430 protein-coding genes, 2 tRNA genes and 4 pseudogenes (2 of these 436 running past the window's edge) are annotated in these 461,373 nt (G+C 48.0%); 213 read left to right on the top strand and 223 right to left on the bottom strand.

Features of this window, described 5'->3' with window-relative positions:
* Positions 1-232, bottom strand: the 5' portion of a protein-coding gene (locus tag ACHZA2_RS14165) for a helix-turn-helix domain-containing protein (protein WP_319538213.1). It extends 113 nt beyond the left edge of the window; only the first 232 of its 345 coding nucleotides appear in the window; it begins with the start codon at positions 230-232; its stop codon lies beyond the left edge, outside the window.
* Positions 233-442: 210 nt separating this feature from the next.
* On the opposite strand from ACHZA2_RS14165, the gene ACHZA2_RS14160 reads away from it, so the two are divergent.
* Positions 443-1,078: a DUF2284 domain-containing protein gene (locus ACHZA2_RS14160; RefSeq protein WP_319580251.1), complete on the top strand. Its 636-nt coding sequence runs from the start codon at positions 443-445 to the stop codon at positions 1,076-1,078.
* A gap of 9 nt (positions 1,079-1,087) precedes the next feature.
* Positions 1,088-2,317, top strand: coding sequence for a cytochrome c biogenesis protein (locus ACHZA2_RS14155; protein ID WP_394698597.1), 1,230 nt, complete (start codon positions 1,088-1,090; stop codon positions 2,315-2,317).
* Positions 2,318-2,562: 245 nt separating this feature from the next.
* On the opposite strand, the gene ACHZA2_RS14150 is transcribed toward ACHZA2_RS14155, so the two are convergent.
* A complete protein-coding gene (locus ACHZA2_RS14150) occupies positions 2,563-3,258 on the bottom strand; it encodes a hypothetical protein (protein ID WP_319580249.1) in 696 nt (231 codons plus the stop codon).
* Positions 3,259-3,613: 355 nt separating this feature from the next.
* Here ACHZA2_RS14150 and rsgA point away from each other — a divergent pair, with 355 nt between their 5' ends.
* Positions 3,614-4,708 (top strand): ribosome small subunit-dependent GTPase A, encoded by a 1,095-nt coding sequence (rsgA, locus tag ACHZA2_RS14145; protein WP_319580248.1) that lies wholly within the window; start codon positions 3,614-3,616, stop codon positions 4,706-4,708.
* A gap of 45 nt (positions 4,709-4,753) precedes the next feature.
* Here the strand turns inward: rsgA and ACHZA2_RS14140 are convergent, their stop codons facing one another.
* Positions 4,754-5,098, bottom strand: a complete 345-nt coding sequence (locus ACHZA2_RS14140; protein WP_319538218.1) for a hypothetical protein — start codon at positions 5,096-5,098, stop codon at positions 4,754-4,756.
* Between the two features lie 216 nt (positions 5,099-5,314).
* Positions 5,315-6,040, bottom strand: a complete 726-nt coding sequence (locus ACHZA2_RS14135) for a class I SAM-dependent methyltransferase (RefSeq protein ID WP_319580247.1) — start codon at positions 6,038-6,040, stop codon at positions 5,315-5,317.
* Positions 6,041-6,334: 294 nt separating this feature from the next.
* Between ACHZA2_RS14135 and ACHZA2_RS14130 the strand changes: the two genes are divergently transcribed.
* A complete protein-coding gene (locus tag ACHZA2_RS14130; RefSeq protein WP_319580246.1) occupies positions 6,335-6,928 on the top strand; it encodes a hypothetical protein in 594 nt (197 codons plus the stop codon).
* Positions 6,929-7,581: 653 nt separating this feature from the next.
* Here the strand turns inward: ACHZA2_RS14130 and ACHZA2_RS14125 are convergent.
* A complete protein-coding gene (locus ACHZA2_RS14125) occupies positions 7,582-8,679 on the bottom strand; it encodes a transposase (protein ID WP_319578110.1) in 1,098 nt (365 codons plus the stop codon).
* Positions 8,680-8,970: 291 nt separating this feature from the next.
* Here ACHZA2_RS14125 and ACHZA2_RS14120 point away from each other — a divergent pair, with 291 nt between their 5' ends.
* From ACHZA2_RS14120 to ACHZA2_RS14100, 5 genes are all read left to right on the top strand, one after another.
* Positions 8,971-9,405 (top strand): MarR family transcriptional regulator, encoded by a 435-nt coding sequence (locus ACHZA2_RS14120; RefSeq protein ID WP_319580245.1) that lies wholly within the window; start codon positions 8,971-8,973, stop codon positions 9,403-9,405.
* An 11-nt stretch (positions 9,406-9,416) separates the two neighbouring features.
* Positions 9,417-10,598 (top strand): MFS transporter, encoded by a 1,182-nt coding sequence (locus ACHZA2_RS14115; protein WP_319580244.1) that lies wholly within the window; start codon positions 9,417-9,419, stop codon positions 10,596-10,598.
* 1,029 nt (positions 10,599-11,627) lie between these two features.
* Positions 11,628-12,218 (top strand): ABC transporter ATP-binding protein, encoded by a 591-nt coding sequence (locus ACHZA2_RS14110; protein ID WP_319580243.1) that lies wholly within the window; start codon positions 11,628-11,630, stop codon positions 12,216-12,218.
* A 5-nt stretch (positions 12,219-12,223) separates the two neighbouring features.
* Entirely contained in the window at positions 12,224-13,396 is a 1,173-nt protein-coding gene (locus ACHZA2_RS14105; RefSeq protein WP_319580242.1) for an FtsX-like permease family protein, read from the top strand.
* A 117-nt stretch (positions 13,397-13,513) separates the two neighbouring features.
* Entirely contained in the window at positions 13,514-15,067 is a 1,554-nt protein-coding gene (locus ACHZA2_RS14100) for a tetratricopeptide repeat protein (protein WP_319580241.1), read from the top strand.
* A 944-nt stretch (positions 15,068-16,011) separates the two neighbouring features.
* Here the strand turns inward: ACHZA2_RS14100 and ACHZA2_RS14095 are convergent.
* A complete protein-coding gene (locus ACHZA2_RS14095) occupies positions 16,012-16,626 on the bottom strand; it encodes a hypothetical protein (RefSeq protein WP_319580240.1) in 615 nt (204 codons plus the stop codon).
* Between the two features lie 396 nt (positions 16,627-17,022).
* Between ACHZA2_RS14095 and ACHZA2_RS14090 the strand changes: the two genes are divergently transcribed.
* Positions 17,023-17,676 (top strand): chemotaxis protein CheC, encoded by a 654-nt coding sequence (locus ACHZA2_RS14090; RefSeq protein WP_319580238.1) that lies wholly within the window; start codon positions 17,023-17,025, stop codon positions 17,674-17,676.
* A 27-nt stretch (positions 17,677-17,703) separates the two neighbouring features.
* Here the strand turns inward: ACHZA2_RS14090 and ACHZA2_RS14085 are convergent, their stop codons facing one another.
* Positions 17,704-18,009 carry a hypothetical protein gene (locus ACHZA2_RS14085; RefSeq protein WP_319580237.1) on the bottom strand — a complete coding sequence of 102 codons (306 nt, stop codon included), beginning with the start codon at positions 18,007-18,009 and terminating at the stop codon, positions 17,704-17,706.
* A 168-nt stretch (positions 18,010-18,177) separates the two neighbouring features.
* On the bottom strand, positions 18,178-18,858 hold the full coding sequence (locus tag ACHZA2_RS14080; RefSeq protein ID WP_319580236.1) for a DUF4013 domain-containing protein: 681 nt from the start codon (positions 18,856-18,858) through the stop codon (positions 18,178-18,180).
* 235 nt (positions 18,859-19,093) lie between these two features.
* Here ACHZA2_RS14080 and ACHZA2_RS14075 point away from each other — a divergent pair, with 235 nt between their 5' ends.
* From ACHZA2_RS14075 to ACHZA2_RS14040, 8 genes are all read left to right on the top strand, one after another.
* Positions 19,094-19,420: a PadR family transcriptional regulator gene (locus tag ACHZA2_RS14075; protein WP_319580235.1), complete on the top strand. Its 327-nt coding sequence runs from the start codon at positions 19,094-19,096 to the stop codon at positions 19,418-19,420.
* The gene (locus tag ACHZA2_RS14070; RefSeq protein ID WP_319580234.1) at positions 19,407-19,988 is read left to right on the top strand and encodes an HAAS signaling domain-containing protein; all 582 of its coding nucleotides are present in this window, start codon (positions 19,407-19,409) and stop codon (positions 19,986-19,988) included. Before ACHZA2_RS14075 ends, ACHZA2_RS14070 begins: the two co-directional genes overlap by 14 nt.
* Positions 19,985-20,755: a toast rack family protein gene (locus tag ACHZA2_RS14065; RefSeq protein ID WP_319580233.1), complete on the top strand. Its 771-nt coding sequence runs from the start codon at positions 19,985-19,987 to the stop codon at positions 20,753-20,755. Before ACHZA2_RS14070 ends, ACHZA2_RS14065 begins: the two co-directional genes overlap by 4 nt.
* A gap of 45 nt (positions 20,756-20,800) precedes the next feature.
* Complete coding sequence (locus ACHZA2_RS14060; RefSeq protein WP_319580232.1) at positions 20,801-21,106, top strand: hypothetical protein; 306 nt, start codon at positions 20,801-20,803, stop codon at positions 21,104-21,106.
* Between the two features lie 119 nt (positions 21,107-21,225).
* Positions 21,226-22,443, top strand: a complete 1,218-nt coding sequence (locus tag ACHZA2_RS14055) for a hypothetical protein (RefSeq protein ID WP_319580231.1) — start codon at positions 21,226-21,228, stop codon at positions 22,441-22,443.
* Positions 22,440-23,648: an FtsX-like permease family protein gene (locus ACHZA2_RS14050; protein ID WP_319580230.1), complete on the top strand. Its 1,209-nt coding sequence runs from the start codon at positions 22,440-22,442 to the stop codon at positions 23,646-23,648. Before ACHZA2_RS14055 ends, ACHZA2_RS14050 begins: the two co-directional genes overlap by 4 nt.
* A gap of 2 nt (positions 23,649-23,650) precedes the next feature.
* The gene (locus ACHZA2_RS14045) at positions 23,651-24,361 is read left to right on the top strand and encodes an ABC transporter ATP-binding protein (protein WP_319580229.1); all 711 of its coding nucleotides are present in this window, start codon (positions 23,651-23,653) and stop codon (positions 24,359-24,361) included.
* 108 nt (positions 24,362-24,469) lie between these two features.
* Complete coding sequence (locus tag ACHZA2_RS14040) at positions 24,470-24,976, top strand: IPT/TIG domain-containing protein (protein ID WP_319580228.1); 507 nt, start codon at positions 24,470-24,472, stop codon at positions 24,974-24,976.
* An 83-nt stretch (positions 24,977-25,059) separates the two neighbouring features.
* Here the strand turns inward: ACHZA2_RS14040 and ACHZA2_RS14035 are convergent, their stop codons facing one another.
* Positions 25,060-25,632, bottom strand: a complete 573-nt coding sequence (locus tag ACHZA2_RS14035) for a DJ-1/PfpI family protein (protein ID WP_319580227.1) — start codon at positions 25,630-25,632, stop codon at positions 25,060-25,062.
* A 102-nt stretch (positions 25,633-25,734) separates the two neighbouring features.
* Between ACHZA2_RS14035 and ACHZA2_RS14030 the strand changes: the two genes are divergently transcribed.
* Positions 25,735-26,220 carry a TspO/MBR family protein gene (locus ACHZA2_RS14030; RefSeq protein WP_319580226.1) on the top strand — a complete coding sequence of 162 codons (486 nt, stop codon included), beginning with the start codon at positions 25,735-25,737 and terminating at the stop codon, positions 26,218-26,220.
* 120 nt (positions 26,221-26,340) lie between these two features.
* Here the strand turns inward: ACHZA2_RS14030 and ACHZA2_RS14025 are convergent, their stop codons facing one another.
* The 3 genes from ACHZA2_RS14025 to ACHZA2_RS14015 form a co-directional block, all read right to left on the bottom strand.
* Positions 26,341-28,572: a methyl-accepting chemotaxis protein gene (locus tag ACHZA2_RS14025; RefSeq protein ID WP_319580225.1), complete on the bottom strand. Its 2,232-nt coding sequence runs from the start codon at positions 28,570-28,572 to the stop codon at positions 26,341-26,343.
* 266 nt (positions 28,573-28,838) lie between these two features.
* A complete protein-coding gene (locus ACHZA2_RS14020; RefSeq protein WP_319580224.1) occupies positions 28,839-30,188 on the bottom strand; it encodes a hypothetical protein in 1,350 nt (449 codons plus the stop codon).
* Between the two features lie 612 nt (positions 30,189-30,800).
* On the bottom strand, positions 30,801-32,261 hold the full coding sequence (locus ACHZA2_RS14015; protein ID WP_319580223.1) for an MFS transporter: 1,461 nt from the start codon (positions 32,259-32,261) through the stop codon (positions 30,801-30,803).
* Positions 32,262-32,436: 175 nt separating this feature from the next.
* Here ACHZA2_RS14015 and ACHZA2_RS14010 point away from each other — a divergent pair, with 175 nt between their 5' ends.
* Positions 32,437-34,986, top strand: coding sequence for an oligosaccharyl transferase, archaeosortase A system-associated (locus tag ACHZA2_RS14010; protein ID WP_319580222.1), 2,550 nt, complete (start codon positions 32,437-32,439; stop codon positions 34,984-34,986).
* 9 nt (positions 34,987-34,995) lie between these two features.
* Here ACHZA2_RS14010 and ACHZA2_RS14005 read toward each other — a convergent pair whose 3' ends face one another.
* The 3 genes from ACHZA2_RS14005 to ACHZA2_RS13995 all read right to left on the bottom strand — a co-directional run bounded on the left by ACHZA2_RS14005 (position 34,996) and on the right by ACHZA2_RS13995 (position 37,308).
* The gene (locus ACHZA2_RS14005; RefSeq protein ID WP_319580221.1) at positions 34,996-35,745 is read right to left on the bottom strand and encodes an ABC transporter permease; all 750 of its coding nucleotides are present in this window, start codon (positions 35,743-35,745) and stop codon (positions 34,996-34,998) included.
* Positions 35,746-36,732, bottom strand: coding sequence for an ATP-binding cassette domain-containing protein (locus ACHZA2_RS14000; protein ID WP_319580220.1), 987 nt, complete (start codon positions 36,730-36,732; stop codon positions 35,746-35,748).
* 129 nt (positions 36,733-36,861) lie between these two features.
* Positions 36,862-37,308: a PadR family transcriptional regulator gene (locus tag ACHZA2_RS13995; protein ID WP_319580219.1), complete on the bottom strand. Its 447-nt coding sequence runs from the start codon at positions 37,306-37,308 to the stop codon at positions 36,862-36,864.
* A 217-nt stretch (positions 37,309-37,525) separates the two neighbouring features.
* Here ACHZA2_RS13995 and ACHZA2_RS13990 point away from each other — a divergent pair, with 217 nt between their 5' ends.
* The 7 genes from ACHZA2_RS13990 to ACHZA2_RS13960 all read left to right on the top strand — a co-directional run bounded on the left by ACHZA2_RS13990 (position 37,526) and on the right by ACHZA2_RS13960 (position 50,189).
* A complete protein-coding gene (locus ACHZA2_RS13990; protein WP_319580218.1) occupies positions 37,526-39,691 on the top strand; it encodes a PAS domain S-box protein in 2,166 nt (721 codons plus the stop codon).
* Positions 39,692-40,148: 457 nt separating this feature from the next.
* Positions 40,149-41,141, top strand: coding sequence for a TIGR03557 family F420-dependent LLM class oxidoreductase (locus ACHZA2_RS13985; protein WP_319580217.1), 993 nt, complete (start codon positions 40,149-40,151; stop codon positions 41,139-41,141).
* A gap of 23 nt (positions 41,142-41,164) precedes the next feature.
* Positions 41,165-41,557, top strand: a complete 393-nt coding sequence (locus ACHZA2_RS13980) for a cupin domain-containing protein (protein WP_319580216.1) — start codon at positions 41,165-41,167, stop codon at positions 41,555-41,557.
* Between the two features lie 1,012 nt (positions 41,558-42,569).
* A complete protein-coding gene (locus tag ACHZA2_RS13975) occupies positions 42,570-44,468 on the top strand; it encodes a PAS domain-containing sensor histidine kinase (protein WP_319580215.1) in 1,899 nt (632 codons plus the stop codon).
* A 346-nt stretch (positions 44,469-44,814) separates the two neighbouring features.
* Entirely contained in the window at positions 44,815-46,422 is a 1,608-nt protein-coding gene (locus ACHZA2_RS13970) for a Ppx/GppA phosphatase family protein (RefSeq protein ID WP_319580214.1), read from the top strand.
* Between the two features lie 89 nt (positions 46,423-46,511).
* Positions 46,512-47,483 (top strand): hypothetical protein, encoded by a 972-nt coding sequence (locus ACHZA2_RS13965; RefSeq protein WP_394698596.1) that lies wholly within the window; start codon positions 46,512-46,514, stop codon positions 47,481-47,483.
* Between the two features lie 822 nt (positions 47,484-48,305).
* Entirely contained in the window at positions 48,306-50,189 is a 1,884-nt protein-coding gene (locus ACHZA2_RS13960) for a CHAD domain-containing protein (protein ID WP_319580212.1), read from the top strand.
* A gap of 7 nt (positions 50,190-50,196) precedes the next feature.
* On the opposite strand, the gene ACHZA2_RS13955 is transcribed toward ACHZA2_RS13960, so the two are convergent.
* From ACHZA2_RS13955 to ACHZA2_RS13945, 3 genes are read right to left on the bottom strand one after another with little or no spacing between them, the layout of a single operon-like run.
* The gene (locus ACHZA2_RS13955) at positions 50,197-50,754 is read right to left on the bottom strand and encodes a flavodoxin family protein (RefSeq protein WP_319580211.1); all 558 of its coding nucleotides are present in this window, start codon (positions 50,752-50,754) and stop codon (positions 50,197-50,199) included.
* Positions 50,755-50,790: 36 nt separating this feature from the next.
* Positions 50,791-51,270 carry a hypothetical protein gene (locus ACHZA2_RS13950; RefSeq protein ID WP_319538177.1) on the bottom strand — a complete coding sequence of 160 codons (480 nt, stop codon included), beginning with the start codon at positions 51,268-51,270 and terminating at the stop codon, positions 50,791-50,793.
* Positions 51,271-51,315: 45 nt separating this feature from the next.
* Positions 51,316-51,525, bottom strand: coding sequence for a hypothetical protein (locus ACHZA2_RS13945; protein WP_319580210.1), 210 nt, complete (start codon positions 51,523-51,525; stop codon positions 51,316-51,318).
* Positions 51,526-51,882: 357 nt separating this feature from the next.
* Here ACHZA2_RS13945 and ACHZA2_RS13940 point away from each other — a divergent pair, with 357 nt between their 5' ends.
* From ACHZA2_RS13940 to ACHZA2_RS13930, 3 genes are all read left to right on the top strand, one after another.
* A complete protein-coding gene (locus ACHZA2_RS13940; protein WP_319580209.1) occupies positions 51,883-52,674 on the top strand; it encodes a phosphate uptake regulator PhoU in 792 nt (263 codons plus the stop codon).
* 113 nt (positions 52,675-52,787) lie between these two features.
* Complete coding sequence (locus ACHZA2_RS13935; protein ID WP_319580941.1) at positions 52,788-54,380, top strand: IS1634 family transposase; 1,593 nt, start codon at positions 52,788-52,790, stop codon at positions 54,378-54,380.
* Positions 54,381-54,391: 11 nt separating this feature from the next.
* Complete coding sequence (locus tag ACHZA2_RS13930) at positions 54,392-54,664, top strand: PhoU domain-containing protein (RefSeq protein ID WP_319580208.1); 273 nt, start codon at positions 54,392-54,394, stop codon at positions 54,662-54,664.
* Positions 54,665-54,979: 315 nt separating this feature from the next.
* On the opposite strand, the gene ACHZA2_RS13925 is transcribed toward ACHZA2_RS13930, so the two are convergent.
* Positions 54,980-56,161 carry an IS256 family transposase gene (locus ACHZA2_RS13925; protein ID WP_319580207.1) on the bottom strand — a complete coding sequence of 394 codons (1,182 nt, stop codon included), beginning with the start codon at positions 56,159-56,161 and terminating at the stop codon, positions 54,980-54,982.
* Between the two features lie 412 nt (positions 56,162-56,573).
* Here ACHZA2_RS13925 and ACHZA2_RS13920 point away from each other — a divergent pair, with 412 nt between their 5' ends.
* Complete coding sequence (locus tag ACHZA2_RS13920; RefSeq protein WP_319580206.1) at positions 56,574-59,105, top strand: methyl-accepting chemotaxis protein; 2,532 nt, start codon at positions 56,574-56,576, stop codon at positions 59,103-59,105.
* Between the two features lie 284 nt (positions 59,106-59,389).
* Here ACHZA2_RS13920 and ACHZA2_RS13915 read toward each other — a convergent pair whose 3' ends face one another.
* Both ACHZA2_RS13915 and ACHZA2_RS13910 read right to left on the bottom strand, forming a co-directional pair.
* Complete coding sequence (locus ACHZA2_RS13915; protein ID WP_319580205.1) at positions 59,390-59,644, bottom strand: hypothetical protein; 255 nt, start codon at positions 59,642-59,644, stop codon at positions 59,390-59,392.
* On the bottom strand, positions 59,641-59,766 hold the full coding sequence (locus ACHZA2_RS13910) for a hypothetical protein (protein WP_394698595.1): 126 nt from the start codon (positions 59,764-59,766) through the stop codon (positions 59,641-59,643). Before ACHZA2_RS13910 ends, ACHZA2_RS13915 begins: the two co-directional genes overlap by 4 nt.
* Positions 59,767-60,302: 536 nt before the next feature.
* On the opposite strand from ACHZA2_RS13910, the gene ACHZA2_RS13905 reads away from it, so the two are divergent.
* From ACHZA2_RS13905 to ACHZA2_RS13880, 6 genes are all read left to right on the top strand, one after another.
* The gene (locus ACHZA2_RS13905; protein WP_319580203.1) at positions 60,303-61,400 is read left to right on the top strand and encodes a transposase; all 1,098 of its coding nucleotides are present in this window, start codon (positions 60,303-60,305) and stop codon (positions 61,398-61,400) included.
* A 563-nt stretch (positions 61,401-61,963) separates the two neighbouring features.
* The gene (locus ACHZA2_RS13900; protein ID WP_319580202.1) at positions 61,964-63,148 is read left to right on the top strand and encodes an FtsX-like permease family protein; all 1,185 of its coding nucleotides are present in this window, start codon (positions 61,964-61,966) and stop codon (positions 63,146-63,148) included.
* Between the two features lie 104 nt (positions 63,149-63,252).
* Positions 63,253-63,423 (top strand): hypothetical protein, encoded by a 171-nt coding sequence (locus ACHZA2_RS13895; RefSeq protein ID WP_319580201.1) that lies wholly within the window; start codon positions 63,253-63,255, stop codon positions 63,421-63,423.
* A 178-nt stretch (positions 63,424-63,601) separates the two neighbouring features.
* Positions 63,602-64,021 (top strand): pyridoxamine 5'-phosphate oxidase family protein, encoded by a 420-nt coding sequence (locus tag ACHZA2_RS13890; protein WP_319580200.1) that lies wholly within the window; start codon positions 63,602-63,604, stop codon positions 64,019-64,021.
* A gap of 157 nt (positions 64,022-64,178) precedes the next feature.
* Complete coding sequence (locus ACHZA2_RS13885) at positions 64,179-64,631, top strand: MarR family transcriptional regulator (RefSeq protein WP_319580199.1); 453 nt, start codon at positions 64,179-64,181, stop codon at positions 64,629-64,631.
* A gap of 438 nt (positions 64,632-65,069) precedes the next feature.
* Positions 65,070-65,558, top strand: a complete 489-nt coding sequence (locus ACHZA2_RS13880) for a GNAT family N-acetyltransferase (protein WP_319580198.1) — start codon at positions 65,070-65,072, stop codon at positions 65,556-65,558.
* Between the two features lie 4 nt (positions 65,559-65,562).
* Here the strand turns inward: ACHZA2_RS13880 and ACHZA2_RS13875 are convergent, their stop codons facing one another.
* Together ACHZA2_RS13875 and tnpC are read right to left on the bottom strand one after the other, a co-directional pair.
* Complete coding sequence (locus ACHZA2_RS13875; RefSeq protein ID WP_319580197.1) at positions 65,563-65,790, bottom strand: hypothetical protein; 228 nt, start codon at positions 65,788-65,790, stop codon at positions 65,563-65,565.
* A 41-nt stretch (positions 65,791-65,831) separates the two neighbouring features.
* On the bottom strand, positions 65,832-66,983 hold the full coding sequence (gene tnpC / locus ACHZA2_RS13870; protein WP_319580196.1) for an IS66 family transposase: 1,152 nt from the start codon (positions 66,981-66,983) through the stop codon (positions 65,832-65,834).
* A 498-nt stretch (positions 66,984-67,481) separates the two neighbouring features.
* On the opposite strand from tnpC, the gene ACHZA2_RS13865 reads away from it, so the two are divergent.
* From ACHZA2_RS13865 to ACHZA2_RS13850, 4 genes are all read left to right on the top strand, one after another.
* Entirely contained in the window at positions 67,482-67,985 is a 504-nt protein-coding gene (locus tag ACHZA2_RS13865; protein ID WP_319580195.1) for a hypothetical protein, read from the top strand.
* A 5-nt stretch (positions 67,986-67,990) separates the two neighbouring features.
* Positions 67,991-69,973: a type B DNA-directed DNA polymerase gene (locus tag ACHZA2_RS13860; protein ID WP_319580194.1), complete on the top strand. Its 1,983-nt coding sequence runs from the start codon at positions 67,991-67,993 to the stop codon at positions 69,971-69,973.
* Entirely contained in the window at positions 69,973-70,533 is a 561-nt protein-coding gene (locus ACHZA2_RS13855) for a hypothetical protein (RefSeq protein ID WP_319580193.1), read from the top strand. Before ACHZA2_RS13860 ends, ACHZA2_RS13855 begins: the two co-directional genes overlap by 1 nt.
* A gap of 208 nt (positions 70,534-70,741) precedes the next feature.
* A complete protein-coding gene (locus ACHZA2_RS13850; protein WP_319580192.1) occupies positions 70,742-72,238 on the top strand; it encodes a serine hydrolase domain-containing protein in 1,497 nt (498 codons plus the stop codon).
* 273 nt (positions 72,239-72,511) lie between these two features.
* Here the strand turns inward: ACHZA2_RS13850 and ACHZA2_RS13845 are convergent, their stop codons facing one another.
* The 7 genes from ACHZA2_RS13845 to ACHZA2_RS13815 all read right to left on the bottom strand — a co-directional run bounded on the left by ACHZA2_RS13845 (position 72,512) and on the right by ACHZA2_RS13815 (position 81,140).
* A complete protein-coding gene (locus ACHZA2_RS13845; RefSeq protein WP_319580191.1) occupies positions 72,512-73,372 on the bottom strand; it encodes an NAD(P)-binding domain-containing protein in 861 nt (286 codons plus the stop codon).
* A gap of 361 nt (positions 73,373-73,733) precedes the next feature.
* The gene (locus ACHZA2_RS13840; RefSeq protein WP_319580190.1) at positions 73,734-75,353 is read right to left on the bottom strand and encodes a PAS domain S-box protein; all 1,620 of its coding nucleotides are present in this window, start codon (positions 75,351-75,353) and stop codon (positions 73,734-73,736) included.
* A gap of 157 nt (positions 75,354-75,510) precedes the next feature.
* Positions 75,511-76,023, bottom strand: coding sequence for a chemotaxis protein CheW (locus tag ACHZA2_RS13835; protein ID WP_319538258.1), 513 nt, complete (start codon positions 76,021-76,023; stop codon positions 75,511-75,513).
* Between the two features lie 4 nt (positions 76,024-76,027).
* Positions 76,028-78,871 carry a methyl-accepting chemotaxis protein gene (locus tag ACHZA2_RS13830; RefSeq protein WP_319580189.1) on the bottom strand — a complete coding sequence of 948 codons (2,844 nt, stop codon included), beginning with the start codon at positions 78,869-78,871 and terminating at the stop codon, positions 76,028-76,030.
* 596 nt (positions 78,872-79,467) lie between these two features.
* Positions 79,468-80,301, bottom strand: coding sequence for a nitroreductase family protein (locus ACHZA2_RS13825; RefSeq protein ID WP_319580188.1), 834 nt, complete (start codon positions 80,299-80,301; stop codon positions 79,468-79,470).
* Positions 80,295-80,417, bottom strand: coding sequence for a hypothetical protein (locus ACHZA2_RS13820; protein WP_319580187.1), 123 nt, complete (start codon positions 80,415-80,417; stop codon positions 80,295-80,297). Before ACHZA2_RS13820 ends, ACHZA2_RS13825 begins: the two co-directional genes overlap by 7 nt.
* A gap of 288 nt (positions 80,418-80,705) precedes the next feature.
* On the bottom strand, positions 80,706-81,140 hold the full coding sequence (locus ACHZA2_RS13815; protein ID WP_319580186.1) for an FUSC family protein: 435 nt from the start codon (positions 81,138-81,140) through the stop codon (positions 80,706-80,708).
* Positions 81,141-81,493: 353 nt separating this feature from the next.
* Here ACHZA2_RS13815 and ACHZA2_RS13810 point away from each other — a divergent pair, with 353 nt between their 5' ends.
* On the top strand, positions 81,494-81,949 hold the full coding sequence (locus ACHZA2_RS13810) for a GNAT family N-acetyltransferase (protein WP_319538262.1): 456 nt from the start codon (positions 81,494-81,496) through the stop codon (positions 81,947-81,949).
* 13 nt (positions 81,950-81,962) lie between these two features.
* On the opposite strand, the gene ACHZA2_RS13805 is transcribed toward ACHZA2_RS13810, so the two are convergent.
* From ACHZA2_RS13805 to ACHZA2_RS13780, 6 genes are all read right to left on the bottom strand, one after another.
* On the bottom strand, positions 81,963-82,829 hold the full coding sequence (locus tag ACHZA2_RS13805; protein WP_319580185.1) for an FUSC family protein: 867 nt from the start codon (positions 82,827-82,829) through the stop codon (positions 81,963-81,965).
* Positions 82,790-83,065 carry a hypothetical protein gene (locus ACHZA2_RS13800; RefSeq protein ID WP_319580184.1) on the bottom strand — a complete coding sequence of 92 codons (276 nt, stop codon included), beginning with the start codon at positions 83,063-83,065 and terminating at the stop codon, positions 82,790-82,792. Before ACHZA2_RS13800 ends, ACHZA2_RS13805 begins: the two co-directional genes overlap by 40 nt.
* 740 nt (positions 83,066-83,805) lie before the next feature.
* Positions 83,806-83,955 carry a hypothetical protein gene (locus tag ACHZA2_RS13795; protein ID WP_319580183.1) on the bottom strand — a complete coding sequence of 50 codons (150 nt, stop codon included), beginning with the start codon at positions 83,953-83,955 and terminating at the stop codon, positions 83,806-83,808.
* Positions 83,956-84,076: 121 nt separating this feature from the next.
* On the bottom strand, positions 84,077-84,313 hold the full coding sequence (locus ACHZA2_RS13790; protein WP_319538265.1) for a hypothetical protein: 237 nt from the start codon (positions 84,311-84,313) through the stop codon (positions 84,077-84,079).
* 324 nt (positions 84,314-84,637) lie between these two features.
* A complete protein-coding gene (locus ACHZA2_RS13785) occupies positions 84,638-84,763 on the bottom strand; it encodes a hypothetical protein (RefSeq protein WP_319580182.1) in 126 nt (41 codons plus the stop codon).
* Between the two features lie 1,081 nt (positions 84,764-85,844).
* A complete protein-coding gene (locus ACHZA2_RS13780) occupies positions 85,845-86,255 on the bottom strand; it encodes an SHOCT domain-containing protein (protein ID WP_319580181.1) in 411 nt (136 codons plus the stop codon).
* A 133-nt stretch (positions 86,256-86,388) separates the two neighbouring features.
* Here ACHZA2_RS13780 and ACHZA2_RS13775 point away from each other — a divergent pair.
* From ACHZA2_RS13775 to ACHZA2_RS13745, 7 genes and pseudogenes are all read left to right on the top strand, one after another.
* Positions 86,389-87,309, top strand: a pseudogene (locus ACHZA2_RS13775) (IS5 family transposase).
* Positions 87,310-87,646: 337 nt separating this feature from the next.
* A complete protein-coding gene (locus ACHZA2_RS13770) occupies positions 87,647-88,498 on the top strand; it encodes a hypothetical protein (protein ID WP_319580180.1) in 852 nt (283 codons plus the stop codon).
* Positions 88,499-88,582: 84 nt separating this feature from the next.
* Complete coding sequence (locus ACHZA2_RS13765; RefSeq protein ID WP_319580179.1) at positions 88,583-89,488, top strand: ISL3 family transposase; 906 nt, start codon at positions 88,583-88,585, stop codon at positions 89,486-89,488.
* A pseudogene (locus ACHZA2_RS13760) lies at positions 89,418-89,801 on the top strand (transposase). The gene ACHZA2_RS13765 and the pseudogene ACHZA2_RS13760 overlap by 71 nt, the downstream one beginning before the upstream one ends.
* A 113-nt stretch (positions 89,802-89,914) precedes the next feature.
* On the top strand, positions 89,915-90,430 hold the full coding sequence (locus ACHZA2_RS13755) for a hypothetical protein (RefSeq protein WP_319580178.1): 516 nt from the start codon (positions 89,915-89,917) through the stop codon (positions 90,428-90,430).
* 647 nt (positions 90,431-91,077) lie between these two features.
* Entirely contained in the window at positions 91,078-91,227 is a 150-nt protein-coding gene (locus tag ACHZA2_RS13750) for a DUF86 domain-containing protein (RefSeq protein ID WP_394698594.1), read from the top strand.
* Between the two features lie 287 nt (positions 91,228-91,514).
* Complete coding sequence (locus tag ACHZA2_RS13745; protein ID WP_319580177.1) at positions 91,515-92,084, top strand: hypothetical protein; 570 nt, start codon at positions 91,515-91,517, stop codon at positions 92,082-92,084.
* A 124-nt stretch (positions 92,085-92,208) separates the two neighbouring features.
* On the opposite strand, the gene ACHZA2_RS13740 is transcribed toward ACHZA2_RS13745, so the two are convergent.
* Genes ACHZA2_RS13740 through ACHZA2_RS13715 form a run of 6 tightly spaced genes read right to left on the bottom strand, consistent with a single transcriptional unit; the run spans position 92,209 to position 98,684 of the window.
* Complete coding sequence (locus tag ACHZA2_RS13740) at positions 92,209-93,120, bottom strand: AAA family ATPase (protein WP_319580176.1); 912 nt, start codon at positions 93,118-93,120, stop codon at positions 92,209-92,211.
* The gene (locus ACHZA2_RS13735) at positions 93,113-93,931 is read right to left on the bottom strand and encodes a 2Fe-2S iron-sulfur cluster-binding protein (RefSeq protein WP_319580175.1); all 819 of its coding nucleotides are present in this window, start codon (positions 93,929-93,931) and stop codon (positions 93,113-93,115) included. The genes ACHZA2_RS13740 and ACHZA2_RS13735 overlap by 8 nt, the downstream gene beginning before the upstream one ends.
* Entirely contained in the window at positions 93,928-95,631 is a 1,704-nt protein-coding gene (locus ACHZA2_RS13730) for an NADH-ubiquinone oxidoreductase-F iron-sulfur binding region domain-containing protein (RefSeq protein ID WP_319580967.1), read from the bottom strand. Before ACHZA2_RS13730 ends, ACHZA2_RS13735 begins: the two co-directional genes overlap by 4 nt.
* Positions 95,631-96,149: an NAD(P)H-dependent oxidoreductase subunit E gene (locus tag ACHZA2_RS13725; RefSeq protein WP_319580174.1), complete on the bottom strand. Its 519-nt coding sequence runs from the start codon at positions 96,147-96,149 to the stop codon at positions 95,631-95,633. Before ACHZA2_RS13725 ends, ACHZA2_RS13730 begins: the two co-directional genes overlap by 1 nt.
* Positions 96,150-96,174: 25 nt before the next feature.
* Positions 96,175-98,064 (bottom strand): anaerobic carbon-monoxide dehydrogenase catalytic subunit, encoded by a 1,890-nt coding sequence (gene cooS / locus ACHZA2_RS13720; protein WP_319580173.1) that lies wholly within the window; start codon positions 98,062-98,064, stop codon positions 96,175-96,177.
* Between the two features lie 17 nt (positions 98,065-98,081).
* The gene (locus ACHZA2_RS13715) at positions 98,082-98,684 is read right to left on the bottom strand and encodes a 4Fe-4S dicluster domain-containing protein (RefSeq protein ID WP_319580172.1); all 603 of its coding nucleotides are present in this window, start codon (positions 98,682-98,684) and stop codon (positions 98,082-98,084) included.
* Positions 98,685-99,181: 497 nt separating this feature from the next.
* On the opposite strand from ACHZA2_RS13715, the gene ACHZA2_RS13710 reads away from it, so the two are divergent.
* On the top strand, positions 99,182-100,216 hold the full coding sequence (locus tag ACHZA2_RS13710) for an NADH:flavin oxidoreductase (protein WP_319580171.1): 1,035 nt from the start codon (positions 99,182-99,184) through the stop codon (positions 100,214-100,216).
* A 1-nt stretch (position 100,217) separates the two neighbouring features.
* Here ACHZA2_RS13710 and ACHZA2_RS13705 read toward each other — a convergent pair whose 3' ends face one another.
* A complete protein-coding gene (locus ACHZA2_RS13705; RefSeq protein WP_319580170.1) occupies positions 100,218-101,066 on the bottom strand; it encodes a cupin domain-containing protein in 849 nt (282 codons plus the stop codon).
* 146 nt (positions 101,067-101,212) lie between these two features.
* Here ACHZA2_RS13705 and ACHZA2_RS13700 point away from each other — a divergent pair, with 146 nt between their 5' ends.
* The 10 genes from ACHZA2_RS13700 to ACHZA2_RS13655 all read left to right on the top strand — a co-directional run bounded on the left by ACHZA2_RS13700 (position 101,213) and on the right by ACHZA2_RS13655 (position 115,721).
* Positions 101,213-101,998, top strand: coding sequence for a P-loop NTPase (locus ACHZA2_RS13700; protein WP_319580169.1), 786 nt, complete (start codon positions 101,213-101,215; stop codon positions 101,996-101,998).
* A 14-nt stretch (positions 101,999-102,012) separates the two neighbouring features.
* A complete protein-coding gene (locus ACHZA2_RS13695; RefSeq protein WP_319538283.1) occupies positions 102,013-102,774 on the top strand; it encodes an AAA family ATPase in 762 nt (253 codons plus the stop codon).
* 277 nt (positions 102,775-103,051) lie between these two features.
* Positions 103,052-103,909: a hypothetical protein gene (locus ACHZA2_RS13690; protein WP_319580168.1), complete on the top strand. Its 858-nt coding sequence runs from the start codon at positions 103,052-103,054 to the stop codon at positions 103,907-103,909.
* A gap of 145 nt (positions 103,910-104,054) precedes the next feature.
* On the top strand, positions 104,055-106,409 hold the full coding sequence (gene cdhA, locus ACHZA2_RS13685) for a CO dehydrogenase/acetyl-CoA synthase complex subunit alpha (RefSeq protein WP_319580167.1): 2,355 nt from the start codon (positions 104,055-104,057) through the stop codon (positions 106,407-106,409).
* A gap of 4 nt (positions 106,410-106,413) precedes the next feature.
* Positions 106,414-106,962: a carbon monoxide dehydrogenase beta subunit family protein gene (locus tag ACHZA2_RS13680; RefSeq protein WP_319580166.1), complete on the top strand. Its 549-nt coding sequence runs from the start codon at positions 106,414-106,416 to the stop codon at positions 106,960-106,962.
* On the top strand, positions 106,955-108,373 hold the full coding sequence (gene cdhC / locus ACHZA2_RS13675; protein ID WP_319580165.1) for a CO dehydrogenase/CO-methylating acetyl-CoA synthase complex subunit beta: 1,419 nt from the start codon (positions 106,955-106,957) through the stop codon (positions 108,371-108,373). Before ACHZA2_RS13680 ends, cdhC begins: the two co-directional genes overlap by 8 nt.
* A complete protein-coding gene (gene cdhD / locus ACHZA2_RS13670; protein ID WP_319580164.1) occupies positions 108,373-109,632 on the top strand; it encodes a CO dehydrogenase/acetyl-CoA synthase subunit delta in 1,260 nt (419 codons plus the stop codon). The genes cdhC and cdhD overlap by 1 nt, the downstream gene beginning before the upstream one ends.
* Before the next feature lie 9 nt (positions 109,633-109,641).
* Positions 109,642-111,069: an acetyl-CoA decarbonylase/synthase complex subunit gamma gene (gene acsC, locus ACHZA2_RS13665; RefSeq protein ID WP_319580163.1), complete on the top strand. Its 1,428-nt coding sequence runs from the start codon at positions 109,642-109,644 to the stop codon at positions 111,067-111,069.
* Positions 111,070-111,080: 11 nt separating this feature from the next.
* Positions 111,081-112,958 carry an ASKHA domain-containing protein gene (locus tag ACHZA2_RS13660; RefSeq protein WP_319580162.1) on the top strand — a complete coding sequence of 626 codons (1,878 nt, stop codon included), beginning with the start codon at positions 111,081-111,083 and terminating at the stop codon, positions 112,956-112,958.
* Positions 112,959-113,210: 252 nt separating this feature from the next.
* The gene (locus ACHZA2_RS13655; RefSeq protein ID WP_319580161.1) at positions 113,211-115,721 is read left to right on the top strand and encodes a methyl-accepting chemotaxis protein; all 2,511 of its coding nucleotides are present in this window, start codon (positions 113,211-113,213) and stop codon (positions 115,719-115,721) included.
* 199 nt (positions 115,722-115,920) lie between these two features.
* On the opposite strand, the gene ACHZA2_RS13650 is transcribed toward ACHZA2_RS13655, so the two are convergent.
* The 4 genes from ACHZA2_RS13650 to ACHZA2_RS13635 all read right to left on the bottom strand — a co-directional run bounded on the left by ACHZA2_RS13650 (position 115,921) and on the right by ACHZA2_RS13635 (position 123,560).
* A complete protein-coding gene (locus tag ACHZA2_RS13650) occupies positions 115,921-117,123 on the bottom strand; it encodes a TraB/GumN family protein (RefSeq protein WP_319580160.1) in 1,203 nt (400 codons plus the stop codon).
* A gap of 576 nt (positions 117,124-117,699) precedes the next feature.
* Complete coding sequence (locus ACHZA2_RS13645; protein WP_319580159.1) at positions 117,700-118,176, bottom strand: META domain-containing protein; 477 nt, start codon at positions 118,174-118,176, stop codon at positions 117,700-117,702.
* Between the two features lie 11 nt (positions 118,177-118,187).
* Entirely contained in the window at positions 118,188-120,482 is a 2,295-nt protein-coding gene (locus tag ACHZA2_RS13640; protein WP_319580158.1) for a DPP IV N-terminal domain-containing protein, read from the bottom strand.
* 81 nt (positions 120,483-120,563) lie between these two features.
* Positions 120,564-123,560 carry a methyl-accepting chemotaxis protein gene (locus ACHZA2_RS13635; protein ID WP_319580157.1) on the bottom strand — a complete coding sequence of 999 codons (2,997 nt, stop codon included), beginning with the start codon at positions 123,558-123,560 and terminating at the stop codon, positions 120,564-120,566.
* A gap of 180 nt (positions 123,561-123,740) precedes the next feature.
* Here ACHZA2_RS13635 and ercA point away from each other — a divergent pair, with 180 nt between their 5' ends.
* Both ercA and ACHZA2_RS13625 read left to right on the top strand, forming a co-directional pair.
* A complete protein-coding gene (gene ercA, locus ACHZA2_RS13630) occupies positions 123,741-124,904 on the top strand; it encodes an alcohol dehydrogenase-like regulatory protein ErcA (protein ID WP_319580156.1) in 1,164 nt (387 codons plus the stop codon).
* Entirely contained in the window at positions 124,888-125,742 is an 855-nt protein-coding gene (locus ACHZA2_RS13625; RefSeq protein ID WP_319580155.1) for a PAS domain S-box protein, read from the top strand. The genes ercA and ACHZA2_RS13625 overlap by 17 nt, the downstream gene beginning before the upstream one ends.
* 5 nt (positions 125,743-125,747) lie before the next feature.
* Here the strand turns inward: ACHZA2_RS13625 and ACHZA2_RS13620 are convergent, their stop codons facing one another.
* The 5 genes from ACHZA2_RS13620 to ACHZA2_RS13600 form a co-directional block, all read right to left on the bottom strand.
* Complete coding sequence (locus tag ACHZA2_RS13620) at positions 125,748-126,176, bottom strand: HEPN domain-containing protein (protein WP_319580154.1); 429 nt, start codon at positions 126,174-126,176, stop codon at positions 125,748-125,750.
* Between the two features lie 176 nt (positions 126,177-126,352).
* On the bottom strand, positions 126,353-127,018 hold the full coding sequence (locus ACHZA2_RS13615; protein ID WP_319580153.1) for a hypothetical protein: 666 nt from the start codon (positions 127,016-127,018) through the stop codon (positions 126,353-126,355).
* A 71-nt stretch (positions 127,019-127,089) separates the two neighbouring features.
* The gene (locus ACHZA2_RS13610; RefSeq protein ID WP_319580152.1) at positions 127,090-128,574 is read right to left on the bottom strand and encodes an oligosaccharide flippase family protein; all 1,485 of its coding nucleotides are present in this window, start codon (positions 128,572-128,574) and stop codon (positions 127,090-127,092) included.
* Between the two features lie 71 nt (positions 128,575-128,645).
* Positions 128,646-129,608, bottom strand: a complete 963-nt coding sequence (locus ACHZA2_RS13605; RefSeq protein ID WP_319580151.1) for a hypothetical protein — start codon at positions 129,606-129,608, stop codon at positions 128,646-128,648.
* 198 nt (positions 129,609-129,806) lie between these two features.
* Positions 129,807-130,778, bottom strand: coding sequence for a hypothetical protein (locus ACHZA2_RS13600; protein WP_319580150.1), 972 nt, complete (start codon positions 130,776-130,778; stop codon positions 129,807-129,809).
* A gap of 146 nt (positions 130,779-130,924) precedes the next feature.
* Between ACHZA2_RS13600 and ACHZA2_RS13595 the strand changes: the two genes are divergently transcribed.
* Positions 130,925-131,494 (top strand): hypothetical protein, encoded by a 570-nt coding sequence (locus tag ACHZA2_RS13595; protein ID WP_319580149.1) that lies wholly within the window; start codon positions 130,925-130,927, stop codon positions 131,492-131,494.
* 94 nt (positions 131,495-131,588) lie between these two features.
* Positions 131,589-132,026 carry an NUDIX domain-containing protein gene (locus ACHZA2_RS13590; RefSeq protein WP_319580148.1) on the top strand — a complete coding sequence of 146 codons (438 nt, stop codon included), beginning with the start codon at positions 131,589-131,591 and terminating at the stop codon, positions 132,024-132,026.
* Positions 132,027-132,076: 50 nt separating this feature from the next.
* Here the strand turns inward: ACHZA2_RS13590 and ACHZA2_RS13585 are convergent, their stop codons facing one another.
* The 4 genes from ACHZA2_RS13585 to ACHZA2_RS13570 are packed head-to-tail and all read right to left on the bottom strand — an operon-like array spanning position 132,077 to position 135,093.
* On the bottom strand, positions 132,077-132,673 hold the full coding sequence (locus ACHZA2_RS13585) for an NAD(P)H-dependent oxidoreductase (protein WP_319580147.1): 597 nt from the start codon (positions 132,671-132,673) through the stop codon (positions 132,077-132,079).
* Between the two features lie 11 nt (positions 132,674-132,684).
* Positions 132,685-133,197, bottom strand: coding sequence for a protein-tyrosine phosphatase family protein (locus ACHZA2_RS13580; RefSeq protein ID WP_319580146.1), 513 nt, complete (start codon positions 133,195-133,197; stop codon positions 132,685-132,687).
* A 10-nt stretch (positions 133,198-133,207) separates the two neighbouring features.
* Positions 133,208-133,621, bottom strand: coding sequence for a hypothetical protein (locus ACHZA2_RS13575; RefSeq protein WP_319580145.1), 414 nt, complete (start codon positions 133,619-133,621; stop codon positions 133,208-133,210).
* Positions 133,618-135,093 carry an MDR family MFS transporter gene (locus ACHZA2_RS13570; protein WP_319580144.1) on the bottom strand — a complete coding sequence of 492 codons (1,476 nt, stop codon included), beginning with the start codon at positions 135,091-135,093 and terminating at the stop codon, positions 133,618-133,620. The genes ACHZA2_RS13575 and ACHZA2_RS13570 overlap by 4 nt, the downstream gene beginning before the upstream one ends.
* A gap of 158 nt (positions 135,094-135,251) precedes the next feature.
* On the opposite strand from ACHZA2_RS13570, the gene ACHZA2_RS13565 reads away from it, so the two are divergent.
* The 3 genes from ACHZA2_RS13565 (at position 135,252) to ACHZA2_RS13555 (ending at position 137,931) form a co-directional block, all read left to right on the top strand.
* Positions 135,252-135,854 carry a TetR/AcrR family transcriptional regulator gene (locus tag ACHZA2_RS13565; RefSeq protein WP_319538309.1) on the top strand — a complete coding sequence of 201 codons (603 nt, stop codon included), beginning with the start codon at positions 135,252-135,254 and terminating at the stop codon, positions 135,852-135,854.
* Positions 135,855-136,240: 386 nt separating this feature from the next.
* Complete coding sequence (locus tag ACHZA2_RS13560) at positions 136,241-136,573, top strand: P-II family nitrogen regulator (protein WP_319580143.1); 333 nt, start codon at positions 136,241-136,243, stop codon at positions 136,571-136,573.
* An 83-nt stretch (positions 136,574-136,656) separates the two neighbouring features.
* Positions 136,657-137,931: a magnesium transporter MgtE N-terminal domain-containing protein gene (locus ACHZA2_RS13555; RefSeq protein WP_319580142.1), complete on the top strand. Its 1,275-nt coding sequence runs from the start codon at positions 136,657-136,659 to the stop codon at positions 137,929-137,931.
* A gap of 20 nt (positions 137,932-137,951) precedes the next feature.
* On the opposite strand, the gene ACHZA2_RS13550 is transcribed toward ACHZA2_RS13555, so the two are convergent.
* From ACHZA2_RS13550 to ACHZA2_RS13490, 13 genes are all read right to left on the bottom strand, one after another.
* Positions 137,952-141,626, bottom strand: coding sequence for an AAA family ATPase (locus ACHZA2_RS13550; RefSeq protein ID WP_319580141.1), 3,675 nt, complete (start codon positions 141,624-141,626; stop codon positions 137,952-137,954).
* Between the two features lie 45 nt (positions 141,627-141,671).
* Positions 141,672-142,988, bottom strand: coding sequence for an exonuclease SbcCD subunit D C-terminal domain-containing protein (locus tag ACHZA2_RS13545; protein WP_319580140.1), 1,317 nt, complete (start codon positions 142,986-142,988; stop codon positions 141,672-141,674).
* Positions 142,900-143,892, bottom strand: coding sequence for a hypothetical protein (locus ACHZA2_RS13540; protein WP_319580139.1), 993 nt, complete (start codon positions 143,890-143,892; stop codon positions 142,900-142,902). Before ACHZA2_RS13540 ends, ACHZA2_RS13545 begins: the two co-directional genes overlap by 89 nt.
* Positions 143,893-143,956: 64 nt before the next feature.
* Positions 143,957-144,808 carry a hypothetical protein gene (locus ACHZA2_RS13535; RefSeq protein ID WP_319538315.1) on the bottom strand — a complete coding sequence of 284 codons (852 nt, stop codon included), beginning with the start codon at positions 144,806-144,808 and terminating at the stop codon, positions 143,957-143,959.
* A complete protein-coding gene (locus ACHZA2_RS13530; protein ID WP_319580138.1) occupies positions 144,808-147,918 on the bottom strand; it encodes a DEAD/DEAH box helicase in 3,111 nt (1,036 codons plus the stop codon). Before ACHZA2_RS13530 ends, ACHZA2_RS13535 begins: the two co-directional genes overlap by 1 nt.
* Before the next feature lie 107 nt (positions 147,919-148,025).
* On the bottom strand, positions 148,026-148,346 hold the full coding sequence (locus tag ACHZA2_RS13525) for a DUF190 domain-containing protein (RefSeq protein WP_319538317.1): 321 nt from the start codon (positions 148,344-148,346) through the stop codon (positions 148,026-148,028).
* Positions 148,346-148,708 (bottom strand): CrcB family protein, encoded by a 363-nt coding sequence (locus tag ACHZA2_RS13520; protein WP_319580136.1) that lies wholly within the window; start codon positions 148,706-148,708, stop codon positions 148,346-148,348. Before ACHZA2_RS13520 ends, ACHZA2_RS13525 begins: the two co-directional genes overlap by 1 nt.
* Positions 148,696-149,073, bottom strand: a complete 378-nt coding sequence (crcB, locus tag ACHZA2_RS13515) for a fluoride efflux transporter CrcB (RefSeq protein ID WP_319580135.1) — start codon at positions 149,071-149,073, stop codon at positions 148,696-148,698. Before crcB ends, ACHZA2_RS13520 begins: the two co-directional genes overlap by 13 nt.
* 158 nt (positions 149,074-149,231) lie before the next feature.
* Complete coding sequence (locus ACHZA2_RS13510) at positions 149,232-151,205, bottom strand: PEGA domain-containing protein (RefSeq protein WP_319580134.1); 1,974 nt, start codon at positions 151,203-151,205, stop codon at positions 149,232-149,234.
* A 109-nt stretch (positions 151,206-151,314) separates the two neighbouring features.
* Positions 151,315-151,635 (bottom strand): hypothetical protein, encoded by a 321-nt coding sequence (locus ACHZA2_RS13505; protein WP_319580133.1) that lies wholly within the window; start codon positions 151,633-151,635, stop codon positions 151,315-151,317.
* A gap of 66 nt (positions 151,636-151,701) precedes the next feature.
* Positions 151,702-153,216 (bottom strand): response regulator, encoded by a 1,515-nt coding sequence (locus tag ACHZA2_RS13500; protein ID WP_319580132.1) that lies wholly within the window; start codon positions 153,214-153,216, stop codon positions 151,702-151,704.
* On the bottom strand, positions 153,213-155,237 hold the full coding sequence (locus ACHZA2_RS13495) for a PocR ligand-binding domain-containing protein (RefSeq protein ID WP_319580131.1): 2,025 nt from the start codon (positions 155,235-155,237) through the stop codon (positions 153,213-153,215). Before ACHZA2_RS13495 ends, ACHZA2_RS13500 begins: the two co-directional genes overlap by 4 nt.
* A gap of 183 nt (positions 155,238-155,420) precedes the next feature.
* Positions 155,421-156,137 carry a C39 family peptidase gene (locus ACHZA2_RS13490; RefSeq protein WP_319580130.1) on the bottom strand — a complete coding sequence of 239 codons (717 nt, stop codon included), beginning with the start codon at positions 156,135-156,137 and terminating at the stop codon, positions 155,421-155,423.
* A gap of 86 nt (positions 156,138-156,223) precedes the next feature.
* Here ACHZA2_RS13490 and ACHZA2_RS13485 point away from each other — a divergent pair, with 86 nt between their 5' ends.
* From ACHZA2_RS13485 to ACHZA2_RS13450, 8 genes are all read left to right on the top strand, one after another.
* A complete protein-coding gene (locus ACHZA2_RS13485) occupies positions 156,224-156,508 on the top strand; it encodes a pirin family protein (RefSeq protein ID WP_319580129.1) in 285 nt (94 codons plus the stop codon).
* Positions 156,463-157,086 (top strand): pirin family protein, encoded by a 624-nt coding sequence (locus tag ACHZA2_RS13480; RefSeq protein ID WP_319580128.1) that lies wholly within the window; start codon positions 156,463-156,465, stop codon positions 157,084-157,086. The genes ACHZA2_RS13485 and ACHZA2_RS13480 overlap by 46 nt, the downstream gene beginning before the upstream one ends.
* Before the next feature lie 22 nt (positions 157,087-157,108).
* Complete coding sequence (locus tag ACHZA2_RS13475; protein ID WP_319538326.1) at positions 157,109-157,627, top strand: DUF6790 family protein; 519 nt, start codon at positions 157,109-157,111, stop codon at positions 157,625-157,627.
* Between the two features lie 135 nt (positions 157,628-157,762).
* Positions 157,763-161,266 (top strand): LytS/YhcK type 5TM receptor domain-containing protein, encoded by a 3,504-nt coding sequence (locus tag ACHZA2_RS13470; protein ID WP_319580127.1) that lies wholly within the window; start codon positions 157,763-157,765, stop codon positions 161,264-161,266.
* A gap of 23 nt (positions 161,267-161,289) precedes the next feature.
* On the top strand, positions 161,290-162,273 hold the full coding sequence (pfkA, locus tag ACHZA2_RS13465) for a 6-phosphofructokinase (RefSeq protein WP_394698593.1): 984 nt from the start codon (positions 161,290-161,292) through the stop codon (positions 162,271-162,273).
* A gap of 54 nt (positions 162,274-162,327) precedes the next feature.
* Positions 162,328-165,414 carry a PAS domain S-box protein gene (locus ACHZA2_RS13460; RefSeq protein WP_319580125.1) on the top strand — a complete coding sequence of 1,029 codons (3,087 nt, stop codon included), beginning with the start codon at positions 162,328-162,330 and terminating at the stop codon, positions 165,412-165,414.
* 104 nt (positions 165,415-165,518) lie between these two features.
* On the top strand, positions 165,519-166,874 hold the full coding sequence (locus ACHZA2_RS13455) for a TrpB-like pyridoxal phosphate-dependent enzyme (protein WP_319538330.1): 1,356 nt from the start codon (positions 165,519-165,521) through the stop codon (positions 166,872-166,874).
* Positions 166,871-167,962, top strand: a complete 1,092-nt coding sequence (locus tag ACHZA2_RS13450; RefSeq protein WP_319580124.1) for an ATP-NAD kinase family protein — start codon at positions 166,871-166,873, stop codon at positions 167,960-167,962. Before ACHZA2_RS13455 ends, ACHZA2_RS13450 begins: the two co-directional genes overlap by 4 nt.
* Positions 167,963-167,996: 34 nt before the next feature.
* Here the strand turns inward: ACHZA2_RS13450 and ACHZA2_RS13445 are convergent, their stop codons facing one another.
* On the bottom strand, positions 167,997-168,149 hold the full coding sequence (locus ACHZA2_RS13445) for a hypothetical protein (RefSeq protein WP_319538332.1): 153 nt from the start codon (positions 168,147-168,149) through the stop codon (positions 167,997-167,999).
* A gap of 114 nt (positions 168,150-168,263) precedes the next feature.
* On the opposite strand from ACHZA2_RS13445, the gene ACHZA2_RS13440 reads away from it, so the two are divergent.
* Positions 168,264-170,102 carry a thiamine pyrophosphate-dependent enzyme gene (locus ACHZA2_RS13440; RefSeq protein ID WP_319580123.1) on the top strand — a complete coding sequence of 613 codons (1,839 nt, stop codon included), beginning with the start codon at positions 168,264-168,266 and terminating at the stop codon, positions 170,100-170,102.
* Positions 170,103-170,192: 90 nt separating this feature from the next.
* Entirely contained in the window at positions 170,193-171,773 is a 1,581-nt protein-coding gene (locus ACHZA2_RS13435; RefSeq protein ID WP_319580122.1) for a phosphoadenosine phosphosulfate reductase family protein, read from the top strand.
* A 23-nt stretch (positions 171,774-171,796) separates the two neighbouring features.
* Here the strand turns inward: ACHZA2_RS13435 and ACHZA2_RS13430 are convergent, their stop codons facing one another.
* The gene (locus ACHZA2_RS13430) at positions 171,797-172,219 is read right to left on the bottom strand and encodes an ATP-binding protein (protein ID WP_319580121.1); all 423 of its coding nucleotides are present in this window, start codon (positions 172,217-172,219) and stop codon (positions 171,797-171,799) included.
* A 41-nt stretch (positions 172,220-172,260) separates the two neighbouring features.
* Complete coding sequence (locus tag ACHZA2_RS13425; RefSeq protein WP_319538336.1) at positions 172,261-172,611, bottom strand: STAS domain-containing protein; 351 nt, start codon at positions 172,609-172,611, stop codon at positions 172,261-172,263.
* Between the two features lie 147 nt (positions 172,612-172,758).
* Between ACHZA2_RS13425 and ACHZA2_RS13420 the strand changes: the two genes are divergently transcribed.
* Positions 172,759-174,513: an MBL fold metallo-hydrolase gene (locus tag ACHZA2_RS13420; protein ID WP_319580120.1), complete on the top strand. Its 1,755-nt coding sequence runs from the start codon at positions 172,759-172,761 to the stop codon at positions 174,511-174,513.
* Here ACHZA2_RS13420 and ACHZA2_RS13415 read toward each other — a convergent pair.
* Both ACHZA2_RS13415 and ACHZA2_RS13410 read right to left on the bottom strand, forming a co-directional pair.
* The gene (locus ACHZA2_RS13415; protein WP_319580119.1) at positions 174,461-175,648 is read right to left on the bottom strand and encodes an MFS transporter; all 1,188 of its coding nucleotides are present in this window, start codon (positions 175,646-175,648) and stop codon (positions 174,461-174,463) included. The genes ACHZA2_RS13420 and ACHZA2_RS13415 overlap by 53 nt on opposite strands.
* A gap of 85 nt (positions 175,649-175,733) precedes the next feature.
* On the bottom strand, positions 175,734-176,144 hold the full coding sequence (locus ACHZA2_RS13410) for an IPT/TIG domain-containing protein (RefSeq protein WP_319580118.1): 411 nt from the start codon (positions 176,142-176,144) through the stop codon (positions 175,734-175,736).
* A gap of 235 nt (positions 176,145-176,379) precedes the next feature.
* Here ACHZA2_RS13410 and ACHZA2_RS13405 point away from each other — a divergent pair, with 235 nt between their 5' ends.
* Complete coding sequence (locus ACHZA2_RS13405) at positions 176,380-177,606, top strand: cache domain-containing protein (protein ID WP_319580117.1); 1,227 nt, start codon at positions 176,380-176,382, stop codon at positions 177,604-177,606.
* A gap of 49 nt (positions 177,607-177,655) precedes the next feature.
* Here the strand turns inward: ACHZA2_RS13405 and ACHZA2_RS13400 are convergent, their stop codons facing one another.
* Entirely contained in the window at positions 177,656-179,596 is a 1,941-nt protein-coding gene (locus ACHZA2_RS13400) for a PEGA domain-containing protein (protein ID WP_319580116.1), read from the bottom strand.
* A gap of 82 nt (positions 179,597-179,678) precedes the next feature.
* Positions 179,679-184,604, bottom strand: coding sequence for a PAS domain S-box protein (locus ACHZA2_RS13395; RefSeq protein WP_319580115.1), 4,926 nt, complete (start codon positions 184,602-184,604; stop codon positions 179,679-179,681).
* A gap of 366 nt (positions 184,605-184,970) precedes the next feature.
* Between ACHZA2_RS13395 and ACHZA2_RS13390 the strand changes: the two genes are divergently transcribed.
* From ACHZA2_RS13390 to ACHZA2_RS13375, 4 genes are all read left to right on the top strand, one after another.
* Positions 184,971-185,111, top strand: a complete 141-nt coding sequence (locus ACHZA2_RS13390; protein WP_319538343.1) for a hypothetical protein — start codon at positions 184,971-184,973, stop codon at positions 185,109-185,111.
* A complete protein-coding gene (locus ACHZA2_RS13385) occupies positions 185,104-188,196 on the top strand; it encodes a hypothetical protein (protein ID WP_319580114.1) in 3,093 nt (1,030 codons plus the stop codon). The genes ACHZA2_RS13390 and ACHZA2_RS13385 overlap by 8 nt, the downstream gene beginning before the upstream one ends.
* A 1,115-nt stretch (positions 188,197-189,311) precedes the next feature.
* The gene (locus ACHZA2_RS13380; protein WP_319580113.1) at positions 189,312-189,977 is read left to right on the top strand and encodes a hypothetical protein; all 666 of its coding nucleotides are present in this window, start codon (positions 189,312-189,314) and stop codon (positions 189,975-189,977) included.
* Positions 189,978-190,121: 144 nt separating this feature from the next.
* The gene (locus ACHZA2_RS13375; protein ID WP_319580112.1) at positions 190,122-190,376 is read left to right on the top strand and encodes a SemiSWEET transporter; all 255 of its coding nucleotides are present in this window, start codon (positions 190,122-190,124) and stop codon (positions 190,374-190,376) included.
* Positions 190,377-190,418: 42 nt separating this feature from the next.
* On the opposite strand, the gene ACHZA2_RS13370 is transcribed toward ACHZA2_RS13375, so the two are convergent.
* Together ACHZA2_RS13370 and ACHZA2_RS13365 are read right to left on the bottom strand one after the other, a co-directional pair.
* A complete protein-coding gene (locus ACHZA2_RS13370) occupies positions 190,419-192,449 on the bottom strand; it encodes a PAS domain-containing protein (protein WP_319580111.1) in 2,031 nt (676 codons plus the stop codon).
* Between the two features lie 201 nt (positions 192,450-192,650).
* A complete protein-coding gene (locus tag ACHZA2_RS13365; RefSeq protein WP_319580110.1) occupies positions 192,651-192,776 on the bottom strand; it encodes a hypothetical protein in 126 nt (41 codons plus the stop codon).
* A 311-nt stretch (positions 192,777-193,087) separates the two neighbouring features.
* Here ACHZA2_RS13365 and ACHZA2_RS13360 point away from each other — a divergent pair, with 311 nt between their 5' ends.
* From ACHZA2_RS13360 to ACHZA2_RS13345, 4 genes are all read left to right on the top strand, one after another.
* Complete coding sequence (locus tag ACHZA2_RS13360) at positions 193,088-193,462, top strand: tetratricopeptide repeat protein (protein ID WP_319580109.1); 375 nt, start codon at positions 193,088-193,090, stop codon at positions 193,460-193,462.
* A gap of 197 nt (positions 193,463-193,659) precedes the next feature.
* Positions 193,660-194,244 (top strand): hypothetical protein, encoded by a 585-nt coding sequence (locus tag ACHZA2_RS13355; RefSeq protein ID WP_319580108.1) that lies wholly within the window; start codon positions 193,660-193,662, stop codon positions 194,242-194,244.
* A 44-nt stretch (positions 194,245-194,288) separates the two neighbouring features.
* The gene (locus ACHZA2_RS13350; protein ID WP_319580107.1) at positions 194,289-196,985 is read left to right on the top strand and encodes an ATP-binding protein; all 2,697 of its coding nucleotides are present in this window, start codon (positions 194,289-194,291) and stop codon (positions 196,983-196,985) included.
* The gene (locus ACHZA2_RS13345; protein ID WP_319580106.1) at positions 196,972-197,427 is read left to right on the top strand and encodes a response regulator; all 456 of its coding nucleotides are present in this window, start codon (positions 196,972-196,974) and stop codon (positions 197,425-197,427) included. Before ACHZA2_RS13350 ends, ACHZA2_RS13345 begins: the two co-directional genes overlap by 14 nt.
* A 59-nt stretch (positions 197,428-197,486) precedes the next feature.
* Here ACHZA2_RS13345 and msrA read toward each other — a convergent pair whose 3' ends face one another.
* The gene (msrA, locus tag ACHZA2_RS13340; RefSeq protein WP_319580105.1) at positions 197,487-197,957 is read right to left on the bottom strand and encodes a peptide-methionine (S)-S-oxide reductase MsrA; all 471 of its coding nucleotides are present in this window, start codon (positions 197,955-197,957) and stop codon (positions 197,487-197,489) included.
* Between the two features lie 82 nt (positions 197,958-198,039).
* On the opposite strand from msrA, the gene ACHZA2_RS13335 reads away from it, so the two are divergent.
* Both ACHZA2_RS13335 and ACHZA2_RS13330 read left to right on the top strand, forming a co-directional pair.
* Complete coding sequence (locus ACHZA2_RS13335) at positions 198,040-199,200, top strand: DUF3821 domain-containing protein (protein WP_319580104.1); 1,161 nt, start codon at positions 198,040-198,042, stop codon at positions 199,198-199,200.
* A gap of 64 nt (positions 199,201-199,264) precedes the next feature.
* Complete coding sequence (locus tag ACHZA2_RS13330) at positions 199,265-199,777, top strand: nitroreductase family protein (RefSeq protein ID WP_319580103.1); 513 nt, start codon at positions 199,265-199,267, stop codon at positions 199,775-199,777.
* A 30-nt stretch (positions 199,778-199,807) separates the two neighbouring features.
* Here ACHZA2_RS13330 and ACHZA2_RS13325 read toward each other — a convergent pair whose 3' ends face one another.
* A complete protein-coding gene (locus ACHZA2_RS13325) occupies positions 199,808-201,460 on the bottom strand; it encodes a S8 family serine peptidase (protein ID WP_319580102.1) in 1,653 nt (550 codons plus the stop codon).
* A 173-nt stretch (positions 201,461-201,633) separates the two neighbouring features.
* Here ACHZA2_RS13325 and ACHZA2_RS13320 point away from each other — a divergent pair, with 173 nt between their 5' ends.
* The 4 genes from ACHZA2_RS13320 (at position 201,634) to ACHZA2_RS13305 (ending at position 204,805) form a co-directional block, all read left to right on the top strand.
* On the top strand, positions 201,634-202,920 hold the full coding sequence (locus tag ACHZA2_RS13320; RefSeq protein ID WP_319580101.1) for an orotidine 5'-phosphate decarboxylase / HUMPS family protein: 1,287 nt from the start codon (positions 201,634-201,636) through the stop codon (positions 202,918-202,920).
* A gap of 82 nt (positions 202,921-203,002) precedes the next feature.
* Positions 203,003-203,947 (top strand): lysylphosphatidylglycerol synthase transmembrane domain-containing protein, encoded by a 945-nt coding sequence (locus tag ACHZA2_RS13315; RefSeq protein WP_319580100.1) that lies wholly within the window; start codon positions 203,003-203,005, stop codon positions 203,945-203,947.
* A gap of 82 nt (positions 203,948-204,029) precedes the next feature.
* Positions 204,030-204,446 (top strand): DUF86 domain-containing protein, encoded by a 417-nt coding sequence (locus tag ACHZA2_RS13310; protein ID WP_319580099.1) that lies wholly within the window; start codon positions 204,030-204,032, stop codon positions 204,444-204,446.
* Positions 204,428-204,805 (top strand): nucleotidyltransferase domain-containing protein, encoded by a 378-nt coding sequence (locus tag ACHZA2_RS13305; RefSeq protein WP_319580098.1) that lies wholly within the window; start codon positions 204,428-204,430, stop codon positions 204,803-204,805. The genes ACHZA2_RS13310 and ACHZA2_RS13305 overlap by 19 nt, the downstream gene beginning before the upstream one ends.
* 38 nt (positions 204,806-204,843) lie before the next feature.
* Here the strand turns inward: ACHZA2_RS13305 and ACHZA2_RS13300 are convergent, their stop codons facing one another.
* From ACHZA2_RS13300 to ACHZA2_RS13275, 6 genes are read right to left on the bottom strand one after another with little or no spacing between them, the layout of a single operon-like run.
* Positions 204,844-205,314, bottom strand: a complete 471-nt coding sequence (locus ACHZA2_RS13300) for a GNAT family N-acetyltransferase (protein ID WP_319538362.1) — start codon at positions 205,312-205,314, stop codon at positions 204,844-204,846.
* Positions 205,315-205,364: 50 nt separating this feature from the next.
* Complete coding sequence (locus ACHZA2_RS13295; RefSeq protein WP_319580097.1) at positions 205,365-205,781, bottom strand: molybdenum cofactor biosynthesis protein MoaE; 417 nt, start codon at positions 205,779-205,781, stop codon at positions 205,365-205,367.
* Positions 205,782-206,060 carry a MoaD/ThiS family protein gene (locus tag ACHZA2_RS13290; protein WP_319580096.1) on the bottom strand — a complete coding sequence of 93 codons (279 nt, stop codon included), beginning with the start codon at positions 206,058-206,060 and terminating at the stop codon, positions 205,782-205,784.
* On the bottom strand, positions 206,057-206,788 hold the full coding sequence (locus ACHZA2_RS13285) for a HesA/MoeB/ThiF family protein (RefSeq protein ID WP_319580095.1): 732 nt from the start codon (positions 206,786-206,788) through the stop codon (positions 206,057-206,059). Before ACHZA2_RS13285 ends, ACHZA2_RS13290 begins: the two co-directional genes overlap by 4 nt.
* Complete coding sequence (locus ACHZA2_RS13280; protein ID WP_319580094.1) at positions 206,785-207,456, bottom strand: TfuA-related McrA-glycine thioamidation protein; 672 nt, start codon at positions 207,454-207,456, stop codon at positions 206,785-206,787. Before ACHZA2_RS13280 ends, ACHZA2_RS13285 begins: the two co-directional genes overlap by 4 nt.
* Positions 207,410-208,630 (bottom strand): YcaO-related McrA-glycine thioamidation protein, encoded by a 1,221-nt coding sequence (locus ACHZA2_RS13275; protein ID WP_319580093.1) that lies wholly within the window; start codon positions 208,628-208,630, stop codon positions 207,410-207,412. Before ACHZA2_RS13275 ends, ACHZA2_RS13280 begins: the two co-directional genes overlap by 47 nt.
* A 163-nt stretch (positions 208,631-208,793) precedes the next feature.
* On the opposite strand from ACHZA2_RS13275, the gene ACHZA2_RS13270 reads away from it, so the two are divergent.
* Positions 208,794-209,114, top strand: coding sequence for a DUF2769 domain-containing protein (locus tag ACHZA2_RS13270; RefSeq protein ID WP_319538368.1), 321 nt, complete (start codon positions 208,794-208,796; stop codon positions 209,112-209,114).
* Between the two features lie 48 nt (positions 209,115-209,162).
* Positions 209,163-209,372, top strand: coding sequence for a hypothetical protein (locus ACHZA2_RS13265; protein ID WP_319580092.1), 210 nt, complete (start codon positions 209,163-209,165; stop codon positions 209,370-209,372).
* A 26-nt stretch (positions 209,373-209,398) separates the two neighbouring features.
* Here the strand turns inward: ACHZA2_RS13265 and ACHZA2_RS13260 are convergent, their stop codons facing one another.
* From ACHZA2_RS13260 to rnhB, 4 genes are all read right to left on the bottom strand, one after another.
* The gene (locus tag ACHZA2_RS13260) at positions 209,399-210,655 is read right to left on the bottom strand and encodes a TIGR02710 family CRISPR-associated CARF protein (protein WP_394698590.1); all 1,257 of its coding nucleotides are present in this window, start codon (positions 210,653-210,655) and stop codon (positions 209,399-209,401) included.
* A 95-nt stretch (positions 210,656-210,750) separates the two neighbouring features.
* Positions 210,751-211,041 carry a hypothetical protein gene (locus ACHZA2_RS13255; RefSeq protein WP_319580090.1) on the bottom strand — a complete coding sequence of 97 codons (291 nt, stop codon included), beginning with the start codon at positions 211,039-211,041 and terminating at the stop codon, positions 210,751-210,753.
* An 82-nt stretch (positions 211,042-211,123) separates the two neighbouring features.
* On the bottom strand, positions 211,124-212,479 hold the full coding sequence (locus ACHZA2_RS13250) for a site-2 protease family protein (RefSeq protein ID WP_319580089.1): 1,356 nt from the start codon (positions 212,477-212,479) through the stop codon (positions 211,124-211,126).
* A gap of 47 nt (positions 212,480-212,526) precedes the next feature.
* The gene (rnhB, locus tag ACHZA2_RS13245; protein ID WP_319580088.1) at positions 212,527-213,216 is read right to left on the bottom strand and encodes a ribonuclease HII; all 690 of its coding nucleotides are present in this window, start codon (positions 213,214-213,216) and stop codon (positions 212,527-212,529) included.
* A 127-nt stretch (positions 213,217-213,343) separates the two neighbouring features.
* On the opposite strand from rnhB, the gene ACHZA2_RS13240 reads away from it, so the two are divergent.
* Positions 213,344-216,355, top strand: coding sequence for a NosD domain-containing protein (locus ACHZA2_RS13240; RefSeq protein WP_319580087.1), 3,012 nt, complete (start codon positions 213,344-213,346; stop codon positions 216,353-216,355).
* A gap of 33 nt (positions 216,356-216,388) precedes the next feature.
* Here ACHZA2_RS13240 and ACHZA2_RS13235 read toward each other — a convergent pair whose 3' ends face one another.
* The 14 genes from ACHZA2_RS13235 to ACHZA2_RS13170 form a co-directional block, all read right to left on the bottom strand.
* On the bottom strand, positions 216,389-217,600 hold the full coding sequence (locus ACHZA2_RS13235; RefSeq protein WP_319580086.1) for an NAD(P)/FAD-dependent oxidoreductase: 1,212 nt from the start codon (positions 217,598-217,600) through the stop codon (positions 216,389-216,391).
* The gene (locus tag ACHZA2_RS13230; RefSeq protein WP_109969209.1) at positions 217,597-217,770 is read right to left on the bottom strand and encodes a 4Fe-4S binding protein; all 174 of its coding nucleotides are present in this window, start codon (positions 217,768-217,770) and stop codon (positions 217,597-217,599) included. The genes ACHZA2_RS13235 and ACHZA2_RS13230 overlap by 4 nt, the downstream gene beginning before the upstream one ends.
* 121 nt (positions 217,771-217,891) lie before the next feature.
* Positions 217,892-219,013, bottom strand: coding sequence for a TIGR00375 family protein (locus ACHZA2_RS13225; protein WP_319580085.1), 1,122 nt, complete (start codon positions 219,011-219,013; stop codon positions 217,892-217,894).
* Between the two features lie 2 nt (positions 219,014-219,015).
* Entirely contained in the window at positions 219,016-219,768 is a 753-nt protein-coding gene (locus ACHZA2_RS13220; RefSeq protein ID WP_319580966.1) for a proteasome assembly chaperone family protein, read from the bottom strand.
* Positions 219,768-219,917 (bottom strand): RNA-protein complex protein Nop10, encoded by a 150-nt coding sequence (locus ACHZA2_RS13215; RefSeq protein WP_319538377.1) that lies wholly within the window; start codon positions 219,915-219,917, stop codon positions 219,768-219,770. Before ACHZA2_RS13215 ends, ACHZA2_RS13220 begins: the two co-directional genes overlap by 1 nt.
* The gene (locus tag ACHZA2_RS13210; RefSeq protein WP_319580965.1) at positions 219,914-220,708 is read right to left on the bottom strand and encodes a translation initiation factor IF-2 subunit alpha; all 795 of its coding nucleotides are present in this window, start codon (positions 220,706-220,708) and stop codon (positions 219,914-219,916) included. Before ACHZA2_RS13210 ends, ACHZA2_RS13215 begins: the two co-directional genes overlap by 4 nt.
* Before the next feature lie 7 nt (positions 220,709-220,715).
* The gene (locus ACHZA2_RS13205; protein WP_319538378.1) at positions 220,716-220,904 is read right to left on the bottom strand and encodes a 30S ribosomal protein S27e; all 189 of its coding nucleotides are present in this window, start codon (positions 220,902-220,904) and stop codon (positions 220,716-220,718) included.
* A 5-nt stretch (positions 220,905-220,909) separates the two neighbouring features.
* Positions 220,910-221,188, bottom strand: a complete 279-nt coding sequence (locus ACHZA2_RS13200; RefSeq protein WP_109969203.1) for a 50S ribosomal protein L44e — start codon at positions 221,186-221,188, stop codon at positions 220,910-220,912.
* Between the two features lie 39 nt (positions 221,189-221,227).
* Positions 221,228-222,013, bottom strand: a complete 786-nt coding sequence (locus ACHZA2_RS13195) for a hypothetical protein (protein WP_319538379.1) — start codon at positions 222,011-222,013, stop codon at positions 221,228-221,230.
* Positions 221,994-223,160 carry a DNA primase small subunit PriS gene (locus tag ACHZA2_RS13190; protein WP_319580084.1) on the bottom strand — a complete coding sequence of 389 codons (1,167 nt, stop codon included), beginning with the start codon at positions 223,158-223,160 and terminating at the stop codon, positions 221,994-221,996. The genes ACHZA2_RS13195 and ACHZA2_RS13190 overlap by 20 nt, the downstream gene beginning before the upstream one ends.
* Entirely contained in the window at positions 223,157-224,803 is a 1,647-nt protein-coding gene (locus ACHZA2_RS13185; protein WP_319580083.1) for a tRNA uridine(34) 5-carboxymethylaminomethyl modification radical SAM/GNAT enzyme Elp3, read from the bottom strand. The genes ACHZA2_RS13190 and ACHZA2_RS13185 overlap by 4 nt, the downstream gene beginning before the upstream one ends.
* Positions 224,804-224,807: 4 nt before the next feature.
* Positions 224,808-225,095, bottom strand: a complete 288-nt coding sequence (locus ACHZA2_RS13180; RefSeq protein WP_319538382.1) for a UPF0058 family protein — start codon at positions 225,093-225,095, stop codon at positions 224,808-224,810.
* 189 nt (positions 225,096-225,284) lie between these two features.
* Positions 225,285-225,758 carry a UPF0179 family protein gene (locus tag ACHZA2_RS13175; protein WP_319580082.1) on the bottom strand — a complete coding sequence of 158 codons (474 nt, stop codon included), beginning with the start codon at positions 225,756-225,758 and terminating at the stop codon, positions 225,285-225,287.
* 2 nt (positions 225,759-225,760) lie between these two features.
* The gene (locus ACHZA2_RS13170) at positions 225,761-226,843 is read right to left on the bottom strand and encodes an NAD(P)-dependent glycerol-1-phosphate dehydrogenase (protein WP_319580081.1); all 1,083 of its coding nucleotides are present in this window, start codon (positions 226,841-226,843) and stop codon (positions 225,761-225,763) included.
* A 14-nt stretch (positions 226,844-226,857) separates the two neighbouring features.
* Between ACHZA2_RS13170 and ACHZA2_RS13165 the strand changes: the two genes are divergently transcribed.
* From ACHZA2_RS13165 to proS, 3 genes are read left to right on the top strand one after another with little or no spacing between them, the layout of a single operon-like run.
* Complete coding sequence (locus ACHZA2_RS13165) at positions 226,858-227,703, top strand: DUF63 family protein (protein WP_319580080.1); 846 nt, start codon at positions 226,858-226,860, stop codon at positions 227,701-227,703.
* The gene (locus ACHZA2_RS13160) at positions 227,696-228,340 is read left to right on the top strand and encodes a stage II sporulation protein M (RefSeq protein WP_319580079.1); all 645 of its coding nucleotides are present in this window, start codon (positions 227,696-227,698) and stop codon (positions 228,338-228,340) included. Before ACHZA2_RS13165 ends, ACHZA2_RS13160 begins: the two co-directional genes overlap by 8 nt.
* Positions 228,341-228,350: 10 nt before the next feature.
* Positions 228,351-229,787, top strand: coding sequence for a proline--tRNA ligase (gene proS, locus ACHZA2_RS13155; protein WP_319580078.1), 1,437 nt, complete (start codon positions 228,351-228,353; stop codon positions 229,785-229,787).
* A 51-nt stretch (positions 229,788-229,838) separates the two neighbouring features.
* On the opposite strand, the gene ACHZA2_RS13150 is transcribed toward proS, so the two are convergent.
* A complete protein-coding gene (locus ACHZA2_RS13150; protein ID WP_319580077.1) occupies positions 229,839-230,840 on the bottom strand; it encodes a PEGA domain-containing protein in 1,002 nt (333 codons plus the stop codon).
* 107 nt (positions 230,841-230,947) lie between these two features.
* On the opposite strand from ACHZA2_RS13150, the gene thiD reads away from it, so the two are divergent.
* From thiD to ACHZA2_RS13130, 4 genes are all read left to right on the top strand, one after another.
* The gene (gene thiD, locus ACHZA2_RS13145; RefSeq protein ID WP_319580076.1) at positions 230,948-231,751 is read left to right on the top strand and encodes a bifunctional hydroxymethylpyrimidine kinase/phosphomethylpyrimidine kinase; all 804 of its coding nucleotides are present in this window, start codon (positions 230,948-230,950) and stop codon (positions 231,749-231,751) included.
* Positions 231,752-231,881: 130 nt separating this feature from the next.
* Positions 231,882-232,202, top strand: coding sequence for an HI0074 family nucleotidyltransferase substrate-binding subunit (locus ACHZA2_RS13140; protein WP_319580964.1), 321 nt, complete (start codon positions 231,882-231,884; stop codon positions 232,200-232,202).
* Positions 232,195-232,488: a nucleotidyltransferase domain-containing protein gene (locus ACHZA2_RS13135; RefSeq protein ID WP_319580075.1), complete on the top strand. Its 294-nt coding sequence runs from the start codon at positions 232,195-232,197 to the stop codon at positions 232,486-232,488. Before ACHZA2_RS13140 ends, ACHZA2_RS13135 begins: the two co-directional genes overlap by 8 nt.
* Positions 232,489-232,693: 205 nt before the next feature.
* Positions 232,694-233,083, top strand: coding sequence for a type IV pilin N-terminal domain-containing protein (locus ACHZA2_RS13130; protein ID WP_319580074.1), 390 nt, complete (start codon positions 232,694-232,696; stop codon positions 233,081-233,083).
* Positions 233,084-233,479: 396 nt separating this feature from the next.
* On the opposite strand, the gene ACHZA2_RS13125 is transcribed toward ACHZA2_RS13130, so the two are convergent.
* Positions 233,480-234,070 (bottom strand): hypothetical protein, encoded by a 591-nt coding sequence (locus ACHZA2_RS13125; RefSeq protein ID WP_319580073.1) that lies wholly within the window; start codon positions 234,068-234,070, stop codon positions 233,480-233,482.
* A 254-nt stretch (positions 234,071-234,324) separates the two neighbouring features.
* Between ACHZA2_RS13125 and ACHZA2_RS13120 the strand changes: the two genes are divergently transcribed.
* Entirely contained in the window at positions 234,325-235,521 is a 1,197-nt protein-coding gene (locus tag ACHZA2_RS13120; RefSeq protein WP_319580072.1) for an ammonium transporter, read from the top strand.
* A 62-nt stretch (positions 235,522-235,583) separates the two neighbouring features.
* Here ACHZA2_RS13120 and ACHZA2_RS13115 read toward each other — a convergent pair whose 3' ends face one another.
* From ACHZA2_RS13115 to ACHZA2_RS13080, 8 genes are all read right to left on the bottom strand, one after another.
* Positions 235,584-237,245 carry a hypothetical protein gene (locus ACHZA2_RS13115; RefSeq protein ID WP_319580071.1) on the bottom strand — a complete coding sequence of 554 codons (1,662 nt, stop codon included), beginning with the start codon at positions 237,243-237,245 and terminating at the stop codon, positions 235,584-235,586.
* Positions 237,246-237,300: 55 nt separating this feature from the next.
* Entirely contained in the window at positions 237,301-237,489 is a 189-nt protein-coding gene (locus tag ACHZA2_RS13110; RefSeq protein ID WP_319538395.1) for a hypothetical protein, read from the bottom strand.
* A 28-nt stretch (positions 237,490-237,517) separates the two neighbouring features.
* On the bottom strand, positions 237,518-237,769 hold the full coding sequence (locus ACHZA2_RS13105) for a hypothetical protein (RefSeq protein WP_109969183.1): 252 nt from the start codon (positions 237,767-237,769) through the stop codon (positions 237,518-237,520).
* Positions 237,770-237,872: 103 nt separating this feature from the next.
* Entirely contained in the window at positions 237,873-239,714 is a 1,842-nt protein-coding gene (locus ACHZA2_RS13100; protein ID WP_319580070.1) for a DHH family phosphoesterase, read from the bottom strand.
* 200 nt (positions 239,715-239,914) lie between these two features.
* Positions 239,915-240,889 carry a ribonuclease Z gene (gene rnz / locus ACHZA2_RS13095; RefSeq protein WP_319580069.1) on the bottom strand — a complete coding sequence of 325 codons (975 nt, stop codon included), beginning with the start codon at positions 240,887-240,889 and terminating at the stop codon, positions 239,915-239,917.
* Entirely contained in the window at positions 240,877-241,650 is a 774-nt protein-coding gene (locus ACHZA2_RS13090) for a sugar phosphate isomerase/epimerase family protein (RefSeq protein WP_319580068.1), read from the bottom strand. The genes rnz and ACHZA2_RS13090 overlap by 13 nt, the downstream gene beginning before the upstream one ends.
* A complete protein-coding gene (locus tag ACHZA2_RS13085; RefSeq protein WP_319580067.1) occupies positions 241,647-242,195 on the bottom strand; it encodes an AAA family ATPase in 549 nt (182 codons plus the stop codon). Before ACHZA2_RS13085 ends, ACHZA2_RS13090 begins: the two co-directional genes overlap by 4 nt.
* The gene (locus ACHZA2_RS13080) at positions 242,149-242,877 is read right to left on the bottom strand and encodes an anaerobic ribonucleoside-triphosphate reductase activating protein (protein WP_319580066.1); all 729 of its coding nucleotides are present in this window, start codon (positions 242,875-242,877) and stop codon (positions 242,149-242,151) included. Before ACHZA2_RS13080 ends, ACHZA2_RS13085 begins: the two co-directional genes overlap by 47 nt.
* A gap of 198 nt (positions 242,878-243,075) precedes the next feature.
* Between ACHZA2_RS13080 and thiC the strand changes: the two genes are divergently transcribed.
* Complete coding sequence (gene thiC, locus ACHZA2_RS13075) at positions 243,076-244,356, top strand: phosphomethylpyrimidine synthase ThiC (protein WP_319580065.1); 1,281 nt, start codon at positions 243,076-243,078, stop codon at positions 244,354-244,356.
* Between the two features lie 316 nt (positions 244,357-244,672).
* Here the strand turns inward: thiC and ACHZA2_RS13070 are convergent, their stop codons facing one another.
* Positions 244,673-244,936: a UPF0147 family protein gene (locus tag ACHZA2_RS13070; RefSeq protein ID WP_319538402.1), complete on the bottom strand. Its 264-nt coding sequence runs from the start codon at positions 244,934-244,936 to the stop codon at positions 244,673-244,675.
* Between the two features lie 66 nt (positions 244,937-245,002).
* Here ACHZA2_RS13070 and ACHZA2_RS13065 point away from each other — a divergent pair, with 66 nt between their 5' ends.
* Positions 245,003-245,404, top strand: a complete 402-nt coding sequence (locus ACHZA2_RS13065; RefSeq protein ID WP_319580064.1) for an Sjogren's syndrome/scleroderma autoantigen 1 family protein — start codon at positions 245,003-245,005, stop codon at positions 245,402-245,404.
* Here ACHZA2_RS13065 and ACHZA2_RS13060 read toward each other — a convergent pair.
* Both ACHZA2_RS13060 and glyS read right to left on the bottom strand, forming a co-directional pair.
* Complete coding sequence (locus tag ACHZA2_RS13060; protein ID WP_319580063.1) at positions 245,374-247,623, bottom strand: DEAD/DEAH box helicase; 2,250 nt, start codon at positions 247,621-247,623, stop codon at positions 245,374-245,376. The genes ACHZA2_RS13065 and ACHZA2_RS13060 overlap by 31 nt on opposite strands.
* Positions 247,624-247,628: 5 nt before the next feature.
* The gene (gene glyS / locus ACHZA2_RS13055) at positions 247,629-249,380 is read right to left on the bottom strand and encodes a glycine--tRNA ligase (RefSeq protein ID WP_319580062.1); all 1,752 of its coding nucleotides are present in this window, start codon (positions 249,378-249,380) and stop codon (positions 247,629-247,631) included.
* 275 nt (positions 249,381-249,655) lie between these two features.
* On the opposite strand from glyS, the gene ACHZA2_RS13050 reads away from it, so the two are divergent.
* From ACHZA2_RS13050 to ACHZA2_RS13030, 5 genes are all read left to right on the top strand, one after another.
* On the top strand, positions 249,656-250,267 hold the full coding sequence (locus tag ACHZA2_RS13050) for a response regulator receiver protein (RefSeq protein ID WP_319538406.1): 612 nt from the start codon (positions 249,656-249,658) through the stop codon (positions 250,265-250,267).
* 7 nt (positions 250,268-250,274) lie between these two features.
* Positions 250,275-250,931, top strand: coding sequence for a metal-dependent hydrolase (locus ACHZA2_RS13045; RefSeq protein WP_319580061.1), 657 nt, complete (start codon positions 250,275-250,277; stop codon positions 250,929-250,931).
* 769 nt (positions 250,932-251,700) lie between these two features.
* Positions 251,701-252,819: a hypothetical protein gene (locus tag ACHZA2_RS13040; protein ID WP_319580060.1), complete on the top strand. Its 1,119-nt coding sequence runs from the start codon at positions 251,701-251,703 to the stop codon at positions 252,817-252,819.
* A gap of 99 nt (positions 252,820-252,918) precedes the next feature.
* Positions 252,919-254,016, top strand: coding sequence for a transposase (locus tag ACHZA2_RS13035; protein WP_319578110.1), 1,098 nt, complete (start codon positions 252,919-252,921; stop codon positions 254,014-254,016).
* Between the two features lie 340 nt (positions 254,017-254,356).
* On the top strand, positions 254,357-255,568 hold the full coding sequence (locus ACHZA2_RS13030; protein ID WP_319580059.1) for a hypothetical protein: 1,212 nt from the start codon (positions 254,357-254,359) through the stop codon (positions 255,566-255,568).
* A gap of 7 nt (positions 255,569-255,575) precedes the next feature.
* Here the strand turns inward: ACHZA2_RS13030 and ACHZA2_RS13025 are convergent, their stop codons facing one another.
* The 6 genes from ACHZA2_RS13025 to ACHZA2_RS13000 form a co-directional block, all read right to left on the bottom strand.
* The gene (locus ACHZA2_RS13025) at positions 255,576-255,842 is read right to left on the bottom strand and encodes a hypothetical protein (RefSeq protein WP_319580058.1); all 267 of its coding nucleotides are present in this window, start codon (positions 255,840-255,842) and stop codon (positions 255,576-255,578) included.
* Entirely contained in the window at positions 255,839-256,393 is a 555-nt protein-coding gene (locus ACHZA2_RS13020) for a hypothetical protein (protein ID WP_319580057.1), read from the bottom strand. Before ACHZA2_RS13020 ends, ACHZA2_RS13025 begins: the two co-directional genes overlap by 4 nt.
* A 32-nt stretch (positions 256,394-256,425) precedes the next feature.
* On the bottom strand, positions 256,426-256,653 hold the full coding sequence (locus ACHZA2_RS13015; RefSeq protein ID WP_319580056.1) for a hypothetical protein: 228 nt from the start codon (positions 256,651-256,653) through the stop codon (positions 256,426-256,428).
* A gap of 472 nt (positions 256,654-257,125) precedes the next feature.
* A complete protein-coding gene (locus ACHZA2_RS13010; RefSeq protein WP_319580055.1) occupies positions 257,126-257,365 on the bottom strand; it encodes a type II toxin-antitoxin system HicA family toxin in 240 nt (79 codons plus the stop codon).
* Positions 257,362-257,592 (bottom strand): hypothetical protein, encoded by a 231-nt coding sequence (locus ACHZA2_RS13005; RefSeq protein ID WP_319538411.1) that lies wholly within the window; start codon positions 257,590-257,592, stop codon positions 257,362-257,364. Before ACHZA2_RS13005 ends, ACHZA2_RS13010 begins: the two co-directional genes overlap by 4 nt.
* Positions 257,593-258,006: 414 nt before the next feature.
* On the bottom strand, positions 258,007-258,897 hold the full coding sequence (locus ACHZA2_RS13000) for a Shedu anti-phage system protein SduA domain-containing protein (RefSeq protein ID WP_319580054.1): 891 nt from the start codon (positions 258,895-258,897) through the stop codon (positions 258,007-258,009).
* Positions 258,898-258,981: 84 nt separating this feature from the next.
* Here ACHZA2_RS13000 and ACHZA2_RS12995 point away from each other — a divergent pair, with 84 nt between their 5' ends.
* The gene (locus tag ACHZA2_RS12995; RefSeq protein WP_319580053.1) at positions 258,982-259,569 is read left to right on the top strand and encodes a hypothetical protein; all 588 of its coding nucleotides are present in this window, start codon (positions 258,982-258,984) and stop codon (positions 259,567-259,569) included.
* Between the two features lie 116 nt (positions 259,570-259,685).
* Here the strand turns inward: ACHZA2_RS12995 and ACHZA2_RS12990 are convergent, their stop codons facing one another.
* The 6 genes from ACHZA2_RS12990 to ACHZA2_RS12965 all read right to left on the bottom strand — a co-directional run bounded on the left by ACHZA2_RS12990 (position 259,686) and on the right by ACHZA2_RS12965 (position 263,964).
* Positions 259,686-260,603, bottom strand: a complete 918-nt coding sequence (locus ACHZA2_RS12990) for an abortive infection family protein (protein WP_319580052.1) — start codon at positions 260,601-260,603, stop codon at positions 259,686-259,688.
* A 176-nt stretch (positions 260,604-260,779) separates the two neighbouring features.
* A complete protein-coding gene (locus ACHZA2_RS12985; RefSeq protein WP_319580051.1) occupies positions 260,780-261,109 on the bottom strand; it encodes a hypothetical protein in 330 nt (109 codons plus the stop codon).
* A gap of 266 nt (positions 261,110-261,375) precedes the next feature.
* A complete protein-coding gene (locus ACHZA2_RS12980) occupies positions 261,376-261,981 on the bottom strand; it encodes a 3'-5' exonuclease (protein ID WP_319580050.1) in 606 nt (201 codons plus the stop codon).
* A 97-nt stretch (positions 261,982-262,078) separates the two neighbouring features.
* Positions 262,079-262,285 carry a hypothetical protein gene (locus tag ACHZA2_RS12975; RefSeq protein ID WP_319580049.1) on the bottom strand — a complete coding sequence of 69 codons (207 nt, stop codon included), beginning with the start codon at positions 262,283-262,285 and terminating at the stop codon, positions 262,079-262,081.
* 208 nt (positions 262,286-262,493) lie between these two features.
* Positions 262,494-263,675, bottom strand: a complete 1,182-nt coding sequence (locus ACHZA2_RS12970; protein ID WP_319580048.1) for a bifunctional 5,6,7,8-tetrahydromethanopterin hydro-lyase/3-hexulose-6-phosphate synthase — start codon at positions 263,673-263,675, stop codon at positions 262,494-262,496.
* Positions 263,676-263,798: 123 nt separating this feature from the next.
* A tRNA-Trp gene (locus tag ACHZA2_RS12965) sits at positions 263,799-263,964 on the bottom strand.
* 105 nt (positions 263,965-264,069) lie between these two features.
* Here ACHZA2_RS12965 and ACHZA2_RS12960 point away from each other — a divergent pair.
* A complete protein-coding gene (locus ACHZA2_RS12960) occupies positions 264,070-265,785 on the top strand; it encodes an AMP-binding protein (RefSeq protein WP_319538418.1) in 1,716 nt (571 codons plus the stop codon).
* On the opposite strand, the gene ACHZA2_RS12955 is transcribed toward ACHZA2_RS12960, so the two are convergent.
* Positions 265,786-266,448, bottom strand: coding sequence for a flavodoxin family protein (locus tag ACHZA2_RS12955; protein ID WP_319580047.1), 663 nt, complete (start codon positions 266,446-266,448; stop codon positions 265,786-265,788).
* Between the two features lie 156 nt (positions 266,449-266,604).
* Here ACHZA2_RS12955 and ACHZA2_RS12950 point away from each other — a divergent pair, with 156 nt between their 5' ends.
* From ACHZA2_RS12950 to ACHZA2_RS12935, 4 genes are read left to right on the top strand one after another with little or no spacing between them, the layout of a single operon-like run.
* Positions 266,605-267,894 (top strand): phenylacetate--CoA ligase, encoded by a 1,290-nt coding sequence (locus ACHZA2_RS12950; RefSeq protein WP_319580963.1) that lies wholly within the window; start codon positions 266,605-266,607, stop codon positions 267,892-267,894.
* Entirely contained in the window at positions 267,894-269,195 is a 1,302-nt protein-coding gene (locus ACHZA2_RS12945; RefSeq protein WP_319580046.1) for a phenylacetate--CoA ligase, read from the top strand. Before ACHZA2_RS12950 ends, ACHZA2_RS12945 begins: the two co-directional genes overlap by 1 nt.
* The gene (locus ACHZA2_RS12940) at positions 269,196-269,630 is read left to right on the top strand and encodes an ACT domain-containing protein (protein WP_319580045.1); all 435 of its coding nucleotides are present in this window, start codon (positions 269,196-269,198) and stop codon (positions 269,628-269,630) included. It abuts the gene before it with no gap.
* Between the two features lie 53 nt (positions 269,631-269,683).
* Positions 269,684-270,223, top strand: coding sequence for a DJ-1/PfpI family protein (locus ACHZA2_RS12935; RefSeq protein WP_319538422.1), 540 nt, complete (start codon positions 269,684-269,686; stop codon positions 270,221-270,223).
* A gap of 76 nt (positions 270,224-270,299) precedes the next feature.
* Here the strand turns inward: ACHZA2_RS12935 and speD are convergent, their stop codons facing one another.
* The 5 genes from speD to ACHZA2_RS12910 form a co-directional block, all read right to left on the bottom strand.
* Entirely contained in the window at positions 270,300-270,740 is a 441-nt protein-coding gene (speD, locus tag ACHZA2_RS12930; RefSeq protein ID WP_319580044.1) for an S-adenosylmethionine decarboxylase, read from the bottom strand.
* A gap of 503 nt (positions 270,741-271,243) precedes the next feature.
* A complete protein-coding gene (locus ACHZA2_RS12925) occupies positions 271,244-271,843 on the bottom strand; it encodes a DUF5803 family protein (RefSeq protein ID WP_319580043.1) in 600 nt (199 codons plus the stop codon).
* Positions 271,798-273,006, bottom strand: a complete 1,209-nt coding sequence (gene thrC / locus ACHZA2_RS12920; RefSeq protein ID WP_319580042.1) for a threonine synthase — start codon at positions 273,004-273,006, stop codon at positions 271,798-271,800. The genes ACHZA2_RS12925 and thrC overlap by 46 nt, the downstream gene beginning before the upstream one ends.
* A 95-nt stretch (positions 273,007-273,101) precedes the next feature.
* Positions 273,102-273,731, bottom strand: coding sequence for a response regulator (locus tag ACHZA2_RS12915; protein ID WP_319538426.1), 630 nt, complete (start codon positions 273,729-273,731; stop codon positions 273,102-273,104).
* Complete coding sequence (locus ACHZA2_RS12910; RefSeq protein ID WP_319538427.1) at positions 273,731-274,090, bottom strand: roadblock/LC7 domain-containing protein; 360 nt, start codon at positions 274,088-274,090, stop codon at positions 273,731-273,733. Before ACHZA2_RS12910 ends, ACHZA2_RS12915 begins: the two co-directional genes overlap by 1 nt.
* A gap of 270 nt (positions 274,091-274,360) precedes the next feature.
* On the opposite strand from ACHZA2_RS12910, the gene ACHZA2_RS12905 reads away from it, so the two are divergent.
* The 5 genes from ACHZA2_RS12905 (at position 274,361) to ACHZA2_RS12885 (ending at position 277,599) form a co-directional block, all read left to right on the top strand.
* Positions 274,361-274,433, top strand: a tRNA-Pro gene (locus ACHZA2_RS12905).
* A 22-nt stretch (positions 274,434-274,455) separates the two neighbouring features.
* Positions 274,456-275,313, top strand: coding sequence for an ARMT1-like domain-containing protein (locus tag ACHZA2_RS12900; RefSeq protein ID WP_319580041.1), 858 nt, complete (start codon positions 274,456-274,458; stop codon positions 275,311-275,313).
* Positions 275,314-275,352: 39 nt separating this feature from the next.
* The gene (locus ACHZA2_RS12895; RefSeq protein WP_319538429.1) at positions 275,353-275,811 is read left to right on the top strand and encodes an NfeD family protein; all 459 of its coding nucleotides are present in this window, start codon (positions 275,353-275,355) and stop codon (positions 275,809-275,811) included.
* Complete coding sequence (locus ACHZA2_RS12890) at positions 275,811-276,902, top strand: SPFH domain-containing protein (protein ID WP_319580040.1); 1,092 nt, start codon at positions 275,811-275,813, stop codon at positions 276,900-276,902. Before ACHZA2_RS12895 ends, ACHZA2_RS12890 begins: the two co-directional genes overlap by 1 nt.
* A gap of 40 nt (positions 276,903-276,942) precedes the next feature.
* A complete protein-coding gene (locus ACHZA2_RS12885; protein ID WP_394698574.1) occupies positions 276,943-277,599 on the top strand; it encodes a response regulator in 657 nt (218 codons plus the stop codon).
* Between the two features lie 12 nt (positions 277,600-277,611).
* Here the strand turns inward: ACHZA2_RS12885 and pap are convergent, their stop codons facing one another.
* Positions 277,612-279,117, bottom strand: coding sequence for a polyphosphate:AMP phosphotransferase (gene pap, locus ACHZA2_RS12880; protein WP_319538432.1), 1,506 nt, complete (start codon positions 279,115-279,117; stop codon positions 277,612-277,614).
* A 97-nt stretch (positions 279,118-279,214) separates the two neighbouring features.
* On the opposite strand from pap, the gene ACHZA2_RS12875 reads away from it, so the two are divergent.
* The 4 genes from ACHZA2_RS12875 (at position 279,215) to ACHZA2_RS12860 (ending at position 282,830) form a co-directional block, all read left to right on the top strand.
* The gene (locus tag ACHZA2_RS12875; protein WP_319580038.1) at positions 279,215-279,943 is read left to right on the top strand and encodes a YkgJ family cysteine cluster protein; all 729 of its coding nucleotides are present in this window, start codon (positions 279,215-279,217) and stop codon (positions 279,941-279,943) included.
* A 129-nt stretch (positions 279,944-280,072) separates the two neighbouring features.
* On the top strand, positions 280,073-280,618 hold the full coding sequence (locus tag ACHZA2_RS12870; protein ID WP_319538434.1) for a tryptophan transporter: 546 nt from the start codon (positions 280,073-280,075) through the stop codon (positions 280,616-280,618).
* Positions 280,615-282,048 (top strand): energy-coupling factor transporter ATPase, encoded by a 1,434-nt coding sequence (locus ACHZA2_RS12865; RefSeq protein WP_319580037.1) that lies wholly within the window; start codon positions 280,615-280,617, stop codon positions 282,046-282,048. The genes ACHZA2_RS12870 and ACHZA2_RS12865 overlap by 4 nt, the downstream gene beginning before the upstream one ends.
* Entirely contained in the window at positions 282,045-282,830 is a 786-nt protein-coding gene (locus tag ACHZA2_RS12860) for an energy-coupling factor transporter transmembrane component T (RefSeq protein WP_319580036.1), read from the top strand. The genes ACHZA2_RS12865 and ACHZA2_RS12860 overlap by 4 nt, the downstream gene beginning before the upstream one ends.
* A 75-nt stretch (positions 282,831-282,905) precedes the next feature.
* Here the strand turns inward: ACHZA2_RS12860 and ACHZA2_RS12855 are convergent, their stop codons facing one another.
* The 10 genes from ACHZA2_RS12855 to ACHZA2_RS12810 all read right to left on the bottom strand — a co-directional run bounded on the left by ACHZA2_RS12855 (position 282,906) and on the right by ACHZA2_RS12810 (position 290,972).
* Positions 282,906-283,631 (bottom strand): tetratricopeptide repeat protein, encoded by a 726-nt coding sequence (locus tag ACHZA2_RS12855; RefSeq protein WP_319538437.1) that lies wholly within the window; start codon positions 283,629-283,631, stop codon positions 282,906-282,908.
* 98 nt (positions 283,632-283,729) lie between these two features.
* A complete protein-coding gene (locus tag ACHZA2_RS12850; protein ID WP_319538438.1) occupies positions 283,730-284,491 on the bottom strand; it encodes a tetratricopeptide repeat protein in 762 nt (253 codons plus the stop codon).
* Positions 284,492-284,567: 76 nt separating this feature from the next.
* Positions 284,568-285,017 (bottom strand): nucleoside-diphosphate kinase, encoded by a 450-nt coding sequence (gene ndk, locus ACHZA2_RS12845; protein WP_319538439.1) that lies wholly within the window; start codon positions 285,015-285,017, stop codon positions 284,568-284,570.
* A 3-nt stretch (positions 285,018-285,020) separates the two neighbouring features.
* Positions 285,021-285,209: a 50S ribosomal protein L24e gene (locus ACHZA2_RS12840; RefSeq protein ID WP_394698571.1), complete on the bottom strand. Its 189-nt coding sequence runs from the start codon at positions 285,207-285,209 to the stop codon at positions 285,021-285,023.
* 8 nt (positions 285,210-285,217) lie between these two features.
* On the bottom strand, positions 285,218-285,424 hold the full coding sequence (locus ACHZA2_RS12835; protein ID WP_109969143.1) for a 30S ribosomal protein S28e: 207 nt from the start codon (positions 285,422-285,424) through the stop codon (positions 285,218-285,220).
* Positions 285,425-285,429: 5 nt separating this feature from the next.
* Positions 285,430-285,798, bottom strand: a complete 369-nt coding sequence (rpl7ae, locus tag ACHZA2_RS12830) for a 50S ribosomal protein L7Ae (protein ID WP_319538441.1) — start codon at positions 285,796-285,798, stop codon at positions 285,430-285,432.
* Positions 285,799-285,943: 145 nt separating this feature from the next.
* Positions 285,944-288,067: a DUF2298 domain-containing protein gene (locus ACHZA2_RS12825; RefSeq protein WP_319580035.1), complete on the bottom strand. Its 2,124-nt coding sequence runs from the start codon at positions 288,065-288,067 to the stop codon at positions 285,944-285,946.
* Positions 288,064-289,035 (bottom strand): lysylphosphatidylglycerol synthase transmembrane domain-containing protein, encoded by a 972-nt coding sequence (locus tag ACHZA2_RS12820; RefSeq protein ID WP_319580034.1) that lies wholly within the window; start codon positions 289,033-289,035, stop codon positions 288,064-288,066. The genes ACHZA2_RS12825 and ACHZA2_RS12820 overlap by 4 nt, the downstream gene beginning before the upstream one ends.
* Positions 289,025-289,744, bottom strand: coding sequence for a glycosyltransferase (locus ACHZA2_RS12815; protein WP_319580033.1), 720 nt, complete (start codon positions 289,742-289,744; stop codon positions 289,025-289,027). The genes ACHZA2_RS12820 and ACHZA2_RS12815 overlap by 11 nt, the downstream gene beginning before the upstream one ends.
* The gene (locus tag ACHZA2_RS12810) at positions 289,737-290,972 is read right to left on the bottom strand and encodes an NAD(P)/FAD-dependent oxidoreductase (protein WP_319580032.1); all 1,236 of its coding nucleotides are present in this window, start codon (positions 290,970-290,972) and stop codon (positions 289,737-289,739) included. Before ACHZA2_RS12810 ends, ACHZA2_RS12815 begins: the two co-directional genes overlap by 8 nt.
* Positions 290,973-291,102: 130 nt before the next feature.
* Between ACHZA2_RS12810 and ACHZA2_RS12805 the strand changes: the two genes are divergently transcribed.
* Both ACHZA2_RS12805 and ACHZA2_RS12800 read left to right on the top strand, forming a co-directional pair.
* A complete protein-coding gene (locus ACHZA2_RS12805; protein WP_319580031.1) occupies positions 291,103-292,284 on the top strand; it encodes a tubulin/FtsZ family protein in 1,182 nt (393 codons plus the stop codon).
* Positions 292,285-292,291: 7 nt separating this feature from the next.
* On the top strand, positions 292,292-293,509 hold the full coding sequence (locus tag ACHZA2_RS12800) for a hypothetical protein (protein WP_319580030.1): 1,218 nt from the start codon (positions 292,292-292,294) through the stop codon (positions 293,507-293,509).
* Between the two features lie 215 nt (positions 293,510-293,724).
* Here ACHZA2_RS12800 and ACHZA2_RS12795 read toward each other — a convergent pair whose 3' ends face one another.
* From ACHZA2_RS12795 to tuf, 4 genes are all read right to left on the bottom strand, one after another.
* Positions 293,725-295,317, bottom strand: a complete 1,593-nt coding sequence (locus tag ACHZA2_RS12795; RefSeq protein ID WP_319580029.1) for a flippase activity-associated protein Agl23 — start codon at positions 295,315-295,317, stop codon at positions 293,725-293,727.
* A gap of 62 nt (positions 295,318-295,379) precedes the next feature.
* Positions 295,380-296,969 carry a flippase activity-associated protein Agl23 gene (locus ACHZA2_RS12790; RefSeq protein ID WP_319580028.1) on the bottom strand — a complete coding sequence of 530 codons (1,590 nt, stop codon included), beginning with the start codon at positions 296,967-296,969 and terminating at the stop codon, positions 295,380-295,382.
* Between the two features lie 18 nt (positions 296,970-296,987).
* Complete coding sequence (gene rpsJ, locus ACHZA2_RS12785; protein WP_109969135.1) at positions 296,988-297,296, bottom strand: 30S ribosomal protein S10; 309 nt, start codon at positions 297,294-297,296, stop codon at positions 296,988-296,990.
* Positions 297,297-297,322: 26 nt separating this feature from the next.
* A complete protein-coding gene (gene tuf, locus ACHZA2_RS12780; RefSeq protein WP_319538449.1) occupies positions 297,323-298,600 on the bottom strand; it encodes a translation elongation factor EF-1 subunit alpha in 1,278 nt (425 codons plus the stop codon).
* Positions 298,601-298,917: 317 nt separating this feature from the next.
* Here tuf and ACHZA2_RS12775 point away from each other — a divergent pair, with 317 nt between their 5' ends.
* Positions 298,918-299,103, top strand: a complete 186-nt coding sequence (locus tag ACHZA2_RS12775) for a hypothetical protein (RefSeq protein ID WP_394698570.1) — start codon at positions 298,918-298,920, stop codon at positions 299,101-299,103.
* Between the two features lie 2 nt (positions 299,104-299,105).
* Here the strand turns inward: ACHZA2_RS12775 and cobS are convergent, their stop codons facing one another.
* Positions 299,106-299,960, bottom strand: a complete 855-nt coding sequence (gene cobS, locus ACHZA2_RS12770) for an adenosylcobinamide-GDP ribazoletransferase (protein ID WP_319580027.1) — start codon at positions 299,958-299,960, stop codon at positions 299,106-299,108.
* A gap of 21 nt (positions 299,961-299,981) precedes the next feature.
* Here cobS and cobT point away from each other — a divergent pair, with 21 nt between their 5' ends.
* From cobT to ACHZA2_RS12730, 8 genes are all read left to right on the top strand, one after another.
* Positions 299,982-301,007 carry a nicotinate mononucleotide-dependent phosphoribosyltransferase CobT gene (gene cobT / locus ACHZA2_RS12765; protein ID WP_319580026.1) on the top strand — a complete coding sequence of 342 codons (1,026 nt, stop codon included), beginning with the start codon at positions 299,982-299,984 and terminating at the stop codon, positions 301,005-301,007.
* Between the two features lie 23 nt (positions 301,008-301,030).
* The gene (locus ACHZA2_RS12760) at positions 301,031-301,585 is read left to right on the top strand and encodes a GMP synthase subunit A (protein ID WP_319580025.1); all 555 of its coding nucleotides are present in this window, start codon (positions 301,031-301,033) and stop codon (positions 301,583-301,585) included.
* Complete coding sequence (locus ACHZA2_RS12755; protein WP_319580024.1) at positions 301,582-302,133, top strand: YkgJ family cysteine cluster protein; 552 nt, start codon at positions 301,582-301,584, stop codon at positions 302,131-302,133. Before ACHZA2_RS12760 ends, ACHZA2_RS12755 begins: the two co-directional genes overlap by 4 nt.
* Positions 302,126-303,331, top strand: a complete 1,206-nt coding sequence (locus ACHZA2_RS12750) for a TraB/GumN family protein (protein ID WP_319580023.1) — start codon at positions 302,126-302,128, stop codon at positions 303,329-303,331. The genes ACHZA2_RS12755 and ACHZA2_RS12750 overlap by 8 nt, the downstream gene beginning before the upstream one ends.
* Before the next feature lie 56 nt (positions 303,332-303,387).
* Positions 303,388-303,975, top strand: a complete 588-nt coding sequence (locus tag ACHZA2_RS12745; protein ID WP_319580022.1) for a GNAT family protein — start codon at positions 303,388-303,390, stop codon at positions 303,973-303,975.
* The gene (locus ACHZA2_RS12740) at positions 303,972-304,652 is read left to right on the top strand and encodes a diphthine--ammonia ligase (protein ID WP_319580021.1); all 681 of its coding nucleotides are present in this window, start codon (positions 303,972-303,974) and stop codon (positions 304,650-304,652) included. Before ACHZA2_RS12745 ends, ACHZA2_RS12740 begins: the two co-directional genes overlap by 4 nt.
* A complete protein-coding gene (locus tag ACHZA2_RS12735; protein ID WP_319580020.1) occupies positions 304,649-305,233 on the top strand; it encodes a gamma-glutamyl-gamma-aminobutyrate hydrolase family protein in 585 nt (194 codons plus the stop codon). The genes ACHZA2_RS12740 and ACHZA2_RS12735 overlap by 4 nt, the downstream gene beginning before the upstream one ends.
* Positions 305,234-305,317: 84 nt before the next feature.
* Positions 305,318-305,773, top strand: a complete 456-nt coding sequence (locus ACHZA2_RS12730; RefSeq protein WP_319580019.1) for a metal-dependent transcriptional regulator — start codon at positions 305,318-305,320, stop codon at positions 305,771-305,773.
* A 339-nt stretch (positions 305,774-306,112) separates the two neighbouring features.
* Here ACHZA2_RS12730 and ACHZA2_RS12725 read toward each other — a convergent pair whose 3' ends face one another.
* The 5 genes from ACHZA2_RS12725 to ACHZA2_RS12705 all read right to left on the bottom strand — a co-directional run bounded on the left by ACHZA2_RS12725 (position 306,113) and on the right by ACHZA2_RS12705 (position 310,657).
* Entirely contained in the window at positions 306,113-306,280 is a 168-nt protein-coding gene (locus ACHZA2_RS12725) for a hypothetical protein (protein ID WP_319580018.1), read from the bottom strand.
* 515 nt (positions 306,281-306,795) lie between these two features.
* Positions 306,796-308,208, bottom strand: a complete 1,413-nt coding sequence (locus ACHZA2_RS12720) for an extracellular solute-binding protein (protein ID WP_319580017.1) — start codon at positions 308,206-308,208, stop codon at positions 306,796-306,798.
* A 5-nt stretch (positions 308,209-308,213) separates the two neighbouring features.
* A complete protein-coding gene (locus tag ACHZA2_RS12715; RefSeq protein WP_319580016.1) occupies positions 308,214-308,774 on the bottom strand; it encodes a manganese efflux pump MntP family protein in 561 nt (186 codons plus the stop codon).
* A 4-nt stretch (positions 308,775-308,778) separates the two neighbouring features.
* Complete coding sequence (locus ACHZA2_RS12710; RefSeq protein WP_319580015.1) at positions 308,779-309,342, bottom strand: tetratricopeptide repeat protein; 564 nt, start codon at positions 309,340-309,342, stop codon at positions 308,779-308,781.
* Between the two features lie 118 nt (positions 309,343-309,460).
* Positions 309,461-310,657 carry a PLP-dependent aminotransferase family protein gene (locus tag ACHZA2_RS12705; protein ID WP_319580014.1) on the bottom strand — a complete coding sequence of 399 codons (1,197 nt, stop codon included), beginning with the start codon at positions 310,655-310,657 and terminating at the stop codon, positions 309,461-309,463.
* Between the two features lie 145 nt (positions 310,658-310,802).
* Between ACHZA2_RS12705 and ACHZA2_RS12700 the strand changes: the two genes are divergently transcribed.
* Positions 310,803-311,561 (top strand): hypothetical protein, encoded by a 759-nt coding sequence (locus ACHZA2_RS12700; RefSeq protein WP_319580013.1) that lies wholly within the window; start codon positions 310,803-310,805, stop codon positions 311,559-311,561.
* A gap of 35 nt (positions 311,562-311,596) precedes the next feature.
* Here the strand turns inward: ACHZA2_RS12700 and ACHZA2_RS12695 are convergent, their stop codons facing one another.
* The gene (locus ACHZA2_RS12695; RefSeq protein ID WP_319580012.1) at positions 311,597-312,382 is read right to left on the bottom strand and encodes a carbon-nitrogen hydrolase family protein; all 786 of its coding nucleotides are present in this window, start codon (positions 312,380-312,382) and stop codon (positions 311,597-311,599) included.
* A gap of 140 nt (positions 312,383-312,522) precedes the next feature.
* Between ACHZA2_RS12695 and ACHZA2_RS12690 the strand changes: the two genes are divergently transcribed.
* Positions 312,523-315,117, top strand: coding sequence for a heavy metal translocating P-type ATPase (locus ACHZA2_RS12690; protein ID WP_319580011.1), 2,595 nt, complete (start codon positions 312,523-312,525; stop codon positions 315,115-315,117).
* A 66-nt stretch (positions 315,118-315,183) separates the two neighbouring features.
* Here the strand turns inward: ACHZA2_RS12690 and ACHZA2_RS12685 are convergent, their stop codons facing one another.
* From ACHZA2_RS12685 to acs, 4 genes are all read right to left on the bottom strand, one after another.
* Positions 315,184-315,945: a hypothetical protein gene (locus tag ACHZA2_RS12685; protein WP_319580010.1), complete on the bottom strand. Its 762-nt coding sequence runs from the start codon at positions 315,943-315,945 to the stop codon at positions 315,184-315,186.
* A gap of 267 nt (positions 315,946-316,212) precedes the next feature.
* Positions 316,213-316,446 (bottom strand): YwbE family protein, encoded by a 234-nt coding sequence (locus tag ACHZA2_RS12680; protein WP_319580009.1) that lies wholly within the window; start codon positions 316,444-316,446, stop codon positions 316,213-316,215.
* Positions 316,447-316,540: 94 nt separating this feature from the next.
* Complete coding sequence (locus ACHZA2_RS12675) at positions 316,541-317,785, bottom strand: OFA family MFS transporter (RefSeq protein ID WP_319580008.1); 1,245 nt, start codon at positions 317,783-317,785, stop codon at positions 316,541-316,543.
* A gap of 23 nt (positions 317,786-317,808) precedes the next feature.
* Complete coding sequence (acs, locus tag ACHZA2_RS12670) at positions 317,809-319,698, bottom strand: acetate--CoA ligase (RefSeq protein ID WP_319538471.1); 1,890 nt, start codon at positions 319,696-319,698, stop codon at positions 317,809-317,811.
* A gap of 354 nt (positions 319,699-320,052) precedes the next feature.
* Here acs and ACHZA2_RS12665 point away from each other — a divergent pair, with 354 nt between their 5' ends.
* The 3 genes from ACHZA2_RS12665 (at position 320,053) to ACHZA2_RS12655 (ending at position 324,859) form a co-directional block, all read left to right on the top strand.
* On the top strand, positions 320,053-321,444 hold the full coding sequence (locus tag ACHZA2_RS12665) for a PAS domain S-box protein (protein ID WP_319580007.1): 1,392 nt from the start codon (positions 320,053-320,055) through the stop codon (positions 321,442-321,444).
* Between the two features lie 104 nt (positions 321,445-321,548).
* Positions 321,549-323,840, top strand: coding sequence for a response regulator (locus ACHZA2_RS12660; protein ID WP_319580006.1), 2,292 nt, complete (start codon positions 321,549-321,551; stop codon positions 323,838-323,840).
* Positions 323,837-324,859 carry a response regulator gene (locus ACHZA2_RS12655; RefSeq protein WP_319580005.1) on the top strand — a complete coding sequence of 341 codons (1,023 nt, stop codon included), beginning with the start codon at positions 323,837-323,839 and terminating at the stop codon, positions 324,857-324,859. The genes ACHZA2_RS12660 and ACHZA2_RS12655 overlap by 4 nt, the downstream gene beginning before the upstream one ends.
* Before the next feature lie 7 nt (positions 324,860-324,866).
* Here the strand turns inward: ACHZA2_RS12655 and ACHZA2_RS12650 are convergent, their stop codons facing one another.
* The 5 genes from ACHZA2_RS12650 to ACHZA2_RS12630 form a co-directional block, all read right to left on the bottom strand.
* Positions 324,867-325,442, bottom strand: a complete 576-nt coding sequence (locus ACHZA2_RS12650; protein ID WP_319580004.1) for a hypothetical protein — start codon at positions 325,440-325,442, stop codon at positions 324,867-324,869.
* Positions 325,443-325,590: 148 nt separating this feature from the next.
* A complete protein-coding gene (locus ACHZA2_RS12645) occupies positions 325,591-325,950 on the bottom strand; it encodes a hypothetical protein (protein ID WP_319580003.1) in 360 nt (119 codons plus the stop codon).
* A gap of 4 nt (positions 325,951-325,954) precedes the next feature.
* Positions 325,955-326,425, bottom strand: a complete 471-nt coding sequence (locus ACHZA2_RS12640; protein WP_319538477.1) for an acylphosphatase — start codon at positions 326,423-326,425, stop codon at positions 325,955-325,957.
* An 82-nt stretch (positions 326,426-326,507) separates the two neighbouring features.
* A complete protein-coding gene (gene pheT, locus ACHZA2_RS12635) occupies positions 326,508-328,121 on the bottom strand; it encodes a phenylalanine--tRNA ligase subunit beta (RefSeq protein WP_319580002.1) in 1,614 nt (537 codons plus the stop codon).
* A complete protein-coding gene (locus tag ACHZA2_RS12630; protein ID WP_319580001.1) occupies positions 328,121-329,572 on the bottom strand; it encodes a phenylalanine--tRNA ligase subunit alpha in 1,452 nt (483 codons plus the stop codon). Before ACHZA2_RS12630 ends, pheT begins: the two co-directional genes overlap by 1 nt.
* Positions 329,573-329,858: 286 nt before the next feature.
* On the opposite strand from ACHZA2_RS12630, the gene ACHZA2_RS12625 reads away from it, so the two are divergent.
* Together ACHZA2_RS12625 and ACHZA2_RS12620 are read left to right on the top strand one after the other, a co-directional pair.
* Entirely contained in the window at positions 329,859-330,281 is a 423-nt protein-coding gene (locus ACHZA2_RS12625; RefSeq protein ID WP_319580000.1) for a nucleotidyltransferase substrate binding protein, read from the top strand.
* The gene (locus ACHZA2_RS12620) at positions 330,265-330,588 is read left to right on the top strand and encodes a nucleotidyltransferase domain-containing protein (protein ID WP_319579999.1); all 324 of its coding nucleotides are present in this window, start codon (positions 330,265-330,267) and stop codon (positions 330,586-330,588) included. Before ACHZA2_RS12625 ends, ACHZA2_RS12620 begins: the two co-directional genes overlap by 17 nt.
* Before the next feature lie 2 nt (positions 330,589-330,590).
* Here the strand turns inward: ACHZA2_RS12620 and ACHZA2_RS12615 are convergent, their stop codons facing one another.
* From ACHZA2_RS12615 to ACHZA2_RS12605, 3 genes are all read right to left on the bottom strand, one after another.
* Positions 330,591-331,853, bottom strand: a complete 1,263-nt coding sequence (locus tag ACHZA2_RS12615; RefSeq protein WP_319579998.1) for a tryptophan--tRNA ligase — start codon at positions 331,851-331,853, stop codon at positions 330,591-330,593.
* Between the two features lie 45 nt (positions 331,854-331,898).
* Positions 331,899-332,906: a tRNA-intron lyase gene (gene endA, locus ACHZA2_RS12610; protein WP_319538483.1), complete on the bottom strand. Its 1,008-nt coding sequence runs from the start codon at positions 332,904-332,906 to the stop codon at positions 331,899-331,901.
* A gap of 410 nt (positions 332,907-333,316) precedes the next feature.
* Positions 333,317-334,807 (bottom strand): MFS transporter, encoded by a 1,491-nt coding sequence (locus ACHZA2_RS12605; RefSeq protein WP_319579997.1) that lies wholly within the window; start codon positions 334,805-334,807, stop codon positions 333,317-333,319.
* Between the two features lie 86 nt (positions 334,808-334,893).
* Between ACHZA2_RS12605 and ACHZA2_RS12600 the strand changes: the two genes are divergently transcribed.
* Genes ACHZA2_RS12600 through ACHZA2_RS12575 form a run of 6 tightly spaced genes read left to right on the top strand, consistent with a single transcriptional unit; the run spans position 334,894 to position 339,988 of the window.
* Entirely contained in the window at positions 334,894-336,846 is a 1,953-nt protein-coding gene (locus ACHZA2_RS12600; RefSeq protein ID WP_319579996.1) for a proton-conducting transporter membrane subunit, read from the top strand.
* Positions 336,843-337,691, top strand: a complete 849-nt coding sequence (locus ACHZA2_RS12595) for a complex I subunit 1 family protein (RefSeq protein WP_319579995.1) — start codon at positions 336,843-336,845, stop codon at positions 337,689-337,691. The genes ACHZA2_RS12600 and ACHZA2_RS12595 overlap by 4 nt, the downstream gene beginning before the upstream one ends.
* 12 nt (positions 337,692-337,703) lie before the next feature.
* A complete protein-coding gene (locus tag ACHZA2_RS12590) occupies positions 337,704-338,147 on the top strand; it encodes an NADH-quinone oxidoreductase subunit B family protein (protein ID WP_319579994.1) in 444 nt (147 codons plus the stop codon).
* Positions 338,144-338,533 (top strand): NADH-quinone oxidoreductase subunit C, encoded by a 390-nt coding sequence (locus tag ACHZA2_RS12585; protein ID WP_319579993.1) that lies wholly within the window; start codon positions 338,144-338,146, stop codon positions 338,531-338,533. Before ACHZA2_RS12590 ends, ACHZA2_RS12585 begins: the two co-directional genes overlap by 4 nt.
* Positions 338,530-339,609, top strand: a complete 1,080-nt coding sequence (locus ACHZA2_RS12580; protein ID WP_319579992.1) for a nickel-dependent hydrogenase large subunit — start codon at positions 338,530-338,532, stop codon at positions 339,607-339,609. The genes ACHZA2_RS12585 and ACHZA2_RS12580 overlap by 4 nt, the downstream gene beginning before the upstream one ends.
* 1 nt (position 339,610) lies before the next feature.
* Positions 339,611-339,988, top strand: coding sequence for a 4Fe-4S binding protein (locus tag ACHZA2_RS12575; RefSeq protein ID WP_319579991.1), 378 nt, complete (start codon positions 339,611-339,613; stop codon positions 339,986-339,988).
* A 40-nt stretch (positions 339,989-340,028) separates the two neighbouring features.
* Here ACHZA2_RS12575 and ACHZA2_RS12570 read toward each other — a convergent pair whose 3' ends face one another.
* A complete protein-coding gene (locus tag ACHZA2_RS12570) occupies positions 340,029-340,169 on the bottom strand; it encodes a hypothetical protein (protein WP_319579990.1) in 141 nt (46 codons plus the stop codon).
* A gap of 191 nt (positions 340,170-340,360) precedes the next feature.
* Here ACHZA2_RS12570 and ACHZA2_RS12565 point away from each other — a divergent pair, with 191 nt between their 5' ends.
* The 5 genes from ACHZA2_RS12565 (at position 340,361) to ACHZA2_RS12545 (ending at position 343,425) form a co-directional block, all read left to right on the top strand.
* A complete protein-coding gene (locus ACHZA2_RS12565; RefSeq protein WP_319579989.1) occupies positions 340,361-341,332 on the top strand; it encodes a DNA methyltransferase in 972 nt (323 codons plus the stop codon).
* Positions 341,333-341,417: 85 nt separating this feature from the next.
* Entirely contained in the window at positions 341,418-341,585 is a 168-nt protein-coding gene (locus ACHZA2_RS12560; RefSeq protein ID WP_319538493.1) for a hypothetical protein, read from the top strand.
* A gap of 286 nt (positions 341,586-341,871) precedes the next feature.
* On the top strand, positions 341,872-342,702 hold the full coding sequence (locus tag ACHZA2_RS12555; RefSeq protein ID WP_319579988.1) for a hypothetical protein: 831 nt from the start codon (positions 341,872-341,874) through the stop codon (positions 342,700-342,702).
* Between the two features lie 254 nt (positions 342,703-342,956).
* Positions 342,957-343,232 (top strand): GrpB family protein, encoded by a 276-nt coding sequence (locus ACHZA2_RS12550; protein WP_394698641.1) that lies wholly within the window; start codon positions 342,957-342,959, stop codon positions 343,230-343,232.
* Entirely contained in the window at positions 343,147-343,425 is a 279-nt protein-coding gene (locus ACHZA2_RS12545; RefSeq protein WP_394698640.1) for a GrpB family protein, read from the top strand. Before ACHZA2_RS12550 ends, ACHZA2_RS12545 begins: the two co-directional genes overlap by 86 nt.
* On the opposite strand, the gene ACHZA2_RS12540 is transcribed toward ACHZA2_RS12545, so the two are convergent.
* From ACHZA2_RS12540 to ACHZA2_RS12525, 4 genes are all read right to left on the bottom strand, one after another.
* Entirely contained in the window at positions 343,422-344,531 is a 1,110-nt protein-coding gene (locus tag ACHZA2_RS12540) for a DUF362 domain-containing protein (RefSeq protein ID WP_319579986.1), read from the bottom strand. The two genes, ACHZA2_RS12545 and ACHZA2_RS12540, sit on opposite strands and share 4 nt — an antisense overlap.
* A gap of 90 nt (positions 344,532-344,621) precedes the next feature.
* On the bottom strand, positions 344,622-345,860 hold the full coding sequence (locus tag ACHZA2_RS12535; protein ID WP_319579985.1) for a methyltransferase domain-containing protein: 1,239 nt from the start codon (positions 345,858-345,860) through the stop codon (positions 344,622-344,624).
* A 164-nt stretch (positions 345,861-346,024) separates the two neighbouring features.
* Positions 346,025-346,948 carry an AEC family transporter gene (locus ACHZA2_RS12530; RefSeq protein WP_319579984.1) on the bottom strand — a complete coding sequence of 308 codons (924 nt, stop codon included), beginning with the start codon at positions 346,946-346,948 and terminating at the stop codon, positions 346,025-346,027.
* Positions 346,949-347,146: 198 nt separating this feature from the next.
* Positions 347,147-349,384 carry a methyl-accepting chemotaxis protein gene (locus tag ACHZA2_RS12525; protein ID WP_319579983.1) on the bottom strand — a complete coding sequence of 746 codons (2,238 nt, stop codon included), beginning with the start codon at positions 349,382-349,384 and terminating at the stop codon, positions 347,147-347,149.
* 514 nt (positions 349,385-349,898) lie between these two features.
* Here ACHZA2_RS12525 and ACHZA2_RS12520 point away from each other — a divergent pair.
* From ACHZA2_RS12520 to ACHZA2_RS12505, 4 genes are all read left to right on the top strand, one after another.
* Positions 349,899-350,723, top strand: a complete 825-nt coding sequence (locus tag ACHZA2_RS12520; RefSeq protein WP_319538500.1) for an RNA-binding protein — start codon at positions 349,899-349,901, stop codon at positions 350,721-350,723.
* 26 nt (positions 350,724-350,749) lie between these two features.
* Positions 350,750-351,919, top strand: coding sequence for a DUF362 domain-containing protein (locus ACHZA2_RS12515; protein ID WP_319579982.1), 1,170 nt, complete (start codon positions 350,750-350,752; stop codon positions 351,917-351,919).
* Between the two features lie 83 nt (positions 351,920-352,002).
* Complete coding sequence (locus tag ACHZA2_RS12510) at positions 352,003-352,668, top strand: VTT domain-containing protein (protein ID WP_319538502.1); 666 nt, start codon at positions 352,003-352,005, stop codon at positions 352,666-352,668.
* Positions 352,669-352,734: 66 nt separating this feature from the next.
* On the top strand, positions 352,735-353,685 hold the full coding sequence (locus ACHZA2_RS12505; protein ID WP_319579981.1) for an ornithine cyclodeaminase family protein: 951 nt from the start codon (positions 352,735-352,737) through the stop codon (positions 353,683-353,685).
* An 18-nt stretch (positions 353,686-353,703) separates the two neighbouring features.
* Here ACHZA2_RS12505 and ACHZA2_RS12500 read toward each other — a convergent pair whose 3' ends face one another.
* Positions 353,704-357,645: a PAS domain S-box protein gene (locus ACHZA2_RS12500; protein WP_319579980.1), complete on the bottom strand. Its 3,942-nt coding sequence runs from the start codon at positions 357,643-357,645 to the stop codon at positions 353,704-353,706.
* A 119-nt stretch (positions 357,646-357,764) separates the two neighbouring features.
* Here ACHZA2_RS12500 and ACHZA2_RS12495 point away from each other — a divergent pair, with 119 nt between their 5' ends.
* Positions 357,765-358,556 (top strand): ribonuclease Z, encoded by a 792-nt coding sequence (locus ACHZA2_RS12495; RefSeq protein WP_319538505.1) that lies wholly within the window; start codon positions 357,765-357,767, stop codon positions 358,554-358,556.
* A 40-nt stretch (positions 358,557-358,596) separates the two neighbouring features.
* Here ACHZA2_RS12495 and ACHZA2_RS12490 read toward each other — a convergent pair whose 3' ends face one another.
* The 5 genes from ACHZA2_RS12490 to ACHZA2_RS12470 form a co-directional block, all read right to left on the bottom strand.
* A complete protein-coding gene (locus ACHZA2_RS12490) occupies positions 358,597-360,372 on the bottom strand; it encodes a carbon starvation protein A (protein ID WP_319538506.1) in 1,776 nt (591 codons plus the stop codon).
* Positions 360,373-360,443: 71 nt separating this feature from the next.
* Positions 360,444-361,436 (bottom strand): HNH endonuclease signature motif containing protein, encoded by a 993-nt coding sequence (locus ACHZA2_RS12485; RefSeq protein WP_319579979.1) that lies wholly within the window; start codon positions 361,434-361,436, stop codon positions 360,444-360,446.
* Positions 361,437-361,438: 2 nt separating this feature from the next.
* Positions 361,439-363,256 (bottom strand): PAS domain-containing protein, encoded by a 1,818-nt coding sequence (locus ACHZA2_RS12480; RefSeq protein ID WP_319538508.1) that lies wholly within the window; start codon positions 363,254-363,256, stop codon positions 361,439-361,441.
* A 62-nt stretch (positions 363,257-363,318) separates the two neighbouring features.
* Positions 363,319-363,822: a GNAT family N-acetyltransferase gene (locus ACHZA2_RS12475; protein ID WP_319538509.1), complete on the bottom strand. Its 504-nt coding sequence runs from the start codon at positions 363,820-363,822 to the stop codon at positions 363,319-363,321.
* 133 nt (positions 363,823-363,955) lie between these two features.
* Positions 363,956-364,486, bottom strand: a complete 531-nt coding sequence (locus ACHZA2_RS12470; RefSeq protein ID WP_319538510.1) for a MarR family winged helix-turn-helix transcriptional regulator — start codon at positions 364,484-364,486, stop codon at positions 363,956-363,958.
* A 126-nt stretch (positions 364,487-364,612) separates the two neighbouring features.
* On the opposite strand from ACHZA2_RS12470, the gene ACHZA2_RS12465 reads away from it, so the two are divergent.
* The 3 genes and pseudogenes from ACHZA2_RS12465 (at position 364,613) to ACHZA2_RS12455 (ending at position 366,358) form a co-directional block, all read left to right on the top strand.
* Positions 364,613-365,356 (top strand): transporter substrate-binding domain-containing protein, encoded by a 744-nt coding sequence (locus ACHZA2_RS12465; protein WP_319538511.1) that lies wholly within the window; start codon positions 364,613-364,615, stop codon positions 365,354-365,356.
* A 125-nt stretch (positions 365,357-365,481) separates the two neighbouring features.
* A pseudogene (locus tag ACHZA2_RS12460) lies at positions 365,482-366,005 on the top strand (DUF6125 family protein).
* Between the two features lie 38 nt (positions 366,006-366,043).
* Positions 366,044-366,358 carry a carboxymuconolactone decarboxylase family protein gene (locus tag ACHZA2_RS12455; RefSeq protein WP_319538513.1) on the top strand — a complete coding sequence of 105 codons (315 nt, stop codon included), beginning with the start codon at positions 366,044-366,046 and terminating at the stop codon, positions 366,356-366,358.
* 23 nt (positions 366,359-366,381) lie between these two features.
* Here the strand turns inward: ACHZA2_RS12455 and ACHZA2_RS12450 are convergent, their stop codons facing one another.
* From ACHZA2_RS12450 to ACHZA2_RS12440, 3 genes are all read right to left on the bottom strand, one after another.
* Positions 366,382-366,945 carry an RNA-binding protein gene (locus ACHZA2_RS12450; RefSeq protein ID WP_319538514.1) on the bottom strand — a complete coding sequence of 188 codons (564 nt, stop codon included), beginning with the start codon at positions 366,943-366,945 and terminating at the stop codon, positions 366,382-366,384.
* 73 nt (positions 366,946-367,018) lie between these two features.
* Positions 367,019-367,441 (bottom strand): nuclear transport factor 2 family protein, encoded by a 423-nt coding sequence (locus ACHZA2_RS12445; protein ID WP_319579975.1) that lies wholly within the window; start codon positions 367,439-367,441, stop codon positions 367,019-367,021.
* Positions 367,442-367,496: 55 nt separating this feature from the next.
* Entirely contained in the window at positions 367,497-369,422 is a 1,926-nt protein-coding gene (locus tag ACHZA2_RS12440; RefSeq protein WP_319538516.1) for an ATP-binding protein, read from the bottom strand.
* Positions 369,423-369,493: 71 nt separating this feature from the next.
* Between ACHZA2_RS12440 and ACHZA2_RS12435 the strand changes: the two genes are divergently transcribed.
* Entirely contained in the window at positions 369,494-370,054 is a 561-nt protein-coding gene (locus ACHZA2_RS12435; RefSeq protein WP_319538517.1) for a LemA family protein, read from the top strand.
* Between the two features lie 7 nt (positions 370,055-370,061).
* Here ACHZA2_RS12435 and ACHZA2_RS12430 read toward each other — a convergent pair.
* The 7 genes and pseudogenes from ACHZA2_RS12430 to ACHZA2_RS12400 all read right to left on the bottom strand — a co-directional run bounded on the left by ACHZA2_RS12430 (position 370,062) and on the right by ACHZA2_RS12400 (position 378,392).
* Positions 370,062-370,646, bottom strand: a pseudogene (locus ACHZA2_RS12430) (DUF2115 domain-containing protein).
* 21 nt (positions 370,647-370,667) lie between these two features.
* A complete protein-coding gene (locus tag ACHZA2_RS12425; RefSeq protein ID WP_319579974.1) occupies positions 370,668-371,951 on the bottom strand; it encodes a diadenylate cyclase in 1,284 nt (427 codons plus the stop codon).
* A gap of 139 nt (positions 371,952-372,090) precedes the next feature.
* A complete protein-coding gene (locus tag ACHZA2_RS12420) occupies positions 372,091-374,367 on the bottom strand; it encodes a NosD domain-containing protein (protein WP_319579973.1) in 2,277 nt (758 codons plus the stop codon).
* A gap of 244 nt (positions 374,368-374,611) precedes the next feature.
* The gene (locus tag ACHZA2_RS12415; protein ID WP_319579972.1) at positions 374,612-375,469 is read right to left on the bottom strand and encodes a deoxyribonuclease IV; all 858 of its coding nucleotides are present in this window, start codon (positions 375,467-375,469) and stop codon (positions 374,612-374,614) included.
* Between the two features lie 4 nt (positions 375,470-375,473).
* Positions 375,474-376,898, bottom strand: coding sequence for an aldehyde dehydrogenase family protein (locus ACHZA2_RS12410; RefSeq protein WP_319579971.1), 1,425 nt, complete (start codon positions 376,896-376,898; stop codon positions 375,474-375,476).
* 60 nt (positions 376,899-376,958) lie between these two features.
* Positions 376,959-378,098 carry a glycosyltransferase family 4 protein gene (locus ACHZA2_RS12405; RefSeq protein ID WP_319579970.1) on the bottom strand — a complete coding sequence of 380 codons (1,140 nt, stop codon included), beginning with the start codon at positions 378,096-378,098 and terminating at the stop codon, positions 376,959-376,961.
* A 72-nt stretch (positions 378,099-378,170) separates the two neighbouring features.
* On the bottom strand, positions 378,171-378,392 hold the full coding sequence (locus ACHZA2_RS12400) for a hypothetical protein (RefSeq protein ID WP_319579969.1): 222 nt from the start codon (positions 378,390-378,392) through the stop codon (positions 378,171-378,173).
* 237 nt (positions 378,393-378,629) lie between these two features.
* On the opposite strand from ACHZA2_RS12400, the gene ACHZA2_RS12395 reads away from it, so the two are divergent.
* The 7 genes from ACHZA2_RS12395 to trpA are packed head-to-tail and all read left to right on the top strand — an operon-like array spanning position 378,630 to position 385,052.
* Entirely contained in the window at positions 378,630-380,144 is a 1,515-nt protein-coding gene (locus tag ACHZA2_RS12395; RefSeq protein WP_319538526.1) for an anthranilate synthase component I family protein, read from the top strand.
* On the top strand, positions 380,141-380,716 hold the full coding sequence (locus ACHZA2_RS12390; RefSeq protein ID WP_319538527.1) for an aminodeoxychorismate/anthranilate synthase component II: 576 nt from the start codon (positions 380,141-380,143) through the stop codon (positions 380,714-380,716). Before ACHZA2_RS12395 ends, ACHZA2_RS12390 begins: the two co-directional genes overlap by 4 nt.
* Positions 380,716-381,738: an anthranilate phosphoribosyltransferase gene (trpD, locus tag ACHZA2_RS12385; RefSeq protein ID WP_319579968.1), complete on the top strand. Its 1,023-nt coding sequence runs from the start codon at positions 380,716-380,718 to the stop codon at positions 381,736-381,738. The genes ACHZA2_RS12390 and trpD overlap by 1 nt, the downstream gene beginning before the upstream one ends.
* Positions 381,735-382,511 (top strand): indole-3-glycerol-phosphate synthase, encoded by a 777-nt coding sequence (locus ACHZA2_RS12380; protein ID WP_319579967.1) that lies wholly within the window; start codon positions 381,735-381,737, stop codon positions 382,509-382,511. The genes trpD and ACHZA2_RS12380 overlap by 4 nt, the downstream gene beginning before the upstream one ends.
* Positions 382,496-383,083, top strand: a complete 588-nt coding sequence (locus ACHZA2_RS12375; protein ID WP_319580962.1) for a phosphoribosylanthranilate isomerase — start codon at positions 382,496-382,498, stop codon at positions 383,081-383,083. Before ACHZA2_RS12380 ends, ACHZA2_RS12375 begins: the two co-directional genes overlap by 16 nt.
* Positions 383,080-384,261 carry a tryptophan synthase subunit beta gene (trpB, locus tag ACHZA2_RS12370; protein WP_319579966.1) on the top strand — a complete coding sequence of 394 codons (1,182 nt, stop codon included), beginning with the start codon at positions 383,080-383,082 and terminating at the stop codon, positions 384,259-384,261. Before ACHZA2_RS12375 ends, trpB begins: the two co-directional genes overlap by 4 nt.
* Complete coding sequence (gene trpA, locus ACHZA2_RS12365; protein WP_319579965.1) at positions 384,258-385,052, top strand: tryptophan synthase subunit alpha; 795 nt, start codon at positions 384,258-384,260, stop codon at positions 385,050-385,052. The genes trpB and trpA overlap by 4 nt, the downstream gene beginning before the upstream one ends.
* Positions 385,053-385,057: 5 nt before the next feature.
* On the opposite strand, the gene ACHZA2_RS12360 is transcribed toward trpA, so the two are convergent.
* Positions 385,058-387,757, bottom strand: a complete 2,700-nt coding sequence (locus ACHZA2_RS12360; protein ID WP_319579964.1) for a PAS domain S-box protein — start codon at positions 387,755-387,757, stop codon at positions 385,058-385,060.
* Positions 387,758-387,871: 114 nt separating this feature from the next.
* Positions 387,872-388,456 (bottom strand): flavodoxin family protein, encoded by a 585-nt coding sequence (locus ACHZA2_RS12355; protein ID WP_319579963.1) that lies wholly within the window; start codon positions 388,454-388,456, stop codon positions 387,872-387,874.
* Positions 388,457-388,532: 76 nt separating this feature from the next.
* Between ACHZA2_RS12355 and ACHZA2_RS12350 the strand changes: the two genes are divergently transcribed.
* From ACHZA2_RS12350 to ACHZA2_RS12330, 5 genes are all read left to right on the top strand, one after another.
* On the top strand, positions 388,533-389,009 hold the full coding sequence (locus ACHZA2_RS12350; protein ID WP_319538534.1) for a hypothetical protein: 477 nt from the start codon (positions 388,533-388,535) through the stop codon (positions 389,007-389,009).
* Between the two features lie 85 nt (positions 389,010-389,094).
* Positions 389,095-389,955 carry a thymidylate synthase gene (locus tag ACHZA2_RS12345; protein WP_319579962.1) on the top strand — a complete coding sequence of 287 codons (861 nt, stop codon included), beginning with the start codon at positions 389,095-389,097 and terminating at the stop codon, positions 389,953-389,955.
* A 69-nt stretch (positions 389,956-390,024) separates the two neighbouring features.
* Complete coding sequence (gene cofH / locus ACHZA2_RS12340) at positions 390,025-391,119, top strand: 5-amino-6-(D-ribitylamino)uracil--L-tyrosine 4-hydroxyphenyl transferase CofH (RefSeq protein ID WP_319579961.1); 1,095 nt, start codon at positions 390,025-390,027, stop codon at positions 391,117-391,119.
* A gap of 14 nt (positions 391,120-391,133) precedes the next feature.
* On the top strand, positions 391,134-392,690 hold the full coding sequence (locus ACHZA2_RS12335; protein WP_319579960.1) for a beta-ribofuranosylaminobenzene 5'-phosphate synthase: 1,557 nt from the start codon (positions 391,134-391,136) through the stop codon (positions 392,688-392,690).
* Between the two features lie 109 nt (positions 392,691-392,799).
* Positions 392,800-394,839, top strand: a complete 2,040-nt coding sequence (locus tag ACHZA2_RS12330) for an AAA family ATPase (protein ID WP_319579959.1) — start codon at positions 392,800-392,802, stop codon at positions 394,837-394,839.
* 109 nt (positions 394,840-394,948) lie between these two features.
* Here ACHZA2_RS12330 and ACHZA2_RS12325 read toward each other — a convergent pair whose 3' ends face one another.
* The 13 genes from ACHZA2_RS12325 to ACHZA2_RS12265 form a co-directional block, all read right to left on the bottom strand.
* A complete protein-coding gene (locus ACHZA2_RS12325) occupies positions 394,949-395,935 on the bottom strand; it encodes an isocitrate/isopropylmalate dehydrogenase family protein (RefSeq protein WP_319538539.1) in 987 nt (328 codons plus the stop codon).
* Positions 395,932-396,729, bottom strand: a complete 798-nt coding sequence (locus tag ACHZA2_RS12320; protein ID WP_319579958.1) for a hypothetical protein — start codon at positions 396,727-396,729, stop codon at positions 395,932-395,934. Before ACHZA2_RS12320 ends, ACHZA2_RS12325 begins: the two co-directional genes overlap by 4 nt.
* Positions 396,726-397,214 (bottom strand): 3-isopropylmalate dehydratase, encoded by a 489-nt coding sequence (locus ACHZA2_RS12315; RefSeq protein ID WP_319538541.1) that lies wholly within the window; start codon positions 397,212-397,214, stop codon positions 396,726-396,728. The genes ACHZA2_RS12320 and ACHZA2_RS12315 overlap by 4 nt, the downstream gene beginning before the upstream one ends.
* Positions 397,211-398,431 carry an aconitase/3-isopropylmalate dehydratase large subunit family protein gene (locus tag ACHZA2_RS12310; RefSeq protein ID WP_319579957.1) on the bottom strand — a complete coding sequence of 407 codons (1,221 nt, stop codon included), beginning with the start codon at positions 398,429-398,431 and terminating at the stop codon, positions 397,211-397,213. The genes ACHZA2_RS12315 and ACHZA2_RS12310 overlap by 4 nt, the downstream gene beginning before the upstream one ends.
* Positions 398,379-399,560 (bottom strand): homocitrate synthase family protein, encoded by a 1,182-nt coding sequence (locus ACHZA2_RS12305; protein ID WP_319579956.1) that lies wholly within the window; start codon positions 399,558-399,560, stop codon positions 398,379-398,381. Before ACHZA2_RS12305 ends, ACHZA2_RS12310 begins: the two co-directional genes overlap by 53 nt.
* Positions 399,541-400,695 (bottom strand): thiamine pyrophosphate-dependent enzyme, encoded by a 1,155-nt coding sequence (locus ACHZA2_RS12300; RefSeq protein WP_319579955.1) that lies wholly within the window; start codon positions 400,693-400,695, stop codon positions 399,541-399,543. The genes ACHZA2_RS12305 and ACHZA2_RS12300 overlap by 20 nt, the downstream gene beginning before the upstream one ends.
* A complete protein-coding gene (locus ACHZA2_RS12295; RefSeq protein WP_319579954.1) occupies positions 400,695-401,669 on the bottom strand; it encodes a radical SAM protein in 975 nt (324 codons plus the stop codon). The genes ACHZA2_RS12300 and ACHZA2_RS12295 overlap by 1 nt, the downstream gene beginning before the upstream one ends.
* Complete coding sequence (gene mmp11 / locus ACHZA2_RS12290) at positions 401,659-402,657, bottom strand: methanogenesis marker protein 11 (protein WP_319579953.1); 999 nt, start codon at positions 402,655-402,657, stop codon at positions 401,659-401,661. Before mmp11 ends, ACHZA2_RS12295 begins: the two co-directional genes overlap by 11 nt.
* 45 nt (positions 402,658-402,702) lie before the next feature.
* A complete protein-coding gene (locus ACHZA2_RS12285) occupies positions 402,703-404,811 on the bottom strand; it encodes a DUF262 domain-containing protein (RefSeq protein WP_319579952.1) in 2,109 nt (702 codons plus the stop codon).
* A 139-nt stretch (positions 404,812-404,950) separates the two neighbouring features.
* The gene (locus ACHZA2_RS12280; RefSeq protein WP_319579951.1) at positions 404,951-405,406 is read right to left on the bottom strand and encodes a ferritin family protein; all 456 of its coding nucleotides are present in this window, start codon (positions 405,404-405,406) and stop codon (positions 404,951-404,953) included.
* Positions 405,407-405,637: 231 nt separating this feature from the next.
* Positions 405,638-406,528 (bottom strand): formylmethanofuran--tetrahydromethanopterin N-formyltransferase, encoded by an 891-nt coding sequence (fhcD, locus tag ACHZA2_RS12275; protein WP_319540902.1) that lies wholly within the window; start codon positions 406,526-406,528, stop codon positions 405,638-405,640.
* 78 nt (positions 406,529-406,606) lie between these two features.
* Positions 406,607-407,155 carry a hypothetical protein gene (locus ACHZA2_RS12270; protein ID WP_319579950.1) on the bottom strand — a complete coding sequence of 183 codons (549 nt, stop codon included), beginning with the start codon at positions 407,153-407,155 and terminating at the stop codon, positions 406,607-406,609.
* A 404-nt stretch (positions 407,156-407,559) separates the two neighbouring features.
* Complete coding sequence (locus ACHZA2_RS12265) at positions 407,560-407,907, bottom strand: hypothetical protein (RefSeq protein ID WP_319579949.1); 348 nt, start codon at positions 407,905-407,907, stop codon at positions 407,560-407,562.
* A 454-nt stretch (positions 407,908-408,361) separates the two neighbouring features.
* On the opposite strand from ACHZA2_RS12265, the gene ACHZA2_RS12260 reads away from it, so the two are divergent.
* Entirely contained in the window at positions 408,362-410,317 is a 1,956-nt protein-coding gene (locus tag ACHZA2_RS12260; RefSeq protein ID WP_319579948.1) for a PKD domain-containing protein, read from the top strand.
* A gap of 335 nt (positions 410,318-410,652) precedes the next feature.
* Here ACHZA2_RS12260 and ACHZA2_RS12255 read toward each other — a convergent pair whose 3' ends face one another.
* The 3 genes from ACHZA2_RS12255 to ACHZA2_RS12245 all read right to left on the bottom strand — a co-directional run bounded on the left by ACHZA2_RS12255 (position 410,653) and on the right by ACHZA2_RS12245 (position 412,450).
* The gene (locus ACHZA2_RS12255; protein ID WP_319579947.1) at positions 410,653-410,946 is read right to left on the bottom strand and encodes a hypothetical protein; all 294 of its coding nucleotides are present in this window, start codon (positions 410,944-410,946) and stop codon (positions 410,653-410,655) included.
* A gap of 125 nt (positions 410,947-411,071) precedes the next feature.
* The gene (locus ACHZA2_RS12250; protein ID WP_319579946.1) at positions 411,072-411,632 is read right to left on the bottom strand and encodes a hypothetical protein; all 561 of its coding nucleotides are present in this window, start codon (positions 411,630-411,632) and stop codon (positions 411,072-411,074) included.
* A gap of 485 nt (positions 411,633-412,117) precedes the next feature.
* Positions 412,118-412,450: a hypothetical protein gene (locus ACHZA2_RS12245; RefSeq protein WP_319579945.1), complete on the bottom strand. Its 333-nt coding sequence runs from the start codon at positions 412,448-412,450 to the stop codon at positions 412,118-412,120.
* Positions 412,451-413,333: 883 nt separating this feature from the next.
* On the opposite strand from ACHZA2_RS12245, the gene ACHZA2_RS12240 reads away from it, so the two are divergent.
* The 8 genes from ACHZA2_RS12240 (at position 413,334) to ACHZA2_RS12205 (ending at position 419,357) form a co-directional block, all read left to right on the top strand.
* Positions 413,334-414,383, top strand: coding sequence for a hypothetical protein (locus tag ACHZA2_RS12240; RefSeq protein WP_319579944.1), 1,050 nt, complete (start codon positions 413,334-413,336; stop codon positions 414,381-414,383).
* Entirely contained in the window at positions 414,384-415,802 is a 1,419-nt protein-coding gene (locus ACHZA2_RS12235; protein WP_319579943.1) for a hypothetical protein, read from the top strand.
* A 306-nt stretch (positions 415,803-416,108) separates the two neighbouring features.
* Positions 416,109-416,960, top strand: a complete 852-nt coding sequence (locus ACHZA2_RS12230) for an IS5 family transposase (protein ID WP_319579942.1) — start codon at positions 416,109-416,111, stop codon at positions 416,958-416,960.
* Positions 416,961-417,003: 43 nt separating this feature from the next.
* Positions 417,004-417,498, top strand: coding sequence for a transposase (locus ACHZA2_RS12225; RefSeq protein WP_319579941.1), 495 nt, complete (start codon positions 417,004-417,006; stop codon positions 417,496-417,498).
* Positions 417,491-418,033: an IS630 family transposase gene (locus ACHZA2_RS12220; protein WP_319579940.1), complete on the top strand. Its 543-nt coding sequence runs from the start codon at positions 417,491-417,493 to the stop codon at positions 418,031-418,033. Before ACHZA2_RS12225 ends, ACHZA2_RS12220 begins: the two co-directional genes overlap by 8 nt.
* A gap of 309 nt (positions 418,034-418,342) precedes the next feature.
* On the top strand, positions 418,343-418,693 hold the full coding sequence (locus ACHZA2_RS12215; protein ID WP_319579939.1) for a helix-turn-helix domain-containing protein: 351 nt from the start codon (positions 418,343-418,345) through the stop codon (positions 418,691-418,693).
* 33 nt (positions 418,694-418,726) lie between these two features.
* Positions 418,727-418,819 (top strand): hypothetical protein, encoded by a 93-nt coding sequence (locus ACHZA2_RS12210; RefSeq protein WP_394698569.1) that lies wholly within the window; start codon positions 418,727-418,729, stop codon positions 418,817-418,819.
* The gene (locus ACHZA2_RS12205; RefSeq protein WP_394698568.1) at positions 418,803-419,357 is read left to right on the top strand and encodes an IS630 family transposase; all 555 of its coding nucleotides are present in this window, start codon (positions 418,803-418,805) and stop codon (positions 419,355-419,357) included. The genes ACHZA2_RS12210 and ACHZA2_RS12205 overlap by 17 nt, the downstream gene beginning before the upstream one ends.
* A gap of 118 nt (positions 419,358-419,475) precedes the next feature.
* On the opposite strand, the gene ACHZA2_RS12200 is transcribed toward ACHZA2_RS12205, so the two are convergent.
* Together ACHZA2_RS12200 and ACHZA2_RS12195 are read right to left on the bottom strand one after the other, a co-directional pair.
* Positions 419,476-421,590: a PQQ-binding-like beta-propeller repeat protein gene (locus tag ACHZA2_RS12200; protein WP_319579937.1), complete on the bottom strand. Its 2,115-nt coding sequence runs from the start codon at positions 421,588-421,590 to the stop codon at positions 419,476-419,478.
* A 221-nt stretch (positions 421,591-421,811) separates the two neighbouring features.
* Positions 421,812-421,934: a hypothetical protein gene (locus ACHZA2_RS12195; protein ID WP_319579936.1), complete on the bottom strand. Its 123-nt coding sequence runs from the start codon at positions 421,932-421,934 to the stop codon at positions 421,812-421,814.
* On the opposite strand from ACHZA2_RS12195, the gene ACHZA2_RS12190 reads away from it, so the two are divergent.
* From ACHZA2_RS12190 to ACHZA2_RS12180, 3 genes are read left to right on the top strand one after another with little or no spacing between them, the layout of a single operon-like run.
* Complete coding sequence (locus ACHZA2_RS12190; protein WP_319579935.1) at positions 421,922-422,179, top strand: hypothetical protein; 258 nt, start codon at positions 421,922-421,924, stop codon at positions 422,177-422,179. The two genes, ACHZA2_RS12195 and ACHZA2_RS12190, sit on opposite strands and share 13 nt — an antisense overlap.
* Positions 422,172-422,312: a hypothetical protein gene (locus ACHZA2_RS12185; protein ID WP_319579934.1), complete on the top strand. Its 141-nt coding sequence runs from the start codon at positions 422,172-422,174 to the stop codon at positions 422,310-422,312. The genes ACHZA2_RS12190 and ACHZA2_RS12185 overlap by 8 nt, the downstream gene beginning before the upstream one ends.
* 3 nt (positions 422,313-422,315) lie before the next feature.
* On the top strand, positions 422,316-422,720 hold the full coding sequence (locus ACHZA2_RS12180) for a hypothetical protein (RefSeq protein WP_319579933.1): 405 nt from the start codon (positions 422,316-422,318) through the stop codon (positions 422,718-422,720).
* Between the two features lie 604 nt (positions 422,721-423,324).
* Here the strand turns inward: ACHZA2_RS12180 and ACHZA2_RS12175 are convergent.
* The 3 genes from ACHZA2_RS12175 to ACHZA2_RS12165 form a co-directional block, all read right to left on the bottom strand.
* On the bottom strand, positions 423,325-423,660 hold the full coding sequence (locus ACHZA2_RS12175; RefSeq protein ID WP_319579932.1) for a hypothetical protein: 336 nt from the start codon (positions 423,658-423,660) through the stop codon (positions 423,325-423,327).
* On the bottom strand, positions 423,661-426,675 hold the full coding sequence (locus ACHZA2_RS12170; RefSeq protein ID WP_319579931.1) for a hypothetical protein: 3,015 nt from the start codon (positions 426,673-426,675) through the stop codon (positions 423,661-423,663).
* Between the two features lie 69 nt (positions 426,676-426,744).
* Positions 426,745-427,095 carry a hypothetical protein gene (locus ACHZA2_RS12165; RefSeq protein ID WP_319579723.1) on the bottom strand — a complete coding sequence of 117 codons (351 nt, stop codon included), beginning with the start codon at positions 427,093-427,095 and terminating at the stop codon, positions 426,745-426,747.
* A 555-nt stretch (positions 427,096-427,650) separates the two neighbouring features.
* Between ACHZA2_RS12165 and ACHZA2_RS12160 the strand changes: the two genes are divergently transcribed.
* The 5 genes from ACHZA2_RS12160 (at position 427,651) to ACHZA2_RS12140 (ending at position 430,731) form a co-directional block, all read left to right on the top strand.
* Positions 427,651-428,160, top strand: a complete 510-nt coding sequence (locus ACHZA2_RS12160; RefSeq protein ID WP_319579930.1) for a hypothetical protein — start codon at positions 427,651-427,653, stop codon at positions 428,158-428,160.
* A complete protein-coding gene (locus ACHZA2_RS12155) occupies positions 428,096-428,725 on the top strand; it encodes a hypothetical protein (RefSeq protein ID WP_394698567.1) in 630 nt (209 codons plus the stop codon). The genes ACHZA2_RS12160 and ACHZA2_RS12155 overlap by 65 nt, the downstream gene beginning before the upstream one ends.
* 65 nt (positions 428,726-428,790) lie before the next feature.
* Entirely contained in the window at positions 428,791-428,982 is a 192-nt protein-coding gene (locus ACHZA2_RS12150) for a hypothetical protein (RefSeq protein ID WP_319579928.1), read from the top strand.
* 333 nt (positions 428,983-429,315) lie between these two features.
* Positions 429,316-430,188, top strand: coding sequence for a formate/nitrite transporter family protein (locus ACHZA2_RS12145; RefSeq protein WP_319579927.1), 873 nt, complete (start codon positions 429,316-429,318; stop codon positions 430,186-430,188).
* Between the two features lie 18 nt (positions 430,189-430,206).
* Positions 430,207-430,731 carry a nucleotide-binding protein gene (locus ACHZA2_RS12140; RefSeq protein WP_319538562.1) on the top strand — a complete coding sequence of 175 codons (525 nt, stop codon included), beginning with the start codon at positions 430,207-430,209 and terminating at the stop codon, positions 430,729-430,731.
* Between the two features lie 96 nt (positions 430,732-430,827).
* Here ACHZA2_RS12140 and ACHZA2_RS12135 read toward each other — a convergent pair whose 3' ends face one another.
* The 7 genes from ACHZA2_RS12135 to ACHZA2_RS12105 form a co-directional block, all read right to left on the bottom strand.
* Positions 430,828-431,502, bottom strand: coding sequence for a hypothetical protein (locus ACHZA2_RS12135; RefSeq protein ID WP_319579926.1), 675 nt, complete (start codon positions 431,500-431,502; stop codon positions 430,828-430,830).
* Positions 431,503-431,619: 117 nt separating this feature from the next.
* Complete coding sequence (locus ACHZA2_RS12130; protein WP_319579925.1) at positions 431,620-432,051, bottom strand: hypothetical protein; 432 nt, start codon at positions 432,049-432,051, stop codon at positions 431,620-431,622.
* A gap of 61 nt (positions 432,052-432,112) precedes the next feature.
* Positions 432,113-432,556, bottom strand: a complete 444-nt coding sequence (locus ACHZA2_RS12125) for a hypothetical protein (RefSeq protein ID WP_319579924.1) — start codon at positions 432,554-432,556, stop codon at positions 432,113-432,115.
* A gap of 136 nt (positions 432,557-432,692) precedes the next feature.
* Entirely contained in the window at positions 432,693-435,359 is a 2,667-nt protein-coding gene (locus ACHZA2_RS12120; protein ID WP_319579923.1) for a PAS domain S-box protein, read from the bottom strand.
* Between the two features lie 298 nt (positions 435,360-435,657).
* Positions 435,658-436,968, bottom strand: coding sequence for a hybrid sensor histidine kinase/response regulator (locus tag ACHZA2_RS12115; RefSeq protein ID WP_319579922.1), 1,311 nt, complete (start codon positions 436,966-436,968; stop codon positions 435,658-435,660).
* Positions 436,969-437,100: 132 nt separating this feature from the next.
* On the bottom strand, positions 437,101-437,511 hold the full coding sequence (locus ACHZA2_RS12110; RefSeq protein ID WP_319579921.1) for a DUF2493 domain-containing protein: 411 nt from the start codon (positions 437,509-437,511) through the stop codon (positions 437,101-437,103).
* A 177-nt stretch (positions 437,512-437,688) separates the two neighbouring features.
* Positions 437,689-438,315 (bottom strand): carbonic anhydrase, encoded by a 627-nt coding sequence (locus ACHZA2_RS12105; RefSeq protein WP_319538569.1) that lies wholly within the window; start codon positions 438,313-438,315, stop codon positions 437,689-437,691.
* A 320-nt stretch (positions 438,316-438,635) separates the two neighbouring features.
* Between ACHZA2_RS12105 and ACHZA2_RS12100 the strand changes: the two genes are divergently transcribed.
* From ACHZA2_RS12100 to ACHZA2_RS12075, 6 genes are read left to right on the top strand one after another with little or no spacing between them, the layout of a single operon-like run.
* Positions 438,636-440,750: a proton-conducting transporter membrane subunit gene (locus ACHZA2_RS12100; protein ID WP_319579920.1), complete on the top strand. Its 2,115-nt coding sequence runs from the start codon at positions 438,636-438,638 to the stop codon at positions 440,748-440,750.
* Positions 440,747-441,688: an NADH-quinone oxidoreductase subunit H gene (locus ACHZA2_RS12095; protein ID WP_319579919.1), complete on the top strand. Its 942-nt coding sequence runs from the start codon at positions 440,747-440,749 to the stop codon at positions 441,686-441,688. The genes ACHZA2_RS12100 and ACHZA2_RS12095 overlap by 4 nt, the downstream gene beginning before the upstream one ends.
* Positions 441,685-442,377 carry a hydrogenase subunit gene (locus tag ACHZA2_RS12090; RefSeq protein ID WP_319579918.1) on the top strand — a complete coding sequence of 231 codons (693 nt, stop codon included), beginning with the start codon at positions 441,685-441,687 and terminating at the stop codon, positions 442,375-442,377. Before ACHZA2_RS12095 ends, ACHZA2_RS12090 begins: the two co-directional genes overlap by 4 nt.
* Positions 442,374-443,855: a proton-conducting transporter membrane subunit gene (locus ACHZA2_RS12085; protein WP_319579917.1), complete on the top strand. Its 1,482-nt coding sequence runs from the start codon at positions 442,374-442,376 to the stop codon at positions 443,853-443,855. Before ACHZA2_RS12090 ends, ACHZA2_RS12085 begins: the two co-directional genes overlap by 4 nt.
* On the top strand, positions 443,852-445,393 hold the full coding sequence (locus tag ACHZA2_RS12080; protein ID WP_319579916.1) for an NADH-quinone oxidoreductase subunit C: 1,542 nt from the start codon (positions 443,852-443,854) through the stop codon (positions 445,391-445,393). The genes ACHZA2_RS12085 and ACHZA2_RS12080 overlap by 4 nt, the downstream gene beginning before the upstream one ends.
* The gene (locus ACHZA2_RS12075; protein WP_319579915.1) at positions 445,374-445,931 is read left to right on the top strand and encodes an NADH-quinone oxidoreductase subunit B family protein; all 558 of its coding nucleotides are present in this window, start codon (positions 445,374-445,376) and stop codon (positions 445,929-445,931) included. Before ACHZA2_RS12080 ends, ACHZA2_RS12075 begins: the two co-directional genes overlap by 20 nt.
* 19 nt (positions 445,932-445,950) lie before the next feature.
* Here the strand turns inward: ACHZA2_RS12075 and ACHZA2_RS12070 are convergent, their stop codons facing one another.
* On the bottom strand, positions 445,951-446,502 hold the full coding sequence (locus ACHZA2_RS12070; protein ID WP_319579914.1) for a hypothetical protein: 552 nt from the start codon (positions 446,500-446,502) through the stop codon (positions 445,951-445,953).
* Between the two features lie 222 nt (positions 446,503-446,724).
* Here ACHZA2_RS12070 and ACHZA2_RS12065 point away from each other — a divergent pair, with 222 nt between their 5' ends.
* The 12 genes from ACHZA2_RS12065 (at position 446,725) to ACHZA2_RS12010 (ending at position 459,125) form a co-directional block, all read left to right on the top strand.
* Positions 446,725-448,851, top strand: coding sequence for a methyl-accepting chemotaxis protein (locus ACHZA2_RS12065; protein WP_319579913.1), 2,127 nt, complete (start codon positions 446,725-446,727; stop codon positions 448,849-448,851).
* Positions 448,852-448,963: 112 nt separating this feature from the next.
* Entirely contained in the window at positions 448,964-451,087 is a 2,124-nt protein-coding gene (locus tag ACHZA2_RS12060) for a methyl-accepting chemotaxis protein (RefSeq protein ID WP_319579912.1), read from the top strand.
* Positions 451,088-451,160: 73 nt separating this feature from the next.
* Positions 451,161-452,924 (top strand): SulP family inorganic anion transporter, encoded by a 1,764-nt coding sequence (locus ACHZA2_RS12055; RefSeq protein ID WP_319538579.1) that lies wholly within the window; start codon positions 451,161-451,163, stop codon positions 452,922-452,924.
* 126 nt (positions 452,925-453,050) lie between these two features.
* On the top strand, positions 453,051-453,869 hold the full coding sequence (locus tag ACHZA2_RS12050; protein WP_319538580.1) for a TrkA C-terminal domain-containing protein: 819 nt from the start codon (positions 453,051-453,053) through the stop codon (positions 453,867-453,869).
* Positions 453,870-453,871: 2 nt separating this feature from the next.
* Positions 453,872-454,252 carry a hypothetical protein gene (locus tag ACHZA2_RS12045; RefSeq protein WP_319538581.1) on the top strand — a complete coding sequence of 127 codons (381 nt, stop codon included), beginning with the start codon at positions 453,872-453,874 and terminating at the stop codon, positions 454,250-454,252.
* Complete coding sequence (locus ACHZA2_RS12040; RefSeq protein WP_319579911.1) at positions 454,252-454,554, top strand: hypothetical protein; 303 nt, start codon at positions 454,252-454,254, stop codon at positions 454,552-454,554. Before ACHZA2_RS12045 ends, ACHZA2_RS12040 begins: the two co-directional genes overlap by 1 nt.
* Positions 454,551-454,772, top strand: a complete 222-nt coding sequence (locus tag ACHZA2_RS12035; protein ID WP_319538583.1) for a hypothetical protein — start codon at positions 454,551-454,553, stop codon at positions 454,770-454,772. The genes ACHZA2_RS12040 and ACHZA2_RS12035 overlap by 4 nt, the downstream gene beginning before the upstream one ends.
* Complete coding sequence (locus ACHZA2_RS12030; RefSeq protein WP_319538584.1) at positions 454,769-455,125, top strand: hypothetical protein; 357 nt, start codon at positions 454,769-454,771, stop codon at positions 455,123-455,125. Before ACHZA2_RS12035 ends, ACHZA2_RS12030 begins: the two co-directional genes overlap by 4 nt.
* Positions 455,079-455,450, top strand: a complete 372-nt coding sequence (locus ACHZA2_RS12025) for a hypothetical protein (protein WP_319579910.1) — start codon at positions 455,079-455,081, stop codon at positions 455,448-455,450. The genes ACHZA2_RS12030 and ACHZA2_RS12025 overlap by 47 nt, the downstream gene beginning before the upstream one ends.
* A 289-nt stretch (positions 455,451-455,739) precedes the next feature.
* A complete protein-coding gene (locus ACHZA2_RS12020) occupies positions 455,740-455,961 on the top strand; it encodes a PspC domain-containing protein (protein WP_319579909.1) in 222 nt (73 codons plus the stop codon).
* 234 nt (positions 455,962-456,195) lie between these two features.
* Complete coding sequence (locus tag ACHZA2_RS12015; RefSeq protein WP_319538587.1) at positions 456,196-457,458, top strand: MBL fold metallo-hydrolase; 1,263 nt, start codon at positions 456,196-456,198, stop codon at positions 457,456-457,458.
* Between the two features lie 170 nt (positions 457,459-457,628).
* Positions 457,629-459,125, top strand: a complete 1,497-nt coding sequence (locus ACHZA2_RS12010) for a pyridoxal-dependent decarboxylase (protein ID WP_319538588.1) — start codon at positions 457,629-457,631, stop codon at positions 459,123-459,125.
* A gap of 42 nt (positions 459,126-459,167) precedes the next feature.
* Here the strand turns inward: ACHZA2_RS12010 and ACHZA2_RS12005 are convergent, their stop codons facing one another.
* Entirely contained in the window at positions 459,168-460,007 is an 840-nt protein-coding gene (locus tag ACHZA2_RS12005) for a transporter substrate-binding domain-containing protein (RefSeq protein ID WP_319579908.1), read from the bottom strand.
* Positions 460,008-460,133: 126 nt separating this feature from the next.
* Complete coding sequence (locus ACHZA2_RS12000) at positions 460,134-460,277, bottom strand: hypothetical protein (RefSeq protein ID WP_319538590.1); 144 nt, start codon at positions 460,275-460,277, stop codon at positions 460,134-460,136.
* Between the two features lie 661 nt (positions 460,278-460,938).
* Here ACHZA2_RS12000 and ACHZA2_RS11995 point away from each other — a divergent pair.
* A complete protein-coding gene (locus ACHZA2_RS11995; protein WP_319538591.1) occupies positions 460,939-461,205 on the top strand; it encodes a 4Fe-4S binding protein in 267 nt (88 codons plus the stop codon).
* Between the two features lie 59 nt (positions 461,206-461,264).
* On the top strand, positions 461,265-461,373 hold the start of the coding sequence (locus ACHZA2_RS11990; protein WP_319538592.1) for a 4Fe-4S binding protein. It continues 1,058 nt past the right edge of the window; 109 of the gene's 1,167 nt are visible here — the first part of the coding sequence; it begins with the start codon at positions 461,265-461,267; its stop codon lies off the right edge, out of view.

Here is a 461,373-nt window from a genome sequence, read left to right as displayed (position 1 = left end):
GCGGAGGAATCTCAGGATATACAGTTCGTAATACTATCCCGTCCTGTTCAAGTTCACGAAGCTGCTTTGTCAGCGTTTTTGAATTAATTTCAGGTATTACCCTTTGTAACTCTGAAAAACGCATCACCTTCTTCCTGATCATCCAGAGTATGACTGGCTTCCATTTTCCCCCGATAACGTCAAGTGTCGCCTCAACCGGACAGCTGTAGGTCTTCCCATTCTTTTCGTACATCCCGATTACCTTTACGTAAGTAGATGAGATCGCTATCAGTATAGAATTTAAATCCTCTTGATTTAAATCATATCATAAGTGTAATAATTTCACCCACTTGCCATTATCAAGTAATGGGAGATTAATGACACATATTCAATTACGTGAGGATTATCTTTAGAAATTCAGGTTCATGAAATGACGTTTCAATCTATGAATACCGGAATGGTAATGATGAACAGATCACTGCAGAACCCCTTTCAGTTTTTAGAGGCATATGCCAATGTAGCCGGAGCGGTTGAATCCCGACTTATTCCTGCAGATGGTATCGTTGTGGAAAACCGGGGTACGTTCAGATGTAACTCAGGATGTCCATACTACGGAACATCACTCGTCTGTCCTCCACATTCTCCTACACCTGATGAGTTCAGGAGTGTGATCAGGGATTATTCACATGCACTTCTGGTACGATTCCAGACAGCGGCTACAGCCAGTGATGAGATATCTTCCTCACTCCTCAAAGTGATGTCTGATCCGACAGCTCCTTCTGATCAGAAAGAAGAGTTACAGGTATTTTTCTCAGAATTTGGAGAGGATTGCAAGAAGTTTCATCATGCAATGCTGAACCTCGAAAAGTCAGCATTCACCGCAGGATATCCTTTTGCAGTTGCACTGATGCCAGGGCCGTGTGTGCTTTGTGATACCTGTACCGGTCTTTCCGGGTCTTGTGCTCACCCGACAAAACGACGATTTCCGGCTGATGCACTCGGTGTAAATCTCTTGAAAACAGCAAAACTCGCAGGAATGGAGATCATATTTCCATTTCATACAAGTCCGTCTTCCTTTGGAATTCTTCTCATTGACTGATGGTAAAAAATGTATAATTATGGTTCTATCACATCGCTGAAATCTGAAACAAATAGTATGAACTCTCATATCAGATACATCACAGCCTGGGCAGGTTTCCTTCTCCTTCTGTGTCTTCTTATCTTTCCGGCTGCTGCTGAAGTCTATGCTGCAAACGGATCCCAAATCCCCTCGGACACTCTGCCAGATCTGATCCGGGAAGATCCTTCTCTCGTGTCAGCGAATCTTCATCCCGGAGAGGTAGTTTTTTTCACCAACTCCCACTGTGGAGCCTGCCGCGATGCAGATGAATTTTTTCATGAATTTTCTCCCACACATCCGGAGATGAACCTGGAGGCCTATGATCTCTTTAACAGTACAGAGAACAGGACAGCCTTTACTGTATACAAGCAACGGTATCACCTGGATCACCTCTCAACACCGTCCATCATGGTCGGGAACCTGACCCTGGAAGGCAGTCCGGATATTCGAACTCACCTGGGAGATATCCTCTCTGTACAACAGGATCAAAAACCATCTACTGTGTTTGATTTTTTCAAACCATCAGATTCTCTCTCGAACCATGAAGAGATTTCATTTCTTCTCATCATCGGAGCCGGGCTGCTTGACGGTATAAATCCGTGTGCCTTTGCAGTACTCATCATTATGCTTGTCAATATGATGGCACAGAAGAGCAGACGGGCGATCCTGGTAACCGGACTCATCTACACAGGGGCGGTATTTGTCTTCTACTTCCTGTCAGGACTCGGGATTTTTTCGGTCATCCAGACAACCGGAGTAACGGCATTATTTTCAGTTGTAGCAGGATGTATTGCCCTTCTTGCAGGAATTTTGATGATCAAGGATGCCCTGATTCCAACGAATATGCCAACCCTTGCGATTCCTGCATCCCAGGCCGGCCGGATCAGTCGTATCATGAACAGGGCCACCCTGCCTGCTGCGTTTCTTCTTGGAATCATGGTGGGCATGTTCGAGCTCCCCTGCACTGGAGGGATCTATCTCTCTATCATATCGATGATTTCCATGCGGGTTGACCTTATGCATTCCCTCGTGTACCTCCTGGTCTACAATGTTGCCTTCGTACTTCCCTTACTTATCATTCTCGCCCTGGTTCTGTTCGGCCTGCCACCGGAACGGGTTAATGAATGGCGGCTTGAGCAGCGTCGGGTACTCAGGGGTGTGATCGGAGTTGTCCTGATCATCTTTGCCAGTTACATCCTGTATGAAGCTCTTGGATAATCACCCGATACCCTTTTTGCATGAAAAGGTCCTGCTCACCGGTTCTGCCTGGGGCCCCCAACGGGTACCGTTGGGGTTTATTTAGATCTGGCAATCTGCAGATTCAACAACCACTTTTATTGGCAGCGAAATCATTTTCTGTATTTTCTTCAGGACAGGGACACCGAAGTGTTGTATCATCACTCAAAAAATCAGTTTTGAGCACCGATAATTGGTGGGTTATAATAAGTTAAACAAAAAAAGGGTTACTTTGAAAAGACCACATTCTCAACAAATGCCTTCGGATCAAGGCTCTTTGTTATGGTTGCATCAAATGATGTACCATTCTCTGACATGACCAGCGTTAATCCACCTATCTCGGTCCAGTTTCCGGTATATATGGTGCCATCATCCGAGACTACCCCGGAGAGTGTTCCGTTCTCATCATTCACGTTCGTGAGAGGCATGTTTATTCCTGAAAGGAATTTACCGTTCTGGGTGAGATTATACGATTTTTTCTGTGAAGCCCAGTTACCACTCCAGGGGTTCGCTGAATCCATAATCTCCCCGATTCTTGTTGCATTGCTGTTGTAATATGCAGGTTCAGTCATGGGGCCATGAATATCTGCAGATCCATTGATGGTGAAGGACATCTTGTCATCTGAAAGTGTGTACGTATTTGACCCGGTCTCAATCCATACACCGGTAAATGTTCTTCCATCTTCAGATAGATTCCCTTCAAACCAGCCAGGATCTAATAAATCCAGATCTCTTGGTACGTATTCTCCGCCGATTCCGGACTGATTTTGTATGATATACATCGTATAATCAGGGGTTGACCATGTACCGTTCCATATACTATCTGACTTTTCCCCAAGTTCAGTACCGTTCACAGCAGAGACTGTACATACCACAAATAAACCAAAAATTACCAATAAACCTATCGCATTTGCATAACTCATAAGAACTCACTCGTACTAATGTTCGATAGGTCATCTTTAGTATGGTTAAGTCTATCGAAACAATGGGACATAATCAGAAAATCGCCCGTAACGTCCAGATATAATCCAGAACGTTTGCTATCTCATGGAACGTTTCTCTCAGAAGACAAAGTAAGATGGATGATATTCGGATGCATCAGATCTGGACCCCTTACAGAACAAGGAGCGTTTCATATCCGAGAACTATGAGTGAAAAAATTACTCATTTGGTACATCTCCTAAATGCGCCTGAAACCAGATTCAGGAAATAATTAGAATAAATACCCGGAAAAGTACGGTAAATCAGTTATACTTCGAAACTGACCTTTCTCCTCACATGAGTTCAAACAATTCCAACTCATCATCGGCTGCAATATCAGGATGGAACCAGTACTGGCACGATCTCTTTGTAAAATTCGAAGGACCGTACCTTCCCGGGAGGGTTTGTACAGTTCAAAAGACGAGATACGAAGTGATGGTTCAGGACGGCATCATTTCGATCCCGGTGTCAGGAGCGATGAAATCCAAGAAGATGTTTCCTGTTGTCGGAGACTTTGTTGTGGTTCTCAACCAGCCTGAATCAGTAACCCGGATGATCGTCGCGATTCTGCCCAGGAAAACCGCTCTTGAACGTGGTGGTGCGGGGGATTCTGCAGGGAAACAGGTACTTGCTGCAAATGTTGATACCGTCTTTATCGTAACCGAACCGGGATCTGATCTGAGCATCTCAAGGCTCGAACGGTACCTGCTGATAAGCAGGAGTTCAGGTGCTCTGCCGGTGATAATCCTCAACAAATCTGACACCTGCTCTGATATCACAGACCAGGTAGAAGCGATCAGGTCAGAGATAAAAGGGATCCCGATCATCCCGGTTAGTGCTGCCGAGAAGAGCGGGCTTGATAATCTGAACCCATACCTCGGGCCGGAAAAAACAGTTGTCATAATTGGTTCATCCGGAGTCGGGAAGTCAACCCTCACGAATGCACTCATTGGAGAAAAGCTTCAGGAAATCGGCGATATCAGGGATGATGATGGAAGAGGCAGACATACCACCACAGTCAGGCACCTTCTCTCACTCCCTGACGGAGGTTCACTCATTGATACTCCAGGCCTTCGGGAGATCAGGATATGGACTGCAGAGGAGAGCATCGCAGAAACGTTTGATGATATCCAGGAATATGCTACACAATGCAGGTTTTCAGACTGCACCCACAATGATGAACCCGGGTGTGCTGTCAGGCAGGCAATAGAAGACGGAGTTCTGAATCAAGATCGATTCATCAGGTATAGGAAGATCCTAAAAGAGGTATCTTTTGAACGGGAGAAGGCAGAGATCGGGCTGAAACGATTTGAGAAGAAAAAGTTCAGGGAGATCAGCAAATTGTCTAAAGAGATCACACTTGACAGAAACGCAAGAGGTGGCAGGCTATGATACTCCACAGTGGTAGATGCAGAGAGATCTAAAAAATTAAAAAAATTAAACGGTGATAGACCGCTTTATTGACCCACCAATGTTACACTGGCCGCTTACATCAATTACTGACCCGACAGATGCATTAACCGGGTAGATGTACGTAAATTCATCGGATGTTGGCTGAGATGTATACTTCTCATTCACAACTTCTTTCCCATCAACTGCAACCGTTACATCTTTCAGGTAATGCGTTGCGGGGTCAGCAACCTGATGGGTAAAGGTCGCTGAGAGATTCCCTGATGTCTGATTGTACGTGAGGTTCAGATCACTTGGCGGATGAGCTGATGCAGCAGAGATCAAAATAGTCGCAGTCAGCATAACGAGAAGTGCAAGGGAGTACTTGTTCATAGGTCTTAATGTGAATAGAATGATATCTACCTGCTGGTTATTCAGACATGAAATATAAAAATAATTGAATTAAACATTTTTTGTTGCGAATAAAAAAACTAAACCAGTTGTTCTGGTAACCTGAACTCACTCATCTTCCAAAATGGGGAAAAAGATAATAACAGAGCAAATGAGGTCAGGTTTCCTTGTTCTGGCAGGTATGTTGTGATCGATTTTTTAGCTGGATGGCTTCAGTATGAAATACGTATACCCATATTCGCCTGAGTACCTCCGATGAATATCGATCTCCTTTTCTAATCCCTGAATTATGAACTGAGCATCCTGATTATTCGCGAATTTCTCTTTCAGCATTCCCAGTCGGTCAGAGAGTGGAGAGTAATAATGATTCCACCAGCCGGTATCCGGGAGTCTGAAGGAGCCGATGATAGAATACCCTTCTGACCTGATTATCTCTTCAGCTCCGGATTCTGTCGGCAATCCTGGTGATATCTCATCAAAGAACTCCTGTGATTCCTTTGAGTGAGAGTCAGTAAACCATACACAATCTGAAAATACCAGGTACCCATCAGGCTTCACAAATTTCTTCCAGTATCGGAGGGCTGATTCCATCCCGATGATAAAGGCCGAACCTTCAGCCCAGATGATATCAAATGAGTGATCAGCGAATGGCAGGTTATCCATCGACGCCTTACGGGTTACAATCTTCCCGTCGAGTCCGGCTTTTTTTGCCCGGTTAGTGAGGTCATCGAGGAATGGCTGATGGAGATCAGATGCAGTAATCTGACAGGCCGGGCAGATTCTTGCAAGAGTGAGGGTCTGCATACCGGAACCACATCCGATATCCAGAATTTTCCCTCTTTTTTGATCAGGAGGGATAAAAGAAAAGGCAAAAGCCGTTGCCTCATCCAAGCCTGGGCCTTGTCTCGGTAATCCTTCAAACATTGATGAGATAAGCGTTACATCCATGATAAAAAGCGTTAGAGTGAAGTAATTATATCCTTTCCGGTCTTTTTGCTCATAAAAAGCCTGGAGAATGGAGATTATTCAAAAGGAGAGCACATGTTTTTCTTTCTTACAAATTTTCAGGCCATGTACCCGGGAGTTCAAAATCTCTGCTCCAGAAAATATCTGACACAACTCTTGAGGTATCCTAATGGCCACATTCATACTGCAGATAAAGGGTTTCGTTCACCTCATGGAAACTTGTTTCTTGATAACCGGTGAGATGTACATCACATGTATGTTCCAGTTCTGCAAGGCAGAAATTCAGTATTCACACTCTTCATTCTGATATTCCTTCTTCTCTCTTTTCCGGTATCTGCGGTAAACACCGGATGGCATCCGGTAAATATCACCCCGTGGGCACAGGTGGATATTCCCCCCGGCTGGACCTATGGAGATATCTCCACAGATCCTTTTGATCCTGACATCACGTCCCTTGTAGCAAAATCACCGGATGGATCAACCACGCTCCAGTATCTCTTTGACCACAATCCCAACCAGGCAACTCCGGGAGATCTTATGAGAGCCCAGGATCAGTACATGAACAAACAGGGCTTCTGCCTTTGCCAGGATAGACCGTCGTTTACTGAAAACGACGGCAACACCGCGATGAAACAGACCTATATCAAGGGGACAGAAGACGGTGCCGTTGTTTGTTCAGGTGCATATCCGGGATGGGGCAGGTATCAGTATGCACTCCTGATGAACGGAGCCAGTTCAGTCAGCAAATACTTCGATGACCTGCCAGATGATGTGGCAGACCATATCAGGCCCGTAAATGTTGGTTACGCTAATTCTACAAATACTACAGTTATCCATGATATTTAGAGACAGTTATACTCTGAATAAAAATACCCCAAATAAGTAAGTAAACCTTTCAGCCCGCGATTGCATATCAAAAACCATTTAAAAACATTTTTTTGTTTTAAGATTCTTTCGTTCCCCCACATGGTTTCTTCCAATTGCTTTTTGGGTATTGGGGATTCCACATTTCAGATTCGAGCAATTATTACGATTTAGGAGTTTCCATCGCCAGGATTATTATATATAAACGCTTCCAGATTCATAACCTGCAAAAACCGACCTTTTTATTTTGATTATTACTAGACAATTTAGGCCTTTATTTTATCACAATGGACATCTAGCAGTTCAATTTGCCATCAATAAAAATTTTATTCATGACAGATTGATTCTGTGAGAATCCTTTGTATGGTATCATCCCGGATTCACAAGAAGAGGCTCCCAACAACGCATATCGTTAATTAGAGGCTGTCCAATGAAAAGATGTAGATTGGACAGATTGTCAATCAAATAATTCGCTTTTTGTCGAACTACCAATTTTTACAATAGAATGATAGATACACGCACTGCAAAGGATGGGAATCAACATCCAAACTACTCAAAATTACAGTTGATAGACGAAGAAGAACTAAAAACTCGATAGCATTCGCTACTTAATGGGACATCTGCATTTTATTTTTTCAGTAATATTTTGATAGACCCTGACCCTTTCCTTGGTTTTTTACTAAATTTGCAAGTAATACAAACTGATATGAAATGAGATTCAATGTCATGTAAAATTCTTCAGATCTTTTCTGAATCCATTTTACACTGAAATTAAACATTCGTTTCATGTGTGAATGAGTTCTTTCACAATCTGCCCTTGATTTGTATTCAACTCTGAAATTTGGATTAAGTAAGTTCTGATTGCGAAGATACATCCCGACCTGTTTCTCCCTTCCATTATTCGTGAGAAATAGCATTTTTTCCTCAATAGAATCTCGAATGTCTCCCCCTTTCTTCCACATTTTATTTACCCAATGATCAATTCTCTCAATTGTCCCCTCTATGTTCAAAATTGCGTTCTTGCTTGGATCGATTAGTGGTTGAATTCTGAAAATTCTCCAGTATCTCGCATAAATCATGAAGGAATCATAGCCACCATCAAGTTGAACTTTGATCATGCTTGGATTCATCGTACCAACAATTTCAGCTAATGGGATTGCATATGGGGAATCATGAGCATTACCTTCAGAAAATATTCCATAAAGTGGAAAGTTGTTTAAATGAAATATGTGATATTTGTGCATCCTGCAAGCGTAATGGGGATTATATTCTGCATATTTATCATACCTTGAGGCTTCAATAGGGGTTGAATCAACCATTCCGTGACCATTCTGAATAGATTGACATGCAATGGCTCCGTTTAGGTACATGATCTTCTTAAAGCCGTCTAATCGCAAACGATTGTAAGCAAAATCATGTAAATTACTTGCAGAGGGAATATGATATTTTCCGGGCTCTATTTCAGGAATTCCAAGAGCAATGCAATCTTCAAGTGTTAGTGATTTGATGAATTTTCGATAGGATTGTTTTCGAAAGGAATGGACAATCAAGAGTTTGAATAATAATATTGGTGAATATAACCATTTTCGAGTTTGGCTGTAATTGAGATGGTTGTGCAATTCAATTTCAATCTGGGTAAGATCCATTTTTCCAAGTAATGTACTGATTGAAACACTATTTGTTGGATTTACAGTCCCATGTAATGTCCTTTTTTCGTTTGAGCCAACGAGCATAGAGGCCAGTTTCAATAGTATATAATGGTGCCGAAATCGGTCCCACGGCAATTAACGAAATGAAAAAAGAGTGGAGAGTCGAGAAATTTTATGACCTATTTAAATAATAGGGCCTTCGTTGGACGGCCTCAATTAATCACCCTGGCGGAATGGTGTTACATATACCTGGCATTGGTTGACTGATCAACTATAAATAATACCGTTGACATATCAACTTTGTTGCAATTGTTCTCTTGAAAAATTTCAACTACGCACAATTCGGAATAACCAAAGATAATCTAGAGGAAAACAATGAGCGATTCACCATTTATCGGAAAATTAATTTCATTTCTCTATAGGTATAGTCAGATGTACCTTGATAACGAACTGGCTTCGTACCACATCGGATCCGGCCAATTTTACATTTTAATGCCACTCTATATATATGATGGAATAAACCAGGAGTCGCTTTCCCAGTCAATAAGTATAAACAAAGCTGCAGTAACCCGAGCCATACAGAAATTAATTAATGAAGGTTATGTTTTCAGGCAAAGAAGCGGAGAAGACAAACGTTCCTATCATATATATCTGACTGAAAAGGGAAGGCTGATAGAGCCTCATATAAAACAGATTGCCCTAAAATGGGAGGATATACTCTTATCGGAATTTGAGTCAGATCATAGGAATTTGATCGTGAATTCTTTAGAAGATATGATTGAGAATGTATCCAGAATTATGGTAAAATAATCAGGATTATCATGGATTTTAAAAATTATCACCTTGTTCTGCTTTGTATAACTGCCTTTTTTGCAATGGCTGGGGGAGCACTTATAACACCTGTATTACCTGAAATGGTAGGACCACTGCATACAACTACCCAAGGGGTAGGGATGTTGATGTCAGTTTTTACTATCTCTACTGCAATATTCACACTGATTATCGGACAATTCATTGATTGTGTTAACCGGAAAAAAATACTCGTGACCGGTCTTGTAATCTATGGACTTACAGGCCTTGTGAGTTTTTTTCTCTCTGATGTGAACTCATTACTGATTATGAGGTTTATTCAGGGTATTGGAGTAGCTGCGATAACCTCTCTAGCCATGCTGATTATCGGTGATGTTTACACAGGTATTGACTGTGTAGGAGCAATGAGTAAAATCAGTATATCATTTGCTTTGGGTTCTGTATTTGCGCCAATTATCGGAGGAGGACTGGCAACCTTGGGATGGAATTATGCATTTCTCTTTTATGCCATTTCCCTGCCATTTGCTTTAGTTGTTATGATTATTCTTCCTGAAACCAGAAAGCAGAAGGAGATGAGCAGTCACAAAGGTACCGTTGAAGCGCTTAAATATCTCAAAGATTTGCCAATACTTTACACAATTTTTATGGGCTTTTCGATATATTTTCTTTTATTTGCCATGATGATCTATGTGCCCTTTATGCTCAAGAATGAGTTCAACTTTGCTTCAGGAGTATCTGGAATCATGCTAGCCGTCCCGGGTATAGCTTGTGTAGTGATGGCACCAAAGGTAAGATATTTTGCAGCCAGATATTCATTAATTCGGGTGATTATTGCAGGATTTATTCTTGTTGGGTTATCGCTGTTAGTAATGCCCCTTGTACCCTCTATAATCGGAGTATTTCTCTTATTACTCCTGTTTGGATTAGGGCTTGTACTTTCACAGACATGCATTGACGCACAGATTATTCAGATATCTCCACTTGAGGCAAGAGGCGGCGTGATATCAATTTATAGTTGCATGAGATACGTTGGTCAAAGTTTTTCGCCAATAATTTTAGGTGTAATTCTGGCATATTTTGGAATAAACGCTGTTTTTATTACTGCAGGAATTTTTGGGTTGCTTGTTGCTTTGATGACGTATAGAATGAAAATTTGGTTTGATAATCCTAATAATACGTACATTAGTGAGTGAAAAACCAATCAGGATAGTTAATACCCTCTTTTTATATTTATCTAAATATTCTTGTAACTATTTGGGATCCTGATAATGTAAGAAAGTGCTGTAAATTCAGATAGCCCTGTATCTACTGACCAAAGGAGAACAGGATCATGGATTTATTAGCCTTTTCTTATTCTATCTAACCCGTGGGAGGTTGACTACAGGCTATTGTAATTAATTGAACTTCTTTATGTCCATCTAATTTTTCTTATCATTAACTTTGGTAATACGTACTTTTATAAAGTAATTTCGGCCCTTTTTTGTAGAATAAAGTGACGAGGGACACTAGGCAAAAACAATAACAAATTATCACTTGTATAATAAGTATAAGAGATAAAACTCTTCAAATACTCAAAATCCTTTTCTGGATCAATATCAATATACAATTTTGTTGGTTCAAAGAGATCTGTCGTTCCTGAAAACTCAATTTCATCCCCAACTTTGTGAGTATCTATAGGATTATGGTAATTTTCAGATTGTTATCTGCAATAACCGGAACAGGACATATACATTGTATCATTATTATATTCACAATTAGGAGAAGGATCTTGCAGGAATAATCCTTAATTACGACAGGATGGTTTAAATTCCAGATTCTCTATAAATCAACTAATATTTTTATCAAACACCGGGAAATAGGATATTAAGTTGAAAACCGGATGTCCAGTATTTATACCCAGCCTTAAACCTGTTTCTTCTCGATAATAAAGAACAAAGAAGAAACTACTTATTAGTTCTTTCAGAATTTGTAAGATTGTAAAGAACATATTTGAATGAATTTGATGTTATTAGTAAATAGTATAAATGAGGTAATTACCTCTTCAAATAGTCCATATTCTGAATTCATAAGTTGGATCTGATATCATTAATCCTATTATCAAATCAGTTAATCTTCCTTGGAAAAAAGGAAATACATATGACGATGCAATAATTAAATTTCATAATGTTACCAAAGTCTATACTCTCGATTCCGGAGATGTTACTGGAATAGATGAGGTTTCTTTGGAGATCCATCCCGGAGAGTTCATTGCGATCATGGGACCTTCTGGTTCAGGGAAATCCACACTGCTAAACCTGATGGGATGTCTGGATGTACCTAATGAGGGTGAGATCTGGATTGACGGTAACTCGACTGGAACCATGACCGATAACCAGTTAACAGACCTCAGACTGAACACCCTCGGTTTTGTATTCCAATATTTTAACCTGTTTCCTCTGTTCAATGCCTTAAATAATGTTCATTATCCATATGTTACCCGGACAGGGAGGGTGCATGACACTACCCGGGCAGAAGAAGCACTCACTGATGTCGGGCTTCCCGATAATTTTTGGCATCATCGCCCTAATCAACTCTCTGGAGGTCAGCAACAGAGAGTTGCGATTGCCAGGGCTCTGGTTAACGATCCGGCAATAATTCTCTGTGATGAACCCACAGGTAACCTTGACACAAAAACAGGTACTGCTATCCTGGAATTATTATCTGCCTTGAGTACACGTGAAGGAAGAACAATAGTTATGGTCACTCATGATCTGAAAACCGCAGGATATGCAGATCGAATCATCAGGATTGTGGACGGGAAAGTTGAAGGATAATCATAATGACCAGTCAGAGGATAATATTCAGTTTTGCTACTAATAATCTTCGTCTTCACTGGCTTCGATCCCTTCTTGCAGTGATAGGAATAATCATTGGAGTATTGTCCATCATCTCAATGGGGATGATCCAGAACGTCACCGTTATGACGAATATGGAGCAGTGGAAGTCTTTGGATTCGTTCCAGGTGAATTTGAATACCGATTATGCCGAAAAGGAAGGAATCGATCCATATATCTCCGAACGACAGGCCGATCAGATCCAAAAAATTAGTACAGAAGCCATTTTTGCACCATATTACTACGATTCTGATGACACTATAAAACATAAAAAAGAAAAACTCAGTACGACGATATATGGGATTAAACCCCAGAATCTTAATCTTTTATTTGAGTTTCAAGTAGGGAATATCCCCCGTTCTGGAAATGAAATTGTTATCGGGGCAGACCTTGCCAAAAAAAAGAATCTGTGGATAGGATCCCAGATTATCATAATTTCAAAGGATGGTCAGGAAATACCAACCCGGGTTGTAGGTGTTCTAAAACCCTATCCTCAAATGTGGATGATGTCTCCTGATCAGGCAATATTTCCATATGAACCATGGCTCAGAGAACGGATCATGTTCAAAGGATATAACAATGTCCTCGTAAAAGTTAAGGATACAAAGAATATCGAGACGATTAAGCAGAATATTCTTACAGAAATGAATAAAAGAAAGACAATTATGGATATTTTTGATCTGAATGAATACCGAAATCAGTGGATTGAAGATATGCAGAAACAGGCTGCCAGTGCCACCGCTACAGCAGGAATATCCCTGATCGTCGCGGGTGTATCTATCTTTAATGTAATGGTCATGTCTGTTATCGAACGATACCGGGAGATAGGAGTACTCCGTTCAATAGGAACTAGGCGATCAGCGATCATGTGCATGTTCATCTATGAATCATTTCTTCTCGGTCTACTCGGAGCAATTCTTGGGGGAATATCTGGAGTAATAATTGGATATACCAGTATATCGCTTATGTCCGGGTTGAAATATTTCTATGACCCGTCCACCCTGATATCAATCCCGTATGGAATGAGTTATGGTATTGCTATAAGTCTTATTTCCGGGATATACCCAGCTTGGAAAGCATCCCGCCTGAATCCCATTGAGGCACTTAGGCAGGAGTGATCAGAATGAGAGAAACAAAGCATGATTTGAATATTAAATGTATGTTGAAGGTATAATATGAGAGACAACTCAATTCCAGATAAAATGGAATATCCAGTATTCATCAGAAATAAATTCATGAACATCCTGTTTTTCTTTGTTATTTGCGGGATTCTTTTTTCTTCCCCTGTAACATCTAACAGTACATCACCAGATCCATTCTTTGAGAATACGATCGCTGCACAGCATATCCAAGTCAGCAACTGCACCATAAACCCTGCTGTCCTCATGCCTGGTGACCAGGCAACTGTCACTATACTCCTTACCAATACAGGAACAGACACCGGTGTCGGAATTAACAGCGCGTCTATTAGTTCTGAAGATATACATATTCTCTCCAGTAAGTACGGAAAAGTAGGTTCTATCGGACCATCGAATTCCATGTCGTTTACTTATACACTAAAGGCTGGAGATAAGAACGGTATCTATTATCCGGTTTTCTCTACGGAATTTAGAGGAACCTACTTCCTTAGATATCCGTTCAAAGTAGAAGTTCAGGATATCCCGCTTGATGCATCAATCTTCGAAAAACCAAATACGTGGGCAGATGATAAAAAGGAGAAGATTATTCTTCACGTTGGAAACCGAAGAGATAATGAGTTAACTGGTATCATTATCGTTCCCCATTCAGGTCCTCACGAGGTATTTCCTGCATCATATATCATCGGGACCCTCACTCCCGGAGAGGTCAGGGAGGTTCCATTTAATGTAACTCCTCATGGTGAAGGACCAATCGATTTCGCTGTGGAGTATAAAAATGGGATAAATATCCATAATACATCATGCACGCTCCCCTTAACAATCGGAAAAAATAAAAAAGAGGCAAATCTCTTTATATCCAATGTCGATATTACATCAACCGGGGAGCATATCAGAGTTAAGGGAGATGTATCGAACTCCGGGCTTGAAACCGCTAATGGTGTCACAGTTACCTCTAAAAACCCTGCTGAGCCAGTTTTTCCAAATAAAGAATACGGGGTCGGGATACTGAAAGCTTCAGAGTTTTCAAACTTTGAAGTAACCTTTACGGCTCCTTTAAACTGTAGTGAGGTCCCTCTAGTTACCAGTTTTAAGGATGCTGATGGACGGATAATCTCCACAGAGACACAGGTCAATATTTCCTCTGCTTCTGTAATGAATATGACCGATCTTCTACTGCCAGGTGAAGAACCAGATCTACTTCCGGGAGTTTCGAATAATAGTCTTCAGATCGGTGTATTATTACTTGTCATTCTCATCGGATTCATGCTGTATTGGCGTCGTAAGCAACGTTACCCGACGGAACGTGTGACGAGAATGGGTATCCAAGTCAATGGGGGAAACACCACTCCACTTCAAAAAACCGGTACAAAAAAACCACAACTCCCCGATGGAAATCATAATCGATTTCAAGAAGGGATAAAACTGTATCAACAGGAAGACTTCGTAAAGGCAGCGGAGATCTTTCATCAGATTGTTGTGGAGGATCGGATGAATCATCGTGCATGGAATGCATATGGCATCTGTCTTACTCGACTCAAAGAATATCAGGCTGCACATGATTGTTACGAGAATGCTCTGATGCTTGAACCTGGAAATATGTCATACGAGAGAAATAAAGACAGAAATGAGGTGAAGAGTCAGGAATCATGAGGAATTATTTCCATGAACCATCCAAAACCCCGAAGGTTTTATAATGAGGGAGCAATGGCTTTTTCATAAAATCGGAGTTATGTATCCACATTGCAGAAAAATCATCTTTCTATTATTGAAGGTTTAGTACAGGTAGTAGAAGGGGATCTATGGATGCCAAATTATCCTCATAATTATCAGTTTGAAAATTTGGAGATCCAGTCAGATTTAGCATATAACTGAATAGTAACAAAAAATTTACAACAAATACCTCATAAGGCATAACCAGATTTTTTATCTCTGGTAGAAGGAGAAAAAGGATCACAGATGCGATCCGGTCTGACAAACGTCAGGGCAATGGAGGATCAATCCATTGCGTAATTATTTTTCAAAGGGAGGCACCAGTCAGGCCCGGACAGGAGGTGGTGTATATGAAGTTATACGGCACGGATGTAGGAGGACATTGTGGTATGACTCTGTGATGTATCCTGTCTGGGATGGACAGACAGGTGATAGGTTTATCCGAGCTGGCTGATCTCCCTGTGACATACATGAGTTGTGTGAAACACCGTATAAAGGATCATGAGGAAACAAATATGTCACAGTTTCACATGAAACCAGACCTTTTTCAAAGAGGAATTTTTTTCAAAAAAGGACCTGAACCCTGATTGCAATATCTGCCCCGGACTACTCGTTGCACCTGGTTTCAGAGGTTGGGATCATGAAACCAGTTTCTCCGGTTTCCCACCAGATATAAGAAAGAATGATGGAGAGAATGTTGCAACCGGTTGCAACGATATTTTTTCTCACATCAGCTAAACCCTCCGGAAGATGAAAAAATACATGGAAGGCTGATAACGCGGCACCATCAAACATGAAGCCGGGATCTGCACAGCAGCGGTATCTCATGAGGGCATACCAGACCGGTGATCTCGGCAGTAAAAGGAGATCCAGGGAAATAACAATCAGGAAGTCTGGGTCGTCACACCATCTGTGCTTTCCGCGTTAGTCACCGGTCTGATATGTTCTGCGACCTGTGGAGGAATCGACTCGTAATACTTTGCCACTGCATCCGGACCTTGCATAACCAGGATATAATGTGCCACACCCCATCCCGGATATGTTACCGTTCCGATCACGGCGGCATCATCGATTCCCCGAACATAGGTCTGGCGATAGGCTGAGTGATCTGCACTCTCATCCTTGATCGGATCCTTGGTTTTGCAGATCCTGAACCCGAGTTTACTCATATAACTACTCTGAAACTGCTGGATCTCATTGATAGTCAGAGGTTCGGGAGTACGGGCAAGAATGTAGATAAGCCGGGAGTTCGTATCAGGAGATACAGCCTTGAGCGTTACATCGTCTGGTTTGGCGGTCTCATTGGCATCCACGGAGACACTCCATCCCACGGGAGTATCGACCTTGACCCAGGATCTGGCCTCTGATGGTTGCCAGGAATCAGCAATGACACCATATGAACAGAGCGCAAGGAGAAGGAACAGGAGCAGAAGGGGTGAACTATGGTGAAGAAAACTGAAAGAGTCGGGTCGCCGGATCAGGAAGGAGTGAAATATCATGGATCTTACTTGTCATCTGGTGAGTAAACTCCTTCTGTTCGTACCGGGTTGAAATCTTATAGGAGGATCAGCGGTGGTAAACCGTGCCATCTCGCGTGATGTTTTGTCAAGTGGCATAGTCGCATCCTGGATCGCCTGTGTGATACAGTCGGGTGCTCCTGATGACACCCGGCAACAACCAGAAGGGAGATTGAATCTGTCAAAAGGATTTTTGATTGGGAGATGAGAAAAAAATACGACGTATGCCTGCACCGGTTACATGCATATATATACTAATGTTATGCGTGAGGGAATCATTTACATAACCGGGTGAACGCATAAAGAGCCGACCTGATCAGATACGAACTTCACAGAATACAACATAGGTAGTCTGGAGACACAGAGGCAGGAATATACATGACCTCAGAAGTATCAACTGACGGAAGTATCCTTCTTTCAAAAGAGCAATCAGAAGAGATATGGGAACTTGGGAATGCAGGAGCACAGAATGCGGCTGCAGCACTCTCAACCCTGCTGAACCAGAAGGTGACCATCAGACTCCCATCAATCCTGGTGGTGAACCTGAGCAACCTCCAGGAACATATTGATGACACCATCGCAGCGATGGTCATCTTTCAGATAAAAGGTCAGGTCTCTGCAGGAGGGTCACTGGTTCTGCATGTACCTAAACCGTCGATTCTCAGACTCTCCCATATCATGCTTGGCCAGCCAGAAGACGACCGGGAGATCGACGAGATGGACCAGAGCATGCTTCATGAGATCGGCAACATCATGATGTCATCATACCTTGATGCCTGTGCAACCCTGCTCTCTATCATACTGCTTCCATCACCGCCATCCATGGCCATCGATATGGCTCATGCTGTCCTTGAATCGATCATTGCTACCCATGAGGTCGAAGACAACGCAGATCAGGTTCTCTTCTTCAAAACCGAGATGAGGTGTGCGGAACAGGAGATCGATGCAGAACTGTTCCTGCTTCCGAGCAGGGCTCTCCTGAAAGAACTCCTGGATCGGTTCAGAAAAGTCAGGGCAGAAAATACGGGATAAGGGCAGAAATCTCCGAAACCCGTAGCATCAGAACTGGGTAGATCGCCCGCATGAGGGGGATCCTGACCGGGAACATGCCTTTTGGCAGCCCTGGTTCTGTCCCTGGCACCCAGCTGTTCCGCCAGACTGACATCCGGCAGAGATCTGATTATTATTTTTACAGCATGGAGAGTCTAAAGTAGCCTTTCCCGTTGAAGTAAACTTTTTCTGACCTTTTGAGGAATCAGACATTTTTGTTGGAATGATGGCACCGGCTACGATCCAGCCGATGACAGCAATTATGAGAAGCATACCGACGATCAAAAGAACCCGGTCGGTTTGTTGTTGTTCCATACACAGTTTTTGAACGGAGAGACAAAAGCATTTGTCGTAGATTGAGCTACACGTCAATCGTGGGAAAATTCTCATGCCGTCTTTCCCGATCATCAGTACACGTTGTAAGAACCTTAACCCGGGGAAGACTGCACATCTTCTCCTTTATCCCGGCCAATAAAAAAAGGGTTACTGGTTGCCACTCTCGTACACGAGAGTCAGGTACCGTGCTTCAAAGATGGTGAAGACAACCGAGACAAAGAACATGATGATAAACCCGAGATATGGAATTTCTGTGATGAGATTGAAGGCAATGCCCATAACAAAACTTATGACCCAGAGAACAACTGAAGCAAGAAGGTATGAACCCCATCCAATCCCACGAATGGTCTGCAGAATTGCTGAGAAATTGAATGCTTCCATGAACGATTCTGTTCGTGCCATCCGTATGATCCCAATGGATGAGATGAGAACGGTAATAATTCCCAGGATGAATACCAAAAGCCCACTCCCGATTATCGGGAGGATGTAAGGTGCAAGATCGTGAATATTGAAATGGAATTCACCACCTTCAGCAATTTTGGAGAAGATACTCACACCAATAGCCATGAATGAAACGACCCCAACAATGAGGACCGGAATAAAATACACACATATTGCCACGAGGTACTTCAGACCATTCACAAAGAGTTTTCCAAAGTTCTCTACCTCTGGTGGAGGAGTCCTTCCCCGATAGATCTCCAACGTGTATCCCATAATGAGTGGGAAGATGATCGACATAATGGTTAGAAGAATCCACCGTTTCCACTGTTGCCATACCGACTCTTTCGTATAATCGACTGAGTCCCGAATTGCTGATCCGATATCCATAATACTCTACCATCCGAAGTTTGTATGACTGGCATTTAATGATATTCTATCATGAACTGGAAAATTTGGAAGAAGATTGCGAAATTAAGCCCACAAATCATTTAATATCAGTAAGTACAAGGATTATTCACTATCTTGCAATGCAAGATACTACCAAAACGATGGAACCTGTCACTAATCAGAATTATGAAACCAAAAAGCCGTTCTTCGGGGAAGCGCCTGAAGGGAGGAACCGATGAACGCGCAATTTAAGAAAGGCGTTCTGGAGATGTGTGTGCTGGTGTTACTTGGTGAAAAAGATCGGTATGGATATGAACTGGTCCAGGATATCTCGCATCGGTTCGAGATATCAGAAGGGAGTATTTATCCGCTGCTCAGGCGCCTTCGAGACGAGGGGAATGTGGTTACATACCTTCAGGAGTCTGCAGAAGGTCCGGCACGGAAGTATTACTCTCTCACAGCAAAGGGCGGGATAATCAGAGATGAACTTGTTGCCGAATGGCAGGAGTTCATCGTGGCAGTAAACGGCCTGGTGGAAGGGGTGAGTCATGCAGAAGGATGAGTACTTATCACAACTCAGGCAGGCGATACGAGCCCTCCCCGAGGATGAACAGGAAGAGATCCTTGCAGATTATGATGAGCACTTCAGGATTGGGATCACGGAAGGGAGAACCGAAGCTGAGATAGCATCGGCTCTTGGGGATCCCAGATCAATTGGAAAAGAGTACGCAGCAGTCTCTCTCGTAAACCGTGCCGAAGAGAGCCCGTCAGCCAGAGGTATTGGCAGGGCTGTTCTTGCAACAGTTGGTCTCGGGCTGTTCAACCTGTTTGTGGTATTTCTCCCGTTCCTGATCCTTGTATTCATGATTGTACTCATCCTGATCATTGGATTCTCAATCACATGTGCCGGGCCATTTCTGGCAGGATATGCTGTCCTGATCCTTATCGGGGTTCTGCCAATGCAACTGGATACACCACCTCTGGCAGCATTATTCTTTGGGATTGGGCTTACTTCAGCAGGCCTTCTCATGATCGCACTTGATTATTGGTTGACAAGGATCTGCTACCGCCAGACGATCAGATACCTTCGGTGGAATATTGAAGTAATTTCAGGGAAGGAGACGTTATGAACACTGGAATCAGAGTTCCACCACTCAGGCAGATTATCATCTGGCTGCTCATCATATCAGTAGTATCCTTCGCTATCGGAGCGATTATCGCAGGTCTTGAAGGAAATTCTTACAGATCAAAATACCAATCCGCTGTTACTCCGGTTGAAATTGAATCGGGAACGATCAATCATGCAATCGTAGCCTTGGAGATGGACTCCGGGAGCATCAACATCTCTGAAGATCACCTTACCAGTCTCATGTCAGGGAACATATCAGGAGTGCATGCCCAGAAAGGACCAGATATCTCGTACACATCTATGGATGAGGTCGGTCATCTGAACATGAAACAGGAGTCATCCATGTGGCTTGATCCCATATCAAAAGAGGATCAGTGGAATCTTGCCCTTGGGCAGAAGGTGCCGACTTCACTCTCGATCACGATGAATGCAGGGGATCTTCGAATACAGCCAGGAGATGCGAATCTGACCGACCTCTCAATCAAGCAGAGTACCGGCGATCTCATCCTCGATCTCACCCAGTGGAAAGGGACACACCTTATGGGATCTATCGATGAGGGGATAGGAAGCATGACAATTCTTCTTCCGGCATATGCCTCAATTGCAACTCATGTTGAGAACGGCATCGGGAGCAGAAGCATATTAGGGCTTGAAGGAGAGAAAGGCACGTATTACCATACCGTTCAGGATCGTCAGTCACCGGGCATCTCACTTTCTGTAAACCAGGGAATTGGAGATCTCACCATGAAGGTAGTACATGAATCCTGAATATCTGGAGGATATGCTCTCCCATAGTCTCATAAAGGAGGATACATGACCGATCCGGCAGTCAAAGCAGGAGTACTGATAATCCTGCTCATACTCCTGACCTTTGCCTGGACTTATCCCCTGTACAGGCCCGAAATTAAGAGGGACATACGGTTCCTCTCATTCAAGGCATTCGTACATATCACCGCTGCCCTGGTGCTGTTCGGGCTTGCAGCTGCTAACTGGATTCTTGACGCCTCTCATGTGCTGAATCTAATCTGCGGCGTTTTCCTCCTGCACGAAGGGGTAGTAACGATATTGAACATGTACGAAGATATGAAAAGATTACCAATCCGGGAGAAGGGCATGTAGTCATGCTGTATCATCCAACCCCATCAGAAACGAGAATCGACCATCACAAGTCAAGTACCTGTCAGAGATCTATGATCAGAAAAAATTCAAATCACTGTACCATATCATGGAAATTCGCTTTGTTTATCCTGTTTGGGCTGATACTTATCAATCTGCCCGCTTCAGCCGCAGGTGACACAACCCAGGCACCATCGGTGATCATCCAGGATTACAAAGTTATGCCTACAGTTCTTACACCGGGAGAGAAAGGAACACTTACTGTTACACTAAAATCGGTAACATCAGGAACAAAAACAAGTTCAGTCACATCAGGGAGTGATACGACTTCACTCAGCTCACCGGTGATTCCATTCATCGACTCTGTCACATTCAAGAGCAAAGATATTGATCTCCTCAGTACAGACTCTAAATTTGAAGGAAATATCGGACCTGATCAGGCAATACCAGTAACATTCTACATTCAGGCACCCCAGAAAACCGGCCTGTATTTCCCGGAGGTATGGATCAGAGTAAGAGATGGTCAGAGCCTGAAATACCCGATTCCGGTCAATGTCGGCACCCAGCTCTCGGTGCTTCGGACACCGACACTCTCACTTGAGAACTCATTCCCATCTATGGTCAAGCCGGGAACGAAGATAGATGGTAATGTCACAATCAAAAATGAAGGTTCAAGCCAGGCTGACAACATCCAGGTAATGGTAAACGGAACGCCTCCGTCTGTTATTGCATCAGGAATCAGTTCCTTCCAGATAGAACACCTTGCACCAGGCGAGGCTGTGACCCGTGATCTCTCCCTGCTTGTCGATAAGAATATCCAGGCAGGACTTGTGGAAGTCCCGGTCAGAATGAAATATGCCCAGATTGATGGCACATCTGTAGAACAACTCGGAAGTATTGGAATCGATGTCAGGGGAGATGCCGAACTAGGAATCACCGCTGTTGAGACCACTCCGAGCAGAGTCTCACAGAAAGAGGCATTCGATCTGATGATACGGGTGCAGAACACCGGAACAGGTGATGCAAAGGCTGTATCGGCAAAGATTGATCTGCCAATAGGCGGGACAAAAGAGGCCTTTGTCGGGAAGATAAAACCTGGAAACGATGCCCCGGCAACCTTCATTCTTGAGGGAGCACCAGCAGGGGATTACAACTACAAGGCTACGATCAAATGGACCGATGACTGGGGAGAGCACTCATTCACCCGTGATCTCTCACAGGGCATTCCGGGATCCGAGGATTCCGGTACAACAATACTAGGTGTTATCATCCTGGTCATTATCGGTGCCGGAGTCTTCTGGTACTGGCGCAGGAAGAATAACCCGGACGAGATGGCATGAGCCTGCAGCACCTGAAGGTATCATTCTTCCTCGCTATCCGGGGATTATCACGGGGAAGCAGAGGAAGTCTCTACCTCTCCATCCTTATCATCGCGATGGTCTTTACAAACATGATCTTCATGTCCTCTATCATCATGGGGGTTATCAAGAATTCGGAGCGATCAATCATCGAGTACCAGACCGGTAACATTCTTGTCGGAACAAAAGATAATGAGCAGTACATTGAGGATGTGAGCAGTCTTCTCGATAAATTGAATCGGATTCCCGGAGTCATCAGAGCTTCTGCTCATTACTCGATGGGAGCGACACTGAAAAATGAAGGAAACCGGATCGGAGGAACTGTCACTGCTGTTCGCCCTGATGATGAACGTATGGTCACCGGTACCTGGAAGAAGATGAAGGAGGGAGACTATCTCTCTGACGGAGAGACAGGAGAGGTGATCATCGGTATCCAGACTGCGGGTCACAAAGACAAGAACGAGGACATGGGTGCATCACTCGGATATGTAAGGACCGGAGATCCGGTCACCATCGAATATACAAACGGGGTAACCCGTGAATACCGGGTAAAAGGGATCTTTGAGACCCGTTCATATCAGGCAGACATGGATGTCTTTGTCACCTGGAACGAGATGGAGAGTGTACTTGGTCACCCGATTGACGATTCCACCGGGCTTATCATAAAAACATCGCCTGATCTTCCTGAAGCACAGGTGAAGCAGACGATCCTCAGGTTCGGTGTCCAGGAAAAGGTGAAGACATGGCAGGATCTCCTTGAAGAAGCATTCGGAAGGGCAATTCAGAGTTTTTCGATCATCAACAGTGTTACCGTTATCGTCAGTCTCGTCATCGCTATCGTGGTTCTCTTTATCGTCATCATGATCAAGACTTTGAACAGTCGTCGCCAGATCGGTGTCCTCAAGGCAATTGGTGTTGAGAAGAGTATCATCATCAACAACTACCTCTTCCAGGTTCTCCTGCTCACGACTGCCGGTACCATCCTTGGAGTCTGTATTGTTGAGGGAATGGTCGGACTCCTTACACTGTATCCGATCCAATTCCCTGACGGCGATGTCACCCCCTATGCCAGCGCTTCAGATCTCATTACAAACACAATCCTGCTCTTCATTGCAGCAGCTATTGCCGGGTACATACCAGCATGGCGTGTGGCAAGCGAGGACATAATGACTGCAATGCGGGCCTGATCATGATCGAGATAACGGACCTCTCCAAGATATACGAGATGGGAAAGGTGAGCGTTGACGCACTCAAGAGTGTAACCCTCTCGATCAGCAAAGGTGAATTTGTCGGGATCATGGGAGCATCTGGATCTGGGAAGTCAACGCTTCTCCACATGATAGGACTTCTCGACACCCCGACAAGCGGGAAGATTGTAATCGGTGGCGTTGACGTGTCCACTCTCACCGAACAGCAGAAGTCCAGGTTCAGGCTGAAACGGCTCGGGTATGTGTTCCAGGATTATGCCCTGATGCCTGAACTTACCGTGGAGGAGAATGTCTATCTCACCTCCATGGTCAGAGGTACCAGCGAGAAGGAGTATATCGCCCAGACAAAAGAGATCCTGACCAGAGTCGGATTGATTCACCGCTCCAATGCCTTGCAGAGTGAACTTTCCGGTGGTCAGCAGCAGAGAGTCTCTATTGCACGGGCAGTAGTGAACAGACCTGAAATCCTGTTTGCAGACGAACCGTGTGCAAACCTGGATACGGAAAGCTCGAGAAACGTGCTTGATCTCTTCAGACAGATCAATCATGAACTGCATCAGACGATCGTGATGGTCTCTCATGAAGAGTGGCACATGGAATACTTTGACCGGGTTATCATTCTGCGTGACGGGAGAGTTATCTCTGATGGACCACCGACACAAAAACAGCGGAGCAGCATTCCGGCTTCATAGGAGCCGGTTGTTGCGATTCATCTTTTTTTGCGATCAGAAGCATTGTGGATTTCTTTTCGTTCGATAATAATGATATTAAAGAGACAGATGCAACATGAAGTGGTTCATATGGATCGAAAAATGTTCATTATCGCAGCAGTATTATCCTGCTGTCTCATCTTCTCAGTAGTATCAGCAGCAACAACCACTCCGGCAGGTAACGCAACTAATACTACTAAAGTTGTAAAGAGCACCACTACCGCTGTAACCACAGGCAATGCAACGAGCTCTGATAAGGTCACAAAAACCCAGACCGTCAACGCTACACCTAAAGCAAAAGTTCTGGTAGAACCAAAGGTCGTCTCAATTACTCCAAGCTCAGGCAGCCTTGGAGAAAAAGTCGGATTCAACCTGACCGGCTCTGACTTTGACAAGACAGCCAAAGTATACCTTGAGACCGAAGTCAAGAACAAGACCAAGACCATCGAAGCAGCAAAGAACGTAGTCACATCAAGTTCTCTTATCACTGGAACATTCAAGATTCCAACCGGTGTTCCAGCAGGTGACTGGAATGTGGTCGTCAAGCAGAACGGAAAGGAAAGCACTTCAACTGTAAAGTTTACTCTTAAAGAATAATCTGATCCCTTACGGGATCCACATACTTTTTTCGGATTCAGACTGGCATTGAGATACGAATTATCAAACGTACCGTTCGGGAGTTATCCCATATCCGGATAATACGGATAATCCATCTGCTTCTGGATACTCTTTCTGACCTCGCAACCGGCAATCTGTTCTGTAATATAGAGGCCAAGATCTACTGCAGCGGTCACCCCTCCTGCCGTAATGATCCTGCCATCGTGAACAATTCTATCTGCCAGAACTTCACGGGCAAAATGTTTCAGTACTTCCTGCATGGCCGGGTGGGTTGTCGCCTTTTTGTCACGAAGAAGCCCGGCGGCCCCGAGGAGAAGAACCCCACCACACAGAGCTGCAATGGTTGTATCCGGACCAGCAGAGGAGATCCAACCGAGGTACTCAGGACTCTTCATCAGGTCCTTAACCCCGTCTCCACCGGGTATGAGAACATAGTCGTATGATTTGAAATCGGTGCAGGTTTCATTGGGAATCAGAACAAGACCTTCTGATGATCTAACCTGTTTTGTGCGGGACGAAACTACATATTCTAAATCTGGGCAAAAACCCATGGTTTTCAAACGAGTGATCGGATCATAAAGCCCGGCAAAATCCAGGAGTGTAACCTGATCATAGAGAATAAATGCTACCTTCATACATCAGATCCAGCGTGTATTAATGTGATAGGCCGTAAAAAGCAAAATCATTACCTGAAAATATTGAACCAAAGATAATATAGCACAGCCCCAATGTAAATTATGAAAAAATTTTCATTTCGTTCACTTTTACTTTTGATTGGATGTATTGTCCTTCCACTCCTTGTCGGTGCTGTTGGATCAGTTATTACAACCGCTTCAATACCAGTCTGGTATTCCACACTCACAAAGCCGTGGTTTACTCCTCCAAACTGGGTGTTCGCACCGGTATGGACAATACTCTATTGCATGATGGGTGTGTCTCTCTGGCTCATCATCAAAGACGGATTTGATGATGATGAGGTAAAAGACGGGGCGATATGTTTTGCCGCTCAGTTAGCACTTAATTTCCTATGGTCGATCGCTTTCTTCGGTCTCAAATCTCCATTAATGGGATTTGTGGTAATTATCATCCTTCTTGGCCTCATTGCTCTTACAATTCAAAGATTCAAACGTGTTTCAAAACCTGCAGCCTACCTTCTCATTCCATATTTCTGCTGGACTTGTTGCGCTACGGTTCTGAATACTGCAATCATCCTCCTGAACTAGGAGGATGATTGGCTATGATGAAAGGACAATGTCTCTTGCCCTTTTTGTAAACAAATATAATCGCTCCCTTTTTCAGGAAAATGAGGAGAATTACATTCCAACAGAATACAAGCAAAAAAATTAGTGATTAAGTCTTGACATAGACTCATCAATACGAGTTGCAATCACAGAGAGATCGTTAATTATTGTTGATATCTGATTGAGTGCAGAGGCTGACTCCTCTGAAGCCGAGGCTGAACTGATTGCTTCTTTTGCAGTCTCCACTGACATGCTTTTTACTTCTGAGACACTTGAGGTGATCTCCTGCACTGTTGCAGTCTCTTCCTCAGATAACGCTGCCACTTCGGTCATGTTCTTGGAGATCTCTTCTATCTGAACTGCAATCTCGTTAAAGAACTGAATTGTATCACTAATAGCTACTGAACCTCTTGATACCTCGGTATTTGCCTGGTTCATTGCCGTTGCAGCACGGTTTGACTGTTTCTGCAGGGAACCGATGATCCGTGCAATGTTCTCTGCCGAGCCCTGGGATTCCTGTGCAAGAGTCTTTACTTCATTTGCCACAACGGCAAATCCCATTCCAGCTTCCCCTGCCCGTGCAGCCTCAATTGCTGCATTCAATGCAAGTAAATTAGTCTGGTCTGCAATATTGCTGATGATATCAACGATCTTTCCAATCTCAATCATCTGATCTCTGATCTCGGTAATAATAGTTCCAACATCAGATACTGCAGCATTAATAGCCTTTATTCCACCTTCTGCAACTGCAGCCTTCTCAACTCCTTTCACAGATGTTGCATTGGCATCCAGGGTGAGATTACTGACCGACTCAACCTTTGCTGCAACAGATGCAACTGACCGGTTCAGTTCCTCCATTGCCTCAAGAACCTGCTCAACGGCATGAACACTGTTTTCGGCATTGGAACTTACCACCGATGAACTCTGGGCAATAGATGATGCACCTGCTGTTACCTCCTCAATACTTGCTGCAGCCTCTTCAGATGAGGCAGTAAGAGAACTCACCTGTTCAGAGACTTCTTTGATGGCTAATGAGAGTTCAACTCCGATCGTGTTCAGTCCATCCTTAAGAGCGATCAGATCGCCTCTTGTCTCTACTGATTCATCAAACCGGGCTGAAAACGTAGCCTGAGAAAACTGTTCTGAAACGCGAAGAGCTTCATTGAGAGGAGTAGTGATCGCATCAAGCATATTATTGATGCCAATAATGATCTCCCTGTATGCTCCAATGAACTTGGAAGCATTGCCACGTTTTTCCAGTTGGCCGTTCTCGGCGTCCTGAATCAACATTCTGATCTCACCGGTGATACCGGATAGAGAGGTGATCAACTGGATAAGAGCATGTGAGATCTCATCATTCTCATCCTTGGGTTCAACTGTAACAGAAAGATCACCTGATGCAATCTTTTTGAGGGCAGAGACAACAGTATTCTGAAGGTTGTCGGAAAATGCATCCATTTCCCTCCCCAAAATCCCGATCTCATCATCCCTGTCAAGATTGAGCCGTTCTGTAAGGTGACCTCTCCCCATCTCGCTGATCATCCTCGCAGTCTTTTCCAGTGGTGCTGTGGTCTGTCGTGAAAAGGCAAGACCGATGAAGATGACCGCAATGATAGTGAGTATTGCGATAAGGGAGATGAGAATTATCGCCTGTCTCGTTGAATTGGCAAGATCATCGACAAGACTCTTATTTTCAGTCCGTAATTTCTCCTCAAGAGTCTTGGCCGGCAACAGGAACTCATCAATGTAAACCGCTATACCGGTAACCAGCCGGACCCCGTCTTTTGTCGTCAGGTTTACCGGATAATAACTGATAAACTTGTCGCGATATGAGCCATCTGCCTCCTTTGACTTGTAATATCCGGTAACCGGAGATCCACTTTTCATTTTGGAAACAATTTCATAGAGTTCTGGCTGATCTACCTTATATGTCTCGTACGAAACTCCTTCCTTTGTTTTGGAGGAGTGCATCAGGTTTTTGAATCCTACCGGGTCCCCAAGAAGACTATACCCCTGTGAGCCCACCGGCTGCACTGCTATTGCCCTGAAAGCCGGATCTTTAAAGAGATCCTGCCATGTTTTATCAGGATGGTCGGCGAGATAAACTTCCAACTCCTTTGCAATAGACTGCGTATTTTGTATAGCATTTTCTTCTGCAAGTTTCTGCAATGCTCCTGTTGAAGAAGTGATAGACCCGTTTCCAATCTCGTTGACCTTGGTGTCAATAGTTCCACTCACCGACAAGAGACTGAATATCCCGATAGAGCCGATGATGAGTAAAGGAATTACTGATATTCCAAGCATCATAAGGATAAGACGTCGTTTAAACTGCATTATTTCCACCAGATAATGAGAGAAGTAAAAAATCAGGAGATCCTGTTCAGTGGTGTGTATTCTTTGATAAGATAAATAGGCACCAGTTTTGAGCCTGACTTTTTTTAACCCGCATATCCGGAAATAAAATAAAATATTTGAGATCAGAAAATTATTAATTTTCAGGAATAAAGAGCACTTAAATCTTCTTTTATTGGCGCCAATGGATATTTTAGAGCGCAGACTGGAAGATATGAGCCGTTAATCAGGAGAAACAATTTCAGATATCAACCGGTTATCCCGGTAAGGTCTCCATCATGTGAAGAAGAAATTCCTGCTACTACAAATCCCCCGTCACTTGTCTGAACAACACTCTGTCCGGCATCATACCTGTTCCCACCGAAACACTTCTCCCACTTCAGGGCTCCATCAGTTGCCAGTTTGATGACCCAGTAATCATAATTCCCATGATTCCCGGTCACATCACCATCACGTGACTCCGACTGCCCAACCACAATGTATCCACCATCCCGGGTCTGTCTGATACAGGGAACTTCATCATCAGCCTTTCCTCCGTAGCTCTTCTGCCACGAGAGTTCACCACCCGGAGTAAGTTTGACGAGCCAGTAATCGAGATCTCCATGGTTTCCGGTTACATCACCATCGTTCGATGCTGATGCTCCGGCAATAATATACCCGCCATCAGATAATTGCTGAACAAAGGATGGAGTATCATTCTTCGATCCACCGAGACTTTTTTGCCACGAGATCTCCAGGTTTGGGGTTAGCTTAACAACCCAGTAATCAAAATCACCATGATTTCCAGTTACATCTCCATCATCAGATGCTGAAGCCCCAACTACGATATATCCGCCATCGATAGTCTGTCTGATGCAATAACCAAGGTCATCCTTTGTGCCACCAAACGTCTTCTTCCAGGTGATTTCTCCGGAGGGTGACATTTTTCCGATCCAGTAATCACGATCCGCACGACCACCGGAACCATCTCCTCCAGGCAATCCGGTGTTCCCTGCAATGATGTATCCTGCGTCACCGGTCTGCTGAATACTGTGTATCTCCGCATGAAATGCAGAACCAAGGTCCTTCTTCCAGGAGATATCACCATCATGTGTGAATTTCGCAACCCAGGATCTGTCCGTGCTCATGTTTCCGATTGCATTCTCAGCATCCGTTCCGGATATCCCCCCGGAGTCATACCCGCAGGAATACGACTGATAAACTGCCATCGAATCCGTGCGGTCTCTTCCCCGGTATATCTTCTGCCATACAATATCACCACCAGGGTTCAGTTTTACTATCCAGTACCCCGGATCCTGCCTGTTCTCATCCTGGGTAGCATTTTTGGATTCTGATCTCCCAAACATCAGATATCCCCCGTCGCTTGTCTGCTGGACAATATACGACGACCCGATGAGGGGTGTATTCAGACATTTATGCCACGACATCTCCGGCGTAATGATATTAGGGTACTCGATACCGATGGAGTGAGATGAAGTTTCAGGAGTTTCGATTCCTACAGCAGGAACAGGAACGGTCAGAAACAAAAGTATGAGGAGTATTACAGGAACCCGCAGACAAGCCTGATCGATGCAGCAGATACAAACCATCGGTTTCATAAATTTTCAGCAGGAGATGAGCAAGCAGTAGTGTTCTGTAACTCTTTCGCATGAGGAGATATATGTTATTGACCACTTTGTTGCCTGGGTTTACAGATTCAACGCAAAAAGATATTCATGAAATACTATATCTTCGGGTGGAAGGGCGGGAGAAAGGAGCAAGAACCGTGATTTGAACGGTGGTCGCCCTCCCTGAATTTATAAGAAATTGAGGCTTTAAATTAAAAATTAAATAATTTAATTAATTTTTAATGTACTTGGGCGGCAATTTTCAGGTGCATAGTCATCTTCTCTGCCAACTATCAGGTGTTCTTATATCTCTGTGATCCCAGATTCGCCGCCCGGAGTGGTAATAGCAAACATATCTGTGCCAAATTTACGGATAGCGTTAAATTATTTGGTGGATTGCTTCCACCCGGCTCATAACCACTGCTACCTTGCCGACCAGAGTATACAGATCTGATTTTTTTATGAAATGAGAAGACGGAGACACTAACATTACATCTAAAACCAGGTTTCATTATGAACAAAAGAGGAAATTATGGAAGATATTACGCGTATTCATAGCCGCACTCCTGTAAAGAACATCCATCCAGTTCAAAAAATCGGATATTATTGTGTTTCATCCCGGGTGTAAAGAACCAGAATCAGTGTAAGGGCCGCTAATACCATAGCCACAAGGTACACGGTCTGATACCCCGTCAATGACATAGCATGAGTAATCCTCCCAACCAGGGGAGTTCCGTCACGGGGAACACCTTCTATGTACATCCTGACCGCAAAGATCGTCTGAAACAGGGCTATACCAGCATTCATACCAGCATATCTGGCAGTCATCAAAATACCTGAGGCATTTCCTTCTGCACCTTGCGGACAGGATGACATAATCAGCCTTCCATTCGGGCTGGAAAATGCAGTGGTTGAAAACCGCATGATGATCAAATAAACGACAATTACCAGGATACCTGTAGTATCATTAAGCGTGCTGAAGAGGAAGAATGCAATGATAGTGATGATGATACATCCGATAGAGACCATTCGACTTCCGTTTATATCTGCCAGCCAGCCGGAGATCGGGGCAACAATTATTGACATTACTGCAGGAGCAGTCATAATCAGCCCTGAAAGGATCGGATCAAGTTTCCTGAACCCTATCAGGTAATATGGGAGAAGATATGTCACACCTGAAAACAGGGCCATGACAACAATACAGGAGATGACCCCAAGGGTGAAATTCTTGTTTCTAAAAATTCCAGGATAGATCAAGGGATGCTTTGATCGCTTTTCTGATATGATAAAAGCACACAACGCGATACATCCAACCACGAAACAGAGAAGAAGAGTCGAATCAGAAGTCCCAGGAACCTGATACAATGAGAAACCCAGGAGGAGTGAGGCGATACATACAAAACTTGCCATCATCCCGAACAGGTCAAAGTGCCTCAGGCCCACGTTCTTCGTAATATCAGGCAGATATTTTCTTCCAAAGTAGATACCAAGAATGACTATGGGAATATTAAGAAAAAAGATCCATCTCCATCCCAGAAACTCTGAACATAATCCACCAATCCCTGGGCCGGTCGCAAAACCAAGGGCACTCAGAGAGACCTGAAACCCAAGAGACTTCCCTCTCTTTTGTTTTGGGATAGCAGTTGTGATGATCGCAGGGCCAACTGCAGTAAACATGGCTCCTCCGATTGCCTGAATGATTCTGGAGATAATAAGAAACTGAATACTGAAAGAAAAACCACATAACAGGGAACCTATCGCAAATATCACAAATCCAATCAGAAATATCTTTTTAAACCCAATAAAATCCCCGATACGCCCCAGTGACAGGATCAGGCCTGAGAGGACAAGGAGGTACACGGTCACTGATAATGAGACATCCCCGACCGAAGCATTCATTGATTTTGAAATAACGGGGAGAACAATGTTCACCACACTCATATCAAAAGCACTGATGAAGGAGGCGATTGCGGTGACGAATACTATGGCCCATTCAGAATAATCTGGCCGTAAGACTTTCCCGGAAAACCGTATCTGAATATTGCGATAATTTCGGAAAAACATCCCTTATTCGTTAAAGATGTATGCAGTATATTTTATTTTAGTCCGGACAGGGTTCTGCCCACCATATATTGATCCATGAGGCTGCGAACGTGGAGGTGAAACCACCTACCAACCTGACCATATCATAATATCGGCTATGGCGAGTCATATACTGTAGCAGAAGCGGAGATACAGCATGCAGTATAATTTCACCCGCAAGGGAATAATCATCGGATTATCACTCCTTGCCTTAACGATCATTGCATTTTACATCCGAATGTGGCCGGGATTTGTATCAAATCTCAACGTAATCTCGAATGTAGCCATGGATGATCCCATGTACAACCTGCGAATGGTTGAGCAGACCGTTGCAAATTTCCCACACTATGCATGGTTTGACCCGATGACCTATTATCCACAAGGTCAGCCGCAGCATTGGGGACCCCTGTTTACGCTCATATCTGCAGCTGCGTGTATCCTTGTCGGTGCAACAACCCGGGTAGACATTGCTTCGGTCTGCCTGTTCATACCTGGTATCATGGCTGCACTCATGATCCCGGTCACGTATGCTACGGTTAAACTGGTATCTGACTGGAAGAGTGGAGTTGCTGCTGCGTTCTTCATGACCATTGTTCCGGGTCAGTACTTCTTCAGGTCATACTATGGATACTTTGACCACCATATCGGAGAAGTCCTGTTCAGTTCAGTATTCTGCCTGTGTTACCTGTTTGCACTGGTTTATTGCAGAAAAAGCCCGGTTCAGATAGATGACAAAAGCACATGGAAGATCCCGATACTGATCGGAATACTCTGCGGGATTACCTATGTTCTCGGCCTCGCGATAATGCCGACGATGCTGGTTTTCGCACTCATTGTTGCCATCATTACACCGATCTGGTTCATGATCCAGCGGCATAATAACCATCTCGGGGCATCAGCTCTGGTCATCAATACAACCACCTTCATCATAGCAATCCTCGGATTTTATTCGATTGGCGTAAACACATCCCAGCTCGGAATGGACTTTTATTCAACCGGACATCCGATTGCATATGGCCTCATTATTCTTGGAACATGGCTCCTCTTCGGGTTCTCATATTACCTGCGCAATAAATCATTCATCTCCTATGTTCTTGCAATAGTTGGAGTTACCGTCCTTGGAATTGTATTGTTTGCCCTGCTCTTTCCCTCAATGTTCACATACTTCCTTCAGAATGCAAACGCATTTTTCGGAGAAGACATTCACTGGAAAACAATTCTGGAGGCCAGGCAATGGACGTTTTTTGATGCATGGCATACCTTCAACTTCAGCCTGTTCCTGCTTGCCGCGGGGATCCTTATTTTACTCAGGAAATTCTGGAAGGATACAAATCCAGCATATATTTTCCTGATGATCTGGACCGGGCTGATTCTATTTGCAACATGTGAACACATTAGGTACGAGTATTACCTGGCTGTTCCAGTGGCTATACTATCCGGCATTACAGTAGGAACCACAATCAATCTGGCAATTGGTCCCGGAAAACTAACAAAAGGACCGGCAGAACAGGAGCAGAAGAAACACTCACCAAAATCAGAATCAAAAAAGGTCCAGGGCAGTCCTCATCACAACACAGGAGTCAAAAGAGGAACCGGGGTTGTTTTGCTTGCCATCGTAGCAATTCTGAGTATTCTCTTCTCGATGAATGCCATTGCCGATGACCAGTCACTCGGAATTTTTCAACTGAACACTGACTGGTGGGAAGCATGTTCATGGCTTGAGAATAACACCCCAGATACAGGTCTTGACTTCTACAAGATATACGATGAGAACTCGTTCCACCAGCCTTCAGAATCCTATGGAGTTATGTCATGGTGGGATTACGGACACATCATCCTCGAACTCGGAGACAGATTACCAAATGCAAACCCATTCCAGTTCGGAGTTTCCGGAGATGATGGTGCAGCACGGTTCTTTATCACTACCAATGAGTCAGTGGCATCAGGAATTCTTGACAGACTTCACACCAGATACGTGATGACCGATTACGAAATAGACACCGGAAAGTTCCCGGCCATGACCACCTGGGATAACCCTGATGTTGGAGCAGATCCATATATGCATTCGTTTATTCTTCCTGATCCGGATAACCCGAACATCGGCCAGAACATTCCATTCTTCATGGAGCCATATTACCGGACCATGGTCTCACGTCTCCATAACTTTGATGGATCAATGCAGGAACCGGGAAAAGTACATTACATACAGTACGCGGACCCAAGTCACTCGCATACCAGCAATCCATTGATCATGAACGGCTCAGAGGTTCCATATCAGCTTGGAGTGGAGTTTCTGAAGAATGATCAGAACAATCCAGGCCGGCAGTACAATTCAACTCTCGTGAATTATGTGTACACATCACCGCTCTCAACAGTTCCTGCCCTGAATCATTTCAGGCTGATCCATGAGTCACCAACCCGGGCGTCTCCTGATGAACTGCCTGATGTCAGGTATGTGAAGATCTTTGAGTACGTTTCAGGTGCACATCTTGCAGGGGATGGTATACTTGAGATCCCGGTCAAGACAAACACCGGAAGAACATTCACTTACCGGCAGGAGAGCATCAACGGATCGTTCACTCTTCCGTACCCGACCGATGCAAAGGTAGGAGATGTTCAGACACTTGGACCCTATAAAAACGTCCAGACAGGAAAGGAGTACGTTGTGTCCGAGGAGCAGGTTCAAAATGGAGAGAATATCTCCTAATTTTTTAAATCAGATTGAGATCTTTTTGAACAGGAATGTTCCGATAACTGTCATGGCACAGGCAAATCCGCCGATAACAGCAAGGCTTACTACCGGACTTATCTGACTTACCCCGGTCAGGCCATACCTGATCCCTTCAACCCCGTATGTGAGTGGATCAAACATGGTTATTGGCGATAGCCAGGATGGAAGCGAACTTATCGGGAACAATGCTCCTGAAAGGCCGAATATCGGGAATATTACAAAGTTCATGATGAGTTGAAACCCGGTCATATCCTCCATCCGGGATGCGATTGCAATACCAAACGCGGTAAAGGATATACCGATTAACACCATAAACCCGAGTGCAATCAGAAATCCCAGGACACTCTGAACCTTCAGTCCCACAAAGAGCGAGATGACCATGATCATAATACCCTGAATGACCGCAGTTGTTGCACCACCAAAGGTCTGACCAAGCATGATCTCAAGTCTCGTTACCGGGGCAACGAGTGTCTCTTTTAAAAATCCAAACTGCTTGTCCCAGATTATCTGGATCCCGGAGAATACTGAGGTGAACAGGACACTCATTGCAACCATTCCGGGTATCAGGAACTGGATATAATTCTCACCAAATCCGGGGATATTCACAACAGAATTCAGACCAAATCCTAAAAAGAGCAGGAAGAACAGAGGCATACTGATGCTTCCGATTATCCGGCTCTTGGATCGCATGTACCGAATCATGTTCCGAAGCCAGATCGTATAGATAATATCCATTTAGTGCCTCCTCATCCGGAGATGTCTTCGCATCATCTCTTTCTTGTCGCCCTCTTCTTCACGGATCTTTTTCCCGGTGTACGAGAGGAAGACATCCTCAAGAGTTGGTTTGTGAATTGATACTGATGCTATCGGAATCTGGTGCTGATTCAGGATGGTGATGATCTCGCTGATATGTTGCTCTGCATTCTGCAGGCTTATTCTAACCTCGTCATTATAGACATCAAGGCGGTTTATCCAGGGTTCATCAAGGAGTTTTGAGGCTTTTTCGAACTCTGGTGTTGTTATCGTTATGATATCCCCGCCGATTCCATTCTTCAGGTTCTCAGGGGTATCGAGTGCAATGATTGTTCCGTTGTCGATGATTGCAATCCGGTCACAGAGCCGGTCTGCTTCTTCCATGTAATGAGTTGTAAGAATGATGGAGATGTTCTTCTCTTTGCTCAACGTTGCGATATACTCCCAGAGATGATTTCGTGTCTGCGGATCAAGACCCAGGGTCGGTTCGTCAAGGAACAGGACGGACGGATGATGAAGCAGACCCCTTGCAATCTCAAGCCTTCGTCTCATGCCACCGGAGAATGTCTTCACGATGTCATTTTTTCGCTCATCTAATTCGACCAGGTGAAGCAGTTCATCTATCCGTTCTCTTCTGATTTGAGGAGGAATCCGGTAGAGTCGTCCATGAAAGTCCATGTTTTCGGCAGCGGTAAGTTCCTCATCCAGGCTCTGATCCTGAAATACGATGCCGATAGATTTTCTGACTCCATCTTCGTCCTTTTCGATATCTTTTCCCTGGACTTTTGCATAACCTGATGTAGGTTTCTGCATGGTTGCAAGCATGGATAGTGTTGTTGTTTTTCCGGCGCCGTTTGGGCCAAGAAGGCCGAATATCTCTCCCTGCTGTATCTCAAATGAGATCTGATTTACCGCAACGAGATCGTTGAATTTTTTAGTCAGGTCTTTTACCACAATAGCGGTTGTCATTATTGTTTCCTGTGGATAGGAGGTGATTATATTTCGGAATATCTGGTGCTGCTTAATCAGTTTGACATGAACAAGTATCGGACACATGATCAGTCAACACCTGATTTTTGAGAGAACCAGATTGTGATATCAGGCCTCTTTTCCTGTAGATTTTACAGTCTCATTGATCCTGCTAATTTTTTGACTGATGTTTTGTAACAGTCTTGAATGAGGTGCCAGTTTATCATCTGAAAGATCTTCAAGGTATGACAGATTATTGTCTATCTCACTCAGGATTCCTTCAATGGAATCAGGGTTACTTGTGCATCCGGTTTTAAACATACTAATTTCCTCTAGTCCTGCATCGGTAAGTTCGTACTTGCGATCTTCTCTTTTTGTCAACAGATTTTCTTCGACTGCTTTACTGAGTAACGGATAGATAGATCCGGGTGAGGGTTTCCAGTGTCCATGACTCATTACGTCGATAGCATCCATGAGTTCAGCCCCGTTTTTGGGACCTTCACTCAGGAGGTGGAGCACCAGAATTTTAAGACCACCATATCCCCGTAAGTGACCAATCCGGTGAAACCTTCTCATGAATGAACTCATTATTTCTCGATTGTCTCTCATGTTGATCACGTGGTGAAACGATATCGAATATTCGATATCGACAATACGATATTTGATGCAGTGATATAAAAAATTATTCCTTCGATTAAACTGAAAATGATCTGATATCAAAAGATATGTTCTCTTCCTGGGCTCCGACAGAATAATAATACGGTTATATCACGGACAACAACCATGTTATCCTATGAGTGTGCCGGCAGACCGGTATTCACTAATTCTTGAATATCTCCAAAAACGCTACCCTATAGCAGTCTCAACCTCACAAATCGCCAGAGACCTGAATATGAACCGTGGTTCTGTGGCAAAATACCTGGAAGTACTTCTCACCCAGGGTCATGTGATAATGAAACCTTTTGGAAAAGCCAAACAATATTGCTCATCGCAAAAAATTCCTTTTGACGACCTTTTTGATTATCTTTCAGAAGCAATGGTTATTCTTGACACGGATCCCAAGATCCTGATGGTCAATAAAAGTTTCATCACAACATTCGATATTCGTACTGGAAAAAATGTAATCGGAACCGCGCTAAACAGGCTTAATCTTGCCTTACTGAATGATACTACGGTTCAGGGAAATATTTCCCGCATCCTTGAGTCAAAGACGTACATTAACGAGATGCTGCTTATTGACCAGATCAAGGACAGGTTTTTTCTCACAGAGTTTGTTCCTACTTTTCTCCCTTCACTCTCATTCACTGCTAAACCAGGGATCATGATAACATTCAGGGACATTACAACCTGGAAAAAGACAGAAGATGAATTAAAAACAAGCGAGAGAAAAATCAGAACACTATTTGAAGAAGTCCCTAGTGGGATATTTCTCTTTCAGGCTGATGGGACAATTCTCAATGCCAACCGTGCTTCACTTGAGATCCTGGGGCTTACACGGTTTACTGATATTGTCAATTTCAATCTCTTTGAGATCATGTCTTCCAGGGAAGCAATAGAGAAACTTATCAGCGAAGGAAAAAATGCAGAAATTACACTTACCTGTAATTTTGACCGATTAAAAATCTCTACACTGACATCAACGAGGAAAACCGGAATCGCATATTTCCAGGTAGTTTTTGCTCCGGTGACCGACAGAAGATGGAATGCCAAACAGGAATACTTTATTCTGTTTATAGACATTACTGCCCAGAAGCGTGCAGAAAAAGAACTGAAGGAGCGATTCTGGGGGATTACAAGTAATCTGCCAGGGATTGCATACCAGTTTTATGCCCGTGACTCAGGGGAATGGGGCGTCTATTTTGCTGATAATCGATCTGAAAGTGTGTATGGAATAAGAACAGATCCCCTTGAAACCTGGTTTGACAGGTTCGCATCATGCATTGATCCTGAAGACAAACAACGCTGGGACGATTCCATCAGGGAGGTAATACAGAAGATTGCTCCATGGGATTTTGAAGGGACTTTTATCAAACCGTCGGGAGAACGTGTCTACATTCGGGGTATCTCTCAACCGATACGACTGAAAAATGAGACAATATGGAATGGAATCTTTCTTGATATTACTGATAGAAGAAGATCAGAAGAGGAACTCAAGAAGAGCGAGCAGCGGTTCAGAGGGTTTGCAAGTAACCTGCCTGGAATAGTGTACCAGTTTTACGCTCGTGATGCCGGCGAATGGGGGATGAATTTTGTTGATGAACGGTCACAGGATGTCTATGGGATCAGTCCGGAGCCATTGAACACATGGCTCGACCGGTATGGAATGTGTATTGCACCATCGGATCAGGTACGATGGAAAAATTCGATCGATGATGTGATCAGAAGGACAGCCCCCTGGGAGTTTGAGGGAAAATTTATCAAATCCACTCATGAAGAGATGTATATCAGGGTCGTCTCCCAGCCGATCAGATTATCAGGAGAAACGCTATGGAATGGCCTTATTCTGGATATAACCGACTACAAACGGGCTGAGGAAGCTCTTCATGCAAGTGCTATCAAGGAGATCAGGTACCATTCCTTTTTTGAGAATACCTGCAACGGAGTCTTGATCTATGAACCCATCGATAACGGGGATGAATACATCCTTAAAGATGTGAACAAGGCTACGGCAAGTCTGCTCAGAATGCCAAAAGAGGAGTTGATCGGGAAGAAATTATTTGAAGAGTTTCCCGATCTTCCAGATCCGGAAATTCGTGACCTTCTCAGAAGGGTATTGATTACAGAGAAACCCGAGTTTTCATCTCCTCTTAAATATCGAAACCGGGATGATTTTCCCTGGATCTCTCACTATGTCTTCAAACTCCCGTCAGGAGAGATCGCGTCCTTTATGGTAGATGTATCTGATGAAGTGAAGAAGGAGATTGAAGATTCATCCAGTGTATGCGACTTCAGGATCTGATCGGATAGTTCAGAATACCTGACTCTGAAATGGTGAGCCAACCCTATTGACCATCAATGATTATTGTGATTAAGAACCTGAACATAAAAAATCATATACCAAACGACCAGGTTTTTTTAAAATTTGAGTCAATTTTCATAAATAAGGGATTTAATCCAAATATTTCTAATCTGTGGCATATGTATTCAACTACTCACCCAGAAGTTCATTGGCGAGCAATAAAAAACAGAGATAAATACCGAACTGTTGATGAACGTGTGTGAACGATTGCGTTCACCGTTGAGAGAAACGCCGTACCACATGGGCGAGTCAACCCGATTCAGGTGACCACAAATTTCCCCATGAATCCGGGTTGAAAAATCGCTGATGCAGATATTGTTCACCACCGGGTATCAATATTGTGATCATCAGCCAATCGTCCATGCATGGTTTGTTCGTTGTATACGAGGTCATGCAAATGGAAACAAAAATTGGATACTTTGCATCCATAGAACAGTATAAACCAATGGATGCCCTTGAACAATCGGTCAGGGCAGAAAAAGTAGGATTTGAATCGATTTGGGTTGATGATCATTTTCATCCCTGGTATCATACCAATGCTCAGTGCGGACAGGCATGGGCATGGATGGGAGCAGTTCTTCAGGCAACCAAGAAGGCATTTGTCTCGACCTGTATCACCTGCCCTATCCTTAGGTACAATCCAGGAGTAGTGGCACAGACCTTTGCGACACTCAGACAGATGTATCCAAAACGGGTTGGAATAGCCGTTGGAGCCGGTGAAGCTCTGAACGAGGTTCCGGTAACAGCCCAGTGGCCCAGTGTTCCCGAGCGTCAGGCAATGACCATTGAAGCGATAGAGGTCATGAAAAAACTCTGGGATGGAAAAGCTCCGGTTTCGTTCACTGGCAAGTACTACAACCTTGAAAAGGCATTCCTGTACACTAAACCTGAAGATAACGTTCCACTTTATTTCAGTGGAATGGGTCCAAAAGGTGCCAAACTTGCAGGAATACATGGTGACCACCTGATGACAGTGTCAGCCGATACAGATACACTGAAAAACGTCACCATTCCAAAGTTTGAAGAGGGTGCAAGGGAGGCTGGCAAGGATCCAAAGAAGATGGAGAAGGCCATGCTGATCTGGTACTCGGTAGATCCTGACTTTGACAAGGCTGTTGAAGGAAACAGGTTCTGGGCAGGATGTCTCGTCCCTTCAATGTTCAAGTACCGTGTCAGCGATCCGCCAGAGGTTGAGATGCATGCAAACCTGGTGCATTCAGATGTTCTTCAGAAGAATTTCCTGTGTGCAACCGACGCAGAAGGTCTGATTGCAGAGATCGAGCGGTTTAAACAGGCAGGGATCACACACTTCTGTCTTGGTAATTCCAGTCCGAACGTGAATTACGGTATTGATATCTTCAAGGATGTTATCCCAGCAGTAAAGGGATAATTTTTCACTTTTTTGAGGTATCTATGATTCATACCGATGTATCAAGGATTTTTGATCAGGGGACAGTTGTCTTTCCTGATCACAAGGAGGATATCAACAAAAAATCCTGGTATACCCCTCCAGGATGGGTGGGTGTTTCACTAAAGGATATCATAACCGGGAAAGACACCGGTGGGGCATTCAGTTATCACCTTGTCAGGATCACCAGGCATTGTGAAGTACCTTCACATGTCCATGACACAGAGTGGGAATGGAATGTTATTCTGAACGGGAATGGTTCGTTTGTCATCAAGGAAAAGGAGACACAGGTGGCCATCGGAGAGACGTATGTTACTCCTCCGGGTATTTCTCATACCGTCAAGGCAGGAAATAGTGACCTGGTTATAACCGCTACCTTTGTTCCTGCCCTTGGATGAGCATTCATTTGTCATGAAAAACCCGGTACTGCATAAACCGGGTTTTTCATGACAAAGGCAATCAAAGTATCCATTAATAAGGTGAATCCACTTCTTTCCCGTGCCCAGGGAACCTTTACTTTTTTTACTCCACAATTCGTGGACTGAACTCTTAGAATTCGAGGATGAATTAACATTTGATGCTCAAAAAATCTAAATGCCTCCAGGTTCTGGTTGTTGTATCATGTATGTCACAATCCAAAGAATTGCATTCGGGCACGAAAAATTAGACACTTTTTAAAATCAATCCATTTCTCTAATTTCGTTCTCCTTCACCAAATCGGAGAGAGGATATTTCCCATGGAGTAGATATATGGAGAGCACATTGAAAAACTTCTTCGGCAACAAATATGAATTGGGTTTAGGGCCAATCCTATATCTTACCCACTGAAATTGATGAAGAGCCACATCATTATTACTCCGTTACAATTCGTTTAACTCCGACATAAGGGAAACTCAACAATATACTTCATATTTCAGTTTTTCATCGGAGTAGGTCATCTTTTTCATGTGCCTTTCGTATCCTTTCTTCTCAGTATCACATTCTCTATGGATGTCAGCAAAAATGTGGACCTTCTACAACCCCATCGGTGCCCCGTTGGGGGCCACAGGCGAGACCGATGAAAAAGACTTTTCATGCAAAAACATAGGGTATACATATATACTCATAATTCCCCTAATGAATCATTCAATGAGGGCAGACATACATCCAATACATATTCTCTGCTTTGGATATAGCTCTCAGTATGTAGAAAAAATAGAGGCCGGTCTGAAACCGTATGGCTCATTTGTTTGTACTGCAACAGACAACTGGATGGATAGACCTTTCGATACTGTGGATCTGTTTCTTTTCGACCAATCAGATTCTTATGATCATCTATCCTCGCAACTAGTGTCAGTACGAGATTCACATCCGCAGATTCCCCTCATTTATTGTAGCATAGATGGTAATATCCTGCCATTTGATGATCCTTTGACAGCATTTCTTGATGGATATTTTATTCTTGAGGAGAAGTCAGAGCACTGGGGCTTGAATTTATCCTCACTTATCAATAATGCCGTCAAATGCCAGAAGATAGTATCTGGTGTAACATCCCGGGATAGTTTTTACAAAGAAATATTTGAGAAAAATCCCATCTCAATGTCATTAACAATTCCAGAATCCGGGATGTTTGTCGAGGTAAACAAGGCATTTCTCCAGGCGTATGGGTATACTCAGGAAGAAGCAATCGGACACCGTTCATTTGATCTCAATATCTTTGGTTCCAAAGAAGAACGTGATTTAATAATCACTGCATGTACACGAGAACACCCTGCGAGGGATTTTGAGCTCAAAGTTCGCACAAAAGATAATAAAACTATCACTGCTCTATTCTCTGCTGATGTGTTATATCGTGATGGCCAAGAGTTATTTCTAATCACAATGAAGGATATCTCAAAGCAGAAACAGATTGAAGAGGAGATTAAGGAAACCAATCTTTTTATTTCAAATATTTTATCGAATATTACCGAAGGGATAATCGTCTATGATGTTGCGCAGGGATACCGGGTATGGAACAGATATATGGAAGAACTTACCGGAATTCCTGCATCAGATATTCTTGGAAAACCTTCAGATGTGTTCAATCCTGAGCTGGAAGGAGATGATACTCCATTTCTGATTCGTGAGGCCCTTCAAGGAATTACATCTATATCAAAGGATCTCCACTATCACATTCCCTCAACTGGTAAGTCTGGCTGGGTCTCGGTGATATACACACCATATGTGGATGCATCAAATACCATCACCGGAGTTATTGTATCAGTTCGGGATATCAATGAGAGAAAAAGGTATGAGAATGAACTAATCGCTCATGAATTACATCTCCGCTCTATCATTGACACAGTTCCTGTCTGGATATCATGCTTAAACCGGGATAAACGATTTACTCTGGCAAACATCAGCATGTGCTCAGCTTTTAATATTACTCCTTCCCTTGTTGAAGGAAAATCATTCGAACAGATTAATACTGATTTTAAAGAATTCGCTCATTATGATGCCATGCTCGATAGGGCACTCCAGGGAAGAGAGGTACCATTCGATAAAGAGATGATAGATCCAACTTCAAAGAGAACAAAGTATTTGAGAGGACGATTCTCCCCGCTTAAGGACGTATCCGGAAAAATTGAAGGAGTTGTAAGTGTTGTTATCGATATTACCGATCTGATACTTGCACAACGGACAATTGAAAGTATAAACTCAAAGCTTCATCTTCTCTCATCTATCACCAGGCATGATATCTTAAACAGTTTAACAGCAGTACTGGGATACCTTGCCATAGCCATCGAGGAAAAAGATCCTGATGAAAGAAATTCATATTTGTTTAAAGCATACCAGACAGCAGTACTCATTCAGGAACAGGCCATATTTTCCAGGGATTATCAGGATATCGGTGTGAATAAACCGGTATGGCACAATGCACAAGCCGTCTTTAGTAATGCGATAAAAAGTCTGAAGCTTGGAGATATCTCTGTCGAGGTCTCTCTTGATGATCTGATGGTGTATGCTGATCCACTTCTTGAAAGAGTGATTTACAATCTTGTCGATAACGCTCTGAGATATGGAAAGAAGGTAACCCGGATATCCAGTTATTGGCGGAGAGAACCTGATCAGATCGTCTGGATTATTGAGGATGACGGTGTCGGGGTTGTCAGTGGTATGAAAGACCAGATATTTGAGAAGGGTGTCGGGCACAATACCGGGCTTGGACTCTTTCTCACTCGTGAGATCCTGGACATTACCGGCTTATCAATTCGCGAGACCGGGATAGAGGGTGAAGGTGCACGGTTTGAGATCAGTATCCCGAATGAGTTATGGAAACTTCAGAATTAGCCTATCTGGGTGTAGGGTATTGTAACTTCGATATCAGGACTCCTTTTTACGAATCCAAAAATCACTGTTCATATTACTGACATATCCAATCAGATATTGGATTTGTTACCGGTTGTAAACGTAAATTGTGAAAATCCGTATCTATTTGAGTTATTTAAAACACCCATGAGACAACGCCTCATGGGTGTTTTTAAAAAAAGCGTCACTTCAGTTCATCGGGATCTATGATTTTCCCATACTTCCAATAGAGTATTATTATTGGTAAGGACTTCCATGATATCCTCTCATTAAGTCATATTCAGGCGTAAACCTGAATTGCTCTTCATGAGAATGGGGGAAAATATCAATGAATCTTACCAGGAAAAAAACGGTTGCATTCCTTGATATCGGGACAAACTCAATTCGTCTCTTAGTTGTACGATTCTCCCAATCCATATCCTGGAAGGTTCTTACTGATCAAAAGATGGTAGTCAGGCTTGGTGAAGGAGAATTTGGTAGAAATCGGATTACTCCTGAGGCGATCAGCCGTGCAAAAACCGTACTAATCAGGTTCATTCAGTTAGCCAGGGAAGTTCAGGCAGAAGATATTATCGCAGTTGCCACATCTGCATTACGTGAAGCAGAAAACAGGAGAGATCTGATAGATCAGATCTCTTCTCAAACCGGGGTAGATATTAAGATAATTTCAGGAAATGAAGAAGCGAGACTGATATGGCTTGGAATACAAAATGATATCCGTTGCAAGAGATCACATACTCTCTTTATTGATATTGGTGGAGGAAGCACAGAAGTCAGTATTGGTGATGCATACAAACAACTTTTCTCGTGTAGTATAAAACTTGGTGCAATTCGGACGACCCAGGAGGTTGCTCCGGCAGGATACCGAAAAGCATATACTTCCATTCTTTTTGACAAGATCAGGAACTCTATTCGTGAACAGATAACTCCGGTCATCCCAGAGCTGCAGAAGTACTCATGTCTCCAGGCATACGGGAGTTCAGGGACTATAGTATCTCTGGAAACAATTGCCCGAAATTATCGAGAGACGGCTCCCACCCATATTGCCGGAGTCCTTACTCTCCATGAGATAAACCAGATAATTGAGTACCTTGGGGAAAAGTCTCTTGAAGATAGGCGAAAGATTGAAGGATTAAACCCTGCCCGAGCCGACATCATAATCGCCGGGGCCTGTATACTTCAGATGATCCTTCAGACGACGGATGTTCAGGAGATACAAGTCACGGACCGTGGTCTTCGGGATGGCCTGCTTCAGGAGTATCTGCGTACCGATATGAATACAAGTATCAGAACAGTGGAATCACTCAGGCAGCAGATCATTCAGGAGATAGGAGAGACATTCCGAATCGACGTTCCTCATGCAGAGAGGGTACAAAATATTGCTACCATGCTCTATGAAAGTGGTGAAAAGATCCATCTGTTCAGCCTCCCTGGTGATTCGTTAGAACTGCTTACATATGCTGCGTATCTCCATGATATTGGCCATATTATTTCATATTCTAAGCATCAGTATCACTCATATTACCTGATTCGGTCGCTTCATATGCCTGGATTTTCTTATGATGAAAAAGAGATCATTGCCCTCATTGCCAGATATCACCGGAAAAAGGTTGCACGAGAAAAAGACGAACCATTCTTTGAACTTTCGAAATTTGACCAACGAAGGGTAAAAGTTCTCTCATACCTCTTGAGAATTGCAGAAAACCTTGATCGGAGTCATGACGGACGAATTTCAAGAGTAACATTTAATAATCTTACAAATAAAGCAGTAGCGCTTGATATCGAGTGTCCGGATGACATATCACTGGAACTTGCAGGAATGTATGACGACAAGGGGTTATTCAGGAAGATATTCGGAGTGGAACTACGAGCAATGCTCTCTCATCTGTCACAGAAAGATCTTACAAACTCTGTATGTGGCGAAGTAACGTCCTGACACGAAAATCCGCCCATTATAACAATCCGAAATACCGAATCTCATAAAAATCAAAGCATATGATAAACTATCAAACCTATCCTCCTATATTGCAATCCAGTGGGCCCATCTATGATCAGATAAAGTCCTGGATACAGCCGCATGAGTACCTAATCTCAAAAGCTGGTGATAGGACATATCCCCTTCTTGAACGCGTGAACTTTCTTGTAACGTTTCATACATCTCTGGATACATTTTTCAAGACCAGGGTTCTTGATTTAACCTCTCATCTAAAAAACGATGGGACCCTCGAACCAGATAATCGGGCTCTTGCCGTGGTTCTTGAACAATTGTATGCCCAGTTGTATCCATTACTTGAAATACAAGATGAGATCTGGAACTACTCAATATTTCCAGATCTCCTTGCAAATGGTATCACTATTCACCAGATTCATTCACTTGATGAGCATCACCAAAGAAGACTTCGGGAGTATTTTTACAAAGAGGTCTTTCCCATTGTAACTCCTCTGGCTTTTGATAAAACCCATCCATTTCCATATATATCGAACCTGTCCCTGAATCTGGCAGTTATTCTAAAAGAGACACCACAGTCTCCTGAGCTATTTGTCAGGATAAAAATTCCAGAAGACCTGTTTCCCCGTCTGATCCCAATTGAGAGTGAGCAGCCATCTGTGAATTCCACCCGGTATGATCTGGTTTTTCTCGAGGATCTTATATCTTCCAACCTTGATCTTCTCTTTCCCGGGATGCAGATTGTAGCCTCATATCCGTTTCGAGTGACAAGGAACTCACGTTCTCTGTCATTGAATCTGAACAAAGAAGAGGAAAGGTCTGAAGAGACTGATAACCCGGACGAGCGAAGGCAAAATACCACCGTGCGAATCGAAGTATCGTATCAGATGGACAAGATAACCTGTGGAGTGATCTGTGACAAACTCCTTCAATTCTCCAGGATATTTTACCGAACCAGGGGACCGATTGGGATGGCTGATATGAGTATTCTTTACACCCTTAACAGGCCGGATCTTAAATACAAGTGTAATTCTGACACGTTTATATGACTATTGTGTACACATGTTTTTCATGAAAAAGTCTTTTTCGTCGGTCTCGTCTGGGGCCCCCAACGGGGCACCGTTGGGGTTTTTGATAACCCAAGGTAAACAGGTTTCGTAGACGCGTGTACACGAATTGCGAAGTATGATGCCTGGTCAGTTAAGGGATGTCATTCCTGATTATTGAGGCACCAAAACCCACACACTCTTCGAAAAGTAGGAGACCTGTTGTATCGTTCAGGATCATCCCGGGCGATCAACTCTAATAATTTCGATTTATTGATTTCAGCGTGAAATGTCGTGGTGAGTTGGGGCCTGTAGCATATATTCCCCATGGCCTTGGCAGATCTCACAATAAATATCTATATAGGGAAAACATCGTGGACAAAGATGTAATGAATGTAACGAATTTTTCGCTAAACCGTTGAAATCGGCTGATATTGATCCGCTTTCCATATTACTTTCTTTCATGTACAGCAGAATAATGGTTTAGTATAGAATTACTAGAGAAAGTATATGCACTCAATTGATCTGTTTATACTTGTTTCCTCAATAGGAACTATATGAAAAACCAGAAAACAAATTGAAATTTTCTCTTGACTCTGACAGTACTGGTTGGGAAATATGGGTAATAACACAATTTCATTGAGAGTGTGCCGTACACGATGAAGTGCAATTCTATTAGACGCTCTAAAAAGACCAATATTTACTTCGGTCATTCAAAAACGATGCCATGCACTATAGATATAAATATTGCCGATGACATTGAAGAAAGAGACTTGTCACATCAGTATACCTCATTGTAGATATATGCCCTAATCAGAGGATTCTATGAAATATCCATGCAAGCGAAAAAAAGCATTCTTCTGTCGATATGCGGCAGATACTCTTATTCCGCTTACACATACGTTATCAGAGTTCCTCAAAGACGTGAGTACTGCTGAAGATAGTGAGGTTCTTCACCAGTGCAGGGTGACTACCCGCAAGATTCGAACGGCATTGTCTCTGTTCGAGGCATGTCTCTCTCACAAACGAATAAAATACTGGGAACCTGCGTTAAGAAAACTCACAAAATCCCTGAGTGAAGCACGGGACCTTGACGTTCAGATCTCGTATGTTGAATCACTTCTTACGCACACCGCTCACAAGCAGTCTTCTCCACTCTTCTTTCGTTCATCTACCATTCTGGTAAACCACCCGAATCACCATGAGACTGAAGTGATATCAGGTACCTCTCACGAAGAGAATGTTTCTGCAGTATTATCAGTTGATTCGGATCAGATTCATCATATCGGTATTGAATGCCTCCTGCTCCGTCTCAAGCAGAAAAGAAATGAGATCCAGGAGCATGTACTCTTTTCAACAGGTGAAACTGCAGAATGTAATACGCTTCAGCGAATTAACGAAGATTTACAGGTATACATTCAGGATATGCCCTCCGAGCCTCATCCAGATGAAAAAGTATACGCAAACGAACAGTTCTGTTACTTTTTACTCAGAAAATTCGATGTTCTTACTGAGTATAGCCATTATCTGGGTGATCCGACAGCTCACGTAAAGCATCACAAGATGCGGATCATAACAAAACAGATCATATTTATTCTGGAAACCTTTTCTAAAATCTGTCTCGAATCTCTGCAACAAGAGATCGAGCATATCAAAGCAGTTCAGAGCCTTCTCGAATCGCTTCATGAATGTGATGTATGGATTGAGTTCCTTCCGGGATTTCTTAAAGAAGAAAAGAGTCTGGCAATGGATTATGCCGGGAACACCAAGATATACGATCTCATCGCCCTTGGAATTCTTAAACTCCTGGATGATCAGAAGACAAAACGCGACGAGATCTTTCATGATCTCGTACAGGCCTGGGAGAGAGTTAAAAGCGAAGAGCTCTTTGAGATCATCACTGCCAAAATCTCAATTCTGAATAATGAGACTCTGCAAAAAGAAAAGATCGATGAACTCATACCAAACCTGAAAATTGCCTGTATCAGTGATATACATGCAAATCTTCCTGCACTGGAAGCAGTAATCAATGACGCAAAAACACGTGGTGTCTCTGGTTTTATCAACGCAGGGGACTGTATCGGGTATGGAGCCTCTCCTGATATGGTTATTCATGTTGTGCGATATAACCAGATCTTTTCAGTTATCGGAAATTATGACCTTGATATCATCACAAAAAAGTGGAAGTCCAGGAAGGTGAAGTCGAATGAAAAGAAGATCACCATGGAGTGGACACACGATAACCTGTCACATAGAAATAGTACATTTTTACAAAAACTCCCCAATACATTGAGATTAAAAATTCAGGGAAAGACACTGCTGATAACTCACGGCAGCCCTGAATCTATTACAGAATACCTGACCGCAGATACACCCTACAGCAGATTATGTGAGCTTGCAACCTCTTCGGCGGCTGATGTGATAATTACCGGGCATTCACATTCTCCGTTCATCAAAGAGGTGGAAGGAACATCGTTTTTAAACTGTGGGAGTGTTGGGAGACAGGAGGACCGGGATCCCCGGGCCTCGTACGCGGTTATTACCTTCAACCCGTTCTCCATTGTTCAAATCCGTGTTCCTTACAATATCAAAAAAGCGGTAACCAAGATTCGCAAGAACAATCTTCCGAAAGAGTTTGAACAGATGGCAATAATGGGATGCTCGTTACGTTCAGCAAAAAATCGTACAAAACAAAAAAATAAAAGCTAGAAGTTCGTCAGGTTTCACTCGGGAGAGTTGCCTTGAATGCATCTACTGAGTCTTTTATTCCCTGTGTTGTCTTCTCACTTTTGAGAGCATCCTTAACCTCCTCACCAATCCCCTCAATTGTGGAGACCACGTTCATCTCATGATCGTGTGCCCAGAGTTTGAGAGTCTCAAGTGTGTGTTCAGCTCCACTCTCCATGGTGGCTGCTGCAAAGATCACCTTCTTGCCTTTCAACTGTTTTGTGTGCCAGAGTGAAACAGTCCGATCAATCAGGGCCTTTACCGGTGAACTGACATCAGAGAAATAGACCGGCGATCCCAGAACGATGAGATCGCTGTGTATCATCCGGAATGCAATCTTTCCAAAGTCATCCGGTATTACGCAGTGCCCTTTTTTCTTGCACTTCAAACAGCCTTTGCAGGGCTCCAGGTGGACATCTGACAAGGAGTACTTCTTCATTTTTACTCCAGGAATTCCTGCATCCTTTAATCCGCTCTCAAACGCTTCCAAAATGCCTCTTGTTGCACCTTTTTTTCTGTTGCTTCCACAGATTGTCGTAATCTTCATAATTATCCCTCAAATGTTCGAAATCGAGAATTCATGTTACATTACCTTACTGATGATGAGGTATATCAGGAGGAGTCCTGCAAGAACGCTCACAATGATCAGCGGCAGGTTCTTTTCAACAACGGTCTGGTTTTCACCAGAAGCAGCCTCTTTTAAGTGAGTGATCTCATCGGAGAGCTCCTGAATCTGGGATGAAAACGAATCAGTATCAGATTTCTGGGCGTCGTTTGCTTTTCCCTCACCAAGGGTAACGGCAAGTGATGTCAATCCTGATGAAAATTTGCTGATCTCATCACGGAGAAACTGTATCTCAGACACGCTCTCCTTTTGTTGCTTGTGTAAATACTCAATATCCCGTTTTAACTCCTTGTTCTCCTCTGCAAGATTTGCCTCTTTAACGGCAGTAATAAGCAACGAGATGATCTCCTGCCTGCTCATATCTTTTGAAGATGCTTCCTGATCGATGAGAGCAATAATGTCATCAGGTAGTCTTTTCTCTACTTTATCAGAGCCCATCGTGGCCTCCTTTCATGTTTGTTTTCGGTATCATTCTATGCCTGGTTATTTCTGTTCAGAAATGACCGGGATTTTTTTACCGCACTGGCAACAGAATTTTGCTTCAGATGGATTCTGATAGTTGCAGGCCCGGCATAATCCCGGAATTGGAGGATTCAGTTTCTCGATCAAAATTGCGATTATCGCTTCAGATAACGAATCATACTTGTTTAATGTGACATATTCATCCAGAGTTTCTTTTAACTCAGTTGGCATACGTAATGATACACTAATCTGAGACTTTCCTTTTGCTTTTGACATGTAATCATATTGTAATACAAACCGTAATAATATTTTCTATCAGTTTATATTTTAATAATTTGAGATATATTGGGAAAATGAACTATTTTTTGCAATAATGGGTGCTATATTTCTTTTTTTTAATATACTGGCCATATTTTTTGAATTGATCGAAATCAAATAAATTACAGATTGTAATATTGGTGGGGAAAAAGGTATGGCAGTAATATCGGGATTTTTATTACTTCCACAGCAAATTTCTTACCAACATCCTTTTAAATTAAACCACCGATTACTCACAATATAATCTGATTTTTTATGACCTCTCATCAGATGCAGATAAGAAAGGTCCAGACAAGTGGCAATTCATCATTCTCGCTCTCACTTCCCAAAGAATGGATTGAAACGTATGAAGTTCATAAAAATCGCCCAGTTGGAGTGATTTTTAAAGATAATGGCGATCTTCTTATCACAACGAATCTCAATGGAAATAGCATCTGCAGGACGAAATTATTGGAAATACGACCCGATGAGAATCCAACATTGTTCTTTCGAAAACTGATAGGTGTTTATATTAGTGGGTATAACCGAATCGAGATCAGGTCAGATAAACCAATTCCAATATCTCTCATTCATGAGGTCAGAAATTTCATTGATCTGGTGATAGGATTTGAGATAGTTGAAGAAACGACTGACAAAATTTTTCTTTGTGATCTTATTAGCCCATACGATATACCAGTAGAGAAACTAATTCGTCGTATGTATAATATAGCAAAGGATATGCAGACAAACTCTTCAAGAGCATTGTTTGATAACAACAAGTCACAGGCTTACAATATAATTGAATGTGATCAAGAGGTAGATCGCATATATTGGTTATTAGCACGACTAACAAATATGATAATAGAAAACCTAGACCTGTGTAATAAGACCAGGTTATCAATTGACGAGATTATTCATTATTACCAGGTAGGAACAATTATTGAGAGGTTTGCAGATAATACAGTACTCATAGCGAAGTGTGTTGGTAAGTTAGATATGGATCATGTCTCCAATGACACTCAATTAATTATCCAGAAATCATTAGATCCTCACCTCCCGACACATAAGCGCATAAGGTTGTGAAAAACTCTATCCTCCTATTCCTGATACAAGATATTCCTCTATAAAGCGATTCTTTCACTTTTCCTTAACAATTAAATATAAATTTATTATGCGCTTATATCATAGTGGCAGAAATGAAGTCCACCATACGTATCAAGAAGATTAATGGGAAGGAGTACTGGTACGAAGACACCCCGTATTATGACAAAGAGAAAAAACAGATCCGCCACAAGTCAAAGTACCTGGGGAAAAATATCGACGGGCAGCCAGTGAAGGTCCGTAGTGATGAAATGATTCCTGCTCGGTTGTCCGTATCTTCTGCTCCAAAAGCTGCGTATTTTCATGGGAATCTGCTCCCTCTTCAAAACATCACCCAGGAACTCTCAATTCAGGCTACTCTTGAAGAATTTCTGACTGAAATTGAGACAGATACGCTCTTATCTCTTGTGTACAACCGTATCCTACGCCCTACTGCAATGTCTAATATTCAGTCTTGGTACGAAGGGTCCTCTCTCTGGATCAATAACAATAAGTTACCGCTGAGTGGACAGCGAATCAGCGAGCTCCTATCAAATATTGGTCAAAGTAACATTCCTGAAGAGTTTATGGAACGGTTTGCCGCTCAAATCGAACCAAACGCAACTCTTCTCTACGACATCACCAGTCTGTCGAGTTCTTCAAAACTATTAGAGTGCCTCGAATATGGATATAATCGGGATAATGACGGTCTTCCCCAGATAAATCTCTCCCTCGTTGTAGACAAGGACAAGGGAATACCTGTTCGTTATGATGTATATCCTGGAAGCATTGCAGATATTTCAACACTAAAAAATACTATCATTCGGCTAAAAGATGCCGGTTCGCAGCAATTTCGCTTGGTTATGGATAGGGGATTTTTTTCGCAAACCACCCTTGCAGAACTGATTGACGAAAAAATTCCATTTATCATCCCAGCTACGATCCAACTCACTTCCGTTAAGGAGTTGATGAGTAAAGCTCAAACGCGAGTTAAACAGGCTGAATATCTTCAGAAACACGAGAAAGGACCAATATTTGCAATGCCTGTAACTCTTGAGCATCAATTTGATCTAGATGATAGACCCAGAATCCTTAAAGTCAATGGATATTGTTTTTATGACCCTAAAAGAGAACAGGATGAACGGGATTCATTTTACCAACAGTTATTTGACGCACTTGAAAAACTCAAAGGGTGTCGGCCACAGAACTGGAGAAAACCGGAAACGGTTGTTCAGGGAGTGGCAAAAAAATACGTCAGATATCTGAATTGGAAGTTTGTTGATGGTCAGTTTGAGGTCTCAATAAAACAAAAAGCGGTGACACAACGTCTTAACCGAATGGGACGATTCATACTTTTTTACAGCGGGGAGATGGATTGGCTTTCCTGCCTCACCATGTATCGTCAGCGAGATGCAGTCGAAAAATGCTTCCTGCGGATGAAAAATGATTTGGAAACACTGCCACTCAATGCACGGAGAGAGGATTCAGTGAAAGGATATTTGTTCATGGTGTTCATAGCCCTAATTATTCGAATGAGGCTTCAAATGATCTTGAAAGTGACCGGGCTTGCGAAACAATATTCGGTCGAAAAACTACTATTAGAACTCGAAAAGATCAAATTATTCGAACTATCTCAGGGGGAAATCATGAAATCTGAAGTCAGTAAGAAAAACAGGGAGATTTTAGAGGCACTTAATTTATGTGCCTAAGGATCCGGGAGGTGAGGTTAGATGACTCTATAGAAATGCTTGATTTATGTATGACTTCCTTTTTCTCTAATGATTTAATGCGGGCAAATCGAATTGTCGATTCTGTATACAAATGCGATGATACATTCCAGAAGATTCAGAATGAAATCCTTTCTATTCCAACTGAAACTGCGATAGTTCTCCACACAATTTCTGATAGTATACACAGGATAGGGGAATACTCTGCAGATATCGCTGAAGAAATTATTAATTTCTGCTTAAAAAAGAGATCCATCTTCCCCTAACGATAGAATATTAACATTATTGCGATTGGATATTTTTCTAAATATTTCATAACTACTGCTTGTCGTCTCTTAATTTTCAATATCATTTACAAGGGGAATTACTCTCAAATTTAAATGACGAGGGGCACTACCCGGTAGTGTCAGGAATATGCTGTAAAATAAATCGACCCTAATCTCTACACATTCCCATTAAACTGATCCATATAAATAATTATCTCGCTATCGCTACTAAGCACGGTGTGAAGGGGAGGGGCTTTGTGCCCCGACCTCCCTATCCTTTGATTTTCCTTATTGTGTATCTAATTGAGTGAACGACTAAGCAGGTTGGAGACTTACATTTGTTTTCTCCACCTGTACACTTTCGACGACATATGGATCAATGGATAGATATCGTTTCCCGGTTATCCATTCCTCATTCATATCCATCAATATTGAACCAATTAGGCGAATCAGGGAATCTTCTGATGGAAATGCCCCAACAACTCGCGCACGCCTCTTAATCTCCTTATTAACTCTTTCCATTAAATTAGTAGTTCTGATCTTCTTCCAGTGTTCTTTTGGAAAGGCCTGATAATTGTTGATATCTGGGTAAAAGCGTTCAATTGTCCTAACAGCTTTGTTGTATCCATGATAATGGAGATCTTCTGATATCTCATTTAAATCTCCATTATTTTCAAATAGGGCTGCTTTAAGGAAAGGTCGAAAGATATCTTGACTCCTTACAGGAATGTTTCTCATGATTGCTCTGAGAAAATGAACCAGACACATTTGCCAACAAGTACCGGGAAATGATTCAAGAACCGCTGCCTGAATGCCTTTATGCCCATCCGATGTGACCATTTGTACTCCTCGAAGCCCTCGTTCTTTTAATTCGTCGAATAGAGATCGCCAAAAAGCTTCATCTTCTCTATCGGCGACTTTCAGACCGATTAATTCTCGATAACCATCTTCTCGAACTCCAGCAATGAGGAGAACGGCTTTGGAAACAAACCTTCCATGAGAACGAACTTTAAGGTAAACTGCGTCAACGTTGAGATAAATAATCGGCATCTCAATTGGACGTTCGAGAAATTCCTTCACAGCCTGATCCAGTTCTTGAGCCATTCTTGATATAGTGTCTGCAGATATTCCTTCAATTCCTAAGGTTTCAATGATCGTTTTTACTTTTCGGGTTGAAACTCCCTGAATATAGGATTCAACAATAGTGTTCTCTAAAGCACGTTCTACTCTACTATACCGGTCAAAAACGACAGTCTGAAATGGTTTTTCTCGAAGATCCGGTTTATCTAGAATTATGTCACCATGTCTTGTTTTAAGAGTTCGACTGCGTTTCCCATTACGATGGGCAGTACGGTTTTCTGAACGCTCGTATCTTGATGTCCCGGTTTGCTGTTCAAGTTCAAATTCCATGACCAGATTTAAAAAGAAGGTGATGAGTTTCTTCATCGCCTCATCCTGGTCAGCAAGATATTCTTCTATAAAGTCCAATAAATCCATGGTCCTGTTCTCCTTTGGTCAGTAGATACAGGGCCGTCTAAATTTACAGCACTTTTCTTACGCTATCCACTACCCTCTCATCAGGTATCTGATAATTATCTTTTTGGATTACATTAACTATGGAGATACCTATAGTGCAAAACATAATGTTTTGAAATAGTCGACGTAAAATGGAGATTATTTTTAAATAAACTTTCCCATAACGCTTCATGAACATTAAGCGTATGTTGGGGATTATTCCAGAACATTTTGCATCATACTATTATCATCATTATGTTTCTGAAATGCAGATTGTTAATTTGCATTCATGAATCAAAATATTGTGCAGACCTGCGTTATATGAAAATATCATAGGAACTATATAATCTATTCAGATTTCCTATCATCAACTTAGCATAAACCACTAAACCATATGTATGCAAATCCGGTCCAAATTGGTGAGCAGATTATTCAAAATAAGGCAACTATTGCTGGTTCTTATTCATCAATTTCCACCAAAGATATAACAACCCTTCAAGGAATACTGGATTGTGCTCCTGTTGCTATTCAGATTGTAAGTCCTGAGGGAATGTTTGTAGATTGTAATAAAAGAACCATCGAGATGTTCGAAGCCCAGATTAAGGAGGATATTATCGGACGTCCCCCTGGGATTTTATCACCACCAGTTCAGCGTGACGGGAGAAGTTCCGCGACTGTCTCACAGGAGATGATTATGCGGGCATTTTCTGGTGAGACTGTTAACTTCAGGTGGGATCACCGGAAGATTACTGGCGAAATTTTTCCTGCAAATGTCACCCTGAACCTCATTCAGTATGAGGGACGAACCTGCCTCATGGCATCTGTTATCGACCAGAGTGAGGTTGTAAACCGGATCAATGCCATGACAGCTCTAATTCAATATGTCCCCTTTTCGATCCTCACGGTTTCTCCTGAATCTGAAATTCTCCACGCAAATCCGGCATATTGTGAGGTTACAGGTCATTCCAAAGAAGAAGCAAAAACAATCGGGTTTAAAAATCATACCGTACTTTCTCGTGAAGGAGGGAGTATTCAGGATGCTATCAGACTTAAAAGCCCGGTTTCTGGTAAATTTGCATGCCATTTTAAGACCGGAGTCAAGCATCTTGATTACACGTACATCCCTGTTCTCAATCATAATCGTGACGTTGTTCAACTGTATCATATCATGGTTGATCAGACAGATCTTGTCAACAGGCTCAACGAATCCCAGTTATTAATTGATGAATGTCCGGCCGGGATAATCACCATGGATATAGAAGGTAACATAACTTCAACAAACCGGGCGTTTTCCTCAATATCACAGTTGCCAATTCAGGCCGTTACCTCCATGAATGTTCGCGATTTTAAAATAATTTCAAGAAAAGGCCCTACATTCTCTGATGTTGTGAGATCAGGTAAACCAGAACGGGGAGAACTTGTGGTTGATTTTGGCAGCGGACAAAAGAGCCTGGAGTACAGTTACATTCCCGTCATAGATACCAATAACACAGTTACCAAGGTTATTACCACATACATCGATATGACTGGTGTAAACAGACTCGTCGAATATCTTGAAAAATCGGTTCAGATAGTGTCAGAAAATATCGGCAGCCTGGCTGATGGGAAAACAATGTTTACCACATCAGTAATTCCTGCGGATGAGTACACCAGATCAGCATATGAAAATTTTGTTATTATACAAAGATCCATTGACAAGGCTCGCCTTGCTATTAGTAGTCTCGTCGATGATTCGATAAAATTTTCACAAGAGGCAGCGTCGGGCCATCTCTCATATCGTGCCGATCCAGACCGGCATCAGGGTGATTACAGGACAATCATCAAGGGTATGAACACTACCCTTGATTCGATTAATATTCCTTTGAATGAAGCAATGCGGATATCTGATGAATATTCGGGATATAATTTTACAGCCCGTTTTTCTAACAAACAGGTAATACAGGGAGAATGGGTCTCATTTCAACAATCCCTTGATCATATTGGCAACGAGGTATCATCAGTACTGTCCCGGACAATAGAAAATATCCAGGATCTAAAGAAGAATACTGAAGAGGCAAATGCCAGTATTGAAGAGATTACCGCCGGATCAGGTGAAGTCACATCTTTGATGTCTGCAATTCGGAAGAAGACCGAACAGAGCGACTCCAGTACGAAACAGATACTCAATGCCATGAACGATATGGTAGATGTTGTGAGTTCTGTATCTATGAAGGCAGACGAGGTTGCAACCATCTCGCTAGAGGCTACCACCTCCGCAAAACAGGGAATTGAACTGGCACATACCTCAGTATCCTCGATGCAGGCAATTACTTCTTCATCAGAACACATCGGTACAATCATATCTGACATCAATGAACAGATGAACGAGATCGGAAAAATTGTCAAGTTAATATCTGATATTGCCAGTCAGACAAATCTTCTTGCCCTGAACGCAGCAATAGAGGCTGCCCGGGCAGGAGACGCCGGGCGTGGGTTTGCCGTAGTAGCATCAGAAGTAAAATCACTTGCACAGGATTCCAGAAAGTCAGCTGAGACTATCGCTGATCTGATCTCATTACTCCAGCAGAAATCACAGTCTGCAACTGAAGCAATGGCTGACTCAAACAGGGTTGTTCTTGAAGGAAGACAGTCTCTTGAGCAGACGGTCCGGGCATTCGACGAGATCGCTCAAAAAATAGAGGATATCAGCAGTCACATTACAGAGGTTGCATCAGCTTCAGAAGAACAGGCTGCATCGGTTGAGGAGGTCACGTCCAGCATACAAGAGATAGCAGATCTCACTCATACGATTACCGATGAAAGCGTTTCTGTTTCGAGTGCATCACAAGAAATTTCGTCTGCTTTATCCCAGATTAACAAGGTGGTCTCAAATATTGTGATGATTGTTGATGGTGTTTCTGAAAAAATGGCTCAATTTAAGGTATAATCTGAACATAATTTACAACCATAGGTATCTGAAATTCTATTATATATTGAGAGAATAGAGAAAGGAAATAAGGCATCCTGGGGATAAGAAAGTATGAGGTGTGCTCCACCTCAATAATAAACTGTATACTAGCAGTACTACTACAATTTAGATTCCTGTCATATCTGTCTGACAGGAATCTTTTATTATGTTCTTATTAATCTATTTTGTAATCAACTAGAATTGTTCATGTATTCATTCCTGTAACCAGGGATGAACCCAGGATAGAAGGTGTTCAGGGAAGGTCACCCCTGATCCCCTCCCTTCATCCACTTCATGATCCCGGATATCCGGCTCATATGATCCATCACCTCCCCGGCAAGGACTACCGGATCAACAGCGATCTCCCCATCTTCATCCCTGATCAGCGTAATGACCGTACCTGCAAACTCTGCAGACTCTTCTGCAAGCAGACGGTACTGCCGGTAGAGATGGTACGCTGCGACCCCGTTCATCACCGCAATCCCGAAAGATACCCCGGCAGCCAGATACGCTATCATACCCTCCCTCCGTACCTGAAGATATCCTGCACTGAGAGGTTGCCAGATACAAATCCACGGGTCTTCAAAGATCTGTTCCCGGAGCCTGCAGATCCGAAAGCAACCAGTCCTGACCCGTTCACCCGGGTCTCTCCAAAGAGATCTGTGCCAATCGAACGGGAAGCATCATACTCTCCCTTTTGCAGAATTCCAGAAGTGTATACCGACGCCTCACCCAGGGTTCTTCCGCCCGGGGAAAATGTTTGTTAAAAAGCTATAAACATTAAGACAAATGTCAAGATAAGATAGCATTACAGAATTGTTAAGTGAATATTAGGATAAGTTTCAAAAAAAATTAAATTATTATTCTTGAATTTGTTTTGGATTAAGAGAATGTTAATAATAAAAGTCCAGCATGATGCTATATTTGACTAGACAAATTTAAACGAGGTCATAATACTCATCAAAAATATTGGCGTAAATATGTTGTTTTCTCTTTAGTATTTGAACTTGGCATAAATTAACCTAATTTTTTCTTCGGTATATTACGAGGCCGTCCAACGAAGGTCCAATTATTTAAATTGTTCATAAAATTTCTCGACTCTCAACTCTTTTTTCGTTTCGTTAATTGCCGGGGACCTGGTATCGGCACCATTATATACTATTGAAACTGGCCTCTATGCTCGTTGGCTCAAACGAAAAAAACACCTCACATGGGACTGTAAATCCAACAAATAGTGTTTCCATCAGTACATTACTTGGAAAGATGGATCATACCCAGATTGAAATTGAATTGCACAACCATCTCAATTACAGCCAAACTCGAAAATGGTTATATTCACCAATATTATTATTCAAACTCTTGATTGTCCATTCCTTTCGAAAACAATCCTATCGAAAATTCATCAAATCACTAACACCTGAAGATTGCATTGCTCTTGGAATTCCTGAAATAGAGCCCGGAAGATATCATATTCCCTCTGCAAGTAATTTACATGATTTTGCTTACAATCGTTTGAGATTAGACGGATTTAAGAAGATCATGTACCTAAACGGAACCATAGCATGTCAATCTATTCAGAATGGTCACGGAATGGTTGATTCAACCCCTATTGAAGCCTCAAGATATGACAAATATGCAGAATATAATCCCCATTACGCTTGCAGGATGAACAAATATCACATATTTCATTTAAACAACTTTCCACTGTATGGAATATTTTCTGAAGGTAATGCTCATGATGCCCCATATGCAATCCCATTAGCTGAAATTGTTAGTACAATGAATCCAAGCATGATCAAAGTTCAACTTGATGGTGGCTATGATTCCTTCATGATTTATGCGAGATTCTGGAGAATTTTCAGAATTCAGCCATTAATCGATCCAAGCAAGAACGCAGTTCTGAACATAGGGGGGGCAATTGAGAGAATAGATCATTGGGTCAATAAAATGTGGAAGAAAGGGGGAGACATTCGAGATTCTATTGAGAAAAAATTGCTATTTCTCACAAATAACGGAAGGGAGAAACAGGTTGGGATGTATCTTCGCAATCAGAACTTGCTTAATCCAAATTTCAGAACTGAATACAAATCAAGGGCAGATTGCGAAAGAACTCATTCACATATGAAACGAATGTTTAATTTCAGTGTAAAATGGATTCAGAAAAGATCTAAAGAATTTTACATGACATTGAATCTTATTTCATATCAGTTTGTATTACTTGCAAATTTAGTAAAAAACCAAGTTAAGGGTCAGGACCTATCAAAATATTACTGAAAAAATAAAATGAAGATGTCCCATTAAGTAGCGAATGCTATCGATTTTTTAACTCTTTTTCGTCTAGAAACAGTAATTATGAGTAGTTTGAATGTTGATTCCCATCCTTTGCAGGGGGTGTATCTATCATTCTATTCTAAACTTTGGTAGTTCGACAAAAGGCGAATCATTTGATTGACAATCTGTCCAATCTACATCTTCTCATTGGACAGCCTCTATTACCCTGCTTCACAGTTTGGAGTAATTTAATATATTAGCATGCTAAACATATTGTTGTTAAAAATTTAACTACAATGCTTATGTATTTCATATGAATTGGTCGTTGAACTAATAAACAGACATCAGGGGAGATGTTAATCAAAGAATAATATGATTAATTCAAACCTGTTTAGTCAAGATGTTGCCAATTCTCGAAAGATTAAGTCAGGATTACTTGTTGAAACATGTCTTAATAATAAAGGATGATTTAAGTCATTTCCAATGAGTTGTTCTCTCGAACCCATATTATCCCACTATTTCGGAACTTTGATTTTCAATGCATTAATACAAGGGGTGATTCAAACATGAGCGATATAATCCTCTCAATGGCAATTCGGAATGTCAGAGTTAATTTTTTGCGATCTATTTTAGCAGCGATTGGTATAACCATCGGGGTTATAGCAATCTCTTCAATCGGGATTCTCGGTATCTGTATGACCGGTTCAATGAAGGATCAGTTATCAGAGATGGGTAACAAACTTCAGGTTACTGCATACTCTGGAAAAGGAGGGGGTGGCATGGGTTCGATGATGGGAGGTTCAAGCATAGATAATCTGACAAAAAAGCAATATAAAACGATAAATCAGATTGCACAGAAATATGGCTATGTATATGGTGTAAACTCAATATCTACGAAGGTTAAGAAAGGGAATGATGATTGGACGAGTACAATCTATGGACTCAGTCCTGATGTGATACAGCACGTGATCACCAATTTATCCTCTGGAAATTATCCTAAAAGTGATAGTTCGGTATTGATAGGTTCGACATTTGCATCAGACAATAACATGCGGGTTGGAAGTCAGTTTAATATCGGAGATAAGTCTCTCAAAGTTTCAGGTATAATGGGGGCTCGGGGAATGTCCATGGATCTGAGCACTGATAACGCTGTTGTTATGACTGATACCAAGTTCCATTCATTATTTGGTGGAACTGATCAGTATACTCAAGTTAATATAGCATTATACAACATCAGTGAAAGTAATCTTGCCGTTTCTGCTCTCAAGTCACAAATGAACGCCAGAAAAGATAAAATCAGTGTTATGGATAGTAGTTCCATGACCAGTAGTATCTCTTCAATTCTGGATCTGCTAACTCTATTTGCCACAGCTATTGGAGGAATATCATTGCTTGTGGCTGCAATCTCGATATTTAATATCATGATGATGTCTGTCACTGAGAGGACTCGAGAGATAGGGGTGTTGCGTAGCATTGGCACACAAAAAATTGAAATTCTTCGTATGTTTATCTACGAAACATCAATAATCGGACTTATTGGCGCTGGTGTGGGGATGATAATTTCGTTTCTGATTACATATGTGGTTGCAACAGGTTTATTGAGTGCTTCGAAATATTTCTTTACATATAGTAGTCTGATACAACTCCCTTATGGTTTGCTGATCGGAATGGTCATATGTATTGGTTCAGGATTATATCCAGCATGGAAAGGGGCAAATATGGATCCTATCAAAGCATTACAGATGGATTAAAAATAAGTGCTATTTATAGTTACCTTGATGAAGATGGGGGCCATTTTGAGGCAGTCGGGAAATTTTCAATCTCCTGAGTAGAGTTTATATCTGTATTTTAGGGTATGGGTGAGGGATCGATCTCCAGTACTATAGAAGGAGTTGTCAGAATCTCTGAGAGTGGAAAAGGGTTATACCTGGATATCGGTGGTGTATCCTATGCTAGTCCTGTTTCCCGGGTCAGGGCTGTGATGAGAGGAGATCAACGAAAAGGTCCGGTGAGCAGAGTGAGATAATTCATAGGTTTTACATGAAGAGGAGCTAAATGGTCGAACGAAGGCCAACCACTTCAATTTTTCATCCTTATGATATTCAGACAGTTATTATGAGAGAACTTTAATAGTTAGATATCTAACTTATCTGGGGCAATACATCTCTAGAGAATTTGTTGTCCTGAATCATGGAGAAACTGGTATGACTACTCAAGAAAGCATTGATACTGTCGTTGATTTCATAAAACCCGGATCAACAGTTTATGTTGCAACTGTTGACGGGACCACTCCTCATGTACGGCCATTTCAGTTCCAGTTTGAACAGGATGGAAAATTGTGGTTCTGTACGGCTAATACCAAGGAGGTATTCGCACAGATAACCAAAAACCCGGAGATGGAGTTCACCTTTCTCTCTCCCGAGTATGTTACGATGCGGGTTAATGGATCAGTAGTGATCAATGAGAATGCCCTGATAAAGGAGAAGATCATTGCAGAGAATGAGCTGGTTCGTTCGATCTACAAAGAAGTATCTAATCCGGTGTTTTCGGTGTTTTACATGGAACACGGGGATGTGAGAATCTCGTATCTTACCGGTGATCCTGATAAGAGATTCACGTTTTAGGCCGGATAGCCGGCGTTCATTCTTCACTTTTTATATGAAAAAGTTCGTTTCATCGATTCTGACTGGGGCCTCCAACGAGGCACCGTTGGGGTTTTGATATACATTGGTTCTATGCTGGAGAAGATCCAAGATTAAAGGAAGAGGAGAAGGGCAGAAGATGAAGGGAAATGCAGTTGCCCGGATGTCCAGGGCTCTTGAAGGTGCAAACCGGTTCATTATTGGCGAACTTGAGATTCGGGGTATTTCAGGTATAGCTCCTTCTCATGGAGATATTTTTTACCTTCTTTTTCATCATGACAGGCTGCCAATGCAGGAGATTGCCAGCAAAATTCACCGGACTAAACCAACAGTCACCATCCTGGTGAAAAAACTGGTTGAACTTGGATATGTCGAGAGGGAGAAGAGCCAGGAAGACAGCCGTGTTGCCTATATTTCACTAACTGAAGAAGGGAGAAAATTACGCCCGATATTTGAAGAGATATCTGGATTATTGAACGATAAAGTGTATGGGGGATTCTCACCCGGTCAGGCAACATTGTTTGAAGAGATGCTTGAGATCGTGTATGACAGGTTTGCATTGGGCAGAGATGGCGATGAGAATCTGGAATGAGATGATCACGGTCTACCTGGGTAGACACTGTAAATGCCCATGATGATCCGGGTTTTTAGTTAGATGTTTAATTATTGTATAAGCAACTGAAGAGAACAGCAACCCCATCCTACTTCCTGATCTTTTTTTGTCTGTATAGTTCTGCCTGCTTTGGGCTACAGTGTTTTGACTTATATCATCAGGGCGACAGGGCGGCGGTCCCCGCCTAATGGCAGGAGATGTGAGATCTCCGCCGCCCTACCGCCCGGATGGTATCCTGGTTTTTTTAACATGGTCCAAAGAAAAAATTTGTATCATGGTTTGAAGAGCGGGTACTCTGATATGTCATGCAGAATCAATTGAACCTGATATAATTCATTGGACATAGAATGTCCACTTGTTTCAAGACTATACCAGAAACCCCTTATTTCCTGAAAATTTACCCTTATTGGGATAAATGTGCAGACCCTAACTCTATTGCCGATGAATACGGGTAATTTCGAAGAAGCAAAAAGAATGATGGAAAGATCATTTGCTGACTCAATAGATGATTTACCTGAACATTTTGGCGAAATTCATGGCAACGATGTCTTACCCTCAATTGATGGAGTACTTGAAGACGTACAAGCAACTCCATTGGTTTTCTATCAGGAAGAAAAGATGGTGGGAGGTGCTGTGGTAAAACTTAAAGAAGATAACAATAACGAATTAGACCTTTTATTTGTTGACCTGGATCACCTTGACAAGGGCATCGGATATAGAGCATGGCTGGAAATTGAAAAGAGATATCCACAAACAAAGACCTGGACAACAGTAACACCACCTTGTCTGATAAGAAATGTGTACTTTTATGTAAATAAATGCGGATTTCACATCATTCGCATAGATGATCCAAAAAGCGATGATTCCATGTTTGTATTTCAGAAAGTGATGAAAAATAAAAGGTAACTATTCAGGCATGCTGAGAACAGGTTGACACTACCATCCTATCTTGTGCATATGTTCTCATATTATTCTCCCCTTGAATCCAGGGATTGTTCTCAAAAGCGGAGGTAATAGCCTCAATAACCCTGATTCCATTTTTTCTTATTGTTGAGATGTAACTTCTGATCAGAGTGACCGCTTCTGCAGTATATTTGTCCCTGAATCCTCCAGAAATTTTCATCTTAACCTTCATCATGCGGATATCCCTTTCTGCCAGATTGTTGTCGAATGGAATAATCAGATTTTGAATAAACCGTAAACTCCGTCTTTATACAACTCCAACCTTTCCAGTAAGTTACGAGTAAAAGTCTTTTTCGCCCTTCCCTTTTTTCCTAGAATTTGTATCGGCGGTAGATTCTCATCTAATCCTATTTGAATCAGTTCATCATATGAAGTATTGAGACTGTTCATCATGACTGGAGGTATAGGAACCCCATTCGAATGATATTCCTCCTTAATTTCCTTTGCCTGTATCAGTATTTCAATCAGTTTTCCTGGCCACTGTTGCTTCGTTTCTTCTTCTACTCGTTTGAGTTCCCGAAGAATATGGGCACCACAGAAACTATGTGTACAGGGATAGGAGAGATAGGGTTTCCAAAAATCATGGACGCTAATACCCTTGAAATCCGGAAGAATTCCAATTTCGTTTATTCCTTCCGTCCCCCTCTTTTTCTGGATAGAGTAATGGGTCCACTGTGATGTGCAGGTTACATGAAGCCAATGTAGTTTTCCTTCAACTCTGACTCCGGTTTCATCATTATGAATAATCGGTTCGAATTTTAGAGCATTCGTGACAGTATCCTCAAATGGGGTAAGTTTTTCTGAAAGGTTATGAGTCAGATTTACAATCGTTCCAGGACTGATGGAAACGCCAAATAGGCCATAACATGTTTCAACTGCCCGTTCATACGGAATGAATTGATAATGAACAAGATAACTCACATACGCCTTGATTCTTGATCCATATTGAACCGGTTGAGTTACATCCGGAGGGAAAATTCCAGATGTTTTGCATCCACAATGGTTACAAACCAAGGTTTGAGATCGATGTTCTGTAATTACAATTGCCGGAGGAGGAGGAAGGTCAAATACCTGGCGTTTTTCAAGGGAAATTATTGTCCCACCCTGAAGACTCCTTCCACAACAAGAACAGAGGTCCGGAGAATGAGTTTCAATATGATCCGGATTAGGACTCTGCTCCAGAGTTTTTCCTTTGTGACCAGGCTGACCGCCAGGTTGCTTTTGGGTTTTCTTACGAAGGGAGGTTGCACGGTTTTTTCGGGTGTAACCATCCGACGAAGAAGGTTTGCCGCTATTGGTGCTGTTGAGATTTAACCGGGATTCGAGTTCTGTCACTATGGCTTCTAATTTATCAATTTTTTCATGCAAATAGTAAATATATGCAACGATTTCCGGAGGACATTCTGGAAATTTGATTTAATCTCTTCAGGTATTTCCATTGCGGTAAAAGAACATTTACTCTCATTATACTAAGATATTTTGGTGTTTCTCGGATTATTTAGAATATTAAGCGATTTTTGCGGCCAATAATAAGTGAATGAGTTGGGGGCGCTGAGGATGGCTGAATAGTTACAATAAAAGAATTTAGCATGTAACCATACCTCACGCATTACAAATTTGGGGCTAATATATTCCTGAATTTTCTTCCGTGTACACTCTCATGAATGTAGGAGTCATCTATCCATTCCAGTCATCGAGATTACCGGTTGATTTATAAGCCCTGCTGGAGTTGCGAAAGTGAAATGCTTACGCATCAAAGGTAAATGCCCATATAAACCAAGAAGTGAAGAGATCCACGAACCCCCCGATCACTTTCGCCCTGCTTACTAAAGCTTTAGATACCCGAGGTTAAGATCAGGGTATGCCATGCCTCCAGTCATACACCCTGCCATATCAGGATCCTCGGGGTCCTTCTCGGTAATTGCAGCACCTGTCGGGATCTTACTGGAGGCGCTCAGTAATCTGTTGAGATCGAATCAGAACAATACCCTGTACCTGTGTGGCAATTATCCACAGATTCTCACGAAATTATGTATACACCATGAGCAGGTGAAAATCCGGCGGGCACTTACCGCATATCAGATCCTCACGATTCTGGAAGATGCCGATGAACCACTCATCCTTTTCGAACACGACAGAAGTTGGTACCAGGACACCCCTGAACTCATACCAATCATCGGTGAGATCTGCAAACGCAAATCATCGAAATCGCAGATAGTGCTCCTCTTCTCCGACAGGGTTGATCGGTGGTTCTCAGAGATTGATCCATATGCTAACCGGGTAGTGTATTACCTGGACACACTTGCAAAGCCGAGAAAAAACCACCCGACCCCGGTGAATATTCAGAACACGCTGGAAGGGCTCTGGTGATCTGAATGAGCAGTTCAGCCTTTATTCTTGACTCCTGCCGGACTAAACAGGGCATCACTCTCTGGAATATTACTGATGGCAATCTTAAGATAGTACATCATAACCAGTCTCCATCATTTCTGGTACATTTCAAAGAGCCATATCTTCATCAGGATCTCATAGAGGATCTCCATTCCACCTACGGGATTTCGGAATGCTCATTCAGATCTATCTACGAGGATTACCGGGGCTACAAGGTTGAAGCAGGTAGGGAAGTTGCAGAAGAGATAGAGAAACAGACCAATTACAATGTTTCTTTATTCAATGTAGATATCAGGCCGGAGCAGCGGTTTGCTGCAGAACATACCATTGTTCCCGGTGGTTTCACCGGGATGGATCGATTCAATCCGGTACACGAGTTTCCTGGCACAACACTGGAGATAACCTTCTCTGAAAATCCACACAGGTCAGAGCATACCGGAACCGTATCTGTGACTGATACGGATCGGAAACGACCATATCTCCTGGATGGATCTGACCGGCAGAATATTGACGACCTCTGCGATATTGTCCAGTCCTCTGATCCTGATCTGATCCTCTTTCCCGATTATGATCGCTGGTCGTCGTACATCTGTGATCTGACTGACAAGTGGGGCATTGTAAATACGCTGAGTCGCACGGGGCGATTCAGAAGACTCTCATCGCGATCATACTTCTCGTACGGCCGAATGGAACACCGACTCGGGGCAATGATACCCGAAGGACGGGTCATTGTTGATACTCGGCAGAGTTTCATGTACCGGGAAGGAGATGCCAGGGGAATTTTTCTTGCTTCCCGTCTCTCCGGGCTTTCCCCGAACCTGACCTGCCGGCTCACACCCGGGACTCTTGTCTCAAGTTACGAGGTGTACGAGGCCCTTACGAGGGGGATTGCAGTACCGTTCAGGAAAAACGATGCCGAGGCACACCGGAAGATCGAAGACATGAGGCTTGACTTCAGGGGAGGTCTCACTCTTCAACCACAGCCGGGTATCTACGAGGATGTAACCCAGATTGACTTTACCTCATTCTATCCCTCGATCATCGTGAAGTACAATCTCTCACCGGAGACACTGAAATATCCGGACAGAACCGGATTTCTTGCCTCTGTGTTGAGACCGATTCTTGATCTCAGGCAGATCACCAAACAGAGAAAACGGGTCGATCCCACCTATGCCGGAATGGATGGTATTCTGAAATGGATGCTTGTAACGTGTTTCGGATATACCGGATACAAAAATGCCAGGTTCGGGAGGATAGAGGTTCACGAGCAGATCACGCTCAGAGCGACAGAACTGCTCCAGGAGTGTGTCTCAAAGATCGGCGATCTTCGGGGCAGGGTTCTTCATGCAATTATTGACTGTCTCTTCATCCAGGAGTGCGATCCGTTCCAAGCCCAGTTCGAGATAGAGCAACTCACAGGGATTAAAACCGAGATTGAGCAGTATGACTGGATCGTTTTTCTTCCCCAGATCGACGGAACCGGATCATACGGGAATTATTATGGGCGGCTTGCAGATGGGAAGATAAAAGCAAGGGGAGTTGCTGCCCGCCGGAGAAACACACCCCCGTATATCAGGCAGATGCAGGAGGAGATGCTACACCTGATGGCCCACGAGTGTGAGGTGGATGGAATTGCATCACACTGGCCGGAGGTCCGGGGTCTTTACCGGCAGTACTCAAATGGCCTGAGAGATGTAGATCCACAGGATCTGGTGATAAAGAGGAGAATCGGGAAAGAGAGATATCAGAACAAATGCATTCCACAGGCTGTAATTGAAGTATACCGGCAGCATGGTGTCGAACTGGTTCCCGGGATGGATGCCTCATTTATTGTAAGGGATGAGAAAGGGCTGCTGGTAGATCCCTCATTTGCTCCAAAGGATATTGATACCAGGTATTACCAGCGTCTTTTGGACCGGGCATGGAAAGAGATTGAATTTGTGCATACCGTCTGTGAGAGTTACTGATGAGCGAAAAGACAAATCCACTCAAGAATATTCCCAAGGACGCATTTTCAGTCTTTCAGGCATCTCACAAAGACTTTCATACCTGCCTTGCTGACATTCCAGATCGGTACCCTGGCACCATCACGTACATCAATAATCATGATTATGTTCCGCTTCTCCGGTTCAGGGAAGAGGACCAGGAGAGGCTGATCCATAAGAAGATCGGCAACCTAGATGATCTCCTCGATTATATTTCAGGTGATACATCAGCGATCCTCTTTATTGAGTACCATCTGGCCTGGTTCAGACCGGATAACAAACAAGAACTTGAGCAGTTCTGTGAGACATGCAAATCCAGGGCAAAGGCAGACGGTCCGGTTGCTGTGATCACTGCGGTGATGGACAGAAATCTGTTGTCACTTGAGGGGAAAGCAGATTATTTTTTCCAGGTAAAACCATGGGAACTCAGGGGGAGAGCCCGTGCTCTCAAGAATCAGACAGAGCTCAGTACGTTTTTGAAGTGCTGCACCGGTGGTGTGCAGAGAGGCAGGTTGTTTGGACAGATGAAACTGGAGGTATGATCGAGAATATGGTGGAGATGAAGATCTGGTAAGACAACTGGATCTGTGTGGATCGGGTTACACCATTTTTGAGGATTTCTCTGAAATCTCGTCCATGATGCTGGAATATGAAGAATTTCCATTTCAGTCGCCATCGATACCCAGGTTCATGACATCAGCACTATGCTGTCAACGATTATTTTTTCATCACGTACACTAATTTCACTTCATGAGGAGACCTTCTCTACAATATCTTCTTCTGGCTATCTGCGTCATTGCAGGCATATTCGCTTGTGTTGGCTATGCAGAGATGACTCAGGAAAATTCAAGGCTCGATGGATTTGACGATTTTATCAGTCAGACGATGGAGGAGTATGAAGTCCCGGGTGCTGTCGTTGGGATCGTAGAGAACGATTCTGTCGTGTATCTGAAGGGTTTTGGTGTTCGTGAACTCGGGAAACCTGTCCCCGTTGATCCTGACACCAGGTTTCAGATCGCATCAGTGACCAAGTATATTACCGGGGCTGCCATCGGAACGCTTGTTGATGAAGGAAAACTGAACTGGGATACACCGGTAATCACCTACCTGCCTGATTTTACATTGAAAGACTCTTACGTAGGCAATCATTCAAATCTTCGAGACATGCTGGCTCATCGGACTGGTCTTCGGCGAGACGGGGAACTGCTTGGCAGAATCGGGTACTCGAACGATGAAATATTGTATCGTATGAGATCCCTTGAGTCTGACGCAGGGTTCAGGGAGCGGTACCTCTACTCAAATGCCGGATACTTCATAGCAGGGGAGGTAGCAGCAAAGGCTGACAACCGGAGCTGGGAGGATTTAACCGATGCACGGATTATCAAACCGCTCGGAATGAACAGATCAGGATCTCACCCGGAGACTCTCTATCTTGACGATAACCATTATGCCGGTCACGGAGGAGCACCGGGAGATCTTCAGATCATTCCGCTTGAGAATGCATCACTCCCTGCTGCCGGACAGGTCGTCTCAACCGGAAGGGACATGACCCGGTTTCTGCGGATGATGCTGAACAATGGAACAATTGATGGTACACAGATACTCACACCAAAAACGGTTACCGATATCCATGCAGCAAGCCTTGTTGCCGGACGGAGCGGTCCGCTGAAAGATCCAAACGGTGCAGTCGGCCTTGGTTGTGACTCGTACTCCTTCCTTGGCGATCTCATCATTGAGAAGAACGGAGCACTTGACGGTGTTCGCTCCATCGCTATCCTCATTCCGGGAAAGAAGAGTGGACTTGTGGTTATTGCCAACAAGCAGCTCACTGCATTCCCGGAGGCTGTCAGGGATGAATTCCTTGAACGATACATCGGGAAAAGCGGAGTAGACCTTCAGGCACAGGAAAAAGCATCACAGGCAGGATGGAACTCTCTCATTAAAAACCCTGACCGGCCATCAAACCCAGAGCCTGCGAGAATCAGCCCGTCTGCTATTGCAGGAACATACACGAGTGATATGTATGGCAGCATGGACATTGAAGAAGGACCGGATGCAGAAGATATGACCATCGGACTCGGCCCTAACGGGTATGAAGGGAATCTGACACACTGGACCAACAACACATGGTACCTCTCGTTCCCGAACCCTGACGATCTGGTTGGATACCTCACCTTCATGGCGACTCCATCAGGTTCAGTGGAGGGAATAGTGTCAGATGAGTTTGGGTCCTTTACCCGGAGCTGATCATATCTAGCGGAAAGTGAATGACAGAGACAATTGAGCCAGAAAAAATAGATATCGAGCATATGTAGGGATCATCAGATTCATACACCTTCTTTTCTGCATATCAATTTACAAAAAATGCACATGAGGAGATATGGTATGTCTACGAAAACCCGGGTTATAGTGCGGAGTAATATAATGCTCCACATTCTTTCCAAACCGATGAATAAGGGTATGAGGCTCTCGATTGCTATGTCTCCTGCGAAAAAGATCTGAAGCCTGAACAGAGGACCCTTACTTAGAGAGGAACCGCGTATCATCCAGGATACGGTTGGCTATCTCTTCTCCAATCTCCCGGCTTCTGGAAATGCCATTCAGATATGCCTGATGGAGTGAACTTCCTTCCCTGATACTTCGGCAAACGGTTTCGGTAATTCCTCCAGGAGTACTCATCCTGGTAACATAGGAAGTCCGTTCAGGTTCAATAAGATCCTGGGGTGAAACATTCCATGCCCAGGATAGCAGCTGTGAATACAGGGATCCAAAAGCCTCACTGGTACGGATCTCATTTTCAATATCCAGTGATTGATCTTTCGCCACGAGGAGAGCTGCCGGAAAACAGACACCAGCGGTCAGATCATGCATCTGCTCTTCATTCTGGACTGTGATTGCCTCAAGCCCAATCATTTTGAGATGATTCCTGACAACTAAGGAGCCTGGATTAAGTCCGGCAATACTCTTTCGTGCAAGGATGGTTTCAGGACCGCTGGGCATTATCCGGTGAACAGGCATATTCCAAAGATTCTGGAGAGTACTTGTTGAAATTCCAGCCATACAGGATATTACAATCGTAGATGGAGTAACCTGAATCTTGGATAATGTGGGAAGTGACTGGGGGCGGATTGTGATAAAAACAAGTGATGCTTTAAGAAAAATTTCCTCGTTAGAGGTAACATTTGCTCCCAGACCTGCGGCCTTGATCTCATCTAAAGTCTCTTTTTTACTGCTATATGAGACAAGTATTTGACGATCTGGAAATCCTGCCTGCCGGTGAGCAATCGCAAGTGCCCGTCCCAGATGACCAGCTCCGATGATTCCTATCGTCATCTGATCAGTGGAAGGTAATCCTGAAAGAGGTACAGAGGCTTGATTCATGACACGTGATATTGATTGTAGGGGCCGTAAAAGATTAACTCGTATTCCACGAATTTCAAATTATGTTGGGTCTCTCATTTTTTCTAATTCAACCGATGAAATCAAAAAATAAAATTGTTCCGATGTATGAGTAATTATCGTACATCCCCGTATGATTCTGATTAGATAGTTCTGTTATTCAGATAGTTTGGGATATAATGGATTTAGTTCGGAGATCTGTTCGTTGTATATTCGTCACCAGTTTTAATAAATCCTCACTTCTCGGTAAAATCAGTTTAAATGCATCAAAACGTTGATCTGTAACCTATACTAAAGGAGTTATAATAGTAAAGGGAAATCTGGTGATTGGAGATAATTGAAACTAATCATGACTTTCATACGCTGTAATCATAATTACCTTTTTATCAGCAGCCCAGGGAATTGCTTGTATCTCGCAATGATATAATTTTTTATTAAATATATGTTCAAAAGAAGGTGTATGGGCAATAGGGTTACCCATTATAAGGTCAATACAAAGATTACAGATATGGGCATTCCTCTTTGATTTACCGTTATACCAGCATTTGGTAGATCTTTTGTCACCAAAAAACTGTTTCCAAGATGGATTAACCATTAGTATAGCATGAGTTAAGGGATCCACAATTGCAATTCCAAGATGTAAATTCCCAAATATTGATTGAAATTGTGAATTAAGATTAATAATCTGTTGTTCCATCTTTTTCTTTTCAGTTACATCAAAGGATAAAACCACCCATTGTTGATCTTTATCGCTTTGATATAGAGGATACAAATAATTACTTAAAATTCTATGCCCATCCGAATCTTCAAAATTTAGGGGCTTATTAGTGGACCACGCAGTTTGAAGATATTCAATTCGGTTCAAAAATAATTCCTGAGACATAATATCTTTGAGATTCAACCCAATCAACATATCAAGAGGAATATTATGTCGCTTGGAAGCTGCATTGTTCGCCAGCAATATTCTCATTTTGGAATTTATCAGGTGGAGAGGTACATCGATAACATTAATTATATGTTGAAGAAGGTTGTTTTGTTGTTTGACTTTATTTTCAAGACAAATTCGTTCATATATATCTCGGAGAATTACTGAAGTCCCTAAAAAATATCCTTCCTGATTGTAAATATGTGATAATGAAATTGAGACATCTATTGATACTCCATCTTTACGAAGGCGTTTACATTCATATTGAATAATCATCTCCTTCTCTCTCATTCGTCCCTCTAAAGAAGGATATTTGTCATGGCAATCTGCGGGAAATAAGACAGAATATGGTCTGCCGATCATCTCTTCTGAACGATATCCAAACAACCGCTCTGCCCCACTATTCCAGGAAAGAATGAACATATCCCTATCAACGCTTATAATTGCATCATTCGAACAAGAAATAATCGCAGATAATAGATTTTTTTCTTTATCCAACAATACTTTAAATGTAATATCTTTGATAACTAATGCAATTGCAGATTTTAACGATCCAAATCTGACTTTAGCAATTGAAATTTCAAAAAACAGATCCTGATTTTCGTTATTTACTTCAATTATCCGGGATTCAAGATTTCCACTGTGATAATTATTTAAAAATCCAAGTAGATCGAATGATTTAAGAATTTCTAAATTTAAAACCGAAATTCGCTTTCCGATAATATTTACTCGGGGAAGATTTGAAAACCGGATATACGTTTCATTTACATAAAGGATTTTAAATTCCGTATCTAATATAAGAATTAAATCAGAACTCAAATCACACGGAGTATACAAAGAAGTATTCGAAGAGATTGAATATTTTTTAGCAGTTCCCACATCATATCTGATAATCTGCCCGGACAAATGCATTAGTTCTAAATATTTTGATGCCGTCATTCTGGAGATATCAGCCTTTTTTGCAACATCAGATATAGATATCGGCTTTTTTTCCATTTTTATTACATTATATAACAACTTTAGAATTTTTTTATTCATAAATTATATTATAAAAAATTAGATTTCCCATTTCACACCTCCATAAAAAGGTATCCAGTTTGTTTAAATTTCCTGATAGTCTAAAATACCTACGAACAATTTTTTTATTAAAAAGCATTATAATGATTTTTTGTTGAACCAATAATAAATAAAAAAATTACTGGCCCATATCACGGAGCATACGGGGAATGTCCAACCAAATAATTAAATCGGTATTGTCAGAATCCTTATCACCATGATTATGACGAATTATCCCGAGGATATACGAATCGCTTTTTTCAGTACTATATGAGTTCTCATCAATCTGTGATTTTTTTACAGATAATACAGTAGTAACATCATCAACTAAAATCCCGGTTTTACTCTTGGTAACAGAATTGTCTATGACAATTATACGGGATTGATCTAGAATGGTATCTGATGATACAAGCCCCATTTTTTCTTTTAAATCAATTATAGTTGTTATTTCTCCCCTTAAATCAATAATTCCTTTAATATATCTCTGGCTATTTGGTAATGGAGTAATTTTTGTATATTCTACGATCTCTTTGACATCAAAAAGATTGACAGCAAAAAGCTCTTTTTCAAGACAGAATTCTACGATCTGAATCTCATCATCATTTGTAATTATCTTGTCTGATACATGAGTGGGGCTATTATTCTCACCCATTATATCATGCAACCTTAAATTTTGACATTTCTTTAGATATGTCTTCAACGACTCCGACAACCCCACCCATAATTTTTGCGATTTCATCAATCGAAGCAGCAGCTTCCTCCGTAGCAGCCGCTGCATCACCAGCTTCATGAGAGGTATTCTGAACAAGGTTCGATACTTCCTGAATACTTGCCGTAACCTCTTCTACTGATGCTGCCTGTTCTTCTGATGCTGCTGCTACCTCAACAATATTTTGGTTAATTTGTTCAATGGTATCAGCAATCTTATTGAAGGCTACCATAGTTTCTTTTAACGATGCACCCCCATCCTGAACAGCATTTGTGGATTTGCCCATAGCATCTGCAGCCTGATTAGCCTTACTTTGGAGTGTTGCTATCATATCAGCGATATTTTCAGCTGATTTTCTTGAGTCTTGAGCGAGAGATTTTACTTCTGCTGCGACAACTGCAAATCCTCGACCTGCTTCTCCAGCACGTGCAGCTTCAATAGCAGCATTGAGTGCAAGAAGATTTGTCTGGTTTGCGATATCTGATATTAATCTTACAATTTTGCCGATTTCATCCATTTGAGAATTTATGTCATTTACAATGGAGCCGACAACATTGGTGGACTTAGTTATTTCCCCCATAGCATTCTCAGATTTTTTTGCAATCTGAATGCCCTCTTTAGCGAATGAATTGGCATCATTTGAAGACCCCGATACCGACTCTGCTTTTCTTGATACTGATCCTACCGTTTCATTTAAATCTTCCATTGCCTTGAGAACCTGAAGAATTCCTTCCTCTCCCCTATTTGAATTCTGGCTGACCCGACTTGTATTAAGCGTGATCTGTTGTGTTCCAGCTAATACCTCTTCGATGCTTGCATTTGCCTCTTCAGAGCTTGCTGAAAGGTCTGAAACATTCTTGTTAATCAGTGAGATTGCACCAGAAATTTGAATTCCAATATCATTCAATGCTTCTTTGAAAGGAATCCAGTCACCTTTGATATCTAATTTCGGATTAAACCTGATTAAAAAGTTATATTTCGAATATTCATTGGCGATATTCATTGCTTCCCGAACGGGGATTTTTATCGAATCTAATGTGCTATTCATCCCTTCAATAATTGTCCGATAATCACCTTCATGTATTGACGGGTCTGATCTATACTTCATATTCCCTGCAATTGCTGCATTCGCTATTGAGTTGGAGTCAGTTACCAATTTGGCTATAGCCTGGCGGGCAGTGTTCATCGCTTCCCCTATCTTTTCAAACTGAATCCGTGCTGAAGCCGAATGTTCATCTGCATCTAGAATAGTGTTTGTAAAGGTCATATCCCCTTTAGCTAATAAACTAATATTATTCTGAACAATATCCACGGATTGTTCAAGGTACTTCACCATAGACCTGATGGCAGTCATGTCTGAAAAAATTTCTAGGAATTTAATAACATTCCCTCTCTTATCCAGGATTGGAATGTATATATAATCGAGATGCTTTATCCCGGAAGGACACTCTGCAACAACTCTCCCTTTGGCAGGTTTTTTGTTTAGAATAGCATCACGTGCAGATTGACCTTCCCTTTCAATAATCTTAATATCGGAAAGTTTCATCCGCATACTTTCTTCATAACTATATCCCATGATCTGTGAAAACGCTGGATTAACATCGGTAAAACTCAGATCAGGATCCATTGTTAAAATTGCATGCGGATTTTCACGAATAAAGGTTTTAATCTCATCAACATATGCCACAAGATCAGAAACATCCACATACATTGCAACCAAACGATCAAGGGCACCATTAACGTTTATTATAGGAATATATGTAAAATCAAGAATTTTTACTGCCCACCCAAAGTCAACAACCAATCTTCCCTTTGCAGTTTTCTTTGAAGTTACAATATCACTAAATGACAATCCTTCTCGTTCAAGAATATTAAACTCCTGCATTCGCATGGATAAGAGTTTTTCCTCATTTAAACGAGAAATCGACAGAAATGATGGGTTTACTGAGAGAATTTTTCCGGTAGGATCCATTGTAATGATAGATGCAGGGTTTTCTGTTACAAGTGAATCAGATTCATGGACTTTATCAACGAGATCTGTAAGATCTGCAAATATATCATAGATCCGGATTACATTTCCTTCATCATCGAAGACAGGGATATAGGAGTAATCCATAATCTTTATCCCATTAGGAAAGTCAACAGTTATTTTTCCGCTAACCGGTTTTTTCATCCTAATGGCATCATCCACAGTCGGACCTTCTCTCTTGATAGTTGAAAAATCCCTGACTGTTTTACCAATCCATTCTTTACCATTATATCCAGATATGTGAGAGAAAGCTGGATTTACTTCAGAAATAGTAAGATCAGGATTCATGGAAAGAAGAGCATATGGATTGCTGTTTATAAGTGCATTATACTCTTCCAGTCTGACCTGGCCAGACATATCAACAATATTGGCCATGAGGCATTGTTTTCCTTCATAAGCAATCTCCGAGAGGGTGACTTTCCCAGGAAAACTCTGCCCTGATAATGTCTGAAAATCAAAATGAAAGGTTACCTTTTTTTGTGCATATGCCTGCTGAATTCTTTTACGAGTTTCAATGTCGGAGTCAGTGCCATTAATTTGTGTTTTTGGAGAGAGTTGGCCTAGACTTTTTCCAATAATATCTCCTTTATTTACCGCATTAAATAGTGCCAATGTAGCCATATTGCAATCGATTACTTCCCCCAGGGATCCAAAAATTACCGTTGCAATGGGCATTGTATCGATAATCACTTTTAAGGAGGCCAAATCATTGGATTGGAAGATTGGGTTGGATGGTTCTGGCATAAATTCCCCATTTCTCATTGACAGTTGTAATCCTGAAAATCGAGAAATATGTAATTTTTAAGTTTTCGTTATATACTGATACTGAAAGTGATAATCAGAGTAGAAAAATATATCAATATGATTTGATGAGCAATTAAAATTTGAGAAGTCATCAGAATCAAAATTGTATTCTCTATAGGTACATTATCTGACACCAGGGTATGACCAAACGGTCGCACTGAAAATTCGGTTACAATAATCTATCATCTATAACAGGTTTACGTGACCAAAATAAATTCACAGAATGCAAAAAAACAATAAATAGAACCAAATTCATTATTCACGAACTCATCATCAGCATAATCACGGTAAAAGAGTATTGATATGAACCAGTACACACAAGAGAGAAAAGAAGAAGAAATAACCACTATTACCAGGAGTTTCAAATTAAAAAGGGTTATCTCAAAAAAGTCTCAATATTTGTGATGAAGAATATGGGTTTCAATCATCCTTGAGAAGGAGAATAGGAACTGTACACACAGAATTATTTCAGTATGATGGTAGAGGAGCATATTAGATACCCGGATTGATCCCTGACAAGTCCCAGACCTCTGACACCAGATTGGTTGGCCCATTCATCGCCACTCAACACTCAGGACTTTTCGCTCTGGAATACGCCGGGGATGGTACTTCGGGTACCCGGCCATAAGTGCATAGGCGAGTTCACGACCCGGGGGAAATCCCAAAAATTCTTTGAGAGGGGGATACTCAGCTGCAGCCATGGCAAGAAGTCCGGCCCAGCATGTTCCAACCCCAAAGGCCTGGGCTGCAATATCAACGTGGGTGAGGGCGATGATCGCATCGACGAAGGCCATAGGTTTCCCTCTCGGAAAATGATAATCAGCCGGAATATGAGCAAGAATGAGATGGGGGGCTCCCCGGCAGATACCGTCTATCCCCTTTTCCCATTGGTCCAGGAACTTTTGTATCACTCCGCCGAGCGGATGATCAGGACTTTGAACATTCTTCATCCATTCAAGAGTTAATTCTGATACCCTCCTGATCTTTTCCGGGTCGCTGATAACCAGCCACTCTACCGGTTGACCGTTTCCTCCGGTTGGAGCATACCTGGCTATCTCAAGGATCTGTGCCAGGGTTTTCCGGTCAACCGGTTCTGACCTGAATTTTCTGGTTGACCGACGGTTCAGGAGATAGGAAGTTAATAAATCAGGGGTTATCCGGGGAGACTTTGGGGAAGTAACCAAAGGGGTCTGATGATCCCTGGTAAGTGCGTTCACCGGACAGAACACTTCACAGTGACCACAGTCAATGCACCGGGCTACCCTGTTCTGACAAACTTCGGGCAGACTCACGGGTCCCGGAGGTGTGATGAGTTCTCCCGGGCAGAGAGATGAGCAGATGCCACACCGGGTGCAGAGCGTTTTATCGACATGAATACCGGTTACCATACTTCCCCCTTGAAGTCAGGATCATCATGGGAGTTTTGTTTGAAGAGATCATACAGGAGGTAAAATCTGGCAATATCCGGAGAGTATAGTGGATGCACGACAGATACATCACTCATACTTCTGTTGATTTTGTATTCATTGAAAGGTTGCTGCACGGTTTGCTCATGCAGATTTGATGTAATGTTCATCAGGATTCATTTGTACTATAATATAGTAGAGGAATCAGAGTAGTGGAAGTAATATTATTTCCATATTGTAAGTATTGAAGGTATAGAATAATTTGAATGATCTGAATGAATACATGATGAGAATATTCAAGGGCATCTTCTCAAATTACAGGAGCAGGAAAGGATCACAGATGAGTGATATGTCTTACGCCCTGATGGATTGATAAAAAAAGTCATTTATATCTGGGCTATGCTTTTACGGATACCGGGGAGTTGCCACACTGCATATCCCAGGATTGTCGCAATGAAGAGCTCTATCAGGGTATTCACCAGTCTGTCCATGATTATCCCCTGGATATAAGGCTCATTGAACTCAGGCAGGGATATGATCAGAATGGTCATAACCGATGTGTAAACCAGATAATTCCGGGATTTTGCATATGGCCGCACAGATGTCAGTATGGTAATGATGAGGATGAATAATCCAGATGGAACAGACCAGAGCATCAGAGCACTGGCAATTACCACTCCGATACAGGTGCCAAGAGCTCTCATTGATATCCGGGACATAGTTGTCTCAAGATTTCTATATACGACCAAAACCACCACCAGTGCAATCCAGTACGAACGTGGCAGGTTCAGAAGAATGGAAGTCATTTCTGCAACTATCATACAGATGGTATTTGAAGCCACCAAAGGGATGAGAGGAATACATTAATGCCCTGACAAAATATAACATATCAGTCTACAAGATATTCGAAATATTACTTAAAAAAGGAGAATCGAAAATGGCAGAACCTTTCAATACATCAATAACTCTCACCAAGGATGATGCCCGGCGTTTTCATGAATACGATAGTGATCCATTGAAATATGAAAATGACCGGAGTAAAGCCGCAGCTAGCCGGGCCCGGCAAATCGCTCAAAATCTCAAACTTTAATTCATGGTTTTTGATTCTGCAGGGATAGGTTTAGTGCGTTTATCTGATTCTATTCATATCAATGAATTTTGCTGTGCTTCTAAAGTGGGTAGCCTTCCCCTACAGAATTTCCTGAAACATCATGCCCATGATAACCAGAAAAGGAAGTTATCAATAACCTGGATTCTTGTTCAAGAATCGGAACCCTGTATTCCTCTGGGATATATTTCTCTGGCCTGTGCAAGCATTGATGTAGAGGATCTGAATGCTGGTGACAAAAAAGGTTGTCCTAAATACGACCGGTTTCCTGCGCTATTAATCGGTAAATTTGCCATTGATGACAGTTATCATGGGAAGGGACTTGGTACTCAACTCATGGATTATGTCTATGCTCTTACCATCAAAATATCAGAAAATACCGGGTGCCGATACCTTATCGTTGAATCCAAACCCTCCTCTGCCTGGTTCTACGAAGAAAAGTGTAACTTTATCAGAGTTCGGGAACTTGAAGATGGAAATATCCTCTTTTATAAGAATGTAATTACTCTACTTTTTGAGTAAAAAGAATGAGTCATCAGCATTTCATTGAAGTGTTTATGCTTTTCTGAATAAACGGGAGTTGCCACACTGCATATCCCAAAATTGACGCGATGAAGAGCCCAATCTGGGTATTCACCAGTCTGTCCATGATTATCCCCTGGATGTAAGGCTCATTGAACTCAAGCAGTGATATGATCAGAATGGTCATGACCGATGTATAAACCAGGTAATTCCGGGCTTTTGCATATGGCCGCACAGATGCCAGTACGGTAATGATGAGAATGAATAATCCGGATGGAACAGACCAGAGCATCAGAGCACTGGCAATTACCACTCCGATACAGGTGCCGAGAGCCCTCATTGATATCCGGGACATGGTTGTCTCAAGATTTCTGTGCACGACCAAAACCACGACCAGTGCAATCCAGTATGAACGTGGCAGGTTCAGAAGAATGGAAGTCATTTCTGCAACTATCATGCAGATGGTGATACGAAGTGTGTACACCCACCCTTTCAGTGTATGCAGGTTTTTCTTCCAGTACCGGTATTGCCGGGTGAGTGAGGAACTGCCGGGCTTCACTGTCGTTTCTGTTGTTTGAGGAACACAACGCTCAAGTTCAAACCTTGCGAAGAGGAGGGAGAGGCACATCATCAATACAACGATCCAGATCTCCCTGATGACAAAAAACCCGGTGATACCAGCAGCAGAGAGAAGATCACCTGATTGAAACGATGACCCAATGATAAGAAATATGAGAATCAGGCTGCTACACCGGGCAAAGGTTCTGTTCATCCCCCCAACAAGTGCAATGAAGAAGGTCAGAACAATTAGACAAAATCCTGCCATTACTGTGTTTTTTCCTACCAGTGAACCAAACAGGAATGCGATCGCATCAGCCACCAGAGCATATAGTAGTGTTGAGTATTGTTCCCGGATGGTGATTCATCGGACAGGTTTGCTATTGCCAGTGATCCGATTGAGACGACACCTCCTACTCCGATCATGCCAAGCCACCCGGATATGATCATGGGGATACCGATACCAAGACCGCTCCCGATGATCATTACCGGATGAACGGTTCTTTCAGTTGACCAGGAGAAAAGAGACCTGATGGCTGAAGGTGCATGGTCATGCATTTTAGTTTTCTTCCGGGAGTTCAGATAGAGAGTATTTGGTCTTGACCGTGAACTTCGTATCTATGGAGAAAATCGGGATTAGTTTTGGTGTAGTTTGAGTAGTGAGATTCCGGAGTCCCGGGGTAATGGAAGGTCAGTTTTTATCAGGTCCCTAATGGGTTGAGATCTGAACAACGATGGTTCCTACCAGGAGAGAGTGATGACCGGGCGGGAAAAATCGGGTTAAAGCGGGAGCAATCCGAGCACAGATATAAATCTGATCAGCTCTTTAAATGCCATAGGGGCAGGGTTTATGATCAGAGCGGGAAAGCGGGGTACAGGTATATGTACAGTGATAGGGTGAGGTGATCATGAGGGACACTGTATATAGAAATCTCCCGCTCTCTATCATATAAAATATATATATTATTATTATTTCTTAATATTACCCGCGAATTGGGCGTATTTTTAGAGCGGGGCCATCCGCTCTCTGTTTTTGTAAAGATTTAGAGATTCGAGATTTATATAATGTGACAAAGATGTGATGAGATCATGAGGGCGGGAGTTTTCCGCTATCCTCACTCATTATTTTTGGGATTATCAGATTTATCAGAACTTGGATGGTCCAATCTGATATCAGTTGATCCGGGTAACGGCGTCCACCGATGTATCTGCAAGTGTTACCGTTCTATCGTGATAATCTGTCGGCGAATTATAGAACCGCAGATTCAGATCACTGGAAAAAAGAAGGGATCAAACGGTTAACTTTGGTATTTCCGGTATATCGTCTTCCGGGGACCTGCTTCAATGACAAGAAGCACCAGCTCATCGTCAATGATCTCTAATATCGCCCGGTATTCACCGGTTCGGATTGAGAACAACCCTTTTCCCTTCCCTTTCAGGGGTCCCAATTTATTTCTGGGATTGTCAATCTGTTCTAGATCAGCAAGGGCTGATTCAAGGGAGTGTCGTGCAGGAACAGGAAGTTTTGCCAGGTCATGCTAGGCTCCGGGAGAGATAATAACCGTGAATTTACTCAAAAGAGTCTCCAAGTTCCGCCATTACTTCCGTAAGTGTCTGGCATCTTCCTTCCTTGTAATCCTTTCGCGCCTGCTCCACCCGGTTAAGGGTCTCGTCGCTGATGGGTTCCGGATCTATCTGACCGTCAAGGATGGCATTGATGATCTCTTCGTCAGATTCATCTGGTCGATTTTTCAGAAGGGCAATCTTCTGATAAGTTTCATCGCTCAGAGAAACCGTGACTGTCATGAGTATGTATTATCCTCGAAAGGCCATATGCATTCCGATGAGGAAAAGGTTAAAAATTCAATCAAGTATTCACCTCTACCTAGAATAATGAGGTCTGTTTGTCTGATACAAGGGATTGAATCAGTCTGGGAATTATTTTTTCCGGGAAAATCCTGCTATCACCGAATTGTTTCCTACCAGTGATCCAAACAGGAATTCGATTGTATCAGCCACGAAAGCACATAGCATTGTTGAGTATTGTTCCCGGAGTGGTGATTCATCTGACAGGTTTGCTATCGCCAGTAATCCGATTTAGACGATATCTCCCACTCCGATCATGTCAAGTCATCCGGATATGATCATGGGGATACCGATACCAAGCCCGCTCCCGATGATCATTACCGGATGAACGGTTCTTTCAGTTGACCAGGAGAAAAGAGACCTGATGGCTGAAGATGCATGGTCAGGCATTTTAGTTTTTTCCCGGGAATTCAGATAGAGAGTATTTGGCCTTGACCGTGAACTTCGTTTCAATGGAGAAATTCCGGGATTAGTTTTGGTGTAGTTTGAGTCGTGAGGTTCCGGAGTCCCGGGTTTATGGAGGATCAGTTTTTCTCAGGTCCTTAATGGGTTCAGATCTGAACAACGATGGTTCCTACCGGGAGAAGTGATGACCGGGCGGGAGAGATTGGGTTTGAGCGGGAGTTATCCGAGCACAGATATAATTCAGATACGCGTATTGAATGCCATATGGGCAGGGTTTATGATCAGAGCGGGAAAGCGGGGTACAGGTATATGTACAGTGATAGGGTGAGGTGATCATGAGGGACACTGTATATAGAAATCTCCCGCTCTCTATCATATAAAATATATATATTATTATTATTTCTTAGTATTACCCGCGAATTGGGCGTATTTTTAGAGCGGGGCCATCCGCTCTCTGTTTTTGTAAAGATTTAGAGATTCGAGATTTCAGAGATGTGACGAAGATAAAAGGAGATCAGGAGAGTGGGAGTTCCCGCTGGTTTGTTTGAGAGAGTATATTGGCTCAGCCCATCTGATAGAAAGACTGTCAGGGAGGTATCATGGATGATTCGGTTGTATGGTTTTTCTATTCCTGACGAGGCTGCATGGATTCATAGGACTACTACTGATATTCATTCTCAATGAAGGAAGCGATCTCTCTTAGGTCATCCATGAATTTATGAAAAATTTTCTAATGCCAGGTTGATTACGGGTTACGGTGTCTCATTTGATAATTCCCTTACTGAGGAGGAATGCAGAAAATCACAGCTCGAGTGAAATTTCAAATTTAATTGAAGTACCCGATTGATTCAGCGATTTTACAAGAGGGCATCAGTAGCCTTTCAGTTAGTCATGTCGTGCTAAAAATATGCATTTGATTGATATTCACATGTATTGTGCCATTCTTCGCCAGGTTCTAAACATAACTGAGAACGAGGAGAAAAAATCCGGACTATGATCTCAGGTGGATTGAGCTTATCGGTAAAAAAAATTGAAAAACCAAAATTCCGATTTGAAAGGAAGAGATCTATTTTTCAAGTTCTCCTTTCATAACCTGGAATTCTTCGGTAGTGATCTCACCTTTTGCATATCGCTCTTTCAGGATATCTATTGCAGAATTTAGTTCTGAAATAACTTTATGCCCTCCGATCTCACGGAGAATGAGATACAGAAACAGGGCAAATATACCTACCATCGGGATGACAATGAGGATCCACCAGAGAAGACCATGCATTCCGCGTTTGTTTGCATCCTGGAAGACGATATATCCAATGATAATGAAGATAAGAAACCAGAAGAACATCATTCCCATACCAAAGAATGGGAATCCATAGCCGCCTCCCCAGGGACCCATCATTCCGAACATGAGTGAGAATGTATCTCCGAGTTCATAATCCTTTGCAAGATTCCAATAACCTTTCTTATAATGTTTTGACAATCCCAATTCACGGTGTTCTCACAAATCAGTCCCGGAACAGGTGGTCTGTGTGTTTCTTACAGATTCATATGTGGATGCATTGGATTCTGATGAGAATAGTATATAACCCCCTTTTATCCAAGTAGGTTGAATAATAAGTACGAGTTTTTCTTCATTCTTTCTCTCACAAAACCATCAAAAAGTTGTAGCATTAGGAAATCGTTTGGGTGAAATGGAAAAGAAAATTGATTGGGAAAAATTCCGTCCAATCATCGCTGATATTTTTTACGGATGACCCTATTGATGGTGGTAGACCTCACACCGATGAGGTAATTTGGATCAAACTTTTAGTTCTCCAACAGTGACATGGTCTCTCTGATTACGAATTAGAAATCCAAGCCCTTGATAGATCATCCTTCCAACATTTTCTGGGTTATCCTGTTTCAATTCCATTTAGGTCTACAATTTGGAGATGTCGGGAGAGATTGAACAAAAACAACAAGGATGAGGCAATATGGAAGGAACTTCAGAGACAGATAGATGAACGAGGTTTAACCATTAAACGAGGTATGATTCAAGATGCTACATTTATCCTTACAGATCCTGGTCACGCTAAATCGGATAAACCACGAGGTGATGAAGCTAAAGCGAGAAGATCGAAAGATGGAACTTGAGCAAAAAAAGGAAGAAAATCACACTTTGGGTATAAACTCCATAAAATAGTTGATAAAGAAACTCAACTTATACGGCGGTTTGCTACAACTACAGCAAGTCTACATGATAGCCAAATGGATCTATCTGAACCTGGTGAAACTGTTTATCGAGATTTAGGATACTTTGGTACAACTGTGAGAGGCTCAGGGATAAAACGATAAAGAAATCAACCCGTAATCATCCAATCTCTACCAAAAACAAACGAAGAAATAAAGCAATATCAAGGGTTCGTTCTCTTGTTGAAATGCCATATACAGTGATTAAAAGAGTCTTCAATGATGGTCATATGATGGTAACAACAGTTGAGAGAGTCAACCTAAAAAACCTGTTCTCCTGTTTTCATATGATCAATATCGGATGAGTGAAATTCAACAAAGTAGATTGGATAGCGATAGTTATCCTCATCCAAAAGGATAAATTTTCAAATCGAAGGATATTTAATCATATTTTCTTGAAAAAACAGACTTCTCAAGAAGATATCAAAAACAGTGATTGTAATCTGGGGTTAATCGATATCCTCTTCTCTTAATTATTGATGATTTGGGAGGAAGTGATGGCTTCCGAAGAAATCAGGGAAAGTTGTAATTCAAGAATTTTAAAAGAACCCAGATTGATTAGTACCGGTTATCATTTTCCTTTGGATATCAACGTATTGAAAAAAAGATATCTTTTTCTTTTTTCATTTAATAATTAAAAATATGACACGAGAATTTGCTCCATATATTGGGATATATGCTGATTTTTTAGGAATGAAGAATAGATTTGATGAAGAAAAAAACAATATTTCTGATCTAAACTATGAATTGAATAAATTTATCGAATTAATAAAGCTAAATTTAGAAATTATGAAGGGATTACCTGAAATTATGGGAGGAATAAGTAAAATTTTTTCCGATAATTTTCTATTTCTTTCTCCAATTAAAGATATAGTACCGTGGCGTCCAGAGATTAGTGGAATTAACGAAATAATTACTTTTTCACAACATTTTTCGGTTTTTCAATTGGCGTTTGCGTGTGAAGGATATTATCTTAGAGGGGGAATGGATATGGGTTGGTTTTATCATGAGAATGAAGACATTGCCATAGGGCCTTTATTAACATCTCTTGATTCAATCGAAAAATGGAGCCACAATCCAATTATCTATACTGGTGATATCATAAACAAATGGATTGATGAAATAACAGAATACTTGGGACCAGATAATATTACTACTCACCATGTGTGGTTTATAAAAGATTATCAGCAAAAGTTTTTTTTAAATTATTTAAATGCAATATTTTTATTAGCTGATTTTAATATGCATGATTCATATCAACCAAATACTTTACTCAAGAAATGGCCTGTTGGAAAGGAATACTTAGAAAAGCACAAAAATCACATAATTCATCATATAAAAAATCCAAAAATATACACCAAATTTTTATGGTTAGCTCAATATCATAATTGGTTTTGTAAAAAGCATTTTTATGAACATCCTGATTTAGTTATTAAATGTAAGGATTTGGTGTCAATAGCAGGCAAATTTGAACAGATTGAACGCACAAATTGAACTTCATGATTCATATAGCTGAACATTTCCGGCTCTTCGTCAGTTTCAGTGGGTAAGATGTATGTTGACTTGCAATAATGTATTATGATTATTGCTGAGGAACTCTTTCGGGCTGCCCATCATTTAACTGCTCCCTGGAAAAGTTCTTCAATCAAATTTGAGGAAGGGGAACGTATATTAGATATTTGGGTTGACTTTCCAAAAGGTTCTCGCTTTTCCTGTCTTGGATTTAATCATTTAGATTGTGAATTCCATGACGCTACAACCCGATCATGGCGACATTTGGACTTTTTTGAACATCAGACATTTCTCCATGGTCGGGTTCCACGTATAAAATGTCCCAACTGCGGAATTCGACAGGTTAAGATACCGTGGGCAAGAGAAAGAAGTGGTTTCACTCCATTGATGGATGCTTTAATTGTCTTTTTTGCTCAAACAATGCAGATCTCACAAATATCAGAGAAATTGGATATTAAAGACAAACGTATCTGGCGAGTTATCTCATATTATGTTGCACAAGCGTTAAGTGAGGCTGATTTTTCAAAAATAACATCGGTAGGATTAGATGAAGCATCCCGGCGTAAAGGCCATCAATACATTACCGTTTTTGCAAACATCGATACAGGTCGTATAATCCAGATCTGTAAAGGAAAAGATGCATCTGCTCTTTCTTCTTTTTCTGATACCTTGGAAAAACACAATAGTAATGCTGAGAAAATCGAGGATTTCTGTTGTGACATGTCACCTGCTTTTATTAAAGGAATTAAAGAGCAATTCCCATTAACTTCGATAATATTCGATAAATTTCATGTATTAAAGATGGTCAATGAAGCAGTAGATGAAGTAAGAAGAATTGAACAAATGTTCAATCGAGTATTAAAAAAATACTCGGTACATTTGGCTAAAAAAACCATCTTCATTGACAAAAACACAATTGAAGGATTTGGGGGGATTGAAGGAAATGAATTTGCAGATTGTTCGAGCATATGACTTAAAACTGAGTCTGCAGATGTTTTGGAATATGGAGGATAGTGAGTCAGCGGAAGCATATTTCAAAAAATGGTACTTCTGGGCTACACATTGCAAGTTACCTACAATGATTAAAATCGCAAAAACTCTCAAAAGTCATTGAACTGGTATAATCTCATATTTTAAGGATAGATATTCGAATAGTTTACTTGAAGGATTAAATAGCATGATTCAAGCGCTTAAAGTCAATGCCAGAGGGTATCGTAATGACGAGAATTTTATGACAATGATATACCTTCGCCATGGTCAGTTGAAACTTAACTTACCCACTTGAAACGACGAAGAGCCAAAAAAAATTTATATTCTTAATGCTATGAAATGATGGGCTACAATTAATGATAAGTATATTTCAATCATTTATTAACTAAAAATACCCAATAGATGAATATGGATCCGAAAACTCTTAATGAAATTGAAGATTACCTTAAACAGATTGAGATTAAGCAAAAAAAGAATAAAGAAGAAAGGTTAGAAAAAGAACAAAAAAGAGAGAACCAGCGAAAGGAATCGTGGGATTTTTTATACAAAATTACATTTCTTCAATTAAACCAATTAAAAGAATTGGTTTCTCGCTATGGCCATATTGCTGAAATTTCTCCAATGACTTATGAAGAATCACAAAAACAATCCCAACAATCGATAAAATTAACGATTACACCAAATTTGAGTGAATTAATCTTGAATAAACCGATTGGGGATGTTCCTTCCATTGAATTCTTTTATTGTTATAATGATGAAATATGCGTTAGAATAAATGGAGATACTAAATTTTTTTATGGAGATAAAAATGATTCAAAAAAGAATTCGATATCTCTTTCCAATCAAATAAAAAAAGCTAAATTTGATGAAAAGTTTGTTATTGAGCACTTAAGGTATTTTTCTCAAAAAATCTTTGATGTTTGAATTTCAGGTAGAATATACCAATACTTGAACCTTCTTTTAATCATTCCATTGTAATTATTATTGAGTTTAGAATCATAGAATCAGGATACGATATTTGCACATATTGGATTAATTTCATTTCTACTAATAATTCTTTCATTATTGTAATAAAAGAGCAGGTCAGATATTGGTATTTTCAGCTGAATACACTGACCTTTCTGGGGAGAATGTAAAAAAATTGCATGTTCACTCCCGTGTTTCTTCATTTAGTTTTGAGTTGAGTCTCGGCAACTCTTGCATAGGAAGAATAGATCTTACCACAAGATATTCTTGTAGAATTTAACAGGGCTGTAGGATTTTTCACTCTGGTACACCTTCAAAACGAATTACACTCACTACTCAGGAGAAATGTAGACCTTACAACATCCGGAGCTCTTCACCCATTTCTTCGAAGTTCTATCATGCAGGATCTCGTATATGTCTAAAACCCGTTCTGATGAGATGTATATTTATGACATTCTTGAAGCCATAGAGAAGATCGAATCCTATCTCGCCAATATATAAGATGAAAATTTTTTAAACGATAGTAAAAACAAGGATGCGGTAATTTGAAATTTTGAGATCATCGGAGAAGCATCCAGGCGGATTGATCCAGAAAAGCAGCGAAAATGCCAGATATTGACTGGAGCGGAATGATTGGAATGAGAAATTTCCTCTGTCATCAGTACTTTAGAACTGATTGGAAGATTGTCTGGGAGACCTGCCATTGCGACATCCAAAACCTAAAAGAACAATTACACAGGTATGGATTTCAGTAAACCTACAATGAAATGATATTCAGGTTATATCTACCGGGAAAAACTGGAGATTTGATCTATTCATTCATCCCCTCCTGAAAGACACAATCGATATCTAGACCTGACTATTCTATTTTACCACAGTTACCGAAAAAAGATCAATCTAAAAGAAATGATTCTATTCATATTATCAAATAATATTGTTGCTTTTTCTTCTAGCATTATATAATTGTTTTGCGTTATGCTTTGCAATAAACTAAATACAAGAACCACTTTCTGATTTTATGAACACGGGAGTCATGACAAATATGGATAGTAATGCCATTAACAAAATGGGAGGACCAAGCCCCTTTCCAGATAAACATCTTCTAACCCTTGAAGAGCAGCGTAAATACCATTTAGAGATCCTAAATGCCCAATTATCGACAAGTAAAGAGTTACAAAGTCTTTCAATAAAAGAACTAAAAGCCGCTATTAAAAAGGCAAAAGGAACACAATCCTGGATACTGGCATTGAATATTATTATGTTTTTTTTCGGGATAGTTTTGATATCAGTTGCAGTTTATGCAGGATATTCAAACATGTCACCAATGTATAGTGTTCTATTTGGTGGAATCGGATTCGCAGAATTAGTTGCAAGTTTTTTTATTGGGGCTATGCAACGATCACAAAAATCAATATCAGATTTAGTGCAGATAGAAATAACATTTCTAAACTATTTTGAGCAGGTTACACTTTGGGAGCACTACGCAGGAATAAGGACTGATACTGGGGATATTCAGAAAGAAAATATCGCAGAGGCAGCAAAGAAGATTCAAGAGTCTACAGCGCAGACTTTAGAATTAGTTCAAAAATATGTTGAAAATACAACAACATAATTTTTCACCATAATTTGAATATCCATTATATTAAAAAAATGAACTTTCGTTTACTCTCTAAAATCGATCACATTAAAAGTGATATTTTGATTTATGATGGCTTTATACACGACGCCATTATCGATTACTCATCCCATAATGAATTATCAGAAGAATTCCCGTCATATCCCTTACAACACTCCTGAATTTCTCTCCTGATCTCATCCACTCCGCCTACAAACCCGGAATCAGTCCCGATGATTCCCCTGACATCAGGCTCACATTCAAGCATCTCTGACTCGTACGGTAAATAAAACATACCGGAGAAGAGATCCTTCGTATCACCGAGGATCGAGTACACCTTTTTGATATCACTATCAGATCTCACCCGGTTGATCACGAGATACCGCCTCTTAATATCAAGATCCTCTGCAAGTTGAACCGCCTTCTTCACAACCTGTACTGCATTGAATGTCGGATCGGTCACAAGCAGAGCCTGGCTGAATCCCCGGGCAAGGGCTCTACCGAAATGCTCCACACCGGCCTGGGTATCGAGTAATATCACCTCTCCTTTCCGGAGATTGATGTACCTGATCACCGAGTCAAGCAGGGTATTCTCAGGGCAGAGACAGCCACCGGCCGCCTGAACAACAGTTCCCATCACGAGAATGTTCACACCACCGGGCCCTCTCATCCCAAACCGCTCAACAACATCGGAGACATCAGGATTGAGTGACATCATCAGCCCCCAGCCACTGCCTGGACGTGCCCCGGTCTTCTCCTCGATGTAATCCAGGTTCGACGTGATCGGGACGACCTCCTCACTTGTGGGAACACCGAGAGCATATGGGAGGTTCATCTGGGGGTCCTCGTCAACGGCAAGCGTTGAGAATCCCTGTTTCACAAAGAGGTGTGAGAGGATGGCAGTGATCGTGGTTTTACCAACACCGCCTTTCCCGGTGATCACAACTCTGAACCCGTCTTTACCGGGCCGGGACTGACGCTGCAACTCTCCAGCTGTATCATAGATCCGTGTCTTTCTGCCCGGATCATCCATGATGAACAGATCCCTGGAAGGTTGCCTTGAACATACCTTTCGCGATCACTTTCGCCCGGCAGGCCGGACAGAGAGGCTTCAGTTCTTCGACGATACCGGGATCAGGCAGACTCAGGATCTCCTCCAGCATCTCCTTCGGTGCGAAATACTGACCACAATCCGGACACATCTGAAGTGCAATCCGGGTACCTGACCAGGACTTCATGATCCTGGTATCACCCTGATCCTCGATCTCGATTGCGTGGGTGGGACAGACCTTTGCACAGGTCCCACAGCCCAGACAGGCAGGATTCTCATCAAAGAACGGCGTGTTCACAACCGTTGACGGACCACGGTTGATGAACCCAATAGCACTCCCGCCCATGATCTCGTCGCAGACCCGGACACAGAGACCACAAAGGATACATTTTCCACCAAGAGGATCATCATGCACAATCTTTTTGAGAAATCGTGTCTTTGTGACCCCGTACCGGGCAGCCATCTCCTTGATTACATCAGACTTTGGAGCCTGTGCAAGGTAGAGTTCAAAGAGTGTTGACCGGTATCTGACGATCTCCGGTGTATCAGTCATGATCTCAAGGCCCTCTTTAGCCCTCATCGTGCAGGCGGTCATCATCGTCCGTTTTCCGCAGGTGACATGGTCAACCATGCAGAGCCGGCACGCACCGTAGGGATCGAGCACCTCCTCGTAGCAGAGATGTGGAATATCGATGCCGTTTCGCATCGCAACCGAGAGCATCGTCTCTCCTTCCTCTGCCCGGTACTGGCTCTTGTTGATGGTGACCGTCACCATCCGTGCCCCTTCAGTCATGTACCCTCCTTGATCAGGGCCTCATACTCTTCCCTGAAGTATTTCAGCGTTGTAAGAACCGGATTTGGAGCTGTCTGCCCGAGGCCGCAGAGCGAGGTCATCTGTATTGTATCTGACAGCGATTCGAGCATTGCAAGATCTGCAGAAGATCCTTTTCCTGCCATGATCTTGTTCAGGATGAGCAGCGTATGCTTGAGACCTTCCCGGCAGGGAACACATTTCCCGCAGGACTCACTTGTCGCAAAATTGATGAAATACCGGGCGATATCGACCATGTCGGTATCCTCGTCCATCACCACGATACCACCCGAACCCATCATCGACCCGGCTTCGTTCAGGTGTTCAAAGTCAACCGGTGTATCAAAGAGTCGGGCCGGGATGCATCCGCCTGATGGTCCTCCGGTCTGAACGGCCTTGACTGCTTTTCCACCGGCTCCCCCATTCCCGATCTCTGACACAATGGTATGGAGCGTCGTTCCCAAGGGAACCTCGACCATCCCGACATTCTCAACCTTGCCGACAAGAGAGAAGACCTTGGTTCCGGTGTTGCCCTTCGCACCAATTCCCCGGTACCACTCGGCTCCACGTGCAAGAATCACCGGAACATTGCAGAAGGTCTCCACGTTGTTGAGATCGGTCGGCCTACCCCAGACCCCACTGTCTGTAAGTCGTGGCGGACGTGGACGCGGCCTTCCGGTCTTTCCCTCGATAGAGGCTGCAAGGGCAGTAGACTCACCGCAGACAAATGCACCTGCTCCGGTTGCAAGTTGGATATCACATGAGAACCCGGTGCCGAGGATGTTCTCACCAACAAGCCCGTACTCCCGTGCCTGAGCGATTGCCTTTTTGAGCCTCTCGATGGCAAGTGGATACTCGGCCCTGATATATATAAGTGCATCAGAAGTCCCGATTCCATACGCACCGATAAGGAGCCCCTCGATCAGCATATGGGGATCGCTCTCCATCTCGTTCCGGTTCATGTATGCACCGGGATCGCCCTCGTCAGCATTGCAGACAATGTACTTGAGATGGCCTTTCGCCTTCCTCGTGATCTCCCATTTCAGACCGGCAGGAAACCCTGCACCGCCACGGCCCCGGAGGTCTGACTGTTTCACGATATCGATAACCTCGTCTGATGTCCGGGAGGTTATAGCAGAGACAAAGGCCTGGTACCCGCCGACTGCGATGTACTCATCGATATCTTCGGGATTGATAAACCCGGCATCACGGAGGATCACCTTGGTCTGGCGACCGAAGAAGGTGATATCATGGTAATCAGGAATTGCATCAAACCCGGTTCCGTAGGTGACTGTTCCGGTGATATGATCCCAGGATGAGACCTTGCATAGTGCCTTCTCTTCCAACACAGAACCGTTCAGCACGGATTTCACAATCGCTTCGGCATCATCCGGGGAGACCCGATGAATAATCACGAGCGGTCTTCCCGGGATCGTGATGTTTACTATCGGCTCCTCCTTGCAGAACCCGATACAACCAACACGGACAAGGTCAATATCATAGCCTCCTGCCGTGATGATCTCCTTGAGCCTCTCAAAGAGTCTCTCTCCGCCGACTGCAATTCCACAGGTGGAGAGGCCGACCGCAATCCTCGGGCGGTCTGGCTTCAGTTTTGAAAGCCCGGACTCACGAACCTTCGCGAGATCTCCAGGAGTCTGAATCGGCATGGCTGATCCCGCCATCACAGATCACTCCCTTTTTTCGGCTGCCCGATACCGGTTCCTTTCCATCCGTACCGTGAGAGGATGTCAGGGATCTGTTCCGGTGTCACATATCCATAGAGATCATTGTCAACATGAAGCACCGGAGCCATGCTACAGGCCCCGAAGCACCGTGCGATCTCAACGGTGAACATGTTATCCCCGGTCGTCTCCGAGTATTTTCCGAGAGTGGTCTCTCCCGGAAGACCAAGAAGTGACTGGAGAGTTCCAAGGATCTTTTCTGCACCCTTCACATGGCAGGGAGTTCCCATGCAGACCGTGATCATGTGTTCTCCAACCGGGTGGAGGCTGAAGAACGAGTAAAACGTGATCAGGCTGTACAGCCGTGATACCGGTTCATTCAATTCTATAGACACACGATTCAACAGAACCCTGGGGATGTATCCTTCCTGGATCTGGATATCACGCAGTATCCCGAGAATTCTTCCGGAGGGAGAGGGATACCGCGAGATAATCTCGTGAAATGTTGTATCATCCATGATCTGACCAAAAAATGATAGTGGATCAGATACCCAGGGCCGAACGTTTCCGGTTGATCTCAGCCTCAAGAAGATCTGCTGACTTCACCGGATCAGGTTCGACCGCGAACGCAGAGTTTGTGATGCCCTTTAGTCCTTCAGTAAGGAGATTTATCACATTCTTGCTCCCGAAGATCTTGGGAGGAATCCCGAGCACCGTGTAAACACCGGATGCAACAAAGTATGTCCCGATTGGAAGAGCCTTCTGGGAATACCACTCCGGAGCAGCCCCTCCAAGCGGAAGATCACCAATCCCGACGCCGAGTTCCTTTGCAACCATCGAGGCCATGACCAGGATACGCGAGTTGTCAACACATGAACCCATATGAAGGACCGGGGGGATCCCGAGAAGGTTGCATACCGCCTTAAGACCGGGACCTGCAAGATCCGCTGCTTCCGGGAGGAGAAGACCGGCCTTTCCGCATGCTATCGCAGCACATCCGGTCTCAACAACAAGAATATCCCTCTTGATCAACTCTTTTGCCAGGGTTACATGGCCGTAGTCCTGCTTGATCCTCGGATGGTTACAGCCGACAATCCCGACCACACCCTTGATCTGGCCGGCAACGATGGCATCGATCAGTGGTTTGTATGTCCCGCCCAGGGCCTTCCTGATCTCCTCTTCTGAGAAACCGGCCATCACTTTCATAGGTTTCCCCGGGATTCTCACACGGTCAGGGTTCCGGTTCGGATAGTTGTCGATTGCCAGTGTAATGATCTCCTTTGCAGTCGACAGGGCGGTCTCTGCACTGAACTCCATGTACTGGGTTCCCGGGATCTTTGCCTTCATGCTGGTTGTAACAACCTTAGTATGGTAGCATCCGGCAGTAGCAGGTATTGACGGGAAGATACACTGGTAATCAACCACCATCGCTTCGACAGCACCGGTGGCAATCGCGAGTTCCTGGTCGAGAACGTTTCCTGCGATCGGAATCCCGCTTCGCATCAGGAGTTCATTACCGGTGCAGCACATCCCGACAAGGTTGATCCCTTTTGCTCCCTTCTCAGTTGCATACTTCTTGAGCTCCGGATCCTCGGCTGCCTGGACGATCATCTCGGAGAGGAGAGGGTTGTGGCCGTGAAGAACAACATTCACCTTGTCAGTGCTCAGTGTCCCAAGGTTAGCCCAGGAAGTCAGGGGCTTTGGAGTGCCAAAGAGGATATCTGAACAATCGGTGGCGATCATCGATCCTCCCCACCCATCGGCAAGAGCGGTCCGCATGGCATGAAGGAGAATATTCACGAAATCTGCATCCACACCCATGTGGATCCGGTGCAGGGCTTCCACGATCTCCCGGTCAATTCCCCGTGGAGTGATCCCGAACTCTTTCCAGATCGCCTTTGTCTTGTCAGGTGCACGTTCTGCCATCTGGATATAATTCTTGGCACTCCCGAACTCTGCTAAAAGACCAAGCGCGAGATCTTTTGCTATCTCCGCGGGTTTTCTTCCGGCAACGGAAACCCCGTACTCTTCTGCAACCCGCTTCAGTTTCTCTTCGTCTGTGATCCGGTACCCCTCGGACTTCCCTTCTGCAGTCTCAAGCAGTACCTCAACAACCTCCCTGCCGTGATCAGAATGGGCTGCTGCCCCGACCGCAAGATCATCCAGAAGGTTTCGGGCGACAATCGTATCGACATTTGCTCCACAAACCCCGTGAGAAGGTTTTCCCCCATAGGGATCGATCCGACAGGGTCCCATTGCACAATTATTACAGCAGACACCAAGCTGACCGAACCCGCACTGAGGCTGCTGGAGTGCAAACCGATCCCATGCAGTCTCAATCCCTTCGTCTATTGCCTTTGCTATGATCTCCTGGTCTGCTGAATCAAGTGCTCGCCGTTCTGCTTCTTTTCTAATATCTGACGGGTTACTCATTTTTTCTCTCCTGGAACTCAAAGATTGGCAATAGTCTCCATCACTGCTTTGAATGCACGGATATTTTCCGGCATTGAGGAAGGTTCAACGTCCTGTCCCTGTGACCTGATAAGCCGCATGGTAAGGTCAGCCCTTGTCTCCCTGATGATATCATTTACATCACCGAACTCAAGAGCACCGGTTTTGCATGCCTCTGCACATGCAGGGATCCGGCCTTCAGACAACCGTCCGATGCAATTATCGCACTTTGCATTAACTTCCCGGTCACTTTCGAGCTCACGAACCTTCTGAAACGTGATAATCCCAAACGGGCATGCCATGGCACACACACTGCACTGGATACACCGTGTATAGGATACAAGAACAGAACCGGTTGCCTCGTCTCTGCTGAGAGCCCTAGTGGGACACACCTGCATACACGGGGCAGGATCGCAATGCCTGCACCGGTTTGGAAATGAGAGATAATTATCAACCGACTCAACATGGATGCGCGGATGTGATGGTTTTTCTTCACTAAACGTCAGGAATAACTCCTTGTTCTCTGAATGCTCAACGGCACAGGCAATTTCACAATGCCTGCAACCGACACACCGATCCTGCCGGACAAAGACTGTCTTCATAAAAATACCCTCTGACCTCCTGAAATCTCATAGCAAAGCGGTAATCTGACTGGCAGTAGCATCGTAATGACCGAGTGTTTACACTCAGTACATATCAACATTGTGATCTACGAAATTTCATTTCGGATTAATCTGCTTAAAATGTAAAAATATGAGATTACATTCGAATTTACTGCTCACAAGGCACAGGGGAGAGAAGAGATCATATATCGAATTGACGTATCTTCGCTATTCCTGAAAACCGAGAGAGTCCTGAAGATCTGGAAGATCACATCCTTCCTGAAAAATAGTACAGCATACCATCCGGCTATCCTGTTACCTTCACCATACCTGGTATCAGCCGGTCATCTGTCTGATAGAAATATTCCACGAACATATCGAATTGTAAGATTCACACAGGTATCCTTACCATCCATGGCAATGGAATGAAGGATTACTAAACCGGTATATCGCATATTCGAATATCCGGGCATACCCACATCTCAAAGAGGAACCATATGAGAACCCTGTTTGATACGACCAGAATTGGATCAATAACACTCAAAAACCGCTTTATCAGATCAGCCACATGGGAGTCGATGGCTGATCAGACCGGTCGTCCGACCAGACAACTGGTGGATCTCTATGAAGGACTTGCTCTAGGAGGGGTCGGGATGATAATTACAGGGGCAACAATAATTGTTCCTGACCCGACCGGCCTTCCTGAAATGTTGAGCATAGCTGATGACAGATATATTCCTACATACCAGGAGATGATCTCAAAGATCCATCGCCACGGTGTTCCGGTGGTTATGCAGATAACGTATGTTGGAAGAGGCGGGACATGGACAACTCCTACCGATCTTTCAGAGATCGAACTGCGAGACCTCGCACGCACATATGCCAATGCTGCGGAACGTGCTCAAAAGGCAGGGTTTGACGGGATACAGATCCATGCAGGACATGGTTACTTCCTGAGCCAGTTTCAGAACTCAGGGAAAAATAAACGGATAGACAGATACGGTGGTGAGGTTTCAAACAGGGCCAGGTTCATCCTTGAGATGTACGATTTAGTCCGTTCACGGGTTGGGAATGATTTTGGAGTGTTCATAAAGATCAACTGTGGTGATTTCGAGGATGAGGATGACAGAGTCTTTGAAACCTGCCGCTATACCTGCAACCAGCTTTCAGAGAGAAAGATCGATGGAATCGAGATAACCGGGGGTGCAGGAAACGGTCTGCCCCTCCCTCCCCGGGGCAAATACGAAGAGTCTGTTCTCAGGGATTATGCAGCCATGATTGCAGAAGAGATAGAGACCCCGGTGATGATGGTAGGGATGAACAGGGATCTGATACTCATGTCAGAACTTCTGGAAAAGACGAAGATATCGTACTTTTCCATGTCACGTCCATTTATCAGGGAACCTGATCTCGTTATGAGATGGAAAAACCATCAGGAGCACAAATCTGCCTGCACCTCATGTAACGCATGCAGAAAACAGGAAATCATCAGATGCCCGTTCAGGTCCGTTCCAGAAAAAATGGATACCTGATTTAGCAGGATGATAAAACCGGAAAATCTTCTCCGGGCTTATAAAAGGGATCAGTAAGGAGGAGGAACTTCATCTCTGATGATGCTGTCATTTCCTGTACAGCCTTGGGAGGAATGTAAAAAATATCCCCTTTGCGAACCTCGTGCGGGACACATCCGATTGTAACGTTCCCAGACCCGTCAAGCATGTACCCTATCTCTCCTCCGGTAACATAGTGGGAACCGATTGTATGCTCTGCAGGTAAAGAAACAACCGCCAGATCATATGAGAGAGGAAGAGAGTCACCATTAGTATCAAGAATCCGGATTACACTGAATTTGGTGTTGTCGGTTTCATTTCCAAATGTGACCGGTGTAATCTCACCGGGGGACTTCTTGTACATACTCTGATCCTTTGTATCCTGTATCTGAACCGGTGATGAAAGGACCGTGATGAATGTAAGGGACTCAGTTCCAACGTTTTCTACATTAAACAGGGATCCTTGTGGAACGACAATGGTATCACCGAATTTTGCATTTACAGACGAGGTATCAGCCGAGACCCTGGCATCTCCGGAGATCAGGTATAGTGCTTCCGGCGCAGGATTGGCTCCATCAGGTGAGTATACAGCTCCTGGACGTACCTGAATGATCCTGACAGATGCAGGTGTTCCGTTTGAACCGGCCTGGTTCAGCAGATGAAGGATATCAGCACCTGAAGAATTCTCTGAAAGGTTACCATTAATATCACTGGAAGAAATGACGACTCCGGGTTCGTTCCCGGTATTTTCGGGTTCTGCAATAACTGTTTGAAAAGAAAGAATGACTACAAGAATTGTAATAATTCCTGCAGAAATATGCTTCAGATCCATACGAATAATACTGACTGAAATCTATTAACCTTCACTGATGAAACTGCTAACATGGGTATTTCATTTCGCTCTTTTGAGTTGCCCAGACCATAGGGAACTGCCAATGGATAGTATAGTATGAGCCAGATGAGACACAGGGAGTACCGATGAAGATAGCAGTAGCAGGAAAAGGAGGAGTGGGAAAGACGTTCATTGCCGGAACACTTGCATGCACATTCGCCTCCAGGGGCCTGAAGACCATTGCGATCGATGCTGATACATCACCCAACCTGGCCCTCACTCTGGGAATGACTCCGGAGGAGGCCAACCGGATTCTTCCGATCGCTGAAAACCAGAGTCTCATTGATGAGAAGACAAAAACAGACTACCCTGGTGTTTTCAGAATATCCTACACGGTTGACGATATCGTATCATCCCAGGCCGTCTCCACCCCATGCGGGGTACAACTCCTGGTCATGGGGATGGTCAGGGTAATGGGAGCCGGATGTGCATGCCCGGCACACAATCTCGTCCGTACACTGCTCTCCCATCTCATCATCGAACGAAAAGAGGTCCTGATCATGGATATGGAGGCAGGAGTCGAACATCTTGGCAGGGGAACCGCGAAGAACGTCGATATCCTGCTTATTGTCACCGATACACATCAGGCATCACTGGTAACAGCAGGAAGGATTGCAGACCTTGCACGGCCGGCAGGAATACCTGAAATTGCATATGTCGCAAACAGGGTGACAGGTTCAGACTCGGAGGCAATAATCCGGGAGTCTGCCCATTCCCACGGAGTTCAGGTCATGGCGTACGTGCCGTTTGATCAGGACATTCTCAGGGCGGGGATGGAGGGAAAACCCGTGGCAACCGAGAACAAATACACAGCCGTGACCGAGGTACAGTCTCTCGCTACGAGACTGGAACACAATTTTCTGTCTGCCTGACCTTCTAGTATGCTATGAAGATTATCGTCACCATGGGCCGGGGAGGCACAGGAAAAACCAGTTTTGTAACCCTGATGGCAGATTATTTCATCAGGAAAGGGGACGCCCCTCTGCTCCTTGTTGATCTGGATCCTGATCAGAACCTTGGTGAGATGATCGGAGTTGACCTTGAAGCAGAAGGAAGAAAGACTGTTGCCGAACTGTTAGAGGATACATTCATCGGCAAAGGCGGAACAACAATCGGGGTTGCTCCCTCTGAAAGAATTGAGCACAGAATATGGAGGGACGGGCTTTATGAAGGAAAAGACTTTGATTTTCTCGCACTTGGCACCAAATGGATCGAAGGATGTTATTGTATGCCTGATGCAGCCCTGCGTGATGCCCTGTCCCGGCTCACAAAGCAGTATAAATATGTCCTGATTGATGCTCCCGGGGGCCTTGAACACCTGAATCGCAGGGTTACAGCCGATGTGGACGAGATATTCGATGTGATCGGCCCTTCAAGCAAATCATTTGCCCACCTGCTCAGGGCAAAGCGGGTGGCAGAGGAGTCAGGAATTCACTGGAGAAACTTCTCAAGCATCGGGGGATTTTTGTTCCCTGAAGACCTTGCTTCCCGTGCGAAAGAGATCAGTGAGATCCGGTACCTTGGGAAGATCGCAAATGATGAAGCGGTCTCAAAACGTGTTATCGATGGTCTTCCGCTAATAGGGCTATCACCGGATCTTCCAGGGCCTGATTCAGTCAGAAAGATACTGGAAACAGCAGGATATTAAGAATTCAAGGACATCTGGGAAATTTTTTGAGTTTCTTTTAACGTATCGTGGCCTGAAAAAAAGAGAAGAAACAATTTATAATATTGCCCCTCTAATTAATAGAGAAATTTTTTTTACTAGTCATTACGTCTTCTTACCTCACCCCTCAATCGATCATCATATATAGCGTGTGCGGTGGAAGAAAATTTCCGAGTGCAGCAGTAGATATATATTTTCACAGGGCAAACAGGTATTAGTTGATGCCCAGAGTATCAGCATAAATTGTAGGAGTACTGTAATGAAATTCGGATACATCGCAACTATTGCACTGGTTGCCCTCGTGGCAATCGTCGGTTTTGCAGCAGCAGACCGTCTTCCAAACGCAACCCCTGAGAACCAGGTCTTCTCTATTGACACCGTCATCGACGCCACTGGTGCAGTCGACGACAAGTCAACCATGTCCTGGGTCATCGCCGGTCCAGGCGCAATCCCAACCGGAATCCTGAAGGCAGGACAGACAATCTCTGACGTCACCTACAAGGATGCAATCCTGACCAACGGTGGTAAGCTCGCAGAGAACAAGAACTTCGACTTCAGCTCAAAGAACCAGGAATCTGGTCTCTACAACATTGAGTCACAGAAGGTTCTGACCTACGCAAGCACCGAGGGTGCACACCTGGTCGGCGAAGAGGAGTACACCCTTTCAGTCGCAGGTAACTACGACACTGGTGAGGACAACATCCGTTGTGTCTTCTCAACCAACAACGGCGGCATCCTCCCGGCATTCTGTAACATCGTCTCTGCAAAGAGCAGCCTTGTTAACGTGAACAGCGCACAGGTCTCAACCAAGGGCCAGATCCGTGCAGTTGCAGATTCCGCTGATGTTCCAGCAGGTCTGAACTACCAGATCGCTGTTACCCCTGATGCAAACTCCGGCAGCGGATTTGCAGAGGGTACCGTTAAGACCGTCTTCGCAGGCAGCATCATGGAAGCCCGCGATGGTGGCGACTCTAACTACGATGGAACCGAAGCACCATACGGTGCAACCTGGAACAAGACCTCTGCAACCAACAGCTGGAAAGACAACACCGAAGTCACCGGCGGCATCAAGACCATGCAGAAGGCCTTTGCATACCAGTCCGGATTCAGAGTATAATCTCTGAAACCCTAATTTTTCCTTTTTTTCTGTTTACAGTTCGTTTCGATCTTTTCCCGCAATATTCCTTCAACCATACCTCACACCACAGGGTATACGCTAATTAACTCCAGTCCTCCTAATGTATATCAGAATACACCGGCAGATGACTGTGAACAGGAAAAATGTTACACTTACCCTGGATGAGTTAAAATCCAACAACGGATCACTCAAAAATCTTCAGGTATCCATAGGATCATTGCGCGGGGAAGAATGGGATGAAGAGCCAGGGCCGACCCCGATGCCTTCACACACTGATCTCAGGAACTGGGATCGGATGCTTCTCTCCAGATATAAACCATTATATCTCCCGTTCTGTGACCTTTGCTGCCTATGTACCTATGGTAAGTGCGATCTATCTGGAGGGAAGAAAGGTGCCTGTGGGATCGGAATGGAGGCACAACAGTCAAGAATTGTGCTTCTTGCAGCCTGTATCGGTGCTGCAACCCACATCAGTCATGCCCGTCATCTTGTGACACATCTCATCGAACAATTTGGCAGGCGTAAGCCCCTTGATATTGGTGGTGACTCGATCGATACCGAGGCACCGATCATACGGCTCGTCTGCGGGATCAAGCCCGGGACACTTGGTGACCTTGAGATCGTCCTTGACTACTGCGAACGCCAGGTAACCGAGCTCCTTGCTGCTGCCCATACGGGACAGGAAGGGGATGCTATTGACTTTGAGTCCAAGGTGTTCCATGCCGGTACTATGGACCACGTAGGACTTGAGGTTGCAGACATAGCCCAGATTTCTGCATTCTCATTTCCAAAAGCAGATCCTGATGCATCACTGGTTAAACTCGGACTTGGAACCGTTGACTCAACAAAGCCGGTCATCCTCGTTGTCGGCCACAATGTTCCCCCTGCAATCGGGATTATCGATTATACACGTGAGCAGAACCTGAGTGGAGCGATTGAGATCACCGGGATCTGCTGCACGGCCATTGACCTGACCCGGTACGATCCGAACGCGAAGATCATCGGTCCGATATCATGGCAGCTCCGCTACATCAGGAGTGGTGTACCTGATGTGATCGTGGTGGATGAACAATGTGTCAGGGCAGACCTTCTCGATGAAGCCCAAAAGATCAATGCACCACTTATCGCAACCAGTTCCATGAACTGTTCAGGTCTTCCTGACCGGACAGATGATGAACCAGAAGAGATCATTGCAGATCTTGTCAGTGGAAAGACACCCGGCGTTCTTATTCTTGATCCTGAAAAGGTTGGAGAGGTTGCAGTCAGAACCGCGATGGCAGTGATGAATACCCGTAAAAAATTCAGGGCTATTCCCACACCAGAAGAACTTATCGAGCTGGCAAAACAGTGCGGTGGTTGTCAGGAGTGTTCAAGGGTCTGTCCTGCCGGATTGCCTCTTGCCATCGTAATGCAGCAGGCTGGACAGGGAGATCCATCAGCACTTGCATCCCTCTATGACACCTGTATTGGGTGCGGGAAGTGCGAGGACGCCTGCTTAAAAGAGATACCGGTTCATAGCGCTATTCTCTCTGCAGCTGACAGCCAGATCCAGGGCGAGCGATTTAATGTCAGGGCAGGTCGCGGTGCCATCCAGGATATCGAGATAAGGGAGGTAGGCGGACCCATTGTCCTTGGCGAGATTCCCGGTGTCGTCGCGTTTGTAGGTTGTGCAAATTTTCCAAATGGGGCAGCAGAAGTGGCAGAGATGGCACGGGAGTTTGCCCGTAGAAGGTATATCGTCGTTACTTCAGGATGCTCTGCAATGGCTATCGGAATGCACCGGAATGAAGACGGGCAGACTCCTTACGAAGAGTTCCACGGTAGGTTTGATGCAGGAGGGATCGTGAACGTCGGGTCCTGTGTCTCAAATGCCCACATCGCAGGAGCAACAATAAAGATTGCAAGCATCTTTGCAAAGCGGAAACTTCGTGGAAATTACGAAGAGATTGCTGATTACGTGTACAACCGGGTCGGGGCAGTCGGGATTGCATGGGGAGCGATGTCGCAGAAGGCGGCAGCTATCGCCGCAGGATTCTGGCGACTTGGTATTCCGGTTATCGTAGGCCCGCATGGATCAAAGTACAGGCGTATGCTCCTTGGGAGAAGAGACAAGCCTGATGACTGGTTTGTGTATGACTCGCGAACCGGTGAGAAGGTGCAGGTGGGACCTGTGCCAGAACACCTCTTCATCGCAGCAGAGACTCCAGAAGAGGCAATGACTCTGGCTGCAAAACTCTGTATGAGGCCGAATGATACATCCCGAGGAAGATCGATGAAACTGACCAATTATATCGATCTCTATAAACGTCTCTATGACCGGATGCCTGATGACATCAACCTCTTTGTCAGGTCGCAGGCAGATGTCCCGGTCACAATGAAAGAGCAGATACTTCCTATCCTTAAGGAGAAGGGATACACTGAACAATCGATCCCAGACCCGACAATACTGAAATCACAGATCAGGACTGCAAAGGAGTAAGAAAATGGCAGGGGATGATGCGTGGATACGGGCAGAGATGGGAGGAACATCCCGTGCATCAGTTATCGGGAAACCTGAAGTTGTTGTTGCACTGCTCAGGCGGGCCAATCGACCATTGTTCATCGTCGGTCATGAGGTCGCCGAAGGTCCCGACGGTGAAGTGCTTTCCGTATTCATCGAGGTAGTCTCCCGGCTTAGAGACATTCCGGTGATAGGCACATCACCTGTTGTCAAAGATCTTATGAAACATGGGATCAGGATAACGGCAGTAATGGGAGGGATGGAGGCAGCCGACCGGCTCAGAGACCCGGAGTGGAAAGGATGTGACGGTCTGAGCCCGTATGATCTGATTCTTATTGCCGGCATTCCCTACTCGTTCTGTTGGACGATTCTTTCAGGGATCAGAAACTCGGCGCCGGGTCTCAAAACCATCATCCTGGACAGGAAGTACCAGCCTCATGCATCCTGGTCATTCGGGAACATGGCTGCAGGTCCATGGAAGGAACAACTGCAGGCAGTTATGACTCTGCTTGAGGAGGACAAGCATGTTTGAAGATATTCCGGTAGAGGTCGGCCTGGTCTTTGAAGGCGAGCGGATCAGAAAAGAGGATATGCAGGTCGAACTCGGGGGGCCGAAGGTCGATCAGAAGTTCGAGATTGTGCTGGTCAGAAGCCCTGATGCAGTTGAAGACGGGAAGATATCTGTCATCGGGCCTGATCTCAAAGATATTCCACAGGGATCTCATATACCGTTTGGCATTCTTGTTGAGGTAGCCGGCTCCAGGCTGGAAGAGGATCTCGAAGGAGTCCTTGAGCGGCGGATTCACGAGTACATGAACTACATCCAGGGGGTCATGCATCTTAACCAGAGGTATGACATCTGGATCAGAGTGGGAAAGAAATCCTTTGCAAAAGGACTGGACAGTTTCACCTATATCGGAAAGGCGATCGAACGCCTGTACCGGAGTGAACTTGCACTTATCGAGAAGATTCAGATCACCTTCCTGACCGGTGGCGACGAATTTGAATCGCTCTATAGGGCAGCACTGGAGCGGTATGAGACACGGGATGCACGGGCACGTGGCCTCTCTGACGAAGAGGTGGACACCTTTTACGGATGTGCCCTCTGCCAGTCCTTTGCTCCAAATCATATCTGTGTTATCACGCCTGAACGGTACGCAAACTGCGGGGCGATCAGCTGGTTTGACGGCCGGGCAGCTGCCAGAATGGATCCCGAAGGGCCGATATTCCCAATCTCAAAAGAGATCTGCATCGATCCTGAAAAAGGCGAATACTCAGGAATTAACGAGCATGCGAAAAAGAGGTCGATGGGTGAGGTGAACCGGGTCTACCTCTACTCTGGATTCGGATATCCGCATACATCATGCGGATGCTTTGAGGCGATCGCATTCTATATCCCAGAGGTAGAAGGGTTCGGAATCGTTCACCGCAGGTTTTCCGGACCGACCGTGAACGGTCTGCCCTTCTCGACCCTCGCTGACTCGACCGCCGGCGGCAGACAGGTTGAAGGATTTCATGGGATCTCACTTGAGTACATGCGATCCAGAAAGTTTCTCCGGGCCGATGGTGGATGGAACTCTATAGTCTGGATGCCGAAGGAGATCAAGGAGAGCCTGACTGGATTCATTCCAGACGATGTTGTAGAAAAGATCGCAACCGAAGCCGATGCAACTGATATGCAGTCACTTGAAGAATTTCTCAGGAAGACAGGACATCCGGTTGTTGAGAGATGGTCAACTCAGGCAGATCAGGATGAGGAAACCTCCGGGCCAGACCAGGGGGGGATGTCGTATTCCCACGGAGGACAGGGACCGGTGTTTGTCGCAGGAGAACTGCCAATAACGACCGGAGGGGTGACCATCATCCTGAAAAATGCAAAAATTTTCGCTGAAAAGGTGATCATCAGGCCGATTGAGAAGGAGAAAAAGGGGGGGAAGCAGTGATGGCAGACGAGCCAGATATTTCAGGACTGCTCAGGCTTCTGGGACCGGGAATAGCAGAACTTCTCTCAGGTAAGGAGATAATCCTGGAGAACGTGGAGTTGGATCTTGCAGAACTCCAACTCACGATCCCGGTCGGTGGATCACCGATCATCCTTCCCGGTTATCCGGTTGCCGGGGCACAACCTTCTCCATCTTCTGCTTCCGCTTCCGGAATCGATCGATCCCGGTGGCCATCGGATCTTCTGAAGGAGTCTTTCACACCAGTATCTGATACATACCCGGCACGGATCCGTGAGGTTACGCTCGGTGCAACAAAAGGAGAAGGAGGAAGCAGGGGACGGAGTGTTATCGTCGGCGGAGCACGGGCACCCCCCTTCACCGATCCCGGGGTGCTCCATGCTCACCCACCAGTCATTGCCATGGATGTATTTGATACCCCGTTTCCGATGCCACGAGCACTGAAGAGCCATCTCACAGAGGTCATCGATGATCCTGCAGCATGGGCACGGATGAACGTCGAGAGGTACGGGGCAGACATGGTCACGGTTCACCTGCTCAGCACTGACCCGCTGATCAAAGACGCCAGCCCGAGAGAGGCTGCAAAGACAGTCGAGGATGTCCTTCAGGCTGTTGATGTCCCGATCATCATCGGTGGCTGTGGTGATCCAAAAAAGGATGCAGAGACCTTCATTGAGATCGCTGAGATGGCAGATGGGGAGCGGCTTCTCCTCAACTCGGTCACGGCCGACATGGCTGATGCAAAAACTCTTGAACCGGTTGCAAAGGCAGCAAACAAGCATGGTCACTGTCTCCTGGCCTTCACCGGTCTCGATCTGAACAGTGCCAAGGAACTGAACAGACGCCTGTACCAGTTCTTCCCAGCCGACCGCATCCTGAACGATCTGACAACGGTGGCACTGGGATATGGACTTGAATACTCATTCACGATCCATGAACGGGCACGGATCGCAGGGCTCATGGGAGATGCAGAGCTGCAACACCCGACTATATCGGCAGCCACAAACGCCTGGTCTGCCCGTGAAGCTTGGATGGATCTCGGACCGAGATTTGGATCCCCTGATTTCAGGGGACCAATATGGGAGACCATCGGGAGCCTGACACTGCTTCTTGCAGGAGTGGATCTCTTCCTGATGATGCACCCGCTTGCAGTCTCAACAATGAGAGATGTCTCATCACGGCTGATATCTGGAGGAGCAGCGAAGGCGGCGGAGGCCTCGTGGGTGAATGCCAGGATATGAGGAGGTAGCATGGCAGAGAAGAAGAAAGGGATTCGTGAGATCAGTCCGATTGATGTGTACAAACTTCTGCCACGGACAAACTGTGGAGAGTGTGGTGTCCCGAACTGTATGGCATTCGCCACCCGGGTTGTCAACGGGGAGGCAGTGGTTGACGGGTGCCCGCCTATCCTGGATGACGGGCACAAGGATGCATATGCCCGACTCAACGATCTTCTTGCACCACCGGTGAAGGTGATCACATTCGGGACTGAGAGGACCGCTACCATCGGAGGGAAGTATGTCCTTCAACGCCACGAGTTTACGTACCAGTTCCCACCACCGATCGCGATCGATGTGTCCGACGATATGGACCCGGCTTCGATACAAGCACGAGTTCACGAGATTGCCAGTTTTTCATACGGGTACATCGGCAGAACCCTCACCCTTGATGCTGTTGCAGTCAGGTCTGTGACCGGTGATGCAGAGCGGTTTGGATCAGCAGTGAGACTGGTTATGGATAGCACTGATCTCCCCTTGATCCTCTGTTCCCATGACCCGGAGGTGATGAAGGCAGGTCTTGAGACAGCCGGTAGCAAACGTCCCCTCATCTATGCAGCAACCAGTGAGAACTGGAGGGCAATGGCTGACCTTGCGGTCAGGTATGGATGTCCGGTCGTGGCTGCTGCCCCGGGAGATCTCGCACTCCTCCGGTCCCTGGTCAGGACCCTGCAGGCCTGCGGAATCACCGATATCGTGCTTGACCCAGGAACCTTCGGAGATGAAGGGCTGGCCGGTACAGTCTACTCATTCACAGCCATCAGGAAGGCGGCGTGCAGGGACGGGGATCCACTCTTCGGCCTTCCCATCCTCGGCACACCGATCGCTGTCTGGACCGGACAGGAACTGGGTGAGGATCAGAACAGGTGGCAGGAGGCATACACCGCCTCGATCCTGATGACACGGTATGCAGATCTCCTTATCATGCACAGCCTGGAGGGCTGGACAGTGCTTCCCCAGCTCATCTGGCGGTTCGGCCTTTACACCGATCCACGAAAACCGGTCTCTGTCGATCCGGGCTTGCGGGTATTCGGTAGTCCCGGCTCTGATGCACCGGTGCTGATAACCTCAAACTACGCCCTGACCTTCTTCACGGTCGAGTCTGATATCAAATCAGCCAAACTTGACTGCTACCTGATCGTGGTCGAGACCGGAGGGCTCTCGGTCGAGGCAGCGGTCGCGGGCAGGTACCTCAATGCCGAGAAGATCGCTGAGGCATTGCGTGAATCAGGTATCGAACAAAAGATCAGCCACAGGTATGTGATCCTGCCCGGACTTGCTGCACGTCTTTCAGGAGAGACAGAAGAAGCAAGCGGATGGCGGATCATGGTCGGTCCCCGTGACTCATCAGGGATCGGGAAACTGATCCGTGAGCACTGGCCTCCGAAAGAAGACCACTAACTTTTTTGATCGTGAAAGAAACGCAGGGGGATCGGTCAGTGGAAAAAACCGTGACGATCCTCTTCAACCCGATGAGCCGGATGATAACCATGCCAGCAGGACATACAGTGCTGGATGCCATCCGCGAATCAGGGATCCAGTTCGAGGCGATATGTGGGGGAAAAGCCCAGTGCGGAAAATGCCGGGTCATCAGGATCAGGGGAGACTGCTCTGAAGACCAGGATATCTGTTCACAGTGCCTCAGCCCGGGAGAGCGAAGGCAGGGGTACAAACTTGCCTGTCTCACAAAAGTCTGGTCTGATGCAGAGTTCACGATACCCGTGGAGTCCCGGATCGATCAGCCACAGATTCTGCTCATATCAGATGTAAAGGACTGGGAATTAAAACCCGCAGCATCCTGGTACCAGGTCCAGGTGATCAGAGACGGTCCATCTGCCCTTCTCGGGCCTTCGATAAGGCTGGCAGGATATACTGGTGCAAAACCGCAGATCAGCAAAGAAATTTCTTCAGAGATTATAGCATCACCAGGACCTGTCGCTGCATTGATCACCACGGCTGGTGGTTCTCCGGAGGTGATCGAAATCCAAAATTTGGAGAGATCTCCTAAGACATACGGTGTTGCTGTTGATCTCGGGACAACGACCGTTGCAGCCCTCCTGGTGGATCTGGAGACTGGGAAGATCCTGGCACGTGCTTCTGCATTGAACAGGCAGATCACGTACGGTGAAGAACTGGTGACCAGGATCGCGATCGGCCGCAGTCCATCAGGACTGGCCTCTCTTCGGTCTGCAGCAATTGGAAGTATCAACGAGGCGATCAGCAGGCTGGTCACCGATGCAGGGATCGATCACGATGATATTGTCGACTGCTGTATTGGAGGAAACACGGTCATGTGCTGGCTCTTTGCAGGGATCGATCCGTCCCCCCTCGATTACGTGGATGCAGAGGTTGCAACAGCCCCGATCACGATCAGGGCTGATGCTGCAGAACTCAGGATTTATCCAAGGGGTTGGGTATGGTGCCTGCCTGCTGTAAGCAGGTTTGTCGGGGGAGACGCAGTAGGAGACCTGATTACGGCTGGGATCGATCAGTCAGAAGAACTCTCACTTCTCATCGATCTCGGGACGAACGGTGAGATCCTGCTAGGAAATAAGGACTGGCTGGTTTCAACCTCATGTGCATCAGGTCCGGCGTTTGAGGGAGCAGGGCTTCGGTGCGGGATGCGGGCGATGCTTGGTGCGATTGAACATGTCAGCATCGATCAGGAGACCGGTGAGGCAACTGTCCGGGTGATCGGAGATACCCTGCCCAAGGGAATCTGCGGTTCAGGAATTATCGACGCAGCCCCTGCGATGGCAAGAGCCGGGATCCTTGATTTTTCCGGAAAGATCGTAGAAGGTGCCCCGGGAGTGAGAAACACTGAGGATGGGCCCGGATACGTGCTGGTACCTGCAGAAAAGACAGGTACCGGCCGTGACATCATGATCACAAAGCAGGATATGGCCTACCTGATGGATACAAAGGCTGCAGCCTGCGGGGCGATCAGCGTACTCATGATGAAGTACAGGGTGAAGATCACCGATATCAGGCACGTATACCTTGCCGGTGCATTCGGAACCTTCGGGTCGATCGACAAACTCACCGAGTTTGGAATCATTCCAGAATTTCCACACGCAGAGTTTCACAGGATCGGAAACGGATCACTGACCGGAGCCTATCATGCCCTTATCTCAACTGATTCACGGAACCGGGCTGTCAGGATTGCTGAGAAGATGGGGTACATCGATCTGCTGGTAGATACCGATTTCATCGATGAATACTGGGCTGCACTCAGGATTCCAGGAAAAGAAGAGTTGTTTCCATCTTTTTTCAATCAAAAAAACACGTGAAAAAAAGGATTTCTGGTTTTTCTTTTCGCATCCTCGTCCTCATAATGGCTTTTTTGTCTGAATAAGCAGTAAAATGGGGATTATTCTGTCAAAGGAAGATGCTGCAGAAGTTGATGAACCTGAAGAGATACGTCTATAACCTGTAGAGTCATTCTCAAAGATATCTAACATCAGAATCTCTCAGGATTCATACCAGAAATCTCGACCTGAACAGTTACATCTACTAAAAACAAAGACCACCGAGGACAAATCATGAAGATACTGTCATTCAGATCAATCAGGCATGAAATTCTATTCTTTGGAGCAATAGCCCTGATCGTTGTATCGTGTGCTATTATCGGGTATGCAAGTCTGTCCCAGTACACGATTTCAGTACAAGGTTCATTTGCCCAGGTGAAATCACTCTCTTCAGATCAGGCCATTACTCTGAAAGATGAGATCAACCGTGCTTTTGAGATTGACCGAACGCTGGCAGGATCCCTGGACGGATCATTTACCACAGGAAATAAACCCTCACGTGAATCTGTCCAGGCCATGATCTACGGACTTATGATCCGTTACCCACAATATAACGGGATATACGTTGTTCTCGAACCAGATGTCTGGGATAAAAATGATATCGCATATAAAGGGAAGGAAGGAACCGATGATACCGGACGATTCATGGCATATTATTCCAGAGATATCGCAGGAAACCCAAAACTCGACAAAGTATACAGTTACAACGAAGGTGAAGACGGAAGCGACTTCTACCAGATTCCGAAAAAAACACTGAAAGAATTCGTAACCGAACCATATCCATGGGAAATTCAGGGCAGGAAGATACTGCTTTCATCAGTTGTAGTTCCAATTATCATAGACGGCAAATTTGTTGGAATCACCGGGATAGATCTTCCTCTAGAAAATATTCAGGGTCTTGCTGATGCTGTTCACTCCTATGAAAACACTGCTAAATTATATTTCATATCAAATGACGGAATTGTAACCGGGGCAACCGGGTATCAGGATAGTGTCGGAAAGGCATTAGGTGAAGCTGCTCTTCCTCTTTCCGGGCAGGCTCAATCGATCCTTTCTGACATCCAGAAAGGGAGGAACGAAGTTTTTGAGAGCAAGGGTACCATTACAGCCTATACTCCGGTACAGATTGGAAATTCTGAAAAACCCTGGTCAGTCATTCTTACCGTCCCAGTCGATGTAGCAACTGCCCAGGCAAGAATGAACACAATAATATTGCTGATTATTGGAGGAGTTTGTACATGTATTGGTCTTCTTCTTCTTTTTGTGGCAGCCCGGGGGATTGCACGGCCAATAGAGCAGATCACCTCTCATGCAGATATTATTGCCCAGGGAGAACTGGGAGATGAGATAGTAATCGAGAGAGATGATGAGATCGGGAGGCTTGCTGATTCATTCAGACGCATGCTCTCAAGTTTACAGGGAAAAGCACTCGCTGCTGATGGCATTGCCGCGGGAGACCTATCAGTAGATATCCCAATTTCATCAGATCATGATCTCCTGGGATTATCAATGGTCACGATGCGGGATACCATTAAAAAAATGGCTGATACCGTGACTCTTCTCGCGCATCAGGCAACAGAAGGAAACCTACAGGTAAGGGGAGACAATACACAGTTTAAAGGTGATTATCAGAAGATAGTTTCTGGAATTAATGAGACTCTTGATGCAGTGATAAGGCCGGTAAATGGAGCGATGGAACTTGCTGAAGTGTATGCATCAGGAGATTATACTGCCCGGTTTGATTCTGGAATCCCGGTTTCTGGATCATTTATCACCCTTCGGGATTCAATGGATCAGATCGGGCAGCAAAGTGCTGCAGCAGTCAGCGGGGTGAAAGAACAGATCGTATCTGTAGTGGGAAGTATTGAAGAGACCACAGCATCTTTGGAAGAAGTATCTGCAAGTTCAACCAAACTTGCATCCAGCTCAAATGAAGTCAGTTCACTCGCTGATACAAGTCTGGACGGTGTGAACCAGATACTTCATGCAATGGATGATCTTTCTGTAAATATTACCAATGTGGCTGAAATGACTGACACAGTTGCATCTGTGACTCAGACTACCGATGAATTATCCACCAAAGGATCAATCCTGGCGAAACAGGCAGAGCAAAAGATGAGGAACATCACTTCATCGATTGATGAGAGCAGCAAGACAATGAGTGAGATGTCCGGACAGATGGAACAGATTGGACAGATTGTCCGGATTATAAGTGATATTGCTGACCAGACAAACCTCCTTGCCCTTAACGCTGCAATCGAAGCTGCACGGGCAGGTGAAGCAGGAAGAGGGTTCTCAGTCGTTGCTGATGAAGTAAAATCCCTTGCTATTGAATCTCAGTTGTCAGCAGAGAAAATTACAACCATGATCACAACATTACAGCACCAGTCTGAAGATGCCTCAAATGCCATGCGTAAATCTTCCACTGAAGTGACGTCAGGAAACCAGGCTGTCAATGAAACCCTTGATCTCTTCTCTCAGATCGTAACCCAGGTAGAACAGATATCAGAACTTGTATCTACAGTCGCTGGGTCCGCAGAAGAACAGGCTGCAGCAGTGCAGGAGATTACGGCAAGTGTTCATGAGCTTGAGGAACGGGTCAAGAAAACTGCTGAAGAGGCTGTCTCTTCAGCTGCTGCCACTGAAGAGACATCTGCTGCTCTTGATCAGATCACCAGATCAGTATCAGTTGTAGCCCAGGCAACTGATCATATCAATAATGAAATGGGAAGATTCAGAGTATAATCCCCTTTATTTAAAGCCTGATTGGTTGATACCCTGAACCTTCGGGTTCATCTCTCACCATGCTCATCTGTAGGACTATGCCCTTTTGGTGAGACAGATTTGCAGTTATTGCGACCATTGATGCGGCAGATCTATGAATCATCTCATCTACTGCAAGACTCCATGAATATAATATCTCTGAAAAAAGAGTCTCAAAAAATTATAATAAACCGGTGATAGCAGCCTGAATATTATGTAACCCGGTTGAGATGACAACTACAGGATCAACACCGAGAACCGGAAACAGGAACATGAAATACAAAATCGTTCCCAGGAAACTTCCCAGATTTGCCACAGATGCAACGAGCACAACTTTGAATAATGGAATCTGAAATAGCTCAGTCAGTGAAGTTGCTTCGTAAACTCTTCTGAAATCAGAGACCGGAGGTTTTCGTGCCTTCGCTTCAACATATGCTGCAATCCATCCTGCATGGAGAAGTGGATTTAATGATGTCATCCAGGCAACACAGAAACAGGTGATCACCGAATAGGGATGGCCCCTGACCGCAAGGGTTGCACCTGCAGATAGTGCCCCATGAATCAGTACCCAGAAGAGAAAGGCACGGAGGAGAACATCGAGGCCAACTCCCGAACATGCAATCGAGGCGAGGAGGAGAAAGAACAGAGCAGTGACACAACTTCCAATGATAAGAGTCCAGGGGTATTTTTTGGGCTCCTTAACAAGGGACTCTCTGGATGGAAGTGATGAGGGATCCTGAAGGTACCGGGTAATCCCCTGCATATGGCCTGCCCCAACTACTGCAAGAATCCGATGATCAGCCTCTTTTTTGAGATCTATCAGGTTATGTGCAATATAAGCATCACGTTCATCGATAAGGGCCCGTGCTCCGTTGGGAGAGAATTTTTTAAACTCGCCCATGATGACTTCAAGCATATCCTCATTTTTGAGTTTTTCAATCTCCTCGGCATCAATATTCTCCACCTCGGCTATCGAGAAGATCAGTGATCCCACCATCTTGATCTTTCCGATAAAACCAAGAGACTGCCAGAATCTGAGAAGAGTTACTTTAATATCTCTATCTACGAATTCAACCCTGAGTCCTCTCTCCTGAGCCTCAGCCATTGCGGCTTTCATTTCAGCCCCGGGCTCTACTCCGACATCAAGACCGATTTTTCGTTGAATATATGAGAGAAGCCATTGAATGAGAAGTTGATCAAAATTCCTGAGTTCAAGGACATCATCAACAGACGGGGTAGTACCTTCTTTGTTGATGGCTTTACTTCTTCCCTGATCCAGTTCTACGGCAACAATATCTGGATGAAATTGTTCGATCGCATCTCTGACTTCATCGACGCTTTTTGCCGAGACATGAGCAGTCCCGACAATTTTTATCTCACCCATGTATACTCCATATGGGTAACTGAAGAATAAAACCAAGTTGAGAAAGTGAGAGATTTCAGATTATTTGATCTGCGATTACAAGACAATAGTTCATCACTACGTGCTGACACGCATGAGAAGATACTTTTTTAATAGGGAAATCAAAGAGATTTTGATCTAACATGAAGAACCCAATAGATACCGAATCGTATCGTTTGTTAGAGAAATAACTGTATTTTATGAAAAATTTAACACATACAGATAACAGGTAATGCCATCCAAATCAAAAATATGTGTGAAACTGGGTTTTTTCTCTACCAACCTCAATTTTTGGACTCTGTTGTAAAGAAAAACCCCTCATCGAAAGGGTTCCACCATCATTCTTTTTTAACTCAAGATTAAAAGACCCATCATTTTTCCTGATATCAGAATTTTTGATTATTGATACCGAAGACCCATTGAGGAGATAGGTGGTTGTTTCTGCAGTTTGATGAGTAACAGAATCACATTCTGAAAAGATAGAAGGCTCATTGTACGGACCTATGAATCACAATACCATATACCTCCAGGGCTGGAGGTATATGGAAGACAGCCTTTTTACTTTGTGATAAGAGAGATCAGGAGTTCCTCATCGTCATCATATAACAGGAGATGTGATAAATTCACCTGGAATAATGCTGTATTTTTTAGATTCTCTATGAAGGCAGTTGCCTGGGTACCACCTGAAGTGTCGCATGTTTCATTCATGGTAACAGGACATGGAATTATCATGGCACCACCAGCTGCAGTGTATTGTCCAGTGTAATTACTGCATCCGGCCGCTATTGAAATAATCTCATCATGGAATACTACAGATATGGGATATCCGGTGAGCGGGAAGACCAGATCACCATTACTACTCCTGTATTGCTCAACCGTCCATGAGCCATCAGGAGTAGAAGGGGTAGTTACCTCACCTGAAACCGAATTTAAAAGAAGGATACAAAGTAAGAGACATAGAGAGAGAGATCGATTAAGATTTTTTGAAAACTTTCGGACATTTTCACCCAAAGACTGATTGATATTGTTACTCATTATTTCCCATCCTAGAGGTTATCTACGAAGTACTTCATCATCTTTCTGAGGTAGTAGGGATCGTAATTCAGATCATGATTCTTGTTCGTAAACACGAACATATCAAAGGTCTTGTTGGCTTTTTCCAGGGCGCTTGCGAGTTGCATGGTCATCGCGGGATGAACATTGTCATCCATATCACCGGTCAGAAGGAGCAGATCCCCGGTAAGGTTTGCCGCCTTGCTGGCGGTAACCTGCTCCAGGTACCGCTCACTGACCGGAAATCCTTCATACTTCTCTCCCCAGAACGACCCATACAGGCGGCAGTCCTGATCGCCTGATGCAGCAACACCCACCTTAAAGAAGTCAGGATACGTCAGCATCGCCTGGGCTGTCATGAATCCCCCGGCCGACTTTCCGTACATCCCAACCCTGCTGATATCCATCCAGGAATACCGGGAAGCCAGCTGTGTTATACCGCCAACATGATCAGGAAGTCCGCAGTCACTCAGGTTTCCATAACTCATATCATGGAATGACTTTGACCGGTATGCGGTTCCAAGCCCGTCCATAGTCACCACCACGTATCCGAGTTCGGCCAGCATCTGGCTTGTCCAGAAGATCTTTGAGTTCCATCCCGAATCTGAAGGGTACTGTGTTGCGGTTACAATCGTATACGGACCCGGGTAGACGATATCCACAACAGGATATTTCTTTGTCTGATCAAAGTCAGTCGGCTTAAAGACGAGTCCGTACAGGTCAGTCATACCGTCACGGGCCTTGAAGGTTACCCGCTCTGGCGGAACCCATCCCTGGCTTTTCAGCTCTGAATCATCGGCTGCTCCAAGATGCATCAGAAGAGTTCCATCAATAGACTTGAGATCAGTGACTGTGGGGAGATCAACCCTTGAGTACGCCTCGACAAATGTGCTCATATCCGGTGAGAGCGTTACCTCGTGATCAGCATTTCCCGGAGTTAAGAGTGTGAGGCCGGATCCATCAAGACCGACACGGTAGAGGTACTTGTAATATGGATTTCCCGGTTCTTTTCCGCTGGCGGTGAAATAAACCGTGGATATGTTCTCATCGACTGCGAGCAGATCACGAACTACCCACGGACCTGATGTGATCTGGTTCCGGAGAGTGCCGTTTGCATTATACCGGTAGAGATGTCCCCATCCATCACGCTCAGAGAACCAGATGACATCCGAATTATTCAGCACGGCGACGTTCGGAGTTGTTGCATACTGGAGGTTGACTTCCCGGTATGTCTCTCCGGTCTCATTCAGAATCTCGCGGACATCACCGGATCCAGGGTTCTCCTCCAGCAGCCGGAGTGTCTTCTCACCCCGTTCAAGATACAGAGTGTAGATCCGATCACCGGTGCTACTCCACTTTGAGAGGACATTTTCATCAGTATCCATCATGGTAGTTTCAGGTTGGGAGGCCCAGTGGACCGGTGTTACCTGCCTGGTGATGATATCGATTGTTACGGGTTCATACTCCGGGACGGCAGCATCTCCAGGAGTTGCAAACCGGTACGTATACAGGATCGGTCTGATCGAACCATCTTCAGGGACATTCTGCACGAGGTAGTACGGACTGACGTTCCTCTGGTCAACTTTAAAAGTCCTGATCTTTGTTGAATCAGGTGACCAGACCAGGAACGGAGTTGGTGATGAGTTGGTTCTTGCCTCTGTAACCGGATACCGTACGGTATCAGAGCGTTTGCCATAGAAATAATCTGTAGTCCCATCGGTTGTGAGTGGAGACGAGAGCTTTGTTGTGGAGTCATAGAGCTCCAGATTACTGCCATTGATATACGCGATGTGCCGCTGATCAGGGGATGGAATTCCGGCACTGACGACTGGAGGAGGCGTGATATCAGTCATGTGATACACCGAGAGATCACAGGACCATGTTTTTCCAAATGCATCAAACCTTATCGAACCGAGATCAGGTGAGAGGGCAGGATTGGTTATAGGTAGGTGAGCAGGATCAATCTCTGTTCCGCTCACATTCACGAGAGAGGCAACCAGCCGATCAGTGTTAAGCAGTTGCGACCTCGCATTCTGTGAGACATTCACAAGGAAGAACATCGTTGTCTGCTTTCCCTGATCCATGTACCAGAATGAATCATTGCTGATCCATCGTGGGTTGATATTCGCATGATAGATATGGGAGACTGCGGTATTAGGATAAAAACTCCCTGCCATCTTGATCTCTTCAGGAGTGGGATGATTTGTATCACGTGCCTGCACCGGAGTGAAGAGAAGGAGAATCACAATGAGGATCAGGAGATGAAACCATGTTTGGCGATTGATCATAGAGAAAAGAGGCATGGTCAGAAGAAAAAGATAGTGATTTCAGATTTGATAGAGATCACAAAACGAAAAAGTGGCTTGATGTCAGACCTTGAACTTTGACATCTCACGTGACACAGAATCAGCAATTCCGCTTACATTGCTGACGATCTTACTGATCTGCTCGATTGAGGCTGATGCCTCCTCGGTTGCAGCGGCAGCATCACCGGCATCTTTCGTGGTGTTCTGGATAAGGCCTGAAACCTCGTGAATACTGGCTGTAACTTCTTCGACCGAAGCAGCCTGTTCCTCTGAAGCTGAGGCTACATCGGTTGCATTTGTGGTGATCTCATCAATCGACACAGCGATCTGGTTAAATGAACCAAGAGTCTGGGCAAGTGAGGCGCTTCCCTGCTCAACGGCAGATCCAGCCTTCCCCATCGCATCATTTGCCTTTCGTGCCTTGTCCTGGAGTGTTGCAATCATGTCTGCAATGTTCTCAGCAGACTGACGTGAATCCTGGGCTAGTGATTTGACCTCTGCTGCAACGACGGCAAATCCCCGACCAGCTTCTCCGGCCCTTGCTGCTTCGATGGCCGCATTCAGGGCAAGAAGGTTGGTCTGGTTTGCGATATCAGATATCAACCGGACAATCTTTCCGATCTCATCCATCTGGCGGTTGATATCGGTGACGATCTGGGCAACCTCTTCTGAAGAACGCCTGATCTCCTGCATCGCACCTTCTGACTGCTCGGCAAGTTCAACACCTTTTTTGGAGTAGTCGTTCGCAAGTGTAGCCGTGGTTGAGACCTGTTCGGCCCGGCGGGAGACCTCACCGACCGTGATGTTGAGATCTTCCATGGCCTTAAGGACCTGAACAATCCCATCTTCACCTTCTGCAGCGTTCGAACTGACACTACCTGCATTATGGGCGATCTGTTGGGCTCCTGCCGAGACCTCCTCAATGCTTGCCGTTGCTTCTTCTGCATTTGAGGCGAGGTCAAGGAGCTGGTTATTAATAAGGCCGACCGCACCTGCGATCTGTGAACCGATGTCATTGAGTGCATCCTTGAACTCAATCCAGTCACCTTCGACCTTCAGCCCCGGATCTACACGTGCCTTGAAATTATACTGGGAGTACTCTTTTGAGACACGGAGTGCTTCTTTCACTGGAACTATAACGCTGTCAAGGGTTGAGTTCACTCCTTCCACGATTGTCCTGAATTTTCCGAGATGTTTAGCAGTATCTGCCCTGATCTCTAGGTTACCTGCCACTGCAGCTTCTGAAAGTGTCTCTACATCAGAGACCAACATCTCAAGAGTTTTTGTCAGTTTCTGAAGATTCTCATTGATCGTGACAAATGCATCGTGTGCTTCAGTTGTATAGGAATCTGCCTTTGTGATCTCCAGGTTCAGATTGAGATCACCGGTAGAGAGGAGTTGCAGGTTTTTTGTAACCCTCTCCACCTCTGTCTTCATGAAAGAGATCAAACTAACCTGCTCACTCAGGTCCTGCACTGTCTCGACATACCCGACCGCATCACCTCTGGCATCCAGAACCGGAGCAGTAGTCTGCTTGCATGAGGCGCCATGCCAGTCAAAGTACGTCTCATTCTTTCCAGTTGTCCGGAGCTTATGGATACCACAATCACCAGTGCCACAGATATTGGCATTTGCAGTCCTGCATGGAAGGCCGTATGCAGACTCACGGTCTTTGATCTCCTTATTATCGATGAGAAGTTTCTCAAACGCCTTGTTCATGTACTTCCATTTCATGTCATTATCAGTGACATGAATCGGGTACGGAACTGCATCAAGAATAGACTGGTAGTATGCGATCTGGTTCATCTGTTCGGTAAGATCCTGCACCGTCTCAACAAAACCCACCCGGCTTCCTTTGGCATCAAGCACTGGGGCGGTTGTCTGTTTGCAGGAGGCTCCAAGCCAGTCGAAGTACGTCTCGTTCTTGCCGGTGGTCAGGAGCTGATTGATACCACATTCATTTGTGCCGCAGATGTTCGCATTCGCAGTGCGGCATGGCATCCCATACGCAGACTCTCGGTCCTTGATGACCTTGTTCTCGATCAGGAGTTTTTCAAACGCCTTATTCAGATATGTCCATTTCATGTCGTTGTCTGTGACATGAATAGGATACGGGACTGCATCCAGAATTGACTGGTAATACGCGATCTGGTTCATCTGTTCAGTGAGATCATGAACAACCTCAACATACCCGACTGTGCTCCCTTTGGCATCAAGCACAGGGGCGGTTGTCTGCTTGCATGATGCTCCAAGCCAGTCAAAATATGTCTCGTTCTCTCCGGATGTCCGGAGCTGGTGAATACCGCACTCGTCTGTGCCACAGATATTTGCATTCGCAGTGCAGCATGGCATCCCATATGCAGACTCACGGTTCTTGATGACCTTATTCTCGATCAGGAGCTTCTCAAACGCCTTGTTCAGGTACGTCCACTTCATGTCTGTATCGGTGACATGGATAGGATACGGGACTGCATCCAGAATTGACTGGTAATACGCGATCTGGTTCATCTGCTCGGTGAGATCATGGACAACCTCAACGTACCCTACCTTGTTCCCGTCTGCATCAACCACCGGGGCGGTTGTCTGCTTGCAGGAGGCTCCCAGCCAGTCAAAGTACGTCTCGTTCTTGCCGGATGTCCGGAGCTGGTGAATACCACACTCGTCTGTACCGCAGATATTTGCATTTGCGGTACTACACGGCATGCCATATGCGGACTCACGGTCCTTGATGACCTTGTTCTCGATTAGAAGTGTTTCAAACGCTTTGTTCATGTATGTCCAGTTCATGTCATTATCAGTGACATGAATCGGATATGGAACAGCATCAAGGATTGAGCGTGATTCAGCAACCTGGTGCTCAAGTGTGACTGTCCGTTCAATCAATTCTGATAGAAGGGCATGAAGAGCAGTATCCTGTTCAGGATCAAGATCTGAAAAATGAGGAATTACTGAAGCAGAGGTTATACTCCCTGCTTTGACCTGATCATGAAACCGAACGATTTCATTAGAGAACGAACTGCCCTTAAAGGGCATTGTTCCAGAGTCACGGTTATAATCCATCCTTACCACCTGCAAAGATCCGAATGAAACTGACTATGACGTGTAATGATTTAATTATTTCATCGAAACGGGAAGGGAGGGATTAAATCGGTGTATTTCCAGAAACGAATGAGTTGTACTTATATGGTACGGAGTCAACAATAACCACAACGCCATGATGAAGGAACGGGGGTACACCTGATGACAGATATCAGGCATGAACTGAGAAAGTTCGTTGCACCTGAGTTCATTATCGGTGATGACGCCAGGCTTCTTGCCGGAAGATACGCAAAAAACTACGGCGTATCCCATGTGATGATAGTCACCGATGAGCAGATGCTCAAGGCCGGCTGGATTCATTCGATCCTTGAGAGTCTTGCTGCTGAAGGGATCAGATATACCATTTTTTCAGATGTGCTTCCAAATCCCCGGGACTTTGAGGTGATGAAAGGGGCAGAGCTCTACCATAAGGCAGGGTGCGATGCCCTCGTTGCCATCGGAGGAGGAAGTCCGATCGACTGTGCAAAAGGGATCGGTATTGTCGTGTCAAATCACTCCCACATTCTGGATTTTGAGGGTGTGGATAACATACCGGTACCATCTCCCCCACTCATCTGTATTCCAACAACTGCAGGATCTGCTGCAGATGTCTCCCAGTTTGCAATCATCAATGACAGTAGGAAAAAAGTTAAGATCACCATCATCAGCAAGAAGATTGTTCCTGACATCTCGCTGATCGACCCGGTCCCTCTCACCACTCTCCCGCAGAGTCTTACCGCACATACCGGGATGGATGCCATTGTGCATAGTATCGAGGCATATGTCTCAAACGCCAGTTCTCCGGTTACAGATATCCATGCCCTTGAATCGATCAGAATCATGAGCATGTACCTTCCTCTTGCATACCAGCATCCTGAAAACCTGCATTACCGATACCAGACGTTGCTCGGCTGCCTCCTTGCAGGCCTTGCATTCTCCAATGCAAGCCTGGGCATCGTTCATGCCATGGCACACAGTCTGGGAGGTGAGTACGATCTTCCTCACGGGGAATGCAATGCCCTCCTTCTGGAGAGTGCAATAGATTTTAACTTTCAAGCATGCCCTGACCGGTACCTCAACATCGGCAGGGCACTCGGGATCGAGTACAGATCTTCAGATCACGAAGAATGTCTGATCGAATTGATCCAGGCTCTGAAAAGACTGAGGGAGTCTGTCGGGATTGTAGAGCGGTTCAGTCAGATAGGGGTATCTTCAGAAAGAATTCCTGAGCTTGCCATACATGCGATCCATGACCCCTGCCTGGCAACGAACCCCAGAGAACCTGATATCAGAGATATAGAGAAGATTTATGCCAGAGCACTCTGATAAGATTCCGGACTGGAAGAGCCAGAGACAGAAGATCATCGGGCTTGGAGAGTCATCAGTCAGGAAGAACTACTACCCTGAACTTCAGGAGAGGCTGATAGAACTTGAGAATGTGAATCAGGCTCTCAAGGAGAGGACCGAGGATCTTGAGTCATTAAATGCGGAGCTGCTCGCTGAAGTCCAGGAACGGAGATCCATGGAAGAGGCTCTTCGCGAGAGCGAGGAGAGGTTCCGAGCAGTTTTTGAGAACGCTAACGATGCCATATATCTCTACGACTTCAGCCCTGATATGTTTCCGGTCCCATTTCTCAATGTGAATCGGAAAGCATACGATATCCTTGGGTATACCTACGATGAGATGCTCTGCCTGACACCCTGGGATATCCTGTCAGAGGAGTGCTGGAACAAATACAGAGAGCAGGTTCGCGAAGCATACAAGACCGGTCATGCGATGTATGAGGTTCTCCACATAACAAGGACTGGTGTTAAGATACCGATGGAGGTCAGTTCACATCTCTTTACATTCAGGGGCAGCAGGCTGCTCCTCTCGATCGCTCGTGACATATCAGAACGCAAGAAGAACGAACAGAAACTCCGGGATGCAATTCACCAGATCGATGAGAATATGGGCACACTCGCCGCACTCAACGACAAGATCCGTAATCCCCTGACCGTGATAGATATTCTTGCTGAAGATATTGAGGCCAGCACAAGAGACCAGATCCAGACACAGGTAACAGCGATTGATAAGATTATTGATGAACTGGATAAGGGATGGGTGGAGTCAGAGAAAGTGAGAAACTATTTGAGACGGCATCACGGCCTGTATGAATCGTAAAGTACTCAGAGGGGGATCAGAAATCGTACCGCTTCACGTATCGCTTTTGCAGATTCTATCATCCATCGGGCTGATGGCTCGCTGTAAACACCATCATAGAGTGCCTGGTTATACATGCGTTTTGCTTCCCTGAATCCTGTGAGCAGAGCAGGATCAAGTGTTCCTTCCTCTACATACAGGGCATCCAGAGCTTCACGGAGGCATGCCTCGCTCTTCTCCTGAAATCCCTTCACCATAACAAGGGATCGATACGCATGATACATGGACGAGTATGCCGTGATGATGGCCCACTTGCTGTCGTGATGAGTATCTGCCCTCTGTGAAGCAGTAAGATCCCGGTCTGCTTCAGACAACTCAAGAAGGATTATCTCCCAGTCTGGCGCTACAGGAATGATCCTGCCGTTTAGAAGACAATTTTCAAACCTATCTCTCATGATATCGACGTATTGAGATTGCTGCACCAGGAGGGATGCAGTTGGTAGTATCCCATTTCTCTTATCCCACAATAAGTGAATCGATCTGTTCGCCCGGATCCAGACATACGTCATGAAGAATAGATCAAGCTGGTGAATACTTCGTCAAAAAGAGGAGGGCTAGATGTAATCCATGCTCAGGTCTGGTTTATCTGAACCTGAAAAACATGTTCACTCAAAAAGGTTCTTATCCGCTTGTCAGAAATATCAGCACGGTCTGCTGCCATGATACCTGCTTCAAAGAGTGAGGTGGCTGAAGCCTTATCTGATGCGAGATACCGGTCTGCACCATCCTTGAAACTTTTGGCAAACTGCCCCGTCTGATCGATGTAGTCGTAGTAGTTAAGCCTGACATAGTCCATCTTTGTCGGAACGTTTGAAAGCTCGCTGCTCCGCCGGACCATCAGGGAAAACTCTTCAGCTTTCTGTTGTACCCGGGCCATGTCACCGGTGCGATACGTGAGAAGAAGACCCTCTTTTGCTGACTGCAGGTTATCAAGTGAGAGAAGAACCACATCGCGAAACACAACCAGTGGCTCCTGGGTCCGGTCCGGTATGATCGTCCGCACCGGTGAGATGGAGGGTCCGGGAGATGTGGTCTGAACCGGCCTGGTATCAGATGAAGTCATCACCGATACAGGAGTTTGAGTGACATTAATCGTAGTCGGGGCAATAGAAGGAGTTGGTGATGGTTCCAGTGAAGGAACAGAAGATGGTGATGCTGGTGAAGGCCCTGATGTACATCCTGCCATGAACGTCAGAGAGATCATGATGACAATGGCATACAGTACATTCCTATTCATCTTCTATTGTCTTGCCCCTATAGAAGATATGGATACCGCTTCGGAGGAAAATCTGTAAAGGGACATACAGATCAGAGCCATTCAGGGAGGACAATGCCCATCTCCTGCATCATTCTGCGAAGTGCTGAGTCAATACCATGCTCAAGCCTGATCAGGGTGAGGAGATAGATCACCCCTCCAAACCCGACCGCTGCAGCAACGACAAATACAGTTACAGGAGGGATCACCGCGATAAAAGCTGCAACACTGACCGCCATGACACCGGTTGCAAGAGTGATCGATCGAAGTGCCCTGAAATCTGGTGTCAGCCTGATATGGGGTTTCAGGTACATACAGGCAGAGCAGGCATGAACGACGACAGTGATAAGGATTGCAGCGGCAGCACCGGTTATGCCAAGGCCAGGTATGAGGATCAGATTCAGGGGGATATTTACTGCTGTGGCGATCAGGGCAGCCATTGCACTAAACCTGGGCATTCCAAGGGCACCGAGGGTCATTGACCAGAGGTACACAAAGACATATGCAACCTGTGTTGCGAGAAGCAGAACCAGGGCAGGCCAGGCATACTGGTACGGTGATCCGTAGAGGAAGTAGAGGAGTCTGCCTCCCAGTAGCGAGCCCCCGATACAGACCGGCAGGGCAAGAAGAAGTGAGTACGAGAAGGCACTGGCAAGATATGCTGAGATCAGATCTCGTCTGCCTTCGTGCTGCCAGGCAGCAAACTTCGGGTACAGAATCGTCTGCAACGCAAGTGCCGTAAAGAGTGAGAACGATGAAAGCTGAAGAGAGATACGGTAGAGCCCGACATCGCTGGTTGAGCCAAAGTACCCGAGCAGGATTGTGTCGATATTTCCATACAGAACCATCCCGCCGGACGCAAGAAGAGACCAGAATGAGAACCGGATCAGATCCTCTGCTGACCGGGCTGTAAACCTGACCGGGCGTATCCGACAGAGGGGGACGAGGTACAAAAGCCCGGCAACAAGCCCGGCAACAACTCCTCCCGCAAGTCCTGCAACCCCGTATCCCGCAACGACCGCAAAAACCTGGACCAGGATTCTGATTAGATTGTTTACCAGGGTACTTATCTGTAAAAATCCGGCTCTACCAGTCCCGTATACCCATGTCCCCGCAATATCAGAGAGTGATGTGACTGCAACTGCAACGAGTAGCCAGGGGAAGAGCCCGGTCGCTGATAGATCATAGAAGAAGGGTGAGAGCAAAACCAGAAAAAGGAGCGATGCCACGAGCAGGAGAATCCGGAGGGAAAGGTAAGCAGAGAAGTATTCAACACACTGTTTTTTCCTGCCCATGTAGGTGATTGCTGCCCCTCCAAGCCCACCGCTGCTGATCAGACTGAATATTCCCAGGTATGAGAGGAAGAGAAATAGACCACCCAGGACAGAAGGTGAACTGGTGAGATGGGTGATGACCATGGTTGAGAGAAACCCAATGACCATGACCGCGACACTCGTCCCAAAGTGGAGAAAACTCTGACGTTGTACATCACCGACCCGCATCAGTCGTGACGTAAGGTCAGAGAGGAAGGAGAGCATAGAGTATGTACTGATAGACCTGATGAGGGAAAAAAGATCGGAGGAGGGAAAGTATCCCTCTTCAGTTAGTTTTAGACAAAGAACCCAGACTTGTAACCAAAGGCCTTCTGGAAGGTCTTGATGCCACCAGTTGCAGCGGAAGAATCTTTCCAGCTGTTAGTTGCAGAGGTCTTGAATTCAGCGCCATCCTGATAGTAGCCCCAACTTTCATAAGGCGCAGTAGCAGTATCACTGTCCCAATTATAAGGAGTTCCTTCAGGATCGTATCGCCCATTTGCATACAGACCTGTGTCGCGACCTTCCATGACACTACCTGCATAAGTAGTCTTGACAGTACCTTCTGCAAAGCCACTGCCGGAGTTTGCATCAGGAGTAACCGCAATCTGATAATTCATTTCTGCAGGAATATCATCGGTTGCTGCTACAGCCCGAATGGTACCCTTGCTTGATACCTGGGCACTGTTCATATTAACAAGAGAACTCTTTGCAGAGACGATGTTACAGAACGGAGGGAGCCACTTACCATGATTTGTTGAGAAGACACAACGGATGTTGTCATCAGCCCTTTTCGCTTCTCCGGCAACATCAAGGGTGTACTCTTCCTCACCAACCAAGTGCGAGCCTTCAGTGCTGGCATATGTCAGAACTTTAGAAGCATCGATGTTGTTTAGTCCATTTAACTGATCCTTAGAACTGAAGTCAAAGTTCTTATTCTCAGCAAGTTTTCCACCGTTGGTAAGGATTGAATCACGATACTGGGTATCAGCAATTACTTTTCCTAGAGGGTAACCATATGCATCGCGGTTATTAACAATACTAGTTTGAGCAAGAATCCCAGTCCCAATTGCTCCTGGAGTTGTAATTACCCAGTCCATCTTGGATGAAGCATCGACAGCACCGGTTGCATCGATCACCGTGTCAATTGAGAAAACCTGGTTTTCAGGGGTCTGGTTTGGCAGCCGGTCAGCAGCTGCAAACGCGGTTAGTGCCACAAGGGCAATAATGGTTAAAAGAACTACAGATCCGAACTTCATGTATTTCCTCCTACATGATATGCCGATACTCTCGACATGAAAGAGTGTATCAGCGAGTTGATGATAAATACTTTATTAAATTTTTTATCTGTGCCGCCTAAATACCAAGAGGGGAACAGAAAAATTCAGGGAATCCATCTTTGGCTAACTTTCAAAAAAAGGGGAAACACCGAAGTTTTTTATTCTACACAATCAGATTCAGACTCTGAAACCAGACTTATAGCCAAAAGCCTTCTGGAAGGTCTTGATGCCACCGGTTACTGTGGTGGAGTCTTTCCAGCTGTTGGTTGCGGAGGGTTTGAATTCCATGAGGGTATCTGGAACATCAGAAATATCATCCCAGGGGATATCTTCACCATTTATGCCATAATATCTCCTAGTAAGTGAGGTAATGCCGGTCGATCGTGCGGGAGTGTTTGTCCAATATGCACCAGAACCACGTCCTTCCATGATACTACCTGTAAGGGTGGTCTTTACTGTTCCTTCTGCAAAACCACTACCTGAATTTGCATCAGGCGTCACAGCGATCTGATAGTTCACTTCTGCAGGAATATCATCGGTTGCAGCTACTGCCCGAATACTACCTTTGCTTGAAATCTGAGCACTATTCATGTTGACAAGGGCGCTCTTGGCAGAGACGATGTTACAGAATGGAGGTAGCCACTCACCATGATTTGTAGAGAAGACACAGCGGATGTTGTCATCAGCTTTCTTTGCCTCTCCTGCTCCGTCAAAGGTGTATTCCTCTTCCCCAATAAGGTGTGAACCCTCGGTACTAGCATATGTCATAACCTTTGAAGAATCGATATTGTTCAGACCGGTTGGCTGATCCTTTGAATTGAAGTCAAAGTTCTTGTTCTCTGCCAGTTTTCCACCATTAGTTAGGATAGAATCGCGGTACTGAGTATCAGCAATTACCTTGCCCTGTGGACGTAACCAGTCCCCATCAGCATTATGGTGGGCAAGAATACTAGTCTCAATTGCCCCCGGAGTTGTGATAAGCCAGTCCATTTTGGATGATGAATCAACAGAACCAGTTGCATCGATGGCGGTATCAATAGAGAACACCTGGTTTTCAGGTGATTGGTTTGGCAGGCGGTCAGCTGCTGCAAACCCGATTACTACTACAAGGGCAAGTATTACTAAAAGAACTACAGATCCAAACTTCATGAATTGCCTCCTACATGATATGCCGATACTCCCGACATGAAATTGTTCTTCAGCTCTTTGAGAATATATATATATTTTTTAAATAGGTTCCCCCTACATTCACCAAGAAACCTTATCACCATTCCCGGTTAACGTGACCGGATATTATGATCAACAGATCCGCGTTACTGCTCGTCGTCAGTCTCTGTATAGTATGTCTGCTTCCATTGCAGGCCTCTGCTCTTCCGATGGTCGGATTCTCCCTGAAACAATCGCCGGCTTCAGGCCCGTACCAGGACAAAGACTTCCTCGACCAGGCCAATACAACAATTTACGGCCTCTCAAACAAGACCCTTCCAACCGGGACAGCACTCATTGACCTAAGGACTGCCCAGGGAAAACTCTCCAAGATGAACATCAGTCCTGCTTTTTACAGCAATGCAACCGACATTAATGCATTCATCTACTATTCATGGAAGGCAGGAGATGAGTATGAGGATGCTTCAAGCCTTGGAGGAAGTTACTACTCACCAGTAACCACTGACAGTGCATTATATGATGATGCAACCGAGTATTATCAGGCAGCAAAAACTACCTGGGACAAGATAAAATCCAGATATCCGGGAGTAACCCTCTACACCATGCCAGTACAGACAACAGAGACCGGAGATGGCGGGTCCTATGATCCATACACCCATGGATCAACCAATAAAGGGGCACACTCAGGACTCTGGTAATACCAGTAGATCAACGACTCATTACAAGCAACATTATCTATTTTTTTCCAGGCTGAAACGGAATTATTATCCCGGCCATGGGTGACCTTGTAGTATGGCACCAAAAGCATTCGCTCTTTCAGTTAGGATCGTTCTCTTTGATCAACAGGGGCATATTCTTATTCTGAAACGGTCCCAATCATCAAAGACAAACCCGGGGAAATGGGAGCTTCCGGGAGGAAAAATAGACCAGGGGGAACCTTTTGATGCTGCATTACAGCATGAAGTGCTTGAAGAGACAGGGTTTCAGGTGGTGATTCACACCGCTGCAGGAACTGCCATGCAGGAGACCGAGGAATGGAGGGTTGTCCACCTGGTTATGATAGGATCGATGGTCAGCGGAGGGCTTGCAATCAGCGGCGAACATGATGAATACCGATGGGCCTCTCCACTTGAACTTGGAGGTCTTGAAAAGGCTGACTGGTTTGATGAGTACTACCGGATGTATCTGCAGGCAATCCCTGCTGCACCTGACCAGAAACCACAGGAATAATCATCTTTTTTGATCTTCAGAACACAGAACTTTACTGCTCTACAAGTTTTTTATGCCTCCGAAAATATCCGGACTGCAAGATCGCCTGCCTCTTTGATCCAGGTTTCCCGTTGTTCAGGTGTGCTGGTAACAACAATGCGGAGTGTCTGGCGGTGAAACTCATAAACTCCACAGAGGCCAAAGACACAATCACGCCAGATACGCTCAAGCGGATCGCCAAAGACCAGATTTTCTCTCTCTTCACTGGTATTGGATGTGTTGATCACAAGAGCAGCTCGGGCCTTGAGCAGACCTTCAGGCACACCTTCACCATTGTCGTCTCCGACAAAGCGGTACGCAACTCCGGGCCTGATCACCCGGTCAATCCATCCGGTCAGGATCGCAGGTGGCTGACCCCACCAGTTTGGGTGAACAATGACAATCCCGTCTGCATAAACCAGTTCATGACAATGGTTGGTTATCACCGGATCAAGCGGGATATCACGGGGTATTTCCCGGGCAGGAAGAATCGGATCAAATGCTTCACGGTAGAGATCGTGAAAGATTACATCATGCCCTTCGCGTTCAAGCACCCGTTTTACTTCCAGGGCTATGGCATGGTTGAGACTTGACTGATCCGGATGAGCAAGGATGAGAAGGATCTGCATTACTCAGAATTTCAGACCGTTCCTATTTCGCTCTTCTTCTGAAGTTCGCATTCACACCAGTCGATCAGGGCCTGCTGAAGCATCCCTTCAGGTTCTGCATCTGCCATCCGCACAGATGCTGCACCCTCTAGGCGGTTCAACCCGAGGGCCATAGTCAGTACCATGGCAAAGGTCCCGGTTCTTCCGATTCCTGCCCCACAGTGGACAAGAATTGCATCTCCTGAACTGATAACCCCGGCCATTGCCAGGGTAAGTTCCAGGAACGCAGAACGATCATCCGGAACACCGAAATCAGGAATAGGAAGATGGTCAAACTGCCATTTGTGTTCTCCTGTAGTTATGATCTCGTAATATCCTGGCGACCTGGTAATAACCTCATCAAGGGGTGTGAGACAGACAACATGACTGATAGATAACCGGGACATTCTTGCCTCAAACTCGGTGATAGGCTCATATCTTCCGGGCATAGCAGTCAGGTAGAGCCGGCCGGGAATGGTATCTGGAAGGGGAACTCTGCGAAACATAGTTCTCACATTATGAAACGGTTGTTCTCATCGAGAACCATGAGCCTGTCATGATAATAAGGCTTGCCAATCCAAAGATCAAGAAACCTGTCCATACATGCGGATAAATCGACCCCCATAATATCAGTTCAATCAGATACAGCAGAAAGAACGGTACAGCACCTACAACTCCGGCAAGAACCAGTGAAGAACGGCGATAGCACCCATACGCTGCAACAAGATAGGCTACGCCTGCGCCAAAACAGATCGCAGACTTCAGAGTGATCATAAGGATTCCACATTCAGGATAGAGATCACTGTGAATCTGCAGGGCAAGAGCAGGATCGATGACCGCAGGAAGACTTGCAACAAATATCAGGCCATTCGCAATGAGAAGGATCAGAAAAAGGGTCCTCACCCACAACAGGATGGAATTCCCGATCATGAACAACCATCCTGGGAAGAGGCTTTTGCAGGACCAATAGGGGTACGTGATGCCAGTTGTACATCCTCAAGCAGCCAGGTAGCAAACAGGGCAATTACCACGAGAACCAGGCATGCATCAAAGACGAGTGCTATCGCATCTGTGAAGAGATCAGGGGATATAGCAGTGACATCGATCGAACCCTTTGAGGTGTGGAGAGCACCGTACATGAGAACCCCGAGCAGTGGTGTGATTATGGTAGCTCCCATGTTCCGTGAGAACTGCAATGAAGAGGTGATCACTCCAATCTCCCTCTGAGTAAATGCATTCTGTGCTGCGATCGAGAGGAGCGGATGCATGATTCCAGAACCATATCCAAGCAGGATGGAACCCAGGATGATCACCAGAAACGAGGTATCAGGTCTGAGCAGGGCAAAGATCACGGTTGACACCCCGATGAGAGTAAAACCGCATAGTGCCAGATTCCGATACCGTCTTGTCCGTGAGATCATCTGTCCGGTGATGAGTGCAGCAAGGATCATTGAGAGTACCATCGGAGTTATCACGAGCCCGGCGGTACTTGCACCGGTCTTCAGAACATCCTGCATATAGAGGGGCAGGTAGATAATTGCTGCATAGAAGATGGCATTTGAGAGAAATGCCACGCTCATCGTGATCGAGTATACCGGGTTTTGAAACATCCGGATTGCAATGATCGGCTCTGCTGCCCCCAGTTGTGTTCTGATAAAGAGGAATGAGAAGACAACAGCAGCAGAGAGCATCACGAGTATCTCAGGCGAAGTCCAGGCATACACAGAGCCTGCAAGAGAGAGTCCGAGAAAGAGCGGGACCATTGCAGCCGTGAACGAGATGATTCCCGCATAATCAATGGGCCGGGATGGGGCAACCGGGGGGAGATCTGGAAACCATACCTTGATCATGAGAAGTGACACAACTCCGAGCGGTATATTCAGGTAGAAGACCCATGGCCAGCCCATTGTTTCAGTGATGATCCCTCCAAGGGCAGGGCCCATAATACTGGCTATCCCATACACCGATGCAAGAATGCCCATATACTTTCCACGCAGCCAGATGGGAAAGAGTTCGGCAACCATGATGAATGAGACTGTCATGAGGATGCCTCCACCGATCCCCTGAATTGTCCTGAAGAGGATCAGGCTTATCATATCGGGTGAGAGGCCTGAGCCTATCGAGCCTACAAGAAATATCAGAATCCCTGCAAGAAACACCGGTTTTCTCCCGAATATATCTGATAACTTTCCGAAGATGACGATAGCAAGTGTAGATGCCAGCAGGTACACGGTAAACGGCCAGACATAGAGTTCCATTCCATGGAGTTGATGCCCGATCGTTGGCATCACGGTACTGACGATCGTGCCATCCAGGGCAGCGAGAAGTAGTCCGAGCATCACTCCTGCCATGATACCAGGGATCCGATCAGGTGCTGCCAGGGTTTTTCTCTCGTCAGGCATGACCAGGCCCCCAGGATGTGACAATCAGAAGAAGATCATCCTGAAAAAATTCAGTACTCATGAGTATGCATAAGGTACGTGCATTAATAACAATTACTAGTAGGTAAGTTTTAGGACGAACAATTAATTGTTTCCAGACCTAACTATCTACTCTTACTATGCCGAAGGTAATCCCTGAGTACCGGGAAGAAGCAAAAAAGAAGATTATCGCTGCCGGATTTGAGATGATGTCACAAAAAGGATACTGCGCAACCACCCTTGATGACATCGCGGGCCACATCGGCGTAAGCAAGACAACCCTGTACCTCTACTTCACAAACAAAGAAGACCTGGTTATCGAGATCGTCAGGAGTGTTCACGCAGAAATAGAGAGACAGGCGATCGAATTTTTCAAAACCGAACCCATACTAGATGCTTACGTTCATGTGCTGGATCTCATACTCGGCAGAGATTTAAAACGCGTTGGGTTTACACATGATATCCTGGCTCTTTCGGCACGAAACCCGGCAATCAGAAAAATCCACGAGGATCACATGAACAAGGTCATCGAAAGGGCAACGGCAGGTCTCATCATTCTGCAAAAAAGAGGTGAGGTCCGAAGAGATGCAGATCCACGGACAATGACACTTGCCCTTGTTGCACTCATGAGCGGACTCAGCAGCCTGACTCTGAAAGGGATTGAAGCAGATGAGATCAGAAGGCGGTTCTATGAGACAGGTGCTATCATTCTCGGCATGCCTGATTTCAATAGAGAAGTGTGATTATTCAATATTCTCAATCCACAAGGTATATTCTCGGGGATGACAGAGAGAGGCGTATGCCAGCCGACTCGCTTGTCCGTGGCATCGTTTCCGACTATCATGACCTCTTCTTCTCAACCACACCTCCCCCTGATTGGGAGTAGTAGACCCGATACCATTCTGTCTGGCCGGTGGGTGGCCCATTATGGGGGATGAAGCACCGGTGAAAAAGACGCTCTTTTTTTGGAACTATAATGGATGAAATTATGAAATTGTGAGTGAATACCAGAGTTTTCACCGGATGATGCCCCTGCTGGTATAAACAGAGATCAGGTATCATACATCCCATTCGACAATAGAGATTACGTTCAAAACCTATATTGACACAGAGAAGAGATCTCGCTCTCATGAAAAAGGTGGAGGCCTTCGTCAGAGCCGAAAAGATTACCGATGTCAGGAATGCCATGAAAGCCATGGGCCACAGTTCAATGATCAATTACGACATCTGGTACCGCGGTACATCAAAAGAGATCAACCAGTACAATGTCGAAGCATTGTATGACTTCATGCCGAAAGTGAAGATTGAGATGGTGGTTGATGACAGTGCAGTAGAGGAGATCGTGAATATACTCTGTGAGAGCGCCTTTACCGGAAATATCGGAGACGGGAAGATCTTCATCATTCCGGTAGAAGAGGCCATCCGGATTCAGACCCGGGAAAATGGAGATATGATCCTCTGAACCCCTCAAACTCTTTCAAAATACCTGATACCAGCCCTTATGTGATCAGGTCACCAATCAGATCTACCAGGACCAGACCGTTTATGATCGAAGGGGAACCATTCGCACGACCGATCAATGTCTCGATCTACTACACCGAATTACTTGCCAAGAAGGTGACTGTCAACGGAAAGAAGATCGGAAGACTGCGAGATCTGCTTATTATCGAGACACTTAGGTGCCCTGAAGTAACCCACTTTGTCGTGCACCGATCTGGAAAGCCCACCCTTACTGTGCCCTGGGAGAAAGTTATCTCTATTCATAATACAACAATCGAGATCTCCCCAGAATCACTGATTACCTATGAACGGGAGCCGGGAGAGGAGGATATGCTCCTGCAGCAGTTCATTCTGAACAAGAAGGTGATAGACCTTGAGGATCATGAGATCAGACTCGTATATGATCTCCACCTGATCATCAACATGTTTGACAAACTTCTGGTCTTCGAGGTTGATTTCAGCAAGATGGCATACCTCCGCAGATACCGGTTCAAGTGGCTGGCCGAGTTCATTCAGAGCGGAAGGGATGAAGAGCGAACACTTGTTCCCTGGATAGACATCCAGCTGCTTCCACCGGCAACCGGAGAAGAGAAGCGACGATTCAATATCAAGACCCTGAAAGATAAGCTCTCAAGGATGCATCCGGTTGACATAGCAGAGATCATCGAGGATATGGACCAAAACCAGCGTGCGGTTGTATTTTCTGAACTTGACACAAGCACTGCATCAGATGCACTTGAAGAGATCGATCCATCCATTCAGCGTGAGATCGTATCAGTACTCACACGAGAGAAGGCTGTTGCAGTCATCGATGAGATGACACCCGGCCAGGCCGCTGACGTGCTTGAAGAGATTCCTTTCGAAGAGGCACGGGATATCCTGGAGACGATGACTCCGGATAAGGCGAAGAAGGTCAGATCCATCCTTGAAAAGTCTGAAGAGAACATCCTCGATTATACCACAACCAGATTCATCATGCTGCCTCCCGATGCCGAGGTAGGAACCGTGAGGGATGAGTACGCCCGTCTGGCACGGGACAAGGATGTTATCATGTATCTCTATATCGTGGATGATTCTGATATCCTGCGTGGAATTGTTGATATCAAGGAGCTGCTCCAGGCAGATGACGATGCCACCCTCATTGACATCATGGTATACGAGATGATAACGCTGACCAACGAGAGCACGTTAAAAGATGCGGCAGAGGAGTTTACCAGGTATGATTTCCGTGCTCTGCCGGTGGTTGACCCGGACGGGAAGATCATCGGGGTGGTACCGTACCGCGATATCATGAAACTCAGGCATCATCCACCTGAATAACAGGTTATAAAAGAACGTAATCAGGTTATTCGCCGGCACCCGGGAGCGACGATCACACTCCTCCCAGGACCCCGTTTTTCGACCGATATTCGAGCAGAGATCCGCTCTTTAATTGCGGGAACATGTGAGATGATCCCGATAAGTTTCCCTTCCTGATGGAGTCCTGAAAGGACACCGAGTGCAATATCGAGGGCCTCATCATCAAGCGTTCCAAACCCCTCATCAAGAAAGAGGGAGTCGACCCTGACATTTTTACTCACCATTCCGGAGAGCCCGAGTGCAAGTGAGAGGCTCACGATAAAACTTTCACCTCCGGAGAGGTTCTTCGTGCTCCTGAGATCTCCAGCCTGCCAGGTATCGACAACTGCAAGATCAAGGGGAACATCAGGGTCAGGTCTGAGCAGGTACCGGTCGGTCATCACCTGCAGATGCCGGTTTGCCTGTGCGATCAGGATCTGGAAGGTGAGTCCCTGGGCAAAGACCCTGAACTTTTTACCATCTGCTGAACCGATGAGGGCATGGAGCCTCTCCCACTTCTGCAGTTCCTTTCTTTGTGCATCAATCTGCGAGAGGCTACCTGCCATCTGATCCCGCCTTTTCTGATCTTCTTCAAGGTCTATGGTGATCTTTACAATCTCCTTCTGGAGCGTATCACGCTTCCCGGATGCTTCCCGGAGACCCGCTTCAGGATCCTGATCACCGTCGTCATCAGGCACGATTTGTGCTTCAGCCAGTTTCAGGGCCAGATGCTTATCACCGTACAGAGCCTTAAGTCTGATCTCTTCATTCTCAAATCCTGATGCCATCGCTTCCAGCGATGACAGGTCTTGGGCAGAAAGGAGAGCAACCTGAAAAGCAGCCTCATCAGGGAACCCGGAGCCAACTATTGCCTCTTGGAATGAGGCACTTCCGGACTCGAGATCTCTTCTTACCTCCTCAAGAGAGGTGGCGAGTGATTGTATCTGGCCGGCATTTGTATCACACTCTCCCCGCTTTTCATCGAATGTTTTTCTGGCAGTTTCAACCGCTTCTCCATAGGAGCGAACCGCATGGAGCAGGTGTTCTTCTTCAGCCAGGGGATTCTTTTCACCATACAGATCGGTACGTTCTTTCTGAAGGGTAGAGAGTGCTTCCCTTTTTCTGGTGATATCTGATTCAGCCAGGGTTATCTCGTTTTCAAGGGAAGAGAGTGTATCATCTTTTCCTTTTATCCTGCCCTCAAAATCAGCAACCTTTGGTCCGAGATTACTGATCTGCTCTTCATACTTCAGGAATGTATCACGCCTGTTGGTTAGAACAGCCTCTATCTCTCCGATAGACCCAGGTGTGATCTCTGTTATCTGAAAGGCTGCAAGAGAGGCTAGGAGATCTGCAGAAAGTGTAGCAAGAGAGAGTTCACTCTTCTCTTTTAATGACTGCAGACGACTGACATCTGTTTCAGCAGCAATGCAGGCAAACGCCGCATCCTGTTCTGCCTTTACAACCGCAATATGGGTATCTTTTTCAACGCTCAACTGCTGCTCGAGGATGCGGATCTTCTGATCACGCTCATCATGTCCTGATATCTGCCGGAGGACTTCTTTCAGCAGTTTTTCAGAATCAGAAAGGAACTGGCGTACAAGTTCGCTGCGATCCTTGGCATCTACAGCGAGCCCGAGGTCTTCAGCTCCGGCAGTCCAGGACTCTGTTTCGTCTCTGATCAGGTTTCCAATCCGGTTCTGATCCTGCTGGTTCGCCGTTATTGCACCGATAACTGATGCGATGGCAACATCCCGATCTCGGACCAAATTGATGATCTCTTTGAGTTGATCTCTCGCTTTATCCAGCCCAGACTCATCTTCGTCGAGATCCGGGATCTCAGCACGGTATGGATGAACAGGTGAGCCGCAAAGCGGACAGGGCTCTCCATCTTTCAGGTGAGAACGGTGATCGGTGAGATCCCTGATGAGGAGCGCTCTTCGAAAAGCCTTCTCTTCTGATTCGACAAGATGCTCCTGTCGTTTCTGATGCAGGACCAGATCGGTCTTGAGCCGCTCCTGCTCCTTCCTTGATGTTTCAAGTTCTGCGACAGATGCAACAAGGTTCTGCAGATCAGACCGGTGTGTCTCTTCTGAAGTGAGCACCTCCTGCATTCTCTTCAGGAGTTCGATACGCCCCCTGATATCGACCTCTTTTTTTCGGATTTCACCGACGGGGACCCCCTGAAGAAGAACAGAAACCTGCTGCCGCAGGGTATCAATCTCACTATTCTTTTCAGCAAGTGCCTTCTCCCCTGCTACCACCAACTTTTGTGTGCCTTCATGGTGGATCCTTGCAGTTGTAAGAGATCGCCTAGCTTCTTCGAGGGCGATGATCAACTCGCTGATTTCTGTATTACCCTTCTGCCATGCTGAAAGCCCGGCACTTATCCCGGACCATACACTGTTCAACAGAGCATCGTCACTATGTTCATTCAGGTATGATGTGGCCTTCTCTCTCTCTGCCTCAAGAAGCCCTCGCTCAGCCTTGAGACCATCGAGTTCTGCCTGACCTGTTCTTCGGCGAAGTTTCAGTTCTTCGGAAGTAATACATGCAGATTTGAGAGATTCGGTTGCCACCTCAATCCTGCCGTCAAGGTCAAGAACCTGTTGTATAATTGGACGCTGTTCATCAACGGAGATCTGTGCCTGTTGAAGTGCCAGTTCGGCGGCTCTGAAAACCTCATCAGCAACTCCACGGGCTTCAAGCAGGGAAGCGGATCGAGCCTGCAGAACTTCTAGGTTTTTTGAATCCTGATTCTCACGTGATCGGAGGAGAGAAAGGGAACGCCATACCGCCTCATGGACGGCTGCCTTCCGGCCCATTGCAAGGCGGTGGAGATCTGCGGCGGCCTCCTCCCGTCTGGCAGCAAGTTCCTTCTGTTGCCCTTCTATCCTGCCAACATCAAGCCGTAATGCTTCGATTCGCTGAATGAGATCCAGGCGATCCTGCAGGGATTTTATTGTTATATTTAGTTCAGATAGTGCCCTATCCTTCTTTGATTTCTCTTCGGATAGAGATCCGATCTCATCGGGTGTGAGGAGTGTGATAGCACCGGCCTTGTCTTCAAGAACCCGGAGAGTATCACGTTCTGCAATGGTCCGTTCATGCACCCCTTTTGATATTTCACTGTAGATTCCGGTCCCGGTGATCTGCTCTAAGATCGGGGCACGATCATCAGGCTTTGCATCAAGGAATGCTGCAAATCCGCCCTGGGCCAGGAGCATCGATCTGGTGAACTGGTGAAAATCCATCCCGGTCACATCCCTGACCTTTGCTGCCACCTCTTTCATCTTCGTGGTGATGACGGTCCCGGTACCTGCATCTGCAATCTCATGAGCAGGATGCTGAAGTTTTCCACCCGGCTTTTTTCCTGCACGGTTCTGGTACCATGAGCATCTGAAAACTCCATGCGAGGATTCAAACGTGACCTCTGCAGAGCACTCACCGGTATGCCGGGTCATGATCTCGTTTGTTGTCGCAGAGATGTTTGCAAGTCTTGGGGTCTGCCCATAGAGGGCAAGGCAGATAGCATCAAGGATCGTCGTCTTCCCCGAGCCGGTCGGACCGGTTATGGCAAAGATCCCTGATGAGGTAAAGGCAGGGTTCTGCAGATCGATCTCCCAGTCACCGGCAAGCGAGTTCAGGTTTTTAAAACGCACTTTCAGAATTCGCATGCAAGACCTCCGGTTCTGCCAGCATTGCAGGTATGCCAGATGGATTCACGAGGCATTTGTATCCCCTTCCAGAATGCCGGCAAGGACTTCACGGAACGCAGCGATCAACTCCTCCCGGTTTTCTTCAGGCTCTTCAGCTGCATCCATGCATCGCCTGAATACCTCATCAGGATTCAGTTCTTCGAGTGACTCCTGGGTGATACTACTGATTGATCCGGCATTCGGGGAGACCTTCACCTTCTGGACCTCGACTGTAGAACCGTCAGTTATCCGGTAGAATTCATCTCTCACAGAAGGACCAGCTCCGCTGTCTTCAAGCAGGATCTCAACCCATGAAGGTCTGCCTGAAAAGATCAGTTCGGTGAGTTTATCCCTGACCTGATCAGCATCACCGTGGATCTGCACCAGGTCCCTGATGCGGGGAACAATCATAGGCTCTACATGTACCGGCCGGTCAGTTCCGATATCAACAATCAGAACCTCTTTGTCACGGTCAGACTCACCAAACCCCATCATAAACGGCGAGCCTGAATACCTGCGGGTTGTCTCTCCTCCCACCATCTGCGGCTGATGCAGGTGTCCGAGTGCAAGGTAATCGATGCAGGAGGGAAAGGCTGCGGCACTGACCTGGAGGAGATTTCCTATCGAGAGATCCCGGACCCCATCATCGGCAATCGTGTTACCACCGGCAGCGAAGAGATGACCGGTGGCAAGGATCGGCACGATACTGCCAGTACGCTGACGATGCTGTTCTGCAACTTCACAGACTTCCCGGTAGTGATTGCTTATTCCGGCAAGGAGCCTGCTTCTCTTCTCCTCGATGCTCTCTCCAGCCTCTGCCATCCTGACATCGCGATCACGAAGGAAGGGAACACCACACACTATTAGAGCAGGATCGCCATCCTCCTTTGTGAAGATGAAGACCTCTTCATCCACGGTCGGGGGTATCGAACCGACAACATGGATATCAAGTGCAGAGAGAAGTTCACGAGGGGCAGTCAGAAGCGATGGGGAGTCATGATTTCCCGCGGTCACCAGGACGTGTCTGCAACATGTTCTGCCAACCCTGCCCAGGAACCGGTAATAGAGTTCAAGCGCACGGTTTGAGGGAGTTCCAGAATCAAAGATATCCCCGGCAATTATTAAGGAATCAATGCTATCGCGACTAATAACTCCCATCAACCAGTCGAGGAATGCTTCTTCCTCATCATAACGCTTCTTCCCGGCGAGAGAGGATCCGAGGTGCCAGTCTGAGGTATGGAGGACCCGCATACTACTGGTTCTTCTTCCGTTTGCCGGCACTACTGACTGTCGAAGGATCGCTGGGTCTGAGCCGGGTATCCTTGCCCTTAACCAGTCCAAGCTTTCTCATATCAGCAACCATGCTGTCTACGTACTCGGGAGAGAGGCCGAAGCGATCCTGTACATGCCCCTGGCCGTCCCGTGCTGCGATCTCATCCACAAAGAGGAGCCTGAGATCCTCAAGTGATGATTCCCCGGCATCAAAGAGCTGGCTGATGAGTTCCTGGGTGATACGAAGACGGGACATGCACCCTTCGGTGATCTTCAGAAGTGATTGCGGGTCAACACCGTTATCAGATAGGAACATGATGAACGCCTCGATATCCTCAAGGAAAAGGATCTCAGGCCCCGTCTGAACAACATGCCTTATCTCTCCCCTGAAGTGTCTGATGCAGGTGACATGATATCGCTCGCTCACCTCTTCCTCTGGAGGGAACGGGTACTCATACGGGACATACAGGGTTACCTCACAAGGCTCTGCTACATTAGTTAGGACAAAACCCTGCTGGGTGATCTCGCAGAGGTGGTTTGAGATAAGCGTGCGGACAGTTGCCAGTTCTCGCGCAAACTCATCTGGAGAACACTCATTTTCGGGCTTTATCTTCTGGAACACACTCTGAAAGACAACTGTGCCGATGATATCCCCAGGATGATGTTCCTTCAGACTCTGAGATACAGCGAGTTGTTCAGCATCAAGAACCTCAAGTGTCTTCTTCCAGACAGAAGGATCAAAGTCAACAGGGAATTCATCAGAATCTCCACTGCCAACTCCTCTCTGCTGGTGCTTATCCTGGCAGGCAGTAAGAAACGACTTGAGATCCTCATACCGTCCTGCAAGGATCAGTGCAACAGTCAGTTGTGGTTTTGTGAGGATACGGGCAGGAATACCCTCTTTCTTCAAGTACCGGACGATCTCTCTTGCCTCTGCCTCAGACTCGACAGGTATCCGCTCCTCGAGTACCATTTATCACCCATCTGTCGGCTACAGGCATAACTCCTCCGAAAGTGGCGGAGACAGATACCAGAAATCAGGGAGAGTCAGTCTCTGGTGACCGGTTCATCTCTTTGGTCCACCGGGCGGCGACCCACGCCGCCCTGGGATAGAGTTCTGCAATCACTGCGCCGAGATTAGCATCACCGAGCGGGACCGGACATTTCCCCAGTTGATCATACAGGGCTTTCTTCATCTCATGATCGCCAGGAATCTGGCCGGGAATAGTACCTACTTCAGGCAGAGCAGCGCCCATGCGGTAATATGAGTCAGAAGGGACTGGGGGGAGGACCGAAACTTCCTTACTGTCAGATGAACCGGGCGACGTCACCCGTGCTTCCCTCAGCCCTGACAGAACCTCCTCTTTCGTCTTGCCATGCAGAAGAAAGAGCAGGAAGGGATCCTTGTCGATGTTCTCAGCAAGAAGGAAGTATATCGCGGCTTCATGCTTGCACGGACTTCCCTTGTCAGGACAGTTACATCCCTTGCTTTTAGGTTCTACCCGGGGAAAGAGCGATAAACCCTGCTTTGCAAGGCGCCGTTCCATCGCTTCAGGAACAGAACCTGCCATCAGACGTGCTGCAAAAGATGCCTCGTCGGAGATTATGGAGAGCATCTTCTTCCAGGCATCGTCAGAAAGAGGAGTGAACCTGATTCTGACGGCATAGACATATGAACCAGATACCTTTGCCTCGACCGAGCAGGGTGACGCCTCTATCCATTGTACCTGCCCGTTGCGTGCATAGGATTTGCCTGCATTCAGCCTGATGTAGTCGTTTGACTTCATCACCACTTCCAGAAATCTTCTGCCCCACCAGGTTTCACCTACTCCTCCACGCTGGGAGGAGAGGAGAGAGGTCAGGGGAACAGGTGCTGCATGCAGCGTCATCAGTACTCCTCAAAGACTGCATCACGCAGGGTTATCACATCAATCAGTTCCTTTGTTGAGAGAGAGGTCAGCCAGTCCTCTCCGCTTGAGAGGATCTCTGTTGCAAGCCCTCGTTTTCCGGCAAGTACATCGTCGATCCTCTCCTCAAGTGTTCCGGCTGCTACCATGAGATGTACCTGAACATCACGTATCTGCCCGATACGAAATGCCCGGTCGGTTGCCTGATCCTCGACAGCCGGATTCCACCACCTGTCAACATGGAAGACATGGTTAGCCCTGGTAAGGTTCAGACCCGTTCCCCCTGCCTTGAGTGAGATGACAAAGAATTTTGGCCCATCCGGCTTCATAAAGCGTGTTATCATCTCATCACGGGTATGCCTGCGTGTCCTTCCCGTGAGAAGAAGGACCGGGGCATGGAAGTGCTCCTCTATTGCCTGCTGAAGAAGGGATGCGAAAGATGCGAACTGGGTGAATATGATGGCTGCATCCCCCTCATCAGAGACCTCCTCCAGCATCTCGAGCAGCCGTCTGACCTTGCCTGATCTGAAGGAGCCGGTTACTCCGTCATGAGTATAGAGGTGTGGGTGATCGGCAATCTGTTTGAGTTTGGTCAGGGCTGCCAGGATCATACCACGCCTGGCAATCCCGGTGAGTTTTTCTGCGGCCTGTTTCACCTCATTCACAACTGCCTGGTACAGGGTAACCTGCTCCCTGGTGAGTGTGACAAAGATTCGGGACTCCATCTTTTCAGGCAGATCCCTGATGATGTTCTTGTCTGTCTTCAGCCTGCGAAGCAGGAACGGGCGGATCAGACGCCGGAGCTCTTCTGCCTTCTCCTGGTTTGCATCCTTCTCTATGGGGACTGAGTACCCGATCCTGAACTGCTGTGCTGAACCAAGGTATCCTGGATTTAAAAACTGCATGATAGACCAGAGTTCGCTCAGCCGGTTCTCAACCGGTGTACCGGTCAGGGCAACCCGGTGATCTGCCTGGATCAAAAAGATCGATCTGCTCTGCTTGGTCCGCGGGTTTTTGATGTTCTGTGCCTCATCAAGGATAAGACTGTTCCACCGGATAGCGGTGATCAGATCCGAGTCACGTGACGCCAGGGGATACGTCGTGATAACGAGATCATGGGCAGAGACCATCTCTGAAAACCCTGACTTTTCACGCCCGGTTCCGTGATGAACATATACCGTGAGAGACGGTGAGAACCGGCTTAGTTCCCGTTCCCAGTTCCCTGCAACAGATGTCGGACAGATGAGAAGCGACGGGCCTGAAAGCCCGGCTTCCTTCCTGGAAAGAAGATAGGCGATGGTCTGGGGAGTCTTTCCAAGTCCCATATCATCAGCGAGGCATACACCAAACCCGCGTTCTGCACCAGCGAGAAGGAACGAGAAACCACTCACCTGGTATGGCCTGAGTATCCCGGAAAATGAGGCAGGGATCTTCTGGTCCTGCAGAAGTCCTCCACCCTTTGCTGTCAGAACAAGATCCTGGCTCCAGGAGTCATCCCCGATCACCTCGATGAACGATTCTTCATCGTCTGCATGTGCGATGAGCCTGAACAGGTCAACAGCCGGGAGTGTCTCTCCCGCATACGCATCCTGAAGCCTTCGCAGGTTCTTCTCAAGGTCTCCGGACTGACAGACCATCCATCCGTCCCCAGTCCTGATGATCGAGTTCTTGAGATCAGTCCTCTGAAGAAACTCTTCAGGAGTCAGGATCTCATCACCCAGTGCAACCTGGTAATCGAAACTTACCACGGTGTCAAGCCCAAAGCAGGTGACAGCACTCGGATCACGGCTCACCCGTATCCTGATAACCGGTTTTGACTTCCGCTCTGTCCACCAGGACGGGATGATCGTCTCGATGCCGATCTCTTTGAGCAACGGAACATCATGTGTCAGAAACGTCCAGAGGTCAGGAGTACTCAATGCAAATCCTCCAGGAGCGGGACTGCTCAGGGAGAGGAGAATAGAATTTGAGACTGCCGAACCCCGGCCCAGTTCCTGCAGGAGTGTCTCTTCAAGGATACGAAGGGAAGGAAGAGTTTCAGAGAGGATGTCTCCTCCGGACCAGATCTCTGCTGCAGGGATGAGACAGGTCAAATCATCGGCAGGCCGCAGTTCATATGTTATCAGCCATGATCCGCCTTCTTTTTCAGGCTCATGAACCCGGAGCACGAGGCCCATCTGTGTTGTGACCTTAGTATCTGTAGGCTTCTGCATCCAGGAGATCAACCGCTTGCCATCCCCGTGTTCGGCAGGGAGGAGGGAGTCAAGGCCGAGGAGCGAACTCTGGCCGGTAAGATTGAGGTAGAAGATGAGCGGAATGGTCTGCTGTATCATGACTGCCGGAGTAAGATGGAGATCTACGGGCCGTCGTACCAGTGCTTCATAAATGACTCTCCTGACAAGGGAGGTGAGGAAGGTATAGACAGTGGACTGTGTCTGGTACTCATGGAGTTCAGGAACATGGAGACCAAACCCAGTTGCAGGGATACAGAACGGGGGGATTGCGGCATGGAATGCCCGAATCATCTCATGCTCAGACTCGTCGGGATGGAGATCCCAGAGTACATGAAATCCGGATCTGCCGATCATCCGGTACGCAGGGAGATAATGACCTGCAGATATGAGAGACAGACCTCCTGCAGTCACTTTTGACCAGTACAGAAGCGTCTCTGCCATTATGTATGCGCCATCGTCCAGGTTCCTGATTCCGGTTATCACCGGAGGGATGTATTCAAGCGGAAACCTGACAACAGGTACTGACCACGTGCAAAAACTCGTGGTTTTAGGAGTTTCAAGACTTTTTTGCTGATAATATTCAGGCGAACAGACTGGGTTTTTTCCCTGCTCGTATGTAGGGAGGGAGAGAGTTATGACCATCTCCTCAAACCGGGATGGCAGCACCCCCCAGTTGTCAAGGGTACGAACAAGTTCAGAAGATGAAAGAGCGGCAGGATGTGAGAGGAGAGACGACTTTTGCATCTTCCTTCCCTGCCTGGGAGATTTGCTCTGCTCCAGGGATATTGTTGTATCCTCTGCAAAGAGAATAAACTGATCGGGAGCAGCCGGGGAGTAAAGCCCATGCAGGATGATCATGCGGGCTTATACATCGGAGTGGAAAAAGATGAGTGTTTGGATACCCGATCATCTCCGGTACCATCAGTAAGGGTGTTCAAGTGCGTGCCTCAATAAAAGGGAAGACCTTACTGCTTTCTCCCCATCATCACCTCTTGGGTGACGACAAGGCCATGCTCTACTAGCCCCTCTATCTCTTCAGCAATACCAACAATCCGCTCCTTTGTATCAACCACGTCGATGACAACCGGTAGATCAAACGAGAAGTTCAGCACATCGATGGAATGGATTGTATGCTCATGCCCATACCCGACCATGCCCCGGAAGACTGTGCATCCGGGAAATCCCCGCTCATGAAAAAGTTCAACCAGGTATTTGTATGCCGGTTTCTTCCCAATCCGTGCAGACTCTGCAATATAAACACGTAATAACATCCCTTCAGATAACATCAGACACCAGCCCCGAGAGTTGTGATAACCAGATATCCGGCGCAGACTCCAGCCAGGCTTCCCACGAGATTTATGGAGATATTGGCGATCATTACCAGATAATTCTGTTCTTCAAACATCCTGAATGTCTCAAACGAGAAGGTGGAAAAGGTGGTGAACCCTCCGAGCACACCCACATCGAGGAGGTAATAGAGGTCCCCAGGAGAGCGGGAGAATGCCACCAGAGCGAAGAGAAGACTTCCCAGGATGTTTACGACTGCAGTTCCAAGAGGAATACCAAGGACCGGTTCAAATCTTGAGATCTCAAATCTACACACCGAGCCTGCTGCACCACCAAGCCCGACAAGAATCAGGTGATCCATGCAGACCCCCGTGGGTTTGTAACCATGACCCTGCCGAGGAATACCCCTACCAGGCCTAACAGAATATTTGCAAGGATATTCAAAAGACCGATGATCGGCCCTGCTGAAAAACTCTGTGCTGCAAAGGCTGAAAACGTGGTGAAGGATCCAATCACGCCGACTCCAAAGAAGAGGCGTGAACTCCTGCTGAATGCACCAAAAAAGATTGAACCATACATCAGGATACTGATAGCCATACAACCGAGGACATTTATAACCAGCGTCCCGGGAAGTGACGGGACCTGTTCATTAACCAGGTACCGGGCCACGGCTCCGCAGAACCCGCCGATGCAGACCAGCCCCTCTTCAGATAATGAGTATTTCATGCCATACCCCGGCTTTTAGAGCCCTGTGGCAGATCAGCCATTCAGTACAAATCCCAGCGAATATATAAAAAGGTCATCAGCAATCTGCAGACAAAAAGGAATACTAAATTGGCTGGAGATATTGCCCAAAGACCTCTGAAGACCTGCCTTTTGTAAAATTATGAAATTGGGGATAACCTGCCAAAGACTGTTGTTGTCACACCTGCCTTTACACGGGCAGACTGGGACCAGTCAGCATACCCGGTCTTCGAAAGGGTGACCGTATGATCACCGGCAGGAACTCCTGTTATCGTTTTAGAGGTAACTGCCCCGGTGTCGACCCCATCAATCGCGATGGATGCTCCTGACGGGTTAGAGTATACAAAGATTGAACCGTTTGTTCCACCCGGGATCAGGCTGGCAGAGACCGGTGTTGTCATCCGGGAGTTGACCATCACGGTCTTTGACCAGTCTTTGTACCCGTCCTTTTTCAGAAGAACGGTGTGCCATCCTGAAGAGAGACCGGATACTGTATTAGGGGTCTGATACCCGGTATCTGCACTGTCAATAGAGATACCTGCTCCGGACGGGTTTGAAGTGAGAGAGATACTGCCACCGGTCTGGGTCAGCACCGCATACACGGTGGTTGTCTGGCCGCTTCTGATCGTAACGGGTACGTTGTAATTGGCATACCCGCTCATCACAAGTTTGAGGTCATGGCTTCCCGGGCTCAGCGAAGTAAATGTCGCTTTTGTACTCCGCTCCATATCAGTTCCATCAATCCAGATGGCTGCCCCGGTCGGCTTTGAGGAGACCGTGAGAGCACCGGCCTGGGTCAGCACTGCTGCTACTGTTGTTGTCTCATTGGAGGTGATGGTTACATTCTGTGAATAATCCGAGTACCCGGCTTTCACAAGTTTCAGTTCATGAACCCCTGCAGAGATCCCGGACATGGTTGCCGGGGTCGTATACCCGGTATTTGCAGTATCTATCCAGACCGCAGCCTTTGAAGGGCTGGAAGAGACCGTGAGGTTCCCGGTGCTGGGAACCGGAGTGGGTGTTACGGTCACAGTGGGAGTCGGAGTGACGGTAGTTGTCGGGGTTGGTGTCACAGTGACTGTAGGAGTTGGAGTTGGAGTTGGCGTAGGGGTTGGTGCTACGGGCTTTAGGTGGAATACACTTACAGCATAGTGTTGCATATCAGCATATGATCCCCCCCAGGTCATTGTATGACTGGAATAGTCCCAGGTATCGTGAACAATGATCTGGTCTGTTCCGGTATACCCTACACCAATCATGGTGTGACCCAGGACATGGATCAGAACCGGATATCCTGCATTTATTTCTGACTTATACTGACTGTAGGTAAAACCCTTGGTATTTCCATTATATCCAGATATATACTGGTTGTAATTAGTCAGTACAGAGTAGCCCCTTGACTCTGCAAAAAGTCTCATTCCATGAGTTCCATCACGGTTTTTACTACTCTCTGATCCTGAGTAGTCATAGAGGGGTGAACCATTAGTATAGTAGAAAAATGTCGTGCTACCATCAGTATTCAGCCAGTTCTGGTACTGGTTGGTGCCCATATAATCCCCGACACAGTTCTTTACACTATGTTCAGTCCACGAACCGTAGTATGGATCTACCGCAGAGCCATATGCTGAATAATAATCATCAACATGACCCTTTATTGTCAGGTTGTCGATCCCCTTATGTGAAGCACTTAAGGGGCACTCGCCCTGTCCTTCAGAAGAATTCCCCCATACTTTATTCGTAAGTGGAAATACTCCTCCCTCTGTAGGGCCTACATAGAAATTAGGATACCCGTTCCGATCATAGTATCCAAAATACATGGATGCTGAAGTTGCTGAACATCCATATGACCACACTAATGTAGGGACCTGACCAGTACTGAGAATGCTGGTTGAAAGATCAGATGCTGATGCTACATTCATATTCTTTATCCATCCTGAAGGTGGCAACCCAGGACCGGTTATGTATTCATCAATAAGATTCCCATTTTCAGAAACCTGACCCATGAAATAACTCTGGTTTGTAGAAGAATCTGCACCAACACCGGTACATATCAAAACCAGACTCATGAGAGTCAGGGCAAGCAATCTGAAAGAGAGAAGAGACTGAATATTCATTGAAATTGTATTGTATACAACCATATAAATATTTTGGCGACACAGGGCACTAATTTCCTGGCATTCAACCAATCCTGCACTGGTTAACAGGTAAAATCCTCCCCTGACCTCATATGATCTTTGTCGAGTTATCACTCATATTTGGAAGATTTGCATCAGATACCCATCCCGGTGGTGGAAGACCAGGCCCGGTCACCCACTTATCGATACCCTTTCCATCCGGCAGGACTTCAGAGGATGTATTATTGGTATTCCACCCGGGAGAATCAACTACAGAACAATTTGAAATCGATGAATTGTTCAACGGAAACAGGTATAAGTGGTTTGAGAGATTATCAGGAGAACAGACAACAAATGACCCGTTTGTAATATTCAGACATACAAGAAGGAGAAACATAGCGATGAACAGCGAATGTCCGACTACACTCATAACCATCCTCCATACATCTCATACGATTTGAATCTGCTGTTTATCAGAAAAATCAGGTACCCACTCTCATCTACCCGGAGTGGCCACCCTGAACATCTGATCAGGTATGTGGATCTCAAATCGTGCACCAGAACCTGGTTCTCCGTTCTCCCTGATCGACAGCCCGGTAATAGCCAGGATCTCACGTGAGAGGAAAAGACCGAGCCCCTTCTGTTCCCCATACCACTGCTCAAAGATCTGCTCTTTCAGATCAGCCTCAACTCCGTTTCCATCATCCTCAAACACCAGACGGCACCCACCAGGAATAATCTCATACCAGAGTTTTACAGCAGTTGCCGAATGGGCATACTTCAGCACGTTCTCAGCGAGGATGTAAAAGACCATCTCAAGGAGAGCATCAGCATAGATCTCGAGCCCCTCAACATGGATCTCGCGGGTGTACCTGGAGAAATCAAGATGCGAGATGGCATAAAGAAATGTCTGTGAGACCTGATGCCAGACCGGGGGCTTAATCCCCATGTCCTGGTACATCTTTGCAAAATTGAGTGAGAGAAGAACCTTGTCAACCGCCATACGTTCGTTCTCAAGGAAATAGGTCTCTCTGGAATCTGTAACGATCTCCCGGTGCAGATCAAGAAACCCGGTCAATGAGAAGACATAGTTCTGGATGTCGCTAAAGACTACACGGTTCAACAGGTTTAGTTTTTTTCGTGCCTCATTCAGTGAGTTCTCAACATTCTTCCGCTCGGTGATGTCCCGTGCAGAGCCAAAGATGAGATCACCGGACGGGATAGATGACCATTCAATCCACCGGTATGATCCATCCTTATGCCTGTACCGGTTAACAAAGTTAGATATACGGTCAGTACGTGCAATTTTCCCAACATCACGGGTACTCTGTAGATCATCCGGATGAATGAACTCCAGATAATTATGAGAGAAGATGTCAGCGAGTGAATATCCGAGAGAAGATTCCCATGCAGGATTCATCCTGATGAACATGCCGTCCCTTGAGAGAATACAGAGCAGATCAAGACTCAATGAGAAGAACCGGTCGAGTTCGTCTGTCCGTTCCCTGACCATCTCTTCAAGGTTCTTCTGATAGACTTTCAGTTCCTCTTCCTTCTTCTTCCGCTCCCTGATCTGCTCCTCAAGCAGGATATTCTGGGCTTCCAACTGCTTCTGAAGCCTGTGAAGAGAGAGATGAGTCTGCACCCTGGCAAGAATCTCCTCTGGCTGGAATGGTTTTGAGATAAAATCCACACCCCCGGCCTCAAACCCCCTGACCTTATCGGCAGGCTCTTCAAGAGAACTGATGAAGATGACCGGCACAGATGAGGTCTTCGGATCACCCTTCAGCTGTCTGCAGACCTCATATCCGTCCAGCTCAGGCATAATTACATCAAGTAGGATGAGATCAGGAGTTTCAACACCGGCAGACCGGAGTGCTAGCCTCCCGCTTGGAGCAGGACGGACCAGAAATCCCGGCTTTGAAAGGATATCGGTAAGAAGTTTCAGGCTGCCGGGAGAGTCATCAACCACAAGGATCTGGGCTGGGTCTTCCGACTCATTACCAGTCATTCTGATCTCTCCATCTTCTCAACCTCTTCAAGTCTGCTTACAAGCCGGTCAAAATCAAGATTATCAGCAAGACCTGCAATGATCCTGCCGACATCCGGGAAATCATTCAGGATCTGGCCGATCACCTTCGCGATCTCCACCCGATCCAGTCGTATGACAGCAGTGGAGAGTGAATTACGCAAGGCGTTCGGGATGGTGAGGAGCATATCTGGAGTAAGTTCGGCCTGAAATCCCATGGCCGTATCATCACTATCCTGGATGACCTCATACCCAACCTTGAGATATGTTGCAATCATCTCGAATATCTCCTCTTCAAGGAATGGTTTCCTGACAAAATCATTAAATCCTGCATCAAGAATTTTCTTCCGCTCTTCTTCAAAGACCGAGGCAGTGAGGGCAACGATGACCATGTCTTTCCCTCCAGGAAGCAGTCGTATCTGCCTGGTCGCTTCAATCCCATCCATTTCAGGCATTCTGACATCCATCCAGATGAGATCAGGATGCCATGCCTCTGCTTCACGAACAGCCAGTTTTCCGTTTGATGCAGTTCTGATTGTGAAGCCGGTCTGTGTCAGTAGGGTCTCAAGGAATAAACGATTTTCTTCGTTATCTTCAACGATCAGCACCCGGGGAGAAGGCCCATCACTCTTGAGTCTGAGCACAACTCCATGTTTCTCAATTGTGCCAGATGCAGGGGCAGAAACTGCCCTGATAGGAAGATAGAAGGAGAATGTACTTCCTGCACCAGGTCGGCTGACAACCGTGATATCGCCACCCATCAGCCTGATATAATCCCTGCTGATTGCAAGACCAAGGCCGGTCCCGCTCTTTGACATCTTTCCGCTGCTTGTCTGTTCAAAGTACCTGAACAGGAGGTCCTGCTCCTCTTCAGCAATCCCGACACCGGTATCCTCGATAGAGATACTGAGCACAACTGAGTCACCTTCCCTTTCTCTGACCTCAAACCTTGTAACAACCCCACCATGCTCGGTAAACTTTACGGCATTTCCCAGGAGGTTTATCAGGACCTGCCTGAATTTGCCCTCATCAGCAAGTACGTACCTGGGTATGACATTAAGACCACTGATCTGAAAGTGCAGCCCTTTTGCATTCGTCCTGACCCTGAACATATTCTCCAGGTCCCTGATCAGTTCATGGAGATCAAACGAGGTCTCCTCCAGGGTAACACGTCGTGCTTCTATCTTTGATATTTCAAGAACTTCGTTGATCAAGGCAAGCAGGTGGGTGCCACTCCGGTTGATGATCTGCAGATATTCACGCTGTTCCGGGTTGAGTGACTGATCCCGTTGCATGAGTTGGGAGAAACCAAGGATAGCATTCATCGGCGTCCTGAGTTCATGGCTCATGTTGGCAAGGAACTCGCTCTTCGCCTTGTTTGCAGCCTCTGCCCTCTCCTTTGCAACAGCCAGTTCTGCGGTCCTGTCGATCACCTTCTGTTCAAGTGAGTCATGGGCTTCCAGCAGAAGACGTTCAGCCTCCTGGATCCTCTTCTGAGTCAGCCCCATTTCACCGAGCATCTCAGTCACTTTTCTCAGGAATGCCAGATTCTGATTCACCTGATCAGGCGTGAGGATAGGGACATCCTGAACTGCCTTCAGGTACTCATCTTCAGGGAACCCGTACTTTCGGCCCTGTTCGCGGAAGAACTCAAGATCAGGGGGTTCAAGAAAGAACTGGCCGATGAAGATGTTGGCAAGATGTCTTCCATCGATGATGATCGGGGTTGCAACGTCCACGAGCCCGTTTGCGCACTTGTACATGTAGAATGGCTTTGCCTCCTCCATGTGTCCGAGGATCTTCACATCACTCTCTAAACACCCCTTCAGGGTCGTGGGGTGAACCCGGTGAAACTTGGTACAGACATCCATCCAGCCATTCCCGGTGAGAACAACTGAGTTGTTATCGATGATGCCGGTTGCAAACCTGCTGACCGAGTAGAGAAGATCCATGAGGCCCTGGAGTTCCTCAACGTCGATGAGATCACTGAGTTGATAGTCCATGGTATATGCCGGATACCTGCATCCAGCCAGTCATCTGATCAGGGGTGTCCTGACCCACAACTGGCAGAAGTGGATTTGATGAAGAGATTGAGGAGCATACTGATATTTAAGATGTTGTAAATGTCTCGGAGGAGATAGAAAGGGAGCCAGGAGATGCCATTTCTTCCACAAATGGCACTTGGATCAACCTGAGTTCCCGGAAGAAAATGAAGGTGGTGTTGCAGTCAGCCAGGGCCTCACAGCATCCTTGTCAGGATACCAGTGCGGTACAAACCAGAGTGAATAGAACCGTGCCGCAGGGAAACGGTAGTATCCGTCCTGGTTGTGATCGGTCACATCGTACGGGTCTGCAAAGATGATCACGTCATCCACAACGGTCTCAGTGCCCATGGAGTCATACCCGGTAACTACCATCCAGTGCCCTCCCCAGTCAGCCCAGGCAACAAGAGTAGGGACACCCTCCTTCAGGTTCTTCTGAATCATCGAGAGATCTCCATCGCCATCTGTTGTACTTGAATGGACGGTCCATCCCCTGTCAGTAAACCATTTCGCCATCTGAACGACGTTGATTCCATACACAGGAACGACTCCCATCTCTGAAGCCATACTCATCTCATCCCCGGTTTTACCATAATAGAGGAGGTTGTCAAGAGCAGCAACGGCCCCACAGCTGATCTCGGTCGTCTGCTGCACTGACGGAACCCTGATCAGGGTGAGATTCTCATCAGGAGATGCATTAATCGAGAAATGAGTGTACCATTCCGAATCAGGATGATCACCAAGTCCATCGTATGCCGCTGCACCACCAGTGAGATCGGAGATATTCAGGCAGTATGCCTGCACAGATCCGACTCCGGTACAGAGTATGATCAGGAAGAGGAGAGTCCGGGGTTTCAGCATATATCAACCATTGATCACATGACAGATTATCTTTCATGATCCTTGATGAGAAACCATTATCAGATCATACGGAGGTGACTGATTTGATGATGATCCGTACTGTTGAAGAGGTGTTTCATGCAAGGGAGACGATGGAAGGTGCTGGAGTCAGGCTTCACCGGGCGTTTGGATACCACCAGATTCCCAGGTTTGATCCATTCCTGATGCTTGACGACTTCAGGGGCGACAAACCTGGAGACTATCTAAAAGGATTCCCCTGGCATCCCCATCGCGGATTGAGACTGTCACCTACATGCTTGAAGGAATGGTCGAGCATGGAGACAGTATGGGTAACGCCGGAACCATCGGGGCCGGTGCAGTCCAGTGGATGACAGCAGGGTCAGGGATCATTCACCAGGAGATGCCAAAACCTGTTGACGGGAAGATGGGGGGATTTCAGCTCTGGGTAAACCTGCCTCGATCAGAGAAGATGAGAGACCCCAGGTACCAGGAGATCCCCGCAGAAGAGATACCAGTTATCTCCCCGGAACAGGGGGTTACAATCAGAATTATCGCAGGATCGTATACAGGAATAAAAGGGCCGGTCAGGGAGATTGTTGCCGACCCGGACTACCTTGACATTTCACTTGAGGAGGGGAGGACATTCCTGCACCAGGTTCCGCGTGGGTACACCGTATTCTGCTACGTGTTTGCAGGAAAGGTGACCTGCGGGCTAGGAGAAACACTGCTTGAAAACCGAAACCTAACCCTGCTCAATGACGGTGATCATGTCCAGATCAAGGCAACAGCCGGACCATGCCGACTGCTCCTCTTATCAGGGAGGCCAATCAGGGAACCGATCGCATGGGGAGGCCCGATCGTGATGAACACACAGGAGGAACTTGAGCAGGCCTTCAGAGAGTACGAGGAAGGGACGTTTATCAAAGCCACCAGCCATCACCCTTATTAATCGTCCCGCTGACCTCCTCCTCATGTCACTGTCAGAGCTCATTCCCATCATTTTTATCGCGATCACAATAATCGGAGCAGGAGTTCAGATATCACGGGAACGCCCAAGGGCTGATCATGCACGTGCAGCAGAAATTTTACTGAACTGGGCATTTCTGGTCATCATCGGCATCGGGGGAATCTGGGCGTTCATCGGCCACACATTCTTTGCAGATCAGGTGGCAGAGAGTATAGGCTGGCCGGCAGGAAACCCGTTCCAGCAGGAGGTAGCCCTTGCGAACCTTCTCATCGGAGTGCTCGGGATTCTTGCTCTGCGTATCCCGGGAACATTCAGGATAGCACCCCTGATTGCGTACGCGATATTCATGGTGGGTGCAGGCATCGTGCATATCTGGCAGATCATCTCTGTCCACAACCTCTCGGTAAACAACGCTGGCATGATCCTCTGGATCGATATCTGCATGCCGGTCGTACTTATCATCCTCTTTCTGCTCACCGGATGGCTGCAGAAGCATAAAGCGCAGCCATCACTGCGCAGATAGCCTGGTTGGAACGGCTCTGCGGTTTTTTCAGAAAGCCTGGATAATGACAACAGGCTCATATGTGCATAATTTTTACCCGGAGACGCAGACACTACTCACAGCTCACAATACCACAGAAGGGAACGAAACTCCCCCATGATCACGAAAATACGCTCATTTATCACCCAATTTTCAGTCCCTGTCCTCACCGATCTCGTCTTCTTCCTCGGCCCCTGTATCATGCTTGCCGTCTCGATTAGCGGCAGGGGATTTCCAGAGGCTGTGAGTGCCGGGACACTCACCGGGTTCTCATTCCTCTGGCTCGCCATCCTTGTGTTGATCTACAAGTACTTCCTGGTCGAAGGCCTTGCCAGGTACACACTCGCCAGGGGCGAGCACATCTTTGACGGCATGCACGGATTTCCAGGACCTGAAAACTGGGAAGTCTTCTTCATGGTCCTGATCTACGTGCTCGAGATGATCGGATACGGAGGTCTTGCTCTCTTTTCAGCACAGTTTCTCCAGGAACTCATACCGGTCACCTTTTCCCGTGAGATACTCGCCACCGTCACCCTGCTTGTCATCCTGCCGCTCCTGATCAGAAAGAACTTCTCACTCTTTGAGAAACTGGTCCTCTTCTTTGCCGCTGTAATGATAGGCGGAGTCATCTACACCTTTCTCGGCATCAGCCTCCCGCTGGAGGCGATGGGCGCCGGACTCATCCCATCTGCCTCACGCGGACAGGTGACCGAGATCATCCCCATCATGGGGGCAGTCGGGTCAGGCCTGAACCTGCTCATCTTCTCTATCTGGCTCAGGGAGAAGATCGGGCTTCGCCACGGAGCCTCGTTCTACGCAGAGCAGATCAGAAATGTCAGGATCACACAGGGAATCGCATTTCTCATCACCGGGCTGATGACACTAGCCTTCTTTACGCTGGGATACTTCACAAAAGGTGGAGGAGATCTCTTCACCGGAGCAATTGCGGGATTGAACACACTCCCGTACGGGGCAGTGATATTCTTCTTCACCGGGTATGTCATCCTCTTCGGGGTACTCATAACCGGGGCAGACGGACGGGCACGTGCAGTAGCCTCGATCCTCTGCTCAACAGCGGTTTCAGGTTGGAGTGAGAAGCGAACCTACCAGATCATCATCATCGGGTTTATCGGGCTCATGCTCTTCATCGTCTGGTCAGGTAACCCGAAGACCCTCCTCAGTTACACATCTGCCTTCGGGGCATTCATGTTTGCATTCACCGGGATCATGATGCTCTACCTGGATGCTCATCTCCCCAGGTATGCACGAGGGTCCAGACTCTGGTTTGTGATCATGACTGCAGGGACCTTTGCCTACCTGCTCATGGCCCTCTTCAGAGAGGAGGTTTTTTACGACATCGGCCTTCCTCTCGTGCAGAACCTGCTCGGACTGCTCATTCTCCTGTACCTTGTCATCAGATCGGGTGTGATCACACCGGTGCTCGACCATAAACCGGGACGGGGAGATATCTTTCTATTCATACTCATCTTCTCGATCCTTGGAATTTATGGCACCAGATCCAGTATCCTGATCGACACACTCCCGGTAAGCTTCGGCACCCTCATCCCAATCATGGCAGCTTTCCTTGGCGGACCGGTTGCCGGAGTCGTTGTAGGGGCGGTGTCAGGAGTTGGTGGATACGGATCCCCGGGTTTTACATCACTGCCCTGGTATGCTGCAGTTCTTCCTCCGCTTTTTGCCGGATCTCTGGCGGCGATTGTTTCGTGGTATCAGGATTCGATCTCTTTCCGGAGAACGCTCATTGTCGGAATCATTACAGGGATCATTCAGGTTGTCCTACTCTGGGTTTTCAGAGCAGGAACAGGTGGAACAACAGGAGGTATACTGGATGAACTGCACCAGATCACCATCCCTACCCTTGGGACGCTGGTGATAGGCCTTGTAATCATACTGTACCTGATTGAAGAGGAGAAGAAGACCAGGAGAATAAAAACTCATTCACATCAGGATGCGTCACCCCTAACAGGAATCACCTCGCCAGGTATACGAGAGGTATTGTACCACCACCGGCCAACCGGACGAACTCTGCAGCAGGGAATCATAATCCTGATCATCGGACTGGCCCTCATGGGGGTACTCTTCACAGAGCAGTCGAACGAGACAGGGATTCCTCTCCTGAACAGAATTGCGGTCCTTGGTGCCATCATATTCCTGCTCACCAGGTCCAGGACATTCCAGGACATCCTCATCAGTGCAACAACCATGACCGAGAGGATCTGGCTTACCGTCATCTTCGGCCTCTTCTCGGCATACGGGTATCTTGAGGTGATATCTCGATGGGGAATCACGATCCAGTTCCCTGATCTCGGCCCTGCCATAGCCGGTATCCTTGGTGGTCCGTTCATCGGGGCAGCTGCCGGAGTGCTGGGCGGAGGATATGCTCTCTTCACCGGAGGGCCTGATCAGGCTGCTAGTGCTATTGTCACTATATTGGCAGGGGTTCTCGCCGGTGTGTGTACACTCCTCTGGCGCCGGAATTTTACGTACCCGAGGGTGATCTCGATCGGCCTACTCATCGGATCGCTCAGGTTTCTCCTTCTCCTCATCACCGGTGAGATCATCGACGGGAAAGTCCTGGGTACGTTTATTCTCAATTTACTACTCCCAGTATTCGGTCTGATACTCTTCCAGTTCATCATCAGGGAGGAGACAGTATCATTCCTCTCAATCAGCAGAAGCGGAAACGCTGCCCAGGATCGTGTCCATGAGAAGAAAATGGCCATCCTCTCACGTGAAACCATGGAACGCCTGAGCAGCCTGTTCACCATCATCTCTGGCAGACTCCTCTCACTCGAGTTCATCATGAGCCAGATCGGTGAGGAGGAGATCGCAAGGAAGGTGCGGACACTCATAAGCACGGATCTCATCGATGATCTCCTTGAAGACTTTGGCTATTTCTCGAAACTTCACAAGGAAGGAGACAGGGATGATCTCGAACTGGCGCTCAAGGCCGGGCAGATAACACGTAAATTGAACAGGATGATCAGGAGAGAGGGGCTTGACCGGATCATCAACCCATCCCTGATCAGGCGTGCAGAGCGGCTCTACCAGGATTATCTCTCCCTGCTCGAGGGTATGGAGCCGGCACCTGCAGAGGACAGGGTTGAACTCTCCAGCTTTGTCAATTCAATCCTGACCGAACTGACCCGTGAACCTGCTACCGACGAAGAGTTTCTTGAAGCCAGTGATGATCCTGATACCTATCTCAGGCTGCTGATAACCCGTCTCGCCCATATTCCAATCTTTGAGAATGTTGCTCTCTCGTTTAAGCAGTATGGAGAACTCCCTGAGGTCTGTGTAGCCAGGGGCCGGTTTGAGGACCTTGTGATCTCACTTCTTGAGAGCCTCGGAGTAGCGGGAGCAGAGAGTATCAGGATCACCGGACACCAGAAGGAGGATGCTGTCCTGCTTACTCTTGACTGTCGGGGAACTGGTTTCGGATGGCCCCCGTCTCAGGAGAGTATGGCCGCCCTTTTTGAAGAGTGCAGAATCAGCGGAGGCACAATCAGCCATTCTAAATCAGGTAACAGCCTGTTGATCACCATCAGTCTGACCCCGGCCCCGGAGACTCACGAAGAGGGGAAGAGTATCACTATATAGGTGATTGACAGATCTGGATATCCATGGGAGTGAAGATGCAGCGGATCGCCGTGGTTACCTCAGGGGGCGACGCTCCCGGGATGAACGCCTGTATCAGGGCAGTTTACCGGGCAGGTGCTCATGCAGGTGTTGAGGTGTACGGGATCCGACGTGGCTATACCGGCATGATCGAGGGAGACATCTACAAGATTGAACGCCGGGATGTAGGCAACATCATTCACCTGGGAGGGACGATGCTTGGAACCTCCCGCAGCGATGAGTTCAGGACTCCTGAGGGCAGGCAGAAGGCAGCAGACCGGTTGCTTGAGAACAGAATCGACGGATTGATCCTGATAGGAGGGGATGGCTCATTTAAAGGTGGAAATTACCTCTCTGAAGAGACAGGAATTCCGGTCATCGCAATTCCCGGTACCATCGACAACGACATCCCTGGCACAGACTTCTCGATAGGATTTGACACAGCCGTCAATATCGCACTCGAATCAATAGACCGGATCCGTGACACGGCAATCTCACACGGACGTCTCTTCTTCGTCGAGGTGATGGGCCATACCAGCAGTTTCATCGCTCTTGAGGCAGGAATTGCAGGTGGAGCCGCTCATCTGGTCCTTCACGACGGTCATGAAGAGATAGAAGAACTCTGTTCACACCTGGAGACACTCTTCACCAGAGGAAAACATCATGCCATCGTTGTGATTGCAGAAGGAGATCAGCCGGGATGTAGCTTCGGAATTGCAAAGAAGGTGTCAAACAGGATACAGATGGAGTCAAGGGTCTGTGTACTCGGTCACACCCAGCGTGGAGGTAGTCCCACGTCCCGTGACCGGGTGCTTGCGGCAAAACTCGGAGTCTGTGCGGTGAATGCCCTGCTAAACGGTCAGGGAGGAGTGATGGCAGGAGAGGTGATGCGGGAGGTCGTCTTCCGTCCGATCAGCGAGGTTGTGGGGAAGCAACGCGAGACTGATCCGCGTATGGCTGTTCTCTCCCAGATTCTCACCGGATACTAACTCCCTCACTCTCACAGAGCATCGGCTACGAACCATACACGAGGTGAAACCACGATGTCCGACCCTGAACTCTTTATTTTATATGTTGATGATGAAGCACTGCTTCTTGACATCACAAGCCTATACCTCAAATCCCTCGGGCTCAGAGTGGACACTGCAGAATCAGGCAGACAGGCTCTCAAAAAGATCAACGAGACCAGGTATGATGCAATAGTATCAGACTACCAGATGCCTGAGATGGACGGGATAACCCTGCTTAAAGAGATACGAATCATCTACCCCGAGATACCGTTTATTCTCTTCACCGGCAGGGGGCGTGAAGAGGTGGTTATCCAGGCGATAGAGTGCGGTGCAGACTTTTACCTCCAGAAGGGAGGTTCACCCCGCCCTCAGTATACAGAGCTCTCGCACAAGATCAGAACCGCTGTCCAGCAGCGAAGAGCGAGTGCTGCACTCAGAGAGAGTGAGGCACGGTTCAACCAGGTTGCACTGAGTGCAGGAGAATGGATCTGGGAGATCGACGAGACCGGGCTCTTCAGGTACTGCAACTCTGCAGTAGAGCAGATCCTCGGGTACAAACCGGAAGAACTGGTAGGGCAGAAGTGCTTCTTTGACCTCTACGAACCTGTGGTGAAAGAGGAGCAGACGAAGACTGCATTTGAGGCCATCCAGGGTATGCAGTCTATCAGAAACAGAATATTCTTCTATCAGCACAAAAACGGGCAGAAGGTTATCCTACAATCAAGTGGAACGCCCACCACCGGTGAGGACGGAAAAGTCACCGGGTACCGGGGCGTCCATATGGATGTGACTGCCCGGAAGAAGAGTGAAGAGCTGGTCAGACTTCACGAGAAACGGCTAGTAAAAGCGCAGGAGATAGGAAAAACTGGAAACTGGGAGTATGACCTGAAGACCGGGCTTATCTGGGGATCTGAAGGAGGTTTGAGGATCTTCGGGTACCATCGTCCTGCCGGAGATATCTCCATCGAAGAGATCGAGAACTGCATCGTCGAACGGGAGCGGGTTCACCAGGTACTCGTGGATTTGATCACCTCCGGGACACCGTACAACCTTGAATATACCATCAATCCTGCTGATGCCTCACCACCAAAGACGATAGCATCGATCGCAGGCATAGAGCCTGATGACGAGGGAGGCAGGAAGGTTGTAGGAGTCATCCAGGATATTACAGAACGGAAAAAGGCTGAAGAAGAGATCAGGCGGATGAACGAGGATATCTCTGCCGCGTATGAAGAGCTCACCTCAAGCGAGGAGGAACTCAGGGCAAATTACCGGGAACTGGCAGAGAGTCAGGACGCTCTTACAGAAAAAGAGGCCTTGTTCAGGGGCCTGTACGAGATCATGCCAAGCGGTGCTGCTATATACCGGGTAATCAATGACGGCAGCCGGGGCAGCGATTACATCATCGTGGAGATGAACCGAGAAGCCCTTGAGATGGAGAAGAAAGACAGGAGTCAGGTTGAAGGCCGCACACTCACTGATCTCCGCCCGGCTATTGATGAGTACGGGCTTATTCCTGTCTTCAGAAAGGTATGGCTTACCGGAGAACCTGCGATATACCCTGCAAAGATCTACAGAGATGAGAATTACGAGAGATGGTACGAGAATTATGTCTTCAAACTCTCATCAGGAGAGATTGTTGCGATATATAACGACGTAACCGAGCAGGTTGAGACGTCTGGGAAACTGGCCCAGAGTGAGAAACACTACCGGCTGCTTGCAGAGAACATGAAGGATGTCATCTGGATCCTGGATCCTGACACCCTTATCTTCAGGTATGTCAGTCCTTCATCATACCTGCTCAGGGGGTACACACCGGAAGAGGTGATGGCCCTGCCTCTTGATAAGGCGCTTTCAGAAGAGGATGCTGAAAACATTAAAAACCTTATCAAAGAACGAAAACAGCAGTTCTATGCGGAAAATGAACGGAGGCAATTTTACGTCGATGAAGCCCAGCAGCATCGCAAGGACGGATCGCTGATCTGGACCGAGATCACAACCAGTTACTATCTGAACGAAGACACGGGAAAACTCGAGATCCTAGGACTTTCCCGTGATATTTCAGCAAGAAAGGCAGTAGAACATTCACTAGCCGAGAGTCATGAGAAGTATCAGGTTCTGTTTGAACTCGGGAGTGAGGCGATATTTCTCATCGACAATGCGACAGGAGAACTTCTCGAGGCAAATTCAGAGGCTTCAGAACTCTACGGTTACACCCGTGAAGAACTGCTCAGCATGTGTAACACCGATCTCTCTGCTGAACCTGAAGATACCAGAAGAGTTACTGTAGAGACGCCCATTGGCAGTATTGTAATTCCCCTGCGGTTTCATAAACGAAAGAACGGTGAGGTATTCCCTGTTGAGGTAACCGGAAGGTTCTTCACCTGGAAAGGAAGGCCGGTCCATGTGGCAGCAATACGTGACATTTCAGGGCGGAAGCGATCAGAGGATGCACTCATCAGGGCAAACAGGCAGCTCTCGCTCCTCACCGACATCACACGCCATGACATCCTGAATGTGATCACCACAATATTCGGGTACCTTGAGTTGATCAGAGATGAGAACACCAGCCCCGAGGTGGAAGACCAGATTGAGCATCTGAACCAGGCAGTGAGAAGGATCCAGGAGCAGATCGAGTTCACCCGGGTGTATCAGGATCTTGGTGCAACCCACCCCAGATGGTTCTCGCTCTCCCTCCTGGTCAGGGATGAAGATCTCCCGGCTGGTCTTGAGTTGCAGACAGAGGTTGATGGGATAGAGATCTATGCAGACCCGATGCTGGAGAAGGTCTTCACCAACCTGATCGATAACACGGTGCGGTACGCAAAGAACGCAACAACAATCAGGATCTCATCCAGGATATCAGGGTCTGAAATGGTTCTTTCCTACGAGGATAACGGCAGCGGCATCCCGGAAGACGAGAAAGATAAGATCTTTGAACGCGGGTATGGGAAGAACACCGGGCTTGGGCTCTTCCTGGTCAGGGAGATCCTGGGAATAACCGACATCACCATCGCAGAGACCGGACAGGAGGGATCTGGGGCACGGTTTGAACTCACGGTGCCGAAGGGAACATACCGGACAGACCCTGTCCTGATAGAGCGTAAACAATCTCTCTGAATCAGGAGATCCAGACCCACACGGGTTTGATCAGGAGATCAACCGGAAAACAGGATGCCGCACCACATATGCATAAATATGTCCATCAACATACAATGATGTACATGAGAACCAAGATCATCCTTGATGAGAACGAGATCCCGAAGAAATGGTACAACATCCAGGCAGACTTCAAGACTCCTCTCGCTCCCCCGATGCATCCCCAGACAGGAAAGCCCATCGGACCCACGGATCTTGAGGTTATATTTCCAAAGGAACTGATCAGACAGGAGATGTGCCAGGACCGGTATGTCGACATCCCGGGTGAGGTCCGCGACATCCTGACGCTCTGGAGGCCGAGCCCGCTCTTTCGTGCTCACAACCTCGAACGGCTCCTGAAGACACCGGCAAAGATCTACTACAAGTATGAGGGGGTCAGCCCTCCAGGTTCTCACAAGCCCAACACTGCAATAGCCCAGACCTACTACAACATGAAGGAAGGGATCGAGCGGATTGCAACCGAGACCGGAGCAGGCCAGTGGGGTTCGTCCCTTGCATTTGCAACCCAGCTCTTCGGAATAGAGTGTAAGGTGTATATGGTCAGGGGCAGTTATGACCAGAAACCGTACCGGAAGATGATGATGCAGGTCTGGGGTGCAGAGTGTGTCCCGTCACCTTCACCAGACACCAACTCAGGCCGGGCAATTCTAGCAAAAGATCCGGATACACCGGGTAGTCTCGGGATCGCGATATCTGAAGCGGTCGAGGATGCGGCAACCCACGACAACACCAACTATGCACTCGGCAGCGTGCTCAACCATGTCTGTCTGCATCAGACCATCATCGGACAGGAGGCACAGAAACAGCTCGCTATGGACGAGGCCACTGCCGATATCGTGATCGGTTCAGCAGGTGGAGGGTCAAACTTTGCGGGAATTGCCTTCCCATTCGTGAAAGATAACATCGACAAGAAGACAGAGACCGAGATCATCGCGGTTGAACCTTCTGCCTGTCCCTCCCTTACAAAAGGGCTTTACGCCTACGACTTCGGTGATGTCGCAGGTCTCACCCCGATGATGAAGATGTTCACCCTGGGCCATGACTTCATCCCGCCATCCATCCATGCAGGCGGACTCAGATACCATGGAATGGCACCCCTGGTCTCCAAACTCCATGCTGACAACCTGATAACGGCAACATCGGTGCACCAGAACCGGGTCTTTGAGGCTGCTGTGACCTTTGCCAGAGCCGAAGGAATCATCCCGGCACCGGAGGCTGCACATGCCATCAGGGTTGTCATCGATAAGGCACTCGAGTGCAAACAGACCGGCGAAGAGAAGACAATCCTTTTCAATAACACCGGGCACGGGCATTTCGACCTCTCCAGTTACGAGGCCTACTTTGCCGGAACACTCCCGGACTACGAATATCCGGCAGATCTCATCGCCGAATCGCTGAAGAACCTCCCGACTGTTGCATGAACAGGATCGGGTTTGTAGTAAACCCGTATGCAGGGATGGGAGGGGCAGTCGGGCTGAAAGGTACCGATGGGTGTGTACAAGAGGCACGTTCTCTCGGTGCAGAACCACGCTCCCCATCCCGTGCAGTCAGGTTTCTTGCCGGCTTGAACAGGCAGGGATTCTTTTTTCTCACCGCTGCCGGGAGCATGGGAGCAGACGAACTCAGAGAGGCAGGGATAGCCTCGTATGAGATCGTCTACTCCCCGACTTTGCCAGATACTGTGGCAGAAGACACAAAAGCAGCGTGTGAACTCATGATACGAGAGGGGGTCAGGCTTATCGTATTCTGCGGCGGTGACGGGACGGCACGTGATGTTTTTGCAATGACCGGGAAGGATATCCCGATTCTTGGCATCCCTGCAGGAGTGAAGATCTACTCAGGTGTCTTTGCCACCACACCGGATACAGGAGCCGGGGTGCTCAACAGACTTGACGCGGCAAGCCTGACTGAAGCCGAGGTGGTGGACGTGGACGAGGAGCAGTACCGGGCCGGCGTTCTCACAACACGTCTCTTTGGTATTGCCACCATGCCGTACATTTCAGGACTCTGTCAGTCATGCAAAGAGGTCTCGTTCGGTGACGAAACACGGATGCGGGATGATATCGCCAGGTTCATCACGGGAATCATGCGGGATGATACCCTGTACCTGCTCGGTGCCGGATCAACCACAGGAGCCATAGCAACCAGGATCGGCCTTGCCTCAACCCTGCTCGGTGTTGATGCCATCTATCAGGGGAAGATTGTCGGCACTGACCTGAACGAAGAGGCAATCCTCGGGCTTCTTGAACAGTATGACAGTGCCAGGATCATCTTGAGCCCAATCGGAGCACAGGGCTTTGTTCTCGGCAGGGGAAACCAGCAGATCAGTAGCAGAGTTCTGAAAAAAACAGGTACAAACGCATTGATCGTGGTCGCCACCCCGGCTAAACTGCAGCATACACCGGTTCTCTACATCGACACCGGTGATCCTGATGTAAACAGAGAATTCGGGGAGAGCCTCCTCGTCATCTGCGGATACGAGATGGCACAGCGGGTCAGGCTCTCATAACTTCAGAGTATATACATGCCAGATTACGGGCGTGTTACCTACTTCCACCACCTGCCTGCTTTTCAAAACAATCAAGGCACAGAGTCCTGCCACCGGTTGCAATCAGGACCTTCCCCATCAGCGGCCTGTTGCACTCAGAGCAGACAACCTTATCCCTGAATCTGATATTTGAAGGATCGACTGCCATGATTCTCGTTATGCCCTGATAACACTTCACAGTATCCTGCACGGGAGACAAGCATCACGACCACAGGCCTGTCGAACTCTTTTTGATGTGAAAGATCGCATCAATTGTATAACAATGCCTCAAAATCTCCCTGACCCTTTGAAACCTGCCGCACGGGCACGGAAGAAACAGGTATTCCACACCTGGCGTTGCAACATCTGCTCGTACATCTACCGGGAAGAGGCAGGAGAAGAGCAGACCAATACACCACCGGGAACACGGTTTGAGGATCTTCCTGATGACTGGCTATGCCCGGTCTGTAACGCGGGAAAAAAATCCTTTATCCTTGTTGTTGAAGAAGGGAACGGGAAAAAGAGAGAGCAGGGCACTACAGTATCAGAAGTCCTGGTACACCAGCTGACCTCATTTGGGATCACCGAGTTCTTTGGTGTCCCGGGAACCAGTTCGCTCGGTATCATCGACGCAATCAGGAAGAACAAGGACGCCAGGTTCACTCTCTTCCGCCATGAAGAGAATGCAGCACTTGCAGCCTCTGCCTATCACAAGTTCACCGGGAAGATGGCGGTCTGTGTCACCATCGCAGGCCCGGGTGCAACTAACCTTGCAACAGGACTCTATGATGCCAAAGAGGACAAGACCCCGGTCCTCTCTCTGAACGGACAAGTTGCCATGCAGTACGCAGGCCCGGGAGGATTCCAGGAGATCGACCAGGACGCCTTCTTCAGGCCGGTCACCGTGTATAACAACACCATCTATGACCGGAAGATGGCACAGAAGATCCTGACCCTTGCACTTCAGCATGCAGTGGTCCGGTCAGGTGTCGCACAGATATCAGTCCCGAATGATGTCCAGAAGCAGCAGTTTGAGGGAAAAATCTGCTCACTTCAGGGATGCATTCCATCGCTCAGGGTTGTTCCGGACTCAGACACCCTCTCCCGTGCTGCGGCTATGCTCGATCTTGCAGAAAATCCGGTGATCCTTGCAGGATGGGGGGCATACCCCTACGCTGATATCCTTTCCTCTTTCTCAAAAGCTATTGACGCCCCGGTTCTCTCAACCTTCAGGGCCAAGGGTATCCTGCCTGACGGGCATCCGCAGTATGCAGGTATACTCGGGACTGTGGGTTCACCGCAGGCCAGAGAGATGGTTGAGCAGACAGACCTGCTCATCACCCTCGGGGTAGGATTCTCCAAGATGACCAGGGTTCCGGACCAGGTGCAGATGCTGCAGATCGACCGGGACCCGCTCATGCTCGGGAAAGGAGAGAGATCGCTGTCGGTATACGGTGATGTCGGTGAGGTGCTGACACGGCTTATCTCGATCGTCAGGCAGCGTGGCAGGCCGGCATCCCCGGGAAAGGTGAAAGAGATCGTGCAAGCCTGGGACGCCCAGCGTGACAGGGAGGCAGACCCGAAGGCAAAGCCGATCAGGCCACCGTACATCATGAAGGTACTCTCGGAGGTCATTCCTGACGAGGCGCTGATCTCGATAGATGTCGGTGAGAACGGCTGGTGGTTTGGCAGGAACTTCAGGATGAAGAAGCAGCGGTTTGCCATGTCAGGGTACCTTGCAACGATGGGATTCGGTCTGCCCGGTGCCATCGCAGCCAAACTTGCATATCCTGAAAGCCCGGTCTTCTGCATCACCGGCGACGGAGGATTTGCGATGGCGATGGCAGATTTTGTCACAGCCGTCAAGTACAACCTTCCGATGGTCGTCATCATCCTCAACAATCATGAACTCGGGATGATCAGGGTCGAACAGAAGATTGAGAACTACGAAAACTTCGCAACCGACCTGAAGAACCCTGACTTTGCAATGTATGCCAAAGCGTGCGGAGGGGAAGGAAAGCGGGTGAACGAGCCTGACGACCTTGGACGGGCAGTCAGATGGGCGATGCAGTTGAACAGGCCGGTCATCGTTGATGTTGATACCGATCCAAACCGGTTCTAACCGCTGAATACCAGAGAGTACTCGACTGACTTTGTGAGAAGCCTCCCGAAATCGGCGACTATTATCTCCTCGCGGGCAGCATATATATCCGTGCAACAGGAGCCGGCTGTAAAAAAGACATTATACTGGTGTAACACCTGCAATGTCCCGCTTATCGGGAGAACCTGCGGGTGCGGTGCCACCGGTGAATCAATACCACTCAATAAGCCATATGACCTGCGACCTGCCCTCACCGCAGACCAGGAACTGATCACCAGGCTCCTTCATGAACGCTTCGGACCTGTACCGGTACCGGGGGTTATCCTTCTCAATAAAACCGGCGGACTTGACCGGTACGAGATGGCCATCGCGAACGGAGGGAGGTTCGGCTGGCTCTCCTTCAACCCTGTCACCCGGAGGCACGAACTCATGCTCCTTCCTGAAGCCCTGCCCTTCATCGTCCCGTACGCAATGAAGGGGATCATCGAGATCCCGCCGGGAACCGGCGATGATGAAGATGGAAAGTCCAGGCGGATCGGCGGCAAGAAGGTTGATGTCAACACATCCGAACCGGACGGGCCGGTCATCGTCAGGTACGGGAACCGGTACGGTACCGGTGTTCTTTCAGAAGGATCGGTCAGGGTCAGGGAACTCGTCAGGGTCGAACCAAAGGTAGTCGCAGACTCTGACTGGGGAGAGGTGATCAGGCGTAACTACGACCGGCTCAAGGACCTTGAACGCTCGGCAGTCCGCTCCATCAAGCAGGAGATGAAGAACTTTGACCATGTCAACGTCTCGTTCTCAGGCGGAAAGGACAGCACAGTTGCCCTCGCCCTCGCACGCAAGGCAGGAGTGGAGGAGGCCTACTTTGTTGATACCCACCTTGAGTTCCCTGAAACCTACGACTTCATAAACAGTCAGCAGGTCCAGGTTACGCTGGACGGTGGAGACTTCTGGCCTGGTGTTGAGAAGATCGGACCGCCGGGAAAAGACAACCGGTGGTGCTGCAAGATCGTGAAGATGGCACCGGTCAGGCGCTGGATGGACACAATCGGCCCGGTCCTGACCGTGCAGGGAAACCGGTGGTACGAGTCGTTCAACAGGGCAGAACTTGACCTTCTCAGCAACAATCCTGCTAACCCGAACCAGACCAACTGCTCCCCGATACGATCCTGGCGGGCATTCGAGGTCTTCCTGTACCTGAAATGGAGAAACATTCCGTATAACCCGCTCTATGACATGGGCATCGAACGGATCGGATGCTGGCTCTGTCCTGCGATGCTTGAGGCAGAATACGAGATCCTCCGCGAGAAGCATCCGGAACTCTCTGACCGGTGGGACGCATTTCTTGAAAAGTGGGCCGATGATCAGGGACTGCCAAAAGAGTACGTCAGGTGTGGGATGTGGCGGTGGAAGTCACCACCTCCGAAGATGCGTGAACTTGCAAAAGAGATGGGCATCCCGCTCCCGCGTTCGCCTGACGTGGAACATCTGCCGCAGCGCAGGGAACAGAGGGATGAAAGCAGGACAGAACGAAGAGAGAGACGGACGCTCACCGGCCAGATCGGGAGGATAAAACCATCCTCAGAGGAGCGGACACCACTCAGGACATGGAGTTCAAAGGTCAGGTCCACCAGCAATAGCGATAATAAAAAATCGCCAGAACACAGGGAAAAGAGAGAGAGACGATAATTTCAGAGAGGGACCCGGGGTTCTTATGAGGATGAGAGCCGTTTGACCAGCGTCAGCTGGTTTGCATCCATCTCGCGGTTGTATAAAACCTCGTCCATCACCGATTTGATCAGGTGAACACCGAGTCCGCCGATATTGCGATGGTCGAGATCAGCGGTCACATCTGCCGGGGGAATCTTCGTGGGATCAAAGGCCGGTCCGGTATCTGTTATCGTGATCGTCACGAGTTCAGGGGATGAGACGCACCTGATAGAGACCTGTCCTCCCTCTGCCTCGTATCCGTGGGTGACAACATTGGTGACCGCTTCTTCAACCGCGAGCTGAATCCTGGTGGCCTCCATAAGGGGAACTTCTGCCTGCTCCAGACAATCTTCCAAATACAGGGCTACCTCTTCAATAGCATCAATCGTTGCCGGAACTACAATCCCACCTGATTCGCAGATCATGATATCGCTGTCTCCAGACGATCCACAGGACACGCCCGGTATCAGCCGGATATCCGGCTGACCGCCTGTTCAGGAGTCTCACAGATGGTAAAGATCCGGTCAAATCCGGTCATCTTAATCACCTCAAGAGGAGCAGCCTGGAGCGAGGCCAATGCCAGTTCCCCGCCGTCCTGGCGGAGCCGCTTCAGCGAGGCAAGAATAACCCGCAGACCGGAACTGCTGATATAGGAGAGTTGCTGCCCGTTAAAGACGATCTTCCGGGATCCCCCATCGATCAGTGAGTTCAGTGTAGTCTCAACATCCCGTGATGTGGCTGCATCCATTCTCCCGGATACATCAACAATGGTAACACCCTCAATGCTTCGGGTGGTGACATCGAGCAGTTCACTCATACGTATAAGAATGAAGGCGTGACATCTATTTCACTATTTGGCAGAAGGTTGAAGGGAAGCCCCCCATACAATATGAGCAACTCCCTGACAACCGAGTTTTATTGTGGAATACGGCAAGTACTATCAGAATACTAGTGGAGTCTCGTGATGCAACTCGAGAATGAGGTCTGGCAGCCGATACCAAAGACCCGGAGTGCGTGGGTCTACCCGTTCATCAGAAAACCATCGATAACCGGTTCAAACACCTACATCATCAGAAGTGGCAGGCACCTGCTGGTCATCGATCCGGGAGCGGACCCGGCCCAGATGGAGAAGGTCAGGGAGGTCCTTGCAGGCGAGGTATCAGGTCCTGACCACCGGATCATCCTGATTGCAGGACATATTCACGTGGATCACATGTACTTCGGGCTTGTTGATCGCCAGCTGCGCAGGATTGGCAGCACTATCATCGCAGCCGAAGACTGGGGTGCAATACAGCTCGAGGCAGGGGATACACACTGGACCGGTGCAGATATCGTTGGTCTGCCCCAGTCACCGGCCACCGTTGCGCTTCACCTGCTCACACCGGAAGACAAGGCCGGGGAGATAGAGAGGAGCGTTGTGATTGAGGGATTTGGAGAGATCCTTTTCAGATCCCACCAGATCACCACCGGTGACAGAGTTTTGTATGGACAGTCGATGCATCTTACAGATGGCGATCAGATCGAGTTCTGGTACACCCCTGGTCACAGTCATGAGAGCTTATCGATCAAGATCGGCAGTCTGCTCCATGTCGGCGACATCCCGTTTGCTACAAATCCGGGAATTGCAGGCAGAGCCGGCTGGAATAAAGATGATCTGCTCGACTCACTCTACAACATCAGGGACCATCTCCTGACAGAAGAGGTGATCTGCTGCCCAGGTCACGGAAGAACATTCGATTATGCCGGTGCAATGGCGATGGTCACCCGCATGGAGAAGGATATCAGGGAGATGCCTGATATCTCCGAGTATGATGTGAAGAGGCTGAACCTCTCACTCTGGCACGGGCTTGACCTTATCGATGAGGCTCACCGTCTCTTCCCGGTCATTGCCGGCAGGATGATGGCACTCTGCTTTCACCTTGACCATATCGGGATGGAAGAGGAGGCTGCAGAACTCTGCATCATCTTCGAGGATGAGTCCATTGATCAGCTCCTTCTTGATTTCAACAATTTTTACACGGAGTACAAGGCAGGTACAAAGATAAAACCCGAGGTTGTCCTCAAGGTCCTGCAGATCTTTGAGAAGATCCAGAAGGTCTTTCCTGCTGAGGCACTCGAGACCGTCATCGACAACTCATTACTCAGGCGGGTGACACGGAGCCTGTCCGACTTTCTCTCAACCATCCAGGGTGTTATTCCTGAAGGAACGCACGAACCCGTCGATCTGATACCCCTGATCCAGGAGGTCTTTTGTGGAGAGGGGTCAGGAGTAACCGATGAGGAACTTATCCAGGCAGCAGATGATGAACAGACATACCGCCAGGCGATGGTGAAAAGACTCGCCCATCACCCGTATGCACACCATCTGGCCATCCATATATCTGTCAGTAGTGATGAGGGTGAACCGGTCCGTGTCATGGCAGACAGACTCCGGCTCTATGACTCGTTCATCGCCCTCCTGGAGCACGGTGAGCGTATCAATGCCGAATCACTTGAGATATCGGTGAGCAGCGATGAGAACGGGGTAGAGATGATCCTCACACCGGCAGGAACAACCCTTGCATCAGAACTCCCGCTCCCGGGATCAACAATCAGGGAGATCGCATATGCAGGAGGCGAAGTCAGGAGCATGATGGAGCCGGGAAAAGAGGATATCAGGATAGTCTTTAGCAAGCCGGACGCGTTGCGACCCAGAAGTACCCTGCAATCAGCATGCTGAGCAGGAGACAGGAGAGAAACCCGGCACCGAACCCGGAGAACGTGATCAGTACTCCGGCCACAAGTGGGCCGGTTGAATGACCAATATCCATAACTGACGAGAGGGCTCCCATCGATGCCCCGATCTCCTCTTTTTTTGCCAGGTCTGCAACATACTTCGTTGTTGCCACGGTTGAGAGCGATATACCAATACCTGATACAAGACTGATGCAAAGCAGCAGAATCAGCGATGACGACGCCGGAATGAGGGAAACAGATATCCCGAGCAGAGCCACACCAACGCCGATCTGGTACCGGGGATCCTGACGGTCTGCAACCCTGCCGAAGAACGGCTTGGTGAGGGCAATCGAGAGCACCTGTACTGCAAAGATGATCCCGATGAGATAGACCTCAACACCATTTTTTGCAAGGTAGACCGGGAAGAACGTCTCAAACACTCCGAACACAAAATAGGTTCCCATATCAACCGTGGCGGTTGCAAGGAGCCTGCGGTCTGATCTGAAAACCATGAGACTCTCTTTGAAGATCGCAGGTGTGATCATGTCAAGAGTCCCGTTATCTCCGCCGGGAATCCGGAGTACCAGGAGAAAAACGAGAAGCCCGGTCGCAAACGCCGCAAGATACACACTTTGGTACCTGAAGGTTCCCGGCACCATCACAAAGAATGAGATGAGTGCTCCACCCACAAGGGGAGCCAGGGTTCGGCCGTAGAGCGTAGCAGATGAGTACTGGCCGATCCGCTGCCCTTTCGTGGCAGAGAACCGTTCGGCAATAAAAGCAGAGACGACCGGCCCGAGGATGGCTGTAGCCATACCATGAAAGAACCTCACCGGGATCAGGAGAAGAGGATCGGAGACAAGGAGATAGAGAAGTGGGGCAATGAAGAAGACACCTCCGGCAAGCAGGAGGAGCCGCTTCTTTCCAAGATGATCAGAGAGAACACCAACCGGGAAGCTCAGGAGAATACCGGCAAACGGGGAGACTGCAGATATCAGGCCGATCAGTGCCTCGTTCGCACCAAGTGATGAGGCATAGAGAGGAAGAACAGGATTTTTTGAGATCGTTGTTGAGAAGATTGCAAAAAAGCCGAGTATTGAAAGGGTGAGGATACATCTCTGATCGGTGGAGATCTGCATACCAGTTATAGCGATTTATTCATCTATTGAGGTATCGAATCTCCAATCTTCCTGGTATTATGAAAAAGAAGTAAATTACTTCTTTTTACTTTGAGATAGTAAACTTCACCTTTGATGCACTGGTCTGGCCGTTGTCCTTGACGTTTACGATCCAGGTACCTGCGTCGGTGCCGGTTGGAATGTCAAAGGAGCCGGTAAGAGTTGAGGTCGAGTTGGAGGTTACATCCTTGGCATTGATGTTCTTGGCATCTCTGTCTGACTCGTTCTCAAGGTAGACCTTTGAGGTCTTCGAGAAGTTGGCTCCGGTGATGGTGAAGGCAACAGTCTCCCCGATCTTGCCTGATGTCGGGTTGATTGCCGTGACATTCGGCTTTGCAAGGGCAGATACAACCTTTGCGTCATCCTTCGACTGGGTGGTGTTACTTGCCGCAGCAAATCCGGCAAGCAGGAGGCATGAAATTAAAATTACCGAGATTTTTAAAACATTCTGATTCATAAGAACCAATTACATACATACGAACTTCCTCTATTTGAGGCTTGACCACAAGAGATGATTTTAGCCGAAAATAACCCTGAATATCAGCCAATAGTCCCTGAGAGCAGGTGGGATCGCCGATGCCCCTGACCGGCTGCGCCCGGGTGTTCCATCATCAACAAGGATCCAAGTCGCCTGAACAGAACCGGGATAATCCTGCTCATAAATTATATAGATCGAGTGATGATGTTACGGCATGGTCAAGATACCGGCATTCATACTTCTGGTTTTCATACTTATCACCGGGATCGCTTCTGCTGCTTCTTCTGGTCTGCAGCCAGGGGAACTACAAATTGTGACAGAAGAGTATGCCCCTCTCAATTACATTGACAACGGGACACTGAAGGGGATCTCTGTTGATCTGACAGAAGCTGCCCTGCATCATCTCGGATACAACATCTCACGGGAATCGTTCAGGGTTCTGCCCTGGAGTGAGGCATACAACCAAGCCAGAACCACTCCTGATACCATCCTCTTCTCAACCGACCGGCTCCCTGAACGTGAAGATCTCTTTCTCTGGGCAGGACCGGTTGTTGAGAGTTCAGAGGCACTCTTTACCCGGACCGACCGCTCTGAGAGCGGGATTGGATCACAGAAGATCGTGGTGCTGACCGATGACTGCGGAAAATCATACGCACTGAAGGCCGGTGCAGAAGAGAAGAATATCATCAACGTGCCAACGGCACAAGACGCGATTCTGATGCTTGAGAACGGATCTGCAGACGGGTGGGCATATAATGATCTCGCAGGCCAGCATGCAATCTCTCTATATGCCTCTGACCCGGAAACCATAGGAGAGAGTCAGATGCTTGGCACAAGCAGATACTACCTTGCATTCAATCCTGACACCCCGGTTGAGTTCGTGAATGCAATGAACACCACCCTGCAGGAGTTCAAACGGAACCGGACAGAATCCGGCGTGACGAAGTATGAACGCATCATTGCAGACTACCTCCCGGTCAGATGCACAGACAAGTCCGCAACCAGAGAACAGGTGATGAACCTCGTGAACACAACAACAGCTGCCATCGCAGGCGACGCACCGGGAACAATAGCATCAATACAGGCAGGAAAAAGCCCGTACCGAGACCAGGCAGACCCTGATCTCTACGTATTCGTGTTTGATACATCAGTGAATCTCATAGCAAACGCAGTCAATTCAGCAAACACCGGGAAAAATCTTGCAGGAACAACCGATGTTTTTGGGCACCCATTCCGTGATGAGTTGGTGAAAGGAGCAGAACAGAACGGTACCGGGTGGGTGTCTTACGTCTACTCAAATCCTGATTCGCTCGGGCTGTACCAGAAGATGAGTTACTATCAGATGGTTACCGGAAGCGACGGGAATCAGTACGTGATTGGGGCAGGACGATACCAGACCTGCGATGAGAGAGAATCAGAGATCACAGGAATCCAAAAATAGTCGCATGATCCCCTTCATTTTTCCAGAAATCCGCATCACAATAAAAGGGTTACGGGATTAACCGCCCTGAAATTGTGGTCGTAACTCCTGCCCTGACCGTCGCTGTACCGGACCAGTCCTGGTATCCGCTCTTATTGATGGTGATGGTGTGCTCTCCGGCAGGGATTCCAATGATCTTCTTTGCAGTCGAGTAGCCGGTACAGAGCCCGTCCAAAGTGATCCTTCCACCCGAAGGAGTCGAACTCACAAAGACAGAGCCATTACTCCCCCCTGGAATCAGGGTTGTATCAATCGGTGTGGTATTCAGTGCAGCAACCATAACGGCACCGGCCCAGTCTTTATACAGATCTTTCTTCAGGAGTACTGTATGAGTTCCCGGAGAGAGGCCGGTGATGGTGTTAGGTGTCTGGTATCCGGTATCAGCCTGATCCACAAAGACAGAGGCACCTGATGGGTTTGAAGTGACCGCAATACTTCCCCCGGTCTGATCCATCAGAGCAACAAAGGGTGTTGTCATGCGGGCATTAATCCAAAACGTGGCGGTATAATTTGCATAGCCTGATTTGACAAGGGTCAGGTTATGTGTTCCCGGAGAGAGTGACCGTATATCAGATCTGGTCACCATTCCGGTATCAGAGCCGTCGATCCAGATCTCAGCGCCGATTGGCTTTGAGGAGACAGAAAGGGCCCCCTCCGGTGGGAGTGTTGGTGAGATCGTGGTTGTCTGATTGGCACAGATCGTGAACTCATCAGTATGATCGAAATACCATTCTTTTACAAGTTTCAGACTGTGTACCCCGGACGTGATATTTGTGATAACTTTTGGCGTCTGATACCCGGTGTTCTTTCCATCGATCCAGATAGAAGCGCCTGATGGATTTGAAGAGACTGAAAGGCTCCCAAGTCCGGATACAGAAGAGAAGGCAGTAGTAATTATGTCAAAGTATTGGGCATAATATTCGGTTCCCTGCTCAAATAATGTCGCGTTGTAATTGAGATCCATCTTCAGTCTGAAAAGACCGCTGGGCCTGTTTTCCCTGACTCCCCAACTGTTCAGCACAGTCCAGTAGGATTCATTGACGGTGTCATCATAGCCCACAATGAGAACAACATGACCCCCATCTATCTCTGTGCCATTGTAAGGATCAGGGTTCCAGAGAGCAGCTTCAGACTCGTTTCTCCAGAATGATCTGAACTTCTTCCATCCCTCAACTGGGAGGTAGAATGTGTATATAACCGGAACACCTGCATTTATCTGACTTTTTATTGTATTGATCGCTTGAGCCTGGCCCTGGTAAACATCCAGTGAGGTGTCAGATGCTGAAGATACCGGATAATTTGGTGCAGTTGCAATGGATGAAGCAGATATACCGGAAGGATGGCCTGAGTTCCAGTAATAGTCAGCGTAACTGGCATTGGTGTTTGACCAGGGAACCGCCTGATGCAACGTGCCATTGTAAAAATCAGCCACCCAGTAGGACCAGCCACCATTACAGGCGTTGCCGGTCGAAGAGCCATTATTCCAGTTTGAGTTGAAGTACTGGATTGAAAGCTGATCGCTGACGTTGCTAGTGATGCTGTGGGTTACCTCAATTGCCCCTGTTGAGGCCCACACCCAGCAATTACCACAATATCCTTGATCCCGTTTTTTACCGAGATATGGGACCGCAGACAGGAGTGACTTTGAGGCTGTAGGGAGCGACTCTCCAGCAGAAGCAGCCACCATGGGCATCTGATTTCGGTATGCCTTAAACTCCATGAGTTGTTCGGAAGTAAAATGCATCAGTCCCCGATCAAAATCTACATTGTCTGCAAAATCTGATTGTTCCCCCACACCCGAACTTTCAGGCTGGTTTTGCAGGGTAGTTGATGAAGAATTCACCGTTGCCTGAACAAGGTCTGCTGAACAGAACGATGAAAATAGGAAAATTAGAGAAAGGAAAAGCCCGAAACACCAGAGAATACCGGCATTATCAGATGAATATGTCATTGGGTAAAAATAGGTTTTACCGGATATAAATGATATGATACCGTATCGGCATCCAGGAACAGGATTTGAGCAATAACCGGGTTCAGACTATCCTGAACTTTCCAGCAGGCACCAGGATCTCAAACCTCGCCCCTTCTCCCGGGACCCCGGTCTCCCTGATCGAAAGCCCGGTGATAGAGAGGATCTCCTGCACAAGAAAGAGGCCGATACCGGTATGCTTCCCATACCCATGCCCAAAAATCAACTCTTTTTCACTTGTTGGCACTCCGACTCCATCATCTTCGCAGATGATGATTATGGGGTCGGCAGATTCCATGACTGAAAACCGGATATAGGTGATCTCTCCCCCGTGCCTGATTGCATTCTCAATAAGGGTGGTGAATACCTTTCTGAGGATGGGATCTGCATAGACCTCCAGAGTGGCTGGAACAGTGTTCTCTACAATATCACCATCAGGAGCAATCTCTGCCATCGCAGAACTGATAATCCCCCTGATCCTCTGCCACCCGCTTGATACAAACCCAAACCGCTCGTACTCGCGGGTGAACCCGATAGTCCGCTCTATCTGCTCTGCAGCTTCAGTACAACTCCGGATATACTCCCTGGTCTTCTCAACATCAGGCGACTGTGATGCCAGATCAAGAAGAAGTTCCAGTGCAGACACCTGGTTCAGAATATCATGGCGGGTGAGGCTGGTGAGCAGGTGAAGTTTATGGTTCGCTTCATAGAGGGCTGTTTCTGCCTGCTTGCGCTCGTGTATGTCCTGCAGCGTCCCGTGCATCCCGATGATCATTCTGTTCTCATCCCGCTTTACCCCACCGAACTCCTGGATCCAGCAGGTACTCCCGTCAGGCCTCACCATCTCGAGTTCGAGATTGTACGACTCACCTGTGGTTAGAGAATGGGCAATCGCCTGAACGAGTCGTTCCCAGCTTGAAGGGGTGAACATCCGTCGCTGCTCTGCAGAATTGGGAGCGGGCCGGCCAGGATCAATTCCGGCAATCACATAGATCTCCTCAGACCATGTTGTGCTTTCAGGATCGACGATCCAGTCCCAGGTACCAAAGTGTGCCAGACGGTGGGCCTCGTTAAGCCGTTCCTGGGCAGAGATCAACCCCTCCTCTGCTTCTCTGCGCGAAGTGATGTCACGCCCGATACCGAGCACTCCGATCAGGGTTCCTGTCGAATCATACATCGGTGTCTTGATAGTATCCAGCAACGCACGATGTCCGTCATCGGCGAAGGTGATCCACTCCTCGTTCCTGCCAGGATTGCCAGATTCGATCACCTTCCGGTCGTAGGAGAGGAAGAACTCTGCGAGTTCGGAACTCATAAAGTCATAATCGGTCTTTCCGACAATGTCACACTCTTTAGCACCTAAAAACCGTTCAAACATGGGGTTACAGGCGATGTAAACCCCTTTCGTATCCTTGAGCCAGATAAGATCGGGAAGCGTCTGCACCAGTGTGGAGAGCCTGCCTTCGCTCACACGAAGGGCATCTTCTGCAAGTTTTCGTTCCGTGATATCAGTGATGAAGTTCAGTGTCGCAGGACTGCCTTCCCACTCGACAAGCACCGCACTCACCTCGACCCAGACCGTTCTCCCGTCAGCCCTCACAAGTCTGAACAGGTACCGGGATGGAATGTCCAGGCCTTCCAGCCGCTGTCTGTACCGTTCTGATACCATCGCCCGGTCATCAGGGTGAATAAACATTACAAACGGCAGAGAGAGGAGATCCTGTTTCGTGTACCCACTGATCTCCTCCATCCTGGTATTGGCAAGTTGCAGCCGGTCTTTCTGTGTGACCACAATACCGTCGTTGGCATGTTCGATCAGCTGTCTGTACTTCTCCTCATTCTCCCTGACCGATGCAAGAAGGAGATCGCGTTCGTGGACGATCCGTGCAAGTTTGATGTTGCTCCAGCTGACCTGGGTAACGAGCAGGATGAATCTCGTGTAAAACTGCATCGCAGCATCGATCTTCTCCCTGCTCAGCCTGGGGACCTTCTCAAGGGCTTCAAGGTATGCACCGGTGTCAAACCCGTACCGGTGAGCCTGCTCTCTGAAGAGATCCTCGTCAACAACCTCATCATCATAGAAGAACTGGCCGAGGAAGAGATTTCCCAGGTGGACACCACCGACCATGATCGGGGTTGAGATATCCCACATGTGATTCTTACACCGGTATGTCTTGTATGTCCCGGGAAGAACTCCCTGCGAGAGGACGGTATCACTCTCTACACAGTTTCTGCAGGTCTCAGGGTTGGCACGGTGAAATTTCGTGCAGATATCCTGCCACCCTGCCGCAACCAGGATTGTGCCCTGGAGATCAAGAATGGCAACCAGGATTCCGGTCAGCGAGTGAAAATCATTCATGATCCGCTGAATCTGTGGCACATCAATGATGTCTGAAAGGTCCAGGACACCGATACCGCCTTCAGGCGAGAGGAGAGCATCGAGTTTTTTGCGGATAAGAGTCTCACTCTCGCGCAATCTCTCTTCAGCCTGCTTTAAGTCGGTGATATCGGTTGCTATCTCCAGCCTGACCAGCCTGCCATTATTCCAGCGTATCGCCCGGTCCCGGCAGTCATACCATCTGCCGTTCTTCGTGTTCAGAAACTCCCAGTGGTGCACACCGGTAGGCCCTGACTCATCGACAAGCAGGTGATTTGTACAGAACGGACACGGCCCGGACTGGTTCTGCTGGATGTACTCGTAGCATCTCTTTCCTGCAAAATCCCCGAAGATACCCCTTCCCTGCCGGTTCAGAAAGAGGATCTCGTAGGTTTCCATGTCTGCGACGTACACGACAGCGTCAATACTGTCAAGGATGGTGTAGAGCTCTGCCTGAACCTCCTCAACAAGCGGGACATGACTTCCCGGGATGACGATATCATTCTGATCAGCAGGCCCGGTAACTGCTGCTGGTGAATGTTTCCGCAGGTACTCGAGGATCTTTTCAGACTCAAACGACCGCTGATCAACCTGCGTGATCATCTTGTCTATCCGCTCCACCTGATCCATGATGATACCGGTTCCATCATCATCGCTCATATCAGCGGATATGGCAATCAAAGTCAGGGGATTTCTGATCTCATCGTTTAGAAACGAGAGTTGGACCAGATTCTTCTGAATCTGCTTAATGGCACGATCCTTCTCGTATTCGAGCCGTTTCTGATCGGTGATATCACGGCCCTGCGCAATGGTTGCAACCGGTGTCGTCCCGTCAGGCGAGTACAGAGTGGCAGAGTTCCAGACCACGGTCCTGATTGAGCCATCATTTCTACTGACCTCAAGCTCGACAGTCTCCCACCTGACACCGTCCCTGGTGGTCTGAACAAGCCTCTCTGATCGATCGAGGGCACCGGCAGGGAAGAGCGTCATTATCTTCTCTCCCACGAGTTCACCAGCAGATCTTCCTACCAGATCCTCAAACGCCCGGTTGATCCGCGTAATACGAAACGACGAATCCCAGACGATGATTGGAACATTCGCGATTGAGAGGAGGTTTTCGAGGTACTCAGTCGTCTCTCTGAGCCTCTCTTCTGACATGGAGAGGGCGTTGAACTGCGATCTCAGTTCCTCTTCAGCGCCTGTGAGTTCTTCGTACGCTGCACCGAGTTCTTCATTATTGGAGCCCAGTTCTCTGATAAGGCGTTCATTTTCCCTGGATATCACATGCTGCTCAGTGACATCCTGGATGATACCGACAGTCCTGACAAGTCTCCCGTCAGGGTCCAGTTCCCGCCTGCTCATGGCATGGATCGTACGGGGAGGAGATCCATCAGCGGGATTGATTGTGAGCAGAATATTGCAGTCTGCTTTTCCATCGAGAAGATCTCCAAATGCAGGACCATTCTGGGAGGCTACAATACAACGCTCAAGATCGGAGAGCGAGTACTCCCTGGCAACCGGAGGAAAACCGTAAATCCGCGACGCTTCTGGTGACTGCCAGACCATGCGTGATTCAGGGTTGTAGACCCAGGATCCGCTTTTTCCGATCTCCTGCGCCATAAGGAGCAATTCCTGGCTTTCCTTGAGTTCCTGCTCTGATTTTCTCCGCTCTGCCTCTGCCTGTTCCAGTTCATCACCGAGGGTAATGGAGAGCCGGGATACCACCACGTATACAATCACCACCGAGATGATGACCCAGAATGCAGATGAGAGAACGATGGTACTGTCTGCTCTTCCACCGATGAGAATTGTAACCCAACTCAGAAGCAGGGTAAGCAATATGATCACCGGTAACAGACCGCGAAGGAGTCTGGCACTGACAGACGGCCCTGAAACCCGGGAGAGCGGCCAGGTACCAGGACCGCTGATAGCAACAAGCCCGATTCCGAGTGTGCAGAGAGCCACCGTGGTTGGAAATGCAACAGGGATGACTGAGCCACCGTAGAGCAGCGGGGCATCATACCAGTACCCTAGGATCATCACTCCGCTGATGCAGGAGACGGCTGTTCCGATGAGGGCAGCATATCCTGTTCTTTTGCATGAAAAAATCCTTTTCACCGGTCCTACCTGGGGCCCCCAACGGGGCACCGTTGGGGTTTTTATGGTGAGCAGGAGCCCAGAACTTACAAGCAGGAAACAGAGAGCAGTTACTGGCGACATCCTTCCTATGGGGACAGAACCCAGTGTATCAGTCGGGTGGAAGAGCAGGAAGTCCAACTGCAGGTCATACCTGCTGATTGACCCGATGATGGTTATTCCTGCCAGGAGAACTCCGAAGCAGGAGATAATCATGATCACCTGGCGGGAGTATGCGTGCGCAGGAAAGAGCGCCGCACAACAGATGGCACAACCAAGAAGGATGACGAGGAGTGAGGTGTTCGGGGCCATCGGGATGTAATCAACTCTGATACCGGACAGTGTCCTGATATTCAGAACCCATCCGGTAAAGGCGATACTGCCGATGATGACAGCCAGGAATCCGCAGGACAGGGCAATCCGGTCATACAGCGAAGCGGGGCAGAGAGCTGGGGGTATAACACCGAGTCCTCGCATCTGGTATCCTCTCCCCTTATCCTTCGCTGATATTGAACCTTCGCACCAGGTGTTGATCAAATACATTCGAGGTGCCAATACCCGATCCTACGATCCGGAGTAAAGAGAGGAACAATACATGATCCAGAAAGGTGGAGATCCGAGCGGGAGCTGTTCAATTCACCTGAAAGTGTAAACAGGGCACGTATAATGCCCCGTTAGAGAGACCGATTTAAGTATATATCTGAATAAAGCTTTGTGAAAATGGGAAACAACTCACCAGAGATCATGAAACCCAATCAGAACGCTAACTCCTTGACATGGACGGTGATATCAGCAGGAGAAATTGGGTAATGAGTCGATGGAGGGTTCCACAACTGGAGTACCATGAAGAAGAAAAGAACTGAAGAACCCCGCACAACCCTTCTCTATCTTGGCGGACCGGGAAGATCGGCGGGGGTAGAGTATGAGTATAATTTTTTGAACTCTTTTTACTTTCTGTCACCCGGAGATGAACTCCATGTCTGAAAGGCAGGGATCTCAGGGTGTACAGGATCATCATGTGACTGATACCCGCGAAGCATACAGCATATCACACCCGATCCGCTCTGCATGCAACCTGCTCTTCTCACCCGGACAGACCGTTGAGGTCAGGTTTATCGGAAAGCGTGGTGCAGCATCAGGGTTCTTTGACGACTATGACCGCCTGGAGAGTGCGGTAACCCTGCTTGAGAACAGGGGAGAGTATGCCGGAGCGTATGTTACGCTCAACCCGATAAATCCTGATCTGCTTGCACGACGGGCAAACCGGATCGAGACACGGCTTGGAAGGGATGAGAAGTCGGCAGGTGATACAGACATCCTCTCCCGTCGCTGGCTTCCGATTGACATCGATCCGGTCAGACCCTCGGGTGTCTCCTCCACCAGTGAGGAGCACGAGGCAGCAGGAGCAATGGCAGAGAGGATTCGCACATACCTCACCGGTATAGGTTGGCCAGAACCAGTGGTTGCAGACTCGGGAAACGGGGCACATCTTCTGTACCGTATCGACCTGCCTAACGACGAACAGTCCAAAGATCTCATCAAAAGAGTTCTGGAGAACATGCACATCCTCTTCTCTGATGAGAAGGCCTCGGTTGATACCTCGGTCTTCAACGCGGCACGAATCTGGAAACTCTACGGGACAACGAGCAGGAAAGGCGATAACATTGCAACAAGACCGCATCGCAAGGCTGCAGTTCTGTCAGTACCGCCTGTAATCGGGATCGTATCTGCAGATCTGCTCAACAGTATGGCAGGTATCTTTCCTGACAAGCCACCGGTTCAGAAAGAGCGGAAGGATGGAAGTGTCGGTGACCTGGGAGCATGGCTCTCCGGCAACGGGCTCTCGTATACCCGGAAACCCTATGCAGGTGGATCGATCTTGGTGCTCAGTGAATGCCCGTTCTCGTCTGAACATACAGACGGGGCATACGCGATACAGTTCCCAAACGGTGCCATATTCGCAGGCTGTCATCATTCCTCTTGTGGGGGAGGAAGACAGCGTTGGCAGGAGCTCAGGGAGCGGCTCGAGGGGAGGAGACCTGTCACAAGGAGAAGCTGTCTTGAACCGGGTAAAGGCCGGAGTGCTGCAGAAGATCAGATGCAGGAGAAGAATGCAGCTGTTGCTCCGGTACGCGAGGAGATACAACGTCAAGCAGAGAGTATTCTCTGTGATGGCAATCCACTCGGGTATCTGCTGGAGACCTTTGCCCTTGAACATGAGGGAGACCAGACCGTGGCAGAGTCGCTGGTCATGTCTCTCGCCTCGCGGCTTGTGCTGAACAGCAAGGGCCTGCATGTCTCGATCACCGGTGAGTCAGGGAAAGGAAAGAGTCACGCCATCAAGAGCATGCTCAGGCAGGTTCCCCCTTCAAGCCGGCTTGACGGAAGGCTCAGCGAGAAGGCACTGTTCTACATAAACGGGCTCAAACCCGGGACCGTGATCGCCCTTGATGATCAGGCCCTCTCGGATCAGATGCAGGAGATCCTCAAGGGAGTCACGAGTTCGTTTGACTCCCGGTTTGTGTATAGAACGGTATCAAAAGACCGGACAGCCCAGGAATGTATCATTCCTGAACGGTGTGTCTGGTGGATTGCCAAGGTTGACGGAACCGGGGATGACCAGGTCTATAACCGGATGCTTACCTGCTGGATAGATGACAGCGAAGAGCAGGATGTCAGGGTGCTTGACAGGAGTCTCTCCCATGCCTCGTGCGGCCCGGTCTGTAGTGAGAGCGAACGCGATGAGAACCAGATATGCCAGGAGATCTGGAACGCCCTTATCCCTGCATTCGTGATAGTGCCATTTGCAGACCGGATCAGGTTTGCTTCAGCCGCAAACCGGAGAAACCCTGACATGCTGCTGGACCTGATCAGGGCATCAGCGGTTCTCATGCAGCAGCAGCGTGCTGAAGACGAGATGTACGGAATCAGGTGTATCTATGCGACAGAAGAGGACTTCACCGTGGCAACCAGGCTCTATACAGCATTGAGCGGGGAGAGTGGAAGCCAGGCATCAAAACTCACGAGGAGAGAAGCAGAACTGGTTGCTATAATGAACTCGGCAGGAAGGCCTGAACTGACAATCAGCGATCTGCAGACGCTTTCAGAATGGAGTAACAGCACGATTCACAAACTGCTGAACGGATATTTGAGTAAGGGGCAGATCTACTCAGGTCTTCTGGCAAAATGTTCGGCAGTCTCGTTCTATGACCGGACCGTGACATCAGGTTCTGATGGAAGACACACACAAAAGCGACAGAGGGTGTACACCTGGGATCCATCCCTGTATCTTACCTGGTCAGAGGGAGGAGTTGTCTGGCTGGCACCTGTGGAGAGGGGGTCTGATCTCACAGATGAGGGTCCGGGCGGCAGTGCGGCAGAAGATGGCCCAAAGCGGAACGATGCGGGAGGCTGCCGCTCTGAAAAAGGGAATGAATCCTCTTCTGATTCTAATAATATACAAGATAATAGAGATTCAGATCAGAGAGCGGCAGAAGGTGGAGGTATGAAGCAGTGTGGGTGTGAGGATAAAAAGGGGCGGTGCAGTACCTCTGATCCCGGGATCTGCCGCATTGCCGCCCACGTGGATCAGATCTCACCAGATGACGGCATAACGCCCGAAAGGGGTGTAGAATGCAGAGCGGGTGATCAGCATACCCTGCCGCATGGTGCCGCTTCTGCCGCCCGGAATGATGAACCACAGATCAGGTCTGCAGATTTTGCCGAGGTGGATGGATGGCCGGAGAAGAGACCATGTTCAGTCTGTGGGAGTCCATACACCAGGTATCAGGAGAGAAATACTCATGGAAAAGCGGAGAGACGGGTGCTCTGCCCGATCTGCTTTGAGGCTGCCCAGGTCAGGGAAGCCCTCTCTGTCAGGACGATTCCGGGAATCATCAGAGCCGATACCATGGTACACCGGAGCAGTCCGACCGGGAAATGTTCGGTCTGCAGGACAAGACCTGCTGTCTGGGTAGACCCACAGCAACAGGTCAGTTTATGCGAGACATGCTACCAGCGTGAGCAGAAGACGCAAGCGGAGGGGAGGGAAGGGAATACGAGTTATTGACGCCGGTATTTCGTCAGTATGAGATTTGCTGACCAGGTGATACCCTGTTCTGCCGGAGAGAGCCAGGATATAATGCCTCTCTTCGGCAGGTACAGAATACCCGGGGTACCGTGTCTGAACAGCGTACACAGTCAGTCTTTCTGATTGTTTGACATCAACGGAATCTAAACTCCTGATTCTTCCAGAAAGGTGAGCAGAAGGTGAATTTCGTGAGTGTAGAGTATCACACACACACCTTGGGATGAACCTCCTCAATGGCTTCCTTACAGGACTCCATGATAACTCCTTCAACACGCAAACAAAAACTGATCAAACCTTCGTATGACCTGATATCCTGTAATAACCATCAGAATAAACGCGGCTGAAAAATTTTGCACAACCGCCTAAATAACATGAACCTGCTAGTTTCCTCACCAATAATTCAGAATTGTAAATCCCAAAACCCTGTAATTATCCGAGATATCTGCGAATCCCGGGAAGGAACGCATGTATGGCCGGTGATTTAAAAGGATTAAAATTATATATTTCCTTGACATCAGAAGTAATTGTCACATAAGACTCCGATGGGGGGTGTATGTGATACACATAATCTCGTGCGTCTCGGATCGAACATCGACTATGCTGATACTCTGATTAAATCCTTTTTTTTCGACCTCTTCTGCACAATCAGGTTTCCTGGACCGTCACTCGCCATCGAAGACCCACATGTGAAGAGAAGAATTAAGGTAATCCCTTCAGGCTTACAGGAAAAAACCTCATCCATTTAGCTTTAAAAGTTAGAACATAATTTATGTTCGCTAGTTATCATTACCATACGCGACGTTGCTAAAAACAGGTCAGAAGAACCAGGATGGTTCTAAATAATGTTACATTAGGCATCCAGACGAATGACAGGGATTCAGAAACACAGAAATTAGATCCCTGACATGAGCGGGGCCAATCATTCCCGCCCCGGTATGATCAGCTAAAATCGCCTATAAATTTTTAAATATCATGTTCATAATATGAAGGGATACCTGATGATTGTAGGTTGAGACAGAATACGTCAATCAATACCATCCGATATACTCATATTTCAAAGCGGTATACGACAATCATCAGATAGGGGGGAAATAATGGCAACAAAACCAGCACCAAAAACAACAGCAAGAAAGCCGGTAAAGCCAGTGGCAAAACCCAAACCGGTTCAGGCAAATGCAAATACCTCTGAAATTTCCGATCTCAAAAAGATCATTGATATGCAGGCAAAGCAACTGCTCCAGTTAAACAAGACAGTAGGCGCCCTGCAGACTGAAATGAAAGAGGTCAAGGGAAAGATTTCACCGGTAGCGGCAGCAGCCGAAAAAGCACCTGTGAAAGCAGCCCCGGCAAAGGCAGTATCAAAGCCGAAGACTCCGGTAAAGAAGGCACCTGTTGCAGCAAAGGCATCAGTACCGAAAGCAGCTGCAAAAGCAGCTGCAAAAGCGGCCCCGGCAAAGGCAGCAGCAAAGGCAGCAGCAAAGCCAAAGACTCCAGCTGCGGCACAGAAGGCTGGACCGGTAAAGCGTGGACGCAAACTCGTTCAGCCTGCGCCGGAAACCATGGTCCCGGTACCGGTAAGTGTCTCTGAACGCCTCAACGCACTCACTGCAAAGAAGAAGATCACACAGACCAAGTTTGCCGAAGAGGTGGACGTCCCGCCAAACCTTATCTTCGACATTGCAGCACAGAAAGTGAAGACGATCACCTTTGAACGGATACAGAAGATAACAACCGCTCTCAAGAAGTACGAGACAAAATAATCGCCTGACTCCTTCAATCTCACGATACAACCTCTTTTTTAGTGGAATACAGGTTAAACGCAGGAATGATGATCTACAGGAGAACTCCGCTGCCTGCGCAGGATATTTCCAAAACTCCTATGACCATCCCGGTTGAACAGTATCATGGATATTCTCCACGCAACCGGATATATAGCAGCAATATGTTCGACGGTTGCATTCCTTCCCCAGGTCTGGCAGACGTATAAGACCCGTCACGCCCATGATATCAGCTACGGAATGCTCCTGCTCCTCATGACGGGAATGACACTCTGGTTCATATACGGCCTTGTAATCGGAGAATTACCCGTCATACTCGCGAACGGGATCACGCTTATCCTCCTGGCTGCAATCACGACCATGAAGATACGATTCCCCTGATAGAAGAGACAAAAAACAGGACAGAGACAACCCTGACGAAGATCAGGAGGTCTCCCGGGTTATCCCGTGCTCGGTTATCCGCTTCCAGTTGGTCATATCCTTCATCGTCTGGATCACACCGATAGTCCGCCCCGTTGTATTGAGGATCGGTGAAGCCTTTGCCCAGATCACTGCACCTTTCCCGTTCTGCAGGGATGGAAGAAACGCCTCGGTGAACAGACCGGTACCAAACCTTGAGACAGATGGATAATTTCGGATCAAATCCCGGACCGGGAGATCGACCAGATCAGCAAGGAGGGGAATGCCAGGCTCAAACCGCTTGCAGGCATCACGATACCCGGCGGTCCCTATCATCTCATCCCTGCTGTACCCGGAAAGGGCAGCCATCGCATTGTTCCAGGCAACCACACGCCGGTGATTATCAAGGATAAACGTGGGATCGCTGACATGCTCGATGGCCTCCTCCAGATGATGATACATCATAGAGAGCGACTCCTCGATCATCCGCTGCTCGGTAATATCAAGGGCTGAAAAGATGGTGCATAGGTGATTTCCCCCCGTATCCTTGGAACGGGAGAGATGAATCTGGATGATACTCGTCTTGCCGTCCTCGGTGATATCAGATATGATACTGGTCCAGCTCCCTTTTTTGACCAGTGAGTCAGAGATCTCCTCTCTCTTCCCCTCAAGCTGGGGGTAACTTGAGTAGACAAGATCGATCTGTTTTCCGTAGAGATCACGTTCAGGAAGCCGTTGGAATATCCGGATGAATGATTGATTGTTGTAACTGATCCGCCCGTCCGGACAGATGATCGCGACACCTTCAGACGAATGGGAGATCGCAGTCTCCTTCATCTGCACCTCGCGGTTCATCCGGATCTGGGATGAGATATCGTTGAAGTATGCGATCAGGCAGAGCGGGGTCCCTGCCGTATCTTTTACAACCGAGACCGTGATCAGGAGGTTGAATTTTACACCAGACCTGCGGAGCCCTGCCATTTCACCCGAGTAACACGCTTCACGGGCGACAGTCTGCCTGATCTCAAAGATGCTGCGCAGTGAGTCAACATTTCCATGGGCAAAGTGCTCAATAGGGAGTCCTATCACATCAGAGATGTGATTATACCCCCACATCTGCAGAAATGCCGGGTTTACATAGGTGACGATTCCTTCAAGTGTTGAGAGCCCAATCGGGATGACAGATGACTCGATAGCCCAGCTCTTTATCAGCAGCTCGATCTCGCTACGCTTTCGGTCGGTGATGTCACGCCCTACACCCTGGTACTCGATGATTACTTCATTCTCGTCAAATATCCCCCGGTAGATCCAGTGCTGCCAGCGTGGATCATCTCCAGGGAGGCTCACCTTAATCTCAAGGTCCCATACCGGAGAACCCGGTGTGCAGGCCTGCATCCCGGCCTGAAGCCGTGAGACAGACTCGGGAGGAAGATATGCGATCACCGACCTGCCTATAACCTCATCAGTGTTGATTCGCAGACTCTTGCAGAAGGCATCGTTGGCAAAGGTGATCTTTCCCTGAGGTGTATACCTGCAGATCATCTCGAGCTGATCCTCGACGATCCCGCGGTACCGTGCTTCGTTGATGCGAAGCCGCTCCTCCATCTCCTTCTCTAGGGTGATATCCTCGATGATCACCGTCTGACCGTGTTCGCCGGTATCGAAGATGGTGTTCAGTATCCTGACCTTGTAATACTGCGTCCAGTCATACTGGTCCATCCTGAGTATCCGGGTCTGTTCGGCCTTCTCATCAGGACTGTCCAAAAAGCGGGGACTGGTAAGGACACGAAGCAGGTTCTGGGGGAGAACCGATATCGGGGCACTCAGAATTTCCTGCTGGTTGAGTTCAAACATCTGGCAGAACCGGTCATTCACCTGGTTGATCCTGCCTTCCTCATTGATGACCACGATCCCTTCTTTGGTGAATCCGAGGATCGCAGCAAGCGGAATTCGTTGGGAGAGATAAAAGACCTTTGCAGCCCCCATCTGCCGCAATTCCACACATCCGGAGATTTCCAGGATCTCTAAGTACTTCGCAACCGAATTCCGGTTCATTTTCAGACGCTGCGAAATATCTGATATGGTTAGGCCGCGGGGGTGAAATTTGAGCAGAGACCGGATTTTATTGAGGTTATCCCTCTCTGCAGCCATACGTGAAATTTCAGATCTTAACTAATAAAAGTATGCCACGCAATAAAATCAAAAATAAAGACTTAAATACTAATTCAACGGTAGATTATCATTCTTATTCAGATATCACGGCTCATCAGGTATCTGCGGGATATCAGGCAGCGGGGACTGTTTTATATAGCGGTTGGACGAACAGGCATTCTGCCAGTCAGAGATGCCATGCGGTATTGCGTAGAAAATCCTTATTGTCATACATTACCCATAGCAATCAGCCCTCATTGGGAGGGTTGAACACTCATGCACAGCCATACCCCAAAGATCCGGCCTGCCCTGTGCCATCGCGAATCTGATGCTATTGACGCGGAGAATGTGTGATCTCTGTATAACCGACAGAATTTCCATGGCGTTTTGCGGGTATGGATGATGATACTACCCGGTTACTGCCCGGTACCCGGGCACTCATCAGCAGATCAACGGTCTGCTACCTGTGTTGAGACATCTTCAGCGATGCATACTGTATACAGGGCTCTGCTTTTGCATCAGACAATTCAGGTAGGAGTACGATGGTATCTCAGTCAGAACACATACGATCCAATGGAAGGATCATAACAGTCACAAACCCGCATGCAGAGATCATTCTGCATCAGGCCAATGAGAGGAAACATAGCGGGGATCTCACAAAGGCACTTGAGATCTATGATCAGGTTCTCATGATCGATCCCGGGAATGCAAGGGCGTACCATTCAAAAGGTAATGTGATGGACATGCTTGGCAGGTACAAAGAGGCTGTTGCCTGCTATGACATGGCACTCGAACATGACCCTCTCCATGCAGAAGCATGGTACAACAAAGGAATCACCTTAAGCAAGATGGGGTGCGAGAACGACGGAACCGAATGTATCCAACGGGGGATATCACTCGCGATCGGCTCGCACTGACAGGAAGACCAGCAACACTGATCGCAGATCAGTAAACCACTCATTAAAAGGAGCCCGAAACTCCACCATTCACTTTTGATGTACGGCTGGGACCACCCGGCCGTCATCGTTTAAAATCGGAGGCCTCATCTGATGGGGCATCGATCTCTGGTACGTGCAACGTTCAGGGCTGTCCTCTACACTATTATACACCCGTGGTGAGCACCATCACTGAGCAACAGACCGGGCCGGGCTTACCAATCCTTACCCTCCGAAAGACCAGAGATGGTTTGACAGAGGGTCAGGCTGGTGACAAGGAGGACCGGTTTGTACCGGTTGAGAGCCTGAAAAAAGCAGTTGAATATCTCAAGAGCAACGATGCTGCCGGGCTCATCATCAGCAGGGACAGACAGGATATCAGCCCTGATGATCTTGTAACCCTTGTGCAGGCCCTTGGTTCCTCCCGTTTCCTTCTCCTCTGGCCGCCTGACGAGATGATGAGGGTAATCAGACCTGTGCCATCAGTGGAGAAGGAAGAGAAGGAGGGATCAGATGACCCTGAAAGTCTTCACACCAGAATTGCCATACTTGAGGCAAGAAACGCCTCTCTTGAAGCGTCAATGAAAACCCTGGTTGCAGCCCTGAGCCAGTGTGATCCATGGCCGGAAGCGTATGCAGGTGACGAAAATGCCTGGGAACTGATCATGCAGGGAATTCCCGTCGCTGACCTGGATGCAGAAGACTTCGGAGATACAGGCGATGATGAAGGATCAGATGAAGAGGAGGAGTATGACGAAGAATGAAGTGTCTAGCCGGAAGATTCAAGTAGTAAGGTTTATCGTTCTCTGTGGGTAACAAACCAGATCAGGTCAGAGAGAAGGTTGGGAGAAGAATGCTTGAGAGATGGAAACTGTCCCGGGTGTTCTCACTCACTATCTTCTGCATCGTTGTTTTCATCGTCTCCGGGATGATCCTTATAAATTATCTCTTCACAACCGAGGCAGTGAAAGAAGAGACCCGGATACTCAGGGACCATTCCGAGCAGATGATCAACACCTCGTTTTATCTGATCAATACCGGGCTTGAGATCTACGATAACTCCTTCAACAGCGAGATGCAGGACGGGTTCTCACTGGTGATGGACAGGTATAGTAAAACAGGTGGAAACCTCTCGCAGATGGATCTCCAGGACCTCAGCCAAAGACTGGAGATGGAGGTCCATATCATCAACCGTTCGGCAGTCATCGTGAAAAGTTCCAATACCCTGGCCCCGTTACTCGATTTTAACACGGTTTACCCTGATTTTGCAGAATTTTTAAAGAATATCAGTACAACAAACAAATTCTACCCGGATCGGATTGTGACCGACTATTACACCCGGAACCTGACCAAATACGCATACATGCCCACTCCTGATCACCAGTATATCATCGAGCTTGCTTTGAGCAGGCAGGAGTTCGGCCAGGAGAAGCTGCGTCAGGACTATCGAAACGTGATGGATCAGGTCGGAGCGATAAATCCTGACATCGATCACTCCCGCCTGTTCAGAAAAAATTTCAGACTCGTCGGGGATGCTGGATATAATGCCACCAGCGAGGAACGGTCCATCATCAGCAGCATCCTTAATGATCGCAATAGCCGTGAGTTTGTACATCCGGAGAACGGATCCACCGTTAAGTACCTCCTCATTGATATGCGCAACGATCTGTATGGCGCTGACATGAGCCTCATTGCAGAGATCACATATAAAAATCAGCGGATGCAGGACAAACTGGGGTACCTGCTCGGATACCACCTCATCCTTGCAGCAATAGCCATTATATCCGGACTTCTGCTCTCTCTTCAGATCTCCCGCAGGATCACCAGACCGATAGAAGAACTGGTCGAGGATGTTGACAGGCTGGCTGATGGAGATCTGGATCACAGCATCAGAACCGGCGTCACAATCGAACTTCTCAGGCTCCAGGAGAGTACGATACGGCTCGTCTCTAGCATCAGGGCCCTGGTACATGAGCTCCGCGAAGAGGAGGAGAAACTCCTCCAGAGCGAGGAGCGGTACCGCACCGTGGTAGAGACCCAGACCGAACTGATATGCAGGTTCAGACCAGACGGAGATCATCTCTTCGTGAACGAAGCATACTGCCGGTTTTTTGAAAAGAGTAGTGATGAGATGCTCGGGTCGCGGTTCACACCAAAGATGACCCGGGATGAGCGCAGGGTAATGGAGAAGCATCTCGCATCACTGACCAAAGATAGTCCGTCAGGCATAATCGATCAGCAGGTTCGGGCCCTGGACGGAGGAATCAGGTGGGTACAGTGGAATGACACTGCACTCTTCGGAGAAGACGGGACTGTCACCGAGTACCTGTCAGTTGGCAGGGAGATCACCAGACTAAAACTGCTGGACGAGAGTGTCCGGGCATCTGACATGCTCTACCGTTCAACCATCAACGCCATGGTGGACGGTGTTCATGTGATCGACCGGTCATACACTGTACTCCTGATCAACCACGCATTCAAGGCCTGGATAGATCTTCCTCCTGCCGAATCCCTGGTAAACCGGAATCTATTTGATGTATTTCCGTTTCTGGACGACAAGATCAGATCAGAATATGTGGAGGTCTTTGAGACCGGCAGGATGCTGATCAGCGAAGAACTACAGAATCTGGAAAAAGGACAGAAAGGGGAGATACACACAGAGACCCGTAAGATTCCGATCTGGTTTGATGGCAGAGTAGAGAAGATCGTGACGATCATCAGGGATACTACAGACAAGCATCAGGTAGAGCTTGCGCGCCAGAATATGAATCAGATGCTGGAACATGAGGTCAAGACACGAACCCAGGAACTTGAGGCCATCGTGCATGAGCTCGACTCATTCACCTATACCGTCTCCCATGATCTCAGAGCCCCACTCAGAGCTATCGACGGATTTGCCCACATATTTAGATTAAAAACTGAACCTGACCATAAACAAGAGGTTTCCTACTACCTTGGGAAGATTCACGAGAACATCAGGCTCATGGACCAGCTGATCGATGATCTGCTCAACTTCTCCAGAATGTCACGAAGACAGATCGAGCGATCAGTCATCGATATGGAGGCGATGGCAAAGGAAGTCGTCATGGAACTCAGAAATGTGTACCCGCTGGTCCGGTTCGAGGTAACAATTGATGAACTCCCGCCTGTCCGGGGTGACGCACTCATGATCAGACAGGTGCTTGCGAGCCTCCTCTCGAATGCGATAAAGTTCTCACAGCGGCAGCACAGGCCGAAGATCAGGGTTGGTTACACGATCACTGATGGTGAACCCGAGTACTTCGTGCAGGACAATGGGATAGGTTTTGATATGCAGTATGCAGATAAGATATTTGACGTGTTCCACCGGCTGCATCCTGCAGGAGAGTACGAAGGAACAGGCGTCGGCCTTGCAATCGCAAAACGGATTGTTATCAGGCATGGCGGGCACATCAGGGTCATATCAGAAGAAGGATCAGGGACGACCTTCTTCTTTACAGTAGGGATGGTACATGGCACGAAGTGACGCAGGTTTGGAGTTGATACTCATTGAGGACAGCCAGAATGATATCGAGCTCTTCCTCAATGTTGTAGAGTGGATCGATATGGGGGATCAGGTGCGGGTCTTTCCAGACGGAAGGGAAGCACTTGAGTACCTCCTCGGCACCGGAAAGTTCGAGGGCAATGAGCTGGATTATCCTGCTGTAATATTTCTTGATCTGAAAATGCCACTCATGGACGGGATAGAAGTTCTCAAGGCCCTCAAGGAAAATCCGCGCACAGTCACCCACCCGGTCGTGGTCTTCACATCATCTAACCAGGATATCGATGTGGTAAAGAGTTATCAGCTCGGGGCAAACAGCTACGTCGTAAAGCCTGTTCAGTTCGAGAAGTTTGCAGAGACGATCCGTGAACTGATCAACTACTGGCGTAATATGAACCGGCCCATGGTCCAGGCAGGGAACTGAACCTCTTCTTCTCAACCGGTCCGCATCAGTAAACAATTTTCACGATATCGATTGGATCACTACAGTCCGCCGTACCGTCTCCCCATCTTCAGGAAGTAGGACTGATGCTCCGCCTCTGCCTGCCAGAAAGTTTCTGCAGGAACAACCTCAGTTACAACCGGTGAACTGTGTAACCCCGACCTATTGATCTCATCGATAAGCCGGATCGCTTCATCCCGCTCTTCGTCAGTGTTATAGAATATCATCGACCTGTACTGGGTTCCCTCGTCCGGGCCCTGCCTGTTCAGCTGGGTCGGATCGTGAAGACGAAAGAAGATCTCAAGCAGTTGCCGGTAGGAGACCTGCTCCGGATCATACTCTATCTGCACAGCCTCTGCATGCCCGGTCCGATCAGAACAGACATCCCGGTAGGTCGGATTCGCCGTTGTTCCACCGGTATAACCGACCCGGGTTACAAGAACACCTGCCACCTGCTGAAACGCCGCCTCAACGCCCCAGAAACACCCAGCTGCAACGGTTGCAATAGCCATGCGATCAGGTTTGCTACCCGGGTTTATCAGGGTGCCCCAGGTCAGGTAAACCTATATACACCAGAAGAAACCTGATTGCTTCATGCGATCGTGGATAGCAGCTCTTTGTATCATTCTCATTCTGACTCTGGTCCCCCTGACACTGGCAGACATCAGGACTGTTCCCCCGGGAGGAACGGTCTTCATCGGGGAGGAAAACCTTGACATCAGCGGATCAGGTGTCAGTCCTGGCAGTCAGCTTGCCTGGTGGGCTCCCGGGACCTCGCTTGATGAGACCCCGGCAGACACAATCACGGTCTCAAGCCCGACCAGCTTCTCTGCACTCAGTGCCTCGTTCTCAGGAAGAGAAGGGATCTGGTACTCACTTACAGGAAAGACCCCGGTGATGAAGATCAAAAAGCCGAAGATGCGGGTGAAGATTACTGATACCACCTCGGACTTTGATGCCACCGGCAAATGGCTGCCCAGGGGGCATCTGGCTTCGTTTCAGATCGAGAGCAACCTGTATGAACTCAGATCTCGGGGCGGTCTCACCGGTGCCCCGGTGGACATCATCATCATCAGCCCTGAGAAGATCGAGTACTCAGCAGTCTCCGGGCCGTCAGGCTCATTCAGCCTCACCGGCATTCCAGTAAGTTCAGCCTTATTCGATACAGGACCGATCTGGAATACGGGAGGGACAGAGGCGGGGACGTATACTATCCAGGCGAAGTGCACGGCAAACGAACTGGACTCAAACAGTGCTGACCCGGGAACCGGGGTATCAGAGGAGGTGACGGTGCTGATACAGGATATTAACCCTCTTTCAGGTTCAGGAAAACAGGTGGAGATAGAGGCAGGATCAGATCAAAGGGCTGACACCGGTTCTGATCCCACAGGCACCGGAGAGCAGAAAGTCACGCAAACCCCGACGGGAAAAAAGGCGCCGATTCAGACACTGGCATCGGGAGCACCAGTTCCGGTGCATACGTCAACAAGTACGGCTGCAGCCTCTCCTGCAGGAACGATACCCGCAACCCTTCCGCCGGCCCCGGTAGTCGTTTCCCTGCAGACGCCTTCAGCAGCAGAATCGGTACAGCCGACTGTGAATGCAACACGTACGACAATTCCCCCTTCGCCGTCAGTGACCCCGGTTCCTGCCACAGCGGCGCCAACACCCACCCAGGCCTCGCCCCTGCCGGTTGGGGTTGCCCTTGCAACTCTCATAGTCGTAGCCCTGCTTCATACAGCTGGGCGGAGATAGGAGTGTTGTACCGAAAGGATACCAGAACCTCAATCTTTTTTTGGATCCAGATAGAATACATCCCATGAATCTTGGGGCAACACTCATCAAATCGCGGCGAAGTGTCCGCAGCTTCACTGATGTACCGGTTAATGATGAGATCATCCACGAAGCCCTCGAATGCGCCCGGCTTGCTCCTACGGCGATGAACCTCCAGCCCTGGCTCTTCGGGGCGATCAGGGACAAGACCCTGCTGAAGCAGCTCGCTGACCTGACCGATCACGGAAGGTTCATTGAGAACGCCGCGGTCTGTTTTGCCGTTTTCGGAGAGAAGGAGGCAAAGTATTACCTTGAGGATGGATGCGCTGCAACCGAGAATGTAATCATCTGCCTGCAGGGATATGGCCTCGGTACCTGCTGGGTTGCAGGTGATAAGAAGGAGTACGCAGAACCGGTGAGAAAACTCCTGAATGTCCCTGAAAAGTATACGCTTGTCTCCCTGATCGCAGGCGGGTTTCCAAAAGAGATCTCAATGCCAAAGAAGAAGCATCTGGACGTGGTCTCTTTCACCGATACCTGGAAAGAAGAAGAACAGTAGATTTTAATTTTTTTTCTTTTGCTTCTTACATCAGATACTCTGGAAGAGTTTTACCAGATCGCTGTAGTCTATCTTTGCGTTTCCTGATACATCGAAGGCTTTAACCGGCTCATTGGCCTTGATCCAGTCCATGTACTTGAAGAACAGGCTTACGTCTGCGAATTCAAGTCTTCCGTTCCCGTTGAGATCCTCGTACACCCCGTCACCGTTGAGATCCTTCGGGCCATTGGACTGACCCGGGAGGGTCGTCACTGACCCTCCTGCAAGGGCAGAAAGAGTCTTTCCTGCATCGATCCTCCCACTGGTCACGGTCTTTCCTGACCATGCAGAGACTGTATCAACATTGCCCATGATCAGCGACTTCAGTTCTACAGGTGTTAGGCCTGGTTTCTTTGAGAGGAGCAGGGCAGCAAGACCGGCAACATGGGGTGTTGCCATCGAGGTGCCCTTCATGCTCATGTATTGGGATCCGAGCGATGTCGGATACGCGGAGAGGATACCATCACCAGGGGCTGCAACGTCCACCGATGTTGGCCCATAATTTGAGTAGGACGGGATACCATCCTTGGCAGTGCTTGCAGCAACAGATATGATCTGTGCCTCTGTAAAACAGGAAGGGTACTGGGGGATTGTGTCGGTGTTGATACCTGAGTTGCCTGCAGCACAGGCAAACAGTGTGTTTGTTGCAGATATCGCGTCTTCGAGTGCCTGACTCTTTGCAGTACCGCCCCAGGAGCAGCTGATCACGTTCGCTCCCATCTTGCGTGCATATGCGATTGAATTGAGGGATGCCGCAACATCACCGGTTCCATCTGCCCGAAGGAACTTGAGCGGCATGATCTTCACCTTCTGGTTCACTCCGCTGATTCCGACCCCGTTATTCCCTACCGCACCGATGACCCCGGCACAGTGGGTTCCATGACCGTTGTCATCCATGGGATTGTTGTCGTTGTTGATGAAGTCCCAGCCGTGAACATCGTCAATATAACCGTTCCCATCATCGTCGATGCCGTTCCCGGCGATCTCTCCCGGGTTGGTCCAGATGTTTGCAGCAAGGTCCGGGTGGGAGTAGTCGACACCGGTGTCAATGACCGCGACCACGACAGAGTCAGACCCCTTACTCACGGACCAGGCAGAGAGGGCACCGATGTCTGCCCCTGACGTTCCGCTGTTCTGGCCGGTGTTGGAGAGGGCCCATTGTTCAGAGAAACGGGGATCATTCGGTGCACCGGAGACCGATTGTGCACCGAAGGATTCGTTTCCGGGAAGTTCGGGTGTTGAGGGGAGGGAGAGCTGGATGACATAGTTCGGCTCTGCATATGCCACATACGACGATTTGTTCAGTTCCTCGATGGCCTTCTCCACCGATACCGAGGCGTCCACGTCGATCATCTGCATCCCTTTGAGGCCTTCTGCTGAAAAGTCATCGGTCACTTCTGCACCCAGACTTGCCAGTTTCGTTGAGGCAACACTCATCGCAGAGATCCCATCCGTATTCTTATATTTGATAATAATCTCTCCCGGCACATACGGCGCATCGGTAAGATTGGAGGAGGTATTTTCCGTTCCTGATGAACTGTTTGCAGAGCTGTTAGAACCGTCTGCCATACAAGGGACTGTTAAGACGGCTGTTATGAGAAGAAAAACCAGAAGTGATCTCCAGAGCTCTCGCTGACTGACCATGTGATGACCCCGCCCACCAGAACCTGCAATAGAGCAGATCTGCGGTAACAGGATAGTTGGGTGGCAGTGATTTTAACTGTTCTCTGCTGCATTCAGCAGGAGAAGAGAGAAACCGGGTGATCCAGGGCTGGTAAAAGGAATGATTATCCCTGAGTCAGGCAGATCTGTACCACATGAGTCCACCCATCCTGCAGGTTGCACTTGACCTGGTCGAGACGGATCGGGCACTCCGGATTGCAGGAGACGCTGTTGCCGGAGGAGCCGACTGGCTGGAAGCAGGAACTCCCCTGATCAAGAGCGAGGGGATGGCTGCGGTAACCGCCCTTGCTAAAGCGTTTCCCGGTAGAGCGATCGTTGCAGATATGAAGACCGCAGACACCGGGGCCATCGAGGTGGAGATGGCTGCAAAGGCAGGAGCTTCTGTGGTCTGTGTACTGGGTTCTGCTGATGATAATGTTATTGCTGAAGCTGTCCGGGCAGGTGCCAAATACGGGGTGAAGATCATGACCGATCTGCTGAATGTGGCAGATCCGTCAGCCCGGGCCAGGGAACTTGAGACCCTTGGGGTTGATATCATCGCTGTTCATACCGGGATTGATCAGCAGATGACCGGGAAAAATCCCCTTGAAGTGCTGACACAGATAAAGGGGATTGTCTCTCTTCCGGTAGCGGTGGCAGGCGGGATAGATGCTGCCATTGCAGGTGAGGCGGTCAGGCTCGGGGCAGAGATCGTGATCGTCGGCGGGTGGATCGTGCGATCTGCTGATGTTACCGGCTCCGCCAGGGAGATCCGCACATCCCTGGACAACCCGGTGGCAGGCGGCTGGCAGCCTCCGGATCAGGAGAGCGAGATACGCAGGATATTCAGCCAGGTGTCTGCACCCCATGTTACCGATGCGATGCACAGGAAAGGAGCCATGCACGGGATATTTTCCATCTGCCCTGGCACAAAGGCAGTGGGAAAGGCAGTGACCGTGCAGACGATCGGTGGTGACTGGGCAAAGCCGGTAGAGGCGATAAACGTGGCTGGTGGAGGGGATTTCCTTGTTATCAGCAATGACCAGGTCACCGATGTGGCCCCGTGGGGAGAACTCGCAACGCTCTCGGCACGAAACCGGGGTGTTACTGGTGTTGTTATCGATGGGGCGGTAAGGGATGTTGACGACATCAGAAAGATGAACTTCCCTCTCTGGGCAAAGGCAACGGTGCCCAATGCAGGTGAGCCGAAGGGGTTCGGGGAGATCAACGCAGAGATCAGGTGTGCAGGCCAGACAGTACGACCTGGTGACTGGATCATTGCTGATGAGAGCGGGGTTGTCGTGGTGCCGAAGGAGCGGGGGTACGAGGTTGCCAGAAGGGCCCTTGAGGTGAAGAAGACCGAAGACCGCATCAGGGCTGAGATTCGCGAGGGGAGTACCCTTGCCCAGGTCATGAACCTGCTCAGGTGGGAGAAACGGTAATCTCGTTTATCTGGTAATCCGGCGATTACTGAGAAGAATACTGCCTGCAGCCGGCTGATGGCTGTTCTCACCCAGTTTTTCCATGATGATGATCACTACTATTCCAGCCTGGTTGAAGACTGTCCTCAAGTTTGCTATCGGTATCGTTATCATCGTATGGCTCCTCTTCAGGTTCAACCCCCAAGAGATCCTGGATGCCCTTGCAGGGGTGCAGGTCTCTTTGCTCGTGGTTGCTATCATGGTGTACGCGATCACCCTGCTTCTTCTCTCTCTCAGGTGGCGGTTTATCCTCAGGCAGATGGGATACCAGGTTCCTGTGCTGGTTGCGTACCAGGGATTTGTTGCCGGAATACTGATGTCTGATATGACACCTGCCCGGGTCGGGGAGATCTCGCGGCCGCTTACGATCCGGGACCGGGTGCCTGCCCATGCCGGGCTCGGGTCTGTGTTTCTCGATCGCTACTGCGACTTTGTAGCAATATTTCTCCTCGGGTGCGGGGGACTCCTCCTCCTCTCAGCTGCCCATTCACCAGGGCTGCTCCTGATGATGACCGGAGTCCTCTCGATCCCGATCGTGCTGCTCACTGCATTCTGGGTGAAGCGATCAGCAGTGCTGAACCTCGTGCATATCTTCAGGATGCCCAGGCTCTCCTCGTTTGCTAGCGATCTCGGGGAAGCCATGGATGCACTCTCCCATCCTGTACCGACAATGGGAGCATCCATTCTCTTCACACTCCTGATCTGGATCCTCCAGAGTCTGCGGGTTGTTCTTATCGCACTGGCAGCAGGATTCGTGCTCCCGATACAGGAGTTGATCTTTATTCAACCGCTGATAAGCGCCCTCGCCCTGATCCCGATATCCATTTCCGGGCTCGGCTTTGTCGAGGGCGGGTATGTGACAGTCTTTGCACAGTATGGTATCCCGGCCGCAGCCGGATTTGCAATTGCTCTTCTTGACCGGGTGCTGACGGTCGGGTTTCACCTGGTCGTCGGGTTCAGGTATGCCCTGAGGACCGTGGGGAGGTAGGAACAATATACGGCTTCCCAGCCGTCTTCAGGGTCCTGAAGCGAAAGCCATAATTTTTACGATGAAGAGCGGATCACTATGTATGGATGAGGATCGCCGCCTTCGTTACCGGGATAAAATTCTCTGGATTCACGGGCGTGCAGACCTCATTGAGACATGGATTACAGAATCAGGCAATGATCTGAAGACAGATACGAAGACCACGCTGGCAATATTCAAAGCATTTCAGGAGATCACCGAGGCGACTATGGACTGTATCTCCATGTTTCTGCGTGACAACCAGCAACCTGCACGGGATGACTACTCCAACATCGATAGGATCGATCTCTTCTCACCTGATCAGAAGCAACTGCTCCGTGAGATGAACGGGCTGCGGAATAGGATCATTCACCGGTACAACGGAACCGATGAATCCCTTGCATTGGCAGGGATAGAGCAGTCACTTCCAGAGATCCGCTCACTTGTACTGGTGATCGAGGAATGGATCAACAGAGCCTGATAGCGCAGATACTGAAGGATCTTGCGACTCTTCCGGTGACACCATTCGGGGTTTTCCTGTATGGCTCACAGGCTGTAGGAAAGGCTGATGAGCGTAGTGACATCGATCTCTGCCTGGTTGCAGGAAGTGACATAAACCCTGTTCATCTACAGCGGCAGGCATGGCGTCATATCAGGGCAGATCTCTACGATATCAGGATATTCGAACTGCTCCCGTTGTACATGCAGATCCGGATTCTCTCTCAGGGAATCCGGATCGCATCCCCGGATCAATACGCACTCACCGAGTACCTGTATCCCTGGTGGAAGAGATGGGATGATCAGCGGTGGTACCAGACACCGATTCCGGGAGCACCATAGCGGGTGCAGTGCCGTCCTGTGTCCGCGACACTCGCCCTTTACTTCATCGGGTCTTTCGTAAAGTCCCTCTCCAGCATCGCGTAATGGGCATGATCCATCCCGAGGCTGAGATAGGTCTGCTGTGCAATAGTGTTCTGTTTCTCCACGTACAGTCTGATGCCTGCAACCAGATCGGCTGATGCTGCACGCTCCAGGATATTGCAATACATGGCAGAGAAAATTCCGTTTCTTCTAAACTCCGGAAGGACGTACACCGACTGGATCCACCAGAAGTCCCCACATCGCCAGTCACTCCACTCATATGTGACCATGCACTGACCAGCAGGAACTCCGGATGATTCTGCAATCAGGTAAAAGCCCTTCTCCGGACTTGAGAGAAGCATGGAGACACCCTTTTCAACAGTTGCAGGGTGAAGGAACCTCTTCTCGGTCTCCATCGCCATACGCTGATTGTACTGGGCAATGGTGGCAGCATCAGCGGGTGTTGCCTCCCGGATCGTGATATCCATCTGCTCAGATCATTGGATACTCACAAAGAAAAGGAAGAGCAAGGGACGCCTTACAATCCTGGCTGCTGATCACCGAAAGACTGGAAATGCCAGGTCCCTGCCTCACCGATATCCTTCTTCCATATCGGCACATAGGCCTTGATCTCTTCAAGGATCCATGAGCAGCCTGCAAACGCCTCCTGACGGTGACCAGCACCGCAGACGATAGCCACGATAGTCTCGGTGAGAGCGAGTCTTCCACACCGGTGGATGATCTCTACCGAAGTTAGAGAGAACCGTTCGGTGGCCTCTGTAGCGATCCGGTTCAGATCTCTGACTGCAACCTCTTCACATACCTCAAGATCCAGAGCTTCAAATCCGTCGTCGCGTACCGTACCGATGAAGGTCACGATCCCACCGGTCTCCGGTCTTCTCGCATTCTCGATCAGAGCAGGTATGTCAATATCATCGCGTGTTATGCCGATCATCTATCCTCCAGATACCGGTGGAAACAGCGTGAGGGTTTCACCTTCGGCGAGCGTGACGGTTCCGGCATCTGTCGGACGAACCCGGCTGCCCTGATGGACGATCATCACGTACTCCCTGATCGTTCCATCGGAGCTCAGCAGCAGCTCGGCATCCGGACCGGCACGGCCTGCAAGAACCCTGACTGCATCCAGGATCGTCGCGGAATTGGGAACCTCGACGGTTGATTCTTCTCCAAATACATCCCTGAACCGGGCATAGCAGATTATTGTAACTCTCATGATGTACTCGCGGTATGCTTCTGGCAGACATTGCAGTCCTGTCTGGGTGACAGTGAAAGATACTCGGTTCTTCCACTCAAACCGTCCCAGATGAGGAGGCGTCCTGCAAGGAGGCGTCCTGAACCGGTGATGTACTTGATGACCTCCATCGCCTGAAGAGATCCAATCACTCCTGCTGTGGCACCGATAACCGGAGTCTCCCGTTCTGGTGGAGAGTGAGGAAAGAGACACGCAAGACATGGCGTCTCACCGGGGATGACTGTTGTCATCTGGCCTGAGAACCCCTCCACCGCCCCATGAACAAGGGGAATTTCTGAATCAAGGGCAGCCTCATTCAGCAGGTACCTGGTCGCAAAGTTATCGGTTGCATCGACCAGAATATCTGCATCCTTTGTCATGCCTCTGATAGTTTCGGGGGTGATGCGTTCAGGAATGGCTGTGAGTGTTATATCGGGATTGAGAGCCGAGAGAGTTTCTGCTGCCGAGTAGACCTTTTTCATTCCGATGTTCCGGTTCGCATGAAGAAACTGTCTGTTCAGGTTTGACTCCTGCACCAGGTCGTCATCGGCAATAATCAGTTCACCAACGCCGGCAACTGTCAGGTATGTGGCAACCGGGGAGCCGAGACCTCCGGCTCCCGCGATAAAGACCGTTGCATCAGCCAGTTTTATCTGACCTTCCCTCCCGAAGAGCGGGAGTTGTCTTGTGTAGCGGGTAGTATTAGTCATGGGTGTACACCGGAATTGTGAGCGATGAGTGAGGCGATGTACTTCAGGGCTGCCCTGGCATCATCCTGCTTCTGATCAACCCGGGATGTCCGGACCCAGGAAAGGATCGCCTCAATCCGGTCAGAAGGAAGACCTGCCCCCCTGATAACCTCTGTCCAGATCCGGTCAGGATAATACCGCCTCTGTGCCTCTGCAAACAGGGCAGAACCCTCATCAGGAGATATGATACCTGTCAACTCCGCTCTCTCAAGCGTGATCCTGATGTTCACCAGCGCCTCGGACAGGGCAGTGTTTGAGACGGGATTGCAGATCAGGGCAACCTCGTCATCAGACTCGATCTCACCGGCCTGGTAGCGCCGGTAAACCTCTCCGACCCCTGCCATCCCGAACGATGACAACTCAGCAGCACGAAGGGCGCCCATGCTCGAGGCCCCGATCACTCTGATACCGGCACGGAGAGCGCCCAGGATCTCACGGTGTCCGACAGAGGCATTCTCGAAGAAGAGCCCGTCGATGATACCAATGATATGAGGCTTTGCTGCAATAGCACAGGCGAGATCTCCCCGTTTGACCGGTGGACAGTATTTCACTGCCGACCCGGAAGGGAGGATCAGTTCTGCCTCATGCAGCGGCAGGCTTGGACCCAGGTAGATAATTACGTCTGGCACTTCTGCACCGCTCTCCAATCCGTTCAGGATCCATCGCGTAGTGTTCAAGCCCGGGCACTATGACCCTGACGACGGGAATCCCGATCTCAGGCCGTGTCAGATCAGTGACCAGGACATGGCTGATCCCTGCCCTCTTCAGCTGCCCGAGGGTGTAGGTGATGTCATCGAGGAAGTCTTCTGAACAGAACGCGTACATATCTGAAAACGCGATAGACTCCCCGTTCTCAAACCATTTCCTGTTCAGCCTCTTTGTCCGGTCATACCCGATCTGCCGCTTCATATGGCTATCCTGGGTATCCTCGCGAGCCCCGTGGATCTGCGTTGCCCTGCTCTGTGCAGCCTCGGTGAGGGCCCGGAGAATCGCAATCTCGGGGACTGCATGCGTTCCCATCCCGATACAAAGCAGGGTAGGGTCCCTGAGGGTCACATCGTCGGCGACTGCGGCCACGGATGGAAGACCGATATCGCTTGAGATGTCTCGGAGTGTGACCTCAACCCCGGCCTCTTTGAACCGGTTCAGAAGTGATAGGATCGTCTGGTTCTCAATACCGGTGATGACAGGGCCGCCCTTGTTCACTGCCTCGACAAGTGACCAGGCATCCCGTTCTATGATCTCGCAGAGACCGTGAAACACAGCCTCTTCCAGGGTATTGCCAGAGGCGATCCCGTTGGTGCTGGTTCTGAAGAGCTGGCCCATGTTTCGCTGAACCGGATGAAAGATCGCATGGGCGGGAACGATGACCTCCCTTTCCTGCATGATATCATACGCAGGAAACCAGGGGATCGGGAATGTGAGATCCACACCCCGTGGAAGAATCAGGTCAACAGGATCGATCAGATCATCCCGGGCCGACATCTGATCAAGGCCTGCAATCACCGGCTGTCGGTCATGCATCTCGGCAGAATACCGCTCAAGCCCTTCCATGATGGCAGAGACCCGTGCTGCCATCTCGGTCGCTCCTTTTCCGTTATAAACTGATATTGAACCTTCTGCAGCGTCCGGCCTGATACAGGAGAATACCGGGATTCCAAGCCGGTCAAGCCCGGTGATGTCAGCAACCCGGGTGATACCGGCAGGGACTACCAGATCCCTGATGATCGCGTAGGTCTCTTCAGGTGACTTTGTCCGGTGTGTCTCCTGCTGGTACCGTTTCCTGCACGAGGCGAGCTTCATTGATACCTAAGTGTTGGCTCTGAACCCTGAAAAGAGATCTGATCCTGACAAAATCAGAAGATTACGTCGTTTCTGCAGGAGAAATGAAGCAGAACAGGTAAAACAGAACTAACAGACAGGTTTATTATCGTGAAAACGCAAGTTCTCAAGTGAGGGATCGAAAATGGACAAATTTGTATCGCTGGTAAAGGAGATGAAAAGTCTCCCCCTGGCAGAACAGGAGAAACTTATTGAGGAGAAGAAGAAGGTATGTATCTGCCCGACATGCCCGAGTTTCAACAAATGTGCCATTGTTGAACGGGAAAAACTCTTCTGTCTTCTTGGGAAAAGTTTCCTGTGTATCTCGTTTGAAGAAGGGTGCAACTGCCCGACATGTCCGATTGCAAAAGAGGCCGGACTTGAATATAAGTACTTCTGCACCCGTGGGGATGAGAAAGGCCAGCGATACGAGCAGTCTGTCTGGGGATCTACACTCTCCGAGTAAGACAGACACCGCCTTATAGGAAATACGATGTTTGACTTAGGTGGTAATATGGCGAAGAAATTCCTTTCTTCGCCCGAAGGACAGCAGATGATCAAGGACTATATCTCGTCCCCTGAAGGAATGAACACGATCAAGGAGATGCTGGGAAGTGCAGAAGGGAAGAAGATGGGCGCTACCATCCTCCTCTCCATGCTTGATCAGTTCCCAATCCCTGACGAAGCCAAAGGGATGGTCAGGCAGGCATTAGAAGGACTCTGACCGATCTTTTTTCTTTTTACCCTGGTTTACCTCATCGGGGTCTCAAGATGCGGATATGCAGACTGCACCAGGAGACGTTCGAGATCAAATGGCATACCAGTGCAGGCCTTCCTCGTTATCGTGAACACCTCACGCCACATCTCACGTGCCTCATCGCCATGAACAGGCGAGAGCCCGTGGGCGAGAATGGAGTCATTCCGGACCCGAAGGAAGGGTTCAAGATGCATATAGTACTCACCGGCCCCCTGCATCCCGAGATCTTCAAGCAGCATGAACTTTGACCGCAGGCCGATCCTGATAACTCCCTTCCGGTCTGCTCTGCGTGCATACAGTGAGACATCCCTTTTATCGTGAAGAATCTTGCGTAGTTCGGTGAAATGGATCTTCCCTTCAATATCATCGATGTTCCAGCTGAGCAGCAGGACCTGAGAGAGGAGTTCAACCACCCGGTACAGCCTTGCAAAGGCATCGTCATACCGCTCTCCTTCGATCCGGCGCCTGGCGTTATTGAGAAGATCCACAAGGATGTACAGGTACTTCTCCTGTCTGAATCTGCACTGCTCCTTTCTGGAAAAGCCATTCTCTCCTTTAGCCTCCAGTTCAAGCAGGTTCTGAAGAAAATCCCTGTTCCGTGACACACCTTCGGTCAGGTCATCAGCATGCTGAAGATACCTGAATGCCTCGGCATAGTTCAGTTTGTCCCAGGAGTAATACCCATGAAAGAGGGCATAGTAGATGTCACGTTCAGGAATGGTTGAGATGCCGGATAGCAGTTCGAGAGAACTGCCGAAGTGGTTGTTGTTGAACTGGTCAATGGCCTGGTGGAATCTGAGACGATCATAGGCAGCAAAAAGGGTCATCTCCTTCATCCGCTCGGTTCCCGGGATCACCAGTCCTCCCTTTTTCTCGCCTGTGACATGTGTCACCTGGCTGCGAGTCAGAAATGAGGCAATGGATGCTGCCATGGTCATCGATCGGGTTCCAGAACTTGCATCGATGACGATCTCAAACTCCTGAAAGAGCACGCACACCCCGTAAATGACCTCAAAGCACCGGGCAAAGTCATTCGGATCCTCTATGATGCAGGTCTCTGACTGGGGAGGTGTCAGGCCCCATAACTCCCTACAACCCTCCTCGATATGGCTGACCAGATCTTTGCTTTCAGGTGAACAGAAGTAGATGATATGATCCGGTTTGTAGGACTGGATCACAAAACTACATGAACGGACGAGACGGTCGATGGCATCAGCGGGATCAGACCCGATACCTGTCCCGACCGTCATGAGGAGGTACATCGGGAGAAGATGGGTCAGGATGGATAATCTGTCTTCCGATACCCGGTCGTGATCAGGTATTTCCTGACCATGTCTTCACCAGTTCACATCCCGGGACTAGCCAGGATCTCGTATATTCCGATGAACAACATAAAAAGGGTCGAAGACATTCCAAGGAGGCTGAGTATCTCCCAGAGCATACTCATACTATGTCCGTCTCCCAAAAGGGTCATGAGAAAACTACAGAACCATAAGAGATAGCAGATCAGCGAGAGGAGGATCACCCGCAGCCGGGGTATCCCGGAGACAAAACACTTGAGAGATATCTGGACCAGAATGATAAAACTGACAACGAGAAGTGCCCCCTGAACATCAGTTCCAATATCCAACATCATCCGGGTCTCTCCAGGTATATGATACCCATGCAGGGGGATAAAACATTCTCAATACCTGGTGATCCGTCAGGGATCACCTGTATCACATGTGGAAGAGGTATGGGAGCGAGAGGAGAGCTACCATCAGGATAAGGATCAGGCTGCTCATCGCCCCTACAATATGGGCTCCATACCCGGAGAGGCCCCGGCGTGCAAGCAGACGTTCAGTTCCTTCCTTGAAAATCAGCCCACCATCGAGTGGGATCATCGGAAGGGCGTTGAAGAGGCCTGCTGCAAGGTTGATGAAACCTGACCAGAAGAGCAGGTGAATCACCTGCCAGTAGAGAGGGAACGGTTCGGTGTAGTACTTCGTGTCTTCAACATCAAATCCCAGTATCCGGAGCTGCTGGCCCTCGTACCCTGGGATGAAAGGCAAGGAGAGGAGCAGCAGGAATCCTGCCGGTGAGAGAAACCGTTTCGTTGTATCTATGACTCCCTGGCCATTATAGTAGAAGACTCCCATGAACCCGGATTCATGAGGGCCAAGATCGTCAGGCCAGGTCGAGAGATTCAGTTCACGTTCAGAGGTAGTACCGTTCTTCTCAAACCCGACCACGATATGATCACCTGGCTGTGTCAGGTTGAGAACAGAAGCCACCTCTGCTGTACTGTTCACCGGAGATCCGTTGACTGTCCTGATGATGGAGGGAACAGGGATATCGGCTGAGGCCGCAGGATAATCCTTGTAAAACCCGACCACGATCGGTTCGGCGCTGGGTACTGCCCATCCGATCATGCCGATCATCAGAATAAAACAGAGGACTCCGACAACGAGGTTGTTCATGATCCCGGCACCGTACATCCTCATCTTCGGCCAGGAGGCTGCCTTGTTCACCTCCTCCTCGTCAGGTTCCACGAACGCCCCGATGGGGATCACGAAGAAGAGAACTCCCATGGCCTTCACCCTGATCTGCTCAACACGGCAGAGGATAGCATGACCAAACTCGTGGATCATAAGGGTGAGGATAAAAGCAAACCAGACTGCAAATGTAGACGGAACAAACTCATTCAGGCCTGGTATGAGGAAGAGGTTCTGGGGTTTATTGATTGCAGTCGGTTCGGGTTTCAGGGCGACGGTGAGGTTGACCGAGAGCAGGATCATGAGAACCATCAGCACCGAGACGATGATAACCATGAAGACCCCGATGGTCCCGTAAATGCGCAGACCGCGGCTGTACTTCCTGAACCAGTCAAAGAAAGCGACACTTTCTGTCTTCAGGGCAAGTATCGGCCCGTAGAACATGATATGGGAGGCAAGGATGGATCGCTGACCGGGAATAGGCTCAGGCTCCTCGCCGATGGTGGTATCTTTGCGGGGCGTTGGGAGATAGGTTTTGATGATCGCAACCAGTGCCAGGTAGATGACAATGACCGCGAGGGCGACAAGATACCAGTCCATAGATGTATACCTGTTGAACGTTTGCAGTAAAAGAACACCCGGAAGTTTCAGAAGAGTCGCTTCTGTCCGGCATTATTCATCAGGTTCTTCACCGTGGCCCAGCTCCTTCGTGCAATCGGCGGGGGTGAGCCATGTGATCTGATGTACCTGGTGAGAAACCCGATCGTCACAGGGTCTGCCGGGTATCCGCTCCCTATCTCACCGTACTCTTCTTCGTAGGATCTGACCAGCCCGTCCCTGATCACCTTTGCAACAATGGATGCAGCAGAGACTGCAGGACAGGTACGATCAGCCTTGTGTTTTGCGATCACCTGGCATGGCTTTCCGATATAACCGGCAACAGTCCTGCCATACCGCTCCTCGTTCACGTCACAGGCATCAAGCCAGGCAACTGGGCATCCAAGGGTTGCAACAACCTCGGCATGGGCCCGTGCAGTGATCACATTCATGGTCATCTCTTCCCTGAGCCGGTCAATGTCAGCCGCTGTCCTGATGACCACCGCGTAGGGGAACTGTGTTTTGATCTTCTCAAACAAGGCTTCACGACGCTTCGCTGTCAGTACCTTTGAGTCCATTACTCCGAGTGCGGCAAGTTCATCAAGGTCGGAACAGGCAACCCCGGCCACCACCATAGGGCCCAACACCGGTCCTTTTCCCGCCTCATCTACCCCGCATATCTTCCTGGCTGGTGTTGATGCCCCTTCAGAACTATTGTTCGCTGCCATACTCAGGTGCATGCATGGGAGCACCGGGGATTTATAGCGGTGGTTCGATAGTGCCGCAGAGATGATCAAAGAGATGATTAAATAAGACGTTTTATTATTACTATCATCGAATATTTCCCACAGCAGACAAAATAATCAGATGAGAGAGAAATTAATGGATTCCGGAGTACAGAAATGCGATATCCCATCATGGAATCCGGATTTTGTTCCACGTATCCGTACTTGTGGATCTGTTACGCAGATCCTGCTAATCCTGTTTATATTCACTCTTCTAACAGGATATACCGGAGCTGAAGCATCCACAGGAGGACCTGCATCATGTATGGTACTGGTGACAAGCACAGAGGGGGGAACTGTAAGCCCCTTTGGTGCAAACACCGTCCCGTCAGGATCTCCCATAACTTTTAGCATCACCCCCATGCCCGGATATGAGATCGACCACGTTATGGTGGATATGGTTGACAAAGGACCGGTCCCAATACTCACCATCTCCCCGGTGACCCATGACCTGACCGTGCATGTAATTTTTGGTCCGAAAGGAGAGACAGGGCCAACACCACTTCAACCTGAACAGACAGGGACACCATGTCCTGTTCAGCCGGCCCAGCAGCCTGCACCATATCGCGGGACAGAACGACCGGTGACGGCAGCACCAACTCAGGTCCAGGAGTTGGACCATAGTCCATCGGTTATTACAGTTGGAAAATCCGGTGCTGATTTTACCAGGATTCAGGATGCCATCACCAGTGCGTCACCAGGAAAGACCATCCAGATTGAACCAGGCAGGTACGATGAGCAACTTATCATCACCAGACCGCTCGCCATCACCGGGAAACAAGGGGCAGATAAACCGCTCATCTCTGCAGGATGGAATGGATCTACAGTTCTGATAGCAGCAAACCAGGTGAGTTTATCCAGGCTGAATATAACAGGCGCCGGGATGGATGGAAACGACCAGATAGCAGCGGTTTCAGGAGCAGGAATAAAGGATCTCTCCCTGGAAGACTGTGAGATTTCAGATTCGCAGAACGGCCTGATGGGTACCGGAAGTGAAAATCTTACCATCACCGGATGCAACATCTCAAACATCAACAGGAACGGGATCACACTCAAAGCCGACACCGGGATGGTAATCAGACAGACCACGATATCGGGATGCCGTACCGATCTGTGGGGAGAGAACCTGACAGATTTCTTCATGAACAAAACTCAGATCAACGACGCTGCAGAGAATGGAGTGTTCATCAGTGGGATTGTTGATTCTGAAATATCAGGAGATATCATATCAGGAAACTCAAAGAACCTGACTGGTGACGCTGCAAGCCCGGGTTACGGGATCCGCATCGACAATGCCAGGAACGTAACCATCACTGATAACCAGATCGTAAGCAACCAAGGTGTTGCTTTCAGGCTTGATGCCCCCTCTAATATCACAGTAGCCCATAACACCCTCCGTAACAATGCTGCCGGGTTTTCCTGTACCGGAGATGTCAGGGAGACGAACAGGATTGATCAGTCAAACACCATTGACAGTCTCCCCATCCTCTACTACGAAGGGGTAACAGGAAAAACAATCGAGGGCATCTCTCCAGGAGTCCTGTACCTTGTGAACTGTTCGGATATGACGGTCAGAAATATTGTAATGAAATCACAAAATGAATATGGAATAGTTGCAAAAGGGGGCAGAAACCTTACCATTCAGAACACATCGGTCAGCGAAAACCTGAACCAGAACATCCTCCTTTCAGGAGTGGCCGGAGGAACAGTCACCGGAACTACAGTCCATAACTCAAGCAGGTATGGGCTCGGGATATCTGACTCGAAAGACTTCAGGATTGCTGGTAATAAGATCAGGGACAACGGGATCGGGGTTGCAGTTCGGGGATTCTCTTCAGGGGTGAACCTAACAGGCAACACATTTTCAGGAGATCTGGTAGGATTTCAGATCCAAGATGGGTGCAACAGACCAGGGTTCGGAGAACTGACAGGAAACCAGATCAACAGATGTAAGACGGGGATAGATTCTGAAGGTGGAGGAGGAGGTATGATCAGGCAGAACCGGATTTGGGAGGCTATCGAAGGGATGAACCTTTCAGGGTCGCAAGGGCTGCAGATCGAGGAGAACATGATAGAGGCAGGAGATACAGGAGTCTCTCTCTCACAAGGCAACCCAAGGCCTGACAATACGATCTCATCGAGCAGGGCGACCTTCGGGAACCGGATACTGCGCAACAGTATTACAGCAGCAAAACCTCTGCTGATCAGGGACTCTTCAGAATGGATATATGGCAATACATTTGTCCTGAATGACTTCAACACAAGAGCAGCGCCATACGAGGTGACCCCGGATGGACTGCCTGGGGATTCTGAAGACTCCTGGGGAGGATTTACTCAGGTTATTCCCGATCTGACCGAACCAGGAAAGAGTCAGCAGACAGAGCAGGTGGAGACATCAAACACCTGGGATACCGGTGAGCGGGTCAGGTACACCTATGGGAACGCCACATTTTCGGGGTACCTCGGCAACCACTGGAGCAAATACACAGGAAAAGAGATCGGTGCCAGTGGCGTGGGTGATACACCATACACGATCAGCGGTGACAATATCGACCGCTATCCCTTAACCGGACTGCAGAACCAGTACGAGACGGGAGGAGGCGGGTACCTCCTTGAACTTGAGGCTGGATGGAACACTATATCCACCCCTTCAGTCCTTACATCAGGACACAATACAGCAGAGATATTCAGAGATATCGACTCATCAGGACACAGCCTCTATTCGTTCACCAATGGGTCTTGGATCCCGATGAAGGCCGGTGACCCTGTCCAGCCCCTGCACGGATACTGGCTCTATGCCACAAGTAAAGCAACAGTCCCCCTGATCTTTGATCCAGGCACAGTGCCGGAACCGGTTCACCTGGTAAAGGGCTGGAATGTGATCGGGTTTCCAGGAATACAGGCTGCAGAGGCTGGTGATGCGTTGAGCTCACTGGATGAATCCTGGTCGTACGTAATGGGGTATAATGCAACAACCCAGAGGTATGATTCCCCGATATTCAGGGACGGAGGCAACAGTGCGATGATGTACCCGTCCCGAGGATACTGGATTCATCTCGACAAAGAGTGGAGCCTTCAGCCGATAACCGGGTAACATACCCGCGTATCTAGATCTGCAGAAAAAAGATCAGAATGAGTCTATCAGACTCTTGAGTCCTGCTTTCCCGAGTTTCAGGGCAACCTTCGGGTTGGCAGTGATGATGTTCTTGACAAGGTTGAGCGTGTTAAACTCTGACATGTTCATCTTTGCAACCGAATGGATGATCGCATTCAGGTCATCATCATTCAGCTTTACAAAGACCTCCTTGATCTGATAGTTTCTATCAAGGGCCTTACCGAGGTAGGATGCCCGCCAGGTCTCATCATACTTCATGAGATTCTTCTTACTGACATCGCCTTTTGCAACTGCATCGGCACCGACATCTGCTGCGGTCTTGCCGGTATACAGGGCTGCATAGATACCTCCGCCGGTTATCGGGTCAGATACACGGGCTGCGTCACCGACGATCATCAGACCATCTGCAACAGTGGACTCAAGAGGCCGGCAGATAGAGACACCACCTGCGATCAGTTCTATCGTCTTCCCATTCGGGAAATGTTTCCTCACAAACCGGTCAAGATAGTCTTTCGGCCTGATTCCCGGCTTTCCTCCCCGGTCTCCGCCTATGCCTATCCCTACGTTTGCAGTCTTCTCACCCTTCGGGAAGATCCAGACATAGCCGCCCGGAGCAACATCGTTGCCGGTGAAGAACTCGGTTGCATGGGGATCGATGTCAATGCTGGTCATCAGGTACTGGGCACAGGTCTCCATCTCCCTGAGCGGGACTGTGGTGTTGACTCCGCACCAGCGGGAGAACTTTGATTCTACACCGTCTGCTGCTATTGTGAGGTCAGCCTTCACCTCGGTAACGGTGCCGTTGTATTCGAGAAGGGCGCCTTTAACGACCCCGTTCTCCATAACCGGGGAACATGCACGGGTCTTGACCATGATGTCTGCACCTGCGGCAGCAGCCTGCCAGACAAGCTCCCGGTCAAACACCTTGCGGTGAAGCACGTACCCGACTTCAGCACCAGCCTTCTCAGGGTTCAGTTCCATCCTGAACCCATCCGGGGCGATGAGATGAGCACGCTCGATCTCTGCTGCCACCCAGCGTTCATCAGGTTTCATGAACTCGCGGAGCAGTTCCTTCCCGACACCTTCTGCGCACCTGACCGGGACACCCGGGGCCGGTCGTTTCTCGACCATCAGGACAGACAGACCCTTTTCCGCCGCAGTCTTTGCTGCATATGCACCGCCAGGTCCGCCTCCAATCACGAGCATATCGTAGGTGCTCTTCATTTCTTAACCTCCAGTGCCCCGAGCGGGCATGCACGGACACAGATGCCACAGGTGATGCAGGTATTTGCATCAACGTCCAGATAGGCATCTATCAGCTCAAGTGCACCTTCAGGGCAGACTGAAATGCAGCAGCCACAATAGGCACAAATGTCCCGACGAACGATGATCATTCCTTATGAGGTGGGCGGGGGAGTCCTTTAACTATTCTGTGTGTTATGCGGTAGTCCTTAGGAAAAACAGATGTACCAGGGCCGCAGTCTGATAAGCAAGGAAGCAGCGCATCTTCGGTATTTACCCGAGATCGAAGGTTCCATACTGTCCACCCCCACCCGGATGTAGGGTAACCCTTCCCTCGCGGAATGCAGCAACCGCATCCCCAAGATCCTGGTGGAACTCACGAAGGTCATCAACAGGTGTTTCGGTAAGGACCGAGATCTCATCACCAAACGCAACCAGACATCTCTGATAGAGATCAGAGCACTTTTTCGTCGTTGGAGAGCACGTTTTGAGAGTACGCTGAATGATCTCTGCAAGCGGAATAATATGCAGGTAGGCAGGCCTCCGGGTCTCAGGACCTGAGGAGAGTTCTTCTGCCCTGTCACGCACACCTTTCTTGATCCTCCCTTTATCAAGTGGACATTTCCACCCGTGCTCTTCAGCCTCTGAGAGAGAATATGGGGTGAAACATCGGGTGCACGCAGTCCTGTTGTACTTGCCTTCTTCAGGGAAGAATCCGGCATTCATGACGATTGTTCCAGCTTTGATCGCATCAAGCACATCTGCGGTATCAGGGCGAACAGAGTTTATTTCTATCCTGGTGAACTCACGCCCGAGTTTCGCAGGCTCAGCACTATGGGCGTCTGAGTTGGTTAGAAACGGAACACCCGCAAGATCAGCGATCCTGCTGCCATACCCACTGTCAGCAGAGAGGCCGAGCTCAAGGAGATCGATCGGTTCGTCACCGTAACAGGAGGCAACCGAGTTGTGCGAGGCATACAGGGAGGTCCAAGGGGTGAAGGCATGTGCCGGCCCGATCATCCCGTCAAGATCATGAACCCGGGATGCAATATCCTCGCCGGAAAGTTTCACCTGTGGTCTCCCGTTCTTCCCGATATTCTTACTGAACGGTGAAAGGGCATCTGCAAGATCGCGGCCAGTCTCATAATCAGGGAGCAGGATCAGGTGATGAACCCGGTCATTACCCTCAACCTCGGTTGTTGGGACAACAATCAAGTCATCAGGAACTGTGGTCTTCTCCCACATCTCACGCCAGACCGGATGCAGAATGTCTCCGGTTCCGATACCGGTGATTCCTTTCAGCCGGCATCCGGTAAGAATAGGTTCAGGCAGCATCCGTGGAGATGATGCCATTGAAAAACAGGAATGGATATGGAGATCGATATTGAGGAGCATGCCTAGCCGATATAGGAGAGTTCTTCCTCTGACTTCTTCTCCTGCTCAAGAAGACGCTGCACAGCAACTTCCATCTCACCGGCACGCTCCTTCAGGTTGGCAGGATCGATGTTGATACCGATCAGTTTTGTCAGCACGTCCAGGACCAGGGCAGCACTCTTCGGATCAACCAGGTAACCTGACGTCTCTCCCATCAGGCATATTCCTTCGATACCAAGCGGCGCCGAGAGGCCGAGCATCAGTCCCGCAGCACCGATGATACCGCCACCCGGTTCTCCGTCACCGAATACGCCTCCTGCATCGGTTACGAGCTGGGAGAGCTCGTCTTTATTCACCGCTGCAATGACCCGGGGCGTATCGATGAAGTGGCCGACCCCGTATCCCCCTATCGTGTAAATCCGCTCTACACCGAGGTCACGGGCTATGTCCACGTATACCTGGGAGAGAAGGTAATGCCCTTCGTTTGAAGTACTCTGGAAATCCCCGATCAGGAAGAGAAATGTACCTTTCTCACCCGAGTACCGGTACAGTTCATTATTACAGAGCCTGACGACTCCGTTCTCACCGAGGATAACCTGAGGCGGGAAGTAGATCGAGTGTATTTCAGCGATCTTGACTGCTCCGAGTTCGCTGATCATATGCTCGGTCACGAGTTTGCCGACATGACCGATACCAGGCAGCCCTTCGATCAGTACTGGTGCCGGACGGTCTTCAAGCGCTACCGCTTCGTCAAAGACAACCGTAATATCTTCCATCACCGGGCCATCCTCCGGTATGAACCAAGATGATCCTGCGGAGAGTAACGGGCAGGATGCGGAGTAACCGTGGGATGCCCACACTGGGGACAGGTTTCAGAAAGAGTATAGAGGTGGTCAACAGGACATTGCCTGATTCGACCTTTCATACGTGTTTCCCAGCTTTTGCCTTCCGGGTGAACCGGCCATCTCCGCCGGCACGTTTCATGACCCCGATTGCGGCACTGGAGGCCTTCTCAAGAGCTTTCTCAGCTTCCTTATAGTTAGGGGCAGAGACCTTGATCCGGTAGTTCGGAGCACCAAGATATATAATCTCGACATGCTCATCGTCAGATTTTGGCTCTGCACTCCTGAGAGCACGTCTGATGATATTGACACCGTCCGACTTGGTTGATTGCAGGAAGAGATCTCCTGCTATCGTCACTGTCGGCAGTTTGACATTCTCTGTTGCTATCTTGTACAGGGCATCAGCGATGGGTGCATCAAGACCGAGTTTGTCAAGGACTTCGCGCCCTTCAACAACAAATTCCTCAAAGGCAGGGTGAAGATCGGGGTATTCACGATATAGTACATCGGTTATGGCAGGAACTAAATCCTCCCGGCCTGCTTCCGCAGCTGCAAAACCGATCCACTTACGTGCCTTCGATTCGTTCTTCCAGATCCTGATCTTCTCACGACGCTGATGCTCGTTGACATCTTTGAGGGAGAGATCGATATGGCCTTTCTGCGAATCGACGTTCAGTACCTTGCAGACGACCTTCTGTCCTTCCCTGATATGGTCTCTGATGTACTTAATCCAGCCGCGGGCGATCTCAGAGATCGGGATCAGCCCTTCTTGATCGTTGTACTCGTCAAGGGTGACAAAGGCTACAAAATCCTTTACATTCTTGACCGAGCAGACGACAAGTTCGCCTGTATCTGGCCACACTCTCTCCTGCATTACCTGCTCACTCAAATGCAGATATGATTTCTGCCTTGATATCTGCTTTTCCACCGGTTGGGGTGGCAAGGACGTGACTGCAGACAACACAGGCAACAGTACTGCTGGCCTTCTCAAAGACGAGCTGCTCGTTCTCACAGTCCGGACACTTTACTTTGACAAACCTGCTCCGGGTTTCACGTTTTGCTTCTACCATTTGTCTCACTCCGTAAGTTCAAACTTGCCCAGCCGGTATCCTGCTCTCAGGTGTGCCTTGTGGCATGAAGTGCAGCGGTACCGGACGTTGATCTTCTTGGTCGGTTTGTCTCCTCCAGGAACCTTGGAGAATTTACCCATGTTACCGACACGGCCACGGCGGGCTTTCTGGCGGTCGATCCAGTGAAGACCGGTGGTCTTGCCCTTCTTAACCTTCTCAATCTCGTGCTGCTGATGACTGCGACAAAACGGGCAGTATGTCCTGAATTTTGATGGCATCTTCATAAAATGAGCCTCATCTGGGTATAGAGAATACCTACATTATTAGCCCGGATTTATATTTAAGACTATGTCGCGTTCTGCAAGCACCTGGGCATTTCTTCCGGGAAGAGTAAGGATATCACCGGTTGCAATTTCATAAGTCCGGCCGTCCACTCCCATAAACGGTTCCATATCTGCCAGAACACGGACAAGAGTATACGCGAACGGCTCATCATCCTCGTCATCAGAAGGCGTCCAGCCTTCCTCCGGCTCATGTGCGCGTTCAGGGAGATCAGGCCCTGAATTACTGGCCACAACAGAATCCGGATACCCATGGTCACTACCCTGAACACCGGACGAGATCCCGCCACCATCAGCAGAGGTGACATCGTACCCTGCAGGACGCTGAAGATCTGATATCCGCTCTGGGATCTCAACCCTGATCGGAGCCTGACTTCTTCCTCCTGCTTTCCATTCGATGAGAGCGATCCTGCATTCGCGAATACCATCCACGATCCTGTTGAACATCTCAAGCTCTGCAGGGATGAGCATGCGAAGTTCTTCGCGTTCGATGTAGGATCCATCAGCCTGGCTCTGGGCAAGGGAGACGATCTTCTCAGATCTGAGATGAAAGAGTTCCTCAGCAGTCACTCTGATGCTTGCAACCCTCTCGATAAGGATACGCGCTTCATCAGAGAAGGGATCATCCATGATGATCACCTCCTGTTGTAAGGTCTTCACCAGGATCGCGGTTGTCTGGTAGAGATCATGCGGAATCTGAACTATTGTGCCGCTGTCCCGTTCGGCGAGGAGAATGCCCCTGAGATCCTCAAGATGCAGGAGAGCCACCCCCTGCTATCTCTGCCATACCCCGGCAGCAGAGGAAGAGTGCCACCGCTTCAGGGACCTGCTGGACACCAGGACGTATCTCCCAGGAACTGCCCAGCAGGTCTACCGTGTAATCACGGGGAGAGTCGATTCCGACACCCCGGTCTCCAAATGGGACAGCATCAATGAGCGGATCAAACTCTTCGAGTTCTTTGACTGCCAGGGGAGTGACTTTGAAGCCTGATTTGGCATGGAGGGAACCGGGAAGCCTGATCAGCCTCCTGATATCGGTGGTCACCGGCTCATCAGCCTGAATACCGGCTTCGCGGACCTTGGCATACAGCGGACTCTCTTTCTCGGTTGTCAGGATGGAGAGGATCTCGATCGTTGTCGGATCCCTGACATTCACCTGCCTGGGATCAGCATTGAGCTGCTGCACCAGTAAGGGAGCATTCTGCAGAAATCTGGTCGCACGGGTATCGCCGACTCCTTTGAGTGAACAGAGTGAGGCCTTCGCTTCTGATGCAGGGAGGGAGAGAAGACCCTCCAGGTATGCAGTGAGACATGATCGGTACCGCTGGTGCCACCCGGAGTGCCCGGGCAGAAAGTCACTCATCATCCGGGCCGGGCTCACTCCGATACCACAGATATAGTCGATCAACTCACGCCGTTCCTGTGAATCAAAACTCCGGAGTGCTATCTCCTGCACATGAATATGGTATCCTCTCCCACCTGAGAAGACGAGCCGCACGGTGCGCATATCGATCCCGAGTTCCTCATCAAGGACGGTAACCAGTTTGACGGCCTCTTCTTTGATCCGCTCAAGCATCAGACTGTAAGAGCCCCGGAGAATGTGATCGGCATCCAGGTCAAAAATCAGGTCAGCCCCGAGCCAGTCTTTGTCGCCCATGGTGGCGGCCTGGGGTGTCCGGTAGTATGCAGTCGAGTAGTAGGCATGAGCAGGAACGAGGTTCTTAATGTACTCCTGCATCTCTTCAGGTGAGCCGAACCCGATATGCCTTCGCATCCTGATATCTTCGGGGTAGTTTCCGTCAAAGAATATGAACCCGAACTCACGCTGGCCTGAAGAAGACGGGGGAGTGATCTGCACCCTGCCGTAGTACTCAGTAAACCGTTGCCTGATGAACGTCAGGGTCGCTGCTCTCATGCCGAAAGATCCCTGATCATGTAGGGGCCGGAGCGTTCATAACCGAGTCGGCGATAGTAGGGCCTCACCCCGATACCGGCCATGATAGCCATCCTTGAAAAACCTGCATCAGCAGCCTGCCGCTCTGCCTCGGTAAGGAGTTCAGTCCCAAACCGGCGGTGCTGCCGGTCCTCACCTGAACCGGCCCTGCCGATCGGAACGACCTTTCCGTAGACATGCAGCTCGCGGGTGAACGCAGCATTCCCGGTCTCCGGTTGCCAGGAGTTGCCCGGGAGCCGCAACCTGGCAAACCCCACGAGTGAGTCTCCTGAAACAAAACTGATAAACCGTTCCTCTCCTCCACAGGAGTCATATTTCAAGGTCTGAAGAACGGCCTCATCATCAGATGAGCGACGACCTATCTCCCGGCACCTGATGCACCGGCAGATTCCCCCCTTTTCGGTGAGTCGCTGTTTGGCAAGCTCGCGGAAGTTGGAGTGTTTTGACCCGGCAAGGATCCGGTCTGCCGGGATATCTCGCTGGATACGCTGCAGCCGGCAGTATTCAGGAATTGCAGCCTTGGCATCAGCTACGATATCGATCAGTTCATCCTCGTCATACACATCATACTCACCCCTGTTGTGCATCTCTTCTATCCCGGTGCCGGGGGTGATGAGGGTTGGATATATTTTGAGAAAGTCGGGTCTGAACCGGGGATCGCTGAAGAGTTCCCTAAACATCCTGCGGTCCTGCTCGGCGTCGCTGCCCGGGAGGTTTGGCATCATGTGAAACCCAACCTTGATTCCGGCGTCCCGGAGCAGGGTGTTCGCTTCCACTGTATCAGCAACTGTGCAGCCCCGCTGGTTCAGCTCAAGGACCCGGTCGTCCAGGTGTTGAACTCCGATCTCTACCTTGGTCACACCAAGTTCAAGCATCCGGTCAATATGTTCACGGCGGCACCAGTCAGGCCTGGTCTCAAACGTGATCGCCACGCACCTTACCTTTGCTTCCTCATTTCGTTCATATATGGCATCACGCACACCGGGCACAAGGGGGACAACTTCACTCACCGGTCTCCCTTCGGCCTCTCCAGACGGAGGGGAGGCGGGAGAGTAGTCCGGAGTGAAGCCTGATTCATACTCGTTCATCGCCCTGATGCAACTCGCGGTGAACCACTCCTGGTACTCCTCATCCCTGGCAGTGATGGTTCCTCCCATAATGATCAGTTCAGCCTTGTCCACATGATGGCCGAGCTGCTCGAACTGGGCCAATCGTGCAGCAGTCTGATCATAGGGATCAAAACCGTGGTGGAAGGCCCGTCTGGCTGCAGGTTCACTACCGGTATAACTCTGGGGAGAATGGTACTCATGGTCCGGCCCTCCCGGACAGGGGAGGCACTTCCCATGAGGACAGGGAGCAGGTGAAGTCATCACGGCAACCGGGGCAACTCCGGAGAGAGTCCGCGATGGCTTGACCTGCAGAATGGGGCGGAGCAACTCACGCTCACCTTCGGTCGCACAGGCAAAGATATCAGAATTCCGAGGGACTCGGGGGAGACGATATTTCTTACAGACCGTTGCAACGATCCGTCGGAGATTGAGATCCTGAGGATCTGCTGCAAAAAGAAGGGAGACGATCTCCCGATATGCGATCTCGTCGTCCATTATGTCAGTTTTCAACTGCTATTTCAGGTGTGACCATATCGGTAAAGCCTATCAACTGGGGTTTATGCTGTTGTTTAATATGGTCAACGATCTCCTGTCCAAGAACGAGGATAGCTTCCTTATGTGACCTCTTGTTCTTGTGGATATGGACAGGAGAGATGTGCAGAGTATCATACTGATCAGTGGGGACTTCCTCACTGGTGGTAAGTTCATAATACTTCTTAACGTGGACAAAAAGCATGTGTAAATGTAGCAACTCTTCCTTCTGCACTCTATCACCTGGAACACTCATCTGCTATCTCCACCGGTGTCAGGATATAGATTATGCAAATGGTTTATTAAAGGGATAATCCTAAAGAGCGCATAACAAAAATGAACCCCAAAACAGGGGATTCATCCGCGCTGTAAGAGGAGCAGCCCCCGTTAATCTATAAGGATGTAATATACAGCATAAACTTAAAAATACGCGAGAGGAACTGATTTACTGAGTTGTTCTGGGAAGTACATCAGGGAGAGGAATAACCCTGACCATCATTGGTGTATAGTCTGAACGGCACTCGATCTGATCCTCCGGCAGAATCTCGGTGATGATATATTTCTGACCGCTGACCACACCGGCAGGATGGCAGTCGGCATACCATTCACATGCCTCATCACATTCAGGTAATCTGATAAGAACGGTTGTATTCTTTTTAGCAAGGTCTTCAGGAACCCGGATCTCAACCGGTGCTTCGGTTACATCCACAGTCACTGTCCCCTTCAGATGTACCGGACAGGAGTGATTGGCTGCCCTGATTGCCACGACCTCATACCTTCTCCCAGTCTCGAGGTTATGACAGACCCGGGAGATAGTACATGATTCACATGCCTCGGTCCTACCGGTATAGACAAACTGGACGCCAGGCTTTGCATATGCTGCTCCGACAATGGTGACCCGGGTCTTCTTCTGATCCATAGTTATTCCTCGTATAGCATCCGCACCAGATGCTCTGCCGACTCGCGGGTGAGACCGGTATCAAGGATAGTAAACCGTTCAGGTCTGATATCCTTTGCGCTGAGCAGGGCCTGGGCGATGACCTCGTCAGGGATCTTCAGTTGCTCAGGAGTCGTAGGTGCACCGATCTGGATCAATGACTGCCTGATGGATCGCCAGTCACCGCCGTGCAGATACATTGTCATGATCGCACCAATACCGCAGACCTCTCCGTGGAGTGCACCCCCGGGCATGATCCGCTCAAGTGCATGCGCAAACTTGTGCTCTCCCCCTGAAGCCGGGCGGGACGAGCCTGCGATGCTCATCGCAACCCCTGACGAGACGAGGGCCTTTACAACGATCCAGGCTGCTTCCTCCTGTCCCGGTTTGATAAGCCGGGAGTTCTTCACCAGTATCTCGGCAGTCATCCTGGAAAGTGCAACGGCATACTCGCTGATCTCCTCGCCCCTCAAACGATGGGCAAGCTCCCAGTCGAGGACTGCCGTATAGTTGGAGATAACATCGGCACACCCGGAAGCGAGCAGACGGTGGGGAGCCCTGGAGATGATTCCGGTGTCTGCCACGACAGCGACCGGTGGATGAGCCTGCACCGAGACATTTCCATCTTCGGTGGGGAGGGTTGCACGGCCTGACACGATCCCGTCATGTGACGCCGCAGTCGGCACGCTGATAAATGGGATGTCAAGGTTGTACGAAACGATCTTGGCAGTATCAATAACCCTGCCTCCTCCGACCCCGATGATGAAATCTGCTTTTGCCTCTCTGCCGGCCTGCTCTGCGTCTTTGAGGAGATCTGCATCGAGCCGGGTGGCAGAGAAGTGGGTGATCGTATAGTCATGGCTCAGCACATCGGAGACCTGGTTTCCGGCAACCTCGCGGGTGGCAGAGCCGGTGATCAGTAGTGCAGACTTCCCTGGCTTGATATCAGCAAGGATTGCAGGGAGCTGTTCAATTGCATTATGGCCGACGAGGACATCACGGGGGAGTTGCGTCCATCGTGACTTGGAAAAGTCCCTCCTCAGCACATTTATGTCATCTGCACTCATGTAGCTCTCAGCACATGATTAGGGAATTCATCTACAAATACTACATAGATCCCATCACGTACGGTCAGCCCTATACCCTTGTTGATACGCTGACCTACGCAGGAATTCTTATCATCTGTGTCTGGCTGATCTACCGCTGGCTCTGCAGAAGCAGGATACAGGTAGACCGCGAGTTTGTGTATGCCCTGATCCCGTGGGTTATCTGGGGAGGTCTGCTCAGGGTTGTTGAAGATACAGGGACTGCAGGATCAGGATGGGGAATCCTCCTCACGACACCGTTTATATTCTTCCTGATATTTGCTGTTGCAGCACCCATACTCTGGGGGCTTTGGTTTCTTGAGACCCGGCAGGTCATCACCGGATTCAAACGTGCCTTTGGGGGAGTCGGTGGCGCAATAAGTCTGGGTACTCTCATCTTCCTGCTCTGGTTCGGAGTTACCACGACCCGGGTTGATCTGATGGTAGCAGTCATCATCCTCTCCATAGCGGCTGTCTCAACCGGGATAGTATACGGATTGCTCAGATACATATTCAGATGGGAGTACGTCTCTGACCGGCTCTACCAGTTACTGATCCTCGGTCATATGCTTGATGCCAGTGCGACCAGTTACGGTATCGATCTTCATTCGGTCCCGTATGTCGAGCAGCACGTGGTAGGTTCGTCTCTCATTGCCATGACCGGAACAGCGTTCGTGATGTTCCCGCTCAAACTCCTCGTGGTCATTCCGGGCATCTGGATCTTGGAGCAGTATCGTCGCTCGGATGACTCAGGTATCTGGTATCTGATCCTCCTTGCAATGATCATGGTAGGGATGGCACCGGGCATCAGGGATATGCTCAGGATGGTGCTCTATGTCTGACCGGCCATGGCAGGATGAAGAGGAGGACAATCAGGAAGTCCCTCAGCCGGACTCCACCTCCCGTTTCACCCCGTTCCAGCTGGAGTTTATCAGGTACCTCGGGATATCAGTCCTGGTGTTTGTCGTCGGATGCGCAGGAGGATTCCTGTCCTCGCAGGCTGACCCGGGATTCGGAGAGTCGCTCGTGAAGCTCTTCAAGGAGATGATCACAAACGACATTATGACTGATGCACCCCCGCTCCTAGCACTCCAGTTATTTCTGAATAACCTGGAGTCATGTGTCATGCTCTTTCTCGGGGGTGCAATTTTCGGAGTTGTCACACTGCTGGTCCTCTCGTTCAACGGGCTCATCATCGGAGGTATTCTGGAGGTTGTCAGGGGAAAGACCGACATCGTGGTCATGTTCGCCTCCATAATTCCCCATGGTATCTTTGAACTCCCGGCGGTGCTGGTCTCTTCTACTCTCGGGCTTATGCTTGGAAGGGCAGTGATGCTTGAACTGGCAGGACAGGGGGATGCTGCCGGGAAGGCATTTGTTCTCGGAGGACTGTTTGTACGATATGTGGTGCCGTTCATCGCAATCGCGGCATGTATAGAGGCATTTATCACTCCCGCAGTCTTAGGGATGGTAACATAGGAGCTGTGTAATGGAAGAGCAAGAGGCGACTCTCCCGCCAAAAGCGGAATTCTCAGAATGGTACAACGATATTCTCTGGCGTGCAGAGATCATGGACGTACGATACCCGGTGAAAGGGCTGTATGTCTGGTTCCCGTTCGGGTTTGGGATCAGAAAGAAAGTATACGGAGTCCTGCGTGAACTGCTTGATCGTGACCATGAAGAGGCACTCTTCCCACTGCTCATTCCGGAAAATGAGTTTATGAAAGAGGCTGAACACATCAAGGGATTTGAAGAAGAGGTGTACTGGGTTACCCACGGAGGTACCAGTCCCCTTGATGTGAAACTCGCCCTGCGTCCGACGAGTGAGACGGCAATCTACCCGATGTATGCTCTTTGGGTCAGGTCACATGCTGATCTCCCGATCAAGGTGTACCAGATCGTCAACACGTTCAGGTATGAGACCAAGCACACCCGCCCCCTGATACGACTCAGAGAGATCACCTCGTTCAAGGAGGCACATACGGTCCATGCTACCTGGGATGATGCAGAGAAGACCGTAGAGGAGGCGATCGCCCTGTACCGGGAGTTCTACGACCGGATGTGTATCCCGGTCCTGATCTCAAAGCGGCCCGACTGGGACAAATTCCCGGGTGCAGATTATACCATCGCTGTCGATACGATCATGCCAGACGGTCGGACGCTACAGATCGGGACAGTCCACCACCTCGGCGATCACTTCTCACGGACCTTCTCAATCTGCTATGAAGATCTTTCAGGCCAGCAGCAGTACTGCTATCAGACCTGCTACGGCATATCAGAACGATCCATTGCAGCACTCATCAGCCTGCATGGTGATGATCGGGGCCTGGCTCTGCCTGCAGAAGTGGCTCCGACACAGGTTGTCATCGTTCCGGTTATTATGAAGAAGCGGGAGGAAGAGGTTGTTGCGGCCGCTGATTCTCTCAGGAAAGAGCTTGAAGCAGCCGGGTACCGGGTGAAGGTGGACAGCCGTGACCTTCGGCCCGGAGCAAAATATTACTACTGGGAACTTCGCGGTGTACCACTCAGGATAGAGATAGGTCCGCGTGACATTGACAATGGTGTTGTAACCGCCGTGACCAGATTCGGAGAGAAGTCAACCATTGCCAGGTCAGAGTTCATCAGTGGTGTTCAGGCCAGGATGGCTGCCATGAATGAGGCGATGACAGAGAGGGCAGTTCAGCACATCAGGGATCACCTCTTCCCGGTTGAGGATGTCACCAGTCTCAAGGAGGTTATCACAAAGGGTGTTGCTGCTGTCCACTGGTGCGGGTGCAAAGAATGCGCTGACAGGATCGAAGAGGCGGCTGATGCCAGTATCCTCGGAACTGAAGTCAGGTCTGAGCTTATCAGCAACGGTTCTGGAACCTGTGTGATCTGCGGAAAACCCGGCTCAGTGATGACGCTGGTTGGCCGGAGTTATTAACCTTTTTTTCTGTAGTTAGCAGAGCACAGGGATTAAAAAAGTTCAGGCAGGTTATCGCCTGGAGACACAGAACAAACCTGCTATAAGTCCAAACAGTACCACAGTGACAGGAAGACCTGCCCTTGTCGGAGCAGGCACAGGAGTCTGGGTTGGGATCGACGTCGCCGTCGGTACAGGGGTTGCAGGAGTTGCCGGCAATCCGGCCAGTACTGCGGTTATCGGCAGGGTCTGTCCTTCAATGACCTGAACCACGCTGATGTACGAGGCATATCCCTCCTTTTGCAGAGTAAGGGTATACTCACCGGGCGTGAGACTGGTGAGGTACACAGGCGTGATCCCCATGAACTGATGGTTCAGGAATACCTGCGCATCACCGGGATCTGATTGTATCTGCATCGAACCGGTGAATGATCCTCTTCCGGTTTCAGGGGTCAGCACGACATTGACTGTTCTAACCTGACCGCGTTCGACATAGATCGTGCTCGTATACGGAAGGTAGTCATCGTACTGGATGAGCAGATCATAGGTGCCTGGCTGCAGTGATGAGATATCAAGATATCCGGTGTGAGGAGTTCTTCCCCGGTATTTATTGTTCAGGTACACAGAGGCACCTGCAGGTGTACTCAGGATCTGAATTGTACCAGACCGGTAGTAATAATTTGATGAGTAATAGGAGTTGTAAGGATAATATTGGCGATAATCATCATCATTCCAGTAGTAATGTGATGCATACCGGTACCTGGGTTCAGGGTCATTATAGACAGGGTATGGATTGCTCACCGATCGATAGTAATCAGAGCCACGGTAATGCTGGGCAGCAACTACCGGAGAGAGAGGGGCAGGGGGAGGGTTGGATATCGGAGCCCGTAATCCGGGAACATGATTCGCGGGTATACTGTTTCTCCAGGCATCCGGATCAGACACCGGGTTCTGCCAGGGAGTATTCAGGGAGATGGGACTCGTATAATATCCACCGGAAGAGTCTGCAGCGCAGACGGCACAGAGAATTGTGATCAACAGAAGTGCCAGGAAGAGATCTAATCTAAATGACATAACCACTATTCCCCAGTGATCGGAGATGAACCTATCTCATTTATCGTCGAAAAGAAAAAGTACAGGATCTTCTGCTGATATCCGGCTTATGCCTGTTTGTGATCCATATGACGAGTAAGTACCATGCAGCCCTCACGATCGCCGGTTCAGACCCTTCAGGAGGCGCTGGTGTCCAGGTAGATCTAAAGACATTTGCAGAGACCGGGGTCTGGGGTATGGCAGTAATCACGGCTCTGACAGCGCAGAACGCCTGCCGTGTCTCGGGAGTCTGGCCGATGGAAGCGAGGGTTGTTGCAGAGCAGATTTCAACTCTTGTTGAGGATATTACTCCGGGAGCGGTTAAGACCGGGATGCTGGCCACTGCCGGGGTCATCAGGGCGGTTGTAGACACCTTACCGGAGAGTATTCCACTTATTGTGGATCCGGTGATGATCTCAACGTCAGGGCACCGGTTGCTTGATGAAGCAGCGATCAGGACTATGAAAGAGATGCTCATACCCCGTGCAACCCTGGTTACCCCGAATATTCCTGAAGCTGAAGTGCTTACCGGGATGAAGATCACAGATGAGACCGCAATGATCGAGGCGGGCGAGCAGATTCGTGCCCTCGGAACTCGTTCTGTAGTTGTCAAAGGGGGACACGGTACCGGAGAAGAATCGGTGGATCTGTTAATCGGCAGGGAAGGAGTGATCAGGCTTACATCTCCCCGGATGCCATACCAGGTTCATGGATCAGGGTGCTGTTTTTCTGCAGCGGTTACCGGGTTTCTTGCACTGGGGTATGGGGTAGAAGAGTCATGCTGGCAGGGTAAGGTGGTTGTGACTAGGGCTATCAGAGACGCAGTAGCAAGTATAGGCGAAATGCGGATGGCAAATCCGGGAGGGGTTGGGACAGATTATGATCTTCGATAACTCTTTCCACACCATGAATAATTGATACTATATGCTGGATCTCACATCCCTTAAAAATGCGATCCAATCCCTGGACAACGCTGTTTCTGTTGTGCAGAATTCAGAGGTGATGAGATAGACACCAGGAAATATCAGGGAAGTTATCGAGGAGGGAGTGATCCAAAATTTTGAGTTCACCTATGAACTCTGCTGGAAATTCATGGTACGATGGATTTCACAAGAGATTCCACCAGAAGAGCCATTTCCACGAACCAAGCGTGATATATTCAGAACTGCTGCACGGTATGGGCTTATCAGAGATCAAAAACCGTGGTTCAGATATGTAGAAGCCCACTATATGACATCACATGCCTATGATCGGAAAAAGGCAGAGACTGTACTCGCCATCGTCGGAGAGTTTCTCAGCGATGCAAAAGGTTTTTACCGGGAGATTGAAGTGGTGAATGTTTGATCTGAGTGATGAGGAATATCAGTTACTTCTTGGTATTCTGAATGAGCATCTTTCAGGGTGCAGGGTGTATGCGTTCGGCTCCCGAGTAAAGGGAGATCACCATCCATGGTCTGATCTGGATCTCTACATTGAAAGTGACAAGGCGATATCATCTGAACTGAAAGAGGCATTATCCGAGTCTGACATTCCGATATTTGTGGACCTCATTGATTCACAAGAGGTATCACCAGAATTTAGAGAGACCCTGACGAAGGTTGGGATGGTGCTGGTCGCAACGATTGAGTGATCATCAGGAAGGGAGGATTGAACAGGCTAAAAGATATTTACCTTTCTTCAAAAAGCAAAAATTTTTGGACTAATCAGGGTCTTCTAAATCCATAATATTGGCCTGAATTATTAATTAAGAGATTTTTGACCGATATTTTTTCTCCAATAAGTAACCTTCAAATATATTAGGAACATAGAGATGTTACGCACACAGGAGGTGCAAGATGTATAAAAGAGAAGAGGCAGTTTCTCCGGTTATTGGTGTAATTCTGATGGTGGCAATCACCGTGATCCTTGCAGCAGTTATTGCAGCATTTGTGTTTGGGCTCGCTGGAAATGCAGGGTCATCTAAAAATGTAGCAGTTATCTTCCAGGCAAATGCGTCTGGTGGAGAGTTTTCCTGGCAGGGAGGAGCTGACCTCAACAGAATAACAAAATGGTATGCGAAGCAGACAGGAGCTAGTGTAACCGCTCCCGGCAATATTGGAATGGGAACTACTGTCAAGGTCGGAGACATTAGTTGGGTCAATAATTCAGTAACAAGTACAAGACTTCAACTGGTAGCAACCTTTACTGATGGTAAAGAGACCATTATCTTTGATCAATCATATTGATCCTCTTTTTTTGAATTCATCTTCACGGGTTTGTAGCATTCCCTTTTCGGTTTCTCTCCCTGACATTTCAACAGTAAATTAATTTTCAGGCTGGTTTTCGGGATATGTACTACGTTGGCATTAATTACTAAACATGGAAATACTGCACAAAAAAGTTAAACCTTACTATAAAACGGAGCAGATTTGCTATCTAAATAAACCCCGCGTATAATTAAAATCTGCACCCTATAGGAGCGATAAAACCCAATACCATTGTCACCTAGAGAGCAATATCACATAGTTTCACGAATCTAGTGGCCACCTATGACAAATATACTTCCGAAAACCCTTTACCTCATGTCGCAATTCATGGAAAAAAGATAGAGGCTACTCGGATCACATAAAAAATTGAGATAATTAAACCGCTTCAGAAAAACTCATTTGTGCAACAGTCGGCGACGCCTTCACTGATCCGCCAGTCGTTGTTGCTGATGCCGATGTCGTTCCCTTATTCTTCCCTTCTGTCAACCACGGTTTCTTTGCCATTATTGCATCAGATTTTGCCTGAAGTTCCATTGCTGTCTGATCGTCACAGATGGAGCAACAACTTGGACAATACCCGTCTTCAGGCTGTATCTGTGTCAGTGTCGGGGATGCCTTAACCTCTGATGAACCCACAGTTCCCGGAGTATAACTCTTTGTTTGTACTCCGTTCAGTGAGTTATCAGAGGATCCGAGGTTCATAGTGTTAGCATCTTTCCACTGGCTGAACTTATTCCACTTGTACCACCGCTCCCACCAGCAGCAGTAGAGACCCGCAGTGACAAATGGAGCGGCATCATCATAAGCAAAGTTCCAGTATCCTTTGGATTTTGCATCATCAGCGCAACCAGGATTGGCACTCTCATCACAGATGCTCCAGACAGTTTTAGCTGCCGCCGGACCAACTATCAGAAGAAGAATTATTGTACTGATAACTGCGATGAGAAACAGGTATCGGCGGTTCATAGTATCTATATATCTACAACAATCCGGTATCAATTTTTCCGAATTGGTGGATCATGTACGATTCACAATCCCGATAGTATATGGTGAGCTACCTGAACCATTGTCATTGATCATCAAATGCAAAAAAATATAAAAGGGGGAAATAAACTTCTTTCTCTCAGGAATGTCCTATACCCCGGATAACACAAAACCAGAGTCGAGATTTCTTCGGAATCGAAGAACCTCTGAACATTTGATACTAACGCAGGTGATTAATGCCAATAAATTACGTTGACACCGGATTTGTGCTGATATGCACAGCACTCGTCATCTTCATGACCTTTGGAGTAGGGCTCTTTTATGCCGGGCTTGTGCATCGGAAGAATATCATCTCCATGCTGACCCTCTCGTTCATCTCGTTTGCACTTGTTTCACTCCAGTGGATCTTCTTTGGCTATTCATTGGCATTCGGACCTGATTTCGGTGGACTCATCGGAGGTCTGGACCATATAGGGCTTGCAGGGGTTACCATGGAAGGTGACAACATCCCAAAACTGGTCTTCATGATCTTCCAGATGGCATTTGCAGCGATCACCCTTGCCATCGTTACTTCAGCCGTGGCTGAACGGATCAAACTCTCATCCTTTCTTTTGCTCGGCCTCATCTGGACAACATTGATCTATGACCCGGTGGCTCACTGGATCTGGGGCGGGGGATGGGCACAACAGATAGGAGTGCTGGATTTTGCCGGAGGTATAGGCGTTCACATCTGTGCAGGATTCTCAGCACTAGCCCTGGCCTTTGTGATAGGAAAGAGAAAGGGATTTGGTGAGTACTCCCTGCAGCCATGCAACATCCCGATGACCCTTATCGGTGGTGCCATCCTCTGGTTTGGCTGGTTTGGTTTTAACGCAGGAAGTGCTCTTGGCGTAAACAGTATCGCAGTAAACGCATTCATCGTCACCAACATTGCAGCAGCTGCAGGTACATTCGCCTACATGTTCGTGTCCTGGTACAAAGGCAAACCCAGTTCGCTATCCATGATTTCAGGTACCATTGCGGGGCTTGGGGCCATAACTCCGGCTGCAGGATTTGTCGGCCCTATGGAAGCGGTTGTCATTGGAGCAATCTCGGGAGTACTCTGTTACTTTGCCCTGGTATTCAGACTTGAACAGCAGTGGGACGAAAGCCTCGATGCATGGGCAATCCATGGAACCGGAGGCCTTTGGGGGACCATTGCACTGGGTATCTTTGCCACTGCAACAGTGGGTGGAGTGAACGGGCTGATCGCAGGAAACGGCCACCAACTTATCCTTCAGTTGGGTGGTGCATTCATAATACTGGCATACTCGTTTATCGGAACGTGGATACTCGCCCTCATCGTTGATAAGCTGATCGGCCTGCGGGTGACCGAAGAAGAAGAGTATGTAGGTCTTGATATCTCCCAGCATGGTGAGACACACAGGAATTAACCTCCAATTTTATTCTGCTGAGCCATCCAGGCGATCGTGGGGACTGGGGTGAGATTACCCTTTTAGAAAAGAGTAAGTGGCTGTTTCTGGCCGGTCCTAAAAACCTTGGAGTACGTGATCTCGAACACCTGCGATCTGGGAACGGTTATCTCAGGACCAGTTGGATGATAATCGTCGTATCTCTGATACCTGATCTCATCTTTTCCAATGGAGGTAGGGAAGTTTCCAAACCAGTTCCCCCCATATATCAGAGTGGTAGTAGACAGACCACATTTATTCAACATTCCACTAAATGCCCATTGGTCAAGACATTTGGCATTATAATAATGAACATACCCGGAATCAATCCGGTTCATCACATCTTCCTGCCCGAGTTTCCCGATCAGTTCACTCAAATGGTTGCCTAATACATCTCTTTTCAACCTGAACAGATCCTCACGGGTCGGATGATAGGCAGAGAGAATCCCGTTGGGAGCATTCACCACGAAATCAGTTGAGTTGAAATAGACATAGGGATATTCACTAATCTCCTCAGAGTGTGAGCAGAAATACCCGGCAACACTATCAGATAGTTCGCCAGATGTAACCCAGTTACCATACAGACCCTGGGAGATCAGAAGGGAGCATAAGATGCCAGCCAGCAGTAATATTCTGGAATACCTGGCAGTACACAACCTGATACAGAGGAATGCGATCAGGCATGCTACAAAAATATCTATAAGGACATACCCCCGGGTTGGTGTACCGCCCGTAGTCAGGATAATCGGAACCGATGTAACCACAAGACCGGTTAGGAGAACAGACATGTACCTCCAGGAGCCTTGTTCCACAAACCGGTACAAACGAAGGTACCATGATATGAGGATAACTAGTATTATATCAATAGCCAGAATGCAGGCGCTCTGAACCAGAGTCATCTGCATCCACCCCATAACAGAAAACTGAATCTGATTAGAGAATATCAGGAGCGATGTAAAGATGAAGAGACCAGCATGAAGAAGAAGAACACCAGGTTCGAAACTGGAAACATCATGCCCGTATCGTACGTATCCAAATCCGAACCAGTGAGTAGTCCGGATCACCATCACCAGGCCCAGCGGTATAAGATAACAGAACGAATCTCTGATCTTTTTCCCGTTGAGAAGATCATGCACCACAAGGACAGCAGGTAGTGCAAACCCGGTCTCGTACGTAAGAAGTCCAAGGAGATAGAAGACCAGAGATACAGGGAGGAGATAGCGACGATCCCGGTACAGGTAGCAAAGGATCGAGGCTGCGTAAAAGAGAAACCCAACCTCGTTGCATATAGAGACAATTACCCAGGGATATGCCTCATCCTTGTTCCAGAGCACCACGTAGAGGAGACAACTAACAAACGGAAGGTACGACAGGTATCCGTAATCTGCAGCAATCTTTTTGAGAATAAAATAAAGCAGAACAATAAAGAGCGATGAGAGTACTAACCCCGCCAGTTGTAAGCCAAATGCATCCACTCCATGAAATGAAAATGCCAGTTTTTTCAAAGCGAACTGGATTGGACGCTGACAATCTGATAGAACTGCCAGGTAAGATCTTGCAGAGTCCGGAGAAGTTACAACATCGGACCAGTCATCGCTGTAATACGTATAATGCCTGATAAAGAGATAATTGGCAATACCATTTGTTAGAAGGAGGAGAAAGATCTCAATAAGAGTCTTTATCCAGGATTGTAAGGATTTCTTCATGCAAAAACCGGGTACCTGTAACTACCAGAAAAGTGATAGCACTGCAAAATGAGGGTTATAATTTTTCAACCGTCACACGGACCCGGTCGCCAGGAACCAGTCCATGACCCTTTGGTATATCAATATTGAACCAGAGCGTGCCAGGATCATCCTGTGTGTTATCCTGGGACATCAGACAGTCTTTCTGCTCGTTGATATCAGCGACAAACTCTAAGGGTGATTCAAAGCTGACAATGGTCTTCATCAGACCCAGTTATTAGCGGAAAAAGAGTTTAATTCTTTGCAGGACTGACCATCCAGGTGGTGCTGTTTGAATAGCTCCACCTTACAATGGAGATCTCGTGACAGATTTCTGCCAGGATCGCCATGTTGGTGCCTACCTCCTTGGAAGACAGGCCCAAATCCTTTGCAATGTATTTGGACTTAAAGTAATGCCTGCCTGAACCAAGACCATTTCGGAGATAAGTTATGAGTCGCGTCTGCGTCTCATTATACTTCTCTCTCAAGCATGTGTGTGATGGCATTATACTACCTCCATCAGCGTAGTTAGAAATCAGAGTTCAGGCATATAAAGATGCTTGAATGTTGATGATCTATCATGTTATATGCGAATCCGAAAAAAAGAGATTATTCAACTGTTGAAAACTGAGCAATCTTTTCTGAAAGCCTTTCGGTAACTTCCGGGCGCATTCCTTCGACAAATTTTATACTGCCCACTACAAGATGTCCGCCACCGTTGACTCCGGCCCCGGGGAGATCATCACGAAGTTCTCTGACCATCCTCGGGATATTCATGAGTACACCACGAGATCTCAGCACAACAAAATCAGGCCCGAACCCGAGGGTAACAACCGGTTCACCGGCATATTGCTGACAGAGACGGTCATGGACCTCCCCGCAGGTCTTGCCCGGTGGTGGGAATGTAAACTTGTGGGCGTGGATCTCGACGTCGATCGTGAAGAGGTGAGCACCATTCCCTAGCACTGTATGACCCACGTGCGGCATGCAGGTTTTCACCTGTTCGGTTATCGCTGCGTTGGCTTCATCTTCCAGCAGCTTAACCATCTGTAGGTGACGCTCATGGTTGCCATTCAGATCCAGAATATCTTTTATCAGTTCCTTTCCATCGTTAAACCTGAGATAAAACTGAATGTAGTCAAGTGCCAGGGCTATCCGTCTGCACTCATCCTCTGAAAACCGATCCGCAGAGAGTTCAAGGTACCTGCTCCGCTCCGGAGCCTCGCTCCGGTCTGCAACACCGGCCACAGCGGCGATATGTCTGATCTGCCGATCAACAGACGGGCTGATCAGGCGGGCAATCTCGGTACCGAGCATACCGGCGGTGATACCGTAGTCTCCACCGACATGGTACGGGTTGACATGCGCTTCTAGGAACTGATCAACGATCTCATCAGGATGGTGATGGTCGAAGACGATCATAGGAATCCCATAGACCTTTGCCATCTTCATGGCAGGGAGATCCTCTTCGGTGGATCCGTTATCAGTCAGCAGCACCAGTGGCATCTTCTGCCCGAACCGGACGTTGTCTCTGGTCGCATAATCAAGATCCCTGACGATGTCCTCTATCTCATAGAACGGAGCTTTCGAGGGGGCACGCTTGAAGAGATAATAATCGGCGTCGTAGTCTCCTCCGGACTCGTTTATCAGGGAGATGACAGCCTGTTCAATTGAGACTGCAGAACATATCCCGTCGGCATCGGCATGGTGGCGAAGAAGGATCGGCTGAGCAGTGAAGACAGCACGCCTGATGATCTTTGCGATCTTTCGCATTGCAGGCCTGAGTTTCTCAAGCACTTCGCTATCCACAAGAAGCGGGACTTCAGGTGGCTCGGCCCGGGTATCGATGGCCTGCTCAATACCAGCAAGAACATCATCAGCCTCGCTTCCCCGGAGCACAGTCAGGTTCTCAAGTTCGATCTGAATCTGACCTCCCCGCTGCATCACTTCTCCGGTCGCACGGACGACATCGCCCTGGTTTGCATCCGGAAATGCCCGTTTCCCGGCCTCTACAAATCCGGCTCCATTCTCTGATCCGGTTGCATCAATAAATGTGAAGATCGTAGGCCCTGAAGTCTGTTTCACCTGGGCAACCACGCACTCAACCATCACTCTCCGCCCAACTTTTCCTCTCAGTTCGTTGAGTTGGATAGCACGCTTCTTACAGATCACCGGCTGAACCTGGTACGAGGTGATGACGACCTCCTCAAGGTCGATATTTCCGTTATCCCTGATATTTCCAACCCGCACCAGGATCGAATCCCCTTCCTGGTGACTGGTAAGCATATTGCTTTTATGAACTAGCCCTTTGGTTGAACTGTTCAGGTACACAAATGTCCCGAACGCAGCAAACCCCTGGACAGTACCGGAGTACGTCTTGCCGACAACCACGTCAGCGAGACTGCATCCATCACCCAGGCTGTATACAACAGTCTCTGTTCCTTTTGGCATACGAATTATCCACCGTTATTCAGCCGGCCGCTGCGATCAGACAAGAAGCTGAATAAAACCCCGGTTACGGGAAGAGTGCAGGGCAAAGCAAACAACCGATGGTAGTATAGTGGTAACTGGAGGGAAATAAATTCAACCATGCAGCAGGAGACCAGACGACTGAAAAAGGGAGCATTACCGGTTTTTGCTACAAGACTGTATCATGTGCCTTCCGGAGATGCCGAAGAACGTTCAGAGAACGGAATATCAAGCATGACCAGATCATCAGGCGCGAGAATTTCACCGGAATAATATTTTCGTGCATCCAGGAGGTGCTGGTCTGCAGATGTATACCTGGTACTGATATGGAAGAGGGCCAGGCGACCAGCCCGAAGTGCTTTTGCAACTCTGCCTGCCTCTCCAGCTGTTGAATGCATAAACTCACGTGCCCGATCCAGTTCAGTATCATCAAAGGTGGCATCGTGAATCAGAAGATCGGCATCCTCACCAAGAGATGCAAGCTCAGAGAGGTTGGGCCTTGTATCACCAGAATAGATGATCTTCCTTCCCAAACGCGGCTCACCCATGATCATCCCCGGGGTGATCAGTCGCTCCTCCCCATCCACCACCACCTGCACATCTTCTCCACGCTGAAGCCTGCCAAAGAGCGGCCCGGGCCTAACACCCAGACTTATGGCAAGTTCACGATTGAACCTTCCCGGGCGTTTGTCCTCTTCAAAGATGTATGAAAGTCCGGGGATTCCATGATCGGTTGCAACAGCATGTATCACGTACCCTTCAAATGAAAGTGTGTCGCCCGATCTGACTCGTCGTGACTCAACCGGGAACTTGATCCTGCTCCGGCATATCTGTTTGATATCAGTGACCATCTCATGGACCGTGTCAGGGCCGTAGATCACAAGAGGCTCCTCCCTCCCTGAAAACGACATCGTCTGCAGGAGGCCAATGAGCCCGAGAAAGTGATCTGCATGCCAGTGGGTGATGAACACAGACTCAAATGAAAAGCCAGTCCGTGCCTTCATCATCTGGCGCTGTGCCCCTTCGCCGCAGTCAAAAAGGAGATCATGCGATCCCCATTTCATCAGAATACAGGGGAGGTTTCTCGAGATCGTCGGGAGGGCTCCGGAGGTTCCCAGGAAGAAGATCTGCAGTGTCTCGCCGGCTATGGTCCCCACCCCCTTATCAGATCAAATGACCGCTTTGCTTCTTCGATCGAACGCCCTTCTACAACCACCACGCCAGAATAGTGGTCAAGAAGATCCTTTGAGAGACGCTTCCAGTTGATGGTCCCTGCACCTAATGGAAGGTGTTCATCAGATTTGCCATGGTTGTCATGGATGTGAATATGCGATGCATGGTCCAGGTATTTTCTAAACGCATCAACCTTCCCGAGAGTGTTGGCATGACCGAAATCTATGGTCAGCCCGATCCCCTCAATATCCTCGATAAGACCGAGGATCTCTTCTGGGTACTGACAGAGGAAGTCAGGAATGTTGGGCATATTCTCGATACACGCAGTCACCCCGTACTCCTGTGCAACCTTCCCGAACTCACGGAGGGCATCCTTCTGGAGTTGCCAGATCTTGTCAGGTACCAGTTTACCTGTACAGGAGAGATAACCCGGATGAATAGTAACCCGGTCTGTGATGGGAGCAGCTTTCCTGATGCATTCAGAGATCTGATGAACAGTCTCCTTCCAGATCGGCTCATTGATGGCAGCCGGATTGAGATCACCATAGGGAGCATGCACGGTTACCTTGAGCGAGGTGCTTGCCAGTGTCTCAATGACAGAGTTGTAGGAGTCAGGTCTGCTGAAATGGTAATTTCCGTCTGCACATACCTCCCAGCCTGAAAACCCCACCTCTTCAATACCAAATATCCAGTCGATCTCATCCCAGACTTTTGCTGACGATCCAAAATATGGACAAATACTCATGTTACTCCTGCAATCTGCTCCAGGGTCGATCTGACAGTTTTCCGATATTCAGTAAGGGTGCCGGTATTCTCAACCCTCATGGTTGCAAGGTTCATGGCTTCACGCAGACCGAACGATGACTCGCGTTCATCCCTGGAAGAGAGTTCAGAAACATCATTCAGATCATCAGACCTCCCACGGACTTTGAGCCTTTCAAACCGTGTTTCAAGAGAAGAGTCGATGGCGATGAGAATGAAATCCGAGAAGTGTTCAGCAAACTCCCTGACCTCGGCATCTCCCCTGATTCCATCGATCAGAACCATGGGTGAGTTCTGTGACTCGATGACCGGGATGCAAACATGAGCGATGGCTGCCATGCCATACTGTTCACGGAGGCGCCTTGCCACAACACCCATACTTGCATCAACCGGAGGAAGACCTTCTTTCTTAACCTCCTCCCTGATGACATCACCCATGACCACCACCGGGATACCAAGCTCTGCTGACACGGCAGAAAACTCACCCTTCCCTGATCCCGGCATTCCTACAATTCCTATTACCTTCATACCATATCTCCCCTTGCTCTCTGGTTCGTATTCGTACCGGTCGATGGAGTTCATCAGCAATCCTGGTCAGATCCTCAAACAGGAGAGATCGTATCCCGGTATATTCGCCCTGTTGGAGAACCAGATCAACATCCTGAGCAACATCAGGCACCACCGATGCTACCTGTTCGCTACTCCCCGGGAAGAGAGTCAGCACCACCTCAAAAAGTGGTAAACTTCCATCATGAAGCCGGGTTGTGCAAAGTGCCAGTGATCGTTTCACTTCAGGTCCGAGTGCACGTTCTTTCCCCTTCACCGTATTTAGATTCCAGTCCGGTTTGATATCAAGGGCGATGAGATCGATCAACCTTCGGGAGATCAGATCATCCAGAACTTCAGGAAATACCCCGTTTGTGTGCAGGCCAACTGCAAGCCCCATCTGCTTCACCTGATCAGCAAGATATCTGAGAGCATCAGGTTGCATCGTTGCCTCACCGCCTGAGAAGACCACCCCGCTGATGAGCAGACTCGCAGACCTGATCATGCCCAGAACATCATCAGAGGCCATCATATCGGTCCCGCTCTGTATCCCGGGATTCTGACAGTACCAGCACCTGACCGGACATCCCCTGAAGAAGATGACACAGACTGATCTTCCCCGCCAGTCAACGGTACTGAGAGGGACAAAACCTGCAAAGTTCATGCGGACTGGATCTGTCACTGCGGCATAAGGTTGGTCTCCGCTTTTCATCACTGTTTTCATTGGTACCCAGTGACAGGTATCCGGAGTCACGAAGCATTGAATGGACTGAACAAATTTACTTGCGTTGCAGGAAACCAAATTGGAGTCCCCTTTTCAAAAACCGAGCCTTTATGTATCATATTACAGTACATATGAGGTATGTCAATAGTTGAGGATGCCAGGCGAGGCATCATCACCGAAGAGATGAAGACCGTAGCAGCTCAGGAAGGCGTTACTGAAGATTATATCCGCCGTGGAATCGCTGCAGGTCACATTGTCATCCCGGTGTCGCCATACCGCAAGGTTAAGGTATGTGGTATCGGAGAAGGACTGCGCACCAAAGTGAACTGTTCCATCGGGACTTCCTCAGATATAGTTGATGTGGATATGGAAGTCGAGAAGGCAAAGGTCGGTGAGAAGGCAGGGGCTGATACCCTGATGGAACTCTCGACCGGAGGCGACTTCTTTGATATACGCAGACGGGTGATTGAAGCAACCAGCCTTTCTGTCGGATCAGTCCCCTTGTACCAGGCATTCATCGAGGCAGCACGCAAGGAAGGAGCAGTCATTCACATGCGTGAGGATGATCTTTTCAGGATCACAGCCGAGCAGGCAAAACTCGGTACCAACTTCATGGCAATCCACACCGGCATCAACCGGATCACCCTTGAGCGTCTCCAGCGGCAGGGTCGCCACGGAGGTCTCTGCTCACGGGGAGGTGCATTCCTCACTGCGTGGATGCTCCACAACGACAAGGAGAACCCGCTCTTTGCAGAGTTCGACTACCTCTGTGAGATCCTCAAGGAGCACGAGGTCACCTTATCGACCGGGAACGGGATGCGTGCAGGAGCCGTCCATGATGCAACCGACCGTGCCCAGATACAGGAACTGATCATAAACGCTGAGCTCGGTGACAAGGCTCATGAGCAGGGTATCCAGGTGATCGTGGAAGGTCCGGGACATGTGCCGCTTGATGAGATCGAGACCAACGTGAAACTGATGAAGCGGATGTCAGGGAACAAACCCTTCTACATGCTCGGGCCGATCGTCACCGATATTGCGCCCGGATACGACGACCGGGTTGCCGCCATCGGAGCTGCCATGTCATCCTCGTACGGTGCAGACTTCATCTGTTACGTCACTCCTGCAGAACACCTCGCACTGCCCAATTTAGAGGATGTGTACGAAGGTGTGATGAGCAGCAGGATTGCAGCTCATGTGGGCGACATGATCAAACTGAAGAAGCGGGATCAGGACCTTGCCATGGGTCATGCACGACGTGACCTGGACTGGGATGCCCAGTACAACCTTGCCATCAACCCGGAGAGGGCACGCAAGATCAGGGCCGAACGGATGCCTGCAGACAGGGAAGCCTGCACGATGTGTGGTGATTACTGCGCCCTGAAGATCGCCAACAAAGTGATCAAGAAGTTGAACTAAAGACAACGTCACTGACCTGATATCAGAATCCACCTGGATTCTAAAGTTCATCAACTACTTTTTTTCAACGGTAAGCAGAGGTACCGAATGCTCCAAAAGACACTCTCCTGCAGAAAAACTGCTGAAGGGAGTATCCAGGAACCTGGTAGAAGATCATGCTCCTCGAATGTGATACCCGGAGCAGGAGTGATCGGACAGTCGTGATCACGTGATAGGACAGAAGTAAGAACTCAGAAAAAAGAGCGATGCCGGATACCGGCATGCGTGTTGTAAAGATACTGATTATTCAGAAGGCAGAAAGCCACAAGCGTATCGATTAATCTAGAGGGACTGTCTCAAGGTTGGAGACCAGTTCCCATACACGGGTTCTTGCGTGCATCGGCATATTGGAATCATTGCTGATCTCGTCGATCTTGGATATCGCTTCGGCTGCCCTGAGGCCAACCTGTTTATCTTTATTTTGTAAAAGTGTGCGTGTCTCGTCAGCGACCCGCCTGATATTGCGCGGAATCGTTCCGTCATCGATAATGGCGGAAAGCATCTGTATACAGTAATCTACCGTCTGTTCCGGATTTGGCATGCTATCACCCGTGAGAGAGCTTCTCTTATTATTACTTACTGACCCTCATAAAACTATAGTGAAGTTATGAGAAAGCCAGACGAGATCATGGCAGAGTATCTCCTGAAGGGAGGAAAGATGCTTGCAAAAACTTGTCAGAACTGCGGCTCTCCACTTTTTGAATACAAGGGGGAGACACTCTGCGTGGTATGCAGGGAGACCGAATCTGCCAGTAAGGATGAAGAGAAGAGAGAACTGAACACCAGAGATCAGGTATCAGGATCCGGAACAGCAAAACCGGGTATATCCAAGATTAAGTCAAACCTCAACCTGGATGAGCAGTTTGAACGAACCATCAAAACCCTGCTTCTCAGGATCGAGGAGGAACCGGATTCACGAAGACTAACAGAACTGACAGGGGCAGTGAATGAGGTCGTAAAAGCATACGCAATAGTGCATCAGGGATACGACAACCGGGATAACTCATAAATCCGCTCTGCTTTCTTCGCACCAATTCCCGGAACCTGTAATAGTGCGTCGCGGTCAGCCTGTATGACAGCCTGGACCGAGCCGAAGGCTGTGAGGAGTGCTCTTGCATGTTTCAATCCAATATCAGGAAACGCCGAGATGATCGCTTCCTGTGCTTCGCGATCTCCCTGATATGCGTGTTTCAACGGTGAGCCACGCTCGATGGTGCCCTCCTCGGATTCTCTGCGCGCAAGAACCAGAAGAATCTCTGCGGTCTCCAGTGGATCAGAGGTGGTGAAGATCGTCACACCGAAGTTAATCCCGATCGCTGCCAGTGCCCCGCGTATGGCATTCGGATGGATGTCACGCTGGCTGTAGAGATCGCCACCTTCAATAATCAGCACTGGCTTGGTACAGTTCACTGACATCTGTCTGACCTGGCCGAGCAGATCACGCTCTATAAGCGTGTCAACAAAGTCCCGGGCAGTCTTGCGCTCGACAAGAATACGCTCACCGATGCGGTAGTCACCCATTGGGAGACGCTCCACACGGATCCTGGCATCAGCAGAAGAGAGACGTTCGGTCACTTTTGAAACGAGTTCCCGGTCATCAACTACAATTTCCGGGCCGAAATGATCCTCCTGCTCGGTGCGATCTCGGCCAGCCCCTTCAGGACTTACCGTGAGTGCGGACTGAAATTCATTCTTCATCCGCTTCCCAAGACCAGACATCTGTTTCGCCATAGCCCGTTCTTTGCGCACCGAGGTGAACCTGGAGATCTCATCACTTGTACCCCGGGTAACCATCACAATGATCCTGCCGGTGCCATGACGCCCGGTTCTCCCTTTCCGCTGGATACTCCTGATCTCAGACGGAACCGGTTCGTAAAAGATCACGACATCAGTGGAAGGAATATCAAGACCCTCCTCACCGACCGAGGTTGCCACGAGAACCCTGAACTCACCTTCCCTGAACCTCTTCAGAGCTGCGATCTGTTTCTTCTGAGAGAGACCCTTCTCACTGTCCTTTGTTGCCTGACCCACGAACCTCTCTGCTGAAATCCCACGGGCGGCGAGCATCTCAACGATCGTTCTGACTGTGTCACGATAGGTTGCAAAGACGATCACCCTGCTTTCAGGCTGTTCTTCAAGCACCTGCTCAACCAGGGACGGAAGTACCAGAAGTTTTGGGTGGCACTCTTCCTGCCATCCTTCTACCTTGTTCAGTAGTTCTCCAAACTTAAGATCTTCAGCGATTCGTCTGCTCGCTTTAGATCCGCCTGGTGCCTTCCCTTCTGCATCAAGCTTCTGCAGGTACCCCTTGAGAACCAGACATCCCTGTGACTCGGCAAGACCGACAGCGTGGCGTAGTTTCATACACTCGGCATGAATGCTGGCAGCAACAAAGCCACTTGCATCCCGCTCTGCTATCCTCTGCTGGATATGGGCATTGAGTTCCTGCAACGTCTTCATCGAGAGGTTTTTCCGATCAGGAGCTGGGAGTCCTATTTCCCTAAGTTGAGACAGGCGATCATCGATCAGTTCGTAGAGGAAGGTGAGACACTGCTTTAGTTCATCAGGAAGGCTGACATTGATGATCTCAACCTCCTTCTCGTGAACATAGGGCCTGACATCAGGATCGAGTTCTGATCGTGTCTCAACGTGGACGATATGCAGGTTCTCAACAATCCCTGCCACCTTCTCCTGGTTTCCCCCCGGTGAAGCTGTCATGGCAAGGACAAGCGGCTGCATGGCTGTCTCCATATACCGCTCAACAAGGAAGACATACGCATAATTGCCAACCGCACGATGGGCTTCATCAACCACCAACAGGGAGACGTCGTGTAGTGAGTAACGTCCTGCTATCAGATCGTTCTTCACTACCTGCGGAGTTGCCAGGATCACCGTTGCAGCACCCCACTCGGCTGTCCTTACCGCCGGTGCAGCTTCGCCGGTGAAGATCACGCAACTGCCCTCCGGGGCATCTGGCAGATTGAGATGCGACTGGAAATATCGGAGATGCTGCTCGACAAGTGGTTTTGTCGGGGCAAGCATCAGGACCTTGCCACCTGTGCTGTAGAGGCGTGAAGCAGCAACGATAAGTGCAACAGCAGTCTTTCCCAGACCCGTGGGGATGACTACCAGTGTGTTGCCATCAAGACAACGCATTGCAATTGAAAACTGGTATGTACGTTTCTCGAGTTTGTCAGGGAGAATAAAAGGGTGGTTGATGTATTCCATCAGGATTAGAGAGCAGAGAAGGCCTGATGACCCTTAATAAGCTCTGAAACAAGGTGGGGGAGATCAGAAATCTTTACCCGCACCTGTTTCATACTGTCACGCTCACGAAGGGTCACAGTCTGATCCTCTTTGGTATCATAGTCAACAGTGATGGCAAGAGGAGTTCCGACCTCATCCTGTCTGCGGTACCGCCGCCCGATCGCACCTGAGTCATCGTACTCTGCCAGAATCTCATGGGTATGCAGGGCATGGGTGATCTCCCGGGCAATAGTGTCAAGTCCGTCACGTGCCATGAGAGGCAGGACCGCAACCTGGACCGGAGCAATCCTGAACGGAAACCGCATCACCTTTCTGACCTCACCATCAACGTCCTCTTCATCAAATGAGTGCTCGAGTACAGCATAGATCATACGGTCGATCCCATAACTCGGCTCAATCACATGCGGTCTGACATCGGTACCACGGACATCCACATCCTGCTCTGATATCTCAAAGAGATTTGACGGGACAAAGTACTCCTCTCCGTCGACCGTAACGGTTGCACCGTCAGGGCCGGGGGTGACAGTCGCGAGGGCATCCGCAATCGCTTTTGCCTTGCCACGGTATTGGGGGCCGAGAACCCCCATATTGGCAGAGATAATCTTCCGGCGTTCACGCTTCGGCTCTGCAAACTGGATATAGACCGTGAACGAATCGCCGCTCTCCTCAGCATGGGCCTTAAGATCATAATCAGTCCGGTCAGCGATACCAACCGTCTCAACCCACCCGAACCGCTCAGAACGGATCTCTGCATCCCAGCAGTCCTCAGCGTAATGAGCACGTTCATCAGGAAGGTGCTGTCTGAACCTGAGTTTCTCAGGCTTTACTCCGATGGTGATGAGCAGCTCATGGGTAAGGGCAAGGTAGTATGCGACATATTCGTTGGCTATGATACCCTGGGCAACCGCGTCTTTCATAGAGTAGACCTTTGCTTCACCGCCAGACTGTTGCTCTTTATAGGAGAAGAGCGGGAATGAGTAGTCTGCATACCGGGAGAAGTTTGGGTGGTTCTTCTCTTCAGGATGGACGAAGATCTCGGCCTCGGCCTGGGTAAATTCACGGAGCCTGATCATCCCCTGACGTGGTGAGATCTCGTTTCGGTACGACTTGCCGATCTGGACTGTCCCAAAGGGAAGTCGATCGCGGTAAAACCTGAGGAGACGACCAAAGTCAACAAAGATCCCCTGGGCAGTCTCGGGCCTGAGATATCCTTTCCGTTGGGAACCAGGACCTATCGACGTCTGGAACATGAGATTAAAGGCAAACACCTCTATCTTATCCAGTTTTTCTCCGCAGGCAGGACATGGAAGACCACAGATAGCTTTCTGGAGTTCTGCGGCGTTCAGCACCGAAGCATCAGGCACATTGTGGGCTTCAGCAATATGGTCTGCACGCAGATACTCTTCACAGGCAGGGCACTGGCACATCTTGTCAGCAAATCCACCTACGTGACCTGACGCAACATAGATAGCTTCCTGGCCGATGGTTGGGCACTCGATCTCGTAGTAGCCTTCTGATACCACGTAGAACTGACGCCACATATTCTCTATCCGTCGCTTAAGAAGGGTACCGAGCGGACCATAATCGATGAAACCAGCAACCGATCCATAGCATTCAGAGGACGGCCAGACAAAACCTCGTCGCCTGGCAAGATCAATGACCTGATCATAGATATCGTTCTCTGGAACCTGCGACTTTTTATCTGCCTTTGAAACCACCGCGAATGACACCTCAATATCAGAAATATCTAAACATATTGGTAAATTCAGAGCATATAGATTCCGGAGTTGTCGTCATACAACTCTCGTTGCCATGCCGGGAGTATATATGAGCGGGGGCTGGAGGGAGGCATACTAAGAGCCGCCGGATGGAAATTTTTCAGCGTCATAGCGGGTTAGTTATAAGGATTATCGGTCTAATCTCCGGAAAAATCCAACAAACTTAAATAATTTAAACGGCATCTATATCGGTATCCCTACCAGCGTGATATCCTATGCCTGAAGAGATCCAGAAGAAAGAACAGCTTTTACAGTTGTTCACCAATATGACCGGCAACACACAGATTGTGGAGCCGATGAAGAAGATTCACGGCACTCTTCGTGATAGTGACGCAGTCGAGCGGGAGATTGCACTCATTATGCGTGAACTGCTCGACCAGGGGATCTTCAAGACAAAACTGCGTCCCATCCAGCTTGCAAAACTCATCTGTGCCTATCATTCAGGGAAGAATGACACAGAGATTGCCAGGGATCTGGGAGATGAAAAACTGTCTAAAACAGTGGCCCGGGCACGTGTAAGGATGAAACTCTTCCGTGAACTTGATTTCAAGATGCCATTTGACCGGTTCAAGATGGAAGAACTCATGACTTCTGGGAAGACCATGAAGGAGATCAGCGAGCAGCTCGGGATCAGCCCTTCAACCCTGCGTGAGTACCGCCATGTTCTTGAGGCAATGATAGACCGGGACATGGACAGGTACATTGAGCGGATCAAGGATGTGATGGAAGATCGTGATCTGACAGAACAGATGACCGCCAGTGCGACCAAGGATGCCTTTGGTGAATCGATCGATATCACAGAGGCAGAACTGATCGACATCACCTAATTTTTTTATGAAACTTACCTGGCTTGGACACTCCTGTGTACTTCTGGAGGGGTCCCGCAGAGTGCTCATCGATCCTTTTGTGCCTGACGGGAATATCCCCTGCACTCCGGATATCGTGGCAGTGACACATGCCCACGCTGACCATCTCGGATGCACCCTTGACCTCGGGGTAAAAACCGTTGCCATGAACGACCTCGCCTACTATCTGAAAGATAAGGGACTGGAGGTTGAGCCGATGAATCTCGGGGGGACGATCACGATTGACGGGATCGAATTCACGATGACCGCAGCCCTTCACTCATCATGGATAGAGGATGCCGGTATCGGTGTGTATGGAGGGGCCGCTGCCGGGTATCTTATCACCATGGACGGGGTGACTGTGTATCATGCCGGAGATACTGCCCTGTTCGGAGATATGAAACTGATTGGCAGAATATATAATCCGGACATTGCTCTCCTCCCTATCGGCGGGAGGTATACTATGGGGCCTCGTGAAGCGATGATAGCAGCAGAATTCGTGGGTGCACCTGTTGTTATTCCGATTCACTATAATACTTCACCAAAGATAGCACAGGATGCGGATGAGTTTAAGCGGATTATCGAGCGGACAACAGACCTGAAGGTTGTCGTTTTGAAGCCCGGAGAGTCATACGAGACTGCCTGAAAATAATTCAGGCTTTTGTGAACCGTTTTTCAAGTCCCTAATGCAGCGATTACTAATCCGGGTTTTTTGCTAGGAACGAAGTGGAGTGAATAAGTAGCGACCCAGTTTCCCCTCTGATTGGGGAGTTTAGGGGAGAGACGATCTTCTGAATCTCTCAAAAAATGATCCACACCGGAATTGCTATCTCGCTCTCAAATAGAGGGATGCACGGGTTTTCTTGAAAAAATTGGTGGAACAAAGGCCGGCCCGGAGTTATATTTTCCCGGCCGGTTTGCGGAGGAGCGAAGCGACCGGGTGCGAGCCGAACTGTCAGGCGTCCCCAGGGAAAACGGGTTCCCCCTCTCCCCTCGGGCTTGGCGTGGGGAGAGAGGGGTGAGATCTTCTATTGTATTGTGATTGAATCAGGAAGAGTTGCTTTTCTTCTCTTCTCTTCTTTTTTCTATGGATTTGAAGTACTCTTCCGGATCATCTGGCAGCCAGGTCTTTCTCTCACTGGTATAGTCGCCATATCCGGGGTCGTAGATCTGTATCAACCGGGCCTAACGTATTGATTAATGCCTTGATTCCTTCCTGCTGGATTTTGGATAACGATTTAGTCTCCATTTTCACCTCCTCCTAACCAGATTACAGGATGAGTAATGGGTATATTGAGTAACTGACTATTTCGTTTTGCTATCTGAAGAATGATCTCTATAGATGTATATCAGGATAAATAATTATTCAAAAAATACTTGAGATATTTTTAATATTATCAAGATAGGTTATTTTCATGAAATTTCTACTAAAATTAGATTCACTTTCATGGGCACTAATATTTGGCTTACTTGCATTCACATTTACAAGTATAATTTTCTTTAATGAGGGAATATCTTCTAACCTCATCATTTTAATTACATCTGCTTTTATTTCGGCTTTAATTGCTATTTTAATTGTAGATTACACATACAAACGAAATAATGAATTAGACCAAAAAAAATATTTTAAATTACTATATTCTGAATTAAAATTAATTTTTAACAAAGGAGACCTAATACTTTCACAAATTGATCAATTAAATGAAAAATGGAAAAAATGTGAACCAGACCAATGGATTCATGACAAACACCCAAAACCAATTGTGGGTAACAATTCCCAAGATAATTTTTTTTATCAATTCTTTCCTAATCACATATTTATTTCATTATGTTCAAAAGGACATGACACAATAATCAAAGGGTTTAACCCGGAATCTAATAATCCACAATATCATGAACTAGCCTTGTTCTATTTATTTTGCAGTAATACAAATAGGATCTCACAGTATATTGAAGATGAAATTAATCGAATAATAAATATAATTCAGAAAAAATATCCAAATCCAAATGATTTACATAGAATTATTCCAACCATTTATCTGGAAAATATTCCTGGAAACAACACCAATAAGATTAGGATATTTGAATCAACATCGGGGTCAGAAATAGATAGAACTATCAATAGAGTATCACTTAATATCCTAAATAATGGTCCAATTACTTGGGAGCAATATCTAAATAAACAGAAAGAACAGTTACAAGGGATATTCGGAGAATGGTCTAATAATGTTTCAGTAAGAACTCCAATAATTTTTAAATACAAATCCCTCCAGTTTAATGAAATTTACAATGATTTAATATTAGATCCCAAAAATAAGCCTGAATTAAAAGTTAATTTAAAATATTGGATCATTTTTTCTTTAGCCATAATTGCCTGCCTTTTTTGGACGATAATATTAGTATCAAAGAATTATATTGAAATTTATCGTGAAGAAGGATTTCAAATAATTTCTTTAAACCCGTTAAACGGATTAATTTATTCTGGGATTATTTTGTTTATAGTGAGGCCGTCCAACGAAGGCCCTATTATTTAAATAGGTCATAAAATTTCTCGACTCTCCACTCTTTTTTCATTTCGTTAATTGCCGTGGGACCGATTTCGGCACCATTATATACTATTGAAACTGGCCTCTATGCTCGTTGGCTCAAACGAAAAAAGGACATTACATGGGACTGTAAATCCAACAAATAGTGTTTCAATCAGTACATTACTTGGAAAAATGGATCTTACCCAGATTGAAATTGAATTGCACAACCATCTCAATTACAGCCAAACTCGAAAATGGTTATATTCACCAATATTATTATTCAAACTCTTGATTGTCCATTCCTTTCGAAAACAATCCTATCGAAAATTCATCAAATCACTAACACTTGAAGATTGCATTGCTCTTGGAATTCCTGAAATAGAGCCCGGAAAATATCATATTCCCTCTGCAAGTAATTTACATGATTTTGCTTACAATCGTTTGCGATTAGACGGCTTTAAGAAGATCATGTACCTAAACGGAGCCATTGCATGTCAATCTATTCAGAATGGTCACGGAATGGTTGATTCAACCCCTATTGAAGCCTCAAGGTATGATAAATATGCAGAATATAATCCCCATTACGCTTGCAGGATGCACAAATATCACATATTTCATTTAAACAACTTTCCACTTTATGGAATATTTTCTGAAGGTAATGCTCATGATTCCCCATATGCAATCCCATTAGCTGAAATTGTTGGTACGATGAATCCAAGCATGATCAAAGTTCAACTTGATGGTGGCTATGATTCCTTCATGATTTATGCGAGATACTGGAGAATTTTCAGAATTCAACCACTAATCGATCCAAGCAAGAACGCAATTTTGAACATAGAGGGGACAATTGAGAGAATTGATCATTGGGTAAATAAAATGTGGAAGAAAGGGGGAGACATTCGAGATTCTATTGAGGAAAAAATGCTATTTCTCACGAATAATGGAAGGGAGAAACAGGTCGGGATGTATCTTCGCAATCAGAACTTACTTAATCCAAATTTCAGAGTTGAATACAAATCAAGGGCAGATTGTGAAAGAACTCATTCACACATGAAACGAATGTTTAATTTCAGTGTAAAATGGATTCAGAAAAGATCTGAAGAATTTTACATGACATTGAATCTCATTTCATATCAGTTTGTATTACTTGCAAATTTAGTAAAAAACCAAGGAAAGGGTCAGGGTCTATCAAAATATTACTGAAAAAATAAAATGCAGATGTCCCATTAAGTAGCGAATGCTATCGAGTTTTTAGTTCTTCTTCGTCTATCAACTGTAATTTTGAGTAGTTTGGATGTTGATTCCCATCCTTTGCAGTGCGTGTATCTATCATTCTATTGTAAAAATTGGTAGTTCGACAAAAAGCGAATTATTTGATTGACAATCTGTCCAATCTACATCTTTTCATTGGACAGCCTCATAGTATTAGGCATAATTTTTCCGATCATTTATTATTGGACTCAGAATACAGAGTAAATAACGAAATATAGATATTAAATATACACAACAATCTCTTTATTCGAATAATAATTGATATTTATGAATGGCATTTATCAATAAAATTTTTATGGGAGGATCTAATCCCCAACCAACTAAGGGTCATTTTTTTTGTAGTTCTATCTGCTTTGAATTGGTTCAAAAAAATTCCTTAAGTATTACTCGAGAAATTAATGATGGCCAATATATTTGGGAAATTGAAATTCTCGAAAGATGCCAATATATTGTTGCAAGATGTAAGAATCCTCTTCCGATTGATAAAATTCGTATTCGAGGAAATGATGTTTGTCAGGAGTTTTTAGATTATCTCTCGGTTGAATATAGTATAAATTACGAAGTAAAACCATCCTCAAATTTTAATATAATTCTCTATAAAAATAATTCAAAATTTCAATTAAATTTAATTTCAGAAGTTAATTTTGAGTTCCAAACCTCTTTAACAATACGATGTTTTGATGAAAACGGAAATGAAATCCAAAATAATACGCCTAAACTCGAAAAAATAGAAGAATTTATTAGATATTATCGAAAATCCAATTTATCTAAAGATGTTTATACTGCATATAAAGAACTCTACCTCTCTTTTGAATTAATGTTACAAAAGATCAATCCCAAAAAAGACGAACAATCAGAAATAAATTGGTTAAAAGAATCTTTAAGAATAATAAAATCCAGAATTTCACTGTCAGATTCGATTAATAACATCATAACAGAGCAATATTATAATATTCGATTGAAATTATTCCATTCAAAAGACGATAAAATTCTGCCTGGATCAATTTCTGAACGGGCTATTAAAGAAGCATATCCCAAATTGATGGATTTATGGATAAATATTGCGACAAATTATTTAAAGATCCACATCGGAGGTGGAGGTTTGATGAATGCGGCATTTTTAGATTATATGGATTCAACATTTGGTCAATCATTTTTAATAAAAACGTCCAATGATAATACTCCTCCTTCTTCTTCAGATACCACAATAACCCCCAAAAATATGAAATTAATTAATTTTAAGAAAAATCATTACCAGCATGATCCTAAATCAACTAATAAAATTCTAATTTCAGGATCCTTAACAAAACTAGATTATTGTGATATTGACAATATTTTTCGAATCGGCTATTTTAATCAAGAGGATATTCTTTTTTTCCAAATATATATTGATGGGGGATTATATTTAGATGGAATCGATATTTTCCAGGTAGAAATATATTTAGGATACATCAATGCCAATGCTCCTAGATTAAATTTTTAATCTTTTTTTAAAAGGGGGCGCGAGAGAATTTTTCCATTCTCCCATTAAGTACGGTGTCAACCACAACTGTGAACACGAAGGACGTAGCCACGAGAGCCAGAGGATCAACGGTAACCGTCCCATCCTCCTTCTCCTCAATAGATTCCACTACCAGGGCAGCGAAATCCATCGAAGAAGCAGCCAGTTTCATGTACTGCCGGTACATCAGAATGAGACCGATCACATTCACAATCGTCGTCCCACCCAGAAACCCGCTTACAATCTCCCAAGTCATAACCTCCCCCCATACCTCACGAAATCCTGCAGACTCAAATTCCCGGCGACAAAACCCCTGGAGTTCTGAGAATTATTCCCGAGAGTCTGAGACCCGAACCCGACCATACCGGAACCGTTCACAACAGTTCCTCCGGTCAGACCGGATCCAACAACTCTGGAGATCTCATAACTCCCGTTCCGGAGCATTCCCATCGTATACAGATCAGACACCTGGGCCGCCTGCACTCGGGTATCTGTCAGAAACGTACAGGCGAGTTCATCCAGAACTTCTGGAGAAGCCCGGGCTGATGCATAATCTGATGCCAGGATCGGACCCGACCCCCGGATGATCAGATCAGTCTGAAACTCATCACCACCGGTAATCAACCTGGACAGATGAGAAGTATCCACGGCCATAACCCGGGACGCAAACGAACCATTCTCAGTATTCCCGGAACTCGCCAGCATCATCGTCCCATCAGTAGAGATAGAGGTACTGACAAAATCAGCACCAACAAGGCCAGCGAGAACCAGGAATACGCCACCGGATAAAATAAATTTCCAGTTCATATTCCTGCCTCGGTTGGAAAAGAAAAGGAAATTTAAGCGAGAATTGCGACTGTGTCAGCCCAGGATTCAATGCCGGTCAGAGTCGCATCATTCTCGTAGTTTGAGATCACAACGCTGTCACGTTTGAAGGTCACATTAAACGTCTCACCGCTTGCGGCGTGGCACTTCAGCACACAACTGAAGGAGTCTTCAGAACTGTCATGAGATGCAGTTCCACCCATTGCAGTCGCAAGAGCGGTTGTTGCGAGAATGGTGCTCACATCAGTGTTGAAAGCCGCTGAACTCGGAGCCCGGACGGGGATATAATCCGTCAGTCTTCACCTCTGCATTCTCATAGACGACCTTTCCTGAGTAGTACTCAGTACCCCGGACCACTGCAGCAATCGTTTCATTTCCTGAAGAGTACGAAGTACAGCCCCAGGGGTTATTGTCAAGGATATCCTAGACAAGAGCCAGGAAGTTCGCAACGGTATCAATCGGAGTCGTGAGTTTTCGCTCAGCCGACTTGACGATTGACTTTGATATATAATCTGCCATTTTTCCTCCACCCGGAACAAACCGGTATAAAAGAATTTGGAGAATATTTTTAAAAAAATTCAAAGAGGATGGGATTTAGTCACGTGTAGAGTTTCTTTTCTGGATTCAGAGCCACCTATGTGTGGACAATATAAAAGAATTAAATGTACACCCAGAAAAGATGATACCCGGTAACCTTGTTCAAAAGAACATCTGTTACAGATCTTCCATCATGGATATCCAGTCTCTTCCGGTCTTTTGTGCGATTTCTTTCACAATATGAGTGAGAGTTCCGGTTTTGAGAGGATCATGCAATGGAACAGTTATTCCATACGGTTCCCCATCGATCACACATTCGAGCCGAACATGACTTCCCGTCTGCCTGATTTTTTGAAATCCTATCGAAATAAGATAGGATATTAAATCAGAGCCAGAAATATCCCGGGGAACTTTCATACGGCAAGAACTTCATCCTTAACGATATGAAGCCTGATAAGGGCCGGGGCTGGTTCATCTCCAAAGTGACAGAGAACGGCATCACGAACCATATCCCGGAGTTCATCGAGGGTATCAGCCTGGGTGTATATGGGAAATGCAAGAGATCGGGCAATATAACCGCCCTCATCGGCTTCTTCCACAAGAAAGAGGATTTCAGTTTCCCGGTGTTTTTCAGAGATTATCATTCTGATTTCCTGTTGGGGATTCTCGGTATGTATAAGTACACCTTTCTGCTTAAGATGTTTTTTTCCGGGACTGATGAACATAGAGGAACTATATCGAGATGTCAGATCTTCTTCCATGGAATTATTGAAGAATTTGAGAGAGAATTAAGAGATCGGACATTTTTTTGATTTTTACTTTTAATCAAAAACCATGCCATTCTATATTTAAGTAAGAATTACTCACCTGCTCCCCAATCAAAAATCAGGATAACAATTATTAAAATTCGCAAAATATCAGGATAGATCCGAAATATGAGAGCATAGATTCAGGCAAGAATCGGAAGTAATATCTGGTTACCCATGAGGATAATCCTCCTATTGCGACAGAATAAAACAAAGCAGATCCCTTTCGTGATATAAAATGCATACACATAATTACGATTTATTATTTTTAGCCATTTTTATCCAATTATTCCAATATTCAAGTCTACGAATTAAGAAATCTCTTCTCTGAGGAGGTATATTTTCATTATTCACAATTGCTTTATCTAGATCAAAGTAATTAGAACGGACTTCAGCCAAATTTGAAGATAATGTAAACGTTTCTGGAACAGAAACAACTGAAATAACTGATGCACCATTTTTTTCTTTCACTTTCAAGCAAACAAATTGATCCCAATTTACTCGAGGATGGAGACGATCAAAACTCATTATAAACAAATCATTCTTCTCCTTTTCATGTCTTCTTTTATTCCCAATTGGTTTTTCATAAAGTTCTTTTTCACGCCCATAAATTAGAACAAATGCTGGAAAGAAAGATAATCTTTTATATGGCTCATCATTTAAACCATAAAATTCACGAAATTTAATTTGGTTGGCAGGATCAGAAATCCATACCTTCCAATCTTCCAATTGACCCAATGCTTGATTAAAATTGGCACTAAAATCAATTCCAGCTCCAAAATATTTTTTTCTTGGTGATTCAATTTCAATAAAAACTGGTTGAACATACGAACTATTTTTCGAGATCCACATAAAATCAGGGATATAACCATAATATGATGGAAGGATTGGTTGAGATATTAAGCCCCAAAATTTCGGAGCATGTCCACTTTCGCCTCCAGTAATATTGAAGGCTCCAGGAACTAATGAAGGATATTTTTCCAAAAATTTTTGTACTTCTTTTTCACTCGGAGAGGGATCACGATTTATTAAGATATCCCATTCTTTTTTTATTTTCGATTCATACTCTTCCCTTTTTATTGCTTTGATTGGAGGGGATTCAAGAGTATATGTATCACTTGTAGCATTAGGTAATTCTGGCATTTAGTTTTCAATCTCTTTTTTGTCTTGTCTTTTATTCAATGAAAATAATAAGAACTAAATCTTTTTTTACTTTATATAAATTATATGAATGATACACCTATACTTTCCATCATTTCAGATAACAGTTTACAAATTACATTGATTGGTGCCTTTTTTGGCGCTCTTTTAGGAGTGAGTTTACCAATTTATTATTTGGAAATTCTAAATGATATTAAATTACGAAAATCTCTCAAATCTGAAATTGAATATAACCTAAATAAATTAAAAGAATTAAATCATCTCATAATTGCTAGTTCAATACGATCTCCCTACTTGGAAAAAGCTATTAAGCACGGAATTAAGATTGACATGTATCTCGCATATCATCCATTTCCCTTAAAAATTTGTAGCAACTTAGTATTTCAGGAGAAGTGGATCGATATTTCTAGTTTACAAGAAGATCTTGTAATGAAGTTAAAAAAATATTATGAAGATATTCAAGAATTACAACAAATTATTGACTATATTATCGCCCATCAACAAGCTGGTGTGTTTAATAATGATATACTGATTAACTATGCTCTCAAACAAAAAGAAGAATTAATTAAAAATTCAAGAGAACTCCTTCAATATCATGAATTTAATTGTTTTGGAAAATTTAACGCTATTTGGCAAAGATTTTTTTTAAAGTGAAGAATTTCTGAAAAATACCATTTACACCTAATTCATAATATATTTTATTTAAATAATTATGATACAAAATTATACATATTGATTCCATTTTAACTTTCTATACAATTATTGAAAAATTACGATTCCTCATACCGCTCAATTAAAAAAACAATTATTGAACCTACCATATTTATTACAAATTTAGCATAACTTTGCTCTACTTTTTTTATTTTTTCTCCTTGACCATGACCAATTCCGGCAAGATTTCGTATAACATTAGGCCCATTTTTCAGACATTTATCTAGATCAATAAAAATTTCTTGGGTTGAAACTTTTAATAAATCAGTTCTTTCAATTATTAACGTGACTAATTTAGGAATTGTATCATTCTTTGTATAACCAATTCCCTTTTTATCTAAAATTGTTTTTAATGTACTTTCATAGGCTTTATTCGCTATATGAATACATTCACTATATTTTTCTAAACGATAATTATCCAAAGCTCTGTCAAATTCATCTAAAGCTCCATTAAAATTATTATTAAATAATAAAGTTCTAGGTTTAAGCACGGTTTCATTTAATTGAAATTTCGACTCAAAGGGAATTATCATAAAAGGTAATTCATCATCACCAACTAGTACAATTTCAAATCCAATTTTATGAATATTAAATATCCTATTAATTTTTTCAATTAAATCCTTAAGATCGCTAATTTCATCAGGATTAACAGAAGCATGATTTAGTTTTACCAAAATCAGTAATTCTATAGCAGATAAAAATTCAGATAAGTCACATTTTTTTAAATATTCGAGAAAATCCGATTTTCGATATCCAATACTTTTTCCTAATTCTCTTTCAAAAGTGTATCTCCATTCATCCAACTCATCATATGGACTTCCATAACCTGAATAAGATATTGAATATTCTTGGATAAGTCTAACAACTGAAAATCGCTGTCCTTCATTTATTTCATGGATATAATAATCAGGGACCTCACCATTTAATCGAGCTACTCGATTGAAAAATAAGTTTTTAAGTGGCCCAATTATTGACATAATTATTTTTTATTTAGGCTAGTATTTATGCAAATCCAATATAATATCAGTTAAACAAACAAATTGTATGATCCGGGAAACCGAGACCCTAAATATTCAATTTAAAAATAATTTTCAAATTATCAATTTTTGATCTATAAATCTAAAATGAGAGAATCTATAGAAATAGTAATTATTTAATAAATATTGCATATACTAAAAACCCACACCGCTGCTTTCTTCTCCGGATTTTCCATCATATTCCGAACCTGCTTAACCAGGGCTGAGTACTCCTGACCACCGACCGGAATCGTAACCATCATTCTTCGGCCATCATTTGAAAGACTCATCGTCCCTACCGATTCGTCACCATCGTTCACCGGAATCTCAATCCCGAGATCTACCACAGCGAATACATCAAATCCTAAAACCCGGAGAGTCCTATCACCGTCGATCTCAATGACAACATTTCTCCCTGAATGTTTCATCCGACCAACCTTTTTCCATTCGTCGCCTACCCAGATCATATTTAACCCTGTGAACTCTGCAAATATTGTTACAATCAAAAAATATTCTCAATTTATGCGCAAATTAACAAACCTAATTAACAGAATCATTTCGACATACTTAAATTACAAAACACTAATCATCTGTTGTCCTACAATCACCTAGGACATGTTCTAGTATGGGAAAATCCCCTGCACATCTAACCTAACACAAAACACAGAACAATCCCCAGCGTTCCTTTTTCACCAGATCGGGGCCCCCATCACTACCCCGATCTTTAACTATTCTACCTAATCCGGACCTCAACACCCGGACGTGGTGACTCGTTAAACCGGAAAATCTCCATCTCAATCGCCTTGAAAAAAATCATCTTACACGCATCCGTATCAATCAATGCATCATGAGCATCAAGCAGAGACTCGCCTATCAGTTTCTCATACGCCTCACCGAGTTTAGGATACTTAAATCCTGTACCGGATGGAAACGGAATCTTACAGTAACTCGTAAGACTCTTCATCGTACAGAAACTCGGTTTCTCCTGAAATCTTAACGGGTTAATCATCTCACGCTGGCACTCATGAGCGATAACATCCAGGTCATACGACACATTGTGACCCACAAGAAGACCGGTGCGAGATACATCAGCGAGAAGTTCCTTCAGAACCACAGACAGATCAAGACCCTCAGCTTCTGCTATCTCGGTCGTGATACCATGGATTGCAGCCGCCTGATCCGGGATCGTGAACCCCTTTGGTTTGACAAGATGGGTCTCCTCCTTCACAATCTGCCCGTCACTGGTGCAGACAATCCAGGCGATCTCAACAGCCCTGGCGAGACGTGGATCAGTACCGGTCGTCTCTGTATCGAAAAATAACAGTAAATCAGGTTTCATAATTCCTTATTCAAATCAATCAGAGAAATATTATTACACACAACACGGGAGGGGGAGGGGCCAGAACGAAGATCCGGCCCCGACAGGATATCATGGCTCATACTGACGCCACCCCAATACACTCAGGGGACTCAAACACCCACACACCCCGGCGTCTCCCCCAGATATGAGTGTCAGGTCTGCGACCAGCAATCTCATAGATGATCATACGCAAACGGGTGACACATAACTGTCCCGAATAGGGATACTCTCCAGGATGCTGGATAATCTCCTCCTCGATAATCCGGCAACTGATGATCCTCATATGGGACTTCTGCGAAACGATTTTTCGGTCGAAAAATCGTTTCGCGGAAGTCCTATTTCAGTTATTATCCCGGAGGATACAGCGAGAGGTAATGGATCCGGTTTTTACTAGGATTTCCATGAAATCTCTTGCTATCAGCCATCTGGGGAGACATGAAAGACCGTCTCCCCTACTGAAAAAAAGGTGTTAGATTTCTAAACTAATTTTCTTAGAAATCGGTCATGATTCTGAACTGATCGATCTCTTCCTTGTTGAGCTGCTCAAGGAACTCTTCTGCTGCATGGTGGACATCCTTGCTTGCAGTGATCGCACGCCCGACGACCAGGATATCAGCACCTGACTTCAGGGCCTCCTTGACGACAGGTACCCGGATACCGCCTGCAGTTGCCACAAGGAGCTTTCCACCTGCTGCCTTCTTCATGTCGTTGATGTTACCCCATGCATGTGCAGATGATTCTGCATCGATTGCCCGGTGTAGTTCGACGATGTCAGGCTTGACTGAGAGGCTCTTGATGAGACCCACCGGATCTGCTACATTGAGCATATCGATGACCGAGTAGATACCAGTCTTGCGTGCTTCAGCGATTGCCTTCTCGATAGTGCTTGCCGGAGCAAGACCAGACATCACAACTGCATCGGCAGATGCATCGGCTGCCATCCTTGCCTCAAGGTTTCCGGTGTCAAGGATCTTCATGTCAGCGACGATGAAGGAGTTCGGCTTGATGGCCCTGATCTCGCTGAGGACATTAAGGCCGAACTTCTTGATCAGCGGTGTCCCGGCCTCAATGATCAGGTGATCATTTTCAGGCAGCGATGCAAGAACAGATCTGAGCTTGCCAAGATCCACAATATCAAGGGCAACCTGAAGATACGGTGGATCCCAGAGCCGTGGAACCTTGAATCCCATGACTGCGTGGGCGGCACGGTCCTTCTCATGGATGAGCGTCTTCTCATCAGGGAACTGCTCAAACGCACGATTCAGAGCAAGTTTGACCGCACCGTAGTTGTACCGGTAGATCCTGTTGTAGTCCTTTGCTTCAGGACTCAGAAATGCACTCGCCAGAATAACCAGGTCATTAAGATCCTGCCCAGCGAAGACACCTTCCTCAACACAGTCTGCAACCGCCTTGGCAACTGCAGCCTGGACCGGACCGAACATCTGGGTCACCTGGGCGCCCGACTTCAGGGTCACCTTCGGGATGACCAGTGTTGCAGGTTTGGTAAGCAGGTTTGGCCTGACAACCGCGAGGAGCGGGGTATGTCCTGCTGACAACTGAGAGAGTGAGTTGGCAAATGCAGTACCGACCGGACCGTTCTTATCACCGATAATGAGGTCAATGTGGGCCAGTTCAGCACCGTCACCAATGAGTGCTTCGCCTATGAGATACATCTGTATTCCTTCCGCGTATATATCGGCGAATGATCTATAAGACACCTGTCGCCAGAAAAAACACAGAATTAATCGCTGAAGAATAGAACGTTCACACTAATTTCAGAATATTTTCTAAAAACGTGGGGTCGGTGAGATTTGAACTCACGATCGACAGGTCTCTCCGTTATGCTCCCAAGCATCAGTGCTCCAACGGATCATCACTGAATCAGAAGACCCATTTATCATCATCTGCCGGAATACAAAGACCGCTGGAGCCTATCGCCATGCCGGACTAGGCCACGACCCCGTGTGCTCGTATAGGTAATTCATCAACTCACTTAAGACTTATGATCAAACGGTACTGCCGGCTCCTGCGCGAGGGATAAATCCCTACACAGTTTAGTACTATGCAATGGCTGAGCAAAAAGCGCCTGAGCTGAGTTACTCATGCGGAACTTCCGACTTCCCGCTGATGGGAGCAACCATAGGAGAGATGCTGGATCAGATCTGTGCAAGGCAACCGGACGTTGAGGCACTGGTAGCGCCATTCCAGGATGTTCGTCTCACCTATCGTCAGTTCAGGGAGGAGGTTGATCGGATTGCCCGTGGCCTGATGGCAATGGATATCAACAAAGGTGACCGGGTCGGCATCTGGGCCATGAACTATGCCGAGTGGACTATGGTCCAGTTTGCCACCGCAAAGATCGGGGCCATCATGGTGAATATCAACCCGTCATACCGGACATTTGAGCTTGAGTACTGCCTGAAGCAGTCAGAGGTAAAACTGCTCATCCTCCAGGGCCGGTTCAAGACATCAGACTATGTCGGGATGTTCTATGAGGCCTGCCCGGAGGCGTATGAATCACGGGCAGGACGGCTCCTTTCAGAGAAGTTCCCATTCCTCAAGACAATAGTCTTCATGGGAGAGATCCCCTACAACGGCATGTACAGTTGGAGTGACCTGCTCAGTCGCGGAGAATCGATCAGCCCGGAGGAACTGCAGGAGCGTGCAGACTCCCTTACATTCGATGACCCTATCAATATCCAGTATACATCAGGAACAACAGGGTACCCCAAGGGAGTGGTTCTCACCCATCACGGCGTGATGAACAACGGGTACATGATCGGGAAGGGTATGGGATTTACAGATAAAGACCGACTCTGCATCCCTGTTCCATTCTACCACTGCTTCGGAATGGTCCTCTCCAACATGGCCTGCACCACGAACGGAGCAACCATGGTCATTCCTGCCCCGACATTTGATCCTGAAGCAGTTCTCAAGACGATCGAGGCCGAGCGATGTACCGCTGTTCATGGGGTACCCACAATGTTCATCGCAGAACTAAGGCATCCTGATTTCGCCAAGTACGATCTACGATCCCTCAGGACCGGGATCATGGCAGGATCTCCCTGCCCAATCGAGGTGATGAAGGAGGTGGCCACCAAGATGCACATGTCAGAGGTGGTGATTGTGTACGGCCAGACAGAGACCTCACCTGGTGTGACCATGACCACGACAAAGGATCCCCTTGAAAAACGGGTGACGACAGTGGGACGTGTCTTCCCTCACACCGAACTCAAGATCATCGATTCTGAAACCAAAAAGATCGTACAGATGGGAGAGATCGGTGAGATCTGTGCCAGAGGATACATGGCCATGCGGTGCTACTACAACAACCCTACAGCCACCAGGCAGACCAAGGATGAAAACGGGTGGATACACACCGGTGACCTCGGATCTTTTGACAGGGAAGGATATGTTCACATCGAGGGACGGCTCAAGGACATGGTGATCCGTGGTGGTGAGAACATCTACCCGCGTGAGATTGAGGAGTTCCTTCATCAGCACAAAAAGATCGCTGACGTCTATGTGATCGGAGTGCCAGACGAGAAGTACGGCGAAGAGTTAATGGCCTGGATCGTACTTGAAAAGGATACCTCCATGACCGAACAGGAGGTTCGCGATTACTGCACAGGAAAGATCGCAAGATACAAGATCCCGAGATACATCTCTTTTGTTGAGTCTGTCCCGATGAGCGTAACAGGAAAGATCCAGAAGTTCAAGATGAAGGAGATGGCAATCGAGATGCTCGGCCTGGAATCAGTTGCTCATATCAAGACAGCCTGATCATAACCACTTTTTTGCTCGGAAGTATGCGTACTCATATGCCCAGTCATCAGACCGGAGACTGACAAGTTCACGCATCCGGTTCATCATCTCCTCATGACCTGCCTTTTGATCCGGGAATACACGTCCGGTTTCAATCGCTTCGGCAAGGGCCATACCAAGATTATGACTCTCTTTGATCGCAAGGTTACACGCGTCCTGGCCTTTTGACAGATTTACTGATGCTTCCCCGACCATATCGGCGCCCATCAATGAGAGCGTATGATTCAGGTACCCTGCCACATCACCAGCTCCGGACCCCCCGGCAGTACTCACCGCTGCACCGTACTTCCCAGACATTCGCTGACAGTGAACACAGTCACCCATCCGATCAAACAGGGCCTTCATCCGTGCAGTCACGTTATTGATATAATTTGGACTGGCCAGCACAATGCCATCAGAGGAGAGGATCATCTCAAGGATATCTGCATAGTCATCAGACTGGACACATGACCCGGTCCGGTAACAGGCCTCACACCCAAAACAGAATCTGATCTCATAATCAGAGAGTGTGATGTCAGTGACTTCGCACCCCCCGTCTTCAGCACCCTTGAGAACAGCAGCCAGGAGACGGGCGGTGTTCCCTCTTTTACGGGGACTGCTGTTGATACCAAGAACCTCCATGTGGATTGATCCACGATGCAGGATATATAAATACCTCAGCAGACGGGATGAGCATCCATGTTACAGAATAACAAGGGTTATGAGTTTTTGAACATAATAATAGGCCAGATACTCCGGACACCGGGTTGGTGGCGGGTATAATATATGGTGCCTGATATGTTCTGGGACAAAGCAATGGAGACGATCAGTCAGGCCGACCTACAGGACCTTCAGTTAAAACGACTGCGGGAGACAGTAGAACGGTGCGGGCAGATCGGTTTTTTTAAAGATAAATTCAGGGATGCAGGAATAGGACCAGGAAGTATCAGGAGTCTTGAAGATCTGAAGAAACTTCCGTTCACCAGGAAGACAGATCTCAGAGCCGGGTACCCGTTCGGCTTTTTTGCGGTTCCCAGACGTGAGGTTGTCAGGATCCATACAACATCAGGAACTACCGGAAAGCCGACGGTGGTCGGGTATACGAGAGGAGATCTGGATAAGTGGTCAAGCCTGATAGCCCGCAACCTGACGATGGTGGGGCTGACCTCTGACGATGTCTTTCAGAACATGGTCAATTACGGGATGTTCACCGGCGGGCTCGGGTTTCATTACGGCTCAGAGAAGATCGGAATGACCACCATTCCCAGTGCCACAGGGAACACCAGACGGCAGATCGAGATGATCCAGGACTTCGGGGTTACTGCCATCCACTGCACCCCAAGTTATGCCCTTCACCTTGCCGAGGCGGCAGAGGAGATGAGTGCAGATATTTCAGGGCTGAAAGTAGGGATGTTCGGTGCAGAACCCTGGTCAGATGCGATGAGGCAGGACCTTGAGAAAAAACTCGGGGTTGAAGCGTTTGACAGCTACGGAATGAGTGAACTGTATGGTCCGGGTGTTGCTTTTGAGTGCAGGGAGCATAACGGCCTGCACATCTGGCACGACAGTTACCTGGTCGAGATCATCGATCCAAAGACCGGTGAAAATCTGGGTCCCGGAGAGAGGGGAGAACTTGTTGTAACTCCTCTTGTCAAAGAGGCTATGCCTCTTGTCAGGTACCGGACCGGAGACATCACCATGCTTCTTGATGATGAATGTCCATGTGGTCGTGGTCCGAAACTTGCCAGGTTTACCGGCCGGAGTGATGATATGCTGGTCATCAGGGGGATCAACGTCTTCCCAAGCCAGATTGAGCATGTGCTCCTGGAGATACCTGAGATAGGTAATCATTACATGGTATATGTGAACCGGGTAAACCATATGGATGAGATGACGATCGATGTGGAAGTAGCACCAGGATATTTCAGGGGTGAACTTGCTGATCTCAAGAATCTGCAGAACCGGGTGGTAAAGACTCTGAGAGATGTTCTCGAGATCAGGACAACAGTCAGACTTGTTGAGCCCGGAACACTTCCCAGGTTTGAAGGAAAGGCGAAACGTGTGATTGATCAACGGGAGGCACTCTGATGCACTGCTGGGATCCGAGAATCGAGGAGATGCCACTTGAAGACCTCAAAAGACTCCAGTTCAAACTTCTCAAGACACTCGTCTACCGGGTGTACAGTTTCTCTCCTTTCTACCAGAACCGGATGAAGGAAGCAGGTGTCCACCCTGATGACATCTCATCACTTGAAGACATCAGAAAACTTCCGTTCATGGAGAAGAAGGACCTCAGGGACAACTATCCTGATGGTCTGATCGTCAGTGACAAGGAAGAACTGGTCAGGTACCACGTCTCTTCAGGCACAACCGGCAAACCGACTGTTGTCGGATATACTCAGAAGGACATCAACAACTGGGCCGAGTCAGTTGCACGTGGTCTTGCCTCAGCCGGAATAGGCAGGGGAGATGTGATGCAGATCAGTTACGGATACGGACTCTTCACCGGAGGACTCGGGGCTCATTACGGGGCAGAACGTGTCGGTGCAACCGTTCTCCCGACATCGGTTGGTAACACCGAACGTCAGGTGGAACTGATGCGGGATCTGCGGGTGACCGCCATTGCCTGTACTCCATCCTACCTGATCCATATCGGTGAGGTCGCTGAGAAGATGGGCATCTCAATAAAGAATGATACTCTGCTCAGAAAGGCTGTCGTTGGTGCAGAGCCCTGGACCGAACAGATGCGGATCAGGATCAGGGACTGTATCGGTGTCGAAGCATACGATATTTACGGAACCAGCGAACTATCTGGCCCCTTGTTCAGCGAATGCATACAACAGCAGGGTGCACATCTCTGGGGGGACCTGATCTATCCTGAAATTCTTGACCCTGATACCCACGAGCCACTTTCTCCAGGTCAGAGGGGTGAACTCGTAGTGACCATGCTTCAGAAGGAGGGATTACCAATCATCAGATACAGGACCGGGGATATCGCAGCACTCAATTATGAACCCTGTGCATGCGGGAGAACTTCTCCACGGCTTGAGCGGCTCACCGGCCGGGTAGATGACATGCTGATCATCAGAGGAATTAATGTCTTCCCCTCCCAGATAGAACATACTCTGCTTGGAATCCCAGAGATCGGCGAGCAGTTCATGATCGAGGTAGACCGATCCGGAGCCCTTGATGATATGCTTGTCAAAGTGGAGATTGCGGGGGATTCATTCTCTGACAAGATAACTGATCTGATGAAGGTCAGATCAAAAGTTGAGCGGGCCCTTCATAATGCACTTAATGTTGCAGTGAAGGTGGAACTGGTGGAGGCAGGTTCACTGCCGAGATTTGAAGGTAAGGCTAAGAGAGTTATTGACAGGAGGAAGTTGTGAATGAACTGTGAAAAATACATCATCAGGCAGATCTCGCTCTTCTCTGAGAACAAACCAGGCAGGCTTGCTGCAATGGCAAAGGTGTGCCAGGAAGAGGAAATAAATATTCTTGCATTCTCGATAGCCGAGGCAGATGGGTTTGGTGTCATCAGGGCACTCGTGGACAAGCCTGACCTCGCTCACAAGAAACTAACCGAGTTAGGATTCAACGTGGCCTTCACCCATGTAATCGGGGTCGAGATGAAGGATGTACCCGGAGGTCTCTATCAGATAGCCTCCAGACTCGCAGATGCGAAGATCAACATCGAGTATTCATACGCATATTCAGGTAAAGATCGGGCTGTCCTGATTCTGCGTGTCGATCAGGTGGAAGAAGCGATCCGCCTGCTTCTGGAGAATCAGTTCACCATCATTGCTTCTTCAACGATCCACTAATTTTTTCCCAGATACCTTATTACCGTTCATCTCCCATTGCAGATCTGATAGAGATGACAGGTCAAAAGAAGGTCCTCATTGTAATTGCACCCCGGAATTTCAGGGATGAAGAACTAACCGAACCGATCAACTACCTGGAGCGAGCAGGTATCTCCTATGATGTGATCTCAACCAGTCGTGGACTGGCTGTCGGAATGATGGGAGGAAAGATGCTCATTGAACACACGATAAGCGATATCAATGAGGGCGATATCGGCCAGTATTCTGGGATCATCATCATAGGTGGTGGAGGCACTCCCGAATATCTCTGGAACAACCGCTCACTTCTCAATCTCGTCCAAAAATTTGACAAACAGGAGAGCATTGTAAGTGCGATCTGTCTTGCCCCGGCTGTCCTGGGACAAGCAGGAGTTCTGAAAGATAAGAAGGCAACTGTCTGGAATGATGATCAGGCTATTGATGAGATCAGGAAGGGTGGAGGAATCTTCACAAGCAGCCCGGTAGTCGTTGACGGACGGATAATCACCGGGAGCGGGCCGACAGCAGCTGCAGCATTTGGCGAAAAGGTTGCTGGTGCAGTAAACAACCTGTAACTGATGGCAACTTCCGGTACCAATCTGCCATCAAGGTGGCATCTTTTTTGAATCTAAAAAAGAAGGGGAGGTGATATTAGTTGCGGAACGAGATGTGAACATCCATGGAGTCTGCACCGAAGAATTCACGGCAGAAGTCTGCTGTGAGTTGGGGTGCATACTCCTTGCAGGAGAATATATCAATATATGCGGTGTTCGTCTCGTTTGCAAAGTGAGCGGTGATACATGAGGTCTCTATGAGTTGTGTCATAGAGAATCCAGCCACGCGCTCACAGGGTCCAAAGTTGATGATCTGAGGTTCACCAAACCGATTCATCTTGATCAGGTCACAGAGTTCAACTACGAACTCACGGATCTTACCTGCATCGCGGATGCTTTCAGGGTTGCAGTTTCTCAGATCCACACTCATGTAAAGACCCCATGCATTGCGGGTCTTAAACTCTTCCATAGTCTCCTGATCGGACTTTGGAGGGACGGTTGCCACTCCTTCTCTGGTCGGAACAAGTACGTCTATCATGGTTGTGTCTCCTGTATACTGTATCACGTGTATCCCTCAGCATTTAAGATTTATGCAGTACAAAACATGCCGAATCGAGAATCAGCAATTTATGGCCGTCAAATTTAAATTTAAGCCAGTTTTGAGCGAAGCAATCTAAAAATCTCGATTTTGCCTTAAAATAAAAAAAAAAGGCAGATCTGCAATTTTGAATTCGATGCAAAATCGAGAGAATCAAAATCATGCGGTTTTTGACAGAGGCGCGGCACCAGAGAGAGTTTTGCAGAGCCCAAGTAAAGAATTGGCAAATTAATCCCATAATTATTGAAAATAAAGCAAAATTTGCCAGATTAAATCAAGGAAAAAATACGAAAAATCTGCCGTATTTTCAGATGAGTTATCCGGACCACAAAACAAGGGGAGATGAAGAGATAGTATGATGGTGAGATGGAGGAGGTGCCGCACATTACCCAAAGGTCAACGGGTATTTTTGCGGCACCCCATAAGCAGAGAAACCTAGGGGATCAGCCCTGACCCCGTGAGAAGAGAAACGGAAGAAGAAGCATCACAGCAATGATGAGCCAGAACTGAGTAAATATCCCAAGCAGATTCTCCTGGTTGGCATCATAAAACCTGATATCAAAATATCTTGCCTTATCCCAGGTGACAATGGTCTGGTTCATACTACGGTTCACATGCGATCCGCTCGGCTGAATGGAGGTCAGGAGTGGGTTGTCCACTTTGTATCGATCAGGAAGGAGGATTGAGAGCGAGCCAGGTTCAGGGAGCTGACTCTGGAATGTGTTTCCAGAGATCTGACCGTCATAGGTGATCGAATAATTCCCGGAAGGGAACCTGATCCCACCACGTTCCTCTGTGAAAGTAGTGTTTACGCCATTCTGAAAGAGAGTGATATTAGTCACTTTGAGCGGGACCTGTTCACCAAGTGCTCCGCTCTGCATGAACTCATACTTATCCGTGGCATTTACTGTAGCCACCGCATGGTACCTGGTCCCGTCATCATCAACCTGATATGTGACATTCAGAGCTGACACCGGGAGAGCCAGGAGTACCAGGATCAGAGCTGCAGTGCAGCTAGTAATGATTCGAGTGTTGCTTCGCATTCGATTGGAGGGGCACACTGTTTAATCACCGTTTCAGGGTCCTTGAGGAGATGACCGGTGACCACACAGACCACCTGCTCATCCCGGTCGATAACCCCTGACTCGACCAGTTTCTTTACACCTGCTACTGATGCAGCTGATGCAGGCTCCACACCGATACCCTCCTTGCGTGCGAGGTCACACTGCATGGCGAGAATCTCATCATCGGTGACCGAATCTGCAGTTCCACCGCTTCCCCGGATCGCGGTGAGAACCTTTTCAGCATTTACCGGAGCACCGATCCTGATAGCAGTTGCAACAGTTTCAGGGTTTTCATCAGGGATCACTTCAGGAAGACCTTCGCGGATAGCTCTGACCACTGGCTGGGATCCTGCTGCCTGGATACCAGTCATCATCGGCATCTTGTCAACAAAACCCAATGCCTTCAGTTCCAGAATCCCTTTATAGACTGCAGATATGTTTCCAGCATTCCCAACAGGGAGAACCATCCGGTCAGGTACCTTCCCGTCAAGCTGATCGATCACTTCAAACCCGATCGTCTTCTGGCCTTCAAGACGATACGGATTTATCGAGTTGAGCAGATAGATTCCCTTGCTTTCACAGAGGTCGCGAACCATCTCAAGAGCACGATCAAAGTTCCCTTTGATCGAGATGACCCGCGCCCCATGCATAAGAGCCTGGGCAACCTTTCCGAGGGCCACCTTTCCGACTGGCAGCAGTACAATGGTTGGAATTCCTGCTTTTGCCCCATAAACTGCGAGTGATGCTGAGGTATTGCCAGTGCTGGCGCAGGCAACCGAGCTCATGCCAAGCTGAAGAGCCATGGAGACACCGACTGTCATACCCCTGTCCTTAAAAGAGCCTGAAGGATTCATCCCCTCATGTTTGGCATAAAGTTCCTTCATTCCAAGCTCTTCACCAATACGTTTCAGATGGTACAGCGGGGTCCCCCCTTCATACAGGGTGACAGGCTCGCGTTTCACCGGGAGAAGTTCACGATACCGCCATACAGAAAGGGGACGGGAGAGCCAGTCCCTGCGGGTGATATTGATGGATGCGAGATCATACCTGACCTCAAGAAGATGACCGCATTTCCTACAGGAATATAGAACTGTGTCAGCGGGATATGATTCTCCACATCTGACACATACGAGATCAAACATGGTTCATGAGGTTAGTGCTTGATCTACTTCATATTGTAGGGAGAACCTGACACTGTCACCAGAAATATCCCGGACAGATGACTGGAAAAAGAGGGTCAGGCAGGTTTACCTGAGAACTGCTCTCTGATCTGCGAGACACGCATCTCCTGAAACTTCAGGTTTGTCTCCATACTCCTGATTGCAATATTTATATCATCTGATAATTTCATTGAAGGATCCGAGAGATCATACGTTGCAGAAAGAAGCTTGAGAAGACGCTTGGTAATCTCGACACTTTTGACCAGACGGCCATATTCGTTGATGAGTGCATCTTCGAATCCACCATCCTTTGCCTTGCTCATATCGTCCAGAATCTGCTGCCTTCTGCTGATGACTCCCTCAATCGCAGAATACAGTTCGGAATGGGTGACAGGTTTGAGAATGTAATCCTCAATATACATCCCGTACTCCTGTGCCTCCTGGGGGGTGAGTTGTTTGGCCGTGAGCATCATGACGGGGATATCCTTGGTTGAAAAATTCTGCTTGATCGCAACGAGGGTTTCCCATCCGTCCATAGGCTCCATCATGATATCCAGAAGGATGAGATCAGGCGTTACACTCTTAAGCAGTTCAATCCCTTCAGGACCACTGTTGGCAGAATAAACAGTATATCCACCCCGCTCAAGCATTGTCACAAAGATATCCACGATGAACGGACTGTCATCAATAACCATTATAGTGGCCATCAGAAACTCCCCCCAACATCCTCTGCGATCTCCCGCAGAGTTGCAGTAACTGTTGCCATATCTGCCGACGGGTCGATCAGAGTAGTGAGCAGGATCTTGTCGCCCGCTCCCATGATGATCAGAGTACCGTCCGACGACTGAATCGTGACCATCTCCGGAGACTGGACTTTAATGATAACTGCCGCAGACTCTGCCGAGGCGAGGAGAGTTGCGCACATTGCCGCAAACCATGCCTCATTGAAGTCACCTGCGGCATGCTTACCCAGCATTATCCCATCCCGCGAGACGAGTGCACAAAGCCGTACCCCCCCTACCTTCGTGATATCCTCGATGATACCGGCTATCTTCTCCTTGAGCATGTCTGGGCCCCGTATTATGCAGTAACTACGGTATAATCTCCGACGTAGATATATAATATTTTGTCTTTTTTTCCTCTTCAGGAAGTCGTGCTGGGTTAGAGGCAGGGATCGTGATGAAATTTCATCATAGATGAATGAAGAGTTTGTCGTATATGGTGTGAATAGGATTATCAGACCAGATTAAACTCCCTGCTTTGAAATACCATATCGATCAGCACAGAATAAAACGGGTAAGTACATATGCCAGATGTGAGAAAGTAGTATGGACTCGGGGCCATAGGGTAGCCTGGCATCCTAGGAGACTGGGGGTCTTCTGACTCGAGTTCGAATCTCGATGGCCCCATACTCTCTTTTAAGGTGTTCACATGCATCATGATGATCGCTGTTTTGACTGTTTGTTATCCCGGGTACGGCTTGAAGCAGAACTCGTAGATCTTCCATCTGAAAAGTTTGAGCCACTCATGGAGCACGCAACCAAACTCCTTGGCTTCCTCCAGGAGACTCCATATACCCATCCGGTGGTCGCAAGCCTGCTTCATCGGTCCGTGTACTATCAGTTAGGAACAACCGATCCCTTTCTCAGGCTCAAAGAGCAGTCAAACATAGAAGCGACAAAGGCACTTGATCTTGTTAGAAAGCACCTGGCCGATTTCAGAAGTCTGGTCACAGCCGCAGTCATTGGTAACATCTTTGATTATGGTGTAAGGGGACACACCATCAGCGAAGATTTTGTTGCATTCTTCAGGGATGAGTTTGCATCAGGGCTGGCTATCGATGACACTGACAGGATCCTCCCATTGGCCGGGCGCGTTGTGTACCTTACAGACAACTGCGGTGAACTTGTATTTGACAGGCTGCTCATTGAATACCTGAAGAAGCAGGGATCGTATGTCACCGTGGTAGTGCGGGACGCTCCTATTCTCAATGACGCAACAATGACCGAAGCAAAGGATATCGGACTTGGTGTGATCGCTGATCATGTTTACACCAACGGGGCAGGAGCAGAGATCGGAATAAGGTTTGACCTGCTTCCGGCTCACGTGCAGAAGGAACTTGATACCTGCACTCTTATCATTTCAAAGGGAATGGCAAACTATGAGAGCCTGCGGGAAGAAACGGGCCTCCCCCCGACAGCATACCTGTTGGCAGCCAAGTGCGAACCCATTGCTGAAGAACTCGGTGTTCACAGGGGTGCCAAACTCGCGATGCTCAGATCCCGTTAGGTCATCATCTTTTTGATTCCAGGAGTCAGAATACTCCATATGGCCGTTGAGGGATTGTCATATGGATGGCTTGTAATTCTTGCAGGCACATTTCTTATCGCTCTTGAAGTATTCTCTCCAGGATTCTTCCTGTTAGTACCCGGGACGGTCCTTATCATCATCGGGATACTGCTTCTGCTCGGCATAGATATCTTCAGCACAAACATCGGCATTCTCGTCGGAGTTGGCATCGCAATTGCAGCAGCTCTTGCCACAGTTTTTGCATATAGCAGAATGACCCCCGCTGGTCAGAAACCCTATACCATCAGCATGGACTCACTCATCGGAAAAGAAGGGGTGCTTACAAAGGCAGCTGATGAGCAGTCACTTGATGGAAAGGCAACCATCGAGGGGCAGGTATGGAGTGCAAAAACTGAGACGGGCACTATTTCGGAAGGAGCAAGGATAAGAGTTATCTCCTCGAAGGGTGTGCATATTGTTGTTGAGGAGATTGTGTAATGGCATTTATTGAGACGTTTATCACCATTGTTCTGATCATCATCATCCTGATCATCTTCGCACGGGGAGTGGTTATTATCCAGCCGTACGAACAGGGACTCCAGATCAGGCTGGGACAATATATCGGAAGGATGAACCAGGGGTTCCGCTGGGTGGTCCCATTCATAACACAGGTTGTCAAGTTGGATCTCAGGACACTGGTTATCGACATCCCGTCACAGGAGGTCATCACCAAAGATAACTCTCCAACCAATGTGGACGCGATCGTCTACATACGGGTTATCGATCCCGAAAAGGCATTCTTTGAGGTTGCAAATTACCGGATGGCAACTGTGGCACTTGCCCAGACATCCCTGCGTGGTATCATCGGTGACATGGAGCTCGATGAGGTCCTCTACAACCGTGAATCAATAAACACCCGGCTCAGGGATATCCTGGATCGAGAGACTGATCAGTGGGGTGTGAAGGTTGAGCGGGTTGAGATCAAAGAAGTTGACCCGGTCGGTGCAGTCAAGCAGGCAATGACAGAGCAGACTGCCGCCGAGAGGGAACGCCGTGCAGCAATTCTCAGAGCTGACGGAGAGAAGAGGTCTGCTATCCTGAAGGCTGAAGGACTGAAGAAGAGTATGATCCTTGAGGCAGAAGGAGAGCGGCAGAGTAAGATCCTGAAGGCTGATGGTGAGAGGATGTCCCAGATCCTGAGGTCTCAGGGTGAAGCACAAGGTTTGAGAGTTCTCTCAATCGGTGCACGTTCTCTGGATAAGCGGGCCATCACCGTCCTTTCCCTGGACGCATTAAAGACGATGTCAGTTGGTCAGGCAACCAAGATCATCTTCCCGTTCGAGATCTCAAGCCTGATCCGACAGGGTGCCAAGTTCCTGGGTGCTACTGAAGAGATGGATGAGAGCGAATCCGCGTCTGTGAATCTGGATGAAAGCCTTCTTGGAGACATCCCCTCTGCTGAATATATTGCCGAAGTAGTAAAGTCAATCGAAGACGAGACAAAGGCTATCATGAAGGAAGGTCAGGCACCAGAAATTGAGATCAGTGATAAAGATGTGACTGTCGAGAAAAAACTGATATCAGAATGACTCACACTACATCATACCATCTACACCGGACTGCAGGGGGATGACTTCCGGTGCTGAAGAGAGGAGGGTTATGTCTACCGGTCTGAAAGTCCTGTATATTGATGACGAAGCACTGCTGAAGATGGCGTTTGTTGAGACGCTGAAGCAACAGGGATATGATGCACGTGGAGCAATATCAGGGAAGGAAGCATTAGAACTGATAGATGCTGACATCCCGGATATCATCATCCTCGATGTGATGATGAAACCGATGGACGGATGGGAGACACTCTCCCATATCAAGAACAAGGAGGCAACCAGGAATGTTCCCATCATCATGCAGACCGGAAAAAGCCTCACCATCAAGGATGTCATCAGGTACGGGGACCAGATCGAAGATTATCTTATAAAACCAGTACGCCTCCCCGATCTCGTGAAGTCGGTGGAAGGAGTAAGGGATCGCAAAGAGATGATAAGTAAGGAAGTGGATCAGGCAACTGCACGAGGTGGAGATGCTGATCTCATCGCCGAGTACGCACAGGTACGACACAGGACACTCATCGGTAAGCGCCTGATCACAATATTGGGACGAATTTATCCGATAAAAACCGATGGCACCATTGAAACCGATTTTGATATGCCCGAACTGCATGAAATAATCAACCGGTTTGAAGCGGAGAGCAAAAGGTGTCAGGACCTGCATAAGATCCTGTTCTGAACGGTTCAGAGATCAGAGTGCCCCATTCTCATCTATCTTCTTTTCTATCGCTTCGATAACTGTTCTGATGGTCATGATCCGTGCGAAATACTTGTTGTTCGCGGGAATGATGGTCCACGGAGCCTCGGGCGTGCTCGTCTTGCGGATCATGGTATTAACCGCAAGTTCATACTCATCCCACTTCTTTCGGTTCCGCCAGTCTTCATCGGTTATCTTATACCGTTTGTACTCACTGTTTTCACGTTCAGTAAACCGTTTTAACTGCTCGTCCTGATCGATATGGAGCCAAAACTTAACGATCACAACCCCGTTTCTCGCCAGTTGCTCTTCCATGGCGTTGATCTCATGATATGCCCGCTGCCATTCATCCTCGTGGCAGAACTTCTCCACCCGCTCCACGAGAACCCTGCCATACCATGAACGATCAAATATGGTGATGTGACCTTTGCGGGGGAATTTCGGGTAAAATCTCCAGAGATAATGATGCAGTTTCTCATAGTCATTCGGTGCCCCGATAGGCTCCACAACATACCCTCGTGGGTTGAGGGGGTTGGTGAGCCGGATGATGCATCCCCCTTTCCCTGCCGCATCCCACCCCTCAAAGACGATGACAACGGGAACACCCTGCCGGTAGGTCGCAAATTGTATCTTTTTGAGATCCTCCTGAAGTTGCTCCATGAGCGGTTTATACTCGTCCTTGGTGTAGGACTTCGTGAGGTCAACAGTATCAAGGATGCAGGTTTCACCGATGTTCTTCATCACTCCCTGAACTGCAAAAAACTGGGAACTTTCAGTTGACACTTCATCAAGACTTGCCAGCCAACCCTCTATCATGGAGTTTATCGTTCTGAGAACTTTCACATGAGCATACTTGATCTGTTCAGCCTCGACGATCACCCAGGGACTTGCTGGAAGATCAGTCTTCATCAGCATCTTCTCGATAACCGGAAGATACTGCCCATACTGATAAAAACCCTCTATTCTCCGGAGATACCGGGCCTGATATGTAAAGGGATCATCCTCCAGATCTGACAGACGTTTCTTCTGTTCCTGCTTACTGATGTGAAGAAAGAACTTGATGATGAGGTTACCATCACCGGCAATCTGCTCTTCAAACCCAATGATGTCAGAGATGCTATCAGAAGGTATTTCATCCGTCCGTGACCGCTCAAACTGCTCAATGAGCATTGAGGTATACCAGCTCCTGTCAAAAATTGCGATCTGCCCGTATGGAGGAACCTTTGTCCAGAATCGCCACATCAGGGAGTGGTCCCGCTCTACATCATTAGGTTCGTCAGTTGCGTATACACGGACACCACGGGGATCAAATGCGTGCAATATTTTATTGATCACCTGTGAGATCCCTGATCCCCTCCACCCTTCAAAGACAATAATTACCGACTTCCCACGTTTACGAACCTCACGCTGCAGTTCACCGGTTCCGATGCTGAGGGGATCTGCGATTGATGAGTATTCGTCTTTGGGAATTTTTATTGAGAGATCAAAAGTCTCGAGCATGTATCTCTCTTCTGCAGCCATTACAGTTATACATTGGGGACCAAGAGGCGGTACTATCGCCAGAGATAAGCCTGTGTATCACACATCTGAATGAGAAATGACAGATCCTTTCCTGAACAGGGAACTGGCACGGTTTACAGAAGAACTCAAACTCCTGTCTGATTTCCCTGAAGAGGAACTTGTCAGGATAATCAAAGAAGTTGGTTTTTCCTGTACAGGATGCGGGGGGTGCTGTACTGCCGGACAGAACGGGCATGTCTTCCTGCTGGACCATGATACCAGGCGGGCAAAGGAGATATGTCCTGATACGATCATCCCCGCACCTTTTTTTGAGGTCTGCGACAAGAATGGAAATTTTTATGTGTCAGGGTATGCCCTCCGTACCAACCCAGACGGATCCTGTGTTCACCTTATTGAGAGACGGTGCCAAATCTACAACGATCGATTCTCGATATGCAGGGTTTATCCCTATATGCTCCACCGCGAACCTGATGAAAAGGGCAGACTGTCATTCAGGCAGATCAGCGGTCTGAATGAACATGGCGAGTATAATACCCTGATCAGTGAGAAAGAAAGCGTCAGCCTGGCTCAGGAGACCAGATCATACGAAGAGGGATGGCTCATACAGATGATCGGGTTCTACAGATCATTGATCGATCTTTTTGATAGAACTGGGGAGAAGAATGTCAGAAAGATATATGATCAGCAGATGAGGGCATTTCTCAAAGGGGAGCCTGTGAGAGTTTTTGTCTTCTACGAGGACGAGTTTACTCCTCATACCATCAGAATCCAGGACTACAGAGGAATTATTCAGGTACAGATGTGAGAACCTATAAATGCAGAAATGGACAACTAAATACATAGATGTATCTTGTTGTCGAGAGAAGTGCCACCTAACACCAGCCTTGTTCACACATCAGAATCCATCCGATCAAATTATTATTGAGTGAAAAATATGAAGTCACAGGATATTGCTATTGTTGGAATTCTCCTCGCTGTGGGAGCGATCGCACGTCTGATTGCAACCGCACTCGTGCCCTCCCCAATTGTACCGAACTTTGTGATCATCTTTTACTGTCTTGCGATCATGCTCATTGCCCCCAGATTTAAAGAGGCTCTCGGGATAGGAATCGTCGGAGGTATCATCAGTGCATTGATCAGCCACTCGCTCTTTCCCCCTGCAAACCTGATCAGCGAACCGCTCGGAGCAATCGTCTGTCTCGGAGTATTCCTCGCAACCAGAGAGAGGATCAAGTTTGCACCTGCATTAGCAACCCTGATTGCAACGGTGGTAAGTGGTCTGACATTTGTTGCGATCGTTATGGTGCTTGTGATGGTTGCTCCAGGAATGTTGTATAAGGCTTTCACTGCAACAAGCCTGTATGCATTCTTCAGCCTGATGATGTTCACCATCGTCCTCCCGACATCCATCCTCAATACGGTGGTCGCCCAAATCCTCTACCTTCCAGCAGCACGTGTCCTTTCCCGGGGAAGGGCATGATACTGGGAACAAACTTGAGTTACACATATCCCTTGAGCACGAAGCCGGCGCTGGAGGAGGTTACCCTCTCCATCAGTGCCGGAGAACTGATCCTCATCACCGGCCCCACGGCAGCTGGAAAGACGACCCTCTGTCTTGCTCTTGCCGGAATTCTGCAACATGAGTTTGGTGGGATACTCACTGGACATCTCTCTTTTCAAGGCCACCCCATTGCAGAGTATGAGGGGATGAGTCAACTCAACCAGTACATCAGCATGGTATTTGATGACGCTGATGCCCAGCTCATCTTTACCAGTGTAGAGGAGGAAATAGCATCAGGCCTCGAGACACGGCTTGCAACGGTGGCAGAAAGGCGGGCACGGATTGATCAGGTGATGGAGCTCTGTGAGATATCGCATCTTCGTGAACGCCCACCATATGCACTCTCTGGTGGGCAGAAACAGCGTGTCGCTATCGCAGCGGCTCTGGCCATGGACACAAGTGTGCTGATCCTTGACGAACCCACATCAGAACTTGACGTCCGTGCCACCGGAAAAATTATCGAGGTCCTCAAGGGTCTGAAGGCAGAAGGAAAAACAGTCATTGTCGTCGACCACTCTCTCGAAGGGTACCGGGGGGTGGCAGACAGGGTCATTGAGCTGAGCCATGGACGAATATCCAGGCAGGGAACCTTTGATGAACTCTTTCCTCATACTCAAGGATCACTAAAGGCACTGTACGAAGACCCGGATCTCTCCCCGTATTCACCACAGGGAACTGATCCCATCATCAGGCTTGAGGATGTGCACCACAGATACGGGGAGATTGCTGCCCTCAACGGAGTCAGCATCTCCATCTACCCGGGTGAGTTTGTCGCCCTGCTTGGCGAGAACGGATCAGGAAAGACCACACTTGTCAAACATCTGAATGGTCTCCTCAGGCCAGATTCAGGTACAATCAGAGTGCTTGATCTTGATGCCACTACTGAACCGGTGATGACCCTTGTGCGTCATACAGGTCTTGTGTTTCAGAACCCTGACACCATGCTCTTTGCCGATACTGTGGAAGAAGAGATCCGCTTCGGGCTGAATAATATCAAGACACCGGATCCAGACAATCGCATCAGGGATGTTCTCACGATGGTGAGACTGGATGGGCAGGAGCAGACATATCCCCGTCATCTCTCACGGGGAGAGAGGCAGCGTCTGGCAGTCTCATGTATCCTTGCCATGGAACCTGAGATCATAATCCTTGATGAACCGACAACCGGTCTTGACGAGGTTGAATCAGACAGGATGATGGCACTCATGAAGTCACTCCAGCAGCAGGGGCACACCATCATCATGGTCACTCACAACATGCGAATTGCAGAAGAGAATGCTGAACGGATTATTGTGATGGAGAGCGGAAGAGTCAGCGGTGACTATGCAATCCAGAGGGTGAAGGCATGACCGAGATTCTCCAGTACATTCCTGGTAGCGGGGTACTTCACCGGCTCAATCCAGTGACAAAACTGATCATCGTCCTCCTTATCGTTGGGATGAGTGTACTCACCCCGAGTGCTCTCTTTCTTGCCGGCCTGATCCTGGTCATTGCCATAGGTGCATCAATATCAGGAATGCACCGCGAGATCACCAAGCAGATCCCGTTCCTCATCCTGCTCGGAATATTTCTCCTCATCGTCACAACACTGACCGTGCAGGAAGGGGAGACATACTTTACCCTTATTCCGGCATCAATTCCGGTGATCGGGGGGATGCTGCCGGTCACGGAGGGCGGACTGGGTCTTGGACTCCTCTTCACATGCCGCTTCATCGTGATGATCCTTTCATTCCATCTCTTCATCGTCACAACAAAGCCCAGCGAACTGGTTACCGCACTTCTCGCATTTCACATGCCTGTGGATTACATTCTGATGTTCCTGATAGCACTCAGGTTCATCCCAAGCCTTCAGCTTGAAGCGACACGAATACATGAGGCACAACTCTCCCGGGGATACAACCCAGGAACAGGAGCAATAGGGAAGGTAAAGAGCCTGCGACCCATCATAATTCCACTGGTTGCAAACTCCCTCGCCAAAACCCAGGTTCTTGGACTAACTCTTGATCTACGTGGATACCGGAGCAAGAAGACCCTGCCCTTTCACGATCTCGAATTCCATAGAATCGACGGGATGGCACTGATATTCATAGGTGTCGTGGTCATCGCGTACTTTGTTTATCACTTTGGATAAACTTTGAACAAGATAATCAGGGCACTTCTTTTTTGCCTAAAAAAGTAATCGGGTGAGTTGGAAAGTCCTAAATGTTTAATTTGATTTAATGAGGCTCTTGGCTATCGAGAATGCCTCATTCGCCTCGTTGATCTGACCGAGAGCCAGGTGAATCTCTCCTTTTTTGCTCCAGATCTCAGCATTATTCGGTTCGATGCTGGTCATCATCTCATAACATTTGAGCACTTCAACGAACCTTCCCATTTTTGTCAGTGAGTAAGCCTTGTTCTGCCAGAGATCCAGCCGCTTTGGATCGATCTCGATGGCTTTATCAAATGCCTGAAGTGCATTCTCATAATCTTCAAGCCGGTTCAGCGCAAATCCCCGGAGCAGGTACGCGTTCTCTGCCTTGTCGGAGGGGGTCTTTGCCAGTTCAATCGCACGGTCAGCAGCCTTGACAGCCTGGCGGTACTCATTGGTATCGATATATGTTGCTGCCTTGCCTTGCCAGGCACCGCTCTCGTTCGGATTGATACTGAGTGCCTGCTCAAAATCCTGCATCGCAGTATCATAACTTCCCATGTGTTCAAGGGCTACTCCACGGTAGGTAAAAACCTTTGAATTTCTGGCATCAAGTTGTAATGACTGATTATACGCATCAACAGCGCTTTTATACAGCCCTTCATTTGCATACTGGTTCCCTTTTTCTAGCCAGTCATCCGCAGACCACTGTGTTCCAACACAGCCGGAGAGCAGAACAGAGATGATGAGGAGCAGTATAACCAGAGGGATAAGAACTTGTACTATTTCCCGCGAAGACACCTGATATCACCTGTGACATGCCAAAGGGCACGAGTGATGAACAGGTTTGATAAGATCCGGGAAATGCCTTCCTCTATACTGATCAAAAAAATGAAACTTCAGGATGTAAACTGCATGGGAGTTTTGGGGATCTTCTTGCTGATGTCCTTCTCCTGTTCCTTATAGAGAAGATTTGCCTTATCAATCGCCACTTCAGCCTCTGCCTCTTTGCCCATAGCCTTTAGAACGGATGCTTTGTTGATCCAGTTCTCTGCATTTTGCGGATTGACAACGATAGCCTGTTCATATGAGTACAGCGCCGGTTCATACTGTTTTTTCATATTATATGCAAACCCGCGGGCACTCCAGACCTTCTCATTATTCTTATCGATGAGCAGAGCCTTGTCAAAATGTTGAACTGCCATGTCATACTGACCACGGCTTGAGAGTGCCATCCCACGATAATACCAGTATTCGGTGTTTCCGGGTTCTATCTCAATAGCTTTAAAGAACGATCTAACAGCCTCATCATAATCGCCCATCATATAACTGGTACGCCCTTTCCAGAACCAGGCCAGGGAATAGTTCCCATTCTGGCGAATAGCATCGGTAAACGCATCAATAGCATCCTTGTACCGTACCATCTCATACAATGACATACCTTTCAGGTAGTAGAGTTCACTATCATTTGGAGTGATGGCAATAGCCCGATCGTAGGCTGATATTGCCTCAGAGTATTTGCCATTCTGAAAATCCTTCTGCCCTTTCTCCTTCCACTCCCCTGTGCTCATGCATCCAGTAAGCAGGACAGACAGGAGCAGAATCAGCCAAGACAGAGCAACCGCACGGCAGATTCGTGGAGATGAACAGAAATAATTCATGGATACCAGGTACTCTCACTCATTTTGAACCGCAGCGCATATGAGCCTGACTCAGAGAGCCTGGCAAAAAAAGTGGTTATTCGTAAAGATACTGCTCGTCAATGCGGGTGTAGGATGCAAGTTCTTCAGGTTTGAAATGAATCGCGATCTCCCTGGCTGCAGTCTCTACTGAGTCTGAACCATGGATGACATTCATTCCGATCTCAAGAGCCAGATCACCACGAATGGTTCCGGGGGCTGCCCCGGCAGGATTCGTGGCACCGATCATATCTCTGCTGATCTTCACGATGTTCTTCCCTGAAAACACCATCAGGAAACAGGGTCCGCTGGTGATGTACGCCTTCAGACCTGGGAAGAACGGTTTCTGCACATGCTCTGCATAGTGCTCCATAACTCGGGCATCAGGAAGCCGTTCGAACTTTGCTGCCACGAGTTTGAATCCGCGGCGTTCAAAACGGGAGATGATCTCCCCGACAAGGCCACGCTGTACCCCGTCAGGTTTGACCATCAGGAACGTCTGTTCCATTGATTATCCCTTGCCCATCGCCTTGCGGCCGGCTGCAGTCCAGGAGACCCGGCGCGGAATACGCCCGAGTTTGTAGTTCTTCTGGCACTTGGTGCTGCAGAAGTAGAAGATTGACCCATCCTTTCGGACAAACATCTTCCCGGTTCCTGGCTCCATACCCTCACCACAAAACGAACAAACGTGTGATTGCATCACCGTTTTCACCTCCGTGAGAGTTTCTTTGCCTCACGCTCGGTCTCGAGGAGCATAAGGACATCCCCTTCTCGGATGGGGCCAACCGTGTTCCTGGTAATAATTCGACCCTTATTCGGGCCATCGAGAATCCGGCACTTGACCTGCATGGCTTCACCATGCATGCCCGTAGAGCCGATCACCTCGATCACTTCGGCGGGCGTTGCGTCAGACATGAGACTCACTCGGCCTTAAGCGCAGCAATCTGTCCTGCAATCTCGTCAACGATCTCCTTCGCCTTGCCGGGTTTTATGACGGCAGCAGCAGCAGAGCCGACCTCAAGCCCACATGCGGCTCCTATGTCGTTCTGTTTGGTGACGAAGATGTACGGAACCTTCTTCTCTTCACAGAGAGGACCAAGGTGCATCACGATCTCAGCCGGCTCAACGTCGCCACCGATAAGAACGAGCTGGGCGATCCCGCGCTCGACAGCCTTGGTGGCTTCGTTGGAGCCCTTCTTGATCTTGCCGGTTTCTCTGGCCGTTTCGACTGCCTCAAGTGCCTTGTTCTGAATTTCATCAGAAACTTCAAAGGTAACGTAGTTTGCCATATTAGACCTCATTCAGGAGAGCTTCGGTCTCTCCATCATCACTCATCAGTACATGACGAATGTGCCATACAAGTATGGGATCAGAGTCAATAAATGTTTTGAAAAGAGGAGAGTGAAATCAGCAGATCCTGTCGGGAATACCGGATCAGGCCAGACGGTATATCGTGACCGCACCCTGATGATACGCTGGTGAGAGACCGGCATCAGGGAGGGTGACATTGTAGCGTTCCTCTTCTGTCGGCCCCACGTACAGAAGATCGATGTGAAACATCTTCATGAGTTTCACACACCATGACGGATCTTCGTAGATTGTACGCACAACAGTTGTCCTTTGAGCATACCATCCAAGCGGGGTATTGTTACGCCACATTGATTCATGGAACGACCACCCGAGAAGTGCAGGTATTCCGGTGAATGCTGAAACCCGGGAGTAGTATCCATAGTCTCCCCCTTCAGCCTCAACAAGGGTAAGGTTTCCTTCCTGGGACCGAAGCCAGGTAACCGCTGCAAGGTCGTCCGGATGGGAGACTGAAAGCCAGGCAAGTCCATCAAGAGTCGGGGTATGCGGCCCTGCATGAGTGGCAGTGACCACTGCCGGAAGCAGAAGAAGGAGCAGAAGAATCAGCGGAACTGCACCCTCAACCATTCGTGCTGACCATGACTCACTGTTTATCAGAGGGAGGATGAGCCTTCCAAGCATTCCGGCAGTGGCAGCACTGAAGAGCAGCCAGGCGGTGATATAGAGTTTGAAGACGGTATTCATCCTGAAATACTGGTCGCCCATGTTATCCTTGAGATAGAGGATCTCACAGAAGACAAGGATCGCAAGACCTGCACCAGCCAGGAGATCGCAAGCCCCTTCACGCCTGACCAATACCGCACCAAGAAGGACTGCAGGTATCGCTGCTGCAACATATCCGGTTACCAGAAACGGCACAGCAATGACAAGAAGCCAGGGCGAACGCCTGAAGATGGGGAGGAGGGAAACCGCAAGTATAAGGATGAACCATCCGTTCACAAGCATAAATTCAGATATCGAAGTCGGCAGAGGAACTACTGCGATCCCCCCAATTCCCTGTGCTTTCATCATCAGATAATAGGGAAGATAACAGAGGACACCAATTACCGGCACCAACAGAAGGTAGAGAAGTGCCCCCCTTCCCTGGGAAAAATGTCTGATGATCGCTCTTCCGGACACAGGCTCTCTGACTTTCTTAACAAGTCTTCCTGCCAGAGAAGGAGAATGATCAGGCTCTGAACGAGAACCAGTTGAATTAATCAGCAGGATGGTTCCGGTGATGAGAACCAGAGGGGCCTGGATAAGGACATCCCAGGTGTTCGTGGGCGGGATTGAACCAAGTGTCAGACCAGACGAGAGGATCAGGACCAGCCGGGAAGCCGGCTGCATCTCCTTCCAGCAGGTTACAGCGAGAATGATGAGAAGAATCAGGGTTGTCTGTGGGAAGAAACCAAGCACATGCGCATGCACGTCACCAAAAATGAATGAAAACAGAGGATATTCATTTATGGTCCCGTCGATTACCCGGGTACTGTCCCAGAGGAGTTTACTCCATTCAGTCCCTGCCATGGCAAGATGAACAAAAGCAGGGTTCATTATGAAAAGCAGCACCACAGGGAGGAGGCGAAGACGGGGAAGGAGAAGATGACCGACCCCGTACATGTTGACGCCAGCAAGTGCAGCAATCGTTGGTAGTGCCATGGTGAAGAGGACCGGTGAAGGAACTCCTGATGTTAGACCCAGGGCGGCAAGCATCCAGTGCCCAAGATAGTAATAAACCGAGAGATCACCACCCGTAAACCAGGGATCAAGGGGCGGGATGACAGGCATGCGCATCATTGAAGAGATGAACCCATGATCCATGAACTTTTCAGCAGCACTGATATCAGGACTGTAGACGCGGAGCAACAGCATCGCCAGAAAGACGATGATGAAAAGGGCGTAATATCTCCATTCTGATGCAACAAACGAATGGTATCTGAAAATTTCACGAATTCCATTCTCCCGGCATGCCTGCAGACAGGTGTACCCCATACCAAGAAAGAAAGGGATCAATGCAAGTTGGACAGGAAGATGCACCAGGGCACTCCAGTAACTGAGGAGTGTATAGAGTAACAGTGAAAGACTGAATGCGAGAGGAACTGCCACCTTTTTAAAATAGGTCTGGAAAAACGGGACCAGCGAGAAGTGAAGGAAAAATATGAGGATTATCCATGCAAGGATCAGAGTGAAATCCCCGGGAGTAATCATACATCCTCATCCCCATTATCTGACAAACGGCGCTTGATGCTTGCCATCATCTCAGGGACAACCCAGTTTCCAAAGTAGAAGATCGATGCAACTCCACCGATTACTGTGATCAGGTTTTTGATGAGATGATCGATCACCGCAATTAGTGTCGCAGTCGCTGGGGCAACTCCTGACAACTCAAAAATAATAGCAAGAGAGGCCTCATAGGTCCCAAGGCCCCCGGGAGTTATCGGAACAGCTTTTACCAGATTCCCTGCCACAATCGCGAGCAGAACAACTGCTAGTGGAATCTCCTGATTAAACATCGCTGCAACCGAGACACAGATAATCGTATCCATGATCCAGATGGCAATCGATGAGAAGAAGAGCAGAAGAGCAGAGGAAGGGGTGAGGGAGGCTTCCTTTACCTCGGCAAGCATAGTCAGAATGTATCCGACGTACTTATTCTCTGAAGAAAAACGACCCATGAAGAGGAGAATGCCAAAGAACAATGCCCCAAGGATCAGGGGGATCGCAATCAGCGAGAGTGCCCATTCTGGAACATTGATAACAAAAAGGATCGAGATCAGACCCAGAAATGCAACTGTGATGATGTCAAACACCCGTTCGACAACAATCGAGGAGAGCCCTTGTGAAACAGTTGAATCATACTCGTGCCTCACAAGAATGATCCTAATTAGATCACCTAACCTTGCCGGAACGAGAAGATTGACAGTCTGTGAGAGATATATACAGGCAGTCGCAAAGAGCGTCGGCACAATCACGGTGAGTCTGGCAAGAATGATCTTATATCGCCATCCTCTTGAGAACCATGCAGCGACACAGATCAGTATAGCAGGAACGAGATACAAAGGATGCAGGTACTGAAGCGTTGCATTAAGATCACCCCAGACCCGCCAGAGCATTGCACCGATGATCCCGACAGCCAGAAGAAGTGAGAGCACGAGGGCGACAATTTTACGATACATGAAGTCTCCACCAGAGGTTCAATATTGAGCGACCCATCTTCCAGATATCCTGTGACTTGACCGTAGTTCCAGGCCCTTCCCGCCAGATAACCGGTATCTCTGCAATCTGATAGCCCTTTCTTTGTGCACAAACCAGCACTTCAGTATCCCAAAACCAGTGTGTATCCCGAATATCCGGCAGAAGTGATAGAAGACTCTCTTTTTTGAATGCCTTGAATCCGCACTGATGGTCCTTCAGTCTGCTTCTGAGAATAAATCGGACAAGCCAGTTGTATCCGCGGCTCTTGACCTCCCGGCCCAGGCTACGGGTGATATTGCTATCAGACAGAAGTCGCGATCCGGTCGCAACGTCTGCACCCTCGGCAACTGCCCTGATGAGCATGGGAAGGTATGACATATCTGTTGCAAGATCAACATCGAAGTAGCAGAAAATTTCTCCTTTTGCCTGTATGGCAGCAGTAGTCAGGGCAGACCCGCGTCCAAGCCGCTGGTCACGGTGCAGGTTAATAACCCGTGAGTCTTTTTCCTGCCATGAGGCAGCGCACTCAGCAGACCCATCTGTGCTAGCATCTTCAGCAATAATGATCTCAAACCCTGAACAAAACTCTTCCATCACCTTAAGGGTAAGAGGAATGGCATCCTGAAGGGCTGAAAGGTCATTATAGACAGGAATGACTACGGATACGAATGATTCAGTAATACTATTCACGGTTTTGGATACCCTCCACGACTCGCAGGGCTGCCTTCACAGAGCCTTCAATACTCCGCTCAGGGTAGTTCTCTGGTGAGAACATCCCTGCTAGGTACAGTCCTGGCACAGCCGGATTGGTAAGATTATTCATATATCCGGTAAGATACAGCGGACCGGCATCACGATCAATGGCAATCCGGCTCCAATGTACCTCTTTAGGATCTACAGAAAATTTTGTGCAGAAATCAGATAGCATCTTCTCCTGAAGAGAAGGATCAGGATCACCTGAGAAATAGGAGGCAAGATATACCAGATGTTCCCCGTACCACTCAAACGGGGCAAAATTTGTATGTGAAACCACAGCTCCATAAGGGGCAGGGTCAGTGATGTTCAGCCAGTAAATACCACCTGTCACATCACGGGAGAGCGCGAGGGTCAGACATGCTGCCCCCTGGTACGGAATTGATGGGATACCAGGCACGCCAAGATTCTGAAGAATACGGGGGCTGACTGTCCCGATCACCATATCAAAAAACTCACCGTTGATCTCCCAGCCAGGATCTGGTGATACACTCACCTGAACTACGGAGGTTACCGGAACCTCGGTCCGGATAACACACCCTTTATCTTGGGCAGCATCTGAAAGACGATCAATCAGGACAGAAAATCCGCCATTAATATACCCCAGCCGTTCACCTGCCACTCCACGATCAGATCTGATAGCCACACGACTGATGAGCCAGGCAGCAGATACAAGATCAGCATTCTGACCAAACTTAGATTTGAGAAGAGGCTCGAAAAATGAATGATATATTCGCTCACCCAGTTTAGAAATGATAAAATCGTGTGCTGTGATAGCATCAAGTGGAACCATATCCATATGCGATGCCTGTTTGGTAAAGAGCCCAAGCCTTGCCTTGTCTATGATGCTCAGATACGGATAGCGAAGGATTTCAAACGGGGTGGTCAGTGGGTGAATATCCCCATCCGTAAACGAGCCTGTGGACCCTGAAAGCCAGATAATTTCGTCTGAAAGTCCAAGTTCATCAAGCAGAGTCATCAGAGTTGTATCGCCGGAGAAGAAGTGATGATAGAACCGTTCGATAGTATACCGCTCATTCCTGTACGAAGAGAGCAGGCCGCCAAGTTCAGGTTCCTGCTCAAATATGACCACATCATATGCATCTGCGAGCGAGTACCCGGCGACAAGACCTGCAAGGCCTCCGCCTATGATGCCTATCCTCATCTGAAATCTCCGCTCATACTTCCTTAGTTAATCCCTTCGCGCTTATTGAAGAAGCTTTTTGAGTATATACACGTAAAATGTACGCAATATCAAGGTTCCAAATAATGTCAGGGCAACTGGTGTAACCACAATGAAAGTATTCTTTATCGGATTCGGTCAGGCAGGAGGCAAAATCGTTGACAAGTTCATCGAGTTTGACCAGAGAGCCTCGGGAGGAAGCTTCCGGGCAATTGCAGTCAATACTGCTCGTACTGATCTCATGGGACTTCAGAACCTCGAGTTTGAAGATCGGGTTCTTATCGGTCAGACAACTGTAAAAGGGCATGGAGTAGGAACAGACAACGATACCGGTGCCCAGATAACCTTCGATGAGATCGACATCGTGATGAATGCTATTGATCGGAAAGGGATCGGAGAGACAGAAGCGTTCATCATTGTTGCAGGCCTCGGAGGAGGTACCGGTTCCGGTGGTGCTCCTGTCCTCGCCAGGCACCTGAAGAAGATCTATACAGAACCAGTTTACGTATTAGCAATACTTCCTGCACCTGAAGAAGGCAGACTGTATTCATACAATGCAGCACGAAGCCTCGCCACCCTTGTAAAAGAAGCTGATAACGTAATCCTTTTTGATAATAGCGCATGGAAAAACGAGGGAGAAAGCATCAAAGGAGCCTTCGACCGGCTGAATGAGGAGATCGTTCGCAGGTTCGGACTTCTTTTCCGTGCCGGGGAGGTCGGATCCCTAGGCCATGTTGGTGAGATGGTGGTTGACTCCAGTGAGATCATCAACACACTCAAAGGCGGGGGTATAAGTTCAGTTGGATATGCCATCAGTGAGGTAGGAACTCAGACATCTGAACCAGAAAAGGGACTGCTCGGGCGGGTTTTACGCAGGAATCAGGTCGAGGAGCGACGTCCCGAGGACAAACTGATGGGCGAAGACCGAACTTCGCGCGTTCTTTCGCTGGTTCGGAGGGCAATGCTTGGACGGCTAACACTTCCTTGTGAATACTCCACAGCAAGCCGTGCCCTGGTACTGGTAGCCGGACCACCTGATGAACTGGATCGAAAGGGTATCGAGAAAGCAAAGAGTTGGGTCGAAGAGAACATCGCCGGTGTTGAGGTGAGGGGAGGAGACTTCCCTGCACAGAGCAGATTTGTTGCAGCAGTGGTTCTCCTTGCATCCATCGCTGATGCACCGCGTGTCACAAAACTCCTCGAAATTGCCAAGGAGACCAAAGCCACATCAGAACGGATTGATGAAGAGAACAAGATCAAACTCGATGAGAGTATCGAACCGTTGTTTGAATGAGATGCGCATGAAGACTGGAACACTCATAATTTCAGTGCTGGTCCTGCTTGGACTAGCAATCTCCCCGGTATTGGCGGGGGTTGATGTAGGATATGTCAATGTGAAACCTGCCGGAGATCTCGAATCTGGAAAGACAAATGTTACGGCTGATTTCCAGATTGATTTCATCTCAACCGCAGGAGAGACGTTTCCCAGTGATGAGAACATTCTGCTCTCCACCCAACTCGATAACCCTATCTGGAACTATGTTATTGTGCTTGATGGTGTAGAAAATCCCAGACCGGCGTCAAGCAAGAGCCAGTTGAGCCTCACCGGATGGGAACTTTCATACAAAGACAAGGAAGAGCAGGTAAAGGTCACACTCAAAGGAAATGCTCCCAAGGTCAACTCATCCAAGCAGATTGAAGTTGTGAGTATCAGTACTACAGGCGCTAACAGCAAGGTAAAAGAGCAGGTAAAAAATGTCTCCGCATTTGTTACAAATCCAAATGAGTTAACCGGAGACATCGGTTCGGTACAGACAAAGGTAAAAGCGTTACAGAACGAAATTGCCAAGTACAAGGCTGACGGCATTGATACCTCCAAGGCTGAGCAAAAGGTAAAAGATGCTAATACAGCCCTACAGACTGCAACAAAAGAGACCTTTGCCAATGCAAAGATCTACATGGATAATGCAGGGACGTATGTTCAGGATGGATATACATACCTGGACATGGGTATCTCACAGAAGATAATAGCCGACGCCAAAGAGGCAATTGACCGGACCGATGAGTGGATTACCTATTTCAAGGGAGATAAAAAGATGGAGACAGATCCACGGCTGGCTCCAATTATTACCAAGCGCGAATTTGCTGCAGAGTACGCATCAAATGCTCAGGAACTCTTTGAACAGGGCAAGTATACCGATGCAAAACAGAAAGCAGAAGATGCGTTTACCAAAGCCACAGAGGTCTTCAATGATACCCAGAACCTCAATAATGAGATTAACCAGACACCGGCAAGTTCAGGCCCTGACATAGGTGCTACAGTAGCATCAATACTCCCTAATGTTGCCATCGTTATCGTTATTATTGCAGTCATTGCAGGAGCTGTCTTATTTGTAAAAAGACGCGGCGGTGGAGGAGGTAAAGGTGGAAGTGGAAAAGGTGGTGGAGGATCATTCGGATGGAAGAAACGCTCCTCACCAAAAACAAAGAAGTCTCATCAGTATGATGAACTCTTCTAATATCTTTTAATACTGATATCTCTCTGTGTCATTATTCGCATATTTTTAAGATCAGATGATGAGCCTGGCATCGACAAACTATGTATCATAATAACAGAATATCCCGCTCCGAAAGTGATAATATCACATAAATAAGCAGAACTCATGAACGGACATAGACCTTTCCTGCTGCATTTCCATAGATAAAAAAAGTGGAAAGTAAGGTGCCGGTCAGGTTATTGAACAATGCTTGAGCCTGATTTTTCTTTTACAAAGACATCAAGATTGATGCTTCCAGTCTTGCCATCCCTGAAGAGATAGTACATAGGAACCCGATCCTTGTTATCATACCACGAGAACCAGTAACTGAGTTTATACTGCTTCTTCTCATATCCTGGCAAGTCAGGGTAACTTTCAGTATCATGGGTGATCACAAGATCAGGATGCTTTGATTCAAACACAGAAGGCTCGACCTTGTGTCCGTAGAAGGAGATCTTATCCCATTTGTCTCCACGATAATACCAAGGAAGAGGCCAATATGATTCAGTGGCAACCACAACAGAGTTTGAATTATCTATTAGTTTCATTACCTCCCGCATATCCTCGCTGTTCTGCACCTGAACCATAGGTTCATTGATATCAGCCGGTGTATAGCAGACATGCACCATCATAACACACAGGAAGACACAGGCAATACCAACTGCAATGAACTTGACACGCGACTGCACATCATAGGCTGCAAGCAGGATCATCGGAAAGAGCTGATGAATAATAAGCCAAGGAACTTTCTCACCAACATACCCGTAAAAGATCATGGAAAGGACTGTCCAGTACAGGGCAAGAAGAAAGAAAAACCGGGACCGATCTCCAATCCCAACATACGGTTTGAAGAATCCGCCACCACCAATCAACTGCTTCAGATATGAGGCAATCCCAATTCTCACTTCAGCGAATCCCTTCTCGCGGATTCCATATTGCCACACTGCTACTCCGGCAAGCAGGGCAATCGGTACCTCGTACAATCCCAGAATTAGGAGGTACCAGTATGGACCTCCACAAAGCCTGCATTGTCCATGTATGCCCATCCAGTGCTCAATAGCCTTGAAAGGTGCCTGAATGAACATTTCTGGATGAGTAAAGAAGGTGGTATAGCATGTTGCCCCGATAGCCACCATGATCAGGAGTCCTGCACCAAGATCCCTTCTCCATGTTAGGGGAAGGGCAATCCGTCCGTTAAGGATCATGAACAGGAAGAATGAACCAAATATCAGGAGAGTAAAGGGCATATCCTCCTTTAAGCTGAGTCCGCATGCCGCACACACTGCTGCACCGGCTGCATCCTGCCATCTTCCCTTATCAAAGTACATGAGAAGAAAAACGAGCAATGCCACCGTGAAGAAGAGTTGAAAGATGTCATGCCTCAGAAAGCGGGAGAAGTATACCATGCAGGGGGATATGGCAAAGAACAATGCCCCGACAAGGGCATGATTGCATTTTACCCATCCTTCCCGATATAATATCCAGAACAGAGGAATGATTGCTGCCCCGAACAACCCGGGAAGAAACCTGACAATCATGTCAGAATCCTTAAACAGCAGAAAAGCCGCTCCAGTCAGATAGTAAAGAAGAGGCCCGTGGTACATCGGATCATACAGGTACGTTCCCTTTGTGATCAGATCGTATGTAAACCAGGCATGGATCGCTTCGTCATGATGAAGAAGTTTTACTTCTGGGAGTATGATCCGAACCATAAGCCCGAGAAGGAAGATGAGGATAAATATCCTGAACGGAGAGAGTGAAAGACGATCTTTCAGACTGCAGGCACACATGTATATCTGATCATTCTAGACTGAAATAAAAAAACTCACCTGATGGTTTTCCGGGATTGAAACTAAAAAGAAGAGGAAAAGGATCGGTTTTTAGAGAATACATCAAGATAGGTGCTTAATTTAGTTCCATCGCGCATGAAGTACCAAGCAGGGAAATCCTTCTCCACCAAAGGCAGAGAGAAAGAGTAGTTATAGGCAACCACCTGTTTCTGGTACCCGGGAAGAGAACCTGAATCATATGAATTCGTACTGAGCATGATGACCAGATCGGGATCTTTCTGAAGGATCATGGCAGGAGCGGGTTTTTGCGCAAGGAGGGTGATTTTATTCCAGCCTTCTCCCCTGAAATACCAGGGAAGCGGCCAGTATGCATCTGTTGTCACCACTGACATGTTGGATACCGAGATGAGATCCATCACATGTTTAAGATCCTCACTGTTCTGCGTCTGAACAATGGGTTCATTGATATCAGCCGGGGTGTAGCAGACATGGAGGGTCATGACCAGGAGGAATGCACAGCCCAGCAGTCCCAAAATGATCTTTTTCCCGGATAGATCATACGATGCCAAAAGAATCAGGGGAAACAACTGATGAATCAGGAGCCAGGGAACCTTTTCCCCGACATACGCATAGAAGAGTAGTGAAAGCAAAGCCCAGTAGATCGCAAAGGTGAGCAGAAATGCTGATTTATTATCATTTGTCTGATGGTCGGCACCATGACTCTTCTTTATTTTTTGCAGATGTCGAGATGTTTCAGATTTCAGCTCGGAAAAACCGGCCTGTCTGATTCCCCAGTGCCAGAACCCAAGAACGGCAAGGATCAGGATCGGAAGTTCGTAGACAACCAGAAGCAGGAGATAATACCATGGAGCACCACAGATTCTGCACTCCCCCTGAACTCCCATCCAATGAGAGATAGCTTTCCCAGGAGCGAGCAGGATCATCTCCGGGTGAGAAAGAAATGTTGTGTAACAGAGCGTGCCAATACCAGCCATAACCAGTAATCCGACCACCAGATCACGCAACCATCTCTTTGGCAGCCGAATCCGGCCGGTCATGAGCATCAGCACAAAAAACGATGCAAAGATGAGGAGAGTTGCTGGCATATCTTCTTTCAGACAGAGACCACAGGCTGCTGATGCAGCAGCACAGGCAGCATACTGCCACTTGCCTTTGTCCAGATAGAGAAGTAAGCAGACTAGAAGACAGACAGTGAAGAAGAGTTGGAATATGTCATGGCGCAGAAACCGGGAGAAATATACCATGGAGGGGGAGAGTGCAAAAAAGAGGGACGCAAAGATGGCCTGATCTTTTTTGATCCACCCGTTCTGATGTAGCACCCAGAATAAAGGAATAATTGCTGCTCCGAAGATTGCCGGGAGCAGACGAGCGACAACATCTGATGCTCCGAACAGGAAAAATGCTGCACCTGTCAGGTAATAGAGCAGTGGGCCATGGTAGACGGGATCATACAGGTACGAACCGGTAGTGATCAGATTATACGTATACCATGCATGGATGGCTTCGTCATGATGAAAGAGTTTCAGATCTGGTGAGATACATCTGATGAGAAGGCCTACTAAAAAAACGAGAAGAATGATCCGCCCTGCGGAGGTGCGGTTATAGATATTGGAAATTACGTGCTTCAGCACGTTATGCACCAAAAAAAATCAGCTCTCGAGAACAATCTCGATACCGATATCTTTTGGTACCTGGGTGCGCATCAGCTGTCGCAGTGCACGCTCATCTGCATCGATATCAATGAGACGCTTGTGTACACGCATCTGCCAGCGGTCCCATGTTGCGGTACCTTCGCCGTCCGGGCTCTTCCGGATTGGAACAACGAGTTTTCTGGTAGGGAGCGGGATTGGTCCTGCGAGGTTTACGCCAGTGCGTTCTGCGATCTCACGAATCTTGTCGCATACCTCTTCGACTTTCTGGTAATCTGTTCCGGTGAGCCGGATACGGGCTTTCTGCATGATTAAACACACCCAAAAAATTAGGGTTAGCGGAATTGTTTCTTGACTACTTCAATACACATTCCGGCTGCAATGGTCTGACCCATATCACGTATGGCAAAGCGACCGAGCTGGGGGAATTCCTTTGCGCTTTCTACGCAGAAGGGTTTTGTTGGTTTGCACTTGATGACAGCTGCATCTCCTGCCTTCAGGAAGGTCGGATTCTCCTCAGAGGTCTGACCAGTCCGTGGGTCGAGCTTCTTGACGAGCTCAATGAAGGTGCATGCAACCTGTGCAGTGTGGCAGTGGAAAACCGGAGTGTATCCTGCGGTGATTGCGCTTGGGTGCTGAAGAACGACGATCTGTGCAGAGAATTCTTCTGCAACTGATGGTGGAACATCAGCGGCACCGCATACATCACCACGGCGGACATCGTCCTTACCGATACCACGAACGTTGAAACCGATGTTGTCACCGGGCAGTGCCTGTGGCTGCTCTTCATGGTGCATCTCAATGGATTTGCATTCTCCACCCTTGTTTGCTGGCATGAAGACGACGTTCATACCCTTCTTAAGGATACCGGTCTCAACACGGCCGACTGGAACAGTCCCAATACCGGAGATTGAGTATGCATCCTGAATTGGAATACGAAGTGGCTTGTCGGTTGGTTTCTCCGGGACTTCAAGTTCATCAAGAAGTGAGAAGAGTGTCTTCCCCTTGTACCAGGGCATCTTGTCGCTGATCTTGGTGATGTTGTCGCCTTCGAATGCACTGATTGGGATGAACTTGACGCTGTCAGGGTTGGTTCCGACCATCTTGAGGAGGTTACCAACATCAATCTTGACCTGGTTGAACCGTGCCTCATCGTAGTTGGATGCATCCATCTTGTTGACACCGATGATGAGTTGTTTGATACCAAGGGTCTTTGCAAGGAAAACGTGCTCCTTGGTCTGCTCCATAACACCATCAGGTGCTGCAACGATGATGATTGCTGCATCAGCCTGTGATGCACCGGTGATCATGTTCTTGACGAAGTCACGGTGTCCCGGACAGTCCACGACGGTGAAGTAGTACTTGTCGGTGTCGAACCTCTTGTGAGCGATATCGATGGTGATACCACGCTCACGCTCTTCCTTGAGGTTGTCCATAACCCATGCAAATGCAAAGGATCCTTTTCCCTTTGACTCTGCTTCTTTCTTGTACTGCTCGATGATATGCGCAGGAACTGCTCCTGCTTCGTACATAAGACGTCCAACGGTAGTAGACTTGCCGTGGTCAATGTGGCCGATGACCGCGAGGTTAATGTGTGGCTTCTCAGCTGCCATAGTATAGTATCCTCCAATACCTCCGCAAATATCAGATCTGCCTAACACAGTCCATTTATGCGAGTATTACATATTTGATAGAAGTTCTTTTTAATAGTTTTCATGCCCATCCATTCCTTTTCTAGGACACCGATTAGGATTCGGAGCCCGGTGGACGAACTGATAAATACTGATCCTGAGGATAGATATCCAATATCATGAAATCTCTCCCAATACTCCGAGAATTATCCTGCGATAAGGTTCAGGTTGAATGCGCTTCAGGAAAACTCGCTGTGCATACCAGATGTGGATTGTGCATACATTGTAAAGGGGTCAAAGTGGGAGCGCGGATTATGCCCTCTCCATATGATATAATTGCAGGACAGATCCGAACCGGCGTTATGCCACCTGAGGCGCTGATGGAAGCAGCGATGCAGTTCAACACCCTCGTCAGGGATGGAACTGAGATCACCTGTGATGATGATGCCAATACAGGTTACACCCCCCGTTTCAGATCCAAATAAAATCAAAGCAAAATATCCATCAGGGACGGTGCGGATACAGCCGAGGTACAGGCGAGAACAGCCAGCACCCCTGCACGGGTGATCTCTCCGCCTGCACCAGTGACATCACCATTTACTCCTCCAAAAAGCCGGGTTGAAAGGGTGATGAGTATAGCAGGCACTACAATTATTACCGCAACCATAAGCCCGATTGATATAATAGAAACCGGCAGAAGGAGAAGCGGGAGAAGAAGAAGAGTGGATGGTATGGCATACCACGGAGAAGTGTACTTGTGCAGCATGGCATGAAGTCCTTCATGAAACGGTCTGCCAAAGATCGTCATGATCACCATAGTATATTTTCCCGCAACTTCTGCAAGGATAATTGCAATAAATGCCAGATGTAGTGAAGCAAGGGAACCCCAGGAGAGCAGGGTTACCATAAGCCCAAGGGCTATCCCACCAGTGCCTATCGTCCGGTCGGTAAGGGCACGAACCCTGATCTCACGGTTTCCATGTGCCATCAACCCGTCTCCGAGATCCAGAAGACCGTCCAGATGGTTGCAACCCGTGACAAAGAGCAGAACGGCAAGTCCTATTCCTGCTGCTACAAGCGGAGGAGCAGGAATAAGAAAAAGAACCACACCTGCAATCCCCCCGGTGACATACCCGGCAAGCGGATAGATCCAGACATTCCGGGAGAATGCCTCAAACGGTGCCATTCTTCCAAGAGGAAGGATTGTTGTAAACTGGAGAAGGGCTATGACCGGGTTCAGGGGATTCATAATTAGGTACATATCACTTCTGACAGGAATAGAAGTACCTGACTGCATCTGGGTGATCCAGACAGACCTCTTCAAGGAGGCAGATTCATGCATCAATGATGCCAACCGGTGAGTATGACTCTCCTCTCCAGATCTCACACTCACATTCCGAAATCGCCCCTTTTCTGTGGTGTTCTTGCAAATACTCTTCTTTCAACAGTCCCCGGCCTTTCAGGTACCGGTCCGAATCCACAGGGATCCCTCATGGTTCCAAACCTGGATGCTGAACTCATCATACAGGGCAAGATCACCAGTTGCGATGCAACGCCCAACACAGGGACGGGATGCCCGACCCCTGCTTCCATCACCAGATCCATGGCAGAATTGGCAGGATTTCCTGTCCTTTTCATTAATGCCGGCCTTGCCCATCAGCCAGATGTTCCCTGCCTTGATTTCTACTCATCACCCGGACAGGACCCCAGAAAGGAACCTGCAGTGCCTGATGCACAACGATTGTATACCAATGGACAATGGGCAGGAAGATTCTTCTCAGAAACGTATGACACACTGGTGATCGGAGAATGTGTCCCTGGAGGGACCACAACAGCACTCTGTATCCTTCGTGCATGCGGGTATCAGGCACATGTCAGCAGTGCTGCAACTAAGAGCCCAAAAGAACTCAAAGAGGAGATCGTAACTGTTGCCCTCCAGCGCATCAAGGCTTTAGGGACAAAAAATCCTCTTGACCTCATTAGAGAAGTGGGTGATCCAATGATGGCGGTTGTTGCGGGAATTGCAAGCACCTATACAGGTACACTCTTTCTCGCCGGTGGAACCCAGATGCTGGCAGTTGCTGCTATCCTAATGGCACTGGGCATGCCGGCTCCAGAAGTGGTAACCACAGTATATGTCTGTGACGATAAGGATGCAAACTGCATTGATCTTGCTGCGCAGATTGGAGCCCCTCTCACCATCGTCGATCCTGATTTCGGGGCAATTGGGCACTCAGGACTGGTACGATACTGTATTGGAGAGGTGAAAGAAGGGATGGGAGCAGGAGGAGCAATATTTCTAGCCCACCTGATGGGCCATCAGTTTCCTGAGATCAAGGAGTCGATCCTCAGATTTGTCACAACCTACTGTCCCTCAAAACCTTTGTAGTCAGCACGCCAACATTTGGGGAGATGCTCCCCATCGCTGTGGTTAATAATCATGGTCAGTTTAACCATCTGATCTCACGGGCTCTCAGGGATCTTGATATTGAATCGATCCTGATTCCAAATACCACTCCCCCTGATGATGTTGCAACCGGATACCGGGGTATCATCCTCGGCGGAGGGCCGGATATCGGTCGTGCAGGCAGATCCGCAGAATATCTGGACCTGCAACTTCCTGTGCTCGGGATCTGCCTCGGGCTCCATATCATCGCAATTAAGTTCGGAGGAGAAGTAAAACCCGGACGTATGGGCGGATATGGTGCCGTTACTGTCTCAGTGGTTGACCAGGATGCTATTCTCCAGGGGTATCCTGATACCATTCAGGTCTGGGCATCCCATGCCGATGAGGTGATCACCGCTCCACCTGGATTTGCTAAGCTGGCTACATCTGACATCTGTGGAAATGAAGCAATAAGGCACCAGGATCTTCCCATCTTCGGGGTGCAGTGGCACCCGGAGGTCAGCCATACCTTTGAAGGGTATCGTGTGTTTGAAAATTTTGAAAAGCTCTGTCAGGGTTGAGCAGAATTTCTGACCAGCAGTTATACTCAGAGATCGGGAGAACTGACTTCACCTGTATCAGGTGTGGTGCATGCTGCAGGGAGACTGAACCGGGATCAAATCTTGTTCTGGTAAGCCCGGGAGAGGTGAGAACGATCATGGCTGCCACTTCGCTCACATTCGATGAGGTTGCAGAACCATACCCGGACCAGATTCATGAGGGTGATCGAAAGTATACCCTCGGATGGGCACTCAAGCGTGAAGGTGACAGATGCAGGTTTCTTGGTGAAGGAGGCTGCTTGATCTACCAATCCCGCCCCTGGATATGCCGGACATATCCATTTATGATCAATAATGGGAGCCTGATAACATCCCCCTGTAATGGAATAGGAACCAGTGCAGGTGAAGAGCCGATGGTCATAAACCAGATGATACAGGACCTGATAGACCGGCAGCGAGCAGAAACAGCAGAAGAAGAGCGTATTTCAGAAGTCCTTACCCGGGTGAAGATCCCAGATGGAAAACTGGTGGTTATCGATGGAGAAGGAATGAGGATAATGAATGGGTGAGATCAGGATTATTGGGACAGCACATGTCTCACAGAAGAGCGTTGATGAAGTAGTCGAGGCAATTGGGGAATGGAACCCGGACGTTGTCGCCATAGAACTTGATCAGGGAAGATACAACGGACTAAAACAGCAGCAGCAGAATCCGGACATCGAAGAGATACTTCATGCCCAAAATTTTAACCAACTACTGATCCAGTGGGTTCTCGCATATATTCAGAGAAAAATCGGAATGGATGTGGGAGTGGAGCCCGGCGCTGAGATGAAAGCAGCCATCACTGAAACTGAAGGGAGAGGAATTGAACTCGCCCTGATCGATCGTGACATCAGAGTGACACTTCACCGGTTCTGGGCTTCCATGTCGATACTTGAAAAACTCAAGATGTTTTATTCCCTTGCAGGCTCCCTCGTGGTCGCAGATAATGCAAGTGAGATGATCGACATTGAAGAACTTAAGAAAGAGGACTTTGTCACAGTGGCGATGGAAGAGTTCCACAAATTCTCCCCACGTGGGGCGTATGCCTTAATATCTGAACGGGATGCCTACATGTCCTATCATCTGATACAACTTGGGCAGACCCATGAAAGGGTACTTGCAGTGGTAGGAGCGGGCCACCGCAAGGGCATCGATGGATTCCTCAAAGACCCGAAGTCACTCCCGCCGATGCCAGGTCTCGTGGAGAAGATCAAAACACGGCCATGGGGGAAGATTTTTGCTGCAGCAGTGATGGTTGTCTTTGCCCTGATCATCCTGGCCATTATCTTCTCAGGAGTCGGGACCGATGTGCTCATCCTGGCTCTTATATACTGGGTGATCATTCATGGAATTCCGACAATGGTTTGTACCCTTCTTGCAGGCGGGCATCCCCTCTCGGCACTGACCGGATTTCTCATCTCACCAATCTCTGCACTACACCCACTCATCGCAGCTGGATGGTTCTCTGCAATTGTTGAGGCAAAGATCAGAAAACCCCGTCCATCTGATGTGAAGAAGATATTTTCAGCAGAATCATTTGCAGAGATGCGGAAGATTCCCCTCTTCAAAGTTGTGCTGGTCGCAGCTCTTGCAAACGTCGGAAGTAGCATCGGAACCTTTGCCTACTTTATCTTCATCTTCCCTATCCTCGGGATAGACCCAAGTGTGCTCCTCTCCACCGGATTTGAAAACATGATTCATACGATCACAAACCTTTTCACCTGATGCAAGTTTGTAAGCGAACAAATGATGATCCATCCCCCACCTCTTTTTCAGAAAAAATGAAGGATTACCCTGTTCTGCAGACTGGTAGACTTATTTTAAGGCAGTTCTTTTTTGAAGAGGCTTGCATAGTAAGGGAACTTGCCGGTTCTGCAGAGGTTGCCCATGGCTGCATCCATATACCCCACCCTTATGGAATCAGTCTGGCAGAGATCTGGATTGCATGTCATGAAACATGGTATGCCGAAGGCTCGCAACTCGTCTTTGCAGTTACAAGGAAAGAAGACGGATGGATCATCGGGGCGATAGGCCTCACATTTGAACAGGAACATGCCCGGGCCGAGATCGGATACTGGATTGGACTCCCATTCTGGAACTGTGGGTATGTAACCGAAGCAGCAGCAGCAGTCATGACATATGCATTTGATGAGCTCCTCATACACCGTATCACTGCTTTACATTTTGTGAGAAACGCGGCATCAGGGAGAGTACTGGAGAAACTAGGGATGCACCAGGAAGGGCTACTCAGAGAACATCTTCTAAAAGACGGTGTCTGGGAGGATGTAATTATCAGAGCCATACTTCGTAGCGAGTGGGGTAACTCTTTGAAACAAGGGATAACCTTGCATTCGGGTGGTGCGGTATGAGACTCGCTGTACTCCTGTCAGGTGGAAAGGATTCCATTTACTCATGCTGGAGAGCGATGCAGTCAGGTGATGTCGTCTGTTTTGTCACGATACGATCCTGCAACACTGACAGTTACATGTTTCACACCCCGAACATTGATCTGACCCGTCTCCAGGCAGAAGCAGCAGGTATTCCGTTGATCGAATGGCAGACAGCAGGAGAGGAAGAGGCAGAGCTCGATGATCTGAGGGCGGCTTTACATGAAGCTATCAACAGGTATGCAATTGAAGGGGTTGTCTCCGGTGCCATTCAGTCAGTGTACCAGGCTTCACGTGTCCAGCGGATCTGTCTGGAACTAGGGCTCTGGTCATTTAACCCACTCTGGCTCTGTGAACAGGAGGAATACCTGAACGAACTGATTGAAAACCGATTTGAGATAATTATCGCAGGAATCTTCTCTGCACCGTTTAATGAGACCTGGCTTGGACGAAGGATCGATCCTGAATTCGTGAACAGGCTACTTTCAATCAGGAGCAAGTACGACATCTCTCTCACCGGAGAAGGGGGAGAGTATGAGAGTTTTGTCTGTGATGCCCCCTTCTTCACCCGTCGTATCGTGATCACCAGATCAGAGATGACATACAAAAATCATAACGGAAGATTCCTGATCACCGGTGCTGAACTGGAGGACAAATGATCGCGATACTTGACTGTACAAATCAGGATCTTCCTCTGCTCAAACGCGAATTTGTTAACCCGATAGAATCGGTCGTACAGAAAACTGCTCACCATTCAGTAGTTCTCCCGCTTAATTCACACGAAATGCCGGGCGACCTGAAGGGAGTAATTCTGACCGGCACTGCACTCATGGATAATCGGTATCTTACCATCGGACTCCCTGAATGGCTGCAAGAATGGGCCGGGCCGGTACTGGGGATTTGTGCGGGCATGCAGCTGATGGCACTCACATGCGGAGGAAGACTTGTTCCATCAGAAGCGATTGGGATGACAGAAATACGGTGCATTGGTGCTGATCGAATACTAGAGGGGAGGGAGCAGTTCACCGGATGGGAACTGCACAGGTCAGGGGTTGAAGTCAACGGGACCGTAACGGTTCTTGCCAGGTCTTCATCTGGTATTCAGATGATTCGGGCAAACGATCGGCCGTGGTATGGCCTCCTCTTTCACCCAGAGGTGAGAAATGAATGGCTGATCACGAACTTTCTGGACATATGTGACGAACAGGAATCACCAGAAGATCGTTGTTCTGAATTCTGACTCATTCCAACAGCCAGATTATATCATCCAGAAGAGCCAGATATTAACCAGTTTCAACAGCCCGTATCAGAGAGGAGACCAGAGATGGCAGCAGATAAAGTTTCACAGCGAAAAGAGGATCTCCTTGAGGTAATTTTTGAGATCGTGCAGGACAAGGGGTATGCTAAGTCACGTGACATTGCAGCAGCCCTGCAGATAACCCCTGCAACTGTAACCGATGGATTTAAACGGCTCTCTGATGCAGGTCTGGTAAATTATGAGCCATACGGCGGGGTTACACTCACAGAGGCGGGGTCACGAATCGCCAGAAGGACAAAGGACTCACATCAGACTCTTCAACGGCTGCTTGAACTTGCGGGTGTAGAGAAAGAGACTGCAGACAGTGAAGCCTGCATCATGGAGCATGGGCTCTCCCCTGATTCATGTGACAAAATTAACAGGATTGTTGCTTTCGTTGAAGAATGCATAACAGATAGTGAAATGAATCAGCGTTTCAGGGAGATCCTGAATGATTCAGATGCTGCTCACTACCATAAGTAAGGACTTGATGAGCAGACAGATCAGTTCATGATCTCATTCTTTTGTATTGATCAAACTCTGAAAGGCCAAGGTTCACACTGTTGCAGTACATCCTGCAGGAAAACGCCAGCCTCTATTAACAGATATTTCAATAACTGAAAACAGAAAATCCCGACTGAAGTCCGGCATTCGCAATCAGGAGACAACCTGATAGCACTCCGGGCTCTGAAATCGGGCGTGGAAACCGGACATATCAGTACAGTAAAGAGAAAGGATGCAACCAGGAATCCCTGACGGGATGCAATCAGGGGGATGGGAATGATGAAACCCATCTCCACGGTCATATGGAACGCCGGGGGGTCATCCGGATCTGACACGTGCTGTCTGGTGGGGTTGATGTGTCTGGTAGGTGATCCATGAATGCAGACCGGGGGGCCCGTGGGTCGAACCACCCGATGCAACAGTTGTAATGGAGACCGGTTTTGCCGGCCGGATCGCATACCCGGAAACCGGCGTCACATATGCCACTCAGGAGATGAAGCTTTGCGGATATTCCTGGTTACTGACCTTGGAGGCAACACTCCGATATCCGGGGGCATTTACCTCTGATTCAATGGTCAGTGGGTGGGGGGTTAAAGCTTACCCTATACGAGTTAATTATTGAAATTGTGCGATATTTTTGCGACGATTCGCTATGATAAATTAAGAAACAGACATTTCAGGTTCAGAAAAAACATCCAATGTCCGGAGAGTTCTGGACGAACATACAATATATGCCATATTCTTCAAAACCAGGCTTAAATTACCAATATATTTAGAAATAGAGGAGGAGATTCAGTAAAGTCTGAAAATCATTACCTGGTTGTTCCTGTCCCTTTAGGGGGACTATTCATCGACATATTTGGAATGCGTGGAGATTACAGAGCCTTTTTTTCAGAAAGAAAGAATAACAGAGATATTTATTGGAACTTATATTCAAAAAACGAGAATACAGATCATGGCCCGCCCCCATGCCCAGTGAGTGATGGAATAGATCAAAAGTATCAGGGGGAAGAGATCCCGCTTTTTTTGATAGAATCGATCGAGGATGCAGACCTGTTCAGGATTTGAAACATCTCCTCAGGAGATACATTGCCAACTGGTGAGACTATTGCTTGTACTGCCTCTTCGCATACATGTCTGACTGCTTCAGTGTGCTCACCCTTTTCAGTACTCACTCCAATTCGCATACTTTCCGGTAAAGCCTGGTTGAAGGGATTCATACTCATATACGGATAGGAGTCGAGCACAGTCAGGAGAGCAGGCTGATACCCTGACTCTGCAAAGGATAACTGGACTTCAGGTGAGTAGAACCAGGTCAGAAAATCCTCTGCACGATCCCGGGATCCATCTTTGAGGATACCGACCCCGTCTATCCGTACAGTGATGGCCCTGAAAGATCCTTCATCTGTGATCTCACCAGGGAGGGGTAGGTACCCGAGTGAGAGATTATGCTCTTGTGCTGTAACCTGGATGCCTGGGAACTGTGAGAACCATGTGATCCCCGTTGCAATAGCACCTGAACCAAGTGCATCTGCAACATCTTTGTCCCCCCATTTATCTGCACCGGCAGGTTCATACCGGGAGATGTTTCGCATTGCTCTCAGTGCCGATGCTGTCCTGCTGCTATTCCAGGTCCCTGTTGCCACTCCTGACGAGGAACCATACACGGCAGAACCATACGAGGAGACAAAGCTAAACCACGGCGAAGAGATGGGATCAGTCCCATTAAGACCGGCAAACCCGATACCAGCCAGATGGGACTCATTGCGAGAGAAGAACTCTGCTATGTCAGCGAGTTCTTTGTAACTACCCGGAGCTCCGAGGGGATACCCGTATGTTAAACAGAACGCAGCAGACTCATTGGGATCATCAAGGAGATCTGACCGGTATACAATACCGAGTGCATCCTGATTGAAGGGGAGGGCATAGATTGAACCTGATCGATCAGGGTATTCTCCCACCATAGTAAGAGACGGGCGTTCAAACACACTCCAGTTGACATCAGGGCTGGAGTTCAGGTATGTGTTGAGCGGTTCAAGTTGACCTTTTGTGGCATAGACAGGAATGCGGCTTATCCCTGCGATGAGAAGATCGCCTTGTGGATGAGATGCTCCATCTTCACCCGGACCATTGACCTGTTTTACTGATACAGACACCCCGGTCTTGTTCTCATATTCGCGGCTAAGTTCCTGAACAGCAGGTAATGCAGAAGGATCATCAACAAGAATTATGACTCCCGCCCCTCCTGAAACTCCTGGTATCACAGGAGTTGTTGTACAGCCACATGCCAACAGGAAGAAAAACAAAACTGTGACAGGCAGTAAAATACCGAAGAGAGAGGGACAGGGGAAGGTGGAACTGGAACGAATTGATGTGCCGTTAGATGAGAGACGGTCTGATTTCAATTGAGTCATGATAATTATCCTCCAATGATATGTTCAGTCAGGATCTTCAGACCTATCAGGATCAGAACAATCCCACCTAGTATCTCGGCCTTTGAACCGATATGATCACCAAATCGTTTACCGATCCAGAACCCGGCGCCAGACATAACGACTGCCCCGGCTCCGATGATCAGGGCAGGGAAGAGGATCTGCACCTGCAAAACAGCCATAGAGAGCCCGACAGCAAGTGCATCAATACTTGTGGCAACCGCAAGGACAAGCAGAACTGATACTGAATAAAAGTCGATTCTCTCCTCATCAGAATCAGATAACCCTTCCTGAATCATCTTCCCACCGATGAATCCAAGAAGAACAGCAGCTACCCAGTGATCAAATGGTTCTATCCAGGCAAAGATGAGTGAGCCTCCAGTCCACCCCAGGAGCGTCATACCGAATTGAAACAATCCAAAGAGAATGGCGATCCTGGAGATGACGGAGAGTCGTCCTTCTCGAACTGCTATACCCGCAGCGATGGAGACGGCAAAACAGTCCATCCCCAGGCTTATAGTTATTGCAATGACACTTATAAGGTCCACACTGTCACTCCAGGATCATACGGGGTATACTTGTGAGCCTGTTGTCAAGTTTAGCAGCGGTTGCGAATGCGAGATCAGCACGATCGGTCTGATCCATGGCTGCCAGAATTACTCCGGCATTGAACCAGATCTTCGGCATAGTGGGAAACTTTGCCAGGGCCTTCTCGATAGCAGAAAGTGCCGCTTCATATTCACCACCTTTATAAAAGAGAACTGCCAGGTAATGCCACCTGATTGAACAATCATCAAAATCTTCAGGAACCAGGGCGAGATCCCGGATAGCCTCTGCATTCATACCAAGTTTATAGTGAATGAATCCACGCCTGAAAAGGTATTCAGAATTCTCAGGCTGTCGTCTGACCAGTACCTCAAAGTCGATTAAGGCTGACTGATAATCAGATCCTTCGAGATGGCACATCCCACGATAATAGAGGATATCAAAATCATCAATACCCCCCTCGATAGCCTGGGAGAAATATGGGCAAGCCGCTTTCAGATCTCCATCACGGTACTTTTTTAGACCCAGAATATAGGCCTGCTTTGCCGGATCAGATCCTTCAGTGTTCATTCCTGATTGCATGCACCTGAAGTACTGTACGGTTGCATTCTATTTGGTTATGGCCCTCGTGAAACAGTAGAAAATTGCCATGGCAGTGACATGCCCTGATTTATTCAGGGCACTAGAATCATTTAAGGGATTTAATAACCTGCGATAGCCGTTCCATCCCTTCAGTGATCAGGTTGAGATCCACGGTCGAGAAGTTCAGCCTGATTGTATTCCCTCCTCCTCTGTCAATGTAAAAAGGGGATCCAGGCATAACAGCAACTCCATTACTTACTCCTTGTCTGAACACATCCATTGAATCGATGCCTGAAGGAAGGGTTACCATCAGGAACATACCACCTTCAGGACTGGTTCGATGGGTCCCAGCCGGAAACCGGTCATCAATGATCTCTTCCATAAGATGACACCGCTCTTCGTATACCCTGGCTGTCTCCCAGATACGTCGATCAATATCAGTAGTTTCCAGATACCGGGTCAGTATCATCTGGGAAAGCAGATTGGAGTGGAGATCTGCAGCCTGCTTTGCCCTGTTGAACTCTTCAATCACCGGATGAGGGGCCCAGATCCATCCACACCGAAGCCCTGGTGAAATGGTCTTTGAGAATGAACCGGTCATAATGGTCTGATGAGGGAGCGATTTCTTAACCGGTTCCCTCGGTCTTCCATCAAAGAAGAGTTCACCAAACGCATCATCCTCGTACAGAAGAGTGTCCGTTCCGTCCAGAATATCAGCGATCTCCCTGCGAATACCGGGAGACCAGGTCATTCCCGATGGATTTTGTGAGTTTGGTATCCCATACCAAAGGACAGGGCTATTGTCGGTAACCAGCCCCCTCACCGAATCAGGGTCAGGGCCGATAAGACCATCAAGAGCCTGAACCGGATCAAATACCGGCTCATAATATGAGAAAGCCTCTATCGCTCCCAGGTACCCGGGGCGTTCAATAAGGACATGATCACCGGGATCAACAAGGATCTTGGCGACAAGATCAAGACACTGCTGTGAACCATTTACGATCTGAATATCCTCAGGATCAGCATTAAGGCCGAGTCGGGATCGGTACCGAGATGCAATGTAGGTGCGGAGCGGAAGATATCCGTCGGTTGTACTATACTGAAGAGCAGTCTTTCCTTCCTGCGCGAAGACCTCTTCTGATGCCGATCTGATACCCTCAACATCAAACCTGTTTGCATCTGGCAGGCCACCAGCAAATGAAATCACATCAGGCTGTGAAGAGACACGAAAAAGTTCGCCCAGAAATGAAGCAGGCACATGCGAAAGGCGTTGAGAGAAGCGGTATGATACAGAGCCGCTCATACAATGATAATTAGTAATAAAGGGATGAATCTCTTGCGATGAAATCATGTATGTATGATGAAGATAGAAACCTGGTCCAGTATATCAGGAGTTACCCCACAGAGCAAAAGCCTGAATATTAGTTCGGACAATACCCTCATACGATATGAAATTAAATGCCCTTGTGGTTACCCTGATCGCCGGCCTCTTCCTTGCGGTGATCGTTCTGGCACAGACTGCACCTTCCGAAGCAGTCAATAATACAACTGCAATACCCGTAGATAATAAGACAACACCTCCGGCTCCGCCAAATACTACCACAGCAACGTATGTACAGGGAGAACTTCTGGTCCAGTTCAATCCATCGGCATTTCCAAACAACCAGTCCATGCAGGCATCCTCAATGCAGGCAAATGCTGAAATCGGTGCAGTCATAAAGACTGATTATACCCAGCAGGGCATGTCAGGACTTGAACTGGTCAGTCTGCCACCGGGAATGACCGTTGAGAAGGGGATCTCATATTATCAGAGCCTTCCAACCGTGAAATATGCTGAGAAGAATGCTATATATTCGATCGCTAATGCAACTGTCATAAATAGCAGTATCGCATCGCCACCACCTGCAGGAAATACCACAGCATCTGGAGGGTTATTTGTCAGATATAACCAGACAGCTTTTAAGACAAACCAGGATATGCTGGTGTATGCAAACTCAACGAATGCAGTGATTCATGCTTCGGTCATGACAGATTATACAGCATACGGAATGCCGGGTCTTCAGCTTGTCTCACTTCAGTCAAATATGACAACACAGCAGGGATTTTCATACTACAACAATGTGACCAATGTTCTCTATGTAGAACAAAATGTTCAGTATACGGCAACTAATACCACCAATGCCCAAAACACAACCCATAAGGGCTAACCCTTTTCTGATATTTTACCTTTTTTCCGAAAAGGCTAGGAGAGGTTCTGATACAACTTGTTCCTCCGGTCATGATGCACCGAGAATCCGTCACGAACCTCCACAACATGATCAGGACTTATCTCAGTGAAAAGCAGTTCTTCAACCTCCGAGCCCCTTGATAAAACCGTCCCATCCGGACCGGCAACGAGTGAGCCACCAGCATACCGATCAACCGGTGTTTCACCGACAGTATTGATTCCTGCAATGTACATCTGAAACTCGGCTGCCCTGGCTGTAATAAAAAGCTCGAAATGACGCATCCGGGAGGCAGGCCAGGCACTTGGCACCAGCATCAGATCTGCTCCGCCATCACGATACAGTCTGAAGAGATCCGCAAATCTGAGATCGTAACAGATCGCTATTCCACACCGGCAGCCATCATAAGAGAAGAGAGCGATCTCTTCACCAGGAGTATAGGCCTGATTCTCATGTTCGGGAGAGAAGAGATGCATTTTGGAGTACCGGGCAATCAGATGCCCATCGGGTCCAATGGCGATTGCCGTGTTGCGTGGACAAGGGTGATGCATCTCGCGGTATGACCCGAGTAGGCCGATGCCAAAATCTCGGGCATATTCCTTGAGGACTGATATGATCTCATCCTCTTCGGTCTGAACAAAGTTCTTGCCATCAAGCGGATCCCACCCGGTTATAACCTGTTCAGGAAATGAGATGAATGAGGCATCACACTCCATCGCCTCGGCGATTCTGTTTTTTATAGATGAGAGAGTGCAGTTCGGATTCTGCCAGCAGGGAGAGATCTGGGCGGTGCAGAGGATCATATCGAATAGTGATCATCACTTCCACTTTAAGAAACTGGTAGGAAGAATCTACACCACAAAATGACAATGATGATACAGGCGACCTTCCTGCATAACACAAGGATTTCGGAGTGTAACAAAAAACAGAGAGTTTGAATAGAATGGCAGATGAAAGGCAGAAAAAGATAGAACTGGCAATCTCCGGGATGCACTGCGCCAGTTGTGCTATTAACCTGGAGAAGGGACTGTCTGCTGCGGATGGAGTGAGCAATGCACAGGTTAACTTCGGAACAGGAAAAGCGGTTGTGCAATATGATCCCTCGTTGACAAACCCTGTGATGCTTACCAGAGCGGTTGAAAAAACCGGTTACGGGGTTATCAATGAACAGGTCACGATCAGAGTAGGAGGAATGACCTGCGCTATCTGTGCACAGACCATCGAGACTGCCCTGAAAAACCTGGATGGAGTTGAGGCTGCCACAGTGAACCTCGGCACTGAACGTGCATATGTCACATACAATCCCTCACTTGTTACTCTGTTTCAGATGCGGGATGCCATCATAGATGCGGGCTACCAGTACCTTGGTACAGATAAGGAAGGCACACTCAGGGCTGGCGATGACGATATCAAGGCAGATCTCCGTGATAAACTGACAAGAGTTATCGTGGGATTTGCCATATCGGCAGTTCTCATGGGGATGATGGCAGCACCGCACGGGCTGATGCACACCCTTGCGTACCTCCAGTTTCTAATAGCCACTCCTGCATTCTTCTGGCTTGGCATGCCGATATTCAGGGCTGCGTTTGTGTCCCTGCGAAACCGGACCCTGAACATGGATGTCATGTATGCCATGGGTACAACGGTTGCGTACCTGGCAAGCGTGCTTGGAACGTTCGGTATCGTTCTGGACATGAGTTACATCCTGTACGAAACTGCCATTATGCTTGCGTCGTTCCTCATGCTTGGAAGATACCTTGAGACGAGAGCAAAAGGAAGAACCTCATCAGCAATCCAGGCCCTTGTAAGGCTCCAGTCTGACACGGCGGCGGTCATTAGGGGAGATGAAGAGATCCGTGTGCCAGTTGAAGATGTTGCTGTCGGTGACAGGATTGTCATCAGGCCTGGGGACAGGATCCCGGTAGATGGGATCGTCACATCTGGTTCAAGTTTTGTTGATGAATCCATGGTCACAGGTGAACCGCTCCCTGCTGAAAAACTCACAGGAGACGAGATCATTGCCGGAACTCTCGCCACAACAGGAAGTCTGAAATTCGAGGCACGGCGTGTTGGTGCTGACACAATGCTCTCGCGAATCATCAGGATGGTTGAAGATGCCCAGGGATCCAAACCACCAGTCCAGAAGATAGCAGATACTGTTGTTACCTGGTTTATTCCTGTTGTTCTGGTGATTGCAGTTGGATCATTTCTCTTCTGGTTCCTGGTAGCTGGTGCAGGCCTTCAGTTTGCAGTCCAGACAATGATCGCGGTCATGGTGGTTGCCTGCCCCTGTGCACTCGGGCTTGCTACGCCCACAGCCATCACAGTCGGGGTAGGCAGAGGAGCAGAACTAGGAATTCTAATACGAAACGGAGAGAGCCTTGAAGTTTCAGACCGGCTGACTACGATGCTTTTTGACAAGACCGGAACCCTTACCCAGGGAAAACCGGTAGTGACTGATATTGATGTATTCACAAGTTCACGCTCACTTCTTATCTCCTATGCAGCAGGTCTTGAGTATCTCTCGACCCATCCTCTCGGAGAAGCGATTCTCACGCAAGCAGGAGAGGAGGGAATTGATCCTGCCGAAGTCACCGGATTCACGTATCTCCCGGGTAAAGGACTTACAGGAGAGATTGCTGGGGGGTTGATCCGTGTAGGAAATCATCAGTTTATAGCAGAAGCCGGAGTGTTAGTCGATACGGATGCGGAATTGCAGATTAAACAGAGACAGGAAGAGGGCAAGACAACAGTCCTGGTAGCCAGGGATAATCAACTTCTCGGCCTCATCACGATTGCTGATTCGGTGAAGCCATCGGCTGCAGCAGCGATTACAGAGTTACGAAAGATGAGAATATCAGCAGGAATGGTAACCGGCGATAACCAGAGGACAGCACGGGCTGTTGGACAGATGGTGGGGATTGACCGTGTGATTGCCGGTGTTCTTCCTGATGAGAAAGAGAATGAAGTCTCCCGGCTGCAACAGCAGAAAGAAGTGGTGGCTTTTGTTGGGGACGGGATTAATGATGCCCCCGCACTTGCCAGGGCTGACACCGGAATTGCGATCGGTTCAGGAACAGATGTCGCAATCGAAAGTGCCGATATCATACTTGTGAGGGATGAGATAACCGATGCAGTCGCCGCAATCCAGTTGTCCCGTAAAGTAATGGGGAGAATCAGACTCAATCTCTTCTGGGCGTTTGCATACAATATCATTCTCATCCCTCTCGCAGCCGGCCTCTTCTACCCGGGAGTCATATTCAGACCTGAATACGGTGCCCTTGCTATGGCACTCTCTTCAGTAACGGTGATATCACTCTCACTGCTTTTGAGGAGATATACCCCACCAATCAGAATGATGACCTTTCAGACCATGCCAGATCCTACTGCCATAGATCCGGTCTGTGGAATGAAAGTAAACACAGATACTGCAGATTTCACAACAACATACAAGAATAATACGTATTACTTCTGCAACAAGGGATGCCTCGATGCATTTGAAAAAGAGCCAGAGAAGTTCCTGAACAAGAAACAATAACCCCTTTTTTGACCTGAGGAAAAAATCCGGACCTAAAAAATCTGTCGTTTCAAGAGGGCCTGCATTTCAGGCACTCTTGACTATGAGACTGATTACCTTACTTTCAGACGGAGTGTACAGCCCGTCACCAGGGAAAAGTACCCGCACATGTACCTCACCTTCCTGAACAACCGGAATTCTAAAGTTGTACTCTCCGATCTGATTAGTCTGACCGAATCCCAAAGGATCCCAGTCAATACCAGCAGTACTGCCATTCGGTCCGGACTTATTACCGGATGAATCTGACTGATATCCGATCTCACGGTTTGGAACACCTTTTCCTGCTGAATCGGTGAGTCTTCCCTTGAAAACGACCTCATCACCAACCCGGGGATAGACAGGCCATCCGGACAGGGTGAGAGTTGTCTTTCCCGCTTTAGTCGAGGGAACCACGTCGACCATGATCTTGGGACTATTTACTCCATTATACAATGCTTCAAATCCCCATGTCCCACCCACATCTGCAGGAAGTTTGTAAGAGAACTTTCCATGCTGATCAGGAGACGACAGAATAAAAGTGTCAGCAAGGCTGCCCTCAGGGGCAGAAATAAGAATAACCACATCTGACGGGGCACCACCAATCAGCGACTTATCGATGATCCCCTTAAGAACGATCTCATCCCCGATCTCAACATTGCGAGAGTCTGAGTCGATGATCACCTGATTCGGACCATCGTGTGTTGTATTGTTATGTTTATCTCTGATCTCTTCTCCGATGGTGACAGTACACACAAGTACCATACACATCAGTGACATCAGAACTATTCGCAGGCAGATCGTATCAGCCATTCCTCCTGTACCAGATATCCTGTATGTATCTGAAAGGTGCGATCATATCAGGCTTCGCGCATCGTGACAGGACAGAGAGTAAATAGATTATAATTCTCCCATATACTGCTAGGATCTGATATGTTAAAAAAAGAAACGATCCTCCGCGCATAACACCATCAATCCGTATTGGCGAGATTTGTATTGAAAATGAGAAATTGCCAGGGGTTTCGTGTTTCAACAGATCATACAGCATTAATGCACTCGCCTTGAGGCCCAGAAATAATCTTATGTCTGATTTTCTGAAAAGGTTTCTTCCCTGACTATCGTGCAGACCCTGCCAACCTTTCCATCCTTGAGGCGGACCTTAATCCCGTGGGGATGAAAGGACGAATTGGTCAGGATCTCGCTCACAACTCCACGGGTCTTCTTTCCTGAACGCTGATCCTGTTTCTGAATAATATCAACAGAGAGACCAGAGTGAATCGATCCACGACTCTTCGCATCATTTCTTTCAGGCATACTATCTGACAAACCACTCAATCCGGTTTCAATCGGGACACCAGAGATCAGTACATATTGCAGATCTCACCGATAATACTGTGTCAAAAAGGGATTATTCAGGGGGTCTGACCGTGAGATATGCAATGATCAGCCCGAACAGTGCCAGAACTATCACAACAGGAAAGACACCAAGGTACGATCCTGATATACTCTTAATGTATCCTGCCAGTTGCGGACCGGCAATTGCACCAGCACCGTATGCCAGAAAGACAAACCCATAGCATCGAGGATAGTCACGGGTTCCAAAGTATACGGCTGTTGCGGCTGGTGCGATCGCAAGCCACCCTCCCAGACATCCCCAGAGTACCGCGAACGAGATGATGTATACCGGAGCCGACGGTGAGAGCGTGATCAGCAGCGATGCACCCATAATCAGTGCAAATGAGACCATGGCCACAGTCCTGACCGTTATGCGATCAGCAAGGAACCCGAAGACCGGCCTGCCACCACCGTTGAATATTGCGAAGACACCGACCAGTGTCGTTGCCAGCACAGGGGAGATCTGTGCAACCTCAGTGCCGACCGGTTTAGCAATAGAGATTGCCATGAGGCCGGAGAGACATCCGATAAAGTAACAGATCCAGAGTCCGTAAAATGCCCTGGTCTTCACCATTTCAGGGAGCATGAACTCGCAGGTCTGATTCTGTGATGAACACTGTGGAGGTTCCCATCCGGACGGCTTCCACCCGGGAGGAGGAAATCTCTGCGGGAGAGCGAGGAGCACGGTCAGGATAATGAATGCAATTCCAAAGATCCTGAAGGTCTCCATGACACCGGTTTCAGCGATGAGCAGCCCGGAGAGGTTGGCTGTGAGAAAGGCTGAAAACCCGAATCCCAACAGAACCAGCCCTACTGCAAGCCCCCGTCTTTCAGGAAACCACCGGGCAGCGACAGCTACCGGAGCACCATATGCAATTCCGACCCCAAGGCCGCCGATTACCCCATACACAACCGAGAGAATCTGCACCGAACTTGCCACGGATGCCATGAGCCACCCAACCCCGGTGAGGAGCCCACCGGCAATGATGATCAGACGGGGACCATATGTATCGAGGTACTTGCCGGTCAGGGGCATTGCCAGGGCAAAACATGCGAGGAATACCGAGAACGGCATGAGCAGTTCCCCTGCAGTCACCTGCTGATGAAGGGTTTTTGTGAAGTAGTCTGCCAGTGGCCCGACAAATACACTCCATGAGTAGATACTCCCAAGGCAGAGGTTGAGGATCATACCGAGAAGGACTAATCCCCATCTGCCTTTTTCTGCAACCATCCCGAGGATCCGCAGTTCATGATCCATACCTTGTTGTCTCATGGTGCTTTTTACTCTTCAAGTGTAGAGATATCCCCTGGATCCATACCCATCTCTTTTGCCTTGAGCAGACGTCGCATGATCTTCCCGCTCCTGGTTTTGGGCAGTTTATCCATGAACTCTATTGCATTTGGCATGGCTATTGGTCCGATACTCATCCTCACATGGTATGTTAGTTCAGAGATCAGCTTCTGGCTCGGTTCATATCCCTGTATCAGTGTCACGAACGCCTTAACAGCCTGACCTTTGATCTCATCGGGAACACCGATAACGGCTGCTTCTGCAACAGCTTCATGCTCGACCAGGGCAGACTCTACCTCTGCGGTTCCGAGATTATGGCCTGCAACGATGATGATGTCATCAGACCGGCCCAGGATCATGATATACCCGTCCTCATCCTTTACCGCGAGATCACCGACAGTATAATACTCCTTGATCTGGGTCCAGTACTTCCGATAGCGTTCATCATTGTTGTATACAGTCCTCATCATCGATGGCCATGGCTCCTTGATGACGAGCAGTCCGCCCTGACCAGGAGGCACCGGGTTCCCGTCCTTGTCAACCACATCAACAACCACACCAGGGATCGGGACACCGGCAAACCCTGGCTTCATGGGCATTCCAAGTGGCGTAGTTATCATGTGCATACCTGTCTCGGTCTGCCACCAGGTATCCAGGATCGGACATTTATTCTTGCCGATCACCCGGTAATACCACTCGAAGGCTTCAGGGTTGAGAGGTTCACCGACAGAACCGATGATCCTTAGTGAACTCAGGTCATACTTGTCAGGCCATTCTTCACCTACCCGCATAAACATCCTGATAGCAGTCGGGGCGGTATAGAAGATCGAGACGCCGAACTCCTCGATGATACTCCACCAGATCCCAAAGTCAGGGTAATCAGGCGTCGTCTCGGTGATGACCACCGTTGCTCCGACTGAGAGCGGACCGTATACGATGTAACTGTGGCCCGTGATCCAGCCCGGATCTGCGGAGCACCAGTAGACATCGTTCTCCTTGATGTCGAAGATGTATTTGCAGGTGTAATGGGTTCCAACCATGTACCCCCCACAGGCATGAACGATCCCCTTGGCAGTTCCCGTGGTACCACTGGTATAGAGGATGAAGAGTGGGTCTTCAGCATCCATTTCTTCGGCTGGGCACTCATCAGACATCCCTTCCTGTATCCCGTAGAAATCAACCTCCAATTCAGAGTACAGCTCGAGCGGGCACTTCTCCCTGCAGAGCACGATGACCTTCTCAACACTCGGTGAGTTACGGACAGCATCATCCACGATACTCTTGAGTGGGATCGTCTTTCCCCGGCGTTTCCCTACATCTGCGGTGATCACGATCTTTGCATTGGCATCACGTATCCGTGAGTGGAGTGCCTCGGCTCCGAACCCGGCGTACACGATCGAGTGGACGGCCCCGATCCTTGCACATGCCAGAATAGCAACCACATGTTCAGGGACGAAGGGCATGTAGAAGCAGACCCGGTCACCCTTCTGAACCCCAAGACTCTTCAGGGCATTTGCAAACCGCATGACAGATCGGGAGAGTTGCCTGTATGTCAGTACCTCTTCCCGTCCATCTTCACCCCTCCAGATGATGGCGAGTTTATTGCGGCGTCCGTTGTTGACATGTCGGTCCAGGCAGTTCTCGGTGATATTCAGGCTTGCACCGGTAAACCACCGTGCATACGGATGCTCCCATTCCCTGACCTTATCCCATGGGCGCATCCATTTCAGCTCGCGTGCCTTCTCATCCCAGAACCCATCCGGATCAGAGATGAATTTTGCATATGCTGCCTTGTAATCTCCCAGTGCAGAATTCGCCAGGTACTGCGGGTCCGGAATGTATGCCTTCTTCTCAAGTTTGACTTCAAAGTCTTCAGCCATGATTGACCTCCTTCATGATTAATCGTTAACAATGCCCCCGCCTTCCAGACGCATGTCTGGCACAATCAAAGGACAGGACGACGCTCTATACGTTCTGAAGTATACGCAGCATCTGATCAGGAGTTATACACATCAGCATTTAATAAATCGTATATGTCGTACATAATAGTCACAACAGTTAAGTGGCTTTTAACGATTATTTTTTTGAAAATATCTCAAAATAGTCAGGAATAATTCACCCGCATCAAAAAACGAAACTCAAATTAGAGATGATCCTCTTTATCAGATCGAGTGACAGTAGGATATGTACGACATAATGACAAAGACAGGACCAACCAGACGAGGTGAAAAATATTGATCGGAGATCTAGAGGAGCTCATACGAATCAGGGAACAACTTGTTGAGCATCCACGTGGTATGTCCATCACCGATCTCTCACAGGTGCTGGGCATGCATCGGACCACGGTGGCCAAGTACCTCGATGGGATGCAGATGAAAGGAGAGGTTGACCTCCGGATTGTCAGCACGGCCAAAGTTTACCACCTCTCAAACCGGATACCCTCTTCTGCTCTTGCCGTATATACCCCGGATCCATATATTCTCATCACCTGCAGAATGGTTGTCGGAGCTGCAAAGAACGGAATATGTGAGCTCTTTGGACTTTCTGATGATCCTACAGGGAAGCAGATCACAGATCCCGACCTGAACCTCCTTATGCAGGATGAGATCACCTCAAAGATCAAAAAAGCAATTCAGGGGCAGAAAGAAAACCTCGAACTCTCGCTCACTATCAGGGGTTCCCCCCGATGGTTTGAGATAGCCATCATGCCAGTTGTCTGTGAGGACGGTCGACCAGGATCCGCAATCATCTTCAGGGATGAGACCGGGACAAGAGATGCCATCCACCAGGCTGAAATCTGCAGAGCCGAGGCTGAAACACTGTCATCTGATCAGAATGAGTTTATATTCAGGTCACGTCCTGACGGAACCCTCACCTATGTCAATGATGCATTCTGTAGGAGAATGGATAGGAAGAGGGATGAACTGGTGGGATTTTCATACGAGCCGGTTATCTCTCACGAAGACCTTGAACGGCTTGACAGGCTACGTTCTGACCTAACGCCAAAGACCCCTGTTGCAAAGATTGCATTCAAAACAATTCAGCCAGACGGGATGGTAGCGTGGGAGGAGTGGCAGTATAGGGGGATCTTTACCAACAGTGGTGCACTTGGAAGCATCCAGGCTATAGGAACCGATATATCAGAACGTAAACACCTCGAAGAGCAGCTCCAGATTTATCATGCCAACTTCGAAGCGGTCATTAAACAGAGAACCAGAGAGATGAGGGCGGCAAACCAGGATCTCATGGCAGAGATAACACGACGGGAGAAACTCGAGCGTGAACTGCTTATCATCAGGTTTGTCTTTGACCAGGCTTCAGACTCAATCCTTCTCTTTGATATCACCGGGGCAGTATACCGGGCAAACGAGACCGCATGCAAACTGCTCGGATATTCTCGTGAAGAGATACAGCAGATCACAGTCTATGATATTAACCCCGAGATCACCCTCCAAACCTGGCAGGAGATGTGGGAGATGCCAAGAGAAGATGAAGAGACCTTCAGGGTCAGATCAGTTCACCGAAGACAGGACGGGGAGATTATCCCGGTTGAGATTTCACGAAAGTTCATCACAGCCGGACCACTCTCCCTCTTCTGTTCCATTGCACGTGAGATTGTAGGATAATACCAATACCCAGGTGCAGATGAAGATCGGATCTTAACAAAGATCCCAACGATTATGCACTCTCATGTTGAGATCAACAGAGGGACCATGCCGGGTGAATGGATATGACAAAGGTTCTTTTGGTCGATGACGAGTCTGTTCTCCTAGACCTCGGGCGCCAGATCCTTGAGAAGAAGTTCGGATTCTCTGTTGATGTTGTTGATTCAGGTGAAGAAGGACTGAAACAACTGAAATCACGGAGATATGATGCAATTATTTCAGATTATGCTATGCCTGGCATGGATGGTCTTGAGTTTCTTAGTAGGATCAGAGAGAAAGACCCACAGATCCCATTTGTGCTCTTTACGGTCAGAGAACGTGAATCAGTTGCAGTCGAAGCACTGAACAGTGGGGCAAATTTTTATGTCCAAAAAGATAACAGCCCGCATGTCTCCTTTACCGAACTTGCCCATAAGGTCAACACGTCAGTTGAACTTGTCAGGGCAGAGAAAAACCTGCGTTCCCAGCGGGATCTCGCCATAGCCAGTGCAAACTCAAAGAATATCGACGATATCCTCAGTCATTGCCTTCAGGCAGCCATAACTACCTCTTACCTTGATGCAGCAGCCATCTACCTTATGGATGAGCAGGATCACCTTTCGCTTGCAATGGCAGAGGGTTTTTCTGCTGAGTATAGGGATCATGTGATACAGGCGCACCTGATCCCTCTCTTTTTATCATTACTTAGAGGGACCGACTCAGTCTTCAGGAATAGCAAGACCATTCATGAGTTTTCACATATCCTTGAAACGATCGAGAAAATACATTCAGATGCTATCATCTCACTCACCCATCATGGCAAACCGATCGGTCTCATACACATCGCTTCGTTTGAAGATGACCAGGAATTGTCTACTCCTCTCCAGCGATTTCTTCAGGGAATAGTGGTGCAGATAGCAGGTCATATTTCAGACAAGATCGCTGAAGACGCGCTTGTCGAAAGTGAACGGATGGTCAACACCTTAATCGAAAACCTGCCAGGTATGGTGTACAAGTGCAGCTTTGACGATGACCGGATAATGGAGTATGTGAGTGAGGGAAGCCTCTTCCTTACAGGTTATCACTCGACTGATCTGGTCCAGAACCAGAACCCCACGTACACCTCGCTTATTCACCCAGATGATCGTCCCCGGATTATGGATGTTATCAGACGGGCAGTTGGCAGGCATGCACAGTTCAAATTAATGTATCGAATCTTCACCAAAACGATGAAATTTAAATGGGTCTGGGAGCAGGGAGTAGGGGTTTTAAATGAGAACGGGGATGTGATCGGACTTGAAGGATTTATCATAGATGTTACCCGCCAGAAGGTCCTTGACGACCAGGTAAAAGTGAGTCAGAACCGCCTGAACATGCTTTTTTCAAATATGAATGCAGGTTGTGCAATCTTTCTCGACCACGATGGTGATAGCAGGTTTATCCTTATCGAGATGAACAGAGCAGCTGAAAACCTGGAGGAGAAGAAGAGGGAAACACTACTTGGTAAAACATTTCAGGATTACTTCGGCCCTGCAATCCCTGATGAACTCAGCACAGCCCTCATTAACCTGGTCACGACCGGAACACCTCAAAGCCTGGAAAGGATTCAGATAGAAACACCATCAGGAAAAAAATGGAGGGAGATTTATCTCTCGAACACTCATGTGGGCAATGCACGAGAGATCTTCCTGATATATAACGATGTAACCAGCAGAATACGAGATGAGGAACAGATCATTTCATCGCTCCATGAGAAAGAACTCCTGTTAAAAGAGATTCACCACCGGGTGAAGAACAATCTGCAGATCATATCAGGAATTCTCAAACTTCAGGGTATGCGGACTACTGACCCGGTTACAAGTGAGATTCTACAGGATTGCAGAAATCAGGTTTTTTCGATGGCCTCGATCCATGAACTTCTCTACAGTTCCCATGATATCGGGAAGATCAACGTCAACGAGTACGTAGGAAATCTGATCAATCACCTGAAACAGGAGTATGTGGGTGCTAACTCATCTATCAAGTACATCACTGAGATCGATCCTAACATTGTTCTCGATATTGAACGATGCATTCCCTGCGGACTTATACTGAATGAATTGATAACCAATGCCGTCAAATATGCCTTTGAACCGGGGGGTTATGGGGAGATCAGGGTGACATTCACCCATCAGAACCATATATATCGCATGGAAGTATCAGATAACGGGCGTGGGATGCCTGCGGAGGGGAAGAGTCCGACCGGGACATCACTCGGGACCGAACTCGTCTCCAGGCTCACTCATCAGCTCAAAGGAGAGATCAACCGACCAAAAGGACCGGGAACGACCATCACAATACAATTTAGTGAAAATCCCGGAGAGCGGGTGCATGTATGAAACGACGTATTCTCATTGTTGAAGATGAGGCAGTCACTTCAGTACTCCTTGAAAAGACACTCAAGGAGCTCGGATACGAGGTAGTCGGGAGTGCGTTTGATGGAGCTGAAGCGATAAACCTTGCAAGGGAGAAGCAGCCTGACATCATTCTGATGGATATCAGGATTCAGGGCGACATGGACGGTATAGAGACCGCAAAGAGGATCTACCAGCAGTACAAGATCCCGATCATTTACCTGACAGCCCATTCAGATGACGATACCATCAAGCGTGCAGTGGATTCTGGGCCGTTCGGGTACCTGATCAAGCCATTCAAAGAACGGGAACTCTACAGCAACATCGAGATGGTGGCCCATAAAAACAAATTATACCAGACCACCACCGCCCAGCGCTCAAATCAGCCTCCTGAACCTGAAGTAGAGCCAGAACCAGTATCGGAGTCCGAGCAGACACGACAGGTACCACCGCCGCTCAAAGCAGGAGATTACCGCCTCGCTATTCTTGCGATACAGTCGATCCCACATCCGGTGATGCTCTTTACCACATCTGGTGCCGTCATTTTCATGAACAATGCATGCAGGTCTTTCTTCAAGCATGATCACCAGAACTCAAACCCCAAATCTATTCAAGACCTACCTGATCTTTTTAAACGGATCTGGGCTTCAGGAAGAGATAGGTTCAGGGAAGGAAAGGGATTTGCAACGAACGGACCATTGCAGATCCATGAAGCTGTCAGAAGGGTAAGGATTGATATGATCCCGCTCATGGACAAGGGCAGTCTGCAGTTTATCACTTCAGTGATTGTGCCCGAACCGGCAGGAGGAGGGGCTGGCGGAGGTATAGTGAACACACTCCTTGACGAGGCAGATTCCCGGCTCCGTGAGATCAGATTCCTCTCATCAACTGAAGAGACCCACCGCCTCAGGCGGATCTCACTCTACACAACCGAGGTTATGAAAAAGATCACGGAACTGCGGGGCATATCATACCCAGATGAAGAGAAAAAGGCAGTCAGATAATCCCGGATCAGAGCGAGATCGGGTAATCATTGAGGATTGTTGCTGGAAGCCTGACTGTGATATGAAAGGCTGACTGGGGATAATGCTCCTCAAGAACAAGGAGCGAACACCGTTCAAGGTTTCCATCCAGCTCCCGGTCAAACCTTGCTTCAGCTTTTTTATAAAAGTCTGTGATGGTATCGACCACGTTGCCCATCTGTTCACCAAGAACAACTTTCCCAAATTTTTCCCCGATCTCAAACGGCATCAGAAGTTCGAGGTCGTCGTACCAGAGCAGGCAACGATCAACCTCCATCAGGTCCTGACCTATCACGACATACTTAAACTCGACATCCTGGATCCGGTCAGTCTCGCCTGACATAGCGATCATGTTGTAGAAAAAATCCAGAAACAGGCGCTTGTTTGATTTTAATTCCCCAGTGATTGCCTCACGGGAGAGGCGTTTTGCCATATCAGGGATTGCATCCTCGCGATCAAGAACCTGAAGAAACATCTCCTGCGATCTGATATGATTGACGATGGCCTGAAGAGATCTGAACTGCTGATGCGTATCCCCGATACCCCGTGATTTCGACACTGCCATATTACTCTTTTTGTAGTCCCTGTACAGATATATTGGTTCCTTAATTTCCGATGCGGATGAAGTACCCTGATAGTTGGTAAAAGGACAGATTTTCAGATCGATGTAATCCTGCTGATATATCGCAACATTTAGTTTATTATATAAAATTTTATGAGGGGTCCATCTCATCCAGAAATGGAAGAATGCCCTTTACTACAGGGTTGCTATTATACTCTTCAGAATTTGAGCAAATGGTGATCGTAAGTGGAACCGTTGTGAGGGCATCCTCAAAGCATGGGCTCATCTTCCGCTGGAATGACATAAAGGAGACGAGCTCAATGAATGGTCGTTCATCATCTGGATACTTTTCATACTCTTTCAGATCTGCTGCATACGTGGAGTTCTTTGCAAGGTCCTCTTCGAAGTAAAGGATGATGGAAAGATCTCCCTTCCTGGCAACAGCCTCCAAAACCCTGATATCAACTTTCTTTCCGATGTCAAGTCCAGCCGGAGAATCCTGTGTTGTCATAGTATTATCCCTGCGAATGAATCGCTTCAATCATTCGCTCAAGTACTTCACGCCGCTTCTTTGACTCCTTCTTCATATCACGGAGTGCTTCTATCATCTCTATCTGGGTCTTCAGTGAGCGTTTTTGCAACTTGATCATCTCACGCATATACTCAAGTGCAAGCTCTGATCTGACAAACATTTCTTTCTGAAAGTCACCAAAATGCGGCTCAAATCTGGTGAACTCACCCGTATATGTCTGTTCAGATACATCAACAGAGTGAACCTCGATCAGGGGTTCATCTTTGGCATAGAGATCTGCTACATACTGATCAAGCGCCGGTTCGTCTCCTTCGGCTATAATGGAGACGCGACCGTCAGGTTCATTTGATGCAAACCCGGTCACACTGTACCGGTTGGCAACAAGGCGTGCAAATCCACGGTACCCGACGCCCTGAACCCTGCCTGATACCAGGATGTTCAATCGTTTCTGCATAAGACTTCGGTGGTACCACCGGTACGTCGGGAGAGCGGTTGAACATTTCGAACCTGGGCAGACCGGCCCAAAAAAGATGTGATCAGGGAAGCAGGGTCAGATCGATCTCGACAGCAGAGACCGGCTGATCGATGTCAAAAGCACTGAGCACTGCAGGATGAATCTCACCGAACAGGCCGATGACCTTTCCACCAACCACAATGTCAGCACGTCTTCCGTCAATGAATGCCGGGTCAGAGCTCTCGGACACCTCGTATGTCAGCCCCATCTCACGACAGACTGCATCTGCAGTGGCATATGCTTCAGAGAAGTCAGCACCCGGATGGGTAGAAGAGAGTGCCATCTTCTGACCGGTCTTGAGATCCCTGACCACGTCTCCGATATGGAAGATCTTCTGTGGGAGTTCCCTGCGTTTGTTGATCCTGAGCAGATCGAGGAGCAGCGGGAGGATATCAGTTCTGAGCAGGGTTTGATCCTCGCTGATCGGGTGGAGAACACGAAGGACACCAGGATGTGCAGTACGCTGCATCTTCGTGTACATCACCTCATCGCTGGACAGGGTGAATGGCATGACCTCCTGGAACCCGAGTCCACAGCAGATCTCACGGAGCAGACCTGCACGGAGCATGATAGGGTGTTCACATCCAAGGGTGGGTGCACGCGGAAGTGCAGTCTCAAGGTTGTCAAACCCGAACCCGATCGCGACATCCTCAAAGACATCCCAATCGTGCATGATGTCAGCCCGGTAGCACGGGATGTTTACATGGACCTTATCTGGTCCTGCTGCCTCGGCACCATACCTCATCTTCCTGAGCACCTCTGCCATCTCTTCTGCAGAGAGTGAGCAACCAATAAGCTTGTTGCAGGCCACAACACTAACCTCACGAACCGCAGGTGAGAGATCAGGACAAGATTTACCATTCACCGTCACGGCTTCACAAGTCCCGCCTGCAGAGATGAGTGCAGAGGTGATCACTTTCACCGCAGTCATAACGGCCCGTTCGTCGGTACCGGTAACGTCAAGGAGCAGGTTTCTGCTCTTCTCTGTCACGCGGGTCAGTTCACCGTTGATGATCGGCGGGAATGAGAGGACATTGCCGTTTGCGTCCTCTATCAGGGGCATGACAGGTTTGCCGGTAACAATGTGAGCGTAGTCACGGCCTTTCGGATGCTTCTCCATAATCTCTGCAAGGGTCATCTCCTCTGTGAAGTCAAGAGGAACAAATGCCTTACTCAAAGGAGCACCATAATACCTGAACGGCGGGGTGATCTTGTCAAGGTCGTGAATGCCGATGGCAACCTTTGAGCGGCCCCTTCCGACCACCCAGTGAAGGGCTTCCTGGACTCCCATCAGGCTGACAATTGCCTCGTTATCAAGAGTAATATTCCTAATTACCGCTGACCCAAGGTATGGCCTGATATCTTTCAGGTTCTCATCGACAGTGAACTGGATTGTCGGGGATACTACCTGGTACTTTTCTTCTCCTGATTCAAGTCCCAGAAATCCCCGCATGGCCCTGGCTACACCCTCGGTAGAGTAGAGATCCACCCGGTCAGGGAAGAACTCAACATCGACCTGTTCTTCAAGAACACGCTCGATATCACAGCCGATCATCGGGAGGCGCTCGATGATCGTCTTCCGGTCGGTCCCGGTGAGCCGCTCAAGGTACTTGTACGGGAGCGATACAACTGGCATCAGTAGTCACCTCCGTTCATGACCGGTGTCCGTCTGACCCACTCGATGTCACTCTGGTAAAGTTCACGGAGATCAGAGAGGCCCATCCTGAGCATGGCAACCCGTGAGACGCCCAGACCCCATGCAAGAACCGGGCTTGTGACTCCCCACGGATCAGTGACCTCTTCCCTGAATATTCCCGCCCCTCCCAGTTCAACCCAGCCGAGCCCGTCGATCCAGACCTCGGGCTCTACACTCGGTTCGGTGTACGGGAAGTAAGCAGGTCTGAACCTGACATTTGTAAAGCCCATCCTGCCGTAGAACTCTTTGAGGTATCCAAGCAGGTGGCGGAAACTGACATCCTCATCCATCACGATCCCTTCAAGTTGTTCAAACTCCGGGAGATGGGTTGGATCGATCGTCTCTCTCCGGTATACCCTGCCGATACAGAACGCTTTCTCAGGAGGATTCGGATGGGTTGCAAGGTGCTGTATCGAGAGTGATGTCGTATGGGTCCTGAGGACTGTTGCCTTTGCTTTTTCAGGGTCCCATCTGCCACCCCAGCCACATGAGGAGGTTTCACCCCCGTGCTCGTGAATGTCCCTGACCTTCTCCCAACCAACAGGAAGATCTGAACGTTCCTTGAGATGGAACGTGTCCTGCATCTCTCTGGCCGGATGATCCTGGGGCTGGAAAAGGGCATCAAAGTTCCAGAATGCTCCCTGGACAACTGACCCGTAGAGTTCGGTGAATCCCATGTCAAGAAGGATCCTCCGCATCTCATTGATGAGCCGCTGGTATGGGTGGATCTTACCAGGCCAGACCGGACGAGGCTTCTTGGTGATATCATACCTGCGAAGGGTAAGATCACGCCATGCTCCGGAACTGATCTGATCGCTCGTCAGCGTTCCGGTCTCTTCAATTAGGTTCAGACCTGATGCTGCAAGTTTTCTGCCCTGATCCGTGATACTGATAGAGTACTGGACTGATTCTTCTTCAGCTGCCAAGCCTCGGCGGAGTAATTCTTTCTTCACTTCTGGTGGAGCTTCGTCCGGTTTTTTAAGGAAAGGTCGAACAGGGGATGATGCATTTACACCTGTTCTAACAGCAATACCATTCTCAATTGTAATCCACCCGAGCTTTTTCATTTGCCCAAGGCCGATTTTAGCATACGGATTACAATTTAATTCTGAAACCGGGATATGACCAGTATTTGGAAACTGATCATATAGTTGTTCTTCGGGAAGCCCCTCATTTGAATATTGTTCTCCTTCAGCAGTTGGGATCATTGAGGTTTTTACTCTACGATCAACCACTACCAATCCTTTCTGGGAAAGCAAATTTCCATACTGGATGATAGATTCTACGGGCTTATCTAAAATTTTTACAAACTCAGCTAATTCTTCCGTGTTAGCAATCCCAATTTTATCTAACTCTTGAAGCAGTCGTTTCTCATTCAGTGCTAATTGCATACTCCCCTCCGGGATATTGGAGAGGATCTTATCTCTACCCTTGATTGGTGAGTTATTATATCATACATGGGTTAATCTCCTGAAAACCTGAGTACTGGTAATCGATTATTACAGGGGCCCGGAAAGAACCAGACCCCTATCTAAACGAAAAAAATGAGCCGAAGAAGAATAAGGGAGCGTATCCCAGGCTGCTCATAAATAATCCAAGTATCTTTTGAAGGTGATCACTTATTATTGAATGGGTCAGACTCTCATAACAACGAATATTGAAAGAATAGTGGTATGCATGAACACTCCCGATGATATCAGGTATAAACAAAGGTTTGTAAAATTCTGCAAGACAGAGAAGATGCTGACCGAGGCGGTAGATCTATATTATAACCGACCTCTGACACCGATTGAAAAACAGGGATTTATCAAAGCATTTGAATTCACGTTTGAACTTGCCTGGAAAGTGATGAAGGATTACATCATGTACCAGGGAGATCCTGATGTAATGGGTTCACGCGATGCGATACGGAAAGCATTCTCTCTTGGGCTTATAAAGGATGGTGATACCTGGATCAGTATGATTGCAAGCAGAAATCTTACCAGCCATACCTATGATGAAAAGACAATGGAAGAAACTCTTGCTCTGATTGCAGGGGAGTACCATCCGTTGTTTGAAGCTTTTTTAGAGAGGATGGAACAGATTGCAGATTCAAACTAGCATTCAAGGACTTTCTGAAGAACAAACTGAATGTATCAGAAAGATCCTCTCCTCCTGCTCTCATCTTGAAAAGGCAGTTATATTTGGATCACGGGCAATGGGCACAAACCGGCCAGGTTCAGATATTGACATAGCCCTATTCGGAGACAATCTTACAATACACGATAAAATATCACTCATGACCAGAATTGATGATCTTGACCTGACATATGAGACAGACATCATTCATGTTCAGAGCGTCACAAACCAGGAACTGTTAGCCCACATCTCTCGTGTTGGAAAAGTGATCTATGAGAGATCACAATGAGATCAGGATCTACTGGCAAGAACATCTGATGCTGCTGCCATCTTCTCCCTGAACTCGCCGAGAAACGCTAGGACCCGTGCAGCAGTGTCCTTCTTACATTGTCCGCACATCAACTCTCCTGCCTTGCACCGCCGGTGAACCTCTGCAAGTTCAGCATCGTCGGTCACCATGTGGAAGAGGTTCAGCAAGTAGACCGGACACTTATCTGCCTCTCCACCGAGCTCTTTCTGTTCCTGCAGGGTCATCCGTCCACCGGTAAGGGCAGACATGATCTTCTTGTTGACAACCTTGTCATCCTCATAGAACCCGATTATACTTTCAGGTACACTTGATGACATCTTACCACCGGTTAGCCCGGGCATAAACCTGTGATATGTTGCAGACGGGGTCACAAACCCGTACCCGCCGTTTGCCTGCTCAATCGCCCGGACCGTCTTTGAGACGATCTCGTGCGGAACACCGGTAATATCAATGTGCCCTTCATACCGCTTTGAGCCTTTGAACGCCTTCTGTACGGCATCCATGGCTTCGACAGGAGCCTCCTTGGATCTGATGCTGATATGAGTGTCCCGGTCCTCAACCGTGAACATCCTAAGTTTGTGTGCTACGCCCCTCGTGAGTCTGACATGTGGATCCTGATCCAGTCCGGCAGGTACAACTGTTGGGGCAGGTTCATCATCAACCTGCGGATAGAGGATATCCGATACCTGGGTGAGCACACTCAGGGCATGACCTATGTCAGTCTCTGGAGTAAACCCGTAGATCGCACTCATTTCAGAGAAGTTAACCTTGGTTGATGCCTCAAAGGCCAGATCCTGGACGACGCGGTTCTGGCTCTGTAGGTAGGTTTCACCATCGTACCCGAGGGCAAACAGGCAGGAGAGATATTCATCCCCGTATTTTTGGCACTGCTCCCAGGTGAGATTCCTGACCGCATGGGCCTCACGGTCTGCAACACAGATGTACCCGTTTCCACCCTGCTGTACATGCCAGACCACCTCTTTCATCACCATCAGGTGACCGAGGTGGGGATGACCGGAGGGCATGAACCCGGTCAGTACATGAAACGGATCATGATTTACGATAGCTTTTGTAATCCGGCCATAATCGCGGTGACCGAAGACGATACCCCTCTTCATGAAGTATGGCAATTCAGGGAGCTCGTCAACGACTGCATCCATCCGCTCAATTCCGAACTCTGTATAAAGCCGTTCAATATCTACAGATTGATCTGAAGAAGCCCATGGGTTTATGCTTGATTCCATTGTATCCAGTTTTATAGTTTGATGAATTCTGGCATCGGATATTAATCAGAGTTTAATTCGTGCAAACTCTACGTACGCGATGCCTTCAGCATGTATGCACCCGAACAGCATCTTCTTTTTCACGCTGTGTGCCATCCTGACCGAACGTGAGATGATATTCATCGGAAGTGTGGTGTCGGGCTCAATGGCCTGGACCAGCATCTCGGAGTGGACTTTTCTTCCCAGGTATACCCTGAAGTGATGCCCGAACTTATACCCGGTTTTAGGGATGTAGTTCAGGGATCGCAGATGCTGATACACAGTGAGTTTCGGTTCCATCTCGGTATCGAACTCGCGAATCATATCGCGGTACTCTTTGGCGGTAATATTCCGACCCTCATGCTTCACGGCGACCAGTCCCTGTTCCATCAGGGATATCGACTCTATAGTTGAGAGGACGATCCGTTCATCATCGAAGCGTTTGCCGTAAAATGCATGATCATATGCTGATTCAGGTGCTGCCGGAATTATCACCGATCTACTTGAGAGGAGACCGTTAACAGGTTCAGGCCGCTCTGTCTCTTCGATGGGAGCGGGCTTCTGGATCTTTACTTCGTAGTAAGTGAGTTCGAACTCGTCGTCCACCGCTGCAAGGACATGACGTTTTCGCATGTTCACAGTCGCCTGGACCTCTTTCCTGACAACGGCAAAGTCGATAAGATCACGCTCAGAGAGGACACGAAGCATGTATAGTGACTCGCCTTTACCAGGTTTTTCTCCACGCTTAAATATCCTGAAATCCTGCGGTCCTGTCTGGACGACATATCCCCGTTCCCGTATATCCCGGTATACCAGGAAGGACCTGAGAACATGGACATCGCCGGAGAAATGGACAAGGAGCGAGTCAAAGTCAAACCCGGGTACCTCGATCCGGCCACGATATACCAGGTACAGGGCCTCGACAGGAGAGAGACGGACTCCCTCTTTCAGCGGCCTTCCAAAACCGCTCTGTTCATACAGGGTTAATCCGTCCTGCCCAAGCATGACGTGCCCGCTTTCTAGCCTCGCCTTCACGGCTTAGTATTTTGGCGTTCCAGCGGCATAAAACCGCCCTATACATCATAAACCCCAGCCCATCAATTACCAATATTGCTAAAAATAAACTCCATGATGATATACGTTAGAACTGGATCCAAAGTCAGGGCGGAGATCAGAGATGTTGGAGACAAACCAAACATCGGGAGAAAGCAGTAGTCAGTAATGAGTGATGTCAGGAGGCAGACATCACGAGGATGAAAGAGTCAGCACACCCAGCCGAATTCAATCAAAACGAAGTAGGATGATACAGAATGTGACGATGACAGAAGGAGTAGAGGAATCTGGGCCTGACACAATCACCAGGAGATTGACATTCACGGAATATACAGGAGAAGAGTATACAGAAGAGAGAGAGAGAGAGAGAGAGAAAGGAGAAGGATTCTGATCTATCTTGGATCTACAGATTCTACCAGATAATCAGGATGAACCTTTTCCCGAACAAGGAAGGTCAGGATGAGGACCAGAACTCCAAAGATAAATGTGACACAGAATGTCAGATCGAACCCTGCAGTCAGGACTTTCTGCTGGACATATATAGGGGCACTTCGCGTCACCCCGTATTCGGTCGCAATAGCGATCATACCTTTGATAAATATCGCATTGAACACCGCAATACCGATGGTCAACGGTGCAAACCTTTCAAGACTTGTGAGTGAGGAGGCCATGCCCTGGTACTGTTTTGCTACCGAACTCATGATCATGCTCGATATCGGAGTCATCATAAATCCAAGACCAAAGCCGATCATTGCCAGACAGAGAACAACATACCAGAGGGTTGTGTTCACCTTAAGTTGCAGGATAAGGAAATACCCGATAAGCAGAAGAACCGCACCAGCAATTGCAATCCGCCTGCCACCAATCTTCGTATAGAGGGACCCTGCAAGCAGACCGGTTATCATCATCGCAAACGAGAGCGAGGTGAGGATCAGACCTGAAGTTGAAGTGTTGTATTCGCCCACATACTTCAGGTAAAACGGGAGAAGATAACTGATCCCGGAGAACCCGAAGAAGAGCAGTGCCATGATGAGATTGAGACAGAAGAAGTTTTTGTCCTTAAAAAGCCGGAGCTCAAGGAGCGGGGATCTGACCTGTAACTCTGTTCTGACAAACAGGGCAAGGAGAACGATGGCCAGAACGAGGGAGCCTGCGATGATTGGAGAGGTCCAACCTATTGAATCACCTTCAGACATCCCGAAGAGCAGGAAAGCAAGACCTGAAAAGATGAGAACCGCACCTGTCCGATCAAAGGATCCATCGGGGGCAGACGGGGCGAGAGCCGGGATAAAACGTTTCCCAACGATCACAGCAATGATCCCGACCGGGACATTGATGAAGAATATCCAGTGCCATGAAAGATACTGCGTCAGGATACCACCGACAGTCGGACCTATTGCAGTTCCAAGTGCTGCAACCGTCATGATAAATCCCATCGCCTTTCCTTTCTTCTCCATCGGGATGTACGCATTCACCATCGCAGGAGCAATCGCGGTGAGCATGGCACCACCGAGGCCCTGAAACGCACGGGAGCCAACCAATGTCAGGAATGAACCGGTAAGGTCCGGCAGCACTCCACAGGTGAATGACCCAAGGGTAAAGATAACAAAACCAGTGAGGAAGATCCGTTTGAACCCGATGATGTCTGATATTTTGCCAAATATGAGTACACAACCGGCCATGACCAGCAGGTAGATAGTAGAGACCCAACTCACTGCAGCGGTTGAGAGAGAGAAGGATTCTGATATAGAGGGGATGGCTATGTTCACAATTGTGCCATCAAGAGAACCCATAAAGATGGCAAGAGAAATTGAGAGCAGAATCAGGAAATAATTCTGCTGATCATGAGATACCATGACTACAATCTTGAATCTCAGATGCAATTACTCCTGTGATCTGATTCGGCAAACCATGGCAGATCACTGTGATAACGTGCAGTTCTGCCAGGACAAGTTAATAATGATTAATAATGATAGATGCGAATCTCATCACAGTGATGTATGTGGAACTGTATGTGGAACTGCTTCTCTTTCTGATCCTGTTTCCGCTCATTCCCGCATTGATTCTCACGGTACTTCGCAATGAGAATCTCCGGGGAGTAGTGGTGACAGCAGGAGCAGGGATCTGTGCCCTTGGATCCATCCTGCTTCTTGCGTTCTCGGTCGGACAGAACCAATTATTCTTCACTGTACCTATGCCAGGCATTGCACTTGTAATGCTGATCCTTGAGATTCTGATTGCAGGATACCTGGTGATGGTAAGTGTGAAGGCAAAGCAGTATCTGGTGACCGGTTTTGTGCTCCTCCAGCTGCTGCTTATCGGCGGGGCAGAATACCTCGGTCTTGAAGGGCATGCAAAGGTACCTGACCTCCTTACCGATGAGTTCTCTGCCATCATGGCGGTAATCATCGGAGTCATCGGAGGGCTCATCTGCATTTACGCACTCGGATACATGCGTGAATACCAGGAACACCACAAGGATCTCCCAGATAAGAGACCCAGGTTCTTTGCAATACTCTTCCTCTTCCTCTCTGCGATGTTCGGAGTTGTCTTCTCCAACAACCTCATCTGGATGTACTTTTTCTGGGAGATTACGACACTCTGTTCATACCTGCTCATCAGGTACCCAGAGACCGGTGAGGCTGTCAACAACGCATTCCGGGCACTCCTCTACAACCTGATCGGAGGGGCTTGTTTTCCGGTAGCAATCCTCTTCATCCTTATGCACGGGGGATCTGAGCACCTCGGGATAGGCAGCCTTATCGCAGCAGGACCAGCAATAGCCTTGGTGCCTGCCTCATTAATTGCAATTGCCGGCTGCGCTAAATCTGCACAGCTTCCATTCTCATCGTGGCTTGTCGGTGCAATGGTTGCACCAACTCCGGTCTCTGCCCTGCTTCACTCGAGCACGATGGTAAAAGCCGGAGTATATGCAATAGCAAGGTTTGCACCGGTTTTTGACGGCCAGGTTCTCGGAATGGTCATCGCCCTCATCGGAGGGGTCACGTTCCTGGTCACATCCTGTATCGCGATATCACAGAGCAACGCCAAGAAGGTGCTTGCCTACTCGACAATAGCAAATCTCGGACTGATTGTGGCCTGTGCTGGAGTTGGGACTCCGGAAGCCCTCTGGGCAGCAATATTCCTGATCATATTCCATGCCATCTCCAAATCGCTCCTCTTCCTCTCGGTAGGAACAGTCGAGCATCGGATAGGAAGCCGGGATATCGAGGATATGACCGGTCTTGCAGCACCGATGCCGAAGGTCGGGCTCATGATGCTGATCGGTATAGCAGGTATGTTCCTTGCCCCGTTCGGAATGCTCATATCCAAGTGGGCATCGATACATGCCTTTTCGCAGGCACTCCCACCATTCGGGATGATCCTTATCGTGATTCTTGCCTACGGTAGTGCGGTAACGGTCTTCTTCTGGGCAAAGTGGATGGGCAAACTGCTTGAGGTCAGAAAGTGGGAAGAGTCTATCGAATTCCAGATCTCAAAGGCCGAATGGGCAGCCCTCATCCCACTGACAGCCCTGACAATCATTGCCTGTTTTGGGATTGCACCAATCTCAACATACTTTATAGAACCATTCCTTGTAACGACATACGGACCGATATCAGAGTTGATCCCAGCATCAAATCTGATGATAATGGTCCTGATGCTTGCACTCATCGTCGTGCTCCCGGTGTTGATGATGAAGATCCTCATTCCAAGGAGAAACCTCAGGCGGTACATGGGAGGTGTTACGGTCAAGGACGGGCTCATGGAGGGCAGCATCGGTATGAAGCGTGAGATATCACTCTCAAACCTGTATCTTGAGGATCTCTTCCCTGAAGCCGGGCTCTCAAAGTACGGGTCACTGATCACCATCGTCCTCTTCTGCGTCCTTGTACTGGGACTCATCGGAGGTGTATTATGAATACCATCCTGACAGCAGTTGCATTTCTCATACTCGCCCCGGTGATAGGAGTTCTGGTCACAGGAGTTGACCGGATCATCACGGCACGAATGCAGGGTAGAGTAGGACCGCCTGTTCTCCAGCCGTTCCTTGACATCGCCAAGTTGTTTGAAAAAGAGAAGGTGGGAGTATGGCAGGCTCCGGCAGTGCTGATATTTTTGCATCTGGCCTTCATGGTAGTCACCGGACTGATATTCTTCGGTGGCGGGGACCTGCTGCTTGCGATATTTGCCCTGACACTTTCAGAGGTCTTCCTCGTCCTTGCCGCGTACAGCACACGCTCTCCGTATGCCCATATTGGTGCAGGAAGAGAACTCATCCAGCTGATTGCAGTCGAACCTGTGATCATCCTCACTGCGGTCGGATTCTACAAGGTGACAGGAAGTTTTGCAGCAAGCGACATCATGAGTTACTCAGGCCTGCCAGTCATTCTTCTGCCAGGAATCTTCATCTCAATGGTCTGTATCCTGACCTTCAAACTCAGAAAGTCACCATTTGACCTCTCCACTTCCCATCATGCACACCAGGAACTGGTCAAAGGTGTGATGACCGAGTTTTCAGGTTCGACACTCGGAATGGTAGAACTTGCCCATCTGTACGAGACAATCATTCTTCTCGGGATCATCTACCTGTTCTTTGTAGGAAACCCGGTGCTGGGTATTCTGGCAGTCATTGTTGTATACCTGCTTGAGATGCTTGCAGACAACAGTACGTCACGTGTCAAGTGGCTCCCTGCACTCAAGGGTGCCTGGCTTATCACCCTGATACTAGGAGGAGGAAACATCATCGCCCTTTCACTGATCTGATGGAGAAATAATATGGCATATTTATCAAAATCACCCTGGATACTCCATTACGATGCCTCCAGCTGTAATGGGTGCGATATCGAGATCCTTGCCTGCCTGACCCCTCGGTATGATGTTGAGCGGTTTGGGATCATCAACACGGGAAATCCGAAGCATGCAGACATCCTTGTTATCACCGGCGGAGTAAACGAGCAGAACAGATCAGTGATCCAAAACCTGTATGACCAGATGCCAAACCCAAAGGTTGTTGTCGGTGTTGGAATCTGTGCCTGCACAGGCGGGGTCTTCAGGGAGTGCTATAACGTCGCAGGCGGAGTCGGAGAGATTCTTCCTGTCGATGTCTGGGTCCCGGGATGTGCTGCCAGACCAGAACAGATCATCGATGGAATTGTCAAGGCTCTTGGAATTCTTGAACAGAAACGGGCTGATATGAGCCGGGCGGAGGCTGGAGCATGAGAAAGGAAGAGCAGGAGACGATTGAGGTAACGCTTCAGACACTGTCATCAGAAGTTCAGAAGCAGAAGGATCTGGGTTCCCGTCTGGTTCAGATATGCTGCGCCCGGATCGGAGAAGATTTCGAACTTCATTACTCGTTTGAGCATGAGGCAAGCGGGAGACCATTTACCTTCACAGACCTCAAATTTGTGACTGATGGAAACTCACCAATCGGCAGTATCACCAGGATATACTTTGCGGCATTCGGGTATGAGAACGAGATTGCAGATCTCTACGGGCTGAAGATCGAAGGAAATCTCCTCGACTTCAAAGGAACATTCATCACGACTTCGGTTCCGTATCCGTTCGGAAAACCAACTGTCACTAAAAAGGAGGGTACTTCATGAGCAGACAGGTTGTTGTCCCATTCGGACCCCAGCATCCGGTTCTTCCTGAACCGGTCCATCTCGATCTGGTGCTTGAGGATGAGAAGGTTGTTGAGGCCATCCCCCGGATCGGGTATGTGCACCGGGGTCTTGAGAAACTCGTAGAAAAACGTGACTACAAGGACTACATCTTCATTGCAGAGCGGATCTGTGGTATCTGCAGTTTCATTCACAGTGTAGGGTACAGTCAGGGCATTGAGGCACTCATGGAGATTGAGGTGCCTGCCCGTGCAGAGTACCTGCGGACCATCTGGTCAGAGTACTCACGTCTGCATAGCCACCTTCTCTGGCTCGGATGCTTTGCTGACAGCATGGGATTTGAGAACCTCTTCATGCAGTCATGGAGGATCAGGGAGAGCGTGCTTGATGTACTCGAGGAGACGACCGGTGGAAGGGTTATCCAGGGAAGCTGTAAGGTCGGTGGTGTGAGAAAGGATATCGCTACACCACAACTCGCACAGATGAAAGAAGGGCTAAAGACTCTCCAGACAGAGGTCGATGACCTTGTCGCTGTCTTTGCAGATGAGCCGACGATCAAGAGCAGAACGATCGGAGTCGGTAATCTCTCTAAAGATGATGCATGGGATCTTGGAGCAGTAGGGCCGATGCTTCGTGGATCTGGTGTCAGAAAAGATATGCGGATGCTCGGGTACGGGGCATACGAACATCTGGACTTCAAGCCGGTTGTTCACGACGCAGGAGACTGTTACGCCAGATGCCTTGTCAGGGCTGAGGAGATGTCTGTCTCCATCGATCTGATCAGGCAGGCGATCGACTCCATTCCTGAAGGGGAGATCGAGGTTAAGGTGAAAGGTAACCCTGACGGTGAATACTTCTCACGTGTCGAGCAGCCGAGAGGAGAGGTTCTCCACTTTGTGAAAGGTGGCGGGAAGAAGAACCTGCTCAGGCATCGGGTGCGGACCCCAACCATGGCCAACATACCAGCACTTGTTAAGACTCTTGCCGGTTGCCAGATGGCAGACGTCCCAGTGATTGTTCTCTCGATTGATCCCTGTATCGGATGCATGGAGCGGTAATATGGGTGTCTTCACAATTACCAAGATGATTGTACAGTCCCTTTTAAAGGGGCCTGACACACGGCGGTACCCGGCAGTGCCTGCTAAGAAGACTCCACTAACCCGGGGACACCTGGTCATCGAGATCGAGAAGTGTATCTACTGCGGGCTGTGCAGTATGCACTGTCCAGCTGATGCTATTGTGGTGACAAAGGCAGAACGGACCTGGCATATCGACCGGTTCAAGTGTATCGTCTGTGGAGGATGTGCAGAATACTGCCCAAAGGACTGTCTGCATCTTGTGCCTGAGTATCTTGCTCCGCAGGAGAAGCAGCAGGGTGATACCTATACCGGACCAGAACCTGCTGTTGTGCAGGAGCCGGCACCGGCATCAGAATAGAACTTTTTTTCTTTTCGTCTGTGAAAAAGGAGGAGGGCGTTTAGACGATCCAGCCGGCATGGTACGCAACCGCTCCTGCAAGTAAGATCAAGGCCGGAACAACCACATGGATTGTAAACGCAGTAATCTGAAGGCTCTGCAGGAATGCAGCGCCCATTGGTGCAGTGGTTTTTATCTGCATGTCTAGTATGTTTTACATCTCCTGTTAAGGGGCTTCTTCTGATCCTCTGATCAGCCGCAATCACGTGATAAGAAACCTTTTCTTAACCCTTGCCAGGCTGATATGAGACAGGTGAGGTGCGGGATGGATCATCCTGTTGAAATAGTTCAGACTAAAAATGGTGTGGATAGCGATCACATACCCATACCGATATGACAGACTGCACACTATACAACGAATCCTGTATTACCGGAGCCAGAAGTTATCTTACAGAGAACTCTGTGGATCTGATCATCACCGATCCCCCGTATGGCATCAGAGGTGATACTCTTCACAAGCACTACAACCGGGATGAGAGTTGTGTTGTCGACGGGTATATTGAAATTCCCGAAGAGGAGTATGGCCGGTTCTCAATCGACTGGATATGCGAGGCTGAACGGATCTTAAAGCCCGGCGGCTCGATGTACATCGTTTCCGGGTATTCGAACCTCTATCATATCATCCACGCTCTCAGGCAGACCTCGCTTGTTGAGATCAACCATATCATCTGGAAGTACAACTTCGGGGTCTGGACAAGCCGCAAGTTCATCTCATCCCATTATCACATCCTCTTTTACGAAAAACCGGGAGGAAGGCGGACATTCAATCTTGAGTCAAGATTCGGGGCAGAGGAGAAGTCCGAGGATAATGGTTCGCTGAACTATCAGGATAGGGAGGATGTATGGGTGATCAACAGGGAGTACAAACCGGGTCAGGTGAAGAACAAGAACGAACTCCCTATGCAGCTCCTGACAAAGATGATCCTGTACTCGAGCAATGAAGGGGATCTGGTATGTGACCTCTTCCTTGGAGGGGGATCCACAGCACGTGCAGCGATCGGGCTGAACAGGAAGGCTATCGGATTTGAGATTTCACCAGCGATCTACTCAGTGAGAACTCCTGATATCATGAGCCTGAACCCGGGGTTTCTCCAGATTGAGCAACGTGTTCCGGAGTGTTCAGCACCTAAGCGGCAGAGAGAGCGGTGGACGGCAGAATCACGATCTGATCTCCTGTTCAGGTATGAGGAACTCAAACGTCAGGGTCTGAAGAAAGGTGAGATTGTCGAGAGGCTGATGGAGGATCTCGGCAGGGGCAGATGGGCGATCATCAAGGCACTGAAGGCATTCGCAGATGGGACCTGATAATCAGTACCTTTTAGCATGGTTGCCTTTCTTGATACTAACCATTATCGTGTCATAAAACAGAGCAACAATGAAGGTGATGGATATGTCAACTACTGCGTTCATTGCTGATCCGGTTATCAATCAGTACCTCCATGTTCCACTGGAGAACTCACTGATTCTCATCCTCGGCGGTTTGATTATCAATGGAATTATTCTCCTGTATATCATCAGATCAGGAAGCCGGATACAAACCTACAATCATACGTCCTAGGCAGACAACACCACAGTTTAACGACGAACTTGGTGCACGTACCGCTCGAAGAGATCGGGATATTGGCATGTGGATGCCTGAAGAACAGGAACGCCACCAAAAGGTTAGCGGTCGGAAATCTCAATAGATATATCATTTTTATTAGGCATCTTAAATTTTGAATAATTCAAGTATTTTCTGATAGTTGGAAGATTCTGCGCCTGATCACCGACGTCGGGATTCTAAAATCGATACATATTAATGCAACCATTCCACAGGATTACTATCCAGTTTCTGGGTGATGAATGTGGGAAAAAAATTCTATTTTATTATCGGACTGCTCATTGTAGCATGCATCATTTCGGCTTCATTTGCTGAAACAACTGCAAACAAGACGAGCAGTGTCAAGTCGGTTGCCGTAAGTGCTAAGAACCTGAGTGCTACCACGGAGATGGAGAAGAACAACCAGATGCAGATGGGATATGTCTGTAATCAGCCGTATGCAATCTGCGATACCGCGATCTGTGTTCCAGATAAGAATGACCCAACACTAATGAGGTGCTCATGCTCTGTTGAGAACGGGAGTTCTATCGGAGGGGCTTGTGATACGTGGGAGCCGGTTGGCATCTACATGAACGATGACGGCGAATGGATGATCCAGGCGGGGTATTCAGTAGGACAGGTCACTTCTACGTTCTCCTTTGCCCATTCAGCACCGGTTGAGGGTAATGAGATCGACCCGAACAACACGCCATCAGATTATGAGGGCGATGTGTACATGAAATCCTGCTCGAATGCAAGTGGAGACGGTATCTTTGCAGACTGCTGGAATGCACCATGCACTGTTCTCCCGAAGGATATCAATGCAGACATCAACACCGACAGGCCGGCATCCCCGTATGCAGTCTGTGACTGTGGCCTCGAACTGAATAACTCTGAGTGGTATGTCGGGGTTCATGGCGCTGACAAGTGCAATAACGAATCTTACTGCAAGGATTTTATCATCTCTGCAGGTCAGAAGCACTCTACCGACCTTGGGATTCAGAAACTCGGGAACTATCTTGCAGATAATCCGGGTGTTGATCCTTCCCAGCCGTACAAGATAGAGTACTGTAAAAACTGTACAGACTGTACATAGAATGATACCAGTTCCTCATCCTGATTCCAGGATAGGGGAATACTCTTTTTTTCATCAGAATTTTTTGACCTAAAGGGAATTGTTTTCGAATCTTCGTTCATCTGATTATGGACATGTGTGGAGATATGTAATTGGTAAAAATAGATGGATGATTTAGGTCCTGAAGAGTTAGGACGGCTGTTTTCGATCATTCTCTCTGAATATGATCCGCAGTGGCCAGCACGATATGAGGCTGAGAAACCGGTGATCATCAGATCAGTAAGCAGGGACAATATTGTAAGTTATCACATTACGGCAGCACATCGGTTCCCGGCATTATTGGAAAGCCTACCATTGACATCCTGCTTAAGGTGATTGATGAGGTCGATACAGAGAGACTCATCTCTTCATTCATTGACATCGGGTATCTGTCCGATTCCCAGCCCCGCAACCCGGGTCCCCCATATGATGTTTATGAAAGGGTACACACCGGAGGGATTTGCAGGTCAGGCGTATCATATTCATGTCAGGAACAGCGGAGACTGGGATGAACTCTACTTCAGGGATTACCTGATCGAGCATCCGGAGGTTGCAGCCAGGTATAGTGACCTTAAACTATGGGTAAAGGAGAGGTACGAATTTGATCGGGAAGGATACACCCGGGCAAAGACTGAGTTTGTTACTCAAATAACCAGGATGGGAAGGAGGGAACTGCGTAACAATTTTAAGAGAATTGAGGTTTAAACCTCAACCAGCCGGTACTCCCGGCTCCCGAGTCCCATCTTCTCACCGTACTTGGTCTGATGATCACCGTCAACCTTTGACCACAGCCCGGAGAACTTATGCTCACCCGGAGCATGGTGCTCATGCAGGCAGCTCTCCTTTATCCCGGGTTGTTGGTTGATTAAATCAACGGCTGCTGCATCGATCGCAACCGGATCAGTCGAGGCAAGGAACCCGATATCAGGAACAATAGGCGCATCGCTCCAGGGAACGCAGTCACAATCAGGTGTCACCGACATCACGAAACTCACATAGATAACTTTTCCCTCCTTTCCTGCCACAGCCCCGGCTGCATACTCGACCATCCTCTCGATGAACTTCGGGACATCATCCTTCCAGTTGAAATCGATAGCCTCCTGCGGGCAGACCTGCAGACAGGCAGAACAGCCGTAGCAGATTGACTTCTCAACACGGGCCAGTTTTCCGTTGCATCTTATGGCATCGAACGGACACTGGGTCACACAGAACCCGCACCCGACACAGGTCTGCGGATCGATATTTGCCTGCATACCCTGGTGCTGATCCCTCTTGCCGAGCGGGGTTGCACAACCCATCGCAAGGTTCTTGATCGCTCCTCCAAACCCGGAGAGAGCATGGCCCTTGACATGGGAGAGGACGATCATCGCATCAGCCTCGGCGATATCACCTGCGATCTTCACTGAGTTGAAATGTGTTCCACTGACCTCAACCACTCTGACATTATTTCCGGTCAGCCCGTCAGCAATTGTAACCGGTGCGTCAACAACAGCATAGCAGAACCCGTGCCTGATCGCGACCTGCAGATGGTCAACCGCATTATGGCGGGCACCGATGTACATCGTATTTGTATCGGTCAGAAACGGCTTACCTTTCAGACCTTTGATCTCATCAACCACCTGCCTGACAAAGACCGGTTTGATATAAGTATCATTTCCGAGCTCACCAAAGTGAAGTTTTACCGCTGTGAGATCACCCTCTTCAATCCGGTCTGAAAGCCCGGCAGCATGTAGAAGTTTGGTGATCTTTGTGAGATTATTCTCATCCGGACTCTTAATCCGCATTCGTGCAAGAAAGACATCGCTAACCATGAACTCGCCTGTACCGAGATCAACGCAAGAATATAAGAACCATCCTGCCTAGAGACAGGTGGCTGAGCAACGAGATCTCTCGCGGTTGGATCATTTCCTGGCAAGAACAACAAGGCCATAGGGATGGGCAATCACCTGCGATGAACTGAATGGAATTTTAGAGAGGATCTCTTCAAGTTCATCCTTTTTGTATGCTGCACGAACAGACGTTTCAAATCCCTTTCTGATCTCCTCTGAACTGCAACTTCCCTGCATAAACCTGAAGATTTCAGGCGAGAGATCGCGTCTCAGATCGGTTACCATCACCCTTCCTCCCGGCTGAAGCACCCGGTGTATCTCTGAGAAGACTACTCCTGCATCCTCCCATTCATGGAGCGATCCGTTAGAGAATGCCAGAGAGAACTGGTTATCCTTAAATGGCATCATAAGAGCGTTGCCTTCCTGATACCTCACCCGGTCTTTCAGATCATACGAGATCACATTCTCTGTGACAAGCCGTATCATCGCAGGGCTTATCTCAAGTCCGGTAAGGGTTGTCCCGTCAGTCTTCTTAACCCACTCAAGCCCATAGTACCCCGGCCCCGGGCCGATCTCAAGGCCTTTGTCACCTGGCTGTGTCTGCTTTGCAAGATCCTCAACCGGAAGATGCCCTGCATCCCGAAGCCCACGTTGCATGATATCATATGCTGCAACGGTGATCTCATCCTGAATTCCATCTACTGTTTCCGGCACTCGTGTCTCAAACATAACTGGTATTTCCTTTGGAGAGAACGGGAAGGGATCTGTCTGGTACCTCCGGTCAACAACCTCTTCAAGCCGAAGAAGTCTTCCATCTTCGTACGTGACAAGAGGGATCTTCTCGGCTCCACGACTTCTTTTAAATCCGCTTATCTCTGTGATGAAGGTCATATCATCCTCAACACCGGTAAAGCGTGAGCAGAGATCTGCGAACTGGTATCGCTCATTCTCGGGCAACCTGGAGAGACGGGATTCTAGAAATCCAAATATCTTCTCTTCAGTCTCAAGAAGCCAGAGTTCTCCCTTCTCTGCAGGAACAACCCTGATGACCCTCCTGTTGTCAGGATCCTGGACCCTGCAGACAAACCCTTCCCGTTCGAGATAATTTACAAGATCTGTAGCTGAACTGGGAGTGATTCCCAGCATTCCGGCAATATCCCCCATGCACACCGGAGAGAAGTACGATGTGTACAAAATCTCAATTGCTCCAGGACTCAGGAGATTTTTACGCCCCCGGTCAGTACCAAAAAGCATGTTGATAGCGGTGGCGACAAACCCTAGTGAGAGCCTGAGGTGTGATGTTGGATCCATTGCTACAATATTTAGGATATCCGTAATTATAAATATATTACGGATAACCGTAACATCAGGTTTGGCATATCTATCCAGAAGGCATGAATCAGAAGAACAAACGAAACAACTGAAGAGTGGTCGAAATTGGGAAGATTTGAATAAAAGGCCCCTGATTTCAGGTCTTATCCAGCGCCAAGCAGAAATGCAACCCCCGGAATCGTTATCAAAGAAAGGATCGTTGAGATAAACACCCCTTTTGAAGCTATTTCAGCATTCACACCATACTCCTCTGCAAGGAGAACTGTGTTCGCGGCAATCGGCATAGCTGCCAGCAGGACCGGGACACTGAGAAGAAGCGGGTCAGAAACAAAGGGGCGGAGCAGTACAAGAACAACCAGCGGGATGATACCAAGCCGGAAGGTTGAGATCACCCAGATCCTGACGTCACCGAACATAGAACAGAACGGCAGTGGAGCAAGAAGTGCTCCGATCACGATCATCGCAAGTGGTGTTGTGACTGAGCCGAGCAGTGAGATAGAGTCTGAAAATGGTGACGGGATCGTAACTCCTGCAAAGAAGAGGAGCAGTCCGAGAAGAGATGAAACCAGACCGGGTGAGAGGATCCGCTTCAGGTCAGGATTTTGTGCAAGATCAGGCCTGAGCAGAAAGACACCGACCGTGAAGACCAGCAGGCCGAACGGGATATTAATGAGTGTCACATAGAAGAGTGACTCCTGCCCGAAGAGAGCCTGACAGACCGGGTAGCCCATGAACCCGAGGTTGGAGAAGATCAGCATGAACCTGAAGACACCTGCCTCAAACCGTGAACCTGAAAGAAGGTATGGGACCAGGAATGCTGCAGCAAATGAGACGCCATACACCACAAGTTCTATCGTAAAGATCACCAGGATCTCGTGAACACGGTCAGGAGTCACCGGAACCTGCATACTCTCTATGATCAGGCATGGTAATGTGATATTGACAAGCAGCGATGAAAGGCCTGTCACACCCGAGCGGGTGATAACCCCGGTACGATATGCCAGATACCCGACAGCGATCAGGATGAATAAGGTGAGAATACTCTCAATAATCGGAATAAGATCCATTATTTCAGCCAGAACTGATCAGAAACTCAGCAGGAGAAGAGATAAGGTTGGGGGTTGGCAGAACGAAATGACCCAACAGTGGCTTTGAATTACCTGATCCCAGTGCCCGAAATACGTGGTACAGCGGGGGTAACCGATCAATCCATTTAGTACTGAAAAAAGGGTACGTGATCCTGATGAGATCGAATGAATCAGAGATCAGATCTTAAACCGCTGCATCTCACCGTTCAGATCATCAGCGACCCGGTTCACCGAGAGCATGACGTGGCTGACATCCTGGATGGATGAGGAGGTTTCATGAGTGATCTTCTCGGTATCAGCCGCTTGTTTTGCGGTCTCCTGGAGCGTCTCGAGTACCAGGTTTACGATAGCGGTGACCTCCTCAACAGCAGCAGCCTGTTCTTCTGATCCGGCGGCAACATCGGTTATCTTATGGGATATCTCCCCGACAGACTGGACTATCTCCTTGAAGACCGTTAGGGTCCGGGTGACTGAATCAATTCCAGACTGAACCTGCTTGTTTGCATCGTTCATAACACTGGCAGCGTTGTCAGACTGGCTCGTCAGGTGGGTTATCATCTCTCCGATCTTCTCAGCCGAACTCCGCGACTGGGTCGCGAGATCCTTCACCTCGTTGGCAACAACCGCAAATCCCATCCCTGCCTCACCTGCCCGGGCAGCCTCGATGGCAGCGTTCAGGGCAAGCAGGTTGGTCTGATCAGAGATATCGGTGATGATGGTGATCACGTTGCTGATCTCTGCCATCTCTTGGCGGATCGACTGGATCATTAGATCAAGGTTCTTGGTTGAAGAGTCGATACCCGTCATCCCTGCTTCGGCAGTCCGTGCCAGTTCCTCTCCCTTCATCGAGAGATCGTTGGTATTGATCGCAAGACCGGAGACCCGCTCGGCCTGCACAGAGATATCAGAGACCGCCATCGAGAGATCTTCAATCGTCTTCAGGATCTCTGCGACACTCTCCTGCCCTTTGCGTGAGTTCTCACTCATATTTGTCATATAACCGGCGGCCTGTGATGCTCCGGAGGTGATCGACTGAATACTGGCCTCAACCTCCTCTGTTCGTGCAGTAAGGGTGATAACACGTTCAGAGATCACCGATACAGTCTGGGAGATCTGATCTCCTAGATGGTCGAGAGAGTCACGAAACTCGGCAAAACTGCCAGATACCGGGATAGAGGGATCAAACCGATCTGAGAAACAATTCTCTGCATAACTTTTGGAGAGGCGTATCGCCTCGTTCAATGGCAGAACAACCGCATCAAGGAGGGTATTGATACCGGTGACAATCTTGTGGTATTCCCCTTTATACTTCCCTGTATCAGCCCGCTCTGAGAGTGAACCGCTGCTCGCATGGGTAACAAGAGTATCAAGATCCAATGCAAGCCCGGAGATGGCGGATTTCATCGTGACCATCGCTTTCCCGAGGGTATCCTCATCAGATACGACCGGTATGGAAACCCCGAGATTCCCTTTTGCGATCTCCTGGGCAGCAAGAGCCTTCTCCTCAAGATTACTCTGCATCACCACGAATACATCGTTTAACCGGTCAATCTCCGTCATACCACTCTTTTCAACCTCACTCCTGTGGAGATCCCCCTGTCCTAGCTGCTCTGCCTGCACGGTCAACTGCCTAATCGGGTTGCTGATGGTTCTCGCGAAGATGTACCCGACGATGATAACCACAATCATGGTGATGAACGTGACCAGGACTATCAGCCAGGTTACCCCCGCGGTCTTGTCATTGATGGTTGTGGTGGTCTGATTGACCCGGGTGTTGATCTGTTCTTCGATCTTCCTGACCGGCTCCGAAAACTCATCAATGTAGGTGGTCGCCCCGATACGGAGCGTAACCCCGTCAGCAGTCATTAAGGTCGTACAGATGAAATACCCGAACTTATCCCTCATAACGCCGTCAGCATCTTTCCAGGGATAGTATCCATACGTGTCCTGACAGTTGGCCCCCTTGGTAAGGATTGCATAAAACTCAGGGTTCGATGTCTCCATCGTGTGATAATCGGTACCAACATTTTTGTTGTTGCTGTGGAACCGGTTAATCAGGGTCTGGGCATCCATGCCGGTAGTATATCCGGTCTTTCCCACCGACTGCACGATGATCTTCTGAAATTCAGGATCAGCCTGCAGATCAGCGATTGTCTTCCCAGGATTCGCACGGAGATAGATGTCAACCTGTTTTGCCACATCCTCTGCAATACGGCGGATCATCTCCTCGCCAAGCGTGTCCATCGCTGCCCGTGCATTATCCACCGACTCCATCCCGATGACCCTGGCATCCTCAGCAGTAGAAACTCCGAGTTTCTGTGTCTCGTTGATCGACATGAAACCGATAACCAGAAGCGGAATCAGCGATATCGCAACCATGATTACCAGCAGTTTGTATAAAATAGGCCAGTTCATATTCCACCTTACACGACAATAAATCCCTGAAAATCCCGAATTGCACGAACCTAAACCGGGACAGGATAAGAAGGAATACGAACCAGACACAAGACAGGTCGCTGATACCGGCCTTCATATCCCTGACACCTCCTACTCCAAGGTACCATATATTAATTTCGAGGGTGTCTATGGATCTCTTATATAAAAAATTTCACAAAGCCAGGTAATGCGCAGAATAATTATCCATTGTTATCTGCACACATTTCATAATAATTACTCAATGCTCCTGATTTACGGGCAGTTGTAAGATCAACAGATTCAGAAAAGATATCGCTACATCCCATCTCAGGATGAGGATTAAATTTCTAACCCGAAAAGGTACCAGGAAGGTAATCTCATATCATCAGCAGTAGATGCATACGTAGTAACCCGGCTTTGCGTATCATGCAAAAACTGAATGCAAAGTCATTGAATCGAAGCATTTCAGATCTGAACGTATCCACAGCAGAACAAAAATGAGTTCTCTGATCACATGAACAAGAATAAATTATTCATCGGAAACCTGCATTATTCGGTCACTGAAGATCAGTTACGGGCATTGTTCGCCCCGTATGGCAATCTCGTCAGTGTAAAAGTGATGCAAGGGAAAGGGTATGGATTCATCGAGATGGGAACGCCTGAACAGGCTCAAAAGATAAAAGAGACCTTGAATGAATCCGTATTCCAGGGAAGAAGACTGCTCATCGACGGTGTTCCCTCAAAACAGTCAGAGACCAGAAAATGGGCATCAATCTCACCTGAATCCCATAGGTCTGGACGAAAACCAGACAGAAGGGATAATTCAGAACGGCCATTCCGGGCTAAAGTTCCAGCTCAGCCTGAAGAGAGGGCTCATCATCTCACCGATGTGACCGATGAGTTTAAAAAATCTAAGAAACCAGAGCCGAAACCTGAAAAACCTACAGTACGGATCGGCCAGTATCCAGCTCCTGTCTCTGAACAGACGAGTAAGAAGGCAGTACCATCAGGAAGGGACCGCCTGCCGACTGATTTAGGACAACAGACAAAAGAGGCCAAGGATCAGCAAAAAGGGAAGCATTCATCATCATCAGGTCAGGGAAAAAAGACCAGTCATCCTGGAAACAAGGATAATTCTGACCGTAGACCCAACGAAACGAAGCCGAAGAAGATAAAGGAAAAACCTCCAAAGAACCCGCATCCTTACCAGGGTTCAAAGAAATCTAAATCTGCACCGAAACCTGACCGCAAACCGGAGCAGGTTTCACCTGAAACTCAGGAAGACGAGAGGATAAGTTACCTCAAGTACATGGCATCACGTGCAGGAAAGAAAGAATAGAACCGCTAATGATGAATCAGGAGGACGTGAAGAAGGTACCGGTCGGGCTGGTCAGCTGTGACGGGTATGATGGAGACCAGGTATATCAGGCAGTGGAGAAGGCAATTGACCTGACAGGGGGCATTAGCAGATACCTGAAACCAGGGATGCATGTCCTTGTAAAACCCAACCTCCTGATGGGAGCAGAGCCCGCAAAGGCAGTCTGCACTCACCCGGCTGTGCTGAAAGCAGTTTGTACAATCATCACCGGACTCGGGTGCACGGTGACCGTTGCAGACAGTCCGGGAGCAGGGATCCCATACAAACCAAAGAACCTTCTCAAGGCGTACGATCTCGCAGAATACACAGGTATCGGCACATTACCCGGAGTTACGCTCAACGAAGACACCTCTTCACGAACAGTATCATTCCCTGACGGCTTTTTTGTCAAACAGTTCGAGATCATCTCACCGATCCTTGACGCTGATGCAGTTGTTGTCGTCTCAAAACTCAAGACCCATATTTACACAGGTCTGACCGGGGCGACAAAGAACATGTTCGGTGCTATACCCGGCCTTGACAAGCCTCCGTACCATGCCAGAATGCAGGACCCCTCACTCTTTGGAAAGATGCTCCTTGACCTGAACCGCTGTGTGAAACCGGTTCTCCAGGTGATGGATGCTGTTGAGATCATGGAGGGAGACGGACCGATGGCAGGAACTCCTGCAAAACTCGGCACCATTCTTGCAAGCCCGAATTACATCGCCCTTGACATCGTGGCTGCAAGGCTGATCGGGTTTGATCCGCTCTCAATAGGGAGCATAAAGGCTGCAGGAGAACAGGGTCTCATAGATGAGAACTGGATAGAGGTGAAAGGCGCAACAGTCGAAGAACTCGCACGGTCTGATACCAGAAAGCCGCAGACCCAGACACCAGGTGGCAGCAGTTCATGGATTCGGAGTCTCCTTCGCCCAGCCCTTCACAGGCTGGCCGGTTCATACACCCTGCATCCCCATCTCATCAGGCGGAACTGCATCAGGTGCCTGAAGTGTGAACGGATCTGCCCGGTTAGTGCAATACACCTGAAGAACGGGTATCCAATATTCGAAACTGCCACCTGCATCAGGTGCTACTGCTGTCACGAGATGTGTGACTCCCATGCAATAAACCTCCAGCCAGGATTTCTCTACCGGATTCTGAGACCCTTCATTAGATAACATCCGGATCAGGCAGATAAGCCCTGCTAATGAGGAAAACAGGCAATAAGATATTTTACTGGTTATAGGTAACAGATCACCACATGTTGGAAGCACTCCCCGGGTTCATCGACCTGTTCATCCATCTTGACAAATATCTCCCTGCGATGGTTGCATCGTACGGGAACCTCATCTACGGGATTCTGTTCGTAATCATCTTCTGCGAGACCGGGCTTGTGATCACTCCGTTCCTCCCCGGTGATTCACTCCTCTTCATAACCGGAACAGTCGCTGCTGTTGGAGGGCTCAACATCAGCCTTCTGCTGCTCATTATCACATCTGCAGCCATCATAGGAGACAATGTGAACTACTTTATCGGGAGGTTTGTAGGCCAGAAGATCCTTGAAATGAACCTGCCGATGATCAAAAAAGAGCATCTTGACAGGACTCACGAATACTTTGAAAAATACGGACCATTCACCATCATCGTCGCACGGTTTGCACCATTTGTCAGGACTTTCACCCCGTTCATCGCAGGAATGGGAGCGATGGAGTACAAGAAGTTCCTCCCCTTTGATATCTGCGGCGGTATCCTCTGGGTCTGTACATTCACTCTTGCCGGCTACTTCCTTGGAACGATCCCGGTCATCAAGGAGAATATGTCACTCGTTGCCCTCATCATCATCGTGATCTCGCTGGGGGCAGTCGGATCCATCGTCCTTGAGATCTTCAGATTCTTCAAGAACTGTATAACCTGCCGGAGAAAGTAACACTCCAACACATTCAGGAAATCTCCCTTTCGGAACTTTTTTGATCTCCCGGCCCGATCTCTTACCATGCGATACTATCCGGCCCCGGAATCCGCCATAGATATGCCTGATCTGATAGAAGCGGTGAGAATGGCATTTCTGGATCAAGGGAACGGGAGATGTGAGATGCCACCGAAGAGTTATGTCACGCTTCCAGGCGGGGATTTCAGGACCATGCCGTCGTACCTGCCCAGCCTGAAGACTGCAGGAGTCAAGGTGGTAAATGTCCACCCCGGTAACAGGAGTCAGGGGCTCCCGACCGTGATGGGGCTCACCATCCTTCTTGACCCTCCGACAGGAAAACCAGTTGCAGTCCTGAATGCAACCGGGCTGACAGACCTTCGGACCGGGGCTGTTGCAGCAGTGGCAACACATGCTCTTGCTCCGGTGAAAAAGGGAACGCTCGGTCTTATCGGTGCAGGAAGGCAGGCGCGATCCGGACTTCTGGCTATTGGAGAAATTTTTGGAATCGAGTCGGTCAACGTCTGGTCTCGAAGCCAGAAGAGTGCAGAACGGCTGGCTGCAGAGTTCTCCTCGTTTGATATCAGGGTCACCAGCATTAAGCAGGCTGCTGGTTCTGATCTGCTGCTGACCACCACCCCGTCTACAAGCCCGGTTATCATGAACGACTGGATCTCTGACGGAACTCACATCAATGCAATAGGGGCCGATGCACCGGGAAAACAGGAACTTGATCCCATACTTCTCAGAAGAGCAGAGATATTTGTTGATGACCGCGAGCAGGCTGTTCATTCAGGAGAGGTGAATGTTTCCATCAGGGACGGCTTGCTCTTGCCTGACAGCATCGCAGGAACACTCGGGGAGGTTCTGACCGGAAGAGCAGGGAGGAGCAGCCGGGAAGCCATCACCATCTTTGACTCAACAGGGATAGCCATCACTGACTTGGCTGCTGCATCAGAAGCGATGAAACACGGAGAGTATATCGAACTGCCTTTCCTGACCGAATGCGAACATTAGATCAAGAGTTCAACCAGCTCATCTGCATGAACGGATACCACCATTGGGTATCCCAATCTCAAACCGTGCTCCAACCCCGAACTCCCCGGTTTCTGTAATGGTAAGTCCTGTTATCGAGAGGATATCGCGGGAGAGAAAGAGCCCGAACCCGGTATTGCTGAAATACCTGCGATTAAAGATGTTTTCCTTCTCTGCCGGCGGAATACCACCACCGTCATCGCTACAGACCAGAATAGTCCGGCCTTCATGCTTCTCGATGGTGAATGAGATCATTGTAAGGTTTTTTCCATACCGCAGGGAGTTGTCAATCAGATTGAAGAAGACCTTCTCAAGCAGCGGGTCTGCAAATATCTCACAGTAATAAAGATCGATAGAGATTGCAATATCACCGGTGTCGAGCAGATGGGCTGCCTGTTGAATAACTGACGAGAGATCCTGCCAGATCGGTGACTGAATCCCGACGGTCTGATAATCCCGGGTAAAGAGGATCTGCCTCATAATCGTGTCAGCAGTCTTCTTCTCTTTCGCAATCAGCCCGCGACTCTCATCGCCATCTGCAACCTCATCAGAGAGTTCAAGGTACCCGCTCAGGGCAGTCAGCTGGTTGAGGATATCATGACGGGTGATGCTTGAGAGCAGATTCAGTTTATTGTTCGCGGTCCTGATTGCAGACTCATACCGTTTCCGCTCAGAGATATCACGGGCAATTGAAAGAACCACCTGCACACCCTTGAACTCATACGAATGGGAACTGATCTCAACCGGAACAGGATCCCCTGCCTTAGTAAGGAGAACAGACTCATAGGTTGCATGCCCCATCTTTTCCAGAAGATCGAGGTGTTCACGTTCACGAATAATCGATTCCGTGTCAAGAATATCAGGAGGAGAGAGCATGAGGAGTTCTTCCCGTGTGTATCCAAGCCGACTGCAGGCGGTATGATTCACCTCAACGAACTGGTCAGGCTCTCCGTCAGCAATCCTGTACAGAAAGATTGCATCGTTCGCAAGGGTGAAGACGGTTCGAAACCGCTCTTCACTCTCAAGCAGGGAATTTTCTGCTTTTTTTCGCTCGGTGATGTCCTCAAGGGTCTCAAGTGCACCGATCACGTTTCCGGCACCATCTCTGATCGGAGCAGCGGTAAATGAGAGCCATGAACCATCACCCATCGTAGGGAAGTAATCGATTGCCTGGTACCCGCCGTCTACAAGGGTTGAATGTTCATAGTGTTCAGGGAACGCGAAGTTTGTTGTAGCATCAGCGCCATCAACAACCAGATCAGCGATACAAGGTCGTTTTTCTGCATAAAAGGCACGCCAATGCTGATCTGTCCCTACCACTTCGCTCTCTGGAATTCGCGAGTAGGTCTCAAGTGCCTTGTTCCATTGGATAACACGATGGTCACGATCTATCACAAACTGGGGAATAGGTGAACCTTTCACGATCGCCTGAAGGGTGTTCTCACTCTCACGCAGTGCCTTTTCAGCCTGAATCCTTCCCGAGATATCAATCCCAATGGCGACATACCGTCCGGTCGCTGAAACCGTATCACTGATAGCCCGGGTATTCCAGAGGATCTCTTTTTTTTCGCCAGACTTCGTCAGGATGGTTGTCTGAAAGTCCTGAAGATAGAGGTTGTTCTCTATGACCCTGAAGATGGAAGAGGTCACAGACCTCCGGTATGCAGGATCAGGATACAGTGCCTTCCAGATCCAGGATCGCCCCGAGACCTCACTTCCTGCATAGCCCGTTATCTCTTCAGCAGCATGGTTCCAGATTACGACTGTACCCCCTTTATCAAGCACCATGAGCCAGACATTGGCACTCATGATGATGCTCTCCTGGAACCGGGTCAGTGTCTGAATCTCCTCCTCTGCAGCCTTCTGCTCGGTGATATCCTGCAGCACCTCGACTGCACCGATGATGACTCCCTCGGCATCCCTGATCGGGGCAGCAGTAAAGTAGAGCCAGCAGCCCTGCTCACCGATGTCAGGGAAGAAGTCTACTGCCTCGTAGGCACCGTCGATAAGCCGGGATGGTGCATACTTACCCTGATACCAGCGGGGAATCTCTGTAATCTTTTCCTGAACGAGGAGATCTGCAAGACAGGGACGTTCGGCCTGGTAGAATGCACGCCACTGCTGGTCTGTCCCGATAGTATCAACTGCCGCTATTCCGCTGTACTTTTCAAGAGCCTTGTTCCAGTGAATTACACGATGGTTGCTGTCGATGACAAAGAGGGGAACGGGAGACTCATTTATAACAGCAGAGAGGATTGCCTCATTCCTCCTGATCCGTTCATGAGTTGCAATCTGTTCTGATATATCCCTGAATGTTCCTTCTATACCGGCAGGATTTCCATCAGCCCCGTAATAGACATGGCTGTTTGTGGAGACAGGAACCAACGTCCCGTCATGCCTCCTCAGGGTTACGAAATAGTTGGTGACAGATCCGTTCTTAAAAACTTCAGAGACAAACCTGTCACGATCGGCAGGATCTGCATAGAAATCATGTGAAATTTTCCTGCCAAGGCATTCTTCCAGGGTTTCATACCCTAATAGAGGTAGTACACTCGGGCTTGCCATGACAAGCCTGCCTTCAAGATCGCTCCGGTAAAAGATATCCTGCAGATTCTCCACGACACCACGATACCGGGATTCGCTCTCTGCGAGAGCCAGGGTCGCCTGTTTCTGGCTCGTGATATCCTCCAGGGTCTCAAGTGCTCCAATCACTCTTCCTGAATCATCCCGGATGAGTGCTGCCGTAAATGAGTACCAGATCCCATCTTTTCCCAGATGGGGGAAGAACCCAACACCAGCATATGCATCAGGAACAATCGCTGATCTGCCAACCTTATCCCCGTACCACTCCTGTAGATGTTCAAAATCTCCGTCGATCAACAGATCTGAAAGACAGGGGCGTTTTTCCGGATAAAAGACCCGCCAGTGCTGATCTGTCCCGATAACACCTGAAGCCTCAATGCCGGTTGAGAGAGCAAGGGCATTGTTCCAGTGAATCACGGCGTGATCAATACCTATCACAAACAGGGGGATCGGTGATCCCTGCAGAATAGCGTTAAGTTTCGCCTCATTCCCTCGTAGTGCCTGCTCACTCTGGGCAATTATCTGGTATTGTGCCTGGAGTTCCTCTTCGGTACTGAGCAGTTCCTCGTATGAGGCTGCAAGTTCCTCGCTCTTTCTACGCAACTCCTCCGCATTCCTTTTGCGGGTGGTGATATCACGCATGATTCCCAGGAGGAGATATTTATCATTGACAAGTATTCTGGTCAGATTGATTTCGCAGTCAAAGGTTGTCCCGTCAGCACGCTGGTGTTTCCACTCAAATAACTGAGGAGTTCCTGAAAGGGCAGCATTGATCAGGGATGAACCTGCATCCTGCGAACGGGACCCGTCATCCTGAAACTCAGGAGAGAAATCCATCGGAGTATGGTCGAAGATCTCTTCAAGTGGTCTTTCAAACAACGTTGCAGTCTGCGGATTACACTCAATGATCCTGTTATTATCAAGAAGAAGAATTGCATCGTGGGCTGATTCAAAGAGGGCATGATACTTCTGCTCGTTCTCCTTCACTGAGAGTTCAGCCCTCCTCCGGCGGACAAGCTGGTGGATCTGGTTGTTCATCTCTGCAAACTGTGAGGTCGGGTCCCCTCCTTTTTGCAGGTAGAAGTCAGCTCCCTCCCGCAGTGCAGCAATTGCAACCTCTTCCCTGCCCCTGCCCGTGAAGATGATGAACGGAATTGTGCTCCCACTAGCACGGATCTGTTTCAGAAACTCGATGCCATTCATTCCGGGCATCTGGTAATCAGATATGATGACATCAAAGGGCTCTTGCTGAATGCGTTCAAGGGCACGGCGGGCCGATATCTCGGTCTGGACCTGCAGGTCTCCGGTTTTTTCCAGAAATATCTTGCAGATCTCAAGGAGCATCTGCTCGTCATCCACATACAACACAGAGATCAACGATCTGCCACCCTCTTCAGTGTGGGTATTCTCGTCGAGAACCTGATATTCTTTTCTATAAGAGTTCGTAGATTAAATTTGGCAGAACAGATGAAGAATATATGATTAGCCTTGATACCAGACAGAACCAATGGATTATGGAGTGCATGATACCAATAACCATCACCCTTCTCGGGACCAACGGCTGGTACTCGACAGAAACTGGCAATACCCTCTCATTATTAATCCAGACATCTGAAGTAGCAATCATCCTCGATGCGGGAGACGGGATACACAAGGTTGCAGAAATCTGCCCTGAAGTTCAGACACCGGCCTGTCTTTTTATCTCCCATTTCCATCTGGATCATATCAGCGGGCTACATTCACTTGCACGGCTCAGGTTTGCAAAAGGTCTCTCGATCTACGGACCACCAGGCACCAGGGATCTGCTCAGTTCATTCATCGGGTACCCGTTCACTGTCCCGGTTACAGAACTGCCGTACAAGGTGACCATCACCGATATCCCTGAAGGAAGAACAGTCTGCGAAGTCCCGGTGACGACCGCACCTCTTGTTCATACCCAGCTCGTGTATGGGTACAGATTTGAGCTCGGAAAGATCATCACCTTCTGTACTGATACAGGTCCGTGCGATAATTACCGGAACCTTGCAAAAGAAGCTGACCTTCTGATATCAGAGTGCTCTTATCTTCCAGGCCAGGAGATACCTGCATGGCCACATATGAACCCGGAGATGGCTATTGATGCTGCCAGGAAAGCAGGTGCAAAAAGGCTGGCACTCGTGCATTTTGCCGCTGACCTGTATACAAGCATCACGATGAGACGAGATATAAGAAAAACTGTTGATATGGATGATCTCATCATCGGTGAGGATGGTATGGTCATCAGCCTGTAATTCATGCTCCTAGTCTGCATATGACCGGGTGAGTCCGGCCTTATGCAGGAGCTTTTTTCGCGAGCAGCACATGCCATTTCCAGATGGCCTCGGCCAGGACCATGACCATAAGAACCATCAGAACAATCGAGATCCCGGTAAGAAGATATCCGGTTGCGGACTGCATCTTCAGGTAGTTAAGGATATTGAGGTACCCCGCATCAAGGGTTATTGGAATCATCACTAATCCGGGAATGGCAGTTACCCACATGTACCGCTGCCGTCCCATTTTGATCAGAAGGGTTGTGCCTACGATGAGGGCAGTTGCTGCAAGTAACTGGTTTGACATCCCGAAAAGCGGCCAGATGGTCGATATCTCACCGGTGTAGAGCAGGTAACCCCAGGAGAAGGTGAAGAGGATACTGGTGATGATGATGCCCGGGAACCATCTCTTTTCAGAAAACCGGGGAATAAACCTGCCTAGCAGTTCCTGAAGCAGGTACCGGCCTACCCGTGTTCCGGTATCGACTGCAGTAAGCACGAAGGCGGCTTCGAACAGGATTGCAAAGTGATACCAGTAACTCATGAGCCCCTGCAAAAAGGGGAGCTTTGAAAAGATAGCAGCCATTCCTACTGCAAGCGATACTGCACCGCCGGTCCGGCCAGATAGAGTCTCGCCGATCATCTGCTCAAGTTCAGGGAGCTGAACCGGCACCATCCCGAGTGTGCTGTATACAGCAGGCGGTACATTGATGGCATAATAATCGGCAGGAATCATCGAACAGGCTGCAATAAGAGCGATGATCGCGACGAATCCTTCCATGAGCATGGCCCCGTACCCTACGGGAAGGATATCACGTTCATTGGTGATCATCTTCGGTGTGGTACCGGTACCGATGATCGCATGAAATCCAGAAAGGGCACCGCAGGCAATGGTGATGAACAGAAACGGTATGGCAGGGCCTGGAATGACAGGGCCTCCTCCGTTCACGTAATCGGTCACTGCAGGCATCTGGATATCAGGCTGGACGATAAAAATACCCACTGCCAGAATCAGGATAGTGCCGATCTTAAGATATGTCGAGAGGTAATCACGTGGACAGAGCAGGAGCCAGACAGGAAGAATCGCTGCCAAAACTCCATATACCGGGATCATAACCCTGAGAGGGATCTCACCGAGAGTAAAAAGGGAGGATACCAGGGGGATATGACCAAGGAACGGCCCTGCGAGGATGACGAGGGTGAGCATAACAAGACCGATGACCGTCCCCCCAAGGTAATCGAAAGGCCGTATCCTGTTCATGTAGTATCCCATGAAGAGGGCAATAGGGATTGTTGAGAGGACCGTAAGGGTGTTGACCGGACTCATATAGAGTGCCTTGACCACTGCCAGGGAGAGACCTGCAAGAGTGAGCATCAGGATAAAGATGATGGCAAGTGAAGCGATGATCCCGGCACGTTTGCCGAGGAGATCCTCAGCAATTAGAGAGAGGCTCTGCCCATGATACCTGACTGAAGCAAAGAGGACAACAACGTCATGCACGGCTCCTCCTACTACCGCACCGATAAGAATCCAGAGCATACCGGGAAGGTACCCGAACTGGGCTGCTAGAACCGGGCCTACCAGCGGGCCGGCGCCCGCAATCGCTGCAAAGTGATGACCAAAGAGGAGATATTTATTGGTAGGATAGTAGTCCTGCCCGTCGTTCTCTGATTCGGCAGGAGTCTTCCTCTTCTCGTCGAGTTTAAGCACCCGGGTTGCAATGAACAGACCGTAGTACCGGTATCCAAGAGCAAGTACACAGATGGAGATGATGACAATGATAACTGCGTTCACGGCACACCAGGATAGAAACTTGGCGAGAGATACCGATAAAGGATGAGTATTTCATGTACGTGAACGGCATGTCAGAGGTTGGGTTCTATCTGATAGATACTCGTATCGCACCTGACCTCGATCATGTCATACAGGCAGATATCGATCCTCCCGTCATGAATCGCCTTGTGATGACTCATGCATACTACCAGCATGTTTCTGCCAGTGTCAGACCCTCCTTCAGACAAGGGAATTATGTGATGAACCGTAATCGGGGATTTACCTGCTTGATTGCTCTGGCCTGTCAGCGCACAGATCTGACATTCTCCCCCATGCAGTTGCTTCACGAGAAATGAAAGGAACGTGTTTCTGCGCATCTGTATCGGGAGAACACGCTGCTCTTCATCCCTGATCATCTGCCTGACATCATATCCCTGCTCAAGCAGGCGGGTATACAAGCGATGGTATCTCCGCTGGGACGGGAGGGGTGATTGGTCCTGCCTTGCAACGATCAGACCCTCACGGGTTTTTCCTGCAGGTATGAACTCTGATTGGTACTGTGGAAAGACCTCAAGCAGCCGTACGAGAAGGTCGGGATCTTCTGAAGAGAGCCGGTGACTGATATCAGATTTCTTAAGGATTGCGTCAAAGACCTGTCGCTCCGTTACCGGGTGAAGACCGAACATTGGCCATCGTTCAAGCAGAAGGGAGAGTTCAAGATCATCGGCTATAACAAACTTCAGCCTGCCTCGCCTGTTCAGGATCATGTTTCCTATGGCATCTGCTGCGTTGAGGTCAAGCAGGGTTTTGAGCGGGAAGGAGAGACGAAATACCAGTGTGATAAGCCGGGAGTATGATACAAACAATGGAGAGTACGGGCCTTCAGCACGGGCAAAAAGAAACTCAAGATATGCAAGCAGCGGGGCTTCAGCACCGAGGATCAAGAGGTCTGCTGCGGAATCATCATGACAGATCTCAATTAACCTTGGGAGAAGAGATGTTTCAGCGGGAATCTGTTCAGATAGAATTTCCTCGGAGAGGTGTTCAAACCGGTCCTGATACTTCCGCCAGTTCAGACGGGGCATGGTTACCGGGATGAGCCGGGTTTCTCTTCAACAGAAATATCCGGTTCTGACCTGGTGCGTTCGGTAATCCCCCTGACGTACTCAATAACCCCGGTCATCTTCCCTGCTACCGAATCATAGAGTGGATAGGTATACACATCGAGTTGACCGGATTTTTCACCTTCTCCACGCCCTTTTATGATCTTATGCGAAGGATGACCGGTTCGCAGAGTATGCAGAGCAGGACAGTCAGCACATGGTGTGGCCGCCTTGTGATAGACCTCATAGCACCTCTTTCCAAGTATGGATACATTATCATGGGACAAACCATCCATAGCCTGATTTGTCTTCAGAATGCAGAGGTCAGTATCAAGAACTGTTATACCGTCCTGAATGCTTGAGAAGACGTCGTTGATAAACCGCTCATCCTCCCTTATCCGTGCCTCTCCCCAGGCCAGATCCTTGTATTGCTGCCGCAATTCTTCTTCGGTGGCAGCAATCTGTTCATATGCAGCCCTGAGTTCATCCTGCTCACGCTTATGTTCAGTTACATCACGGATGGACTCGATTGCCCCGATGACCTCACCTTCAGAGTTGTACAGTGGGGTTGCAGTAAACCAGAAGTACCCTCCTTTCCCCCCGTAAAAGTGGGGAAGTTCAACTTCTGAAAAGAACTTGTTGCCCTTCTTTGTCAGGGATTTGTATTGGGCCTCAACCGAGGGATCTCCCCGGAGCACTGCATCGATGAGCATCGGTCTTCTGATGCCCCAGATAGGGACTGCATATGAGAAATCACCGGTTCCAAGCATCTCTGCCCGTGAGACACCGGTCATCTCTTCCATAGCATGATTCCAGGCAATGACGATTCCATCCTGATCAATGGCGAACGTGGCATCAGGAAGGAAGCTGATGATATCATTCAGACGCCGCTCACTGTCCCTGATCTGCTTCTCACTCTGTGCAAGGTCCTGGTACTGCTGCCGCAGTTCCTCTTCAGTTGCAGCAAGTTGTTCAAATGCTGCCCGAAGCTCTTCTTCGGCCCTTTTTCTCGATGTGATATCCCGAATAGACTCAATTGCGCCGATGACATCTCCTTCGGAGTTGTAAATCGGTGAGGCAACAAGCCAGAGGTATGCTCCAGCACCTCCATTAAGATTCGGAACGAACCGTTCTGCTATGAACTTGTCACCCTCATGGGCAATGTATGGATAGAGTTTCGCTGCATCGGGAAACTCACGCAGAACATGATCAATAAGGAGTGGACCCTTCTCCCCGAATAGATGAACAGAATATATCAGGTCCCCGCATCCCAGCACCTCTTTTTTGTTGATGCCGGTCATCTCTTCTACGGCCCTGTTCCAGGCGATCACCTTGCCGTCAAGATCAATAGCAAATGTGGGATCAGGAAGGAAGTCGATCAGATCGGTAAGCATCCGTTCAGAGTTGCGCAGTTCTGCGGAGACCTGCCTCCTTTCTGCTGCAAGACGAACCTTATGTTCAAGCTCGGCAAACTGTGACCTCGGCTCACCACCCTTCTGCAGATAAAAATCAGCACCATTATTCAGGGCTTCAATCACAACCTCTTCCCTGCCTTTTCCGGTAAAGAGAATAAAAGGGAGGGGACGCCAGGTTTCTCTGACTTTTTTCAGAAGTTCCAGCCCGTCCATTCCCGGCATCTGGTAATCTGATATCACACAATCATATGTAAACTCCGCAATCAGGGAGAGTGCCTGAAGGGGAGATGAGACAATATCAACCTTGAGGTTGCCTCCCCGTTCCAGGAAAATCTTCCCGATCTCAAGGAGTCCAGGCTCATCATCCACATACAGGACCGACAACATAGAGTTGTAAACAGATTAACGTCAATAATATTAATCTGGGAGGTAGGGACGACATATTTCATTTATATTTGTTTCTGCATCCAGACGGTATCAAAGAACATTCCGTTCTTCTTTCCACTATTCTGAAATCTTCCACAGTGGGTAAAGCCCTGTTTCTCATGGAATCTGATACTCCCCTCATTCAGGGATGATATCTGTGCAAGTATGCAGGTAATTCCGAATTCACGGCCTTTCTTCTCCAGGTATGAGAGCATTGCCCCTCCAATCCCGGACCCGGTATGGGTAGGGCTGATAAAGTAGGTCACCTCTGCAGTATGGGCAAAAGCGGGCATGGGGTTATGGGGGCGAAGCATCCCGAATCCAACCAGAACGCCATCTTGTCTGATGGTTGCAGATGGAAATGATCCCAGAAGCCCGAGCATATGGTCATAAAAAGTATCAGGTACCGGCTGTTCCAGAAAGGCAGCATAACTGTTCTTGATATAATGATTGAAGATACCGATCACATCAGGTCCGTCAGTCCTGCTGAGCGGAGAAAAGTCAGATTCAGATACGTGGTTAGTCATTTCTGCTCCATATCGGGGTCTCGTGAAGCAAACAGGCTTCAGATCAGATCCCGGCAGAATAGTTTATAGAGAAAATGGTTTAGATACTTTACTACAATGTATCAGAGGTGATTCCCACAAGAAGGGGATGATGTCACGAAGACTCAACTGAGTATGTGGAGAGAAAATTTCTGATATGATCATCCCGAATCTTGAGAGAGTGATCGATGGTTGTACTCATTCTGATCAGAAGCTCAAGCAGAATCTGACGATCATTATAGGAAAGGGATGAGAGATACGAGCAGATCTGATCATCAACACAGGAGTGAAGGGATGTATGCCACGCAAAGGCCTTTTTCCCGGATGGAGTGAGATGCAGACAGATATTTTTTCGGTTGCCTTCTTCACGGCAGCGATCAATATATCCCTTGACCACCAGTTTCTGCACCATCTGGGACACCGCACTCTTTGTCACACCCAGGCGGCTTGCAAGTCCGGATATGGTATCATGCGGATACTGCCCGGCCATGTCGATAAGATGAATCTCTCCAGCCGATAATAACGAACCATCCCCAAGATCCACCGGCTGGCTATCGATGAAGGCTGCTTTTTGTACGACCCTGATGAGAATTTCGAGTATCTGCGTAGAAATCAGGTCAGACTCACCTGCAGGTTCATCCCCCATACAAAGAATATCAGGGTCTGTAGATATCTGGTTGTCGAATTATCCCTGTGTTCAACCATTTTGAAGTATTTGCACGAGTCGGCTTCAGGCGACATCGTTATCTTTGAGCAAGGATGCTTCTCTTATATGCTACGGCTCCACATTCTGCTAATCCTCTTTTTACTAAGTACTGCTGCCGGGATGACAACTGCTGAAAATCCAACAGATGATTCAGGTCTGACAGTTGTTGGTGAAGAGTATGCTCCATTTTCGTATCTTGTAGATGGCAAGGCTTCAGGTCAGGCAGTGGATCTGATCGAGAAGATCTCTGCTGATACAGGTACCAAGATAAATCAGGGATCAATTACCCTGCTACCCTGGGATAAGGCGTATAATACCACAAAAGCCGGCCCTAGAACTCTCCTTCTGGCATTATACAGAACACCGGAACGTGAGAACGATCTTAAGTGGTTAGGACCATACGCAAACGATTCAAGTGCATTCTTCGTAAATTCTGCATCTAATATCAAACTCACCAGTCCGGATGACCTGAAAGATCTGAAGGTAGGGGTTGTTTCAGGAGATGCACATTACGGGATGCTTACGAAATATGGTATACCAGAACCGAGTATCGTGACCGCAGACGATATCTCTTCACTCATTCAGATGGTTGAGAATGGCTCTATAGATGCCTTCTTCCATGGAGAGCGTGCAGGACAATGGGCTATTGCAGACATGAAAATTGACCAAAAGACTATATCCATTGCACTCAGGGTAGATGAACAGCAGGTCTGGTTCGGAATGAGTCAGGACACTTCTGAAGAGACTGTTGCTGTTCTGCAAAAAGCCCTTGATATGAGGGTGACAAACACCTCTGGTGGCAGTGCGTAAACCAGAAAAATACCCCCGCTTTTTCATGCGAACCTGAATAATTCACCGTCTCCATACAATTAGGGCGTGCAGGCAGTTTTATCGTTACGTGAATAATACCTGTCCGATCAGGACATGATCTGAGCATGATGAAGAACGAATCAGATATGGCAGATGAGATCAGAAGGCTCCAAAATGAACTTGCTGATGCAGCAAAGAACTGGCTTGCCATGGACGGGCTCTGGTTTCTTGCCGTTGAAGAGGCATACGGGCTTGATGCAGCCATGGCTTGTGATATAAAGGTATGGGAGGAGTTTCAGTTATCGAAGCACGAAGAATCACTGCACGCCTGAACCTTCCAGAGCACGGGGGGCTCGATGCATTGGACCGTGCACTCGGAGCCCGGCTCTTTGCACAGATCAACACCTGTATAATTTCAAGGCCTGATCATTATACCCTTGAATTGTTCATGGTGACCTGTCGTACCCAGGATGCACGTCACCGAAAAGGACTGCCGTTCTTCCCATGCAAGCAGATCGGACTGGTGGACTATCCAAGCTTTGCCAGTACAATCGATCCTGACATCAGAACCGAGTGTATCTCCTGTCCTCCTGATGAACCTGTGGGAGACTTCAGATGCGGATGGCGGTTTACGATAAACAAGGATTGAGGATATGTCCTGATAATTCCGCGGATCCAATACTCATTATGAATAAGAATCCAATGGAGTTGTTCCAACAGGAAGCACCCGATGTCGCAGAGGCCTTCAACAATCTGATTAAAGCGGTTGCCGGGTCGGGGGGTCTTGATGGCAAGACAAAACAACTCATCTACATCGCGATGAAGGCAGCAGCAGGTGATGAAGGGGCAGTCCGGGCTCATATCCCCATGGCAAGGCAGATGGGAGCAACAAGAGAAGAAGTTGTGGATGCCATCCTCATGACACTTACCGTTTCAGGAATTAAGGGAGTGGTGACCTGTCTCCCGGAAGTAATCAGGCAGTTTGATAGTGCACAGAACTGAATCGCATACAGGTCGTATTCAGATCAGGATCTCCGCGATCCTGATCCCGTATTCCTCCGTGAAGGCATTGATGGCCTCCTGTTTGAAGGAGAACGCTGCCCAGGTCTTCCACCATGCCCTGATGGATTTGGTTTTTTGCCACGGTACCCGTATCCGGAGCCGGGCTTTGCAGGTCTTGAGCCTGGACTGGAATGGGAACTGCCACTCGGTCTCGGTTTGTGTGGACTCTTCTTTGATTTAAGGGGAGGCCTCACACCATCTATTAACAGATTCCGGCCTTCAAACTCGGTCTCGCTCAGAGCCTCACGGGCAGCACCGGCCTGCTCCGGGGTCGCCATCTCAACAAAACCATACCCTTTCTTCTCAAGTACCCGTACACTGACAACCTCTCCAAAACGGGAGAATAATGCCTTGAGCTGCTCTTCCCTGACTGAATACGTGAGGTTGCCGACAAATAATTTCCTGCTGTTCATGACCGGCTCCAGAACCTGAATCCCGGGCTGGCATTGTATCAGATCAGACCAGCGTCGGTTCCCTACCTGGGAATGAGGTTCTCGCTTTGGTGGATATCTGTGCGAGCAGAGCATAAAGGCCTATGGTTTTCGGTTAAAAAAAGAGATGATTGCCCAGGTCGGAGGTTCTGGAGACAGAGTCTTTCAGTTATGTTGGAAATGACTGTCCTTCTTCCTGTGCCCCATATGGTAGAGAGAAATGCGTCTGGGCAATTTGCCATCCGCCAGGTGACGAGATAAAGGCCGCACTCATCCTTCCTGTTAAGGAGAGAACCTCACTCCCGGTCCGGGCAGTTATTGTGCATTTCGCAATCATCCAGGCAAAACCCTGCACTTCTTTAATCTGAGTGTCAGAAAATTTCATGGTGACCTCATCACACTGGGAAAAATCACGGGAAATTCCGGCACGTAACTCTTCAAATGAGTGAACAACCTCATCCAAACCTGACCCGAATCCATTGAAGAGCGGCGAGGTGATAGCAAGCAGACCCTCAACATCTTTGCGTGAGTAACACCCGGCCAGTTGATCAGCAGCTTCTGCAGCAGAACCGGGAAGAGACACCTGAGTCATGTGTAATGATTAGAATGACGCGGGAAAAACCTTCGGATATATCATCAGTAACATCTCATCCAGAAGCACCATCTTCAGCCATTCGCCATGCACCTTCAGGAACATGTATCTCGAATCTGGCACCCTGACCGGCAACTCCGTTCTCCTCTATGTTAATTTCGGTGATCAGGAAGATCTCCCTGACCAGAAAGAGACCGAGCCCGGTGTTGGTGCCGAATCCTCTCTCGAATATCTTCTCCTTTTCACCGACCGGAACTCCATACCCGTCATCAGAAATTACTATAATCCCCTCACTATCAATGACTTTGAAATCAAGGGTTATGAGTGATACCTCGCCACCATGCCGGACTGCATTCTCAAACAGATTGAAGACAGCCCGGCTGGCCATCGGATCGGCATAGAGTTCAAGCCTGCCGACGGTATTCTCTATCCTGATTCCGTGAAGGCTGATCCCCTCCTGTGCATGCATGACCATCTCATCCATTCGTTGCCACTCGGGCTGGTGCGAGCCCATCTGCTCGTACAACCGGGTAAATGAGATCTGTTTATGAATGTTGGCAACAGACCGCTGAATGATCTCGATAAGATACAGGCTGCTGCACCCTTCTTCAGGAAGCAGTTCAATTGCCCCGGTTATCACCGAGAGCTGGTTGAGGATATCATGACGGGTGATGCTTGAGAGCAGATTCAGTTTCCGGTTTGCAGTCCGAAGTGATTCTTCTGCAGCAATACGCTGACCAAGCTCATGATCCAGGTCATCTGACTTCTGCCTTATGCTGATGATATCATCCTTGAGATGGTGAACCATCTTCCCGATACTGGTTTCAAGGCGCCCGAACTCAAAGCCATGAGTATGTGTAATAGGATGATCATACGCACCATCTGATATGATCTCGATGTCAGCCACAATCTGATCTATCGGGTGGGTGATGTACCGGGTGATCACAAATGCCACCAGCATAACCATGATGATACAACAGACACCCCCGAACAGATAGGTCAGAAGGGCACTATGCTGGCGATCCCTGATTTCCTGCAGATCATATGTTATCTCAATGACGTGTCCCAGTTCAGACAGGGAAGGGCCTGTTGTCTCTGGTGAAGGTACATACATGTATCTGCGGTATTCGTTTGCACCAGGATCTCCCGCGACAATATTGTTCTTCGATGCAAAGGCTTCCTTAATATGGTCTAACCGGTCAGTCAACGTGGTGTATGATACCTTGTAATGATCAGGATGCTGGAGACCTTCTTTGGGATCGTTCCTGAAGACTGCAAGTTTCCCAAAGATAAAGACAGATTTGACTCCGGGAACACTCCCGGTATACATATTGGATATAGTTGAGAACGAGGAGAGGTTGACTCTGCTTATCAGATCGTCAACATCCAGGGAGATCTCAAGGATATTCCGATGATCAGGAGTGGGCTGATAGCCGTACTTTCTGAACTCCCCGGTTCCCAGAGATTGGATAATAGAATCAGATGCATATACATCTCCCAGCCGTATGGATGTAAGATTCTGGTAAAATTCAGGGAACTGTTTAAAGTCCAGACCCATTTCTGAATCATCCGTACTCCGGGTGATGACTCCTTCATCACTTATCACAAAAAGGTCGGCCCGATAGCCTGTCTCCTGATATATCCTCTCCTGAAGATCCTGAAGATCCATGTTGCCTGGATCCCAACCAGAAGCATTGAGACTCAGGAGGTACTCGGACATGGCTGCCTGCAATGCGGGTTCGTATGCAGCGTCATAAATAAACAGGGTCTCCTGAAGAAGTCTGACCGAAGTAGACAGACTCTGCTCGGTATAGTTCTGGCTGAGAATAAACTCGTTCTCAATTGAGCGTGAGTTATTCAGATAGAGAGCAGAGAAGAGTATCGCTATCAGGAAGATACCCATTAAAAGCAGGATTGAAATGAGCCGGTACGACAGGGAATACCTTGGTACTATCAGACGTTCATCTCCAGCCCTGCTCATTGTATAACCCCGGACACTTTGTGAAGGGGTAGAGTATTACCCATTAAAGGAGATGATAATAACTGATCTGTATGATTCTTTTAATTGTCGCTGGCATTGTTGTACTGGCAATAATAGGCCTGTTGGTCTGGGCCGTATCACTGTACAACAGGTTCTTCAGCCTGAAGAACACCCATGAGGCCACACTGGGACAGATCAAGGTTGCCCTGAAGAAACGCCTTGACATGATCGAGCAACTCCTTGGTGCAGTAAAATCCTATGCTGCCTTTGAGAAGGATACCCTGGAGAGGGTAACAGCCATGCGTGCATCGGTGGGCTCGGCAGGTGCAGGAGATCTTGCAGGAATTGAGGCTGAATCACGCTCAATGCTGGGAAGACTCTTTGCAGTGATGGAGAACTATCCAGACCTCAAGACATCCCAGACGGTAACAAGCCTGATGGACTCGGTGAAACAGGTCGAGGATGAGATAGCCAGGCAGCGGTATACTGCAAACAACGTAGCCGAACAGTTCAACACCATGATGGATACAATTCCCTCTAACTTTATCGGCAAATTTGCAGGCCTCATAAAACTCCAGTACCTTGAGTTTGCCGGGGAAGATATCGAGAAGAGACCCGACATCTCATTTTAATCTTTTTTCAGTCAGGAGTCTGTATTGCAGGGCAGTAGTTGCATATCGAGTAGAAGATCTCCTCTTCCTTATCCCTGATCGGGCAGTAGTAGTGATCCCCTGACCGGTAGACAGTCTGACCACCGGGAAATGGCATCTGAACCGGATGGCCCGGCTCATCAAGCACATACATCGCGAAGGCTGTCATCAGGTACATAAAGCAGTGGTACCAGGGAGCCTTCTCTTCAGGATAGGGATCATTCTCATCACCGGTGATAAGGCATCAGGATGGAAGCATCCGACAGAACGACTGATACGTCGCGGGATCTGATAAGGGATGATCCAGGGATGAAAACCGATCCTTGTGATTCATCATAAGGACACGGTGGTATCGTCCGAATATCCATTCCCGCATGTAAGGCAGAACACGGTTTCTGTACGAGGTTGGTACTTTGCGGAGATCACGCTCCAGTTTTTCGCTGATCAGCTGGAGATCGTACATCCCATATTCAGGAATGAAATCTGCAATATACCTGCCAAGTGCTCCCTTGGTGTGTATAAGAAGCAGATCGTCTGCAAGCTCTTCAATAGTACAGGAAGGCGGGATGGTCATCAGTATATCGGGATAGCAGGATCACATCGTCTCGAAGATGACCTTTCCATTGGAAAAGACCCTGACCACTCCTCCACTCTCTGACACCACAATCCCTATTGCACTGGTCTCCTGGGTAATTGCTGCCACTGATACGTGACGAGTACCGAATCCTTTCGGCAGGGTAACCCCACTGGTATCAATAGAGATGTACCTGCCTGCCGCCTCGACGATACCATTCTCCCTGATTACAAATGCACCGTCGACAAGCGACAGTTCTTTGATATTCTCCCTCATGTCAGGGCTGGTTATCATCCGGTCGTTTTCTGAGTGACCTGATACCGGGTTCAATATCAGCTGCCGTGATCGTTCAAGAACCGCATCGCTGTCTCCCAGGATAAACGCGGTGCCTACAGGTTTACCTTCCCTTCCTTCCCTTGCTATCTCAACCGCGAGTCGCATGACAGTCTTGAAGATTTCAGGATCACCGCAATAGTACGGGGCAATATCAGATGCGATGAGATCAAGATCAGGGAATGGTCCCTGGTTCGGTTGTATTGTACGGGTTGAGATAGAGATATCCCCGGTTTTTACAGCCTCCAGGAACTTTCGACGGTGATAGAGGGCAAAACCAGCTGCAAACATCCCGGTGATTATCACTCCTGATGCAATCCAGAGCAGGGGTGTGCCGGTCGCAGGGGGGTTGTTTACCGGTCGGCGGTCGGTTGTGTTATTCACCCTGATGCTGCCGCTGATGTTTACTGATGCCGGATACCCTGGATCAATGGTGAGCAGGAACCGGTATGCCTGATATGCCTCATCCCACATCCCGAGGTTCTCATAGCAGAGTGCCTTGTGATACCAGGCATCGGCATTATAGGGTTCACGTGCAATGGCACGATCATACTCCTCAACCGCAGCGGAGTAATCGCCAGCGTCTTCATACGCCCGTCCCCACTGGAAGTATGTCGAGGCAGACTCGTTATCGTTAGGGTTCCCGGTCAGTTTACCTTCAGGAGTTGTTGTCGTTTTGGCTACCGTCGGTGTTGCCCTGACCTGGGGGAGCTCAGGAGTGGGAGTCCCTGATGGAGTTGCAGATGGCTGGTCAACAGGCGGTTTTATAACCGGTTCCTTGGTATGAATCGGAGCGATAGTCGCCTTGGCTGTAGGACTTCCCGTTGTCTTCGGCGGGGTTTCAAGAGCCGTAAGTGACGTTAACTGTGTTGGAATTGTCTGACTTGAGGAATCTGCAAAAGCCCCCTGCGAGACTGCAGACACTGCAAGAAGCAGCACCAGCAGTAGGCAATACCAGGGGGAGGGGTTCATGGTACAAATAACGTTTTTTTGCAAGATAAAGATAACACCCGGTATTGAGGCCTGATTTTTCTATTCTGCTGGATAATCAAATATATTCGGTGACAGCGCCAGAGCCGGAAGGGTGGGACTCCCTGAACCTGATCTCGATTCAGGCAAACCCGGCGATTATCGTGTGATCTGAGGTGACATTGATGAACCGGTACTCAGACATCGGGCTGGTCTGAATACCATCGATAACCAGGTACGAGATCTTGTGGGATCCATCTGGTGCGATCATGAAGGAGCCGGTGCCTTTATCCTCAATACTTACGGAACCGTTCGGATAGATAGAACCTCCCGGGCCTGCCGATGCACGGATGACATGAGATTGGTCGGATGAAGGCTGGCTCACTCCGTTTGTTACAGCAACCACTGCAGGGGTTCGCTCAGTGTGGGTTGTAGATGTACCGGTCTGGTTGGCTGTCGAACTGTTTGCTACATTTAGAGTCTGGTTTCTGACTACCGGTGATGGGGTTGTATGTTCTGTCTTGTTTGTACCTGCCGAAGACAAAGAGGCGTTTACCTGGCTTACGGCTCCGGTGGTATTTACAGGTGTCGGGCTATACGTGCTACCTGATAGTTTAACCCCATTCTGTGTAGGTTGAAGGATCGACTGACTGGTTGTATTGGCAGGGCTTTTTATCATGGTGACAGCGATCGATGTTGTCTGTCCGGCACCAGGATATGGGTATATCGGCCCGGAAACAGGAATGTATCCATCCTTTTCAACCCGGTATGTCACGTATTCGAGCCCACCGACAGGAACCGGAACTGCAAGGTCCTTCTGCTGCATGGTATCGAGTTTGATCTCGGAACCGGTAGTGGTTGTCAGAATGACCCGGCCTCCTGACTCTGACACCTGGAACACAAGGTACCCGTTCTGTGCAGGAAGTGCCAGTTTATCTGCTGCCCCTGTTGTAAGGGAGGTATTGTTTCCTGTTTCAGAGGAACTGTTTACACTATCAGAACCCTGAACTGAACCGGAAGTGTTGACAGATGGAGAGGAGACCTGAAGGAACTGACTACTCACAGTCGGATAGGCATTGGCTACAGACCGATTCATGATCGGATCATTGAGGGTGAGAACCGGGACAGGAGAACTCATATTGGTTGTATTGCCGGGCTTTGTGATATTTGTCTGATCTATAGCTTTTTCCGTTACAGACGGGGTCACTACCTCTTTCACAGGAACTGCCGAACTGTTTTCTGATACTGATGATAGTTCCTGACTTTGCTCAGGCTGTGTTTCCTGCACTGGTGTCTGATCGGATGAGATATCAGGGGTTGAGTTGGTACCATTTACATCAGGAGTTATCTCCTGCTCTTCAGGAGCCTTGGTTGCGGTTGTATGAGTAAGCGGGAGGTAGTCGATGTTGTACTCATTGATCCGGTACGGCTGATCAGCAATACCAAAGCCGTCTTTATCAGCTGCCGTGTCTGAATATCCCTTTGTGCCGGCTGCAGATCCCCAGTAGTTTCCACCCAGATACGGCCCTCCCAGGATGTTTATCCCCGGCTTCTGGGTTTTATTCCAGGCGATATCTGTGCTTACATCATCGACCACAACATTCTCGAATGAGCTGAAGTAGTTATCAGTGATCTCGGCGTTGTGGACATCATTGCCGATGATGAGCACTGCACCGACTTCGGTCTGGGAGAGGGTGTTACCGGTAATCTCCGATTTCTTAGAGTTCTCAATCTTCAATGCGGCATATTTGTTGTCGCTGATTCCATTCTTCTTCGCGACTGTACCCTCCGAGTCGGTCACCTCGACGCCGTAAACCTTACAGGTGTTTATGGTATTCTCTTCCAGTGTAGTCTGCTGCGAGTTGGCGACGCCGATTCCTACGCCGCAACTCTTGATGGTATTCTTCTTCAGATCTGTATTGGTCGAGAGTTCTTCAACAACCACACCAGATGAACAGTCACGGATCTGGTTCTCTTCAACCATGACATAATCGGAGTACTCGATGTGGATACCCTTGTCACACTTCACAATGTCGCAATCAGTGATGAGATTTGAATCTCCCTTCTGGCCTTTCACATAATTATAGACAATGCCACCCTCCCAGTTCTCAAGGTTGAGATTCTTCACGGTGACATTGGTGATCGAACCGCCATACTTGTTGACAAATACACCGGCCGACTTCTCACGTTCTTCTCCCCCAAGGAAGTGACCGGCACCATCTATCACAACATTAGAACACTGGATCTGGACACCATAGACATCTGTAATCTGTCTGGCATCCTCGCTCAGTTCATACACACCGGGAGAGGTGATCACAGCCGGTGCTTTAATCGGCTGGGCAGCAGCCATCGTCCCAAAAAGTGCCCCCATGACAACCAGAAGGAATATCCCCCGGCTGATCTGTCCCATCCTGTTCATATTGTTACACCTGATTTACGCGTACCGGAACAGGTGACCTCAAACAAACCCCGTCACCGGCCAGCGCCATAATAGTAAGATTTCATCAGATCGGCTATAAGGTTCTCGGCTTCTGCCCCCTTTTTTGAACCGTGACACAGAAAAAGCCGGGAAAAATGAACAGATGGTGCGCACGAAATAGTGTATTGAAAATATAATAAAAACCGAATATTTGATAAAAATAAAGGAAATCAGGGCTGATGACTCAAACGTTCTGGAAGACTTCTGCCTCCAGGCGACGTACCACGGCAATGTTTTCGGCGTCACCGCGCCGATCATCCACCGGTGTTTCGCAGATGACAGGGATTTTGTTAAATCCCGGATGTTGGAGGACTGCCGCAATACCATGCTCCCCGATAGACCCGCATCCGATATGCTCATGCCTGTCAAGACCCGAGCCGCATGCTCCTTTCGCGTCATTCAGGTGGATGAGGGCGATTCGGGACAGACCAAAGAGCGTATCTATCTGTTCAGCCACTGACGATACAGCATCCGGTGTCCGCAGGTCATACCCTGCTGCAAAAGCATGGCAGGTGTCAAAACAGATACCGGTCCGGCTTTTGTCCCCGATCCCGTTCAGTACCGTGGCGATCTCTTCAAGCCTGCTACCTACCGAGTTGCGTTCACCGGCTGTATTCTCCAGGAGCAGGGTAACATCAGAAGAGTCCTGATCGAAAGCCTGCAGTACTGCAGAAACCACCCGGTCACGCCCAAGACCGGTGTCATCGCCTGCATGCCCGAGATGGGTTACCAGGTACGGGATGCCCAGAAGAGAGCACCGCTGTAGTTCAAGCACCAGGGCATCGACTGACTTGCGGTACATTTCAGGTTTCTCTGATGCAAGATTGGGGAGGTATGGCATATGGGCAAAGATCGGTTGTAGTGATGAGGCAGATACTGCATTCCTGAATGCTGCAGCATCCTGATCAGTGATCACCTTTGCTGCCCATCCACGAGGATTTTTGGTAAATATCTGGAAACAGTCACACCCACGTTCGACAGCCCGGCCTGCTGCCTGATCCAGGGAACCTGCTATTGATACATGAACTCCTGCAACAACCATGATATCACGGCTTTATCAGGATCGTCTTCTCTTCCAGATAATGTTCCAGTGCATAACGGCCGTTCTCCCTGCCAATCCCGGAGTCCTTTGTGCCACCAAAAGGTACTTCGGGAGGGATCTTGAGATGCTGGTTTACCCACACAATCCCTGCCTGCAGTTCTTCACATGCTCTGCTGACAATGCGGGTATCGTGGGTCCATACCGAGGCACCAAGCCCGAACTGTGTGCTGTTCGCAACCGATATGGCATCATCAAGGGTCTCAAACGGCATGACTGGGAGGACCGGCCCGAAGACCTCCTCCTTAAGAACAGGGGCTTCAGGATCAAGGCCTGAAAGAAGAGTCGGTTCAAAGAATGAACTGCCTGAATTGCCGATTGTAATATCTTTTCCCCCGGTTTTGATAGTACCAAACCCGCCTTCGATTGTCCGCTCGACCTGGTCTGCAATAAGTGAACGCTGGGCAAGCGAATGCACCGGTCCCATATCAACACCTGATTCGAGACCGTTGCCTACCTTCAGGGAGGAGATCATTGTCTGCAGTTTATGGACAAACTCCTCTTCAACAGATGAATCAACAAACAATCGTTTCACTGCTGTGCAGGTCTGGCCACAGTTGAAGAATCTCCCGGCAACAGCTCCCTTTGCTGCTTCGGCCAGGTTAGCATCGTTGCACACGATCATGGGGTCACTCCCCCCGAGCTCAAGGGTGACACGTTTAAAGTACGGTGCAGCCAGGGATGCAACTCTTCTTCCGGTTCCAACCTCACCAGTGAACGAGACTGCTCGAATGCCAGGATGGGATGCGATAGCCTCGCCGACAACAGGTCCGGGACCGGTGACAACCTGAAGGATATCAGCAGGGAGACCTGCCTCAACCAGACACCCTGCGAGTTGTATACAGGTCAGCGGGGCTGTTGTGGCAGGTTTCAGAATAATGGAGTTACCGGCTGCGAGGGCAGGACCGACCTTCCATCCCATGATGATGGCAGGAACGTTCCAGGGGATGATGGCACCACAGACGCCGACCGGTTTTCTGGACACGATCGCATGACCATATGCTGATGAGTTCCCGTAATCCCCTTTCAAAAGCCCTGATATTGAGGCATAGTACTCAAGGATCCGTGCAAACCCGGCAATCTCATTTTTTGATTCTTTGAGGGGCTTTCCTTGTTCACTTGTGAGAAGTCCTGCAAATGCAGCCTGCCTATTCCTGACAAGAGCAGCAGCCTTGAACAGTACCTTTGCACGTTCGGTGGCATCTATAACAGCCCACTTTGGAAACGCTTCAGATGCACGGAGAACAGCAGTATCAACTTCTATCGTCGAACCCTGGTGTATTCTCCCGACTAGAGCCCCGGTAGCAGGATTAATAACAGGGATGGGATCCTCAATATCATCAAAAGCCGGGATGAAATACGGCAAATCCATAATCAGGGATTGATGCCAGAAGTAAAAAAGATGAGTTAATCTAAGTTGATGAATCCGGTTTCAGGAGTTGACTCCGGCATACATAGCATCGAGCCGGTCTGCGATCCCGCTCCACTGGAAGTCGCGATACACTTTGGCCCTTCCACTCCGTCCCCACCTGCGTGACCGTTCCATATTGTCGAGTGCTTCACAGATCCCTGACGCGATGCTGTCAGCCGATACCGACGTCCGAATGCCGTCGTGGTATTGTTCGATATTTTCATGAAGACCACCCACATCACAGGCCACCACAGGCTTTCCTGCACTCCATGCTTCAGGCAGCACAATGCCGAACGGTTCATTCCTGCTCGGGATCACAACGAGGTCTGCTGCAGCTAACAGACGGACATACTGGGTATCGGTGATATATCCGGGAAACCGGATCGGCAGACCCATGGCTGCTGAACGCTCCTGGAGCCATGACCGCATTCCCCCGTCTCCGGCCATGATCGCCTGGAAACCCCAGAACCGGTCCTTCACCTGTGGAAGTGCATCAAGCAGGAGATCAGGACCCTTCTGGACAGCCATTCTACCGATGAACAGAACGGTTGGGGCATAGGGATGGATTCCTATCTCCTGCTTTACTGTCCCCTGGTCAAGACTCACATCAAACTGTTCTGGAACCACGCCGTTCGGGAAGACCTTCACCTTCCAGTCAGGAACATTATAGAGATGCATCACCTCATCTTTCAGAACGCCTGACACGGTGGTCACCTGCTTGGCAATGAGGCCGGCATACCACTCCTTCCCACTGATCTCATGGAACTCCCACCAACTGCCATGCTGATTTCCGTTACGGCCATACTCGGTCGAGTGATAGGTGAACACGGTGCTGCGATCCTGCAGAAGATGCAGAGCCTCGGTTACATGCCAGTCATGGAAATGAAGAAGATCAAACTGTGGAGAATCAAGGGAGTGAAACCTTTCTGCCATCATATGGCTCATATTACGGCAGTACTCCACCACATTGTTGCCATACGGACGGACTGTATGGTAATGAACTCCTCCGAAGGTGAAGTCCCCGTCTCCCCGGGTGAAGAAGTGAACCTCGTTCTTCTTTGCCAGTTCCTGTGCGAGGTATGTGGCAGCGTTCGCAAGACCGCCAACCCGATCAGTGTAGAGTGATTCCCAGCAGAAGTATGCTATCTTTTTTCGTTCCATGTGTCATCTCCAGTTCTGTTAATTGTCTGTGATCGAGATCAGGCCGGTTTTTTTGTTTTCAAATATCAGGCTTCAGGACATCATAATTTTTATATAATTTAATTGAGATAGCAGAGTGATTTTCTCTGCCCACACTTCTCCAATAGCGCCAATACTATATATATTAACCTGCAGCCTTGAAAATCCCAATATCTCTAATGATTTTGTACAGGAATGCGCATATTTATCCTCTGAAGAACCGCCAGGACCTCTCCCCACTTCGTTAGGAGAGGGAGAGGCAACACCCCACCCCATAGTGACCTTCTTGTGCGCATAAAAATCCTTGCCATGCAGTTGTAAGGCGTCCCAAATTGATTTATTTCAGAGATTATCATTTAAAATTCAATTCGCCGGGGTCAGCTATACTAACCTGACGTGATTGTTCACACAGTCAGGCATCATCAGCACAATAATGTATAAATATATACAATCGAACACATGAATATACATGATTCAAACAAAAGATACATTTAGCCAGGTGATGCCGGTGGAATGGAGTCCGCAGTGACAGGAGACTGCCTGTCACCGGATCTGTCATATGAGACATTTACACATCTGGCAGAGAACCTGCAGAAACCGGGACTCATCCCGGTAACCATGACCATTCCACTCCAGGATGTATCTCCTGCGGTGCTGTATCAGCAACTTCGTACAGAAAGGGGATTTCTCCTGGAGTCAATGGAAGGGGTACCCCGCCGTGCGGTGCGATCAATCATCGGGACAGGGATACAGGAACTCTTCATCCTCCATGATGAAGACGGAAGATCAGATCCTATCGGGAAGATCCGAGAATTCATGGAAGGGTATACCCTTTCAGGAAAAGCACCTTCAGGATTTGCAGGTGGCCTTGTCGGGTACTGTTCCTACGACATGGTCTCTGACCTGAATAAAGGATACCTGGATGCAGGACATGAGAAGAACTGTCCGGTTGGAAAATTCATGCTCGCAAGATCAGGAGTCGTTCTTGATCACCAGAATAACACCTGTATGGTATTCTCAACCCCGCTCGTACATCCCGGTGTCGAGCCCGGCCGGTTCTATGAACAGGCCGTGGTAGAGATCCAGACACTTGCAGACCAGATCCTAACCATCAGGGATGAAAACCGCTCAGAGAGCGAACGTCCAGCTGCTCGTGAGATCCCGCTCACCTCACCGATGGGAAAGGAAGAGTTTGAGTCTGCTGTCAGGAAGACCCTTGACCATATCAGGGCAGGGGATATCTTCCAGGCCGTAGTCTCACGCCGGTTCCAGACACCCTACACAGGAGATCCGTTCAGGATCTACGAGGAGGTTCGCCAGCTCAACCCGTCTCCCTACCTCTACTTCCTTGAGTTCGGGGATGAGACCGTCATCGGTTCAAGCCCTGAGATGCTGGTCAAGGCAGATGGTGAGGATATCTTTACCGTGCCGATTGCAGGAACACGCCCACGTGGAAAGGATGCAGCAGAGGACGCACGGCTTGCCGAAGAGATGCTTTCCGATGAGAAGGAGAAGGCAGAACACCTGATGCTGGTTGATCTTGCCAGGAATGATATCGGAAAGGTGGCAGCCTTTGGATCAGTGAGGGTCAGCTCGTTCATGGAGGTGGAAAAGTTCTCCCATGTTCAGCACCTGACCTCCCAGGTGACAGGAAAACTTGCCGGGGGAGCAGACAGGTTTGATGCACTTGGTTCCTGTTTTCCTGCCGGCACCGTATCAGGTGCACCGAAACTACGGGCTATGCAGATCATTGCCAGGCTCGAACCACACCCACGGGGCCTGTATGCAGGAGCAGTTGGATACATCGGGTTTGATGACCGACTTGAGTTTGCGATCGCGATACGGACAACCGTTGTAAAGGACGGTATAGCCAGTTTTCAGACAGGGGCAGGAATCGTTGCAGATTCGGACCCAACCCGGGAGTACGAAGAGACGAGACAGAAAGCAGGAGCTATGCTTGCGGCACTCTCACGGGCAGGCGCTGTAGCAGGAGCAGGAGAGCGGAAGACAGCAGGAGGTCTGGCATGAACGTTACAATCGTGGACTGCTTTGATAGTTTCACGTACAACCTTCACCAGCTCGTGGGAACGCTCGGGGCTGACCCGATAGCGATCACCTGCGACCGGGATATCAGTTCGATAGAGAAGACAGCCCCGGATCGGATCATCCTTTCTCCGGGACCAGGAACCCCTGAAGAGTCAGGGGTATGCCGTACGGTTATCGAACGGTATGCAGGTGTTGTTCCAATCCTTGGCGTCTGCCTCGGGCACCAGACGATCATCCACACCTTCGGAGGAGAGATCGTCAGGCTTACAGAACCGGTACACGGCAAGACCAGCAGAATCTCACACACCGGGACCGGGCTCTTTCAGGGAGTATCACAGGCATTCACCGCAACCAGGTATCACTCCCTGACCGCTGACCGGGCGAGCCTTCCACAAGAGTTCAGGATCACCGCAACATCTGAAGGAGACGACTGTATCATGGCTGTCTCACACGAACGGTTCCCGCTTCATGGTGTTCAGTTCCATCCGGAGAGCATCATGACCCCGGCAGGACGCCAGATCATGGAGAACTTTCTGAAGACCGGAGGTATCTGATGATTCACCAGGCGATCGAACGGGTGATTGCACGTGAGAATCTCCTTCCCGAAGAGGCTACCGCTGTGATGGATCAGATCGCAACGGGAAATGCAACCGGGGCTCAGATCGGATCATTTCTCACAGCACTCAGAATGAAAGGAGTTACTGCATCAGAGATCGCCTCGTTCGCACGGGTGATGCAGGACTGCGCTATTCCAGTCACACCTCATGTGTCAGGGACGATGGTCGATACCTGCGGAACCGGCGGAGACTCAGGTACCGGAGGGACGTTTAATATCAGCACCGCTGCCGGGATCGTGGCTGCTGCAGCAGGTGTCCTTATCGTAAAGCATGGGAACCGGAGTGTCTCAAGCAGGTGTGGATCAGCAGACGTGCTCGAGGCGCTCGGAGTCACTATCGAACAGACACCCGAATCGGCTGCGAGGACTGTAGAAGAGGCAGGGATCGGATTCTTCTTTGCCCCGCAGTATCACCCTGCGATGCGTCACGTAGCACCGGTGCGAAGAGAACTTGGGATCTATACGGTCTTCAATATCCTCGGCCCGCTCCTCAACCCGGCAAAGGCTCAGGCCCGTCTCATAGGGGTGTATGATCCTTCACTGGTCATGATCATCGCTGATGCACTCCGCGAACTCGGTGTTCAGCGGGCGATGGTTGTGCATGGCGAAGGGCTTGACGAGATCACGATCACCGGCTCAACACTCGTGGGTGAACTGCTTGACGGGAGACTGAGCGTCAGGACCATCACCCCTGAAGAGTTCGGCATAAAAAGGGCTGATATCAGGATGATCAGGGGAGGAGAACCTGCAGAGAATGCCGCAATCATCAGATCTGTCTTTGCCGGAACACCAGGGCCGGCACTTGATATCGTAGCCCTGAATGCCGGTGCTGCAATCTTTGTCGGTGGAAGAGCAGCAGACCTTAACGAAGGGGTGAAACTGGCATACACTGCCATCAGATCAGGAGCAGCCGCACAGAAACTTGATGACCTCATCAGACTGTCAGGGAGAGCATCATGATCCTGGATCAGATCGTTCAGGCTTCAGTCAACAGGGCCGAGGCACTCTCATCAGGATGTGACAGTGTTGATTTCAAAGGTATACAGCCGAAAAGTCAGCAGACCATCAGCCTCCTGAAGGCGATCACCGGAGCAACAGGCCGCAATGCGGTTATTGCCGAGATGAAACCGGCAAGTCCGTCAAGAGGACATCTCAGGGCAATAACAGACCCGGTTTCTGTCTCCCGGGATCTCATCGGGGGTGGATGTTGCGCACTCTCGGTGATCACTGAGCCTGCGTTCTTTCATGGAACGATCAACACAATCCCTGCGATCCGAGAGCAGACCAGCGTTCCGATCCTCCGTAAAGACTTCATCGTTGACTTAAGGCAGATAGAAGAGACACGGATTGCAGGTGCAGACGCAGTTCTCCTGATCACGGCGGTACTTGGAGACAGACTCAGTGAGTTTGTGGATTCTGCCAGAAAGGCAGGTCTTGAACCTCTCGTGGAGGTACATGACAGACAGGAGGTCAGGACTGCACTTGACACAGGTGCAGATCTCATCGGAATAAACAACAGGAACCTGAAGACCCTGAAGACTGATCTCTCCACCACGATGCGGCTTGCACCCATGATACGAAGGGCAGACAGGACAGTTATCGCAGAGAGCGGAGTCACATGGCCATGTGATGTCCGGACCCTCCGGCCATATGCAAACGGATACCTGATCGGGTCTAGTATTATGGCAGCAGATAATCCACGGAGAAGACTGGAGGGATTCGTATACGCGTAAAAATATGTGGGATCACAAGGCCCGAGGATGCACGCACCGCTGATTACGCGGGTGCAGATGCAATAGGTGTTGTCCTCTTCTCAGACTCACCCCGCTCAGTAGAACCGAGGAGGGCTGTAGAAATATTCAGGGCAGCCGGACCGTATATGGGCAGGGTCTGTGTCTCACACACTAGTTCACGTTCAGAACTGGAAGAGATCCTGCAGCTCTGCCCGACTGCAGTCCAGATATCCAGCCATCACACCATCCCTCCAGACTGGAATGTCCAGGTCATCAGGGTGGTTGAACCCGGGATGGAACTTCCAGGACCGGAAGATACCGATGCCCTCATCGTTGACGCAAGCCAGGGAAAAGGAAGAGCGTTCAATCCTGACTTTTTCAGGAGCGTTATAAATAATACGGGGCTGCCGGTCATCCTTGCAGGCGGTCTCAGGCCGGATACCGTCGCAGAGGCAGTGCGGTCACTCTGTCCCTATGCCGTCGATGTGGCTTCAGGGGTTGAGACGTCCCCCGGAGTCAAGGATCCCGAAAAAATCAGATCATTTGTGCGGAATGCACGGTTACAATCATGAAACTACAAACACGATTCGGTGAATACGGGGGATGTTATGTCCCTGAAACTCTCATCGCAGCACTTGAAGAACTTGAAGATGCATATCTGCACATCCTTCCCACCAGCGGGTTCCAGAACGAACTCAGGGAATTTTTGATAGAGTTTGCAGGACGGGAGACCCCGCTTACCTTCTGCAAAAATATGTCTGCAGATCTTGGATGCAGGGTGTATCTCAAACGTGAAGACCTGCTTCATTCAGGGGCCCACAAACTGAACAATGCGATGGGTCAGGCACTTCTGGCAAAGTTCATGGGCAAAAAGCGTCTCATTGCCGAGACCGGAGCAGGCCAGCACGGTGTAGCAACCGCAATAGCCGGTGCTGCACTCGGTATGAGTGTTGATGTATACATGGGCGATGTGGACATGAAACGGCAGGCCCTGAACGTCGCACGGATGAACATGATGGGTGCACGGGTTATTCCGGTGTTATCAGGAACACAGACACTCAAGGATGCTATCAACGAAGCGATGCGTGACTGGGCAGCAACAGTCGGAGATACCCATTACCTGATCGGGACCGTTGTGGGACCGCACCCATTCCCCCTACTGGTCAGGGATCTCCAGTCAGTCATCGGCACGGAAACCAGAAAGCAGATCCTTGAGAAGGAGGGGCGGTTGCCGACGATCGTCATCGCGTGCATCGGCGGCGGTTCAAACGCAATCGGAATGTTCCATCCGTTTGTATCTGACAAGGTCACCCTGATCGGTGTCGAGGCAGGAGGCGAGGGGCTTGACGGAAAGCATGGAGCAACCCTCTGCGGAGGTTCTCCGGGAGTATTGCACGGCAATTTCTCCTATATCCTGCAGGATACGTACGGGCAGATCCAGGAGTCTCACTCGGTATCGGCCGGGCTGGACTACCCCGGAGTCGGGCCCGAACACTCGATGCACAAGGACTCAGGGCGGGTCACATACACGGCAGTCACCGATGATGAGGCACTTGATGCATTTCTCTACCTCTCACGTACAGAGGGGATCATCCCTGCACTCGAGTCATCGCATGCAGTAGCCTATGCCAGAAAGATTGGCCCGACACTCAAGAAGGATGACATTCTGGTGATCAACCTCTCGGGTCGCGGTGACAAGGATGTTGCCCAGGTGATAGATCTGTTACAACAGAAGGGGGTCGCATTATGAGAAACGGAAAAGAGCAGATAGAAGCGGTGTTTGCAGCAAAGAAGAGACCACTCCTGGTTGCATTCACGGTCGCCGGCGATCCTGACTATGAAACCAGCCTTCGGATCATCAGGGAGATGTCAGCAGTTGGTGCAGACATCATCGAACTAGGGCTTCCGTTCTCAGACCCGGTCGCTGACGGGCCGGTGATCCAGCGGGCAGACCTCAGGGCCATGGATGCAGGAATGAACACCGACCGGCTGTTTGATCTAGTCAAAGACTTCAGAACAGAAAGTAATGTCCCGGTTGTGATCCTGACCTATGCTAACCTGATCATGCGGAGAGGAATCTCCACATTCTACGCAGATGCTGCAGCAGCAGGTATCGATGGTGTCGTGATAGCAGATGTTCCGTTTGAAGAGTCAGAACCATTCACGAGAGCTGCAGATGAGACAGGAATCGCACAGATCATGATGGTCAGCCCGACAACATCTGATGAGCGTCTTGAAGAGATACTCAACAAGGCTGCTGGATTCATCTATCTCGTCGCTGTGATGGGAGTAACCGGTGCAAGAACAGGGGTTGAAAAACCTGCGGTGGACCTGCTTGCCCGGGTACAGAAGAGGACCTCGGTTCCTGTTGCACCGGGATTTGGGATATCTACTCCAAGCCAGGTGAAAGAATGGGCCGACCACGGGGCAGATGCTGTCATCGTGGGTTCAGCGATCGTGAAGAGGATCGAGGAGCATATCGGAGACCCTGAAGCTGCCATTGCTGCCGTCGGGGAGTACATCAGAACACTGAAGAATTAGGATGATTACTCACCTGCAGGTACAGGTGCAGGAAGACAGACAAAAAACCTCGCACCTTTCCCTTTTCCTTCACTCTCCACCCGGACTGTTCCTCTGTATAACCTGACCAGTCTGCGGACAATGGCAAGACCAAGCCCTGATGAACTCCGGTCATGACGGGAGGAGTCAGCCATATAAAACTCCTCAAAGACATGATCCTTCTCTTCTGCAGTCAGCCCGATCCCATCATCTCCCACCTGGATGCAGGCCATCTCTCCTTCAGTATAGGATCTAATCCAGACAGACCCACCTTTTGATGTATACTTTGTAGCATTGCCGATGAGATTATCAAATACAGTACCTGCATCTGAATGGGAGAAAAGGAGTGAGAGATCATCAGAGACCTCAACTGATATATCGAGCTCCTTTTTCTGGATGTAAATCCTGTGTTTCTGCAGGGATTCCTGGAGGACAGGCTTGATCAGAACTGGCTCTGGTTTCACCTCAATATCCTCCCTGCTCAACCGTGCAATGGTCAGGATCTTCTCGGTCTGCTCCTGAATGGAGTAGACTGACCTGAGCAGAACTGCCAGTGACTCCCTCGTACCCGGATCCGGTTCTTCCTCGATGAGGGCAGGCAGGAGGGCACGAAGCGGGGTGAGCGGAGTTTTCAGGTCATGGCCCAGCTGGGTGATGAAATCATCCTTCTGTTTCATCAGTTTGAAGACCTGTTCAGTCCGTTCCTTCACCCTCTTGTCAAGATCCTGGTTTATCTCGATCATCTGGTTCGCGAGAAAGTCCAGCTCCTTGTTCTTGTCAGCCATCTCGGCTGCATACCGCCGGAGTTGCTCTTCTGTCTTCTTCCTTCCGGTGATGTCACGTGCGACGATAAGCATTGCAGGGCTTCCCTGGAACACGATGGGTGCAGAAGACATCTCAACCGGAACAGGAGAGTGATCAAGCCTGACAAACTCTTCTTCAGAGGTCAGCGTGGTGTCACCCTGACTTTCAGGCAGTTCAAACCTTGAATGGAACGTATGGAGAAGGGCAGGATGAATGATCTCTGACATCCGTATCCCTTCTACGTTCAGGGAGTCAGGCATGCCAAGTAGTCTGGCACCTGCAGGATTGACAAAGAGCATGTCAGTTCCGTCATGGACAAAGATCGCATCTGGGGAGAGATCAACAAGGCGCCTGTACCGGTCCTGGCTCTCCCGCAGAGCCCTCTCGGCAAACCTGCGTTCTTCTATCTCAGAGCGGAGAACTGAGTTCACCCGGGTCAGTTCTGCAGTCCGTTCTTCGACCCGGTGCTCAAGCTCCTCCCGTGACCTGACAAGTTCCTCTTCGGTCAGTTTCCTATCGGTAATATCCCTGATACTCTCGATTGCACCAACGATCTCTCCCTGTGAATCCCGTAAGGGGGAGGCAGCACCCCAGAGGTACCTCATTCCACCGGAAAGACCTGACATATAGGCCTCGCCAACAACGGTATCGCCGTTCCGTGAGATCGTGGTATACAATTTTTCAGAGTCCTCATCCACTTTCAGGGCAAGATCTATCAGAATTGGCCTCGTGGTTCCGTAGAAGGGTATGGCATAGGCGTAATCGCCCTTTCCCAGGTAATCACGTGCAGGTGCTCCGGTGAGCTGTTCCATCGCACGGTTCCATGCTATCACTACCCCCTGGCGATCGATGACAAAGGTTGCGTCAGGAAGAAAGTCAATGACATCAGCAAGCCTTCGTTCAGACTCACGGATTGCTTTTTCTGACCTCTTTTGTTCTGAAATATCGAGAACAATCCCCCTGAATCCGGTGACCACTCCGTCTCTGTGTATCGGTGACGAGTAGATGACCACCGGGATGATGCTTCCATCGGAGCGGAAGGCACGATACTCATGTGGACCAATATCCCCGGAGAGAGGAATATCAGCCATATTTTTGACCGCTTTTGCCCGATCTTCAGGGACGATCAGGTCAAGGACGCAGAGATCAGGTGGCAGGGGGCCCTCATGGTATCCAAAGGTCAGGAATGCCTGGTGGTTTGCATAGGTGATGACTCCCTTCAGATCGCATTCATACACGATCTGGGGGAGCAGGTCGGCGAGTTCACGGTATCGTTGTTCACTCTCCCTGAGTTTCTTCTGGTTGGACTCCAGTTCTTTCAGGTAACTGATACGCTCCTCTTCGGTGGCAAGCAGTTCTTCGTATGCAGCGCTCAGTTCTGAATTCTTTCGTGAAAGTTCCTCTTCCCTCTCTCGCAGAGCCAGTTCAGCCCTGCGGTTTCCGACAGCAGCCCTGATCTTGTGAACCAGCTCTGCAAAAAGGGTCTGCGGGTCTCCCCCTTTCTGAAGGTAGAAAGTGGCACCACTGTTGATAGCCTCCATGACAATCTCTTCACGACCCTTTCCGGTGAAGAGAATAAACGGAAGAGACGAGGACTCCCTGACCTTCTGCAGAAGCTCAATGCCATTCATCCCTGGCATCTGGTAGTCTGATACAATGACATCACACAGATCCTGGGAGACCATATCGAGCACTTCAGAACCGCTCCCGGCAGTGATGACCTTCAGGGGGCTCGTGGCCTCAAGAAATGTCTTGAAGAAGAGACCCATTTCGGGGTCATCATCCACGTACAGCACAATGATGTCTGATGGAGAAGCCTCAGGGCTCTTCCCTGGCTCCTGTAACTGAGGATTTTTCAGACTGCTTCCTCCCTCACCAAACATATTCACCTTTCTGATGGTGAGTGATTGAACAACAGATGATAAGAAACATACTGTTTATCCGGTCATATCTGGTATTCAGGTCAAAAAAGAGAGAATCGGTTATGCTGCTTAAAATTATGAGGATGCAAGCTTTTTGCCGAGCTGGTATGCGTTGTCCATCGCTGAAACATTCTTCTCGACATCCTTGGGAGCATCAAGACCACCTGCGATGATCGGATCTGATTCAGAAACCTGGAGATATGACATTGCAAAGTTGAACGTATCTGCGATGCCGGTAAAGGCAGCCACGTTGTCATCGCCCTGCGTGAGTATGACTGCAGACTTTTTCCCTGATGCAATCCGGGGCTTGTATTCTGCATCAATGAGGGCATAGAGCCGGTCTATAAACTGTTTCATCTGGCCGGTCATCTGTGCAAAGTAGACAGGAGTTCCGAATATGAGGACATCTGCCTCACGAATCTTGGCATATAGCGTCTGCATGTCATCGTCGATCCTGCAGGTCTCGTGTGACTTGCAGTACTTGCATCCTTTGCAGCCGGTGATCTCAAGTGATGGAATATGCACCTGCTCAACATCTGCGCCGGCATCTTTTGCACCTGCAAGAGCCTGGGAGACGAGTGTTGCAGTATTGCCCACTGGTCGGGGACTTCCGACAAATCCGAGTACCTTCATGCTCAGGATCTCATCTGTGTGGAGCATATAATCTTTCGATACCTGACCATCCAATCTCTCAATCGACAAAAAGGCTGAAATGAACTGCCACCCTGAATAACATATGGACGCTCGGTTCCCAGTTTACTCACTTCTCCTGCTCCTGCTCTTCATCCCAGGATCCATTCTAGCCGAAAATAATACATCAGTCGTAACAGACACACCACAGTCAGTTGCCACGGGTGACCAGGAGGCACTGATGAACCTGGCCCTTGATGCGAAAGCATATGCTCTTGAAAACGGAAAAGCAACAGCAGTCTCGGCATTTTCAGATAAGGCAACCTTTGTCAGAAACGGGATGCACATATCAGCATATAACCAGAGCGGTGTTCTCCTCGCTGACCCATACCAGACCGAGAAGATCGGTACCTCCTTCATCGCTCCAGACCATGACACCGGCATTGTGAGGCAGCTCCGTGACCTGGCGCAGTCAGGCGGTGGATTGCTCACACCTGAAATAACCGATACAAAGGGCATCTCATACTACGCCACTGACATCGACGGGGGATGGTGGATTGTGGCAGTATCAGGGACTGCATAACCAGAACTTTTTTTTCTTTTGATCACACTGGTCCGATTCAGACCAGTAGATTCTCTAATAGTTCAGGGCGAATATACCCTCATATATGATTCTGATCCGGAGACTGACAATCGGGGAGGCACATGAGGAAGTTGTCAGAATAATCGCAGAACGGTGCCAGGGAGAGACCCGGATAACCGAGGACGGAGAGGTTACCTACGATCCCGAGGAGCCGGTCTGCATCCATATCGAGTCTCCGTTCAGCGCTCCGATGAAGTCAAGTGCATCGCTCTTTGGTGACCGGTTCTCAGAGCAGTACCAGACCTCACTGTATACGGTCACCCGCAGGAAGAACGACGGTACAGATGCGACGTACACCTATGGAAATCGGCTCCGAGACTACCCGGTCGCATCGCTGACACTGGAAAAGGGCGGACGATCGATGGTGAAGGGGGTTCTTGACAGCCTGATGAAGAGGTGCGGGTATCTTCCTACCGGATCTGCAGGAACGATCGAGTATACAGGTGACGGAAACCTCGGAGGAATCGATCAGATCAGGACAAGTATCATAGACCGGTTGATCGAAACCCCGAGCAGCCGCCGGGCTGTCGCGATAACATGGTCTCCGGTTCTCGATATCACCCGCGAAGAACCGCCATGTCTGCAGATCGTCCAGTGCCTGATCGATAAGGCAGATCATCTCAACCTTGTCTGCCTCTTCAGGAGCAACGACATGCTCTCTGCGTGGGGACAGAACGCATTCGGCCTCGCCCATATGCAGAAGTTCATCCTTGAAGAGATCAACAAGGCCAGAACAAAGAGAGATCTCTCACCCCTCACCCAGGGATGGCTGGAGACGATAAGTGTCTCGGCTCATATGTATTTCACCCGCGATCAGCTCGAACTCATGAAATTCTTCCAGAAAGAACAGGCAAAAGAGTCTTTCAAATCATTTCATAAGACCTGATACCCCCCCTGCACCAGCTTAAAAGCATCCTTCTCACGATCACCAGCCTCATATGGCGAACAGGAGATTATGAGATGGATGAAACCGCTCGATACCCTCCTCTCTGACTGCCTGGCAGGTCACCGCCTTACGCCTGAAGAGGCGGTCCGGCTCTTCAATGTCAAGGGAAGAGAAGTCTTTCAGGTTGCACGGGCAGCAGATGAGAAGCGTGAACAGATTGCAGGGGATGTCATCACCTTTGTCAGGAACCAGAACATCAACTGCACAAACATCTGTACCAACCAGTGCGGATTCTGTGGATTTGGCAGACGAGAGAATGACGCTGGTGCCTACCTGCTTTCAGCAGAAGAACTTGCATCCCAGGCACGCCTTGCAGCAGAACGGAAAGTATCCGAGATCTGCACCGTAAGCGGGCTTCACCCGGGTTTCACGCTCGATTCATACCTGGACGTGTATCGAACCATCAGAGAAGCAGCTCCCGGGGTTCATCTTCATGCCAGCAACCCGATGGAGGTTGCATATGCTGCCAGGATGAGTATGTGCTCCACCCGGGAGGTTCTGACTGCATTCAGGGATGCAGGTGTTGAAACGATCTGTGGTACAGCCGCCGAGATCCTTTCAGACCCGGTCAGGGCGATCATCTGCCCTGACAAGATATCAACCAGTGAATGGACCAGGATAATCAGGGAGGCTCACAGCCTTGGGATCAGATCTACTGCAACCATCATGTACGGCCATTGCGAGAACGAAGAGGACCGGGCAGAGCACCTCTCGATCGTCAGGGAGATACAGGATGACACGCACGGGTTCACAGAGTTTGTTCCCCTCTCATTTGTACATCAGAAGACCAGGATATACAAAGACGGATTTGCGCGACCTGGTGCTACCGGGAGGGAGGACATCCTGATGCTCGCGGTCTCACGGCTGTTTCTTGATAATTTTCGAAACATTCAGGTGTCGTGGGTAAAATACGGGATGAAGATGGCACAGATCGGGCTCATAACAGGGGCAAATGATCTTGGAGGAACACTCTATGAAGAGAGCATATCCCGGGAGGCCGGAGCGGTCTCGGGCTCATACCTGGACCCTCAAGAGATGGAATATATCACCACAGATCTTGGCAGAATACTGAAAGAACGACGCACCGACTACACCCTCATATAATACCCGAATAACTCATGCTCACCCCCAAAGACAGGATAACTCCTGATTATACTGCCATGCTCCGATCGATCGAGGAGAAGACCGGGCCGATATCAGATGCCATCAAGGCACTGCTTATCACAGACGGATCGGTAACCCGGCTTCTTGAGTGCTACAACGAAGCACCGATCTCAATACGTACCGTTACCCAGCAGGTGATTCCTGCAGACGATGATATCGCAGAGGAGATGCAGATCGGAGCAGGCGATCCGGTCAATTACCGGGTTGTTGAGATCTGCGATCAGAGCATGGACATTCCACTCGTCCATGCAGTCTCATACTGCCCGGTAAACAGACTGCCTGAACACGCCAGAAAGAGCCTGATGCAGGCAGACATCCCGATCGGGCATATCCTTCGTGACGAGAAGATCGAATCTCGCAGGGAGATCACGAGCATCAGAACGTTCTCAGGATCAGATGCTCCTCCTTCACTCCCGGTATCGGTCGCATCAGGACGGGTGTTTGCCCGCCGGTACCGGATCATTCATCAGAACCTGCCACTATTCAGAATCGATGAGTTTGTGCCTGACCATCTCTTTTCAGGCACCAAGAGGGTCACGATACGGACACCGTCACGGCTTCACCTTGGCCTTATCGATATGAACGGATCACTCGGCAGGGTGGATGGCGGGGTCGGCATCACCCTTGACAGACCCGGATACGTCATCACTGCAGAACCTGCTCTTGAGACGCGGGTCATCACCGATGACGAGGAACTCAAAGTCCGTGCCCTGAGCATTGTAAATACCCTCGCAGAGGAGCAGGGGTATGATCCCGACATCGCCATCAGGATCAGTGAGGCCATCCCCCCGCACAGCGGGCTTGGAAGCGGAACCCAGCTCGCCCTTTCAGTCGCAACGGCAATGGCCCTGATATCAGGAAAACCGATCGATGATCCCGCACGGATCACCGGAAGAGGAGGTACTTCAGGGATCGGAGTGAGAGCCTTTACAGACGGCGGGGTGATCGTAGACGGGGGACACCGGTTCGGCCCTGGAAAAGAGAAAGACTCGTTCCTCCCGTCATCGGCAGCAAAAGGTGTCCGGAAAGCACCGCTCATCGGAAGGTACGATTTTCCTGCAGACTGGAGGATCATCCTCTGCCTCCCTGACGCAAGACCGGGTGCAAGCGGCAAGGAGGAGAAGGATATCTTCAAAAAATCCTGCCCGGTACCACTTCCCGAGGTAGAGAAGATCTCACACCTCGTACTCATGCAGATGATCCCGGCCCTTCTTGAAGAGGACCTTGACCAGTTTGGACGGTCAGTAACCGCGCTCAGAAAGTACGGATTCAAGCGTGACGAACTTGCACTTCAGACACCTGCCCTTCACAACATGCTCGAGTACATGACCTCATGCGGAGCAGCAGGAGCAGGGATGAGTTCATTCGGCCCGGCCCTGTATGCCATCACCGACACAAACAGCACGGATCTTGCCGGTGACATCCAGTCATACCTGGACGACCAGTGCGGTGGAGAGGTCAGGGTCGTCAGGGGAAAGAACACCGGGGCGTCGATCAGATGTACCAGTTGATCATGTCTGCCTGATCAGGCGACCTCTACAGCTCAGAAAGCCCTGATAGTTCCTTCTTCCCAAACTCAATACCAGAATCCCTTTTATTGTTCAAGACAACAGATATCGTATGCAGCTCACCGAGTTCAGGGTCCAGAACTATAAGATCATCAACGATACCGGCTGGATCCCGGTCGAGAACCTCACCATCTTTGTGGGGAAGAATGAGTCAGGAAAGTCTGCTATTTTTCGTGCTCTCTCCAAACTAAACCCGTCTGATGGAGAAGGCTATGACGGCCTGAAAGAGTTTCCACGCCAGCGGTATGCTGATGAGATAACAAAGACCGACTGGCCGGTTGCTTCGGGCAGGTTCAGCCTCACTCCCCGTGAGCAGGAGGAGATCAGGGCTCTTTCAGATCTCTGCACCGATGTTGAAGGGGTAGAGGTAACCAGGCATTATACCGGAAAATACAGCATCACCTACCACCCGGACATCGGAGTCGAACTCGTCACGGTAAAAGACCTGAGTTATGTCATTGATGTGGCAATTGAGCAGATCAGGAACATGATCGCACCCGAAGGACGGGGGGATGTCCTCGGGAGGATCAAGGGTGAACTCCTCTCTATTCTTGAAGAGCAGAAGGAAGCTGCATCCCACGCGATTCAGGTGCAGAAACGGCAGATCGCAGACCTCATCAATATGATAAAGACCAGGGGCAACGAGCAGTGGCAGCTCGAACTGATAAACCCGGTCTGTGAACCGATATACAGTCTTGTCAGGCAGATCGAGGTGTATGAGAGCCTGATGGCTGCCAACCGGTATATCATCGATCACCTCCCGAAGTTCGTGTACTTTGACCAGTACAATGTGATCGAGAGTGCAATCCATATCCCGACCTTTATTGCGACCCTGAAGAGCCATCCTGAAAGTCAGGGACTTCGGGCAACCAACTGTCTCTTCAGGCATGTCAATCTGGACCTTGACATCCTCGACAAACTCGGAACACATAAGAACGCAACGGATGAGAACCCTCTGATCCGCAGACAGGTGGATGAACGTTCTATCCTTCTCTCCACAGCATCAAACCAGATGAGCAAGCGGTTTGAGAACTGGTGGGGTCAGCGACGCCTCAGGTTCAGGTATGACATCGACGGGGATTACTTCAGGGTCTGGGTCTCTGATGACATGGATCCCTCAGAGATAGAACTTGAGCAGCGGAGTGCAGGTCTGCAGTACTTCTTCTCATTCTACCTGATCTTCCTGGTCGAATCTGGTGATGTGTATCAGGACAGCATCCTGCTCCTGGACGAACCGGGGCTCCAGCTCCACGCAACTGCACAGCAGCAGTCGGTCAGGTTCTTTGAACGGCTTGCAGAAGAGAACCAGATCCTGTACTCAACCCACTCACCGTTCATGATAGACCTCGAACACCTTGATCGGATCAGAACGGTATACGAGAGCGGAGACGGAACGACAAAGGTCTCTGCAACCGAGTGGCCAACAGATCACGACTCCCTCTTCCCGCTTGAGGCAGCACTGGCTTACCGGATCGCAGCCCGGACCTTTACCGGAGGCAGGCAGCTTTTGGTAGATGATATTGTAGACCTCTGGCTGCTCCAGGCGATGAACTATGCGGTTGAGAAGATAGGAAAGCCGGGTCTTGAACCTGGGATCACTATCACGCCTGCCGGGGGAGCTGCCAACCTGTTCCCGCTTGCAACTCTCATCCGGTCCCATGAAGGTCCGGTCTCAACACTCCTTTCAGGGAAGGATATCCCTGCAGATATCCTCACACGATTCTCTGGAATGAACACGACACGTGAGAAGTTCCTGCTGCTCTACAGCCAGATCACAGGACAGGCAGGATCCACAATAGAGGATCTCTTCAGCGCAGAGAACTACACACGGTGCGTGAAGGATGTGTACCCGAACATGGTGGTAACGCCGGTACAGGCGCAGAACCCTGCTGAAAGGGGGGAGAACCCGGGAATACTCCATGCAATCAGTGAGGCTATTGATCGGCGACAGGGCGAGAGGTTCGAACGCTGGAAGGTTGCCGAGATCTTATCAGACCGGATCTGTGAGGCACCGGGCATGGTTGATGATGAGACGGTGCAGCGGTTTGTCAGGCTGTTTGAAGAGATAAACAAGGCAACAAGGGAAGAATGAGCCCGGGGTCAGGAAGGAACTCAGAACATACAAAAACAAATTGGTAATTTAAAATTAGCACAAAAAAGTGAATTACTAATTTACTTTCAGGAACCCCGGAGCGACCAGGTCAGAGATCAGGTCCCGGGATCGTTCTCATCCTGACAATCTCTCTGATCACGGCCTCACCAACCTCTTTTGTTCCCGCTTTTCCGCCGAGATCAGGAGTCTTCACCCCGTCTGCAAGCACCTTCTGGATGGCAGCTTCCACCATCTTTGCATTCTCACGTTCCTGAGCGTACTTCAGGAGCAGCGAGATACACCTGATGGCTGCAATAGGGTTCGCAATTCCTTTGCCCGCAATATCAGGAGCACTCCCATGAACAGGCTCAAAGAGGGCATGGTCTTTCCCGATGTTTGCGCTTGGAAGCATTCCAAGGCCACCCTCAAGGTAGGCAGCAGCGTCAGAGAGGATGTCTCCAAAGATGTTCGTCGTCACAATCACATCATACCGGTCTGGATGCTGGAGCACGTCGAGCACCAGGGCATCGATGTACTTCTTGTCCACTGAAACACCTGTTTTTTCTGCCTCCTCCTGGCAGATCTGAAGGAAGTAGGCATCAGACTTCAGGATATTGGCCTTGTTGCCGATGGTCAGGTGCCGTCTCCGTCTGCGGGCGCACGAACTTGCGAACCGTGCAATTCTCCGTGAGCCCTCCTCGGTCACCAGCCTGATTGTGCAGGCACGATCCTTCTCCTGCCACTCGATGCCGGAGTACAGACCTTCGGTATTCTCACGTACGATCAGGATATCAAAGCCAGAACCGAAGACCGGCCTGAGGTTTGCATAGAGATCAAGTTCCTTTCTGATGGTGAGGATCACACTGTGATATTCAGGGTCAGGCGGTGTGGTGATAGCACCGAAGAGGATCAGATCAGCATCCCTGAGGGCAGCCCGGGTGGTCTGTGAGAGCGGATCACCGGTTCGTTTCCAGCATTCATACCCGAGATAAACCTGGCTGTACTCCCATTCAGGATGGAAGATCTTCAGCACATCCACAGCAGGAGCGATCACCTCCGGACCGATCCCGTCACCTGGTGCAACCACCACTTTCATGATCTCTTCCTCTCGTTCATCAGTTCATACACAGCATCTGCGATCTGTTTCGGAGAAGCACCCCAGTGAACAACCACGCCGTGCTTCTCGTTGATCACCTGGAGCCCGGCCCTCTCTGCCCTGCAGCACCGGGCGATAAAGGGCTCCTGCTCGGCGGCATTTGCCGGACAGATGTCAATCACCGGAAAATCCCTGCCATAGCATTCAGAGAGAACCTGCCTGGCAGTCATACATCCTGCAACCTGCTCACCACCGGTGAGGTGATCCGAATCTATGGTCCTAGAGAAACCGGCCGCCTTGCAGGGGAAGACCTCTGCACCGGTCTCCCTGATATCCCTGATATGGAACTCGAATGCTACCTCAAGTTCGCCAAAGATACCGGTTGCTTCAAGGCTTTTGATCGTCTCTGCAAGATGTGCACGGGGTGGTGTCACATCATACACATGAACCGTGCACAGGGCAGAGAGATCAGGATCGCAGATGAAGGTCTTGTGCTCATCAATGCCGGTAAAAATTACACACCGCCGGTTGGTCTCTGCAGCACGACGAATCAGATCACCCCGGTTATGCAGGATCACCCGCTCCGGGTACTGATAGACCTCGTGTGCAGATGCAATCAGACTCACCTGCTGTACCGGTCTCATCATACCGGTCCCTTCCCCTGCCTCAACGGTAAGGATCTCAAATCCATCAGGGACCTCGTGAATCAGGTACTGTGAGAGAAAGTAGACCTGGTCACCAACCGGCTTGTTGCCTGCATACCCGACACACTTGCAGTGTGGTGGAAAGATCATCGTGAGAGTCTCCCTTTCCAGTACTCTACAAGGCCACCGGCCACAAGGATCTCCTGCATTCGTGGTGAAACGGGGCAGCAGTCATAGGATCTCCCGCCTGAACTCACCTTCCCGGTTGTACAGTCATACGAAACCATCTCCCCGTCGCTGCAGAGGAGGCCTTCGCACTCAAGCACGGGAAGACCCACGTTGATGCAGTTTCTGTAAAATATCCGTGCAAAGGAGGGCGCAATGACGGCAAGCACCCCGGCTTCCCGCAGTGCCATAACGGCCTGTTCCCGCGAAGATCCGCACCCCATATTCTTGCCGGTGACCAGCACACATCCTTTGAGCCGTGGTGCAAGAGTCGGGTCAAGGTCTTCAAAGGCATGTTCAGCCCAGACACTCCGATCCTTGGTCCTGAGATACCGGCCTGCGATGACGAGGTCTGTGTCGATGTCTGCACCGATACAGACCGCAGGGCCTGATCCTGCAAGAAGGGTCATACGAACTCCCTGGGATCTGCGATCTCCCCGGCTATTGCACTCGCCGCTGCCGTCGACGGTGAAGAGAGGAAATAGGAGGCACCGACACCCATCCGGTTTCTGAAGTTCCGGTTCGCGGTCGAGAGTCCGACCTCCCCTTCACCAAGCACACCCATGTGTGCACCAAGGCACGGACCACACCCGGGAGGGCCAACAATACAGCCTGCAGAGACAAGTGTTGCCATCACACCGGATGTGACAGCCTGCAGGTAGTCTGCCTGTGATGCAGGAACAACAACCGTTCGGACTGCAACCTTTTTGCCGTTGAGGATTGCAGCAGCACGGGCAAGGTCTTCGTACCTGCCGTTCGTGCAGGTCCCGATAAACACCTGATCGAGCGGAGTTCCAACCAGATCTGACACAGGTTTCACCGTATCAACCCGGTGAGGAACAGCCAGCAGGGGTTCGAGATCATGTAGATCATACCAGATCTCTTCTGAATAGAACGCGTCATCATCGGGCTTTTGAGCCTGGCAGGGTTGCCCATACTTTGATAGAAATTCCCTGGTACCATCATCAGCATACCAGAGCCCGGCCTTTGCCCCTGCCTCGACTGCCATGTTACTCAGCGTCAGCCTGCCTTCCATCGGAACCGATAGGGCAGACTCACCAAGAAACTCAAGAGCCTGGTATGTAGCCCCATCCATTCCCAGTTCTGCAACATAGGAGAGTGCAAGATCCTTGAACTCAACACCTTTTCCCAGAGCACCGGAGAGATAGATTGCGATGGTATCAGGAACACGGAGCCAGGTCTCTCCAGAGACCCAGATTCCTGCCATGTCACTTGCCCCTACACCGGTTGCAAACGCACCGAAGGCACCGAGGGTGCATGAGTGTGAGTCAGCACCGATGACAACGTCACCGGGCAGCACACGCCCTTCTGCCATATACTGGTGGCAGATACCGCCACCGACATCAGAGAAGTGCATCCCGGACCTGATCGCAAACTCACGAAGTTCACGATGAAGATCAGCAGTCTGGCTGGTATTTGCAGGAGCGATGTGATCGTAGATCACGTAGCATGCACCAGGGTTTGCAATCCCTGGAGCTCCCATCTCGTCGTATATTACCTTGGCCTGGATACCGGTTCCGTCATGACAGAACGCCTTATCGATCCGTTTGTCGCTAAAACTTCCGGCCTGAGCACCCAGAATCTTCTCTGACAGAGTTTCTTCCATTGTTGATCTCCTTTCCGGTCACGTTTCTGATGATATCCTGCAGAATCTGCGGGGATATGACACACTTTCCTTCGCTCTCCCTCTTGATCTCCTCAAGAACCTTCGTGATCTGCTCGTCAGGGAGCTGATACCCGAATGTCGTGAGGATGTGAGTGAGGGCCCTCTTCCCGGTGTGCTTTCCGAGGATGAACTGCCGGTCAAGCCCGAGCAGCTGTGGCGGAACAAACTCGTAGGTTTCGGGGTTCTCAAGGATGGCAGCGATGTGAATCCCGCTCTCATGAGCGAATGCATTTGCACCGACCACCGGCTTTGTTGCCGACATCATGATCCCGGTATACTGCTGAATCTTCTCAGAGAGTGCAGGTATCCGGGTCATGTCATACCGATCTATTCCCCCTTTCAACGCAAGGGTGACAAGCACCTCTTCGAGGCGTGCATTTCCGGCCCGTTCACCGAGCCCATTCACCGTGGTATGCAACTGGTACGCACCGAGCTCGGCAGCGATGATCGTGTTCGCGGTTGCACACCCGAGATCGTTGTGGGCATGCATTGCTATCGGGATCGGGACGTTCTTCACGAGTTCAGGGATGATCGTGGCAACCTCAAGAGGAGTCAGACGCCCGGTTGTGTCTGCAAAGGTGACATAACTCGCCTTGTGCTCGGCAGCCTGCTTGTATATGTCAATCAGGACCGGGAGCGGCGTTCGTGAGGCATCCTCTGCACCGAACCTGACGATCAGACCGTGGTCGATCGCATAGTCACACTGGGCAAGGGCATTGGCAACGACCTCTTCACGGGGCTTTTTGTACTTGTGCTGGATGTGAAGGTCTGACGTTGCCACAAAAAGCCCGATCATGTCAACTTCGGCATCGAGGGCTGCATCAACGTCTTCACGGCAGGCCCGCGAAAGACCGCAGATCTTTGCATCAAGGCCCATACGTGAGACCGACCGGACGATCTCCTTCTCATGAACCGAGACTATTGGAAATCCAGCCTCAATCACCTCGACACCGGTTGCATCAAGACGCTGGGCGATATCCTGCTTTTCTTCGAGTGTAAACGAGACCCCGGGGGTCTGTTCGCCGTCACGGAGTGTTACATCACAGATCTCAACATGCCACGGTTTCATGATCAATCACCTCAGGACACCGGCCATAGATCAGGATCGTCTTCGGCCGGTCAGGAATGCTCAACAATCGTTCAAACTGCTCCAGGTCTCCTGCATCACAGACCTGTGGGTCTGCAAAACCTAGGTACGGAAGGGGATCGGGGACAGGCTGACCACCGGTCATGCCCATGCACCGGTTCACCATCACGATGCAGAGGAGGGGCAGACCCTCCTGGTACACCTCGATCAGTGCCTGAAGACCGGAATGCAGCAGTGCATAATCACCAATCAGGGCCATGTCTCCTGATGAAGCAGCAACTGCAACAGCAGAGCCCATACCATAACTTGCAACACCGAACGAGTAGGGCGGATTCATTGCAATCAGGCTGCATCCGGTATCGCAGATCGCAGAGAGGCCCTTTCCGGCCATCAGTTCAAAATGAGGCCTGAAGGGACAGGCAGCACAGAGACCGAGGGTGCTGCCACGTTCTTTCCGGTTTTGCGGGGCAGGGGACGACGGAGCAGGAGGGAGAGGATGGGGTGCAAGGCCGGCTGCACTGATCCGGGCAGAGCCGGATGCTGCACGGACGGCCCTGCCATACATCGTCAGGTCTGAACCGGCAAGACCCGATATCCGGCTTTGTGCAGAACACCGGGAGCAGGTAGTATGAAACGAGCCAGACTCTGGAGCAGGGGATCTCATCTCTTCTGCTGTGATCCGCAGGAGAGCAACCCGGGAGAACTCTTCAGAGGCAGAAAACGCATCACTGACCCCGGACTCCGATACACCGGATATGACCGGTATGGATGCAACCGGGCCGAAGTACCGCGAGTCCTGCACGGTCATGGTGTTCTTTGCGGTTGGATCGTCACCACAGACGATGACAACACCGGCATTAAGACCCTGGAAGGTTGCATGAACCAGGGGATCCACGAGTGCATTCATGCCCACATGTTTTACTATAACACAGGCCCTCCGGCCGGCAAGTGAGTCACCGATGGCACGTTCAAGTGCTACTTTCTCATTGATGACAAACCTCGCTCCGGACCGCTCTGCAAGAGAAGAGACGGGATATCCGGGAACAGCATAGATCCGGTCTGCACAGGATCTGATGGTCCGGACAAGCAGGTCTTCCCCGTTCTCATTGACTGCCATCACTCCCTCCCTGGGATCATATCACAGCCCATGCAGGCAGGGCACATCGTCAGGGCCATGGTTGGATCAAGTCCTGATGTCCTGAGTGCAGCGTCCAGGTACCTGAATATTCGTTTGATTCGTGCTGCATCAGGCCGTGAAAACTCGTTCAGTTCTGCAGTCGGGTTGAGCGGCCTGATAACCGGAATCACGCCATCCTGACAGAGCGAAGCGATACAGGCCTCCATATTGGCATCGCTCTCCCCAAGCCCGAGGATGATGTTCGAGAAAACATGCCCTCTCCCGAACAGTCTGACCGAGTCACGAAGGATCTCCCTGATGGACCCGAATGAAAGACCGGGGCACATTTCTGCAAAGAGTTCAGGCGTTGCAGCCTCAAGGTTGAACTTCACCTCAATCGCTCCTGCCTCTTTGAACCGTGCAGGAGTCTGCAGGGTGGGATAGATCGAGACGCCAATAGGGATGTTGAACCGGGTAAGCCGGGAGACAACCTCAATTGCGTATGCCTCCTCCTCCTCAATGCTCTCAAGCACGCCCGAAGTCAGGGAGATCGCATCGATTGTTCCCTTCACCGATTCGACGAGGTTCTCGATCTCCTCTATGGTCTTTCGGCTTCCTTTCAGCACCGGGACATTGCAGTACCGGCATGAGAAGATACAGCTCGGAGTGATCGTGATGTACGCCTGTCTTGGGCAGTGAAGTGCAGGTCGTTCAAGAGTTCCGATAAACCTCTCTCCGTCAACCGTAAGTTCAGTCCTTCCTTCCCCAAGGTGATGGATAATCACAGGGGAAACATCAGCCAGTGAGAGTCTGACCCGATAGGTGCCAACCGAGAAGAAGAGCGAACCACGACCGCCTGCTCCAGGGCCTGCGGTCGAACGGGTGAGATACTCATCCACCGGTTCACCGGTGACCTGTGCAGTTCCAATTGCGAGCAATCGCGCTTTCAGATCTTCCCAGTTGTTACGGTCCATAGAGTTCGAGTGCCTCGTCATACCTGGTATAGAAGGGGATGGCTGCAATCGCCCCGGTGATACCACGGCCATTCATGATGATCTTGAGGTTTCCACCCTCCAGCCTTCCAGCCTCGTCCGGTTCCACCTGGCCGCGTTTCACCCTCTCGGCAAATGGAAGGAGTTCATCAGGAGAGAAACCGGAATACACCGCCATGCCGGTTTTTTCAGAGAGGGTAAACTTCCTGACCAGCCCTGCAAACCGGTCAATGAGATCCTGCGGGTCTGTGGTCGCAAACTCGGCAACCACACCGACACAGTTCTTGGTTCTGAACGGCACCGGGAAGAGCTGGACAATAGTGTGTGAGAGGTACCGGTGCGGACCTGCAGCCTTCGGATCACCGGAGACTGTCCTGGCGATGTTATGAACCAGGGTCCATGTGGCTCCCTGATCAGGGGTGTCGGTGTCGTCCACCCCGATGAGGATACGCCTGTTTCTGGCAAATGTCAATGTTGACCCAGCGACCTTTCCGCCTCCGGACTCATCGTACTCTGACGAGATGACACCGGCAGCCGTGGCACGGCAGATGGTTGCTCCAACACCGCCTCCACCCATACCGCGGTACGAGATCTGTATCCCTGTGTCAGAGAGACTGACAGAAGAGATGCCTGCCGGAAACCGGGAGCCTTCAAGGTTCAGGTCCACTGACCCGGTCTTCAGGATGTACCGGTTCATCGAGCCGACAGTCCTGACAGATGAAACCAGCGGGCTCTTGGCGTAATGCTTCTTTACCCACATTGCACCCCCGATGCAGTCAAAACACTCAATGAGTTCCACCTGGCTGCCATCATCGGACGCGAGAGCAGCAATCCAAGGATAATGAATGACGTATGGATCAGCCAGATTCACTTCAGCAGCCCATGCATCTGGTGAAAGGTCTTTGTTCGTTGCCGGAATGGAAGGGTTCATATTTGTCGCCGGGAATTTCGTTACCAGGATTTTCGGCATCAAAGTAGATAAACTATCTGCTTGAAAAAAAACACGAAAAAAGAATCAGTGATCTGCTATTTCGAGCGCCCAGGAATCATCGCTCCAGCCGATCAGCCGGATCATTCCCATGCACATATCGCGGATCTGGTATCTTCCGAACCGTGACTTGAAGGTGTACGTCCCTACCGACGACTTATAGCGAACCGGGTCATCAGAGAAATATCCCGGCCATTCACGAACAATGCGTTCAAACTTCTGAGGCTCTGCCTCGTATATCGCCCTGACGGTCACCTCAAGAACCTGGTACCAGTACTTCACATCATGACCGGTTCCCTGGACGGTCACCTTCACCGGCTTTGCTGACTTGGAGATATCTCCAAAGCGAAGCCCGGGAGCCGGCTCTTCTGACGCCACTACAGCATGCGTGATCTCAACCTGATAGGGCCATATCTTTTTGCAGAATGCAGCAAGAACACCGGAACGCTGATCGATCTGGAACTTACGCCAGAGTTTGATCCCTTTCATCGAAGTGTTGAGCAGGTGTGTATCAAGGGCATACCATGCCTTCTTTGTATCAAAATCAGCGTTCAGGATGGAGGGGTTCTCCATCGTGAGGGTGAGATTGCCGAGCCGGTGCAGGTAGTCCTGATGAACAGTCTGCCATTCTGTTCCCAGGTGATCCTGCCACCAGGGGGTCAGAGTTACCGGCATGATGTGATCGATCATCTGTTCAGATGGCGTATCATCAAAGAGATCAAGGCCTGAAAACACATCTGCTGCCGGTGCCTGGGCAGAAAAGTAGGTTTCAAGGGCCGTCATCACCACCCAGGCAACCGTGTTCCCACCTTCAGCATGGTAGAGATCGCTGTACCTGAGGTGATCGTCAAACTCATCATCGTCAGGCATCCGGTACGGTTCTTCAAGCCTGGTGAAGAACGAGGATACCTGATCTGCGACAGGACCGGCGTCCTTGTCGATAGTGCTGCACAGAAGTGAGAAGACCTCTTCATACCCTGCTTCCGATCTTCCGCAGACTGCGCGCCTCATAAGATAGGTCTCAACCTGCTTCAGAACTGCACAGAACTGTTCGTCGGTGAGTTCTATTCCATTCTGATAACCCGGATCATTCCACCCAAAACAGTTCATCAGGAATGGAGCGGTTACATCAGAACCAAGTAGTTTGATCCTGCCAAGGTGCCGCCTGATCTCTTCAGAGATCATCTTCTCTACCGGAAGGAGTTCAGGCTGTAGAAGCCGGAGATAATAGTCCGAGAACCGGTTGATATCCTGCAGAAGGCCCTTGATCTCATCAGGAGGAGCGCCAAGGAACGTACGCCTGATAGACTCAAAGATCTCTCCGGCGCGGATGGCACCTCCGGTTCTCATGCAGAAGTACCGGAGAAACCGCGAGATCAGGTCCTGGTGATTTCCAAACCGCTCCTCCATCGGTTTCCAGAACTGATCATACTGGTTCTCCGCTACCTCGGGAGACTCAAGACTTGCGAAGAAGAAGTTTCTGATGAGATCTGACTCTTCGAGCGGGACACCACGGTAGTTAAGTGCCTCAAACACCTGGTTCGGGTTCTCACCCTGGTCAAGTTCGATGTACACAACACAGAGATCCTCGGTGATCACCTGTTGCAGGGACATGAGATCAAGATCACGGGACTCGTCGATCTTGCGCCAGAAGAAGTCAAAACACTCGACGATCCGCGAGTCGTGCTCGAAATTATAATCCTCATCAAAGATGTGATACAAGGACGCCTTGTCAACCCGGGTAGGAATGACGACATACTGCCCCTCCCCGCTCCGCGGGCTGTTCCTGAGGAAATCAGAGATCTGTTCATACAACTCGGTGACACCACGCTCTTTTGCAAACGCACGAATCACCGCGAGGATGATACTGATGGTCGTTATCCGCTGCTGACCGTCGATGATGGTATATTTGTCAAGGTTCTTCTCGTATTCCCTGACTACAACAATAGAACCAAGAAACCGGTCAGGTATCTTTTCACGCGGGTCGCCTGATTTGAGCGAGTATTGTTCGGTGATGTCTGACCAGAGCTGCTCCCATTGAGGCCGTGACCATACATACGGCCGCTGAAAGAGCGGCACCACGTACTGTTTCGCACCGTTATATAGATCCCAGACAGAAGACTTTGCCGCCTTCATCGTACACATCCCCCAAGATGATATCGTACTCTGATCGCATAGTCTCACCGGAACAGATCTGATCCATTTGCGATGGCAGGACTCACTGGCATCATCAGGCAAGGTAGGACAGGACTGCAGTAGTTTTTTTAAAAAAGAATTACCAGGCCTCGGCAAAGGCCGCATTGGTATAGATATCTTCAAGGCGTGCCTTGTGTCCGAGTTCCATCTTTGAGAGTTCTGCAAAGAGTTTCTTCTGCTCTGCATCAGCGCTTGCATCAGAGAGTTTCTGATACATGGTCATTGCATCCTCTTCCTTCTTGATGGCGATCTTGAGGCCGTCCAGGGGCTTTAACTCGGTTGTCAGGGCAGGTGCCTCAATGATGTCTGACAGGTGATAGTCCTTGACCTCATCAAACATGAGCTCCTTCTTGCTTCCGCTAAGGTACTCCTGAAGGGTCTTACGGTGGTAGGTCTCCTGTTCTGCAAGTTCAAGGAACGTGCTCTTGAGGGCTGCATCCTTTACACGCTCAGAAATGGTCTTGTAAAAAGTGTATGACTCAACTTCCTTGTCGATTGCATCCAGCAGAATTTTCTTGAATTCGTCTTGTTTCATGAGTTATCATCCTCGAGATAACGTATCAGACAGCCTGAGATGGATCAACCACACAGATCTCCCAGGAGCTTTCCACACGATCTTTGTTCGAAGTATCTTTTAAGCGTTTTGGGATGAATCGACTGAGATTTTGGCGGTTAAAAAAAGAAATATCCCGATTTTAACGGGAATGAGCCACATGACCGGGATCTCCTCAGTCATGCCGGACGTATTTTTCCAGGAGATTCTGGCTTATGCAAGAATCTCGTGGAGCTTGAGCTGGAAGGGTCCGAGTTTTCCTTCGTAGTTGCCTGCGCTGATGAAGGTCACACCCGGAACCTTGACTGCTGCCTTGATACCGGCTGCCATTGCCTTCTTGACTGCAGCCTCGTCAACACCGTTGATAACGAGCTCGTAGATAGACTTGACGCCTTCAGGAACCTTGGTGTCCGGAACCTTCTCCCTGATGCTTGGGCAGTACTGCTCGTTGGTGGTTGCCGGAATTGGGAACTTGTAGTTCTTGGACCCGACCTTGGAACCTGATGCAACGATACCGCCTGGGAAGCTGGTGATGGTACCCTCGACCTCGAGGATTGCGTCTGATGCAGCCTGTGCACCGAGAAGAGCAGCCATCTGGCTCTCTGCCATCACGAAGAAGTTACCGCCAGCGACACCCTTGACCATGCCGAAGACCTCTTCACCAACATAGTCTCCCTCCATGATCGGGATCTTCCAGCAGGCACGCCCGCCGATCTCAACCTTGGACTCGAACTTGTCACCAAAGAAGTGAATCTTGATGTCAAACTTCTCTTCTGCATCTGGAAGTCCGTTGAAGACCGAGGTGGTTGCTGCAGTAAGAACGCACTCTGCGATACGCTCCATGACCTGTTCAGGGAGTTTCTTCTTTGATGCACAGATCAGGATCGAGACGCCCGGGCGTCCGTCAGGAGTCTCATCACCGGAGAGGTACCTCTCAATGCCTGCCTCACATGGACAGCCGATGGCTGAGGTTGCAAAGCCGGTTGCCTCAACAGCAGCCTTCATGGCGTATTCGCGGGTCACAGCAGTGATCATCACGCGGGAGATCCAGATAGGAAATCCTTCTGCAAATGTGTTGTCTATCGTTACACCGTTCAGTTCCATTACGGATCCTCTCATCTGAGGTCACCGGGTATCCCAATAATGGTTTCTTATTGGATCCCGGTCATATGAAACGAACTATTATATAGGTTCTGGAAAGCCACATGCCAGTAGGACATCAGAGCCTGATAACGGCCCTGACTGAGCTGATTTCATACCAAGAGTAGATAATGCCAGAATCGAGCTCGGGAGCTGAATCCCGTACAGGTCGACAACTTTGACCGGGTGATCATACCTCTGTGCTATCTTCCTGACAGTGCCCCTGTCGATAACGATGCCAAGTTGATCCAGGATATGTGAGGTATATGAGTACGAGTAGGAACGCGACAGCACCAGACACAAGTCTATGATAGGAGAGCCGAACCTGCTGTTCTCATAAAACGGAGCATCAGCATAACAGAGTTGTCCACAATCCCTGCAGTGGAACCTCTTTATGTATACATACACATGGGTTACTCCAGTGTCTGTTTTTATTGTAGAGAACCGCCGTTTTTTGAGATCGTGAGATATAAGGGGGCCACTGCATGCGGGACATCCGGTAGTCTGGATAAACTGGACATCAGACACCCCTGACACAGCATAATAGATGCAATCAGCAATTATCGGAGAGATGAGTAGATCTTTGTTCATAAATCATGCACATTACATAGGTCATTATGGCAAATATAGAAGCCCGGGGAATAGTGATCTTCAACTCCGAATAAAACCCGGTCTTCTTTGAAATTTCCTGAATCTGCCGATTCCCCATCAGCAATCAGCAAATCAGGGGAACAAATATCACAGAAACATATTATTCCTGATTCAACCGGATTCTGGAACCGGGTGTTGTAATGAACCAAGCATACGCCCAGACAACCGGTTCGTTGTGTGGAACTGATTTTTATGAATCCTGCAGTTGTGATGGGATATTGTGATGGATAGTATCAGGTATTCAGGTATTCAGCCATATCACCCATCTCCGTGATGAAGAAAGACTGAATTTCGCACATACCGGTGGTAGATCAGAAAAAGTATTGAGCAGTTGGTCCAGAGCATCAGGAAAAACGCTGGTGCATCCTTAGAAGCAGAACCGTGATTGAGGCAGCATACAGACCCTGGAGCAGAAGGTTTGGCGATATATCAAGACAGGTGAAGATGATGATTGCGTACACCGGGGTGAGCAGGGAGACGATATCGAGTTTCTTCTTCTTGATCGCGAGGTAGGCAAGGACGATAGAACCCGCAATACAGCCCCAGAAGAAGGTTCCGGGATCTTCGATGATCCTGAGCCAGGAAAGAAGAGCTGCTACAACAATTCCTCCCCATACCAGGGCAAGGACAAGTGCCGAGAGGATCTTCTCTTTTAACGGGAGAGATTTCAGGACCTCAAGATCGATATCCATACCTGATCTATTCGCGTAGAGAAATTATAACCTCATATGTACCAGAGATACAGATCCTGATTCCTGAAACCTACATGAACCGCTTCGCTGTTCACACCCGAAACCATGAAAATATAATCGGTTGATCTAGTACCGTGGGTAGCAAAACTGTCTACTTTCTGAAACGGAGATCTCGTCACGGAGATCGCATCGTGCGATGACGCTTGAAGACCCACGTTTCCCTCTGTTCAAATCAATCACCATCTTTCATGATAGTTTTTGACTCGCCGAACACAGGGGATATGCAAGACATTATCTGAATTCAAGCAGGGATTTGTAGGTATTCGTCCCACACGGCTCAGATTTTGAAAATCACTGACTCACATATATCGATAATTATATTACTCTTCAAATAGTACGAAGAACTACGGTATGGTGGATCGTTCTGCCGCGTTAGGGAGATAAATGGGGAAATATGACGGTTAATTCTTATTTTGAATATTCGACACGACGCTTGTGTATGCTTCTCATCGGGCTGGTCTGCATTGGTCTTCTGATTGTGAATGTATCAGCGATACCAGGGCCGGCACCAGATGTACCGGCTGGGATATTTCATGCATCATCTGATGCCCAATCAGGAAATAATACAACCACGATGCTTCAGCCACCGATGAAATCCCAGAGTCCTGCAGTTTCTGCACAGGATGTCACAACGAAAGGCACGTCAGGAACCGCTGCCTTACTGGCAGTTCAGGATACTCCGGAAACCAACATAACCTGGCAGAAATGTTTTGGAGGGAGTGGTGGGGAGGCTGCAATCTCACTTGCCAGGACAACAGACGGGGGGTACATCTTTTGCGGATATTCAAACTCCACAGACGGGAATGTTACCGGAAATCTTGGAAAGTATGACTACTGGGTTGTAAAGTTCAACGAAACAGGAGCCATCGAATGGCAGAAGAATCTTGGCGGTTCAGCTATCGATATCGGTATGACTGTGAACCAGACCACCGATAACGGATTTCTGATCACCGGGTATTCATACTCAACTGACGGGAATGTGACCGGAAACCATGGTGCTGATGACGTATGGGCATTGAAGCTCTCACAAAACGGCACGACTGAATGGTCTACCAGCCTTGGAGGAAGTCAACACGACTGGGGCTATTCAGGAATCCAGACTACAGATGGAGGGTATTTCATCGGTGGAGGAGCCGGATCCAATGACGGGAACGTGTCAGGAAACCATGGGGACTATGATCTCTGGGTTCAGAAGCTGAACGCTAACGGAACACTTGTGTGGCAAAAGTGTCTGGGTGGATCAGGTGAGGATCGGGCAACAGCTGTGGTAACGGCTCCGGAAGGAGGATATCTGGCTGCAGGGATGTCAGAGTCCACCGATGGGGATGTGACTGGAAACCATGGAGACTATGATGCCTGGATTGTAGGTCTGAACACAACCGGCGGGCTTGAGTTGCAGACGTGCCTCGGTGGCAGTGGGGATGATGGTGCAAACTCGATCATCAGTACCAAAGACGGGGGATACCTGATTGGAGGATATACAAACTCCACAGACGGGAACGTGTCAGGAAACCATGGAAACTACGATGCGTGGATAGCCAAACTGGATACACAAGGCAATCTGACATGGCAGAAGTGCCTCGGTGGTACCGGGGATGACGGAGCAGAATCAGTAATCCAGGATTCTGACGGCGGGTACCTTATTGCCGGATACACAAACTCCAATGATGGCGATGTTTCAGGGAATCACGGGGAGTATGATGCATGGATCGTTAAACTGGATGCACAGGGCAGTCTGATATGGCAGAAGTGCATGGGTGGCAGCGGAGATGACGATGCATGGACACTTATCCAGACCAACAGGGAGAGGTACATGGTTGCCGGATACACAAACTCCAATGACGGTGATGTATCAGGGAATCATGGAACGTATGACGCCTGGGTTGTAGATCTCACCCAAGCTGACTCTGAAAACCCGACACCGATGGTTGATATGGAAACCCTCCTCTCGCAGCCGGGACCCAACGGAGGAACCAGTATGCTAGGCTCTGTTGAAAACTGGTCATTGAACGCTGTTTCTCCCGGGAACAATGCAACCGAAAATGAGGGTTCTTCAGATTCATTGAAGGTCTATTTTACTGCCACTGAGACGAAGGGCTCAGCTCCCCTGACTGTCGCCTTCACCAGTGCATGTCAGGGAAATCCCACATCATATTACTGGAATTTCGGAGATGGAGCAACATCCGGCAAGAAAGATCCGGTCCATACCTATACCGTTCCAGGGACATACTCGGTTACACTCAAGATCATGAATGCAAAGTCAGGAGCAATCGGGGTGCTTCCGGGTTCAATCACTGTTACTGATGGCAGGATATTTGCCAAGAAGTATCAGGCACCCGGGACAGTGTAAATAGTCTGAAAATGTTATGCATTTTCATTCGCATGGCGTGATGCGAGAAATATTAACCTCTTTTTTTTATGAACAATTAGTATCAAACGAAAGGACTATTCAGAAACCCTACTGTATGAAGAGAGTATATCAACTGAAACTGGTGGCACAGTCAGACTATGGTTTTCATGCATCCTATTCCCGGGATATTGTTCAAATTGAGTGCTATTTCTTTTTCTTTAATAGGTTTCCTACGGATGATTTGAGCCAGATATACTGGGATCATTGATCAAACAATAGAGGTTCATTGACATTATCATGGAGAGGATGAACCAGCTTATCATATTCACACATGTCTATCTCTTCCCACAGACCGAACATCTCCGCCGGTTAGGGCCTTCTATCATCCTGACAAAATCATGCGGATTGATACTGGAGAGATACACGCCGGAATGCTGCTGGTTCTTGCACTGATCACTATCTTCAGGCGTATCTGATTGCACACCCTCTGATTGAATGAATGACAGTGCTTCATCACCGGCATCAGGCAGAACTGATGTGCCTTCATCATCACCAGTAATTTTTCTAATTGATATAATCTCATAAATATTTACAGTCTTTATTAAGATGCTAATTTTTTTTAAATTCATGTAAAATTTGTTCACTAATTTTGAATGAATGACGAATAAACTGGAGATATCGTATCCAAATGACTACCATTCCCATTGTATTGAAAATGGTAATACAAGAAAAAACGATGGAAGATGAATCCAAATTATTCATCCCCAAATTTCACGGAATCAAATATGCTCATTCGTCCATGGGCAGAAGCAAGTTCATTTAGTTCAGCACTTGCGTTAGTTGATTTTTTCCCTATGAGAATCAATCCGGACCCATTTATGTAGGTATTTGCTAATGTCTTGGCATTAACCTCATCAGAACGGGAGGAAACGTAGGTTGAGTTGTGTAACAAACCAGAAACTGATACCTCATCTCGATTTAATGAACCTAGATCTTGGATATCGAATACACATAATGGTGTATCTAACTGTCCATTATTCCGTAGATGGTTTAAGTACTCATCAACACCAAGTACTCCAGAACTACTGGCTGATATTGAAGACTCCACCCCATTAGTAATTCGTGTCTCTCGATCTACTGTTGCATGATCAGTTGTAAAAAGATTCACTCCATGAGTTTCGTTTTGATCCAGCACTGAAGAATGTACCCAATAAGATCCATCACAAATAACTGAAGATGATAAAACATCTCCTATTGTAATCCCCAAAGAGATTATACCAATTATAACAAGGATGCCAAAGATTATTGTCCTCATCTTGCTATCCTCCGATTACTAGATTGAAGGAACTTGATGTCTCTACAACGAATATCAATGAATTGGTGAGAAAATCTTTTTTCGGATCGCAGATTATATTCCAATTTCTACTCCTGCCCGTGGGCATATTGAACTCATCAGACAAGTATTAAAAGAAAAAATATCTGGTTAAAATAAGAACAATTCAAAGAAATTTTTAAAAAATAACGGTATTGAAGTAATTAATTATTGTCTGAACGATAGAAAACCATTTAAAATTAAAACTTACCCTCCGGACAATTTTTTAAACTACCTGGATAACGTTCTACAATCTTACACTTGCGAAGCCGACGGCTTCCTCGAAATGCCCAATAAAGGTTTGGACATTGATATCTTGCGCAGATTTCTGCATTAGGTCTCATTTTTAGACCATACACAGATATTTTTCTGAAATTGTAAATCCAGTGAAATGATAACGTATTGAAGTTCAGTCTCATAAGAATGAGTTATTTAATCTCCCCAATTTCCAATGGGACTGCACCTCCTTCAAGAATTAAGTAACGATACCATTGATGAGTGGATAATAACCAAAATTCCACAACACCTGGTATAGATCTAATTTTTACTAGATCTGCAAGATTTACAATCTCTTTATTAAATTGATCTACTCCTGGTTTCCGGGATCTTCGTATCCTAATGAAACGTATTTCATTAGTTCCTTTCCATGCAATAAGATTAAAGAGACTTATATGTCCAGTTGTTTTCTCCACAATATATCCATCTGTTCGCAGCAACCGTTGAGCTAATGAATACGCAATACGATCATACTTCTGTTGCATATTCATCACATTCTCGCATGAAACAGTTTGGATCACCTGTGCACATCTCTCCTGCTTTTCTGATACAGAGGTAATCCGAGTATTTTCCTAAGGAAAGTACTTTGAAATAAGGACAATTCTGCAGTTCCATTATAATTTTAATCTAATGACGAAAATTTATCATCACATAGTAATACATGGATATTGATCTCCGTTCTCTGATGCACATGTGGTAGTGAGTACTCTTGAGGCGGGGATCAATTATGGGTTTTAACCCTCTGTTTTCTGGTTAATTCTGATTTTAATGCTTCTAGGATCAATTTTTTCATATCCTTCAATTAATCTCCACAGAACAAAGAGATCTTCTGTCTCAATGTCTGCATATTCGACTCATTAGATCTTATTAAAAATCTGTCGATTTGCATTAAAAAAATAAGAATGTTAATTGTGACTTAAATGCTTAGGTATATTTACACATTTTAGAAAATTAATATAAAAATATCATACGAAAATCTAGATTAATTTGGGCCTTATTTTCATTTGTACCAAAAAATGTTTAATCAATTTTGTTAGATTTATTAAAACTAAAGGAATATCCCATTAATGTAATTCTCGTTTAAGACTTTTTTACTATTACGTGTTATTCTTTTAGTGATGAGAAAGGAAATGTATTATTCAAAAGAAGGATACTACCCTGAATCCGTTCTTATTACTAATACTATCAGACTCAAGGCTGTTTTTTACCTTTCACCATGTAGCCTTTTGTTCACTAAGATCCTCCAAGTACGTTCTCTCAAGACACAAAATGCAGCATTATTGAAGATGGATTCAGGGATTTCTCATCAAATTACCATTAACTCAAAAAGACAGTCGAATGTTTTAATTTTATAAAAGAGACGAAACGATGGACGAAAAAGATTTGTATGTAATCACCTCAAACCCACGAAATGGGAAAGGTAAAGTGGTATCTCTTCTCGAAGAAAAACTTCGAGAGGAAGGATACACTGTTGCAATTCTACAGATGAGTGATCCCTATAAGGATATTTATAATCCCCTGAAAAAAGGGTCATACCTCTATTCCATTCCACTTGAAGCTACAAAGACAAAAAATAGTTTTAATGAATGGGTACCGATCGGGTATGATAAATATATTCTTGAAATCACGCTACCCTATTCTCCGATGGGAGCAGCGTATTTGGATTTATTTCAACAGATAAATGAAGTAGTCCCCTACGACTTAAAAGATTTCTGGAAAGAACATATTCTTGATCCAGCAAATTCATATGAAAGTCTCGAAATGGAGTTTTATGGTGACTTGTCTGGAATGTGGGATATTGTCCATAATAGGACTGTTCAGACAATTATTTCAAAGGCTCCAGAACCTATGAATGGCCCCTATCTTGATAAGACTCCTTCGTTATATAACATTGATTCTATACTTAAAGATAGTGTCCTTCCTAAAATGCAATTGCCAAAGTCAGAAAAAAAGGTGATCGCAGTCGGGACATTCCCTGCAGAATATTATGACATATTTCCAAATCTTACTTGGTTTAAATCATTTTATGCAGAATTTACAGAAGAATTTGTTAAAAGTGATTATGATTTGGCAATAATTGGATTTAGTAAAAATGATTCACTAAAATTTTCTGAAAAACCAGAGAATAAACCGATAATCTGCTATCATCCTTCAGTATTTCTAGATTTAAAAATCCAAGGTTTTCCTGTGAAAAATTCTCCCAACCTCGGGAATGTTTTTGATATGATAAAAACGGGTAAAGTTGGAAGACCTTTCACAGGATGCAGATGTGCATATGAGGAATTTACCAATAAATATTGGGTTAAAAAGGAGTATGCAGGTGCCGAGCTTGTTTGGAAGGAGAATAATATTGTATATTGTAATGGATGGATCATTCCACAATATCTTATGCAGGAAGAATTATTGGAGGTGAATTAAATGTGTGAAGAATGTTGTGGAGATACTCCTTCTTATCCAACAGTCACTTTAAATTGTGGCAGTAGTTCTACGACTCCTGCTGGTGTCCCCCGAACAATTTCAGCTATAATTAGCCAAGCTGCAACAGTTACTTTTTCTCTGAATGGCGTTCAAGATAGTTCACAGACGATAACTGCTACTGCAAATCAAACGGTTCAATTTGTTGTACGTTCGAGCATTCTTAAGACTAATACCGTAACTATAACAGCGAACAACTCTAATGGTTCCGGATCTGCTTCTTGTTCATGGACTGTTATTGCGGGGACATCTATTAATGTGACTATGGCTTGTCCTGATCCAAGTTACTCTAGTCAACCTCCGAGAGTAACAGTTACCACAGATCAGACAGCAACGATTGAAATATACGTAGATAACAGCCTGACTCCAATCTCTATTACTACGAATGGAACATCATCAACTTGCACTCTACCATCAGGACTCAGTGCAGGTACACACACCATTACTGCTAAAGCTTGGAATTCTACAGGAAGTGGACAAGCTACTTGCTCATGGACTGTTTGGGCAGGCTCTCAACCTGCGCTATCTATTACCTGCCCAGATAGTTCTTCAACCACTATAGCTGGTCAATCTCAAAGTTTTCCGGTGACTCTCACTCAAGCTGATGCAACAATTACCGTGTTTATTAATGGAGTCCAAGATAATTCACAAACCACCTCGGTAACAGCAGGACAAACAATAACAGTCACGGGGACATCTAGTGTTGTAGGAACAAATACAATTCAAGTTGTTGCTTCGGACGGTCACAAACCCGTTTCAGTCACATGCAATTGGACTGTTGTCCAATGTGATCCTGCACTCAATTCATCATATATAGATTTTAATATTCATCAATACCGTTGTTGTTCAGGAGATTGGAAAGAAGCGATCTGTTATCACAACGCAATAATACTAATGGCATGGGCTGGATGTTTATCTCAATGGCAAGATCAATTAGCAAACTGTTATTGGAGAAAAATTGAAAATTGTACTGAACACCCATTTAATAATTCAACCGCTCCAAGTAAGAATTTGTATTTTGTGTCAATTACTAATACAAATTGCAATTTCCCTGGCCATGCAGTTGTTGGAGAACTAGTCGGTAGTGATATAACTAATTTTAATGATTGGAAATTTATTCAATGGGGAAATATGAATATAATTCCAGGGAATATAGAAACAACTGATGATGGTGAGCAAATTGTACAAATGCCATTCGGATGTATTACTACTGATCAGAATGGAAATCAGTATGAATATTTAACTAAAATTGAAATTCAGAGGATTACTGGAATTTCCGTAACTAATTGTTCCATAACCAAAACTTATGATGTTTTAATTACCTTTTATATTGATTCAAAAGGAGTAATTACTAGAGGATAACTAAAAACCCTACATTTTTTTCTCACTGTTAGCTGCAGGCTCCAATGAAGAGATATTCTAAACGATGATATGTGGATTGACTCAAAATATTGCTAAATTATTGAGTTTTCCTTCCAAAGAACTATAGATACCGTTATTATTGCATAATTTTTTCGATACTTCTCAATCGATAAAGGTTGTATGCAAGCAAGTAAAGACATTTTTTACATGTACTCGTTCAACTGTTGTAACTATACTCCACGACATAATATTTTAGAGAATAGCTAAAAACCTCCTCATTTTATCTGAGAAGAACGAATAATAATTGTGGACGATTTCACTTCATACATTTTTCGTGGAGAATATTCTAAAGTTCAGGCCCTCGGTGATACACTATCAAATATAAGCGATTCACTTGATTGGGAGTCTTTTAGAGGAATAATCTCGTCCTTATACAAAGATAACAAAGAGAATGGAGGGAGACCTCACTTTGATGAGATTTTAATGGTAAAAATACTCGTTCTCCAGCAGCTCTATGGATTATCGGATTATGATATTGAACGACACATCTATGATCGAGTAAGTTTTCGTCACTTTCTGGGGTATCCTGAAGAAGTACCAGATCGTTCAATAATTTGGTATTTTAGAGAGCGGTTGAAAAATAACGATTCTCTTGAACGAATCTGGGTCGAATTACAAAATCAACTAGATAATTTGGGATATAAAATAATTCGAGGAGTTTTGCAAGATGCAACCTTTATTAAAGCAGATCCTGGTCATGCTAAAGTAGACAAACAGAGGGGTGAGGAGGCACAAACCCGGCGCTCAAAAGAAGGTAGTTGGAGCAAAAAAGGTAATTGTTCTTACTTCGGTTTTAAAATGCATACTTTGGTAGATAAGGAAAATCAATTTATTCGGAGCGTTGCTACGTCAACAGCCTCACTTCATGATAGTCAGGTTGATCTATCAGAAGAAGGACAAACGGTCTACAGAGATCGTGGGTACTTTGGAGTTGAACCAAGGGCTTCTATGGACAAAACGATGGATCGGGCGACGAGAAACCACCCATTATGTTGTAAACAAATAAGAAGAAATAGAGCAATTTCGAGAGTTCGTTCACTCGTAGAACGCCCAGATGCAGTTATGAAAAGGGTTTTTAAGGGTGGTTATGTATTATAGTGCCGTGCAATACTCATTATAATATTAAACAGAATTAATAATTGTGGTAAATACAGAGCAAATAGAGATCATAAGGCATATTTCTACTCAAAAATTAAAAGGAAAAATTAAGGATTATTCACTACAATCAAAAATGTTTAAACGATTACTTTTCATCAATCTTCGATATTCAGGATTATTGGTCCCTGAGGCATCCGAAAAAGTTGGAATAACTGCTGCAACAGGGTATCATTGGCAAGAACGGTGGAATCAAGAAGGTTATGCAGGTCTGATTCCTCAATATGCCGGAGGTCGGCCTTCAAAATTATCAGCTCATGAAAAAGAAGAATTAAAGGAGGAACTAAAATTAAAGGATCATTGGACTACAATTGAAGCAAAACAACTCATCCAATTGAAATATGGGGTTACGTACAGTATGGATCAGGTAAGAAGAATATTACATTCTTTTGATATGTTGTTTTATAAGCCATATCCACAGGATTATCGAAGGCCTCCAGATGCTGAGGAAGGTTTAAAAAAACCTTCCAAACATGAGTAAGAATACTATTGTTGGATTTTTGGATGAATGTTCACCCCAAACGACTGCAAATACACAAAGACTTTGGTCATTTGAAAAAAAGCCAATAATTAAGAATACTTCAAAGATTAGAGCAAATACATTTGGTATCTATTCACCAAACGGCAATTCAATAATTACATTCAAATCTCGATCAAAAAAAGAAGATGTATGTGAGGTTTTATCTGAATTTGTTGATGCAAATCCCAATAAAAGAATAATTTTGATATTGGATAATTTCTCATCACATCGATCAAAGTTTGTTAGAGAATTTGCTGAAGAACATAATATCATCCTCGTTTTTCTTCCTCCATATTCTCCAGATTTAAATCCAATTGAGCAGATTTGGAGAGCAATTAAAAGAGAGATTTCCAAGATATTTGTCCAAGATCTTCGACACATGATGGCAATAATTGAAGAGGAATTTTATGATCGAGTTATGCGAAAATCCTACATTTTCGGATGGGCTAAAAAATTCTTAAGCAGGGATTATTATTTTAAAATGTTATGCAACTAACTATAATTACAACAGTTGAACGAGTACATGTAAAAAATGTCTTTTCTTGTTTTGCATACAACCTTTATAGATTGAGAAGTGTCGAAAAAAATACGCAATCATAGCGGTAGCTATAGTTCTTTGGAAGGAAAACCGAATAATTTAGCAATATTTTGAGTCAATCCGCATATCATCGCTTAGAATATCTTTTCATTGGAGTTTGCGGTTAACAGTGAGAGAAAAATGTAGGGTTTTTTGCTATCCTCTTTAATAAATTGAAGAACCCTATAATTCACTATGCGCAGGTTGACAGTAGTAAATGCTCCCCCTATGGTCACCTTACTCCAAAATGAAATTCATAGAAATGACGACTCAAAATATGATCATCGATTACATGGAGTATTGCTTGTTGCATTAGGCTATTCTTGTTCCGAATCTGCCAAAATTTTGGGACATACTGTCACAACGATTGAAAATTGGGTAAATCGGTTTAATGAAGGTGGATTCAAATCATTAAGGGATGAACCCCATACTGGGCGCTCTCCATCCCTCTCTTTCGACCAAATGAAAGAAATCCGTGAGACAATCGTAGAAGATCCCAAACTATTGGGATATAACCAGAACCTTTGGGATGGAAAATTCATGAGTCATCATATTTTAAAAAAGTATGGAATTATTTAAAGCGTTAGACAGTGTCAAAGAATATTTCACAAATTGGAACTTAGACAAAGAAAACCGAGACCCATTAGTTCCAAAGTTGATCTACAAAAACAATCCCGCTTTAAAAAAATTGATTCAAAAGATTAAGAGCGGGAAGTATGATGTTTGGAGTACAGATGAATGCCACTTCCAACAAAATGGTACAAGATGTAGGATGTGGATCCCAACGGAGATCAAAAATCCAGTAATTAAGCAAGAACCGACTTGCCGAAAGATTAGCGTTTTTGGGACCGTCAATAATCAAGATGGACGATTTATGTATGATATCAGCCCTGTCTTCAGTGCAGAAACTTTCCTTGAACATTTAAAGCATATTATTCAATATAAAACCCCGAAAAAGAAAATTTTGCTTATTATTGATAATGCCAGATATCACCATGCAACATGGTTGATACCGTGGCTTGAAGAAAATAAACGAAAAATTCAACTCTTCTTTTTACAGCCATATAGTCCTGAATTGAATCCAGTGGAATTGGTTTGGAAGGAAACTCGACATTCTGAAGCGCATAATCGTTATTTTCCCACTGTGCAATCTTTATGGGAGAGTATCACTGAGGCATTTGATCAGTGGGGCAAACCCAATGATAAATTCAGATCGCTTTGCAAAATAAATTATGGCGTTTAATATAAATAAGAGAAATATGCGAAAATATTACCATACTATTGAGTTATTTCTTTGTAGCACCTTGTTTAAATTTTCAGTGAAAATGCTTCACATTTTCAGGGTTTTGGTCAAATAAAAATCAGTTCCACGTTTTATTTGATATATTGAGATTATATAAGTAACTATCAGAACAAGTAAAGAACATGCTATCATTTAAAATAGCAGGTGTTGAGAATACACCCTTGCCATGAGTATTGTATTGCCACAATGGGGTTCCATCGGTTTCTGCTACTGCATATATGTATCCAGAACCACTTCCAACATAAATAATCCCATTCGACACAAAAGGAGTAGATCCCACCATCCAATCCACATAGAATTTCCATTTTTCTTTTCCCGTTGATGTTTCTATTGAATACAAATTTCCATTATTATCACCAACAATGAGAGATCCATCTGCAATTGTTGGTGAAGAGATTACATCACCACTAGTATTGAAACACCACTTAATAGATTTAGTTTTTATATCAAATGCGTAAACGTGACGATTAGTAGTCCCAAAATATACAGTATTGTTCCACACAAATGTGGGAGTTAGACCTCGTTCATTATTTAGGTGTGTTCTCCATATTTCTTTCTCTGATGGTTCGTATACAGCACAAATATCCCTAGAGTCATTGCATCGAAAAATGAATGTCTTATTAGTATATGATGGAAAATCATCATGGATACCAATAGGAAACCAATTATTTCTTGTTATTAGGGTATTATTTGAATATGAATATATCGTATTATTACCCCAAAAATAGATAGTTCCATTTAACATTAAAGGTGCAGAAAAAGAGAGATTTTTAGACTTTATATTCCATTCTTCTTTCCCAGTTTGTATATTAACTGCAGATATTCCATTATTTGTATTATAAATGACACTTTGATTATATATGAGAGGTATAGAATTTGATACACCTTTAATTTTCCAGTTAACTATCCCTGATAAGGGATTAAGTGCATATATATATGAATCATAACCTCTAAAAACAACAATATCGTTTGAAACTGAAGGAGAAGAAACCAATAAATTCATCATTGGAGAAATTTCATGTGAGATTATATTTCCTGAATCAAAATCAACTTTGTATTGGGTATTATCATTGCATTTAAAATAAAGGACATCGTTAAAAAGAACTGGAATTGAAGCGATTCCATCTCCCGTTTGGATGCTCCAAATTACATTTCCAGTTATTGCATTTAATAGATAAGATTGATCATTGTAATTACTAACAAAAACTGTGTTATTAAAAATTGATGGAGTATAGGGTATTTTCCCGCTTGTTTTGTATGTCCAAATCACCTTTCCAGTAGTTGGATCCAATGTGTAGATAATTCCATTATTACTACTAACATGAACATATTCTTTAGATACAGACGGTGAATGAAGGATGCTATCATTAAGTCCAAATCTCCACTTTTCAGCTCCAGTGTCTATATTTATAGCATATATGTTAGATTCGTCATTACCATAGTAAATTGTATTATTGAATATAACTGGTGATGAAGATACTGTCCCATTTGTTTTGAATTTCCAAATTATAGTCTTATTTTTAGTATTCATTGCATATAAATTACCATCTTCACTGCCAAAGAAAATATTATCCCCATGTGTAATAGGGAATGCAGAGATTATCCCGTTTGTTTTAATGTTTCCGACCTCTTTCCCCGTTTGAACATTTAAAAAATGTAGGAATCCATCATCACCCCCAACAAAAATAATTTCATTTGAAATTGTAGGAGAAAATAGAGTAATATTGCCTAATGTAGTCGTCCAAATAATATTTCCCGTTTGAGTGTCAAAGGCATAAAAACAATGATTGTAACTTCCAATATATAGTATACTGTTTGAAATGACGGGAGATATGGATGAGACATCATGGAAACAAACATTTAAATTACTCTTTGTATTGATTATTTTATCAGATTTGAGATATGTACTTTGAAGATAACCAATAGGATTGACATCATATAGTATTCCATCATATATTGCGGGGTAAAAGTGAATCGGCTCGTTTGAAATAAACTTCCAATCACTGTTGCCGAATTTTATCTCGCTAATATGATTGTATGTTTGTTTTGTGTCCTCCTTTTTTGTTAAATTATTGAAATTTTTAATGTTATGTGAGTAACCGGCATTGAACCCTAAAAAAATAAGAAATAAGCATAATAAAGCAATTAAAATTAATAATAATTTTTTCTTCATATAGATTGATTAATTATTTTTGTTGCATATAAGCATGTCGTTTTAATTAGTTGACATCGATGTTGTCCAATTAGAATTCGAGTGGCCATCATCATCTAAAACTGCGTGTGAAGGTAATAAGATTTCATCCATTTAAATTCCCGTTTATCCCTGACTGGCTCCCTTTTTTCCTAAATGGGTAACTCTTCTTCCTCATACCGGAGGTGTGCAACCTGCAGACATTATGTCTCGGCGTTGCCTGGCCGGGGGAATGCAATCAGGATGATGAGATGATCCTGGTTCGGATGAAAGTTGGTCAGGAAGAAGAGTGCGATTCCTGGGAGATTCGTACATGAAGCTTGCATTCTGGAGAAAAAACGAACCGGGCCTGATGGATAGAATCGCCGTAAACCGTGCTATTGGATTCCTGAAAAAAGCAGGGTTGAACTCACCGGTTGATTCAGGGTGGAAGAAATATTTTGGTAATTATGGGGCGATCACTAAAAGGATCAAGGTTGAAAAAGAGCGGACTGCAGCCATATTCCGGCATGCAATCTCATCGGCAAACGCCGATTATAACGTCTGGGGAATCTACAGAGAAGGTGTTTGAAAAGATCGAAAGTGACAATCTTGCCGATAACGCAATCTATTCTCTCTGTGAAAAGACGATTCAGGACTATTTTGCGACATTAGACTGGGAGATCATCGACGGGAAGAAAAACCAGGTTAATTCTGTGATATAGTTCATGCGTCGCCCTAACCCTCAGGACACATTTGGCACGATTCTCCGTCAGACAGTCAGGGATATCCTCCGGGACGATGCAGAAGCGATTGTTCTCACAAAGAGCAATGAAGGCAAGATTCTTGAGATGAAAGCCTATCATGGGCCTGAATTCTGGATAGAGGGGGATAATGAGGTCTCCAAGGTTCAGGGAGAAATGGGACAGTCGTTCGAGGGGAACTGGTCTCATGGATATATAAAATACTATTGGCAGCATTCTCGGCCGGGTATTTTCATTCCGTTTGAGCCGGATGAGGTCTGTTACATGATGCTGTATCCACGGTCAGACAGTCCATACGGGACTGACTACCTGTACCGTCCCATATATCAATGGAGTATATCAACGACAGCACCAAGGCCGCAGGGATGACGTTCGCCAATGGTGTCACACCTGGCCTGGTATGGAACCATCCGGATCACACTTGCCAGGTACCATCTCCTGTGATGAGTCTGCCCACCATGTACGGGCGGGAAAAAACCTCAATAGGCGGGAGGAGTAAACCACATTATTTCACCCTGATATCTATACAGATGAACCATCATTCCCCGATATCAGGTGTGGGCGGGAGAGAGGGATCTTCTGACAGACACAGGACACCACTGCAAGGAAAGTAAACACTCTCTACACAGATCCTCCCGCCCTAAGAATAGGAATCCTTTAATTAATCCTCAGAATATCTTCATCTGCCTAATTCCGCCGAAACATACGGGCGGGACCTCCCGCCTGCTCACCAGAACATCCTCCTTTCTCCCGCTCTCCCGCCCGTCATGATTGTGATCTGATCGAGATCATATCAAATCCTAGCGGTAGTGACGGCCATCTGGATGAAGAAAGTTCAGATACAATTCACCAGCACTTGGGAAAAGGGATGCAGAACTCTTGGAGAGAATTGAAAAAAGGCAGAAAATGGTGATCCACATGGACCTATTAACAGGCATCTGGGGAGGCACCTGTCCAGACGCCAGGTCAGGGATCAGGGTGATGATCTCTGCTGAACCCGGCTGACCGGTCCTTTCCGATGCTCACCACTCATGACCGCCCTGACCCTGGTAGCGGGAATCACGTATGTTTCACCCCCGATATCAAGGTAAAATCCCCTGCCACTCTCAGATAACCTCGCTACTCCCGGTACAGGGCCTGATAGATCGCTCTCTCCAAGACCGGCTAATGTGCCGGTCACCAACCCGGACGGGAGGGCAAACCTACCAATCCCATCGATAAAGATCACCAGATCACCCTGATCCCTGATAATTCGTCCGCAGAGTTCATACTCACGACCCTCACGGATGGTCTCAACAAACGCACCCATCTAGTTCACCTTGCCTTTGTCAGATCCCTCTTCTGATGAATCACCAGATGACAGGTCGTCTACTGCCTGAATCCCGGAAGAGTGAGCACCAGTTGACCGGGCTTTTTCACGTTGATAGCAGGATTCACAGAGATGTGTACGGGATTTCGGATCAGACCATACAGCCTCTTTCTTCAGACAGAGATCACATCTACCGACAGAGGCATGCAGAGGAACCATATCTTCAGGATGTATCATCCCGGGAAGAGGAACGATGGCTGTTATCTCGTGGGAAACAAGCCTCTCGTAGCATGATGAACAGAGCATACGAACCGGCTCAGCATCACTCCCGTGAGCCCGGTCATGACGTTCACGGTACTGGGTCGTTCTCCTCCCACAGACAGAACACGGTACCTTTTCAGGGAACCCCTCAACTGCAGTAAAATCACCCGACTTGAGAGAACTGATCGAGCAACCTTGTGCGGGAGCAGTACTACCGGGGATCGATCTCTCAAGCAAAGACCGCTGCTCACTGAGATCCCCGGATGCCTTGGCGGCGATCGTCGCTTCACTTCTGCCATGATCACCAGAGGGTTGATCTGAAGAGTCATCCGGATCAGATTTGTCGGCATCATCCCCTGCAAGCCAGACAGACCCTCCTTTCAGCCATGCATCGTACAGGTACGGATCCCACAGGTACACCCGTGTATGCCGCATGGTGGTCTGCCCCTGATCGCCTTTGGTGACCGTCCGATCAAGAAACGAGACTGCAGGACATTTCTCAAGCAGTCCGGAGTACACCTTTCCGTACGAGTGGTAACCATGGAGAAGTTTGCAGATCGTGCTGCATGTCCATCCGGTGATTGTCTGGAGCTGCGAGACCGATATCTCGGCAATACCACTTGTGGCTAACGCATGAGTTAGAAGAGATTCACGCTTTGTCAGCTTGTTGCCTTGAGCTCCGGTCTCACCATTCAATTCAACAAAGAGCCGGGATGCCTGATCAAAATCCTCCTCTGTTGCCAGTACACTGGTAACTCCATTCACAACATGACGCTCCCGCTGCTGTTGGTATAGGGCCGCGTTCGTCCGGATCAGATCGAGCAGCATGTCAGGATTTCTTCGGTTTTCAGCGGACTGGAACCGAATTCTCCTGGCAAACGGGATGACAACCCAGACAGAAGAGAGATCTTCCCATAACGCCCTGCACACCGAGACAGTCTCGCTGATCCCGGCTGGATTGTCGGGCATCTCTTCTGCACCTGCCAGTGCACGGTCCAGAACCTTCTGATCCTGCTCCTCGGTATCATCTATCCAGCAGGTCAGCATCCGGTTGATGACCTGGTCATCACCTGACCCTTCCACTTTTGCAATCCACCAGACACACCGCTGTGGAATCGTGCAGATCTGAGGCTTTCTATCTTTGTTTACCGTGCGGTACGGAAACGGCTTTTGAAATGAAGTCGTAACCCCCTTGAGGATCTCCTGCATCTGGTCAGAGAGGCTCACATCATCAAGGGTGATCACAGTCCCGGGAAGGAGATCCTCCATGTAAAAGAGGGCTTTGTCACTAACCCGGCCTTCAATTCTCGAACCAGGAGGGATGAGCGTTCGCATCGTATCAATCGCATGCGACTTCCCTTTTCCAGACTCACCTGATATTGATACGTGCAGACCTTTGCTGTTGATGACAGATCGGGAAACCAGCGAATGAATCAGGCACTCGGCAACAGCCCTGTCCCCCTCATGATACTCAGAGAAGGCATCGAGGAGGAACGACAGGGGATCACCGGATTTCAGAATCTCATCAGCCTTCTGGTGAACCGGGTCAGATTCGGCGGGTGTGGTGCCCGTATCAGGAGATGATTCAGACATCTCCTCGTCTGGATCGATCCTGCCTTCTGCGATCAGTTTTGCCCTGGTTCGTGCTCTTCTTGCCTCCGCAAACCACTCTTCAGGATCCCGGCGTGGCGGATCAAATCGTGCACGGAGCTCTGGCCATCGCTGACGGCCTCCGCCACAGGAGTCATGATGACATCCGGCGAAGATGGCACCGTTAGGAAACTGAATAGCGAATGCTCCGTCTGTGTGATCATCAGAGAAGGGACATGAGTCAAGCACAAACAGAGTACCCCCCTGGTACGGTTTGGAGAGATACGTGAGATTAAACCGATTCAGCCATTGGGCGAGATCAAGCGCCGGCTCCCTGACTGAAGCCATCTCCTCCAGTGTCTGGCCCTTCGCTTCCGGGTTCATTCCAGGTTTCGTGGTGGGTCTCAACCCTGGCTCCAGAGCCTGGGCCGGGTACTGGTTGATCAACTGCACAAGGTCGTCTGCGGAGAGAACCCTCTCTTTAGGAGGCATTGAGAGGACTTTTGATCTCCGGTGGGGACGGTCTGGAAGATTATCCCCTTTGCGTGAGATCGTGCCATACACCTTCCATATCCGTGCAGCATTGAAGTTGGCTGTGTCAACCTTGCACCCTGCGGTGGAGAACCGGACATCAAGGATCTCGAGTACCTGTCTGACGAGCCCTTTTGACTCCTCGTTGTTTGGAAGATCGATCGGATAGAGCAGATGGGCACCATTGCCTGAGTCAGCCAGGAGGGGATCAGGCCACCCGCATGTGGCAAGAAATCCCCTGATGGTATCAGCACGTGTAAGGGCTGCTGCATGCTCATCGTCAGATGAGGATACACCTGATGGCCGTACCGGGTCGATGTCTATCGGCAGCCAGCGTCGCCTGATGATATCAGAGTCTGCTGTAGATGCATCTGCCTTTCCCATCCGGGATTGTATCCGGTTGGCCCGTCTGGCAAGCAGTGCAGGATTTACTTCGTTCAGGGTGACATAGAAGCCCGAAATAAGCGTGTCAGCCTCTCTGATGAGTATCTCTGCCACTGCCTTCTGGTAATCACTGAAGTACCCTGATGATATGGCACCACTTGAGAGAGCCCTGATCTCAATAATCTGGCCAGGATCAAAGAGGTACTCAAGGGTACTGAGTACCTCACCGGCACGATCACGTTCGATCATCGCTTCTTCTCCACAGCCGCCTGTTCAGATTCGGGGACGGATAACATCTATCTGTGACATCCACGCTGTTCATGCCCTCACCTCAGGGAGTGGAATGGCTCCTCCCGGGAGGATCTGGTACCGTTTCCAGTAGTTTCCTTCACCAACCCAGAACTGAACCTCTCCCGGATACCATACGGTCTGAAGGTTTGTTGAGAGCAGGAGTATCTCACTCCTGATCACTGGTTTACTCATCCGTGGAGAGCCTACTCTGATGAACAGAGTCCCTCTCATCCGTTCCCATGCAATGAGATGGAACAGACCCGGAACTGCACCATCGCGTCCTCCAACCCGGGCTACTTCATAGCCCAGATCCTGAAGCAGGATTCTGGCTTCATACTCGACAGTCCTACGGGTCTGGTGCTCATGAGACGGAGACATACGATCCTCCGCGGGCGCAGATGACATTGGAATCATGAAAATTTTTCTCAGGATACCAATACCAAACAACTGCCACCATGGATATTATTAAACAACTGGCGGTACCAATATGAGTAATCCCCGCGTTAATGAGCCTGCAAGCAACAATAACTGCTGGGGATTCATGTCGTTTCATACTTCTTCACCTCATTCATTCGATCACCTGCCTACCCGTTTCAGAGAATGAATCTTAAAATCGGGCAGTAAAAAACTGTAATATGGTGACCTTTCTAAATGTTTTGGTGTTATCACCGTTTTTTCCAAGTACTGTTCAAAAAGTTATATTACCACATATCGATAAGGGCGGTACGGTTTACCAAGAAGTATTACCTAAAAGCGCAAGGTAAAAAGTTTACAAAACCTTTTCTGCCCTGCATCATTACACGAGTTATGATCCTCTATCTGCTCGAAATGTAAAAATGACCCAGATAACCGCGTTATTCAGACCATGCCTGAATAAATTCATATATATACGACATACCTCATAGTGTCGCTTGTCAGGCGACAGGGGGAAAAATGGGAGATTTCACACAAAAGAGTGTTGTAAAGTCTGCGGTTCGAAAACTTTCGTCACCAATTGCTGACTATACTTCATTCAGCGCATTAGTCCAGGATGTTCTTGACAACAATCCCTGGGGATGTACTGCATACGAGTCAGCCGGGGTCGCAAAGCCCGCAGTGGAGAAGAGCAGGGAGGCGTATGCAGCCACCATCACCTACGAGAATGCTGAGGCGAAGACTGTCGGGAGTATTCCGGTCCGGGGGCCGACGATGGCAGCAGTCAACACGGCAGTCACCCAGATCACCAGTACTGCAGCGATCACTACCGGTATGGGGACCGGTGTGACCGCTTCACGTGATTCGTCTGAAGACTCATTCAGTTGCACGGTGAAGTGCCATGCAAGTAATGGAGAACTCTATACGGTGTCCTTCAAACGTGACAGTGTGACAGTATCCAGTTATGAGGCCGACGCTATCAGAACCGGTCTTGAGGCATGGGCTGATACGGTTGCCATTCTGGCATGATCATCTCCTTTTTGAAGGGAGAGAAAGGGGATTACTTGCTGCTCTGCTGTGCCTGTTGTTAGCCGGACCTCTCTGTGCTGACCTGGTTGCAACATCGATCAGCACCGACGGATCAGTGATGCTGAAGACCTGCGGGTCTGATGAAAACGGTTCGTTTGTATCGCGGGTACTCTCTCGTGATGAGAGCATGGTCAGCAGGACTGCAGGAGATGAGAGCGGCCTTGATGAGGAACTCACGGTCAGGAGTTCGGGACCAACCCTCTTCAGCGGGTATGCTGATGCATTGCTCAGCACGAGCGGGATCAAAACCATCTGTGCACTCCTTGACACTCCGCATGAAACCAAGGGGAGTGCAGAGGCATATGCATCCGGAATCATCCTGGGCGGGGAATACACCTCTTCACAGACCATCGGCCCAGGTCTTTCAGGTATGACTGCAGTGAACGGAACCGGGCTCCTGGTACTTGGATCAGGAGCAGAAGGAAACCGAACACTCAGAGCAGCCGGGTTTGTATCAGGAAATATGTCAGTTCAGGATATGGTGAAGTACGGGGTGAAGATCTGATTGCAGAACTCCTTGCAGTAGTATCATCCGGAATAGCACTTCTGAATGGGGGGGCTGCATACCTGATGTACAGACAGTATATCCATCTTGCAGATCTCTCACTGGAATATGCAGGTGTTATTACTGCATCTATCAGAGAGGATGAGACAGGGGCACTCGGGGTAAACCCTGATGTGCTTGCCGGAATATCTATGGATCAGATGAACAGGCTGAACGCTGCTCTCAAATGGATATATCGCCTGCCCACGCATACCTGAACCACCGAAAAAGAGAAAACCCGGAGGGGTGATCATACGATCATCCCCCACCATACAACGCCCGATATCAGGAGATTCAACGCTAAATGCCGATCTTCTCTTCGTCAGACCCTCCAGAAAACATTTCTATAAAGAACAGGCGATGACGATTGACAGGTACATGTAATTGATTTGTCTTATCGAGTTTACTCAAAAAATTCGATTACAATCGGGATTTCAGACTGAAATATCAAATAAAAAGTATTTAATACCTTCACAGGTGATTTTTCTATTACGCCTAACCAGATTATTGTGTGGTATTGGTTAGGTTATCTGTGAAGGTGTGACTAAACTATGGTATTTCATCCACCAGTGCAAATAATTGCAAAAGGAGCAGGAGCAGGCAAGTACAAATCTGGCCTGGAGTGGTGGAACATGATCATCAGAGGATTCATGTCCGGAGCATACATCGCCATGGGAGGAGCCTTGGCGACCGTCTGTTCAACCGCCGTCGCCGACAACCTCGGTGCCGGTTTCGGCCAGCTCATTCTGGGAGCAGTGTTCCCTGTCGGACTTATTATCACCGTCCTTACCGGAGCAGAACTCTTCACCGGTGATGCAATGCTTGCACCTCTTGCAGCATTCATCCACAAGATCAGCTGGATGTCAGTCATCAACCTCTGGATCTGGGTGTATATCGGAAACCTGATCGGTTCGCTCTTCTATGCATATATCATGGCAAACGGACCGTTTGTCACATGGAATGCAGCAGGAGTTGCAACGGTTAACGCCTTCGGATTGAAAGCAGTGAGTATAGGTATAGCCAAGGTGAGTTACTTTGGTGTAGCAGGCATGTGGTCTGCGTTCCTGAAAGGAGTGGGCTGCAACTGGCTTGTGAACCTCGCTATTCTGCTCGGTATCTGCGCAGATGATGCAGTGGGCAAGTTCTTTGGAATCTGGTTCCCGATCATGGCCTTCGTTTCAACAGGGTTTGAACACTGTGTTGCTAACATGTACTTCATCCCTGCGGGTATCATGACTTCAGGTTACCTGAATGCAGACCAGATAGCAAATATCACCCCTGCAAAACTGGCAACGCTGAATTATGTGACTATGTGGACCAACAACGTCATCATCGTCACAATCGGAAACATCGTTGGTGGACTTCTCTTTGTTGGTGTGATCTACTGGATCGCATTCAAGAAAGAGATCGAAGCACTCGAGTAACCCCCCCTTTTTTTTAGAATGCAAATTCGTTCATTTCCTGTAAAACCGTCACTGCTTCATCTTGGTGTCTTCGGCTTCTTCGCTATCTTTCTCCTCTGGTACATTCTTGTTACCCATGAGTTCGTAACGTTGATCTGGGCGGTTCCAACGCTTATCTTCCTGCTTATCATCCCGATGCTGCTCAATTACATGAGCCAGAAGGAGTATGAGGGGCTTGTGCCGGTGTATGAAACTGAGGCAAAGACCGTTAAGATACGGGAGATCAGTGAAAAGATGACTTCCAAGCCGGTAAGGTTTCAGGCTGTTGTCGATGAAGTACGCTTCAGATCTCTGAACAGACCACACTTCGTTGTGAGCGATCGGACTGGAACCACAACCGTGAAGATGTTTACAACTCCCCGTGAAGATGTCAGGGCAGGCGATCTCGTCGAGGTGCTCGGACAGGTGATACACCGTTATATCGTAACTGGTGATCCGGTGGTCAACGGAGTTTCGATACGGGTGCTGGCACCAAAAGGCAGTACAAAAGAGAAAAAAGTGTGAATACCGGCAGACGGTGAGCGCGTTTACCCGGTGAGATACTTACCAATTTTCGATTCTGTTATTTCTATTGATATCTTTTCCAGACCGATTACCGGGCTATTGAGGCATTCGGGATGTATCCAAAATTGCGGCACCGTCTGTAAAATTCCCGCCTTCAGTTGTTTTAGTGTAGAAGGGTATCTCTCCGATGATGTCATCATGGGAGTACTCCAGGATCAAGTCTTTATTCTTGTTATTCCCGGCATTTCTCCAGAACCATTCATATGGTACCGTCCCATCATCCCCGGTCTGGATAGTCTTGTGGAGCCGGACATTAAACGGATCCTTCTGGTATATTCGGAGGGTAATATCAGTGTTCGGGACTGATTCAGTTGTATTCCCTGCTTTTTTCCAGGCTCCGAAGAGTACACTGATCCCCGGCTGCCCATCTTTCAGGATATAGGATGCATCGGATGTGAGAAAAACACCCGGCAGAAAGACACCATACCTGCTGCATTCATTCAGATCATATCTGAAACAGTCTCCCGCTGCAGCCCATTCACAATACTTGGTGTTCATCTCATCAAGCATGAACGACGCGTTTACTTCATCCATTGAGGTGTATTCGAGTTCATCAGAATGTTGCTCCTCTTTTAGATTATCAGGACAGGAGTTGCCAGGTTGCAATGTGGCAGTTGATATTGCGTAGCATATTCCAGCGATCAGAACCAATCCGAGGAATACCCGAATTCCGTGAATCCGGGATATGTACAGTGCCCTTCTCTTCATCATGTCACGCTCCTGGGGTATGCCTTCACCCAATTGGTAATAATAATTCGCCAATAACGTACCCTATCCTGACCTCTCCTAATCTGGATGGATCCAGGTTACATGCTAATATCTGACAAATCAGGATGGAGAGGATACCTGATGTAATTCGTTATAATAATACCCGCCTACTGCGACCGAGAGTGACCCAATAAGTTCAAAGAAAAATCCGTACATGAGATTCATCCCGGTCCCTATTCCGGAATAGAGTTGAGTGCCATAGAGGGTCATCAGGACGAGAAGCCCGCCGATTGCAAGAAAGAGTTGTGGATATTTCTCCCCAAGACCCTGGAAATATCCATAATACAGAGCCCCGATTGCCATAAGAAAGATCCAGAACAGCCAGGTAGTGGAGAGTGATATATCAAATCCCTGTAATGAGAGATGATTCATATAAATCTCATCAAATTTGTAAAATGGAAGAAAGACAGAGACAAAACTGATCAGACCTCCACCTACTATCAGGGCCCGATGATTATCAGAGAGAGATTGGAGTATCTCGTCGGTCTGCATACTGAACTCTCATCTCCCGAATAAATATGTTACGCCTTTGAGGACCCCGGTTCGTCAGGTATCATCCAGTTTTTATTACTTTGGCTGCAGGGTCAGATCCAAGGTAATAGTAGTACCCACCGACTGCCACTGCCAGAGACCCGAGGAATTCACAGAAGAATCCGTACAAGATCGTGACCAGGTTGCCTCCTCCGGCATAGATCTGAGTTCCATAGAGGGTCATCAGAATGAACAGTCCCCCAATTGCAAGAAAGAGATGCGGGTATCTCTCGCCATATCCCTGATAAAAGCCATAAAATAAAGCACCGATTCCGATAAGAAAAGGCCAGAACAGCCAGGTTGAAGAGAGGGATGAATCTGACCCAAATATCGTAGACCCATACGAGAACATAAGATCTATCTTGTAAAACGGGAGAAAGAGAGAGATAAGACAGATAATTCCACCTCCCAGTATCAACTGACGATGATTATCAGAGAGTAATGTGAGAAATTCTTCCGGGGTCATAATCAGATATCTGTCATTGAGTAAATATCTGTTGCATCCTGTCGGGCTCATGCCAGGATACCGAAAAGTTCCGATTTTTTTCCGGAATCACGCAAAAAGGTTTTTCAGACGTACTAATCCGGGTGGATCAATCAGGTTACCATTGATCCTGCTGGTCGGTGATATCCTGAATAATCCCATCTATACTGACCACTCTGCCTGACTCATCAGAGACAGGTCTGCCCCTCTCGCTCATCATCCTGACCCGTCCCTGCTTATCGATGATCCGGTACTGAAGGTCGTAGGGGTCTCCAGATAAGATCGCGTTCATCTTGGTCTGGATCACCTGCTCCTTATCCTCGGCAAGAATTAGAGGGATAAGAGAACTTATCTGCCCGCTGGCAAGTTCTTTGGCAGAATAACCGGTAAGGGTCTCGAAGTGATCATTATAGAACTCCACATCAGAGTCAGAGAGCGATATCCTGAAGACGATTCCCGGAATATTCTGTGCCAGGGTTCTGAACTGCCGTTCACTCCTGGCTAGTGCCTCACGTGACTGGAACCGCACGATTGTGCTGCCAATGAGCGAGGAGGCGATCTCCATCGCGTAGATCTCCTTCTTGCTCCAGACCCGCTCAAACTTGCTCTCAAGAAACCCGACGCAGCCACGGATCTCACCATCGATGATGACCGGCACAAGCAGAACCGATGCTATCCCTGCCGACTCAAACACGACCTGATCTTCTTCTGGCAGGTTTTTCACGAGGCGAAACGCGGTCTTTCCTTCAGCAACCAGGTCTCGTATCACCGGGTACGATGAAGCATCGCTGCTCTCGTACCCCCGGTAAAACCTGGAGAACTCATACGAGTAGGGATCAGAGAACCATGACCCACTGAACGGAATTGATGTCATCGGGTTTACGTGAGCCTTGTTCTCAAACAGACATATCCCGCTCACATCTGCCGCCTCCCCGATAAGTCTGATGGTCTTTGAGACACAGTCCTGGAAGGTGGTTGACTGCAGGATGTTGGATCCGGCCTGACTTATCGCTTCGAATATCTCATTCTGGCGCTGAATCTCCAGTTCCATCAGTTTTCTGGCGGTGATATCACGCAGAGTCTCGATGACACCGATGACGTTCCCGTGGATATCATAGAGAGGAGCAGCCTTGATCCAGAACCACATCAGCACCCTTGTTACCGGATTGCGGGTCTGGATATCGACCATGATGGTGTCACCACTGATCACCGGATTCCTGTACCGCTCAAGAATTGCAGGGTTGCGGGTTAAAATGTAATCTGGGAGAATTGGAACATTCTCATCATACAAGGCTTCCGTATGGGCATACCCTGCTTTTCCGATGATCTCATGCTTTGGAACGCCGGTCAGATCCTCTATCTCCCGGTTCCACCCGGTAACGACCCCGTTTGTATCAAGCACAAAGACCGGATCAGGAAGGAACTCAAGGATGTACTCGAGTCTGAGCAGGGCTTCCTGGATCTCTGCCTCGATCCTCCTCCTCTCTGTGATGTCCCTCGCAATTGCAAGGGCAACCGGTTTGTCCTGGAGCGAGAAGAGATGGGCATTCACCTCTACCGGCAGAACTGAACCATCACGGCGAAGCAGATCTATCTCAAAGAATGCCTGGTTGCTTCCAATAAAAGTCCTGATGATCTCCTCTACCTGGAGAAAGTCCTCTTCCCTGACGAGATCGGTGATCTGAAGAGACGAGAACTCGCTCTGCGTGTATTGGACCATCGAGCAGGCGTTGTTGTTCATCTCAAGCGATACAACCCCTGAAAGGTCGGGCTTCAGTTCCATGAGGATGATAGCATCCATGGCACTCTGAAAGAGCCGTCGATATTTCTCTTCGCTTAAGGCAAGCCGTGTCTCGGCCTCAAGACGTTCGGTGATATCACGCCATACCGAGATATAATCCACTATATCCCCGCTTTCAGAGAGGAGCGGGGTGGTGGTTGTCTCAAACCAGATCCACTCACCGCTTAAGTTTTTGAACCTGAACGAGGCAGGGGGTTTGTGTACAAATCCGGAGACATCCCGGAGTTCTTTCTTTAATGCTGCGTAGTCATTCGGATGGATGAACTCAGAGATGTTCCTGCCCACGATCTCCTGCGAGACAAAACCGGTGAGGATACCACATGCCGGTGAGACGTACGAGATGATGCCTGCCACATCCCACCTGATGATGATATCACGGACGCTCTCGGTGATGAGCCGTAGATTTGACTCGTTTATCCTGATAGCCTCAAGAAGTGTGTGCTTTTCGGTGATATCCTCACCGTTGATGACCAGGGCAGGCCGTTCCTGGAAGAATGAGACCGAGGAGATGGTGAAGAGATATGTTCTGATCTTCTCTTCCTGTTCGATACTGCTCTCAAAGGACCTGGTCTCTCCTGCACTCACGACCCTCACCTCGTGCGGGAAGACAGTGCCAAAGATCCGTTCCAGCTGGAGTGACTCGATGCTGAGTCCTATTACTGACTCTGATGTTGAGTTAAAGAGGCGAAGAAAGGTATCATTCACCCATCTGATCGTCAGATCGGTATTGAGAATGATCAGGATATGAGAAGAGAAGTTGAGCAGCGAAGACTCTGGTTTCACATCAGCGATGTAGTACTTCTTCTTCTGCCCGTGCTCCCTCATCTCCAGGCGGCCTGAAAGGACCAGACTGTCCAGGTACCTGGCAACCGTGTGACGGTGATGACCGCATAACTGTGCCACTTCAGAGATGCTGAGGTACTTCTTCCCGTGTGTAAACGCCGATAGAATATCTTCAAAGATTGTGTTATTCCGCGACGTCATCTAAATCATCTTTGGTTTTATAATGCTTATGTATTTGGACACCTTAAAACGGTGATATATCCAGTCAGTTACAGAACATCTGGTACTCATTTGTCATGCAACGGGCATTGCAGATCAAGTGAGGAACGAATCATACCTCGGAAGACAGGCAAGTCCTACCTGAATACCAACGATAACCAGGGATCACACAAGCAGGGTGGGGTGTAAACCATCCCTCATACTCAACCCTGCGTCCCTTTATCATACATATCCCGGGGCGCTGTTTTGAATTCTGCTCGTCTCGTCTTGTACTCACTGCTCAAACCGATTCTGTCCCGATCCTGATCGAACCACGCGGGAACTGGATCTCAAAGCGTGCTCCTTCACCAGGCATCCCGGTTTCAGATATGGTTATTCCAGTAACTGAGAGGATCTCTTCCGAGAGGAACAGACCGTGGCTGGCAGAGAGCCCGTACTCATGGGAGAAGATCTGTTTCTTGTCCTGGGCAGGAATGCCTACCCCGTCATCCTCATAGATAAGCACCGGGATATCGCCGCTATTCTGAAGGCTGAACCTGATTGTTGTTGTCTTCTTCCCGTGCCTGACCGAGTTGTCGATAAGTTCGGCAAAGACCTTCTCGATGAGCGGGTATGCGTTGATCTTCACAGTATCAGGTATCCGGCAGTCAACACGCACCGAACCCTGTGGTATCTCCCTGAGCGCATTGTGTACAAGTTCCCGAAGATCGATCCATGAAGGAGTCTGGACCACAGGGTCAAATGTCTCGCAGGTGATCCTGACAATATTGAGCGCCTTCTCTACCATTGCATAGGCTTTTTTGAAGTACCCGGGATCGACCTGTCCGTCTTTCTGCCCGAAACTGGCCTTTTCCATGTTGTGATAGATCGAACTCAACTGGGTGAGCAGAATGTGGTGGATGATGCTCCCCATGTACTGGAACTTCTTATTCGACCTGAGCAGGGCGGTTTCGAGTCTGCCGCGCTCGATATTCTTGTTGTGCAGCTCTTCATTTGCCTGTTTCAGATCAGAGACAGCCTTCTGGAGTTGTGCGTTGAGATAGTGCAGACGCTCATCTGCAACCTGCAGTTCGCAGTTGTTCTTGATGGCGGTCTCGTAGGTTGAGAGGAGGATATTAAGAATCTGTGTCCGCCCTGATCTGATCTCATACCGATGGTTTGAGAAAGAGACCGTGAGCGGGTCAGTGACCGGTTTGTCAGGCGCATGCTTTACCGATTCAAGCGTCCCGATGATACGTGAATAGATCCAGTCTGCATCGTAGGGCTTGATAATAAAGTTGTCTGCCCCATATTCGAGGGCCTTTATCACATCGGTCGGATTATACAGATACGTAACCAGAATCACCGGAATTGACCGGGTCGCAGGATTTTCCTTAATATTCCTGCAGAGTTCGTACCCGTCCATAGGTGACATTATAACATCGGTGAGGACGATGTCGGGCCTCTGCTTCTCAAGGATAGCAAGTCCTTCCTGACCATCGGCAGCGATGATGACCTCATGTCCGCCTTTTTCAAGGATGTAACGGAGTGACTCTGCCTGGGTGCGGTTATCCTCCACAACCAGTATCTTTTGGGTAGACGTTCTCGGCATCAGAAACAACCAGTTCGGAAATCGTTCACTGAGTAGTGAATTCAATCCTATATAATTCACCGCTTGAGTTGGCGGAAAAAAATGAGAGAGAGAAGGAGCTCAAACCTGAAAGAGGGGATCTATTCAGGGTGATTAGTTAAAGGACGGAGATCCGACCGGGTGGAGTAGTTCAGTTTCGTTCAGACCTTCAAAGACACCGACGGTCTTGATGACCAGATTGTTCCGCTTTGCTTCGCTGATCAGGTTACGGGACTCCTTGCTGACACCGTTGGAGAGCACGAGGAGGTGGGTTCCATATTCTGCCATGCGGGAGTCACGTACCATACCTGCTGCATTGAGGTCATCCTGCCAGTTCGGGGCGAATTCTTTGTATTTGATCCCCTTTGACTCTGCATACATCTTTGCGATCATATCAACACCGGTTGAACCACCGGCAATGATCTCTTCAATACCGCCAATCTCGGCGACATACTTATTGATCTCTGCGAATACTGCATCTTTCTTATTACAGGTCCGGATACCGGAGACGATTAATTTTGCCATGATAATTTTCCATTTATCTGCGTGTGACAGACCGTTTGAGGCTTCGCAGATGAACAAACTACGTTGCAGATCATCGCATATGAACCCGGTTTCAGAGGAGGCCGGATGAGATACATTCATATGGGGAAATGGATGACCCCGGTTGAATCCAGATGAACAGAAGTCAGAAAAAGAGTATCAGGAGGAATTAGCCTCGTGTTTCAGTGGCTTTCCGGGATCTACCACCTCGAGCTTGGCATCAGAGATGCGGTAGTATAATCCTATCACCCTGAGTGTACCTTCACGCTCATAGTCACGGACGATCTTGTACGTTCGCAGATGTTTGAGCTGGAGCCGGACATTCTCTATCTCCAGACTCGTCTGCCACTCTTTAGCCTTCTCTGGATCATCAGGATGCGGGTTTTTCTCAGTTACTGTTGCCAGGGCTGGTTGGGCATGACGGAGCCAGCCGGGGATGAATGCGTCATCTCCGCAATGACGGTGGGCAAGAGCGTGCATTGCTCCGCATCCCTCGTGTCCGCAGACAACAAGGGTATCTACATGGAGATGTCCGATCCCATACTCAAGGAACGTTCCGACATTCCAGTCACCAGGGGGAACAATGTTCCCGATGTTGCGGTGCACAAATATCTCACCAGGCTTTGCATGACAGGTGATCTCAGGAGCGACCCGTGAGTCACAACAGCTGATCATCATCACGTGGGGACTCTGACCTTTCAGAAGTTCCCGATAATACTCAATGTTCTCAGAAAACTCACACTCAACAAAGTAGTTGTTTCCTTCCAGTAATTTTTCAATACCCATACTCTACTCCGAAGACAGGAATACTATGGGGGTTGCCTGCAGGGTAGAAAAACGATTCTAAATAGATCTACGTATTTTTAAAGGTCTAAACCTGAAAAAAGGACTGATATTTTCGCAGATTCATTTTTGTTTCATCGGAGTCCGCGAACATAGAGATTATATAGAGTAATCAGGACAGGTTTACCGGTTTTTCTTCAGATGAGCCGGCGCTCTGCTGAACCGCCTGGATCGCGAGATCGTCGATGGATCGAACGACAAATATCAGGACCACATATAAACATCTCGATAGTGGATGGCGATTTCGTGGACCGGTGCGCCAAATGGGTTACATATACATGGACTTTCCACGAACGGTAACCAGACACTTCAGGCAGGTTTTTTGGCGATACGTATGCAATTCAGGAATCAGAGTCAGGCTCTTCTCCAGGGGATGCAATACATCACCGATCTACTGCCATACCGATCTGACCGCCCTGTCCTTCACCCACACTCACAGTGATATCATGATTGATCTCTTTATTCCGGCTGTCTTTTTCTTTCTCGTAGCTGCTGCCGTCCCGGTATGCTTCACAGGTATCAGGGCCTGGCAGTGTTGCTCTCTGCTCCAGGGACTGGCAGGAGTTTTCACGGCCCTGGCATCAGCCTTCGTCCTCCTCCGCCTTACCGGGGGAGAACTGCTCTCAACATCCCTGACACCGCTCTTTCCGGTGATCCTTGGCGTTGACCGGCTGACTGCTGCATTTACTATGCTCCTTGGCATCCTCACCGTTGCAGTCTGCTGCTACTCACCAGGATATATTAACAGGATGCACGGCAAAAGAAGCCGCGATCTGCTCTGCAGCCTCATCCCGATCTTTCTTTCAGCTATGCTGCTTGTCCTCCTCTCGCGGACGACCTTTGCATTCCTTCTCTTCTGGGAGGTTATGGCGATCTCTTCGTTCTTCCTGGTCCTGATAGAGTACGAGGATGAGAAGACCAGGCGGGCTGCATTCTTCTACCTGGCGATGACCCAGCTCTCAACGGTCTGCATCTTCCTGGCCATCATCCAGGTATACCTGGCAACCGGTTCATTCACATTCCCTGAAGGAATGGTTGTCTCAACAATCCCCGGCCGGATTGCGTTTCTGCTGCTGTTTCTGGGGATTGCTATCAAGGCCGGAGCCATACCATTTCATAAGTGGCTCCCCTATGCCCACCCGGCTGCCTCATCCCCGGTCTCTGCCCTGATGTCAGGGATGATGCTCAACACCGCTCTCTATATGTTGATCCGTGCAGTTACCGGGTTTTTCACCCCGGACCTTTCAGTCGGTCTGCTGATCCTTGCGTTCGGCTGCATAACCGCTGTTCTTGGCGTGATGTATGCCCTGAAAGAAGATGATCTGAAAGGACTGCTCGCCTACTCCTCGATAGACAACACCGGTGTCATCCTGATCGGGACAGGGCTCTTCGTGGTGCTGACCGCTACCGGTCATGCGTCCATCGGGACGATGGCACTGCTCGGTGCAGTATTTCATGCAGTGAGCCACGGACTTTTTAAGGGCCTGCTCTTTCTTACTGCAGGATCGGTGAACCAGGCAACCGGGACACGGAACATCGATGAACTCGGTGGTCTTCTGGTCAGAATGCCCTGGACCGGCGGGCTCTTCTTCATCGGTGTACTTGCAATCTCGGCTCTTCCACCGCTGAACGGGTTTGCAGGTGAACTGCTCATCTACCAGGCACTCATCACCGGGCTCATGGAGTCCGAACCCCTTATGCAGGTGGTGCTCGTCATCGCCCTGTCACTCTTCGGTCTCACCGGGGCCCTTACCGCGGTCTGCTTTGTAAAGGCCTTCGGACTCACCTTCCTTGCACTCCCAAGAACCCGGGCAGCAAAACAGGCTCGGGAGGTTCCGACCCTGATGCTTGCCGGACCTGCCATCCTTGCCGGAGGATGCATCGTAGCAGGGATCTTCTCATCACAGATCCTAACCGTTCTCGGATACCCGGGATACCTGCCAGATCTGTTCCTCATCTCGGTTCTGCTCACCGGTGCCCTGGGACTCACCTACGCTGCAATCTACACCTTCGCCTCACGGGAGACGAGGGTCTCGATCACATGGGGATGCGGAATGCAGGATCCGACAAGCAGAATGGAGTACACAGGATCGGGGTTCACAGAGCCGGTTGTCAGAATCTTTGCACCGGTATACCGGACGCGGATCTCGTTCTCTAAAGAGTATCATGACCCTGAACGCTGCTTTGTCAGAACCGGCACGGCAAAGATTGAACTCATGAAGTTCTTTGAAGAGTATCTGTACCTTCCTGTTGCACGACTTATCGACTCATACGGAGAAGCCGTTTCAAAACTCCAGAACGGCAAAGTGGACACGTATGTCCTGTATGTGTTCGTGACGATCGTCGTCTTGATCGTGATCATGGGGTGGATCGCATGAGCCTGACACCGGTTGTTGCAGGACTTCTCAACCTCGGGTTCGTCCTCCTGATCTCGCCCCTCTTTATGACAGTCGTCAAAAAGGTCAAAGCCCGGGCGCAGCGACGGGCTGGACCGCCACTTCTACAGGGATACTACAACCTTGCAAAACTCTTCAGAAAAGAGGTCGTGTACTCAGATTACGCCAGTTTCATCTCACGAATAGCCCCGTATGCCTCGCTTGCCATCCTGATGGTGGCTGCCCTGCTTGTGCCGGTCATCTGTATTCCCGATGTAGCACCGGCAGAAGGAAACATCATCGTCTTCCTGTATCTCCTTGCATTCACCAGGTTCCTGCTCGCACTCCTCGGGCTTGATGCAGGCAGCACCTTTGGGGGAATGGGAAGCTCACGAGAGATGAGTCTTTCAGCGGTGATAGAACCGACAACAGTCGTCGTCTTTGCAGCAATGGCATATGTAGCAGGAACCCTCTCCATTCCGGAGATGTTCAGGCATGCAACAAACATCATCCCGGGGATGAGTCCGACTGTCCTTCTCCTCGCAGTCTCGCTCTTTATCCTGATCATCGTCGAGACCGGAAGGGTTCCGGTCGATAACCCGGAGACACATCTTGAACTCACCATGATCCATGAAGGAATGCTTCTTGATACGTCAGGACGAAACCTGGCACTCTTCGAACTCTCTCATGCCATGAAACAGACACTATTGATGGCACTGCTCATCAACATGCTCATCCCCTATGGATTAATCCAGGAGCTATCGGCAATCGGGCTGGTCCTTGCTGCTCTCCTCTTCCTGCTCAAGGGAACGGCACTTTCAGTCCTGCTCGGTATCGTGGAGTCATCGTTTGCCAAGATGCGGTTCTTCAGAGTCCCCAATCTCTTTATGCTGGCCTTCTTCTTCTCGGCCTTGACCATTCTGAGCGAGGTGATGCTATGATTGAGATCGGAGTGATCCCGACCCTGCTCAGGATATGCCTGATCCTTGTACTGATTTCTGCAGCATGCCTTCTTACGACGAGGAATCTCTCATCACTGGTCAGGACATACGCACTCCAGTCTCTGATCCTTGTGGCAATCGCAATCCTTCTCGGCGTGATAGAGGAGAAGAGTATCCTCATTTTTATCGCAGGAATCACCCTGGCTTCCAAGGTGATCGGGATTCCCTGGTTCATCACCATCATCCAGAAGAGGATCAGGATCCAACAGGACCTCAGGTTCAACTACCTTCAGCCTGGAGGAGCCCTTGTAGTCAGCATCCTGCTGATTCTGCTCGTATACATCTGCTTCTCCCGGGTTCTCCACAATCTCTTCACTGAGAACAGCCTCTTCTTCCTCGGCTCTATCATCGGGGTATCGCTGATGCTGATGGGCCTTATCACCATCTTCTCGCGTCAGCTTGCGATAACCAAGGTGATCGGGTACCTCTCGATGGAGAATGGTGTGCTTCTCTTCGGCCTCTTCGTGACAGAACTGCCGTTCATCACCGAGTTTGTGATCATGGTTGACCTTATCATCCTTGTACTTCTGACAACGATCCTCACCGTTGGAATGGACTCAAGCATCGATGCATACATGAACAGACTGAAAGAGTTTCATCTCTGGTCTGAAGAGGAGGTGCAGGCATGACAATCCTGTTGACGATGCTCTACCCGGTTGTGACAGTCCTGATTCTACTACTTCAGGCAGTTCAGCATTCGCACCGGCCGATGAGCCTGCTTGGCGTGCTGCACTCTGCAGCAACCCTGCTCATCACCATCCTGCTGATTGGAACGCCTGATGCATGGAAGGGTGGAGAGCCTCTCTTCATGATCGACCATCTCAACCTGCTGCTGATGCTGATCACCGGTGTGATCTTCACCTGTGCCAGTATCTATGCAGTCGGGTATATCGACGGGCTGGTCAGGGCCGGAGAACTCAACCGACGGAGCCTCCGTATCTTCTACCTCGGATTCTCACTCCTCCTGTTTGCAACAACGATGGCGTATTACGCACCGAACGTTGCACAGTTCTGGATATTTGCAGAACTCACAACAGTTTTTTCTGCACTCCTCGTTGCCATCCTCGCGGTGAAGGAGAACATCGATGCATCACTTAAGTACATCTTTGTCTGCTCGACATCGATGCTCTTCTCCTTCATCGGGGTTATATTCCTCTTTGAACTGGTGAGGCAGAAGACCGGTACCGGAAGCCTTGACTGGCAGACGATTCTTGCAAATGCCTCAACATGTGACAGCGGAATGCTCGGCATCGCATGCATCTTCTGCTTTATCGGGTTTGCTGCAAAGTCAGGGATCGTTCCCCTCCATACCTGGCTGCCTGAAGCCCATGCAAAAGCACCATCAGCAGTTAGTGCCGTGTTATCAGGTGCAATCCTGAACGTCGGAATGTATGGTATCATCAGGATAGCCGGGATTGTGCATCAGACCACAATCGCCACGCAGATATCCCTGCTTTTTATCATCTTCGGGATGATCACCATGTCGGTGGCATGCTTCTCGATGCTCAGGCAAAACGGAACAAAACGGCTTATTGCCTTCTCCTCGATAGAGAACATGGGATTCCTTCTGCTCGTATCAGGAATCGGAACCCCGGTTGCACTCTTCTGGATGCTCTACCACATGATGGGGCACTCGGTTGTAAAGGCAGGACTCTTCTTCTCTGCCGGAATCATCCATCGCCAGTACAAGTCGCATACACCCGGTGCAGAGGATGAGATCGGCGATCTCTTCAGGATGCAACCATTTGCAGCGGCAGCGTTCATCATCGGCTCGGTTGCGATCATCGGGACACCACTCTTCCCGCTCTTCCTCTCAAAGTTTGGAATTCTTCTGGAAGCAGGGAAACTCTCACTCTATATCCCGCTCCTTGCACTCCTCCTCTTTGCACTTGCGGGTGCTGCCATGTTCAGATTCATCCTCGGCATCATGGGAAGACGATTCGCAGACGGCGAGGCTCCCGTGCAGTACATCGTCCCGATCTGGATGAAGGCTCCGGTCGTATTCCTGCTTGCTCTCTCGGTTCTGATGGGTATCATGATGATTCCCGGGGAAGAGGCCTTCCTCACCGCAGCAGTCCATGACATCGGTATCGGAGGTGGAGTATGAGTCAGGCCCTCTCCACAGCAGTCCTGATGAAAGAGGATCAGACTGCCTGGTATTACCGTATCGAGGCTCGGGATCTCGTTCAGACTGTCCAGACCCTGAAGGAAGAGGGAAAGAACCTGATATCCATCTTCGGAGTTGAGGAGTTCGAGGGAGAGGCAGGCTGCTGCTTGCTCTACGTCTTTGAAGAACCGGGATCTGAGAAGATCCTGGTTTTGATTCTGATGCAGGATAGCGGATCACACCGTTCAATATCAGAGATATTCCCGGTTGCATCCCTCTTTGAACGCGAAATCGCTGACGGGTTCGGGCTCTCATTCAGTGGAGCATTTGACACCCGCAGGCTCTTCCTTCATGAAGCATACCCACCTGGGTTCAACCCGCTCAGGAAGGCTGTTCAGAACAGGCCGCCTACAGCAGAGTGGGGCATGCCCGGTGAGCCATACAAGTTCAAGACAATCGAAGGGAGCAGTGTCTACCAGATCCCTGTCGGTCCGGTTCACGCTGGTATCATCGAACCCGGTCATTTCAGGTTCAGTGTCATCGGTGAGACGATCGTAAACCTTGAGGTCCGGCTTGGGTACCTTCACCGGGGGCTTGAGAAACTCGCAGAAGGCAGGACTCCGGATGAGGTTGTCAGGATTTCTGAATCCATATCAGGCGATGAATCGGCGGTGAATGCCTGCGGGTTCTGTATGGCAGTCGAGCAGATCAGCGGGGTCACGATTCCACCCCGTGCCGAGTACATCAGGGGTGTGATCCTGGAACTTGAGCGGGCTTACTCACTCCTCTCTGATCTTGCAGGAATGGTAACCGATATCGCCCATCCGGTATCTGCAAGCAGGTTAACCGTTCTTCGTGAACGGCTGCAGCGTGAGGCAGACCTGCTCTGCGGATCACGATTCCTGAAAGGGGCGATCTGCATCGGCGGGGTATCTGATACGATATCAGGGCAGGCACTTGAGCATCTCTTCAAAACAGCAGGGGAGGTCGAGCATGAGTTCGATGAGGTTGCTCAATGGGTGCTCTCTATCCCGTCGGTCATCGACCGGTTTTCTACCACCGGGGTTGTGCAGCCTGAACTCATCCGCTCTCTTGCCCTTTCAGGTCCGGTAGCACGGGCATCTGGTTCGTTTGCCGACACCAGGACAGACCATCCGTACGGAGTCTACCGGGAGCGGGTACCGGGACAGGCCGGCGAGCAGGGGGGAGATGTGCTTGCACGATTCTCCCTCAAGTACCAGGAGATCCGTGCATCACTCAGATACATCCAGGAACTGCTGGTCTTCATTCCCGACGGCCCTGATGATGCAGAGGTTCAGATTCGTGACGGGTTTGCCCTTGCTGCGGTTGAATCCCCCCGGGGGATGACACTACACTGGGTGTACATCAGAAACGGGGATATTCACCGGTATAAAATCAGAACAGCCTCATTCTGCAACTGGTACGCCATCGAACACGCGGTCATCGGCAACATCGTCGCTGATTTCCCGGTCATCAACAAGAGCATGAACCTCTCGTATGCAGGAACTGATCTCTGATACCATGATCGAAACTGTTGTAAATCTCTTTAAAAAGCCACTCTGTACAGATACCAACCTCCAACAGGATACCGGTAGGAGTGGGGATGATATCACTGATACCGGGATTGCACTGCAGCAGGAGATCTCCCGGCTGTTTGGCAGAAGTCTTGCTATCAGGGAGGTCGACTGCGGGAGTGACAACGCAGCAGAGATCGAACTCGGAAACCTCTCTTCTCCATTCTATGATCTCGAACGGTTCGGGATCACCTTTGTGGCTTCACCCAGGCATGCCGATGCCCTGATGGTCACCGGTGCAGTGACACTCGCAATGGCAGATGCCCTCAGAAAGACCTACGATGCAACACCAGACCCGAAGATCGTTATTGCAGTCGGTGATGATGCATGCACCGGAGGAATCTGGAAGGGATCATACGCTGTTCTTGGTGGCGTTGATGCTGTTATCCCGGTAAATCTGAAGATCCCGGGAAACCCTCCAAGTCCGGCCGTGATCACCAGAAGTCTGCTCACCCTGCTCAGGTCCCGAAGATACCAGTAGGAAAAAAGACGGACCCTGGTCACCAGGGAACCATCACAACAAGCAGATCGACAACCAATGGCAGGAGCAGGTTGTCATCGATAGGACTGCCGAGTTCGACGATACCTGCCACCACCGAAAGTACTGCAGCCTTGACCGGATCCACGAAGAAGAGCAGGACGATAAATGTCACGAGAATTGCTCCGCATGAGCCCTCGATCGACTTGTGATTGATGATCCTGATCCTCCCGTACCGAAGACCTAATATGGTTGCCATTCCGTCCAGGACTGAGAGGATAAGAATACCCTGGGCTGCCACTGTCGATGGAAAGATGATCAGGGTGACAAGGGCTGTGAATACAAAATAAAATGCCCCTTTTCCCGGGAACACCCCCGGGCGTTCGAGATGATAGAGGAGTTGATGTATCAATGGAACATTGATATTTCGCATCTCCAGGTCGATGAACCAGAGCCCGACAAGCAGCCCGACACCAAGGATGAGGAGGGTGATCTCTTTTGGGACACAGTAGATGAGAAGCGTGATAAGCAGGCCGAAGACCATATGCACGGTCTTACGCCAGAACTCATTCATTACTTGGTATCTGTTTTTTTACGTGGTTAACCATGCCGATATTGAACTCCAGGTTTATTGCCCAATCATAAAAGCAGAGATCAATATATTTATATAAAATATGATTTTTCATGAGATCCCGGATCTCACAATATCAGAAGTCTCATAAGTCAGTCAGAGAGATACAGGATCTAAGCAACGTGTTTTTGAAGGTTTAGGGATTCTGTGACATTCGGTGAAAATATGCATCTTTTAGATAAAATCCATGATATCTCAATTGGAACCAGGCTCATATGTGGGTTTATTCTGGTCACGATCCTCATGTCTTCAATCGGGCTTATTGGGTTTATTGGAATGAACACAATAGGCAATGAACTGGACAAGGTCTATTCTGAAGGGACCGTCCCACTCTATGAAGTCTCAAGCATCGAAACCTCGCTCAACTCAATCAGGGCCCTGGTGTTCAGAACATTTTCAGTTCCTTCTGAACGACAGCAGGATCGGGACAGGATGAATGCAGAGATTCAGACAATAGACAGCCTGATAGATAAACTCAAACAGGAGTCTCTATCTCCTGGAGAGCAGTCAAATCTCACATTATTTGAAACCCAGTGGGCAGATTATAAAGCAGCTGCAACTGATGTCTTCTCCCTGCTTGATTCTGGAAAAAATGATGATGCAATCTCATCTATCGCAAATGGAGGACGACATGCAAATGCCCGGCGTGTTACCGCTGATACATTCAGTTCTCTGAAGCAGGGGATCTTAGCTAATTCAAAGAACGTAGCACTTGCAGGAAATGCCGAGAAAGATCGCATAATTCCAGTAATGATCGGTATTGGAGTTGCGGTTGCAGCCATCGCACTTGCACTGGCTGTCTTTCTGACAAAAGGCATTACCACCCCTCTGCACCAGGTCATTGAGCAGTTCAGGCTCATGAAGACCGGAGACATTCGTGGAAGAATGCGACTCGCCAGAAAGGATGAGATCGGTGAGATGGCCGGGATGTTTGACCAGTTCAGTGATTACCTGGAGCATGATGTTGTTGAGACGATGAATCGGATTTCATCCGGAGATCTTACATCATCACTGGCATCTCAGGGTGATACCGACCAGATCACTCCTGCTCTCACCAGCACACTCCACTCGCTTACGACGGTGATTACCGAACTCCAGAAGATCTCATCCCGGGCAGTTCTTGGTGATCTTACTGCACGGGGTAACCCGGGTAACCTGCAGGGATCATATCACGAGATCATCCTCGGCTTTAATTCCACTCTTGATGCACTTATCTGCCCGGTAACCGAGGCAATAACTCTCTCAAGGAAGTATGCAGCCTGTGATTTTACCGCACGGTTCAACAGAGATCTAAAGATTGAAGGGGATTTCAAAGAGTTCAGAGATGCTCTGAATATGATTGGGACAGAGGTCTCATCAGCACTCAAAGTTGTAGAACACCAGATGAATGACCTCCTCGAACACTCTGACAAAGCTACATCAGGTATTGAAGACGTCAGGAAAGGTGCCGGGATAATTGCAGGGAACGCTGAACAGACTAAAAATAATGCTGAACAGAGTAAGGAAGGCATCGCCCAGGTTCTGAGGGCAATGGAGGATCTGACAAGTACAATTGCATCGGTTTCAACGAACGTTGAGGCTGTGGCTCATGCGGCAGCCGAAGCAGACAACCTGGCCAAAACCGGCATTTTTTCGACCGCAACCGCAGAAGAGGGGATGAACAGCATTAAAAACTCTTCATCTGAAGTCGAAGCACTGGTCAAAGAGATTGGCGATCAGATGACAGAGATAACCAAGATCGTGGATATTATCACAGATATATCTGAAATGACCAATCTGCTTGCCCTTAATGCAGCTATTGAGGCAGCACGTGCAGGAGATGCTGGTCTTGGATTTGCCGTTGTTGCCAGTGAGGTCAAGGCGCTGGCGAACCAGACCGGGGCCTCATCCCAGAAGATCGCAGCAATGATCAGTACGCTCGAGAACAAGAGTACAATGGCAGTTACGGCCATGAAAGGTGCAGGAGAGGCGATAGAATATGGCGAAACATCTCTGAAGGAGACAGTCCAGGCTTTTACCCAACTCACCATTTCAGTAGAAGAGATCAGCAGAAATATGTCCAGTGTTGCAGGTGCAACTGAGGAACAGGCAGCCTCCTTTGAAGAGATCACCGCAAGTATCACAGAGATGAACAGTCTTGTAGCAGATACCGCTGGTGATGCCATGAACTCATCTGCAACTGCAGAAGAAGCTCTGGCTGTTGTAGAACAGATAACATCAGTTATCTCCGAGATTAACGGTGCAGTTGCAACCACAACAGATGAGATGAAAAAATTCAGAATTTCATCATAACTCTTTTTTATAGTCGTGCTTCCGGGTTTTTCTTACCGTCCTCAATCTTGATGTAGTGGAATGAACATTCAGTAGTATACTCATTGGTGGGATGAGGGGTCAGGAATGTATTATGACACGACTGCAGTTCATTGATAATATCAGGATAGGACAAAAACTGATTGGAGGATTCGTGCTGGTAACCCTCCTCATGTGTCTGATTGGAGTCATTGGATTTTCAGGAATGAACACAATCTCCGGTCAGATGGATCATATGTATACAGAAAACACTGTCCCCCTGACACAGATAGCAAGTATGGAGGTCTCATTGAACTCAATGAGAGCACTTGTATTCAGATCCATGGCCATTGTCGATGAACGGGAGCAGGACGAAGGCAGGCTTAAATCTGAAATATCAAATATTGACGGCCAGATCCAGAATTTAAGTTCTTCATCAATGAAACCGGATGAGGCAGAGGCGTTCACTATATTTAAAACGCAGTGGGCAGATTACAAAAAATCGGCAGTCCGGGTTTTCGAACTTGAAAAAGTAAAAAAAGAGCAGGATGCTCTCATCTCAATAAAAAACGGGGGTGAACATGCAAATGCCAGAAGAGCAACCGTCGCTACCTTTGATCAGTTAAAACAGATTGTCCTCAGTCAGGCCGAGACTACTGCCAAAGCGGGTTCAGAGGAGGTCAAAAATACAATCACCATAATGGCGGTAGTCGCGTTAAGTATCATTATTATCTCATTGTTCATCGCTATCTCTCTCACCCGGTCAATCACAGAACCCCTGTATCAGGTTATGAATCAATTTGACAGGATGAGCAGGGGAGAGATCAATACCCGGCTCACTCTTACCAGAAAAGATGAGATTGGAGAGATGGCAGGAGTGGCTGATCGCTTCTCCGACTTTCTTGAAAACGAGGTGATTGTCACTCTTCACCGGATTGCACGGGGAGATCTATCCTCCTGTCTGACTCCCAGGAGTGAGACCGACCAGATCACACCTGCACTGATTGGAATGAGCAGAGCAGTAACCGGAGTGATTCATGAACTAGAACTGGTATCCACCAGGGCAGCAGAAGGAGACCTCAGTGCACGAGGAGATGAGACGAGATTAGAGGGATCATACCAGCAGATTGTGAGAAGATTTAATGAAACGCTCCAATCACTGGTTATTCCTATCAATGAAGCCATCAAACTCGCATCAGACTATTCAAAATGTAACTTCACTGCAAGATTTTCTACCAAACAGAGAGTAAAAGGTGATTTTGTTGCATTTGAAGAAGCAATGAATGACATCGGGCGTGAAGTATCCCATGCTCTCAGTCTGATCGGCCTTCAGATGAAAGAACTTGATTCTCATGCAAAAACTGCAGAGTCCGGAATTGAAGATGTCCAGCGGGGAGCAGGAATCATTGCAGCCAATGCCGACAGCACCAGGGCCAATGCAGAGATGAGCCAGGAAGAGATCACACAGGTACTCCGTGGCATGGAAGATCTGACAACCCATGTGATGAAGGTTTCAGCGAGTGTTGAAGCAGTGGCACAATCAGGAACTGAAGCGGATCACCTTGCAAGGAAAGGAACAACTGCTGCAGCAAGTGCTGAAGAAGGCATGGACAGTATAAGGAAAGTATCAGGCGAAGCAACAGGGATAATACATGAGATTCGTGATCAGATGGATGAGATCAGCAGAATCACGGATATCATATCAGATATTGCAGAACAGACCAACCTGCTTGCTCTCAATGCTGCGATAGAAGCAGCCCGGGCAGGAGATGCCGGGAGAGGATTTGCTGTCGTTGCCGGTGAGGTTAAAGTCTTAGCCGAACAGGTAGGTCAGGCTGCCCAGAAGATTGCACGTATGATCACCGAACTCGATAATCGGAGTGCACGCGCTACGATTGCGATGAAGGAATCAGAATCCGCTATTGAGAATGGGAGTATCTCTCTTCGTGAGACACTTGAGATCTTCTCGTCATTGACAAAAGGAGTTCAGGAGATCAAAACCAACATGGATGCTGTCGCATCATCAACTGAACAGCAGGCCGCATCCTTTGAGGAGATTACCGCGAGTGTTACTGAGATGAGTACCCATGTGCATCAAACCTCAAAAGATGCTATGAACTCCTCTGAAATAGCTGAAGAAGCATTATCCATAGCGCAACAGATAACTGGTATCATCAGTGAAATAAACAGAACAGTATCTACAACAACAGCAGAGATGCAGCGGTTTTCGATCTCATAAAGATCAGGCCTGAACATTCTCTGCTCCAACAAATACGATACGGGCATTTCGCGGGAACAATATCCAACCGAATATGCAGATCAACAGACCTTCTGAGGATACATTACATAGAGAACTGGCGGCTACCCTCCCAGTCACCGGTTGGCTCCCTGCGTATACCCGGAAACTTTTTCGTGCTGATATCATTGCAGGGATCACGCTGACTGCATTTGCTATTCCAGAACTCATGGCATATGCCCAGCTGGCTGGTCTTCCACCAGAGTACGGGCTCTATGCCGGTATCGTGGCACCTCTGGTCTACTGTATCTTCGGGACCATCAGGGAGATGAACATCGGTCCCAGTTCATCGGAGGCTATCCTGACCGCAGCAATGCTCGGGACGCTGGTTGGAGTTGATGCAGCACGGTATGCATCCCTTGCAGCGCTCACCGCTTTGATGGCAGGAAGTTTTGCTATTCTTGCACGGATCGCAAAACTCGGATTTATTGTCAACCTGATATCAGAGACCGTGCTCAAGGGATTTCTTGCCGGGATGGGTATGGTTATCATCTGCGGCCAGTTGTTCAAGATCTTCGGGATTGAATCCGTCCAGGGGGCCTTCTTTGATCAGCTTACATACCTCATAACCAACCTGCCACATGCAAACCTCCCGACTGTTGTCATCGGAGTTGGCGCAATAGCGTTCTTGATCTGTGCTGAACACCGATGCAGGAGATTGCCGGCAGCACTGATCGTTGTCATCATATCAATACTCCTCATGACGTACACGGATCTTGCAGAACGAGGGGTCCAGGAGGTCGGAGTTATACCGGCCGGACTTCCGGGGCTGGTCATCCCTGGGCTCTCATTTGCAGATCTGCAGTTCATCTTTCCTCTTGCATTCGCGATATTTCTGCTCGCCTATGTCGAAGGCATGAGCATCGGAACCTCACTGGCAAGGAGGTATCACTACAAGGTCGATGCAAACCAGGAACTCCTCGCCCTTGGTGCAACAAGTATTGCGACGAGTCTGTTCCAGGGGTTCCCGGTTGCGGGGAGTTTCTCCCGGACAGCCCTCAACGAGATCAACGGGGCAGCAACTCAGATAACCGGGGTCATTGCAGCGGTTCTCACTGCTATCGTTGCCATGTTCCTCACCGGACTTTTTACAAAAATGCCGGAGGCGATCATCGGGAGCCTCATCCTCGTTGCCGTGCTCAGGCTGATAGATGTGAGAGGGCTGTTGAGGATCGCCAGGATCAGCAGGGACGAATTTGCGATAGCTATCGCAACATGTGCAGGAGTGCTACTCTTTGGTATCCTCTCGGGCGTGTTCCTCGGTGTCATCCTCTCGCTTACTGATATCCTCTACCGGGTGACATCTCCAAGGATTGCGGTACTGGGCAAGGTTCCTGATACACGACAGTATGCAGACCGGATAAAACACCCAGAAAATGAAGCGATCCCTGGCGTCTTGATCGTCAGGGTTGATGCACCACTGATCTTTGCCAACGCCGAGATCGTCAAGGAACGTATCGGAGAACTGATAGCAGAGGATCCAACAGTCAGACTTGTACTCCTTGACATGAGTACGTCTCCGATTGTCGACGTCTCTGCGTCAGACATGATCGTTGATCTCTGCCAGGAACTCACAACAGCAGGAATTAAGATAAGAATTGCAGATGCGACCTGGCAGGTCAGAAGGATGCTCAGGATATCAGGGGTTGAAGAGACCATCGGAGAGGAGGTTACCCAGACCACCTCCCTGGAGACTGTGCTTTCGGACTGGAACTGTACTGCATCAGTCACCCCGGTCTGTCCGCTTCCCGGAGCAGACACCTTGCCTGATCAGAAATAACCAGAACAACAGGAAAATCCGCGGGCAGTCCGTGATCAGATAAAAAGAGGGCTGAAATAAACACCGTGCCTAAAATGGCCGGGTGAGTTCATAAAAGATATATGCCGTGGCTTCCTTCTATCCAGTATGGAGGAAGTTACCCTGCGGGCCATAAAACGTGCCATGCCCGGCCACGGCAGAGCACGAGTTCACAGCAGCCTGCTTACTGCAATCGGTATCGAAGACAAAACCGAGGTTGAGGTTGTAACTCCCGGAGGTGCTTCACTCACCCTTACCGTGTTCGCAGATGCACTCGTAGAACAAGGTCAGATCCGGATCAGCGAAGAGGACCTGAAAAGACTTGATATTACTGACGGCACCGATGTTACAGTCAAACGAAAGGTGCCTGTGGGTGAACAGGTCAGGGAGGCTGCAGGAGACCTTGCCGGAAAGATCAGCGCCGGCGCAAAGGATCTCGGGGAGACCCTCTCTGAGAAGACTGCAGGTATCAGGGAAGGAACCTCACAGGCAGCCCACGATATCCAGGAGAAGGCACGTGATATCTCTTCAAAGATCGCAGAGGAGGTTGCCCCCCTGGGAGAGAAGATAGGTGAGGCAGGACGTGAGACTGCAGCCAGAATAAAGGATCTTGTCCCTACTGCCAGATTCAGTCAGACGGTTGAGAGCGGTCTGAAAGGTCTCGGGCAGGATGATGCTGAAAAACTCAAGAGCCTGCTCCTTGAGAGTGAGGGTGAGAAGCATGCAGCCCTTGTGAAGGCAGAGACCGCAGCAGGGAGAACCATAAAGAACCTCACCTTCCCTCCTGATGTGATGGTTGTTGCCATTCAGCGTGGTGCAACACTCGTATCCCCGGGTGATGATGTGATGCTTGAGTCAGGAGATCTCGTATACCTGGCCGGGACAGACAAGGGCCTTGAGTACATGACAAAACTGCTGGAGGGATAGTCGTGGAGGTCACCTTTACCAACGACGGTCTTGTTGGCATTGCCGTACTATTCGGAGTCATCGTCTTCATCTTCCTCATTGTGAGAGAGATCAGGCTGATGAAGACCAACAACAGGAAACTTGAGCTTGAACTTGAGCGTGAGAAACTGAGTATTCTCAAGCAGGATACCAGCACCAAGGGGCCTTCGATGCTCAGACTCGGAGAGGATAAGATCTCATCAATGCGGGATCTTGAGGACATGAATGTCAACCTTGAGTCCGATATCTTTGTGAAACAGAAACTGGTCGAAGGCAGGATCAAGAAACTCGAGAATATGATAAAAACAGAGAAACTTGACCGGATGCTGACGAAAATTCAGGAAGAAGAGAAGAAGATTCTGTGATGGATATGTACCCAACACTTTCCGGAACAAGAAACTACTGGCAGGAACTGGGTTCACTGCCGGGATCAATTACTGATTCCATACCCACCTTTGACAAGCAGCTTGACTCCTTCTTTGACCGGAATGGAGAGGCAATCATTGATGAGTGGGGACTTTTGACCGATGACGACCTCCGCCATCTGAAACAGAAGCTTGAGTTCCTCTCTTACGAGGTGAACAGGCTGGTAGTGGAGAAGTCAGGTCTTGAAAAAAGGACAGCGGACCTGAAGTCTGCGATCGAGGAACTGGAGAAGAGATCATGAATCTTGACAATTACCTCTCCGGGTACCTGGACCGCAGGATGAGCATGATCATCGAGGAGTGGCAGATCTCAACCAGGAACGATCTGACCGATATCACCCAGCGGTTTCACCGGGTTCAGGATGAACTTGTAGGTCTGAAGACATTTGAGCGGGAGACATCAACCCGGCTGAACGATCTTGAAACACGGGTGCGCCAGCTGAAGGAGAAAGCGAAATGACACCAATTGAGATCCTTCTGATTGTGATCCTTGCAATCCTAATCATCTTCCTGGTGTACTACTTCTTCAGGGGGTCAGGTGGCAGGGTTGCACTCAGCAGGCCTGTCGAGAGCAGGATCGATGAGTATCTCGACCGGAAGTTTGAGAGGTTTGTCGAGGAGTGGTCACTGGTTAGAAGGCCGGTTCTGAACGCATTCAAGGATGACCGGAATGCTGCTCTTGACCGCGATGAAGAACGGATCGTGACGCTGAAAAAGTTCGAGAGTGAGATGAAGACCACTCTTGATGATCTCGAAGGTCGGCTCAATGCCCTGGAAGATTCCCTGGCAACAGAAAAAACCGGCAGGAAGTGATCAGGCTGGGAGTTTTTACTCCCTTCTTCGCTCTGTGATCGGTGAAGTCCGCAGACAGGGCGAACCACCGGCCAGGGATGCCGAGTCATTCTCCCGGTATATCTGCGATCTCTGTCATAGTGCTTCCCCGATCTCTTCACTCAGGCAGTGCGTAATCTGCGGACGATGGGCATGTCCTGACTGCTGGAAGGATGAGTTATATGTCTGCAGTTCATGTAGCGGGATCATCAGGCTTCACCAGATGCAATGTCCTGGCACTGGTCAGCAGGGTGTAAAACCAAAGGCTCCGTCTGAAGAAGAGACGAAGGCAGAACAGTCAGAATAACTCACCAGATAGAGATAAAACGTGAAGAGAATTCACGGACTCTGTTTTTTCTTCGGCATCGTGTGATTTTTGTCAGGTGCATAAATAATTGACAGGACAATGAGATTGATTCATTTTTGACCACACCACATCTCATCCCAGATCAGACCGCCTCATACGGAGACGGATTCACACAGTGGGATGTAGGAGTTTCTTGCAACTCATACCTGTTGGAATGACTATTTCATGTGATCGAAAACGATCTAACGTGAGTATCCTTTTTTGGCTATCGATATGAACATGATAAGCCATGGTAGATAAGCGGATATATCGATCACGGACCGAAAAAAATCTGGGTGGTGTTTGCGGTGGAATCGGTCAGTATCTCGATGTTGATCCGGTGTTCATCAGGCTAATCGCGATAGTATTGTTTTTTACCTGTGGCTTCGGGATTCTGATATATCTCTGTGCCTGGATACTTATCCCACTGGAACCCGAAGAAGAACAGGCAACGGCCAGGGTAATTTCATAGATTTTGTTTGAAAATGTCCTTTTCATCGGTCCTACCTGGGGTCCCCAACGGGGCACCGTTGGGGTTTTACATTATACCGTGTTTGTAAGCAGTGTTCACGCCGTACGGAGATCGATAGGTATCGATACCATCTCTCATTTGGATTATACTTGAGCAACCTTTTTTAGGAACTCCCGGTTCCTTGCAGCCCATGCCAGGCAAATTATAATCACCCTCTGAAACGGTATGAACAGTATGAGTGAGAGATGGATCCTGCTGCTTGCTATTCTTATAATACTGGGAATAGCCGGTGCAAGTACAGCTGCGAACCAGACCGATGATGCGTCTACAGCCGCGGTTCTCACCGGATCTGATAGTAATTATCATACCAAGGTGGTGCTTCTCGGGACAACCGGAGGGGTATCATGGTATCCGGAGACAGGGAGGGCAAGTTCTTCCTCGGCAGTTGTTGTGGGAGATACCATCTATCTCGTTGATATCGGGCAGGGATCTGCATCCCGGCTTTCAGAGGCGTTCAATACCGGTGATTTTGTCGAGACTCCGACCGGGAGGGTCGAGAACGGATCATCCACCTTTCTCTCCCATGCAAGGGCTCTGTTCTTCACTCATCTCCATCAGGACCACACGGCTGACTATCCAAGTCTACTCCTTATCGGACCAGGAGCGGGACTTGGTACCTCGATTGATCCAAAGACAGGGGAAACAACAATATCTCCACTCCAGGTGATTGGGCCTGGCAACCGGGGAGAACTCGACGCAGACAAGACAAATTACACCGCGAGAGGGGGCACAATCATATATACAGATACATCTGATCCAGAAGCGATCACCCCGACACCCGGACTCAGACAGATGACACAGACGATCATGCAGTCATTTGCCCAGACCATCAACGATATGACTCTTGATGACGGGTACCGAGATTTTACCAAACTTATCACAGTGAAAGAGATCGGAGGCTCAGAGGCTGGCGACATTGCCTTTCCGGTACCTGTGATCGATCCAAACAATGAGACATGCCCGTCCATGGCTCCGTTCGAGATATACTCAGATAAAAACGTCAGAGTTACCGCAACCCTTGTTGATCATCACCAGGTATTCCCTGCTCTTGCATACCGGTTCGATACAGCAGACGGGTCTATCGTCTTTTCAGGTGATACCGGACCTGATACCAACGGAAACCTGCAGAAACTAGCAGATGGGGCTGATCTTCTGATTCACGAGGTCATTGACCCGGCATGGATTGACCTGAAGTTCGGTGATCCAAAACCAGGAAGTCAGATGGCAGCACTCAAAGAGCATATGCTCTCCTCCCATACCTCCATTGACAAGGTCGGTTCTGTGGCCGATTCATGCAGGGCCAAAACTCTGGTGCTCAACCATATTGTTCCGGGGAACACCCCGGTCACGAATCTTGAGAGGGTAGCTGAGAATACATCTGCACACCTCATCATCGGTGAGGATCTCATGCAGATAGGAATCGGCAGATCTGACTGATTCCGGAACTGGTCTGATCTTCTGAACTCTCTTTTTGAGGCCAGACCGTAAGTCTCTTACAGCCGATGATTCCAAGAGGGTATGGAATATTAGGCAGATTCCTTTAAATGAGGAATAACCCCGGCGAAGAACCCATTGTTACAAGACCCTGAGAAACCCGGAGCATGGTAATGGATAAAAGACCCGATGTATTACACGAAGAGACTCTTGACCCCGAAGACTGGGACTCCATGCGGGCACTCGGTCACCGGATGCTTGACGAGGCTATTGATTATATCAAGAATTCCAGGGACAGGCCGGTATGGCAGCATACTTCTGCAGATGTGAAGGCACATTTCAGTTCAAAGCCTCCTGCCAGCCCGCAGAATGCTGAAGAGATATACCAGGAGTATCTCACAACTATCCTCCCCCACCAGCTTGGCAATGTTCATCCGAGATACTGGGGCTGGGTGACCGGATGCGGAACGGTGATGAGTATGTTTGCCGATATGCTGGCATCCGGCACCGATGCGGTGAGCGGGTCATTCTCCTATCTCAGCAATAATTATGTCGAGATGCAGGTTATTGACTGGTGCAAAGACCTTCTTGGGTTCCCAAAGACAGCAAGCGGCCTTCTGACAAGCGGATGCTCGGCATCAACCCTGATTGGGCTTGCTGTTGCCAGAAATTCAAAGGCAGGGTTTGATATCAGAGCCAAGGGAATGCAGAGTGCAGCCGGAAAAATGACTCTCTACTGTTCACAGGAGGCTCATTCATCAATACAGAAGGCTGTTGAACTCCTCGGATTCGGGAACGAGTCTCTCAGGCGGATACCGGTAAACGATGCTATGCAGATCGACACTGGGCTTCTGAAAGAGACTATTCAAAGAGACAGGGCTGCCGGGTTTCAGCCCATCTGTATCATTGGTGCTGCCGGGACGACGAACACAGCTGCCATAGATGATCTCAATACTCTTGCAGATATCTGTCAAGAGGAAGACTGCTGGTTTCATGTTGATGGTGCATTCGGGGCATGGGCAGCAATCTCCCCCCAGAGCAGGCATCTTGTCTCCGGGATGGAGAGGGCTGATTCACTTGCATTCGATCTCCATAAGTGGATGTATCTTTCTTACCCGATTGCATGTATTCTGATCAGAGATCCAGATGAGCACCGCCGGGCTTTCTCACTCACTCCGACATACCTTGCTCACGGGGAAGGTGACAGGGGGCTTACCGGTATCGATGTACCTTGGCTCTCTGACTGCGGGTTTGAACTCTCCCGGGGATTTCATGCTCTCAAAGTATGGATGACACTCAAGGAGCATGGCACTGACAGATATGGGAGGCTCATTCAGCAGAACATAGACCAGGCTCATTACCTTGCAGATCTGGTTGGGACAAACCCAAAACTAGAACTGGCAATGCCGGTATCCCTGAATATTGTCAATTTCAGGTATGTGATACCGGGAACAGGGACTCGCGATCTGAATACCCTGAATAAGGAGATCGAAATAGAACTCCAGGAGCAGGGGATTGCTGTCCCATCGACCGTGAGGATTAAAGGAACGAATTACCTTCATGTTGCGATAACCAATCATCGCAGCAGAAGGGAGGACTTTGATCTCCTCATTAAGGAAGTGATCAGGATTGGGGATGATCTTCTGACTTCGAACGGATCCGAATCCTGATTTACATAAAGACGAAAAAAGACGATGGTGAAGGGATCTCGATCAAGTCTGGCCTGAACTGACAGGTTCAGGATGGACATATCTGCTCATGATCGTATCGTACCTGCTTACCCCTGTCTCGTTCTTCTGCTGCTTCAGGTCATCAAGGGCTCTCTGGTATGAACTGACCGTGGCATCGGAGATATCCTTACTGAAGGCAAAGTAGATTCCAACCTCTTCAAGCGGGTACACTACCGTAAATGAGTCATCATTTCCGGTAATCTCCCCGATATAATACAGTCCGGTTATTTCAGGGTAGGCCCAGAGGTCTATCTTCTTCTCTTCTGTCATCGAGATCAGGTCTGAAACATTTTTTGCATTTACGAACTGACTATCCTTCACTCCATCAGCGAGAAGCTGAGAGAGAGAAGCATCTCCTGTGATTACTCCAATTTTTTGATCCTTCAGATCATCGGGTGTATTAATTGTGATTTTTGATCCATGCGGAGCAAAGAGAACATAGCGTTCAGTTGATATCGGTCCGACCCACTTGAACAGATCTTCCCGTTCAGAAATACGTGCTGTTGAGAAGATCACCGTATGAGTTCCATTACGTGCAGCCTTGTATCCCTCTTCCCAAGGGACTATGTGTACCTGATCCCGTGAAATATTGGTGCCTGTCTTTGCACTGATCTCATCAAGAATATCAATAGTAAACCCTTTCACGGTCCCATTTTCGAGGTAATTATAGGGAGGTAGTGGCTCGGAATATAACGTCAGGTTCTCCTGGTGTTCTGCTGGCAGTACGGAGGATGTATTCTCTGCCAGGACTCCGGGGAAAAGCAGAATTCCTGCAAGAACAACCACAAGGACAAGACATTCACATGGTAGGTCAGGAGACATGAGAGGAGATTATGTATGAAAGTATAAAAGAGGATTCAACTTTAATCCTCTTTTATTCACAAGAGAATGTTCTGACAGGTTGGTGAACAGGGATTGTACTAATCTATGCGAACGATTCACATCAAGTCACCTGAATGCTTGGTCCCCGGTATGAATAATCTCTTCAGAGAGGTCTGCCATCGACCTGATGGCAATACTATGTACAGTGACCAGGACTGGAATCATCAATGAGTGAGCATTCGCTACTCCATACAGACAGATTCCTGGCATGAGGGTCAACGGCGATATTATCCGGATTTGGCAGAACTCGAAATTGTTATATATATCACCCGGGTGGTTTTCGTGGTGATTACAGGTGGGTGATTCTTCCGTGAACATTCTATTTAAGCAGAATATCTGCAGACACTGAAGATCCTGATGCGGCACGCAAGGTCATTATAGATCCGGGCGCATGAAATCCAACACAAATGAGGGGAAATTTACCTCCTGAATTTTAATTCAAAGACAATTATTCCACGCATAAGAAAAAAAAGCCAGGATTACCACTTATTTGAGATCCGCGATTTTATAAATTCCATAATTCAGGCAGCAAACAGCCAGATCCGCCAAATTTCGACAAATATTTAATTTTTAGAGAAAATTATACCGTGCGCACCAATTAACAGTGAGAACTGATGGTAAAATTAAGATTAAACAACATTCAATGGATTTTTTCATTTGTGTGAAAAGATAAATGATAATGAACGATCATGATAGATACATTCAAGTGTGTAAATAATATTGATCATTTCAACATGGAGATCAAAAGATATCGATTTACATTCGCTCCAAATAATCGGCGGAAAACGCGATTTAATTCAATACATTTATCTATATTTTCCTACAACCTTTGTGCAGTCGATTTTCAATCGATCAGGCTGGTGCGTAAGATATGGCATTTGCAGTACATGTGAACATGGAGCGATGTACCGGCTGCAACAATTGTGTGGTAGCATGCCCGGTCAATGCGCTGGAGCTCAACACGATCTCCCCATCTGAAGCCTCTACGACCGATAAGATTTACAAGGTCGTAAACGGTGATGCAGTGATTCTTGATATTAATCACGAACTCTGCGCCGGATGTGGGATTTGCGTTGATGCATGCCCGTACGATGTGATTCAGCTGTCGGGACTTCCGCCTGAGAAGGCATTCGCCTGAGGCAGTCCAGGGTATATTAATTTCCGAACCGAAATCGTGAACACTTACGAGGTATCTTAATGTCAACACTGTTTCCGAAGTACTCGAAGTCCTATGATGGCTCCCGGGTTATCATGGAGCAGCGGCTTCTTCAACAGGTCAACAACCTCATCCTCGACAATGATATCT

Source organism: uncultured Methanospirillum sp., from assembly GCF_963668415.2.
Classification (GTDB): domain Archaea; phylum Halobacteriota; class Methanomicrobia; order Methanomicrobiales; family Methanospirillaceae; genus Methanospirillum.
The sequence above is the reverse complement of the archived record's forward strand: the minus strand, read 5'-3'. Positions and strand labels throughout refer to the sequence as shown.

Excerpts from the sequence above, each read along its gene's own strand:
- ACHZA2_RS14115 (WP_319580244.1), top strand. The coding sequence starts at position 9,417 with ATGGATTTTAAAAATTATCACCTTGTTCTGCTTTGTATAACTGCCTTT.
- trpD (WP_319579968.1), top strand. The coding sequence starts at position 380,716 with ATGATTCACCAGGCGATCGAACGGGTGATTGCACGTGAGAATCTCCTT.
- ACHZA2_RS12680 (WP_319580009.1), bottom strand. The coding sequence starts at position 316,446 with ATGCCTGAAAGAAATGATGCGAAGAGTCGTGGATCGATTCACTCTGGT.
- ACHZA2_RS12690 (WP_319580011.1), top strand. The coding sequence starts at position 312,523 with ATGGCAGATGAAAGGCAGAAAAAGATAGAACTGGCAATCTCCGGGATG.
- ACHZA2_RS13650 (WP_319580160.1), bottom strand. The coding sequence starts at position 117,123 with ATGGGTGAGATAAAAATTGTCGGGACTGCTCATGTCTCGGCAAAAAGC.
- ACHZA2_RS12345 (WP_319579962.1), top strand. The coding sequence starts at position 389,095 with ATGATTCTGATCCGGAGACTGACAATCGGGGAGGCACATGAGGAAGTT.
- ACHZA2_RS12095 (WP_319579919.1), top strand. The coding sequence starts at position 440,747 with ATGAGCCTGACACCGGTTGTTGCAGGACTTCTCAACCTCGGGTTCGTC.
- ACHZA2_RS13705 (WP_319580170.1), bottom strand. The coding sequence starts at position 101,066 with ATGGATCTGAAGCATATTTCTGCAGGAATTATTACAATTCTTGTAGTC.
- trpB (WP_319579966.1), top strand. The coding sequence starts at position 383,080 with ATGAAACTACAAACACGATTCGGTGAATACGGGGGATGTTATGTCCCT.
- ACHZA2_RS12600 (WP_319579996.1), top strand. The coding sequence starts at position 334,894 with ATGATAGATGCGAATCTCATCACAGTGATGTATGTGGAACTGTATGTG.
- ACHZA2_RS13270 (WP_319538368.1), top strand. The coding sequence starts at position 208,794 with ATGGACAAATTTGTATCGCTGGTAAAGGAGATGAAAAGTCTCCCCCTG.
- ACHZA2_RS12150 (WP_319579928.1), top strand. The coding sequence starts at position 428,791 with ATGTACAGACAGTATATCCATCTTGCAGATCTCTCACTGGAATATGCA.
- ACHZA2_RS12235 (WP_319579943.1), top strand. The coding sequence starts at position 414,384 with ATGTGTGAAGAATGTTGTGGAGATACTCCTTCTTATCCAACAGTCACT.
- tuf (WP_319538449.1), bottom strand. The coding sequence starts at position 298,600 with ATGGCAGCTGAGAAGCCACACATTAACCTCGCGGTCATCGGCCACATT.
- ACHZA2_RS13215 (WP_319538377.1), bottom strand. The coding sequence starts at position 219,917 with ATGAAAGGTCGAATCAGGCAATGTCCTGTTGACCACCTCTATACTCTT.
- ACHZA2_RS13505 (WP_319580133.1), bottom strand. The coding sequence starts at position 151,635 with ATGAGTGTAGTCGGACATTCGCTGTTCATCGCTATGTTTCTCCTTCTT.
- ACHZA2_RS12190 (WP_319579935.1), top strand. The coding sequence starts at position 421,922 with ATGAAGCTTGCATTCTGGAGAAAAAACGAACCGGGCCTGATGGATAGA.
- ACHZA2_RS13620 (WP_319580154.1), bottom strand. The coding sequence starts at position 126,176 with ATGAGAGATAGGTTTGAAAATTGTCTTCTAAACGGCAGGATCATTCCT.
- ACHZA2_RS13540 (WP_319580139.1), bottom strand. The coding sequence starts at position 143,892 with ATGGTACTCGAGGAGCGGATACCTGTCGAGTCTGAGGCAGAGGCAAGA.
- ACHZA2_RS12860 (WP_319580036.1), top strand. The coding sequence starts at position 282,045 with ATGACCGAGATTCTCCAGTACATTCCTGGTAGCGGGGTACTTCACCGG.
- ACHZA2_RS12730 (WP_319580019.1), top strand. The coding sequence starts at position 305,318 with ATGGCAGCAGATAAAGTTTCACAGCGAAAAGAGGATCTCCTTGAGGTA.
- ACHZA2_RS12130 (WP_319579925.1), bottom strand. The coding sequence starts at position 432,051 with ATGCAGACCGACGAGATACTCCAATCTCTCTCTGATAATCATCGGGCC.
- ACHZA2_RS13835 (WP_319538258.1), bottom strand. The coding sequence starts at position 76,023 with ATGGGTGAGAATAATAGCCCCACTCATGTATCAGACAAGATAATTACA.
- ACHZA2_RS13070 (WP_319538402.1), bottom strand. The coding sequence starts at position 244,936 with ATGCCAAATCCGGAACAGACGGTAGATTACTGTATACAGATGCTTTCC.
- ACHZA2_RS13495 (WP_319580131.1), bottom strand. The coding sequence starts at position 155,237 with ATGGACTATCAACTCAGTGATCTCATCGACGTTGAGGAACTCCAGGGC.
- ACHZA2_RS12330 (WP_319579959.1), top strand. The coding sequence starts at position 392,800 with ATGCAGCTCACCGAGTTCAGGGTCCAGAACTATAAGATCATCAACGAT.
- ACHZA2_RS12140 (WP_319538562.1), top strand. The coding sequence starts at position 430,207 with ATGCAAATTCGTTCATTTCCTGTAAAACCGTCACTGCTTCATCTTGGT.
- ACHZA2_RS13770 (WP_319580180.1), top strand. The coding sequence starts at position 87,647 with ATGACACGAGAATTTGCTCCATATATTGGGATATATGCTGATTTTTTA.
- ACHZA2_RS12840 (WP_394698571.1), bottom strand. The coding sequence starts at position 285,209 with ATGCAATCACACGTTTGTTCGTTTTGTGGTGAGGGTATGGAGCCAGGA.
- ACHZA2_RS14130 (WP_319580246.1), top strand. The coding sequence starts at position 6,335 with ATGTATGTTCCAGTTCTGCAAGGCAGAAATTCAGTATTCACACTCTTC.
- ACHZA2_RS12395 (WP_319538526.1), top strand. The coding sequence starts at position 378,630 with ATGGAGTCCGCAGTGACAGGAGACTGCCTGTCACCGGATCTGTCATAT.
- ACHZA2_RS13175 (WP_319580082.1), bottom strand. The coding sequence starts at position 225,758 with ATGGATCAGAAGAAGACCCGGGTCACCATTGTCGGAGCAGCATATGCA.
- ACHZA2_RS14095 (WP_319580240.1), bottom strand. The coding sequence starts at position 16,626 with ATGATATTTCACTCCTTCCTGATCCGGCGACCCGACTCTTTCAGTTTT.
- ACHZA2_RS12115 (WP_319579922.1), bottom strand. The coding sequence starts at position 436,968 with ATGCCGAGAACGTCTACCCAAAAGATACTGGTTGTGGAGGATAACCGC.
- ACHZA2_RS13255 (WP_319580090.1), bottom strand. The coding sequence starts at position 211,041 with ATGATGTTGGATATTGGAACTGATGTTCAGGGGGCACTTCTCGTTGTC.
- ACHZA2_RS14010 (WP_319580222.1), top strand. The coding sequence starts at position 32,437 with ATGCAGTATAATTTCACCCGCAAGGGAATAATCATCGGATTATCACTC.
- cdhA (WP_319580167.1), top strand. The coding sequence starts at position 104,055 with ATGACTGTGAACAGGAAAAATGTTACACTTACCCTGGATGAGTTAAAA.
- ACHZA2_RS14160 (WP_319580251.1), top strand. The coding sequence starts at position 443 with ATGATGAACAGATCACTGCAGAACCCCTTTCAGTTTTTAGAGGCATAT.
- ACHZA2_RS13940 (WP_319580209.1), top strand. The coding sequence starts at position 51,883 with ATGCAGATAAGAAAGGTCCAGACAAGTGGCAATTCATCATTCTCGCTC.
- ACHZA2_RS12805 (WP_319580031.1), top strand. The coding sequence starts at position 291,103 with ATGAAAGTATTCTTTATCGGATTCGGTCAGGCAGGAGGCAAAATCGTT.
- ACHZA2_RS13425 (WP_319538336.1), bottom strand. The coding sequence starts at position 172,611 with ATGAGTGAACTGCTCGATGTCACCACCCGAAGCATTGAGGGTGTTACC.
- ACHZA2_RS12020 (WP_319579909.1), top strand. The coding sequence starts at position 455,740 with ATGGTAGATAAGCGGATATATCGATCACGGACCGAAAAAAATCTGGGT.
- acsC (WP_319580163.1), top strand. The coding sequence starts at position 109,642 with ATGGCAGAGAAGAAGAAAGGGATTCGTGAGATCAGTCCGATTGATGTG.
- ACHZA2_RS12570 (WP_319579990.1), bottom strand. The coding sequence starts at position 340,169 with ATGCAGATAAAAACCACTGCACCAATGGGCGCTGCATTCCTGCAGAGC.
- ndk (WP_319538439.1), bottom strand. The coding sequence starts at position 285,017 with ATGGAACAGACGTTCCTGATGGTCAAACCTGACGGGGTACAGCGTGGC.
- ACHZA2_RS12220 (WP_319579940.1), top strand. The coding sequence starts at position 417,491 with ATGAGTAAGAATACTATTGTTGGATTTTTGGATGAATGTTCACCCCAA.
- ACHZA2_RS13410 (WP_319580118.1), bottom strand. The coding sequence starts at position 176,144 with ATGAATCAGAATGTTTTAAAAATCTCGGTAATTTTAATTTCATGCCTC.
- ACHZA2_RS12960 (WP_319538418.1), top strand. The coding sequence starts at position 264,070 with ATGGCTGAGCAAAAAGCGCCTGAGCTGAGTTACTCATGCGGAACTTCC.
- pap (WP_319538432.1), bottom strand. The coding sequence starts at position 279,117 with ATGCTCGAGACTTTTGATCTCTCAATAAAAATTCCCAAAGACGAATAC.
- ACHZA2_RS12100 (WP_319579920.1), top strand. The coding sequence starts at position 438,636 with ATGGGTTACATATACATGGACTTTCCACGAACGGTAACCAGACACTTC.
- ACHZA2_RS13525 (WP_319538317.1), bottom strand. The coding sequence starts at position 148,346 with ATGTTATCTGAAGGGATGTTATTACGTGTTTATATTGCAGAGTCTGCA.
- ACHZA2_RS13220 (WP_319580966.1), bottom strand. The coding sequence starts at position 219,768 with ATGGAAGATATTACGGTTGTCTTTGACGAAGCGGTAGCGCTTGAAGAC.
- ACHZA2_RS12480 (WP_319538508.1), bottom strand. The coding sequence starts at position 363,256 with ATGTTGTCGGTCCTGTATGTGGATGATGAGCCTGGACTCCTTGAGATC.
- ACHZA2_RS14140 (WP_319538218.1), bottom strand. The coding sequence starts at position 5,098 with ATGAACAAGTACTCCCTTGCACTTCTCGTTATGCTGACTGCGACTATT.
- ACHZA2_RS13530 (WP_319580138.1), bottom strand. The coding sequence starts at position 147,918 with ATGATCATCCTGCATGGGCTTTACTCCCCGGCTGCTCCCGATCAGTTT.
- ACHZA2_RS12625 (WP_319580000.1), top strand. The coding sequence starts at position 329,859 with ATGAACACTCCCGATGATATCAGGTATAAACAAAGGTTTGTAAAATTC.
- ACHZA2_RS13100 (WP_319580070.1), bottom strand. The coding sequence starts at position 239,714 with ATGCCAAAAGGAACAGAGACTGTTGTATACAGCCTGGGTGATGGATGC.
- ACHZA2_RS12875 (WP_319580038.1), top strand. The coding sequence starts at position 279,215 with ATGACAGATCCTTTCCTGAACAGGGAACTGGCACGGTTTACAGAAGAA.
- ACHZA2_RS13050 (WP_319538406.1), top strand. The coding sequence starts at position 249,656 with ATGCCTGAAGAGATCCAGAAGAAAGAACAGCTTTTACAGTTGTTCACC.
- ACHZA2_RS12315 (WP_319538541.1), bottom strand. The coding sequence starts at position 397,214 with ATGACCCTTCTTGCAGGATCAGGCCCTGCGGTCTGTATCGGTGCAGAC.
- ACHZA2_RS13840 (WP_319580190.1), bottom strand. The coding sequence starts at position 75,353 with ATGAATAAAAAAATTCTAAAGTTGTTATATAATGTAATAAAAATGGAA.
- ACHZA2_RS14075 (WP_319580235.1), top strand. The coding sequence starts at position 19,094 with ATGAACGCGCAATTTAAGAAAGGCGTTCTGGAGATGTGTGTGCTGGTG.
- ACHZA2_RS12195 (WP_319579936.1), bottom strand. The coding sequence starts at position 421,934 with ATGCAAGCTTCATGTACGAATCTCCCAGGAATCGCACTCTTCTTCCTG.
- ACHZA2_RS13225 (WP_319580085.1), bottom strand. The coding sequence starts at position 219,013 with ATGCTCCTCAATATCGATCTCCATATCCATTCCTGTTTTTCAATGGCA.
- ACHZA2_RS12010 (WP_319538588.1), top strand. The coding sequence starts at position 457,629 with ATGGATAAAAGACCCGATGTATTACACGAAGAGACTCTTGACCCCGAA.
- ACHZA2_RS13695 (WP_319538283.1), top strand. The coding sequence starts at position 102,013 with ATGAAGATTATCGTCACCATGGGCCGGGGAGGCACAGGAAAAACCAGT.
- ACHZA2_RS12540 (WP_319579986.1), bottom strand. The coding sequence starts at position 344,531 with ATGGTTAGCGATGTCTTTCTTGCACGAATGCGGATTAAGAGTCCGGAT.
- ACHZA2_RS13315 (WP_319580100.1), top strand. The coding sequence starts at position 203,003 with ATGATGATGATCACTACTATTCCAGCCTGGTTGAAGACTGTCCTCAAG.
- ACHZA2_RS12895 (WP_319538429.1), top strand. The coding sequence starts at position 275,353 with ATGGCCGTTGAGGGATTGTCATATGGATGGCTTGTAATTCTTGCAGGC.
- ACHZA2_RS12700 (WP_319580013.1), top strand. The coding sequence starts at position 310,803 with ATGAAATTAAATGCCCTTGTGGTTACCCTGATCGCCGGCCTCTTCCTT.
- ACHZA2_RS12995 (WP_319580053.1), top strand. The coding sequence starts at position 258,982 with ATGAATGATACACCTATACTTTCCATCATTTCAGATAACAGTTTACAA.
- ACHZA2_RS12800 (WP_319580030.1), top strand. The coding sequence starts at position 292,292 with ATGAAGACTGGAACACTCATAATTTCAGTGCTGGTCCTGCTTGGACTA.
- ACHZA2_RS13180 (WP_319538382.1), bottom strand. The coding sequence starts at position 225,095 with ATGAGTGTTCCAGGTGATAGAGTGCAGAAGGAAGAGTTGCTACATTTA.
- ACHZA2_RS13170 (WP_319580081.1), bottom strand. The coding sequence starts at position 226,843 with ATGAGTGCAGATGACATAAATGTGCTGAGGAGGGACTTTTCCAAGTCA.
- ACHZA2_RS12105 (WP_319538569.1), bottom strand. The coding sequence starts at position 438,315 with ATGGGTATTGAAAAATTACTGGAAGGAAACAACTACTTTGTTGAGTGT.
- ACHZA2_RS14030 (WP_319580226.1), top strand. The coding sequence starts at position 25,735 with ATGAAAAAATTTTCATTTCGTTCACTTTTACTTTTGATTGGATGTATT.
- ACHZA2_RS13230 (WP_109969209.1), bottom strand. The coding sequence starts at position 217,770 with ATGATCATCGTTCGTCGGGACATTTGTGCCTATTGTGGCTGCTGCATT.
- ACHZA2_RS12280 (WP_319579951.1), bottom strand. The coding sequence starts at position 405,406 with ATGAAACAAGACGAATTCAAGAAAATTCTGCTGGATGCAATCGACAAG.
- ACHZA2_RS14060 (WP_319580232.1), top strand. The coding sequence starts at position 20,801 with ATGACCGATCCGGCAGTCAAAGCAGGAGTACTGATAATCCTGCTCATA.
- ACHZA2_RS12355 (WP_319579963.1), bottom strand. The coding sequence starts at position 388,456 with ATGCTCCACACAGATGAGATCCTGAGCATGAAGGTACTCGGATTTGTC.
- ACHZA2_RS13290 (WP_319580096.1), bottom strand. The coding sequence starts at position 206,060 with ATGAGAGTTACAATAATCTGCTATGCCCGGTTCAGGGATGTATTTGGA.
- ACHZA2_RS12675 (WP_319580008.1), bottom strand. The coding sequence starts at position 317,785 with ATGGATCATGAACTGCGGATCCTCGGGATGGTTGCAGAAAAAGGCAGA.
- trpA (WP_319579965.1), top strand. The coding sequence starts at position 384,258 with ATGAGAAACGGAAAAGAGCAGATAGAAGCGGTGTTTGCAGCAAAGAAG.
- ACHZA2_RS13755 (WP_319580178.1), top strand. The coding sequence starts at position 89,915 with ATGGATCCGAAAACTCTTAATGAAATTGAAGATTACCTTAAACAGATT.
- ACHZA2_RS14015 (WP_319580223.1), bottom strand. The coding sequence starts at position 32,261 with ATGTTTTTCCGAAATTATCGCAATATTCAGATACGGTTTTCCGGGAAA.
- ACHZA2_RS12135 (WP_319579926.1), bottom strand. The coding sequence starts at position 431,502 with ATGATGAAGAGAAGGGCACTGTACATATCCCGGATTCACGGAATTCGG.
- ACHZA2_RS12035 (WP_319538583.1), top strand. The coding sequence starts at position 454,551 with ATGAATCTTGACAATTACCTCTCCGGGTACCTGGACCGCAGGATGAGC.
- msrA (WP_319580105.1), bottom strand. The coding sequence starts at position 197,957 with ATGGCTATTGCAACCGTTGCAGCTGGGTGTTTCTGGGGCGTTGAGGCG.
- ACHZA2_RS13995 (WP_319580219.1), bottom strand. The coding sequence starts at position 37,308 with ATGAGAAGGTTTCACCGGATTGGTCACTTACGGGGATATGGTGGTCTT.
- ACHZA2_RS13485 (WP_319580129.1), top strand. The coding sequence starts at position 156,224 with ATGATGATCCGTACTGTTGAAGAGGTGTTTCATGCAAGGGAGACGATG.
- crcB (WP_319580135.1), bottom strand. The coding sequence starts at position 149,073 with ATGAAATACTCATTATCTGAAGAGGGGCTGGTCTGCATCGGCGGGTTC.
- ACHZA2_RS13200 (WP_109969203.1), bottom strand. The coding sequence starts at position 221,188 with ATGAAGATGCCATCAAAATTCAGGACATACTGCCCGTTTTGTCGCAGT.
- ACHZA2_RS12505 (WP_319579981.1), top strand. The coding sequence starts at position 352,735 with ATGCGATACTATCCGGCCCCGGAATCCGCCATAGATATGCCTGATCTG.
- thrC (WP_319580042.1), bottom strand. The coding sequence starts at position 273,006 with ATGTTTGATCTCGTATGTGTCAGATGTGGAGAATCATATCCCGCTGAC.
- ACHZA2_RS13890 (WP_319580200.1), top strand. The coding sequence starts at position 63,602 with ATGACTACTCAAGAAAGCATTGATACTGTCGTTGATTTCATAAAACCC.
- ACHZA2_RS13325 (WP_319580102.1), bottom strand. The coding sequence starts at position 201,460 with ATGGTCAGTCAGCGAGAGCTCTGGAGATCACTTCTGGTTTTTCTTCTC.
- rpsJ (WP_109969135.1), bottom strand. The coding sequence starts at position 297,296 with ATGCAGAAAGCCCGTATCCGGCTCACCGGAACAGATTACCAGAAAGTC.
- ACHZA2_RS13945 (WP_319580210.1), bottom strand. The coding sequence starts at position 51,525 with ATGCCAACTGAGTTAAAAGAAACTCTGGATGAATATGTCACATTAAAC.
- ACHZA2_RS14045 (WP_319580229.1), top strand. The coding sequence starts at position 23,651 with ATGATCGAGATAACGGACCTCTCCAAGATATACGAGATGGGAAAGGTG.
- ACHZA2_RS12495 (WP_319538505.1), top strand. The coding sequence starts at position 357,765 with ATGATTAGCCTTGATACCAGACAGAACCAATGGATTATGGAGTGCATG.
- ACHZA2_RS12655 (WP_319580005.1), top strand. The coding sequence starts at position 323,837 with ATGAAACGACGTATTCTCATTGTTGAAGATGAGGCAGTCACTTCAGTA.
- ACHZA2_RS12180 (WP_319579933.1), top strand. The coding sequence starts at position 422,316 with ATGCGTCGCCCTAACCCTCAGGACACATTTGGCACGATTCTCCGTCAG.
- ACHZA2_RS12850 (WP_319538438.1), bottom strand. The coding sequence starts at position 284,491 with ATGAATTATTTCTGTTCATCTCCACGAATCTGCCGTGCGGTTGCTCTG.
- ACHZA2_RS12265 (WP_319579949.1), bottom strand. The coding sequence starts at position 407,907 with ATGGATATCGATCTTGAGGTCCTGAAATCTCTCCCGTTAAAAGAGAAG.
- ACHZA2_RS13725 (WP_319580174.1), bottom strand. The coding sequence starts at position 96,149 with ATGGATGATACAACATTTCACGAGATTATCTCGCGGTATCCCTCTCCC.
- ACHZA2_RS12685 (WP_319580010.1), bottom strand. The coding sequence starts at position 315,945 with ATGGCTGATACGATCTGCCTGCGAATAGTTCTGATGTCACTGATGTGT.
- ACHZA2_RS12565 (WP_319579989.1), top strand. The coding sequence starts at position 340,361 with ATGACAGACTGCACACTATACAACGAATCCTGTATTACCGGAGCCAGA.
- ACHZA2_RS13745 (WP_319580177.1), top strand. The coding sequence starts at position 91,515 with ATGGATAGTAATGCCATTAACAAAATGGGAGGACCAAGCCCCTTTCCA.
- ACHZA2_RS13895 (WP_319580201.1), top strand. The coding sequence starts at position 63,253 with ATGGGTGAGGGATCGATCTCCAGTACTATAGAAGGAGTTGTCAGAATC.
- ACHZA2_RS13560 (WP_319580143.1), top strand. The coding sequence starts at position 136,241 with ATGAAAAAGGTGGAGGCCTTCGTCAGAGCCGAAAAGATTACCGATGTC.
- ACHZA2_RS13380 (WP_319580113.1), top strand. The coding sequence starts at position 189,312 with ATGGCAACAAAACCAGCACCAAAAACAACAGCAAGAAAGCCGGTAAAG.
- ACHZA2_RS13740 (WP_319580176.1), bottom strand. The coding sequence starts at position 93,120 with ATGGATGATCCGGGCAGAAAGACACGGATCTATGATACAGCTGGAGAG.
- ACHZA2_RS13360 (WP_319580109.1), top strand. The coding sequence starts at position 193,088 with ATGGTATCTCAGTCAGAACACATACGATCCAATGGAAGGATCATAACA.
- ACHZA2_RS13520 (WP_319580136.1), bottom strand. The coding sequence starts at position 148,708 with ATGGATCACCTGATTCTTGTCGGGCTTGGTGGTGCAGCAGGCTCGGTG.
- ACHZA2_RS12980 (WP_319580050.1), bottom strand. The coding sequence starts at position 261,981 with ATGAAACCTGATTTACTGTTATTTTTCGATACAGAGACGACCGGTACT.
- ACHZA2_RS12915 (WP_319538426.1), bottom strand. The coding sequence starts at position 273,731 with ATGGCCACTATAATGGTTATTGATGACAGTCCGTTCATCGTGGATATC.
- ACHZA2_RS12485 (WP_319579979.1), bottom strand. The coding sequence starts at position 361,436 with ATGCCCCGTCTGAACTGGCGGAAGTATCAGGACCGGTTTGAACACCTC.
- ACHZA2_RS13850 (WP_319580192.1), top strand. The coding sequence starts at position 70,742 with ATGAGGAGACCTTCTCTACAATATCTTCTTCTGGCTATCTGCGTCATT.
- ACHZA2_RS12940 (WP_319580045.1), top strand. The coding sequence starts at position 269,196 with ATGAACTGTGAAAAATACATCATCAGGCAGATCTCGCTCTTCTCTGAG.
- ACHZA2_RS12475 (WP_319538509.1), bottom strand. The coding sequence starts at position 363,822 with ATGACTAACCACGTATCTGAATCTGACTTTTCTCCGCTCAGCAGGACT.
- ACHZA2_RS13765 (WP_319580179.1), top strand. The coding sequence starts at position 88,583 with ATGATTATTGCTGAGGAACTCTTTCGGGCTGCCCATCATTTAACTGCT.
- ACHZA2_RS13300 (WP_319538362.1), bottom strand. The coding sequence starts at position 205,314 with ATGGATATCACGATCCGGGAGGCAACACCCGCTGATGCTGCCACCATT.
- ACHZA2_RS12820 (WP_319580034.1), bottom strand. The coding sequence starts at position 289,035 with ATGTATCGTAAAATTGTCGCCCTCGTGCTCTCACTTCTTCTGGCTGTC.
- ACHZA2_RS13150 (WP_319580077.1), bottom strand. The coding sequence starts at position 230,840 with ATGTCATTTAGATTAGATCTCTTCCTGGCACTTCTGTTGATCACAATT.
- ACHZA2_RS12950 (WP_319580963.1), top strand. The coding sequence starts at position 266,605 with ATGTTCTGGGACAAAGCAATGGAGACGATCAGTCAGGCCGACCTACAG.
- ACHZA2_RS13090 (WP_319580068.1), bottom strand. The coding sequence starts at position 241,650 with ATGAGTATTTGTCCATATTTTGGATCGTCAGCAAAAGTCTGGGATGAG.
- ACHZA2_RS14005 (WP_319580221.1), bottom strand. The coding sequence starts at position 35,745 with ATGGATATTATCTATACGATCTGGCTTCGGAACATGATTCGGTACATG.
- ACHZA2_RS13815 (WP_319580186.1), bottom strand. The coding sequence starts at position 81,140 with ATGATAGTTGCAGAAATGACTTCCATTCTTCTGAACCTGCCACGTTCG.
- ACHZA2_RS13305 (WP_319580098.1), top strand. The coding sequence starts at position 204,428 with ATGGATCAACAGAGCCTGATAGCGCAGATACTGAAGGATCTTGCGACT.
- ACHZA2_RS12955 (WP_319580047.1), bottom strand. The coding sequence starts at position 266,448 with ATGGAGGTTCTTGGTATCAACAGCAGTCCCCGTAAAAGAGGGAACACC.
- ACHZA2_RS12090 (WP_319579918.1), top strand. The coding sequence starts at position 441,685 with ATGATTGAGATCGGAGTGATCCCGACCCTGCTCAGGATATGCCTGATC.
- pheT (WP_319580002.1), bottom strand. The coding sequence starts at position 328,121 with ATGCCAGTTGTATCGCTCCCGTACAAGTACCTTGAGCGGCTCACCGGG.
- ACHZA2_RS13820 (WP_319580187.1), bottom strand. The coding sequence starts at position 80,417 with ATGAGTGATGTATCTGTCGTGCATCCACTATACTCTCCGGATATTGCC.
- ACHZA2_RS13615 (WP_319580153.1), bottom strand. The coding sequence starts at position 127,018 with ATGAATAGGAATGTACTGTATGCCATTGTCATCATGATCTCTCTGACG.
- ACHZA2_RS12975 (WP_319580049.1), bottom strand. The coding sequence starts at position 262,285 with ATGAGGATCATCAGTTGCCGGATTATCGAGGAGGAGATTATCCAGCAT.
- ACHZA2_RS12325 (WP_319538539.1), bottom strand. The coding sequence starts at position 395,935 with ATGAAAGTGGTGGTTGCACCAGGTGACGGGATCGGTCCGGAGGTGATC.
- ACHZA2_RS13715 (WP_319580172.1), bottom strand. The coding sequence starts at position 98,684 with ATGAAGACAGTCTTTGTCCGGCAGGATCGGTGTGTCGGTTGCAGGCAT.
- ACHZA2_RS13000 (WP_319580054.1), bottom strand. The coding sequence starts at position 258,897 with ATGCCAGAATTACCTAATGCTACAAGTGATACATATACTCTTGAATCC.
- ACHZA2_RS12125 (WP_319579924.1), bottom strand. The coding sequence starts at position 432,556 with ATGACCCCGGAAGAATTTCTCACATTACTCTCTGATAATCATCGTCAG.
- ACHZA2_RS12155 (WP_394698567.1), top strand. The coding sequence starts at position 428,096 with ATGAGGCCGACGCTATCAGAACCGGTCTTGAGGCATGGGCTGATACGG.
- ACHZA2_RS12575 (WP_319579991.1), top strand. The coding sequence starts at position 339,611 with ATGGGTGTCTTCACAATTACCAAGATGATTGTACAGTCCCTTTTAAAG.
- ACHZA2_RS13595 (WP_319580149.1), top strand. The coding sequence starts at position 130,925 with ATGATCAACAGATCCGCGTTACTGCTCGTCGTCAGTCTCTGTATAGTA.
- ACHZA2_RS13925 (WP_319580207.1), bottom strand. The coding sequence starts at position 56,161 with ATGGATTTATTGGACTTTATAGAAGAATATCTTGCTGACCAGGATGAG.
- ACHZA2_RS12450 (WP_319538514.1), bottom strand. The coding sequence starts at position 366,945 with ATGCTCTGCTCGCACAGATATCCACCAAAGCGAGAACCTCATTCCCAG.
- speD (WP_319580044.1), bottom strand. The coding sequence starts at position 270,740 with ATGATAGACGTACTTGTTCCGACCAGAGAAGGAGTGGCAACCGTCCCT.
- ACHZA2_RS12390 (WP_319538527.1), top strand. The coding sequence starts at position 380,141 with ATGAACGTTACAATCGTGGACTGCTTTGATAGTTTCACGTACAACCTT.
- ACHZA2_RS13690 (WP_319580168.1), top strand. The coding sequence starts at position 103,052 with ATGAAATTCGGATACATCGCAACTATTGCACTGGTTGCCCTCGTGGCA.
- ACHZA2_RS12145 (WP_319579927.1), top strand. The coding sequence starts at position 429,316 with ATGGTATTTCATCCACCAGTGCAAATAATTGCAAAAGGAGCAGGAGCA.
- ACHZA2_RS12595 (WP_319579995.1), top strand. The coding sequence starts at position 336,843 with ATGAATACCATCCTGACAGCAGTTGCATTTCTCATACTCGCCCCGGTG.
- ACHZA2_RS12250 (WP_319579946.1), bottom strand. The coding sequence starts at position 411,632 with ATGAGGACAATAATCTTTGGCATCCTTGTTATAATTGGTATAATCTCT.
- ACHZA2_RS12160 (WP_319579930.1), top strand. The coding sequence starts at position 427,651 with ATGGGAGATTTCACACAAAAGAGTGTTGTAAAGTCTGCGGTTCGAAAA.
- ACHZA2_RS12245 (WP_319579945.1), bottom strand. The coding sequence starts at position 412,450 with ATGCAACAGAAGTATGATCGTATTGCGTATTCATTAGCTCAACGGTTG.
- ACHZA2_RS12405 (WP_319579970.1), bottom strand. The coding sequence starts at position 378,098 with ATGGAACGAAAAAAGATAGCATACTTCTGCTGGGAATCACTCTACACT.
- ACHZA2_RS13235 (WP_319580086.1), bottom strand. The coding sequence starts at position 217,600 with ATGAAGAGCACCTACGATATGCTCGTGATTGGAGGCGGACCTGGCGGT.
- ACHZA2_RS12415 (WP_319579972.1), bottom strand. The coding sequence starts at position 375,469 with ATGGTTGTTGCAGGAGTTCATGTATCAATAGCAGGTTCCCTGGATCAG.
- ACHZA2_RS13085 (WP_319580067.1), bottom strand. The coding sequence starts at position 242,195 with ATGAAGGTAATAGGAATTGTAGGAATGCCGGGATCAGGGAAGGGTGAG.
- ACHZA2_RS13160 (WP_319580079.1), top strand. The coding sequence starts at position 227,696 with ATGTCTGACCGGCCATGGCAGGATGAAGAGGAGGACAATCAGGAAGTC.
- ACHZA2_RS12835 (WP_109969143.1), bottom strand. The coding sequence starts at position 285,424 with ATGTCTGACGCAACGCCCGCCGAAGTGATCGAGGTGATCGGCTCTACG.
- ACHZA2_RS12470 (WP_319538510.1), bottom strand. The coding sequence starts at position 364,486 with ATGGGGGATGAACCTGCAGGTGAGTCTGACCTGATTTCTACGCAGATA.
- ACHZA2_RS12710 (WP_319580015.1), bottom strand. The coding sequence starts at position 309,342 with ATGAACACTGAAGGATCTGATCCGGCAAAGCAGGCCTATATTCTGGGT.
- ACHZA2_RS13555 (WP_319580142.1), top strand. The coding sequence starts at position 136,657 with ATGATCGAAGGGGAACCATTCGCACGACCGATCAATGTCTCGATCTAC.
- ACHZA2_RS13010 (WP_319580055.1), bottom strand. The coding sequence starts at position 257,365 with ATGAAAGTTCCCCGGGATATTTCTGGCTCTGATTTAATATCCTATCTT.
- ACHZA2_RS13885 (WP_319580199.1), top strand. The coding sequence starts at position 64,179 with ATGAAGGGAAATGCAGTTGCCCGGATGTCCAGGGCTCTTGAAGGTGCA.
- ACHZA2_RS12320 (WP_319579958.1), bottom strand. The coding sequence starts at position 396,729 with ATGATCTTTCCACCACACTGCAAGTGTGTCGGGTATGCAGGCAACAAG.
- ACHZA2_RS12650 (WP_319580004.1), bottom strand. The coding sequence starts at position 325,442 with ATGGCAGTGTCGAAATCACGGGGTATCGGGGATACGCATCAGCAGTTC.
- ACHZA2_RS12080 (WP_319579916.1), top strand. The coding sequence starts at position 443,852 with ATGAGTCAGGCCCTCTCCACAGCAGTCCTGATGAAAGAGGATCAGACT.
- ACHZA2_RS13135 (WP_319580075.1), top strand. The coding sequence starts at position 232,195 with ATGTTTGATCTGAGTGATGAGGAATATCAGTTACTTCTTGGTATTCTG.
- ACHZA2_RS12420 (WP_319579973.1), bottom strand. The coding sequence starts at position 374,367 with ATGAACAGGATGGGACAGATCAGCCGGGGGATATTCCTTCTGGTTGTC.
- ACHZA2_RS12360 (WP_319579964.1), bottom strand. The coding sequence starts at position 387,757 with ATGTTTGGTGAGGGAGGAAGCAGTCTGAAAAATCCTCAGTTACAGGAG.
- ACHZA2_RS12085 (WP_319579917.1), top strand. The coding sequence starts at position 442,374 with ATGACAATCCTGTTGACGATGCTCTACCCGGTTGTGACAGTCCTGATT.
- ACHZA2_RS13980 (WP_319580216.1), top strand. The coding sequence starts at position 41,165 with ATGATTCATACCGATGTATCAAGGATTTTTGATCAGGGGACAGTTGTC.
- ACHZA2_RS13580 (WP_319580146.1), bottom strand. The coding sequence starts at position 133,197 with ATGTTTCGCAGAGTTCCCCTTCCAGATACCATTCCCGGCCGGCTCTAC.
- ACHZA2_RS13735 (WP_319580175.1), bottom strand. The coding sequence starts at position 93,931 with ATGACTGAAGGGGCACGGATGGTGACGGTCACCATCAACAAGAGCCAG.
- ACHZA2_RS12985 (WP_319580051.1), bottom strand. The coding sequence starts at position 261,109 with ATGATCTGGGTAGGCGACGAATGGAAAAAGGTTGGTCGGATGAAACAT.
- ACHZA2_RS13625 (WP_319580155.1), top strand. The coding sequence starts at position 124,888 with ATGCCAGAGCACTCTGATAAGATTCCGGACTGGAAGAGCCAGAGACAG.
- ACHZA2_RS12885 (WP_394698574.1), top strand. The coding sequence starts at position 276,943 with ATGACTTCCGGTGCTGAAGAGAGGAGGGTTATGTCTACCGGTCTGAAA.
- ACHZA2_RS12255 (WP_319579947.1), bottom strand. The coding sequence starts at position 410,946 with ATGAATTTAAAAAAAATTAGCATCTTAATAAAGACTGTAAATATTTAT.
- ACHZA2_RS13065 (WP_319580064.1), top strand. The coding sequence starts at position 245,003 with ATGAGAAAGCCAGACGAGATCATGGCAGAGTATCTCCTGAAGGGAGGA.
- ACHZA2_RS13450 (WP_319580124.1), top strand. The coding sequence starts at position 166,871 with ATGAACAGGATCGGGTTTGTAGTAAACCCGTATGCAGGGATGGGAGGG.
- rnhB (WP_319580088.1), bottom strand. The coding sequence starts at position 213,216 with ATGCACCTGAGTATGGCAGCGAACAATAGTTCTGAAGGGGCATCAACA.
- ACHZA2_RS12640 (WP_319538477.1), bottom strand. The coding sequence starts at position 326,425 with ATGCAGAAACGATTGAACATCCTGGTATCAGGCAGGGTTCAGGGCGTC.
- ACHZA2_RS14085 (WP_319580237.1), bottom strand. The coding sequence starts at position 18,009 with ATGGAACAACAACAAACCGACCGGGTTCTTTTGATCGTCGGTATGCTT.
- ACHZA2_RS13275 (WP_319580093.1), bottom strand. The coding sequence starts at position 208,630 with ATGAAGCTCGCCTCGTGCAGGAAACGGTACCAGCAGGAGACACACCGG.
- ACHZA2_RS12350 (WP_319538534.1), top strand. The coding sequence starts at position 388,533 with ATGGACGCTCGGTTCCCAGTTTACTCACTTCTCCTGCTCCTGCTCTTC.
- ACHZA2_RS13950 (WP_319538177.1), bottom strand. The coding sequence starts at position 51,270 with ATGGGCTCTGATAAAGTAGAGAAAAGACTACCTGATGACATTATTGCT.
- ACHZA2_RS14040 (WP_319580228.1), top strand. The coding sequence starts at position 24,470 with ATGGATCGAAAAATGTTCATTATCGCAGCAGTATTATCCTGCTGTCTC.
- ACHZA2_RS13345 (WP_319580106.1), top strand. The coding sequence starts at position 196,972 with ATGGCACGAAGTGACGCAGGTTTGGAGTTGATACTCATTGAGGACAGC.
- ACHZA2_RS13165 (WP_319580080.1), top strand. The coding sequence starts at position 226,858 with ATGATTAGGGAATTCATCTACAAATACTACATAGATCCCATCACGTAC.
- ACHZA2_RS12740 (WP_319580021.1), top strand. The coding sequence starts at position 303,972 with ATGAGACTCGCTGTACTCCTGTCAGGTGGAAAGGATTCCATTTACTCA.
- ACHZA2_RS13480 (WP_319580128.1), top strand. The coding sequence starts at position 156,463 with ATGGGTAACGCCGGAACCATCGGGGCCGGTGCAGTCCAGTGGATGACA.
- ACHZA2_RS13990 (WP_319580218.1), top strand. The coding sequence starts at position 37,526 with ATGAGTGTGCCGGCAGACCGGTATTCACTAATTCTTGAATATCTCCAA.
- ACHZA2_RS12990 (WP_319580052.1), bottom strand. The coding sequence starts at position 260,603 with ATGTCAATAATTGGGCCACTTAAAAACTTATTTTTCAATCGAGTAGCT.
- ACHZA2_RS12745 (WP_319580022.1), top strand. The coding sequence starts at position 303,388 with ATGAAGGATTACCCTGTTCTGCAGACTGGTAGACTTATTTTAAGGCAG.
- ACHZA2_RS13825 (WP_319580188.1), bottom strand. The coding sequence starts at position 80,301 with ATGGTAACCGGTATTCATGTCGATAAAACGCTCTGCACCCGGTGTGGC.
- ACHZA2_RS12810 (WP_319580032.1), bottom strand. The coding sequence starts at position 290,972 with ATGAGGATAGGCATCATAGGCGGAGGCCTTGCAGGTCTTGTCGCCGGG.
- ACHZA2_RS12285 (WP_319579952.1), bottom strand. The coding sequence starts at position 404,811 with ATGAAGGCGGCAAAGTCTTCTGTCTGGGATCTATATAACGGTGCGAAA.
- ACHZA2_RS13045 (WP_319580061.1), top strand. The coding sequence starts at position 250,275 with ATGAAACTTACCTGGCTTGGACACTCCTGTGTACTTCTGGAGGGGTCC.
- ACHZA2_RS13330 (WP_319580103.1), top strand. The coding sequence starts at position 199,265 with ATGAATCTTGGGGCAACACTCATCAAATCGCGGCGAAGTGTCCGCAGC.
- ACHZA2_RS13430 (WP_319580121.1), bottom strand. The coding sequence starts at position 172,219 with ATGATCTGCGAATCAGGTGGGATTGTAGTTCCGGCAACGATTGATGCT.
- ACHZA2_RS14050 (WP_319580230.1), top strand. The coding sequence starts at position 22,440 with ATGAGCCTGCAGCACCTGAAGGTATCATTCTTCCTCGCTATCCGGGGA.
- ACHZA2_RS13440 (WP_319580123.1), top strand. The coding sequence starts at position 168,264 with ATGCCTCAAAATCTCCCTGACCCTTTGAAACCTGCCGCACGGGCACGG.
- ACHZA2_RS13730 (WP_319580967.1), bottom strand. The coding sequence starts at position 95,631 with ATGGCGGGATCAGCCATGCCGATTCAGACTCCTGGAGATCTCGCGAAG.
- ACHZA2_RS13130 (WP_319580074.1), top strand. The coding sequence starts at position 232,694 with ATGTATAAAAGAGAAGAGGCAGTTTCTCCGGTTATTGGTGTAATTCTG.
- ACHZA2_RS13680 (WP_319580166.1), top strand. The coding sequence starts at position 106,414 with ATGGCAGGGGATGATGCGTGGATACGGGCAGAGATGGGAGGAACATCC.
- ACHZA2_RS14090 (WP_319580238.1), top strand. The coding sequence starts at position 17,023 with ATGACCTCAGAAGTATCAACTGACGGAAGTATCCTTCTTTCAAAAGAG.
- ACHZA2_RS13830 (WP_319580189.1), bottom strand. The coding sequence starts at position 78,871 with ATGAGAAATGGGGAATTTATGCCAGAACCATCCAACCCAATCTTCCAA.
- ACHZA2_RS11995 (WP_319538591.1), top strand. The coding sequence starts at position 460,939 with ATGGCATTTGCAGTACATGTGAACATGGAGCGATGTACCGGCTGCAAC.
- ACHZA2_RS13035 (WP_319578110.1), top strand. The coding sequence starts at position 252,919 with ATGCTCGTTGGCTCAAACGAAAAAAGGACATTACATGGGACTGTAAAT.
- ACHZA2_RS14025 (WP_319580225.1), bottom strand. The coding sequence starts at position 28,572 with ATGCAGTTTAAACGACGTCTTATCCTTATGATGCTTGGAATATCAGTA.
- ACHZA2_RS13390 (WP_319538343.1), top strand. The coding sequence starts at position 184,971 with ATGAAGAAGAAAAGAACTGAAGAACCCCGCACAACCCTTCTCTATCTT.
- ACHZA2_RS12050 (WP_319538580.1), top strand. The coding sequence starts at position 453,051 with ATGGAGGAAGTTACCCTGCGGGCCATAAAACGTGCCATGCCCGGCCAC.
- ACHZA2_RS12520 (WP_319538500.1), top strand. The coding sequence starts at position 349,899 with ATGAACAAGAATAAATTATTCATCGGAAACCTGCATTATTCGGTCACT.
- ACHZA2_RS13550 (WP_319580141.1), bottom strand. The coding sequence starts at position 141,626 with ATGCGAATTCTGAAAGTGCGTTTTAAAAACCTGAACTCGCTTGCCGGT.
- ACHZA2_RS13395 (WP_319580115.1), bottom strand. The coding sequence starts at position 184,604 with ATGCGAGGACTCGGTGTTATACCCCCAGCTCTCTGCCCCGCTTCGCTG.
- ACHZA2_RS12400 (WP_319579969.1), bottom strand. The coding sequence starts at position 378,392 with ATGGGGTGGGGTGTTGCCTCTCCCTCTCCTAACGAAGTGGGGAGAGGT.
- thiD (WP_319580076.1), top strand. The coding sequence starts at position 230,948 with ATGACGAGTAAGTACCATGCAGCCCTCACGATCGCCGGTTCAGACCCT.
- ACHZA2_RS13475 (WP_319538326.1), top strand. The coding sequence starts at position 157,109 with ATGTCACTGTCAGAGCTCATTCCCATCATTTTTATCGCGATCACAATA.
- ACHZA2_RS12750 (WP_319580023.1), top strand. The coding sequence starts at position 302,126 with ATGGGTGAGATCAGGATTATTGGGACAGCACATGTCTCACAGAAGAGC.
- ACHZA2_RS12175 (WP_319579932.1), bottom strand. The coding sequence starts at position 423,660 with ATGGGTGCGTTTGTTGAGACCATCCGTGAGGGTCGTGAGTATGAACTC.
- cobT (WP_319580026.1), top strand. The coding sequence starts at position 299,982 with ATGACTCTCCTCTCCAGATCTCACACTCACATTCCGAAATCGCCCCTT.
- ACHZA2_RS13185 (WP_319580083.1), bottom strand. The coding sequence starts at position 224,803 with ATGGACGACGAGATCGCATATCGGGAGATCGTCTCCCTTCTTTTTGCA.
- ACHZA2_RS13610 (WP_319580152.1), bottom strand. The coding sequence starts at position 128,574 with ATGCTCTCCTTCCTCTCTGACCTTACGTCACGACTGATGCGGGTCGGT.
- ACHZA2_RS13915 (WP_319580205.1), bottom strand. The coding sequence starts at position 59,644 with ATGATAGCGTATCTGGCTGCCGGGGTATCTTTCGGGATTGCGGTGATG.
- ACHZA2_RS12170 (WP_319579931.1), bottom strand. The coding sequence starts at position 426,675 with ATGATCGAACGTGATCGTGCCGGTGAGGTACTCAGTACCCTTGAGTAC.
- ACHZA2_RS12075 (WP_319579915.1), top strand. The coding sequence starts at position 445,374 with ATGCAGGAACTGATCTCTGATACCATGATCGAAACTGTTGTAAATCTC.
- ACHZA2_RS13640 (WP_319580158.1), bottom strand. The coding sequence starts at position 120,482 with ATGATCAATCGCCAAACATGGTTTCATCTCCTGATCCTCATTGTGATT.
- ACHZA2_RS13400 (WP_319580116.1), bottom strand. The coding sequence starts at position 179,596 with ATGACATATTCATCTGATAATGCCGGTATTCTCTGGTGTTTCGGGCTT.
- ACHZA2_RS12165 (WP_319579723.1), bottom strand. The coding sequence starts at position 427,095 with ATGTCTCCGTCTCATGAGCACCAGACCCGTAGGACTGTCGAGTATGAA.
- ACHZA2_RS13535 (WP_319538315.1), bottom strand. The coding sequence starts at position 144,808 with ATGACGCTGCATGCAGCACCTGTTCCCCTGACCTCTCTCCTCTCCTCC.
- ACHZA2_RS13385 (WP_319580114.1), top strand. The coding sequence starts at position 185,104 with ATGTCTGAAAGGCAGGGATCTCAGGGTGTACAGGATCATCATGTGACT.
- ACHZA2_RS13375 (WP_319580112.1), top strand. The coding sequence starts at position 190,122 with ATGGATATTCTCCACGCAACCGGATATATAGCAGCAATATGTTCGACG.
- ACHZA2_RS13960 (WP_319580212.1), top strand. The coding sequence starts at position 48,306 with ATGAAATATCCATGCAAGCGAAAAAAAGCATTCTTCTGTCGATATGCG.
- ACHZA2_RS12030 (WP_319538584.1), top strand. The coding sequence starts at position 454,769 with ATGACACCAATTGAGATCCTTCTGATTGTGATCCTTGCAATCCTAATC.
- ACHZA2_RS13905 (WP_319580203.1), top strand. The coding sequence starts at position 60,303 with ATGCTCGTTGGCTCAAACGAAAAAAACACCTCACATGGGACTGTAAAT.
- ACHZA2_RS12705 (WP_319580014.1), bottom strand. The coding sequence starts at position 310,657 with ATGAGCGGCTCTGTATCATACCGCTTCTCTCAACGCCTTTCGCATGTG.
- ACHZA2_RS13575 (WP_319580145.1), bottom strand. The coding sequence starts at position 133,621 with ATGATCGGGAATTCCATCCTGTTGTGGGTGAGGACCCTTTTTCTGATC.
- ACHZA2_RS13205 (WP_319538378.1), bottom strand. The coding sequence starts at position 220,904 with ATGGTAGAAGCAAAACGTGAAACCCGGAGCAGGTTTGTCAAAGTAAAG.
- thiC (WP_319580065.1), top strand. The coding sequence starts at position 243,076 with ATGTCAATAGTTGAGGATGCCAGGCGAGGCATCATCACCGAAGAGATG.
- ACHZA2_RS12910 (WP_319538427.1), bottom strand. The coding sequence starts at position 274,090 with ATGCTCAAGGAGAAGATAGCCGGTATCATCGAGGATATCACGAAGGTA.
- ACHZA2_RS13190 (WP_319580084.1), bottom strand. The coding sequence starts at position 223,160 with ATGAGAGCAGCGACCCTGACGTTCATCAGGCAACGGTTTACTGAGTAC.
- cooS (WP_319580173.1), bottom strand. The coding sequence starts at position 98,064 with ATGAGTAACCCGTCAGATATTAGAAAAGAAGCAGAACGGCGAGCACTT.
- ACHZA2_RS14135 (WP_319580247.1), bottom strand. The coding sequence starts at position 6,040 with ATGTTTGAAGGATTACCGAGACAAGGCCCAGGCTTGGATGAGGCAACG.
- ACHZA2_RS13750 (WP_394698594.1), top strand. The coding sequence starts at position 91,078 with ATGCCAGATATTGACTGGAGCGGAATGATTGGAATGAGAAATTTCCTC.
- ACHZA2_RS12545 (WP_394698640.1), top strand. The coding sequence starts at position 343,147 with ATGATGTTTATGAAAGGGTACACACCGGAGGGATTTGCAGGTCAGGCG.
- ACHZA2_RS12660 (WP_319580006.1), top strand. The coding sequence starts at position 321,549 with ATGACAAAGGTTCTTTTGGTCGATGACGAGTCTGTTCTCCTAGACCTC.
- ACHZA2_RS12295 (WP_319579954.1), bottom strand. The coding sequence starts at position 401,669 with ATGGACCGTAACAACTGGGAAGATCTGAAAGCGCGATTGCTCGCAATT.
- ACHZA2_RS13120 (WP_319580072.1), top strand. The coding sequence starts at position 234,325 with ATGCCAATAAATTACGTTGACACCGGATTTGTGCTGATATGCACAGCA.
- ACHZA2_RS14100 (WP_319580241.1), top strand. The coding sequence starts at position 13,514 with ATGAACATCCTGTTTTTCTTTGTTATTTGCGGGATTCTTTTTTCTTCC.
- ACHZA2_RS13030 (WP_319580059.1), top strand. The coding sequence starts at position 254,357 with ATGGCATTTATCAATAAAATTTTTATGGGAGGATCTAATCCCCAACCA.
- ACHZA2_RS13110 (WP_319538395.1), bottom strand. The coding sequence starts at position 237,489 with ATGAAGACCATTGTCAGCTTTGAATCACCCTTAGAGTTTGTCGCTGAT.
- ACHZA2_RS13955 (WP_319580211.1), bottom strand. The coding sequence starts at position 50,754 with ATGAAGATTACGACAATCTGTGGAAGCAACAGAAAAAAAGGTGCAACA.
- ACHZA2_RS12615 (WP_319579998.1), bottom strand. The coding sequence starts at position 331,853 with ATGGAATCAAGCATAAACCCATGGGCTTCTTCAGATCAATCTGTAGAT.
- ACHZA2_RS13310 (WP_319580099.1), top strand. The coding sequence starts at position 204,030 with ATGGATGAGGATCGCCGCCTTCGTTACCGGGATAAAATTCTCTGGATT.
- ACHZA2_RS14125 (WP_319578110.1), bottom strand. The coding sequence starts at position 8,679 with ATGCTCGTTGGCTCAAACGAAAAAAGGACATTACATGGGACTGTAAAT.
- ACHZA2_RS12260 (WP_319579948.1), top strand. The coding sequence starts at position 408,362 with ATGACGGTTAATTCTTATTTTGAATATTCGACACGACGCTTGTGTATG.
- ACHZA2_RS12015 (WP_319538587.1), top strand. The coding sequence starts at position 456,196 with ATGAGTGAGAGATGGATCCTGCTGCTTGCTATTCTTATAATACTGGGA.
- ACHZA2_RS12900 (WP_319580041.1), top strand. The coding sequence starts at position 274,456 with ATGCATCATGATGATCGCTGTTTTGACTGTTTGTTATCCCGGGTACGG.
- ACHZA2_RS12215 (WP_319579939.1), top strand. The coding sequence starts at position 418,343 with ATGGTCACCTTACTCCAAAATGAAATTCATAGAAATGACGACTCAAAA.
- ACHZA2_RS13240 (WP_319580087.1), top strand. The coding sequence starts at position 213,344 with ATGAGAGAGAAATTAATGGATTCCGGAGTACAGAAATGCGATATCCCA.
- ACHZA2_RS13855 (WP_319580193.1), top strand. The coding sequence starts at position 69,973 with ATGAGCGAAAAGACAAATCCACTCAAGAATATTCCCAAGGACGCATTT.
- ACHZA2_RS12305 (WP_319579956.1), bottom strand. The coding sequence starts at position 399,560 with ATGAAACCGTGGCATGTTGAGATCTGTGATGTAACACTCCGTGACGGC.
- ACHZA2_RS13370 (WP_319580111.1), bottom strand. The coding sequence starts at position 192,449 with ATGAACCGGAATTCGGTTGCGAAGTACTTAGAGATCCTGGAAATCTCC.
- ACHZA2_RS12335 (WP_319579960.1), top strand. The coding sequence starts at position 391,134 with ATGCTCACCCCCAAAGACAGGATAACTCCTGATTATACTGCCATGCTC.
- proS (WP_319580078.1), top strand. The coding sequence starts at position 228,351 with ATGGAAGAGCAAGAGGCGACTCTCCCGCCAAAAGCGGAATTCTCAGAA.
- ACHZA2_RS13970 (WP_319580214.1), top strand. The coding sequence starts at position 44,815 with ATGAATCTTACCAGGAAAAAAACGGTTGCATTCCTTGATATCGGGACA.
- ACHZA2_RS12055 (WP_319538579.1), top strand. The coding sequence starts at position 451,161 with ATGCAGATCAACAGACCTTCTGAGGATACATTACATAGAGAACTGGCG.
- ACHZA2_RS13320 (WP_319580101.1), top strand. The coding sequence starts at position 201,634 with ATGAGTCCACCCATCCTGCAGGTTGCACTTGACCTGGTCGAGACGGAT.
- ACHZA2_RS12005 (WP_319579908.1), bottom strand. The coding sequence starts at position 460,007 with ATGTCTCCTGACCTACCATGTGAATGTCTTGTCCTTGTGGTTGTTCTT.
- ACHZA2_RS12865 (WP_319580037.1), top strand. The coding sequence starts at position 280,615 with ATGATACTGGGAACAAACTTGAGTTACACATATCCCTTGAGCACGAAG.
- ACHZA2_RS12925 (WP_319580043.1), bottom strand. The coding sequence starts at position 271,843 with ATGCGAAGCAACACTCGAATCATTACTAGCTGCACTGCAGCTCTGATC.
- ACHZA2_RS13210 (WP_319580965.1), bottom strand. The coding sequence starts at position 220,708 with ATGCAGGAGAGAGTGTGGCCAGATACAGGCGAACTTGTCGTCTGCTCG.
- ACHZA2_RS12200 (WP_319579937.1), bottom strand. The coding sequence starts at position 421,590 with ATGAAGAAAAAATTATTATTAATTTTAATTGCTTTATTATGCTTATTT.
- ACHZA2_RS12060 (WP_319579912.1), top strand. The coding sequence starts at position 448,964 with ATGACACGACTGCAGTTCATTGATAATATCAGGATAGGACAAAAACTG.
- ACHZA2_RS13570 (WP_319580144.1), bottom strand. The coding sequence starts at position 135,093 with ATGCCTGACGAGAGAAAAACCCTGGCAGCACCTGATCGGATCCCTGGT.
- ACHZA2_RS12110 (WP_319579921.1), bottom strand. The coding sequence starts at position 437,511 with ATGGCAAAATTAATCGTCTCCGGTATCCGGACCTGTAATAAGAAAGAT.
- ACHZA2_RS12065 (WP_319579913.1), top strand. The coding sequence starts at position 446,725 with ATGCATCTTTTAGATAAAATCCATGATATCTCAATTGGAACCAGGCTC.
- ACHZA2_RS12585 (WP_319579993.1), top strand. The coding sequence starts at position 338,144 with ATGAGAAAGGAAGAGCAGGAGACGATTGAGGTAACGCTTCAGACACTG.
- ACHZA2_RS12945 (WP_319580046.1), top strand. The coding sequence starts at position 267,894 with ATGCACTGCTGGGATCCGAGAATCGAGGAGATGCCACTTGAAGACCTC.
- ACHZA2_RS14155 (WP_394698597.1), top strand. The coding sequence starts at position 1,088 with ATGTATAATTATGGTTCTATCACATCGCTGAAATCTGAAACAAATAGT.
- ACHZA2_RS12040 (WP_319579911.1), top strand. The coding sequence starts at position 454,252 with ATGGATATGTACCCAACACTTTCCGGAACAAGAAACTACTGGCAGGAA.
- ACHZA2_RS12935 (WP_319538422.1), top strand. The coding sequence starts at position 269,684 with ATGACAGGTCAAAAGAAGGTCCTCATTGTAATTGCACCCCGGAATTTC.
- ACHZA2_RS14065 (WP_319580233.1), top strand. The coding sequence starts at position 19,985 with ATGAACACTGGAATCAGAGTTCCACCACTCAGGCAGATTATCATCTGG.
- ACHZA2_RS12510 (WP_319538502.1), top strand. The coding sequence starts at position 352,003 with ATGTTGGAAGCACTCCCCGGGTTCATCGACCTGTTCATCCATCTTGAC.
- ACHZA2_RS13985 (WP_319580217.1), top strand. The coding sequence starts at position 40,149 with ATGGAAACAAAAATTGGATACTTTGCATCCATAGAACAGTATAAACCA.
- ACHZA2_RS12535 (WP_319579985.1), bottom strand. The coding sequence starts at position 345,860 with ATGGATCCAACATCACACCTCAGGCTCTCACTAGGGTTTGTCGCCACC.
- ACHZA2_RS12870 (WP_319538434.1), top strand. The coding sequence starts at position 280,073 with ATGAAGTCACAGGATATTGCTATTGTTGGAATTCTCCTCGCTGTGGGA.
- ACHZA2_RS13020 (WP_319580057.1), bottom strand. The coding sequence starts at position 256,393 with ATGAACTGGAAATTTATTTTATCCGGTGGCGTATTCCTGGTTCTCGCT.
- cdhD (WP_319580164.1), top strand. The coding sequence starts at position 108,373 with ATGGCAGACGAGCCAGATATTTCAGGACTGCTCAGGCTTCTGGGACCG.
- rpl7ae (WP_319538441.1), bottom strand. The coding sequence starts at position 285,798 with ATGGCAAACTACGTTACCTTTGAAGTTTCTGATGAAATTCAGAACAAG.
- fhcD (WP_319540902.1), bottom strand. The coding sequence starts at position 406,528 with ATGGAACTGAACGGTGTAACGATAGACAACACATTTGCAGAAGGATTT.
- ACHZA2_RS13040 (WP_319580060.1), top strand. The coding sequence starts at position 251,701 with ATGAAATTTCTACTAAAATTAGATTCACTTTCATGGGCACTAATATTT.
- ACHZA2_RS13565 (WP_319538309.1), top strand. The coding sequence starts at position 135,252 with ATGCCGAAGGTAATCCCTGAGTACCGGGAAGAAGCAAAAAAGAAGATT.
- ACHZA2_RS13460 (WP_319580125.1), top strand. The coding sequence starts at position 162,328 with ATGTCCGACCCTGAACTCTTTATTTTATATGTTGATGATGAAGCACTG.
- ACHZA2_RS12735 (WP_319580020.1), top strand. The coding sequence starts at position 304,649 with ATGATCGCGATACTTGACTGTACAAATCAGGATCTTCCTCTGCTCAAA.
- ACHZA2_RS12590 (WP_319579994.1), top strand. The coding sequence starts at position 337,704 with ATGGCATATTTATCAAAATCACCCTGGATACTCCATTACGATGCCTCC.
- ACHZA2_RS13260 (WP_394698590.1), bottom strand. The coding sequence starts at position 210,655 with ATGACGGTCGGGACAGGTATCGGGTCTGATCCCGCTGATGCCATCGAC.
- ACHZA2_RS13645 (WP_319580159.1), bottom strand. The coding sequence starts at position 118,176 with ATGAGTAACAATATCAATCAGTCTTTGGGTGAAAATGTCCGAAAGTTT.
- ACHZA2_RS12465 (WP_319538511.1), top strand. The coding sequence starts at position 364,613 with ATGCTACGGCTCCACATTCTGCTAATCCTCTTTTTACTAAGTACTGCT.
- ACHZA2_RS13790 (WP_319538265.1), bottom strand. The coding sequence starts at position 84,313 with ATGACAGTCACGGTTTCTCTGAGCGATGAAACTTATCAGAAGATTGCC.
- ACHZA2_RS12455 (WP_319538513.1), top strand. The coding sequence starts at position 366,044 with ATGAATAAGAATCCAATGGAGTTGTTCCAACAGGAAGCACCCGATGTC.
- ACHZA2_RS14150 (WP_319580249.1), bottom strand. The coding sequence starts at position 3,258 with ATGAGTTATGCAAATGCGATAGGTTTATTGGTAATTTTTGGTTTATTT.
- ACHZA2_RS13025 (WP_319580058.1), bottom strand. The coding sequence starts at position 255,842 with ATGACTTGGGAGATTGTAAGCGGGTTTCTGGGTGGGACGACGATTGTG.
- ACHZA2_RS13455 (WP_319538330.1), top strand. The coding sequence starts at position 165,519 with ATGAGAACCAAGATCATCCTTGATGAGAACGAGATCCCGAAGAAATGG.
- ACHZA2_RS13405 (WP_319580117.1), top strand. The coding sequence starts at position 176,380 with ATGGTCAAGATACCGGCATTCATACTTCTGGTTTTCATACTTATCACC.
- mmp11 (WP_319579953.1), bottom strand. The coding sequence starts at position 402,657 with ATGCCGAAAATCCTGGTAACGAAATTCCCGGCGACAAATATGAACCCT.
- ACHZA2_RS12240 (WP_319579944.1), top strand. The coding sequence starts at position 413,334 with ATGGACGAAAAAGATTTGTATGTAATCACCTCAAACCCACGAAATGGG.
- ACHZA2_RS13415 (WP_319580119.1), bottom strand. The coding sequence starts at position 175,648 with ATGCAGATCTCCACCGATCAGAGATGTATCCTCACCCTTTCAATACTC.
- ACHZA2_RS12425 (WP_319579974.1), bottom strand. The coding sequence starts at position 371,951 with ATGAACCCCTCCCCCTGGTATTGCCTACTGCTGGTGCTGCTTCTTGCA.
- ACHZA2_RS12645 (WP_319580003.1), bottom strand. The coding sequence starts at position 325,950 with ATGACAACACAGGATTCTCCGGCTGGACTTGACATCGGAAAGAAAGTT.
- ACHZA2_RS13585 (WP_319580147.1), bottom strand. The coding sequence starts at position 132,673 with ATGCAGATCCTTCTCATCCTTGCTCATCCGGATCAGTCAAGTCTCAAC.
- ACHZA2_RS13700 (WP_319580169.1), top strand. The coding sequence starts at position 101,213 with ATGAAGATAGCAGTAGCAGGAAAAGGAGGAGTGGGAAAGACGTTCATT.
- ACHZA2_RS13785 (WP_319580182.1), bottom strand. The coding sequence starts at position 84,763 with ATGCCTGACCATGCATCTTCAGCCATCAGGTCTCTTTTCTCCTGGTCA.
- ACHZA2_RS12890 (WP_319580040.1), top strand. The coding sequence starts at position 275,811 with ATGGCATTTATTGAGACGTTTATCACCATTGTTCTGATCATCATCATC.
- ACHZA2_RS13605 (WP_319580151.1), bottom strand. The coding sequence starts at position 129,608 with ATGAAGTTCGGATCTGTAGTTCTTTTAACCATTATTGCCCTTGTGGCA.
- rsgA (WP_319580248.1), top strand. The coding sequence starts at position 3,614 with ATGAGTTCAAACAATTCCAACTCATCATCGGCTGCAATATCAGGATGG.
- ACHZA2_RS12025 (WP_319579910.1), top strand. The coding sequence starts at position 455,079 with ATGCCCTGGAAGATTCCCTGGCAACAGAAAAAACCGGCAGGAAGTGAT.
- ACHZA2_RS13590 (WP_319580148.1), top strand. The coding sequence starts at position 131,589 with ATGGCACCAAAAGCATTCGCTCTTTCAGTTAGGATCGTTCTCTTTGAT.
- ACHZA2_RS12795 (WP_319580029.1), bottom strand. The coding sequence starts at position 295,317 with ATGTGTGCCTGCAGTCTGAAAGATCGTCTTTCACTCTCTCCGTTCAGG.
- ACHZA2_RS12300 (WP_319579955.1), bottom strand. The coding sequence starts at position 400,695 with ATGGCAGTCAATGAGAACGGGGAAGACCTGCTTGTCCGGACCATCAGA.
- ACHZA2_RS13600 (WP_319580150.1), bottom strand. The coding sequence starts at position 130,778 with ATGAAGTTTGGATCTGTAGTTCTTTTAGTAATACTTGCCCTTGTAGTA.
- ACHZA2_RS13865 (WP_319580195.1), top strand. The coding sequence starts at position 67,482 with ATGCCTCCAGTCATACACCCTGCCATATCAGGATCCTCGGGGTCCTTC.
- cofH (WP_319579961.1), top strand. The coding sequence starts at position 390,025 with ATGAGATGGATGAAACCGCTCGATACCCTCCTCTCTGACTGCCTGGCA.
- ACHZA2_RS13935 (WP_319580941.1), top strand. The coding sequence starts at position 52,788 with ATGAAGTCCACCATACGTATCAAGAAGATTAATGGGAAGGAGTACTGG.
- ACHZA2_RS12530 (WP_319579984.1), bottom strand. The coding sequence starts at position 346,948 with ATGGATCTTATTCCGATTATTGAGAGTATTCTCACCTTATTCATCCTG.
- ACHZA2_RS13655 (WP_319580161.1), top strand. The coding sequence starts at position 113,211 with ATGAAGATACTGTCATTCAGATCAATCAGGCATGAAATTCTATTCTTT.
- cdhC (WP_319580165.1), top strand. The coding sequence starts at position 106,955 with ATGTTTGAAGATATTCCGGTAGAGGTCGGCCTGGTCTTTGAAGGCGAG.
- ACHZA2_RS12525 (WP_319579983.1), bottom strand. The coding sequence starts at position 349,384 with ATGAACTGGCCTATTTTATACAAACTGCTGGTAATCATGGTTGCGATA.
- ACHZA2_RS13860 (WP_319580194.1), top strand. The coding sequence starts at position 67,991 with ATGAGCAGTTCAGCCTTTATTCTTGACTCCTGCCGGACTAAACAGGGC.
- ACHZA2_RS12070 (WP_319579914.1), bottom strand. The coding sequence starts at position 446,502 with ATGAATGAGTTCTGGCGTAAGACCGTGCATATGGTCTTCGGCCTGCTT.
- ACHZA2_RS13125 (WP_319580073.1), bottom strand. The coding sequence starts at position 234,070 with ATGAACCGCCGATACCTGTTTCTCATCGCAGTTATCAGTACAATAATT.
- ACHZA2_RS12440 (WP_319538516.1), bottom strand. The coding sequence starts at position 369,422 with ATGAGCAGGGCTGGAGATGAACGTCTGATAGTACCAAGGTATTCCCTG.
- ACHZA2_RS13295 (WP_319580097.1), bottom strand. The coding sequence starts at position 205,781 with ATGATCGGCATAACACGCGATGATATTGACATACCTGCTCTGATCGAG.
- ACHZA2_RS12270 (WP_319579950.1), bottom strand. The coding sequence starts at position 407,155 with ATGAACAAAGATCTACTCATCTCTCCGATAATTGCTGATTGCATCTAT.
- ACHZA2_RS13875 (WP_319580197.1), bottom strand. The coding sequence starts at position 65,790 with ATGATGAAGGTTAAGATGAAAATTTCTGGAGGATTCAGGGACAAATAT.
- ACHZA2_RS13105 (WP_109969183.1), bottom strand. The coding sequence starts at position 237,769 with ATGCCATCACACACATGCTTGAGAGAGAAGTATAATGAGACGCAGACG.
- ACHZA2_RS13365 (WP_319580110.1), bottom strand. The coding sequence starts at position 192,776 with ATGACAATAAGGATTTTCTACGCAATACCGCATGGCATCTCTGACTGG.
- ACHZA2_RS13335 (WP_319580104.1), top strand. The coding sequence starts at position 198,040 with ATGCGATCGTGGATAGCAGCTCTTTGTATCATTCTCATTCTGACTCTG.
- ACHZA2_RS14000 (WP_319580220.1), bottom strand. The coding sequence starts at position 36,732 with ATGACAACCGCTATTGTGGTAAAAGACCTGACTAAAAAATTCAACGAT.
- ACHZA2_RS13845 (WP_319580191.1), bottom strand. The coding sequence starts at position 73,372 with ATGAATCAAGCCTCTGTACCTCTTTCAGGATTACCTTCCACTGATCAG.
- ACHZA2_RS13250 (WP_319580089.1), bottom strand. The coding sequence starts at position 212,479 with ATGGACTGGTATCTTGTCGCCCTCGCGGTCATTGTCATCTACCTGGCA.
- ACHZA2_RS13005 (WP_319538411.1), bottom strand. The coding sequence starts at position 257,592 with ATGATAATCTCTGAAAAACACCGGGAAACTGAAATCCTCTTTCTTGTG.
- acs (WP_319538471.1), bottom strand. The coding sequence starts at position 319,698 with ATGGCTGAAGACTTTGAAGTCAAACTTGAGAAGAAGGCATACATTCCG.
- ACHZA2_RS12380 (WP_319579967.1), top strand. The coding sequence starts at position 381,735 with ATGATCCTGGATCAGATCGTTCAGGCTTCAGTCAACAGGGCCGAGGCA.
- ACHZA2_RS13060 (WP_319580063.1), bottom strand. The coding sequence starts at position 247,623 with ATGGAATACATCAACCACCCTTTTATTCTCCCTGACAAACTCGAGAAA.
- ACHZA2_RS13285 (WP_319580095.1), bottom strand. The coding sequence starts at position 206,788 with ATGACTAATACTACCCGCTACACAAGACAACTCCCGCTCTTCGGGAGG.
- ACHZA2_RS14020 (WP_319580224.1), bottom strand. The coding sequence starts at position 30,188 with ATGAAACCGATGGTTTGTATCTGCTGCATCGATCAGGCTTGTCTGCGG.
- ACHZA2_RS12310 (WP_319579957.1), bottom strand. The coding sequence starts at position 398,431 with ATGGAAGAAACTCTGTCAGAGAAGATTCTGGGTGCTCAGGCCGGAAGT.
- ACHZA2_RS13490 (WP_319580130.1), bottom strand. The coding sequence starts at position 156,137 with ATGCTGAAACCCCGGACTCTCCTCTTCCTGATCATACTCTGTACCGGA.
- ACHZA2_RS14080 (WP_319580236.1), bottom strand. The coding sequence starts at position 18,858 with ATGGATATCGGATCAGCAATTCGGGACTCAGTCGATTATACGAAAGAG.
- pfkA (WP_394698593.1), top strand. The coding sequence starts at position 161,290 with ATGGGAGTGAAGATGCAGCGGATCGCCGTGGTTACCTCAGGGGGCGAC.
- ACHZA2_RS13635 (WP_319580157.1), bottom strand. The coding sequence starts at position 123,560 with ATGGATTATAACCGTGACTCTGGAACAATGCCCTTTAAGGGCAGTTCG.
- ACHZA2_RS13710 (WP_319580171.1), top strand. The coding sequence starts at position 99,182 with ATGAGAACCCTGTTTGATACGACCAGAATTGGATCAATAACACTCAAA.
- ACHZA2_RS12445 (WP_319579975.1), bottom strand. The coding sequence starts at position 367,441 with ATGACTCAGGTGTCTCTTCCCGGTTCTGCTGCAGAAGCTGCTGATCAA.
- ACHZA2_RS13510 (WP_319580134.1), bottom strand. The coding sequence starts at position 151,205 with ATGAATATTCAGTCTCTTCTCTCTTTCAGATTGCTTGCCCTGACTCTC.
- ACHZA2_RS14105 (WP_319580242.1), top strand. The coding sequence starts at position 12,224 with ATGACCAGTCAGAGGATAATATTCAGTTTTGCTACTAATAATCTTCGT.
- ACHZA2_RS12580 (WP_319579992.1), top strand. The coding sequence starts at position 338,530 with ATGAGCAGACAGGTTGTTGTCCCATTCGGACCCCAGCATCCGGTTCTT.
- ACHZA2_RS12410 (WP_319579971.1), bottom strand. The coding sequence starts at position 376,898 with ATGGATTTGCCGTATTTCATCCCGGCTTTTGATGATATTGAGGATCCC.
- ACHZA2_RS13500 (WP_319580132.1), bottom strand. The coding sequence starts at position 153,216 with ATGACTGGTAATGAGTCGGAAGACCCAGCCCAGATCCTTGTGGTTGAT.
- ercA (WP_319580156.1), top strand. The coding sequence starts at position 123,741 with ATGACAGATATCAGGCATGAACTGAGAAAGTTCGTTGCACCTGAGTTC.
- ACHZA2_RS13445 (WP_319538332.1), bottom strand. The coding sequence starts at position 168,149 with ATGGCAGTCGATCCTTCAAATATCAGATTCAGGGATAAGGTTGTCTGC.
- ACHZA2_RS13800 (WP_319580184.1), bottom strand. The coding sequence starts at position 83,065 with ATGCATGACCATGCACCTTCAGCCATCAGGTCTCTTTTCTCCTGGTCA.
- ACHZA2_RS13080 (WP_319580066.1), bottom strand. The coding sequence starts at position 242,877 with ATGAACTTTGCAGGTTTTGTCCCTCTCAGTACCGTTGACTGGCGGGGA.
- ACHZA2_RS12760 (WP_319580025.1), top strand. The coding sequence starts at position 301,031 with ATGCTCCCCATCGCTGTGGTTAATAATCATGGTCAGTTTAACCATCTG.
- ACHZA2_RS13420 (WP_319580120.1), top strand. The coding sequence starts at position 172,759 with ATGCAACTCGAGAATGAGGTCTGGCAGCCGATACCAAAGACCCGGAGT.
- ACHZA2_RS12720 (WP_319580017.1), bottom strand. The coding sequence starts at position 308,208 with ATGACTCAATTGAAATCAGACCGTCTCTCATCTAACGGCACATCAATT.
- ACHZA2_RS12000 (WP_319538590.1), bottom strand. The coding sequence starts at position 460,277 with ATGCCAGGAATCTGTCTGTATGGAGTAGCGAATGCTCACTCATTGATG.
- ACHZA2_RS14120 (WP_319580245.1), top strand. The coding sequence starts at position 8,971 with ATGAGCGATTCACCATTTATCGGAAAATTAATTTCATTTCTCTATAGG.
- ACHZA2_RS12970 (WP_319580048.1), bottom strand. The coding sequence starts at position 263,675 with ATGTATCTCATAGGCGAAGCACTCATTGGTGACGGTGCTGAACTGGCC.
- ACHZA2_RS13900 (WP_319580202.1), top strand. The coding sequence starts at position 61,964 with ATGAGCGATATAATCCTCTCAATGGCAATTCGGAATGTCAGAGTTAAT.
- ACHZA2_RS14035 (WP_319580227.1), bottom strand. The coding sequence starts at position 25,632 with ATGAAGGTAGCATTTATTCTCTATGATCAGGTTACACTCCTGGATTTT.
- ACHZA2_RS13920 (WP_319580206.1), top strand. The coding sequence starts at position 56,574 with ATGTATGCAAATCCGGTCCAAATTGGTGAGCAGATTATTCAAAATAAG.
- ACHZA2_RS12695 (WP_319580012.1), bottom strand. The coding sequence starts at position 312,382 with ATGATCCTCTGCACCGCCCAGATCTCTCCCTGCTGGCAGAATCCGAAC.
- ACHZA2_RS12120 (WP_319579923.1), bottom strand. The coding sequence starts at position 435,359 with ATGACGTCGCGGAATAACACAATCTTTGAAGATATTCTATCGGCGTTT.
- ACHZA2_RS13265 (WP_319580092.1), top strand. The coding sequence starts at position 209,163 with ATGGCGAAGAAATTCCTTTCTTCGCCCGAAGGACAGCAGATGATCAAG.
- ACHZA2_RS14070 (WP_319580234.1), top strand. The coding sequence starts at position 19,407 with ATGCAGAAGGATGAGTACTTATCACAACTCAGGCAGGCGATACGAGCC.
- ACHZA2_RS12435 (WP_319538517.1), top strand. The coding sequence starts at position 369,494 with ATGATTCTTTTAATTGTCGCTGGCATTGTTGTACTGGCAATAATAGGC.
- ACHZA2_RS13115 (WP_319580071.1), bottom strand. The coding sequence starts at position 237,245 with ATGAAGAAATCCTTACAATCCTGGATAAAGACTCTTATTGAGATCTTT.
- ACHZA2_RS12825 (WP_319580035.1), bottom strand. The coding sequence starts at position 288,067 with ATGATTACTCCCGGGGATTTCACTCTGATCCTTGCATGGATAATCCTC.
- ACHZA2_RS13470 (WP_319580127.1), top strand. The coding sequence starts at position 157,763 with ATGATCACGAAAATACGCTCATTTATCACCCAATTTTCAGTCCCTGTC.
- ACHZA2_RS12630 (WP_319580001.1), bottom strand. The coding sequence starts at position 329,572 with ATGCAATTAGCACTGAATGAGAAACGACTGCTTCAAGAGTTAGATAAA.
- ACHZA2_RS12560 (WP_319538493.1), top strand. The coding sequence starts at position 341,418 with ATGTCAACTACTGCGTTCATTGCTGATCCGGTTATCAATCAGTACCTC.
- cobS (WP_319580027.1), bottom strand. The coding sequence starts at position 299,960 with ATGCATGAATCTGCCTCCTTGAAGAGGTCTGTCTGGATCACCCAGATG.